The 444407-nt window shown below is 71.4% G+C and carries 408 protein-coding genes, 2 tRNA genes, 9 pseudogenes and 2 riboswitches (2 of these 421 only partly in view); of the genes and pseudogenes, 237 read left to right on the top strand and 182 right to left on the bottom strand.

The features are described 5' to 3' along the window. Positions 1-498: the 5' portion of an MFS transporter gene (locus ACYQ8Q_RS28435; protein WP_460068694.1), read on the bottom strand. The gene continues 939 nt to the left of window position 1, outside the view; the window shows 498 of its 1437 coding nt (coding positions 1-498); its start codon is at positions 496-498; its stop codon lies beyond the left edge, outside the window. Between the two features lie 92 nt (positions 499-590). Here ACYQ8Q_RS28435 and ACYQ8Q_RS28440 point away from each other — a divergent pair, with 92 nt between their 5' ends. Both ACYQ8Q_RS28440 and ACYQ8Q_RS28445 read left to right on the top strand, forming a co-directional pair. Next, positions 591-1523, top strand: a complete 933-nt coding sequence (locus ACYQ8Q_RS28440) for a LysR family transcriptional regulator (RefSeq protein ID WP_460068695.1) — start codon at positions 591-593, stop codon at positions 1521-1523. 22 nt (positions 1524-1545) lie between these two features. Beyond that, positions 1546-2031, top strand: coding sequence for a carboxymuconolactone decarboxylase family protein (locus tag ACYQ8Q_RS28445; protein WP_460068696.1), 486 nt, complete (start codon positions 1546-1548; stop codon positions 2029-2031). A 121-nt stretch (positions 2032-2152) separates the two neighbouring features. On the opposite strand, the gene ACYQ8Q_RS28450 is transcribed toward ACYQ8Q_RS28445, so the two are convergent. The 6 genes from ACYQ8Q_RS28450 to ACYQ8Q_RS28475 are packed head-to-tail and all read right to left on the bottom strand — an operon-like array spanning position 2153 to position 10251. Then, positions 2153-2935, bottom strand: a complete 783-nt coding sequence (locus tag ACYQ8Q_RS28450) for an aminotransferase class IV (RefSeq protein WP_460068697.1) — start codon at positions 2933-2935, stop codon at positions 2153-2155. A 10-nt stretch (positions 2936-2945) separates the two neighbouring features. Further along, positions 2946-4124 carry an FAD-dependent monooxygenase gene (locus ACYQ8Q_RS28455; protein ID WP_460068698.1) on the bottom strand — a complete coding sequence of 393 codons (1179 nt, stop codon included), beginning with the start codon at positions 4122-4124 and terminating at the stop codon, positions 2946-2948. Beyond that, positions 4121-5695 carry a class I adenylate-forming enzyme family protein gene (locus tag ACYQ8Q_RS28460; RefSeq protein WP_460068699.1) on the bottom strand — a complete coding sequence of 525 codons (1575 nt, stop codon included), beginning with the start codon at positions 5693-5695 and terminating at the stop codon, positions 4121-4123. Before ACYQ8Q_RS28460 ends, ACYQ8Q_RS28455 begins: the two co-directional genes overlap by 4 nt. Positions 5696-5727: 32 nt before the next feature. Further along, entirely contained in the window at positions 5728-7482 is a 1755-nt protein-coding gene (locus tag ACYQ8Q_RS28465) for a benzoate-CoA ligase family protein (protein ID WP_460068700.1), read from the bottom strand. Next, a complete protein-coding gene (gene pabB, locus ACYQ8Q_RS28470; protein WP_460068701.1) occupies positions 7479-9626 on the bottom strand; it encodes an aminodeoxychorismate synthase component I in 2148 nt (715 codons plus the stop codon). The genes ACYQ8Q_RS28465 and pabB overlap by 4 nt, the downstream gene beginning before the upstream one ends. Positions 9627-9654: 28 nt before the next feature. Continuing rightward, entirely contained in the window at positions 9655-10251 is a 597-nt protein-coding gene (locus ACYQ8Q_RS28475; protein ID WP_460068702.1) for a hypothetical protein, read from the bottom strand. Between the two features lie 222 nt (positions 10252-10473). Between ACYQ8Q_RS28475 and ACYQ8Q_RS28480 the strand changes: the two genes are divergently transcribed. Further along, positions 10474-11262 carry a DUF3050 domain-containing protein gene (locus tag ACYQ8Q_RS28480; RefSeq protein ID WP_460068703.1) on the top strand — a complete coding sequence of 263 codons (789 nt, stop codon included), beginning with the start codon at positions 10474-10476 and terminating at the stop codon, positions 11260-11262. A gap of 249 nt (positions 11263-11511) precedes the next feature. After that, positions 11512-14232, top strand: coding sequence for an AAA family ATPase (locus tag ACYQ8Q_RS28485; protein WP_460068704.1), 2721 nt, complete (start codon positions 11512-11514; stop codon positions 14230-14232). Here the strand turns inward: ACYQ8Q_RS28485 and ACYQ8Q_RS28490 are convergent. Together ACYQ8Q_RS28490 and ACYQ8Q_RS28495 are read right to left on the bottom strand one after the other, a co-directional pair. After that, positions 14201-14605 (bottom strand): hypothetical protein, encoded by a 405-nt coding sequence (locus tag ACYQ8Q_RS28490; RefSeq protein WP_460068705.1) that lies wholly within the window; start codon positions 14603-14605, stop codon positions 14201-14203. The genes ACYQ8Q_RS28485 and ACYQ8Q_RS28490 overlap by 32 nt on opposite strands. 97 nt (positions 14606-14702) lie before the next feature. After that, positions 14703-15527, bottom strand: a complete 825-nt coding sequence (locus ACYQ8Q_RS28495; protein WP_460073515.1) for a DMT family transporter — start codon at positions 15525-15527, stop codon at positions 14703-14705. 137 nt (positions 15528-15664) lie between these two features. On the opposite strand from ACYQ8Q_RS28495, the gene ACYQ8Q_RS28500 reads away from it, so the two are divergent. Next, positions 15665-16024, top strand: coding sequence for a hypothetical protein (locus ACYQ8Q_RS28500; RefSeq protein WP_460068706.1), 360 nt, complete (start codon positions 15665-15667; stop codon positions 16022-16024). 13 nt (positions 16025-16037) lie between these two features. Beyond that, positions 16038-17225, top strand: a complete 1188-nt coding sequence (locus ACYQ8Q_RS28505) for a glutathionylspermidine synthase family protein (protein ID WP_460068708.1) — start codon at positions 16038-16040, stop codon at positions 17223-17225. 4 nt (positions 17226-17229) lie between these two features. Here ACYQ8Q_RS28505 and rocD read toward each other — a convergent pair whose 3' ends face one another. Beyond that, complete coding sequence (gene rocD, locus ACYQ8Q_RS28510; RefSeq protein WP_460068709.1) at positions 17230-18489, bottom strand: ornithine--oxo-acid transaminase; 1260 nt, start codon at positions 18487-18489, stop codon at positions 17230-17232. A 43-nt stretch (positions 18490-18532) separates the two neighbouring features. Next, positions 18533-18622, top strand: a riboswitch (ZMP/ZTP riboswitch). A 31-nt stretch (positions 18623-18653) separates the two neighbouring features. On the opposite strand from rocD, the gene ACYQ8Q_RS28515 reads away from it, so the two are divergent. From ACYQ8Q_RS28515 to ACYQ8Q_RS28525, 3 genes are all read left to right on the top strand, one after another. Next, positions 18654-20108 carry a glycine hydroxymethyltransferase gene (locus tag ACYQ8Q_RS28515; protein WP_460068710.1) on the top strand — a complete coding sequence of 485 codons (1455 nt, stop codon included), beginning with the start codon at positions 18654-18656 and terminating at the stop codon, positions 20106-20108. A 125-nt stretch (positions 20109-20233) separates the two neighbouring features. Further along, complete coding sequence (gene trpS / locus ACYQ8Q_RS28520; protein WP_460068711.1) at positions 20234-21247, top strand: tryptophan--tRNA ligase; 1014 nt, start codon at positions 20234-20236, stop codon at positions 21245-21247. Between the two features lie 155 nt (positions 21248-21402). Next, positions 21403-21981 carry a 2'-5' RNA ligase family protein gene (locus tag ACYQ8Q_RS28525; protein WP_460068712.1) on the top strand — a complete coding sequence of 193 codons (579 nt, stop codon included), beginning with the start codon at positions 21403-21405 and terminating at the stop codon, positions 21979-21981. A 22-nt stretch (positions 21982-22003) separates the two neighbouring features. On the opposite strand, the gene ACYQ8Q_RS28530 is transcribed toward ACYQ8Q_RS28525, so the two are convergent. Further along, positions 22004-22759 (bottom strand): decaprenylphospho-beta-D-erythro-pentofuranosid-2-ulose 2-reductase, encoded by a 756-nt coding sequence (locus ACYQ8Q_RS28530; RefSeq protein ID WP_460068713.1) that lies wholly within the window; start codon positions 22757-22759, stop codon positions 22004-22006. A gap of 37 nt (positions 22760-22796) precedes the next feature. Next, positions 22797-24146, bottom strand: a complete 1350-nt coding sequence (locus ACYQ8Q_RS28535; RefSeq protein ID WP_460068714.1) for an FAD-binding protein — start codon at positions 24144-24146, stop codon at positions 22797-22799. Positions 24147-24310: 164 nt separating this feature from the next. Here ACYQ8Q_RS28535 and ACYQ8Q_RS28540 point away from each other — a divergent pair, with 164 nt between their 5' ends. After that, entirely contained in the window at positions 24311-25228 is a 918-nt protein-coding gene (locus ACYQ8Q_RS28540; protein WP_460068716.1) for a YihY/virulence factor BrkB family protein, read from the top strand. Here ACYQ8Q_RS28540 and ACYQ8Q_RS28545 read toward each other — a convergent pair. After that, positions 25182-26636 (bottom strand): D-alanyl-D-alanine carboxypeptidase, encoded by a 1455-nt coding sequence (locus ACYQ8Q_RS28545; protein ID WP_460068717.1) that lies wholly within the window; start codon positions 26634-26636, stop codon positions 25182-25184. The genes ACYQ8Q_RS28540 and ACYQ8Q_RS28545 overlap by 47 nt on opposite strands. Here ACYQ8Q_RS28545 and ACYQ8Q_RS28550 point away from each other — a divergent pair. The 4 genes from ACYQ8Q_RS28550 to ACYQ8Q_RS28565 all read left to right on the top strand — a co-directional run bounded on the left by ACYQ8Q_RS28550 (position 26575) and on the right by ACYQ8Q_RS28565 (position 31006). Next, complete coding sequence (locus tag ACYQ8Q_RS28550) at positions 26575-26814, top strand: SCO4848 family membrane protein (protein WP_460068718.1); 240 nt, start codon at positions 26575-26577, stop codon at positions 26812-26814. The two genes, ACYQ8Q_RS28545 and ACYQ8Q_RS28550, sit on opposite strands and share 62 nt — an antisense overlap. 423 nt (positions 26815-27237) lie before the next feature. Next, the gene (locus ACYQ8Q_RS28555) at positions 27238-28719 is read left to right on the top strand and encodes a metallophosphoesterase (protein ID WP_460073516.1); all 1482 of its coding nucleotides are present in this window, start codon (positions 27238-27240) and stop codon (positions 28717-28719) included. 186 nt (positions 28720-28905) lie between these two features. Continuing rightward, positions 28906-30459 (top strand): ABC transporter substrate-binding protein, encoded by a 1554-nt coding sequence (locus ACYQ8Q_RS28560; protein ID WP_460068719.1) that lies wholly within the window; start codon positions 28906-28908, stop codon positions 30457-30459. A 145-nt stretch (positions 30460-30604) separates the two neighbouring features. Then, a complete protein-coding gene (locus ACYQ8Q_RS28565) occupies positions 30605-31006 on the top strand; it encodes an ATP-binding protein (RefSeq protein WP_460068720.1) in 402 nt (133 codons plus the stop codon). 21 nt (positions 31007-31027) lie between these two features. Here the strand turns inward: ACYQ8Q_RS28565 and ACYQ8Q_RS28570 are convergent, their stop codons facing one another. Both ACYQ8Q_RS28570 and ACYQ8Q_RS28575 read right to left on the bottom strand, forming a co-directional pair. Beyond that, positions 31028-32485: a sensor histidine kinase gene (locus ACYQ8Q_RS28570; RefSeq protein WP_460068721.1), complete on the bottom strand. Its 1458-nt coding sequence runs from the start codon at positions 32483-32485 to the stop codon at positions 31028-31030. Next, complete coding sequence (locus ACYQ8Q_RS28575) at positions 32482-33171, bottom strand: response regulator transcription factor (RefSeq protein ID WP_460068722.1); 690 nt, start codon at positions 33169-33171, stop codon at positions 32482-32484. Before ACYQ8Q_RS28575 ends, ACYQ8Q_RS28570 begins: the two co-directional genes overlap by 4 nt. Before the next feature lie 167 nt (positions 33172-33338). On the opposite strand from ACYQ8Q_RS28575, the gene ACYQ8Q_RS28580 reads away from it, so the two are divergent. Then, the gene (locus tag ACYQ8Q_RS28580) at positions 33339-35744 is read left to right on the top strand and encodes an MMPL family transporter (RefSeq protein ID WP_460073518.1); all 2406 of its coding nucleotides are present in this window, start codon (positions 33339-33341) and stop codon (positions 35742-35744) included. A 3-nt stretch (positions 35745-35747) separates the two neighbouring features. On the opposite strand, the gene ACYQ8Q_RS28585 is transcribed toward ACYQ8Q_RS28580, so the two are convergent. From ACYQ8Q_RS28585 to ACYQ8Q_RS28600, 4 genes are all read right to left on the bottom strand, one after another. After that, complete coding sequence (locus tag ACYQ8Q_RS28585; RefSeq protein WP_460073520.1) at positions 35748-36521, bottom strand: TetR family transcriptional regulator; 774 nt, start codon at positions 36519-36521, stop codon at positions 35748-35750. Positions 36522-36541: 20 nt separating this feature from the next. Continuing rightward, positions 36542-37051 carry a thiol-disulfide oxidoreductase DCC family protein gene (locus ACYQ8Q_RS28590; protein ID WP_460068724.1) on the bottom strand — a complete coding sequence of 170 codons (510 nt, stop codon included), beginning with the start codon at positions 37049-37051 and terminating at the stop codon, positions 36542-36544. A 5-nt stretch (positions 37052-37056) separates the two neighbouring features. Further along, a complete protein-coding gene (locus ACYQ8Q_RS28595) occupies positions 37057-37464 on the bottom strand; it encodes a hypothetical protein (protein ID WP_460068725.1) in 408 nt (135 codons plus the stop codon). A gap of 125 nt (positions 37465-37589) precedes the next feature. After that, the gene (locus tag ACYQ8Q_RS28600) at positions 37590-38000 is read right to left on the bottom strand and encodes a VOC family protein (RefSeq protein WP_460068726.1); all 411 of its coding nucleotides are present in this window, start codon (positions 37998-38000) and stop codon (positions 37590-37592) included. Between the two features lie 166 nt (positions 38001-38166). Between ACYQ8Q_RS28600 and ACYQ8Q_RS28605 the strand changes: the two genes are divergently transcribed. From ACYQ8Q_RS28605 to ACYQ8Q_RS28615, 3 genes are all read left to right on the top strand, one after another. Further along, on the top strand, positions 38167-38628 hold the full coding sequence (locus tag ACYQ8Q_RS28605; RefSeq protein WP_460068728.1) for a TM2 domain-containing protein: 462 nt from the start codon (positions 38167-38169) through the stop codon (positions 38626-38628). Next, entirely contained in the window at positions 38621-39022 is a 402-nt protein-coding gene (locus ACYQ8Q_RS28610; protein WP_460068729.1) for a DUF2752 domain-containing protein, read from the top strand. Before ACYQ8Q_RS28605 ends, ACYQ8Q_RS28610 begins: the two co-directional genes overlap by 8 nt. Positions 39023-39347: 325 nt before the next feature. Further along, a complete protein-coding gene (locus ACYQ8Q_RS28615) occupies positions 39348-39611 on the top strand; it encodes a TM2 domain-containing protein (RefSeq protein ID WP_055632039.1) in 264 nt (87 codons plus the stop codon). Positions 39612-39682: 71 nt separating this feature from the next. Here the strand turns inward: ACYQ8Q_RS28615 and ACYQ8Q_RS28620 are convergent, their stop codons facing one another. Next, entirely contained in the window at positions 39683-40672 is a 990-nt protein-coding gene (locus ACYQ8Q_RS28620) for a helix-turn-helix transcriptional regulator (RefSeq protein WP_460068730.1), read from the bottom strand. A gap of 93 nt (positions 40673-40765) precedes the next feature. On the opposite strand from ACYQ8Q_RS28620, the gene ACYQ8Q_RS28625 reads away from it, so the two are divergent. After that, complete coding sequence (locus ACYQ8Q_RS28625) at positions 40766-41164, top strand: VOC family protein (protein ID WP_460068731.1); 399 nt, start codon at positions 40766-40768, stop codon at positions 41162-41164. A gap of 43 nt (positions 41165-41207) precedes the next feature. Here the strand turns inward: ACYQ8Q_RS28625 and ACYQ8Q_RS28630 are convergent, their stop codons facing one another. Beyond that, complete coding sequence (locus ACYQ8Q_RS28630) at positions 41208-42134, bottom strand: aminoglycoside phosphotransferase family protein (protein ID WP_460068732.1); 927 nt, start codon at positions 42132-42134, stop codon at positions 41208-41210. Positions 42135-42292: 158 nt separating this feature from the next. Here ACYQ8Q_RS28630 and ACYQ8Q_RS28635 point away from each other — a divergent pair, with 158 nt between their 5' ends. Then, positions 42293-43792 carry an FAD-binding protein gene (locus ACYQ8Q_RS28635; protein ID WP_460068733.1) on the top strand — a complete coding sequence of 500 codons (1500 nt, stop codon included), beginning with the start codon at positions 42293-42295 and terminating at the stop codon, positions 43790-43792. An 18-nt stretch (positions 43793-43810) separates the two neighbouring features. After that, entirely contained in the window at positions 43811-44254 is a 444-nt protein-coding gene (locus tag ACYQ8Q_RS28640; RefSeq protein WP_460068734.1) for an SMI1/KNR4 family protein, read from the top strand. A gap of 6 nt (positions 44255-44260) precedes the next feature. Here the strand turns inward: ACYQ8Q_RS28640 and ACYQ8Q_RS28645 are convergent, their stop codons facing one another. From ACYQ8Q_RS28645 to ACYQ8Q_RS28670, 6 genes are all read right to left on the bottom strand, one after another. Further along, positions 44261-44875: a Uma2 family endonuclease gene (locus ACYQ8Q_RS28645; RefSeq protein WP_460068735.1), complete on the bottom strand. Its 615-nt coding sequence runs from the start codon at positions 44873-44875 to the stop codon at positions 44261-44263. 163 nt (positions 44876-45038) lie between these two features. Further along, positions 45039-45800 carry a succinate dehydrogenase iron-sulfur subunit gene (locus ACYQ8Q_RS28650; protein WP_055632035.1) on the bottom strand — a complete coding sequence of 254 codons (762 nt, stop codon included), beginning with the start codon at positions 45798-45800 and terminating at the stop codon, positions 45039-45041. Then, positions 45800-47557, bottom strand: a complete 1758-nt coding sequence (sdhA, locus tag ACYQ8Q_RS28655; RefSeq protein ID WP_460068736.1) for a succinate dehydrogenase flavoprotein subunit — start codon at positions 47555-47557, stop codon at positions 45800-45802. The genes ACYQ8Q_RS28650 and sdhA overlap by 1 nt, the downstream gene beginning before the upstream one ends. A gap of 19 nt (positions 47558-47576) precedes the next feature. Further along, a complete protein-coding gene (locus ACYQ8Q_RS28660) occupies positions 47577-48059 on the bottom strand; it encodes a succinate dehydrogenase hydrophobic membrane anchor subunit (protein WP_460068737.1) in 483 nt (160 codons plus the stop codon). Between the two features lie 5 nt (positions 48060-48064). Further along, positions 48065-48445, bottom strand: coding sequence for a succinate dehydrogenase, cytochrome b556 subunit (sdhC, locus tag ACYQ8Q_RS28665; protein WP_460068738.1), 381 nt, complete (start codon positions 48443-48445; stop codon positions 48065-48067). A gap of 190 nt (positions 48446-48635) precedes the next feature. Further along, positions 48636-49226 carry a 2-oxo-4-hydroxy-4-carboxy-5-ureidoimidazoline decarboxylase gene (locus tag ACYQ8Q_RS28670; protein WP_460068739.1) on the bottom strand — a complete coding sequence of 197 codons (591 nt, stop codon included), beginning with the start codon at positions 49224-49226 and terminating at the stop codon, positions 48636-48638. Positions 49227-49427: 201 nt separating this feature from the next. Here ACYQ8Q_RS28670 and ACYQ8Q_RS28675 point away from each other — a divergent pair, with 201 nt between their 5' ends. Beyond that, positions 49428-51092 carry a beta-N-acetylhexosaminidase gene (locus ACYQ8Q_RS28675; RefSeq protein ID WP_460068740.1) on the top strand — a complete coding sequence of 555 codons (1665 nt, stop codon included), beginning with the start codon at positions 49428-49430 and terminating at the stop codon, positions 51090-51092. Positions 51093-51220: 128 nt separating this feature from the next. Further along, on the top strand, positions 51221-51772 hold the full coding sequence (locus tag ACYQ8Q_RS28680) for a hypothetical protein (RefSeq protein WP_460068741.1): 552 nt from the start codon (positions 51221-51223) through the stop codon (positions 51770-51772). Between the two features lie 513 nt (positions 51773-52285). On the opposite strand, the gene ACYQ8Q_RS28685 is transcribed toward ACYQ8Q_RS28680, so the two are convergent. Beyond that, positions 52286-52762, bottom strand: coding sequence for a DUF1877 family protein (locus ACYQ8Q_RS28685; protein ID WP_460068742.1), 477 nt, complete (start codon positions 52760-52762; stop codon positions 52286-52288). Between the two features lie 116 nt (positions 52763-52878). Here ACYQ8Q_RS28685 and ACYQ8Q_RS28690 point away from each other — a divergent pair, with 116 nt between their 5' ends. The 6 genes from ACYQ8Q_RS28690 to ACYQ8Q_RS28715 all read left to right on the top strand — a co-directional run bounded on the left by ACYQ8Q_RS28690 (position 52879) and on the right by ACYQ8Q_RS28715 (position 57430). After that, positions 52879-53271, top strand: coding sequence for a hypothetical protein (locus ACYQ8Q_RS28690; RefSeq protein ID WP_460068743.1), 393 nt, complete (start codon positions 52879-52881; stop codon positions 53269-53271). Positions 53272-53392: 121 nt separating this feature from the next. Then, entirely contained in the window at positions 53393-53830 is a 438-nt protein-coding gene (locus ACYQ8Q_RS28695; protein ID WP_460068744.1) for a hypothetical protein, read from the top strand. Between the two features lie 122 nt (positions 53831-53952). After that, entirely contained in the window at positions 53953-54588 is a 636-nt protein-coding gene (locus ACYQ8Q_RS28700) for an RNA polymerase sigma factor (protein WP_460068745.1), read from the top strand. Between the two features lie 58 nt (positions 54589-54646). Next, positions 54647-55363 (top strand): hypothetical protein, encoded by a 717-nt coding sequence (locus tag ACYQ8Q_RS28705; protein ID WP_460068746.1) that lies wholly within the window; start codon positions 54647-54649, stop codon positions 55361-55363. Positions 55364-55688: 325 nt separating this feature from the next. Beyond that, the gene (locus ACYQ8Q_RS28710) at positions 55689-56348 is read left to right on the top strand and encodes an RNA polymerase sigma factor (protein ID WP_460068747.1); all 660 of its coding nucleotides are present in this window, start codon (positions 55689-55691) and stop codon (positions 56346-56348) included. Beyond that, on the top strand, positions 56348-57430 hold the full coding sequence (locus ACYQ8Q_RS28715) for a hypothetical protein (RefSeq protein ID WP_460068748.1): 1083 nt from the start codon (positions 56348-56350) through the stop codon (positions 57428-57430). The genes ACYQ8Q_RS28710 and ACYQ8Q_RS28715 overlap by 1 nt, the downstream gene beginning before the upstream one ends. 223 nt (positions 57431-57653) lie before the next feature. Here ACYQ8Q_RS28715 and ACYQ8Q_RS28720 read toward each other — a convergent pair whose 3' ends face one another. Beyond that, on the bottom strand, positions 57654-58496 hold the full coding sequence (locus ACYQ8Q_RS28720; RefSeq protein ID WP_460073522.1) for a L,D-transpeptidase family protein: 843 nt from the start codon (positions 58494-58496) through the stop codon (positions 57654-57656). 62 nt (positions 58497-58558) lie between these two features. Here ACYQ8Q_RS28720 and ACYQ8Q_RS28725 point away from each other — a divergent pair, with 62 nt between their 5' ends. Further along, positions 58559-60139, top strand: coding sequence for an acyl-CoA mutase large subunit family protein (locus ACYQ8Q_RS28725; RefSeq protein ID WP_460068749.1), 1581 nt, complete (start codon positions 58559-58561; stop codon positions 60137-60139). A 44-nt stretch (positions 60140-60183) separates the two neighbouring features. Beyond that, positions 60184-60831, top strand: a complete 648-nt coding sequence (leuE, locus tag ACYQ8Q_RS28730) for a leucine efflux protein LeuE (protein ID WP_460068750.1) — start codon at positions 60184-60186, stop codon at positions 60829-60831. 16 nt (positions 60832-60847) lie between these two features. Here leuE and ACYQ8Q_RS28735 read toward each other — a convergent pair whose 3' ends face one another. Together ACYQ8Q_RS28735 and ACYQ8Q_RS28740 are read right to left on the bottom strand one after the other, a co-directional pair. Next, positions 60848-61258: a DUF3592 domain-containing protein gene (locus tag ACYQ8Q_RS28735; RefSeq protein ID WP_460068751.1), complete on the bottom strand. Its 411-nt coding sequence runs from the start codon at positions 61256-61258 to the stop codon at positions 60848-60850. Positions 61259-61355: 97 nt separating this feature from the next. After that, on the bottom strand, positions 61356-62711 hold the full coding sequence (locus ACYQ8Q_RS28740; RefSeq protein ID WP_460068752.1) for an FAD-dependent monooxygenase: 1356 nt from the start codon (positions 62709-62711) through the stop codon (positions 61356-61358). A 73-nt stretch (positions 62712-62784) separates the two neighbouring features. On the opposite strand from ACYQ8Q_RS28740, the gene ACYQ8Q_RS28745 reads away from it, so the two are divergent. Continuing rightward, a complete protein-coding gene (locus tag ACYQ8Q_RS28745; RefSeq protein WP_460068754.1) occupies positions 62785-63435 on the top strand; it encodes a TetR/AcrR family transcriptional regulator C-terminal domain-containing protein in 651 nt (216 codons plus the stop codon). A gap of 26 nt (positions 63436-63461) precedes the next feature. Here the strand turns inward: ACYQ8Q_RS28745 and ACYQ8Q_RS28750 are convergent, their stop codons facing one another. After that, on the bottom strand, positions 63462-64547 hold the full coding sequence (locus ACYQ8Q_RS28750) for an acyltransferase family protein (protein WP_460073524.1): 1086 nt from the start codon (positions 64545-64547) through the stop codon (positions 63462-63464). Between the two features lie 350 nt (positions 64548-64897). On the opposite strand from ACYQ8Q_RS28750, the gene ACYQ8Q_RS28755 reads away from it, so the two are divergent. The 3 genes from ACYQ8Q_RS28755 to ACYQ8Q_RS28765 are packed head-to-tail and all read left to right on the top strand — an operon-like array spanning position 64898 to position 70291. Then, positions 64898-66280 carry a glycosyltransferase family 29 protein gene (locus ACYQ8Q_RS28755; protein WP_460068755.1) on the top strand — a complete coding sequence of 461 codons (1383 nt, stop codon included), beginning with the start codon at positions 64898-64900 and terminating at the stop codon, positions 66278-66280. Then, positions 66277-68610, top strand: coding sequence for a glycosyltransferase (locus ACYQ8Q_RS28760; protein WP_460068757.1), 2334 nt, complete (start codon positions 66277-66279; stop codon positions 68608-68610). The genes ACYQ8Q_RS28755 and ACYQ8Q_RS28760 overlap by 4 nt, the downstream gene beginning before the upstream one ends. A 4-nt stretch (positions 68611-68614) precedes the next feature. After that, entirely contained in the window at positions 68615-70291 is a 1677-nt protein-coding gene (locus ACYQ8Q_RS28765) for a hypothetical protein (protein ID WP_460068758.1), read from the top strand. A 63-nt stretch (positions 70292-70354) separates the two neighbouring features. On the opposite strand, the gene ACYQ8Q_RS28770 is transcribed toward ACYQ8Q_RS28765, so the two are convergent. The 5 genes from ACYQ8Q_RS28770 to ACYQ8Q_RS28790 form a co-directional block, all read right to left on the bottom strand. Next, positions 70355-71617 (bottom strand): NAD(P)/FAD-dependent oxidoreductase, encoded by a 1263-nt coding sequence (locus ACYQ8Q_RS28770; RefSeq protein ID WP_460068759.1) that lies wholly within the window; start codon positions 71615-71617, stop codon positions 70355-70357. After that, complete coding sequence (locus tag ACYQ8Q_RS28775; protein ID WP_460068760.1) at positions 71614-72039, bottom strand: GtrA family protein; 426 nt, start codon at positions 72037-72039, stop codon at positions 71614-71616. The genes ACYQ8Q_RS28770 and ACYQ8Q_RS28775 overlap by 4 nt, the downstream gene beginning before the upstream one ends. After that, positions 72032-73030, bottom strand: coding sequence for a glycosyltransferase family 2 protein (locus tag ACYQ8Q_RS28780; RefSeq protein ID WP_460068761.1), 999 nt, complete (start codon positions 73028-73030; stop codon positions 72032-72034). The genes ACYQ8Q_RS28775 and ACYQ8Q_RS28780 overlap by 8 nt, the downstream gene beginning before the upstream one ends. A gap of 111 nt (positions 73031-73141) precedes the next feature. Beyond that, positions 73142-74479, bottom strand: a complete 1338-nt coding sequence (locus ACYQ8Q_RS28785; RefSeq protein WP_460068762.1) for a polysialyltransferase family glycosyltransferase — start codon at positions 74477-74479, stop codon at positions 73142-73144. Beyond that, entirely contained in the window at positions 74479-75465 is a 987-nt protein-coding gene (locus ACYQ8Q_RS28790; protein ID WP_460068763.1) for a glycosyltransferase family 2 protein, read from the bottom strand. Before ACYQ8Q_RS28790 ends, ACYQ8Q_RS28785 begins: the two co-directional genes overlap by 1 nt. Before the next feature lie 197 nt (positions 75466-75662). Here ACYQ8Q_RS28790 and ACYQ8Q_RS28795 point away from each other — a divergent pair, with 197 nt between their 5' ends. The 4 genes from ACYQ8Q_RS28795 to ACYQ8Q_RS28810 all read left to right on the top strand — a co-directional run bounded on the left by ACYQ8Q_RS28795 (position 75663) and on the right by ACYQ8Q_RS28810 (position 80910). After that, positions 75663-77000 (top strand): DUF6716 putative glycosyltransferase, encoded by a 1338-nt coding sequence (locus tag ACYQ8Q_RS28795; RefSeq protein ID WP_460068764.1) that lies wholly within the window; start codon positions 75663-75665, stop codon positions 76998-77000. Positions 77001-77617: 617 nt separating this feature from the next. Next, positions 77618-78826: a cytidylyltransferase domain-containing protein gene (locus ACYQ8Q_RS28800; protein ID WP_460073526.1), complete on the top strand. Its 1209-nt coding sequence runs from the start codon at positions 77618-77620 to the stop codon at positions 78824-78826. A 13-nt stretch (positions 78827-78839) separates the two neighbouring features. Next, complete coding sequence (locus ACYQ8Q_RS28805) at positions 78840-79778, top strand: N-acetylneuraminate synthase family protein (protein WP_460068766.1); 939 nt, start codon at positions 78840-78842, stop codon at positions 79776-79778. A 40-nt stretch (positions 79779-79818) separates the two neighbouring features. Then, the gene (locus tag ACYQ8Q_RS28810; RefSeq protein ID WP_460068768.1) at positions 79819-80910 is read left to right on the top strand and encodes a hypothetical protein; all 1092 of its coding nucleotides are present in this window, start codon (positions 79819-79821) and stop codon (positions 80908-80910) included. Positions 80911-81040: 130 nt separating this feature from the next. Here the strand turns inward: ACYQ8Q_RS28810 and ACYQ8Q_RS28815 are convergent, their stop codons facing one another. After that, positions 81041-81703 carry a class I SAM-dependent DNA methyltransferase gene (locus tag ACYQ8Q_RS28815; RefSeq protein WP_460068769.1) on the bottom strand — a complete coding sequence of 221 codons (663 nt, stop codon included), beginning with the start codon at positions 81701-81703 and terminating at the stop codon, positions 81041-81043. Positions 81704-81976: 273 nt separating this feature from the next. Between ACYQ8Q_RS28815 and ACYQ8Q_RS28820 the strand changes: the two genes are divergently transcribed. The 9 genes from ACYQ8Q_RS28820 to ACYQ8Q_RS28860 all read left to right on the top strand — a co-directional run bounded on the left by ACYQ8Q_RS28820 (position 81977) and on the right by ACYQ8Q_RS28860 (position 92912). Further along, complete coding sequence (locus tag ACYQ8Q_RS28820) at positions 81977-83218, top strand: amidohydrolase (protein WP_460068770.1); 1242 nt, start codon at positions 81977-81979, stop codon at positions 83216-83218. A gap of 343 nt (positions 83219-83561) precedes the next feature. Continuing rightward, positions 83562-84599, top strand: a complete 1038-nt coding sequence (locus ACYQ8Q_RS28825) for a BMP family lipoprotein (protein ID WP_460068771.1) — start codon at positions 83562-83564, stop codon at positions 84597-84599. Between the two features lie 242 nt (positions 84600-84841). Next, positions 84842-85894 (top strand): BMP family lipoprotein, encoded by a 1053-nt coding sequence (locus ACYQ8Q_RS28830; RefSeq protein ID WP_460068772.1) that lies wholly within the window; start codon positions 84842-84844, stop codon positions 85892-85894. Positions 85895-86117: 223 nt separating this feature from the next. Beyond that, positions 86118-87770 (top strand): ABC transporter ATP-binding protein, encoded by a 1653-nt coding sequence (locus ACYQ8Q_RS28835; protein ID WP_460073529.1) that lies wholly within the window; start codon positions 86118-86120, stop codon positions 87768-87770. Next, complete coding sequence (locus ACYQ8Q_RS28840; protein WP_460068773.1) at positions 87767-88882, top strand: ABC transporter permease; 1116 nt, start codon at positions 87767-87769, stop codon at positions 88880-88882. Before ACYQ8Q_RS28835 ends, ACYQ8Q_RS28840 begins: the two co-directional genes overlap by 4 nt. Then, on the top strand, positions 88882-90144 hold the full coding sequence (locus tag ACYQ8Q_RS28845; protein WP_460068774.1) for an ABC transporter permease: 1263 nt from the start codon (positions 88882-88884) through the stop codon (positions 90142-90144). Before ACYQ8Q_RS28840 ends, ACYQ8Q_RS28845 begins: the two co-directional genes overlap by 1 nt. Continuing rightward, complete coding sequence (locus ACYQ8Q_RS28850) at positions 90141-90533, top strand: cytidine deaminase (protein ID WP_460068776.1); 393 nt, start codon at positions 90141-90143, stop codon at positions 90531-90533. The genes ACYQ8Q_RS28845 and ACYQ8Q_RS28850 overlap by 4 nt, the downstream gene beginning before the upstream one ends. A 98-nt stretch (positions 90534-90631) precedes the next feature. After that, positions 90632-91915 (top strand): thymidine phosphorylase, encoded by a 1284-nt coding sequence (locus tag ACYQ8Q_RS28855; RefSeq protein WP_460068777.1) that lies wholly within the window; start codon positions 90632-90634, stop codon positions 91913-91915. A 643-nt stretch (positions 91916-92558) separates the two neighbouring features. Continuing rightward, positions 92559-92912: an STAS domain-containing protein gene (locus ACYQ8Q_RS28860; RefSeq protein ID WP_460068778.1), complete on the top strand. Its 354-nt coding sequence runs from the start codon at positions 92559-92561 to the stop codon at positions 92910-92912. On the opposite strand, the gene ACYQ8Q_RS28865 is transcribed toward ACYQ8Q_RS28860, so the two are convergent. The 4 genes from ACYQ8Q_RS28865 to ACYQ8Q_RS28880 form a co-directional block, all read right to left on the bottom strand. Continuing rightward, a complete protein-coding gene (locus ACYQ8Q_RS28865; RefSeq protein ID WP_460068779.1) occupies positions 92796-93821 on the bottom strand; it encodes a sigma-70 family RNA polymerase sigma factor in 1026 nt (341 codons plus the stop codon). The two genes, ACYQ8Q_RS28860 and ACYQ8Q_RS28865, sit on opposite strands and share 117 nt — an antisense overlap. A 317-nt stretch (positions 93822-94138) precedes the next feature. Continuing rightward, entirely contained in the window at positions 94139-94315 is a 177-nt protein-coding gene (locus ACYQ8Q_RS28870) for a hypothetical protein (protein ID WP_460068780.1), read from the bottom strand. A gap of 32 nt (positions 94316-94347) precedes the next feature. Continuing rightward, complete coding sequence (locus ACYQ8Q_RS28875; RefSeq protein ID WP_460068781.1) at positions 94348-94524, bottom strand: hypothetical protein; 177 nt, start codon at positions 94522-94524, stop codon at positions 94348-94350. 79 nt (positions 94525-94603) lie between these two features. Then, positions 94604-95884, bottom strand: coding sequence for an MFS transporter (locus ACYQ8Q_RS28880; protein WP_460068782.1), 1281 nt, complete (start codon positions 95882-95884; stop codon positions 94604-94606). A gap of 63 nt (positions 95885-95947) precedes the next feature. On the opposite strand from ACYQ8Q_RS28880, the gene ACYQ8Q_RS28885 reads away from it, so the two are divergent. Continuing rightward, complete coding sequence (locus tag ACYQ8Q_RS28885; protein ID WP_460068783.1) at positions 95948-96910, top strand: LysR family transcriptional regulator; 963 nt, start codon at positions 95948-95950, stop codon at positions 96908-96910. Positions 96911-96993: 83 nt separating this feature from the next. Here ACYQ8Q_RS28885 and ACYQ8Q_RS28890 read toward each other — a convergent pair whose 3' ends face one another. Continuing rightward, a complete protein-coding gene (locus tag ACYQ8Q_RS28890; protein WP_460068784.1) occupies positions 96994-97755 on the bottom strand; it encodes an alpha/beta hydrolase in 762 nt (253 codons plus the stop codon). Positions 97756-97868: 113 nt separating this feature from the next. On the opposite strand from ACYQ8Q_RS28890, the gene ACYQ8Q_RS28895 reads away from it, so the two are divergent. Both ACYQ8Q_RS28895 and ACYQ8Q_RS28900 read left to right on the top strand, forming a co-directional pair. Further along, positions 97869-99032, top strand: coding sequence for an adenosine deaminase (locus ACYQ8Q_RS28895; protein ID WP_460068785.1), 1164 nt, complete (start codon positions 97869-97871; stop codon positions 99030-99032). Between the two features lie 138 nt (positions 99033-99170). Beyond that, entirely contained in the window at positions 99171-99548 is a 378-nt protein-coding gene (locus ACYQ8Q_RS28900) for an ATP-binding protein (RefSeq protein WP_460068786.1), read from the top strand. Positions 99549-99664: 116 nt separating this feature from the next. On the opposite strand, the gene ACYQ8Q_RS28905 is transcribed toward ACYQ8Q_RS28900, so the two are convergent. From ACYQ8Q_RS28905 to ACYQ8Q_RS28935, 7 genes and pseudogenes are all read right to left on the bottom strand, one after another. Further along, on the bottom strand, positions 99665-99865 hold the full coding sequence (locus tag ACYQ8Q_RS28905) for a PspC domain-containing protein (RefSeq protein WP_460068787.1): 201 nt from the start codon (positions 99863-99865) through the stop codon (positions 99665-99667). A gap of 128 nt (positions 99866-99993) precedes the next feature. After that, complete coding sequence (locus tag ACYQ8Q_RS28910; RefSeq protein ID WP_460068788.1) at positions 99994-100545, bottom strand: VanZ family protein; 552 nt, start codon at positions 100543-100545, stop codon at positions 99994-99996. Between the two features lie 181 nt (positions 100546-100726). Further along, entirely contained in the window at positions 100727-101332 is a 606-nt protein-coding gene (locus ACYQ8Q_RS28915) for a hypothetical protein (protein WP_460068789.1), read from the bottom strand. Continuing rightward, positions 101332-102924: a sensor histidine kinase gene (locus tag ACYQ8Q_RS28920; protein WP_460068790.1), complete on the bottom strand. Its 1593-nt coding sequence runs from the start codon at positions 102922-102924 to the stop codon at positions 101332-101334. Before ACYQ8Q_RS28920 ends, ACYQ8Q_RS28915 begins: the two co-directional genes overlap by 1 nt. Then, positions 102921-103598, bottom strand: coding sequence for a two-component system response regulator AfsQ1 (gene afsQ1 / locus ACYQ8Q_RS28925; protein ID WP_199844574.1), 678 nt, complete (start codon positions 103596-103598; stop codon positions 102921-102923). The genes ACYQ8Q_RS28920 and afsQ1 overlap by 4 nt, the downstream gene beginning before the upstream one ends. Positions 103599-103602: 4 nt before the next feature. Then, a pseudogene (locus ACYQ8Q_RS28930) lies at positions 103603-103991 on the bottom strand (methyltransferase); the annotation flags it as partial. Between the two features lie 19 nt (positions 103992-104010). Further along, entirely contained in the window at positions 104011-104139 is a 129-nt protein-coding gene (locus ACYQ8Q_RS28935) for a hypothetical protein (protein WP_460073776.1), read from the bottom strand. Between the two features lie 479 nt (positions 104140-104618). On the opposite strand from ACYQ8Q_RS28935, the gene ACYQ8Q_RS28940 reads away from it, so the two are divergent. After that, positions 104619-105356 carry a SigE family RNA polymerase sigma factor gene (locus ACYQ8Q_RS28940; protein ID WP_460068792.1) on the top strand — a complete coding sequence of 246 codons (738 nt, stop codon included), beginning with the start codon at positions 104619-104621 and terminating at the stop codon, positions 105354-105356. Between the two features lie 253 nt (positions 105357-105609). Here the strand turns inward: ACYQ8Q_RS28940 and ACYQ8Q_RS28945 are convergent, their stop codons facing one another. Then, entirely contained in the window at positions 105610-106317 is a 708-nt protein-coding gene (locus ACYQ8Q_RS28945; RefSeq protein WP_460068794.1) for a uridine kinase, read from the bottom strand. Positions 106318-106376: 59 nt separating this feature from the next. On the opposite strand from ACYQ8Q_RS28945, the gene ACYQ8Q_RS28950 reads away from it, so the two are divergent. Beyond that, a complete protein-coding gene (locus ACYQ8Q_RS28950) occupies positions 106377-106784 on the top strand; it encodes a hypothetical protein (RefSeq protein WP_460068795.1) in 408 nt (135 codons plus the stop codon). Positions 106785-106883: 99 nt separating this feature from the next. Here ACYQ8Q_RS28950 and ACYQ8Q_RS28955 read toward each other — a convergent pair whose 3' ends face one another. Genes ACYQ8Q_RS28955 through deoC form a run of 3 tightly spaced genes read right to left on the bottom strand, consistent with a single transcriptional unit; the run spans position 106884 to position 110171 of the window. After that, positions 106884-107783 (bottom strand): aldehyde dehydrogenase family protein, encoded by a 900-nt coding sequence (locus ACYQ8Q_RS28955; RefSeq protein WP_460068796.1) that lies wholly within the window; start codon positions 107781-107783, stop codon positions 106884-106886. Continuing rightward, on the bottom strand, positions 107776-109212 hold the full coding sequence (locus tag ACYQ8Q_RS28960; protein WP_460068798.1) for an aldehyde dehydrogenase family protein: 1437 nt from the start codon (positions 109210-109212) through the stop codon (positions 107776-107778). The genes ACYQ8Q_RS28955 and ACYQ8Q_RS28960 overlap by 8 nt, the downstream gene beginning before the upstream one ends. Positions 109213-109217: 5 nt before the next feature. After that, the gene (gene deoC, locus ACYQ8Q_RS28965) at positions 109218-110171 is read right to left on the bottom strand and encodes a deoxyribose-phosphate aldolase (protein WP_460068799.1); all 954 of its coding nucleotides are present in this window, start codon (positions 110169-110171) and stop codon (positions 109218-109220) included. Positions 110172-110332: 161 nt separating this feature from the next. On the opposite strand from deoC, the gene ACYQ8Q_RS28970 reads away from it, so the two are divergent. Both ACYQ8Q_RS28970 and ACYQ8Q_RS28975 read left to right on the top strand, forming a co-directional pair. Then, positions 110333-111028: a PH domain-containing protein gene (locus tag ACYQ8Q_RS28970; RefSeq protein ID WP_460068800.1), complete on the top strand. Its 696-nt coding sequence runs from the start codon at positions 110333-110335 to the stop codon at positions 111026-111028. Between the two features lie 137 nt (positions 111029-111165). Continuing rightward, positions 111166-112842 carry a hypothetical protein gene (locus ACYQ8Q_RS28975; RefSeq protein WP_460068801.1) on the top strand — a complete coding sequence of 559 codons (1677 nt, stop codon included), beginning with the start codon at positions 111166-111168 and terminating at the stop codon, positions 112840-112842. 119 nt (positions 112843-112961) lie between these two features. On the opposite strand, the gene ACYQ8Q_RS28980 is transcribed toward ACYQ8Q_RS28975, so the two are convergent. The 4 genes from ACYQ8Q_RS28980 to ACYQ8Q_RS28995 form a co-directional block, all read right to left on the bottom strand. Beyond that, positions 112962-114593, bottom strand: coding sequence for a phospho-sugar mutase (locus ACYQ8Q_RS28980; RefSeq protein ID WP_460068802.1), 1632 nt, complete (start codon positions 114591-114593; stop codon positions 112962-112964). A 55-nt stretch (positions 114594-114648) separates the two neighbouring features. Continuing rightward, positions 114649-115473 carry a purine-nucleoside phosphorylase gene (locus ACYQ8Q_RS28985; RefSeq protein ID WP_460068803.1) on the bottom strand — a complete coding sequence of 275 codons (825 nt, stop codon included), beginning with the start codon at positions 115471-115473 and terminating at the stop codon, positions 114649-114651. Positions 115474-115592: 119 nt separating this feature from the next. Beyond that, positions 115593-115877 carry a hypothetical protein gene (locus tag ACYQ8Q_RS28990; RefSeq protein WP_460068804.1) on the bottom strand — a complete coding sequence of 95 codons (285 nt, stop codon included), beginning with the start codon at positions 115875-115877 and terminating at the stop codon, positions 115593-115595. A gap of 15 nt (positions 115878-115892) precedes the next feature. Then, positions 115893-116330 (bottom strand): gamma-glutamylcyclotransferase, encoded by a 438-nt coding sequence (locus ACYQ8Q_RS28995; protein ID WP_460068805.1) that lies wholly within the window; start codon positions 116328-116330, stop codon positions 115893-115895. Positions 116331-116426: 96 nt separating this feature from the next. On the opposite strand from ACYQ8Q_RS28995, the gene ACYQ8Q_RS29000 reads away from it, so the two are divergent. Further along, the gene (locus tag ACYQ8Q_RS29000; RefSeq protein WP_460068807.1) at positions 116427-117884 is read left to right on the top strand and encodes an NAD(P)H-quinone dehydrogenase; all 1458 of its coding nucleotides are present in this window, start codon (positions 116427-116429) and stop codon (positions 117882-117884) included. Between the two features lie 132 nt (positions 117885-118016). Next, on the top strand, positions 118017-118970 hold the full coding sequence (locus tag ACYQ8Q_RS29005) for a DeoR/GlpR family DNA-binding transcription regulator (protein WP_460068808.1): 954 nt from the start codon (positions 118017-118019) through the stop codon (positions 118968-118970). A 138-nt stretch (positions 118971-119108) separates the two neighbouring features. Here ACYQ8Q_RS29005 and ACYQ8Q_RS29010 read toward each other — a convergent pair whose 3' ends face one another. Beyond that, on the bottom strand, positions 119109-120884 hold the full coding sequence (locus tag ACYQ8Q_RS29010) for an acetyl/propionyl/methylcrotonyl-CoA carboxylase subunit alpha (protein WP_460068809.1): 1776 nt from the start codon (positions 120882-120884) through the stop codon (positions 119109-119111). A 384-nt stretch (positions 120885-121268) separates the two neighbouring features. On the opposite strand from ACYQ8Q_RS29010, the gene ACYQ8Q_RS29015 reads away from it, so the two are divergent. Then, positions 121269-121844, top strand: coding sequence for a hypothetical protein (locus ACYQ8Q_RS29015; RefSeq protein WP_460068810.1), 576 nt, complete (start codon positions 121269-121271; stop codon positions 121842-121844). Here ACYQ8Q_RS29015 and ACYQ8Q_RS29020 read toward each other — a convergent pair. The 4 genes from ACYQ8Q_RS29020 to ACYQ8Q_RS29035 form a co-directional block, all read right to left on the bottom strand. Next, complete coding sequence (locus ACYQ8Q_RS29020; protein WP_055634355.1) at positions 121813-122418, bottom strand: Maf family protein; 606 nt, start codon at positions 122416-122418, stop codon at positions 121813-121815. The genes ACYQ8Q_RS29015 and ACYQ8Q_RS29020 overlap by 32 nt on opposite strands. Positions 122419-122422: 4 nt before the next feature. Continuing rightward, a complete protein-coding gene (mmpB, locus tag ACYQ8Q_RS29025) occupies positions 122423-122551 on the bottom strand; it encodes a morphogenic membrane protein MmpB (protein ID WP_133912730.1) in 129 nt (42 codons plus the stop codon). A gap of 135 nt (positions 122552-122686) precedes the next feature. Next, on the bottom strand, positions 122687-122899 hold the full coding sequence (locus tag ACYQ8Q_RS29030) for an acyl-CoA carboxylase epsilon subunit (RefSeq protein ID WP_460068811.1): 213 nt from the start codon (positions 122897-122899) through the stop codon (positions 122687-122689). Positions 122900-122908: 9 nt separating this feature from the next. Continuing rightward, positions 122909-124504: an acyl-CoA carboxylase subunit beta gene (locus ACYQ8Q_RS29035; protein ID WP_460068812.1), complete on the bottom strand. Its 1596-nt coding sequence runs from the start codon at positions 124502-124504 to the stop codon at positions 122909-122911. A 110-nt stretch (positions 124505-124614) separates the two neighbouring features. On the opposite strand from ACYQ8Q_RS29035, the gene ACYQ8Q_RS29040 reads away from it, so the two are divergent. Together ACYQ8Q_RS29040 and ACYQ8Q_RS29045 are read left to right on the top strand one after the other, a co-directional pair. After that, complete coding sequence (locus tag ACYQ8Q_RS29040; protein WP_460068813.1) at positions 124615-125481, top strand: biotin--[acetyl-CoA-carboxylase] ligase; 867 nt, start codon at positions 124615-124617, stop codon at positions 125479-125481. Between the two features lie 137 nt (positions 125482-125618). Further along, the gene (locus tag ACYQ8Q_RS29045) at positions 125619-126716 is read left to right on the top strand and encodes an adenylate/guanylate cyclase domain-containing protein (protein WP_460068815.1); all 1098 of its coding nucleotides are present in this window, start codon (positions 125619-125621) and stop codon (positions 126714-126716) included. Between the two features lie 26 nt (positions 126717-126742). Here ACYQ8Q_RS29045 and ACYQ8Q_RS29050 read toward each other — a convergent pair whose 3' ends face one another. Continuing rightward, the gene (locus ACYQ8Q_RS29050; RefSeq protein WP_460068816.1) at positions 126743-127357 is read right to left on the bottom strand and encodes a hypothetical protein; all 615 of its coding nucleotides are present in this window, start codon (positions 127355-127357) and stop codon (positions 126743-126745) included. Positions 127358-127579: 222 nt separating this feature from the next. On the opposite strand from ACYQ8Q_RS29050, the gene ACYQ8Q_RS29055 reads away from it, so the two are divergent. From ACYQ8Q_RS29055 to hutH, 3 genes are all read left to right on the top strand, one after another. After that, positions 127580-128383, top strand: coding sequence for an enoyl-CoA hydratase/isomerase family protein (locus ACYQ8Q_RS29055; protein WP_460068817.1), 804 nt, complete (start codon positions 127580-127582; stop codon positions 128381-128383). 83 nt (positions 128384-128466) lie between these two features. Further along, a complete protein-coding gene (locus tag ACYQ8Q_RS29060) occupies positions 128467-129618 on the top strand; it encodes a GGDEF domain-containing protein (RefSeq protein WP_460068818.1) in 1152 nt (383 codons plus the stop codon). Between the two features lie 121 nt (positions 129619-129739). Beyond that, complete coding sequence (hutH, locus tag ACYQ8Q_RS29065) at positions 129740-131278, top strand: histidine ammonia-lyase (protein WP_460073531.1); 1539 nt, start codon at positions 129740-129742, stop codon at positions 131276-131278. Between the two features lie 71 nt (positions 131279-131349). Here hutH and ACYQ8Q_RS29070 read toward each other — a convergent pair whose 3' ends face one another. Together ACYQ8Q_RS29070 and ACYQ8Q_RS29075 are read right to left on the bottom strand one after the other, a co-directional pair. After that, positions 131350-132150, bottom strand: coding sequence for a hypothetical protein (locus ACYQ8Q_RS29070; RefSeq protein ID WP_460068819.1), 801 nt, complete (start codon positions 132148-132150; stop codon positions 131350-131352). 42 nt (positions 132151-132192) lie between these two features. Then, entirely contained in the window at positions 132193-132519 is a 327-nt protein-coding gene (locus tag ACYQ8Q_RS29075; protein WP_460068820.1) for an LPXTG cell wall anchor domain-containing protein, read from the bottom strand. Positions 132520-132628: 109 nt separating this feature from the next. On the opposite strand from ACYQ8Q_RS29075, the gene ACYQ8Q_RS29080 reads away from it, so the two are divergent. The 4 genes from ACYQ8Q_RS29080 (at position 132629) to ACYQ8Q_RS29095 (ending at position 136857) form a co-directional block, all read left to right on the top strand. Continuing rightward, positions 132629-133018 (top strand): hypothetical protein, encoded by a 390-nt coding sequence (locus tag ACYQ8Q_RS29080; RefSeq protein ID WP_460068821.1) that lies wholly within the window; start codon positions 132629-132631, stop codon positions 133016-133018. Positions 133019-133159: 141 nt separating this feature from the next. After that, entirely contained in the window at positions 133160-134422 is a 1263-nt protein-coding gene (locus ACYQ8Q_RS29085; protein ID WP_460068822.1) for a L,D-transpeptidase, read from the top strand. Between the two features lie 136 nt (positions 134423-134558). Next, positions 134559-136031 carry an ABC transporter permease gene (locus ACYQ8Q_RS29090; protein ID WP_460068823.1) on the top strand — a complete coding sequence of 491 codons (1473 nt, stop codon included), beginning with the start codon at positions 134559-134561 and terminating at the stop codon, positions 136029-136031. Between the two features lie 139 nt (positions 136032-136170). Further along, positions 136171-136857, top strand: coding sequence for an ABC transporter ATP-binding protein (locus tag ACYQ8Q_RS29095; RefSeq protein WP_460068824.1), 687 nt, complete (start codon positions 136171-136173; stop codon positions 136855-136857). On the opposite strand, the gene ACYQ8Q_RS29100 is transcribed toward ACYQ8Q_RS29095, so the two are convergent. Further along, complete coding sequence (locus ACYQ8Q_RS29100; RefSeq protein WP_460068825.1) at positions 136826-137275, bottom strand: ATP-binding protein; 450 nt, start codon at positions 137273-137275, stop codon at positions 136826-136828. The two genes, ACYQ8Q_RS29095 and ACYQ8Q_RS29100, sit on opposite strands and share 32 nt — an antisense overlap. Next, positions 137272-137475 (bottom strand): hypothetical protein, encoded by a 204-nt coding sequence (locus tag ACYQ8Q_RS29105; protein WP_460068826.1) that lies wholly within the window; start codon positions 137473-137475, stop codon positions 137272-137274. The genes ACYQ8Q_RS29100 and ACYQ8Q_RS29105 overlap by 4 nt, the downstream gene beginning before the upstream one ends. A gap of 107 nt (positions 137476-137582) precedes the next feature. Here ACYQ8Q_RS29105 and ACYQ8Q_RS29110 point away from each other — a divergent pair, with 107 nt between their 5' ends. The 3 genes and pseudogenes from ACYQ8Q_RS29110 to ACYQ8Q_RS29120 form a co-directional block, all read left to right on the top strand. Then, positions 137583-138434 carry a helix-turn-helix domain-containing protein gene (locus tag ACYQ8Q_RS29110; RefSeq protein WP_460068827.1) on the top strand — a complete coding sequence of 284 codons (852 nt, stop codon included), beginning with the start codon at positions 137583-137585 and terminating at the stop codon, positions 138432-138434. Then, positions 138415-138612: a DUF397 domain-containing protein gene (locus ACYQ8Q_RS29115; protein ID WP_460068828.1), complete on the top strand. Its 198-nt coding sequence runs from the start codon at positions 138415-138417 to the stop codon at positions 138610-138612. Before ACYQ8Q_RS29110 ends, ACYQ8Q_RS29115 begins: the two co-directional genes overlap by 20 nt. A 43-nt stretch (positions 138613-138655) precedes the next feature. Further along, positions 138656-138979 (top strand): annotated as a pseudogene (locus ACYQ8Q_RS29120) (putative quinol monooxygenase); the annotation flags it as partial. Positions 138980-138981: 2 nt separating this feature from the next. On the opposite strand, the gene ACYQ8Q_RS29125 reads toward ACYQ8Q_RS29120, so the two are convergent. Then, complete coding sequence (locus ACYQ8Q_RS29125) at positions 138982-139884, bottom strand: helix-turn-helix domain-containing protein (protein WP_460068829.1); 903 nt, start codon at positions 139882-139884, stop codon at positions 138982-138984. A gap of 172 nt (positions 139885-140056) precedes the next feature. Here ACYQ8Q_RS29125 and ACYQ8Q_RS29130 point away from each other — a divergent pair, with 172 nt between their 5' ends. Beyond that, the gene (locus ACYQ8Q_RS29130) at positions 140057-141097 is read left to right on the top strand and encodes an NAD(P)-dependent alcohol dehydrogenase (protein ID WP_460068830.1); all 1041 of its coding nucleotides are present in this window, start codon (positions 140057-140059) and stop codon (positions 141095-141097) included. A 54-nt stretch (positions 141098-141151) separates the two neighbouring features. Here ACYQ8Q_RS29130 and ACYQ8Q_RS29135 read toward each other — a convergent pair whose 3' ends face one another. Continuing rightward, entirely contained in the window at positions 141152-141571 is a 420-nt protein-coding gene (locus ACYQ8Q_RS29135) for a hypothetical protein (RefSeq protein ID WP_460068831.1), read from the bottom strand. 57 nt (positions 141572-141628) lie between these two features. Continuing rightward, positions 141629-142732 carry a serine hydrolase domain-containing protein gene (locus tag ACYQ8Q_RS29140; RefSeq protein ID WP_460068832.1) on the bottom strand — a complete coding sequence of 368 codons (1104 nt, stop codon included), beginning with the start codon at positions 142730-142732 and terminating at the stop codon, positions 141629-141631. 167 nt (positions 142733-142899) lie between these two features. Between ACYQ8Q_RS29140 and ACYQ8Q_RS29145 the strand changes: the two genes are divergently transcribed. From ACYQ8Q_RS29145 to msrA (ACYQ8Q_RS29155), 3 genes are all read left to right on the top strand, one after another. Next, positions 142900-143670, top strand: a complete 771-nt coding sequence (locus tag ACYQ8Q_RS29145; RefSeq protein WP_460068833.1) for a hypothetical protein — start codon at positions 142900-142902, stop codon at positions 143668-143670. A 5-nt stretch (positions 143671-143675) separates the two neighbouring features. Then, positions 143676-144473 (top strand): carbon-nitrogen family hydrolase, encoded by a 798-nt coding sequence (locus ACYQ8Q_RS29150; protein WP_460073533.1) that lies wholly within the window; start codon positions 143676-143678, stop codon positions 144471-144473. Between the two features lie 139 nt (positions 144474-144612). Beyond that, positions 144613-145125: a peptide-methionine (S)-S-oxide reductase MsrA gene (msrA, locus tag ACYQ8Q_RS29155; protein ID WP_460068834.1), complete on the top strand. Its 513-nt coding sequence runs from the start codon at positions 144613-144615 to the stop codon at positions 145123-145125. Between the two features lie 118 nt (positions 145126-145243). On the opposite strand, the gene ACYQ8Q_RS29160 is transcribed toward msrA (ACYQ8Q_RS29155), so the two are convergent. Then, on the bottom strand, positions 145244-146371 hold the full coding sequence (locus ACYQ8Q_RS29160) for an HAD family hydrolase (RefSeq protein ID WP_460068835.1): 1128 nt from the start codon (positions 146369-146371) through the stop codon (positions 145244-145246). 253 nt (positions 146372-146624) lie between these two features. On the opposite strand from ACYQ8Q_RS29160, the gene ACYQ8Q_RS29165 reads away from it, so the two are divergent. Continuing rightward, positions 146625-147743, top strand: coding sequence for a WD40 repeat domain-containing protein (locus ACYQ8Q_RS29165; protein WP_460068836.1), 1119 nt, complete (start codon positions 146625-146627; stop codon positions 147741-147743). A gap of 32 nt (positions 147744-147775) precedes the next feature. Here ACYQ8Q_RS29165 and ACYQ8Q_RS29170 read toward each other — a convergent pair whose 3' ends face one another. Further along, a complete protein-coding gene (locus ACYQ8Q_RS29170; RefSeq protein WP_460068837.1) occupies positions 147776-148189 on the bottom strand; it encodes a hypothetical protein in 414 nt (137 codons plus the stop codon). 119 nt (positions 148190-148308) lie between these two features. Here ACYQ8Q_RS29170 and ACYQ8Q_RS29175 point away from each other — a divergent pair, with 119 nt between their 5' ends. From ACYQ8Q_RS29175 to ACYQ8Q_RS29190, 4 genes are all read left to right on the top strand, one after another. Next, positions 148309-148833 carry a hypothetical protein gene (locus ACYQ8Q_RS29175; RefSeq protein WP_460068839.1) on the top strand — a complete coding sequence of 175 codons (525 nt, stop codon included), beginning with the start codon at positions 148309-148311 and terminating at the stop codon, positions 148831-148833. A 97-nt stretch (positions 148834-148930) separates the two neighbouring features. Beyond that, complete coding sequence (locus ACYQ8Q_RS29180; RefSeq protein WP_460068841.1) at positions 148931-149815, top strand: YwqG family protein; 885 nt, start codon at positions 148931-148933, stop codon at positions 149813-149815. Positions 149816-150079: 264 nt separating this feature from the next. Next, positions 150080-152140 (top strand): restriction endonuclease, encoded by a 2061-nt coding sequence (locus ACYQ8Q_RS29185; protein ID WP_460068842.1) that lies wholly within the window; start codon positions 150080-150082, stop codon positions 152138-152140. A 175-nt stretch (positions 152141-152315) separates the two neighbouring features. Then, a complete protein-coding gene (locus ACYQ8Q_RS29190; RefSeq protein ID WP_460068844.1) occupies positions 152316-152702 on the top strand; it encodes an Imm32 family immunity protein in 387 nt (128 codons plus the stop codon). A gap of 5 nt (positions 152703-152707) precedes the next feature. On the opposite strand, the gene ACYQ8Q_RS29195 is transcribed toward ACYQ8Q_RS29190, so the two are convergent. From ACYQ8Q_RS29195 to ACYQ8Q_RS29210, 4 genes are all read right to left on the bottom strand, one after another. Continuing rightward, the gene (locus ACYQ8Q_RS29195) at positions 152708-153286 is read right to left on the bottom strand and encodes a S1 RNA-binding domain-containing protein (RefSeq protein ID WP_460068847.1); all 579 of its coding nucleotides are present in this window, start codon (positions 153284-153286) and stop codon (positions 152708-152710) included. Between the two features lie 41 nt (positions 153287-153327). Continuing rightward, on the bottom strand, positions 153328-153945 hold the full coding sequence (locus ACYQ8Q_RS29200; RefSeq protein WP_460068849.1) for a DUF4291 domain-containing protein: 618 nt from the start codon (positions 153943-153945) through the stop codon (positions 153328-153330). Positions 153946-154095: 150 nt separating this feature from the next. Beyond that, positions 154096-154722 carry a hypothetical protein gene (locus ACYQ8Q_RS29205; RefSeq protein ID WP_460068850.1) on the bottom strand — a complete coding sequence of 209 codons (627 nt, stop codon included), beginning with the start codon at positions 154720-154722 and terminating at the stop codon, positions 154096-154098. A gap of 83 nt (positions 154723-154805) precedes the next feature. Next, positions 154806-155231 (bottom strand): hypothetical protein, encoded by a 426-nt coding sequence (locus ACYQ8Q_RS29210; protein WP_460068853.1) that lies wholly within the window; start codon positions 155229-155231, stop codon positions 154806-154808. Positions 155232-155401: 170 nt separating this feature from the next. Here ACYQ8Q_RS29210 and ACYQ8Q_RS29215 point away from each other — a divergent pair. Further along, positions 155402-155718, top strand: a pseudogene (locus ACYQ8Q_RS29215) (restriction endonuclease); the annotation flags it as partial. A gap of 4 nt (positions 155719-155722) precedes the next feature. After that, a complete protein-coding gene (locus tag ACYQ8Q_RS29220) occupies positions 155723-155986 on the top strand; it encodes a DoxX family protein (RefSeq protein ID WP_460068855.1) in 264 nt (87 codons plus the stop codon). Positions 155987-156046: 60 nt separating this feature from the next. Here ACYQ8Q_RS29220 and ACYQ8Q_RS29225 read toward each other — a convergent pair whose 3' ends face one another. From ACYQ8Q_RS29225 to ACYQ8Q_RS29235, 3 genes are all read right to left on the bottom strand, one after another. Continuing rightward, the gene (locus ACYQ8Q_RS29225; protein WP_460068856.1) at positions 156047-156691 is read right to left on the bottom strand and encodes a hypothetical protein; all 645 of its coding nucleotides are present in this window, start codon (positions 156689-156691) and stop codon (positions 156047-156049) included. Positions 156692-156727: 36 nt separating this feature from the next. After that, positions 156728-157393 carry a peptide-methionine (S)-S-oxide reductase MsrA gene (gene msrA, locus ACYQ8Q_RS29230; RefSeq protein WP_460068858.1) on the bottom strand — a complete coding sequence of 222 codons (666 nt, stop codon included), beginning with the start codon at positions 157391-157393 and terminating at the stop codon, positions 156728-156730. A gap of 115 nt (positions 157394-157508) precedes the next feature. Next, positions 157509-158627, bottom strand: coding sequence for a hypothetical protein (locus ACYQ8Q_RS29235; RefSeq protein ID WP_460068860.1), 1119 nt, complete (start codon positions 158625-158627; stop codon positions 157509-157511). Between the two features lie 145 nt (positions 158628-158772). Between ACYQ8Q_RS29235 and ACYQ8Q_RS29240 the strand changes: the two genes are divergently transcribed. Then, positions 158773-159927, top strand: a complete 1155-nt coding sequence (locus tag ACYQ8Q_RS29240; protein WP_460068861.1) for a cystathionine gamma-synthase — start codon at positions 158773-158775, stop codon at positions 159925-159927. 25 nt (positions 159928-159952) lie between these two features. Here ACYQ8Q_RS29240 and ACYQ8Q_RS29245 read toward each other — a convergent pair whose 3' ends face one another. From ACYQ8Q_RS29245 to ACYQ8Q_RS29255, 3 genes are all read right to left on the bottom strand, one after another. Further along, positions 159953-160201 (bottom strand): hypothetical protein, encoded by a 249-nt coding sequence (locus ACYQ8Q_RS29245; RefSeq protein ID WP_460068863.1) that lies wholly within the window; start codon positions 160199-160201, stop codon positions 159953-159955. After that, positions 160198-160707 (bottom strand): SigE family RNA polymerase sigma factor, encoded by a 510-nt coding sequence (locus tag ACYQ8Q_RS29250; RefSeq protein WP_460068866.1) that lies wholly within the window; start codon positions 160705-160707, stop codon positions 160198-160200. Before ACYQ8Q_RS29250 ends, ACYQ8Q_RS29245 begins: the two co-directional genes overlap by 4 nt. 212 nt (positions 160708-160919) lie before the next feature. Continuing rightward, entirely contained in the window at positions 160920-161429 is a 510-nt protein-coding gene (locus ACYQ8Q_RS29255; protein WP_079061644.1) for a MarR family winged helix-turn-helix transcriptional regulator, read from the bottom strand. Positions 161430-161596: 167 nt separating this feature from the next. Here ACYQ8Q_RS29255 and ilvA point away from each other — a divergent pair, with 167 nt between their 5' ends. The 3 genes from ilvA to ACYQ8Q_RS29270 all read left to right on the top strand — a co-directional run bounded on the left by ilvA (position 161597) and on the right by ACYQ8Q_RS29270 (position 164986). Then, a complete protein-coding gene (gene ilvA / locus ACYQ8Q_RS29260) occupies positions 161597-162826 on the top strand; it encodes a threonine ammonia-lyase (protein WP_460068868.1) in 1230 nt (409 codons plus the stop codon). Positions 162827-163024: 198 nt separating this feature from the next. Beyond that, on the top strand, positions 163025-163990 hold the full coding sequence (locus ACYQ8Q_RS29265; RefSeq protein WP_460068871.1) for an ATP-binding cassette domain-containing protein: 966 nt from the start codon (positions 163025-163027) through the stop codon (positions 163988-163990). Between the two features lie 198 nt (positions 163991-164188). Then, the gene (locus ACYQ8Q_RS29270) at positions 164189-164986 is read left to right on the top strand and encodes an ABC transporter permease (RefSeq protein WP_460073535.1); all 798 of its coding nucleotides are present in this window, start codon (positions 164189-164191) and stop codon (positions 164984-164986) included. A gap of 429 nt (positions 164987-165415) precedes the next feature. Here the strand turns inward: ACYQ8Q_RS29270 and ACYQ8Q_RS29275 are convergent, their stop codons facing one another. Continuing rightward, positions 165416-166300 carry an aminoglycoside phosphotransferase family protein gene (locus tag ACYQ8Q_RS29275; protein WP_460068874.1) on the bottom strand — a complete coding sequence of 295 codons (885 nt, stop codon included), beginning with the start codon at positions 166298-166300 and terminating at the stop codon, positions 165416-165418. Positions 166301-166378: 78 nt separating this feature from the next. Then, a pseudogene (locus ACYQ8Q_RS29280) lies at positions 166379-167437 on the bottom strand (IS630 family transposase). Positions 167438-167665: 228 nt separating this feature from the next. Here ACYQ8Q_RS29280 and ACYQ8Q_RS29285 point away from each other — a divergent pair. Further along, positions 167666-169672: a recombinase family protein gene (locus tag ACYQ8Q_RS29285; protein ID WP_460068877.1), complete on the top strand. Its 2007-nt coding sequence runs from the start codon at positions 167666-167668 to the stop codon at positions 169670-169672. After that, a complete protein-coding gene (locus ACYQ8Q_RS29290) occupies positions 169654-170373 on the top strand; it encodes an ABC transporter permease (RefSeq protein ID WP_460068880.1) in 720 nt (239 codons plus the stop codon). Before ACYQ8Q_RS29285 ends, ACYQ8Q_RS29290 begins: the two co-directional genes overlap by 19 nt. Before the next feature lie 67 nt (positions 170374-170440). Here the strand turns inward: ACYQ8Q_RS29290 and greA are convergent, their stop codons facing one another. Beyond that, entirely contained in the window at positions 170441-170941 is a 501-nt protein-coding gene (gene greA / locus ACYQ8Q_RS29295; protein ID WP_067248623.1) for a transcription elongation factor GreA, read from the bottom strand. A 178-nt stretch (positions 170942-171119) separates the two neighbouring features. Further along, positions 171120-171521 (bottom strand): DUF4307 domain-containing protein, encoded by a 402-nt coding sequence (locus ACYQ8Q_RS29300; protein ID WP_460068884.1) that lies wholly within the window; start codon positions 171519-171521, stop codon positions 171120-171122. 135 nt (positions 171522-171656) lie between these two features. Here ACYQ8Q_RS29300 and mca point away from each other — a divergent pair, with 135 nt between their 5' ends. Both mca and ACYQ8Q_RS29310 read left to right on the top strand, forming a co-directional pair. Further along, on the top strand, positions 171657-172517 hold the full coding sequence (gene mca, locus ACYQ8Q_RS29305; protein WP_460073537.1) for a mycothiol conjugate amidase Mca: 861 nt from the start codon (positions 171657-171659) through the stop codon (positions 172515-172517). Further along, positions 172510-172761, top strand: a complete 252-nt coding sequence (locus ACYQ8Q_RS29310) for a hypothetical protein (protein WP_460068886.1) — start codon at positions 172510-172512, stop codon at positions 172759-172761. The genes mca and ACYQ8Q_RS29310 overlap by 8 nt, the downstream gene beginning before the upstream one ends. A gap of 1169 nt (positions 172762-173930) precedes the next feature. On the opposite strand, the gene ACYQ8Q_RS29315 is transcribed toward ACYQ8Q_RS29310, so the two are convergent. Further along, on the bottom strand, positions 173931-177146 hold the full coding sequence (locus tag ACYQ8Q_RS29315; protein WP_460068889.1) for a tetratricopeptide repeat protein: 3216 nt from the start codon (positions 177144-177146) through the stop codon (positions 173931-173933). 155 nt (positions 177147-177301) lie between these two features. On the opposite strand from ACYQ8Q_RS29315, the gene ACYQ8Q_RS29320 reads away from it, so the two are divergent. Beyond that, entirely contained in the window at positions 177302-179335 is a 2034-nt protein-coding gene (locus tag ACYQ8Q_RS29320) for a thioredoxin domain-containing protein (protein WP_460068892.1), read from the top strand. 206 nt (positions 179336-179541) lie between these two features. On the opposite strand, the gene ACYQ8Q_RS29325 is transcribed toward ACYQ8Q_RS29320, so the two are convergent. The 4 genes from ACYQ8Q_RS29325 to trhA all read right to left on the bottom strand — a co-directional run bounded on the left by ACYQ8Q_RS29325 (position 179542) and on the right by trhA (position 183363). Then, the gene (locus tag ACYQ8Q_RS29325) at positions 179542-180273 is read right to left on the bottom strand and encodes a Mut7-C RNAse domain-containing protein (protein ID WP_460068893.1); all 732 of its coding nucleotides are present in this window, start codon (positions 180271-180273) and stop codon (positions 179542-179544) included. Positions 180274-180306: 33 nt separating this feature from the next. After that, the gene (locus ACYQ8Q_RS29330) at positions 180307-180936 is read right to left on the bottom strand and encodes a TetR/AcrR family transcriptional regulator (RefSeq protein ID WP_460068895.1); all 630 of its coding nucleotides are present in this window, start codon (positions 180934-180936) and stop codon (positions 180307-180309) included. Between the two features lie 11 nt (positions 180937-180947). Further along, positions 180948-182516 carry an MFS transporter gene (locus ACYQ8Q_RS29335; RefSeq protein WP_460068897.1) on the bottom strand — a complete coding sequence of 523 codons (1569 nt, stop codon included), beginning with the start codon at positions 182514-182516 and terminating at the stop codon, positions 180948-180950. 133 nt (positions 182517-182649) lie between these two features. Next, positions 182650-183363 carry a PAQR family membrane homeostasis protein TrhA gene (gene trhA, locus ACYQ8Q_RS29340; protein WP_460068899.1) on the bottom strand — a complete coding sequence of 238 codons (714 nt, stop codon included), beginning with the start codon at positions 183361-183363 and terminating at the stop codon, positions 182650-182652. Between the two features lie 337 nt (positions 183364-183700). On the opposite strand from trhA, the gene ACYQ8Q_RS29345 reads away from it, so the two are divergent. After that, positions 183701-185524: a phosphoenolpyruvate carboxykinase (GTP) gene (locus ACYQ8Q_RS29345; RefSeq protein WP_460068901.1), complete on the top strand. Its 1824-nt coding sequence runs from the start codon at positions 183701-183703 to the stop codon at positions 185522-185524. Between the two features lie 216 nt (positions 185525-185740). Here ACYQ8Q_RS29345 and ACYQ8Q_RS29350 read toward each other — a convergent pair whose 3' ends face one another. Then, entirely contained in the window at positions 185741-186169 is a 429-nt protein-coding gene (locus ACYQ8Q_RS29350; RefSeq protein WP_460068904.1) for a GtrA family protein, read from the bottom strand. A 61-nt stretch (positions 186170-186230) separates the two neighbouring features. On the opposite strand from ACYQ8Q_RS29350, the gene ACYQ8Q_RS29355 reads away from it, so the two are divergent. Further along, positions 186231-187253, top strand: a complete 1023-nt coding sequence (locus ACYQ8Q_RS29355; RefSeq protein WP_460068907.1) for a glycosyltransferase family 2 protein — start codon at positions 186231-186233, stop codon at positions 187251-187253. Here the strand turns inward: ACYQ8Q_RS29355 and ACYQ8Q_RS29360 are convergent. The 4 genes from ACYQ8Q_RS29360 to ACYQ8Q_RS29375 all read right to left on the bottom strand — a co-directional run bounded on the left by ACYQ8Q_RS29360 (position 187172) and on the right by ACYQ8Q_RS29375 (position 190928). Then, positions 187172-188443 (bottom strand): glycosyltransferase 87 family protein, encoded by a 1272-nt coding sequence (locus tag ACYQ8Q_RS29360; RefSeq protein ID WP_460068909.1) that lies wholly within the window; start codon positions 188441-188443, stop codon positions 187172-187174. The genes ACYQ8Q_RS29355 and ACYQ8Q_RS29360 overlap by 82 nt on opposite strands. Next, positions 188440-189060 (bottom strand): tetratricopeptide repeat protein, encoded by a 621-nt coding sequence (locus tag ACYQ8Q_RS29365; protein WP_460068910.1) that lies wholly within the window; start codon positions 189058-189060, stop codon positions 188440-188442. Before ACYQ8Q_RS29365 ends, ACYQ8Q_RS29360 begins: the two co-directional genes overlap by 4 nt. 157 nt (positions 189061-189217) lie before the next feature. After that, positions 189218-189658, bottom strand: a complete 441-nt coding sequence (locus tag ACYQ8Q_RS29370; RefSeq protein ID WP_460068913.1) for an SCO4983 family protein — start codon at positions 189656-189658, stop codon at positions 189218-189220. 58 nt (positions 189659-189716) lie between these two features. Continuing rightward, entirely contained in the window at positions 189717-190928 is a 1212-nt protein-coding gene (locus ACYQ8Q_RS29375; RefSeq protein WP_460068914.1) for a pyridoxal phosphate-dependent aminotransferase, read from the bottom strand. Positions 190929-191053: 125 nt separating this feature from the next. Between ACYQ8Q_RS29375 and ACYQ8Q_RS29380 the strand changes: the two genes are divergently transcribed. Continuing rightward, positions 191054-191710, top strand: coding sequence for a hypothetical protein (locus tag ACYQ8Q_RS29380; protein ID WP_460068917.1), 657 nt, complete (start codon positions 191054-191056; stop codon positions 191708-191710). 118 nt (positions 191711-191828) lie between these two features. Here ACYQ8Q_RS29380 and ACYQ8Q_RS29385 read toward each other — a convergent pair whose 3' ends face one another. Further along, positions 191829-192773, bottom strand: coding sequence for an alpha/beta hydrolase family protein (locus ACYQ8Q_RS29385; RefSeq protein WP_460068920.1), 945 nt, complete (start codon positions 192771-192773; stop codon positions 191829-191831). A 200-nt stretch (positions 192774-192973) separates the two neighbouring features. Here ACYQ8Q_RS29385 and ACYQ8Q_RS29390 point away from each other — a divergent pair, with 200 nt between their 5' ends. Beyond that, positions 192974-193837: a S1 family peptidase gene (locus ACYQ8Q_RS29390; RefSeq protein ID WP_460068923.1), complete on the top strand. Its 864-nt coding sequence runs from the start codon at positions 192974-192976 to the stop codon at positions 193835-193837. A 94-nt stretch (positions 193838-193931) separates the two neighbouring features. Here the strand turns inward: ACYQ8Q_RS29390 and ACYQ8Q_RS29395 are convergent, their stop codons facing one another. Next, positions 193932-195542, bottom strand: a complete 1611-nt coding sequence (locus ACYQ8Q_RS29395) for an N-acyl-D-amino-acid deacylase family protein (RefSeq protein WP_460068925.1) — start codon at positions 195540-195542, stop codon at positions 193932-193934. A 14-nt stretch (positions 195543-195556) separates the two neighbouring features. Continuing rightward, positions 195557-196825, bottom strand: a complete 1269-nt coding sequence (locus ACYQ8Q_RS29400; RefSeq protein WP_460068927.1) for an amino acid deaminase — start codon at positions 196823-196825, stop codon at positions 195557-195559. A 139-nt stretch (positions 196826-196964) separates the two neighbouring features. Between ACYQ8Q_RS29400 and ACYQ8Q_RS29405 the strand changes: the two genes are divergently transcribed. From ACYQ8Q_RS29405 to ACYQ8Q_RS29430, 6 genes are all read left to right on the top strand, one after another. Continuing rightward, complete coding sequence (locus ACYQ8Q_RS29405) at positions 196965-197990, top strand: sugar kinase (RefSeq protein ID WP_460068929.1); 1026 nt, start codon at positions 196965-196967, stop codon at positions 197988-197990. 32 nt (positions 197991-198022) lie between these two features. Next, positions 198023-198634, top strand: coding sequence for an IS607 family transposase (locus ACYQ8Q_RS29410; RefSeq protein WP_460073538.1), 612 nt, complete (start codon positions 198023-198025; stop codon positions 198632-198634). Beyond that, the gene (locus ACYQ8Q_RS29415; RefSeq protein ID WP_460068932.1) at positions 198631-199896 is read left to right on the top strand and encodes a zinc ribbon domain-containing protein; all 1266 of its coding nucleotides are present in this window, start codon (positions 198631-198633) and stop codon (positions 199894-199896) included. Before ACYQ8Q_RS29410 ends, ACYQ8Q_RS29415 begins: the two co-directional genes overlap by 4 nt. An 18-nt stretch (positions 199897-199914) precedes the next feature. After that, positions 199915-200676 (top strand): IclR family transcriptional regulator, encoded by a 762-nt coding sequence (locus ACYQ8Q_RS29420; protein ID WP_460068933.1) that lies wholly within the window; start codon positions 199915-199917, stop codon positions 200674-200676. Beyond that, a complete protein-coding gene (locus ACYQ8Q_RS29425) occupies positions 200676-201080 on the top strand; it encodes a RidA family protein (protein ID WP_460068935.1) in 405 nt (134 codons plus the stop codon). Before ACYQ8Q_RS29420 ends, ACYQ8Q_RS29425 begins: the two co-directional genes overlap by 1 nt. Positions 201081-201187: 107 nt before the next feature. Next, positions 201188-201718, top strand: a complete 531-nt coding sequence (locus ACYQ8Q_RS29430; RefSeq protein WP_460068937.1) for a hypothetical protein — start codon at positions 201188-201190, stop codon at positions 201716-201718. Positions 201719-201726: 8 nt separating this feature from the next. Here the strand turns inward: ACYQ8Q_RS29430 and ACYQ8Q_RS29435 are convergent, their stop codons facing one another. Continuing rightward, positions 201727-203097 (bottom strand): M14 family metallopeptidase, encoded by a 1371-nt coding sequence (locus tag ACYQ8Q_RS29435; RefSeq protein ID WP_460068938.1) that lies wholly within the window; start codon positions 203095-203097, stop codon positions 201727-201729. 299 nt (positions 203098-203396) lie between these two features. Between ACYQ8Q_RS29435 and ACYQ8Q_RS29440 the strand changes: the two genes are divergently transcribed. The 4 genes from ACYQ8Q_RS29440 (at position 203397) to ACYQ8Q_RS29455 (ending at position 207772) form a co-directional block, all read left to right on the top strand. Continuing rightward, complete coding sequence (locus ACYQ8Q_RS29440; protein WP_460068941.1) at positions 203397-205850, top strand: ATP-binding protein; 2454 nt, start codon at positions 203397-203399, stop codon at positions 205848-205850. Positions 205851-205970: 120 nt separating this feature from the next. Then, positions 205971-206834, top strand: a complete 864-nt coding sequence (locus tag ACYQ8Q_RS29445; RefSeq protein ID WP_460068943.1) for an anti-sigma factor RsbA family regulatory protein — start codon at positions 205971-205973, stop codon at positions 206832-206834. An 82-nt stretch (positions 206835-206916) separates the two neighbouring features. Continuing rightward, the gene (locus tag ACYQ8Q_RS29450; RefSeq protein WP_460068946.1) at positions 206917-207390 is read left to right on the top strand and encodes an ATP-binding protein; all 474 of its coding nucleotides are present in this window, start codon (positions 206917-206919) and stop codon (positions 207388-207390) included. A gap of 103 nt (positions 207391-207493) precedes the next feature. Continuing rightward, positions 207494-207772, top strand: a complete 279-nt coding sequence (locus ACYQ8Q_RS29455; protein ID WP_460068949.1) for an isochorismatase family protein — start codon at positions 207494-207496, stop codon at positions 207770-207772. Positions 207773-207827: 55 nt separating this feature from the next. Here ACYQ8Q_RS29455 and ACYQ8Q_RS29460 read toward each other — a convergent pair whose 3' ends face one another. After that, the gene (locus ACYQ8Q_RS29460; protein WP_460068951.1) at positions 207828-209093 is read right to left on the bottom strand and encodes a hypothetical protein; all 1266 of its coding nucleotides are present in this window, start codon (positions 209091-209093) and stop codon (positions 207828-207830) included. Positions 209094-209149: 56 nt separating this feature from the next. Further along, positions 209150-209659, bottom strand: a complete 510-nt coding sequence (locus ACYQ8Q_RS29465; RefSeq protein WP_460068953.1) for a SigE family RNA polymerase sigma factor — start codon at positions 209657-209659, stop codon at positions 209150-209152. Between the two features lie 127 nt (positions 209660-209786). Between ACYQ8Q_RS29465 and ACYQ8Q_RS29470 the strand changes: the two genes are divergently transcribed. The 4 genes from ACYQ8Q_RS29470 (at position 209787) to ACYQ8Q_RS29485 (ending at position 213533) form a co-directional block, all read left to right on the top strand. Continuing rightward, a complete protein-coding gene (locus ACYQ8Q_RS29470) occupies positions 209787-210137 on the top strand; it encodes a hypothetical protein (RefSeq protein WP_460068957.1) in 351 nt (116 codons plus the stop codon). Positions 210138-210227: 90 nt separating this feature from the next. Further along, complete coding sequence (locus tag ACYQ8Q_RS29475; RefSeq protein ID WP_460068960.1) at positions 210228-212549, top strand: sensor histidine kinase; 2322 nt, start codon at positions 210228-210230, stop codon at positions 212547-212549. Continuing rightward, positions 212546-213229: a response regulator gene (locus ACYQ8Q_RS29480; protein ID WP_460068963.1), complete on the top strand. Its 684-nt coding sequence runs from the start codon at positions 212546-212548 to the stop codon at positions 213227-213229. Before ACYQ8Q_RS29475 ends, ACYQ8Q_RS29480 begins: the two co-directional genes overlap by 4 nt. A gap of 19 nt (positions 213230-213248) precedes the next feature. Continuing rightward, positions 213249-213533 (top strand): SCO4225 family membrane protein, encoded by a 285-nt coding sequence (locus ACYQ8Q_RS29485; RefSeq protein WP_460068964.1) that lies wholly within the window; start codon positions 213249-213251, stop codon positions 213531-213533. Positions 213534-213693: 160 nt separating this feature from the next. On the opposite strand, the gene ACYQ8Q_RS29490 is transcribed toward ACYQ8Q_RS29485, so the two are convergent. Further along, the gene (locus ACYQ8Q_RS29490; RefSeq protein ID WP_460068966.1) at positions 213694-214362 is read right to left on the bottom strand and encodes a TetR/AcrR family transcriptional regulator; all 669 of its coding nucleotides are present in this window, start codon (positions 214360-214362) and stop codon (positions 213694-213696) included. A gap of 187 nt (positions 214363-214549) precedes the next feature. Between ACYQ8Q_RS29490 and ACYQ8Q_RS29495 the strand changes: the two genes are divergently transcribed. The 3 genes from ACYQ8Q_RS29495 (at position 214550) to ACYQ8Q_RS29505 (ending at position 216762) form a co-directional block, all read left to right on the top strand. Beyond that, the gene (locus ACYQ8Q_RS29495; protein WP_460068969.1) at positions 214550-215761 is read left to right on the top strand and encodes an FAD-dependent monooxygenase; all 1212 of its coding nucleotides are present in this window, start codon (positions 214550-214552) and stop codon (positions 215759-215761) included. Between the two features lie 334 nt (positions 215762-216095). Further along, positions 216096-216377, top strand: coding sequence for a hypothetical protein (locus ACYQ8Q_RS29500; protein ID WP_460068972.1), 282 nt, complete (start codon positions 216096-216098; stop codon positions 216375-216377). Then, complete coding sequence (locus ACYQ8Q_RS29505) at positions 216355-216762, top strand: hypothetical protein (protein WP_460068975.1); 408 nt, start codon at positions 216355-216357, stop codon at positions 216760-216762. Before ACYQ8Q_RS29500 ends, ACYQ8Q_RS29505 begins: the two co-directional genes overlap by 23 nt. Positions 216763-216853: 91 nt before the next feature. Here ACYQ8Q_RS29505 and ACYQ8Q_RS29510 read toward each other — a convergent pair whose 3' ends face one another. Beyond that, positions 216854-218554 carry a chitinase gene (locus tag ACYQ8Q_RS29510; protein WP_460068977.1) on the bottom strand — a complete coding sequence of 567 codons (1701 nt, stop codon included), beginning with the start codon at positions 218552-218554 and terminating at the stop codon, positions 216854-216856. Positions 218555-218795: 241 nt separating this feature from the next. Here ACYQ8Q_RS29510 and ACYQ8Q_RS29515 point away from each other — a divergent pair, with 241 nt between their 5' ends. From ACYQ8Q_RS29515 to ACYQ8Q_RS29580, 14 genes and pseudogenes are all read left to right on the top strand, one after another. Next, positions 218796-219662: a hypothetical protein gene (locus ACYQ8Q_RS29515; protein ID WP_460068979.1), complete on the top strand. Its 867-nt coding sequence runs from the start codon at positions 218796-218798 to the stop codon at positions 219660-219662. Between the two features lie 138 nt (positions 219663-219800). After that, positions 219801-220508, top strand: a complete 708-nt coding sequence (cpaB, locus tag ACYQ8Q_RS29520) for a Flp pilus assembly protein CpaB (protein ID WP_460068981.1) — start codon at positions 219801-219803, stop codon at positions 220506-220508. A gap of 13 nt (positions 220509-220521) precedes the next feature. After that, positions 220522-221775 (top strand): AAA family ATPase, encoded by a 1254-nt coding sequence (locus ACYQ8Q_RS29525; protein ID WP_460068983.1) that lies wholly within the window; start codon positions 220522-220524, stop codon positions 221773-221775. 5 nt (positions 221776-221780) lie between these two features. After that, the gene (locus ACYQ8Q_RS29530; RefSeq protein ID WP_358999634.1) at positions 221781-222167 is read left to right on the top strand and encodes a TadE family protein; all 387 of its coding nucleotides are present in this window, start codon (positions 221781-221783) and stop codon (positions 222165-222167) included. A gap of 1 nt (position 222168) precedes the next feature. Then, positions 222169-222525 carry a TadE/TadG family type IV pilus assembly protein gene (locus ACYQ8Q_RS29535; protein ID WP_460068986.1) on the top strand — a complete coding sequence of 119 codons (357 nt, stop codon included), beginning with the start codon at positions 222169-222171 and terminating at the stop codon, positions 222523-222525. A 17-nt stretch (positions 222526-222542) separates the two neighbouring features. Then, positions 222543-223880: a CpaF family protein gene (locus tag ACYQ8Q_RS29540; RefSeq protein WP_460068989.1), complete on the top strand. Its 1338-nt coding sequence runs from the start codon at positions 222543-222545 to the stop codon at positions 223878-223880. A 5-nt stretch (positions 223881-223885) separates the two neighbouring features. After that, a complete protein-coding gene (locus tag ACYQ8Q_RS29545) occupies positions 223886-224830 on the top strand; it encodes a type II secretion system F family protein (RefSeq protein WP_460068992.1) in 945 nt (314 codons plus the stop codon). A 15-nt stretch (positions 224831-224845) separates the two neighbouring features. Next, positions 224846-225733 (top strand): DUF5936 domain-containing protein, encoded by an 888-nt coding sequence (locus ACYQ8Q_RS29550; RefSeq protein ID WP_460068994.1) that lies wholly within the window; start codon positions 224846-224848, stop codon positions 225731-225733. A 10-nt stretch (positions 225734-225743) separates the two neighbouring features. Next, a complete protein-coding gene (locus ACYQ8Q_RS29555; protein WP_460068996.1) occupies positions 225744-227051 on the top strand; it encodes a sensor histidine kinase in 1308 nt (435 codons plus the stop codon). After that, positions 227024-227689 (top strand): annotated as a pseudogene (locus tag ACYQ8Q_RS29560) (response regulator); the annotation flags it as partial. The gene ACYQ8Q_RS29555 and the pseudogene ACYQ8Q_RS29560, both read left to right, overlap by 28 nt. An 82-nt stretch (positions 227690-227771) precedes the next feature. Further along, a complete protein-coding gene (locus ACYQ8Q_RS29565) occupies positions 227772-227987 on the top strand; it encodes a Flp family type IVb pilin (protein WP_055634795.1) in 216 nt (71 codons plus the stop codon). Continuing rightward, positions 227984-228583 (top strand): pilus assembly protein TadG-related protein, encoded by a 600-nt coding sequence (locus tag ACYQ8Q_RS29570; protein WP_460073541.1) that lies wholly within the window; start codon positions 227984-227986, stop codon positions 228581-228583. Before ACYQ8Q_RS29565 ends, ACYQ8Q_RS29570 begins: the two co-directional genes overlap by 4 nt. 16 nt (positions 228584-228599) lie before the next feature. Beyond that, the gene (locus tag ACYQ8Q_RS29575; protein ID WP_460068999.1) at positions 228600-229184 is read left to right on the top strand and encodes a hypothetical protein; all 585 of its coding nucleotides are present in this window, start codon (positions 228600-228602) and stop codon (positions 229182-229184) included. 8 nt (positions 229185-229192) lie between these two features. Further along, positions 229193-229810, top strand: coding sequence for an OmpA family protein (locus ACYQ8Q_RS29580; protein WP_460069002.1), 618 nt, complete (start codon positions 229193-229195; stop codon positions 229808-229810). Here the strand turns inward: ACYQ8Q_RS29580 and ACYQ8Q_RS29585 are convergent. Then, entirely contained in the window at positions 229785-230171 is a 387-nt protein-coding gene (locus tag ACYQ8Q_RS29585; protein ID WP_460069005.1) for a DUF192 domain-containing protein, read from the bottom strand. The two genes, ACYQ8Q_RS29580 and ACYQ8Q_RS29585, sit on opposite strands and share 26 nt — an antisense overlap. 73 nt (positions 230172-230244) lie before the next feature. Between ACYQ8Q_RS29585 and ACYQ8Q_RS29590 the strand changes: the two genes are divergently transcribed. Then, entirely contained in the window at positions 230245-230826 is a 582-nt protein-coding gene (locus ACYQ8Q_RS29590) for a dihydrofolate reductase family protein (RefSeq protein ID WP_460069007.1), read from the top strand. A 53-nt stretch (positions 230827-230879) separates the two neighbouring features. Continuing rightward, positions 230880-231680 (top strand): class I SAM-dependent methyltransferase, encoded by an 801-nt coding sequence (locus tag ACYQ8Q_RS29595; RefSeq protein ID WP_460069009.1) that lies wholly within the window; start codon positions 230880-230882, stop codon positions 231678-231680. Positions 231681-231684: 4 nt separating this feature from the next. Here ACYQ8Q_RS29595 and ACYQ8Q_RS29600 read toward each other — a convergent pair. Next, a pseudogene (locus ACYQ8Q_RS29600) lies at positions 231685-232579 on the bottom strand (DNA glycosylase AlkZ-like family protein). A gap of 689 nt (positions 232580-233268) precedes the next feature. Here ACYQ8Q_RS29600 and ACYQ8Q_RS29605 point away from each other — a divergent pair. From ACYQ8Q_RS29605 to ACYQ8Q_RS29625, 5 genes are all read left to right on the top strand, one after another. Beyond that, positions 233269-234042, top strand: a complete 774-nt coding sequence (locus ACYQ8Q_RS29605; protein WP_460069010.1) for an isoprenyl transferase — start codon at positions 233269-233271, stop codon at positions 234040-234042. A 317-nt stretch (positions 234043-234359) separates the two neighbouring features. Then, complete coding sequence (locus ACYQ8Q_RS29610; protein ID WP_460069012.1) at positions 234360-235685, top strand: PhoH family protein; 1326 nt, start codon at positions 234360-234362, stop codon at positions 235683-235685. A 419-nt stretch (positions 235686-236104) separates the two neighbouring features. Further along, positions 236105-236782 (top strand): aggregation-promoting factor C-terminal-like domain-containing protein, encoded by a 678-nt coding sequence (locus ACYQ8Q_RS29615; protein WP_358999593.1) that lies wholly within the window; start codon positions 236105-236107, stop codon positions 236780-236782. Positions 236783-236845: 63 nt separating this feature from the next. Continuing rightward, positions 236846-237559: an aggregation-promoting factor C-terminal-like domain-containing protein gene (locus ACYQ8Q_RS29620; RefSeq protein ID WP_460069015.1), complete on the top strand. Its 714-nt coding sequence runs from the start codon at positions 236846-236848 to the stop codon at positions 237557-237559. 122 nt (positions 237560-237681) lie between these two features. Then, entirely contained in the window at positions 237682-239034 is a 1353-nt protein-coding gene (locus ACYQ8Q_RS29625) for an AI-2E family transporter (RefSeq protein WP_460069017.1), read from the top strand. Between the two features lie 595 nt (positions 239035-239629). Here ACYQ8Q_RS29625 and ACYQ8Q_RS29630 read toward each other — a convergent pair. Beyond that, on the bottom strand, positions 239630-240163 hold the full coding sequence (locus ACYQ8Q_RS29630; RefSeq protein WP_460069019.1) for a carboxymuconolactone decarboxylase family protein: 534 nt from the start codon (positions 240161-240163) through the stop codon (positions 239630-239632). A 194-nt stretch (positions 240164-240357) separates the two neighbouring features. Here ACYQ8Q_RS29630 and ACYQ8Q_RS29635 point away from each other — a divergent pair, with 194 nt between their 5' ends. The 3 genes from ACYQ8Q_RS29635 (at position 240358) to ACYQ8Q_RS29645 (ending at position 242244) form a co-directional block, all read left to right on the top strand. Next, positions 240358-241278 (top strand): MarR family transcriptional regulator, encoded by a 921-nt coding sequence (locus tag ACYQ8Q_RS29635; protein WP_460069021.1) that lies wholly within the window; start codon positions 240358-240360, stop codon positions 241276-241278. Positions 241279-241424: 146 nt separating this feature from the next. Next, positions 241425-241811 carry a roadblock/LC7 domain-containing protein gene (locus tag ACYQ8Q_RS29640; protein ID WP_358999579.1) on the top strand — a complete coding sequence of 129 codons (387 nt, stop codon included), beginning with the start codon at positions 241425-241427 and terminating at the stop codon, positions 241809-241811. A gap of 4 nt (positions 241812-241815) precedes the next feature. Beyond that, positions 241816-242244 carry a hypothetical protein gene (locus ACYQ8Q_RS29645; RefSeq protein ID WP_067248480.1) on the top strand — a complete coding sequence of 143 codons (429 nt, stop codon included), beginning with the start codon at positions 241816-241818 and terminating at the stop codon, positions 242242-242244. A 60-nt stretch (positions 242245-242304) separates the two neighbouring features. Here the strand turns inward: ACYQ8Q_RS29645 and ACYQ8Q_RS29650 are convergent, their stop codons facing one another. The 5 genes from ACYQ8Q_RS29650 to ACYQ8Q_RS29670 form a co-directional block, all read right to left on the bottom strand. Further along, a complete protein-coding gene (locus ACYQ8Q_RS29650; RefSeq protein WP_460069023.1) occupies positions 242305-244629 on the bottom strand; it encodes an ABC transporter permease in 2325 nt (774 codons plus the stop codon). Beyond that, positions 244626-245315, bottom strand: a complete 690-nt coding sequence (locus tag ACYQ8Q_RS29655) for an ABC transporter ATP-binding protein (RefSeq protein ID WP_460069025.1) — start codon at positions 245313-245315, stop codon at positions 244626-244628. Before ACYQ8Q_RS29655 ends, ACYQ8Q_RS29650 begins: the two co-directional genes overlap by 4 nt. Continuing rightward, entirely contained in the window at positions 245312-245836 is a 525-nt protein-coding gene (locus ACYQ8Q_RS29660) for a PadR family transcriptional regulator (protein WP_358999571.1), read from the bottom strand. Before ACYQ8Q_RS29660 ends, ACYQ8Q_RS29655 begins: the two co-directional genes overlap by 4 nt. 177 nt (positions 245837-246013) lie before the next feature. Further along, a complete protein-coding gene (locus ACYQ8Q_RS29665) occupies positions 246014-246268 on the bottom strand; it encodes a type II toxin-antitoxin system antitoxin (RefSeq protein WP_460069027.1) in 255 nt (84 codons plus the stop codon). Further along, positions 246265-247164 carry an SPFH domain-containing protein gene (locus ACYQ8Q_RS29670; RefSeq protein WP_460069030.1) on the bottom strand — a complete coding sequence of 300 codons (900 nt, stop codon included), beginning with the start codon at positions 247162-247164 and terminating at the stop codon, positions 246265-246267. The genes ACYQ8Q_RS29665 and ACYQ8Q_RS29670 overlap by 4 nt, the downstream gene beginning before the upstream one ends. A gap of 290 nt (positions 247165-247454) precedes the next feature. Here ACYQ8Q_RS29670 and ACYQ8Q_RS29675 point away from each other — a divergent pair, with 290 nt between their 5' ends. Beyond that, the gene (locus ACYQ8Q_RS29675; RefSeq protein WP_460069031.1) at positions 247455-249932 is read left to right on the top strand and encodes a transglycosylase domain-containing protein; all 2478 of its coding nucleotides are present in this window, start codon (positions 247455-247457) and stop codon (positions 249930-249932) included. A 67-nt stretch (positions 249933-249999) separates the two neighbouring features. Here the strand turns inward: ACYQ8Q_RS29675 and ACYQ8Q_RS29680 are convergent. From ACYQ8Q_RS29680 to ACYQ8Q_RS29695, 4 genes and pseudogenes are all read right to left on the bottom strand, one after another. Further along, a pseudogene (locus ACYQ8Q_RS29680) lies at positions 250000-252103 on the bottom strand (SpoIIE family protein phosphatase). Positions 252104-252428: 325 nt separating this feature from the next. Continuing rightward, positions 252429-253121: a cytidylyl-2-hydroxypropylphosphonate hydrolase gene (gene fomD, locus ACYQ8Q_RS29685; protein ID WP_460069034.1), complete on the bottom strand. Its 693-nt coding sequence runs from the start codon at positions 253119-253121 to the stop codon at positions 252429-252431. Positions 253122-253193: 72 nt separating this feature from the next. Beyond that, complete coding sequence (locus ACYQ8Q_RS29690; protein WP_460069036.1) at positions 253194-254597, bottom strand: class II fumarate hydratase; 1404 nt, start codon at positions 254595-254597, stop codon at positions 253194-253196. 248 nt (positions 254598-254845) lie between these two features. Beyond that, positions 254846-256516, bottom strand: a complete 1671-nt coding sequence (locus ACYQ8Q_RS29695) for a fumarate hydratase (protein ID WP_460069038.1) — start codon at positions 256514-256516, stop codon at positions 254846-254848. A 159-nt stretch (positions 256517-256675) separates the two neighbouring features. On the opposite strand from ACYQ8Q_RS29695, the gene ACYQ8Q_RS29700 reads away from it, so the two are divergent. Both ACYQ8Q_RS29700 and ACYQ8Q_RS29705 read left to right on the top strand, forming a co-directional pair. Continuing rightward, positions 256676-257365, top strand: a complete 690-nt coding sequence (locus ACYQ8Q_RS29700) for a DUF1707 SHOCT-like domain-containing protein (protein ID WP_460069040.1) — start codon at positions 256676-256678, stop codon at positions 257363-257365. Between the two features lie 105 nt (positions 257366-257470). Further along, a complete protein-coding gene (locus tag ACYQ8Q_RS29705) occupies positions 257471-257842 on the top strand; it encodes a WhiB family transcriptional regulator (protein ID WP_460069043.1) in 372 nt (123 codons plus the stop codon). 164 nt (positions 257843-258006) lie between these two features. On the opposite strand, the gene glpX is transcribed toward ACYQ8Q_RS29705, so the two are convergent. Next, positions 258007-259041 (bottom strand): class II fructose-bisphosphatase, encoded by a 1035-nt coding sequence (glpX, locus tag ACYQ8Q_RS29710; protein WP_460069045.1) that lies wholly within the window; start codon positions 259039-259041, stop codon positions 258007-258009. Positions 259042-259167: 126 nt separating this feature from the next. Between glpX and ACYQ8Q_RS29715 the strand changes: the two genes are divergently transcribed. Further along, positions 259168-259692 carry a DUF4245 domain-containing protein gene (locus ACYQ8Q_RS29715; RefSeq protein ID WP_460069047.1) on the top strand — a complete coding sequence of 175 codons (525 nt, stop codon included), beginning with the start codon at positions 259168-259170 and terminating at the stop codon, positions 259690-259692. Between the two features lie 64 nt (positions 259693-259756). Here the strand turns inward: ACYQ8Q_RS29715 and ACYQ8Q_RS29720 are convergent, their stop codons facing one another. From ACYQ8Q_RS29720 to xseA, 3 genes are all read right to left on the bottom strand, one after another. Beyond that, positions 259757-260347, bottom strand: a complete 591-nt coding sequence (locus tag ACYQ8Q_RS29720) for a malonic semialdehyde reductase (protein ID WP_460069049.1) — start codon at positions 260345-260347, stop codon at positions 259757-259759. 153 nt (positions 260348-260500) lie between these two features. After that, positions 260501-260722 carry an exodeoxyribonuclease VII small subunit gene (locus tag ACYQ8Q_RS29725; protein ID WP_055639039.1) on the bottom strand — a complete coding sequence of 74 codons (222 nt, stop codon included), beginning with the start codon at positions 260720-260722 and terminating at the stop codon, positions 260501-260503. After that, complete coding sequence (gene xseA, locus ACYQ8Q_RS29730; RefSeq protein WP_460069052.1) at positions 260706-261941, bottom strand: exodeoxyribonuclease VII large subunit; 1236 nt, start codon at positions 261939-261941, stop codon at positions 260706-260708. Before xseA ends, ACYQ8Q_RS29725 begins: the two co-directional genes overlap by 17 nt. A gap of 115 nt (positions 261942-262056) precedes the next feature. Between xseA and ACYQ8Q_RS29735 the strand changes: the two genes are divergently transcribed. Further along, positions 262057-263076, top strand: coding sequence for a 4-hydroxy-3-methylbut-2-enyl diphosphate reductase (locus tag ACYQ8Q_RS29735; protein ID WP_460069054.1), 1020 nt, complete (start codon positions 262057-262059; stop codon positions 263074-263076). Between the two features lie 29 nt (positions 263077-263105). Continuing rightward, complete coding sequence (ppgK, locus tag ACYQ8Q_RS29740) at positions 263106-263861, top strand: polyphosphate--glucose phosphotransferase (RefSeq protein ID WP_460069057.1); 756 nt, start codon at positions 263106-263108, stop codon at positions 263859-263861. Between the two features lie 166 nt (positions 263862-264027). On the opposite strand, the gene ACYQ8Q_RS29745 is transcribed toward ppgK, so the two are convergent. Next, positions 264028-264393, bottom strand: a complete 366-nt coding sequence (locus ACYQ8Q_RS29745) for a DUF6542 domain-containing protein (protein ID WP_460069060.1) — start codon at positions 264391-264393, stop codon at positions 264028-264030. A 1422-nt stretch (positions 264394-265815) separates the two neighbouring features. Between ACYQ8Q_RS29745 and ychF the strand changes: the two genes are divergently transcribed. The 3 genes and pseudogenes from ychF to ACYQ8Q_RS29760 all read left to right on the top strand — a co-directional run bounded on the left by ychF (position 265816) and on the right by ACYQ8Q_RS29760 (position 269718). Next, positions 265816-266904: a redox-regulated ATPase YchF gene (gene ychF, locus ACYQ8Q_RS29750; RefSeq protein ID WP_460069063.1), complete on the top strand. Its 1089-nt coding sequence runs from the start codon at positions 265816-265818 to the stop codon at positions 266902-266904. Between the two features lie 610 nt (positions 266905-267514). After that, a pseudogene (locus ACYQ8Q_RS29755) lies at positions 267515-267793 on the top strand (helix-turn-helix domain-containing protein). Next, complete coding sequence (locus ACYQ8Q_RS29760) at positions 267790-269718, top strand: hypothetical protein (protein ID WP_460069065.1); 1929 nt, start codon at positions 267790-267792, stop codon at positions 269716-269718. Before ACYQ8Q_RS29755 ends, ACYQ8Q_RS29760 begins: the two are co-directional and overlap by 4 nt. A gap of 186 nt (positions 269719-269904) precedes the next feature. Here the strand turns inward: ACYQ8Q_RS29760 and ACYQ8Q_RS29765 are convergent, their stop codons facing one another. The 7 genes from ACYQ8Q_RS29765 to ACYQ8Q_RS29795 all read right to left on the bottom strand — a co-directional run bounded on the left by ACYQ8Q_RS29765 (position 269905) and on the right by ACYQ8Q_RS29795 (position 280919). Next, complete coding sequence (locus ACYQ8Q_RS29765; protein ID WP_460069068.1) at positions 269905-271545, bottom strand: glycoside hydrolase family 13 protein; 1641 nt, start codon at positions 271543-271545, stop codon at positions 269905-269907. 119 nt (positions 271546-271664) lie between these two features. Next, positions 271665-272549 (bottom strand): carbohydrate ABC transporter permease, encoded by an 885-nt coding sequence (locus ACYQ8Q_RS29770; protein WP_460069071.1) that lies wholly within the window; start codon positions 272547-272549, stop codon positions 271665-271667. Positions 272550-272555: 6 nt separating this feature from the next. Next, positions 272556-273530 carry a carbohydrate ABC transporter permease gene (locus ACYQ8Q_RS29775; protein ID WP_460069073.1) on the bottom strand — a complete coding sequence of 325 codons (975 nt, stop codon included), beginning with the start codon at positions 273528-273530 and terminating at the stop codon, positions 272556-272558. A 37-nt stretch (positions 273531-273567) separates the two neighbouring features. Beyond that, positions 273568-274866 carry an extracellular solute-binding protein gene (locus ACYQ8Q_RS29780; protein WP_460069074.1) on the bottom strand — a complete coding sequence of 433 codons (1299 nt, stop codon included), beginning with the start codon at positions 274864-274866 and terminating at the stop codon, positions 273568-273570. A 101-nt stretch (positions 274867-274967) separates the two neighbouring features. After that, positions 274968-277550 (bottom strand): beta-glucosidase family protein, encoded by a 2583-nt coding sequence (locus ACYQ8Q_RS29785; RefSeq protein ID WP_460069077.1) that lies wholly within the window; start codon positions 277548-277550, stop codon positions 274968-274970. 191 nt (positions 277551-277741) lie between these two features. Next, positions 277742-278752, bottom strand: coding sequence for a LacI family DNA-binding transcriptional regulator (locus ACYQ8Q_RS29790; RefSeq protein ID WP_460069080.1), 1011 nt, complete (start codon positions 278750-278752; stop codon positions 277742-277744). 937 nt (positions 278753-279689) lie between these two features. Further along, the gene (locus tag ACYQ8Q_RS29795) at positions 279690-280919 is read right to left on the bottom strand and encodes a serpin family protein (RefSeq protein ID WP_460069082.1); all 1230 of its coding nucleotides are present in this window, start codon (positions 280917-280919) and stop codon (positions 279690-279692) included. A 265-nt stretch (positions 280920-281184) separates the two neighbouring features. Here ACYQ8Q_RS29795 and ACYQ8Q_RS29800 point away from each other — a divergent pair, with 265 nt between their 5' ends. The 6 genes from ACYQ8Q_RS29800 to ACYQ8Q_RS29825 all read left to right on the top strand — a co-directional run bounded on the left by ACYQ8Q_RS29800 (position 281185) and on the right by ACYQ8Q_RS29825 (position 287709). Next, positions 281185-282285 (top strand): DUF4190 domain-containing protein, encoded by a 1101-nt coding sequence (locus ACYQ8Q_RS29800; RefSeq protein ID WP_460069085.1) that lies wholly within the window; start codon positions 281185-281187, stop codon positions 282283-282285. A gap of 147 nt (positions 282286-282432) precedes the next feature. After that, positions 282433-283185, top strand: a complete 753-nt coding sequence (locus ACYQ8Q_RS29805) for a GntR family transcriptional regulator (RefSeq protein WP_358999503.1) — start codon at positions 282433-282435, stop codon at positions 283183-283185. Positions 283186-283584: 399 nt separating this feature from the next. After that, positions 283585-283788, top strand: a complete 204-nt coding sequence (locus ACYQ8Q_RS29810; protein WP_059202651.1) for an SPOR domain-containing protein — start codon at positions 283585-283587, stop codon at positions 283786-283788. Between the two features lie 30 nt (positions 283789-283818). Then, a complete protein-coding gene (locus ACYQ8Q_RS29815; RefSeq protein WP_460069087.1) occupies positions 283819-284229 on the top strand; it encodes a (deoxy)nucleoside triphosphate pyrophosphohydrolase in 411 nt (136 codons plus the stop codon). A 141-nt stretch (positions 284230-284370) separates the two neighbouring features. Next, positions 284371-284778 carry an ATP-binding protein gene (locus ACYQ8Q_RS29820; RefSeq protein ID WP_460073543.1) on the top strand — a complete coding sequence of 136 codons (408 nt, stop codon included), beginning with the start codon at positions 284371-284373 and terminating at the stop codon, positions 284776-284778. 267 nt (positions 284779-285045) lie between these two features. After that, positions 285046-287709: a SpoIIE family protein phosphatase gene (locus tag ACYQ8Q_RS29825; RefSeq protein WP_460069090.1), complete on the top strand. Its 2664-nt coding sequence runs from the start codon at positions 285046-285048 to the stop codon at positions 287707-287709. A 116-nt stretch (positions 287710-287825) separates the two neighbouring features. Here ACYQ8Q_RS29825 and ACYQ8Q_RS29830 read toward each other — a convergent pair whose 3' ends face one another. The 3 genes from ACYQ8Q_RS29830 to ACYQ8Q_RS29840 all read right to left on the bottom strand — a co-directional run bounded on the left by ACYQ8Q_RS29830 (position 287826) and on the right by ACYQ8Q_RS29840 (position 293196). Beyond that, positions 287826-288689, bottom strand: a complete 864-nt coding sequence (locus tag ACYQ8Q_RS29830) for an immunity 49 family protein (protein WP_460069093.1) — start codon at positions 288687-288689, stop codon at positions 287826-287828. Next, positions 288686-291523, bottom strand: coding sequence for a hypothetical protein (locus ACYQ8Q_RS29835; protein WP_460069094.1), 2838 nt, complete (start codon positions 291521-291523; stop codon positions 288686-288688). The genes ACYQ8Q_RS29830 and ACYQ8Q_RS29835 overlap by 4 nt, the downstream gene beginning before the upstream one ends. Positions 291524-291651: 128 nt before the next feature. Then, positions 291652-293196: a MoxR family ATPase gene (locus tag ACYQ8Q_RS29840; protein ID WP_460069096.1), complete on the bottom strand. Its 1545-nt coding sequence runs from the start codon at positions 293194-293196 to the stop codon at positions 291652-291654. 449 nt (positions 293197-293645) lie between these two features. Here ACYQ8Q_RS29840 and ACYQ8Q_RS29845 point away from each other — a divergent pair, with 449 nt between their 5' ends. Then, entirely contained in the window at positions 293646-293975 is a 330-nt protein-coding gene (locus ACYQ8Q_RS29845; RefSeq protein ID WP_460069098.1) for a hypothetical protein, read from the top strand. Here the strand turns inward: ACYQ8Q_RS29845 and ACYQ8Q_RS29850 are convergent, their stop codons facing one another. From ACYQ8Q_RS29850 to ACYQ8Q_RS29865, 4 genes are read right to left on the bottom strand one after another with little or no spacing between them, the layout of a single operon-like run. Then, complete coding sequence (locus ACYQ8Q_RS29850; RefSeq protein ID WP_460069100.1) at positions 293976-294740, bottom strand: succinate dehydrogenase/fumarate reductase iron-sulfur subunit; 765 nt, start codon at positions 294738-294740, stop codon at positions 293976-293978. Then, positions 294737-296617: a fumarate reductase/succinate dehydrogenase flavoprotein subunit gene (locus tag ACYQ8Q_RS29855; protein WP_460069101.1), complete on the bottom strand. Its 1881-nt coding sequence runs from the start codon at positions 296615-296617 to the stop codon at positions 294737-294739. Before ACYQ8Q_RS29855 ends, ACYQ8Q_RS29850 begins: the two co-directional genes overlap by 4 nt. A gap of 17 nt (positions 296618-296634) precedes the next feature. Continuing rightward, entirely contained in the window at positions 296635-297468 is an 834-nt protein-coding gene (locus ACYQ8Q_RS29860; RefSeq protein ID WP_460069103.1) for a hypothetical protein, read from the bottom strand. Between the two features lie 49 nt (positions 297469-297517). Beyond that, positions 297518-297817, bottom strand: coding sequence for a hypothetical protein (locus ACYQ8Q_RS29865; RefSeq protein ID WP_460069105.1), 300 nt, complete (start codon positions 297815-297817; stop codon positions 297518-297520). Between the two features lie 296 nt (positions 297818-298113). On the opposite strand from ACYQ8Q_RS29865, the gene ACYQ8Q_RS29870 reads away from it, so the two are divergent. The 9 genes from ACYQ8Q_RS29870 (at position 298114) to ACYQ8Q_RS29910 (ending at position 310250) form a co-directional block, all read left to right on the top strand. Further along, positions 298114-300399, top strand: a complete 2286-nt coding sequence (locus ACYQ8Q_RS29870; RefSeq protein ID WP_460069107.1) for an ABC transporter family substrate-binding protein — start codon at positions 298114-298116, stop codon at positions 300397-300399. A 147-nt stretch (positions 300400-300546) separates the two neighbouring features. Further along, entirely contained in the window at positions 300547-301233 is a 687-nt protein-coding gene (locus ACYQ8Q_RS29875; protein WP_460069109.1) for a hypothetical protein, read from the top strand. A gap of 156 nt (positions 301234-301389) precedes the next feature. Next, positions 301390-303297, top strand: a complete 1908-nt coding sequence (typA, locus tag ACYQ8Q_RS29880) for a translational GTPase TypA (RefSeq protein ID WP_460069111.1) — start codon at positions 301390-301392, stop codon at positions 303295-303297. A gap of 608 nt (positions 303298-303905) precedes the next feature. After that, positions 303906-305534 (top strand): peptide ABC transporter substrate-binding protein, encoded by a 1629-nt coding sequence (locus tag ACYQ8Q_RS29885; RefSeq protein ID WP_460069113.1) that lies wholly within the window; start codon positions 303906-303908, stop codon positions 305532-305534. A 145-nt stretch (positions 305535-305679) separates the two neighbouring features. Continuing rightward, the gene (locus tag ACYQ8Q_RS29890; protein ID WP_460069116.1) at positions 305680-306612 is read left to right on the top strand and encodes an ABC transporter permease; all 933 of its coding nucleotides are present in this window, start codon (positions 305680-305682) and stop codon (positions 306610-306612) included. Next, entirely contained in the window at positions 306605-307552 is a 948-nt protein-coding gene (locus ACYQ8Q_RS29895) for an ABC transporter permease (protein WP_460069119.1), read from the top strand. Before ACYQ8Q_RS29890 ends, ACYQ8Q_RS29895 begins: the two co-directional genes overlap by 8 nt. Before the next feature lie 11 nt (positions 307553-307563). Then, positions 307564-308616: an ABC transporter ATP-binding protein gene (locus tag ACYQ8Q_RS29900; protein ID WP_460069121.1), complete on the top strand. Its 1053-nt coding sequence runs from the start codon at positions 307564-307566 to the stop codon at positions 308614-308616. Further along, the gene (locus ACYQ8Q_RS29905) at positions 308609-309754 is read left to right on the top strand and encodes an ABC transporter ATP-binding protein (protein ID WP_460069124.1); all 1146 of its coding nucleotides are present in this window, start codon (positions 308609-308611) and stop codon (positions 309752-309754) included. Before ACYQ8Q_RS29900 ends, ACYQ8Q_RS29905 begins: the two co-directional genes overlap by 8 nt. A 109-nt stretch (positions 309755-309863) precedes the next feature. Next, a complete protein-coding gene (locus tag ACYQ8Q_RS29910; protein WP_460069126.1) occupies positions 309864-310250 on the top strand; it encodes a VOC family protein in 387 nt (128 codons plus the stop codon). A gap of 7 nt (positions 310251-310257) precedes the next feature. Here ACYQ8Q_RS29910 and ACYQ8Q_RS29915 read toward each other — a convergent pair whose 3' ends face one another. Continuing rightward, complete coding sequence (locus ACYQ8Q_RS29915) at positions 310258-310773, bottom strand: hypothetical protein (RefSeq protein ID WP_460069128.1); 516 nt, start codon at positions 310771-310773, stop codon at positions 310258-310260. A gap of 428 nt (positions 310774-311201) precedes the next feature. Between ACYQ8Q_RS29915 and ACYQ8Q_RS29920 the strand changes: the two genes are divergently transcribed. From ACYQ8Q_RS29920 to ACYQ8Q_RS29945, 6 genes are all read left to right on the top strand, one after another. Further along, a complete protein-coding gene (locus ACYQ8Q_RS29920; protein ID WP_460069130.1) occupies positions 311202-311441 on the top strand; it encodes a helix-turn-helix domain-containing protein in 240 nt (79 codons plus the stop codon). Positions 311442-311607: 166 nt separating this feature from the next. Next, positions 311608-313230, top strand: a complete 1623-nt coding sequence (locus tag ACYQ8Q_RS29925; protein WP_460069133.1) for a peptide ABC transporter substrate-binding protein — start codon at positions 311608-311610, stop codon at positions 313228-313230. 6 nt (positions 313231-313236) lie between these two features. After that, a complete protein-coding gene (locus tag ACYQ8Q_RS29930) occupies positions 313237-314160 on the top strand; it encodes an ABC transporter permease (protein ID WP_460069135.1) in 924 nt (307 codons plus the stop codon). Continuing rightward, entirely contained in the window at positions 314153-315097 is a 945-nt protein-coding gene (locus ACYQ8Q_RS29935) for an ABC transporter permease (RefSeq protein ID WP_460069136.1), read from the top strand. Before ACYQ8Q_RS29930 ends, ACYQ8Q_RS29935 begins: the two co-directional genes overlap by 8 nt. Before the next feature lie 893 nt (positions 315098-315990). Beyond that, positions 315991-316965: an ABC transporter ATP-binding protein gene (locus ACYQ8Q_RS29940; RefSeq protein ID WP_460073544.1), complete on the top strand. Its 975-nt coding sequence runs from the start codon at positions 315991-315993 to the stop codon at positions 316963-316965. Next, complete coding sequence (locus tag ACYQ8Q_RS29945) at positions 316958-317986, top strand: ABC transporter ATP-binding protein (RefSeq protein WP_460069138.1); 1029 nt, start codon at positions 316958-316960, stop codon at positions 317984-317986. The genes ACYQ8Q_RS29940 and ACYQ8Q_RS29945 overlap by 8 nt, the downstream gene beginning before the upstream one ends. Positions 317987-318155: 169 nt before the next feature. Here the strand turns inward: ACYQ8Q_RS29945 and ACYQ8Q_RS29950 are convergent, their stop codons facing one another. Further along, positions 318156-320339 (bottom strand): S9 family peptidase, encoded by a 2184-nt coding sequence (locus tag ACYQ8Q_RS29950; protein ID WP_460069140.1) that lies wholly within the window; start codon positions 320337-320339, stop codon positions 318156-318158. A 180-nt stretch (positions 320340-320519) separates the two neighbouring features. On the opposite strand from ACYQ8Q_RS29950, the gene ACYQ8Q_RS29955 reads away from it, so the two are divergent. From ACYQ8Q_RS29955 to ACYQ8Q_RS29990, 8 genes are all read left to right on the top strand, one after another. Then, positions 320520-320714: a hypothetical protein gene (locus ACYQ8Q_RS29955; protein ID WP_055635483.1), complete on the top strand. Its 195-nt coding sequence runs from the start codon at positions 320520-320522 to the stop codon at positions 320712-320714. A gap of 564 nt (positions 320715-321278) precedes the next feature. Then, a complete protein-coding gene (gene mshB / locus ACYQ8Q_RS29960) occupies positions 321279-322169 on the top strand; it encodes an N-acetyl-1-D-myo-inositol-2-amino-2-deoxy-alpha-D-glucopyranoside deacetylase (RefSeq protein WP_460069142.1) in 891 nt (296 codons plus the stop codon). Next, positions 322169-322579 carry a DUF6113 family protein gene (locus ACYQ8Q_RS29965; protein WP_460069144.1) on the top strand — a complete coding sequence of 137 codons (411 nt, stop codon included), beginning with the start codon at positions 322169-322171 and terminating at the stop codon, positions 322577-322579. The genes mshB and ACYQ8Q_RS29965 overlap by 1 nt, the downstream gene beginning before the upstream one ends. Positions 322580-322733: 154 nt before the next feature. Beyond that, positions 322734-325268 (top strand): hypothetical protein, encoded by a 2535-nt coding sequence (locus tag ACYQ8Q_RS29970; RefSeq protein WP_460069147.1) that lies wholly within the window; start codon positions 322734-322736, stop codon positions 325266-325268. A gap of 90 nt (positions 325269-325358) precedes the next feature. Continuing rightward, on the top strand, positions 325359-326294 hold the full coding sequence (locus tag ACYQ8Q_RS29975; RefSeq protein ID WP_460069149.1) for an ABC transporter ATP-binding protein: 936 nt from the start codon (positions 325359-325361) through the stop codon (positions 326292-326294). Continuing rightward, entirely contained in the window at positions 326291-327031 is a 741-nt protein-coding gene (locus tag ACYQ8Q_RS29980; RefSeq protein WP_460069150.1) for an ABC transporter permease, read from the top strand. Before ACYQ8Q_RS29975 ends, ACYQ8Q_RS29980 begins: the two co-directional genes overlap by 4 nt. 5 nt (positions 327032-327036) lie before the next feature. Further along, positions 327037-328233: a sensor histidine kinase gene (locus tag ACYQ8Q_RS29985; protein ID WP_460073546.1), complete on the top strand. Its 1197-nt coding sequence runs from the start codon at positions 327037-327039 to the stop codon at positions 328231-328233. Then, positions 328230-328847, top strand: coding sequence for a response regulator (locus ACYQ8Q_RS29990; RefSeq protein ID WP_460069153.1), 618 nt, complete (start codon positions 328230-328232; stop codon positions 328845-328847). The genes ACYQ8Q_RS29985 and ACYQ8Q_RS29990 overlap by 4 nt, the downstream gene beginning before the upstream one ends. 61 nt (positions 328848-328908) lie before the next feature. Here ACYQ8Q_RS29990 and ACYQ8Q_RS29995 read toward each other — a convergent pair whose 3' ends face one another. Both ACYQ8Q_RS29995 and ACYQ8Q_RS30000 read right to left on the bottom strand, forming a co-directional pair. Continuing rightward, positions 328909-329751: a transglutaminase-like domain-containing protein gene (locus ACYQ8Q_RS29995; protein WP_460069154.1), complete on the bottom strand. Its 843-nt coding sequence runs from the start codon at positions 329749-329751 to the stop codon at positions 328909-328911. Next, the gene (locus tag ACYQ8Q_RS30000) at positions 329748-330743 is read right to left on the bottom strand and encodes a GNAT family N-acetyltransferase (protein WP_460073548.1); all 996 of its coding nucleotides are present in this window, start codon (positions 330741-330743) and stop codon (positions 329748-329750) included. The genes ACYQ8Q_RS29995 and ACYQ8Q_RS30000 overlap by 4 nt, the downstream gene beginning before the upstream one ends. A 140-nt stretch (positions 330744-330883) precedes the next feature. Between ACYQ8Q_RS30000 and fdxA the strand changes: the two genes are divergently transcribed. Next, entirely contained in the window at positions 330884-331204 is a 321-nt protein-coding gene (fdxA, locus tag ACYQ8Q_RS30005) for a ferredoxin (RefSeq protein ID WP_030961637.1), read from the top strand. Positions 331205-331334: 130 nt separating this feature from the next. After that, positions 331335-332435, top strand: coding sequence for a bifunctional succinyldiaminopimelate transaminase/glutamate-prephenate aminotransferase (locus ACYQ8Q_RS30010; RefSeq protein WP_460069157.1), 1101 nt, complete (start codon positions 331335-331337; stop codon positions 332433-332435). Between the two features lie 566 nt (positions 332436-333001). Here ACYQ8Q_RS30010 and ACYQ8Q_RS30015 read toward each other — a convergent pair. Further along, positions 333002-333448 (bottom strand): ATP-binding protein, encoded by a 447-nt coding sequence (locus tag ACYQ8Q_RS30015; protein WP_460069160.1) that lies wholly within the window; start codon positions 333446-333448, stop codon positions 333002-333004. 283 nt (positions 333449-333731) lie between these two features. Continuing rightward, positions 333732-334775 (bottom strand): heavy metal transporter, encoded by a 1044-nt coding sequence (locus tag ACYQ8Q_RS30020; RefSeq protein ID WP_460069163.1) that lies wholly within the window; start codon positions 334773-334775, stop codon positions 333732-333734. 93 nt (positions 334776-334868) lie between these two features. Here ACYQ8Q_RS30020 and dapE point away from each other — a divergent pair, with 93 nt between their 5' ends. Together dapE and ACYQ8Q_RS30030 are read left to right on the top strand one after the other, a co-directional pair. Beyond that, positions 334869-335948 (top strand): succinyl-diaminopimelate desuccinylase, encoded by a 1080-nt coding sequence (gene dapE, locus ACYQ8Q_RS30025; protein ID WP_460069165.1) that lies wholly within the window; start codon positions 334869-334871, stop codon positions 335946-335948. Between the two features lie 97 nt (positions 335949-336045). Further along, positions 336046-336807, top strand: coding sequence for an LOG family protein (locus tag ACYQ8Q_RS30030; RefSeq protein WP_460069167.1), 762 nt, complete (start codon positions 336046-336048; stop codon positions 336805-336807). A gap of 17 nt (positions 336808-336824) precedes the next feature. Here ACYQ8Q_RS30030 and folP read toward each other — a convergent pair whose 3' ends face one another. Further along, positions 336825-337685 carry a dihydropteroate synthase gene (gene folP, locus ACYQ8Q_RS30035; RefSeq protein WP_460069169.1) on the bottom strand — a complete coding sequence of 287 codons (861 nt, stop codon included), beginning with the start codon at positions 337683-337685 and terminating at the stop codon, positions 336825-336827. Between the two features lie 131 nt (positions 337686-337816). Here folP and ACYQ8Q_RS30040 point away from each other — a divergent pair, with 131 nt between their 5' ends. Both ACYQ8Q_RS30040 and ACYQ8Q_RS30045 read left to right on the top strand, forming a co-directional pair. Further along, on the top strand, positions 337817-338170 hold the full coding sequence (locus ACYQ8Q_RS30040; protein WP_460073550.1) for a DivIVA domain-containing protein: 354 nt from the start codon (positions 337817-337819) through the stop codon (positions 338168-338170). Continuing rightward, the gene (locus ACYQ8Q_RS30045; RefSeq protein WP_460069172.1) at positions 338167-338748 is read left to right on the top strand and encodes a DNA-3-methyladenine glycosylase I; all 582 of its coding nucleotides are present in this window, start codon (positions 338167-338169) and stop codon (positions 338746-338748) included. The genes ACYQ8Q_RS30040 and ACYQ8Q_RS30045 overlap by 4 nt, the downstream gene beginning before the upstream one ends. Positions 338749-338773: 25 nt before the next feature. On the opposite strand, the gene chcB is transcribed toward ACYQ8Q_RS30045, so the two are convergent. Further along, entirely contained in the window at positions 338774-339565 is a 792-nt protein-coding gene (gene chcB / locus ACYQ8Q_RS30050) for a 2-cyclohexenylcarbonyl CoA isomerase (RefSeq protein ID WP_460069173.1), read from the bottom strand. Positions 339566-339934: 369 nt separating this feature from the next. Between chcB and ACYQ8Q_RS30055 the strand changes: the two genes are divergently transcribed. Next, positions 339935-340102 carry a DUF3117 domain-containing protein gene (locus tag ACYQ8Q_RS30055; RefSeq protein WP_003966491.1) on the top strand — a complete coding sequence of 56 codons (168 nt, stop codon included), beginning with the start codon at positions 339935-339937 and terminating at the stop codon, positions 340100-340102. 96 nt (positions 340103-340198) lie between these two features. Here ACYQ8Q_RS30055 and ACYQ8Q_RS30060 read toward each other — a convergent pair whose 3' ends face one another. After that, positions 340199-340873, bottom strand: a complete 675-nt coding sequence (locus ACYQ8Q_RS30060; protein ID WP_460073552.1) for an O-methyltransferase — start codon at positions 340871-340873, stop codon at positions 340199-340201. Positions 340874-341133: 260 nt separating this feature from the next. Between ACYQ8Q_RS30060 and sigE the strand changes: the two genes are divergently transcribed. From sigE to ACYQ8Q_RS30085, 5 genes are all read left to right on the top strand, one after another. After that, complete coding sequence (sigE, locus tag ACYQ8Q_RS30065) at positions 341134-341832, top strand: RNA polymerase sigma factor SigE (protein ID WP_055635246.1); 699 nt, start codon at positions 341134-341136, stop codon at positions 341830-341832. After that, entirely contained in the window at positions 341829-342779 is a 951-nt protein-coding gene (locus ACYQ8Q_RS30070) for an anti-sigma factor family protein (protein WP_460069175.1), read from the top strand. The genes sigE and ACYQ8Q_RS30070 overlap by 4 nt, the downstream gene beginning before the upstream one ends. 90 nt (positions 342780-342869) lie before the next feature. Next, positions 342870-344774 (top strand): S1C family serine protease, encoded by a 1905-nt coding sequence (locus ACYQ8Q_RS30075; RefSeq protein WP_460069178.1) that lies wholly within the window; start codon positions 342870-342872, stop codon positions 344772-344774. A gap of 226 nt (positions 344775-345000) precedes the next feature. Beyond that, complete coding sequence (locus ACYQ8Q_RS30080) at positions 345001-345447, top strand: sec-independent translocase (protein ID WP_460069181.1); 447 nt, start codon at positions 345001-345003, stop codon at positions 345445-345447. Positions 345448-345585: 138 nt separating this feature from the next. After that, on the top strand, positions 345586-346245 hold the full coding sequence (locus ACYQ8Q_RS30085; RefSeq protein ID WP_460069183.1) for a hypothetical protein: 660 nt from the start codon (positions 345586-345588) through the stop codon (positions 346243-346245). A 45-nt stretch (positions 346246-346290) separates the two neighbouring features. Here ACYQ8Q_RS30085 and ACYQ8Q_RS30090 read toward each other — a convergent pair whose 3' ends face one another. The 3 genes from ACYQ8Q_RS30090 to ACYQ8Q_RS30100 are packed head-to-tail and all read right to left on the bottom strand — an operon-like array spanning position 346291 to position 349403. Beyond that, entirely contained in the window at positions 346291-347424 is a 1134-nt protein-coding gene (locus tag ACYQ8Q_RS30090; RefSeq protein WP_460069184.1) for an Mrp/NBP35 family ATP-binding protein, read from the bottom strand. Positions 347425-347467: 43 nt separating this feature from the next. Continuing rightward, on the bottom strand, positions 347468-348082 hold the full coding sequence (locus ACYQ8Q_RS30095; protein WP_460069186.1) for a DUF1003 domain-containing protein: 615 nt from the start codon (positions 348080-348082) through the stop codon (positions 347468-347470). Continuing rightward, the gene (locus ACYQ8Q_RS30100) at positions 348072-349403 is read right to left on the bottom strand and encodes a magnesium transporter MgtE N-terminal domain-containing protein (RefSeq protein ID WP_460069188.1); all 1332 of its coding nucleotides are present in this window, start codon (positions 349401-349403) and stop codon (positions 348072-348074) included. Before ACYQ8Q_RS30100 ends, ACYQ8Q_RS30095 begins: the two co-directional genes overlap by 11 nt. 220 nt (positions 349404-349623) lie before the next feature. On the opposite strand from ACYQ8Q_RS30100, the gene ACYQ8Q_RS30105 reads away from it, so the two are divergent. Next, entirely contained in the window at positions 349624-350373 is a 750-nt protein-coding gene (locus tag ACYQ8Q_RS30105) for a hypothetical protein (RefSeq protein ID WP_460069190.1), read from the top strand. A gap of 264 nt (positions 350374-350637) precedes the next feature. Here ACYQ8Q_RS30105 and ACYQ8Q_RS30110 read toward each other — a convergent pair whose 3' ends face one another. Then, positions 350638-351153 (bottom strand): hypothetical protein, encoded by a 516-nt coding sequence (locus tag ACYQ8Q_RS30110; protein ID WP_460069191.1) that lies wholly within the window; start codon positions 351151-351153, stop codon positions 350638-350640. Between the two features lie 23 nt (positions 351154-351176). Next, positions 351177-352322, bottom strand: coding sequence for a magnesium and cobalt transport protein CorA (locus ACYQ8Q_RS30115; protein WP_460069193.1), 1146 nt, complete (start codon positions 352320-352322; stop codon positions 351177-351179). 469 nt (positions 352323-352791) lie between these two features. Between ACYQ8Q_RS30115 and ACYQ8Q_RS30120 the strand changes: the two genes are divergently transcribed. Continuing rightward, on the top strand, positions 352792-353376 hold the full coding sequence (locus tag ACYQ8Q_RS30120; protein ID WP_460069196.1) for a suppressor of fused domain protein: 585 nt from the start codon (positions 352792-352794) through the stop codon (positions 353374-353376). A gap of 83 nt (positions 353377-353459) precedes the next feature. On the opposite strand, the gene ACYQ8Q_RS30125 is transcribed toward ACYQ8Q_RS30120, so the two are convergent. Then, on the bottom strand, positions 353460-354671 hold the full coding sequence (locus tag ACYQ8Q_RS30125) for an MFS transporter (RefSeq protein WP_460069198.1): 1212 nt from the start codon (positions 354669-354671) through the stop codon (positions 353460-353462). 126 nt (positions 354672-354797) lie between these two features. Between ACYQ8Q_RS30125 and ACYQ8Q_RS30130 the strand changes: the two genes are divergently transcribed. The 3 genes from ACYQ8Q_RS30130 (at position 354798) to ACYQ8Q_RS30140 (ending at position 357154) form a co-directional block, all read left to right on the top strand. Further along, the gene (locus tag ACYQ8Q_RS30130) at positions 354798-355439 is read left to right on the top strand and encodes a DUF6758 family protein (protein WP_460069201.1); all 642 of its coding nucleotides are present in this window, start codon (positions 354798-354800) and stop codon (positions 355437-355439) included. Between the two features lie 199 nt (positions 355440-355638). Beyond that, a complete protein-coding gene (locus tag ACYQ8Q_RS30135) occupies positions 355639-356496 on the top strand; it encodes a PHP domain-containing protein (RefSeq protein ID WP_460069203.1) in 858 nt (285 codons plus the stop codon). Positions 356497-356548: 52 nt separating this feature from the next. Then, on the top strand, positions 356549-357154 hold the full coding sequence (locus tag ACYQ8Q_RS30140) for a MarC family protein (protein WP_460069206.1): 606 nt from the start codon (positions 356549-356551) through the stop codon (positions 357152-357154). Positions 357155-357228: 74 nt separating this feature from the next. On the opposite strand, the gene ACYQ8Q_RS30145 is transcribed toward ACYQ8Q_RS30140, so the two are convergent. Continuing rightward, positions 357229-357381 carry a hypothetical protein gene (locus ACYQ8Q_RS30145; protein ID WP_099054039.1) on the bottom strand — a complete coding sequence of 51 codons (153 nt, stop codon included), beginning with the start codon at positions 357379-357381 and terminating at the stop codon, positions 357229-357231. A gap of 193 nt (positions 357382-357574) precedes the next feature. Here ACYQ8Q_RS30145 and ACYQ8Q_RS30150 point away from each other — a divergent pair, with 193 nt between their 5' ends. Further along, positions 357575-358471 carry an NYN domain-containing protein gene (locus ACYQ8Q_RS30150; protein WP_460069208.1) on the top strand — a complete coding sequence of 299 codons (897 nt, stop codon included), beginning with the start codon at positions 357575-357577 and terminating at the stop codon, positions 358469-358471. Here the strand turns inward: ACYQ8Q_RS30150 and ACYQ8Q_RS30155 are convergent. After that, on the bottom strand, positions 358468-359355 hold the full coding sequence (locus ACYQ8Q_RS30155; protein ID WP_460069211.1) for an alpha/beta fold hydrolase: 888 nt from the start codon (positions 359353-359355) through the stop codon (positions 358468-358470). The two genes, ACYQ8Q_RS30150 and ACYQ8Q_RS30155, sit on opposite strands and share 4 nt — an antisense overlap. Before the next feature lie 95 nt (positions 359356-359450). Continuing rightward, positions 359451-362354 carry a DEAD/DEAH box helicase gene (locus ACYQ8Q_RS30160; protein WP_460069214.1) on the bottom strand — a complete coding sequence of 968 codons (2904 nt, stop codon included), beginning with the start codon at positions 362352-362354 and terminating at the stop codon, positions 359451-359453. A gap of 512 nt (positions 362355-362866) precedes the next feature. Between ACYQ8Q_RS30160 and ACYQ8Q_RS30165 the strand changes: the two genes are divergently transcribed. Then, positions 362867-363634: a ferritin-like fold-containing protein gene (locus ACYQ8Q_RS30165; RefSeq protein ID WP_460073554.1), complete on the top strand. Its 768-nt coding sequence runs from the start codon at positions 362867-362869 to the stop codon at positions 363632-363634. Positions 363635-363653: 19 nt separating this feature from the next. On the opposite strand, the gene ACYQ8Q_RS30170 is transcribed toward ACYQ8Q_RS30165, so the two are convergent. The 4 genes from ACYQ8Q_RS30170 to ACYQ8Q_RS30185 form a co-directional block, all read right to left on the bottom strand. Then, positions 363654-363923 carry a hypothetical protein gene (locus ACYQ8Q_RS30170; protein ID WP_460069216.1) on the bottom strand — a complete coding sequence of 90 codons (270 nt, stop codon included), beginning with the start codon at positions 363921-363923 and terminating at the stop codon, positions 363654-363656. Positions 363924-364151: 228 nt separating this feature from the next. Continuing rightward, complete coding sequence (locus tag ACYQ8Q_RS30175) at positions 364152-364379, bottom strand: DUF3107 domain-containing protein (protein WP_030784015.1); 228 nt, start codon at positions 364377-364379, stop codon at positions 364152-364154. A 147-nt stretch (positions 364380-364526) separates the two neighbouring features. After that, the gene (locus ACYQ8Q_RS30180; RefSeq protein WP_460069218.1) at positions 364527-365168 is read right to left on the bottom strand and encodes a TetR/AcrR family transcriptional regulator; all 642 of its coding nucleotides are present in this window, start codon (positions 365166-365168) and stop codon (positions 364527-364529) included. 189 nt (positions 365169-365357) lie between these two features. Then, positions 365358-365579, bottom strand: coding sequence for a hypothetical protein (locus ACYQ8Q_RS30185; protein WP_460069219.1), 222 nt, complete (start codon positions 365577-365579; stop codon positions 365358-365360). 199 nt (positions 365580-365778) lie between these two features. On the opposite strand from ACYQ8Q_RS30185, the gene ACYQ8Q_RS30190 reads away from it, so the two are divergent. The 7 genes from ACYQ8Q_RS30190 (at position 365779) to moeZ (ending at position 374662) form a co-directional block, all read left to right on the top strand. Further along, the gene (locus ACYQ8Q_RS30190) at positions 365779-366750 is read left to right on the top strand and encodes an alpha/beta fold hydrolase (RefSeq protein WP_460069221.1); all 972 of its coding nucleotides are present in this window, start codon (positions 365779-365781) and stop codon (positions 366748-366750) included. Positions 366751-366874: 124 nt separating this feature from the next. Continuing rightward, positions 366875-368146, top strand: a complete 1272-nt coding sequence (locus ACYQ8Q_RS30195) for a DUF3152 domain-containing protein (RefSeq protein WP_460069224.1) — start codon at positions 366875-366877, stop codon at positions 368144-368146. Between the two features lie 212 nt (positions 368147-368358). Continuing rightward, positions 368359-370236: a DUF3492 domain-containing protein gene (locus ACYQ8Q_RS30200; RefSeq protein ID WP_460069225.1), complete on the top strand. Its 1878-nt coding sequence runs from the start codon at positions 368359-368361 to the stop codon at positions 370234-370236. Then, entirely contained in the window at positions 370233-371384 is a 1152-nt protein-coding gene (locus ACYQ8Q_RS30205) for a hypothetical protein (protein ID WP_460069226.1), read from the top strand. The genes ACYQ8Q_RS30200 and ACYQ8Q_RS30205 overlap by 4 nt, the downstream gene beginning before the upstream one ends. Positions 371385-371711: 327 nt before the next feature. Then, positions 371712-372674: an NAD-dependent epimerase/dehydratase family protein gene (locus tag ACYQ8Q_RS30210; protein ID WP_460069228.1), complete on the top strand. Its 963-nt coding sequence runs from the start codon at positions 371712-371714 to the stop codon at positions 372672-372674. Then, the gene (locus ACYQ8Q_RS30215) at positions 372662-373420 is read left to right on the top strand and encodes a spherulation-specific family 4 protein (RefSeq protein WP_460069231.1); all 759 of its coding nucleotides are present in this window, start codon (positions 372662-372664) and stop codon (positions 373418-373420) included. The genes ACYQ8Q_RS30210 and ACYQ8Q_RS30215 overlap by 13 nt, the downstream gene beginning before the upstream one ends. Before the next feature lie 63 nt (positions 373421-373483). Then, positions 373484-374662: an adenylyltransferase/sulfurtransferase MoeZ gene (moeZ, locus tag ACYQ8Q_RS30220; protein WP_460069233.1), complete on the top strand. Its 1179-nt coding sequence runs from the start codon at positions 373484-373486 to the stop codon at positions 374660-374662. 74 nt (positions 374663-374736) lie between these two features. On the opposite strand, the gene ACYQ8Q_RS30225 is transcribed toward moeZ, so the two are convergent. The 3 genes from ACYQ8Q_RS30225 to ACYQ8Q_RS30235 all read right to left on the bottom strand — a co-directional run bounded on the left by ACYQ8Q_RS30225 (position 374737) and on the right by ACYQ8Q_RS30235 (position 380863). Next, on the bottom strand, positions 374737-376293 hold the full coding sequence (locus tag ACYQ8Q_RS30225; protein ID WP_460069235.1) for an alpha/beta hydrolase: 1557 nt from the start codon (positions 376291-376293) through the stop codon (positions 374737-374739). 164 nt (positions 376294-376457) lie between these two features. Continuing rightward, positions 376458-378002 (bottom strand): alpha/beta hydrolase, encoded by a 1545-nt coding sequence (locus ACYQ8Q_RS30230; protein ID WP_460069237.1) that lies wholly within the window; start codon positions 378000-378002, stop codon positions 376458-376460. A gap of 107 nt (positions 378003-378109) precedes the next feature. Next, positions 378110-380863 carry a lysylphosphatidylglycerol synthase transmembrane domain-containing protein gene (locus tag ACYQ8Q_RS30235; RefSeq protein WP_460069238.1) on the bottom strand — a complete coding sequence of 918 codons (2754 nt, stop codon included), beginning with the start codon at positions 380861-380863 and terminating at the stop codon, positions 378110-378112. Between the two features lie 186 nt (positions 380864-381049). Here ACYQ8Q_RS30235 and ACYQ8Q_RS30240 point away from each other — a divergent pair, with 186 nt between their 5' ends. From ACYQ8Q_RS30240 to nudC, 5 genes are all read left to right on the top strand, one after another. Then, the gene (locus ACYQ8Q_RS30240; RefSeq protein WP_460069239.1) at positions 381050-381457 is read left to right on the top strand and encodes an MGMT family protein; all 408 of its coding nucleotides are present in this window, start codon (positions 381050-381052) and stop codon (positions 381455-381457) included. A gap of 159 nt (positions 381458-381616) precedes the next feature. Further along, positions 381617-385018 carry an ATP-dependent helicase gene (locus ACYQ8Q_RS30245; protein WP_460069241.1) on the top strand — a complete coding sequence of 1134 codons (3402 nt, stop codon included), beginning with the start codon at positions 381617-381619 and terminating at the stop codon, positions 385016-385018. A 44-nt stretch (positions 385019-385062) separates the two neighbouring features. After that, positions 385063-388581, top strand: a complete 3519-nt coding sequence (locus ACYQ8Q_RS30250; protein WP_460069244.1) for an ATP-dependent helicase — start codon at positions 385063-385065, stop codon at positions 388579-388581. 10 nt (positions 388582-388591) lie between these two features. Further along, entirely contained in the window at positions 388592-390004 is a 1413-nt protein-coding gene (locus ACYQ8Q_RS30255) for a dipeptidase (protein ID WP_460069246.1), read from the top strand. A gap of 150 nt (positions 390005-390154) precedes the next feature. Further along, positions 390155-391099 carry an NAD(+) diphosphatase gene (gene nudC / locus ACYQ8Q_RS30260; RefSeq protein WP_460069247.1) on the top strand — a complete coding sequence of 315 codons (945 nt, stop codon included), beginning with the start codon at positions 390155-390157 and terminating at the stop codon, positions 391097-391099. A 221-nt stretch (positions 391100-391320) separates the two neighbouring features. On the opposite strand, the gene ACYQ8Q_RS30265 is transcribed toward nudC, so the two are convergent. Beyond that, a complete protein-coding gene (locus tag ACYQ8Q_RS30265) occupies positions 391321-391494 on the bottom strand; it encodes a hypothetical protein (RefSeq protein ID WP_460069249.1) in 174 nt (57 codons plus the stop codon). Between the two features lie 196 nt (positions 391495-391690). Here ACYQ8Q_RS30265 and ACYQ8Q_RS30270 point away from each other — a divergent pair, with 196 nt between their 5' ends. Beyond that, positions 391691-391879, top strand: coding sequence for a hypothetical protein (locus ACYQ8Q_RS30270; protein ID WP_460069251.1), 189 nt, complete (start codon positions 391691-391693; stop codon positions 391877-391879). 302 nt (positions 391880-392181) lie between these two features. Here the strand turns inward: ACYQ8Q_RS30270 and ACYQ8Q_RS30275 are convergent, their stop codons facing one another. Then, positions 392182-392700: an NUDIX domain-containing protein gene (locus ACYQ8Q_RS30275; protein ID WP_460069254.1), complete on the bottom strand. Its 519-nt coding sequence runs from the start codon at positions 392698-392700 to the stop codon at positions 392182-392184. A 21-nt stretch (positions 392701-392721) separates the two neighbouring features. Beyond that, positions 392722-393789 (bottom strand): annotated as a pseudogene (locus ACYQ8Q_RS30280) (IS256 family transposase); the annotation flags it as partial. Between the two features lie 144 nt (positions 393790-393933). On the opposite strand from ACYQ8Q_RS30280, the gene ACYQ8Q_RS30285 reads away from it, so the two are divergent. Then, positions 393934-394164 (top strand): recombinase family protein, encoded by a 231-nt coding sequence (locus ACYQ8Q_RS30285; protein WP_460069257.1) that lies wholly within the window; start codon positions 393934-393936, stop codon positions 394162-394164. 155 nt (positions 394165-394319) lie between these two features. Continuing rightward, positions 394320-395117: a hypothetical protein gene (locus tag ACYQ8Q_RS30290; protein WP_460069259.1), complete on the top strand. Its 798-nt coding sequence runs from the start codon at positions 394320-394322 to the stop codon at positions 395115-395117. A 95-nt stretch (positions 395118-395212) separates the two neighbouring features. Here the strand turns inward: ACYQ8Q_RS30290 and ACYQ8Q_RS30295 are convergent, their stop codons facing one another. Continuing rightward, positions 395213-395470: a mycoredoxin gene (locus tag ACYQ8Q_RS30295; RefSeq protein WP_460069262.1), complete on the bottom strand. Its 258-nt coding sequence runs from the start codon at positions 395468-395470 to the stop codon at positions 395213-395215. A 203-nt stretch (positions 395471-395673) separates the two neighbouring features. Between ACYQ8Q_RS30295 and ACYQ8Q_RS30300 the strand changes: the two genes are divergently transcribed. The 4 genes from ACYQ8Q_RS30300 (at position 395674) to ACYQ8Q_RS30315 (ending at position 399230) form a co-directional block, all read left to right on the top strand. Then, the gene (locus tag ACYQ8Q_RS30300; RefSeq protein WP_460069263.1) at positions 395674-397908 is read left to right on the top strand and encodes an ATP-dependent DNA helicase UvrD2; all 2235 of its coding nucleotides are present in this window, start codon (positions 395674-395676) and stop codon (positions 397906-397908) included. Positions 397909-398053: 145 nt separating this feature from the next. After that, on the top strand, positions 398054-398377 hold the full coding sequence (locus ACYQ8Q_RS30305) for a hypothetical protein (RefSeq protein ID WP_460069265.1): 324 nt from the start codon (positions 398054-398056) through the stop codon (positions 398375-398377). A gap of 164 nt (positions 398378-398541) precedes the next feature. Next, entirely contained in the window at positions 398542-398910 is a 369-nt protein-coding gene (locus ACYQ8Q_RS30310; protein ID WP_055638270.1) for a WhiB family transcriptional regulator, read from the top strand. After that, positions 398907-399230: a hypothetical protein gene (locus tag ACYQ8Q_RS30315; RefSeq protein ID WP_460069266.1), complete on the top strand. Its 324-nt coding sequence runs from the start codon at positions 398907-398909 to the stop codon at positions 399228-399230. Before ACYQ8Q_RS30310 ends, ACYQ8Q_RS30315 begins: the two co-directional genes overlap by 4 nt. 116 nt (positions 399231-399346) lie before the next feature. Here ACYQ8Q_RS30315 and ACYQ8Q_RS30320 read toward each other — a convergent pair whose 3' ends face one another. Continuing rightward, positions 399347-400726, bottom strand: a complete 1380-nt coding sequence (locus ACYQ8Q_RS30320) for an ABC1 kinase family protein (RefSeq protein ID WP_460069268.1) — start codon at positions 400724-400726, stop codon at positions 399347-399349. Further along, positions 400719-401960 carry a TOMM precursor leader peptide-binding protein gene (locus ACYQ8Q_RS30325; protein WP_460069271.1) on the bottom strand — a complete coding sequence of 414 codons (1242 nt, stop codon included), beginning with the start codon at positions 401958-401960 and terminating at the stop codon, positions 400719-400721. The genes ACYQ8Q_RS30320 and ACYQ8Q_RS30325 overlap by 8 nt, the downstream gene beginning before the upstream one ends. 270 nt (positions 401961-402230) lie before the next feature. Between ACYQ8Q_RS30325 and ACYQ8Q_RS30330 the strand changes: the two genes are divergently transcribed. From ACYQ8Q_RS30330 to ACYQ8Q_RS30345, 4 genes are all read left to right on the top strand, one after another. Next, a complete protein-coding gene (locus ACYQ8Q_RS30330) occupies positions 402231-402827 on the top strand; it encodes a M48 metallopeptidase family protein (RefSeq protein WP_460069273.1) in 597 nt (198 codons plus the stop codon). A 144-nt stretch (positions 402828-402971) separates the two neighbouring features. Continuing rightward, the gene (locus ACYQ8Q_RS30335; RefSeq protein ID WP_460069275.1) at positions 402972-404618 is read left to right on the top strand and encodes a TerD family protein; all 1647 of its coding nucleotides are present in this window, start codon (positions 402972-402974) and stop codon (positions 404616-404618) included. An 11-nt stretch (positions 404619-404629) separates the two neighbouring features. After that, positions 404630-405310, top strand: coding sequence for an AIM24 family protein (locus ACYQ8Q_RS30340; RefSeq protein WP_340376314.1), 681 nt, complete (start codon positions 404630-404632; stop codon positions 405308-405310). Positions 405311-405327: 17 nt separating this feature from the next. Further along, complete coding sequence (locus tag ACYQ8Q_RS30345; protein ID WP_460069277.1) at positions 405328-406083, top strand: AIM24 family protein; 756 nt, start codon at positions 405328-405330, stop codon at positions 406081-406083. A gap of 65 nt (positions 406084-406148) precedes the next feature. Here the strand turns inward: ACYQ8Q_RS30345 and ACYQ8Q_RS30350 are convergent, their stop codons facing one another. Together ACYQ8Q_RS30350 and ACYQ8Q_RS30355 are read right to left on the bottom strand one after the other, a co-directional pair. Then, positions 406149-406664 carry an NUDIX hydrolase gene (locus ACYQ8Q_RS30350; protein ID WP_460069279.1) on the bottom strand — a complete coding sequence of 172 codons (516 nt, stop codon included), beginning with the start codon at positions 406662-406664 and terminating at the stop codon, positions 406149-406151. Then, positions 406661-408103, bottom strand: coding sequence for a zinc-dependent metalloprotease (locus tag ACYQ8Q_RS30355; protein ID WP_460069281.1), 1443 nt, complete (start codon positions 408101-408103; stop codon positions 406661-406663). Before ACYQ8Q_RS30355 ends, ACYQ8Q_RS30350 begins: the two co-directional genes overlap by 4 nt. A 197-nt stretch (positions 408104-408300) precedes the next feature. On the opposite strand from ACYQ8Q_RS30355, the gene ACYQ8Q_RS30360 reads away from it, so the two are divergent. The 4 genes from ACYQ8Q_RS30360 (at position 408301) to ACYQ8Q_RS30375 (ending at position 411458) form a co-directional block, all read left to right on the top strand. Beyond that, complete coding sequence (locus ACYQ8Q_RS30360) at positions 408301-409410, top strand: SDR family oxidoreductase (RefSeq protein ID WP_460069283.1); 1110 nt, start codon at positions 408301-408303, stop codon at positions 409408-409410. A 123-nt stretch (positions 409411-409533) separates the two neighbouring features. After that, complete coding sequence (locus ACYQ8Q_RS30365) at positions 409534-409995, top strand: molybdenum cofactor biosynthesis protein MoaE (protein WP_460069285.1); 462 nt, start codon at positions 409534-409536, stop codon at positions 409993-409995. Positions 409996-410106: 111 nt separating this feature from the next. Further along, a complete protein-coding gene (locus ACYQ8Q_RS30370) occupies positions 410107-410289 on the top strand; it encodes a hypothetical protein (protein ID WP_055631568.1) in 183 nt (60 codons plus the stop codon). 77 nt (positions 410290-410366) lie between these two features. Next, complete coding sequence (locus tag ACYQ8Q_RS30375; protein WP_460069287.1) at positions 410367-411458, top strand: YlbL family protein; 1092 nt, start codon at positions 410367-410369, stop codon at positions 411456-411458. A gap of 12 nt (positions 411459-411470) precedes the next feature. Here ACYQ8Q_RS30375 and ACYQ8Q_RS30380 read toward each other — a convergent pair whose 3' ends face one another. Further along, positions 411471-412013: a PPA1309 family protein gene (locus ACYQ8Q_RS30380; RefSeq protein WP_460069289.1), complete on the bottom strand. Its 543-nt coding sequence runs from the start codon at positions 412011-412013 to the stop codon at positions 411471-411473. A gap of 164 nt (positions 412014-412177) precedes the next feature. Here ACYQ8Q_RS30380 and ACYQ8Q_RS30385 point away from each other — a divergent pair, with 164 nt between their 5' ends. The 4 genes from ACYQ8Q_RS30385 (at position 412178) to ACYQ8Q_RS30400 (ending at position 417536) form a co-directional block, all read left to right on the top strand. Then, a complete protein-coding gene (locus ACYQ8Q_RS30385; protein WP_460073556.1) occupies positions 412178-415150 on the top strand; it encodes a UPF0182 family membrane protein in 2973 nt (990 codons plus the stop codon). Between the two features lie 40 nt (positions 415151-415190). After that, positions 415191-415264: transfer RNA gene (locus ACYQ8Q_RS30390), tRNA-Met, on the top strand. A 208-nt stretch (positions 415265-415472) separates the two neighbouring features. Then, positions 415473-417386, top strand: a complete 1914-nt coding sequence (locus tag ACYQ8Q_RS30395; protein WP_460069290.1) for a sel1 repeat family protein — start codon at positions 415473-415475, stop codon at positions 417384-417386. A gap of 76 nt (positions 417387-417462) precedes the next feature. Then, positions 417463-417536 (top strand) — tRNA-Met (locus ACYQ8Q_RS30400). A 143-nt stretch (positions 417537-417679) separates the two neighbouring features. On the opposite strand, the gene ACYQ8Q_RS30405 is transcribed toward ACYQ8Q_RS30400, so the two are convergent. The 3 genes from ACYQ8Q_RS30405 to hisN form a co-directional block, all read right to left on the bottom strand. Beyond that, positions 417680-418096 carry a Fur family transcriptional regulator gene (locus ACYQ8Q_RS30405; RefSeq protein WP_055631563.1) on the bottom strand — a complete coding sequence of 139 codons (417 nt, stop codon included), beginning with the start codon at positions 418094-418096 and terminating at the stop codon, positions 417680-417682. Positions 418097-418200: 104 nt separating this feature from the next. Continuing rightward, positions 418201-418590 (bottom strand): CBS domain-containing protein, encoded by a 390-nt coding sequence (locus ACYQ8Q_RS30410; RefSeq protein WP_460069292.1) that lies wholly within the window; start codon positions 418588-418590, stop codon positions 418201-418203. A gap of 163 nt (positions 418591-418753) precedes the next feature. Further along, on the bottom strand, positions 418754-419554 hold the full coding sequence (hisN, locus tag ACYQ8Q_RS30415; protein WP_460069295.1) for a histidinol-phosphatase: 801 nt from the start codon (positions 419552-419554) through the stop codon (positions 418754-418756). 170 nt (positions 419555-419724) lie between these two features. Between hisN and ACYQ8Q_RS30420 the strand changes: the two genes are divergently transcribed. Beyond that, positions 419725-420327 (top strand): TetR/AcrR family transcriptional regulator, encoded by a 603-nt coding sequence (locus ACYQ8Q_RS30420; protein WP_460069297.1) that lies wholly within the window; start codon positions 419725-419727, stop codon positions 420325-420327. 32 nt (positions 420328-420359) lie between these two features. Here the strand turns inward: ACYQ8Q_RS30420 and ACYQ8Q_RS30425 are convergent, their stop codons facing one another. From ACYQ8Q_RS30425 to ACYQ8Q_RS30440, 4 genes are all read right to left on the bottom strand, one after another. Next, a complete protein-coding gene (locus ACYQ8Q_RS30425) occupies positions 420360-420683 on the bottom strand; it encodes a DMT family transporter (protein ID WP_055631559.1) in 324 nt (107 codons plus the stop codon). Between the two features lie 105 nt (positions 420684-420788). Continuing rightward, complete coding sequence (gene rsgA / locus ACYQ8Q_RS30430; RefSeq protein ID WP_460069302.1) at positions 420789-421799, bottom strand: ribosome small subunit-dependent GTPase A; 1011 nt, start codon at positions 421797-421799, stop codon at positions 420789-420791. Between the two features lie 18 nt (positions 421800-421817). Beyond that, positions 421818-423143 (bottom strand): 3-phosphoshikimate 1-carboxyvinyltransferase, encoded by a 1326-nt coding sequence (gene aroA, locus ACYQ8Q_RS30435; protein ID WP_460069305.1) that lies wholly within the window; start codon positions 423141-423143, stop codon positions 421818-421820. A 124-nt stretch (positions 423144-423267) separates the two neighbouring features. After that, complete coding sequence (locus tag ACYQ8Q_RS30440) at positions 423268-423990, bottom strand: M50 family metallopeptidase (protein WP_055631556.1); 723 nt, start codon at positions 423988-423990, stop codon at positions 423268-423270. Positions 423991-424040: 50 nt separating this feature from the next. Between ACYQ8Q_RS30440 and ACYQ8Q_RS30445 the strand changes: the two genes are divergently transcribed. The 10 genes from ACYQ8Q_RS30445 (at position 424041) to ACYQ8Q_RS30490 (ending at position 434033) form a co-directional block, all read left to right on the top strand. Then, the gene (locus tag ACYQ8Q_RS30445) at positions 424041-424856 is read left to right on the top strand and encodes an SOS response-associated peptidase (protein WP_460069308.1); all 816 of its coding nucleotides are present in this window, start codon (positions 424041-424043) and stop codon (positions 424854-424856) included. Positions 424857-424893: 37 nt separating this feature from the next. Next, positions 424894-425532, top strand: a complete 639-nt coding sequence (locus tag ACYQ8Q_RS30450) for an alpha/beta hydrolase family protein (RefSeq protein WP_460069311.1) — start codon at positions 424894-424896, stop codon at positions 425530-425532. Positions 425533-425624: 92 nt separating this feature from the next. Next, the gene (locus tag ACYQ8Q_RS30455; protein WP_460069314.1) at positions 425625-426473 is read left to right on the top strand and encodes a sigma-70 family RNA polymerase sigma factor; all 849 of its coding nucleotides are present in this window, start codon (positions 425625-425627) and stop codon (positions 426471-426473) included. Continuing rightward, positions 426470-426790 (top strand): mycothiol system anti-sigma-R factor, encoded by a 321-nt coding sequence (gene rsrA, locus ACYQ8Q_RS30460; RefSeq protein ID WP_460069316.1) that lies wholly within the window; start codon positions 426470-426472, stop codon positions 426788-426790. The genes ACYQ8Q_RS30455 and rsrA overlap by 4 nt, the downstream gene beginning before the upstream one ends. A gap of 146 nt (positions 426791-426936) precedes the next feature. After that, the gene (locus ACYQ8Q_RS30465) at positions 426937-428247 is read left to right on the top strand and encodes an HD-GYP domain-containing protein (RefSeq protein ID WP_460069319.1); all 1311 of its coding nucleotides are present in this window, start codon (positions 426937-426939) and stop codon (positions 428245-428247) included. After that, positions 428244-429467, top strand: a complete 1224-nt coding sequence (locus ACYQ8Q_RS30470) for an HD-GYP domain-containing protein (protein ID WP_460069321.1) — start codon at positions 428244-428246, stop codon at positions 429465-429467. Before ACYQ8Q_RS30465 ends, ACYQ8Q_RS30470 begins: the two co-directional genes overlap by 4 nt. Before the next feature lie 105 nt (positions 429468-429572). Beyond that, positions 429573-430553, top strand: coding sequence for a tetratricopeptide repeat protein (locus ACYQ8Q_RS30475; RefSeq protein ID WP_460069324.1), 981 nt, complete (start codon positions 429573-429575; stop codon positions 430551-430553). A gap of 89 nt (positions 430554-430642) precedes the next feature. Further along, positions 430643-431293 carry a peptide deformylase gene (gene def / locus ACYQ8Q_RS30480; protein WP_460069326.1) on the top strand — a complete coding sequence of 217 codons (651 nt, stop codon included), beginning with the start codon at positions 430643-430645 and terminating at the stop codon, positions 431291-431293. A 311-nt stretch (positions 431294-431604) separates the two neighbouring features. Beyond that, positions 431605-432666 (top strand): epi-isozizaene synthase, encoded by a 1062-nt coding sequence (gene cyc1, locus ACYQ8Q_RS30485; RefSeq protein ID WP_460073558.1) that lies wholly within the window; start codon positions 431605-431607, stop codon positions 432664-432666. Beyond that, a complete protein-coding gene (locus ACYQ8Q_RS30490; RefSeq protein WP_460069329.1) occupies positions 432663-434033 on the top strand; it encodes a bifunctional albaflavenone monooxygenase/terpene synthase in 1371 nt (456 codons plus the stop codon). Before cyc1 ends, ACYQ8Q_RS30490 begins: the two co-directional genes overlap by 4 nt. A gap of 33 nt (positions 434034-434066) precedes the next feature. Here the strand turns inward: ACYQ8Q_RS30490 and ACYQ8Q_RS30495 are convergent, their stop codons facing one another. After that, entirely contained in the window at positions 434067-435035 is a 969-nt protein-coding gene (locus ACYQ8Q_RS30495; RefSeq protein WP_460069331.1) for a helix-turn-helix domain-containing protein, read from the bottom strand. Between the two features lie 93 nt (positions 435036-435128). On the opposite strand from ACYQ8Q_RS30495, the gene ACYQ8Q_RS30500 reads away from it, so the two are divergent. Beyond that, a complete protein-coding gene (locus ACYQ8Q_RS30500) occupies positions 435129-435371 on the top strand; it encodes a hypothetical protein (RefSeq protein ID WP_460069334.1) in 243 nt (80 codons plus the stop codon). Here ACYQ8Q_RS30500 and ACYQ8Q_RS30505 read toward each other — a convergent pair. The 3 genes from ACYQ8Q_RS30505 to ACYQ8Q_RS30515 form a co-directional block, all read right to left on the bottom strand. After that, positions 435284-436294: a ribonucleotide-diphosphate reductase subunit beta gene (locus ACYQ8Q_RS30505; RefSeq protein ID WP_460069337.1), complete on the bottom strand. Its 1011-nt coding sequence runs from the start codon at positions 436292-436294 to the stop codon at positions 435284-435286. The two genes, ACYQ8Q_RS30500 and ACYQ8Q_RS30505, sit on opposite strands and share 88 nt — an antisense overlap. Next, a complete protein-coding gene (locus ACYQ8Q_RS30510; RefSeq protein ID WP_460069339.1) occupies positions 436294-438681 on the bottom strand; it encodes a ribonucleoside-diphosphate reductase subunit alpha in 2388 nt (795 codons plus the stop codon). The genes ACYQ8Q_RS30505 and ACYQ8Q_RS30510 overlap by 1 nt, the downstream gene beginning before the upstream one ends. Before the next feature lie 124 nt (positions 438682-438805). Next, positions 438806-438930: riboswitch (cobalamin riboswitch) on the bottom strand. A 52-nt stretch (positions 438931-438982) separates the two neighbouring features. Next, positions 438983-439489, bottom strand: a complete 507-nt coding sequence (locus ACYQ8Q_RS30515; protein WP_460069341.1) for a GNAT family N-acetyltransferase — start codon at positions 439487-439489, stop codon at positions 438983-438985. Positions 439490-439643: 154 nt separating this feature from the next. Between ACYQ8Q_RS30515 and ACYQ8Q_RS30520 the strand changes: the two genes are divergently transcribed. Continuing rightward, positions 439644-443258 (top strand): NACHT domain-containing protein, encoded by a 3615-nt coding sequence (locus ACYQ8Q_RS30520; protein WP_460069344.1) that lies wholly within the window; start codon positions 439644-439646, stop codon positions 443256-443258. Positions 443259-443268: 10 nt separating this feature from the next. Here the strand turns inward: ACYQ8Q_RS30520 and mctP are convergent, their stop codons facing one another. Then, a protein-coding gene (gene mctP, locus ACYQ8Q_RS30525; protein ID WP_460069346.1) for a monocarboxylate uptake permease MctP crosses the window boundary here: on the bottom strand, positions 443269-444407 show its 3' portion. It continues 490 nt past the right edge of the window; only the last 1139 of its 1629 coding nucleotides appear in the window; the start codon falls outside the window, past its right edge; the stop codon is at positions 443269-443271.

Here is a 444407-nt window from a genome sequence, read left to right on the forward strand (position 1 = left end):
CAGGGCCCGCCAGCTGAGGTACTGGCCGACCAGCCCGCCGCCCAGGTTGCCGGCCATCCCGCCGAGGCCGATGGCCAGCGTCCAGGACGCCATCGCCCGCGCCTGCCGCTCCGGGCCCGCGAGGTGCACGAGGATCGACATCGTCGCCGGGGTGATCAGCGCCGCGCCCGCGCCCGAGACGCCCCGGCCCGCGACGAGTACCGCAGGGTCGGTCGCGCACGCGCTGGTCGCGGCGCCCGCGGCGAACAGGGCCAGCCCCGTGAGCAGGGCGCCCTTGCGGCCGTAGCGGTCGCCGAGCGCGCCGGCCGGGACGAGCAGACCGGCGAAGACGATGACATAGGCGTCGACGGTCCACAGGATCTCGGCGCCGGAGGGGTGCAGGGACGACGACCCCAGTTGCGGGATCAGGAGGTTGATCGCGGCGACCATGCTCTGGGCGACCAGCACACAGGCGCACAGCGCGAGGAGGGTGGACCGTTTCAGGGCGTGCGGGGGCATGGCTCCTCCCGGAGCTGGGTGTGGGGTGGGGTGCCCTGTCACCGTAAGGTCGGGAGTGACCTGCACTCCAGTGCAACCTTTGCAAGGGGACGATGCGTGTGACGCAATCAAGCGGACTGGATCTCAATCTGCTGGCCGCCCTCGATGTGCTGCTGGAGGAGCAGAGCGTCCAGGGCGCGGCCCGGCGGCTGCATCTCTCCGAGCCGGCCATGAGCCGCACCCTCGGCCGGATCCGCCGGGCGCTCGGCGATCCGGTGCTGGTGCGGGCCGGGCGGCGGATGGTGCCGACACCGCGCGCCCTCGCCGTACGGGCCGAGGTGAGCGCGGTGGTGGAGCGGGCGCGGGCGCTGTTCGCCCCGGCCGAGGACGCCGACCTCCGGACGGCGGTCCGCACCTTCTCGATCCTCGGGCACGACGCCGTCGCGGCCGTCCACGGTCCGGCCCTGCTGGCCCGGGCCGCCGCCCAGGCACCCGGCATCCGGCTGCGCTTCCTGACCGAGAGCCATGTCGACGCGCCGTTCCTGCGCGAGGGCACCGCCGACCTGGAGGTGGGCGTCCTCGACACGACCGCGCCCGAGGTGCATCGCGAGCACCTCCTGGAGGAACGGATGATGGGCGTCGTACGGGCCGGACACCCGCTGCTGGAAGGGGAGCTGACGCCCGAGCGGTTCGCGCGCGAGGCCGGTCACCTGATCGTGTCGCGGCGCGGCAGGCTGCACGGTCCGGTCGACGCGGCGCTCGCCGGACTCGGCCTGGAGCGGCGGGTGGTGATGAGCGTCGGCTCCCTGCTCTCCTCTCTGTTCGTCCTCCGGGACACCGACCTGGTGGGGCTGAACACCTCCTGGGGGCTGCCGCTCGCCGAGAGCCTCGGGCTGGTCGCCTTCGAGGTGCCGCTGCCCCTGCCGCCGCTGCGTCTCGGCATGGCCTGGCACCCGCGCCATGACGCGGACCCGGCCCACGCGTGGCTGCGGCAGGCGGTGCGGGAAGCGGCGGCCCGGTGGCCGCAAGGCGGTTCCCGCATATGAATTCGCGGATATAGTCGACCCCATGAGCAACCGTGACCAGATATCCCGTGTGGCCCTGAAGAAAATCACCCCCGACGTCTCCTCGGCGATGGGTTCCCTGCATGCCGCCGCGGTCGCCGCGGCGCAGGACGCGAAAGTCGAACCGGAAATCCTGGAGCTGCTCAGGATCCGCGCCTCGCAGCTCAACGGCTGCGCCTTCTGCCTCGACATGCACACCAAGGACGCCCGCGCCGCCGACGAGACCGAGCAGCGGATCTACGCCCTGAGTGCCTGGCGGGAGACCCCCTTCTTCACCGAACGGGAGCGCGCCGCACTGGCGTTGACCGAGGCCGTGACGTTCGTCGCCGACGGGCACGTGCCGGAGGACGTCTACGCCGAGGCCGCCGAGGTGTTCGACGAGGCGCAGGTCGCGGCGCTGATCTGGGCGGCCACCGTCATCAACGCGTACAACCGCATCGCGATCGCCACGCGTATGGTTCCGGGCGCTTATCAGCCCGCCAAGAAGTAGACGAAGCAGAAGTAGACGAAGTAGAAGTAGACGAAGCAGAAGTAGACGAAGTAATTGCCGAAAACGGCACACGGAATTCGGGCATCGGCTTCTCGCGTCGATGCCCGATGTTTTTTCGCATTCATTCGCCCGGCAGTGGCTCCCCCAGTCCCTCCAGCCATTCCCGCCATTCCGCCGCCCGCCCTGCGAGGCCGGCCTCGATGTCCGCCCCCGCCCAGCCCGTCACCGGGCGCAGTCCGTGCAGGGCGTTCACCGTCCACACCTCGAGGCCGTCGAGCTCGGCCACGGTCCGCTCCCGGCGGTCGACGCGGAAGCCCTCGCGCACGGCCCGCTCCAGGACCAGCGCCGTCGTCACCGAGGGCAGCAGCGGCAACCGGGACGGCGGCAGGCACAGGGTGTCGCCCTCCCACCACAGCACCCCGGCCGTCGGCGACTCCAGTACCACCCCGGACGGTCCGACCAGCACCGCCTCCTGGGCGCCGGCCGCGGTCGCCCGCGCCCGCACCTCGGCCAGCACGTCGAGATCGGGGCCCTTGAGCCGGGGCGCGGTGCGCGGGTCCTGCTGGCCCACGGCCCACAGCCGGATCTCCGCGCCCAGCGGCGGGGCGTGCCGCATCCGCAGCCTCAGGTCCGCCGTCCCCACGGTGAGTTCGACCCGGGGGAACCACTCGCCCGTGCGCGGCAGCGCGGCGGTCACGTCCTGCCAGAACTCCACCAGCCGGCGCGGCCCCGGCCCGCCGCACTCCCCGCAGGCCGCGAGGAAACGCTCCCGGTGACGGTCGTACGCCCGGACCCGGCCGTCCCGCACCAGCCACGAGTCCGCGGCGAGCAGCGGGCCCCCGGCCGCCGGGACCGGTGTCAGCCCGCCGTCGGGCGACCAGCTCAGCAGTCCTGGCGTACTCATCCCGTCCTCCTCAGTACTTGCCGCCCGCCACCGCGGGCGCCCCGTGCCGGGGTCCGTACGGGGCGTGCTCCAGCCATGATCCGCACGAGGGCAGCACGGGGGCGAGAGCCGCCGCCGCGCGTTGCCGCAGCCGTACGATCCGCCGGTGCGGACGCAGATGGCCGAGCGCGATCCCGGCCGCCTCGCTGTTGAACAGCCCGGCGGCCCGCCGTACCTCCGCGAAACCGGCCACGGCGGCGTCGGTCCCGGCGGCGATCGCCTCCGCCGCGGCCGCCGCGTCGGCGATCCCGCTGTTCATCCCGCGTGCCCCGAACGGCGGGAACAGATGCGCCGCCTCTCCCACCAGCAGCACCCGCCGGTGCGGGTCGGTGAAGGAGGCCGCGACCTTGCGCAGGAAGCGGTACGTCGACACCCACAGGATGCGCCCGTCGTACCCGTCGCCCACGACCGAGGGGAGCCAGCGGCGTACGGCGTCCTCCGTGCCGTACTCCTCCTCCCGGTCGCCGTCGAAGCACTGGAGGTCCACCTGGAAGCCACCGGTGAACGGCACCCGCATCACACTGCGGCCGCCCACCCCCGGATGCTCGTAGTGGAAGACCCGCTCCAGCGGCAGCTCGGCGCCCGGTACGTCCGCGACATCGACCACCACGTGGAAGCCCTCGCCCCGGGTGCCCTCCATCGCGATGTCCAGCGCGCGGCGGACCGCCGAGCGCGCCCCGTCGGCGGCGACGGCGTACCCGGCGCTCCACTCCCGCCCGTCCTCACCGGTCAGCGTCACGCCCGTGCCGGAGGCGCGGACCTCCGTGATCCGCGCGCCCCAGACGAACTCCACGCCCGCCCGCGCGCACGCCCCGCGCAGGAAGCGCTCGGTGTCCACCTGGCGCAGGCTGGTGAACGGGGGCAGCCCGGACGGGGGCGGGAAGGTGCGCGAGTACACCTCGCGCCCCCGGTACAGGGTGCGCCGGGTGTGCCAGGTACGGCCGTACCCCGTGATCTCGGCGGCCAGGCCCGGGGACATGCCGTCCAGCAGCCGCAGGGTCTCGCGGTGCACGAACAGGGCCCGGCTGCCCGGCCGTGCGCGGTCCTCGGGGTCCGCCTCCAGCAGGGTGACGGGCAGCCCGTGCGCGCGCAGGCCCAGCGCGGCCGAGAGACCGACCGGGCCCGCGCCCACCACGATCACAGGGTTCACGCGTGGACGCTTTCTCGCGCCTCGGTCAGCATCCGGGTGATCTCCAGCCGCTTCACCTTCCAGGTGGCCGTCATCGGCAGCTCCTCGAACCGCCACTGCCTCGGCTCGGCCATCTTCGGCAGATCGGCCGTCGCCTCCCGCCAGCGCTCCGGGTCCAGCGGCCGTTCCCCGCGTACGCACACCACCGGCACCGGCTCACGGTCCGCGCCCGGCACGATGACCACCTCACGCAGCTCCTCCAGGCGGTCCATCAGGGTGTCCTCGACCTCCAGATTGCTGTGCACCGCGTCGATCTGGTCGACCTCGCGGTCCATCAGGTACAGCGCGCCCAGCCGGCTGCGGTAGCCCATGTCGCCCATCTGCCACCAGCCGTCGGTGAGCTGACGGTCGTACTGCTCCTGCATGCCCAGATAGGTGAGGATGCGGCCCCGGGTGCGGGCCTCGATCCGGCCGGGCGTGCCGGGCCGCAGCCGCTCGCCGTCCGGGCCGGTCACCCGGACCCGGGTGAAGCCGGGGATGCCGGTGCCGACCCGGCGGCCGTCCGCGCGGGCCACCGAACGCCGGGTGAACCACTGGAACGCCACCGGGCCGCTCTCGCTCTGCCCGTACAGCTGGATCAGCCAGGGCGAACGGCGCTTCGAGGCGTCGAGCAGCCGCCGTACGGTGCGCGGATGGATCGCGTCGAACGTCGAGCCGTACGACTTCACCCGCGACAGCGGGGCGCCCGGCGCGTCGGCCAGCTCCTCCCACAGCACGAACGTGTTGGGGTGCGTCTCGACGATCCCGGGGCGGTGGCGGACGAGCAGCGGGCCCACGGACGCCGGGTCCGGGTCGGTGATCAGCAGCAGCGGGCTGCCGAAGTGCAGCAGGACGCCGAGCAGATGGTAGAAGCGCGAGTGCACGAACGACATGTGCAGCGCCGCCACCTCACCGCGGGTGGGCCAGCCCATCGCCTTCTGCGGCACCAGCCGGTTCCACATGGTGTTCGCGCAGTGCACGGCCAGCTTGGGCACACCGGTGGTGCCCGAGCTGTGGGTGATCAGGGCGGGCTCCCGGGGGTGCAGCCGCACCGGACGGGGCGTCGGCGCGCCGGCGTACTTCTGGAGCGACTCCGCGCCGGGCGTGTCGGCCACGGTGAGCGTGCGCCGGACCAGGGCGTCGAGGTCCAGGCCCGACAACGGGCCGTCCAGCTTGGCCCCGTCGGTGACCAGCCACGGCCGCTGGAGCCGGGCGAGCAGCTTGCCCACCACCTCGCCCGCCAGCGCCGGCGACAGCAGCACCGGCACCGCGCCGATCCGGGAGACCGCGCAGGTCAGCAGCACGATGTCGACGTTGTCCGTCTTGTGGACGACGACCTGTTCGGAGGGCCGTACGCCCGCCTCCCACAGCCGCCCCGACAGCTCCTCGACCACCTCGGCCAGGATCGTGTAGCTGAGGGCCGTGCCGAGGTCGGGGTGGGTGTCCAGCGGGCGGTCCAGGGTGACGAACACGGCGCCGTGCCGCTCGGCCGCCCGGCGCAGCATCGGGCCCAGGTAGAAGCCGCGGTCGGCGAGAACGGGCTGCTGGGACATGTAACGGTTCCTCTCTGCGGTGGTCGGCACGGTCACCAGGCCCCTTGGCGGACCAGATGGCGGCGGAGCTTGCCGGTGGGGGTACGGGGGAGGGAGGGGACGAGGCTGACGCTGCGGGGGACCTTGAAGGCGGCGAGCCGTTCCCGGGCGAGCCCCAGCAGGTCCTCCTGGAAGCCCGGCGGCGCCGGGGTGCGCGCCGGGACGACGAAGGCGCGCAGCCGGCCCGCCCCGCTCGCGTCGGTGACGGCCGCGACCGCGACCTCCTTCACCGCCGGGTGGGTCCGCAGCACGGCCTCCACCTCCAGCGGGGAGACGGTGATGCCGCCGACCATCTCCATGTCGTCGGCGCGGCCCAGGTGGGTGTACGTCCCGTCCGGTTCGCGGCGCGCCCGGTCGTGGGTGTTCAGCCAGCCGTCGACGAGCGTGCGGGCGCTCTCCTCGGGCCGGTTGAGATAGCCGGGGGTGACCGTCGGCCCGTGGACCCACAGTTCGCCCTCCGCGCCGTCCGGCACCGGGCGTCCGGCCTTGTCGCGCAGCTCCACCTCGAAGCCGGGCACGGGACGGCCGACGGTGCCCGGATGGTTGTGGCCGAGGCTGTTGGCGCAGAAGGCGTGTCCGGCCTCGGTGGAGCCGATCTGCTCCAGGACCGGAGCGCCGAGCAGGTCGGCGACGCGCCCGCCGAGCCCGTCCGGCATGCCCTCGCCGGCCGACACGGCGGCCCGTACGGAGGCGAAGCAGGCCTCGTGGCCGCTGCCCCGGTCGGCGACCAGCGCCGCGTACGCGGACGGCACGGAGTAGAGCAGGGTCACCCGGTGCCGGGCGACCAGCTCGTCCACGGCGGCCGGGGTGGGGCGGCGGTCCACCAGGACGGTCGAGGAGCCGGAGAACAGCGGGAAGACGAACGCGTTGCCGAAGCCGTAGGCGAAGAAAAGCTTCGAGACCGACAGGGTGACGTCGTCCGGGGTGATGCCGAGGAGCGGCCGGCCGATGAGTTCGTGGTACGCCTCCGGGTCGGCGTGGGTGTGCACGACGCCCTTGGGCCGGCCGGTCGTGCCGGACGTGTACTGGAGGTAGAGCGGGCTGCCGGGACCGACGGGCCGGGCGTCGGCGGCCGGCGCCGTGGCGGCGAGCGCGAGCAGCTGGTCGGCGCCGAGGCAGGCCCGCCCGGCGAACCGGTCGTCCTCCAGCCCCGGCCCCGTCACACACAGCACCGCACCGGTGTCCGTGGCCATGAACGCGTGGTCGGCGGCGGGGAGTTCGGGGTTGACCAGGACCGCCACCGCGCCGAGCCGGGCGATGCCGAGGAAGGCCGCCACCCAGGCGATCGAGTCGGGCAGCGCGAGCAGCACCCGGTCCCCGGGCCCTACGCCCTGCGCGGCCAGGACCCCTGCTGTCCGTGCCGCGAGGCCGTGCACCTCGTCGTGGGTCCAGGTCCGGTGCCCCTGATGAAACGCGGCCCGCCCGCCCCACCCCTCCCGCTCGGTCAGCCGGACGAGCCGGACGGCGAGGTTGGTGTCGAGGCCGGTGGTGAGGGGCAGCGCGGTGGCGGCGGTTTCGGAGCGTCGGGGCGCGGGGGGCGCGGGGGGCACGGGCGGTGCGGGCGGTGCGGCGGTGACGGCTTCCGGCGGCGCGGTGCCGGCCTGGCCGGGCCGCGCGGCGTCGGCGCCCACGGGCGGTGGAGTGTCGGCGGCCGTGGCCGGGGCGGTGCCGGTGGGTGTCCGGCGCGGGGTGGCGGTGTCCGCGGACACCGCCGCGCGGGGTGCCGGGGTGAGCCGGGGAGTGGTCATCGGGCGCCCTCTTCCAGGGCGTCCGGGGCGGTCAGCGGGGCGGCGCCCGTGTACGCCCGCATCTGCGCGGCCGTCTTCAGCAGCATCTCGTCGTACTCGGCGACCGGGTCGGAGTCGAGGACGATCGCGCCGCCCGCTCCGAGGTGCATCCGGCCGTCGGCGAGCACGGCGGTGCGGATGACGATGTTGAGGTCGGCGCCGCCGCTGCACCCCAGGTAGCCGAGGGCGCCGGAGTACACGCCCCGCGCCTCGGTCTCCAGGCCGTCGATGATCTCCATCGTGCGCAGCTTCGGCGCGCCGGTCATCGAGCCGCCGGGGAAGCAGGCGCGCACGCAGTCCACGGCGTCCGTGCCCTCGCGCAGCCGGCCCTCGACGGTGGAGACGAGCTGGTGCACGGTCGCGTACGTCTCGACGGCCATCAGCCGGGACACCCGTACCGTCCCGGTCCGGCAGACCCTGCCCAGGTCGTTGCGGAGCAGGTCGACGATCATCAGGTTCTCGGCGCGGGTCTTGGCGTCCGCCGCCAGCGCGTCCCGGAGCCGGGTGTCCTCGAGCGGGTCGGTTCCGCGTGGCGCGGTGCCCTTGATCGGCTTGGTCTCGGCGACGCCGTCCCGGGTGATCCGCAGGAACCGCTCCGGCGAGGCGCCGGCCACGTCGAGGTCGCCGAACCGCAGGAAGGCCGCGTAGGGCGCCGGGTTGACGCGCCGCAGCTCCCGGTAGAAGGCGTACGCCTCGGGCGGGGCGGGCAGCCGGGCCGCGTCGGTGAGACAGATCTCGTAGCTGGTGCCGGCCCGCAGTTCCCGCCTGCAGGCCTCGATGTCGGCGAGGTACGTGGTCCGGTCGCGCGTCAGCCAGGGTTCGGCGGCGCCGAGGTCGGGCTCGGCCGGGGCGGGCGGCGGCCGGTGGCCGTCGGGGGCGACGAAGGTGAGCTGGGCGACGGTGTGCTCCAGCCAGTCGGCGGCCTCGCGGGCTGCCTGCGGGCTGTCCTCGGCGAGGCAGACCGCGTAGGTGAAGTCCTCCTCGTGGTCCACCGCGATCAGCCGGTCGGCGAACAGCCAGGCCGCGTCCGGGGTCTCGGCCCGGTGGCGGTTGGGTGAGCCGCAGTCGGCCTTGGTCTCGTAGCCGAAGTAGCCGACGTATCCGCCGGTGAAGTCGAAGGGGAGACCGGTGGCGTCGACCCGGCGGTTGGCCAGCTGCCGCTTGAGGTAGTCGAAGACGCTCGCGGTGACCTTGCGCGGGGGCCGTCCGGCCCGCTCGATCTCGCACCGGCCGGCCTCGACGTCGTAGCGGACGAACTCGGCGAGCGGGCCGCTGTCGTCGCCGAGGAAGGAGAAGCGGGCCAGGCCCTGCTCGACGCGGGAGCTGTCCAGCCAGAACGACCGCGCCGATCCGGCGAACAGGCGGGTGAAGGCGGCCTCGGTGTCGACGGCTCCGGCGATCCGGCGGGTGTGCAGCCGGTAGGCGGGGAGGTTGCCCTGCCGGGGGCGGGGAATGGCCGGCCCGGCGATCGTGGCCGAGGGGACGGCGGTGTTCTTGCTGCGGGGGCGGCGGGCCCGCTCGGCGGTGAGGTTGCGGAAGTTCACCAGCATGCGGTGGCCGTACTCGGTGAGCACCGACTCCGGGTGGAACTGCACGCCCCACAGCGGCCGTTCGCGGTGCCGGATGCCCATGAGGACGCCGTCCTCGGCCCAGGCGGTGGCCTCCAGGGTGTCGGGCAGCGGCTCGTGCACGGCGAGGGAGTGGTAGCGGACCGCGGTGAAGTGCTGGGGCAGCCCCTGGAACAGGTCCCGGCCGTCGTGCCGCACCTGGGTCAGATGCCCGTGCCGGGGCTGCGGGGCGGGCGCCACCCGGCCCTGCTCCCCGAGCGCCATGCCCTGGTGACCGAGGCAGACGCCGAGCACGGGCACGGTCGCCTCGGCGAGCACCCGGGCGCTGATGCCGAAGTCACGGGCCGTTCCCGGATGCCCCGGACCGGGCGAGACCACGACATTGTCGAAACCGCCGAGAACGTCTAATACGTCGATCCCGTCGGCACCGCCGGCGTCATTGTGGATCACCACCGGCTCCTCGCCGTTGACCTCGGCGACCAGCTGGAACAGGTTGTACGTGTACGAGTCGTAATTGTCGATGAGCAGGGTCTTCACCCGCCCACCTCCTTCGTCGTTCACGAACCTATACGGTCCGTCGTTTGTGCCGCCCACGCAGCGCCTGGAGCGGTGGGTACAGCCATTTCTTGAAGAAACGCTGAAGGCGCGGCATGAGAATCCAGGTGACGAGAGCCGTCACACACAGGCAGAGCAACAGCGTGCGAATGAACGGATTGAGGCCGCCGAGATAGGGCAGCACGATCAGATTGAACAGGAGCACCGGCGGGAACACCGCGCTCATATTCACGAACCACAGTTTCCATTTCGCCGGAGGGGTCGGCGGAGCAGGTGGGGCCGGGGGCGGGGGCGGGGGGCCCTGGGTGTCGAACCACTGCTTCGATCCCTGCACGCTACGGCGGCCCGCCCGTTCGGCGATGCCTTGGGTGCGGACGTCCCACTGGACCCGGTCGGGCGAGACCTCCCAGGCCAGGGCCGTGTCCTCGGTGGCGAAGCGATAGACGACATGCCACTCCGCCTCCTGATCGACAAGGACGCCACCCCCGAGGAAACCCGGCTGCCGGGCACTCGCGCCCAGCATGGCCCACCCCCAGGTGTGGAAGTCGGCCTCACGGCCCGGCACCACGTGATAGGCCACGGTCACGGTGACGGGATTACTGCTCACGGGGTGGAGTACGCACCCCGGAACCCTCGCGTTCAAAGATTCAACGAGTTTTTTGTGGCCAGCCTGTGACTGTCCGGATCGCGGCTCTTTGGCAGTATTTCAGACTCATTACCGCCATCTGTCGGGTGATACTGCGAGTAACTTCCGCCGAATTCAAGAAAGTGCTTGCCGTCGTCGCTCGGATGGTTGGACGATCGCGGTCCGAGATCGAAGGAGATCTTCATGTCCAGGTACGACTGGAAACTGACCGCCGGGGGACAAGAGGGAATCGAACGGGCTCGTTCCGTGCTGGAATCCGCCAGAAAAGAAGTAACGGCCCACCCCATTTACCAGCGGATATCCGGGCCGGAACACCTCAGGACGTTCATGGCCCACCACGTCTTCGCGGTGTGGGACTTCATGTCCCTGCTCAAGTCGCTCCAGCGCGAGCTGACCTGCGTCGACGTGCCCTGGGTGCCCCGCGGCTCGGCGGTGGCCCGCCGGCTCATCAACGACATCGTGCTGGTCGAGGAGAGCGACGAGCTGAACGGCGGTTTCACCAGCCACTTCGAGCTCTACCGGGCCGCCATGACCGAGGCCGGGGCCGACGCGACCCGCGTCGACGCCTTCCTCGGTCTCATCGGCGAGGGGCACGATCTGTCGGCGGCCCTGCGCGTCGCCCAGGTGCCCGCCGCGGCGGCGGAGTTCGTCACGACGACCTTCGACATCATCGCCCACCGCCCGCTGCACTGCCGGGCCGCCGTCTTCGCCTTCTCCCGCGAGGACCTGATCCCCGACATGTTCGACCAGGTCGTCAAGGAGGAGGGAACGGACCGCTTCCCCCTCTTCCGCGACTACCTCGCCCGCCATATCGAGGTCGACGGCGAGGAACACACCCCCATGGCCCTCCAGATGGTCAGCGACCTCTGCGGCACCGACGACACCCGCTGGCGGGAGGCCGTGGAGACCGTCACCGTAGCCCTGGAGGCCAGGTCCCGCCTGTGGGACGGCATCACCGGGGCGATGACCTGACCCACCGCGAGCCGACGGCTGCGCGGTGACCACCGCCCGCCATGGGGCGACCAGCGCGGCGGCCGGTCGCTTCCGGGCCGGTGGCGCCCCCGCCCGCGCCCTCATGGACGGCGCGCGCCCCTTCGCCCCGCGCACCCCCCGCTACGTCCATTGCCGCATTGCCCCGGCCCGGGCCCGGTGCTGGACTGAGGGGCCGAGGCCTCGGGGGAGGGCAGGGCGATGGGTGGTCGCGGGCGGGGTGGGCGAGCGATGTTCCTGGGGCGGGCGTTCGTGGGTCGGGCGGACGAACTCGCCGGGTTACAGGCGCTGTACGCGCAGGCGGCGGCCGGGCGGCCCGTCCTCGCCGTCGTCGAGGGGCCGCCGGGCATCGGCAAGACCGCGCTGCTGCGGCGCTTCCTCGCCGGCCTCCCGGGCGGCGTCCTCATGGCCTCCGGCGCGGAACACGAGGCGTCCCTGCCGTACGGCGTCCTCGCCCGCCTCCTCGGCCACCCCGTGCACACCGACCCGCCCACCGCCGGCGCCCAGCTCCTCGAACCCCTCGGCGAACTCCAGCGCCGCGGCCGCCCGGTCGTCCTCGTCGTCGACGACGCGCACTGGGCCGACGCGCCCTCCCTGCACGCCCTCGCCTTCGCCCTGCGCCGACTGCGCGCCGACCAGGTCCTGTGCCTGGTCGCCGTGCGCGACCTCGGCGACGGCCGGCTCCCCGACGGCCTCCACCGCCTCCTCACCGACGACACCGCCGTACACCTGCGCCTCGACGGCCTCGCCCCGGCCGACCTCGTCGCCCTGAGCGCCGGTCTGCTGCCCGAACCGCTGCCCGAGACCGCCGCCGCCCGACTGCGCGCCCACACCGGCGGCAACCCCCTGCACTGCCGCGCCCTGCTGGAGGAGGTCCCCGCCCACGTCCTCAGGTCCACCGGCACCCCGCTGCCCGCCCCGCAGACCTACACCCGGCTGGTCCTGGACCGGCTCGCCCGCTGCGGCCCGCCCGCCCGCGCCCTGGTGGAGGCCGCCGCCGTCCTCGGCAGCCCCTGCGCCCTCACCCGCGCCGCCGCCCTCGCCGCCCTCGACGACCCGCTGCCCGCGCTCGCCGAACCCCTCGACCACGGCCTGCTCCAGGAGACCCCCGGCCCCGGCACCTGCCACATCGCCTTCACCCACCCCCTGGTGCGCGCCGCCGTCTACCACCGGCTCGGCCCGGTCCGCCGCACCGCCCTGCACACCCGCGCCGCCGACGCCGAGGACGACCCCCACACCCGGCTGCATCACCGCGTCCTCGCCGCCCACGGCCCCGACGACCGGCTCGCCGCCCAGCTCGCGGACCGCGCCCGACGGCGCGGCGCCCTCGGCCGCTGGGTGGAGACCGCACCCCTGCTGCGGCACGCCGCCGACCTCACCTCCCGCCCCGCCGACCGGGGCCGCCTGGCCTGCGAGGCCGTCGAGGCCCTGCTCCTCGACGGCCGCCGCGAGGAGGCCGCCACCGTCGTCGCCGCCCTCCCCGAGGACACCGACACGGCCGTGCGGTACTGCGCCCGCGGCCATCTCGCCCTGGTCTCCGGGCACATCGAGCAGGCCCGCACCCTCCTCGACGAGGCCTGGCGGCTGCGCACCCCCGGCGCCGACCCCGGCCTGGAGACCCGGATCGCCGAGCAGTACGTGATGGTCCACATGATGAGCGGACGCGCCGGACAGTCCCGCACCTGGGCCCGCACCGCCCTCGACGGCGCCGCCCGCGCCGGCGGCACCCTGCGCTTCGTCCACCTCGCCGCCCTCGGCCAGCTCGGCGCCTACGACGAGGCGTCCGCCCTCACCAAGCCCCTCCCGGACGCCTCCCTCGTCGGCCTCCCCGACATCGACCTCCTCCTCGGCCGCGGCACCCTGCACCTCTACACCGACCGGCTACGGCCCGCCCGCGCCGACTTCGAGCGGGCCGTGGACCTCGCCCGCACCGGCCCCGTGCCGCTACGGGTGATCGCGCTGACGCTCCTCGCCAAGACCGAGTTCCTGTACGGCGACTGGGACCTCGCCGAGGCCCACTGGGAGACCGCCTCCTCCGTCGCCGCCGATCTCGGCCAGGGCTGGATCGCCCCCGTCGTGCACGCCGAGGCCGCCCTCCCGCCCGCCGCCCGCGGCGCCCACGACCGGGCCGCCGCCCATCTGCGCCTCGCCCACGCCAACCCCGTCGTCCGCGAGTCCCGCATGCTGGAGATCTTCGTGACGTACGGCCTCGCCCACCTCGACCATCTGCGCGGCGACCACACCGCCGCCCTCGCCCTGCTGCGGCCCCTCCTCGCCCACGACGACCTGGACTTCACCGGTGAGACCGCCAACGTCCCCTGGCGCGACCTGCTCTGCGACTGTCTGGTCGCGGCCGGCGAGCTCGACGAGGCCGACCGGCTGCTGACCGCACTGGAGGAACGCGCCGCCCGGCGTGCCCGCGCCTCCACCCTCGCCGCCGTCCAGCACACCCGGGGCGCCCTGTACACGGCCCGCCGCGAACCCAAGCGCGCCCGGGACGCCTACGCCGAGGCGCTCGACCGGTACACCCGCCTCGACCTGCCCTTCCCCCGGGCCCGCACCGAGCTGGACTTCGGCGCGTTCCTGCGCCGCACGGGCCGTACCGCCCCCGCGCTCGACCTGCTGCGGGCGGCCCGCGACCGCTTCGCCGCGCTCGGCGCGGTGCCGTTCCTGCGCGACTGCGACCGCGAACTCGCCGCGTGCGGAGCCGCTCCCGCATCCACATCCCCGTCGTGGATCCGGGAGCGGCTCACCCCGCAGGAACACGCCGTCACCCGCCTCGCGGCGACCGGCCTGACCAACCGGGCGATCGCCCGCGAGCTGGTCCTCAGCGCGAAGACGGTGGAGTACCACCTGAGCCATGCCTACGCGAAGCTGGGGGTGCGCTCGCGGGTGGAGCTGGCCGCGCGGCTGGGCGGTGTCAGTCCGGGAGGATCTGGAAGTAGGGACTGACGGCGAAGGTGCCGCCGCCCAGGCCGCTGCCGTAGACCACCGAGCCGTACGCCCGTGCCAGGTGCCCCTTGTGCGCGTCGAGCACGCCCTTGTCCAGGACGAACGTGAAGACGGCGTCCAGCTTGGACCAGTCCGTCTCCTGGAAGTGGCCCTTGAGCACCGACGGGCCCACCGTCGGGATCACGGTGCCGTCGCTGATGTCTCGCACGACCAGCGTCACGGTGTACGCGCCCTGGGTCCCGAACAGTGCCGAGCCGGCCTCGGCCTCCAGCTGGATCTCCGCGTCACTCCCGGGGCTCAGCGTGACGTCCGCGATGCTTCCGTCGACCCGACGGCTGAACACCCGCACGATCTGCGCGTCGTTGGGTCCCATGACTACCCCCTGTTCCCTGACGGCCGTCCCTCGGCCGCACCCCGAACCTATGGATCCCCCCACCCCCCGCACCTCCGGGAAGCCCTAGGGGAACCTCCTAGGCCTGGGGCTCCTCCGGGGCCTCGCCGAAGCGGGCCAGGGCCAGGGCGCCCGCGACCGCGATCAGGAACCCCAGCACGGCGAGCCACGCCAGCCCCTCCCGGGTGCGGTCGCCCAGCCACACCACCCCGACCAGCGCGGGTCCGATCGTCTCCCCGACCACCATCCCGGCCGTCGCCGTCGTCGGTGAGCCCCGCTGGAGCGCGGAGGTGAGCGACAGGAACGCGGCCCCGCCGCCCAGCAGCAGCGCGTACACCGCCGGATCGCTGACGAGGTCTGCCGGGGACAGCGAGTCGATCAGCCGTACCGACACCTCGACGACCCCGAACCCGACCCCGGCCGCCATGCCCAGCAGCAGCGCCCGCCCCCGCTCCGGCAGCCGCCCCCCGGACACGCCCAGCAGCAGCACCCCCACCGCCGTCCCGAGCATCACCCACTGCAGTGCCGCCGGCCCGCTCTCCTCGCCCTCCGCGCCCGAGGCGAGCCCCAGCATGGCGAGCCCCGCGCAGACCACGGCCACCGCACCCCACTCGCCGCGGCTCGGCCGCACCCGCAGCAGCCGGGCCGCCACCACCGCCGTCACCGCGAGGCTCGACGCCAGCGCCGCCGCCACCGCGTAGATCGGGATCGAGCGGAGCGCGGCGATCTGGAGGACGAACCCCAGCCCGTCCAGGCCCAGTCCCGCCATGTACCGCCACTGCCGCAGCGCCCGCAGCAGCAGCGCCGCCTCCCCGCCGCCCCCACCGGACGCGGCGCGCGCGGCCATCGCCTGCAGCACCGTCGCCGTACCGAAGCAGACCGCCGCGCCGAGCGCGCACACCATTCCGAACAGCACGAACGGACTGTAGGCGAGCGGCGCCCACCGGGGGGCCGGTGTGCGCGCTCTCTCACCGATCTTTAGGCTGGCGGCCGGAAATCGCCGTAGGGGCGAGGTAAAGACGGCAACGGGGAGACGGGGACATGGCGGAATCACGCAGGCGCCTGCGGTCCAGCACGGTCGTACTCGGCGGTATGGGCGTGGTCGCCGCCGCCCTCACCTCCTGCGGCTCCGACCCGGACCGCCGCTGCGTCGACCGCGACAGCTACGACTCGCTCTACGGCTACAAGGTCGTCGCCGACAAGAACTGCAAGTCCTCCACCTCCGGCTCCACCTCCGGCAAGGGCAGGAAGACCTCGGGCACGGCCGCGAAGACCGACGCCGACTGGTACTACGACGCCGACGTCGACGGCGGCTGGGCCGACTACGGAACCTTCAGCAAGAGCGAGGCCGTCGACCGGGGCGGCTTCGGCTGCTCCGGCTCCGGCAGCAGCGGCGGCTGAGCGGCCGTACGCCATGCAGCGCCACACCATCGAGCCCCGCCCCGGCTGGCAGGAGACGGTCGAGGAGCAGGGCCTCGTCTACCCGCTCACCCGCCACCCCGACGGCAGCCTGCGCCCCTACTGGGACGAGAGCGCGTACTACGCCTTCACCCTCGACGAGGTCGAGGCCTTGGAGGAGACCGTCGAGGAGCTGCACCGGATGTGTCTGGCGGCGGCGGACCACCTGGTCACCGCCGGCCGCCTGGCCGACCTCGGCATCACCGACCCGCGCGTGGCCGCCGCCGTCACCGAGGCCTGGCACCGGCGCGCCGAACTGCCGTCCGTCTACGGCCGTTTCGACCTGCGCTACGACGGCACGGGCCCGGCGAAGCTCCTGGAGTACAACGCCGACACCCCGACCTCCCTCGTGGAGGCGGCCTCCGCGCAGTGGTTCTGGATGGAGGAGCGCTTCCCGGGCGCCGACCAGTGGAACTCCCTGCACGAACGCCTGGTCGAGGCCTGGCGCAAGCAGGCCCCGCTGCTGCCGCCCGGCGGCCCGCTCTACTTCGCGCACTCCACCGCCGACGAACTCGGCGAGGACCTGATGACGGTCGCCTATCTGAAGGAGACCGCCGAACAGGCGGGCCTCGACACGGCGTTCATCCCCGTCGAGGACATCGGCTTCGACCGGCTCTCCGGCCGCTTCGTCGACCACCGGCTCCGGTTCATCCGCAGCTGCTTCAAGCTCTACCCCTGGGAATGGCTCACCACCGACCGGTTCGCCGGCCATGTCCTCGACACCCTCGACAACGGCGGCGGCACGGGGACGACGATGTGGATCGAGCCCGCCTGGAAGATGCTGCTCAGCAACAAGGCCCTGCTCGCCGTCCTGTGGGAGCTGTACCCGGACCACCCGAACCTCCTGCCCGCCCATCTCGACGGCCCCCGTGAGCTGGCCGCCACCACCGGGTACGTGGCCAAGCCCCTGCTCGGCCGGGAGGGGGCCGGCGTCACGATCCACGGAAAGGGCGCCGACCCCGTCGTACGCACCGACGAACCCTGCTGCTACCAGCAGCTCGCCCCGCTGCCCGCCTTCGACGGCAACCACGTCGTCCTCGGCGCGTGGGTCGTGGCGGGGGAGTCGGCGGGCCTCGGCATCCGCGAGTCCTCGGGCCTGATCACCGACGAGTACGCCCGCTTCGTCCCGCACGTGATCCTCTGACGGCCTACGGCCCGAGCCCCAGCACGGCCCGGAGCTGCTCCAGCCCCCAGTTTAGGTCCCGCTCGGTGATGACCAGGGGCGGTGCGACGCGGATCGTCGGGCCGCGGGTGTCCTTCACCAGGACGCCCCGGCCCATCAGCCGCTCCGCCACCTCCCGCCCCGACCCGTACTCCGGCGCCACGTCCACGCCCGCCCAGAGCCCGCGCCCGCGCACCGCCGTCACCCGCCCGGTGCCGGCCAGCACCCCCAGCTCCCGGTGCAGCCGCTCCCCGAGGAGCGCGGCCCGCTCCTGGTACTCGCCCGTCCGCAGCATCGCGATCACCTCCAGCGCGACCGCGCACGCCAGCGGATTCCCGCCGAACGTCGACCCGTGCTCCCCGGGTCGGAACACCCCGAGCACCGCCGCGTCCGCCACCACCGCCGACACCGGCACGATCCCGCCCCCGAGCGCCTTCCCCAGCACATACACATCCGGTACGACCCCCTCGTGCTCGCACGCGAAGGTCCGCCCCGTCCGGCCGAGCCCCGACTGGATCTCGTCGGCGACGAACAGCACCCCGCGCTCCCGGGTCAGCTCCCGCACCGCCGGCAGATAGCCCTCCGGCGGGACGATCACCCCCGCCTCGCCCTGGACGGGCTCCAGCAGCACCGCCACCGTGTTGTCCGTCACCGCCGCCCGCATTGCCGTGACGTCCCCGTACGGGACGATCGCGAATCCGGGTGTGTACGGCCCGTAGTCCGCCCGGGCCTCGGGGTCGGTGGAGAAGCTGACGACCGTCGTCGTACGGCCGTGGAAGTTGTGGCCGGCGACGACGATCTTCGCCGTCTCCGCCGGGACCCCCTTCACCCGGTAGCCCCACTTCCGGGCGGTCTTCACGGCCGTCTCCACCGCCTCCGTGCCCGTGTTCATCGGCAGCACCATCTCCTTGCCGCACAGCGCGGCCAGCTCGGTGCAGAACGCGGCGTACCGGTCGTGGTGGAACGCCCTCGACGTCAGCGTCACCCGCTCCAGCTGCGCCTTCGCCGCCTCGACCAGCCGCCGGTTGCCGTGCCCGAAGTTCAGCGCCGAGTAGCCCGCCAGCAGATCCAGATACCGCCGCCCGCGCACGTCCGTCATCCACGCCCCCTCGGCCGTGGCGATCACCACCGGCAGCGGGTGATAGGTGTGCGCGCTGTGCGCGTCGGCGGCGGCGATCAGCGCCTCGGTCGTGGTCACGGGACCTCCCGGGACCTCCAGCGTGCGCCCTTCCCGGGTCGCTCGCATGGTGGACGCGACGCCTTCCCCCGCGTGCGTGGCCGGTAGGCTGGCCGCGGGCCGTGACTGGCGCGCTGGGATGGGACGGACCATCGGGGAGCGGCCCGTGAGCAGCAGAGTGCCGTGCGCCTGGGCCGAACCGTGAACGCCGAACGCATGTCCGGAGGTCCCGAATGTCTGCCGAGTCCGCCCCCCTGTCCACCGAGTCCACCGCCTTCCGCGCCGCCCTCGACGTGATCCGCGCCGTCGAGCCGCGCGTCGCCGACGCCATCGGCCAGGAGGTCCACGACCAGCGCGAGATGCTCAAGCTGATCGCCTCCGAGAACTACGCCTCCCCGGCCACCCTCCTCGCGATGGGCAACTGGTTCAGCGACAAGTACGCCGAGGGCACCGTCGGCCGCCGCTTCTACGCCGGCTGCCGCAACGTCGACACGGTCGAGGCGCTCGCCGCCGAGCACGCCCGCGAGCTCTTCGGCGCCCGGCACGCCTACGTCCAGCCGCACTCCGGCATCGACGCCAACCTGGTCGCCTTCTGGGCCGTCCTCGCCGACCGCGTCGAGGTCCCCTTCCTGGAGAAGGCCGGCGCCCGCCAGGTCAACGACCTCACCGAGGCCGACTGGGCGGAGCTGCGCCAGGCCTTCGGCAACCAGCGCATGCTCGGCATGTCCCTGGACGCGGGCGGCCACCTCACCCACGGCTTCCGCCCGAACATCAGCGGCAAGATGTTCGACCAGCGCTCCTACGGCACCGACCCCGCGACCGGCCTCATCGACTACGACGCCCTGCGCGCCCAGGCCCGGGAGTTCAAGCCGCTGATCATCGTCGCCGGCTACTCCGCGTACCCCCGTCTGGTGAACTTCCGGATCATGCGCGAGATCGCCGACGAGGTCGGCGCGACCCTGATGGTCGACATGGCGCACTTCGCGGGCCTGGTCGCCGGCAAGGTCCTGACCGGCGACTTCGACCCGGTCCCGCACGCCCGGATCGTCACCACGACCACCCACAAGTCCCTGCGCGGCCCGCGCGGCGGCATGGTCCTGTGCGACGACTCCCTCAAGGACCAGGTCGACCGCGGCTGCCCGATGGTCCTCGGCGGCCCGCTCCCGCACGTGATGGCCGCCAAGGCCGTCGCCCTGGCGGAGGCCCGGCAGCCCGCCTTCCAGGACTACGCCCAGCGGATCGTCGACAACTCCCGCGCGCTGGCCGAGGGCCTGATGCGCCGGGGCGCCACCCTGGTCACCGGCGGCACCGACAACCACCTCAACCTGATCGACGTCGCCTCCTCCTACGGCCTCACCGGCCGCCAGGCCGAGGCGGCCCTCCTCGACTCGGGCATCGTCACCAACCGCAACGCGATCCCCGCCGACCCGAACGGCGCCTGGTACACCTCGGGCATCCGCATCGGCACCCCCGCCCTGACCACCCGCGGCCTCGGCACGGCGGAGATGGACGAGGTCGCGGGCCTGATCGACCGTGTCCTCACCACCACCGAGCAGGGCACGACGAAGTCCGGCGCGCCGAGCAAGGCGAGTCACGTCCTGGACGCGAAGGTGGCGGAGGAGATCTCCCGGCGCGCGACGGACCTGGTGGCGGGCTTCCCGCTGTACCCGGAGATCGACCTGGGCTGAAGGCGTTCTCAAGGGGCGCGGGGCCGCATCATTTGCGGCTCCGCCGCGGGGCGCGACGAGCCACGACGGCGCCGCAGCTCCCCGCGCACCGAAACCACTCACCGCTCTCTGAGACAATGATGAACATGGCCTCAGACCGACCCCGCGTGCTCTCCGGCATCCAGCCCACCGCCGGCTCGTTCCACCTGGGCAACTACCTCGGCGCCGTCCGCCAGTGGGTGGCCCTCCAGGAGTCCCACGACGCCTTCTACATGGTCGTCGACCTGCACGCGATCACGGTCCCGCAGGACCCGAAGGACCTCACGGCCAACACCCGGCTGGCCGCCGCCCAGCTCCTCGCGGCCGGTCTGGACCCCGAGCGCTGCACCCTCTTCGTGCAGAGCCACGTCCCCGAGCACGCCCAGCTCGCCTGGGTCATGAACTGCCTCACCGGCTTCGGCGAGGCGTCCCGGATGACCCAGTTCAAGGACAAGTCCGCCCGACAGGGTGCCGAGAGCGCCAGCGTCGGCCTGTTCACGTACCCGATCCTCCAGGTCGCGGACATCCTCCTCTACCAGGCCCACGAGGTCCCGGTCGGCGAGGACCAGCGCCAGCACATCGAGCTGACCCGTGACCTCGCCGAGCGCTTCAACGGCCGCTTCGGCGAGACCTTCACCATCCCCAAGCCGTACATCCTCAAGGAGACGGCGAAGATCTACGACCTCCAGGACCCGTCGATCAAGATGAGCAAGTCGGCGTCCACGCCGAAGGGCCTCATCAACCTGCTCGACGACCCGAAGGCCACCGCGAAGAAGGTCAAGAGCGCGGTCACGGACACCGACACGGTCGTCCGCTACGACCTGGAGAACAAGCCGGGCGTCAGCAACCTGCTCACCGTCTACTCCACCCTCACCGGCAAGAGCGTCGCGCAGCTGGAGCAGGAGTACGAGGGCAAGATGTACGGCGCCCTGAAGACCGACCTCGCGGATGTCGTCGTCGACTTCGTCACCCCGTTCCGGGACCGCACCCAGCAGTATCTGGACGACCCGGAGACGCTGGACTCGATCCTCGCCAAGGGCGCCGAGAAGGCCCGCGCCGTCGCCGCGGAGACGCTCTCCCAGGCGTACGAGAGGGTCGGCTTCCTGCCCGCGAAGCACTGACGGCGCTCAGCAGCATCACAGGCGCACCACACAGATGTTCCACCGGGCAGAGCGCTGCACATCACTTCTCTTGCGCCTGCCCAGAGCACAGCCGTGGCCGTACAGTCGATAGCCGTACGACTGCGTACGAACCCGGCACGACGACAGGAGACGACGTGGGGACCGTAACGATCGGCGTGTCGATCGCGGTCCCGGAGCCTCACGGCAGCCTGCTCCAGGAGCGGCGCACGGGCTTCGGCGACGCCGCTGCTCACGGCATCCCCACGCATGTCACGCTGCTGCCGCCGACGGAGATCGAGGCGAGCGACCTGCCGGCCGTCGACGCCCACCTCATCGAGGTCGCCGCGACCGGCCGCCCCTTCCCGATGCGGCTGTGCGGCACCGGCACCTTCCGCCCGCTGTCACCGGTGGTGTACCTGAAGGTCGTCGAGGGCGCCGAGGTCTGCGCCTGGCTCCAGCAGCTCGTCCGGGACCCCGCCGGTCCGCTGGTGCGCGAGCTGCTGTTCCCGTACCACCCGCATGTCACCGTGGCGCACGGCATCGACGAGGAGGCCATGGACCGGGCCTTCGAGGATCTCTCCGGCTACGAGGCCGACTGGTCCTGCACCGGCTTCGCCCTGCACGAACAGGGCCCCGACGGGGTCTGGCGCCAGCTCCGCGAGTATCCCTTCGGCGGCCCGGTGATCCCCCCGCAGACGGCTCACGCGGACCGGGACACCTTGCCGACACGCTGAGGGCGACACGCTTTTCAGGGGGCTAGACAGGCAGCCGCCGGAACACCCCCCGAGGGACATGCCGCAACCCCGCCATGACCACCCTCAGCGTTCCCGGCACCCACACCACCTCCGACCGCCGCCGCAACCCCAGTTCCACCGCCGCCGCCACCTCCTCGGGCGTGGTCGCGAGCGGCGCCTCGGGCAGTCCCGCCGTCATCCGCGTCCGCACGAACCCGGGCCGTACGACCATGACGTGCACGCCGGTCCCCTGCAACGCGTCCCCCAGCCCCTGCGCGAACGCGTCCAGGCCGGCCTTGCTGGAGCCGTAGATGAAGTTCGAGCGGCGGGCGCGCTCCCCGGCGACGGAGGAGAGCACGACGAGCGCCCCGTGGCCCTGCGTCTGCAGTGCGCGGGCGCTCACCAGACCCGCCGACACCGCGCCGGTGTAGTTGGTCTGCGCGACCCGCACCGCCGCCGAGGGGGCGCGCTCGTCGTGCGCCTGGTCGCCGAGGACGCCGAAGGCGAGCAGCACGAGATCGATGTCGCCCTCGGCGAACACCTGGCCGAGGACGGCCTCGTGGCGGTCGGGGTCGAGGGCGTCGAAGGCGACGGTACGGACGTCGGCGCCGAGGGCGCGCAGGCCGGCGGCCGCCGACTCCAGGGCGGGGGAGGGGCGTCCGGCCAGCCACACCGTGCGGGTGCGGCGGGCGATCAGCCGGCGCGCGGTCGCCAGCGCGATCTCCGACGTACCGCCGAGGACGAGGAGGGACTGGGGGAGACCGAAGGCGTCCTGCACGGCAACTCCTGGGGTTTCAGGGGGCTTCAGAGGTGCTTCAGAGGGCGAGACGGCGGGCGAGGTCCGAGACGAGCACCCCGCGCGGGTCCAGCTCCGCGCGCAGTGCGCGGAAGTCGGCCAGGCGCGGGTACATCGCGGTGAGCAGTTCGGGGCGCAGCCGGGAGTCCTTGGCGAGGCAGACGCGTCCGCCGGCGGCGGCCACCTCCTCGTCCAGCTCGTCGAGGAGGGCGGCGAGGCCCGGCAGGGCGGCCGGGACGTCCAGGGCGAGGGTCCAGCCGGGGCGGGGGAAGGAGAGCCAGCCGGGGTCGGCGTCCCCGAACCTCTTGAGGACGGCGAGGAAGGACGGGCAGCGGTGCGCGCCGATCCGGGCCACGATCCGGCGCAGGGCGTCCTCGTGGCCGTGTCCGACGACGAACTGGTACTGCACGAAGCCGTTCCTGCCGTAGACGCGGTTCCCGTGCGGGACGCCGTCGAGGGGGTGGAAGAACGCGGACAGCGGCTGGAGTTCGCCGGTCCGCGCGCGGGGCGCCGCGCGGTACCAGAGCGCGTTGAACAGCCCGACGGTCGCCCGGTTCAGCAGTCCGCCCGGCAGGGCGGCCGGCGCGGGCGGGAGCCGGGAGGGACGGAAGGCGAGCGGTGCGCTGCGGGCGCGGGCGGGCAGCGCGTCCAGGGGCGCGTGGTCGCCCCGGGTGAGCACCGCGCGCCCCGTGGCCGCCCCGCGGGCGAGGAGGTCGATCCGGGCGGCGGAGTAGCGGTACCGGTGGTCGGTGGCGGTCAGCCGGGCCATCAGGTCGTCGAGGTCGGCGGCGCGTTCGGTGTCGACCGTCATCAGGGACGTCTCGACGGGCTGGAGCCGGACGGTGGCCGTGAGGATCACCCCGGTCAGGCCCATGCCGCCGGCGGTCGCGTCGAACAGCGGGGTGCCGCGGGCCACCGTGCGGATGGCGCCGTCGGCGGTGAGCAGCTCGAAGGACAGCACATGCCGGGCGAAGGAGCCGCGGACGTGATGGTTCTTGCCGTGGATGTCGGCGCCGATCGCCCCGCCGACGGTGACGTACCGGGTGCCCGGGGTCACCGGCACGAACCAGCCGAGCGGCAGCAGCACCTCCATCAGCCGGTGCAGCGAGACGCCCGCGTCGCACAGCACGGTCCCGCCGGCCACGTCGACGACATGGATCCGGTCCAGGCCGGTCATGTCCCACACCGCTCCGCCCGCGTTCTGCGCCGCGTCCCCGTACGCCCGTCCGAGCCCCCTCGGGATACCCCCGCGGACGCCGCAGTCCCGGACCGCGGCCACCGCCTCCTCGTAGGTCCGGGGGCGGATCAGCCGGGCGGCGGAGGGAGCGGTGCGGCCCCATCCGGTGACGGAGACGGTCTCGGCAGGCATGCAGGCGACCGTATCGCCCTGTTATGGGTGATGAGTCCTGAAACCTATCCCTGCTCCCCGAAATGGGTGATTAATGGGATGTCACCCAATATTGCCGCAGTTCTTCCGGGGTACTCGGCCCCCGTCTCTCGCGTCATTCCCGCCGAGCAGGGCAGAGTCGGATCATGGACTGGCTGAAGAAGCTTCCCGGCGTCGGGCCGTGGGTCACCCGCCTCATGGCCACGCACGCGTGGCGGTCGTACGAACGCCTGGACCGGGTGAAATGGACCCGGCTCGCCGCCGCGATGACGTTCATCAGCTTCATCGCGCTGTTCCCGCTGCTCACCCTGGCCGCCGCGATCGCCGCCGCCACCCTCAGTGAGTCCCAGCAGCAGGAACTCCAGGACAAGATCGCCGACCAGGTCCCCGGCATCTCCGACCAGCTCAATGTCCACGACCTGGTGCAGAACGCCGGCACCGTCGGCCTGATCGCCGGCGCCCTGCTGCTGTTCACCGGCATCGGCTGGGTCGGTCAGATGCGGGACTGTCTGCGCGCGGTGTGGGAGCTGCCCGACAAGGAGGAGAACCCGGTCCTGAGCAAGGGCAAGGACGCGGGCATCCTGGTCGGTCTCGGCGGCGCGGTCCTGGCCACCCTCGCCCTCTCCACCGTCGCCTCCGCCCTGGTCGGCCGGATCACCGACGCCCTCGGCATCGACAAGGCGGGCTGGGGCGGCATCCTGCTGCGGGTCGCCGCCTTCACCATCGCCGTCCTCGCCGACTTCCTGCTCCTCCTCTATGTCCTGACCCTGCTGCCCGGAGTCGAGCCCACCCGCCGCCGTCTGATCGTCGCCGCACTGATCGGCGCGGTCGGCTTCGAACTGCTCAAGCTGCTGCTCAGCGGCTATATGCAGAACGTGGCGGGCAAGAGCATGTACGGCGCCTTCGGCGTCCCCATCGCCCTGCTCCTGTGGATCAACCTCACCTCGAAACTGGTCCTGTACAGCGCCGCCTGGACCGCCACGGGCAGCGCACCCGAGAGCGCCTTCGACGAGGACGTCAGCGGCGACGGCGTACCAGCTCCGGGAGCGGCCAGCGGCGGTTGACGACGTACGCGCCGGCGGCCAGCAGCACCAGCACCCCGCCGGTGATGCCCAGCGCGGTCCACATGCCGCGAGCGCCGTCGTCGGCGACCGCACTCGCCACCGGCTGCTGCGAGGTGCCGCCCCGGCCGGCCGCCGGGGACGCGCCCGAGGACGGGTTCGCGCCCGGCTGCGCACTGGCCTGCGCGCTGGGCGCCGCCGACTGCGGCGGGACCAGCTCGCCCACCGGCGTCACCTTCCCCGCCGCCGCGAACCCCCAGTCGAACAGCTTCGCCGTCTCCTTGTAGACCTCGTTGTGGTCGCTCTTCTCCGGGTTCATCACCGTGACGAGCAGCACCCGCCCGGCTCGCTCCGCCACCCCGGTGAAGGTCGCGCCCGCGTTGGTGGTGTTGCCGTTCTTGACGCCCGCGATGCCCGGGTACTGCGAGATGTCGTAGTCGCCGGCCAGCAGCCGGTTGGTGTTCTGGATCTCGAAGGACGAACGGACCTTCTTGCCCTTCTTGTTCTTCTTCGTCTCGCCCGGGAACTTGGCCGAGACCGTCGAGCAGTACTCCCGGAAGTCCTTCTTCTGCAGCCCCGAACGCGCGATCAGCGTCAGGTCGTAAGCGGAGGAGACCTGGCCCGGCGCGTCGTAGCCGTCGGGCGAGACCACATGCGTGTCGAGGGCCTGGAGCTCCTCGGCGTGCTGGTTCATCTCCTTGACGGTGCCCGCGACCCCGCCGTTCATCGAGGACAGCACATGCACGGCGTCGTTGCCCGAGCGCAGGAACACGCCCAGCCACAGATCGTGCACCGAGTAGGTCTCGTTCTCCTTTATCCCCACCAGGCTGGAGCCCGACCCGATGCCCTCCAGGTCCTTCGGCACCACCTTGTGCTCGGTGGTCCGCGGGAACTTCGGCAGCACGGTGTCCGCGAACAGCATCTTCATCGTGCTCGCCGGGGGCAGCCGCCAGTGCGCGTTGTGCGCCGCCAGCACCTCGCCCGACTCCGCGTCCGCGACGATCCACGACCGCGCGGTGAGGTCCTTCGGCACCACCGGCGCGTCCCCGGCGAGCGCCACCTGCGTCCCGGCCTGCCCGAGCCGGGCGCCGCCGACCGAGGACATGGTCGCCGGGGGAGTGGCCGAGGGGGACGGGCTCTTGGAGGGGGTCGGACTCGGCGCGGCGAGGGAGACGGGCGCGGCCAGCGCGAGAGAGGTGAGGGACGCTGCGGTGACCAGCAGGGATCGCCTGACGGTCTGCTTCATGGGTGCGGGCACGACGCAGAACGTACCTGGCGGCCGACGGGAAGTCCCGCCGCCCTCCCCACCCCGGTCATCGAACCGGACACCCGACGGCGATACTGAACCCATGAAGCTCAGCCGCCCCCTCTCCTGGTTCCTGCTCGCCTTCGGGGTGTGGAGCTGGGTCATCTGGGTCACTTTCGTCAAGAATCTGGTCAAGGACGGCAGCGGTCTCGCCTTCGACGACGGGCACCCCACCGCGTACTTCTGGGTGCACCTGACGCTCGCCGTCGTCTCCTTCCTTCTGGGGACGGCCATCGGGGTCATCGGGTTGCGCGGTCTGCGCGCACTGCGCCGGACGTCCTAGCCGATGGTGATCCTCTTCGCGCTGCTCGCGCTGACGGTCCTGGCCGGCGCCAACTGGTACCTGTGGCGCCGTCTGTTCAGGGACACCACCAGCGGTCCCGGCCCGGCGCGCCGCGGCGGCGCCGTGCTGATCGCGGGCGGCTGGGCCCTGGCGATCGGCGCCCTCGTCGCGGAGCGCACCGGCGCCCCCTTCTGGCTCCAGCGCACCCTGGCCTGGCCGGGCTTCCTCTGGCTCGCCCTGTCGATCTACCTGCTGCTGGGGGTCGTGGCGGGCGAGCTCGTACGACCCCTGCTGCGCCGCTTCCTGGACCGACGGGCCGAGCGGCTGGAACCGGCAGCGGCCCGCACCGAGCCGACGAACCGACCGGTTCCGACCGCCCCGGGCTCACGGACCGGGCAGCCGGAGTCACCGGCCCCCGCGCCCGTGACGGCCGGGCGGCCGGGTGCGTCGGCTGGGAAGCCGGCCCCCGCGCCGGTGGCGCCGGAGCGGTCCGGCCTTGTTCCCGAGGCGGCCGGGCGGCCCGGTGCGTCGGCCGAGGAGTCGGCCCCCGCCTCCGCGGCGGCCGGGCGGTCCGGCCTTGTTCCCGAGGCGGCCGGGCGGCCGGGTGCGTCGGCCGAGGAGTCGGCCCCCGCCTCCGCGGCGGCCGGGCGGTCCGGCCTTGTTCCCGAGGCGGCCGGGCGGCCGGGTGCGTCGGCCGAGGAGTCGGCCCCCGCCTCCGCGGCGGCCGGGCGGTCCGCCCTCGCTCCCGAGGGGTCCGGACAGGCCGCCCCCGCGCCGGTGGCGGCGGAGCGGTCCGGCCTTGCCCCCGTGACGGCCGGGCGGCCGGGTTCGTCGGCTGGGAAGCCGGCCCCCGCGCCGGTGGCGGCGGAGCGGTCCGGCCTTGTTCCCGAGGCGGCCGGGCGGCCGGGTGCGTCGGCCGAGGAGTCGGCCCCCGCCTCCGCGGCGGCCGGGCGGTCCGCCCTCGCTCCGGAGGGGTCCGGACAGGCCGCCCCCGCGCCGGTGGCGGCGGAGCGGTCCGGCCTTGTTCCCGAGGGGCCGGGGCGGCCCACCCCCGCTTCCGAAGCGGCCGAAAACCGTGCCCCCTCGCGGCGTCTCTTCGTCTCCCGGGTGGTCGGGGGCGCGGCCGCCGCGGTGGCCGTGGGGACCGTCGGCGCCGGTACCTACGGGGTGCTGCGCGGTCCGAAGGTGAAGCGGGTCACCGTCCCGCTGGCCAAGCTTCCGCGCACCGCCCACGGCTACCGGATCGCGGTCGTCAGCGACATCCACCTCAGCCCGGTGCTCGGCCGCGACTTCGCGCGGAAGGTCGTCGACACGATCAACGGCACCCAGCCCGACCTGATCGCCGTCGTCGGCGACCTCGTCGACGGCAGTGTGAAGGACCTGGGCCCGGCGGCCGCCCCGCTCGCGCGGCTGAAGGCCCGGCACGGCAGCTTCTTCGTCACCGGCAACCACGAGTACTTCTCCGGCGCCGCGCAGTGGGTCGAGGAGGTGCGCCGCCTCGGAATGGACCCCCTGGAGAACGAGCGCACCGAACTCCCCTGGTTCGACTTGGCCGGCGTCAACGACATCGCGGGGGAGAGCGAGGGCCAGGGCCCCGACTTCGGCAAGGCCCTCGGCGACCGGGACACCACGCGCGCGTGCGTGCTCCTCGCCCACCAGCCCGTCCAGATCCACGACGCGGTACGCCACGGCGTCGACCTCCAGCTCTCCGGCCACACCCACGGCGGCCAGCTCTTCCCCGGCAACCTGATCGCCGAGGCGGCGAACCCGACCCTGGCCGGCCTGGACCGCTACGGCGACACCCAGCTCTACGTCTCCCGGGGCGCTGGCGCCTGGGGGCCGCCCACCCGCGTGGGCGCGCCCTCGGACATCACGGTCATCGAACTGGCGTCCCGTCAGGCGTGAGCCGGAGTATGGGAGTTCGCTGTGAAATCCCGTGGAAACAGGGCGTCGGTAAGTTCTTTCTCATCTACCCAGAAGTCTCTTCCGCCCGCTGAAACACGTGTGGTTAGGTGAGCCCCGCCACCAAGGGGGGTGGCTTTCTGTGTAGTACTGGGCCTTCTTGTGGCCCGGGGGAGGCAGGACATCACCATGCGCTCGGTTCGCATGCGGATCCTCGTGGCACTGCTGGTTCTCGCCGTCGTCGGAGTGGGCGGCTGGCAGTTGCTGCCGTCGCAGCAGGACAGCGAAGCCACCATCACCGTGGGCACGACGGACACCATCACGTCACTCGATCCGGCGGGCGCCTACGACGCCGGTTCCTGGGCGTTGTTCAACAACGTCTTCCAGTCGCTGCTGACGTACGAGCCGGGCGGCGTCTCGCCGGTCCCGGACGCCGCCAAGAGCTGTTCCTTCCCGAAGGGCGGCCTGACGACGTACACCTGCGAGCTGCGGGACGACCTCACCTTCCCCAGCGGCCGCAAGATGACCGCCGAGGACGTGAAGTTCTCCTTCGACCGGGTCAAGAAGATCAAGGCCGATGTCGGTCCGTCCTCGCTGCTGTCCACCCTGAAGTCCGTGGACGCCGACGGGCTGAAGGTCACGTTCCATCTGACGACCCCGGACGCCACCTTCCCGTTCAAGGTGGCCACCGGCGCCGGCTCGATCGTGGACCACACCCGCTACCCGGCCGACGGCCTGCGCGCCGGCACCGCCGTGGACGGCACCGGCCCGTACACGCTGACGTCGTACACGAAGGGCAAGCGGGCCGACCTCGAACCCAACACGCGCTACCGCGGCGCGGTGAAGACCGGCTCGCCCGTCGAACTGCGCTACTACGCCGACCCGGACGCCCTGGAGAAGGGGTGGAAGGCCAAGGAGATCGACGTGGCGAGCCGGCAGCTGCCGCCCGCCGTCCTGGCCTCCCTCAACGCCAGCGACCCCGAGATGCGGGTCACCGAGGCCGACAGCTCCGACACCCGCAACCTGTACTTCAACACCCGCGCGTCCTCGCCGCTGCACTCGGTGGACGTGCGCAAGGCGATGGCCTGGCTGGTCAACCGGGAGCAGCTCGCCGCGACCGTGTACGACGGCACGGTCGACCCGCTGTACTCGCTCATCCCGGCCGGCCTCACCGGCCACACGACGTCCTTCTTCGACACCTACCCCACGCAGAGCGCGGCGAAGGCCCGCACGCTGCTTCAGCAGGCCGGTGTCGGCATCCCGGTCAGCTTCACCTACGGCTACGGCCTGGGCAGCGGTGCCGCCGCGGCCGAGGCGAAGGAGCTCAAGCGGCAGCTGGAGGCCTCCGGTCTGTTCAAGGTGAACGTCAAGGGTTACGAGTGGACCGACTTCCAGAAGCGCTGGGCGAGCGGCAAGCTCGACGCGTACGCCGTCGGCTGGGTCGCCGACTATCCCGACCCGGACACCTACGCGGGTCCGCTCGTCGGCACCGGCTCCACCATGAACACCGGCTACAGCAACAGGGCCGTCGACCGCTACATCACCGACAGCCAGCAGTACGCCGACCGCACCCAGGTCGCCGACGACTTCAAGAACCTCCAGCAGACCGTCGCCGACGAGGTGCCGGTGATCCCGCTGTGGCAGCGCAAGGAGTACGTCGTCGCCGACGCGAGCATCGGCGGCGGCCAGTACCTGGCCGACGGCAACGGCGTGTTCCGGCTGTGGTCCCTGGACTGGATCTGACACCCCGGAACCACCCACCGCAGCAGTGACCCGAGGGCCGGCCCCCAGGCGGATCCGGCCCGTTCGGGCATGCGTCCCCACCAGCGCGGGCAGTCACCCGTCGGGGTGTGATGTGACGGAGCTGTGCGCGGGGTGAGGAGCAGACGTGCTGAGACGCAACTCCTTCCGGCTGCCCCGGCATCCGGCGTCCGTCGGGCTGGCCCGGCGCCGGGTGCGGGACCATCTGGCCGACTGGGGGCACGGCCCCGACGACCGGGCGCTGACCGACGCGGTCCTCGTGGTGTCCGAACTCGCCACCAACGTCATCCGCCACGGGCCCCTGCAGGAGCGGGAGTTCGAGGTGGCGGTCACCGCCCTCGCGGACGGCTCCTGTCTCATCGAGGTCTCCGACGAGGACCGCCAGGAACCCCGGCCGCGGGTGGTCGGCGAGTGGGAGGAACACGGCCGCGGCCTGCATCTCGTCGAACACCTCGCCACCGCGTGGGGCGTCTGGAGCAGAGGCCGGCACGGCAAGACGGTATGGGCCCTGCTCCTGGCGAACGCCTAGGACCCCTCGAGGACCGGTCGCTCAGACGCAGGTCCTCGGGCGGGTCGGCAGTTCCACCGTCACCCCCAGGCCCTCGCCCGGGGCCGTGCGTACGTTCACCTCTCCTCCGTGGGCCCGCACCACCCCCTGCACGATCGCCAGGCCCAGACCGCTGCCCGCGCCGCCGCCCGCGCGGAAGAAGCGGTCGAAGACCCGTGCCGCGTCCTCCGCCGTGAGACCCGGTCCCTCGTCCCGGACCGACAGACGGACGATTCCGTCCGCGCGCTCCACTCCGAGCCGGACCGGGACCTCCACGGGCGTGTGCGTGCGGACGTTGGCCACCAGGTTGCCCAGCACCTGGCGCAGCCCCGACTCGTCGGCCCGCACCAGCATGGTCCCGTCCGCGTGGACCGTGACGGGCCGGTCCGGCTGCTGCGCCCGCAGGTCCTCGGCCGCGTCCCGCACCAGCCGGCTCACGTCCACGTTCCGCAGCCGCAGCTCGGGCCGCTGGTCCAGCCGGGCCAGTGTGAGGAGTTCGTCGACGAGCCGGCCCATCCGGTCCACCTCGCCGTTCATCCGGTCCCAGGCCCGCTTGCGCTCCTCCGGCTCGCGCAGCATCCCCTGGTCGTACAGCTGGAGATAGCCGCGGATCGCGGACAGCGGGGTGCGCAGCTCGTGCGAGGCGTCGGCGACGAACCGGCGCAGCTGGCCCGCGCTGCGCTCGCGCGTGCGGTACGCCGCCTCCACCTGGTGGAGCATGGAGTTCAGGGCGAGCCGCAGCTGCTCCACCTCCAGGCTGGTCTCCCGGCTGGAGGGCACCCGGCGGGTCAGATCGCCCTCCGCGATCGCCGACGACGTCTCCACCATGTCCTCCAGCGGCCGCATCCGCCGCCGCACGCTGAACAGCGTCAGACACGCGAGGAGCGCCAGCAGCAGGGTCCCGACGGCGAGATCGAGCCTGAGCGCCTTGGTGATGCCCTGGTGCAGGGCCTCGGTGGAGGTCGCCATCAGGACGTAGGTGCCGTCCCCCAGCCGGGTGGCCGTGACCCGGTACGACGCGCCGCGCATGCTGACGTCGCCCGGCTCGGGGCCGAGGGCGAGCGCGTGCGGGTCGCGCACCGCCGCGGCGAGGTCGCTCTGGGCGGCGGTGGGCGGCACACCGAGCAGGGACACGGGCCGGCCGGTGGCGTCCACGGCGGTGAACACCGTGTCCGCCGCGGACTCCTCGTCGCTCTCCCCGGGCGCCATCCGGTCACGCAGGAAGCTCAGCGCCGACAGCGAGTCCAGCTTCCGCAGGGTGAGCCCCGTACCGGCGATCGAGTCACGGGTCTTGACCAGCTCCGTGTCGATCTGGTCCAGCAGGTAGTGCCGCATCCCCACCAGGCTCACCGCGGTCGCCGCGACGATCCCGATCGCCAGCAGCGCCACGTTCGCCAGGGTCAGCTTCACCCGCAGCGAGTGCAGTCCGTGCCCGCACCGCAGGGCCCGCAGCCTTCTCATGCCAGTCCGTACCCCACGCCCCGCCGGGTGGTGATCACCGGCGGGCCCAGGGTGTCCAGCTTGCGCCGCAGATAGCTGATGTAGGTCTCGACCACCGTCGACTCCGGCGGGGTGTGCTCGTACTGCCAGACATGGCGCAGGAGTTGCTCCTTGGGCACGATCCGGCCGCCGTTGCGCACCAGGAAGCGCAGCAGCGCGTACTCCGTCGGGGTCAGCTCCACCGAGCGGCCCGCGCGGTGCACGCTGTACGTCGTCTCGTCCAGCTCCAGTTCGCCGTAGCGCAGCGGAGGGCGCTGCGGCAGGACGTCCGCCGGACGGGTGCGGCGCAGCACCGCGGTGATCCGGGCGATCACCACGTCGATGTCGAACGGCTTGGTGATGTAGTCGTCCCCGAAGCCGAGCGCGCCGACGATCTCGGCCGGAGCGTCGCGCGCGGTGAGGAACACCAGCGCCAGGTCGGGCCGCCGCCCGCGCAGTTCCCGCCCGAGGGCCCGGCCGTCGCCGTCCGGCAGCATGACGTCGAGCAGCGCGACGTCGGGCCGGGTGCGGTCGGCGAGGGCGAGGGCCTCACGGACCGTGCCCGCGATCATGACCTCGAAGCGGTGGTAGCGCAGCGCGATGGCGAGGACGTCCGCGATGCTCGGCTCGTCCTCCACGACCAGCACGGTGCCGGGGGCCGTCGACATGCCCCCAGTATCGGCGGACCCGCCGACAGCCGGGCCGGTTCCCCCCTTTGGAGTTCCTTGAGAGTCATGCCGACTCGATGTGCACGCGTGCGCGTGACGCCAATCCTGGTCTCCAGGACCCGGGGGACCCGTCGACTGTGAGTGGGGAGTTGCGCATCGTGGCGGCATTGGCACGCTGGTGCTACCGGCATCGGCTGGTGGTCCTGTTGCTGTGGGTGGGGGCGTTGTTCGGGCTGGGGTTCTCGGCCTCGACGGCGGGCACGGACTACGCGAACGTGTTCTCCCTCCCCGACACGGACTCCAAGAAGGCGTACGACCTGATGGAGAAGGCGTTCCCCGCGCGCGCGGGCGACACCGACACCGTCGTCTGGAAGGTCGACGAGGGCAGCGTCCGCGACCAGGACGTACGGTCCCGGATCCAGCCCGCGCTGGAGAGGATCGCGGACATGAAGGGCGTCGGCGGGGTCACCAGCCCCTACGCCGGCGAGCAGGGCGCGGGGCAGGTCAGCCGGGACGGGCGCATCGCGTACGCCCAGATCACCTTCGCCGACCAGGCGAACGCCGTGCCCAAGGAACTCGTCCAGGACGTCGTCGACACCGCGCGGGACGCCGAGCGCGCCGGCCTGGAGGTCGAGCTCGGCGGCCAGGCCATCCAGCGCGTCCAGGAACCGCCCACCGGCCTCGCCGAGATGGTCGGTCTGGTCGCCGCCGCGATCGTGCTGTTCCTCGCCTTCGGCTCGCTCTTCGCGATGCTGCTGCCGCTCGCCGTGGCGGTCTTCGGCGTGGGCACCGGACTGTTCTCGACCCAGCTGCTCAGCCATGTCACCGACATCCCCGACCTGGCGCCGCTGCTGTCCTCCCTGATCGGCCTGGGCGTCGGCATCGACTACGCCCTGTTCATCGTCACCCGCCACCGCAAGGGCATCCTGCGCGGAGTCGCACCGGAGGACGCGGCGGTCACCGCCCTCAACACCTCCGGCCGCGCGGTGCTGTTCGCGGGCGGCACGGTCTGCATCGCCCTGGCCGGCATGCTGGTGACGAACCTGCGCTTCCTGGACGGCGTGGTCGTCGGCACCTCGCTGACGGTCGTCCTCAGCGTCCTGGCCGCCACCACCCTGCTGCCGGCCCTGCTGGGCTTCCTCGGCCCGCGGGTGCTCAGCCGCAAGCAGCGCCGGCGGCTGGCCGCCGAGGGCCCGGAGGAGGAGCGGACGAGCGGTCCCGCGGCCCGCTGGTCGGCGGAGGTGCAGCGCCGCCCCCGGACGGTCGCCGCGCTCGCGCTGGTCGTCATGGCCGTGCTCGCGCTGCCCGTGCTGTCGCTGCGCCTGGGCGCCACCGACCAGGGCAACAACGACGCCTCCACCACCACCCGCAAGGCCTACGACCTGCTCGCCGAGGGCTTCGGACCGGGCTTCAACGGCCCGCTCCAGGTCGTCGTGGAGGGTACCGACACGACCGCGCTCGTCCGGGGCATCGAGGACGCGCCGGGTGTGGCCCAGGCGGCCGCGCTGCCGCCCGCGCAGGGCGTCACCGTCATCCAGGTCGTCCCCACCACCTCGCCCCAGTCGCAGGAGACGGACACCCTCATCGACCGGCTGCGGGACGACGTCATCCCCAAGGCGGGGGTGCAGGCGCACGTCGGCGGGGTCACGGCGGTGTCCAAGGACTTCGCGACGGTCACCGGCGACCGGCTGCCGCTCTTCGTCGCGACGATCATCGGACTGGGCTTCCTGCTCCTGCTGATCGCCTTCCGCTCCCTGGTGGTGCCGCTGACCGCCGCCGTGATGAACCTGATCGCGGCCGCCGCCTCGTTCGGCGTCCTGGTCGCCGTCTTCCAGTGGGGCTGGGGCCTGGAGCTGCTCGGCCTCGGCAAGGAGGGCCCGATCAACGCCTTCCTGCCGGTCATCATGCTGTCCCTGCTCTTCGGCCTCTCCATGGACTACCAGGTGTTCCTGGTCAGCCGGATGCACGAGGAGTGGGTGCACACCAAGGACAACGCCCGCGCGGTGCGCGTCGGCCTCGCCGAGACCAGCCGGGTCATCAACTCCGCCGCCCTGATCATGGTCTGTGTGTTCCTCGCGTTCGTCCTCAGTGGGGACTCGGGAGCGGCCATGGCCGGCGTGGGCCTCGCGGCGGCCGTCGCCCTCGACGCGTTCATCCTCCGTACGGCGCTGGTCCCGGCCGCGATGCACCTGCTGGGCGCCTCCAACTGGTGGCTGCCCGTCTGGCTGGAGAAGCGGCTGCCGCATCTCGCGGTCGAGCCGAAGGAGGAGGACGCCACCGCCTCCGCCGGCCCGGCGGACGGTCCCGCGACGGCCGTCCACGGCTTCGTCCGCGACGTGGCCGGCGATCCGGTGGAGAACGCCGCGGTGGCCCTGCTCTCCAAGGGCGGCCGCCCGCTGGACCAGGTGACCTCCCTGGCCGACGGCTCCTACATCCTCTCCGTCCCGGCGCCGGGCACCTATCTGCTGTCGGCGACGGCGGCGTCGTACACCACCCAGGCCCGTCAGGTGAGCGTCGGCACCGAGCCGCTGGTCCACGACGTGGAACTCGCGGAGATGTCGGAGGTCAACTAGCGGCTAGCCGCGCTTCTTCTTCTGCGGGTCCGGCAGGGCGTTCGTCATACCGGGCAGGAAGTCCGTGAACAGTTCGTGGATCTCCAGGACGAGGGGCCGCAGGACGCGGAACCGGGCCAGCGCCACACCGCGCGCGGTGAGGCGCGCGCCCCGTTCCGCGAGCCGGTAGCTGCGCTCGCGGCCCTCGGTCCGGTCGTAGATCCAGTACATGACGAGGCCCATCTGCGCGAGCCACATCAGCTCGGGCAGCACCTCGCGCAGCTCCTCGGGCACCTTCGCCTTCGAGCCCGCGAGGACCTCCTTGTGGACGGCGATCGCCTCCACGCGCGCGTGCTCCGACTCCGCCGAGAAGGGGCTGAGCGGGCTGTCCGGGTCGGCGGCGTTCTTGAAGAACTGCACCGCGAACTCGTGGTACGGCGTCGCCACGTCCAGCCAGACCCGCAGCACGCCCGCCATCCGGGCCTCCAGGGAGGTCTCCGTCGCCAGCAGCTCGCGGACCGCCTCGCGGTGCTCGGCCGCGAGACGGTCGTAGAAGCCCTGGATCAGCCACTCCTTGCCGGCGAAGTAGTAGTAGGCGTTCCCTACCGAGACCCCGGCCTCCTGGGCGATGGCCCGCATGGTGGTCTTGTCGTAGCCGCGCTCCTGGAACAGCCGCATCGCGGTCTCCAGGATCAGCGCGCGGGTCTGCTCGGACTTCGAGCCGGTCGCGGGGGACGGCTCACGGGGCTCGGCCGGGGGAGCGGGCTCGGCGCGGCCCCCGTCGGCGGACTCGTTCATGGCGGACACGGACAGAGAGCCTAGTCAGTGGAGCAGGAGCCGTCGGCACAGGAGGGCGGGGTGTGGGTCCAGCCGCGCCGGGGGTCGAAGGACCAGCCGTCGGCCCCGTGGTACGCGCCGCCGCCCCAGCCCGCCTCCTTGCGGTGCGCCCCGCGCCACTTGGCGGCGGCCAGGACCGCGCCCTTGGCGACTCTCGCGCCCGCGGGGGTGCTCAGCCGGTGGGCGAGCGGCCGGTGCTCGCGCAGCGCCCACAGGGTGACGACCCAGGCGGCGGCGCCCCGGTAGACCTGGCCGCCGTCGCCGACGACGGTGATCTCCTCCAGGGTGGCGCGGTGGTCGAGCTCCGGGAAGCGGGCGGCCGCCTCGGCGGATCCGGCGGCGACCGGCTCCAGCGGGACGAGCTGCGGCTGCCGGACCAGCCAGTCGCGGACGAAGGCGCACAGCGCGCAGTCGGCGTCGTACAGGACGGTGAGCCGGCGGACCGGGACCCCCGTGGTGTCCCGGTCGCCGTCCGCTGCCGTGGTGGTCACGGCCGTCACGCCCCCGCCTGCGGGGCGGTCCAGCCCTGTGGGGCGACCGGCGGGAGCTGCTCCCGCTCCATGACCCCCCGGCGCCGGATCCGGTTGAGCACGTACACGTTGCCCAGGTGCATCACGCCGAGCACCAGCAGCACCACGCCCAGCTTGGTCGACAGGGCCTCGAAGACGCCGCGGGTGTCCTCGATGGTGTCGTCGCCGCTCAGGTAGAGGGCGACGAAGCCGAGGTTGACGAGGTAGAAGCCGACCACGAGGAGGTGGTTGACGGCGTCGGCGAGCTTCTCGTTGCCCTTCAGGACGTCGGAGAGGAAGACCCTTCCGTTCTGGCTGAGGGTGCGGGCGACCCAGACGGTCAGACCGATGCTGACGGCCAGGTAGATGACGTAGGCGATGACGGTGCGATCCATGGCGTCCCCCTTGTTGAACGCGTTCAAAACGCTGACAGGGATGACTGTAGCTCAGTTTTGAACGTGTTCAAGACGTGGGGGATGGGACCTGTGTCACGGCCCCGGGAGCTCGCGGCCGCGCGGCCTCACGGTCTTCTGCCCAGCTCCGGCCGCTTGGTGTAGTCGGCGAACCCGAGGACGTTCCCCCAGGGGTCGGCGACCTCGACGGTCCAGCCCGTCGCCACGGAGAACGGCGGATCGAGCGGCGCGATCCCGGCGTCGGCCAGCCGTCGTGCCGCCACGCGCGCGTCCGGCACCTCCAGCCACAGGCGCGGCGTCGCCCAGGGCGGCGGCCGGTGCCCCAGGGCCTCCTCCTGCCGCAGCAGGATGCCGGGCGTCTCGGCCCCGACCTTCAGCAGCGCGATGCCGCCCTCGTCGAACCGGAACGCCACCGCGAACCCGGCCCGCTCGTAGAACCGCACGGCCTCGCCGAGGTCGCCGACGGGCAGCAGGACGTTGTCGAACCCGAGCAGTTCGTAGGACTCGTCATCTGACATACCGTCAGAATAGGTGGCCAGGTTCCGTGAAGGGGCGATTGCCGCTCGAAGGGTGCCCTGTCTTGACCACCCCCGGCTTCTCCGGGGCCTGTTTTCTGCTGCAAGATGACGTGCACCCGCATTGCACGCAGATTTTCCGCTCATCCGACCACGGGGAGAACTCGCCTTGTCCGAACAGCCGCAGCAGCCCTATCAGCCGCCCCAGCCCGGGTACGGCTACCCCAACGCCGGCACCCCCGGCCCGTACGGCGCGGCCCAGCCCGGCGGCCAGCCCGGCCCCTACGGCTACCCGCAGCCGGGCCAGCCCCAGCCGGGCTACCCGCCGCAGGCCGGCTACCCGGCCCCCGGCTATGTGCCGCCGGGCACCTACACCGGCGACCCCCAGGCGCCCTACGGCTACGACCTCTACGGGCGCCCCTACTCCGACAAGTCCAAGATCGTCGCGGGTGTCCTCCAGCTGACCCTGGGCACCCTCGGTGTCGGCCGCTTCTACATAGGCCACGTCGGCATCGGCCTCGCCCAGCTGTTCACCTGCGGCGGCCTCGGCATCTGGGCCCTGGTCGACGGGATCATGCTCCTGACGGGCAACAACACCACGGACGGCGACGGGCGGGTCCTGCGTGGCTGAGGCGGAGCGCCCGTCCGCGCTGCGGCACCCGGCGGCGGCACCCCTCGCGGTGCTGGCCGCCGGCGCGGCGGGCTCCGCCCATCTCTACGGCACCAATCCCCACCAGAGCGGCCATCTGCTCCCGCAGTGCCCGTTCCGGCTCGTCACCGGTCTGCTCTGCCCCGCCTGCGGCGGCACCCGCATGGTCTACGACCTGATGCACGGTCACCTCACCCAGGCCTGGCTGGACAACCGGGTCCTGCTGCTCGCCTCGCCCTTCGCCCTCGCCCTGCTCGCCCGCTGGGCCTGGGAGGGCCTGCACGGCCGTAGCTGGCGACCCGCGCTCAGCAGCCGTGGCGTGGCCGCGGTGCTCGGTGTCGCGGTGACCTGGATGATCGTCCGGAACATCTTCTAGGCGCCGCTAGGCACTTCTGGGCACTTCTGGGCACGGTTCCGCCCCTCCGAGTTCACACATCGCCCGCCGGACGTCTGAAAAGATTGCGGAGTTGGCGGATTTTGATCACGGAACAGGAACGATCGGTCCCCGCTACTCCCTTTCGCCCCACTGGTCTCTTTACTCTCACCAAACCAGGGGGACGTTCGTGCGCGGTCGACACCGTGCGCGGACGTGGTCGTCGACGGCTGTCGACGCGCAGGAGCAGTACGTCGCATCCCTCCTGGAGTCCCCGTCCGGAGCCCGCAGGCCCCGGTCACCCGAAGTCATCCCAGGAGCAGTTCTCATGACCGTCCCCACTCCCGAGGCCCCCTACGGCGTCGACCCGCTCGGCCGCCCGTACTCCGACAAGTCCAAGATCGTCGCCGGTATCCTCCAGCTCTTCCTGGGTACCCTCGGCATCGGACGCTTCTACGTCGGTTCGGTCGGCGTCGGCATCGCCCAGCTCCTGACCTGCGGCGGCCTCGGCTTCTGGGCCCTGATCGACGGCATCCTGTTCCTCACGAGCAACGACCGCACCGACAGCCAGGGCCGCGTCCTGCGCGGCTGAGCCCAGGCGCCCCCTGCGGCGAGGGCCCCCTCCTGCGAGTCCTTCGCGGAGCGGGGCCCTCGCCGTACCCGTCAGGCCCGGCGGGCGTGGGACGTGAGGCGCTCCGCGAGCGCGACGACGAGGTCGCGCAGTTCCCCCGGGCGCTCGATGACGAACGGCCGGTCGAGTGCGGCGAGTACCGGAGGCAGCCAGTCGAGCCGCTCCGCCCGCAGCTCGACACGCAGCCAGCGCTCGCCGGCCCGGTCCTCGCCCGCCACGGGCGCGTACTCCTCCAGGCTCGCGACGCCGACCGGAAGACGGGCGCGGATCTGCTCGACCGTCCCGTGGATCCGCAAGGTCACCTCGTGCCGGTACCCGGCCGTGGCGAATCCCGACAGCACGCGCTGTGCCGGAGCGGGACCCACGGGCGCCTCGAACGAGCCGGGCAGGGTCCGCGCGTCCGCGACGCGATCGAGCCGGAAGGTCCGGTCCTCGCCGATCCGGGCGTCCTGGCCCGTGACGTACCACCGGCCCGCATGGGCGACGATCCCGTACGCGTGCAGGGTGCGTTCACTGCGCCGTCCGTCGCGGTCGGTGTAGCGGATCGAGACCGGTCGGCGGTGGCGCACCGCATCGGCGAGGGTGAGCAGGAGCCCGGCGTCCGGGTGGTCCGTCTCGCCGGGCCGATCCGTGAAGGCGAGAGCTTCCAGGAGCGCGTCGAGCCGGCGGGCGATGTGCCGCGGCAGCACCCGCCGGATCTTCGCCGACGCCGTCTCGTTCGCCGTGCGCTCCGTCGCCGTCAGCCCTGTCCGGCGGCCGACGGCCAGGCCGAGCAGCACGGCCAGCGCCTCGTCGTCGCTGAGCATGAGCGGAGGCAGCCGGTACCCGGGAGCCAGCCGGTACCCGCCGTAGCGGCCGCGCACCGACTCCACGGGCACGTCCAGGTCGATCAGCTGGTTCACATACCGCCGCACCGTGCGCCCTTCGACGCCGAGACGGTCGGCGAGCTCGGACACCGTCCGGGTGCCGCCCGACTGCAGCAGCTCCAGGAGGGTCAGCACGCGGCCGGTGGGTCGTGGCATGGCCGCAGCCTAACGCGAATACGGGACCGATTCTGTCCGCTATTTCTCCTAGCCTGCGATGTGCACGCCTCCAGCACGGCCAAGGAGACTCCCATGGACTTCGTCTCGATCCGCATCATCACCAGCGACGTCGCACGCCTCGTCGCGTTCTACGAGCGAGCCACGGGGATACAGGCGATACGGGCGACCGAGGACTTCGCCGAACTCAGGACCGCGGGCGCCACCCTCGCGATCGCCGGCACCCGCACCGTCCCGCTGTTCGCCCCGGGCTCCGCCCGCCCGGCGGACAACCACAGCGTGATCACCGAGTTCCTCGTGGACGACGTGGACCGCGTTCACCGGAACCTGACCGGTTTCGTCACCGACTTCGTCAACGAGCCCACCACGATGCCCTGGGGAAACCGGTCGCTGCTGTTCCGCGACCCCGACGGCAACCTCGTCAACTTCTTCACCCCCGTCACCCCGGAGGCCGTCGAAAAGTTCGCCCGCTGACGAGGCCAGGGTGTGCTGGGCAGCGGCCCGGCGGGCGCGGCGCCTATGCGGGCGAGGGACAGCCCGAACCGGATGTCAGAACCCGATCGAGCGCCGCCCGGCCCGCCGGTCCCCAGGCCGGCTTGCCGCCCGGCAGGCCCTGCTCCCCGTTCTGGCCCATCAGGATGAGGAAGAGGCTCTTCATGGCGGCCAGCCCCCGGGCGCGCCGGACCGTCGCCTCGTCCGCCTGCCCGTACACCTCGAAGAACCGTGGGCCCGCGCCCGCGGGAAGCAGCACCCACGCGGCCGCCAGGTCCCACGCCGGATCACCGGCGAACAGGGCATCGAAATCGATCACGCCCGCGAGCGTCCCGTCCGAGACGACGACATTCGCGGGATGGAGGTCGCCGTGCAGCCACACCGGCGGGCCCTCCCACTCGGCGGCCGCGACGGCGTCGTCCCAGACGGCCCGGACGGCCCGGGCGTCGGCGGCCAGGCCGCCGGGGACGATGGCGTGCAGGAACCGCTCGAAGCCGCCCGTGCACTCCTTGGGGTGAGCGCCGCGGTCCGAACCGGCCGGAGCCTCGGCGGGCGCCTCCACATGGAGCGCCCGCAGGAAGCCCGCCAGCGTGTCGGCGGCGTGGTCGCCGCGACTGATCGAGGAGTGGTCCAGCGGCTCGCCCCGAACCCATGTCATCACGCTCCACGGCCTCGGAAAGCGCGCGGACGGTTCGCCGGTCCGCACAGGTGTCGGAACCGGGAGCGGAAGACGCGGGGCCAGGACCGGCAGCCACCGGCACTCCTTGCGCAGGAGATCCGGAGCACCCTCCCCGCGCGGCATGCGCACGGCCAACTCGTCCCCGAGGCGCCACATCTGGTTGCCCCAGCCGCCGGCCACCTCGCGGAGGGGCAGCCCTGCCAGGTCCGGATGCTGGTCCCTGAGAAGGCCGTGCACCAGCTCTGCGGTGATCTCGATCTCGGAGTCGGTCATGCGAAGCAACAGTACGGGGACGGGCGGAGCGGACCTTCGGGACGGCGAGGCCGGGGCCGTCGGCGCACCAGGGCGCGAAATCCCGCCACGACGGGGACGAACTGTCCTAGGCTGGCGCGGATTTGAGGAGTTCGCGCAGCTCGAGAGGTGGCATCCGCATGTCCCGCACACCATCCAGGCGCACCGTCTTACACGGAGTCACGCTCGCCGGAGCCACCGTCATCGGCTTCGACCCCACCGCCAGGAGCTGGGCCGCGACCTCGCCGGAGACGGCCTCCCCGGAGACCGGCGCCGCGCCGGCCGGACTGGCCAGGATCCCCCGCCTGGACGGCACCCTCGTCACGGACGACGCCTCGCTCACCGCCGCGGCCGACGACTTCGGCCACCTCGTGCACCACCGCCCCTCGGCCGTCCTGCGCCCCGGCTCGGTCCGTGACGTCGTCACCATGATCCGGTTCTGCAACGAGCACCGGCTGCCCGTCGCGCCCCGCGGCCAGGGACACGCCGCCTTCGGGCAGGCGCAGACCCGGGGCGGTCTGGTCATCGAGACCGCGACCCTGGCGGACATCGGCGACCTGGACTCCGGCAGCACCACGGTCACCGTCGGCGCAGGCGCCCGCTGGAGCGCGGTCGCCCGGGCCACGCTCGCCCACGGCCTCACCCCGCCGGTCTTCACCGACTACCTCGAACTCTCCGTCGGCGGCACCCTGTCGGTGGGCGGCCTCGGCGGCCAGGGCCACCGCCACGGCGCCCAGGTCGACAACGTCACCCAGCTACGCGTCGTCACCGGCGCGGGCGAACTCGTCCGCTGCTCGCCCACCCGCCGCCCCGACCTCTTCCACGCCGTGCTGGCGGGGCTCGGACAGTGCGCGGTCATCGTCGAGGCGACCCTGCGGCTCGTCCCCGCGCCCGCGACCGTACGCCACTACCTGCTGACCTACGACGACCTGGACACGTTCCTGGAGGACCAGCGCCTGCTGGTGCGGGAGGGCCGCTTCGCGTACGTGGAGGGCCAGGTCTCCGCGGACGCCGAGGGCGCGTTCCGGGTCCACCTCCTCGAAGCCGTGGCCTACGGTCCACCGGTCGGCCCCGAGCCCGACGACACGGTCCTGCTGCGGGGACTGCGCCACGACCCCGCGACCGTCACCCGCACCGACCGCACCTACTACGACTTCCTGGACCGCATCGCGCCCTTCGTCGCCGTGCTGAAGGAGTCGGGCCTGTGGGCCCACGCCCACCCCTGGCTCGACCTGATGTTCCCCGGCCGCTCCGCCGCGGCCCTCGCCGCCCCGCTCCTGGACGCGCTCACCCCCGACACCCTGGGACCCGGCGGAGTGGTGCTCTTCTACCCCCTCCTCCGCGAGCACTTCAGGACGCCGCTGCTGCGCACCCCCGACGACGACGTCTTCCACCTCTTCGACTTCCTGCGCACGGTCCCGCCGGACGACACCGCCGCCGTCGACCGCGCCCTGGCGGCCAACCGCGCCGCCTACGACACCGTCGTCGCGGCCGGCGGCACCCGTTACCCGGTGGGCGGCATGCGGCTCACCCGCGACGACTGGCGGTCCCATTTCGGCGCCGCCTGGCCCGCCTTCGAGCGGGCGAAGCAGATGTACGACCCGAACGGAATCCTGACCCCGGGTCAGGGCGTCTTCTGAACCATGAAGGATCACCGTATGTGGACCGAGCTCATCTCCTCGCTGTCGTCGGACGTGGACCTCGCCGACGGTCCCGGATGCGAGGAGCAGATGCGGGTGGCGGAAGTGGTGCTGGGGCATCCGCTGCCCGCGGCGCTGAAGGAGTTCTGGAGCGTGGCGGACGGGGCCCGGGACAAGTACGGCACCGGGATCGTCTGTTCCGTCGGCGAGGTCGTGGACCGGAACCTGGAGTTCAGGAGTTCGGCCGACTTCCGGGAGCTCTACATGCCGTTCGATCCGCTGCTGCTCTTCGGGGAGAGCGCGGGGGGCGACCTCTTCGGCTTCGTCGTCAGGCCCGAGCGGCCGGACGTCTTCGTCTGGGAACACGAGAGCGACAGCCGCCGCTGGGTGGCCAACGACCTGGAGGACTATCTGCGGCGCCGCCTGGGCAGCGGCGATCCGGAGTGGTACGCGTCCTGGTGACGGAGGTCAGTCGCTTTTCTTGGGCTGACCCGCCTCAAGGATCTCCGCGACGTCGAGCTTGACCTGTGCCCCAATGGAGTCGGGCAGGGTGACCACCTCGCCCGGGGAGTGCACGCGGTGGTTGGCGTACTCATCCTCGGTAGGGTCGGTGAGAACGTGGAGGCGCTGGTGCTTGCGGTCGACGATCACGTAAACCGGGACATCGGCGTCGGCGTAGGCGGCGACCTTGGCGTGCAGGTCGGTCTTCCAGTTGCTGGAGGTGACCTCCAGGACCAGTCGGAAGGCCATGGGGTCGTAGCAGTTGCGCTCGATGTGGTGGTCGTCGATGTCCGCGTCGACGACGCAGAGGTCAGGAGTGGCGAAGTCCTCGGGAGCGTCGGGGAGCCAGATGCTGACGTTCTGGAGGACCTCGGTCTCGCCACCGTCCAGTCCAGCCACGGTGAAGGGGCGTGACAGCCGGGACAGTGCCCGAGCGTGAGGAGCGTCCGGGGACGGGGTCACGAGGATCTGGCCTCCGATGATCTCGACGCGATACCCCGGATGGCGTTCCATGATCTCTTCGGCCAGGGCCGTAAGCGAGATGTCGTCGTGCGGCTGCGGTTCGACGGCTGCTGCGGACATCGGTGCCTCCTGTGGGTGGTGCCGAGAGCATCATCGTAGGCCGGGTGGCCACCCGGAGGCGTGTTTACATCGGTTCACTCGATCGTGGTCCCTACGCCCGAGGGCCCCGCCCCCGGTGACGAAACCGGGAGACGGGGCCCTCGTGGACGTACGGAACCGCAGCTCAGAAGCGGCGGGTGATCAGGGCCTTCTTGACCTCGGCGATCGCCTTGGTGACCTCGATGCCGCGCGGGCAGGCGTCCGTGCAGTTGAACGTGGTGCGGCAGCGCCAGACGCCGTCGCGGTCGTTCAGGATCTCCAGGCGCTGCTCGCCGGCCTCGTCACGCGAGTCGAAGATGAAGCGGTGCGCGTTGACGATGGCCGCCGGGCCGAAGTACTGGCCGTCGTTCCAGAAGACCGGGCACGAGGACGTGCACGCGGCGCACAGGATGCACTTCGTGGTGTCGTCGAAGCGCTCGCGGTCCTCCGCCGTCTGGAGGCGTTCGCGGGTCGGCTCGTTCGTGTCCTTCGTGATGAGGAAGGGCATCACGTCGCGGTACGCCTGGAAGAACGGGTCCATGTCGACCACGAGGTCCTTGAGCACCGTCAGGCCCTTGATGGCCTCGACCGTGATCGGCTTCTCGGGGTTGATGTCCTTGATCAGCGTCTTGCACGCGAGGCGGTTCTTGCCGTTGATCCGCATCGCGTCCGAGCCGCAGATGCCGTGGGCGCAGGAGCGTCGGAACGTCAGGGTGCCGTCCAGGTCCCACTTGATCTTGTGGAGACCGTCGAGGACGCGCTCCTTCGGGTCGATCTCCAGCTGGAAGTCTTCCCAGACCGCCTCGGCCGAGACCTCCGGGTTGAAGCGGCGGATCCGGAAGGTGACCGTGATGTAGGGGGACGCCGCGGCCTCCGCCTCGACCTTGTCCAGAACAGGGGTTGCCATCAGTACTTACGCTCCATCGGCTGGTAGCGGGTCTGGACGACCGGCTTGTAGTCGAGACGAATGGAATCCGTGCCGTCGTCGCCGACCTCGCGGTACGCCATGGTGTGCCGCATGAAGTTGACGTCGTCGCGGTTGGGGTAGTCCTCGCGGTAGTGACCGCCGCGGGACTCCTTGCGGGCGAGGGCCGACACCGCCATGACCTCGGCGAGGTCCAGCAGGTTGCCGAGCTCGATGGCCTCAAGCAGGTCCGTGTTGAACCGCTTGCCCTTGTCCTGGATCGAGACGTTCTTGTAGCGCTCGCGCAGCTCCGCGATCTTCTCGACCGCCGTCTTGATCGTCTGCTCCGTGCGGAACACCATGACGTTCGCGTCCATGGTCTCCTGGAGCTCCTTGCGCAGGGTCGCCACCCGCTCGGTCCCCGTCGAGCTGCGCAGGCTCTCGATCTGGTCCACGACGAGCTGCGCCGGGTTCTCCGGCAGCTCGACGAACGTCGCCGTCCGCTGGCTGTACTCCGCCGCCGCGATACCGGCCCGGCGGCCGAAGACGTTGATGTCCAGCAGCGAGTTGGTGCCGAGGCGGTTGGCGCCGTGGACGGACACACAGGCGACCTCGCCGGCCGCGTACAGGCCCGGCACGACGGTGGTGTTGTCCGACAGGACCTCACCCTCGACGTTGGTCGGGATGCCGCCCATGGCGTAGTGCGCGGTGGGCTGGATCGGGATCGGGTCCGTGTACGGCTCGATACCGAGGTACGTCCGCGCGAACTCGGTGATGTCCGGGAGCTTGGCGTCCAGCTGCTCCGGCGGGAGGTGCGTGAGGTCGAGGTAGACGTGGTCGCCCTCGGGACCGCAGCCGCGGCCCTCACGGATCTCCGTGTAGATGGAGCGGGACACGACGTCACGGGACGCGAGGTCCTTCATGACCGGCGCGTACTTCTCCATGAAGCGCTCGCCGTCCTTGTTGCGGAGGATGCCGCCCTCACCGCGGGCGCCCTCCGTCAGCAGGATGCCCATGCGCCAGATGCCGGTCGGGTGGAACTGGAAGAACTCCATGTCCTCCAGCGGCAGCCCGCGCCGGTAGACCGCGGCCTGGCCGTCACCGGTCAGCGTGTGCGCGTTCGACGTCACCTTGAAGAACTTGCCGCAGCCGCCGGAGGCGTAGATGACGGCCTTCGCCTGGAAGACGTGGATCTCGCCGGTGGCCAGCTCGTAGGCGACCACACCGGCGGACTTCCTGACGCCGTCCTCTTCGGTGATCAGCTGGTCGAGGACGTAGAACTCGTTGAAGAACTCCACGCCCTCCTTCACGCAGTTCTGGTACAGCGTCTGGAGGATCATGTGACCGGTGCGGTCGGCCGCGTAGCAGGAGCGGCGGACCGGGGCCTCGCCGTGGTTGCGGCTGTGCCCGCCGAAGCGGCGCTGGTCGATCGTGCCGTTCGGGGTCCGGTTGAACGGCAGGCCCATCTTCTCCAGGTCGAGGACGGAGTCGATGGCCTCCTTCGCCAGGATCTCGGCGGCGTCCTGGTCGACCAGGTAGTCACCGCCCTTGACCGTGTCGAAGGTGTGCCACTCCCAGTTGTCCTCCTCCACGTTGGCCAGCGCGGCGGCCATGCCGCCCTGCGCGGCGCCCGTGTGGGAGCGGGTGGGGTAGAGCTTGGTGAGCACGGCGGTGCGGCTGCGCTTCGTCGACTCGATGGCGGCGCGCATGCCGGCGCCGCCCGCGCCGACGATGACGGTGTCGTACTTGTGGATCTTCATGAGTCTCGTAACCCCGTGCCTAGCGGATGTTCGGGTCGAAGGTGAAGATCACCAGCGTGCCCAGCAGGATGGTGAACACCGTGGCGGTGTAGAGCAGGCCCTTCAGCCACAGCCGGGTGTTCGCGCGCTCCGCGTAGTCGTTGATGACCGTGCGCAGGCCGTTCGCGCCGTGCAGCATCGCGAGCCACAGCATCAGCAGGTCCCAGACCTGCCAGAACGGGGACGCCCAGCGGCCGGCCACGAAGGCGAAGCCGATCTTCGACACGCCGCCGTCCAGCACGAGCTGGATCAGCAGGTGGCCGATGACCAGGACGACCAGCACGACGCCGGACAGCCGCATGAACAGCCACGCGGCCATCTCGAAGTTGCCGCGGGTCGAGCGCGGGGTCTTCTTGGTGCGCTGGCGCGGGGCCTCGATGAGGGGCGCCGGGTTGTCGACGTTGTAGATCGAGGGGCCCTCGACGGGGCCGATCCCGGACGCGGGGGTTTCAGTGGTGGCCATCGGTCTCAGCTCCCGAACAGTTCACGAGCGGCGTGGCCGAGGACGGGGTAGATCGCCCCGAGCATCAGCACGACCCAGATGCCCAGGACACTCCACAGCATCTGCTTCTGGTAGCGCGGGCCCTTCGACCAGAAGTCGACGGCGATGACACGCAGGCCGTTGAGCGCGTGGAAGAGGATGGCGGCGACCAGACCGTACTCGAGGACGGCGACGATCGGGGTCTTGTACGTGGCTACGACCTTGTCGTAGTCCTCGGGGGAGACACGCACGAGAGCGGTGTCCAGCACGTGTACGAACAGGAAGAAGAAGATGAGGACGCCGGTGACTCGGTGAGCCACCCAGGACCACATTCCTTCCCGGCCGCGGTACAGCGTTCCAGCCGGCACGGAAGAACCCTCCGGGAGCGGGGATTGGGGCCTGCCGGCTTGTGCTGTCGGACGGGCCCGGCCGGGTACGGTCCACCGGCCCCCAGCATCGTAGCCACGCCGCGGCGCTGGGCTTACAGCGGGCCTACCGGTGTGATCAAAGTGGCACGCGGATGGGTGAGCCGTGCGGCATCTGTGGGGGGTTGTGCCGTTAATTGCCGGGTGCGGCGCCGTCCGGGCTGGTCGCGCAGTTCCCCGCGCCCCTGAGGTGGGACATCAATCGCCCTCTTGCAAGGCGGCGGAGTTCTTCTGCCGCCACTACCCGTTCGTCCTCCGGATCGTTTGCCAATCGTGACCGGATGCCTTCCAGGACGCGGTCCAGGGTCTCGTTCCGCGGGGTGCCGTCCAGGCAGATGACGAAGACGTGTCCGAATCTGGCCTCGTAGGCGGCGTGTGCCGCGCTCAATGCCGTGTGGGCCGCTTCATAGGCGTCCTCGGGCAGAACCGGCGAGGTCTCGGCGGCCAGCGCTTCGGCGAGGTCGGCGGCCGTGAGGTCGTAGGCCGCCTCGTCGGAGGCCGCGAGGAGGGCGTCGACCGTGGGATAGGGGCGGTGGTCCGCGACCCTGCGGGCCCAGCAGAGGCTGTTCAGGCAGGTGAGGAGGGAGGCGAGGGCCTCTTCGGCCGGGACGGCGTTGAAGGTGTCCACCAGGGTGGCCGGGGGTGTCCGGGTCTGCGCCGGTATCGGAAGGCGGCCGGTGAGGTGGGGAAGACGGTGCGCAGGCAGCGTGGATCCTCGCGTCACGAGTGATGTGGCAGGGGATGCGGTGAAAGGTGTGCCGCAACGCTATCGGGAGTGGTCATCCGGTGTCCGTCGCTTGCCCGAATTTCACTCGAACGAGAGAGTTTCGGAACCGTTGGTGGACCCTCTCGGTGACTGTTCGGTGACGCGTTCGGTGACCCGGCCGGCGGGCTCCCGTCACCCGGGAGACGTACGGTGGGCGGAATGAGCAGGCACAGGCATCGGCGTCGCGCGCCGCGGAAGAAGGCCAGGGAGCAGGTCGCCCTGCGGGCCCTGATAGCCGGCGGGCTGGTCGCCGCCCTCGGGACCGGCGTGGGGCTGTGGGCCTCCGGCGGCGACGACGGCACGCCCACCGCGTCGGCGGCGGGGCGGAGCTCCGCGAGCGCGTCCGGCGGTGAGCGGTCCGTCGCCGCCGCGCCGTCCGCCAGCCCCCGCCCGAGCCGCACGTATCCGCTGTCCACCGCCCCGCGCACGATCCCGGCCGTCCAGCGCTTCACGGCGGCGCGCGGGTCCGGCTGGCGGCCCGCCGCCGGGCACCGGGTGGTCGTGACCGACCCGCGCCTGGCCGACGAGGGCCGGCTGATCGCCGGTGAGCTGGGGATGTCGTACGCCGGACAGAAGAGCGACAGCCGGTCCGGGGATCTGCGGCTGACGCTCGGCGGGAGCGGCGGCGCGGAGTCGTACACCCTGACCGTGCGGGACGGGCGGGCCACCGTCGGCGGGCCCTCCGACGCCGGGGTGTTCTACGGGACGCGCACGCTCAAGCAGGAGGTCCGCAAGGGCGGTACGGCCCCGGAGGGCGTCGTCAAGGACGCGCCCGCCAAGCCGCAGCGGATCTTCCAGCTGGACATCGCCCGCAAGTACTTCTCGCCGGGCTGGATCGAGGACCGGGTCCGGGAGCTGGGGGACCTGAAGTTCAACCAGTTCGAGCTGCACTTCTCCGACGACCAGGCCTTCCGGATCGAGTCCGACACCCATCCCGAGATCGTCGCCGCGCAGCACCTGACCAAGGCGCAGGTGAAGCGGATCGTCGACCTCGCCGCGTCCCGGCACATCACCGTCGTGCCCGAGATCGACTCGCCGGGGCATCTGGGCGCCGTCCTCGCCGCCCATCCCGAACTCCAGCTGCGCAACGTCAACGGGATCGCGCGGCGCGGGGCGATCGACATCTCCCAGGCCGCCTCCGCGAAGCTGCTGGACGAGCTGCTGAACGAGTACACCGGCCTCTTCCCGGGCGGGCAGTGGCACCTCGGCGGCGACGAGTACCAGGCGCTGACCGTGCCCGACCCGGCCGCCTCCTTCCCGCAGCTCGCCGCCGCCGCCCGGCAGCGCTACGGCTCGGGCGCGACCGTCGCCGACCTCACGACCGGCTGGCTCAACGACCGCGCCGACACGATCCGGGCCCACCGGCGGACCATGTGGGTCTGGAACGACGGCCTCTTCCGCGACACGACCGTGAAGCCGGCCTCCGACCTGGTGGTCGCGTACTGGACCGGCAAGGAGATCGGGGCACGGGTGCCGGCTGCGTACCTGAGCGCGGGGCGCAAGGTGCTCAACTACAACGACGAGTACCTGTACTACGTCCTCGGCGAGCCGCAGACCTTCGTCTATCCGACGGGGCAGCGGATCTACGAGGCATGGACGCCCCGGGTGCTGCGCGGGACGACCCCGGTGTCCTCGGCGTACGACGCCCAGATCCTCGGCGGGGCCTTCGCCGTCTGGTGCGACCTCGCGAACTCCCAGACCCAGGACCAGGTCGCGGCGGGGATCCGGATGCCGTTGCGGGCCACCTCGCAGAAGCTGTGGGACGTGCGTACGCCGGCCCTCACCTGGGCGCAGTTCCGGACCCTCGCGGGGCGGCTGGGCTGAGAAGGGGCTTTTCGGCCCGCCGATCACCCCTTGGCTGAAAATCCACTCTGTGACAGTCTTCCTCCGTCGCACGCAGTAAGGGAAAGTGCGGGCTCCGTGAGGGCGGCGCGCCGGTGAGGGAGACGTGGATGAGCCTGGTGGAACTGATCGCTCAGGCCGACGAACGCGGACTGGCCGCCAGCGGGCTGGCTTGTCTGGACCGGTGTGTGCCGTTGCTCGGCGGTGACGACGGGATCCTGCGGCCGCTGTGGGCGAGCCTCGCCGAGGCCGGTTCGGACGAGGACTGGGACAGCGGGCTCGAACAGGTGCGCGGCAAGCTGGAGTCGGGCGAGAACGGCGGCGAGGCGGGGCTGCTCGCCCGCCGGATGCTCGACGCGGCCCCCGCCGGCCGGGCACCCGCGGAGGTACGGGTGTGGGCCGACGCCTGCTCCGTCGCCTCGCTCCAGATACACCGCCTCCTCGACCCGGCCGAGGACGCCGACTCGGTCGACTCCCGCCGCGCGGGCCGTACGGAGGGCATGCCGCCCCTCGTCGCCGCCGAGCTGCGCCGCCAGGTCACCGTCCTGGAACTCCTCGCGACCCACGGCCCGGCCGGACTGCGCCGCGCCCTGGACGTCTCCACGGAGGGCCGCCGCATCCTCCGGGCCGTGGTCTCCCGCCGGGCCCGCGGCCGCACCTGACCCCACCTCCCGGCCCGGCCGCTCCCCAGGCGTGAGGGCAGCACCGGGGGTCGGCCCGACGCGGTCGCGCGGGTGGGCGATCAGCGGGCCGGCCTGATGCCACCCCTCGCGACGCACCTGGACCCGGCCTCACCGGGCCGCGCGGACGCGGCCTCCCACCGAGCCTGCGACTGCACCCGCCCCCGGGCCCCTGCGGCCGCGACGCACCTGGACCCGGCCTCACCGGGCCGTGCGGCCAGTGGTCTCCTGCCGGGCCTGTGGCTGCGCCTGACCTTGGGCCCCTGCGGTCGTGGCGCACCTGGACTCGGCCTCACCGGGCTGTGCGGACGCGGTCTCCTGCCAAGCCTGCGACTGCGCCCGACCCCGGGCCCCTGTGCCACGGGGACGCCCAGGCTCCTGCGCCATGGGAACCGCCCGGGACCACGTGCCATGGGGACGGCCCGGGTCCGCCTCGGGGTGCGGGCGGATGTGCCCCGGGTGCCTCGTGGTGAGGTCTGAGCGTGTCGGGGTGCGTCAGGGGGTCGGCCACTTGACCACCGCGTCGCGGTGGAGGGCTGTCGTCGTGTAGAAGGACGTCAGGTCGCGGTGGGCCGCCGCGAAGGCGGCCCGGGTGCGGGATTCCCGGGCGGGGCCGCCGTGGCGGGGGAGGAGTTCGGCACGGGCCGGGCGCCACAGCTCGTCGAAGTCCGCCGCCGCGAGGTACTCCGCCACCTGGGCCGTCTGCGCCGCCGTGAGCAGCAGGAACGGCGGTTCGCGCTCGTCGGCCGAGTACACCCGGCCGCCGCCGAGGACCGCGTAGGCCCCGGGGCCCGCGTCCACGTGCTCCGGCGGGGTGTCGCCGTAGAGGAACCGCTGGTCGCGGTCCACCCGGTCCACCCCGTCCCGGAGGGCGACGGCACGGCGGCGGTCGTCGAACAGTCTGCGCAGCCATATCGCGCTGTTGCGCAGCGCCGAAGGGGGTACGGCGCGGAAGCCGAGGTACGCGCTCATCACTGAAGGAGCGCACGGGGACGCGGAACCATCACTCCTGTGCGGGTTCCGGGCCGGTTCCGGGAAGGCGCCCGGAACCGTGTGACGGATCATGCCCGCGCCACGCTCTCCCCTGCATGACCAGGACGACTCACCCGTTCCCCGCCCGGCCCCAGGCCGCCGCGAAGCCGGTGCGCTGGGCGGCCGACACGCTGTCCGCGCTGCGCGAGGGCGCCCGCCTGTACCTCGACCACTCCGCGCAGAGCCTGTGGCGCGTCGACCGGTTCATCGAGGACCTGCGCGCCGAGGACACCCCGTACCCGGCCGTCGAGAACGTGCTGCGCGGCCTCGGCGCGTACACCGGTGAGGTGGTCGTCCGCCACACCGGCGCCGAGTGGTGGACGGCCGGCGGCGACCACTGGATCCGCACCCCCGACGGCCGCCTCTGGGACCCCGTCGACGAGGCCCGCCGGTGCTTCGGCGGCCACGGATCCCTCCGGCTGCTCTGCCGGGACGCCATGCGGACATGACGGACGTGGCGGACGTGACGGACGACACGTCCGTGACCTGTGATGCTCCGGCGCCGCCGTCCGCTGGGACAGCGGGGAGCCGAGCCGGTTCCCCGCGGACCGAGTGAAGGGGTGGGGACCCATGGGCGGCAGGACGGACGATCAGCACGGGACGGGCGCGGCGGACATGCGGGCGTGTGCCGGCGCGTTCGTCGAGCGCGCCACCGCACGGCACCGGCTGCCGCTCGACTACTCCCCGGCCAGCCTGCGTCTGGTCGACTTCCTGGCCGACGGGCTGCGCAAGGGCGGTGCCGACCGGGCGCGCGCCCACGACACGCTCGTGGGACTGGGCGCGTACGTCGGTGAGGTGCTGGTCCGCCGCGCGGGCGCGGTCTGGGTGGACCTGGACGAGCCGCAGCGCGGCTGGTTCGGGCAGCCGGTCGGGGTGCGGATGCCCGACGGCCGGGTCTGGAACCCGCTCGGCAAGGTCGTCAACCGCTTCGAGACGGGTGCCCCCGAGGAGTCCCTGCGGACCTTCTACCTCACCCTGCACGGCCGCGCGCGCCGGGTGGCGGCCTGAACGCGGTGAAGGGCCCGCCCCTGACCGGGGCGAACGGCCCACCCTGTGACACTTCTGTGCGGTCCGGCGCTGAAGACCGTGGGGGTGCACCCCCAGCGAATTCCGTACGAACGAGGACAGTCTTGGGCCAGGGAGGGGAACCCCGGCGCGCACAGGCGTACGACGGGGAGCTGGGCGCGGCCGTGGCACGGGCCCAGGACGGCGACGAGACCGCGTTCGCCGTCGCGTACCGGATCGTCCAGCCGGGGCTGCTCGGCTATCTGCGCGGGATCGTCGGGGACGACGCCGAGGACGTGGCCTCCGACGCCTGGCTGGAGATCGCCCGCGATCTCGGGCGGTTCAAGGGCGACGGCGCCGGGTTCCGCGGCTGGACGGCGACCATCGCCCGGCACCGGGCCCTGGACCATCTGCGCCGGCTGCGGGTGCGGCCGAGGGCGGCGGCGCTGGAGCACGACGTGGCCATGGACCTGCCCGGTCCGCACACCACGCACGACCAGGCGCTGGAGTCGCTCTCCACCGCGCGGGCGCTGGAACTGGTCCGGGGGCTGCCGCGGGACCAGGCGGAGGCGGTGCTGCTGCGGGTCGTCGTGGGGCTGGACGGCCCCGCCGCGGCGCGGGTCCTCGGCAAGCGCCCCGGCGCGGTCCGCACGGCCGCGCACCGCGGTCTGAAACGCCTGGCCCGCCAGCTCGGCGTCGCGGACGCGAACGGCGAAGGTGTGACGGATGACGGACCCCGCACGCTGGGGGAGTCGACATGAACGGCCACGGCCGAACAGAACGCGGAGACGCACGCACGGGACAGAGGCGGAAACGGACATGGGTGAACGGCTGAACGACGGCGGGGAGCCGGCCCGTCGGCGTCCGCACCCGGCCGGTACGGGCCCGGCGGACGCGGTCGACCAGGAGCTGGAGGCGCTGCTCGCCGAGGTCCTGCGTGTCGCGGGCGGCCCCGTCGCACCGCCCGCGGGCAGCGCGGGCGAGCTGCGGGCCGTGGCCGCCTTCCGGGCCGCCCGGGACGCGGGCGCGCACACGGCCCGCAGCCGCCGCCGGGACGACTGGCGGCCCCGCACCCGCCGGTTCACCGCCCGCTCGCTGCGGGCCACGCTCTCCGTCGCCGTCGCGAGCCTCGCCCTCGGCGGGGTGGCGTTCGCCGCGATCGGGTCCGCCGGCGAGGACGCGGCCGAGGCCAAGCGCCCCGAGCGGTCCACGAGCGCGTCCGAGGGCGGCGCGCGAAAGCCGTCGCTCACCCCGTCCCCGGCCGCCCCGGCCGACCGGGACCGCCCGGTGACCGCCAAGGACACCGCGGCCCACTGCCGCGCCTACGAGCAGGTCCAGGACCGGGGCAAGGCGCTGGACTCCACGGCCTGGCAGCGGCTGGTGACGGCGGCGGGCGGCGCGGAGAACGTCGAGGCGTACTGTGCGGCGCAGACGGCGGCGGCGAAGGGCAACGCCGACGGCAAGAACAACGGCGCCACGGGCAAGGGCCAGGAGAAGGCCGCGAAAACCCCCAAGGGCAACGCCAAGAAGCAGTAGCCTCACGCTGCCGAGGCAACGACCGGGGTCGCCACCCCCCACAGGAGAGACCCCGGCCGTCGCGCGGCACGGACCGCGCGGCGGCCCGTACTTCCTTCAGCGCCGGGGGTGCGTTTTCTGTCACACCCGGGGGCCCGTGCGGGGCCGTCCCCGAGGGGATCACGAGTTAGTTGCATGTTGTAAGGACATGGACGGGCGACGCTTTCAGGTCGTAACGTGCCTTTCGCGCCGGACGGCCAAGCGGCAGACCACCGCAACGACCCGCGGTCCACCGCAACGACCAGCGGTCTCGACCGCGACCATCGACCGACCGAGGAACCACGACGTGGGGGACGACGCGGAGCTGACAGCCGCGGTGCTTGCGGCACAGAACGGGGACGAGAGCGCTTTCCGGACGGTGTACCGCGCGGTGCACCCGCGGCTCCTCGGGTACGTGCGCACACTCGTCGGCGACCTCGACGCCGAGGACGTGGCCTCCGAGGCCTGGCTGCAGATCGCCCGGGACCTGGAGCGGTTCGGCGGTGACGCGGACCGTTTCCGCGGCTGGGCCGCCCGGATCGCCCGCAACCGCGCGCTCGACCACATACGGATGCGCGGCCGGCGCCCCGCGATCGGCGGCGACGAGACCGAACTGACCGGCCGGGCCGCCGAGAGCGACACTGCGGGCGAGGCCATCGAGGCGCTGGCCACCGGCCGCACCCTCGACCTCATCGCCCGGCTCCCGCAGGACCAGGCCGAGGCGGTCGTGCTGCGGGTCGTGATGGGCCTGGACGCCAAGACCGCCGCCGAGACCCTCGGCAAACGCCCCGGCGCCGTCCGCACCGCCGCGCACCGCGGCCTGAAGAAGCTCGCCGAGATGCTCGGCGACGATCCGGAGGCCGCCGGGGTGCTCGACGCCCTGCCTCCGCAGCGAGGGCCGCGTTCGCGCGCGGTAACGTCCGCGAGTGTGACGCAAGCGAGCGCGCGGACGCAGAAGGACATGTGATGGCCGACAAGCAGGACAGGTGGCTCGACCGCGAGACGGCGGAGCGTCTGCTGCGCGGTGAGTCATCCGAGAACGCTGTCGCCCCGGAAGCCCATGACCAGGCCGAACGCCTCGCCAGAACGCTGGCCGCGCTCTCCGCGCTGGGCGCCGAACCGCTGCGGGCCGACGAGGAGCTCCCCGGTGAGGCGGCCGCCCTGAAGGCCTTCAGCGAGGCCCGGGCGGCCCGTGAGTTCCCCGCCGGGTCCGCCACGTCACCGCAGTCGCGTACGTCACACCCGTCGGCGTACCCGGGCGACGCCGGACTGGTCCGCATCGGCGGCCGCACCGCCGCCGATCGCAACGGCGAACGGGCACACCGCCGTTGGAGCCGCCCGCTCCGGCTCGGGCTGGCCGCCGCGGTGGCCGCCGGGATGCTCGGCGGGGTCGCGGTGGCCGCCGGTTCCGGAGTGCTGCCGAGCCCCTTCGACGGGGCCGGCCCCGAACCCGGGGCCTCCGTCTCCAGCGCCGCGAGCCCCGACGGCCCGTCGGCCTCGCCCTCCCCGGCCGCCTCCGGCGGCGGCCCGGACGCGGTGGCGCCGGACGGCGGCACCGACCCCGACACCACCGGGAGCGCGCAGGGCACCGACGGCTCCTCCGGCGCACCCGGCGCCCGCGGCGGCTGGCCGAAGGGCGTGACCTCGTCCTGCCGGGACATCGAGGCCGGCCGGACGCTGGGCACCGAGCGCCGCCGCACCCTGGAGGACCTGGCCGGCGGCTGGTCCCGGGTGACGACGTACTGCGCGGACGTCCTGGACGGCGGCTCCGACGGCGGCACGGACGACGGCCAGGGCGACGCGGACGACCGGAACTCCTGGGGCGACGACGACAGCGGCACGGGCCGCGACCAGCACGACGAAGGGACCGCCGGGCTGTCCGTCGGTGCGGGCGCCGGTGCGGCCGGCACCGGGTACGACCAGGACGACGACCACTCCGGCGGCACCGGCTCGGACGACGACGGCGGCGCCCAGAACGGCGGCAGCAGCGGCAGCGGCGGCGGGGACAGCGGCGGCACGGGCCGCACCGGCGGCACCGGCCGCCACTGACTCCCCGGCTCCCACACGCTCCCACACGCCATCTGACCTGCGACTTCATAATCCGTGGAAATTTTTTCGCGCCGGGTGTGACGTTTTCGGGAGCCGTGACGCAGTAACAAGTGAGCCGACTGGTCATCGGCCTTCGCACAGAGCCGGGGTTCCCCCCGTACCTACGGCTCGTGCACCTGGCGCGGGCGGGACACGTTCCCCCGGTCCCGCCCGCGCCCCGAACTCACCAGGACACCACGACCTTGTCGCCGCTGCGCACCTGCGCGAAGAGCGCCGAGACCGCCGCCTCGTCCCGTACGTTCACACAGCCGTGCGAGGCACCCGCGTAGCCCCGGGCCGCGAAGTCGGCCGAGTAGTGCACCGCCTGGCCGCCGCTGAAGAACATCGCGTACGGCATCGGCGTGTGGTAGAGCGTCGACACATGGTCGCGGGACTTCCAGTAGACCTGGAACACCCCCTCGCGGGTGGGCGTGTACTGCGAGCCGAACCGCACGGACATCGTCGACACGGTCCGGCCGTCGATCATCCAGCGCAGGGTGCGGCTCGTCTTGTCGATGCACAGCACCCGCCCGGTCAGACACCGGGAGTCGGGCGCGGCCGCGGGCTGACCGCCCATCAGATACAGCTCCCACTGCCCCGGTTCGCGCGTCATCCCGACCAGCCGGTCCCAGGTGACGGTGTCCGTCGTCCCGGTCCGCGGCAGCCCGCGCTTGCCCTGGAACCCCTTCACCGCCTCCTCGGTGGACGCCTCGTACCGTCCCGTGGGCCCCTCGAAGAGCCAGGCGAGCTGCCGCAGCCGCGCCTGGAGCTCCCGCACGTCCCGCCCGGAGTCGCCGCGCCTCCACCGCACCGCCGGGGCGGGCGACGGTGTGCCGGGGGTCCGGTCCGCGTTCGGCTTGTCGTCCGGGGCGGTGCCGCTCGGGTCCGGGGCGGGCGTCGTCCGGGTGACATCGACGTGGACCGGCGGGCGCGCCCTGCCGTCCTGGGTGTCCGGGGTCCGCACGGTACAGCCGCACAGGGACGCCAGGGCCGCCGTGCCGGCCAGGGCGATGATCGATCTCCGCATCCGCATGCCTGAGATGTTCCCCCCGGATGACGCCGGGCGAACGGAGCGGCATGGTGGTGGGCATGGTGCGTGAGTCGGAGTCGGGACTGCCCATCGAGCCGGTGTACGGGCCCGCGGCCCTGGACGGCTGGGACCCGGCCGAGCAGCTGGGCGAACCGGGGAGCTACCCCTTCACCCGGGGCGTCCACCCGTCCATGTACACCGGCCGCCCCTGGACCATGCGCCAGTACGCGGGCTTCGGCACGGCGGCCGAGTCCAACGCCCGCTACCGGCGGCTCATCGCGCACGGCACGACCGGCCTGTCCGTCGCCTTCGACCTGCCCACCCAGATGGGCCACGACTCCGACGCCCCGCTCGCCCACGGCGAGGTCGGCAAGGTGGGCGTGGCCATCGACTCCCTCGACGACATGCGGGTGCTGTTCGGCGGGATCCCGCTGGACCAGGTGTCCACGTCGATGACGATCAACGCCCCGGCGGCGCCGCTCCTGCTGCTGTACCAGCTGGTGGCGGAGGAACAGGGCGTCGCGGCGGACCGGCTGACGGGGACCGTCCAGAACGACGTGCTCAAGGAGTACATCGCGCGCGGGACGTACATCTTCCCGCCCCGGCCCTCCCTGCGGCTGACCGCCGACGTCTTCCGGTACTGCCGGGCCGAGCTCCCGAGGTGGAACACCATCTCGATCTCCGGCTACCACATGGCGGAGGCGGGCGCGTCTCCGGCGCAGGAGATCGCTTTCACCCTGGCGGACGGTATCGCGTACGTCCGAACGGCGGTGGCGGCGGGCATGGACGTCGACGATTTCGGCCCCCGGCTGTCCTTCTTCTTCGTGGCCCGTACGACCCTCCTGGAGGAGGTCGCGAAGTTCCGCGCCGCCCGCCGGATCTGGGCGCGGGTGATGCGGGAGGAGTTCGGGGCGCGCAACCCGAAGTCGCTGATGCTGCGCTTCCACACCCAGACCGCGGGGGTCCAGCTGACGGCCCAGCAGCCCGAGGTGAACCTGGTGCGGGTCGCCGTGCAGGGCCTGGCCGCCGTCCTGGGCGGCACCCAGTCCCTGCACACCAACTCCTTCGACGAGGCGCTCGCGCTGCCCTCGGACAAGAGCGCGCGGCTGGCGCTGCGCACCCAGCAGGTGCTGGCCCACGAGACGGACGTGACCGCGACGGTCGACCCCTTCGCGGGCTCGTACGTCGTCGAGAGCATGACCGACGACATGGAGGCGGCGGCGCGCGGGCTGATGCACAGGGTCGAGGAGCTCGGCGGCGCGGTCGCGGCGATCGAGCAGGGCTTCCAGAAGGACGAGATCGAGCGCAACGCCTACCGGATCGCCCAGGAGACCGACTCCGGTGAGCGGGTGGTCGTGGGCGTCAACCGCTTCCGGCTCGACGAGGAGGAGCCGTACGAGCCGCTCCGGGTGGATCCGGCCATCGAGGCCCGGCAGGCGGAGCGGCTCGCGCGACTGCGCGCCGGGCGCGACCGGCCGGCGGTCGAGAACGCCCTGGCCGCCCTGCGGAAGGCGGCCAGGGGCGAGGACAACGTCCTGTACCCGATGAAGGAGGCGCTGCGGGCCCGGGCCACGGTGGGAGAGGTGTGCGGCGCGCTGCGGGAGGTGTGGGGGACGTACGTCCCGACCGACGCGTTCTGACCAGCGCGTTCTGATGGGTGAACCCCTATGCGACACTCGTCCCCATGTTCGGAGTCGTCGACCTTCCCACCTATCTCGCGGGCCTCGTCCTGATCGTCCTCCTTCCGGGACCCAACTCCCTGTACGTCCTTTCCGTCGCCGCCCGGCGCGGGGTGCGCGCGGGCTACACCGCCGCGGCCGGGGTGTGGTGCGGGGACACCGTGCTGATGACGCTGTCGGCGGCCGGGGTCGCCTCGCTGCTCCAGGCCAACGCCGTGCTGTTCGGGATCGTGAAGTACGCCGGCGCCGGCTATCTGAGCTGGCTCGCCCTCGGGATGCTGCGGGCCGCGTGGGGGATGTGGCGGACGCGCCGGGAGCGGGTTCTCCCCGAGGGGGAGGCCGTGGTGTCCGACGAGCGTCCCTTCCGGCGGGCGCTGGTCGTCAGTCTGTTCAACCCCAAGGCGATCCTGTTCTTCGTCGCCTTCTTCGTGCAGTTCGTCTCCAGCTCGTACGCCTACCCGGCGCTGTCCTTCGTGGTGCTGGGTGCCTTCGCGCAGGCGGCGAGCGTGCTCTACCTGTCGGCGTTGATCTTCGGAGGCACGAAGCTCGCTTCTGCCTTCCAGCGTCGTCGGCGCTTGTCGGCAGGTGCCACCTCGGCGGCCGGGGTGCTCTTTCTGGGCTTCGCGGTCAAGCTCTCGCTGGCGAGCACGTAGGCAGGGGCCGCTTCTGTCACCAGCCGCGCGTCAGGAAGAGGATCACGATCCCGGCGACGAACAGCGCCCCTCCGCCGCCGCCGAAGAGGTACACGGCAGCGCGTTCGGCCTTGTAATCGATACTCCCGCGCGTTCCGGTCTTCGCACGCCGGGGATCGCCCGGATCGTAGAGGGCGGGGACCACGTCACCCGGCGAACCGACCGGCTCCAGGAGCACCTCGGAGAACTCCCCACCGGACTCACCTCCGGGCAGCCTGACCGCGAAGAAGAACCGGAGCGTCAGACCCCGAGCGGGTTGCGTGCGGACGATGGTCGCCTCACCCTCGACCCCATGCCGCTCCAGCCGCCGCAGGCGTCGGTAGTCCCAGAGGCTCTGCAACTGGATGATCAAGCCGCAGGTCCCCAGAAAGACGAAGAACGCGCCCATGAGATCCATCGGGCCACCCGGCTCCCCCACCCTGCATCCCCCTTCGTGAAGTCCCGTGCCACGGTGCCGACGATTCAACAGGCAGGAAGGACGTCGATCAACCGGTCGGGCCGTGGTCGACGCGTACCCGGTACTGATCCATACCCCTCTCCGTCTCGCCCGCCCAGCCCACATAGCCGTCCGGGCGGACCAGGAAGACGCCTTCCGGCAGGGTGAGCACGGTCCAGTCAGGGCCCCGCAGGCGGTCGAAGAGTCGTGTCCCGTCGACCGTCAGGTCGGGCATACGGTCGCCCGCCCGGATCTCGCCCGGGGCGGGGCGGGTCTCCACGCTCAGCGACGACTCCCGGTAGGTCAGGCCCAGTTGGCGGGTCTTCGCGCCCCGGCGGGCCTCGCCCCGGTGGATGGCGGTCGACAGGCCCAGCATGGCCGCGGCGTTCGCGCGGCGCTCCTCCTCGTAGGTGTCCAGGAGGGACTCCGGGGCCCGCCCGTCCAGGACCGCGCCCAGCTTCCAGCCCAGGTTGTAGGCGTCCTGGACGCTGGTGTTCAGGCCCTGGCCGCCGGCGGGGGAGTGGACGTGCGCCGCGTCCCCGGCGAGGAGGATCCGGCCCTCGCGGAAGCGGTCCGCCAGGGCGGCGCGCGGGCGGAAGTTGGAGGACCAGCCGACCGCGGTCACATCCCCGGGGCCGAGGTGGGTGCGCTCGGCGATCACCGCGCGGACCCCGGCCAGGGACAGCAGGGGCTCCAGGTCGGTGCCGTCCGGGAACTGCGCCGCCAGCTGGAAGTCCTCCGTCCCGGCCAGCGGGCACAGCGCCAGGAATCCCGCGCCCTCCCCGGCCGGCGGGAAGACGTGCCACCACCTCCGCTCCAGGCCCGTGATCCGTACGTCCGCCACCAGCAGCGGGTCCGGGTCGACCGTCTCGCCCGTCATACCGATGCCCAGTGCCCGGCGCACCGCCGAGCGGCCCCCGTCGGCGGCCACCGCGTACCGGGCGCGCACCGGTTCGCCGGAGGCGAAGTGCGCCGTGACCCCTTCGCCGTCCTGCTCGATCCCCGTCAGCTCGTGCCCGAAGGCGATCCCGCCGCCGAGTTCCGCCAGCCGGGCCCGCAGGATCTCCTGGTTGCGCCACTGCGGGATCATCCACGGGACGGTGAATCGGGAGCCCTCCTCGCCGTCCTCGGCCGGGTCGAACATCTCGTGCTCGCCGGCCTGCTTCCCGTCCTGCCAGATCATGCCGACGGGGTAGGGGCCGCCGGCGGCGAGGACCGCGTCGAGGACGCCGAGGTCCTCGTAGATCTCCAGGGTGCGCGGTTGCAGGCCCTTGCCGCGGGAGCCGGGGGCGAGGGTCTCGCCGCGCTCCACCACCAGCGCGTCCACCCCGCGCCGGGCCAGGTCGATGCCGAGGGCGAGCCCGGTCGGGCCCGCGCCCACGATCAGTACGTCCGTCTGTCGCACAGCGCCACTCTCCTTAACGTTGTTAAGTGCTGTCCTTCACGAGAGTGGCCTTAACGGCGTTAAGCTGTCAAGCGTGAACACGGAACGACGAGCCCCCCTCGACCGCAAGCGCGTCGCGGACACCGCCCTGGCGCTTCTGAACGAGACCGGTCTGGACGGGCTCACCCTGCGCGCCATCGCCAAGGAGCTCGACGTCAAGGCGCCGGCCCTGTACTGGCACTTCAAGGACAAGCAGGCGCTGCTGGACGAGATGGCCACCGAGATGTACCGGCGCATGGTCGCCGGAGCCGCCCTCGATCCCGGCGATTCCTGGCAGGAGCGGCTGCGCAAGGCCAACCGGGGGCTGCGCGAGGCCCTGCTCGCCTACCGCGACGGCGCGCGGGTGTTCAGCGGCTCACACTTCACCGGAACCGATCACGCCCGGGAGATGGAGGAGAACCTGCGGCTGTTCACGGCCGCCGGGTTCACCCTGGGGCAGGCGGTCCGGGCTTCGTCGACGGCGTACTCGTACACCATCGGGTTCGTCATCGAGGAGCAGGGCGTGCAGCCGCTGCCGGACGAACGGCGCGAGGGCTACGACATCGAGGAGCGCGCCCGGCTGCTCGCCGAATTCCCGCTGTCCGCGCGGGCGGGCGCGGAGATCTTCGCCGATTACGGCACGCATTTCGACGAAGGGCTGGAGATCGTCATCGCGGGAATCGGGGCGCGGTACGAGGTTTCCTGAAAAGGGTCCCGCAATTCACCGGGAATTCACCGACGGGGGGCCGTGAGTGCCTTCCGGAGCCTCGGCGTCAGCCGCTCCTCCACGAGTTTGTTCAGTACGTACGCCAGCACCAGCATCCCCGCGATCGTCAGCAGGAACGTGGCGGAGGACGGGACGCCCAGCCGGCGGTGCAGGGCCGCGACCACGACCCAGCCCAGATGCTCGTGCACCAGGTAGAACGGGTACGTCAGCGCACCCGCCACCGTCAGCCAGCCCCAGTTCACCCGGTCCAGCCAGCCCAGGGCGATCGCCCCGACGGCCAGGAACCCGAAGGCGACGACCGCGATGATGCCGTACGAGGTGCGGTGGGCGAAGGCGTTCGGGTCGGAGACGTTCCACAGACTGCGCACCGCGTAGTGCTGGCCGATGAGGAAGCTCACCGCGGTGATGCCCCACGCGTAGGGGTCCCGGCGGTCGCGGTGGACCAGGTGGAGGCCGACCCCGCCGACGAAGAACGGCGCGTACTCCGGCATCAGGACGATGTCGAGCAGCGGCTGGTGCGCGCCCTGCGCGATCGCCGCCGCCAGGATCCAGCCCGTACAGAACAGGATCACCCGGCGCCGGCTCGCCCCCGGCAGCACCACGCACAGGGCGAACAGCGCGTAGAAGCGGACCTCCGCCCACAGCGTCCAGTCCACGCCCAGCACCCGGTCCACGCCCAGCGGCTGCTGAAGCAGGGTCAGGTTCACCAGGACGTCACTGGGCGAGACCGCGTCGTAGACGACCACCGGCAGCGCGAAGACGGCCGTCACCAGCAGCACCGCCACCCAGTACGCGGGCATCAGCCTTGCCACCCGGGAGGCGAAGAACGAGCGCAGCGGGCGGCCCCAGCCGCTCATGCAGATGACGAAACCGCTGATCACGAAGAAGACCTGGACGCCCAGGCAGCCGTACGCGAACGGCGTGTGCAGGGTCGGGAAGACCTTCGACGCGGAGGTGCCCCAGGCGCGGGTGATGTCGCCGCCCCGGCCGCCGTAGTGGTAACACGCCACCATCAGGGCCGCGATCAGCCGCAGCCCGTCCAGCGCGCGCAGCCGGCCGCCGCCGCGCGGTGCCGCCTTGCGGGTGGCCACCGTGCGGCTGCCCCCCTGTGCCGTGTTCACGACCGTCTGTGTCACGCGGGTGTCCCTGGGAATGCGGATGAGTGCCGTCTATGTGGACCCTATGGCGTCACCCGCGAAACTTCTGTTCGACAGCCTCAGCATTCGCTCCTCTGTTCCGAGGGGTTCACCTGGGCGTCGTTTTCCTTTCTTACGTTCTCCCAACCTCACCAGGTTTCAGTACGTCAATACGCTTTTCATAAGCCCAGGAGAACCGGAGAACCATGACGAGGGTCCGCAGCAGAGGGTCAGACGCCAGGCCGCAGAGGCCCTCGTCAGCGCCATCCCCGGTCTCGCTCGACGACTGCCTGCGCGCCTGCTCCGTGCACAGCGGCAAGCTCGTCGGCAGCCTCGACCCGCGCCGCCAGGCGGTCGCCGAGGCGCTGCGCCAGCTCCTCGCCACCTGGGCGGTCCAGGAGCAGTCCGCGCCCACGCCCACCGCCACGAGCCTGCTCCGGCGCACCAAGGCCGCCGCCACCGGCAGCGGCGGCACCCTCGCCAACGAGGTCCTCGACGCCCTGCTCAACGTCGGCAACAAGGCCGTCGTCTGCCCCTACGACGACGAGCTGAACCTCACGCTCACCCTCACCGACACCATCCTCCACCTGCGCCGGGGCTCCCGCGCCGGCTGGCGGCTGCGCGGCCGGATCCTGGAGGCCCTCGGCCTGCCCGAGGAGGCCGCCGAGGCCTACGAGCGCTACCTCGAACTCACCAAGGAGGACGGCTTCGGCGTCCGCGCCCGCGTCGACGGCATCCACGCCGCCACCCGGGCCCGCACCGAACTGCTGACCCTGCTGGAGCGCACCGTCCCCGAGGCCGGCCGCTTCGCCGCCGGACCCGCCACCGACGCCTGGGCCGACGGCCTCGCCGCGCACGCCGCCGGCGACCAGCCCGGCGCCGAGGCCCGGCTGGCCGGCGCGCTGCTCGCCATGGACCGCGAGGGCGCCCGCGAGGACGAGGTCCAGGAGGCCCTCGCGCACTACCTCGACCTGGCCACCGGCCGGCAGAGCCGGCCCACCCCCGAACTGACCCGGGCCCTCGCCCTGTACGCCGACACCCGCCGCAACCGGATGCGCGGCCCGGTCCCCGACCCCCTGTTCGGGGGCGTGCAGTGGCTCAGCCTCGGCGAGTTCCGCAACCGCATCGCCGGCAAGTCGATCTGCCTCGTCGCCAACTCGGGCAAGGTCGGCGAGAGCGGCCTCGGCCACGACATCGATGCCTACGACCTCGTCGTGCGCTTCAACTCGTACCGCATCGACCCGGCGCACACCGGCAGGAAGACCGACGTCCACGTCACCATCCACAAGCACCACTACAACTGGGACAAGCCCGTCGACACCCGGCTCGTCCTCAGCGGCAGCTCACCGGACTGGAAGTACTCCGTCCGCAACAAGCTGATCCCCGGCGCCCAGACGTACGTCAACGACGAGTCGCTGCGCTGGCCCGTGCGCACCATCGGCGGCTGGACCACCGAGCAGTTCGCGGCCATCCCCACCTCCGGCTTCAACATGCTCTGGCTGCTCGACTTCCTCGACGTCAGCCCCACGCTCGACCTGATCGGCTTCGACTTCTACGAGAGCGGCGCCTACCGCCTCCCCGAGGCGATGAAGCTGGCCATCACCAACGTGCACGAATACGGCAGCGAGAAGACATGGGTCATGGAACGGGCCCAGAGCGTCTCCGGCATGAGGATTTCCCTGCGATGACGACCACGACCCCCATATCCGCCCCGGCCGCGCCCGCCACCGACGCCTCCGCCCTGACCGGCAGGCGCCGCATCGCCTTCGCGAGCTTCGTCGACGAGAACTACCTCCCCGGCTTCCTCGTCCTGCTGCGCTCCCTGGCCCTGTCCAACCCCGAGGTCTGCGAGGACTTCCTCGTCCTCCACGACGGCCTGCGCCCCGCCTCCGTCGCCGCGATCCGTGACCTGCACCCGCGCGTGCAGTTCCGCCGGGTGGACGCCGACCACTACGACTCCTACGTCAAGGGCGACCAGGACAACTACCTCGTCCGCAAGGCGTACTTCATCCTCGACGTCTTCCGCATCCGCGACTACGACACCGTGATCACCCTGGACACCGACATGGTGGTCCTCGGCCCGGTCGACGACCTCCTGACGCTGCGCCACGGCCTCGCCGCCGTCCCGCAGTTCTTCTACGGCGACAAGACCCGCATGCTCAACAGCGGACTGCTCGTCATCCAGAAGGAGTACCTCACCGACGCGTTCTGCGCGAAGATCGACGCGATCGGCCGCAGCGGCACCTACGAGCTCGACAAGCACGACCAGGGCATCCTCAACGCCCTCCTCGACGGCGACTTCGTCGACCTCGACCCCACGTACAACTACGTCAAGCGCCGCCTCTCCGGCGACCTCCCGGTCCCCGACGACGTCGCCGTGCTGCACTTCACCGGCCGCCACAAGCCCTGGCAGGGCGGCGAGGCCGGCTACGGGCTCGCCCAGGAGCGCTGGGCCGAGTTCGAGCTGACCGACGCCGAGTTCCACGCCGCCTACCTTCAGGCCGGCGACACCCTCCACCACGACCTGCTCGTCCACTACGGCACCCCGCACGTCGAGCGCACCGGCGACGTCGACACCGCCCGCAAGGTCGCCCTCGCCCACATCGGCGCCGGCGACTTCCAGGCCGCCGTCGACATCCTGGAGCGGGTCCATCTGCCGGTCGACGAGGCCTGGCCGCACGAGGTGTACGGCAACGCCCTGATGAGCGTCTCCCGCTACGAGGAGGCCAAGGCCCAGCTCCACCTCGCCGCCGCCGCCCCCAACCGGGCCGCCACCGCCTTCTCCCGGCTCGCCCAGATCGCCTGGGTGCACGGCGACGACACCCAGGCCCGCGCGTACGCCACCGCCGGCCTCACCGTCGACCCCACCCACCGCGCCAGCCGCATCTGGCACCAGCGCACCACCGGCATCCCGGCCCAGCCCGCCGGCCGCCCCGAGGACCAGCTCGCCCACGTCGCGTTCTACATGGACCGCCAGGGCAACGCCGGCGACAAACTGCTCCCGGAGAGCGTCCGGCTCGGCTTCGACCGCGACACCACCTCCCGCCGCTGGCACTCCGTGCACGCCCACCGCCTCTTCGACGAGGCCGCCCTGGAGCGCGTCAACGCCCGCCGCGGTCTGGTCATCGGCGGCGGCGGCCTCTTCATCCCGGACACCATGCCCAACGGCAACAGCGCCTGGCAGTGGAACGTCCCGGACGAGATGCTGAAGGGCATCGAGGTCCCGATCGCGGTCTACGCCGTCGGCTTCAACGCCTTCGACGGCCAGTCCTACCGCGCCCACCGCTTCCGCGAGTCACTGCGCCTGCTCGTCGAGAAGTCCTCGTTCTTCGGCCTGCGCAACCACGGCTCCATCGAGAAGGTCCGGGCGATGCTCCCCGCCCACCTCCACGACAAGGTCCGCTTCCAGCCCTGCCCGACCACGGTCACCCGCCAGCTCGTCGCCGGCTGGCAGGACCCGGCGAGCCGCGACGACACCATCCTGGTCAACGCCGCCTACGACCGCGCCGGCCTGCGCTTCGGCCACGACTACGGCTACTTCCTCGCCCAGATGGCCAAGGCCGTCGAGGGCCTGCGCGAGCTGGCCGACGTGCAGTGCGTGGCGCACTCCCTCGACGACGAGAAGATCGCCTTCGACCTGCGCCGCGAACACGGCGTCTCGCTGCCCGTCATCCCGATGTACGACTTCGACAACGACGCCATCCGCGAGCTGTACGCCCGGACCAAGCTGGTCATCGGCATGCGCGGCCACGCCGGCATGATCCCGTTCGGCTGCGGCACCCCGATCATCAGCCTCATCTCGCACCCCAAGATGGCGTACTTCCTGCGCGACATCGACCGCCCCGAGTGGGGTGTCTCGGTGCACGACCGCAACCTCGCCGCGCTCCTCGTCGAACGCTCCCGCGACCTGCTCGCCGACCACGACCGCACGGTCGCCGACGTGCACGGCCGCCAGCAGGAACTGTGGAAGGTCACCGAGGCCAACTCCGCCGACCTGCGCACGATCCTGGGCGGCTGACCGCATGGCGACGACGACCGCCCCGGTCGACGCGCCGCCCGCCCCCCGCGCCCGCCGGTCACCCCTGTGGTGGCCGGTGGTCGCGGCCTCGGCCGGGGCGGCCGTCGTGTACACGGTCCTCACCCGGCGGCTGACGGGCGACCTCCAGTACGTGCTCGCCGCCCTGCGCCTCGGCGGCGAGGCCGGCTACTCCCCGTCCGAGGTCTTCACCCACCGCCCGTTCTTCTACCGCTGGTTCATCGCCCTGCTGGACCTGCCCACCTCCGGCGGCGTGGTCGTACGGGAGACGATCATCGAAGCCGAGGGTGCGCTCGTCGTCGCGGCGGCGGCCCTCGCCCTGTACACCGCACTGCTGCGCCGGACCACCCCGCGCGAGGCCGCCCTCACCGCGGGCGCCACCGGACTCGTCCTCGTCCTCGCCCCGCGCACCGACTTCCTCCAGCCGGAGTGGACGGCGGTGGTGCTGACCGTGTTCGGCCTCGCCGCCGCCCTCGGGATCCGCCGGGCCTGGCCCGCCGCCCTGCTCGCCGCGCTGCCGCTGGGCCTCGCGGTGATGATGAAGTACTCCACCGCCTCCACCGCCGCCTTCGGCGTCCTCATCCTGTGGGCGGCCGACCGCGGCCGGGCGATCCGCGTCGCCGCCGTCGCCGTACCCGCCGCCGTCGCACTCTTCGGACTGAGCGTCCTCGCCGGCTCGCACGAGCTCCAGTGGACGCACGACATGCCGCAGATCAACCAGTCGGCCCTCAGCCGCACCGGCATCCGCCCGGGATTCGTCCTCCACCGGTCCTTCGAGTTCCTCGCCGACCGGTCGGTCCTCACCCCCGTGCTGCTGCTCCTGCCCGGCGCGCTGCTGCTCCTGCTCACCCGGGTCCAGGGCCGTGCCCGCCGCCTCGAACTGCTCACGATCGCCGTGCTGACCGGCTTCGGCTCGCTGGCCGTGGTGATCGTCCAGGGCAACTGGTTCCCGTACCACGCCGTCCAGCTCACCGTCTTCGCCGCCGCCGCCTGGGGCCTGGCGGTGGGTGGATCCCTGAAGCCCCCGTGGTGCTTCGGAGCGGTGTCCCTGCTGTACGGCACCCTGCCCGCGCTCTACACCCGGCTGCCGCACGGCCTCCAGCGCCCGGCGACGATGTGGGGGCTCGGCCTGGTCGCCCTGTTCGCCGCGCTGGCCGACACCCGGCTGACGGACCTGCCCCGGCGCTCACTGGCCCCGGTCGCGCTCGCCGGAGTCGTCCTGCTGGCCGGTCCGATCTGGCCGACGTCCCCGCATCTCGCCCAGTACGGCAAGGTGTCCGTGACGAACGCCGGGTTCCACGCGAACACGGAGACCAAGCAGAGGGACGCCGACAAGCTGCGCGCCCGGCTCCCGGCCGGGGCGAAGGTGCTGTACCTGGCCTTCGGCGACACGGTGTACTACGTCGACCACCCGGCCCAGTGCCGGTACCCGATCGCCACCTTCCTCCAGCGCACCCGCTTCATCCCGGACGTGGCCGACCTGAAGTCCTTCAAGGAGAACGCCGACTGCGTCGACCACGACCCGGCGCCCTACGCCATCCTCGACCGTGCCTGGTTCCGCCTGGCCTATGTCGACCCCGGCCTGCGCGAGCGCGTACAGGCGACGTACGCCTGCCCGCCGTTGAAGCCGAAGACCCCGCTGGTGGTCTGCAAGCGGAAGTGAGCGGTACGAGCAAGGGCCCCGGTCGAGCGACCGGGGCCCCTTTTCTTACCCGTGTCCCGCGGCTCACCGCAGTCCGAGCTGCCCCGTCACCTTCCGCGCCATCTCCACCGAGTAGCTCTGGCCGCGGTCCTGCGGGTAGATCTGGGCCATCGTGGCCAGGGTGACCCGGCTCAGCGGGGTCTCGTGGGGCGGGATCAGGGCCTTGTACGCGGGCGTCACGACCGGCTGGGCGAACCCGGCCTTCGAGAAGTGCCAGTTCCTCACCCAGGACAGGTCGAAGTCCGGGTTGACCCGCTTCAGGTACGGCGTGAACCTCTCCAGCAGCTCGGCCGGGTCGGTCGTGAAACGCCAGTCCTCGCGCTCCACGTAGTTGCCGACGTACAGCACGTGCCGGCCGCCGTACACCGACGGGTCGATCATCCGGGTGTGCTCGACCACCGCGAGGAACGGGAAGTCCGGCTCGTTGATGTTCAGCCAGTAGTACGGGATCACACTGCGGTCCAGCTCCAGGACGAAGCAGGTGGCGCCCAGGTACCGGTTCTTCCAGACCGCGTCCTCGGAGGGCAGCCCGGCGGCCTTGGCGAAGGCGGGCTGCGGGGTGGTGACGATCAGGTGGTCGAAGCGGTACGTCGAACCGTCCGCGCACGTCACGACCGGCGTGTCGCCCTCCTGCCGGACGGTCTCGACGGCCTTGCCGAACTCGACCTTCCCGCCCCGCTCCTCGATCCCGTCCCGCAGCGCGGCGTAGACCCGCTCGAACCCGCCGTCCACATAGCCGAGTTCGAAGGTCCGGCAGTGGATGCGGGCCCACAGCCACGCCATCGACACCTGTTCGGCGCGGTCCCCGAACTTGCCCTTCAGCAGCGGCTCCCAGACGGCCGCCGTGGCCTTCTTCCCGGCCCGTCTGCGCAGCCAGGCGAGGGCGGTGAGGTCGTTGTACCGTTCGCCGTTCCGTACGGCCTTCAGCACCGCGGACGACCCCGCGAAGCGGACCGCGTCCACCGGCGAGAACTCCGGGAAGCGGAGCATGTCGAACGGGGTGGTGAAGTCGATGAGCTTCCCGCCCCGGTAGATCCCGGTGGTCGGCCTGTGGAACCGCAGCGCGTCCGCGAGCCCCAGCTCCCCGATCAGCGCGATCATCGCCTTGTCGCTGCGGAAGATGTGGTGGTAGTACCGCTCCAGCGGCACCCCGCCCACCTCCAGCGAGGCGGCCAGCCCGCCGAGTTCCCCGGCGGCCTCCAGGATGGTCACCTGATGCCCGGCCCGTACGGCGTCCCAGGCGGCGGTCAGCCCGGTGGCTCCGGCGCCGATGATGCCGAGGTTCATGCAAAACTCCATTTTTTGTTGAGCACGAACTGGAGCGCCAGGACCAGGGGCATCGAGCCCACCTTGACGAGGTTGGCGTTGATCCCCAGGCCGTCGGTGAAGGCGAGGAAGAGCAGGTTGGTGAGGGCGATGCCGGTCAGGCCGACGGCGTAGAAGCGCAGGAAGCGGACGAACAGCCGGTCCCGGGCCTCGAAGGTGAAGCGGGCGTTCAGGGCGAAGTTGTTGGTGATGGCGAGCGTGGTGCTGATCGCGTTGGCGAACTGCTCGTCCATCCCGGCCCCGTTGTGCAGCAGCAGGAAGACGACGAGGTCGAGGGTGACCCCGCTGCCGCCGATGAGGGTGTAGCGGACCAGTTGGCGCACGGTCCCGGAGGAGGACGAGGACGCGGAGGGCGCCTGGATCCCGGCCGTGGTCTCAGTCATCGGCCCGGGAACCGCCGATCACCTCGCGCACCAGGTACAGCGGACGGCCCTGCGCCTCGCTGTAGATGCGGCCTATGTAGGTGCCTATGACCCCGAGGGACAGCATCTGCACGCCGCCGAGGAACAGCACGACGACCATCAGCATCGTCCAGCCGGAGACGGTGATGTCGGGCCGGAAGAACTTCATGGCGAGGGCGTAGAGGATGCCGACCGTCGAGAGGGCCAGGACGACGAAGCCGAGCCGGGTGATCATCTTCAGCGGCACGGTGGAGAAGCTGGTCACCCCGTCGATGGCGAGCTTGGCCATCTTGCGCAGCGGGTACTTGGTCTCGCCGGCGAAGCGTTCGTCGCGGTCGAAGGCGACCTCGGTCTGCCGGTAGCCCATCGAGGCGACGATCCCGCGCACGAACCGGCTCTTCTCCCGGTACTTGCGCAGCTCGTCGGCGACCCGCCGGTCGAGGAGGCGGAAGTCGCCGGTGTCGAGCGGGATGTCGACCTCGGTGGAGGAGCGCAGCACGCGGTAGTAGAGGTGCGCGGTGGTCCGCTTGAACGCGGTGTCCTGGCGGCTGCGGCGCCGCGCGTGCACGATCTCCGCGCCCTCGCGCCAGGCGTCCACCAGTTCCAGGCTGACCCGGGGCGGGTCCTGGAGGTCGGTGTCCATGACGATCACCGCGTCGCCCCGGGCGACGTCCAGGCCGGCGGTGATGGCGATCTGGTGGCCGAAGTTGCGGGCGAAGTCGACGATGCGCACCCGGCGGTCCTGCTCGGCCAGCGCCCTGAGGATCGCCAGCGAGCCGTCGGCGGAGCCGTCGTTGACGTACACCATCTCGAAGTCGAGCTCGGGGCGGCCGTCGAGGGCTGCGGTCAGCTCGGTGTGGAAGGCGCCGATGCCGTCCTGCTCGTTGTAGACCGGCAGGACGTAGGAGATCAGCGGCCGCTGTTCCGGTACCGGGGCGGCGACCGGTTGTTGGGAGAGCGCTGTTTGCAGCATTCGGGGAAGCTATGGAGCGTTGGTTAACCGCGGCCCAACTCCGCCCGTCCGAAAGCGGGCTTCCCCGTTGCTCTTCATCTTTTCGGGTTTATTTGACCGGGTGGTGGCGTATCACCGCTTGATCGCCTTCCGCAGTGCCTTCGCCCGCCGCACCACCCGACGGGCCGTGGAGTTGTGCGGAAGGAACGCGAGGCGTTCCGGGATACCGCCCGGAAGCCCCAGAGAAGTCAGCCGCTTGCGCTTGAAGTACCGCTGGGTGCGCGGGCCGAGTCGAGTGCGCAGATAGTCCTCCGCCTCGGGGCGCAGACCGGAAAGGATCTGCGGCTGCATGACGAATCCGACGGCGGACAACAGCCCGCCCAGCGTGTCGGCCGCGACAGACTTCTCCTTGTCCTCCAGGTCCGGCAGCAGCGCGTCCGCGAGTACCACCGGCACCCGGTTGCTGTTCTGGTACGGCGTCAGCCGGTCCAGCAGCGGCCCGGTGCCGGTCCGCGCCACCGGCAGCTCGTAGAACGCCGACGCGGTGAACAGCGCGGTGGAGAAGCAGCCGACGACCAGCGCGGGCCGCACCTTCTGGAACAGCACCTCGGCGAGCACGGGCGTGTCCAGGACCGTGAGGTCGACCCCCAGCTTGGCCGCCTCCGTCTCCAGGATCCGGCTGTAGCGGGCCGGCGCGGACGGATGCGGCTTGAAGACGACCGAGCGGTGCCCCTTGGCCACCGCCCCCCGCATCATCCGTACGTGCAGGTCCTCCTCCTCCTGTGCGGACATGATGTCCAGCGCGGAGAGGTACTGCCCGAGCAGCAGCGCCGGCTCGTCGGGCAGCGCGGGCAGCTCCGGTACGGCGTCCGCGACCTGCCCCAGCACCTTCAGGAACGCGGCCGCCGCAACCGTGCGCGCCGGCACCTCGAACTCGGTGAGCAGCAGCGGTACGAGCCCGGGGACCAGGTCCAGATGGAGCAGCCGGCGCACCCGCGTGCCGATCAGCGGGTCGAGCTTGTTGCGGGTCGGGCCGTAGCTCATCAGGCCGTCGGCGTAGACCTCGATCGGCGCGCCCGGGAACACCTGGGCGATCGCCTGCGCCGGGTTGACCTGGAGGGACTCCAGGACGATCTCCACCCGGTCCGCGCCGAGCCCCCACAGCAGCCGCAGATAGCGCTCGAACAGCGGGACGTCGTCGGGACGCGGGGTCCAGGCGCCCGGGTGGAAGGGGCTGATCGCCTCGTTCCAGGACAGGACCTCGTCGAAGCGGTCCCGCAGGGGCGCGAAGCCCGGCATCTCGTCGAGGGCCGGGGCGGTCTCCGGGTTCGTCGCGTTGTTGCACACCAGCAGCAGCCGTCGCCCGGCCGCCGGGAAGCAGCCGGCGTCCAGGGCGGCGGCGAGGGTGGCCGCGCCGTACAGGGTGGAGGCGCAGAAGATCTGGGTGGTGTTTCCGGTGGTGCGTGCCATCAGGCGGCCGCCTTCGCGCTGGTGATCTGGCGCCTGAGCCGCCGCAGCTTCGCGGATCGGCGCAGGTCCATGGTGTCGAGAACGTCGGTGAGCAGCTCCTGCGGCATCCGCCTTATGGCCGCCGAGCTCATCGTGCGCAGCTGCTTGGCCACGGCGGGCTCGAACTTGTCGATCTCCGCGAGATGGTGGGCGATGATCGCGCAGTAGGTGCGCACCGCCTTCGGCAGCAGCCGGTCCGCCTCCCGGTCCCGCGCGGTCTCCTCGATCACCTGGTCGAAGGCGCGGATGAAGTCGAGCTGACGGGCGTCGCCGATCTGGGTGAGGGAGGAGGCGACCCCGCGGCGGTAGAAGACACCGTGCAGGTTCAGCACCGCGAACGACTCCGCCTCCCGGTGCAGCTTCCAGATCCAGGGCCGGTCCTCGGCGGTGCGCAGCCCGTGCGTGAAGTGCAGCAGCCCGCGGTCGAGGAGCCGGCGGTGGTAGGCGCCGGCCCAGGCGTAGGCGTAGTCGACGGACGTGGAGCGGTCGACCGGCAGGATCGCGTCCCGCGGGCTCAGCACCTCCGCCCGCCGGCCGAGCGGATGCCGGACGATCGTGCGGGCCCGGCCGGTGGCCTGCACATGGTCGGTCCGGACGAAGTCGCAGCCCAGCGTCTCGATCGCGGTGACCAGTTCGGTCAGATACCCGCGCGCCAGCCAGTCGTCGCCGTCGAGGAACGTCAGGTACTCGCCGCTCGCCGCGTCGAGTCCGGTGTTGCGCGCGGTGGCCAGCCCTCCGTTCTCCTCATGGCGGACGTAACGCACCCGGGCGACCTCGGAAAGCTCATCGACCGCCCGTTCGAGAATGGCCGGAGTTTCGTCCTTCGATTTGTCGTCCACCAGCACGAACTCGAAGTCCGGGCGGGCGTTGAGACGAAGGCTTCTGAGGGTGTCCGGCGCGTATTGCTGGACGTTGTAGAACGGCACGATCACGGAAAGCTTTGGCACGGAGAAATCCTAGGAGGGCCCCCGACAACGGAACTTTCCGTTGAGGAGACAGGGGGTGAACTCAATGTGTCGGAATGGTGCACCGGGCGTGCGGCACGGCTTCCGGAGAGCCAGTTCGGCCGCCGGTGGGCTGCTGTTAACTTTTCGTTGAATCGAGGTTGGGCCAACCCTGGGTTTTGCTTTCTAGCGTCTTCGTCGTGCCAGCAAGTACTGCGAACCCCCCACGGATTGCCGTCCTCGCGGACTCGGACACCCGCTGGAAATGGGGTGCGCTGACCGCCTCCAGGATCGTGCCCGGATCCGGAAGCGGGGTGCAAGCCGACCCGGTCGTCCCCGTCCTCGACGGATACCTCCTGCGCGGCCGCGCCACCCCCACCCCGCGTCAGCTCGCCGAGGTGGGCGTGCGCGCCGACTCCCTGCGCGAGGTCACCGCCGTCGAGTTCCTGCGCGCCATGACGCAGGAGTCGTACGACGTCCTCGTCCTCGCGCTCGTCGGCGGCGGCGTCCAGGCCGTCCTGCACGGCCTCAAGCGGGTCTGGGAGGGCCGGGCCGACCGCCCCGTCGTCGTCACCGGCTATGTCGGCGTCGTCTACGAGAAGCTCGCCGACGGCCTGCTGCTGCGGCACGGAGCCGACCTCGTCCTCGCCAACTCCCGCCAGGACGCCGAGCGGTTCCGCGCGGTCTACGACGGGGTCGGCGCCGACTCCTCCTCGGTGACCGAGGTCGCCCTGCCGTTCCTCGGCGGCGACCCCTACACCGGCGAGCACGACCCGTACACCGTCGTCTTCGCCGCGCAGCCCTCCGTACCGGAGAGCCGCAAGGACCGTACGTACCTGCTGAACCGGCTGGTCCGGCACGCCCGGCTGCACCCCGAGCGCGAGGTGCTGCTGAAGCTGCGCTCCAAGCCCGGCGAACACACCACCCACATCGAGGAACTGCCCTACCAGAAGCTGGTCCAGCGGCTCGACCCGCCGGCCAACTTCCGCCTGGTCTACGGCAACATGGGCGAGGTCCTCGACCGCACCGACCTGCTCGTCACGATCAGCTCCACCGCGGCCCTGGAGTCCCTCCACCGCCGGGTCCCCACCGTCGTCCTCAGCGACCTCGGGGTGCGCGAGGCCCTCGGCAACCACCACTTCGTCGGCTCCGGCTGTCTCGCCTCCTGGGACCAGCTCGACGCCGGCCACCGGCCCGCCCCCGACCCGGAGTGGGTCGCCCGGCAGGGCGTCGCGGCCGCCGGCTCCTACGCCACCGCCTTCGACGCCGCCCGCGAGCGCATCGCCAAGCTGCTCGACCGGCCCGGCGGACTGCCGCCCCTGACCCCCTGGTACACGCCCGCCACCGCACCCGGCTATCTGCCCGGCATCCTCGCCCGCCACCACCTCGGCCCCGACGGCAGCCCGCTGCCCGGCGCCCCCGCCTCCGACAAGGATCCCGGCCCGGTCCGCCAGATCGTGCGCCGCGCCGCCCGCGGCGCCTACCGGCACGGGGTGCAGCGGGTGGCCCCCGTGATCCGACGGATGGGGGACCTGTGAGCGGGAGCCGTCCGACGGCGGGCCGTCCGACGAGCGGGGGTCGTCTGGTGGTGGGCCGTCCGACGGCGGGCCGTCCGGCAGCAGACCGCCCGGCACTGGACTGTCCGGCGGTAGGCCGCCAGGCAGCGGACCCTCGTCCGGCAGCGGACCGCCCGGCACTGGGCCGTCCGGCGGTGGGCCGTCAGGCCATGGACCGTCCGGCGGTGGGCCGTCCGGCAGCGGACCCTCGTCCAGCAGCGGACCGCCCGGCAGCGGACTGTCCGGCGGTGGGCCGTCCGGCAGCGGACCGCCCGGCACTGGGCCGTCCGGCGGTGGGCCGTCAGGCCATGGACCGTCCGGCGGTGGGCCGTCCGGCAGCAGACCGCCCTGCGGTGGGCCGTCCGGCGGTGGGCCGTCCGGTGGTGGGCCGGGCAGGCGGTGTCGGATCCGCGCCGTCCGGCGCGGGCGTGCCGCGTGCGGACGCCGATCGGCGCGTCGGCTGCGGCGGTCCGCCGTCCGGCGCGGGCGTGCCGCGTGCGGCTGGTGATCGGCGGGCCGGTCGCGGCGGTTCGCCGCCCCACGCGGGGAGCGCCGTGATCGAACGTCTTCCACAGCAAGGAGAAGCACCCATGGCCCCCATGTCCGACTCCCCGGCGGAGCGGCGCCGCGTCCTCGCGGTGATCCCCGCCCGTGGCGGCTCCAAGGGCGTGCCCGCGAAGAACCTCGCCCCCGTCGGTGGCGTCCCGCTGGTCGCCCGCGCGGTCCGCGAGTGCCGGGCCACCCGGCTCGTCACCGATGTCGTCGTCTCCACCGACGACCAGGCCATCGCCGCCGCGGCGCGCGAGGCGGGCGCCGAGGTCGTGCTGCGCCCGGCCGCCATCGCCGGCGACACCGCCACCTCCGAGGCGGCCGTCCTGCACGCCATGGACGCCCACGAGGCCCAGCACGGCAGCCCGGTCGACGTCGTCCTGCTCGTGCAGTGCACCAGCCCCTTCCTGGTCCGCGAGGACGTCGACGGAGTCGCCTCGGCCGTCGCGGAGAAGGGCGCGGACACCGCGGTGACCGTGGCCCCCTTCCACGGCTTCGTCTGGCGCGACGCCGACGCCGGCGGCAACGGCGTCAACCACGACAAGTCCTACCGCCCCCGCCGCCAGGACCGCCCCCAGGACTTCCTGGAGACCGGCGCCGCCTACGCCATGGACGCGGCCGGCTTCCGCGAGCACGGCCACCGCTTCTTCGGCCGCACCGACCTCGTCCGCACCGACCCCGCGCGGGTCCTGGAGGTCGACGACCCGCACGACCTCGCCCGGGCCCGCGCCCTGGCCCCCCTCTTCGACGCGGACCGCCCCGACGGTCTGCCCACCGCGGACGACATCGACGCGATCGTCCTCGACTTCGACGGCACCCAGACCGACGACCGGGTGCTGATCGACTCCGACGGACGGGAGTTCGTCTCCGTCCACCGCGGCGACGGCCTCGGCATCGCCGCCCTGCGCAGGAGCGGCTTCCCGCTCCTGATCCTGTCCACGGAACAGAACCCGGTCGTCGCCGCCCGGGCCCGGAAGCTGAAGCTCCCGGTCCTGCACGGCATCGACCGCAAGGACCTCGCACTCAAGCAGTGGTGCGAGGAACAGGGCATCGCGCCGGAGCGCGTGCTCTACGTCGGCAACGACGTCAACGACCTCCCCTGCTTCGCCCTCGTGGGCTGGCCGGTGGCGGTCGCGAGCGCCCACGACGTCGTACGCGGCGCCGCACGCGCGGTCACCACCGTCCCCGGTGGCGACGGCGCGATCCGGGAGATCGCCGGCTGGATCCTCGGACCCTCTCTCTCCGCCCTCACCAGGTAAGGAACGTTCCGCCATGAGCACCAACTCCCGTCTGCGCGCCTTCGGTTCCCGCGAGGTCGGCCCCGGCCGCCCGGTCTACATCTGCGGCGAGATCGGCATCAACCACAACGGCGACCTCGAGAACGCCTTCAAGCTGATCGACGTGGCCGCCGAGGCCGGCTGCGACGCCGTCAAGTTCCAGAAGCGCACCCCCGAGATCTGCACCCCGCGCGACCAGTGGGACATCGAGCGCGACACCCCCTGGGGCCGGATGACGTACATCGACTACCGCCACCGCGTGGAGTTCGGCGAGGACGAGTACCGCCAGATCGACGAGCACTGCAAGGAGAAGGGGATCGACTGGTTCGCCTCCCCGTGGGACACCGAGGCCGTCGCCTTCCTGGAGAAGTTCGACGTCCCCGCCCACAAGGTGGCCTCCGCCTCCCTCACCGACGACGAGCTGCTGCGCGCCCTGCGCGCCACCAACCGCGCGGTCATCCTCTCCACCGGCATGTCGACCCCGAGGCAGATCCGCCACGCCGTCGAGATCCTCGGCAGCGACAACATCGTCATGTGCCACGCCACCTCGACCTACCCGGCCAAGGCCGAGGAGCTCAACCTCCGCGTGATCAACACGCTGGAGAAGGAGTACCCGAACGTCCCGATCGGCTACTCCGGCCACGAGACCGGCCTGCAGACCACGCTGGCCGCGGTCGCCCTCGGCGCCGTCTTCGTCGAGCGCCACATCACCCTCGACCGCGCGATGTGGGGCTCCGACCAGGCCGCCTCCGTCGAGCCCCAGGGCCTCACGCGTCTCGTCCGTGACATCCGCACCATCGAGGCCTCCCTCGGCGACGGCGTCAAGAAGGTCTACGACTCCGAGCTCGGCCCCATGAAGAAGCTCCGCCGCGTCAGCGGTGTCGTCGCGGAGGCGGAGATCGCCGCGGCGGCGGGCGAGCCGGTCGCGGTCTGATCCACCCACCACTACGGGACGGTCCTACGAGGATGAGCCGTTGAGCCCCCGCGCCGGCATCGGCACCGGCATCACCCCCCACACCCTCGCCTTCGTCGAGAGCCCGGTGCAGCTCCTGAACGTGCTGGAGTGGGCGCACACCCAGCCCCCGCCGCACGCCCGGGAGGAGTCCGGCGCGGAGCTCACCCTCGTCGTCCTGTCCCCGACCGACCCGATGACCCGCGGCCAGCTGCGGCGCATGGCCGAGCTGGCCCGCGACGAGGGCCACGCGGTCCGCTGGGAGGAGGCCCGCGGCGGGACCACGGCCCCCTTCCGCACGATCGGCGGGCTCGCCCCGCTGCTGCGCCGTGCCCGGCGGGTCGTCATGGGCGACCCGTTCTCCCGGTACGTCCAGCTCCTTCTCTCCATCACCAGGGCCACCGAGCTGGTCGTGGTCGACGACGGCACCGCGACCATGGAGTTCGTCGGCCAGCTGGCCCGCGGCGAACGCCTCGTACGCTGGCACCGCAAGGGCGGCCGGCCCGGCCCCCGCGACCTGCTCTTCGCCCCGGTGTCCTCCTCGGCCCGCCGCCGGCTCACCCCGTCGGCCGGCACCCGGGTCGAGGTCTTCTCCGCGATGCCGGTCCAGGAGACCCCCGAGGGCGTCACCGTCACCGCCAACACCTTCACCTGGACCCGGGCCCGCTTCGGGCCGCCGCGCGTCACGAAAGGCGCGGACATGGTCGGTACCTCCCTGGTCGAGACCGGTGTGGTGGACGCCGACCGCTATCTGGAGGCCGTCCAGGGCCTCGCCAGGGCCCATGGCGCGGCCCGCTACTTCGCCCACCGCCGCGAGAGCGCCGACAAACTCCACCGGCTGGCCGTGGAGACGGGCCTGGAGGTGGTCCGCCCCGACCTCCCCCTCGAACTGATCGCCCGCCGTGGCCCGATCGGCCGTACGGTCCTCAGCTTCCCGTCCACCGTCGTCCACACCCTGCCGCTGGCGCTCTCCGGCACGGATGTCCGCGTGGCGGTCTGCGACATCGACCCCACATGGCTCACGGAACACGCGTCACCCCGGGCGCAGGGCTTCCTGTCGGGGGTGACGGGGACGGCGCGGGATGTGCACCGGTTGGCGGCGGTGATGCCGTAGGCCGTCGCTCGGCTGCGGGCCGGTGGGGGCTGGTCGCGCAGTTCCCCGCGCCCCTAGGCAGGACCGGTCGGCGCCAGTCGGATCCTGCCGTGGCTGCGGGCGGTCGTGCCGCTGGGGCACCCCCGGCCCGCTACACGCCGGGTACCTGAGCCAGGAGCCACGCCCGCGGATGCACGCGTCCTTCCTCCGGGGCCAGTACCGCCCGGGCCAGCACCGCGAACCCGGCCTCCTCCAGCAACCCCGCCACCACCTCCGGATCCCGCAGCCAGTACCGCAGGGAGATCTCGTGGCCGAAGCGTTCCGTGATGTGCATCCTCTCGCCCCGGCCGGTCTGGAAGGCGAGCAGAAGGTGTCCGCCGGGAACCAGGACGCGGCGGAACTCCCGCAGCACCGAGGGGAGTTCACCGTCCGGTACGTGGATCACGGAGTACAGCGCCACCAGCCCGGCGAGCGAGCGGTCCGGCAGGTCCAGCCCGGTCATCGAGCCCACGTGGAACCGCAGATGCGGATGCGCCCGCGAGGCCAGCGCCACCATGCGCGGCGAGATGTCCACCCCGAACACCGACAGCCCGAGCGCGTCCAGCCGCCGGGTCACGTACCCGGGCCCGCTGCCGACGTCCGCCACCGGCTCACCGCCCCCGCGCTCCTTCACCAGGTCCGCGAAGCCGGTGAGCAGCGCTCTGTCCAGGTGCCGGTGCCCCAGCCCGTCCGCGAACTCCTCGGTGTAGGGCTCGGCTATCGCGTCGTAGGAGGCGCGGGCGGCGTGCAGGAAGTCGACGTCCAGGTCGGTCATGGCCGCGCACACTACCGGCGCGCGCGACGGCCCGTACGAACGTCCGATGAACGGTTCCGGAACGTGGACACAGCAGGCGCCTCACCCGCACCTCATGGTATGGGTGAGGTCAGGAAGAGGGACGGCGCCAGACGAAAATCTGGCGAGTTTACCCACCCTCTAAGGCAACCATGCGTCGCGCGGCCAACTTTTCTTCCTCCAACAGGTTGAAATTTTGTTGATCGGGTCAGTTGACCGCTTCGGCGTCCTACCCTTCAGAGGGTGAAGCAACTGATGTCCCGAGAGTCCGAGGCCGATCCTGCGCAGCGCGCCGCCCTGCCCGGCACGCTGCCCGAAGCCCTCCGTGCGGAGCTGGTCGCCTTCCGGCGCGACATGCACATGCACCCGGAGCTGGGCAACCAGGAGTTCCGTACGACCGCCGCGATCAAGGCCCGCCTGGAGAAGGCAGGCCTCAAGCCGCGCGTCCTCACCATCGGAACGGGCCTCATCTGTGACATCGGGGTCGAGGAGGGGGAGCCGGTGTCCGGCGTGCCCATCTTCGCCATGCGCGCCGACATCGACGCGCTGCCCATCCCGGACACCAAGACCGAGTGCGCGTACCGCTCCACGGTCCCCGACCGCGCCCACGCCTGCGGCCATGACGTGCACACCACCGTCGTCCTCGGCGCCGGTCTCGTGCTCGCCGAGCTGCACAAGCAGGGCCGCCTCCCGCGCCCCGTGCGGCTGATCTTCCAGCCCGCCGAGGAGGTGCTGCCCGGCGGCGCCGCCGACGCCATCGAGTGCGGCGCGCTGGACGGCGTCGGCCGGATCATCGCCGTGCACTGCGACCCGCGCGTCGACGCGGGCGTGATCGGGCTGCGCGAGGGCGCCATCACCTCCGCCTGCGACCGGCTGGAGATCACCCTGGACGGCCCCGGCGGCCACACCGCCCGTCCCCACCTCACCACCGACCTGGTCACCGCCGCCGCCCGGGTCGTCACCGACGTGCCCGCGCTGGTCGCGCGCCGGGTCGACACCCGGGCGGGCCTCGCGGTCACCTGGGGCCGGATCGAGAGCGGCCACGCCCCGAACGTGATCCCGCAGCACGCCGAGCTGTCCGGCACCGTGCGCTGCCTGGACATCGAGGCCTGGCGGCAGGCCCCGGACATCGTCGTCGCGGCGATCGACGAGGTCGCCAACCTGCACCGCGCCAAGTCCGAGATCAACTACGTCCGGGGCGTCCCGCCCGTCGTCAACGACGGCGAGGTCGCCGGCCTGCTGCGCGAGGCGATGGTCGCCCGGCGCGGCGAGGACTCCGTGGAGAGCACCGAGCAGAGCCTCGGCGGCGAGGACTTCTCCTGGTACCTGGAGCGGGTGCCGGGCGCGATGGCCCGGCTCGGCGTGCGGCCGCCCGGCGAGCGCACGGTCCGCGATCTGCACCAGGGCGACTTCGACGCCGACGAGTACGCGATCACGGTGGGCGTGGAGCTGTTCACGGCCGCCGCCCTGCTGGACGCGGCGACACGGGACGCCTGACAGCGGCACGGAAGAGCCAACGGAAGAGCCACCGGAGCGCGGGGGGACGAGGGGGTGACCGAAAGGATCCTCTTCGTCCCCTTGTGTCACCCGCTTGTAACCCCGAGGACGCGCTTGCAACCCAAGGTCGGCACGAATCGATAACGGGAGCGAGCAACCCCGTTCCCCTCCCCTTCTACGCGCGTTACTGTCGCCGAAATCGCCACCCGGTACGGCTTGTTGGGGAGCCCCCCGGAACGGCGCCACCAAGGGGAAAGCGGGCCGGTCACGGCGCCGTGGGGATTGCGAAAGGGTGCTTGCTGTGCGTCTGACATCTCGGAGGAGCAGATTTTCCCAGGCAGCGGTGGCCGTCGCGGTCATCGCGCTCGCGGCCACCGGCTGCGGTGAGTCCAGCACCGGTTCCAAGACGAGCGACTCGGCCTCGTCGTCGTCCGGGAAGTACTCGGGCAAGGGCATCGGTCTCGCGTACGACATCGGCGGCAAGGGCGACCAGTCCTTCAACGACGCCGCCTACGCCGGTCTGCAGAAGGCCGAGAAGGAGTTCGGCCTCAGCGGCCGCGACGTCGAGCCGCAGGACAACGAGACCGACGCGGACAAGATCCAGCGGCTCACCCAGCTGGCGCAGGCCGGCTACAACCCGGTGATCGGCGTCGGCTTCGTCTACGGGCCGGCCGTCAAGGAGGTCGCCGCCAAGTTCCCGAACACCACCTTCGGGATCATCGACGACGAGAGCGTCACCTCGAAGAACGTCGCCGACATGGTCTTCCACGAGGAGCAGGCGTCCTACCTGGCCGGCGTCGCCGCCGCCAAGGCCTCCAAGAAGGCGCACATCGGCTTCATCGGCGGCGTGGACATCCCGCTGATCCACAAGTTCGAGGCCGGTTACGTCCAGGGCGCCAAGTCGGTCAACCCGAGCATCAAGATCGAGTCGCAGTACCTCACGGAGACCCCCCAGGAGGGCGGCTTCTCCAGCCCCGACAAGGGCAAGGACGCGGCGAGCGGCCAGATCGAGGCGGGCGCCGACGTCCTGTACGCCGCGGCCGGTCTGTCCGGTCAGGGCGTGATCAGCGAGGGCGCCGCCAAGAAGATCTGGGTCATCGGCGTCGACTCCGACCAGTACAGCCAGAGCGCGCTCGCCAAGTACAAGGACTACATCCTCGGCTCGGCGCTGAAGAACGTCGGCGGCGCTGTCTACGACCTCGTGAAGTCCGTCTACGAGGGCAAGCCGCTCTCCGGCGTGGTCCGCGGCAGCCTCTCCAACGACGGGGTCGGATTCGCCGACTCCAACCCCAAGTACAAGGCGATGACGGACGTCGTCACCGCCGTGGACAAGGCCAAGCAGGACATCATCGACGGCAAGGTCACGGTCAACACCAAGTAACGCCCCGGCGGGGCCGTTGTCACACCGGCCCCGCCCGTCTCTACGCCCTTCCGGGCGTCCTTGCAGCCCAAGCGCCCCTTGCCTCCCGCAGGGGGCGTTCTGCTGTACGTAACCTGGACTACAACTGTGGCCACAGCTCGATAACGGAGCGGACAGAAGGGTTTTTCCTCCCGGTCTACGCGCGTTACGCTGCGGCGGAACCAGCGCCTGGTTTGGGCGCTTGCACAAAGGAGTCTCGTTCCATGCGCCGGGTGTCCCGAATCGCCGTTGCGGGTGTTGCCACCGCAGCTCTCGCCGTGACCGTTTCCGCCTGTGGAAGCTCGTCCTCGTCGTCCTCCTCGTCCGAGAGCAGCAAGAACAACCTGGGTCTCGCGCTCGCGTACGACGTCGGCGGCAAGGGCGACCAGTCCTTCAACGACGCCGCCACCGCCGGCCTGGACCAGGCCGACAAGGAGTTCGGCTACAAGTCCACCGCGGTCGAGCCGCAGGACGGCGAGTCCGACGCGGACAAGGTGCAGCGCCTGGAGAACCTCGCCAAGCAGGGCTACAACCCGGTCATCGGCGTCGGCTTCGCCTACGCGCCCGCCGTCAAGGAGGCCGCGGCCAAGTTCCCGAAGACCACCTTCGGCATCGTCGACGACGAGCAGATCAAGGCCGACAACGTCGCCGACCTCGTCTTCCACGAGGAGCAGGCCTCCTACCTCGCCGGTGTCGCGGCCGCCAAGGCCACCAAGTCGAACGTCGTGGGCTTCATCGGCGGTGTGGACGTGCCGCTGATCCACAAGTTCGAGGCCGGCTTCAAGCAGGGCGTCGAGGACACCAAGAAGGGCGTCACGGTCAAGTCGCAGTACCTGACCGAGACCGCCGCCGAGGGCGGCTTCTCCAGCCCCGACAAGGGTGAGAGCGCCGCCGAGGGCCAGATCGACGCGGGCGCGGACGTCATCTACGCCGCCGCGGGTCTGTCCGGCCAGGGCGTCATCAAGGCCGCCAACGCCAACAAGATCTGGGCGATCGGCGTCGACTCCGACCAGTACAAGCAGGACGCGCTCAAGGCGTACAAGGACTCGATCCTGACCTCCGCCATGAAGAACGTCCAGGGCGCGGTCTACACGCTGGCCAAGTCGGTCGAGGACGGCAAGCCGGAGACGGGCGTCGTCCGCGGCAGCCTGGAGAACGGCGGCGTGAGCGTGTCGAACTCCAACCCCACCTTCGCCGACAACGCCGACATCCAGGCCGCGATCAAGAAGGCCGAAGAGGGCATCAAGGACGGCAGCATCACCGTCAAGACCTCCTGATCCGCGGAACTGAACCGGCCAGAGGCATTGGCCAACAGAACGCTGTGATGACAGCGTTACAGCCACGGAACGGGGCACAGAGAGGATCGCCTACCTGTGCCCCGTTCGCGCGGCAGAATGCTCGGAACGGATCGTGACCGAAAAAGAGCGATCGGATCCGGGCACTATTTAAAGCAGGGGCGCTACGCGCGTAGAGCGGCCCCTTTCCCAAGGAGAGTGCGCCATCGACGCGTCCAGCAGCCCTCCGCTCACCGCACAGTCGACGATCGCGGTAGAGCTGGCGGGGATCACCAAGCGCTTCCCCGGTGTCGTCGCCAACCACGACATCCACCTGACCGTCCGCAAGGGCACCGTGCACGCCCTGGTCGGGGAGAACGGCGCCGGCAAGTCGACCCTGATGAAGATCCTCTACGGCATGCAGAAGCCGGACGAGGGCACCATCGCCGTCGACGGACAGCAGGTGAGCTTCTCCAGCCCCGCCGACGCCATCGCCCGCGGCATCGGCATGGTCCACCAGCACTTCATGCTGGCCGACAACCTGACCGTCCTGGAGAACGTGGTGCTCGGCAGCGAGAAGCTGCACGGCATCGGTGGCGCCGCCCGCAAGAAGATCAAGGAGATCTCCGACCGCTACGGCCTCGGGGTGCGCCCCGACGCCCTCGTCGAGGACCTCGGTGTCGCCGACCGCCAGCGCGTGGAGATCCTCAAGGTCCTCTTCCGCGGCGCCCGCACCCTCATCCTCGACGAGCCGACCGCCGTCCTGGTCCCGCAGGAGGTCGACGCGCTCTTCGCCAACCTTCGCGAGCTCAAGGCCGAGGGCCTCTCCGTCATCTTCATCTCCCACAAGCTGGGCGAGGTCCTCTCGGTCGCCGACGAGATCACCGTCATCCGGCGCGGCACGACCGTCGGCACCGCCGTCCCCTCGAAGACCACCCCGCGCCAGCTCGCCGAGATGATGGTCGGCTCCGAGCTGCCCACCCCGGAGACCGCCGAGTCCACGGTCACCGACCAGCCCGTCCTCACGGTCGCGAACCTCACCGTCTTCGCCAGCGGCGGCGCCTCCATGGGCACCGAGGCCGAGCCCACCGGCGGCATCACGCTGGCCCCCGAGGGCGGCGAGATCAAGCGCGTCCTGGACGACGTCAGCTTCACCATCCACGCCGGCGAGGTCATGGGCATCGCCGGGGTCGAGGGCAACGGCCAGACCGAGCTGATCGACGCCCTGATCGGCACCAAGAACGCCGACTCCGGCACGATCGCCTTCCTCGGCGAGGACATCACCCCCTGGCCCACCCGCAAGCGCCGCGAGTCCGGCGTCGGCTACATCCCCGAGGACCGCCACCGCCAGGGCCTGCTCCTGGAGGCCCCCCTCTGGGAGAACCGCATCCTCGGCCATGTCACCGAGACCCCCAACGCCAAGGGCTTCTGGCTGAACCCCAAGGGCGCACAGGCCGACACCCGCCGGATCGTCGAGGAGTTCGACGTCCGCACCCCCGGCATCGACGTCACCGCGGCCTCCCTCTCCGGCGGCAACCAGCAGAAGCTGATCGTCGGCCGTGAGATGAGCCACAACCCGAAGTTCCTGATCGCCGCCCACCCCACCCGCGGTGTGGACGTCGGCGCGCAGGCCCAGATCTGGGACCGCATCCGCGAGGCCCGCCGCGAGGGCCTGGCCGTGCTGCTGATCTCCGCCGACCTGGACGAGCTCATCGGCCTGTCGGACACCCTGCGCGTGATCTACAACGGCAGGCTGGTCGCCGACGCCGACCCCGCCGCCATCACACCGGAAGAACTGGGCTCGGCCATGACGGGTGCCGCCACCGGACACCTTGAGCACGTCGAGGAAGCGAGCGCCCCGGAGGACGAGGCCCGATGAAGAAGTTCGACAAGGAGCGCGTGCTCCTCGCCGTGGCCGGCCCGGTCATGGCGCTCGTCGCGGCGATCCTGCTGACCTCGGTCGTGCTGATCGCCTCGGGCAAGAGCCCGATCGAGCCGTACACGCTCATGCTGGAGCAGGCCGGCTACTCCGACGTCCAGGTCCTGATCATCAACCAGGCGTCGCTGTACTACATCGCCGCGCTCGCGGTCGCCCTCGGCTTCCGGATGAACCTGTTCAACATCGGCGTCGACGGCCAGTACCGCCTCGCCGCGATGATGACCGCCGTGGTCGGCGCCCACATGGACCTGCCGGCCTTCCTCCAGGTCCCGCTGCTGCTGCTGGTCGCCGCCTTCACCGGTGGCATCTGGGCCGGTGTCGCGGGCGTCCTGAAGGTCACCCGGGGCGTCAGCGAGGTCGTCGCGACGATCATGCTCAACGCGATCGCCACCAGCCTCATCGCCTACCTCACGCTGCCCGACGTCTTCGGCCAGCTCGTCGGCGACAACAAGACCACCGGCATCATGAAGGAGTCCGGCTGGGTCCCCGGCATCAACCTGGGCGCCGACGTCGGCGAGATCTACGGCCTGGTCTTCCTCGCCGTCGCCCTCGGCATCGTCTACTGGCTGGTCCTCAACCGCACCCGCTTCGGCTTCGACCTGCGCGCCACCGGCGAGTCCGAGTCGGCCGCCGCCGCCTCCGGCGTCGACGCCAAGCGCATGATCCTCACCGTGATGATCGTCTCCGGCGCGGTCTCCGGCCTCGCCGGTCTGCCGCTGCTGCTCGGCGACGCCCACACCTACAGCCTGAGCTTCCCGACCGGCGTCGGCTTCACCGCCATCGGTATCGCCCTGCTCGGCCGCAACAACCCCGGCGGCATCGCCCTCGCCGCCCTCCTGTGGGCCTTCCTCGACAAGGCGTCCCCCGCCCTCGACTACGCGACTCCCGAGCCGTACGAGAAGGAGATCGCGATGATCATGCAGGGCCTGATCGTCTTCGCGGTCGTCATCTCCTACGAGGTCGTCCGCACCTGGGGTCTGCGCCGCCAGCAGAAGCGCGTCGGTGAGGAACTCGCCGCCGCCGCGAACACCAAGAAGGAGGTGGCGGTCTGATGAGCACCGCGACCATCGCGAAGCCGAAGTCCGGGCAGCCCGGCAAGGGCGGCCGCCGGATGTCGCTGCCCGTCCTCCTGCTGGTCATCGCGGGCGTCCTGATCCTGACCTCCGCCGTCCGGCTGATCACCGGCGCGGACGGCATCACGTCCACCGGCCAGATGTCCACCGCCCTGCGCGCCGCCGTCCCGATCGGCCTCGCCGGCCTCGGCGGTCTGTGGGCCGAGCGGGCGGGCGTCGTCAACATCGGCCTCGAGGGCATGATGATCCTCGGCACCTGGTTCGGCGCCTGGGCCGGCTACCAGTGGGGCCCGTGGACCGGTGTCGTCTTCGGCATCCTCGGCGGCGCCCTCGGCGCCGTCCTGCACGCCATCGCCACCGTCACCTTCAAGGTCAACCACATCGTCTCCGGTGTGGCCCTGAACATCCTGGCCCTCGGCGTCACCCGCTACCTGTCGAAGTTCACCTTCGAGAACGCCCCCCAGGGCTCCTCCAAGCAGTCCCCGCCGATCGACTCGCTCGGCACCTTCGACGTCCCCGGCCTCTCCAGCTGGCTGGAGACCCTCAACGACAAGCACTGGTTCCTGATCTCCGACCTCGCCGGCCTGGTCGGCGGTCTGATCACCAACCTCTCGCCGCTCACCGTCGTGGCCGTCGCCCTCGTTCCGGCCACCTGGTACGTGCTGTGGCGCACCTCCTTCGGCCTCAGGCTCCGCTCCTGCGGCGAGAACCCGGTCGCCGCCGAGTCCCTCGGCGTCAACGTCTACAAGTACAAGTACATCGCCGTGATCATCTCCGGCGGCTTCGCCGGCCTCGGCGGCGCCTTCCTGTCGATCGTCGCGTCGAACGTCTACCTCGACGGCCAGACCGCCGGCCGCGGTTACATCGGTCTCGCCGCGATGATCTTCGGCAACTGGATGCCGGGCGGCCTCGCCCTGGGCGCCGGGCTCTTCGGCTACACCGACAGCCTCAACCTGCGCGGCGGCGCGACCAACGTCCACGCGCTGATCCTGCTGATCGCGATCCTGCTGGTCGTCGGCGTCGCCTACCTGGCCTGGAAGAAGAAGTACGTCCCGGCCGCCATCACCGCCGCCATCTCGGCCCTGATGTTCGTCTGGTACGTCAGCACCGACGACGTCCCCAACCAGGTCGTCACCGCCACCCCGTACGTCGTCACCCTGCTGGTCCTCTCGCTGTCCGCCCAGCGCCTGCGCATGCCGAAGGCGGACGGACTGCCGTACCGGAAGGGACAGGGCAAGTGACCCCGGTCGACTGGGAGAAGCTGCGTTCGGTGGCCCGGGACGCCATGTCCCGGGCGTACGCCCCGTACTCCGGCTACCCGGTCGGCGTGGCGGCCCTCGTCGACGACGGCCGGACCGTCTCCGGCTGCAACGTCGAGAACGCCTCCTACGGGATCGGCCTGTGCGCCGAGTGCGGACTGGTCTCCGAGCTGCAGAACACCGGCGGCGGCCGGCTCACGCACTTCACCTGCGTGGACGGCAAGGGCGAGATCCTGGTCCCGTGCGGCCGCTGCCGCCAGCTGCTGTACGAGTTCGGCGGCGCGGACCTCCTGCTGGAGACACCGGACGGGATCCTGACCCTCGCCGAGATGCTCCCCCAGGCCTTCGGCCCGGACCATCTCACCAAGTAAGCAAGCACCTCCGTACGGCCCCTCTGAATCGCTGTCACCGTGACACAGGCCCTCAGGGGGGCCGCACACTTTCTGGACCCTCGGAAGGAACGCACGCCATGGCCATGGACGCCATCTCCGTCATCCGCACCAAGCGGGACCGCGGCGAACTCAGCGACGAGCAGATCGACTGGGTCATCGACGCGTACACCCGCGGCGAGGTCGCCGACGAGCAGATGTCGTCGCTCGCGATGGCCATCCTGCTCAACGGCATGAACCGCCGCGAGATCGCCCGCTGGACCGCCGCGATGATCGCCTCCGGCGAGCGGATGGACTTCTCCTCCCTGTCCCGCCCCACCGCCGACAAGCACTCCACCGGCGGCGTCGGCGACAAGATCACCCTCCCGCTGGCCCCGCTGGTCGCGGCCTGCGGCGCCGCCGTCCCGCAGCTCTCCGGCCGCGGTCTCGGCCACACCGGCGGCACCCTGGACAAGCTGGAGTCCATCCCCGGCTGGCGCGCGCTGCTGTCCAACGAGGAGATGCTCTCCGTCCTCGACGGCACCGGCGCCGTGATCTGCGCGGCCGGCGACGGCCTCGCCCCCGCCGACAAGAAGCTGTACGCCCTGCGCGATGTCACCGGCACCGTCGAGGCGATCCCGCTGATCGCCTCCTCGATCATGTCCAAGAAGATCGCCGAGGGCACCGGCTCCCTGGTCCTCGACGTGAAGGTCGGCACGGGCGCCTTCATGAAGACGATCGAGGACGCCCGTGAGCTGGCCTCCACGATGGTCGGCCTCGGCACCGACCATGGTGTGAAGACGGTCGCCCTCCTGACGGACATGTCCACCCCGCTCGGCCTGACCGCCGGCAACGCCCTGGAGGTCCGCGAGTCGATCGAGGTCCTCGCGGGCGGCGGCCCGGCGGACGTCGTCGAGCTGACCATCGCCCTGGCCCGCGAGATGCTGGACGCGGCCGGCGTGCGCGACGCCGACCCGGCGAAGGCGCTGGCCGACGGCTCGGCGATGGACGTCTGGCGCCGCATGATCGCGGCCCAGGGCGGCGACCCGGACGCCGCCCTGCCGGTGGCCCGCGAACAGCACGTCGTCACGGCCCCCTCCTCCGGCGTCCTCACCCGCCTCGACGCCTACGACATCGGCATCGCCGCCTGGCGCCTCGGCGCGGGCCGCGCCCGCAAGGAGGACCCGGTGCAGGCCGGCGCCGGCGTCGAACTCCACGCCCGCCCCGGCGACACGGTCACCGCGGGCCAGCCCCTCCTGACCCTGCACACCGACACCCCGGAGCGCTTCGACTACGCCCTCCAGGCGGTGACGGGCTCCTACGACATCGCCCCCGCCGGTACGGCGTTCACGGCGTCACCGGTGGTGCTGGAACGAATCGCCTGACCTGGGGATCTCTCCTTCGGGTGAACGGGATCGGTGAATCCTCACCGGTCCCGTTCGGCTTGCTTCCATGGGCCCATGGATGAGCTGACCGGCGACCACGTCATGGCTGACAGCGAGTGGGACGAACTGCTCTGGGTCTGGTAGCAGACAGATGCACCCAAGGGCTGCAGAGTCGAGATCGTCGAGGGCATGATCATGGTGACCCCCTTGTCCCAGCGCGTCCACCACGGCGTGGTCGAACGGGTACAGCGTCGCCTCTACGAGGTGATCCCGGCGAACTGGCTGATCTTCCAGACACAGGCCATCGCGGTTCCGTCCAGGCTGGGCATGTTCATCCCGGACCTGCTGGTCGCTCCGGCTCAGGAGTGCACCGAAGCGGAAAGCTACCTTCCGGCCGGCCTGGCGGAACTTGTCGTCGGGGTGGTTCCCGAGAGGCACGCCCGCCTCGACCGAGTCCGGAAGGCCCCACCGCGACCCTCTACGGCGAGCCGCACGGCGATGTCTACCGCCCGCTGGCCGTCGCCAAGTTCGGCGAGCCCCTGGTGCTCCCCGCCCCCTTCGGCGTCACCATCGACACCGGCGAGTTTCCCTCCGAGTAGGGCCGGGCCCGATGAGTTGAACCCCGCCCCGGGGTCTACCGCACGTGGACCCCAGGACACCGCCCGTACTCGCCCTGACCGGCCCTGTCACCCCCGACCGGGTGGCCGGGCTCGCCGACGCCGTACGGGCCCTGCTGGCGGCCGGTGGTGGCGGGGTCGTCGTCTGTGAGGTGAGCGGCCTCGGGGCGGCCGGGCTGGCCGCCGTGGACCTGCTGGCGCGGCTGCAGCTCGCCGCCCGCCGGGCCGGAGGGCGGATACGGCTGCGCGGCCCCGATCCCGCCCTACGCGCCCTGCTCGACCTCGTCGGACTCGCCCTCCAGATGGAGGGGGAGGCCGAAGAGGGGGAACCAGCGCTGGGTGTCGAGGTAGAAGTGGAACCCGGTGAGGCGGCCGTCTGAGATCTCCAGGACCTGGATCGCCCAGGGACTGAAGCCCCCCTTCTCCGGGTCCGGCTTGTACTGGGCGAAGCCCGGCAGCCCGTTCACCTGGACCGGCAGCAGCCGCGAGCCCTCGCAGCCCGAGCCGAGCGTCGTCATGAAACCCGTGATGTCGTCGTGGCCCGTCAGCCACAGGTCGAACGGCGGCATCGTCATGATGGCGTCCTCGTGCAGCAACGCCGTCAGCGCGGTCATGTCGTAGCCCTCGAAGGCCGCCACATAGCGCTCCAGCAGCTTCTGCTGCTCCTCGTCCAGCGGGTCCGACACCGCCGCCTCCGCGCCCGCCTCGGCCCGCTCGGCCAGCGTGGCCCGCGCCCGCTGCAACGCGCTGTTGACCGAGGCGACCGTGGTGTCCAACAGCTCGGCGACCTCACTCGCCCGCCATGCCAGCACCTCGCGCAGGATCAGCACCACCCGCTGCTTGGGCGGCAGCTGCTGGAGCGCGGCCATGAAGGCCAGCCGCACCGACTCCTTGGCCACCGCCGCCTCCGCCGGGTCCTCCACCGTGGGCAGCACCCGCGCGTCCGGCATCGGCTCCAGCCAGGTGTGGTCGGGACGGGGCGAGAGGGCCGCCCGGGCGAGCGGCGTCGACTCCGAGAGGTCCATCGGCCGGGCCCGCCTGTTGCCCGCCGTCAGCATGTCCAGACAGACGTTCGTCGCGATCCGGTACAGCCACGAGCGCAGGCTGGAGCGGCCCTCGAACCGGTCGTAGCTCCGCCAGGCCCGCACCAGCGTGTCCTGCACCGCGTCCTCGGCCTCGAAGGAGGAACCGAGCATGCGATAGCAGTAGCCGGTCAGCTCCACCCGGTGCCGCTCCAGCCGGACATCGAGATCCTCGACCGTCGCGGCGCCTGCCGTCCCGTCACTCATCCTCGCCCACCCACCCCTGTGGCTTTCCTGTCACGCGCCTTTGCGCCCTTGTCGTTCGGACGATACTGCGGCGCACTGACAAGAGCCTCCGGAGTGAGGAAAAGGCAGGTCGGAGAGGATGTAGTGGTACACCGACGGCGTTCACCGCGCGGCTTGACGGCGCCCCGCACCTACGCGGTCAGGCATCGCCGTACAACCGGGTCCACCGGCGCAGCCGGATCTGTGCCTTCGGGCGACTCCCGCGTGGGACGGCAACCGTAGCGTCACCGAACGGAGCCATGCACCCACTCCCCGCCGTTCCCGGTCCGCGGTGCCCGTCACGCCGGACAGCGCGCCGGTAGCCTTCGCAGGACGGTCCGTATCCGCCCGCCCTCGCACCCGATCGACCCGCCCCCGTCGAGCCCGATCCGTGCCTCCCCGCACCGCGCCGGCGACCGCGCCACCTCCAGCAGCCGTACGGCGTACCGGTAGCGGTCGGAGGCCGACAGGGTCATCTCGTCCCCGTCCAGGCGCAGGTGCGGACCGGTCAGCGAGGGGAGCGTGTCGTCTCGCGCGGCAGGGTCGACAGCCCGAAGCTCGTCCCGCCCGCCTCGACCGTGAACCGCGCCCCCTCCAGCGCACAGCGCACCGGCCCGTCGGGCAGCACCTTGCAGACGTCCAGCAGCCGCCGCCCCAGGACCGGCACCGGACTGCCCCGCACCACCTCGGCGTCCGTCTCGATCCGCGCCGCCGTCTTCAGGTCGCCCCCGGTCGACCCGGAACTCCATCATGAACGGGCGGCCTCAGTGGGTGGGCACGGGACCCCGCCGGGCGGCGACCCGCGCCGCCCGCGTCCCGAGCACCGTGATCGTCACGACCCCGAGGACCGCCAGGACACCCACGCCGACCGTGCCGGCCCAGCCGCCGGAGTGGAAGGCGATCGCGCCGACCGTGGAGCCGGTGCTGGAGCCGACGTAGTACGCCGACTGGTAGAGGGCGGAGGCCTGGGCGCGGCCCGTGGTCGCCGTCCTGCTGACCGCCGAGGACGCCACCGCGTGCCCCGCGAAGAAGCCCGCGGTGATCAGGACCAGGCCCAGCAGGACCATCGGCAGCGAGTCCGCCAGCGACAGCAGCAGGCCCGTCGCCGTCGTCCCGGCCGCCAGGTACAGGGCCCCGCGCCGCCCGAGCCGGCCCACCAGCCGGCCCGCCGTCGACGCCGACACCGTACCGACCAGGTACACCAGGAAGATCGAGCCGACGATGCCCTGCGGGAGCGAGAAGGGCGCCTCGGTCAGCCGGTAGCCGACGACCGTGTACACCCCGCCGAAGACCGTCATGAACAGCGCGCCGATCGCGTACAGCCGGCACAGCAGCGGGTTCGCCAGGTGCTCGCGGACCGTGCGGGCCAGGACGCGGGGCCGCAGCGAGCCCGCCGTGAAGTGCTTCGGCGCCGGCAGCAGCAGCCGGAACGCGATCGCGCAGCCCACGGCCAGCACACCGATCACCCCGACGGCGACCCGCCAGCCCCATTCCTGCGCGACCCAGCCGGTGATGACCCGGCCGCTCATCCCGCCGACGCTGTTGCCCGCGACGAACAGCCCGATCGCCGTGACCAGGGCCCTCGGCCGCACCTCCTCGGCCAGATAGGCGGTCGCCGACGCCGGAAGTCCGGCCAGTGCCGCGCCCTGGACCGCCCGCAGCACCACCAGCGCGCCCAGCGACGGAGCGAAGGGGACCAGTAGCCCCACGGTCACCGCGACCGCCAGCGAGGCCGTCATCACCGTACGGCGGCCGTAGCGCTCGGAGAGGGCGCTCATCGGCAGCACGAACAGCGCCAGTCCGCCGGTCGCCGCCGCCACGGTCCAGCTCGCCTCGCTCGCCGCCACCCCGAAGTCGCCGGAGATCAGCGGGAGCAGCGCCTGCGTGGAGTACAGCAGGGCGAAGGTGGCCACACCGGCGAGGAAGAGCGCGAAGCTCATCCGGCGGTAGCCGGGGCCACCGGGGGTCATGCGGGAGTCGTCGACGACGGGGACGGAGGAGGCGGCGCCCACGACGGTGGACGCCCCGGTACTGGCGGGAGACATGCCTCGAAACTACGTACGCCCCCGTTCATCCGTCCAATGCATGGACTCGCCATAATCGTTCCCATGGTGCATCAGCAGAGGTCACAGGCTCAACTGTCACCGTTCAGTGACACAGAAGACATGAGGGACATGTCGAGGCTGCTGGCGCCCCGGCTCGCCCACTTCGCCGGGGTCGCCCGTACCGAGCACGTCACCCGGGCCGCGCAGGAGATGCGGGTCCCGCAGTCGACCCTGTCCCGGGCGATGGTCCGCCTCGAACAGGACCTGGGCGTCGACCTCTTCGCCCGCCGTGGCCGCACGGTCTCCCTCACCCCGGCCGGCCGCACCTTCCTCGCCTCGGTCGAACGCGCCCTCGCGGAGATCGAGAAGGCCGCCGAGGAGGTCCGTGCCGACGCCGACGCCGCCACCGGCAAGGTCGCCTTCGGCTTCCTGCACACCATGGGCGCCGAGACCGTCCCCGGCCTGATCCACGCCTTCCGCGCCGACCACCCCCGGGTCCGCTTCAGCCTCGTCCAGAACTACGGCGAGGCGATGCTCGAACGCCTCCGGGCCGGCGAACTCGACCTCTGTCTGACCTCCCCGGTCCCGGACGCCCCCGACCTGGTCGCCCGCCGCCTGGACGAACAGAAGCTCCGCCTGGTCGTCCCCGCCGACCACCGCCTGGCCGCCCGCCGGCGCGTCCGCCTCGCCGAGGCCGCCGACGAAACCTTCGTCACCCTCGAACCCAACTACGGCATGCGCCGCATCACCGACGACCTCTGCAAGGAGGCCGGCTTCACCCCCCGTATCGCCTTCGAGGGCGAGGAGGCGGAAACCCTGCGGGGCCTGGTGGCGGCGGGCCTGGGCGTGGCCCTCCTGCCCCCACCGGCGGTGGCCCGCCCGGGTGTGGTCGAACTGACGGTCACGGCCCCGAGGGCGGTCCGCGAGATCGGCGTCGCCTGGCTGGACGGCCACCCGGACACCCCACCGGTGGCAGCCTTCAAGAAGTTCCTGCTCTCAAGAAGGGGCAACTTGCTCCCGACCTAGGGGCAGCCCACCCAGGGGCGCGGGGAACTGCGCGACCAGCCCCCGCGCACCCGCACCCCGCAACGATCCGCAGCCCCCTCACCTCACCGGCGCCACGAAGAACCGAACCCCGCAGCCAACGGCATCCGCAACCCCAACGGCGGCGGAGCCGCCAACGCGTCCTCCACCGGCCGCGAAAACGACCTCCCGAACAACACCCCCATCACGAAGTCCTCGGCCAGCGCCAGCACTTCGTCCCGGTACTGGTGCAACCCGTGCCCGTCCGCGTGCACCTCGAACCGGCACACGTCCCGGTTCGCCTTCTTCGCCCGCGCCGCCAGCCGGAACGACAACTCCGGGTCGCTGCGGTCGTCATGCGTCCCGTGCACCACCATCACCCGCCGCCCCACCAACTGCTTCACCGGTTCGGGTGGCGCCGCCACATCCTCCTGCGGCAGCCAAGGGGCGAGGGCCAGCACGGAGTTGACGGCCTCATGCCCCCCGGCGCGGAGCGCGGCCCGGCCGCCCATCCCGATCCCGGCGAGGCACACCGAGACGTCCCCGTACCGCCGTACGACCTCGTCGACCGCCCAGGCGGCGTCCGCGGCGAGATGCGCCGCGCTGCCGTTCCAGCCGCGGTAGCGGTAGTGCACGACATGGGTGACCAGCCCTTCCTCCCGGCCGGCCCGGGTGAGTCTTCGCCCGAGGCCGCGCACGGAGGCGGCCGCCCACATCGGGGACGGTCTGCGCTCGGACACCTCCTCGCCGCCCGGGAGCAGCAGCACCACCCCGCTCACCGCCATCGGCTCCGGTCCGAGCGCCTTCCCCAGCCTGGCCGTCCGAGCCGGCGTCAGTTGCTGTGCCATGACAGAACAGTGTCAGAAGCAGTGGTGTACTCCACCCGTCCGTGCGGTCACCATTGCGTATCGGCGGCGGGGTGCTGCAGGCGATCTACGCGCGTAGGAGTTAGAGTGCGAAAATGACGAGCCAGAGCATCCAGGCGGGCATCACCCCCAACCCGGACCAGATCCGGCGGGCGCCCAAAGTTCTGCTGCACGACCACCTCGACGGCGGGCTGCGCCCCGGCACGATCGTCGACCTCGCCCGGGAGACCGGGTACGCCGGGCTCCCCGAGAACGACCCCGACAAGCTCGGCCTCTGGTTCCGGGAGGCCGCCGACTCCGGTTCCCTGGAACGGTACCTGGAGACCTTCTCGCACACCGTCGGCGTGATGCAGACCCGCGACGCACTGTTCCGGGTCGCCCGGGAGTGCGCCGAGGACCTCGCCGAGGACGGTGTCGTCTACGCCGAGGTGCGCTACGCCCCCGAGCAGCACCTCGAGGCCGGACTGAGCCTCGAAGAGGTCGTCGAGGCCGTCACCGAGGGCTTCCGGGAAGGCGAGCGGACGGCCCGGCGGAACGGCCGCCGCATCCGCGTCGGCGCCCTGCTCACGGCGATGCGGCACGCCGCCCGCGCCCTGGAGATCGCCGAACTCGCCAACCGCCACCGGGATCTCGGCGTCGTCGGCTTCGACATCGCGGGCGCCGAGGCCGGCTTCCCGCCCACCCGCCACCTCGACGCCTTCGAGTATCTGAAGCGCGAGAACAACCACTTCACGATCCACGCCGGCGAGGCCTTCGGGCTGCCCTCCATCTGGCAGGCCCTCCAGTGGTGCGGCGCCGACCGGCTCGGACACGGCGTCCGCATCATCGACGACATCGAGGTCGCCGCCGACGGAAGCGTGAAACTCGGCCGGCTCGCCTCCTACGTCCGCGACAAGCGCATCCCGCTGGAGATGTGCCCCAGCTCCAACCTCCAGACCGGCGCGGCCGCCTCCTACGCCGAGCACCCCATCGGTCTGCTGCGGCGGCTGCACTTCCGGACCACGGTCAACACCGACAACCGGCTGATGTCCGGCACCAGCATGAGCCGGGAATTCGAGCATCTTGTCGACGCATTCGGTTACACGCTCGACGATCTGCAATGGTTCTCGGTCAATGCTATGAAGTCAGCATTCATTCCTTTCGATGAACGTCTCGCCATGATCAATGACGTGATCAAGCCCGGCTATGCCGAGCTGAAGTCCGAATGGCTGTTCCAGCAGACGGCCTCCACCAGCGGTTCCCTGGCCACGGAGGACTGACCGCACGGTTTACCCGGGTGCGCAATGCGGGCGCATGTTCACAACCCGTCCGCATTTCGATGTTTGCGGCCTCCCCCTTTCCGTGTTTACGGTCGTGGACCGATCGGTTCCCCGTATCCCATTCGAGGACGCATTTTCATGAAGCAGTCTGCTGCCAAGACCCTCGGCGTCGCCGCCCTCGGTGCCGCCATCGCCGCCGTCGGCGCGGGCGCCGCCCAAGCCGCCCCGGCCGTCCCCGACGCCTCGCAGGCGCTGGAGACGGTCACCGGTGCGCTGCCCTTGGAGAACGTCACGAACGTCACCAAGGCGCTGCCGGGCGCCGGCAAGGCCCTGGAGCAGGCCCAGCTCTCGCAGGCCCAGCCGGCGCTCGCCGCGGGCCTCGCCACCGTGCAGCCGGCCGCCGAGCAGGCGCTCGCCCACGGCCCGACCAAGCCGGTCGCCGGGCTGCTCGGCGGTCTTCCGGTCCAGGGCCTGCCCACCCACGGGCTGCCGGTGAACGGGCTGCCGATCGGCTGAACCCCGCCACGCCATGACGCCGTCGGGGCGCACCCGTGCATGACGGGCGCGCCCCGACGGCGTTCTCCCGGTGATCCGGGGGTGGACCCGCATGTGGACCCGCGTGTGGATCCGGGTCACCAGGCCGTGCGCGCCTTGTCCTCCGACGGGAACATGATCCACAGCGCTATGTAGAGCAGGAACTGCGGACCCGGCAGCAGACAGGAGAGCAGGAAGATCACGCGCATGGTGGTCGCGGAGGTGCCGAAGCGGCGGGCCAGCGCGGCGCACACTCCGCCGATCATGCGGCCGTGGGTGGGGCGGGCGAGGCTGGACATCTGGGGCTCCTTCGTGAGCGTCGGAGAGAGGCGGCCCCTGCGGCCGTCCCATCTGCCTTCCACGCTACGGAGCCGCAGAGCGCGAAGCGTCACTCTCCGGAGCCATCCCGACCCCGAGATTCCTTCTCCTACGGGGCGATGCCGACCCTGGGAATCCTCGGGGTCCGACCCTGAGCCGCGTCCTCCTGCAAGGCCGCCGCCGGCATCCGGCGCTCCCCCCTGCGGCGCAGCCACACCCGGGCCGCCGGCACCACCGCCGCATGCGCGAGCGCCACCCCCACGGTGTTCAGCAGCAGCGAGTCCACGTCCACGACCTGCCCGGGCACCCCGGTCTGCAGCAGCTCGATCGCCAGCGACAACAGGGCGCCCGCCGCGACCGTACGGATCAGCGAGGCGAGCGGCGAGACCCGGAGCCGGCCGTGCACCAGCGGCAGCAGGACACCCAGCGGGGCCAGCAGCCCCAGCCCGCCGCCGATCCGCCGGGCCGCCTCGGGCCAGCCCAGTCTCAGGTCGGCACGGATCCCGGCGAACGGATGCAGATTGGTCGGCAGCACCCAGGGCACGTCCCGCGGGCGCAGCGTGACCCAGGCCACGAACACGAGGTGTGCGGCCAGGAGGACAACCCCGGTCGCACGGAGACGGAACGCGGCGCTGCCGCCGATGGAGCCTTGACGCTGCACGACCCCCTAGACGCACCCCCCGGCACGATCGGTTCCGGCTCCCCGCCCGACACTCCCGCAAGCCCTTGCTGCTCCCCGCCGGCCACCTCCCCGCCGCCCGACGGTGACCTGCGGCGACGCCGCCCGCGGAGCCGCCCATGAGGCGTCCGCCACACCGGCGGCGAAGAGGCGCAGAAGGGGCTCAGCTCCCGGTGACCGCCGTCGACGGCGGTTCGGTGCTGCCGGGCCGGGAACGGACCTCGTCCGTGCACTCGTAGCGGCGCAGCGGGTCGGAACCGGGGCCGCCCAGGACGACCGAGCCGTCGCCCTCGGCCGCGGCCGAGTCGGAGAAGGTGCACACCAGCTGGGCCAGCGCGTACGAGGTGAGGGTGTCCGGGGGCACGCTCAGCCGGAGCGCGTCGTCGGGATCCTTCGCGCCCGGACCGCCGACCGTCATCCCCCCGCGCACGTCGGTGGTGTACCCGGCCTCCTTCTCGGCGGCCGACGGCGACTCGGCGAGCTGGTCGAGCAGCCCCTGTGCCACCAGCGCCCGCCGCTGCGAGTCCGCCGCCCCGTCCGTGACCCGTACCGAGCGGTCGACGGCCACCAGCGACGAGCCGCACAGCAGGAACACCTGCACCGGCACCCCCGCGCGCGCGGACTGCGCCGTCACGTCCGGCTCGCTGAGCGAGCAGCGCACCCGGGACGGCGCGGCCCCGAAGTCGGTCGGCACCTCGGTGGCCCGGATCCCGCAGCCGGTGAGCAGACCGGCGAGCAGGGGAAGCGCGAGCAGACGGCGTACGTTCATCAGGCGTCCCCCTTGTTGTCCTTCCCGGCCTTCGCGCCCTGCGCGCCCTGCGCCCCCTGCTCGCCCGGGTCCACCAGCTCCGACGCGTCCCTCGGCAGCCGCAGCGTGAACACCGCGCCGCCCTCGGGGGAGTTGGCGGCGGTGATCTCGCCGCCGTGGATGTGGGCGTTCTCCAGGGCGATCGACAGACCGAGCCCGCTGCCGTCGGAGCGCGGCCGTGAGGCGCTCGCCTTGTAGAACCGGTCGAAGACGTGCGGCAGCACCTCCTCGGGGATACCCGGCCCGTGGTCGCGTACGGCGATGACGACGTCCTCGGCCGACTCGCGCACCGACACCCGCACCGGGGAACCGCCGTGCTTGAGCGCGTTGCCGATGAGGTTGGCGAGGATCACGTCCAGCCGGCGCGGATCCAGTCGCGCGTGGATGCCGCGCTCGGCGTCCAGGTCGACCGCGTCCAGCCAGGCGCGCGCGTCGATGCAGAAGGTGATCTGGTCGGCGACGTCGACGGTGTCCACGACCAGCCGCGCCGTACCGGCGTCGAAGCGGGTGACCTCCATCAGGTTCTCGACGAGGTCGTTGAGCCGCCGGGTCTCGCTGACCACCAGCCGTACGGCGGGCTCGATCATCGGGTCGATGCTGCCCGACTCGGCGTCCAGCTCCTCCTCCAGCACCTCTGTGACGGCGGTGATGGCGGTCAGCGGGGTGCGCAGCTCGTGCGACATGTCGGCGACGAACCGCCGGGACGCCTCGTCCCGCGCGGCCATGTCGTCGACCCGCTTCTCCAGCGCCTCCGCCGTCCGGTTGAACGTCCGGGACAGATCGGCGAGTTCGTCCGTCCCCGACACCCGCAGCCGGGTGTCCAGCCGGCCCTCGCCGAGCCGCCGCGCCGCGACCCCCAGCCGGTGCACCGGCTTCAGCACCGTCGTGGCGGCGGCCTGCGCGAGCAGCGCGGCGCCGATCAGCGCCAGGGCGGTGGCGATCCCCAGCGACCAGGCCAGCGAGTTGAGGTCCTTCGCCTCCGGCTCCAGCGACTTGCGCATGTACCCGGTCGGCCCGCCGCCGATCACCTTCGTACCGGCCACCAGATAGGGCTTGCCGTGCTCCACGACCCGCTGCCAGTACAGGTGGTACGGCGACTTGTTGCCGTCGGTGACGTCCTGCTTCTTGTTCACCGCCGTCCGCAGGGACTTGGGCACGTCGTCCAGCGAGAAGCCGCTCAGCCCGCCGGAGTTGCCGTACACCGTCCGGCCGTTCGCGTTCTCGCCGACCAGCAGCACGCTGAACCGCTGGCTGCTGTTGGCCATCTGCCCGGCGGTGTGCTGCAACTCGTCCTGCGTCGGGTGCTCGGGCAGCGAGCCCGCCCGGTTCTGCATCTCCTGCTCGAAGTCGCGCAGCACCGCGCCCTGGGTACGGGTGAGGACGGCCTCGCGGTTGAGCCAGTACGCGATGCCGGACGCGGACACGGCGGCGGTCAGCGCGACCGCCCCGAAGACGACGACGAGCCTGAGACGCAGACTGGTGAACCGCAGCCGTGACAGATGACCCTTGCGCACCGCGGACCAGCCGCGGTGCGCCTCCTGCTCTTCCGTCACTGAGGGACGTCCAGGCGGTAGCCGACCCCGCGGACGGTACGGATCAGCGTCGGGGACGAGGGCACGTCCTCGACCTTGGCGCGCAACCGCTGGACACAGGCGTCGACGAGCCGCGAGTCGCCGAGGTAGTCGTGCTCCCACACCAGCCGCAGCAGCTGCTGCCGGGACAGCGCCTGCCCCGGCCGCCGGCTCAGCTCCAGGAGCAGCCGCAGCTCGGTCGGCGTGAGCTGGAGATCCTCGCCGTTCTTCGTCACGGTCATCGCCGCGCGGTCGATGACCAGGCTGCCGAAGGCCGCCGCGTCGTTCGACTCGCGCTCGCCGCGGCGCAGCACGGCCCGGATCCGGGCGTCCAGCACCCGGCCCTGGACGGGTTTGACGACATAGTCGTCGGCGCCGGACTCCAGCCCGACCACCACGTCGATGTCGTCGCTGCGCGCGGTGAGCAGGATGATCGGCAGCTGGTCGGTGCGCCGGATGCGCCGGCACACCTCGAACCCGTCGATGCCGGGCAGCATGACATCCAGCACGATCAGATCCGGCCGCTGCTCGCGCAACAGCTTCAGACCGTCCTCACCGCTCGCAGCGGTCGCCACACGGTGCCCCTGGCGCGTCAGTGAGAGCTCCAGGGCCGTACGGATGGCGTCGTCGTCCTCGATCAGCAACAGGGAAGGCACGGGCTCATTCTGGCCCATGAGGGGGCTGTCGTTCGACCTGTGGGTCGGGGCTGAGACGCCACAGGGAGATGCATTCCGCGGCGCGGGCGGCGTGGAGGGGGTCGGAGGTGTCCCGCGCACGCCGGTGGCGGGGGTGCGTGTCCAGCCGGTCGCGCACCCGCAGACCTGCGGTTTCGAGGTGGGCGAGCGGTTCGGCGCGGGTGCGCAGACCGAGTGTTCGGCGAGGTCGGAGAGGATCGGCCAGCCCTCCCCGCGGGGCCGCAGATGCCGTACGAGACCGGTCAGGAAACCCCGCGGCATCGCCCCGCCCTCGTCGTACACACCGAGCTCCAGCGGCACGGCGGGCCGCACGGGCAGCCAGAGCGGACTACAGACGACCAGATCCGCCCGCCCGACCTGGCCACCGAGCAGCTCACGCAGCGGGGCGACCGAGGGCCCGGGTCGGCGGGCCGTACGCGGCGGGGCAGGCGGCACGGACGTCCGGGGCGCGGCGCAGGGCGAGGGCGTGGTCGTCCGACAGCTCGGCCGGCAGTCTGTTCACAACACGGGAAGGCCTGGGCGGGGACGGGCGCGGTGCGGACACGGTGGTCCGTCGCCGCCAGCGGCCGGCGGGCGCCGGGGAAGTCGCCGCGCCACAGCAGGGCGGTTCCCGCGCAGGCCAGAGGGTGCGCGGTGGCGGCGCGCAACCGGTCGTCGGCGAGGACGACGGGGCAGGGGACGTGCCGGATTAGTGGCTCGGTGGGGAACACCGCAGGCTCCTCGTGATCGTGAGTGCCGGGTCACGGAGGGCACTTCGACGAGGGAGCGGGCAGGCACCGGCGGCGCCCGGCCACGGTGGGCGGGGCGCGGGCGGTCGTACCCCCGACGACTGTGTACGCGCTGTGGTGTCGGCATGACGGACCCCTGTGACAGGTCTGTGACAGTCGGCGGACACGGCGATGAAGTGGCCCCGGCAGTCTTTTGGTCACAGGCAAGACCGCAAAGAACGAAACACCGGAAGTCCACGACGGGGGGCGCGAGATGAACACGCTGCACGGTAAGAGCACCACCGCAGTCGCAGTCGTCACGCGTCTCCACGACGTGAACGTCGGCCGGGGTTCCGAGAAGTCCGGTGTCGTGAGCGGGCGGGGGTGCGCACGCGGCGCCGGGCGTCAGCACACCGGGTTCATGACGGTGGTTGACGAGGCTCACGGGGGAGCCGCGTACAGGGAGGACACGGGGGAGCGTCGCTCGCTGACCGAGGCGGAGTTCACCGCCTACGTCCAGGAGCGCCGCGCCTCCCTGTACGCCACCGCCTACCACCTCACCGGCGACCGCTTCGAGGCCGAGGACCTGCTGCAGAGCGCGCTGTTCTCGACGTACCGGGCGTGGGACCGGATCAGCGACAAGGCCGCCGTCGGCGGATACCTGCGGCGCACCATGACGAACCTGCACATCAGCGCGTGGCGCCGCCGCAAGCTGAACGAGTACCCGACCGAGGAGCTGCCGGAGACGCCCGGCGACACGGACGCGATGCGCGGCACCGAGCTGCGCGCGGTCCTGTGGCAGGCGCTGGCCCGGCTGCCCGAACTCCAGCGGACGATGCTGGTCCTGCGCTACTACGAGGGCCGCACCGACCCGGAGATCGCGGAGATCCTCGACATCAGTGTCGGCACGGTGAAGTCCAGCATCTGGCGGTCGCTCCGCCGGCTGCGCGAGGACCAGGTCCTCAGCTTCGGCCGTGACGAGGAGGACGCCTTCGGGGAGCTTGTCGCCTGAGGGTCACGGGGGAAGCACGGGGAAACGGGGGGAACGGGGGAGCGGTACCGGGGCCCGACGGGGGAAGCCGGGAGCGGTGCCGCGCAGCACGGGGGAACGCCACTGGGGGGTGGCGTGGGGGGAACGGGGGAAGCGGGACTGGAGGGCCGGGGGGTCCATCCAGTCCCGCTTTTCGTGTGTTCCTGGTGCGAGGTGTTCCTGGTGCGAGGTGTCCCTGGTTCGGGGTGTCCCTCGTTCGGGTGGATCCGCAGTGTCAGGCCGTCGTGCGCGCCGTGGGCGCGCAGCGGCCCGCCGCCGCGGACGCCAGCCGGCCCATCGCCTCGTCGCGGTCGCAGGCGTACGCGCCGAGCGCGGTCTGCCGCGCCACGATGGAACGCTCCGCGCGCATCAGCCGCCAGCCCCGCCGCAGCAGGAACGGCACCGACTTGCGGCCCTCCCGCAGATCGCGCAGGAAACGGCGGCGGAACGTCTTCACCGGGCCGCGGCTCAGACACAGCGCGTCGGCCAGCACCCCCAGCTCACGGCAGCGCCCGACGATCTCGGCGGCGAAGATGCCCTCCGCGATGAACAGCGGGGTCCGCCCCACCTCGACCGCCTCCGTGCCGGTGCGGGCGCTGAGGGAGATGTCGTAGACCGGTACGTGCGTACGGCCCGACGCGCACAGTTCCACGATGGCGGCGACGGCCGCGTCCGCGTCCCACGACCCCGGGTGGTCCCAGTCGATGTCGGAACTCCCGGCGACCAGCGGCAGGGTCGGGTCGTCGCCCTCCTTGTAGAAGTCGTCGAGCCGCAGCACGGGCAGGCCGGAGCGGGCGGCGAGAAGGGACTTGCCGGAGCCGGAAGGGCCGCAGAGCAGCACGACTCGGGTGGGTATGGGCGGTTGGGAGCTCACGGGACACCAGTGTGCGGCATCCCTCGGGCCCGGTACGACCCCGCGGGTCGGCTTTGAAGCGCGCGTCACACCTCGCCTACCCTTTGTGGCGATCCGATTACCTTGCGCAGCAGAAGGTGGCAGCAGCGATGGCCCGACACGCCTCTCCCCAGAACCCCACCGGCCGGCGCGTGCTCGCCGCCCTCGCGACCGCCTCAGCCGCGCTGGGCGCGGGCGCCGGTGCCGCATCGGCGGCGCCGGGCGAACCCGTCGTCGACGTGATGCGGACCAGTCCGACCTCGCTCGGCAGCATCGATCCGCAGACCGGGGTGCGGGGCACGCTCGCCGCCCTGCCCTACGTCACCGGCGCGTTCACGGGCCTCAAGCCCAACCCGCTGGCGGGCACGGGGGTGGACCCCCTCGACAACGGCGTCGGCACACAGGTCGCCGACTTCCGGCCGCTCACCTCGCAGATGCTGACCGCGCCGGTGGCGCAGGCGAAGTCGCTGGGGTCGCTTCCCCTGCTGGGGGACGTGGTGAAGGCGCTGGGGAGCTGAGGCCGGTGGGGAACTGCGGGCCGGTTGTGGCCGGTCGCGCAGTTCCCCGCGCCCCTAAAAGATGCGCAGTTCCCCGCGCCCCAAAAAAACGAGCCCCTCTCAGTACGCCGAGCCCGACGCGCCCAGTGATCCCGTCGGGTGCCAGACCGTCTTCGTCTCCAGGAACGCCGTCATGCGGTCGGTGCCCGGGGTCGCCGTCCAGTCGTCCACAGGCTGTGGACGCAGGACGCGCTTGAGGTTGTCCGCCGCCGCGATCTCCAGTTCCTTCGCCAGGACCTCGTCCGCGCCCGCGAGGTCGATCGCGTTGACGTCCTGGTGCGCGGCCAGCGGGGCCGCGATCTCCGCCGTACGCCCGGAGAGGACGTTCACGACACCGCCGGGGACGTCGGAGGTGGCCAGGACCTCGCCGAGGGAGAGGGCCGGGAGCGGGGACTTCTCGGAGGCGATCACCACGGCCGTGTTGCCGGTCGCGATCACCGGGGCGAGGACGGACACCAGGCCCAGGAAGGACGACTCCTGCGGGGCCAGGACCGCGACCACGCCCGTCGGTTCGGGGGAGGAGAGGTTGAAGTACGGGCCCGCGACCGGGTTTCCGCCGCCCACGACCTGGGCGATCTTGTCGGTCCAGCCCGCGTACCAGACCCAGCGGTCGATCGTGGCGTCCACGACCGCGCCGGCCTTGGACTTGCCGAGCCCCTCGGCCTCGCCCACCTCGCGCACGAACTGCTCGCGGCGGCCCTCCAGCATCTCCGCGACGCGGTAGAGGATCTGGCCGCGGTTGTAGGCGGTGGCGCCGGACCAGCCGCCGAAGGCCTTGCGGGCGGCGACCACCGCGTCACGGGCGTCCTTGCGGGACGACTGCGGTGCGTTCGCCAGCCAGTTGTCCTTGGAGTCCGTCACCTCGTACACCCGGCCGCTCTCCGAACGCGGGAACTTCCCGCCGACGTACAGCTTGTAGGTCTTGAAGACCGTCAGACGCTCGTTGGTGCGCTCAGACATCGAGGTACGCCTCCAGGCCGTGGCGACCGCCCTCGCGGCCGAAGCCCGACTCCTTGTAGCCGCCGAACGGCGAGGTCGGATCGAACTTGTTGAACGTGTTGGACCAGACGACACCGGCCCGGAGCTTGTTCGCCACCGCGAGGATGCGGGAGCCCTTCTCCGTCCAGATGCCCGCCGACAGGCCGTACGGCGTGTTGTTCGCCTTGGCGACGGCCTCGTCCGGGGTGCGGAAGGTGAGGACCGACAGCACGGGGCCGAAGATCTCGTCGCGGGCGACGGTGTGGGCCTGGGTGACATTGGTGAACAGCGTCGGGGCGAACCAGTAGCCCGACTCCGGGAGTTCACAGGCCGGGGACCAGCGCTCGGCGCCCTCCGCCTCGCCCCGCTCGACCAGCGAGGTGATCCGGGCGAGCTGCTCCTCGGAGTTGATCGCGCCGATGTCGGTGTTCTTGTCCAGGGGGTCGCCCAGCCGGAGCGTGGACAGCCGGCGCTTGAGCGAGTCCAGCAGCTCCTCCTGGATCGACTCCTGGACGAGCAGCCGGGATCCGGCGCAGCAGACCTGGCCCTGGTTGAAGAAGATGCCGTTGACGATGCCCTCGACGGCCTGGTCGATCGGGGCGTCGTCGAAGACGATGTTGGCGCCCTTGCCGCCCAGCTCCAGGGTGAGCTTCTTGCGGGTGCCCGCGACCGTCTTCGCGATCTCCTTGCCGACGGCCGTGGAGCCGGTGAAGGCCACCTTGTTCACGTCCGGGTGCGCGACGAGCGCGGCGCCCGTGCCGCCGTAGCCCGGCAGGATGTTGACGACACCCTTGGGCAGGCCCGCCTGGCGGCAGATGTCCGCGAAGAACAGGGCGGAGAGCGGGGTGGTCTCGGCGGGCTTCAGGACGACCGTGTTGCCGGTCGCCAGCGCCGGGGCGATCTTCCACGCCAGCATCAGCAGGGGGAAGTTCCAGGGGATGACCTGGCCGGCCACGCCCAGGGGACGCGGATGCGCGCCGAACCCGGCGTGGTCGAGCTTGTCGGCCCAGCCCGCGTAGTAGAAGAAGTGCGCGGCGACCAGCGGGAGGTCGGCGTCGCGCGTCTCCTTGATCGGCTTGCCGTTGTCCAGGGTCTCCAGGACGGCCAGCTCACGGCTGCGCTCCTGGATGATCCGGGCGATGCGGAACAGGTACTTCGCCCGCTCCGCGCCGGGCAGCGCCGACCACTTCTCGAACGCCTTGCGGGCGGCCTTCACCGCGCGGTCGACGTCCTCGGCGCCGGCCTGCGCGATCTCGGAGAGGACCTCCTCCGACGACGGAGACACCGTCTTGAAGACCTTGCCGTCGGCCGCCTCCACGAACTCGCCGTCGATGAACAGGCCGTAGGAGGGGGCGATGTCGACGACCGAGCGGGACTCGGGCGCCGGTGCGTAGTCAAATACGGAAGCCATGGTGATCAGTCCACCGTCACGTAGTCGGGGCCGGAGTAGCGGCCGGTGGCCAGCTTCTGGCGCTGCATCAGCAGATCGTTCAGGAGGGAGGAGGCGCCGAAGCGGAACCAGTGGTTGTCCAGCCAGTCCGGGCCCGCCGTCTCGTTCACCAGGACCAGGAACTTGATGGCGTCCTTGCTGGTCCGGATGCCGCCGGCGGGCTTCACACCGACCTGGACCCCGGTCTGCGCCCGGAAGTCGCGCACCGCCTCCAGCATGAGGAGGGTGTTCGCGGGGGTGGCGTTGACGGCGACCTTGCCGGTGGAGGTCTTGATGAAGTCGGCGCCCGCCAGCATGCCGAGCCAGCTCGCCCGGCGGATGTTGTCGTACGTCGACAGCTCGCCCGTCTCGAAGATGACCTTGAGCCGGGCCGCCCCGCAGGACTCCCGGACGGCGACGATCTCCTCGTACACCTTCAGGTAGTTCCCCGCGAGGAACGCGCCGCGGTCGATGACCATGTCGATCTCGTCGGCGCCCGCGGCGACCGCGTCCCGCACGTCCGCCAGCTTGACCGGGAGGGCGGCGCGGCCGGCCGGGAACGCGGTGGCGACCGAGGCGACCTTCACACCGGAGCCGGCGACGGCCTCCTTGGCGACGGCCACCATGTCGGGGTAGACGCAGACCGCGGCGGTGGTGGGTGTGGTGCGGTCGGTCGGGTCGGGGCGGACCGCCTTGGCGCCGAGCGCCCGGACCTTGCCCGGGGTGTCCGCGCCTTCCAGCGTCGTCAGGTCGACCATCGAGATGGCGAGGTCGATGGCGTACGCCTTCGCGGTCGTCTTGATGGAACGGGTGCCGAGCGAGGCGGCGCGCGCCTCCAGGCCGACCGCGTCGACGCCGGGCAGCCCGTGGAGGAAGCGGCGCAGCGTGCTGCCGGACGAGGTCACGTCCGTGAGGGCTGCGGTGGGTGCATTGGTGGGCATGGTCACCAGACGAGCATATCTACGCGCGTAGCGGATGTATAGCCCAGGGGATTGAGTCTCCGTACGACGGGTGCGGGTGGTCTGTGGTTGGTCGCGCCGTTCCCCGCGCCCCTTTCGGGGCGCTTCGGCCCGGCTCCCTGCGCTGCGGCAGAATCGGCCCCATGACCACCCCGGAAGACCAGCCCTCCGCACAGCCCCCGGCCCCCGAGTTCGACGACCGTGTCCACCGGTCGTCCGCCGGTGTCGCCAGTGGCGTCCTGCTGCTGGCCCTCGTCGGCTGGCTCGGCATCGACGCGATCGTCGCGGGCGAGGGGCGTACGCCGTGGCTGGCGCTCGCCCTGCTGATCCTGGTCGTGCCGCTGGTCGTCGCCTTCACCCTGCGGCCCGCCGTGTACGCGGGCCAGGACCGGCTGCGGGTGCGCAATCCGTTCCGGGTGGTCGTGCTGCCCTGGGGGCAGGTCGCGGCGCTGCGCTCCGGATACTCCAACGAGGTCGTCGCCAAGTCGGGGACCAAGTTCCAGCTGTGGGCGGTCCCGGTGTCGCTGCGGGCCCGCAAGTCGGCGGCGCGGCGCGAGGCACGGGCGGCGGCGCAGGGCACGCCGGGGAGCGGGAGCGGCGGTGGGCGGGGGAGCGGCCGGAGCGGGTTCGGTGGCTTCGGCGGGTCCTCCCCGGCGGCCGGGCAGGGGCCTGCGAGGGCCGCGACCGACCAGGTCATGGACGATCTGCGGACCCTGTGGGAGGGGCGCGAGAACGCGGAGAGCGCGCAGGGCGAGGTGACCGTGCGCTGGGCGTGGGAGATCCTCGGCCCCGCTGCCGCCGGCGCCGTGGTGCTGGCGATCCTGCTGGCGATGGGGTGAGCCGCCGGGGCCGGTGAGGTCTTTTGCGGCTGGGTTGTGACCCGGCCCTTCTTCCAGGTCACTGGGTTCTTCGTCATGATCGGGCGCGCGGCCCCGGCCAGGTCGGCGGAACGCGGGGCCCGTGAGTCTGGGGAACCATGATGACGAATCCCGGCGAGGTGCTGCGGCTGCCCGCCTCCTCGATGCCCGAGGGCTGCCCGGTCTGGGACGGCGGGTCGGCGGACCGCTGGACACGGACGCTGCCCGCGCGCGGTGTGCCGCTGCGCGCCCCGCTGGGGGCGGCCCTGTGGCTGCCCCTGGTCGCGGTGGTCGGCGCGGGCGCCCTCGCCTACAACGGTGTGCTGCCCGGATGGGCCGCCGTCCTGCTCTCCCTGCACCTCGTCTGGACCGCCCAGCGGCCCGAGGCGGTGCTGGTGGGCGCGCCGGTCGCCGCCGTGGCGGTCGTCGCCCTCGGCGACTGGCCGGGGCCGCCGTGGCTGCTGCCGCCCCTGCTCGTGGCCGCGCTGACCGCCGTATGGCTGGCGGCGGTGCTACGGCTCTCCGCGCGCCGTCGGCAGCGGGCGGTGGCCCTGGTGGCGGCCGGGGGAGCGGCCGCCGTGCTGCCGCCGGAGGCGGGCAAGCGGTCGCGGCGGGGCCGTTTCCTCATCGGCTTCGGGCTGGTCACGGTGGTGGCCGGGGCGGCGGTGTCCGGTGCCGCGTACGTGTGGGCGGAGGGCCCCGACCGGCAGGGCGTACCGGCGGGCGGCTGGTGTCTGGCCGGGCTCGGGCTCACGGTGCTGTTCTCCGGGGTGCTGGCCCGTCGGCGGGCCGCCGCCCTGCGCACGGAGCCCGTTCCCGTGCTGCGGGTGCTGCTGCGGGAGGGCCGGGACGGCGACATGGAGGTGTACGCCGCCGACGACACGGTGGGCGGTCGGGCCCTGTTCACGGTGGCGACTGAGGACGACTCCGGAGTCGACGGAGGTGCGGACGAAGAGAACGAAGAGGACGAAGAGGACGACGAGGGCGACGAGGAGCTGCTGGACCGACTGGTCGAGGACCGGGTCGGGCCGTTGCGGGAGGCCGTGCTGTACGGGGTGCCCTGGGACGGGGCCGAGGTCGTGGTCCTCGCCGCCGCGGAGAAGGCCGGGGAGCCGCCGGTGGTCGAGCGGGGCAGCGGGCCGGTGCGGCCGGTGACCAGGTGGAACCTCCGGCGCCGGGCCTGGGAGGCGCGGCGCAGGGTGGCCCGGGAGCGCTGGTACCGGGCCCAGGGGCGGAGCGCCGAGGAGGCCGCCGAGCGGGGCCTGGACAGGGCTCCCGTCGCCCCGCGGCGGTGGCGGGCCGGGTGGGGGGACTGGATCAGCATGGCGGTGCTGGTGCTGTACGCCACCTGGTTCACGGGCGGTCACGGCATACGGCACTACGTCGTCGGCGTCGCGGTGAGTCTGCTGGCGGCGCGGGTGCTGCCGCGCCGGCTGTGCTGGCGTATCACCGCCGACCGCGACGGGCTGTGGCTCGCCGGCTTCCGCGGCCCGCGGCTGCTGGCCTGGGACGACATCCGGACCGTGCGGTGCCGCCGGAGCGAGCTGAGGATCGCGGGTACCCGGGCGTCCTTCGACGACTGGGCGGTGGACGCGTTCCGCTGGCCCTGGCTGGAGGGGCGGCTCGGGGTGCTGCACCGCTACGAGCGGACGGCCGCCGAGATCACCGCGATGTGGCGGGACCCCGCGCTGCGGCCGACGGGGGCGGCGGACGTACGGCGGCGCGGGCGGGCGCTGTGGCCGCTCGGGGTGGTCATCGGGGTGATGGGGGTGGCGGCGGTGCTGTTCATGCCCTGAGGGGGCGATCGTGGAACACGGCCCGCCCCACGCCATGTTCCACACCCCGCAGGACCCGCGCACCGCGGACTACGTCGGCGGCCGCTTCGGCTGAGCTGTCAGGGGCCGCCGGACGCGGCTCAGAGCCCCGCCGCCGCCGACAGGTCCCGCTTGATCGTGGCGAGGACCTCGGCCGCCTCCGCGCGGGCGGCCGGCAGCGCGGCGAGACCGGCCACCGGGACGACCACCTCCAGGTAGCACTTCAGCTTGGGCTCGGTGCCGCTCGGCCGGACGATCACCCGGGCGCCCTCGAGGGTGTAGCGCAGACCGTCGGTCGGCGGCAGCCGGTCCGTGCCCCGGGTGAGGTCCTCGGCCCGGGTGACGGCCAGCCCGGCGAGGGAGGCCGGGGGCCGCTCGCGCAGCCGGCGCATGGCGTCGGCGATGACGGACAGGTCCTCGACCCGGAACGAGAGCTGGTCGGTGGCGTGCAGCCCGTGCTCCACGGCCAGCTCGTCCAGCAGGTCCAGCAGGGTACGGCCCTGCTCCTTCAGCTCGGAGGCCAGCTCCGTGATGAGCAGCGCCGCGGTGATGCCGTCCTTGTCGCGCACGCCCTCCGGGTCCACGCAGTAGCCGAGGGCCTCCTCGTAGCCGTAGCGCAGACCCTCGACCCGGGCGATCCACTTGAAGCCGGTGAGGGTCTCCTCGTACGGCAGCCCCGCCTTCTCGGCGATCCGGCCGAGGAGGGAGGAGGAGACGATCGACTCGGCGAACGTGCCGCGCGCGCCGCGCCGGACCAGATGGGCGGCGAGCAGGGCGCCGACCTCGTCGCCGCGCAGCATCCGCCAGTCGCCGCCGTCGGGGACGGCCACGGCGCAGCGGTCGGCGTCCGGGTCGTTGGCGACGACCAAGTCCGGGCTCGTCGCACGGGCCCGCGCGAAGGCGAGGTCCATCGCGCCGGGCTCCTCCGGGTTGGGGAAGGCCACCGTCGGGAAGTCCGGGTCGGGCTCGGCCTGCTCGGCGACCAGCACCGGCTCGGGGAAGCCGGCGCGGGCGAAGGCGGCGAGGAGGACGTCCTTGCCGACGCCGTGCATCGCCGTGTACACCGTGCGGGCGGTGCGCGCCGAGCCCTCGGCGAGCACGGCGTCGGTGCGGGCCAGATAGGCGTCCAGGACCGAGTCGTCCAGGGTCTCCCAGCCGCTCTCGGGGCGGGGCACGTCGTCCAGCGAGGCGATCGCGTCGATCTCGGCGGCGATCCCGGCGTCGGCGGGCGGCACGATCTGGGAGCCGTCGCCGAGGTAGACCTTGTAGCCGTTGTCCCGGGGCGGGTTGTGGCTGGCGGTGACCTCGACCCCGGCGACCGCGCCGAGGTGCCTTATGGCGTAGGCGAGGACGGGGGTCGGCAGGGGGCGGGGCAGCACGGCGGCGCGCAGGCCGGCGCCCGTCATCACGGCCGCCGTGTCCCGGGCGAAGTCGGCGGACTTGTGGCGGGCGTCGTAGCCGATGACGACGACCCCGTCGGTGTGGCCCTGCTTCTTCAGGTAGGCGGCGAGACCCGCGGCCGCGCGGATGACGACGGACCTGTTCATCCGCATCGGACCGGCGCCCAGCTCACCGCGCAGACCGGCCGTGCCGAACTGGAGCGTTCCGGCGAAACGGGCGGCCAGTTCGGTGACATCCCCCGACTCCAGGAGCTTCGCGAGTTCGGCGCGGGTCTCCGGGTCGGGATCCTCGGCCAGCCAGGCCCGGGCGCGGGTGGTCAGGTCGTCGTGCACGTCGGTCAGCCTCTCGTGTGGGGTGTCTCGCCGTCCAGGAATGCCCGTTTTCCGGTTACAGGCGGTCCAGCACCTGGGTCAGGAGGGCGCCCATGCGCGTCGCGCTGTCGCGGCCGGCCTGGAGGACCTCCTCGTGGTTGAGGGGCTCGCCCGTCATGCCCGCGGCGAGGTTCGTCACCAGGGAGATCCCGAGCACCTCCGCCCCGGCCTCACGCGCCGCGATGGCCTCCAGCACGGTCGACATGCCGACCAGGTCCGCGCCGATGACCCGCGCCATGCGGATCTCCGCCGGCGTCTCGTAGTGCGGCCCGGGGAACTGGGCGTAGACACCCTCCTCCAGCGTGGCGTCGATCTCCTTGCACAGCGCGCGCAGCCGCGGCGAGTACAGATCGGTGAGGTCGACGAAGTTCGCGCCGACGATCGGCGAGGTCGCCGTGAGGTTGATGTGGTCGCTGATCAGGACCGGCTGCCCGGGACGCATGCCCTCGCGCAGACCGCCGCAGCCGTTGGTCAGCACGACGGTCTTGCAGCCCGCCGAGACGGCCGTACGGACGCCGTGCGCGACGGCGGCCACCCCGCGGCCCTCGTAGAAGTGGGTGCGGCCCAGGAAGACCAGGGCGCGCTTCTCGCCGATGCGGTACGAGCGGACCTTGCCGCCGTGGCCCTCGACCGCGGGCGGCGGGAATCCGGGCAGCTCGGTGACCGGGAACTCGGCGTCGGGGGCACCCAGGGCGTCCACGGCGGGTGCCCAGCCGGAGCCCATCACGAGGGCGACGTCGTGGGTCTCGGCGCCGGTCAGTTCGCGCAGGCGCGAGGCGGCGGCGTCGGCGGCGGCGTGGGGGTCGCCCTGGATGTCGTCCGGGAGAAGAGATGCGTTCACGCGGATGAGGGTAGCCGGTTCTTGCCTACGCGCGTAGATGACAGAGCCCACGGGAAAGGGATCGTTGTCTTGTCGTTTCCATCCAGCGTCTCCAACCAGGGGCGTCGCCGCGGGCCCGGTCAGTCCTCCCGGACCAGCACGTCCTCGTCGCTGAACACCTCGACCACGAAGATCAGCAGCCGCCCCCGGCTGACGATGTACTCCGCGAACATGTGCTCGGTGAGCCGTACCGTGCGGTCGTCGCCCGTCCCGCTCACGGCGCGCGACGCGGGCAGATAGGGGTCCCGGGTGAGGACGTCGACCCCCTTGTCGAACCTGGCGCGCTGCCGTGCGTCCAGACGGTCGCGCGCGGCCGCCGCCTGCTCGGTGTACTGGACCTGGTAACCGTGCCGTGCCCCGCTCATGCCTTCCAGCATCGATCAGCAAGGACGCTTCCGCAGCTCCATCACATAGTCGTGGGGCGCCCCGGCCGACTCGGCGGCGTCCGCGACCTCCCCGAGGTAGCGGGCCGACGGCAGTCCGCCCTCGTACCCGTTCAGCACGTACAGCCACGCCGAGGCCTGGCCGTCCAGGGTGTGCACCCGCACCCGCATCCTGCGGTAGATGCCGAGCCCGACGCCCTCCCAGCGGTCCAGGGACTCCTCGTCCATGGGCGCGAGGTCGTACAGCGCGACGAACACCTGCGCCTGCGGATCCTCGACCAGGGTCGCCAGCGCGCCCTCCCAGCCGAGCTGCTCCCCGCCGAAGGTCAGCCGCCAGCCGTCGAGCCAGCCCGTCGCGCGCAGGGGCGAGTGCGGGGCGCGGCGGGTCATCAGCCGCGCGTCGAGGTTGCCGGCGTACGCGGCGTAGAGCGACATGGGAGGAGGGTACGGCAGCCGGTGCGCGGGTCACTTCCGTCACAGGCGCATCACCGTTCGCCCCCGGGCGGCGGGCACCGCGGACCGTGCGGGACAATGGGGCATGTGACTCGGATCGTGATCATCGGTGGCGGACCCGGCGGCTATGAGGCGGCGCTGGTGGCCGCGCAGCTCGGCGCGGAGGTGACCGTCGTCGACAGCGACGGTCTGGGCGGGGCGTCGGTGCTCACCGACTGCGTGCCGTCGAAGACCCTTATCGCTACGGCCGAGGTCATGACGACCTTCGACTCGTCGTACGAGGAACTCGGCATCATCGTCGCCGACGACACCCCGCCCCTGGAGCAGGCGGCCCGGGTGGTCGGCGTGGATCTCGGCAAGGTCAACCGCCGGGTGAAGCGGCTCGCGCTCGCCCAGTCGCACGACATCACCGCCTCCGTCACCCGGGCCGGCGCCCGGGTCATGCGCGGCAAGGGCCGGCTGCGGGGCATGCAGGCCCTCGACGGCTCCCGCCAGGTCGTCGTCACCGCCGCTGGGGGTCCCCCCTCTGGGGGAGGCACCGAGGAGACCCTCACCGCCGACGCCGTGCTGATCGCCACCGGCGGTCACCCGCGCGAGCTGCCGGACGCCCAGCCCGACGGCGAGCGCATCCTGAACTGGACCCAGGTCTACGACCTCGGCGAGCTGCCCGAGGAGCTCATCGTGGTCGGCTCCGGCGTCACCGGCGCCGAGTTCGCCGGCGCCTACCAGGCCCTGGGCTCCAAGGTCACCCTCGTCTCCTCCCGCGACCGGGTGCTGCCCGGCGAGGACCCCGACGCCGCCGCCGTCCTGGAGGACGTCTTCCGGCGCCGCGGGATGAACGTGATGGCCCGCTCCCGCGCCGAGTCCGCGAAGCGGGTCGGCGACCGTGTCGAGGTCACCCTCTCCGACGGCCGGGTCATCACCGGCTCGCACTGTCTGATGGCCGTCGGCGCCATCCCCAACAGCGAGGGTCTCGGCCTGGAGGAGGCGGGCGTCAAGGTCCGCGAGTCCGGGCACATCTGGACCGACAAGGTCAGCCGCACCACCGCACCGGGCGTGTACGCCGCCGGTGACGTGACCGGCGTCTTCGCGCTGGCGTCCGTCGCCGCCATGCAGGGCCGTATCGCCATGTACCACTTCCTCGGCGACGCGGTGGCCCCGCTCAACCTCAAGACGGTCTCGTCGAACGTCTTCACCGACCCCGAGATCGCCACCGTCGGCTTCACCCAGGCCGACATCGACGGCGGCAAGATCGAGGCCCGGGCCGTCAAGCTGCCGCTGCTGCGCAACCCGCGCGCCAAGATGCAGGGCATCCGCGACGGCTTCGTCAAGATCTTCTGCCGCCCGGGCACCGGGATCGTCGTCGGCGGTGTGGTCGTCGCACCCCGTGCCTCGGAACTGATCCACCCCATCTCGATCGCCGTCGACAACAATCTGACGGTCGAACAGATCGCGAACGCCTTCACCGTGTACCCGTCCCTTTCGGGGTCGATCGCCGAGGTGGCCCGGCAGCTGCACACCCGACGCGAGCTCTGAGAAGCCCGGAAAGGGGGCGGGTCGGGGTCTGGTCAGGGTCCTATACCACTCCCCGTCCCCTTGTGCGAACAACTTCTACTATTCGGCGCAAAGAGCTGAAAGCAGACGGTCGCCCGCGTTACTGTCAGTTTCGTGTTCGCTGCAGAACGTCGCCAATTGATCCTCGAAATGGTGCGAGCGAACGGGGCCGTGTCGCTCCGTGAGCTCGCCCGCGTCGTCCAGACCTCCGAAGTGACCGTACGGCGGGACGTGCGCGCACTGGAGGCAGAAGGACTCCTCGACCGCCGGCACGGCGGTGCGGTATTGCCGGGCGGATTCACGCGGGAATCCGGCTTTCCGCAGAAATCCCATCTCGCGACCGCCGAAAAGACCGCCATCGCGGACCTCGCCGCGGGCTTCGTCGAAGAGGGCGAGGCCATCGTCGTCGGAGCCGGTACGACCACCCAGGAACTCGCCCGCCGGCTGGCGCGCGTCCCCGGACTCACGGTCGTCACCAACTCCCTCCTGGTGGCCCAGGCGCTGGCCCACGCCAACCGGGTGGAGGTCGTCATGACCGGGGGCACCCTGCGCGGTTCCAACTACGCCCTCGTCGGCAGCGGGGCCGAACAGTCCCTCCAGGGGCTGCGTGTCTCCAGGGCCTTCCTCTCCGGGAGCGGGCTGACCGCCGAGCGCGGACTGTCCACGTCCAACATGCTGTCGGCCTCCGTCGACCGTGCGCTCGTCCAGGCCGCCGCCGAGGTCGTCGTCCTCGCCGACCACACCAAGCTCGGCACCGACACCATGTTCCAGACCGTGCCGACGGACCTCATCACCCGGCTGGTGACCGACGAGCCGCCCGCGCACGACGACCGTGCCGCCACCGAGCTCCAGGCCCTCGCGGACCAGGGGGTGCAGATCGCCGTGGCCGGGGCGTCCGGGAACCCGGGGGGTGAGGCGGTCCCGGCGCGGCCGCAGCCGCAGCGCCGGGACGTGCCGCTTCCCGCGCCGCGGCGGGGTCAGGTGCCGGGGCTGCGGGCGACCGCGGTCCTCGGGGACGCGCCTTCCGGTGGGGAGCGGGCCCGGGTCGCGGACCTTCGCCGCCGCTGATTCGGTAACCGGCGGGGTTTCGTCGCCTAGGCGCCGTAGGGGTGTGCCTTGTGGGGCGAGTGCCGGTTCGTTGTGGCTTGTCGCGCAGTTCCCCGCGCCCCTTACGTGGGCGCGGGGAACCGGTGTGTGAAAGTGCCGTCAGTCCTTGATCTCGCAGATCGGGGCGCCCGAGGTGATGGAGGCGCCGACCTCTGCCGCGAGGCCCTTGACGGTGCCGGAGCGGTGGGCGTTGAGGGGCTGTTCCATCTTCATGGCCTCCAGGACGACGACCAGGTCGCCCTCCTTGACCTCCTGACCCTCCTCGACGGCCACCTTGACGATGGTGCCCTGCATCGGGGAGGCGAGGGTGTCGCCGGAGGCCACCGGGCCCGACTTCTTCGCGGCGCGGCGCTTGGGCTTGGCACCGGCGGCGAGACCGGTGCGGGCCAGGGTCATGCCCAGGCTGGCCGGGAGGGAGACCTCCAGGCGCTTGCCGCCGACCTCGACGACGATCGTCTCGCGGTCCTTGTCGTCCTCCTCCGCGTCGGCGTCGGCCGTGGCGGAGAAGGGCTTGATGTCATTGACGAACTCGGTCTCGATCCACCGCGTGTGAACCGTGAACGGCTCGGCGGAGCCGGTGAGTTCGGGCGCGAACGCCGGGTCCGTGACCACCGCGCGGTGGAACGGGATGGCGGTCGCCATGCCCTCGACCTGGAACTCCTCCAGGGCGCGGGAGGCCCGCTGCAGGGCCTGCTCACGGGTGGCGCCGGTGACGGTCAGCTTCGCCAGCAGCGAGTCCCACGCCGGGCCGATGACCGAGCCCGACTCGACGCCCGCGTCCAGGCGCACGCCCGGACCGGTGGGCGCGGTGAACGTGGTGACCGTGCCGGGGGCCGGCAGGAAGCCGCGGCCCGGGTCCTCGCCGTTGATGCGGAACTCGAAGGAATGCCCGCGCAGCGGCGGGTCGGTGTAGCCGAGGGCCTCGCCGTCGGCGATCCGGAACATCTCGCGCACCAGGTCGATGCCCGCGACCTCCTCGGTCACCGGGTGCTCCACCTGGAGCCGGGTGTTGACCTCCAGGAAGGAGATCGTGCCGTCCAGGCCGACGAGGAACTCCACCGTGCCGGCGCCGACGTAACCGGCCTCCTTCAGGATCGCCTTGGAGGAGGAGTACAGCTCCGCGACCTGCTCGTCGGAGAGGAACGGCGCGGGGGCCTCCTCCACCAGCTTCTGGTGGCGGCGCTGGAGCGAGCAGTCACGGGTGGAGACGACGACCACGTTGCCGTGGCTGTCCGCCAGGCACTGGGTCTCCACGTGCCGGGGCTTGTCGAGGTAGCGCTCCACGAAGCACTCGCCGCGCCCGAACGCGGCGACCGCCTCACGGACGGCCGACTCGTACAGCTCGGGGACCTCTTCCAGCGTCCGGGCCACCTTCAGACCGCGGCCGCCACCGCCGAACGCGGCCTTGATCGCGATCGGCAGACCGTGCTCCCGCGCGAACGCCACGACCTCGTCGGCGCCGCTCACCGGGTCGGGGGTGCCCGCGACCAGCGGGGCGCCGGCGCGCTGGGCGATGTGCCGGGCGGCGACCTTGTCGCCCAGGTCGCGGATGGCCTGCGGCGGCGGGCCGATCCAGATCAGACCCGCGTCCAGGACGGCCTGCGCGAAGTCGGCGTTCTCCGAGAGGAAGCCGTAGCCCGGATGGACGGCGTCCGCCCCCGACTCACGGGCCGCGTTCAACACCTTGTCGATGTCCAGGTAACTGGTCGCCGGGGTGTCACCGCCCAGGGCGAACGCCTCGTCCGCGGCACGCACGTGCAGAGCGTCCCGGTCCGGGTCGGCGTACACGGCCACACTGGCGATACCGGCATCCCGGCACGCCCGGGCCACGCGGACTGCGATTTCGCCACGGTTGGCGATGAGCACCTTGCGCACGATTGAGGCTCCCTCCTTGAAACAAGCCGAGTTTAGGGACTGCCGACACGACACATCGACCCGTCCCCAAAGGTGAGCTTGCCCACACGGAGCGTGATGCCAGGCTCACTCGACCGCGAAATCCCTTGTAGTACCGCCGTACGCAGCACTCCTCCTGGCAACCCTAGCCCTCCCGTGTGGTCAAGGTCTCTGTGAGAGCGTGCTGCGGCCCACTCCGTTTCTTTGTGGAGTCCCTACGAATGGCCCAACGATTCTTTGCCCCGCACGGAACCCTTGTCCCCGGGTTTACCCGTTAGTAGCGTTCACGATGTTTCGAACGTACTTGGGGTAACTGAAACCCTGCTCGACTCCGGATCGAGCGCAGGCGAAAGTGGGTGGGGAACGGTGGTGCGAAGACCGCTGGCGTTGGTCGTGGCTCTGGTGCTGTTCGTGGAGGGGTTCGGCATCGCTCTGCTGAACTGGGCCCTGGGGATCATGGCCGACTCCCAGAACATGTCCCTGGCCGGCATCGACCCGGACGTCATGTCGACGTCCTCGAAGGCCGGCGGGGTCGTCTTCGGCCTCTACTTCGCCGCCTGCGGCCTGGTCGCCCTGCTGGTGGCCGTACGCAACCGGGCGCCCTCCCTCCTCGGCCGCATCCTCCTGATCAGCGCCGCCGTGACGCACGGTCTGCTCGGCGCCCTCGCCTGGGGGCTCCTCGGCCGGGCGCAGTTCACCTTCATGGTCGTGATGCTCGGGCTGATCGTCCTGCTCCTGATGACGTACGACGCCCGGCCGGAGCCCGCGGCCGAGGTGGCCGGCCACGGGGAGCCGCGGAACGGGGGGCCCGGGGAGGGCGGTCCCACGAGCCTTGAGAAGAGCGGCGAGAAGAGCGGGGAGAGCGGCGAGGAGGGCGAGTCGGGCGGTGAGGAGAGTGACGGCTCCGCGGTCACGCCTCCGGCGGCGCCCACAGCTCAGTGATGCCGACGCCCAGCCGGCCCAGCAGCCTGCGGACCAGCGGCAGGCTGATGCCGATGACATTGCCGTGGTCGCCGTCGATGCCGTCGATGAACGGGGCCGAGCGGCCGTCCAGGGTGAACGCCCCCGCCACATGGAGGGGCTCGCCCGAGGCAACGTACGCGGCGATCTCCTCGTCGCTCGGCTCGCCGAAGCGGACCACCGTGGAGGCGGTCGCGGAGGCGTACTGCCCGCTGAGGGTGTCGTAGACGCAGTGGCCCGTCTGGAGCGTGCCGGCCCGGCCGCGCATCGCCTTCCAGCGGGCCGTGGCCTCCGCGGCGTCGGCGGGCTTGCCCAGCGCCTCCCCGTCCAGGTCGAGCACGGAGTCGCAGCCGATCACCAGCGCGCCCTTGGTGTCCGGGCGCGCCGCCACCACGCTCGCCTTCGCCTCCGCCAGCGCGAGGGCCAGTTCGGCGGGGGTGGGGGCGGTCACCGCGTCCTCGTCGACCCCGCTGACGATGACCTCGGGGGAGAGGCCGGCCTGCCGCAGGAGGTTCAGACGGGCGGGGGACTGGGAGGCGAGGACGAGTCTGCGCATGCGGTCAGCGTAGGCCCAGCACGATCATCGCGACCACCATGGCCAGGGCGAGGAAGAAGCCGAGCCGCCTCAGGGTCTCCTGCATGTCGCGGAGTTCCTTGGGCGGCTCGTTCTTCGGGTCTGACCACAGCATGCGACCAGCCTGCGGCTTGACCGGGGGGGTTGGCCTGAGTAGGGGTACTTATTTGGTGCTGTGAGTTGTCCTTCTGTGCGCCCACGCGGCGGAGCCGCATATCGATACAGCCCCGCGCCCCTGACGTACCCCGACTCACCCGGGCCAGTAGGTGCGGGTCCAGGATGCCTGGCCCGGCTGGGGGACGCGGCGGCCCGCGATCCGCGACGGGTCGGACCACGCGTCCCTGGGGCCCTCCGCGCCGCCGGGCGGCGTGGCCGCCGCCGCCGCGGCGCGGGCCCTGACCACCGCCAGGGCGGCGGCGAGCTCCTCGGGGGTCGGGTTGCCCCGTACGACCTTGATCGTCACAGCGGCTCCTTACAGGGGGATGTTGCCGTGCTTCTTCGGGGGCAGGGATTCCCGCTTCGTGCGCAGTTGACGCAGGCCGCGGACGATGTGGCGACGGGTGTCGGACGGCAGGATCACGGAGTCGACGTAGCCGCGCTCGGCCGCGATGTAGGGGTTGAGGAGGGTGTCCTCGTACTCCTGGATCAGCCGGGCGCGCACCGCGTCCAGATCCTCACCGGCCGCCTCCGCCTCGGCGATGGTGCGGCGGTGCAGGATGTTGACCGCGCCCTGGGCGCCCATGACGGCGATCTGGGCGGTCGGCCAGGCGAGGTTGAGGTCGGCGCCCAGGTGCTTGGAGCCCATGACGTCGTACGCGCCGCCGAAGGCCTTGCGGGTGATGACCGTGATGAGGGGGACGGTGGCCTCGGCGTAGGCGTAGATCAGCTTGGCGCCGCGGCGGATGATGCCGTCGTGCTCCTGGTCGACGCCGGGCAGGAAGCCGGGGACGTCGACGAAGGTGAGCACCGGGATGTTGAAGGCGTCGCAGGTGCGCACGAAGCGGGCGGCCTTCTCGGACGCCTTGATGTCGAGACAGCCGGCGAACTGCATCGGCTGGTTGGCGACGATCCCGACCGGATGCCCCTCGACCCGGCCGTAGCCGGTGAGGATGTTCGGCGCGAACAGCGGCTGCGTCTCGAAGAACTCGGCGTCGTCCAGGATGTGTTCGATCACCGTGTGCATGTCGTACGGCTGGTTGGCGCTGTCCGGGACGAGGGTGTCCAGCTCCAGGTCCTCGTCGGTGACGGCGAGATCCGCCTCCTCGGGGAAGACCGGGGCCTCCGAGAGGTTGTTGGACGGCAGGTACGACAGCAGCTGCTTGATGTACTCGATCGCGTCCTTCTCGTCGCCCGCCATGTGGTGGGCCACGCCGGACACGGAGTTGTGGGTCCTGGCCCCGCCCAGCTCCTCGAAGCCGACGTCCTCGCCGGTGACCGTCTTGATGACGTCCGGGCCGGTGATGAACATGTGGGACGTCTGGTCGACCATCACCGTGAAGTCGGTGATCGCCGGGGAGTACACGGCCCCGCCGGCGCAGGGGCCGACGACCAGGCTGATCTGCGGGATGACACCGGAGGCGTGGGTGTTGCGGCGGAAGATCTCGCCGTACGCGCCGAGGGAGGCCACCCCCTCCTGGATGCGGGCGCCGCCGGAGTCGTTGATGCCGATGACCGGGCAGCCCGTCTTCAGCGCGAAGTCCATCACCTTGACGATCTTCTGGCCGTAGACCTCGCCCAGCGCACCGCCGAAGACGGTGAAGTCCTGGGAGAACACGGCCACCGGGCGGCCGTCGACCGTGCCGTAACCGGTCACGACACCGTCGCCGTACGGGCGGTTCTTCTCCAGGCCGAAGTTGGTGGAGCGGTGCCGGGTGAACTCGTCGAGCTCGACGAACGATCCCTCGTCGAGGAGGAGTTCGATGCGCTCACGGGCCGTCAGCTTGCCCTTGGCGTGCTGCTTCTCCACGGCGCGTGCGGAGCCGGCGTGCGTCGCCTCCTCGATCCGGCGCTGAAGATCCGCGAGCTTGCCCGCGGTGGTGTGGATGTCGATCTCTTCCGGCTCGGACATCGGGATGCGGCTCCCTGCCTGCTCAAAAGGGGGGACGGTTACTCATCCGTAGAGTAGTGGTGCGCCTACCAATCAGCAGTGCGGCGTTTCACACACCTAGGGTGGCTTGCATGACGCCCCGAGATGACTCAGACGCCAACGGCAGCCGCTGGTCCGACCTCGACCGGCCGCCCCTCAACGCAGCCTCCCTGCGCCGGGCGCTGGCCCGGGACGGCGGCTTCTACGGAGACCTGGAGGTCGTCCAGCGCACCGGGTCCACCAACTCCGACCTCGTGGCCCGCGCCGTGGCCGGGAAGGCCGCCGAGGGGGCCGTGCTCGTGGCCGAGGAGCAGACCTCCGGGCGCGGCCGCCTGGACCGGCAGTGGACGGCGCCCGCGCGCTCCGGCCTGTTCTTCTCCGTGCTGCTGCGGCCGGCCGGGGTCCCCGTGGCCCGCTGGGGCTGGCTGCCGCTGCTCACCGGCGTGGCCGTCGCCACCGGTCTGGCGCGTGCGGGGGGTGTGGACACGGCACTCAAGTGGCCCAACGATCTGCTGGTGACCGTGGGGGGCGAGGAGCGTAAGGCGGGCGGGATCCTCGCCGAGCGGGCCGGTGAGGACGGTGTGGTCGTCGGCGTGGGCATCAACGTCAGCCTGCGCGCGGAGGAACTGCCGGTCCCGCAGGCGGGCTCGCTGGCGCTGGCCGGCGCGGTGAACACGGACCGCGACCCGCTGCTGCGGGCCGTGCTGCGGTCGCTCCAGGAGTGGTACGGCCGCTGGCGCGAGGCGGGCGGGGACCCGGCGGCGAGCGGTCTGCAGGAGGCGTACGCGGCGGGCTGCGCGACCCTGGGACGCGAGGTGCGGGCGGAGCTGCCGGGGGACCGCTCGGTGGTCGGAGAGGCGGTGGCCGTGGACGGCGACGGCCGCCTGGTGATCGCCACGGGGCAAGGGGTGCAGGAGCCGGTGGGGGCGGGGGACATCGTGCATCTGAGGCCCGCGTGAGGGAAAAGCGCTCGACGCCGGGTGCCGCTTCCGTCAAGGGGACTTACCGTCGGCTCCACGGGCGTGAGCTACCGCACACTGCCGTAGAGTTGAGGCCGGTCGATACCTGACCGCGGAAGATCGGAAGGGCAGCAGGCGTGACCGTCGACGACACGGGCTCCGACGATCCCGACGAGGGCAACCCGCTCGCCCTGCGCCTCGAAGGGCTCATCCTGGGCGCGGAGCGGCGCTACACCCCGTTCCAGGCGGCCCGCAGCGCCGGTGTCTCCATGGAGCTGGCGTCCCGTTTCTGGCGGGCGATGGGCTTCGCCGACATCGGGCAGGCCAAGGCGCTCACCGAGGCCGACGTGCTGGCGCTGCGCCGGCTGGCCGGTCTGGTCGAGGCGGGCCTGCTGAGCGAGGCGATGGCGGTGCAGGTCGCGCGGTCGACGGGACAGACCACCGCCCGGTTGGCGGAGTGGCAGATCGACTCCTTCCTGGAGGGCCTGACCGAGCCGCCCGAGCCCGGGATGACCCGCACCGAGGTCACGTACCCCATCGTCGAACTGCTGCTGCCCGAGCTGGAGGAGTTCCTGGTCTACGTCTGGCGCCGCCAGCTCGCCGCCTCGGCCGGCCGGGTCGTGCAGGCCGCGGACGACGAGGAGATGGTGGACCGGCGGCTCGCCGTCTGCTTCGCCGACCTGGTCGGCTTCACCCGGCTGACCCGGCGGATGGAGGAGGAGGAGCTCGGCGAGCTGGTCGAGGCGTTCGAGACGACCTCCGCCGACCTGGTGGCGGCCCGTGGCGGACGGCTGATCAAGACCCTCGGCGACGAGGTGCTGTACGCGGCGGACGACGCGGGTACCGCCGCCGACATCGCGCTGCTGCTGGTCGAGACGATGAGCAACGACGAGACGATGCCCGAGTTGCGGGTCGGCATGGCGTTCGGCACGGTCACGACCCGGATGGGCGATGTCTTCGGTACGACGGTGAACCTGGCCTCCCGGCTGACGTCGATAGCGCCGCGCGACGCCGTGCTGGTGGACAGCGCGTTCGCCGAGGAGCTGATCCGTACCGGGGACGCGCCGGCCTCGGAGGCGGAGGCCGCCGAGGCGGCCGCGGCGGCGGAGAAGGAGGGCGAGGAGCCGCCGAAGTACCGCTTCGCGCTCCAGCCGATGTGGCAGCGCCCGGTCCGCGGCCTCGGCGTGGTCGAGCCCTGGCTGCTCAGCCGCCGCCCGGACCCGGTGGACGACTGACCCAGGGCCCTTCCGACGGAGGGGTGTCACAGCCCGGACGGCACGTTCAGGGCGTCCACGCACAGGCCTACGACGGGGACGCACACGCCCGGCTGCCGGGTCGGCGTGGGCTGCGGCGGGGCGGGGGCCGGGGAGACGGTGGCCGTCGGCGCGGGTGCCCGGGGCGGTGGCGGAGTGGACCGGGGTGCGGCGCCGCGGGTCGGCGCGGGGACCGGGGGGTGCGCGGGGGCGTAGGAGGCGCCCGGGGCGAGGGCTGCCGGGGTGGGCGTGCCCGGGGTGCCGGGGGCGACCGGGCCGACCTCGGGCGCCGGCCGGGTGCTGGCCCCGCCCATGGCGGAGGGCGCGGTCGGGCCGGCCGCGACGGTGGCCCCCGGGTCGGCGGTACGGGCCGTGGCCGTGGCGGTGGCCGTGGCGGTGCCGGTGACGGGCTCCGGACGGGGTTCCGCCTCCGCGGTGCCGATGCCGGTGACCCCGCTCGGGCCGGACGACATCCTCACCAGGCTCAGCACCCCGGCGGCCAGGGCGAGGCCGCCCGCGGCGAACAGCACCTTGCGGGGCCGGGGCCGGCGGTGCCGGCCGCGCGGCGCCGCCCAGAGCCGACTGGTCTCCACCTGCGCGTCGTCCACCGGTGTGCCGGCCATCGCGTCCCCTCCCGCTGCGGTCGCGCCCCACTGCGCCGGGGCGGACGCACGTTATGCGCTCCCCTGGGCGGTCGGAGACGACTTGGGCGAGATGTCACTCGAACGGGTGGACGCCCCCGCTTCCCGCGCCCGGGTCGGCCCTTTCCTCCGGCGGGCGGGCCTGGGATGATCGGGCGGTGCGCGGTGTTAACCGCCGTTAACCCAGTGGCCTTGGAGGACGTCATGGGCGAGGAACGGTTCGGGGAGTTCGTGGCGGTGCGGCGGCACGGGGACGGGGGCCATGTCGCGGAGCTGGTGCTCGACCGGCCCAAGGCCATGAACGCCGTGTCCACCGAGATGGCCCGGTCCCTCGGCGGGGCGTGCGCGGCGCTGGGCGAGGACCGGGACGTCCGGGTCGTCGTGCTCACCTCGACGCACGAGCGGGCGTTCTGCGTCGGCGCCGACCTCAAGGAGCGCAACTCCTTCACCGACGACGACCTGCGGCGCCAGCGTCCGGTCACGCGCGGGGCGTACACCGGGGTGCTGGAGCTGCCGGTGCCGACGGTCGCCGCGGTGCACGGCTTCGCCCTGGGCGGCGGGTACGAGCTGGCCCTCGCCTGCGATGTGATCGTCGCCGACCCCACGGCCGTGGTGGGGCTGCCGGAGGTGTCGGTGGGGGTGATCCCGGGCGGCGGCGGTACGCAGTTGCTGCCGCGCCGGGTGGGGGCGGCGCGCGCCGCCGAGCTGATCTTCACGGCACGCCGGGTGGAGGCCGGGGAGGCGCGGGAGCTGGGCCTGGTGGATGTGCTGGTGGAGGAGGGGCGGGACCGGGAGGAGGCGCTGGTCATGGCCGCGAGGATCGCGGCGAACTCCCCGGTGGGGCTGCGGGCCGCCAAGCGGGCGTTGCGCCTCGGGCACGGCCTGGATCTGCGGGCGGGGCTGGAGGTCGAGGACGCCGCCTGGCGGACCACGGCGTTCTCGGGGGACCGGGCGGAGGGCGTCGCCGCGTTCAACGAGAAGCGGGCGGCCCGCTGGCCGGGGGAGTGACTGCCGCGCCCCGGGCTGCGCACCCGTCACTCCTGGTGCCCTCTCGCATCCCGTTTTGCAGTAAATATCCCTAACCTGGGGCAATGGGTGAGGACAGACGCCTTGCGGCGGTCGTGGCGCTCGCGCAGGGCATGGCCGCCGCGCACACGCCCCGGGAGTCGTGGCGGGCGGCGGCGCTCGGGGCGTGCCGCGCGCTGGCCGGCGGGTTCGCCGCGCTGTCGGTGTGGGAGCGGGACCTGGGGCGGCTGCGGGTCCTGGTGAACGTGGGCGACCGGGCCGCCGGCGAGGAGGAGTTCCCCGAGGCCGAGGCCTATCCGGTGCACCAGTTCCCCGAGATCACCGAGTTCCTGCACGAGCGCTGGGTGTCCGGCGGCGGAGAGCCCAACGCCTGGGTGGAGACCGCGGAGGGGCCGGCCGAGGGCCGGCGGCCCGGGTACTGCCATCAGAGGGTCGCCGCCCTGCGCCGCCGGGGGCGCGGCTCGTGCGTCGTCGCGCCGATCGTGCTGCACGGCCGCGCCTGGGGTGAGCTGTATGTCGCCCGCTCCTGCGGCACCCCCGTCTTCGACCGCGCCGACGCCGACTTCGCGACGGTCCTCGCGGCCGTCGTCGCCGCCGGGCTCGCCCAGACCGAGCGGCTGGAGGAGGCCCGCCGGCTGGCCTTCACCGACGCCCTCACCGGCCTCGCCAACCGCCGCGCCGTCGACGTACGCCTGGAGGAGGCGGTCGAGCAGCACCGGGTGCGAGGGGTCGTGGTGAGTCTGGTGGTCTGCGACCTCAACGGGCTCAAGCGGGTCAACGACACCCTGGGGCACGCGGTGGGGGACCGGCTGCTGGAGCGGTTCGGGTCGGTGCTGTCCCTCTGCGGGGCCATGCTGCCCGGGACGCTGGCCGCCCGGCTCGGCGGGGACGAGTTCTGTCTGCTCGCCGCCGGACCGAGCGCCGACGACGTGGTGCGGGTGGCGGGCGAACTGTGCCGCCGGGCCGCGGAGCTGGAGCTGGGCGAGGGTGTGGCCTGCGGGGTCGCCTCCACCGAGGATCCCATCGGGCCGGTGCGCACCGCCCGCCGCCTCTTCCGGCTCGCGGACGCCGCCCAGTACCGTGCCAAGGCCGTACGGGCCGCCCGGCCGGTGGTCGCGGGCCGCGAGGGCCCCGAGGATCCCGTCGTACGACTGGCCGACGAGCCGCCGCGGGAGCGGCCCGTGGCCGAGCGGCGCAGCTTCCGCGGCCGGCCCTGAGCGCCCCGGACGGCGCCCGGGGCAGCGCCCTGGGCCCGAGTGTGACGCATTCGGTAAGGGGTGAACCGCGCACCCACTGGTGACATCTTCGTCTTCACTGCGTACGCTCCTGAATATGGATATGCACACTGTGGTGGTGGGGACGTCCGGGGTCACCGCGTCCGACGTACTCGCCGTGGCGCGCGGCGGCGCCCGCGTCGAGCTCTCCGGGGAGGCGGTCGCCGCCCTCGCGGCCGCCCGCGGGATCGTGGACGCGCTCGCGGCCAAGCCCGACCCGGTCTACGGCGTCTCCACCGGGTTCGGCGCCCTCGCCACCCGGCACATCAGCCAGGAACTGCGCGCGCAGCTCCAGCGCAACATCGTCCGCTCGCACGCCGCCGGCATGGGCCCGCGCGTCGAGCGCGAGGTCGTCCGCGCCCTGATGTTCCTGCGCCTGAAGACCGTCTGCTCCGGCCACACGGGTGTCCGGCCCGAGGTCGCGCAGACCATGGCCGACATCCTCAACGCCGGCATCACCCCCGTCGTCCACGAGTACGGCTCCCTCGGCTGCTCCGGCGACCTCGCCCCGCTGTCCCACTGCGCCCTCACGCTGATGGGCGAGGGCGACGCGGAAGGCCCCGACGGCACCGTGCGCCCCGCCGGCGAACTGCTCGCCGAGGCCGGTATCGACCCGGTCGAGCTGCGCGAGAAGGAGGGCCTCGCCCTCCTCAACGGCACCGACGGCATGCTCGGCATGCTGATCATGGCCCTCGCCGATCTGGACCGGCTCTACAAGTCCGCCGACATCACCGCCGCCCTCAGCCTCGAGGCGCTGCTCGGCACCGACAAGGTCCTCGCGCCCGAGCTGCACGCCATCCGCCCGCACCCCGGCCAGGGCGACTCCGCCGCCAACATGCTCGCCGTCCTCACCGGCTCCGAGCTGACCGGCCACCACCAGGACGACGCCCCCCGCGTCCAGGACGCCTACTCGGTGCGCTGCGCCCCGCAGGTCGCCGGCGCCGGACGCGACACGATGGCCCACGCCCGCTTGGTCGCCGAGCGTGAACTGGCGTCGGCGGTCGACAACCCCGTCGTGCTGCCCGACGGCAGGGTCGAGTCCAACGGCAACTTCCACGGCGCCCCCGTGGCCTACGTCCTCGACTTCCTCGCGATCGCCGTCGCCGACCTCGCCTCCATCGCCGAGCGGCGCACCGACCGGCTGCTGGACAAGAACCGCAGCCACGGTCTGCCGCCGTTCCTCGCCGACGACGCCGGTGTCGACTCCGGGCTGATGATCGCCCAGTACACGCAGGCCGCGCTGGTCGCCGAGCTGAAGCGGCTCGCCGTACCGGCCTCGGCGGACTCGATCCCGTCCTCCGCGATGCAGGAGGACCATGTGTCGATGGGCTGGTCGGCGGCGCGCAAGCTGCGCACGGCCGTCGACAACCTCACCCGTGTCATCGCCGTGGAGCTGTACGCGGCCACCCGCGGCATCGAACTGCGCGAGGGGCTCACCCCGGCGCCCGCGACCCGCGCGGTCCTGGACGCCGTACGCAAGGCCGGGGTCGAGGGGCCCGGTCCCGACCGGTTCCTGGCGCCCGACCTCGCGGCGGCGGACGCGTTCGTGCGCGAGGGACGGCTGCTCGCGGCGGCGGAGACCGTCACCGGACCGCTGAGGTAGCGCGGCAGGGCCCTGCCGTACGGAAGTGACGGCAGGGCCCTGTGTGACAGGCGGGTTGTGCGATACGCGGGTTACTTGAGCTTGCCGAGCTGGGCCGTGACCACGGCCGCCGGGACCGGGCCCATGTCGCCGCCGTCGGCGAACGCGGCGAAGTTGACCGTGTAGAACGTGGCCACGGTGTTGCCCTTGCGGATCACCTCGGCGTGGAACGTGGCCGTGCCCTCGCCGTCCATGTCGACGTCCTCGGAGAACGCCACCGACTCGTCGCCGCCCCCGGTGCCCTTCTCCGTGGCGACCTTGGTGACCTTGGAGGTCTCGCCGTCGGCCTTCAGCCCGTACCCGCCGGAGCAGGCCGTGATGCCGTCGGACACGGCCTGCACGGCCTTCTGGGCGCCGTCGCCGTCGTACGAGGACAGACCCACGAACGTCAGGGTGATGTCGAACGCATCCTCGATGTCGGCACCGCTGACGTCGTCCAGCGAGGTCGGGGTGTCCGAGACCTTGTCCGCCGAGACGGTGTTACTGGCGTTCGCGTCCGTCTCACCCGGGGCGAGCGCGGCCGTGGCCCAGGCCAGCGGGTCGCACGCCGCCTTGTCGGTCTTCACGGCCGACTTGGACTTGGGGAGCGTGTCGTCCCCGTCGGCCACCTTGTAGCCCTTGACGTCGCCCTGCGCGAGCAGCAGCTTCTCCAGCTCGGCCGAGGTCAGAGCCTTCGCGTCCGAACCGGACGACGAGGACGACGACGAGGACCCCTTGGAGTCCCCGGAGCCCTTCTTCGACCCGTCGTCCGACGAGCAGCCCGTGAGCAGGGCGAGTGACAGTGTGCCGATCGCGGCTGTGGCGCACAGCCGCGCCCCCGTTGATCTCTTCATGTCCGGACTATGAAACGCCTGTCAAAGAACAGTCAAGTTAATTCAAAAATCCAGGCGTTCCCGGCGTACCGAATAAACGACGAAACCGGCGCCCAGCGCGAGCAGCGTGGTTCCGCCGACCACGTACGGGGTGGTGTCGAAGCTTCCGGTGTCGGCGAGCCGGGTGCCGTCGTCGGACGTGGTCGACGCGGTGGTCGCGTTCGTCACCGTGGCCGTGGACGCGGCCCGCGCCTGGGCTGTGACCTGCGTCGTCGTCTCTGTTCTGGCCGCAGTGTCCTGGGTCGCGTTGGCGGACGGGACGAACCACAGGGCGCCCAGCAGGGTGCCCGCGGCGGTGGCGGTCAGCAACGGACGGCGAGCGGATGACACCGGATATCGATCCCCTTGTGGCGCTGGCGAATTGGCCCTGGGACCCGATGCTAGTGAAAGGCGCGGGTCGCGGGAAAGTTGCGGGAGCTGTGAGCCGTACGCTCCGGGCATGAACGCTGAGGAGACATCACGTTTTGTACGGGTTCGAGTGGACCTGGTGGTCGAGGTGCACGACCCGGACGGGCTGACCGGGGCGGCGGTCGGGCGGATCGAGGGCGATCCCGATCTTCCGGACACCGAGCGCGTCCACGCCCGGAGCGCTGTGACGGAAGACACCGCCGAGGCGATCGCGTATCTCGTGGATCCGTTCGACCTGGTCAGCGAGGTGCCCGGGGTGGAGCTCCAACAGGCCTCCTGGTCCACGGAACCGATCGATTACGACCCGGACTCGCCTGAGTGGGGTCCGTATGAGGATGATGGCGAGGACGAGTACGGCGATGACGGCGATGGCGGCGATGACGCCCTGCAACCGCCGCCCGGGGTTTCGCCGTCTCAGTAGACGCACGGACCGACCACCGCACCACCCGTCCCCATGGACGTGGCGTGGCCCACACATTCGGAGAATGTGGAACGGGGCCGACCGGTCGCAGCGTTTAAGTTCGTTAACGGGGACTCTCGGGGTTTCAGGGAATCGGCAACGATGGAGAAGCGTGTGATGACGGACAGTAGGCGGCGCCGAGGTCTGATGACGGCGTCCGCACTGCTCGGCGGTGTGCTGATGCTGACCGCGTGTTCCAGCGGCGACAGCAGCGCCTCGGACGGCAAGGACAGCTCCTCACAGGCCAAGGCCGACGAGGCGGCGGCGAAGAAGTCCTCCGCGGCGCAGATCAAGATCACACCCGCGGACGGCTCGAACAACGCCTCCATCAACAACTCGGCGGCCGTCACGGTGAGCAAGGGCACGCTCACCGAGGTGACGATGACCACCGCCGAGGGCACCGCCGTCGAGGGCACGCTCTCCGCCGACAAGACCAGCTGGAAGCCGAACGTCCAGCTGGAGCGCTCGACCACCTACAAGGTCGCCGCCAGCGCGAAGGACTCCAAGGGCCTGGAGGCCCACGAGAACGCGTCCTTCACCACGGTCTCCCCGGACAACAGCTTCATAGCCAACTTCACGCCCGAGGACGGCTCGACCGTCGGCGTCGGCATGCCCGTCTCGATCAACTTCAACAAGGAGATCACCAACAAGGCGGACGTGCAGAAGGGCATCACCGTCACCTCCAGCAGCGGCCAGGAGGTCGTCTGCCACTGGTTCTCCACCGTCCGCATGGACTGCCGTCCCGAGGACTACTGGAAGGAGGACTCCACCGTCACGCTGAAGCTGGCGCTCGACGGTGTCGAGGGTGCCAACGGTGTCGTCGGCGTCCAGCAGAAGACGGTCACCTTCAAGATCGGCCGCAACCAGGTCACCACCGTCGACGCGCAGACCAAGCAGATGAAGGTCACGCAGGACGGCAAGGTCGTCAAGACCATCCCGATCTCCGCCGGTTCGCCCGACAACAAGACGTACGAAGGCCAGATGGTGATCTCCGAGAAGTTCAAGGAGACCCGGATGAACGGCGCGACGGTCGGCTTCACCGACTCCGACGGCAAGGGCGAGTACGACATCAAGGACGTCCCGCACGCCATGCGCCTGACGACCTCCGGCACCTTCGTGCACGGCAACTACTGGGGCGCCAAGTCGATCTTCGGCGCGGTGAACACCAGCCACGGCTGCGTCGGCCTCTCCGACACCAAGGGCGCCAACGACGCGAGCACGCCGGCCGCGTGGTTCTACAACAACTCGATCATCGGTGACGTCGTGGTCGTCAAGAACACCGGCGACAAGACCGTGGCCCCGGACAACGGCCTCAACGGCTGGAACATGGACTGGGCCCAGTGGAAGGCCGGTTCGGCCGTCTGAACCCTGGTCATTTCATAGCTTTCCGATGCCGCCCCCAGGGGCGGCATCGGTGTTTCCGGGGTCAACCACAGCCTTCTCATCGTTCTCTTATTTCTGCCTTATGGAGTCATCACACGCCGTACCTACCTTGCGGCGCATGTTCTTCACCTACCTGAGGCGCGAGCTGCGCCGCCGCAGAAAGGCGGCCCTCGTCGTCGCCTCCGGACTCGCGCTGGGCATCGCGCTGGTCATCGTGGTCTCCTCCGTGTCCTCCGGCATGGGGAAGGCCCAGGACAAGGTCCTGCAGAGCCTCTACGGCCTGGGTACGGACATGACGGTCACCAAGGCCGCCTCGCCCACCGCGAGCGCCTCGGACCGCCCGCGCTTCCAGTTCGACGCGCAGGACAACGACTCCGACGAGGAGCAGAGCACCGACCGGGTCATGGTCCAGGGCTTCCAGACCCTCGCGACCACCACCGTCTCCAAGGTCGGCAAGCAGAGCGGGGTCTCCGACGCCGTCGGCGGACTGAGCCTCCAGGTCATCAAGGTGAGCGGCCAGTTCACCCGCGGCCAGTTCCAGCAGAACGGCAACGGCGGCACCCAGGGCGGCCCCGGCGGCGGTCAGGGAGGTGGCCAGCCGCAGGGTGAAGTACAGGGCGGCGGCGCCAACTTCGACGTCAACAACTACTCCGTCTTCGGCACCGACGTCGCCCAGCCCGACCTCGGCCCGCTGACCTCCTCCAAGATCACCAGCGGCCGTACCTTCAAGACCTCGGAGACGAACGCCAAGGTCGCCGTCGTCGACTCGGCGTACGCCAAGGAGAAGAAGCTCAAGGTCGGTTCGACCGTCACCATCAAGAGCGTCAAGTTCAAGGTGGTCGGCGTCGCCACGGCCGACAGCGGTGACTCCGCCGCCAACGTCTACATCCCGCTGACCCAGGCCCAGACGATCAGCGACTCGAAGAACAAGGTCACCACGATCTACGTCAAGGCGACCGACTCGCAGAAGATCGACAGCGTCAAGTCGGCGATCCAGAAGAACGTCTCCGGTACGACCGTGACGACCTCCGCCGACCTCGCGGACACCGTCTCCGGCTCCCTCTCCACGGCCTCCTCCCTCGCCACCAACGTCGGCAAGTGGCTGTCCATCGCCGTCCTCGTCGCGGCCTTCCTGGTCGCCGGCCTGCTGACCTCCTCCGCGGTCTCCCGCCGCGTCCGTGAGTTCGGCACCCTCAAGGCCCTGGGCTGGAAGTCCCGCCGGGTCACCGGCCAGGTCGTCGGCGAGGCCATGGTCAACGGTCTGCTCGGCGGCGCCCTCGGCATCGCCCTGGGCCTCGCCGGTGCCTACGCCGTGACGGCGGTCAGCCCCACCCTGGAAGCGTCCCTGGGCGGCGGTGGCGGTGGCGGCGGCATGGGCCAGGGCGGCCCCGGCGGCGGTGGAGGCGGCTTCGGCGGCCCCGGCCGCGCGGCGTCCCAGACCCTCGACGTGGCCCTCACGGCGCCCGTCAGCGTCACCACGGTGGCCATCGCGGTGGGCCTGGCGGTGGCGGGCGGCCTGATCGCCGGCGCCTTCGGCGGCTGGCGCGCGTCGAGGCTCCGGCCGGCGGACGCGCTGCGGCGGGTCGAGTAACGGCACACGGCACCCAGGCCGACCTCAGGGGCGCGGGGCTGCATTTGATATGCGGCTCCGCCGCGTGGGCGCGACCAGCCCCACCTGCACCAACAGCCGAATGACATCGCGCACCACCCCAGATTTCCGAGGAGCCACCATGTACGAACTCAAGGGCGTCACCAAGCGCTACACCCGCGGCAAGGACATCGTCCACGCCCTCGACGGCGTCGACCTGACCATCGCCGACGGCGACCGCCTGGTCATCCAGGGCCCCACGGGCGGCGGCAAGTCCACCCTGCTCCAGATGCTCGGCGGCCTGGACCGCCCCTCCGAGGGCGAGGTCGTCCTCGACGGCACCGACCTCGCGAAGCTCTCCGAGGCCAAGCTGACGAAGGTCCGCAGCGAGAACATCGGCTTCGTGTTCCAGTCCTTCAACCTGATCCCGACGCTCACCGCCCAGGAGAACGTCGAGACGGCCCTCGTCCCGCTGGGCGTCAAGGTCAAGGAGCGCCGCGAGCGGGCGGCGGAGGCGCTGAAGTCGGTGGGCCTGGGCGAGCGCCTGGGCCACCTCCCGTCGGAGATGTCCGGCGGCCAGCAGCAGCGCGTCGCGATCGCGCGGGCGCTGGTGAAGAACCCGAAGGTGCTCCTCGCCGACGAGCCCACCGGCAACCTCGACGAGGGCATGCGCGACGAGATCATGGAGGTCCTGGAGCGCATGTGGAAGGAGCTGGGGCTGACCTTCATCATGGTCACCCACGACTCCGCGATCGCGAAGAAGGCCCCGCGCCTGGCGACGATCCGCAAGGGCAAGATCACGGTGAAGGAGAACGCGGCGTCTTCGTGACGCGGTGACTCGACGAATCGGCTCGAACTGCCCCTCGGCACCCGTGCGGTGTGTGCCGGGGGGTTCGTGCTTCCTCCACTTCGCACCAGACGGTCTTGCGGTCCGCCCCCTGCTCGACGCCCCACCTCTCCGCGAGCGCGTCGAGGAGCGCGAGTCCCCGGCCGGACTCCTCAGTGCTGGCCGCCTGGAGGAGAACGGGCAGGGCGCGGGGGTCGGGGTCCGTCACCTCGATGCGGGTACGGCCGTACGACGTGCCCGTGACGCGGACCGTCACCGGGGTGCCCTCGCCGAGGTGGTCGATGACGTTGGTGAGCAGCTCGCTGACGCAGAGGCGGACGTCGTGACTGTGCTCGTGGAGTTGGTCGCGGAGGTCGGGGACCGACTTCGGGGTGGCGAGGAGGGTGAGTTCGAAGGTCACTGCCCGGCGGCCTTCCTGAGGAGGGCGGCGAGGTCGCGGGCCGTGGCGGTGTTGCAGTTCCCGAGTGCCACGAGGGTCTGGCGGTAGGGGGAGGTGAACGTCGGCAGGTCGATCCGGAGCGAGGGCAAGGTGATGCCGTGCAGGGCGAGGGCGGCGCGGAGTTCCTCCACGCAGGCGATCGGGTCGGCGGGGGTGGCCACGGGCTCTCCTGTGCGTACTGTGACGAAACGCTCACAGCGTGCTGTTTCGCTGGCTACCGTGAAAGAGGTTTCGCGTTCGCGATCCGTACGGCGGAGGAGGGTGAGCGATGGCCCGGGGCAAGGACATTGACGGCTCGATGAGCGTTCCGACCTTCTACGGCAAGGAGTTGCGGTGGAAGAGGGAGGCGGCGGGGCTGTCGTTGGAGGGGTTACTGAAGGGCGTCTATTACGGCAAGACGTACCTCAGCGACATTGAGAGGGGGCAGCGCAGGATGCCGCTCGATCTGGCGCAGCATGCCGATCGGGTCCTGAAGACGGACGGGTTCTTCGAGCGGCGTTGCGAGGACGTGCGAAAGGCGCGGCAGGGGGCTCACGCCGACTACTTCGCAAACGTCGTGGAATTGGAGGAACGAGCGCTGGAGATCGATGAGTGGGACCCCGCTTTGATCCCGGGACCGCTTCAACTGCCCACTTACATCAGGGCACTTGTCTTGGCCGTGCATCCCACTTCGTCGGAAGATGAGGTGGAGGCCAAGGTTGCGGCGCGGCGTGACCGGGCCTGGCTCTTCGAGGACCAGAAGGCACCCGAGAGCTGGCTCGTCCTGCATGAGTCGATCCTGCGGGACCCGATCATTCCGCCAAGCGATATGGCCGAGCAGCTCGCCCATATCGCAGAGGTAGCTCGCAAGCGTCGGGCCATTCCGCAGATCCTTCCGCGGAACTCAGGGGCGCACCCCTTCATGATGGGCACGGCCAGGTTCATGACCTTTGCCGATGCCCCGCCGCTCATGTACACGGAGGGGATGTACCACGGCCAGCTGATCGACGATCCGGCGATCGTGAGGGAGTACTCGAAGGCGTACGGTCGGCTCAGGGCCGCCGCGCTTCCACCCGAGGCTTCCCTGAAGCTCATCGAGCAAGCAGCAGAGGACTACCGAAATGGCAATCAGCCCAGCTGATCCGAGTGACCTGCACTGGCGCAAGAGCAGCCACAGCAATGGCGACGGCGGCCACTGCGTCGAAGTGGCCACTAACCTCCCCCACCTCATCCCCATCCGAGACTCCAAGCTCCCGCACGGCCCCCACCTCCTCCTCACCCCCACCGCTTGGTCCTCCTTCCTCACCGCACTGCGCTGAGCGAACACACCCCCGCAACTCCATGACGGCACCCGAGGCAACCATGACGGCCACCACGGTCGAGTACATCCGCTACCGCATCCCCGAGGAACGCTCGCCCGAGTTCCTCGCCGCCTACACCCGCGCCGCGATCCACCTCGCGGCCTCCCCGCACTGCGTCGACTACGAACTGGCCCGCTGCGAGGAGGACTTCGAGCACTTCATCCTGCGCATCACCTGGACGTCCACGGAGGACCACCTCCAGGGGTTCCGGAAGTCGGACCTGTTCCCCGCCTTCCTCGCCGAGATCCGGCCGTACGTCGCCGCCATAGAAGAAATGCGGCACTACAAGGTCACGGCCGTACGCGGAGAGGGTGCGGCTCCCCCGTATCAGGAGGACGACGGCGCCTGAGCGCCGGCCCGTGTCGCGTCCGCGCCCCACGCCGCCAGCAGCCGCAGCGCCTCCGCCGAGGCGGAGCCCGGTTCCGCGTGGTAGGTCACCAGCGCCTGATCGCCGTCGTCCGCGAGCTTGAGGCTCTCGAAGTGGAGGAAGAGCTCGCCGACGAGCGGGTGCCGCAGGTGCTTCACGCCGTGGCTCTTCTCCTTCACGTCGTGGGTCGCCCACAACCGGCGGAACTCCTCGCTCTTGACGGAGAGTTCACCGACGAGGGCGGACAGGCGCGGGTCGTCCGGGTAGCAGCCGGCGTTCATGCGCAGGAGGCAGACGATGTCGATCGCCTTCTGCTCCCAGTCCACGAACAGCTCCCGGTACTCCGGCTTCAGGAACACCAGCCGCGCCCAGTTCCGCTCCGCCGGCGGCAGCTCCCCCCAGTCGCCGAAGACCGCGGCCGCCATCCGGTTCCAGGCGAGGATCTCCGCCCGCCGTCCGGCGACGTACGCGGGTACGGCGTCCATCGCGTCGATCAGCTGCTGGAGCGCGACCCGCACCTGCTGCGGGCGCGCGGCCTGCTTCTTCTTGTGCTTCGGCTTCGCGAGATGGGTGAGGTGGGCGTGCTCGGCGTCCGTCAGCCGCAGCGCGCGGGCGATCGAGTCCAGCACGGACGCCGACACGTTGCGCCCGTTGCCCTGTTCCAGGCGGGTGTAGTACGCCACCGACACCCCGGCCAGCTGCGCCAGCTCCTCGCGTCGCAGCCCCGGTACGCGGCGGTGCCGGCCGAAGTCCGGGAGCCCCACGTCCTCCGGCTTGAGCCGGGCCCGCCGGGTGCGCAGGAACTCGCTCAGCTCGGCCCGCCGGTCCAGGGCGGGTCCGGTGGAATCGGGCTGTTCGTCCATGCGTCCAGTATTCACGGTCGTACGACCAGCATCCTGACCCCGCCAGTGGTAGGCACGGCAGACGTACGAAGAAGCGTGACCTGGGTGGATCCCCGGGGGTGCGGCACGCTGGACGCCGTACCGGCCGGAAGGCAGGCCGGGACGACAAACCCCCCGCTAGGAGATCCCCGGCATGACCACCGTTGCCGCGTACGCCGTACCCGCCGCCAAGGCTCCGCTGGAGCGCACGACGATCGAGCGCCGTCCGGTCGGCGAGTTCGACGTCCTGATCGACATCAAGTTCGCCGGCATCTGCCACTCCGACATCCACCAGGCCCGCGAGGGCTGGGGCGAGGCGATCTTCCCGATGGTCCCGGGCCACGAGATCGCGGGCATCGTCGCCGAGGTCGGCCCCGGCGTCACCAAGTACGCCGTCGGCGACCGGGTCGGCGTCGGCTGTCTCGTCGACTCCTGCCGCGAGTGCGACAACTGCAAGGCCGGCCTGGAGCAGTACTGCACCGGCGGCGCCGTCGGCACGTACAACGCGATCGGCAAGGACGGCGAGCCCACCTACGGCGGCTACGCCCGCACGATAGTCGTCGACGAGAACTTCGCCGTCCGCATCCCCGACGGCCTCGCCCTCGATGTCGCCGCGCCCCTGCTGTGCGCCGGCATCACCACGTACTCCCCGCTGAAGCGCTGGAACGCCGGCCCCGGCAAGAAGGTCGCGATCCTCGGCATGGGCGGCCTCGGCCACATGGGCGTCAAGATCGCGCACGCGCTCGGCGCCGAGGTGACCGTGCTGTCGCAGTCGCTGCGCAAGAAGGACGACGGCCTGAAGCTGGGCGCCGACCACTACTACGCCACCAGTGACGAGCGGACCTTCCAGGACCTGCGCGGCACCTTCGACCTGATCCTCTCCACGGTCTCGGCCCCGCTGGACTTCAACGCCTACCTGTCGCTGCTGAAGTCCGAGGGCGCGCTGGTGAACGTGGGCGCCCCCGAGGAGCCGATCTCCCTCAACCTGTTCTCGGTGATCGGCGGCGGCAAGACCCTCGCCGGTTCCATGATCGGCGGCATCGCGGAGACCCAGGAGATGCTGGACTTCTGCGCGGAGCACGGCTTCGGCGCCGAGATCGAGGTCATCCCGGCGGAGGAGATCAACGACGCCTACGAGCGGGTGCTGACGAGCGATGTGCGGTACCGGTTCGTGATCGACACGGCGACGATCTGACGGTCGTATCCGCAAAGCCCCGGACTGTCCGTCCGGGGCTTTGCGTCGCCCGGGTCAACGCAGGCAGTCGAGCGCTCCGCCCGACGCCGGCTGGAACACCGACCACACGATCATGGCCTGGAGGACGAGCAGCAGGACTCCGGCCGGCAGTACCATTCCCGCCATCTGCACCGGCCCGCGCGGGCGGCGCGGCAGCAGCAGTCGCCGTCCGGCGAGTGCCACGGACACCAGGGTGGCGAGCAGCCCGGCGCAGGCCGCCGTGTACATCGGCCAGGTGTTCGGCAGCGTGCGGCAGGCGTCCAGCTCGGCGGTGGCGTGCCGGTCCTCGAACACGTTGAAGCCGTACGCCATCAGCACCCCGACGGCGAGCAGTACGACGGAGGCGGAGGCGATCCGCCACCCGTCGTGGTCGGCGCCGGTGCCGGGCCGGGTGGCGGAGCCGGTGTCCAGGTCCGTGAGCGTGTCGGTACTCATGCCCATCAGGATGCGCACCGCCCCCGATCAGGTTCCCTGCCCCTCGGACGAGCGCTGTCAGGCGCGCAGACCCTTGAGCCCGTCGTAGACGGACATCACGATCTCCATTCCCCGGGTGTCCTCGGCCGGTTCGCGCATCTGGTTCGTCACGTACGCCACCGTCATCCGCGACTCGGGTTCGATCATCACCAGCGAGCCGCCCCAGCCGCCCCAGCCGAACGTGTCGCCGAAGAGTCCGTAGCCCAGCCCCCAGCGCATCGACCGGCCCAGCACCCGGTCCTCACCGTCGAACTGCTCCTCCCGCGCACGGGCGCAGCCCGCCGACGACAGCAGCCGTACCCCGCCGACCGTTCCCTCGCAGGCCATCACCGACTGGACGAGGGCGACCGAACGGGCGTTGCCGAAGCCGCTCGCGGCCGGGATCTGCGCCCGGCGCCAGGCCACGCTGTTCCCGTCCCGGACCCGGAGGGGGGTCCCGCCGGTGCCCTCGGGGGCGTCCGGCGCGCTCGCGGCGTAGTCCTCGTCCCGCCCCGGCGGCGGCACCGTGAGCGCCACCCGCCCGTCGTGCTCCGCGCCCAGTCCCAGGTGGAAGTCGGCACCGAGCGGCCCGGCGATCTCGTCGGCGAAGAAGGCCCCCGGGGTGCGGCCGCTGATCCGCCGCACGACCTCTCCGACCAGGAACCCCTGGGTGAGCGAGTGGTACCCGGCCGCGCTGCCCGGCTCCCAGTCGGGCGCCTGCGCGGCGAGGCGGGCCGTGGCGGCCGGCCAGTCGTAGATCTCCGCCACCGGGCCGTTCCACTCCGGCAGCCCTGCCGTGTGCGAGAGCAGGTGCCGGACCAGCACGCCCTCCTTGCCGGCCGCGGCGAACTCGGGCCAGTACCGGGCGACCGGCGCGTCCAGGTCCAGCTCACCCCGGTCGGCGAGCAGCAGCGCGCACAGCGCGGTCATCGTCTTCGTCACGGAGTAGACGTTGACGACCGTGTCCCGCTGCCAGGGCACCGTCCGCTCCGCGTTGGCGAACCCGCCCCAGACGTCGACCACCGCCTCGCCGTCCACGAACACGGCCACCGAGCCGCCCACGTCACCGCCGTCCAGCAGAGCGGCCAGCGTGGTGGGCACCGCCGAGAACAGATCGTCGTACGAGCCGTGGATGTCAGCCATGGGGGTATTAGCCCGCGCCGACGTGGCACCCGGCAACCGAATTCCCGGGGTACGTAGATCTACTGACGTCAGGGGCCACCGGGGGCCGATACCGTCCGGGAAGGACGGCGTGCGGAGGGCGGCGTATCGAGTACGCACGACCGGCACGCACGACAAGGGGGGAACGTGTGTTCGGCTGCCTGGGTATGGTGCTCTTCCTGGTCGTCATCGGTGAGTTCCTCGTCCTGCCGGTCTGGATGTACGACCTGATGGCGGCCCAGACGCCTCCGCAGCAACCGGACTTCGGCGAGACGACCCTCCTGATCCTGGTCTCCCTCCTCACCGCCACGGCCATCGCCTGGTCCTCGGGCCGCCGCAGACCGGGCCGGCTCCCGGAGGCCGTCGGCTGGGGGCTGCTGCTCCTCGGGCTGTGCCTGGCGGAGGCCCTGTGGCTGCGGCAGAGGATGGACAACGGTAACTGGAGTCTGGAGGCCGGCGTCGAGAGCCTCGCGGCGGGTGCGACGGCCTTCGCCTTCCGGCGGCTGCTGCGCCGCTGGGAGCGCGGCAGGCCCCTGCCGGGCGAGGTCTGGCTGGCGATGGTGCCGTTCCGCGAGCGGGAGGAGACGGCCCGCCACTACTGCGTGGTCGTCGGCCGCGGACCGACCCACGCGAAGGTCCTGCAGATCACCTCGCAGAACAAGGACGACCGCGACGACCACGTCCGCATCCCGGGCGAGGGCTGGGCCTTCAACTCCTCCAAGGACGCCCACTGGGTGGAGATCGGCGTGCCCCCGCGCCGGGTGCCGTACCGCGACTTTTTGAAAACGACCCCGCAGGGCCCGTGCCCCCGGACGACCTGGCGCCGGATCCGCAGCTCGGGGCGCGGGAGGGGCGGGCGGCTCCTTACCCTCGTAGGGGACACATTTCCTCGGACCGTGCCGAAACGGTCCCGGAGGTGACAGCCATGCGTGCCTCGCTGATCCAGCTGTCCGTGGACGCGTCGGACTCCGCCGACGAGCGCCGCCGCCGGGCGGCCTCGCTGGTCCGCGACCGGGCGGGCGACGACCTGGTGGTGCTGCCCGAGCTGTGGGCGGCCGGCGCCTGGTCGTACGACCGCTGGGACCAGGATGCCGAAGGCGTCGACGGCCCCACCGCCGAGGCCATGTCCACCGCGGCACGGCAGGCCGGGGTGTGGCTCCACGCAGGGTCGATCGTCGAGCGGGACGGGGACGGGACCCTCTACAACACCGCGCTCCTCTTCGACCGCTCCGGCGACCTGCGCGGCCGCTACCGCAAGATCCACCGGTACGGCTTCGACACCGGCGAGGCGACGCTGATGGGCGGCGGCGACGACATCGTGACGGTCCCCACCGAGCTGGGGGTGATCGGCCTGGCCACCTGCTACGACCTCCGCTTCCCCGAACTCTTCCGCGGCCTGCTCGACGCGGGCGCGGAACTGATCGCGGTACCCGCCGCCTGGCCCGCGGCCCGGCTCACCCACTGGCAGCTCCTGACCCGCACCCGGGCCCTGGAGGAGCAGGTCTTCCTCCTGGCGTGCTGCGCCACGGGCACCCACGGCGACATGCGGCAGGCCGGACACAGCATGATCATCGACCCCTGGGGGACGGTCCTGGGCGAGGCCCGCACCACGGAGGAGACGGTCGCGGCGGACCTCGCCCTCTCCGAGGTCACCCGCATCCGCTCCGAGCTGCCCGTCCTGCGCGACCGCGTCCTGGCGATCGAGGCTCCGGTACGGCGGTGAAGCGCGCGGGGTCGGCCGGGGGGGCCGGTATGGAATCGCCGGGACCCTCCGCGCGTTGAGGACAGTGGCCAGGGGATACCGGCGGTGGGCGAGCCGAGTAGCCCGAGGGACCGAGCTGAACGACATTGGAGGGGCCGTAATGGCTGCGCAGACGCAGAGGGCCGTGCTGGCGGGCGGATGCTTCTGGGGGATGGAGGAGCTGATCCGCCGGCTCCCGGGTGTGACGGCGACCAGGGTCGGTTACACCGGGGGTGACGTGCCGAACGCGACGTACCGTAACCACGGCACGCACGCGGAGGCCATCGAGATCCTCTACGACCCCGAGAAGACCGACTACCGCGCGCTCCTGGAGTTCTTCTTCCAGATCCACGACCCGAGCACCAGGAACCGCCAGGGCAACGACATCGGCCTCAGCTACCGCTCGGCGATCTACTACGTGGACGACGAGCAGAAGCGGGTCGCCGAGGACACGATCGCGGACGTGGACGCCTCCGGCCTGTGGCCCGGCAAGGTCGTCACCGAGGTGGAGCCGGTCGGCCCCTTCTGGGAGGCCGAGCCCGAGCACCAGGACTACCTCCAGCGTTATCCGGACGGCTACACCTGCCACTTCCCGCGCCCGGGCTGGCGCCTGCCGACCCGCACGGAGAGCTGACGACGGGACCGACGGGACACGGCGGCCGGGAGGACACGGTCAATGGCCTCCCGGCCCGGTCGCCGCAAGCCCTCGGTCGGTCACCGCAGGCTTCCTGTCGGTCACCGCCGCATCGCGGTCAGCGGATCTCGTCCGGCTTGACCACGAGCCAGTTCTTGTCGGCCGTCACCGGCTGGCCGAGTTCCTCCTGCCGGGCCGCGTTCGCCTTCTGCATGTCCTGGATCTGCGTGAGGTACTTGTCCTTGCGGTTGACCCAGATCCGGGTCCCGCCGTGTTCCACGTCGGTGGACTGGAAGAGCATGGGGCCGTCGCTGACCGGGGTGTCGCCCGCGACCAGGATCGGCTTGCGCCACTGGTCGATGTACGTGGAGATGGCGGCGGGCTTGCCCTGGAACCAGGTCAGCGGCGCCCACAGGGTCGGGGTCAGCTTGTCGTTCGCGAGCTCGCGCGGGTCGTAGCGGCCCTCGGCGATCTCCTTGCGGGCGGTGGTGAGGTTCCCGGTGACCGGGTCCTTGAGCAGCATGGAGACGCCGATGACGTTCTGCGGCTCGGCGCCGTAGCCGTGCTCGGGGTCGGACAGCACGTCCCGGACCAACTCCTCGCTGGCGGCGCTGACGACGTAGACCTCGATGCCGTTGTCCCGCAGGACGTGGTACAGCTCCTGCATGCCCCGGTAGAACTGAGGCGGCTGCACCTGGGTCTTCGTCAGCTGGTCACCGGCGTAGTACTCGGCCGGGATGGGTTTGCCGTAGGCGAGCAGGTCGTCGACGTACCCCTTGAGCTGCTTCAGCGTGAAGCCGGAGAAGATCTGGGCGACCCAGGGGTAGCAGACCTGGTCGTCGATCTCGCAGAGGCGGTTGTAGTAGCTGTAGAGACTCTCCTGATGGTTCTTCGTGTCCTTGAAGGGGATGAGCCTCAGAGACCGGTCCATCGTCGAGCGCTTGAGCTTCCCCTTCATCTCCAGGTAGGGGAGCAGCGACTCCTCGAGGTCGTAGCGGTAGGTGGTGTTGTCGGCGTCGAAGACCGCGTACGCGCCCTGGTGGGCGTGCTCTTCGATGACCTGGCCGAGCTTCTCGGCGACCGGAGCGGGCCAGTGCTGCAGCTGGGCCGCCACGGCCTTCCCGTCCGTGCCGGCCGCCGTCGCTTCCTGCGGCGGCCACAGCCCGACGGTGCTCGCGGTCAGCAGCGCCGCGAGCGCGCTCATCACCGCCGACAGGCCGAGCCGTCTTCTCCTGCGTGCTGCCATCTGGCCTCCCTTGAGGAGAGTGGAGCGCCCCGCGACTGCTCCACCCCCTCGGAGCAAGGCGGGGCGGCAACGAGGTTCGAATACCGCGTCAAGCGCCGCAATCATGGCCCCGTCATTGCTTGATGCGCAACAGGATGCGCAATGCGAAATTGATCGAGGGGTGCGCGCGGATCCGTCGGCACCGTTGCACGGCCGGAAAGCGGAAGTCGGCACACCGCCTTCCGCGGGATGCCGTATCGCGGGAGACTGCACCATGGCCTTACCGGGACAGCCGTCGCCGCCTCCGTCGCGGGGACCGGCCGCTGTGCTCAGCGGCCACGGCAAAGCGGTGAACGCGGTCTCGTTCAGCCCGGACGGGCGGCTGCTGGCGTCCGGAAGCAGCGACAGGACCGTGGTCCTCTGGGACGTCACGGACGTGTCCCACCCGGTCGGGGTCGCAGGCCTCACCAGCCATCGCAGAGCGGTGAACGCGGTCTCGTTCAGCCCGGACGGGCGGCTGCTGGCATCCGGAAGCACCGACTGGAGCGTGATCCTCTGGGACGTCACCGACCCGGCGAACCCGACCCGGTCGGCGGTCCTCGTCCATGAACGCCCCGGCTGGTTGTTTCGCGACGGCTGGCGGCAAGGCGGTGTCCACGCGGTGGGTTTCAGCCCGGACGGACGGTTCATCGCCTGCGCCAGCGACCGCGCCGTGATCGTCTGGAATGTCTCCGCCCCGGCACGGCCGAGCCGGTGCGCCCGTCTCACCCACCATCGCCGGCTCTGGCGGTCAGGCCCCGTCCTCTCCGTGATGTTCAGTCCGGACGGACGGCTACTGGCCTCGGGTGCGGACGGTGCCAAGGACACCGGGGTCCTGTGGGACGTCGGCGAGCCGGCGCTTCCGGTGCGAACCGCCGTCGTCCGACCGCAGGCCCGCGATCGGGTGAAGTCGTTGACCTCGGGCGGGGCGCCTGCCGTCCATGCGGTGGGGTTCAGTCATGACGGGCGGCTCCTGGCCACCGCCAGCGGGGATCTGGGCGTCGTCTCCGGCACCTACGGGTCGTGGCGGCAAGGAGCCGTCATGGTGTGGGACATCACCGACCCGGCACATCCGGTGAGGAGGGGCACAGGCACCCTCCCTCTGGCCGGTCCCGGGGAGAACACGGGGCAGATGTATGCGGTGACGTTCAGTCCGGACGACCGGTTGCTGGCCTCCGGATGCGAGAACGCGGCCGTGACCCTGTGGGATGTCACCGACCCCGCGCACCTGACCCCGGCCGCCCGTCTCACCGGCCACCGCAAGGCCGTGCTGGGTCTGGCGTTCAGCCCGGACGGACGGATACTCGCCGGCTGCGGCGCCGACACCACGGTGAGGCTGTGGGAGACGAGCTGAGGGTACGCGCCGCTTCCGGCCGCCCCTGAGTGTCACGGCAGGTAGTAGTCGGCGTACCGGGCGGACAGACCCTCGACGGAGAAGTCCTCGAAGTCGCCGGCCGCTTCGCAGCGGAGCAGTCGTCGCAGCGCCGCTCCGGCTTCGGGCAGATGCCGGCTCGACAGGTACGCCTTGGTCGTGGCCAGTCCGCTGCCGCACAGCAACTGGATGTCGATCGAGCAGTCGGCGTCCATGCCGGCGGTCTTGGCCCGCCAGATGAGCAGCACGTCCTCGAGGACCGCGGCGTTGAACAGCTGTACGCAGCAGAGCTTCATCAACTCCGTGTCACCGTCTCCCTGCGCACGCTTCTCCAGCCGGGTGCGCGCGGTGAGCAGACCGCGTACCTCGTCGAGGTCCGCCCCGGCAGGGTGCAGGCCGTACCGATGCAGGCTCTCGTCTTCGTCCATTGTTCATAGTCCTTCGTCCATCGGCCTTCATCCATCGGCCTTCGTCCTGCTTTCGGCGGGGCGCGGAACCAGATCGATCCTTGATCCTTGCCGACCTGGTGAGCCGTAAGGTGCGGCCCATGAAAGCGTTGATCGCTGCCGTCCGCGAACAGGACGACGTCGCCCGTTTCCTCGCTTGGCCGGGTGACTTCGACCTGGACCGAGGCGACCATGTCGAAGAAGTCCACCTCGCCTCGGGCGCCGCGCTCGAGGGTTTCGCCGGCGACGGCGCCGGGGGCACGTACTTCTTCTGCGGTGAGGGCGGCGAGGACCGCCCCATCCTCTATGCCGACTCCGAAGGAGGCGCGGCTCTGGTGGCGATCGGTCTGCCCGAGCTCCTGCGGCTGCTGCTGGTCACTCCTTGGTGGCGCGACTGCCGAGCGTTCACGGACGAGGAGAGCGGGGAGCTGGAGGCCGAGTACCTGGAGGACATGCCGGATCTCACGGCCCGTCGGGACCGTGCCGCGGCAGCCCTGGGCCTCGACCTGCCGGCCCCGGCAGACGTCCTGGCCCGCTTGCGGGAGGTGGCCGTCCGGAGAGGAGAGGACTTCGTCCTTGTCTTCACACGGGAGGGCAACCCCTACCAGCCGCTCATCAGGAACTGAGACGCACCGCGGTTGCGAGCACGCGCCGAGGATCGCCTGCTTGTGGCTCTTGGAGGATTCGACTGTGTCCCGTGAGATTCCCCTGCCGCCCTTCGACATGGCAGAACTCATACCGGAGTTCGCGGCCCTCGCCAGGGAGACGACCCTGCTGTATCCGCGGAGCGGGGAGCCCGGGGTCCGGGACAGCTCCCTGGGCGGTCCGTTGCTCTGGCCGGTCGGCGAACCGTGGCCGCATTGCGCACAGCCCGGCCACTGGGCCTTCGGCCATGAAGGCGGCTCGGGGGAGGGGGCGAAGCCCGGAGCGGTCCCCCTGGTGCCGGTGCTCCAGTTGTTCGCCCGTGACGTCCCCTTGCTGGAGTTCCCGCAGGGCGAGGATGTGGTGCAGTTGCTCTGGTGTGCGCTCATCCATGACGAGGATCCAGCCGGGGTCGTGCTGCCGAGGCTGTACTGGCGCAACGAGGCCGAGACGGTTGCGGCAGGACTGCTCCACGACGTTCCCGCGCCCCGCGCGGGTGAGTGCGAAGACGACTTCGTACCCCGCCCCTGCACGGTCTGTCCGACTCCTGCGGTCGAATACCCGGGCCATGACCTCCCCGATGAGCTGCTGGCGGCTCTACGGCCTCGCCTCGAAGAGCTCGAGGACCGCTTCGGGTACTGGTACACGGAGGCGGCGAGCGCCCTTCAGAACAAGGTGGGTGGCTATCCGGCGTGGACCCAACCCCCGAACTGGCCGCACTGCGGCCAAGGCCACCGCATGGAGCACCTGTTCAGCATCACGGGGGAGCCGGCCTACGGACGGTGGCTGCCGCTGGACGAACACGCGCCAGGAACGACACAACCCGAATGGGACGCCCCAGCGGTCCAGGACGTCCTGGACACCATCGGCCCGGAACTGGAGATCGGGGACGCGGGCGGCCTCTACGTCTTCCTGTGCCGCCGGTGCCCCGAGCTTCCGTACGCACACCGCTACGACTGCCACTGAGCGGGGTGTGCGCCCGCGTGCGCAAATGATCCTGGGGCAGCAGCCGGGCGGCGGAGTCCAGGGCGCCACCGCTGGCACTGCGGCCCGGTACGGTCCTGGTTACCCTCCAGTCACGTTGACCTGCGGGGATGGACCGATCGTGCTTCTTCGACGAGTGGATGTGCGAGACGGCGATTGCTGGCTAGAGTCGTCTGGTTACAACTGGTTGTGGGGACAACCAAAGTGCCTATCGGCTGCCAACGTCCTGGGGAGGGCCTGCAGCACATGAGTCGTCGCTCTACAGGTTTTGTTGGCGTCTGGGCTGAAATGCAACGGCAGCAGCAGCGCCAGCTGGAAGCCGAAGCCAGACGGCGTAGACAGCAGGAACAGCAAGCGCGGGCCTACCAGCGGCGAGCTGCTCAGAGTCACCGTGAGTACCGGCAGGCAGAGGCTCTACGGCGCACGGAAGAGCTGGACGCTCAGGTTGCGTCGTTGCAGGGCCTTCTTGCCGCGGGTTGCCGGGCTCCGGCCTTCACGGCTGCCTCTCTCATGCGACCGGAGGAGGTCCAGCCCTTCGCTCCAGGGCCTTTGGCGCTGCCCGTGCCCCTGCCGGACTTCCAGCACTACCAAACGCAGAGCGGCTGGACCGCGAATCGCCGGGCCCAGGCGCAGGCCGAAGCACGAGCGCGCTTCGAGCGGGACCGGCAGGCTGCCCAGGCCGCCGAGGCTCACCGACAGCAACAGCTGGAGGCGTACCGGCGGGAGTACCAACAGGGGGTCGATGCTCAGCTGGCTGATGTACGGCGCCACAACGCCGGCGTCGTCGCGGTGACCGATGGCGTGAGGCGCCAGGATCCCGATTCCGTGATCGAGTACTTCTCCGCCGCTCTCTACGCCTCGACGGTGTGGCCGGAAGGCTTCCCGCGCCAGGTGGCAGCAGCCTACGACCCCGCAGCCCGCGAGTTGGTGCTGGACTGGGAGCTGCCCGCCTACGGCATCGTGCCGGAGGCCAAGGCCGTTCGGTACCTGTCCGGGGCCGACCAGGACAAGGAGACTCCCCGCCCGGTAGGCCAGCGCCGTGCTCTGTACAGGGAGGTTCTGGCCCAGTGCATGCTGCTTGTTCTGCACGAGCTGTTCGCCGCGGATGAGCTGGGTGCGCTCGAGGCGGTGACCTTGAACGGGTTCGTCGATGGGCACGACCCTACGACGGGCCGACCGGGCCGTATCTTCCTCGCGACCGTCATGGCCTCGCGCTCCTCGTTCCGTGACCTGCACCTGGCGCAGGTGGACCCGGGTAGTTGCCTGGCTGACGCCCTGCGCGGGCAGCTCTCGGCCCGACCGGACCAGCTCGCACCGGTACGGCCGAGCAGGCGGCCACAGGATGTCGGGAACCGCGTCGTCGCCCACGGCGGCGACGAGGAACCGGACCTCTTCGCCATGGACCCGATCGCCTTCGAGGATCTCGTTGCCGATCTCTTCCGGGCCATGGGGATGCAGGCGGTGACCACCCAGCGCTCCAACGACGGCGGTGTGGACGTCGACGCACTGGATCCGACGCCGATCCGAGGCGGCAAGATCGTCGTCCAGGTGAAGCGCTACCGCAACACGGTGCCGCCGACCGCTGTGCGCGACCTGTACGGAACCGTGCAGGACGCCGGCGCCAACAAGGGCGTCCTGGTGACGACGTCAGGGTTCGGCCCCGGCTCACACACCTTCGCCAACGGCAAGCCGCTGGAACTCGTCTCGGGCCCCGAACTCGTAGACCTGCTGCATCGTCATGGGTTGAGTGGGCGGCTCGGTGACGGTGGTCGACAAGTCCCGGCACAGCCGACGCCCACCGTGCCGGACACTCGGCTGCCGGACGATTACAACGTCTTGGGCATGTCGTGGACCGGAAGCGTCGCCTTGGACGTGTGTGCTCTCGTCTGCCGCGGCAACCGGGTTCTCAGTGACGATCACTTCGTCTTCTTCAACAACCCGCAGACGCCGGACGGCTCAGTGCGTGCTCTCCCCGCCACCGCACCTGACAAGGCCGCGATCTGTGTCTCCTTCGACGGATTGCCCGATGAGGCAGACCGGTTCGTACTCGTGGCGGCCATCGACCCGGAGGTCAACCCGGACGCCGACCTCTCTGGCTTCACGGACGCCGGCATCCGCCTGCTCGATCCCGGGCTGGCCGAGCTGGGACAACTTGAGGTCTCCGACGGCCGGCCGCGCGAAACCGCCTTGGTGCTGGGTTCCTTCCGCCGAAGGGCGAACGGGGACTGGGACTTCGTCCTGGGCGGCAAGGGCTACACGGGCGGCCTGGAGGAACTCGTCAAGGATTTCGGCATCGAGGTGGAGTAGGTTCACCGCGCGGGCGTGGGGCGCGTGGGGCCCGCAGGTCGGCCGGCTCATGCCCGGAGCCGCGCAATGTGGTCACGGCCCGCTGCGTGTCCCAGGTACCGCGCAGGGCCTCGACCGCCTTGGCAACGACGTCTTCCTCGGCCACGGTGAGGACTGCCTTGAAGGAGCGAAGCCCGTGAGACTGGTGTCCGACCCTGCGTTCGGCGAAGTGGTTCTCTCCGCAACGGCGGAAGAACTGACCCGCTTGGCAAGTGCGGTGGCCCGAGGCGAGGGGCTGCTCGGCTCCACCTGTAGGGCGGAGACCAACGGCTTGGTAGGGGTCGAGGTCGACAGGACTTCCGGTCCCGGTGTCCTGATCCACCGGGACGCCGAGCGACGGCTCCTCGTCATCAGCGGTGATTCCGCGGGCCGGGCGGTACTGGCGGAGAACCTGCGAGCCATGGCCGCCGACGAGGAGGGCGGTCACCTCCACATCGACTACTTTCCCGGGCACTTCTACCTTGTCGAGGGATCAGTGTCGCTGGTGGTCAACAGTCCGCACGGAGGCATGCCGATCAGTTGAACACCTCAGTCGGTCAAGGCGTCGGGCAGGTCCTGGCCGACGCCTTCGGCTGACAGCCGCACACGGGCCCCTTCGAGGTCGACGTCGACGATCCGCACCGATACGTCCTGGCCCTCGCCGACGCTCTTCGCGAAGTCCGCGACCGGCCCGGTGAGCGGAACGAGCCCTTCCACGCAGTCGGCGATGCGTACGAAGAACCCGATCGGCGCGATCTTCGTGACGTGTCCGGTGACCACCTGGCCGACACGCTCCACGAACCCGGGGAGCAGGTCCTCGTGCTCGGCCCACTCGCGCAGCATGATGCCCACCTGGTGCTGGTGCTCGGCGTGCCAGACCACCTCGCCGGAGACGAGATTGCCCACGGCCGGCAGGTCCATACACCTGGGCATCCTGTCGATTCTGGCCAGGCCAAGGGCTTCAGGGTGACCGTCGATCGAGAGGAAGACGCCGAAGGGCTGTCTGCCGACGACCTCACCGGCGATCGGGGTGCCGACGGGCAGGGAACGAACCGTCTCAGGCCAGGTCAGGTCGGCGGCGGTGGCCTGGCACCAGCCGTTCTCGGAGGGCCAGGAGTACTCGCGCATCCGCTGATGATGGCACGGGACACCTGCTGCCTACAGGCCCGTCAGGACGGAGAGCGCCTGCGGACCTGTCGGCGCAGATGCGTCAGCACCTCCTCCGCCACCGGATAGGGCCGCTCCTCCGGCAACAACGCGGCCGCCTGTTCCAGTTCACCCGCACGCACATGCCCGTGAACCTGCGTCGCCAGCGGCGTCACATCCTCGATGCCGACGATCCACTCGTCCGCGTACCGCGCGGTCGCCTCCCCCGCGAGGCCCAGCTGCAACGACCGGTACGGCAAGGGCCGCAACCGCAGATCCCGCTCCGGATCCCACTGCACCCGCGCGGGCGCCCGCCTCAACTGCCGCCTCCACTCGGCCTGGTCGGCATGCAGCTCGGGCACGAAGTGCGACAGACACGCGCGCCGCAGGGCCCACTCGAAGCCCTCCCTGCTGATCTCGACGGCGAGGACGGTCTCCTGCCCCTCCTTCGTGCCCCAGCCGCAGCGGTACATCATCCATAGGAACGACGGCTTGATCCACGTCATCCGGTCCCGCTTCCACGCGGCAGGGAATCGGCCCTTGCGGACGGCCGGCAGACCGATTTCCGGGCGGTAGGCCTGGTAGACGGTGATCGTGGATTCCGAGTGGGCCGCTCGGATCCTGCGTTGCGGTTCTTCCATGGCGTACAGCGTGGATTCGGCCGGTTCGGGAGGCCACTGATTTTCCCGTTCGCGGCTGTGCACCCGCGTCGGTGCACACCATGACGCCGGCCGAGCGTGGGATGTCGTACGAGCACTCCCCCTGCCCTACCCGCAACTGCGGTGGAGAGCTCAGTCGTTGCCCTTCTGCGACGTTCTGGCAGCGGGTCGATGCGGGACAGACACCCGAACCGAAACAGGGGAGGCCAACTCATCCGAGACTGCGTACAGGTAGGGGAAGGATGGGCTGAACTCGTTACAGGGAACCGAGATCTGAATCGACCCGTCATCGCGCGGATCGACCAGTTGCGTCTTTTCCGAGGAAGCCGCCCAAATCCGCACGGGAGTGCCGGGTCGGAAGCCGCGGCTGTTCACGATGGACACCTGCTCATCGCCCTTGGAGCAATCTCCTTCGATTTCGAAGGCTGCCGGCATGTAGTAGGCGTTCAACGAGTCCCGTGCCTGCCTGACCAGGTCCACGACATACGGTGGGTGGAGTGTGATGGCCAGGACAATGCAAACGATCAGGCACCCAACGCTCTCCGCTATCTCCTTGATGACCTTGGCCAGTTCTGCCGCGGTACTCATGACATTGTTGATCGTGCTGTTGCCGCCGGTCATGGTGACCTGACTGGCATCAGAAGCAGAAATCTGCTGAGACACGAGTTCACACGGGGCAGCGCCGTGCCCCTGCCGCTGGTCCACCCGCTCGGAGAGGTCGGTGTGGAATGCGGTGGGCATCTCCGTCACAGCAGACATGACGTCGTACGGGGGAGCACTGTTCCCGTGGAGCTGGTCCACCTGCCGGGAGCAGGGGGAGTAGGGCGCGGTCGGCATTCCTGTCATCCCCGCCTTCGCCGCGAGTCATCGCCCGCTACCTGGCGCACCTGTGCCGAGCCGCGCAGGGTGACCGCCTGCCGGACGCTGCGCGGTGCGGGACGGCTTGCTTTCGCCGCGTGCCCTCCGATCTGTGTGACGCTTCCTGAGGAATTGGCATCCACCTGCACATCCTGCTGAACCCGTGGCCCCGGCGGCGTGAATGCGGACGCGGGCCCTGTTTGCGGCGGATCGGCGTTCGGGGGGAACGCGTACCCGACGATCGTCGTCACCGCCCCTGACACCACTGTTGCCAGAGCTATCAGCAGAGCCCAGCGCGCATCCGTTTCTGCCGGAACCCAGTCCGGATCGCCCGACGACATGATCCAGGTCGTGGCGAGGAAGGACGCTGGGGCGGCAATCCCGGCAGGGAGCAAGGCGAAGCGGTTCACTTGGTACCCCCGTACATGACGATCTGCGGAATACCAGAGTGTGCCTCTTCAGGCAGATCCCGTCCAGATCATCCCTGTTGTCCGGTATGACGCATGTGGCGTGAGGGTGCGCCCAAGGCCATGGAGACCAAAGAAACATCATCCCGCTCTGGTCCCCCTGCATGCGGGTGGGTGCGCTTGAGTGCGTGGCCTTGAACGGGTTCGTCGATGGGCATGACCCCACCACGGGCCGACCGGCCATATCTTCCTCGCGGTCATGGCCTCGCGCTCCTCGTTCCGTGACCTGCACCTGGCGCAGGTGGACGCGGGCAGTTGCCTGGCTGACGCCCTGCGCGGGCAGCTCTCGGCCCGACCGGACCACCTCACACCGGTACGGCCGAGCAGGCGGCCTCAGGACGTTGGGAACCGCGTCGTCGCCCACGGCGGCGACGAGGAACCGGACCTCTTCGCCATGGATCCGATCGCCTTCGAGGATCTCGTTGAGGATTTCGGTGGGGTGGGTCGATACCGTCCCGATGCCGCTCGTCCGGCTTGTCGGCGCCGTGGAGATCCTCGGTGTGGCCGGGCTGGTCCTGCCGCCGTTGACGGGGATCGCGCCGGATCTGGCGACCTTGGCCGCGGTCGGATTCGTCGTTCTGCAGGTCCTTGCCGCCGGTCTTCATCTGTCGCGCGGAGAGGCCAAGGCCACCGGCCTGAACGTGGTCCTGATCCTCCTTGCCGCAGTCGCGGCGTGGCTGACACGGACGCACGGATGAACATCCCGCAGTACCCGCAGTACCCGCCAGGGTTTTGCTGCTTGAAAGATGCTGCTGGTGTCAGTGCTCAATCGCCGAGGATGCCGTCGCGGCATAGGAGAGCAGGTTCGCGAAGCGCAGCCAAGGGAGCAGGTACATGTTCAGGGGCGCGTAGCCAGGCCGAATATGGGTGCGCATGCCCTGGACGGTGTCGGCCAGTTCCTCGGCTGCCGGGCGGTCCAGGCGGCCGAGGGCTTTGAGGTAGGCGGACGCGGAGGCGTCGAGCCGGGTGTGGAGATCGGCGAGTTGTCGCACTTGGAGGTCAGGGGAGAGCGTGTCGTCGGGGTACGGGAACTGCCGGAAGGCCATGTGGCGGTTTGCGACGGCGGCGATCAGACCGAGCACGGAGGGCGCCGTCGAACTCGGCCAGCGGGGTCCTCGTAGGCCGAGCGTCTCGGAGGCCCGTGGGGTTCGTCGTCCTGCCGCCTTCTCCGTATGCCGGCGGACGGCGAAGTCGTTCACTTCGGCGAGGCGGACTGCTCGGCTCTCCTCCAGCGTGTCCAACGCGCGGAGCAAGGCCGCAGGATCTCGGCGCAGATCGGGAGCGGGGCACGCCGTCGCGGCCAGATACGCCCAGGTCGCGTTGAAGCCGAGCGGGCCGTAGTGCCCGACGGCACACCTCAGTGCCGTGTGCCGTCGGGCGAGCGTCAACCGCTCGTCACGCACTCTGCGCGCGTACGTTCCGAAGCCCACTCGACGCCGTCAGCCTTCGGCTTTCGCCACGCCGATCGGGCAGGAGACACCGGTCCCGCCGATCCCGCAGTACCCCGCCGGATTGCTGGCCAGGTACTGCTGGTGGTACCCCTCCGCCGGATAGAAGGGGCGGTCCGCCGCCGGGAGGATCTCCGTGGTGATCGGGCCGTGGCCGGAGGCCGTCAGGAGGTGGTGGTACGCGGTGCGGGAGGCGGCTGCCGTGATGGCGTGGGCCGGGGTGTGGGTGTAGATCGCGGAGCGGTACTGGGTGCCGACGTCGTTGCCCTGGCGGAAGCCCTGGGTGGGGTCGTGGGACTCCCAGAAGGTCTTCAGGAGGCGCTCGTAGGAGATGACGGCGGGGTCGAAGACCACGCGGACGACCTCCGTGTGGCCGGTCAGGCCGGAGCAGACCTCCTCGTAGGTGGGGTTCTCGGTATGGCCGCCCTGGTAGCCGACCAGGGTCGTCCGCACGCCGGCAGGGAGCTGCCAGAACTTGCGCTCGGCACCCCAGAAGCAGCCCAGGCCGAAGTCGGCGGTCTCATGGCCCTCGGGGTGGGGGCCGAGCAGCGGGGTGCCGAGGACGGTGTGGCGGTCGGGCACCGTGAAGATCGGTTGCGGGCGGCCCTCCAGCGCCTGTTCGGCGGTGGGCAGGACGGGCTTACGGCCGAACAGCATGACGTGCGCTCCTCTGTGTCCGAATGACCCCTGCGGGCCGCAGCCTCCAGAACCGTGCCGTGCCGTCCCGCATTCCGGTCACGTCCCGTCGCGGCGCCGGCCCGCCGCCCGGGGGTCAGTGCGGGAGCGTCGCCGGGCTGCCGCCGTTCGCCTCGTAGCCCGCCACCGCCAGCGCCCGGTAGACCGCGAACTCGCCCGCCGGGTCCGGGGAGAGGGTCCAGGGGAGGGCGCCGACATGGCCGTCGACGTGTATCAGCTGGTTCATGGCCTCGGCCCAGCGCTCGCTGCGGACCAGGAAGAAGACCAGCAGATGGCGGACCTGCGCCAGCATCGGATCGTCGTGGCGGGCCGCGTGGACCGAGAACAGGGCGCCGTGGATCGCCTTCGTCACGACCTCGCTCTGGTAGAAGCTGCTGACCAGGTTGACCTCGGGAAGGTGCTCGAAGACCCCGAAGAGCGGCATCGCGGCGAGCAGCGAACCCTGCGGCGCGCGGGCCGCGGCCGCCTCCGTGAACGAGGTCGCCAGCTCGCGCGAGCCGTGCCACTTCTCGCACCAGTAGTGCAGGGCGGCCAGATGCGCGCCCATGTGCGGGAGGGCGCGGTCCAGGATCTTCAGCCAGAGCTGCTCGAACTCGGCCTGCGAGTAGTGCAGACCGCGCGCCACCGAGAGTTCGACGATGTACGGGACCGGGTCGCCGGGGGAGAGCAGCGCCGCCTGGCCGCAGGCGTCCTTCGCCTCCTCCATGATGATCCGGAAGTCGTCCGTGCCCGGCGTCGAGGTCCGCCAGGCCTGCTGGACCAGGAACTCGGCGTGCACCGCGGCGCCGCCCGCGTCCTTGGGCGCCTCCGTCCGCCACACCCGCAGCCACTGCCCGCCCGGCGCCTCGCTCACCCCGCCCGGCCGCTGCTGGAGCTCCAGCGCGGCCGCGCCCGCGAAGGCCTGCACCCGCTGCCAGCGCAGCTCGCCCGCGATCTCCGTGCCGGCCAGCAGCTGCTGCGCCGCCCGGTAGTCCTGGGTGTGCTGCACCACGTCCAGGACGTCCAGCAGGTCCTGGTCGGGGCCGGGCATGCGGATGTCCAGCTCCTCCGTGCGCACGAAGCCGTAGTCGGCCGGGTCCGCGGCGTCCGGGTGGCCCGCCGGGACCTGCTCGATCATGCCGCGCCGACGCCGCAGGAACGGCAGCAGCACGAAGCTGATCATGATCAGAGCCATCAGGACCCAGAGAATTTCCATGTCTCAAGCGAACCAGACGCCGCCGACAATTGGCCAACCCCGGCCCGGGAGCCTGTGGAAAAACGTCCATCCCGGTCGGGAGAGCGGCCCGGTCGCCGGGTGGCCGTCCGGCAGCAGCCCCGCGAGCGCACTACGCTCGGTGCCCATGAGCGACAGGCACATCAGTCAGCACTTCGAGACCCTCGCGATCCACGCGGGCAACACCGCCGATCCCCTCACCGGCGCGGTCGTCCCGCCGATCTACCAGGTCTCGACCTACAAGCAGGACGGCGTCGGCGGCCTGCGCGGCGGCTACGAGTACAGCCGCAGCGCCAACCCGACCCGCACCGCCCTGGAGGAGAACCTCGCGGCCCTCGAGGGCGGCCGCCGAGGACTTGCGTTCGCTTCCGGACTGGCGGCCGAGGACTGCCTGTTGCGTACGCTGCTCAGCCCCGGTGACCACGTGGTCATCCCCAACGACGCGTACGGCGGCACCTTCCGCCTCTTCGCCAAGGTCGTCGCCCGCTGGGGCGTGGAGTGGTCGGTCGCCGACACCAGCGACCCCGCCTCCGTACGGGCCGCGATCACCCCGAAGACCAAGGCCGTGTGGGTGGAGACCCCCTCCAACCCGCTGCTCGGCATCACCGACATCGCCGCCGTCGCCCAGATCGCCCGGGACGCGGGCGCGAGGCTCGTCGTCGACAACACCTTCGCCACGCCCTACCTCCAGCAGCCGCTGGCGCTCGGCGCGGACGTCGTCGTGCACTCCCTGACCAAGTACATGGGCGGCCACTCCGACGTCGTCGGCGGCGCGCTGGTCACCGCCGACGAGACGCTCGGCGAGGAGCTGGCGTTCCACCAGAACGCGATGGGCGCGGTCGCCGGACCCTTCGACTCCTGGCTGGTGCTGCGCGGCACCAAGACGCTGTCGGTGCGCATGGACCGGCACAGCGAGAACGCCACCAAGGTCGCCGACATGCTGACCCGCCACGCGCGGGTGACGCAGGTGCTCTACCCGGGTCTGCCCGAGCACCCCGGTCACGAGGTCGCGGCCAAGCAGATGCGGTCCTTCGGCGGCATGATCTCCTTCCGCGTCACCGGCGGCGAGGAGGCGGCGGTCGAGGTCTGCAACCGCGCCAAGGTGTTCACGCTCGGCGAGTCCCTGGGCGGCGTCGAGTCCCTCATCGAGCACCCCGGCCGGATGACGCACGCCTCGGTGGCGGGCTCGGCGCTGGAGGTGCCCGCCGACCTCGTCCGGCTCTCCGTGGGCATCGAGAACGTCGACGACCTGCTCGAGGACCTTCAGCAGGCCCTGGGATAACCGTCCGCGAGACCTGCCGCGGTCGTCACCAGCCGGTGACCGGTGGAGTCGTCTCCGAGGGCGGCTCCACCCAGGGGCGGGCCGTGGCCGCCCAGACCACGAAGGCCACGGTCGCCGCGAACAGCAGCAGCCACAGCAGCCGCAGGGCCATCGTCCGGCGCCGCAGCATCCGGCCGCCCAGCCGGAGCACGTCCGCGGGGAGACCGGCCGGCACCCGGGGTGCGGTCCGCTCCATCATCTGCCGTACGGCGGCCTCCCGTTCGGGCCGGTTCACGAGGTGGCCGCCTTCGCGCTCACGCGCGCGGGGGCCGGTCCGCGCGGCGGATGCAGCAAGAGCGTGGTCGCCCGGTCGACGATCAGGTGGATCCGGTCCGGGGGCAGCCCCAGCAGCGCCGCCACCTGCTCCTCGGCGACCCCTTCGTGCAGCCGCAGGACCAGGACGAGTCGCTGCTGGGCGGAGAGCACGGCCAGCGGACCGGCGGGCCGGGCGCGGGTGAGACCGAACGGCAGGGCGCCGTACCGGTGCCAGGTCCCGCGCGCGAAGCGGGCGGCCAGGCACTCCCGCGCGTGGTTGTACGGGTCCTCGCCGCGCAGCCGGTCCCAGCACGCGTACGTATGCGCGAGGGCGTGGGTCAGCAGGCGCCGCGCGCGCGGGTTGTCCTCCACCGCCTCCGCGGTGAGCAGGGTGGCGGTCCGCAGCAGCCGTCCGCCCGCCCCGGCCAGGAACGCCTCGAACTCCCGGACCCGGCGGGCTTCCTGGACCGTACGCCTCTCTCGCATCCCGAGCCTCCCGCCTGCCGGCGACCCCCTGGAAACGGATCCCGGCGGAGCACGGGTGCGGCACCGCGTACGGCCCGGAGGGACCCGGTCTCATATGAGGCCAGGGGTGGGCTTTCGGTCAAGAGCCGCGCACGCGCCGTATGCAAGTCGCGTACGAGAACCACGCACCCCCGGCGCGAGACCGCCCCGCACACACGTGCGTGCCCGGGTGCTCAGGAAGCGGCCGGTGCCGGCTCCGCGCCCGGTAGGCCCTGGGCGGCCATGCGGGAGGACAGGGCGACGTTGAAGCGGGTGAGGAGGGAGCAGAACGCCTCCCGCTCCTCCGGGGCCCAGTCCTCGGTCAGCTCGGCCATCAACTGCCGTCGGGAGGACCGTACTTCCTCCAGCCGCGACTGCCCGCGCGGGGAGAGCTGGAGCACCACGGCCCGCCCGTCCTCGGGGTGCGAGGTCCGCTTGACCAGGCCGGTGTCGACGAGGGGGGCCACCTGCCGGGTGACGGTCGACGAGTCGATCCCCATGCTCGCCGCGAGCGCCTTGACGCCCATGGGGCCTTCCTTGTCGAGACGGTTGAGCAGCAGGTACGCGGCGCGGTCCATGGAGTTGCGCACCTGCCCGACGCCGCCCAGGCGGGTCTGTTCGGCCCGGCGTGCGAAGACCGCGACCTCGTGCTGCAGCGTGTCGAGAAGACCGGTGTCACCGACGGTCGTCATGTCCATCGACATTTCAGGTGTTGTGGGCATGGCCGGGGGCTCACTTCATGAAGGGGGTGCTGTCAGGAATGGGGGACAGAGTACGCGGCCGGAAGCCGGGCCGTACCGGCGCTGCGGAAACCAGTCTCGGTGGTTGGTCACAGCGGCCGTTCCCGCCTGTGAACTGCGATGCTGATGTCATGAGCTATGGCACGGCTGACTCCTTGCGGCCCGTCACCCTCGACGATGTGCGCGGCGCACAGAAGATGCTCTCGGGCGTGGCGCGCATGACGGCGATGGAGGGCAGCAGGCATCTGTCCCAGCTCGTCGGGGCGCCGGTCCTCCTCAAGTGCGAGAACCTCCAGCGGACGGGTTCGTTCAAGCTGCGCGGCGCGTATGTGCGGATCGCGGGGCTGCTGCCGGAGGAGCGGGCCGCCGGGGTCGTCGCGGCGAGCGCCGGCAACCACGCGCAGGGCGTGGCGCTGGCGTCGTCGCTGCTGGGGGTGCGCTCCACGGTGTTCATGCCCAAGGGCGCCCCTCTGCCGAAGATCAGCGCGACCCGGGAGTACGGCGCGGAGGTGCGCCTGCACGGTCAGGTGGTCGACGAGACGCTGGCCGCCGCGCAGGAGTACGCGGAGCGGACGGGCGCGGTGTTCATCCATCCCTTCGACCACGCCGATGTGATCGCCGGGCAGGGGACGGTCGGCCTGGAGATCCTGGAGCAGTGTCCGGACGTCGGCACGGTCGTCGTCGGGATCGGCGGCGGGGGTCTCGCGGCGGGCATCGCGGTCGCGGTGAAGTCGCAGCGGCCGGACGTGCGGATCGTGGGCGTGCAGGCGGAGGGGGCGGCGGCGTATCCGCCCTCGCTGGCGGCCGGGCGGCCGGTGTCGATCGAGGCGCCGGCGACGATGGCCGACGGGATCAAGGTGGGCCGGCCCGGAGACGTGCCGTTCGGGATCGTCGGCGAATTGGTGGACGAGGTGCGCACGGTGTCGGAGGGCGAGCTGTCCGCCGCGCTGCTGCTGTGCCTGGAGCGGGCCAAGCTGGTCGTCGAGCCGGCGGGGGCGAGTCCGGTCGCGGCGCTGCTGAGCGAGCCCGGCGCCTTCGAGGGCCCGGTGGTCGCGGTGCTGTCCGGCGGCAATGTCGACCCGGTGCTGATGCAGCGGGTGCTGCGGCACGGCATGGCCGCGCAGGGCCGCTACCTCGCGGTCAGCGTGCGGCTGACGGACCGGCCGGGTGCGCTCGCGACGCTGCTGGGGGTGTTGTCAGTGGTCGACGCTAACGTTCTCGACGTGAGCCATGTGCGGACCGATCCGAGGCTCGGGCTGACCGAGGCGGAGGTCGAGCTGCACCTGGAGACGAAGGGGCCGGCGCACTGCGCCGAGGTCGGCCAGGCCCTGCGCGACGCGGGGTACACGGTCGTCGTCTGACCCGTCAGGAGCGCCGGGAGCCGGTGTGGTAGCCGGTGTACGTGCAGGTCGGAGCCTCTTCAGTCACTCGTACGAGCGAACTCCGTTGTGAGTCGCGATACATCGCGTTATGGTGAATTGCGTGGTCGCCCGTCGGGCGTCCGAAACAGCGCAAACCTAGGCTTTTCGAAGGAATCCCCGAAGACGTGGAGAACTTTTATGCCAGGCGCCATCTATGCCGAAGGCCTGGTCAAGACCTTCGGTGACGTAAGGGCTCTGGACGGCGTCGACCTGGACGTCCCGGAGGGCACCGTCCTCGGCCTCCTCGGGCCGAACGGCGCGGGCAAGACCACCGCGGTCCGCTGCCTGACCACCCTCCTGCGCCCCGACAGCGGGCGGCTGGAGGTCGCCGGCCTCGATGTGCTCAAGCACCCCAACGAAGTGCGCCGCTCGATCGGCCTGTCCGGCCAGTTCGCGGCGGTCGACGAATACCTCACCGGCCGCGAGAACCTCCAGATGGTCGGCCAGCTCTACCAGATGAAGGCGAGGCCCGCCAAGGCCCGCGCCGAGGAACTGCTGCGGCAGTTCGACCTCACCGAGGCCGCCGACCGCACGGCCAAGACCTACTCCGGAGGCATGCGCCGCCGGCTCGACCTGGCCGCCGCGCTGGTGGTCTCCCCGCCGGTCATGTTCATGGACGAGCCGACGACCGGCCTCGACCCCCGCAACCGCCAACTCCTGTGGGACGTGATCAAGCGCCTCGTCTCCGGCGGTACGACCCTGCTGCTCACCACCCAGTACCTGGAGGAGGCCGACCACCTCGCGCACGACATCGCGGTCGTCGACCACGGCAAGGTCATCGCCCGCGGCACCTCCGACGAGCTCAAGGCCCACACCGGCGGCGAGCGCATCGAGGTCGTGGTCCATGACCGCGAGCAGATCCCCGTCGCCCTTGAGGTGCTCGCCGGCTTCGGCAAGGGCGAGACCACCGTCGAGGAGCACACCCGCTGCCTCACCGTGCCCGTCACCGGCGGTGCCAAGCTCCTCGCCGAGGTCATCCGGGAGCTGGACACCCGCGGCATAGAGATGGACGACATAGGCCTGCGCCGCCCGACCCTCGACGACGTCTTCCTGTCCCTGACCGGACACATCGCCGAGGAGAAGGCCGAGGAGGTCACGGTATGACCGCGCCGGTCGGCGTTGCGAAACGCAACTTGATCCGGACGGGATTCACCGCATGGAAGGAGCCGGTGAAGTGAGCGCCATGAACGACTCCCTGGTCATCGCCCGCAGGAATCTGATCCGCATGAGCCGGATTCCGAATCCTGTTCGCCCGTGTTGGTCAGGATTCACCTCAGGGAAGGGGTCGGTGAAGTGAGCGCCATGAACGACTCCCTGGTCATCGCCCGCAGGAACTTGATCCGAATGAGTCGGATTCCTGAAATGGTGATTTTTGGGCTGATACAGCCAATTATGTTCGTGGTCCTCTTCACGTACGTCTTCGGCGGCTCGATGAACATCGGCGGCTCGACGGACCCGGACGTCTACAAGAACTTCCTGATGGCGGGCATCTTCGCGCAGACCGTCACCTTCGCGACTGCCGGTGCCGGCGCGGGCATAGCCGACGACATGAACAAGGGGCTGATAGACCGCTTCCGCTCCCTGCCGATGGCGCGCGGGGCGGTGCTCACCGGCCGGACCGTGGCCGACCTCGTGCAGACCGCGCTGACCCTGCTCGTCCTGGCCGTTGTCGCGCTCCTGGTCGGCTGGCGCCCGGGTTTCGCGGAGCCGACCAACTTCGGCAGGGTCATGGCTGGCTTCGGCCTGTTGCTGCTCCTCGGCTACGCGTTCACCTGGATCGGCGCCCTGATCGGTCTGACGGTCCGTACTCCCGAGGCGGCGACCTCCGGCGGGCTGATCTGGCTCTTCCCGGTGACCTTCATATCCAACGCGTTCGTGGACTCCTCGCAGATGGCGTCCTGGCTGCAGCCGATCGCGGAGTGGAATCCGTTCAGCGCGACTGTCCAGGCCTGCCGCACGCTCTTCGGCGACCCGGGCGTCTCCCCGTCCGACGCCTGGCCGATGGCCCATCCCGTCTGGGCCTCGATCATCTACTCGATCGTGATCGTCGCGATCTTCCGCACCCTCGCGGTCCGCAAGTACCGCCGGGCGGCCGGCTGACCACGGTTGCGTCAATTGGGCGGCCGGGTGGGCTGGGTCAGCTGTGAACCTTCGAGCCCCCTTCCTCATCGGGGAAGGGGGCTCGGTCGTGCCTGACCAGGCTCTGGCTGCCAGAGCCCGATGCTGCCCTGGGTGCCCTGATGGATCGGGTGGTGTTCGCTCAGACGGGCGATGAGGAATCGAAGGGCAGAGGTGGGCACGTCGACGCTGGACAGGTAAACAAGCACGCGAAGCCTCTGGTGAGGCCAACTGCCCAGCTAGTGTCCTGAGTCGTTAGTTCGCTTGCGGTTGCAGAGCGGCGCGGTGCCTGCTCCGAAGCTGGCCGCTGGAGTTGTCCGATCGCTAACACCGGGTGCTGCGGGGCCGGCTGCGCAGGCAGATCGACTCTCAGGTGGTGGCCCCGGTGGGTCCACGCGCCCCTATGACCCCTCAGCCTCGATCAGCGAGGATCTCTGAGAGCACGCGTCGCGCGTTACGGGCGTCAGTGCCGTCCTCGCCCAGGCTGTTGGCGCACGAGACGAGCGTCTTCCACAGCGCCCAGCCGCGTCCGCGCGCCCATGTCGCATCGTCGACGCCGAGCTGCCTCCGAAACAAGTCGCGACCGTCGGCCGGGAGTAAGGTCCAGGCGATCGCGAGGTCGCAAGCGGGGTCCCCCACGCCACACGTACCGAAGTCGATGACGGCAGCGAGCTGTCCGTCCTCAAGGAGCAGGTTTCCCTGGGCAAGGTCGCCGTGGAACCAGACGTCCACCCCGTCCCACTGTGCCTCGAGCGCCTGAGTCCACAACTCATGTGCCGACGCGACATCGGTGTGGCCGCGCAGTTCGTCCAGCGCACCTAGCGCCTGCGCCTCGTAGGTCCGCAGTGTTGCTCCACGGAACCAGTTGTGCTTGCCAGGCTGTGGCCCTTCCGAGGCATCGATGCTCTGCAACGCGGCGACGAAGTTGGCCAGGTCCTCGGTGAAGCGGATCGGATCGACAACAGACTCGAACGTCGCGGGCGTGCCGTCGATCCACCCGTAGACCGACCACGCGAACGGGTAGGTCGCACCAGGGCTCCCCTTCGCCAGCGGTATCGGGATCGGCAGCGGGAGAGCGGGGGCCAGTTCGGGTAGCCAACGGTGCTCCTTCTCCACGGCCAAGGCGTACTCCTCCGCGCTGGGCAGGCGGAGCAACATGTTGTTGCCCAAGTGGAAGGTCCGGTTGTCCCAGCCGCCGTTCTCCACAGCCGTCACAGGTAGTGCGGCCCATTGTGGGAACTGTTCGGCCACGAGCCGCCCTGCCTGTTCGGCACTGATGGTGACCCGCTGGGGCATGGGCCCAAGATCTGGAACATCGTTCAACAGGTACATCCTTGCCTGGATTTATTGTCCTGATTTGTTAATTCATGCGCATTATGCGGCGAGGGTGTCGAGGATGTCGTCGGCGGTCTTCGTCCAGACGAACGGCTTGGGGTTCTTGTTCTATTCGTTGATCCAGCCGCGGATGTCCCGTTCGAGTTCGACGACGCTGCGGTGGGCCGAGCGGCGTAGTTTGCGGCAGGTCAGCTCGGCGAACCAGCGCTCGACGATGTTGAGCCAGGACGCCGAGGTGGGAGTGAAGTGCAGATGGAAGCGGGGGTGACGCAGCAGCCACTTCTTGACCGGCTCGGTCTTGTGGGTGGCGTAGTTGTCCAGGACCAGGTGGAGTTCGAGGTGCTGGGGGACGGCGGCGTCGATGACCTTCAGGAAGCGGAGGAACTCCCGGTGGCGGTGGCGGCGGTAGTGCTGGGCGATGACCGATCCGGAGGCGATGTCAAGGGCGGCGAACAGGCTGGTCGTTCCGTGCCGGACGTAGTCGTGCGTCATCTTCGCCGGCGTGGCCGGCGCCATCGGCAGCACCGGCTGGGTCCGGTCCAGGGCCTGTATCTGAGACTTCTCGTCCACCGCCAGGACCAGGGCGTTCTCCGGCGGGGACAGGTAAATGCCCACCACGTCACGGACCTTGGTCACGAACTGCGGGTCGGTCGACAGCTTCCAGGTTTCCACGATGTGCGGTTTGAGGCCGAACGCCCGCCAGATGCGCGAGACAGCCGACTGTGACATCCCCGCCGCCCCGGCCATCGAACGCGTCGACCAGTGCGAATCACCCGTCGGCGGCGCCTGGCCGAGCGTCCTTGCGACCAGGGCTTCGACCTGCTCGTCCGTGATCTTCCGCGGCGCCCCCGAACGCGGCCGGTCCACCAGGCCCTCCAGCCGGTCCGCGACGAACCGGGACCGCCACTTGCGCACCGTCTCCCGCGAGACACCCAGGTCATCCGCGACCCGCGCGTTCGACAGGCCCTCCGTGCACGCCAGCACGATCCTCGACCGCAGCACCAGCGCCTGAGAGGCGGTCTGCTTGCGCAACCAGCCTCGCAGCACCCGGCGTTCGTGATCGGACAACTCCAGCGGCAACGGCTTCGGACCAGGCACCGCCCCACTCTACAACCGCAAGCGAACTAACGACTCAGGACACTAGCGGACCTTCTGTTCGGTCGCCTTCCCAACGCACATAAGAAGAGCGGAGGTTATCGGCAATCGCCTGTCGAGTAGCAGATGGGAAGGCTAGCCTGATGGCAAATGCATGGAGACCCCAGGGGGCGGCAACCCCCTGGGGCCAGACCGGTCGCGGACCGGCCTGCCAGTCACGGAGGGACTGACATGGGTAAGGGTACCGTCATGCGCGGGCGTCGAATCGCTCGCGGCGTGGTTCGGGTAGCCGTCTACCTTCGCGTATCGACCGCGAAGCAAGTCGAGGGATACGGCCTCGACACGCAGGAAAAGCAGTGCATGGCTTGGCTGGACTTCAAGATCGGCCCTGGAAAGTACAGCGTTCACAAGGTGTACGTCGATGGTGGGGAATCTGGGAAGAAGGACTCCCGGCCCGATCTTGACGAGATGACAGCGGCCATCGAGAAGGGCCTTATCGACCTCGTCGTGTTCGGCAAGCTGGACCGCATCGGCCGAACCATGGAAGACATCCACCTCTGGGTGTTCAACGCCACCAAGCACCACAAGATCAGGGTTGCCACGGCAGACGGCCGTCTCGACAGTGACGACGAACTGTTCGGCATCATGCTCAGCCTGCTCTCCTACATGGCAGAGCTGGAGCACACCCTGATCCTCGAGCGGACCTCGGGCGGCCGGGATCAGAAGCTGGCTGCCGGTGGTTGGCCCCTTGGGCAACCGCCGTACGGCGTGATCCTCAGTGGCAAGGGAAGCAAGGCGGTCCCGGTCCTCTGCGAGGACGAGGTGCACGTGATCAACGTCGCCGTAAGCCTGATCGTAGATCTCGGGTACTCGCGGGATGAGGCCGCCGAGCATCTGAACAACCTTGGCTCCCGCACTCGTAAGGGCCTGTCCTGGACCGGCACGAACCTCGCCCGGCGGCTCAACTCCACTGCCCTTGACGGGTATGTGGAGTTTCGCATTGAGCGCACCGCCGAAGAGGACGAAGAGGAGACGTTCGAAGTCTTCCGGATCGAGGTTCCTCGACCAATCAGCGATCCGGATCGTGTGGATGCCCTGCGGAAGGCGCTCAACAGGCGATCGTTCACGAAGAAGAACCTCAATCACTACCTCTTCACCGGGCGTCTGTACGCACTGTGTGGCGGCTACTACACAGGTGGCAAGTCCGCTGCATCCGCTATCGGTTACTACCGGTGCATGGGAAGGCGGCTGGGGTTGAAGTGCGACTGTGCGCATCTCCCCGCCCCTGACGTCGAAAAGGCCATTTGGGCCGAGATCGAGGCCCTGCTCGCGGACAAGGACAAGTTCCGTGCGCTCGCCGGCAAGTGGTTGGGGGCGATTCCGGCTCGCGCTGAGACGTACCGGGAACGTCTTGCTGAGCTGGACGCTCAGATCGCGAAGAGGCGTGCCGGTCGCAAGGGGCAGCTTCTCGAAAAGCTCGCCCAACTCTTCGAGGACGAGCTGGGGGAGGGCCCTGGAGACGGCATTGACGACGACACGATTCGGGAGCTGAAGCAAGCCCTCCAGTCGAAGGAGGATGAGCTGATGGCCGAGCGGGAGCGGGTGGCGCGCTGGCTCGGTGAAGCAGAAGCGCAACAGCAGCGGGCGGACGAGATCATTGCCTTGGTGGAAGAGCAGGCAACCGCCCTCGAATCCTTCACCACTGCGCAGTGTCGAGATCTGCTTGATCTGCTGGATGTCCGTGTACACGTCACGGGCAAGGGGCAGCGGCACCGGAAGGGCATCGCCGACCCGCTGGCCGAGTGGCACAGGGAGACGGGCACGCTGGTGCCGCTCAAGATCAGTGACGAGGAGTGGGAGGCGGTCGACGCCGTCCTTCCTGACTCCCGCCAGACGTGGACGCCGAAGCGCGAGATCTTCGAAGCGATCCTGTGGAAGCTTCGGACCGCTGCTCGATGGAACCAGGTGGAGGTCTCCGGAAACGCCTGGAACGCTGTCCGGCGGCGGGCGGAGTTCTGGCGCACTTCAGGGGCCTGGCCAGCTGCCATGGAAGCTCTGAGGGGCGTTGGCGGGGTCCCCGTACCCCCGATCATGATCCTCCCGCCCATGGAGGTCACGGGCAGCATTGATCCGAAGTTCGCGGCGCTGGAGCTGGAGACTCTCGGCGGTGGTGGGGAGGAGCGCAACCAGAATCACACCCGCGCACAGTCTTCCCTGAAATGGTCATTTTCGGGCTGATTCAGCCGATCATGTTCGTGGTCCTCTTCACGTACGTCTTCGGCGGCTCGACGGATCCGGACGTCTACAAGAACTTCCTGATGGCCGGCATCTTCGCGCAGACGGTCACCTTCGCCACGGCCGGTGCCGGTGCGGGCATAGCCGACGACATGCACAAGGGCCTGATAGACCGGTTCCGTTCCCTGCCCATGGCGCGGGGCGCGGTACTCACCGGTCGGACCATGGCCGACCTCGTGCAGACGGCACTGACCCTGCTCGTCCTGGCCGTCGTCGCGCTCCTGGTCGGCTGGCGTCCCGGCTCCGCGGAGCCCACCAACATCGGCAAGGTCATGGCCGGCTTCGCCCTGCTCCTCCTCCTCGGCTACGCGTTCACCTGGATCGGCGCCCTGATCGGTCTGACGGTCCGTACTCCCGAGGCGGCGACCTCCGGCGGGCTGATCTGGCTCTTCCCGGTGACCTTCATATCCAACGCGTTCGTGGACTCCTCGCAGATGGCGTCCTGGCTGCAGCCGATCGCGGAGTGGAACCCGTTCAGCGCCACCGTCCAGGCCTGCCGCACGCTCTTCGGCGACCCGGGCGTCTCCCCGTCCGACGCCTGGCCGATGGCCCATCCCGTCTGGGCCTCGATCATCTACTCGATCGTGATCGTCGCGATCTTCCGCACGCTCGCGGTCCGCAAGTACCGCCGGGCGGCCGGCTGATCACGGTACATGGCGAAGCCCCCGGCGGCTCGGGCGCCAGGGGCTCGTCAGGAGAGGGGACGGCAGCTCAGCCGCTGTAGGGCTCGGCCTTGAGGATGCGCACGGAGGCCTTCTTGCCGTTCGGCAGCTCGTACTCCGCGTCCTCGCCGACCTTGTGACCGATCACGCCGGTGCCCAGCGGGGACTGCGGCGAGTAGGTCTCGATGTCGGAGCTCGCGTACTCGCGCGAGGCGAGCAGGAACGTCATGGTGTCGTCCTCGTCACCGTCGAAGGCGATCGTCACGACCATGCCGGGCGCCACGGCGCCGTCCGCGGAGGCCGGAGCCTCGCCGACCTTGGCGTTCTCGAGGAGCTGGGTCAGCTGGCGCACACGGAGCTCCTGCTTGCCCTGCTCCTCCTTGGCCGCGTGGTACCCGCCGTTCTCGCGCAGGTCGCCCTCCTCGCGCGCGGCCGCGATCTTGGCGGCGATCTCCGTGCGCGCAGGACCAGTAAGGTGCTCAAGCTCTTCCTTGAGCTTGTTGTACGCCTCCTGGGTAAGCCAGGTGACGGACTCGCTGGTCTGGGTCACAGGGTGCTCCTCGTCGGTACTGGGAATACAAAGCATCGCCCTACCCTCAAGCATGTTCCTCAGGGGATGGGCGAAACCACGAGCCTAACAATTCCGCGGGCAAAGGGGGAGGACATAAGCCACCAGAATTACGTCAACGCAGGTCAGCGAGTACGTAATGCGGAGGACAGGGGGGTCCTCAGTCGGCGTGACAGCCGAGCAGCTCGGCGGTGGTGCCCTTGGCCGTCGTGCGGAGGGTGACCACCTTGTCGATCCGGGTGTCCGACCCGGAGAAGCGGAAGTCCGCCCGGCCCACCTCGGCGCCGTCGGCGGACTGGGAGCGGACCGTGCAGTAGCCGCTCGCACCGGCGTCCTTGCGGACCTCCAGGTGCACCTCGACGGCGTCGTCCGAGGTCGCCTTGAAGGTGATCACCTCGGCGCTGATCTTGTTCTGGCCGACGTAGTGGTAGGCGAAGTACCCGACGATCACCAGCAGGACCGCGCCGAGTGCGGCGCCCACGATCTTCAGGGTGCGGTCGGCCCGTTCGTCCGAGGCGCGGCCGTAGCGGCCCTCGGGCACGCGGGTGCTCGCCGTACTCATGATCGTCCTCTCGGCAGGCCAGGGCCCTGGAATTAATCGCCCCCCGATTCGGTCACTATAGAAGCCTGCTATCGCGCCGGCTCACACGGGCGCCGACTTACCGAGGATTGAGTCTTGACTGACCAGCTGCGACTGATGGCCGTGCACGCGCACCCCGACGACGAGTCGAGCAAGGGCGCGGCCACCATGGCGAAGTACGTGTCCGAGGGGGTGGACGTGCTGGTGGTGACCTGCACGGGCGGGGAGCGCGGCTCCATCCTCAACCCCAAGCTCCAGGGCGACAAGTACATCGAGGAGCACATCCACGAGGTACGCAAGAAGGAGATGGACGAGGCCCGAGAGATCCTCGGCATCAAGCAGGAGTGGCTCGGCTTCGTCGACTCCGGCCTGCCCGAGGGCGACCCGCTGCCCCCGCTGCCCGAGGGCTGCTTCGCCCTGGAGGACGTCGACAAGGCGGCCGGCGAGCTGGTGAAGCAGATCCGCTCCTTCCGTCCGCAGGTGATCACCACCTACGACGAGAACGGCGGCTACCCGCACCCCGACCACATCATGACCCACAAGATCTCGATGGTGGCGTTCGAGGGCGCGGACGACATCGCGAAGTACCCGGAGGACGAGTTCGGGCCCGCGTACCGGCCGCTGAAGCTGTACTACAACCAGGGCTTCAATCGTCCCCGTACCGAGGCGCTGCACCACGCGATGCTCGACCGGGGCCTGGAGTCGCCCTACGGGGAGTGGCTCAAGCGCTGGGAGGAGTTCGGGGTGAAGGAGCGCACGCTCACCACGCACATCCCGTGCGCCGACTTCTTTGAGATCCGCGACAAGGCGCTGATCGCCCACGCCACGCAGATCGACCCCGACGGCGGCTGGTTCCGGGTGCCGATGGACATCCAGAAGGAGGTCTGGCCGACCGAGGAGTACGAGCTCGCGAAGGCTCTCGTCGATACGTCCATCCCCGAGGACGACCTCTTTGCGGGCGTCCGGGACAATGCCTGACATGAGCGCAAGCGTGAGCCTGGCAATGACGCACCTCGTCCCCCTCGCCAAGGAGGTCGACGAGAACAAGGTCACCCCCGGCGTCCTCGGCTTCATCGTGTTCGCGGCGATGGCGGTGGCGGTCTGGGGTCTGATGAAGTCGATGAACAAGCACATGGGCAAGGTCGACTTCAAGGAGACCTCGGACGGCGGTGAGGCCTCCGCCCCGGGCTCGACGGGCAAGGCCTCCCCGGCCAAGGGCTGACCCCAACCGGAACCAGGCGTCACCCGGGCCGACCGAAACCACGCCCCCTGCCGGGCCGGCTGCCCTTGCCGCATCCGGCCGTGTGCGGGGCGGGCGGGGATTTGGGACCGCCCGGGTCGGCTGGTCCTGCCGTGTGTGGCTGTGTGCCCGGCAGGCGGGGATTTGGCTCCGCCCGGGTCGGCGCGCTCTGCTGTGCGGGGCGGGGTGGCTGGTCGTGCTGTGTGTGGCTGTGGGCCGGGGCGGGCGGGGACTTGGTACCGCCCGGGTCGGCGGTCCTGCCGTGTTTGGCCGTGTGCCCGGCAGGCCGGGATTTGGCTCCGCCCAGGCGGCTGGCCCTGTTGCACCCGCCCGGGCGGCTGGCCGTGCTGTACCCGGCCAGGCGGCTGGCCCCGCCGCGGTCGGCCGGGCGCTCGGGCCGGTCGGCCGGAACGGGGCCGCCAGTGGTTGGCCGGTGCCGGGCCCCTGGCGGTTGGCCGGTGCCGGCCCCCGGCGGTCGGCCGGAACGGGGCCGCCAGTGATTGGCCGGATCCGGGCCCCTGGCGGTTGGCCGGTGCCGGCCCCCGGCGGTCGGCCGGAACGGGGCCTCCAGTGGTTGGCCGGTGCCGGGCCCCCGGCGGTCCGCCGATGCTGGCCCCCGGCGGTTGGCCGGTGCCGGGCCCCTGGCGGTTGGCGGATGCCGGCCCCCGGCGGTCAGCCGGAACGGGGCCTCCAGTGGTTGGCCGGTGCCGGGCCCCCGGCGGTCCGCCGATGCTGGCCCCCGGCGGTTGGCCGGTGCCGGGCCCCTGGCGGTTGGCGGATGCCGGCCCCCGGCGGTTGGCCGGAACGGGGCCTCCAGTGGTTGGCCGGTGCCGGGCCCCCGGCGGTCCGCCGATGCTGGCCCCCGGCGGTTGGCCGGTGCCGGGCCCCTGGCGGTTGGCGGATGCCGGCCCCCGGCGGTCGGCCGGAACGGGGCCGCCAGCGGTTGGCCGGATCCGGGCCCCGGCGGTCCGCCCATGCCGGCCCCCGGCGGTCCGCCGGTGCCGGGCCCCGGTGGTTGGCCGGTGCCGGGACCGTGGGTGGGGGAGGTCGCCGTGGTTGGCTGGGTGGCTTCTTGCGGGGGGGCTCGGGCGGGGCTCTGGGCTCAGGAAGGGGAACCGTTCAGTGGCGCTGAGGCTGCGGGGACGCCCCGACTACGCTTCGTTCACCGCCACGCCCATCACTTCCCGTTCGTGTCGGCCCGGTACCAGGCCGAGGCGCCAGGCCTGCCAGCCGGTTTCCGGGCGGATGCCGCGTTCCAGGAGGACGGCGTAGGCGGCGAGGGACTCGGACAGTTTCGTGTCCCGCAGGGGGTGGGGGGTGCGGCCGAGCTGGGCCAGCTCCTCCTGGGCCACGGCCGTGCCGACCTCCGCGCCGCCCGGTGCGCCGTACGGCAGCAGGGTGCAGCGCAGGAAGCGGGCCCAGTCCTCGCCGCGGCGGTCGCCGTAGGAGGAGAACAGGCCCGCCGCCTCGTCGCACAGGGCCAGGGCCTGCTGGGCGCGGGCGTTGCCCGCCTCGATGATCGCGAGCTCCAGACAGGTCCACGCCTCGCCGTGGGAGACCCCGATGCGCTGGAAGTCGGCGCGGGCGTCGACGAGGAGTTGCCGGGCGAAGCCGGAGTTGCGCAGGGAGCCGGTCTGGGCGGCCCGCTGGTCCCTGGTGACCCGGGCCGAGTGGTGGCGGGCGCAGGCCAGGCCGTAGACGTCGCGCATCCGGGAGAAGAGGGAGCGGGAGCGTTCGAGCTCCCGGACGGAGCTGTCCAGGTCGCCGGTCTCCTCCAGGGCGAGGCCCAGGTAGTACACGGTCCAGGCCTCCCCGCGGGCGTCCTCGTTGCCCCGGTGCCGGGCCGCCGCCGTACGCAGTCCCTCCACCGCCGACGCCGGATCACCGGCGATCATGCGGGCCCGGGCCAGCTGGGTCAGGGCCCAGGCCGCACCGCGTTCGTCGCGGGTACGGCCGTACAGGTCGAGGGCGCGGTTCAGGTCGGCCTCCGCGGCCGGGACGTCGCCGCGGCGCAGGTTGAGCTGGCCGAGCTGGAAGTGGGCCCAGGCCTCCCCGTGCACGGAACCGCCCTCGCGGTGCAGCACCAGGGAGCGGGTCAGCAGGTCCAGGGCCTCGCCGAGCCGGGCCCGGTCGCGTTCCACCGCGGCCAGGGCGTGCATGGTCCAGGCGCGGTCCGTGGCCAGCTCGGGCGCGGCCTGCAGGTCCATCGCCTCGCGCAGCCTGGCCGCCGCCTCGGTGAGGTTGCCCTGGTGGTGCAGGGTGATGCCCAGGGAGCACAGGGCCCGGGCCGCGCCCGCGTCGTGATGGGCCTGGAGGTAGAGGTCGACGACCGAGGCCAGGGTGGCCCGGGCCTTGTCCAGCTCGCCGAGCTGGCGGGCCGCGATGCCCGTACGCCACTGCACGGACCGCACCAGCAGGTCCTGGCCGACCGACTGGGCCAGCTCGCTGATCTCCCCGAGACGGTAGAGGTCGCCGCGCAGCAGGCAGTAGTCGCACAGCGCGCCCAGCAGGCTCAGTAGGGCCGTCTCGTGCACGCCCTCCGCCTGGCGCAGGGTCGCGGTGATGAAGCTCGACTCGTCGTCCAGCCAGCGCAGGGCCTCGTCGAGGGAGGTGAAGCCGTGTGGGGTGAACCGGTCCGAGCGGGTCGACATGTTGCCGTCGACCAGCCGCAGCACGGAGTCGGCGAGCTCGGCGTAGCTGACGATGAGGCGTTCCTGGGCGGCCGTGAGCTCGGTCTGCTCCTCCTCGTCGTGCAGCCGGGCCTGGGCGAAGGCGCGGACCAGGTCGTGCAGCCGGTAGCGGTCGCCACGCACCCGGTCGACCAGGCCGGCGTCCGCGAGGGCGGTGAGCTGCCGGGTCGCCTCCGTGCGGTCGGTGGCCAGGAGGGCGGCGGCCGCGGCGGCGCCCAGTGAGGCCCGTCCGGCGAGCGCCAGCCGCCGCAGCAGCCGGCGGGTGCCTTCGGGCTGGTCGGTGTAGCGCAGCCACAGGGCGCGCTCGACGGGGCCGACCGGGCCGTACGCCCCGAGGTCCGTGGCGAGTCCGCGCGGTGAGCGCGGGCCCAGCGAGGAGCCCGCGATCCGCAGCGCCAGCGGCAGTCCGCCGCACAACTCCCGTATCCGTTCCGCGGATTCGGCGTCGTACGGGGCGGAGGTGTCCTGGGCGGCGGCGCTCAGCAGCTCCTCGGCGCCCGCCGACTCCAGGGGGCGTACGGGGAGCCGGTGGGTCCAGGCGGACAGCTCGGCGGGGAGGTCCAGCGGGTCGCGGGCGGTGACCAGGACCAGGCTGTCGGAGCGTTCGGGGACGAGGGTGCGCACCTGCTCGGGGTCGCCGGCGTCGTCGAGGAGGACGACGACCGGCAGGCCGGTGAGGTGCTGGTAGTAGAGGTCGGCGAGACGTTTGACCTGCTGGTCGGGGGACGAGCGCTCACGGAAGAGGAGCTGTTCGCGGGGTGCGCCGAGCCGGTTCAGCAGATGCAGCAGGGCGTCCCGGGTGGCCAGCGGGGTGCCCTGCGCGCTGTCGCCGCGCAGATCGACGACACAGGCGCCGCGGAACTGGTCGCGCAGATCGTGTGCGGCGCGTACGGCGAGCGTGCTGCGGCCGCTGCCGGGCGGGCCGTGCAGTACGACGACCGTGGGTCTGGTCTCGGTGCTCGCCCGGGCCGACTGCACCCACTGCCGGATCTGGGCCAGTTCCGCCCGCCGCCCCGCGAACGGGCCTGCGGGTTCAGGGAGTTGGCCGAAGGACTGCTCCAGCACGGTCCGCCCGCGCGCCGCCGCGCTCTTGTCCGCGCCCTTCAACTGCGGGCCGGGCGTCTTCTTGTGGACCTGCCGGGGTCCGGTCGTCGCGTCCAGCACCCGCTGCTGGTCCAGGAACGGGCGGATCCCGCGTACCTCCAGCGCCGTCAGCCACTGCAACCGCAACTGCTCGGCGCCGCCGGGCTGTCCGGCCTTGCCGGCCTGGTGGTGCGCGGCCGGCAGATGCGCGCCGGCCACCTTCACCACGGTGGCCGCGGCCCCGACCACGCCGACCGCCACCCCGGCCCCGAGGGCCGTGCCCGGACCGGTCCCGAGCGCGAGGTCGGCCACCGCGGTCGTCACGGCGGCGACTCCGGCCACCAGTAAGGGAGTTCGTCCGCCGCCCTCCTTGGCGTACCGCTGCGCGAAGCTGACCCGTCCGGCGTCCCGTTCGTCCAGGGCGCGGGCGTAGGCCTCGTACTCCGCGGCGGCGGTCTGCGCCATCGCGTCCAGTGCCCCGCGTGCCCTGGTCAACAGCGCCTGCCGGTCGGTCCGTCCGCCCGACCGTCGTACCTCTTCCTCCACAGCCCGCGCCAACAACCGCTCGGCCTCTGCCTTGTGACTGTCCCGCATGTCCCGTCCCCCTCCGGCGGCACGGCGTCCGTCCGGTCAAGTGTGCGGTGGACGACTCCCGTGGCGCGAGAGGGCGAAGGGTTACGGAGGGTTTCCGATCGGACACCGTCCTCGCCCCGCTGCCCGCCGCCGGGTACTGGGGCAGGATGGACCCCATGCCGAACCGACTGGCCCATGAGACGTCCCCGTATCTGCTCCAGCACGCCGACAACCCGGTCGACTGGTGGCCCTGGTCCGAGGAGGCCTTCGAGGAGGCGCGGCGGCGCGGGGTCCCGGTGCTGCTCAGCGTCGGGTACAGCAGCTGCCACTGGTGCCATGTCATGGCCCACGAGTCCTTCGAGGACCCCGAGACCGCGGAGCGGCTCAACGAGGGGTTCGTGAGTGTCAAGGTCGACCGGGAGGAGCGGCCCGACGTGGACGCCGTCTACATGGAGGCCGTGCAGGCCGCCACCGGGCACGGCGGGTGGCCGATGACGGTGTTCCTGACGCCGGACGCGGAGCCGTTCTACTTCGGTACGTACTTCCCGCCGGCGCCCCGGTCCGGCATGCCGTCGTTCCGGCAGGTGCTGGAGGGGGTGCGGCAGGCGTGGACGGAGCGGCGGGACGAGGTCGCGGAGGTCGCCGGGAAGATCGTGCGGGACCTGTCGGAGCGGGAGATCTCCTTCGGGGACGCGAAGGCGCCGGGGGAGCAGGAGCTGTCGCAGGCGCTGCTGGGGCTGACGCGGGAGTACGACCCGCAGCGCGGCGGGTTCGGCGGGGCGCCGAAGTTCCCGCCGTCCATGGTGGTGGAGTTCCTGCTGCGGCACCATGCCCGCACCGGTGCCGAGGGCGCGCTCCAGATGGCCCAGGACACCTGTGAGCGGATGGCGCGGGGCGGGATCTACGACCAGCTCGGCGGCGGGTTCGCCCGGTACTCGGTCGACCGTGACTGGACCGTGCCGCATTTCGAGAAGATGTTGTACGACAATGCGCTGCTCTGCCGGGTCTATGCGCATCTGTGGCGGGCCACCGGTTCCGAGCTGGCCCGGCGGGTAGCCCTGGAGACGGCCGACTTCATGGTGCGGGAGCTGCGCACCGCGGAGGGCGGGTTCGCCTCGGCGCTGGACGCCGACAGCGACGACGGGACCGGGAGGCACGTCGAGGGCGCGTACTACGTGTGGACGCCCGGGCAGCTGACCGAGGTGCTCGGCGCCGAGGACGCGCGGCTCGCCATGCACTGCTTCGGGGTCACGGAGGAAGGCACCTTCGAGGAGGGCGCCTCCGTGCTCCGGCTGCCCCAGCAGGACGGCGTCTTCGACGCGGAGAAGATCGCCGGCATCAGGGAACGGCTGCTGGCGAAGCGCGCCGATCGGCCCGCGCCCGGCCGGGACGACAAGGTCGTCGCCGCCTGGAACGGGCTCGCCATCGCCGCGCTCGCCGAGACCGGGGCCTACTTCGACCGTCCCGACCTGGTGGCCGCCGCCGTTGCCGCCGCCGATCTCCTCGTACGGCTGCATCTCGACGAGCAGGCGCGGCTCTCCCGTACCAGCAAGGACGGGCAGGCCGGGGCGAACGCCGGGGTGCTGGAGGACTACGCCGATGTCGCCGAGGGGTTCCTCGCGCTGGCGTCGGTCACCGGGGAGGGGGTCTGGCTGGAGTTCGCCGGGTTCCTGCTCGACCATGTCCTCGTGCGGTTCGCCGACCCGGAGACGGGGGCGCTGTACGACACGGCCGCCGACGCCGAGCGGCTGATCCGCAGGCCGCAGGACCCGACCGACAACGCCGTCCCCTCCGGCTGGACCGCCGCCGCGGGCGCGCTGCTGGGGTATGCGGCGCACACCGGTTCCGAGCCGCACCGCACGGCCGCCGAGAAGGCCCTCGGGGTCGTCAAGGCGCTGGGGCCGCGGGTGCCGCGGTTCATCGGGTGGGGGCTCGCCGCGGCCGAGGCGCTGCTGGACGGGCCGCGCGAGGTGGCCGTCGTGGCGGCCGGGTTCGACGACCCGGCCGCGAAGACCCTGCTGCGCGCCGCGCTGCTCGGCGCCGCGCCGGGGGCGGTGGTGGCGTACGGCACGGTCGGCAGCGAGGAGTTCCCGCTGCTCGCGGACCGGACGCTGCGCGACGGCGAACCGACGGCGTACGTCTGCCGCAACTTCACCTGCGACGCCCCGACGACCGACCCGGAACGGCTGCGCGTGGCGCTGAGCGACTGAGGACGGCCGCCGGGCAGCGGCCCCGTAAGGCCCCGGTGACCTGGACGGGCGGCTCGGGCGCCGGTGAGGACCGGCGCCCCGGGCGTCGGCTGAGCACCCCACCCCACCGCACCGGCCCGGACGGCCGGAACAGCGCCTGCAGGGCGGCGCCGGCGGTCGCGGGAGCGGGACGGGTCCGGCCGTGGCCCCCCGAGGGGCCGCCGTGCTCAGTTCTCCCGCGCCCGCATGCTCAGGGCGTCCTCGACGATCGCCTCCAGCTGCTGGTGGTGGGCGCCCTTCCAGTAGGCGCGGCCGCAGGAGGCGCACTGGGCGAAGACGTCGTAGGAGCGGTGGGTGCCGTGTTCGAGCTGGTCGGCGACCTCGTCCTTGGTGGCTCGGCGCAGCAGGCCGTTGCAGGCGGTGCAGCGGGTCCAGGGGGCGAGGTCGGGGCGGAAGCGGTCGAGTACGTCGCGGAGCTGGTCCTCCGGGCGGGTGCTGTAGACGTAGGCGCCGGCCCAGAGCTCGCGGCGGCGCAGCAGGCCCCGGTCGCGGCTGAGCATGACCCGCTGCTCGGCGGCGGAGCGGGCGGCGAGGGCCGGGTCGCCGATGTCGGTGGACTCGTAGGCCGTGTCCACGCCGAGCAGGCGCAGCCGGCGGGCGAGGGTGCCGAGGTGGACGTCGAGGAGGAACCGCAGCGGGGCGCCGGGGACCTGCTGGGGGCGGTCGACCGGGCGGACCGTGACCCGCTCGCCGTCCGCCGGGATGTGCGCGACCGGCACCTCGCGGCCGTCGACCACGAGGGTGCCGACCTCGGTCAGCGGGACGCCGAGGGACTCGACGACATGGCCGAGGGTGGAGACGCCGTCGACGGCGAGCGGGTGGGTGCCGGTCCGGCGGGCGTGCGGGACGAACAGGGCCAGCTCGGGGGCCACTTCGACGTGGATCTCGGGTGGGTTCACCTGGTCAGGATGGCACGCTGGGCCGGGCCCGGCTCAGGGGTTTTCGACGTGCAGGCCCTGTTGCAGGACGTCCAGGGCGCGGTCGAGGAGAGCGGGGAAGTCCCCCTGGTGGCCGTGCTCGGCCCAGTACATCGAGGTCTCCATCAGTCCGCCGATGAGCGACATCGTGTACACCCGCACTTCCAGGCTGTCGGGGTCGAGGCCGGTGCGCTCGGCGACGGCGGTGGCGAACATGCGGCCGGTGACCGACATGCTCTCCATCATGCGCGAGCGCACCGCGGGAACCTCGACCAGCAGATGGGTGCGGATGCGCGCCACCTCGGGGTCCTCCTCGATGCCGGTGCGCACGGCTTCCTGCATCACGTACCGGACGGACTGCGGCCAGGGCTCGTCCGCCGGGCGGGCCCGCAGTTCCTCCAGGAGGACCGGGTCGTACTCGTCCGTGAGGACGATGTCCTCCTTGGTCGGGAAGTAGCGGAAGACGGTCGACGGCGACACCTCGGCGCGCTCGGCGATCTGGTCGATCGTCGTGGCGTCGTACCCCTGCTCCTTGATCAGCGCGTACGTGGCGGTGCGGATCGCCTCGCGTGTCTTGATCTTCTTGCGCTCACGCAGACCCAGCTGGGGGCGGTCGGCGGGGGAGGAGGTGCGGGCGGCCGTCATGGGGTTCATTCTCAGGCATCCGCCTTGTGCGCGGCCACGTCGGGCCGCGGGCTGCCGGTGCGGCGGGCCGCCGTGGTCCCCGGCAGGAAGGCCGCCGCCATGAGGGCCGAGACCAGGGCGGCGATCCCGCACACCAGCAGGGCCAGGGTCATGCCGTGCACATACGCGTCGTTCGCGGAGGCGGCGAGGTGGGCCGCGTTCCCGGGGCTCGCCTTCTCGGCGACGATGTGCGCGGCGACGACCGAGTCCCGTGCGGTGTCGGCGGCCCCGGCGGGCAGGCCGGTGACGTCGAGGCGGTCGCGGAAGGCGCCCGAGAGCAGGGAGCCGAGCAGGGCGATGCCGATCGCGGCGCCGACCTGGCGCAGGGTCATCAGCAGCCCGGAGCCGCTGCCGGCCCGGTCGGCGGGCAGGGCGCCGAGGGCGCCGTCCATCGCGGGCACGATCGCGAATCCGAAGCCGAAGCCGGTGATCGACAGCCACAGCGCGGTGAAGCCGTAGCCGGAGTCGACCGTCGTGCGGGTGCCGAGGAGCGCGGCGAAGGCCAGCACCATCAGGCCGGCGCTGACGACGGCACGCGGGCCGAACCGGGCGACGACCGGCTGGGCGGCCCGGGAGGCGACCAGCAGTCCGCCCATCAGCGGCAGCAGCCGTACGCCGGTGCCGAGGGCGTCGTTGCCGAGGACGGCCTGGAGGTACGGGGGCAGGACGAACATCAGGCCGGACAGGACGAACATGACCAGGGTCGCGGCGAGCGCGTTGAACAGGAAGCCGCGGTCGGCGAGCAGCGCCATGTCGAGCATCGGCCGCTCGACGCGCCGCTCGCGCAGCACCAGGGCGGCGATCAGGGCGACGGCGGCGCCGAACACGGCGAGCACCAGCGGGTCGCCCCAGCCGCGGGTGGGCGCCTCGATGATCGCGTAGATGAGCGCGCCGAGGCCGCCGGCGGTGAGCGCGGTGGACAGGGTGTCGACCCGCGGGGAGGCGGGGTCACGGGTCTCGGGGAGCAGCAGGACGCAGGCGGTGATGCCGATCGCGGCCATCGGCACGTTGACCAGGAAGACCGAGCCCCACCAGAAGTGGTCGAGGAGCCAGCCGCCGATGATCGGGCCGAGCGGCAGGCCGAGCGCGGAGGCGGCGGAGATGACGCCGATGGCCTTGGTGCGCTCGTCGGGGCCGAAGAGCGAGGGCAGCACGGACAGGGCGAGCGGGGTGACGAGCGCGCCGCCGATGCCCATGAAGGCACGGGCCGCGACGACCCAGTTCACGTCGTCGGCCAGCGCGCCCAGCAGGGAGCCGGCCAGGAAGATCCCGAGTCCGGTGATCAGCATCCGGCGGCGGCCGAAGCGGTCGCCGAGGAGGCCGGCGGGGAGCATCAGCGCCGCGAAGACGACGACGTACGCGTCCGCCATCCACTGCTGCTCACCGGTGGTGGCGCCGAGGTCGCGCGCCATCGTCGGGAGCGCCACGTTGAGGATGGTCATGTCGAAGCCGAGCGTGAGCATGCTGGCGACCAGGGCCGCGAGGGCCCACCAGCGGCGGGGGTCGCGCCCCGCCTCGGAAGCGTTCGTGACAGTAGCCATGAAATGAGAGTAACTCTCAAAACATAGTGAGTGTCAATTCTTCTGGGGGTGCGGACCGAAACCGTGAGGGTGCGGGCATGAAAAAAGGGCCGCGGCTCGGAAGCCGTGGCCCTGAGAAGGCTGAAAACCGACGCTACGCGTGTTGGTACGCCACCAGCGAGATGCCGACATAGTGGACGACGAACGCGGCGAGCGTGAACGAGTGGAAGACCTCGTGGAAGCCGAACCACCGAGGTGAGGGGTTGGGCCGCTTGATGCCGTAGATCACGCCGCCCGCGCTGTAGAGGACCCCGCCGACGACGACCAGGACCAGCACCGCGATACCGCCGGTGCGCATGAAGTCCGGCAGGAAGAAGACGGCCGCCCAGCCCATCGCGATGTAGCAGGGGGTGTAGAGCCAGCGCGGGGCGCCGACCCAGAAGACCCGGAAGGCGATGCCCGCGAGCGCCGCGCCCCAGATGCCCCACAGCAGCCACTGGCCCTTGGCCTCCGGCAGGAGCAGCAGGGTCAGCGGGGTGTAGGTGCCCGCGATGATCAGGAAGATGTTGGCGTGGTCGAGACGGCGCAGGATGCCGTCCATGCGCGCGTTCCAGTTGCCCCGGTGGTACAGCGCGCTCACGCCGAACAGCAGGCAGGCGGTGAGCGCGTAGATGCCGCAGGCGATCCGGCCCCGGGTGGAGTCCGCGAGGGCCGTGAGGACCAGGCCCGCGATCAGCGCGGCCGGGAACATGCCGAGATGCAGCCAGCCGCGGAGCTTGGGCTTGATCTCGTGCGGCAGGGGGAGCCCGAGAGGACCGCGGCCGTCGGCCGGCGTGTCGGTGGGCGCGTCGGGGGCGGGCGCAGTCATGGGCCGAATCGTACCTACGGAACCGTAAGTTACGGGCCGGTCCCGGGGGTTCGGGGGCGAAGAGTGGCCATCATCTCACGGTGCCGCACCGAAAGCCGTAAAAGGTTCACTCAAAAGAATCTTCTGCTGAACGTCAAGTGGACGCAAAAAGGCGCGGTTATGCGTGGCGATCCTCACTCCGCTCACCTGTGACGCCTTCTGGACAGATGGGCGCGGGCGTCGGATGATCAGATGAGTGCGGTCGGCACCGGATGAGCGCTGAAGATCCAGTCGCCGGGCATCCGGGCCGCAGCCCCCACGGGGCCTCCAACAAAAAACCCCTCATCTAGGAGCGATCGTGGCGCGCGACATCGCGGCTCCCACCGTCATCCCGACCAACCACCAGGAACTGATCTCGTGGGTGAACGAGATCGCCGAACTGACACAGCCGGACAGCGTGGTCTGGTGTGACGGATCCGAGGCCGAGTACGAGCGCCTGTGCGGGGAGCTCGTCGAGAAGGGCACCTTCCGCAGGCTCGACCCGATCAAGCGACCCAACTCCTACTACGCCGCTTCCGACCCGACCGACGTCGCGCGGGTCGAGGACCGGACGTTCATCTGCTCCGAGAAGGAGGAGGACGCGGGCCCCACGAACCACTGGAAGGCCCCCGCCGAGATGCGCGAGATCTTCGCCGGTGAGCAGGGCGTCTTCCGCGGCTCGATGCGCGGCCGGACGATGTACGTCGTCCCGTTCTGCATGGGTCCCCTCGGCTCGGACCTCTCCGCGATCGGCGTCGAGATCACCGACTCCGCCTACGTCGCGGTCTCCATGCGCACCATGACCCGCATGGGACAGCCCGTCCTGGACGAGCTCGGCTCCGACGGCTTCTTCGTCAGGGCCGTGCACACCCTCGGCGCGCCCCTGGCTCAGGGCCAGGCGGACGTTCCGTGGCCGTGCAACTCCACCAAGTACATCTCGCACTTCCCCGAGAGCCGGGAGATCTGGTCCTTCGGCTCCGGCTACGGCGGCAACGCCCTGCTCGGCAAGAAGTGCTACGCCCTGCGCATCGCCTCCGTCATGGCCCGTGACGAGGGCTGGCTGGCCGAGCACATGCTGATCCTCAAGCTCACCCCGCCGCAGGGCGAGTCCAAGTACGTCGCCGCCGCGTTCCCGTCCGCCTGCGGCAAGACCAACCTCGCCATGCTGGAGCCCACCGTCTCCGGCTGGACCGTCGAGACGATCGGTGACGACATCGCCTGGATGCGCTTCGGCGCGGACGGCCGGCTGTACGCCATCAACCCCGAGGCCGGCTTCTTCGGCGTCGCGCCCGGCACCGGCGAGCACACCAACGCCAACGCGATGAAGACGCTGTGGGGCAACTCCGTCTTCACCAACGTCGCCCTCACCGACGACAACGACATCTGGTGGGAGGGCATGACGGAGGAGACCCCGGCCCACCTCACCGACTGGAAGGGCAACGACTGGACCGCGTCCTCGGACGTCCCGGCCGCCCACCCCAACGCCCGCTTCACCGTCCCGGCCTCGCAGTGCCCGATCATCGCGCCCGAGTGGGAGGACCCCAAGGGCGTGCCGATCTCGGCGATCCTCTTCGGCGGCCGGCGGGCGAGCGCGGTTCCGCTGGTGACGGAGTCCTTCGACTGGAACCACGGGGTCTTCCTCGGCGCGAACGTCGCCTCCGAGAAGACCGCCGCCGCCGAGGGCAAGGTCGGCGAGCTGCGCCGCGACCCGTTCGCCATGCTGCCGTTCTGCGGCTACAACATGGGCGACTACATGGGCCACTGGGTCGACGTCGCCAAGGGCAAGGACCAGGCGAAGCTCCCGAAGATCTACTACGTCAACTGGTTCCGCAAGAACGACGAGGGCAAGTTCGTCTGGCCCGGCTTCGGCGAGAACAGCCGCGTCCTGAAGTGGATCGTCGAGCGCCTCGACGGCCGCGCCGAGGGCGTCGAGACCCCGATCGGCATCCTGCCGGCCAAGGGCGCCCTGGACACCAAGGGCCTCGAACTGGCCGACGCCGACCTGGAGTTCCTCCTCACGGTCGACAAGGAGGTCTGGCGCGAGGAGGCCGCCCTGGTCCCCGAGCACCTCAACACCTTCGGCGAGCACACCCCGAAGGAGCTGTGGGACGAGTACCGCGCCCTGGTGCAGCGCCTGGGCTGACGCCCGCCCCGGGTCCGAAGGGCCCTCCACGAACGCCGCGGCCGGCTGCCGATCGAGCCCTGACCAGCAATATCGTCACGGCCGGCCGCGGTGACAGCACCACAGACCGGCGAGGTTCCGCACAACGGCGTGCGGAACCCTGGGCCTGTCGTCACCACCCCGTCCGCCCCGACGGGGAGGCGACGACAGGCCTTCGCCCGTTTCGGGAGACCCCGCTCAGACGGCCTTCGCGAACACCCACCACCGCAGCAGCGTGAAGCGCAGTACCGTCGCGGTCCCGTTGGCCACGATCAGCGCGGCGATCTCCACGCGCGGCGCGTCCGACACCATCCGGTGCACCAGGGCGAGGGCGCCGCTGCTGAGCGCGAGCCCGGCGAGGAAGGCCACCAGCCCCTGGAGCTGGTGCCGGGCGACCCCCTCCTTGCCGCGGACCCGGAAGGTGAACCGGCGGTTGGCGGCGGTGTTCGCCACGGCCGTGGCGAAGAGCGCGAGCAGATTGGCGAGCTGCGCGTCGAGCACCGGCCGCAGCACCGCGAACAGTCCGAGATGCGCCAGCGTGGACAGCACGCCGATGACCGCGAACACGGGAAGCTGCCGGGCGACCCCTGCGGTCCGGGGTGCGTGTGTCTCTACGCGCTGAGCCATTCCAGCATCGTACGGTAAGTAAGCAAATACTACCGTAAGTGAGCATGAGGCTGTGATCCGCATGTCATCAGTCGCGTCATCGGTCGCGTCATCGGTCGCGTCATCGGTCGAACTGTCGGTCGTGATTCCGATGTTCAACGAGGAAGAGGCACTTCCGGCCCTGGCGGAGCGGCTGCGGCCGGTGCTCGACGGGACGGGCGAGACGTACGAGGTGGTCGCCGTAGACGACGGTTCCACGGACGGGACGGTCGGTCAACTCACCCGGCTGCGCGCGCACTGGCCCCAGCTGAGGGTGGTGCGGCTGCGCCGCAACAGCGGACACCAGGCCGCGCTGACCGCGGGACTGCACCATGCCCGCGGCCGCTACACCGCGAGCCTCGACGCCGACCTCCAGGATCCCCCGGAGAAGATCCCGGAGATGCTCGCCCTGGCCCGCTCCCGGCACCTCGACATCGTCTACGGCGTGCGCGGCAACCGCTCCAGCGACACCGGCTTCAAACGCCGCAGCGCCGGCCTCTACTACTGGCTCGTGCGCCGGGTGGTCGGCGGTCATGTCTCGGCCCAGGCGGGCGACTTCCGGCTGCTGTCGCGCGAGGCCCTCGACGCCCTGAAGGCCCTGCCCGACCAGCCGCAGGTCTACCGGCTGCTCATGCCCTGGTTCGGCTTCCCCAGCGGGGAGATCACCTACCGCCGGGACCCCCGGGTCGCCGGCCGCACCAAGTACCCCCTGCGCAAGATGGTCCTGCTCGCGGTCGACAGCGTCATCGGCTTCTCCGTCGCCCCGCTGCGGCTCGCCGTCTGGCTCGGTGTGCTCGCCTTCGCCGTCTGCCTCGGCATGCTCGCGTACACCCTGGCCGTGTACGCCGCGGGCGACACCACCCGCGGCTGGACCTCCCTGATCATCGCGGTCCTCTTCGTCGGCTCCGTCCAGCTCATCTGCCTGGGGGTCGTCGGCGAGTACATCGGCCGCATCTACACCGCCGTGCAGCGGCGGCCGACCTATTACGTCGCCGACGACACCGCCACGGCCACCGCCCCCGGCGCGGCCGTCACGTCCGGGCCGGCTCGGCCGCGGTCGGGCTGAGGAGCGGGGCGCAGCTCGCGGGCGGTCGTCCGCAGCAGCGTGATCGAGGCCAGCAGCGTCAGCGCCGCGAACGCGGGCAGCGACATGTACGCGGCCAGCGCGGCGGAGTTGCACTTCACATAGCTGCCGCAGGAGGCGAGCTGCACCAGCACCGGCACGTACCAGAGCCGCCGGGGCAGGGCGAACGCGGCGACCACCGTGAGCACCTCGGCGGCGTAGAAGTACCGCTCGTGCATCGAGGGCAGCACATACGGCACCAGGAGTGCCGAGCAGGCGGCCAGCAGCACCACCCGGGTGTCCGTGAGCCCGGCCCTGGGGGAAGCCGGGTCCCCCGCGTCCGGCCGGGCGCGCCACAGGGACCGGATCACGAGCCCGGTCAGCAGCACCACCAGCACCCCCGCGACGAGCACGCCCGCCGTGCGGACGCCGTCGGTGTCCGTGCCGTCGGGCACCGACGCGAACGCGTACACGGACGGCGCGTTGACGGACAGCTGGTGGTACGTCCCCGTCTGCCGTGCGTACACCGTCAGCAGCCGCCAGGGATCGGCGCCGAGCAGCAGCGCCGGGACGTCGAGGGCGAGGTACACCCCGGGAACCGCCAGCAGGCTCCGCCACGGCACCCGCCCCAGCACCACCATGACCAGCAGGAACGGGAAGAGGAACACGGCCTGGAACTTGACCGCCAGCGCGATCCCGAAGAAGGCGCACGCCCACCACGGCCGCCGGCCCAGCAGCTGGTGGATCCCGCCGAGCAGGAAGACCGCGTAGACACCGTCGCACTGCCCCCACCAGCCGCTGTTGGTGACGACGGTGGGCAGCAGGAGCACCGCCGCCGCCGCGCCGTAGGCCGCCCAGGTGGAGGCGGGCCGCAGCCGGGCCACGATCCGGAAGGCGTAGTACGCCAGCGCCAGATCGGCCAGGATCGAGATCCACTTGATGCCGGCCAGCGCCGACACGGGCAGATGGGTCAGCCCGGCGAGCAGATAGAGGTAGGGCACGTTGTAGTCGGAGAAGCCGGGGTCGGCGAGGGCGGCGAAACCGCCGTGGCTCTCCAGGTGCCGGTACCAGGGGTCGAGGAAGGTGACGTAGTCACCCGACTTGTAGGGCAGCAGGAAGACCCGGGCCGCGAGGGCGGTCGCCACCAGGGTGTACACGGCCAGTACCCGTACGGTGCGGTCGTTCGTCGTCATCGGGGGCTCCCTGCCGGGCTCGGTGCGGGTGCGGGGCGCACGGAGGCCCGGAAGGACTCCGGGACCTGGGAGAGGAGTGCGGGGTCGGCCGTCACCGCACTGCGGAATTCCTCGGCGGCCTCCCGGTTCCGGTTCTTGCGGACCCAGAGATCCCCGAGCTGCAGATGGGCCGTGGCCGCCCCGGGATCGGCGCCGACGGCCCTTTCCAGGAGTCCCATCGCGAGATCGGGGTCGCTCGCTTTCAGCAGGAGCGCCTCGTTGTAGAGGGCCGAGGGGAATGCCGGATCGATTTTCAGGGCCTTTTCGTAGGCCCTGCGGGCATCGGCGGTCCGGCCGTCCTGGTGCGCGACCACGCCCAGGTTGTACCAGGCGGTCTTGTTCCGTGGCTCCAGGGCGAGGACCACGCCGTAGAGCCGGGAAGCGCCTTGGGGATCGTTGTTCTGCTGCGCCGCGATGCCCGCTTGCAGCAGGGCATCGGCGCTCGGGGGAGTCCGCTCCGACGACGGCGTCCCGGAATCCGGGAGCGCCGCCGCGCACGCCAGGACCGACCACGACAGCAATCCGGTGGCAACTGCAGCCGCACCGGAGAGCACTACCAACAATTGCCTGCTTTTCACCGCGTCGACGTTACGAGGCGCTGACGGTGGCACAGGTGTGCGCGGGCACTCGGGGCGCGCAGTCCACCCGAATGCAGGCGGGCAAAAAATATGGCGCCCGGTCCGCGCGTCGCTGCGGGTGCACGCGGACCGGGGCCGTAGGGGGGACCCCGCAGGGTCAGCCGGCGGTGCTCAGCTCCTGCTCCTCCGCCAGCGCGGCGGCATGGGCGTCCATGCGCTCCGCCGCGAGGATCGCCGCCTTGGTGTCCGCGCGGGACGCGGCGACGACCAGGGCGCGGCCCGCCAGGGAGTGCGCCCGCTGGTGCAGTGCCGCGAGCCGGGACTCGCGGGCGGCCGAGGTCGCCGCGCGGGCCGGCGTCCGTCCGCCCCGCAGCCGGGTCACCTGCTGCGCGAGCCGCGTGGCCGCGCTGTCGAGGTCCGCGGACGGCGCCGGCCCACGCAGCTCGTCGGTGACGGCGAGCAGGGCCGAGAGGTGTCCGGCGAGCTGGATGTCCAGCTCCTCCTCGCGGGAACGGTGGGGGAAGTCGGACGTGGTGCCGGCCATCGTGCTGTGGACGGACCCCTTGTGGGAGGGAGGGGTGCGGTTCGGCTCGTACATGAGGATGGCCTCCTGTGCTCTGACAGGAAGCCATCCTAGCTTAGATTTCGTCTAAAGTTCAGGGCTGGCCGTAGCCGTCCAGGAAGCGCGAGATCCGGCCCATCGCGTCCCGCAGATCCGTCGCCGTCGGCAGGGTCACCACCCGGAAGTGGTCCGGCTCCGGCCAGTTGAAGCCGGTGCCCTGGACGACCATGATCTTCTCCTGGCGCAGCAGGTCCAGGACCATCTGCCGGTCGTCCTTGATCTTGAAGACGGTCGGGTCCAGACGCGGGAAGAGATACAGCGCGCCCCTCGGCCGTACACAGGTCACGCCCGGGATCTGCGTCAGCAGCTCGTACGCCGTGTCCATCTGCTCCTTGAGCCGCCCGCCCGGCAGCACCAGGTCGTTGATGGACTGCCGTCCGCTGAGCGCGGCCACCACGCCGTGCTGGCCCGGCATGTTGGCGCACAGCCGCATGTTCGCCAGGATCGTCAGGCCCTCGATGTAGGAGTCGGCGTGGGCGCGCGGACCCGAGATCGACATCCAGCCGACCCGGTAGCCGGCCACCCGGTAGGCCTTCGACATCCCGTTGAAGGTGAGCGTCAGCAGATCCGGGGCCACCGACGCGGTCGGCGTGTGCGTGGCGCCGTCGTACAGGATCTTGTCGTAGATCTCGTCGGAGCAGACGAGCAGATTGTGGCGCCGGGCGATGTCGGTCAGCCCCCGGACCATCGCCTCGTCGTACACCGCGCCCGTCGGGTTGTTGGGGTTGATGATGACGATCGCCTTGGTGCGGTCGGTGACCTTGCGCTCGACATCCGCGAGGTCGGGCATCCAGTCCGACTGCTCGTCGCAGCGGTAGTGCACGGCCGTACCGCCGGACAGGGACACGGCGGCGGTCCACAGCGGATAGTCGGGCGACGGCACGAGCACCTCGTCGCCGTCGTCCAGCAGGCCCTGCATCGCCATCACGATCAGCTCGGAGACGCCGTTGCCGATGAAGACGTGCTCGACGTCCGTCTCGATGCCGAGGGTCTGGTTGTGCATGACGACCGCGCGGCGCGCGGCGAGCAGGCCCTTGGCGTCGCCGTAGCCGTGCGCCGTCGAGACGTTGCGGAGGACGTCCTCCAGGATCTCCGGCGGGGCCTCGAAGCCGAAGGCGGCCGGGTTGCCGGTGTTGAGCTTGAGGATGCGGTGCCCCGCCGCCTCCAGGCGCATCGCCTCCTCGAGAACCGGGCCCCGGATCTCGTAACAGACGTTGGCGAGCTTCGTCGACTGGATCACCTGCATGTCAGGGAGCTTACGGCCCGGTAACGCCCCGTGGGGCGTGTTTTCCACCACGCGAGACGGGTGATTTGGTCTGTTATCGCCGGTCACTGTCCGACGGGCCGTACTTCTCCCTACAATGCGCGGCCATGTCCAGGCCAGGCGAGAGCGGCGCACCCCAGGTGCGGCCGATCGTGTTCCACCCGGACGCCGGGGCCGACCCGGCGTCGTACGAGCAGTACGCCGACCCGGCGACCGCGCACGGGTGGCAGAACGCGTACGACGAGACCCAGCAACTGCCCCGCGTCCCGATGCCGCCCGCCGACGGGCCGGCCGTCTTCACGGGGGAGCCGGTGGCGGGCGGCCGGGCGGACCGCCGCCGCGCCGCGCGCCGCACGGGCGGCGGGCGCTCGCGCCGGGTGGTGTTCGCGGCGGGGGCCGTGGGCGCGGTGTCACTGGCGGCGCTGGTGGCGGGGATGTCGTTCACCTCGGGCTCCACACCGAGCGGGGGGCAGGACAAGCGTGGCGACACGCGTTCGGCACCCGACGACACGGTGAGCCCCTCGGGCGCCCCGAGTGTCACGTCCACGTCGGCGGGCGAGTCGGTGTCCCCCGGTGCGGGCGTGTCCCCGTCCGCCGGTTCCACGACGTCCAGCGCGCCCTCCGTCACCTCCTCGGCCCCGGCTTCCGGTGGAGCGGCGGCGACGGGTACCCCCTCCGTGACCGCCACCCGGTCCTGGAGCGTCCCGGGCACCACGGGCAACCAGGGGCGAGGTCACGGGAAGGGCGGGGGCAAGTCCCGCTGAGCGCGGGGTGCGCCGCCGGTCGTCTGCGCTCGCGTCGTGGCTGGTCGCGCCCCGCGGCGGAGCCGCATGTCGATACGGCCCCGCGCCCCTTCAGGGCGCTCCGCGCCCTTCCCGGGGCCTACTTCGATTCCACGCGGCCGAGCGGTTCCGGGGTGGCCGCGAGCGACTCACACGCCGACCGCCAGGCCGGGTCCCCCCGGTACAGCTCGCTGCGCAGGTAGGCCCAGGTGAGGTGCTGGACCGCCGACACCCGCTCGGGGCTCTCGTCCGTGGTCTCGGCGACGTCGTAGCCGGAGACGCCGCCGAGGCCGTGCTCCCCGCCGAACAGGGTGAGCAGGGACTTGCGGCCGGGGGAGAGGACGTAGGGGTCGGCGTGCCAGTCCGGGCCCGTGACCGTCAGATGCGCGGAGTCGTCCCGGTCGCCGACGACCACCAGTGCCGGCGTGGCCATCTTCGAGAAGTCCGTGGTGGAGAAGAAGGGCCAGTTCTCGGTCACGAACGGGGTGAGGGCGTCGCCGCCCCGGCCGACCGAGGCCAGCAGGACGCCCGCCTTGATCCGGGGCTCGGTCAGGTCCACCTCCGTCCCGTCGTCGGGGTCGGTGAGCCGGGCGCCCAGCAGCAGGCTCGCCGTGTGCCCGCCCATCGAGTGCCCGGCCACGGCGACCCTCTCCCGGTCCAGGCGCCCCGCGAACTGCGGAGCGGCGGCCTCGATCTCGTCGAGCCGGTCGAGGATCAGGGTCATGTCCTCGGCGCGGGAACGCCAGAACAGGGGTGCCCCGGGGGTGTCGGGGTCCAGGGTCAGGCTCCGGGAGCTGAGGTGCGTGGGCTGGACGACCGCGAAGCCGTGCGCCGCCCAGTGGTGGGCGAGCGGCGCGTAGCCGTTCAGCGAGGAGAGGTGGTTCGAGTGGCCCTGGCCGTGCGACAGGAGGACGACCGGCAGATCGTCCCCGGTCAGCGGTGCCGTGACGCGCACCTGGAGATCCACGGGCCGGTCCGGGGTGGACAGGGTCACGGGGCCGACCGAGACGACGGGGGCGGGTGAGGGGTGGGTCGATGTGCGCATGGTGGGGGCCTCCAAAAGCGGAACGCTGTCCCGTTTAATATACGGAACCGTGTCCCGTTTTTGCAAAGCGCGGGTTCGCGCCAACTCCCGTCCGGAAACAACCGCTTGCCCCTCCGTGCATCCGTACTAAGAATGCACATGACAAAACAGCGGGCGGCCGGAAGATCTCCGGTCGCCTCGTCGTAAGAGGGGACCCCCACATGAGAAAGCCTCTCGTCGCCGCGCTCACCGCCCTGGCCATCGCCGGGATCGGAGCGGCACCGGCCGTCGCGGCACCCGCGGCCAAGGCGGACAGCAAGGCGGACACCCGGGCGGCCGCACCCACGTTGCAGGCCGTCACCCTCGCCGGGACCGTCGCGCTCAGCAACTGTTCCGGTTCGGTCATCCGCTTCCCGAACTCCCTGGACACCGACCCGGCGCTGGTGCTCAGCAACGGCCACTGCCTGACGTCCGGCTTCCTGGACCCGGGCGAGGTCCTCACCAACCAGACCTCCACCCGCACCTTCGGGCTGCTCAACTCCTCCGGCACCCGTGTCGCGACCCTGCGCGCCAGCAAGCTCGCCTACGCGACGATGACGGACACGGACGTGTCGATCTACCAGCTGACCAGCACCTACGCGACGATCCAGAGCTCGTACGGGATCTCCGCGCTGACCGTGCAGGACACCCACCCGACCGCGGGCACCGCCATCACCGTGGCCTCCGGCTACTGGAAGACGCTCTACAACTGCAACATCGACGGGTTCGCCTACCGCCTCAAGGAGGGCGACTGGACCTGGAAGGACTCCGTCCGCTACACCTCGGCCTGCCAGACCATCGGCGGCACCTCCGGCTCGCCGGTGATCGACCAGTCCACCGGCAAGGTTGTCGCGGTCAACAACACCGGCAACGAGGACGGCGAGAGCTGCACGGTGAACAACCCCTGCGAGGTCAGTGAGAGCGGCACCGTCACCGTGCGCGAGGGCATCAATTACGCCCAGGAGATCTACCAGATCCCCGCCTGCTTCACGACGGGCAACCAGCTCAACCTGAGTGCCAGCGCGTGCGTGCTTCCTAAGCCGTAGCGCTCCGCCGGGTCGGACGGTTTCGGCTGCGGGTGCGTGGGGGCTGGTCGCGCAGTTCCCCGCGCCCCCAAGGCGCCTCCGGCGCCCCGGGGCGCTACAGAGGCGTGCGTCGAACGGCTCGGCCCGCCATCGCGTCCGTTCGGCGGCCGTCCTCGATCACGAAGCGGCCGTCGACCAGGAGGTGCGGGATGCCCGTGGGGAGGGTGCGCGGGGTGGCGTAGGTCGCGCCCGCCGCCACCGTCGCCGGGTCGAACAGGACCAGGTCGGCGCGGTACCCCTCGCGGACCAGGCCCCGGTCGGGCAGGCGGAGGCGGGCCGCCGGGCGGCCGGTCAGGTGGGCCACGCACTCCTCCAGGGAGAGGAGGCCCAACTCCCTTACGTAGTGGCCGAGGTAGTGCGGGAAGGTGCCGTAGGCGCGCGGGTGCGGTTTGGCGCCGTGCAGCACACCGTCCGAGCCGCCCGTGTGGACGCGGTGGCGCATGATGGCGCGGACGTTCTCCTCATGGCCCACGTGCTGGAGGATCGTCGGGCCGAGGCCGTCGTCGAGCAGCAGCCGGCGGGCCGTCTCCCAGGGGGCCTCGCCGCGCAGGGACGACGACTGAAGGACCGTACGGCCGACGAAGCCGCCCAGCGCCGGGTCGGTCACCCCGGAGATCTCGACGGTGTCCCAGTCCACCGGCACCCCGTGGCAGCCGTCCGCGCCGGTCACCTCCAGGTCGTGGCGGATCCGCTCGGCGGTCCCGTCGTCGGCGAGGCGGCGCAGGATCTCACCGGGGCCGCCCTCGCTCGCCCAGCTCGGCAGCAGGGCCACGAGCGTGGTGCAGCCGGGCGTGTAGGGATAGGTGTCGAGCGTGAGGTCCGCGCCGGCGTCGAGCGCCTCGTCGAGGAGGGCCAGCAGGTCCGGCGCCCGCCCCTGGTTCACCCCGAAGTTCAGGGTGGCGTGGGCGAGGTGCAGGGCGCAGCCCGCCTCCCCGGCCAGCTTCACCATCTCCGCGTACGCCTCCAGCGCGCCCGCCCCGTAACTGCGGTGGTGGGGACAGTAGTAGCCGCCGTAGCGGGCCACCACCCGGCACAGCTCGGTCAGTTCGGCGTTCTCGGCGTACATCCCGGGGGTGTAGGTCAGCCCCGACGACAGACCGACCGCGCCCTGCTCCAGACCCTCCGCCACCAGCTGCCGCATCCGGTCCAGCTCACGGGGCGTGGCCGGGCGGTCCTCCCAGCCGACGACGAGGGCGCGGACCGTGCCCTGCGGGACCAGGTAGGCCGCGTTCACCGCGACGCCCCGGTCGAGCCGGTCCAGGTACTCGCCCACCGAGCGCCAGTCGAAGTCGATGTCGTCGCCGGTGCCGTTCCAGCCGGCGATGGCCCGGCGGACCTCGCCCAGGGTGCGGTCGTCGACCGGGGCGTACGACAGCCCGTCCTGGCCCAGGACCTCGAGCGTCACCCCCTGTGCGGCCTTGGCGCTGTGGTCGGGGTCGCGCAGCAGGGCCAGGTCGCTGTGCGCGTGCATGTCGATGAAGCCGGGGGAGAGGACCAGCCCCTCCGCGTCCAGCTCCCGTACCGCCTTGGGCCGTTGACAGCCCGCCGCCGCGGCCTCCTGGACGATCGCGACGATCCTGCCGCCGTCGACCACCACGTCCGCGCGGTAGGAGTCCGCGCCGCTGCCGTCGACGACCTCCGCGTCCCGGATGACGAGGTCTTCCATGCCCGGCCCTCCGCTCAGAAGAAGGTGCGGATGTACTCGACGACCGTGCCGTCCGCCCGCGCGACCGGGATCAGCGGCCACTTGTCGAACGAGGTGCACGGATGGGAGAGCCCGAGCCCGACCCAGTCGCCGACCTCGACGTCCGCCTCCCCGGTGGTGCGCAGCCAGGCGTGCTGGTCGGACAGGGCGGTGACCGACACCCCGGTGGCCGGGCGTTCCGCACCGTCGCGCCGGACCACCTGGGCGAACGGCAGGTCCAGGTCGTGGGCGGCGTCGCGCTTGCCCGCGTTGACGAACGCCTGGTCGGGGCAGGGCCGGGAGACGACCTGTGTCCACAGCCGGAACGCGGGCTCCAGGGCGCCTTCCTCCGGCACCCGGTTGAACGGGGTGAGCCGGCGGTAGTGACCGTCGTCGTGCGAGACGTACGCGCCGGAGCGCAGCAGCCTCAGCACGGGGGAGGACAGCTCGGGGATCTCCGCGAACACCTCGGCGACCGCGTCGAACCAGGCGCTCCCGCCCGCGCTGACGACGATCTCCGCCACCCCCGCGAACCGGCCCGCCTTGTCGAAGTCGGCGGCGAGCGCCACCAGTCGGCGCAGCCAGGCCCGCACCCGCTCCCCGTCGGCCCGCGGCACCTCGCCCTCGTACCCCGCGACCCCCACCAGCCTGAGGGTCCCCGTGGCGGCCACCGCGTCCGCGACGGCCGCGCACTCCTCATCCGTACGGACCCCGGTGCGGGCGCCCTCCCCGGCGGCGAGCTCGACGACGACGTCCAGCGGGCGGGCGGCCCCGGCGAGCGCCGCGTCCATCAGCTCGACCCCGCGCACGGAGTCGACATAACAGACGAGACGGAAGTCCGGGTCGGCGTCCAGCTGTCCGGAGATCCAGCGCAGGGCCGCCGGGTCCACCAGCTCGTTCGCGAGGAACACCCGCCCGACGCCGTACGCCCGCGCCACCCGGACCTGGTGCGGGACGGCGAGCGTGATGCCCCAGGCGCCGTAGTCGAGCTGCCGCCAGAAGAGCTGGGGCGCCATGGTCGTCTTGCCGTGCGGGGCGAAGGCGAGACCGTGCCGGGTCGCGTACGTCTCCATCAGGCGCAGATTGTGTTCCAGGCGCTCGGCGGAGAGGGCGAGCACCGGGGTCGTGAAGCCGTCGGTGAAGAGATTGCGCCGCTGGGCGGTCAGCTCGGCGACGGTGAGGCCGTCGGCGTCCGGCGGGAGGCCCTTGAAGCGGTGGTCGACTGCTTCCTCCGCGAGGCGGGCGAGCGCTTCCGTACCGGACACGAGGCCTCCCAGATCGAGTGTGTTGCATTCTCTGCAACAAGCGTTGCGTATGCCGCTTACCGCTGTCTAACATCCACGCCAATGCCGGGTCAATGGCGGCGCCGTGACCCTCCGCCCTCGACGAGGAGCTACGACCATCGTGACTGCCCCCGACGTCGTGGACGTCGTCGCGCTCGGCGAATCCATGGTCACGTTCCTGCCCAGCCGCCCCGGCCGACTCGCCGACGTGCCCTCCTTCGAGCGGGCGATCGGCGGCGCGGAGTCCAACGTGGCGTGCGGGCTGGCTGCCGCCGGCCATGCGGTGAGGTGGGTCAGCCGGGTCGGGGTGGACGGGTTCGGCGATCACCTCGTCGAGACCATCGGTTCGTACGGGGTGGACGTGACGTCCGTGCGGCGCGACCCCGACCGCCCGACCGGCGTCTACTTCCGCACCGCCGGGGACCGGGCCACCGACGCCCACGAGGTGGCGTACTACCGCGCCGGGTCCGCGGCCTCCGCGATGTCCGTCGACTCCGTCGACCTCGATGCCGTACGGGCCGGCCGGATCCTGCACCTGTCCGGCATCACGGCCGCGCTGTCCGCGGACTGCCTGGGACTGCTGCGTGAGCTCACCGCCCCCCGGCCCGGCCGGCCGCTCGTCTCCTTCGACGTCAACCACCGGCCCCGGCTGTGGCTGGACGGCAACAGCCCCCAGGTGCTGCTGGAGCTCGCGCGCGGCGCCGACCTCGTGTTCGTCGGCGAGGACGAGGCGGAGGAGGTGTGGGGACTGAGCGGCGTCGACGCCGTGCGCACCGCGTTCCCCGACCCCGAGGTGCTCGTCGTCAAACAGGGGGAGCACGGGGCGACCGTCTTCGACCGGGGCACCGTCCTGCACGTCCCCGCCCCGCACGTCGACGTCGTCGCCGCCGTCGGAGCCGGGGACGCCTTCGCCGCCGGATTCCTCTCCGCGACCCTGCGCGGACTGCCCGTCCGGGACCGGCTGCGGCACGGCCACCTCATGGCCGCCGCCACCCTGACCGTCCCGGGCGACCTGGCCGTCCCCCCGACCCGTGACCACGCCGACCGCCTCGTCGCCCTCGACGACCGGGCGTGGGGGACACTTCGACTCGGCCCCGGCTGGACACGAGCCGCGGCGGCCCCGGAGGAGGCGGTGCCTAGTGGCTGATTCTTGCCCACTCTTGCTCAGAGTTGTGCATGATGGTCATCATGTACCGGATTGGCGAGTTCGCGCAGCGTGTCGGGCGGTCTCCTTCCACCGTGCGCCGGTGGGAGCGAGAGGGCCGTATCGTGGCGCGTCGGACCACGTCCGGGCAGCGGTACTTCACCGACGCCGATGTGCGGCGGGTGCTCCAGCCAGGGTTCGACGAGTCGGCCCGCAGGACGGTTGTGTATTGCCGGGTGTCGTCACCGGGGCAGAAGGACGATCTCGCCTTGCAGGTGGACGCGATGGAGGAGTTCTGCCGGGGCCGTGGCCTGGCCGTGGACGAGTGGGTCCGCGAGGTCGGCGGCGGCATGAACCTCGGGCGGGAGAAGCTGCTCGCGCTGATGGATGCCATCGAGCGGGGGGAAGTCGCCACGCTGGTCGTCGCGCACAAGGACCGGCTGGCACGGTTCGGCTTCGAGTACCTGGAGCACGTCGCGGGGAAGAACGGCTGCCAGATCATCGTCGCGAACCAGGAATCCCTGTCCCCGCAGGAAGAGATGGTTCAGGACCTCCTCGCGATCGTGCACGCCTTCTCATGCCGTCTGTACGGCCTGCGCCGCTACGAGAAGACCCTCAAGGACGAGCTCACCGGCGGCAGCCGGTGAAGGTCACCCGCATCGCCTACAGCCACCGCCTCAACACCGGGAAGTACGCCCAGCTCGCCGAGCAGGCCCGCCGCCTCGGCCGTGTCCGCGCCATGGTGTGGGCCCGGTACGGCTCACCCGTCCGGGACGGCATCAAGGACCGCACGATCCGCGATCAGTGGATGGCCGACGGCACCGCCGACACCTTCGGCGTACTCGCCAACGCCTGGAAGGAGACCGTCCGCGACGCGGTCGCCGACATCACCGCGCACCGCGAGGCGGGAAAGGTCAAGGTACGCAAGACCGTCCACCGCCGCTACAAGGACGAGACGCAGCGCAAGAAGGCGTACACCGACCTCAAGTACGGGCGCTGGCAGGACACGGTGTTCCTGGCACGGAAGATGCGCCAGTACGTCCAGCACGGCGTGAGCCGGACCCCGAACCAGATCGTGGTCCGCTCCGACCAGTACAACACCTGGACCATGGCCGACGGCAATGTATGGATCGACATCCCCGGACTCAAACGCAGGCAGAAGATCGCGATCCCGCTGAACACCAAGGTGGCCCCCACCGGGACGCTGCGGCTGATTCTCCGCAGCGGGCGCGTCGAGGTCCACTACGCCATCGACTGCCTCAAGACCAAGAACGCCCGCCGGGCCAAGATCCGGTCCATTGCGGAGAAATCCCGCGAGCAAGGCGACCAGGCAAAAGCCGACCGGATCGAACGGAACAATCTCGGCACGGTCAAGCGCAGCAGGCGCCGCTCCAGGTTCGAGACTCGCGTGCGCACCGTCACCTTCACCGCCGTCCACGCCGTCATCGACAAGGCGAACCACGTCGTCGCCGAAGACCTCACCCGGCCCTTCTCCTCCCCGCGCAAACTGGGAAAGAACACCAACCGCCGCCTCGCCGCCTGGACCAAGGGCGTCACGGCTGAGGCACTGGCAAGCGTGTCGGAGCGCAGAGGTTCTGCGCTGACGCTGGTCAACGCGGCCTACACGTCACAAGTCGTCCCCTGCTGCCGGATCCTCGGCAAGCGCTCCGGGGACCGGCTTCACTGCACCCGGTGCGGGGACGTGTGGCAAGCAGACCACGCGGGAGCGATCAACATTCTGGAACGAGACGGAGACCCCGACATCTCCCTGTACACCCCGCACACGCGGGTCAAGCAGCTCATTCAGGAACGGGCCGATCGCCGCCGGACCAGACTGCCGGTCCAGGACTCCAGCCCCACAGGGCGGAGAGCGAATCATCCGATCCGAGCAGCAATGCTCAAGGATTAGGAAGCAGGTACGCACCCCATGAGCCAGACCGTCGACCGAGCGCTCAGCATCCTGCCGCTGCTCGCCGAGGGCCCCGCCGATCTCGGACAGGTCGCCGACCGCCTCGGCGTGCACAAGTCGACGGCGCTGCGGCTGCTGCGCACCCTCCATGAACACGGCCTCGTCTACCGCCAGTCCGACCAGCGCTACCGCCTCGGCGCCCGTCTCTTCGCCCTCGCCCAGGAGGCGATGGAGAACCTCGACATCCGCGAGATCGCCCACCCCCACCTCGTCCGCCTCAACGAACAGTGCGGACACACCGTGCATCTCGCCGTGTACGAGGAGGGCGAGGTCCTCTACATCGACAAGGTCGACAGCCGCTACCCGGTGCGGATGTACTCGCGGATCGGCAAACCCGTGGCCATCACGGTCGCAGCCGTCGCCAAGCTGCTGCTCGCCGACCTCCCCGAGGCCGAGCGGCGCGCGGTCGCCGAGAAGCTCGACTACCCGATGTACACGGCCCGTTCCACCCCCAGCGCCCCCGCCTTCCTGCGGGAGCTGGAGAAGGTGCGGGAACAGGGCTGGGCCACCGACCTCGGCGGCCACGAGGAGTCCATCAACTGCGTCGCCGCCCCGATCCGCGGCGCGGACGGCCGGGTGGTCGCCGCGATGTCGGTCTCCGCGCCGAACGTCGTCGTCACCGCCGACGAACTCCTCACCCTCCGCCCGCTGGTGCGCCGTACGGCGGACGCGATCAGCGGGGAGTACTCCGGCCGGACACCGATCAAGGAAGCCACCTGATGACCGAGAAGACCGCGCTCACCCCGAAGACCCACACCACCCCGCCCGCGAAGTTCTCCCACGGCGTGCGCAAGGGCAACATCCTCCAGGTCGCCGGCCAGGTCGGCTTCCTGCCCGCCGAGGAGGGCAGGCCCCCGACGCCCGCCGGCCCCACCCTGCGCGAGCAGACCCTCCAGACCCTCGCCAACGTCGAGGCGATCCTCCAGGAGGGCGGGGCCCGCTGGGAGGACGTGATGATGATCCGCGTCTATCTGACCGACGTCGACCACTTCGCGGAGATGAACGAGATCTACAACGCCTACTTCGCGGACCTCACCGAGGCCCCCGCCGCCCGCACCACCGTCTACGTCGGTCTCCCCGCCGGGCTCCTCGTCGAGATCGACGCGCTCGCCGTACTCGGCTGACGCGGCCGGGTTGAGCGTGTTCGGGTGCGCCTCTCCCTTGTAGGTCTCCGGTAACGAAGTAGGGGCTGGCTGTGTCCGGCACAGGATCTTCGACCATACTTCGCGCTGTGGAGCAGCAGCGGATAGGTTCGAGCAGCAAGCCCCTGGAGGGCGCCGGGTTCGACCCGGCGTTCATCCCCGGAATCTCGTCGCCCCTCAAGGCGGAGCCGGAGGACGCGAAGCCGGCCGAGGAGGTCGAGGCGTCCGAGGCGTCCGAGGCGTCCGAGGAGACGCCGGAGGCCGCGGAGACGGCCGAGGCCACCGAGACCCCGGCCGCCGAGGAGGAGGCCCCCGCCGAGGAGGAGGCCTCCGACGGCCCCGTCTTCGAGGCCGCCGACCGCCGGGCGCGGATCACCGCCGACGCCAAGGGCGTCCGGCTCCGCCTCGACGAGGAGGCGTGCGAGTTCCGCTGGGACGAGATCGGCGCCATCGAGACCGAGGCCCCGCGCTTCGGCAAGCGGTTCACCATCACGGTCCACACCCCTGACCGCCGCTGGTACCCGATCGAGATCGAGGCGACGGCCAGGTCCCGCTTCAAGGAGTGGGAGACGTCATTGGACGAGGTCCTCGACGCGTACTTCGAAGAGGACGACGACTAGTCCCGCCCCTAACTGCAGTACTGGGCGGCCTTGCCGATGGACCGGTACATACAGTCGGCGTTCTCAAGAAGCTGCAACACCGCGTCCCGGTTCCGGGAGGTCTCCCGCTCGATCACCTCGTCGGGCGGGTAGAACCCACCCCCGGAGCTGGACGTCGGATACATCTCGAACGTGTACGAGAAGATCTTGTGCACGCCCCAGAGGTAGTCGTCGATCGTCCCGTCGGTGATGTACAGGTCGCTCGACTGCTCCGCGGTGTACCCGTTGCTGGCCGCCATCTTCTGCCCCACCGCCTTGAACGCGGCGTTGTCGTCGGCCGTCATCCCGGTCGCCGTGTCCGAGTACGTGTACCCGAACGGCCACAGCACCAGCTCGCTGTAGGTGTGGAAGTCGATCCCGGCGGTGATCTGCTGCTTGCCGCCCACGACCCGGCTGCGGACGAAGTCGGAGACGACCTTCACCTCGGGCGCGGACTCGGCCGAGGTGCCCCGGTAGGTCTCGGAGGACGTGGAGCCGGAGGAGCCGCCGCAGCAGCCGAAGTTGTAGTTCCAGTTCCGGTTGAGGTCCGTACCGACGTACGAGGAACCGGAGTTGGGCTGCCGGTTCTTGCGCCAGGAGCGGTAGGAGCCGGTGGCGATGTCGTACTCGCCGCCGTCCGGGTTGAGGTCGGGGATGATCCAGATCTCGCGCCCGTTGACCATGTTCGTCACCCGGGAGTCGCTGCCGTAGCCGGCGCCCAGTTCGCGGAGCAGATACAGGGCCATCTCGACGGTGAGGTGCTCACGGGCGTGCTGGTGGTGGGTGAACAGCACCTCCGGCTCGGCCTCGTCGGTGCCGACGTTGTCGCTGATCTTGATGGCGACGATGTCCCGGCCGCCGTACGACTTGCCGATGACCTGCTTGCTCATGATGCTCGGGTAGGCCGCGACGCGCTGGTCGATCTCCGCGGTCATCTCGGCGTAGTTGTGGTACTTGGCGTCCGCCGTCGGGAAGTCGAACAGACGCACCTCGTCCGCGGCGAGGCGGTCGGGTGCGGAGCCCACCGGGGTGACCTCGTACCCCTGGGAGCGCAGCTTGGCGATCTGGTCGGCGCGGCCGGAGACGACCACGGTCTCCTCGTCGGCCTCGTCGACGCTCACCCCGGCGCGGGCGATCGCGGTGCGGGTGACGGGGGTGTTGTGGTCGACGTGGATCTCGTACTGGCGGATGTCGTCGGCGGAGGAGGTGGCCTTCGGGGCGCTGTCGGCGGAGGCGTGGCCGGCCGTCGCCGAGAGCGGGGCCGCGAGGGCGAGGGCGAGCAGGGTGGCGAGGGCGGCGGTGCGCCTGCCGCTGCGGGCGCGGGTGGCGCCGGCGCCTGAGCCGCGGATGCGAAGTCGCATGAACTCTCCTTGTGGGGAGTGGTCGTGGGGGGCGTGCTGTGCGCTTGCTGTGTGCGGCGGTGCGGTGTCGCACATGGTCCGGCGTTGGCATGGTCAGGTCAAGACAGCGCAAACCGCCGCTGGCCTGAATCATGCGGAAAGGGGCGAGCCGATCGGCGGCGCAGTGTACGCGTGGGCGTGTCGCGGCGAACGGACCTCGCGGAAGTACACCCGTGGGGGTGAGGGTGAGGTGCATATATGTACCGCCCGGGGAAGCCTGAGGGTCCGCACGAACGCACCCCCCAGAGGACTGGCTGATCATGGGCGGATCAGCGCCGCGCCGGGACTGCCACCTGCCGGTGGAGACGACCAGCTTCGTCGACCGGCGGAGCGAACTGGCCGAAGGGCGCGAACTCTTGGCCAGGGCGAGGCTGGTCACCCTGACGGGCCCGGGCGGTGTGGGCAAGACCCGCCTCGCCGGCCGGATCGCGGCCCGTGTCGCCCGCGCCTTCCCCGACGGCGTCCGCTTCGTCCACCTCTCCGGCCTGCACGACCCGGCCCTGGTCCCGCTGGCCGTGGCCGACGCGCTCGGCCTGCACGACCACTCCGAACGCCCCGCGCTGGACTCCCTCGTCGAGCGCGTCCGGGACCGCAGACTGCTCCTCGTCGTCGACAACTGCGAGCATCTGCCGACCGCCTGCGCCGCCCTCGCCGGCGCCCTGCTGCGCGGCACCACCGGCATCCGCGTCCTCGCCACCAGCCGCCACCGCCTCGGACTCACCGAGGAACACCTCATGGAGGTACGGCCGCTGCCCGTACCCGACCCCGACGGCGACCTCACCGCCGCCGACGGCTACCCCGCCCTCGCGCTGTTCGCCGACCGCGCCGCCGCGGTGGTGCCCGGCTTCCGCCTCACCGCCGCCAACCGCTCCGCCGTCGCCCGCCTCTGCCGCCGCCTCGACGGACTGCCGCTCGCCATCGAACTCGCCGCCGTCCGGATGCGCGTCCTCGACGTCCACCAGCTCCTCGCCCGCCTCGACGACCGCTACCGCCTCCTCACCGGCGGCAGCCCCGCCGTACTGCCCCGCCACCAGACCCTGCGGGCGGCCGTCGACTGGAGCCATGAGCTGTGCGACGCGCGGGAGCAGGCGGTGTGGGCGCGGTTGTCGGTGCTGGCGGGAAGCTTTGACCTCGTGGCCGCCGAAGCGGTGTGCGGTGGGGCTGGTGCGGGGGGCTCCGCCCCCCGGGCCCCCCTTTCCGGCCCTGAACGGGCCTTGTCCTCAAGCTCCCCCAGAGGGGGGACCCCCAGAGGGGGGACCCCCAGACGGGCTGAATTCACCGACGTTCTCGAAGCCGTCGCCGGGCTCGTCGACAAGTCCGTCCTGAGCCGCGAGGTCGCTCCCGACGGAGGGCTTCGGTATCGGCTGCTCGACACCCTTCGGCACTACGGGCTGGAGCGGCTGCGCGAGGTGCCGGGGGAGGAGCGGGCCGCCCGGGTCCGGCACCGGGACTGGGCGCAGGAGCTGGCCACCGCCTGCGAGCGGGAGTGGTTCGGGTCCGGGCAGCCCGGGATCGTCGCCCGGCTGCGCGCCGACCGGGACAACATCCGCTCCGCCCTGGACTTCAGCCTCACCACCCCCGGCGAGGCCCATGCCGGACTGCGGCTGGCCGGCACCCTGTGGTTCCACTGGCATGCCTGCGGGGCCCCGCGCGAAGGCCGGTACTGGCTCGACCGCGCCCTCGACGCCAACCCCGACCCCAGCCCCGAACGGGCCCGTGCCCTGTGGACGGCGGGCCTGCTCGCCGGCTGCCCCGAGGACCTCACCCGGGGCCGCAGGCGCGCCGAGGAGGCCCGTGCCCTCGCCCAGCGCCTCGGCGACCCGGCCGAGGCCGCCCACGCCGACTACGTCATCGGTGTCATCCGGTTGTTCAGCGACGACATCCCCGGCGCCCTCGCCCACTTCCGCGCCGCCGTGGCCCGCGGCCGCGCCCCCGGCCAGCACCTCAGCCTCCTCGGCCTGGACCACGTCGAACTCGCCTGTGCCCTCGCCTTCCTGGGCCGGGCCGACGAGGCCATCGAGGTGTGCGAGGAGATCCGCCGGCTGTGCGCGGAACACGGCGAGCAGTGGGTGCTGTCGTACGGGGAACGCATCCTCGCCCTCGCCCACGCCGTGAAGGGGGACGGCGGGCGGGCGGAGGCGCACGCCCGTGAGGCGCTGCGGCTCAAGCTCGCGGTCCACGATGTCGTGGGCATCGGTCTCACCCTCGATCTGCTGGCCCGGATCGCCGCCGACCGGGGCGCCCACCGCCGTGCGGCCGTCGTGCTCGGCGGCGCCGACCGGGCCTGGACCGACGTGGACCGCGACCGCTGGGGCGCGGCCTGCCTCAACGCCACCCGCCGCGCCGCCGAGGACCGGGTCCGCGAGGCGATCGGGGCGGCCGCCTACCGCCGCGCCTACGACCGGGGCGCCGCCCTCGCCCTGCCCGAACTCGCCGCCCGCGTCCTGGACGACACGGGGGACGACTGCGGGCTCGCCCGCCCCGACGGGCACGCCGACGGACACGCCGAGGAGCCGCCCGCCGCCACCGTCCGCCTGACCCGACGCGAGGCCCAGGTCGCCGAACTCGTCGCCGAGGGACTCGCCAACCAGCAGATCGCCGACCGACTGGTGATCGCCCGCCGCACCGCCGAAGGACATGTCGAACGCATCCTCAGCAAGCTCGGGTTCAGCAACCGCAGCCAGATCGCCGCCTGGGTGTCCGCCCAGCGCTGACCGGCCCACCGCGCCACCACCGCACCCACCCGACCCACCCCATCGATCCACGAGGGACCCATGACCGCTTCCCCTTCCCCCTCTTCTTCTCCGTCCCCGTGCGGCTCGTTCGACCACCGCATGACCGTCTTCGGTACCGACGAGGGCTTCCTCGGCGATGCCCTGCCCTTCCTGGCCGAGGGGCTCGCCGCCCCCGACGAGCCACCGCCGATGGCGATCCTCGCCCCCGACCGGCTGGACCTGCTGCGCGACGCCCTCGGCGCCGACGCCCGCCGCATCGGCTTCCTTCCGCACACCGACTGGTACACCGGCTCCGCCGCCAACGCCGTCGCCCGGGCCGCCGCCCACCTCGCCGGACACGGCGGTCCCGGCGGCCGGATGCATCTGCTCATGGAACCGGTGTGGAACGGGCGCGCCGGCCGCTCCCCGCGCGAGAGCGCCGAGTGGATCCGCTACGAGGCCCTCGCCAACCTCCTCTTCGCCTCGACCGCGACCACCGCGATGTGCGTCTACGACACCCGTACCGCCGGCGCGGTCCTCATCGAGGCGGCCCGCCGCGCCCACCCCGGTACGGGCGTGTACGAGGACCCGGTCCGTATCGCCGCCGAGCTGGACGCCGTACCCCTGCCGCCCACCCCGTCCGACGCGCGGCGGCTCTCCGAACCGGCGCCGGAGGCCGTGCACGCCTGGGCCGCCGGGCGCGGGCTGGGCGGCGCCGACGCGGAGACGTTCACCACGGCCGTCACCGAGGCCGCCACCCTCGGCCGGGTCACCGGCGCGGCGCTGTGGGGCGAGGCGCCCGGCTGTGTCTGCGAACTCCTGCTGGCCGAACGGATCGACGACCCGCTCGTCGGCTTCGTCCCGCCCCCGGCCGCCGGACCGGCACCCGGGCAGGGGCTCTGGTACGCCCGTCAGGTCTGCGCGTACGTCGACGTCCGCGAGGCCGGCGACGGGGGTACGGCCGTACGGTTGCAGTACGCGTGAGCCCACCCGTGTGAGCGGTGCGGGTACGGAATCGGGTAGTCCTCCCCGTACGCGAAAGGCCCGGGGAGGACATCCTGGGGCCATGGCCATGCTGCGACTCTCCGGCGGAGGACCCCGCCCGGAACCCGCTCCTCGCTACGGCGCCCATCCCCAGCCGCCGATGGGCGCCGGCCACTGGAGCGCCGAGTACGAACCCCGGCCCGCCGTCGTGCGGGAGGCACGCGCGCAGGTGCGCGGACAGCTGGAGAAGTGGGGGCTCGCGGAGCGCGGCGAGCTGGCCGACACGGCCGAGCTGCTCGTCAGCGAGCTGGCCACCCATGCGCTGCTCCGGTCGGGGAGCCGTTTCCGCCTCACACTGACGGCCGCGCACGGGGTGTTGCGGTGCGAGGTGACGGACCGGGGGTGGTGCGGGCCCGAGGAGGGGGAGTGCTGCGGGGCGGACAGCGGGCGGGGGCTCTTCCTGGTGGACGCGATGGCCCGGCGGTGGGGATGCCGGCCGGAGGGCGCGGGGAGGACCTCGTGGTTCGAGCTGGAGACATGCGCGTTCGGGCACTGATGGGGTGCGCGGGGCAAGCTTGAGTAACTCAAGCTTGAGTGTGGCAAGTACCTTTCCTGGCAAGCCGTACCCGGCCGTCGGCGCCCCCGTGATCCTGGTCCGCATGGCCACCTCGCCCGACGGCGCCGACGCCGTGCCCGGCCGCAGCGAGGCGGCCCGGCTGGCCGGCGGCCGCTCCCGCCCCTACGACCTCGGCCCGATCGCCGAACCGCTCACCGGCCACGACGGGGACATCCTCGTCACCAAGCGGAACCGGGGCGCCTTCCCCGGCACCGACCTGGACCTCCAGCCGCGCCGCCGGGGCGTCACCCAGATCGTCCTCGGCGGCATCGCCACCAGCCTCGGCGTCGAGTCGACCGCCCACGCCGCCTCTTCCCGCTGATCGGCGAGCCGGGGACCACCGAGGAGATCCTGGCGCTGCTCAAGCGGTAGCCGGCTCAGGGCGTGACCGTGTCGGTCAGCCACTGCGGGCTGAGCGCGATCCTCCGCAGATCGCCCAGGGTGAGGGCGGGCGCCTTGCGGGTCGCGGCCTTGTTCTGGTCGCCCGTGTTGAAGGCGCTGATCACGACCCGCAGCCCGTCCTTGCGCAGGGTGTCCGCCGTCCACATCACGACCCCCGCCCCGCCCTTCTCGCCGGGCGCCTCACGGACCGCGACCAGGGTGCCGTCGGCGAGGGTCTCGGCGTCGGAGCCGAAGAGCTGGCCGGCGACGTCGGACATACCGGGCTGCACATTGACCTGGACGAGACTGCGGCCCTTGCCGTCGTCGACGACGAAGAAGCCGTACCCGGTCTCCTCGCTGCCGCTGGAGACGATGTCGGCCTTCCTGGGCAGCAGCAGCTTGAGCTTGCGCAGGATCGTCAGCCCGGTCAGTTCCCCGGGACGGGTGGGGGCGCCGGTAGCGGCGCCCGGCGCCTTCTCCTCCGGCAGGGCGTCGATGATCTCCCGCCACTCGGCGGCCGAGGCCAGCGCCTTCAGCTGCTTCGGACCGAGCGGCGGATCCGTCCGGGTGACCGGCTTGCCCTTCTCCGCCGGGGAGTTCCACTCGATGACGCTGACGCGATGGCCGTCCGGAGTGACGAGATCGGCGCCCCACGCCTTGGTGTCGACCCGGCGGTCCGGATACTCGTAGCCCTGGTAGACCGTGATCGCGGAGCCGTCGGGCAGGCCCTCGGTCGTGCAGCTGTCGAAGTCCGACTGCGTGCCCTCGGGGCAGGGCATCACCTCGGCGGAGGGATCGAGGCTCCGCCCGCCCGGCGTGATCCGCTCCAGTCCCACGGAGAGGGACCCCTCGCCCTGCCCGTCGTCGAAGACCCCCACCGCCAGCGGCGGCAGCTCCTCGTCGGTGCCGCGCGCCACCGTGCTGGTGAACCTGCCCTGGGGGAGCAGCTTTTGCAGGGTGCGGACGACGTCGTCGGCGGAATAGGCGCGCGCGGGTTCGGGGGTGCCGCTCCCGGCGACCGACGAGGGCCGCGGGGCGGGCGTGCCGTGCCAGGGCACGAGCAGCGCGCCGCCCACCCCGACGAGCGCGAGGCTCGCGGCGCTCCCCGCGACCGCGGCCCGGCGCTGCAGCTGGAGCCGCCGGCCGCGCCGGGCGCCCGCGGCGGCGAGCTCGGTGCGCGGGGCGTCGAAGGTGCCGCCGACCTCGTGCAGGGCGGCGGTGAGACGGTCCTCGAAGGGGTCGGTGTGCTGGTCTGCGGGCATGGTGAACCACCGTTTCCACGGGCGCTGGATGAAGTCGAGGGGAGAGGGCGGGCGGGTCAGGGGCGTGCGTACTCGCCGATGTCCTCGCCCAGCAGCTCCCGCAGCCGTCCCAGCGCCCGCGAGCACCGGGTCCGCACGGCCGCCGAGCTGGCGTTGAGGGCACCGGCGGTCTCCTCGACCGACCGGTCCTCCCAGTACCGCAGGACCACCACGGCCCGGTCCTTCGCGGGCAGCCGGCCGAGGGCCTGGAGCAGGGTGAGCCGCAGCGGGGTGTCGGTGCCGCCGCCGTCCGGCAGGTCGGGGAACGCCTCCACGGCCCGCTCCCGGCTGCTGCGTCTGCGCTGATGGGCGAGGAAGGTGCGGGTCAGGACGGTCTGCGCGTACGCCGCCGGGTTGTCCGCCCGGGACACCCGGCCCCAGCGGACGTACAGCCTGCCGAGGGTCTCCTGCACCAGATCCTCGGCGAGATGGGTGTCCCCGGCGGTGAGCAGACACGCGGACCGGTACAGATGCCCGGTGCGCGCCGCCGCGAACTCGGCGTACTCGTCCGCACGGACCTTCCTCATACGAGTCCCCCTGTGTAGGTCGCTGTGCTGTCCTGCCGTCCTCACCTCATTGATGCGGTGGGACGGGGGAAATGTTTCAGGGGGGACCGAAAGTGGGTTCACAGGGGGCTCCGGGTAGGTTGCCGGGGTGACAGACCAGCCGCCGCCACCCCCGGCCGTCCCGCCGGGCTTCGGACCGCCTCCGCCCTCCTACGCGCCGGGGCCGGAGTTCCTCGCCGTCGACAAGCACAACTCGATCGTCGTCGACGTCTCCGGCGTGGCCTTCGAGATGTACGACATCACGGTCGACTTCCCCTGGCCGGAGATCCGGAGCGTCCACTACAAGGCGAGCCCCAACGGCAAGGCGCTGATGGTCGCCGTGGTCCACCTGGACGGCCGGGTGTACGAGTGCGTCGTGAACGCCAGGCCGCGCGAGCTGCTCCCCACCTGGTTCGCGCAACTGGCGTGGGTGCTCGGCCACTACCGGCCGATGGGCTAGACGACAGCGATCTGCAACCCAGGTAAGAGGCGGGAATACGACCCGAGCGGGAGTCGGGTCCCTCACCTGCGGACATAGCCTGGGCGCACCATGAAGCGAACCGACGACCGGCTGATCCCGGTCCTGCTGATCTGCGTCCAGGCGCTGGTGTGGCCCGGGGCGGCGCTCGTACGCGGCACCGTCCCCTCCGCCTCCGACCTGCTCGTGGCCGCCCTGGTCGCCGGACCGCTGACCGCCGCGCTCGCCCTGCGCCGGGCCCGCCCGGTGACCACCCTGGTCCTGGTCGCCGTCGCCTGCGGGCTGGGGGCCGGGCCGCTGCCCACGGGAGCGGTGGCCGTGTTCGGGACCGCGGGCGTCGCGCTGGCCCTGTTCGCCGTGGCGAGCGAGCGCGACACCTTCACCGCCGTGCTGTGCGTGGTGACGCTCCCCTTCTGGCAGTTCACGCAGGACATCACGCTGCACGGGCTCAGGGACGGCGACGGCCTCGGCGTCGCCCTCACCGCCCTGCTGTACGTGGCCGCGTGCGGCAGCGGCCTGGTGGCCCGGCGGGTCCGCCGGGCCCGGCAGGCGGCCGAGCGGGCGCTGCGCCGCGCCGAGGCCGAGCGCCACCGGCTCCCCGCCGCCGAACGGCGGCGGATGGAAAGGGAGTTGCATGACGTCAGCGCCCACCATCTGACCGCCGTGGTGGTCACCGCGGGCGCGGCGCTGGGGCTGCGCGAGCGGCGCCCCGAACTGGCCCAGGAGGCACTGCGGTTCGCGGCCGAGACCGGCCGGGAGGTCACCCGGGCCCTCGGCGCGGTGCGGGCGCCTACGCCCTCGCGTGAGGAACTGCCCACGCCCGAGGAGCGGTTGCACGCGCTCGTCGAGGGGTTCCGCAGGCTCGAACAGCCGGTGGAGTGCGAGATCGACCCCCTCCCGGACGGGATCGTCGCGGACGCGGCGTACGGCATCGTGCGCGAGGCGCTGACCAACGTGGCACGCCACGCACCCGGCGCCCGTACGACGGTGCTGTGCCGGTACGGCGACAGCCGCACCGACGTCGTGGTCACCAGCGCGGCCCCGCCGGCCGGGGCGGCGGCGCACGCGGCGGGCCTCGGCGGCGGCCGCGGCCAGGGCTTCCTGCGCTCCCGCGCCCGGGAGGCGGGCGGCACCCTGAGCACCGGTCCGACGGCCGACGGCGGCTGGGAGGTCCGCGCGGCCCTGCCCGGCCGGAGCTCCGCGCCGGTGGAGTCGAGCGTGCCGCGGGGCCACCGCCTCGCCCAGGTCGTCGCCGCGCTCGGGCTGTCCCTCCAACCGCTGCTCCCCGCGCTGGTGATCCGCGCGGACAGCGCGTCGTACACCTCGCACATCACCGCGGGCGCGCTGTTCGCCCTGCTCGCCGCGGCCCAGGCGGTCGCCCTGCTGTGGCTGCGCCGCACCCCCCGGCTCGCCCTCGCCGCCCTGCTCGCCCTGGCCCCGCTGTGGCCGGCGGCGATGGCACTGGGCCACTACACCGGCCCGGCACTCCTGCCACCGGCCCTGAGCATGCTCGCGACCTGCGCGGCACTCGCCGCCCGCGCGGAACGCCGTACGGCAGACTCCGTGGGTTTCCTCGGGGATCGCCCGCTGCTCGCGGTCGTCCTCGCGGTGGTGGTGGTCCACGCGGGGGCCGCGACCGTCGCCGTTGTGGGGCGGGGGGCGGCGGCGCCCGGGTGGGTGGTGGGCGCGGGCGTCACGGCAGGGGTCCTGGCGGTGGCCGGGGCGGCTGTGTGGGCCGGGAGCCGGCGGGGCTGGCGGGAGCGGGCCGAGCGGGGTGCGCGGGAGGAGCGTCTTGCCGCCTGGACCGGGGAGGCCGTCCGGGACGCGTGGGCCGAGCGGCGCCGGATCGCCGCCGGGCTGGAGACCACCGTGCTGGCCCGCACCGCCGACATGGTCGCCGAGGCGGAGTTCGGGCGGCTCGACTCCACCGTCGGCCGCGCCCGGGAGGCGCTGGCCGCGATGCGCGCCCTGCTCGACGCGGTCCGGGAGGACGAGACGGCCCCCGAACTGCGCCCCCAGCCCACCCTCCAGGCCCTCGACCTGCTCGCCGCCCAGTGCCGGGCCACCGGCCGCGACATCGAGATACGGCTCACCGACCGTGTACCGGACCGGCTGCCCACGGCGGTGGACCTGACCGCCTACCATGCGGCCGAGACACTGCTCGCGGCCGGCGGCGAGGATCCCGCCCTGCTCGAACTCGACGCGGACGGAACTACGTTGACGCTGACCGCCACCGGTGTGCCGCTTGGCGCCCGCCCCGCCCTGCGGGAGAGGCTCACGGCGCGGATCGCGGCGCTCGGCGGCACCCTGTCCACCGAGGAGCCCGGCCCGGTCGGCCTCCGGCTGCCGCTCGCGCCGGCGGCGGAGCAGGCTGAGGAGAAGAGGGAACGATGAGTCTCAAGGTGCTGGTCGTCGACGACCAGGGCATCGTACGGGCGGGGTTCGCCGCGGTGATCGACGCCGAGGAGGACCTGACGGTCGTCGGCGAGGCCGGTGACGGCGCGAGCGCGGTGCGGCTGGCGGAGGAACTCCGTCCCGACGTGGTCGTCATGGACGTCCGTATGCCCGAACTGGACGGCATCGCCGCCACCCGCATCATCACCGGCCGGGAGGACGCGCCCCGGGTGCTCGTCCTGACCACCTTCGACCTCGACGCGTACGTCTTCGACGCCCTGCGTGCCGGAGCCTCGGGCTTCCTCCTCAAGGACGTCCAGCCCGCCGAACTCCTCCAGGGCATCCGGGTGGTGGCGGCGGGCGAGAGCGTGCTCGCCCCCTCCGCGACCCGGCGGCTGATCGGCCACTACGCCCTGGGCGGCGGCGGGCAGACCTCGTCCGGCACGCCCGCCCCCGAACTGGACACCCTGACCGCCAGCCAGCGCGGCGTCCTCACCCTGGTGGCGGCCGGTCTCAACAACGCGGAGATCGCCGATCAGCTGGGCATCACCGTCGGCACGGTCAAGTCCCACGTCAACGCGCTGCTGCGCAAACTCGGGCTGCGGGACCGCGTCCAGGCGACGATCCTCGCCTACGACCTGGGGCTGGCCCGCCCGAACCCACCCGGCCTGCACCTCTGAGCACCCCGAGGAGCCACTCGTGACTCACCGCCTGCGCCACGCCCTCACCGATGTCTTCGCCCTCGGCTACCTCGCGCTCTGCGCGGGGCTGTTGGTGTGGGCGCTGGTGGTGAGCGCTCTCGACGACTCGGGCGAATCCATGGCGGGAGTCATCCCCCTGCTGGCCACGGCCCCGGCGAGTCTGGTCCTGCTTGCCCTCCCGGACGGCATCGTGATGGTCGTTCTGGCGGTCGCCTTCGGGGCCCTGTGCAACGCGGCGGTCATCGGCTGGTGCGCCCGCGCTCTGCGGCGTCAGAGCAGGTGATCGGCCTTCGTTGCCGGCGGGGTCGGTGCCGAGGCGGAAGCAGGCCGATCCCTAGGCGCAGAAAGCTTCTTGAAGGCCGGGCGGCGGTGCGTCGGCCGGCTGTGCCGCCGCGGCGGTTCTCCTCCTGGGCCGTGTCCGGACGATCAGCGTGCAGGGGGCGTCACGTCGTGGCCTGGTTGAGTTCGTCCAGGTCGAGTGCGCGGTGGGGCAACGGGGACGGGCTGACCCGGTCGCGGCGTAGGCCGTCCAGGAGGAGGGTGAGGTAGCGCCTCCACAGGTCCGGTGTGACGGCCCGGCTGCGCTGGGTGGCGGCTCCGAGCATGACCTGGACGAGCAGGAAGTCGGTCGGATCGATGTCGTCGCGGAGTCGGCCGTCCTGCTGGGCGCGTGCGAAGACGGCGCCGACCAGGGGATGAAGGCGGTCCCGCAGGCCGGCCAGTCGAGGTCTGCTGTCTGTGCTTCCCAGCAGGACTTCTCTCAGCCCGCGGTTCTCGGCGAAGCGCTGGGCGGTGGTCAGAAAGAACTCCACGAGGCTGTCCCAGGGGTCTTCCTGGATGAGGGCCTGTTCCGCGCACGTCACCAAACGCTCCACCTCGTCTTCGAAGACGGCATCGATGAGTTCCTCGCGGCCCGCGAAGCGACGGTAGGCGGTGCCGACGCCGACGCCCGCGTGGCGGGCGATGTCGTCGAGGGTGACGTCCAGCCCTCGCTCGGCGAAGACCTCCTGAGCAGCGGCGATGATGCGCTGCCGGTTGCGCTCCGCGTCCGCCCGCAGGGGGCGCGCCAGGGTGTTCTCGGGGGGCGGGGTGGAGGCGGTTGGGCTGCTCATACGTCCACCATAGCCGGAAACCGGAGATGACATCTCCAGTTCCAGTGCTACAGTGGGCCGCATAAGTGGAGATCCGATCTCCACTTGCCTTTCCTGTGCTGGAGAGATCCGTGAGCACCGGCGTGCCGTCGTGACCTCACACCCCTCCAAGAGCTCGCCCTCCCAAAGGAATGAAGGAAGGACCGCCATGAACAAGCCGCGCGCCCTCGTCGTGGGCATGGGTATCGGGGGCCTGGCCACGGCCCTGCGCCTGCACGACATCGGCTGGGAGACCCTGCTCGTCGAACGCGCTCCCCAGCGTCGTCCCGCCGGATACTTCGTCGGACTGTTCGGCACCGGCCAGGCCGCCGCACAGCGGCTGGGCGTGCTCGACGCCATCGGAAACAGGACCACTCCGGAGAACAGCGCGACGTACGACATCGACCGGGCGGGCCGCCGCCGGCCGACTCTGGGATACGGCGACCTGCCCGGCAATCCCCGCCTGCTGCTCAGGGGTGACATCGAGTCCGCCCTCTACGATTCCACCGAGCCCGTCACCGAGATCCGCTACGGCACGACACCGGTGACCGTCGAAGAGCACCCCGACGGCGTGGACGTCACACTGCGCACCACCTCGGGAGAGAACACCACCGAGACCACGGAGCGGTTCGACCTCGTCGTGGGCACCGACGGCCTGCGCTCCACGGTGCGCCAGCTGGTCTTCGGCCCCCACACCGACTACTTCAAGCCGTTCAACCACATCATCGCCGCCACGGTCCTCAAGGAACCCGTGCCCGGCTTCGGGCTGACCGACGGCATCGTCCTGCCGGAACCCGGCCGCGCCGCCTGGGTCTTCCCCTTCTCCGACCACCGGCCGGGACTGCTGTTCTCCTACCGCACCGACGACGAGGACGCGGAGTTCACCCGCCCGCCCATCGAGTCACTGCGCCGCGCCTTCGGCCCCGAACCGACCGGGCCGATACTGGAGCACCTCCTCCAGCAGTGGGAGCAGGCCGACGACTACCTCTTCGACTCCGCCCACCAGGTGGTGATGCCCAGCTGGCACACCGACCGCGTCGTCCTCCTCGGCGACGCCGCCTGGTGCCTGACGCTGTACAGCGGCATGGGCGCCTCCAGCGCCATCTCCGGCGCGGACCTGCTCGGCACCCTGCTGCAGCGCAGCCCGGGCAACGTCGCCCGCGCACTGCGTGAATGGGATCAGAAGATGCGGCCCTTCATCACCAGCACGCAGGAGCACGCCCGCAGGGAACTGGTGCAGTTCGTCCCTCAGAACCGCCGGGACATGCTCGCCCGAGCCATCACCTCGCCGCTGGTGGGCAGGCCGATGGGCAAGCGCCTGATGAGGAGCCTGCTCGCCACCCCGTTCAAGAACAAGTCCCTCGACCCCGCCGCGGCCTGATCCGCCGACCGCGAAGCACCCGGATACCCTCCCGGCCGGAGCATCCGGGTGCGGGGCGTCCACCCGCTGGGCACGGCCATCGGCCCTACGGGCTGATTCCTGCGAACTCGCTCGACTCCTGTTTTCCCTCGGTGCCCGTAGCGTTGGGTGAAGCGGGCGATGGTCACTGAACTCGGTGCACGGACCAAGGGACCGCGCAGGGCAGACACCCCGGCGTCGGGCTCAGCGGATGGCTGCTGTCCGGCGCCCCCTACCTCGGTGCCGTCACCGGCCCCGCCGCCGGGCTGGTCTTCCTCGCCCTCGCTATCGGCGGTCCCCGCTCGCCGAGTCCCAGGTGTCCGCTCAGGCGCTGTTCACGGCCGACTGGACGCAGATGCTGACCTGGGTCGTGCTCCTTTTGGAGATCGGCCACCTCGACCTGACGATGCTTCCCGCGGCGGTCGCCGCCCCGTCGTACGCGGACATCTCCCCGCAGGACACCGGCATCAGTGACTCCGACTGGTCGCTGGTCGGGCAGATCGGCAGCTACAACAACGCGTACATGGAGTACGTGGACAACCAGGGTGAGGTCACGCTGGTGTTCACCGGCGGCAATGTCCCCAACCCGCTACAGTGATTCGATCGCGGATGGCACCGTCGCGCAGATCGACAATGCCGGCTACAGCGCCTCTTCGGCCTGCAACCCTTACACCGACGTGGTGGATGTGACCACCGAGGCTCCGTCGTCGGTCACGAGTCCGCTCGTGTCCACCTACGGCAACAAGATCAACATCGTGGCAGGGGACCCTCAGGCGTCGTCGCTCGCCACCGGTGGAACGAGTGTCTCCGAGAAGAAGCACGCCCCTGAGAAGCACGCCCTGAAGAAGCACGTCAAGGGCAAGAAGCCGACCGTGAAGAAGCGGGCGCAGAAGAAGCACGCGCCCGCAAAGCGCTTCAAGAACGCGACCCCCGCGCCCGGAAAGGTGCACGAGGTTCGCTTCCATCTGCCCAGGAAGAAGTGACGCGTTCGCTCCAGCGCCCCGGCCGGGACCGCGGCCGGGGCGTCCAGCTTCTGCAGATGTCCGCCTTACCGTTTCAACTCATCGCCTGGCCTCACGGCAGCGCGTGCACATGCGCCCCCACCGCCGACGACCACGCGTTGCCCGCGGACGCGTCCCAGTTGGTGGACCAGGTCATCGCGCCGCGGAGGTCCGGGTAGGTCCTGGAGGGTTTGAAGGAGCCGCAGCCGGTGCCCTTCGCGAGGCAGTCCAGGGCGTTGTTCACCACGGACGGTGAGACATAGCCGCTGCCCGCGCCGCTGGGGGAGGCGGGGAGGCCCAGGCCGACCTGGGACGGGGCGAGGCCGCCCTCCAGCTGGATGCAGGCCAGGGCCGTCAGGAAGTCCACCGAGCCCTGGCTGTACACCTTGCCGTCGCAGCCCAGCATGGAACCGCTGTTGTAGTACTGCATGTTGACGACCGTGAGGATGTCCTTCACGTTCAGCGCGGTCTGGAAGTACGCGTTGGACGTGGACTGCATGTCGATCGTCTGGGGCGCCATCGTCAGGACGAGGGAGGAGCCCGCCTTCGAGGAGAGCGACCGCAGCGCCTGGCTCATGTACGTGGCGTTCAGACCGTTCTCCAGGTCGATGTCGACGCCGTCGAAGCCGTACGTCTGCATCAGCGAGTAGACCGAGTTCGCGAAGTTCGCCGCGGACGTCGCGTCGCTCACCGACACCGTGCCGTTCTGCCCGCCGACCGAGACGATCACCTTCTTGCCGGCCGCCTGCTTCGCCTTGATGTCGGCCTTGAACTGGTCGACCGTGTAGCCGCCGAGACCGGCGGAGTCGAGGCTGAAGGTCACCGCGCCCGGTGTCGTCGTCGCGTCGGCGAAGGCCACCGCGATGATGTCGTACGCGGCCGGTACGTCCGAGATGCGCTGGACCGTCGCGCCGTTGTTGAAGTTTTGCCAGTAGCCGGTCACCGCGTGCTTGGGGAGCGAGCCGCCGGGCGTCCCGGTCGCCGTCGTCGTGCCCGTCACCGCCGCCGACTTCGGTGACTCGCCCGCCGTGTTCGTCGCCGTCACCTGGAAGCTGTACGACGTCGAGGCCGCGAGCCCGGTCACGGTCGCCGAGGCGCCGGTCACGGAGGCGACCTTCGTGCCCGCCCGGTAGACGTTGTAGCCGGTCGCGTTCGAGACGCCGGACCAGGAGAGGGAGACCGTGGAGGAGGTCGTGCCGGAGACCGTCACGGCCGTCGGGGCGGCGGGGATCGTGGGGGCCGGGTCGCCGCCTCCGCCGCCGTCGGGGCCGTAGACCGAGAGGTCGTCCGCGTAGTAGGGCTGCTGGCCGTACCAGCCGTGGGTGTAGACCGTCACGGACGTGGTCGCCGCGCCGGTGGTGAAGGTGGTCTGGAGCTGTTTCCAGGCAGTCGTGTCCGGGGTCCAGGTGGACACGTCCGTCGTGCCCGTGCCCGTCACGCCCAGGTAGGTGTAGCCGCCCTGCACCCACGCGCCGAGCGTGTAGGTGGAGTTGGGCTTCACCGCCACCGTCTGGCTGCACCGGGCGTTGTCCTGGCCGGCCGGGGTCGCCTTCAGGGCGGCCGCGCCGCCGTGCACCGGCGAGGACACCGTCGTACCGCTGCCGGCCGAACAGGACCAGTTGGCCAGGCCGGACTCGAAGCCGGCGTTCTTCGCGTTGTTGAGGTCCGCGGCGGACGCCTGAGCCGCGCCCGCCAGGGACAGCGCGAGGGCGGCGGTGACCGCCCCCGACCAGATCCTCGTCCAGATCCTCGTCACTCGTTTATGTGGGGACATGACAACACGTTGGTCCAGACCAATTCGCTTGTCAAGAGATCCGCTTGTGGAGGGTCCGTGTGCGCAACCTGCCCCGGTTTGCCGTGACTTGCGCGAAGAACAGTTCCTTACCAGCTACGGAAAGCTGTTCTCCGGCCACAAGCGCGTGGTTACAGTGCTGACGTAGTCACGCAATGAAGTCACCTCGGTGCGCCGGAGTAACTCCCGGTGGACCGGGGCCGCGGGAATCGGGGAGCTGCGCGTGCCAACTGCCGTTGCCGTGACCGGCGCCGACCTGGCGCTGCCGCCGCAGGACGAGCGGACCCTGCCCGCCGTCGTGCTCGCCGACCTGGACCGGCAGCCGCTGGAACAGGCCCTGGACGCCGTACAACTCCTCGTCGAGCAGCACGGACACCTCGTCGTCGTGTACTCACGGGCCGTCCCGCCCGCCGTGGAACAGCGGCTGCACACCATCCGCTCGCTCCTGGAGAGCGACCGCATCGCGCTGTACCGGCCCGACCTGCCGCCCCTCGGCGTCGCCGTCCTCGCCCGTCAGCTGCGCCAGCTCGCCTCCTGCGACCTCGGGCCGGGCGTGCTCGCCTCGGCGGGCCGGCTGCTCACCCACTACATCCACGCGGGCGCGCTCCTCGGCTCCGTCGCCCGGCTCGACCGGGTCCCGGTCGTCGGGCTGAAGTCGCACGCCCGGTCCTGGGTCCCGGGCAGCCAGTTCGGCGTGCTCGCCCATCCGCAGCCGGAGCTGGTCAAGGCCGCCCCCGACGTCACCCTCCCTGGACCCGAGTTCGGGACCTGGATGCTCGTCGGCCGCGGTCAGCTCCAGTCCGACTGGGTCACCGGCACCCTCGCCCCCGCCTGGAAGGCCCAGGGCCTCAGGGAGACCGAGGCCCCCGCCGAGTCCGCCGACTGGTGGGGCACCCCCAAGCTGATCGAGTTCTGCGCCTATCTGCCCGACCTGTCGGTCCTCTACCAGCTCGTCGCCTCGGTCCGGCAGGGCGTCTGCCACTGGTGCGGGATCGACGTCATCGGCGACCGCTGCGTCTTCTGCTCCGCCACCCCGCCGCCCGCCGCCGAACTCACCGCCCGCCCCGTCCGCGCCCTCACCACCGGCTGAGACACCGGCTGAGACACCGGTTGAGACACCGGTTGAGACCCCGGACAGCACCGAACAGCACCGAACAGCACCGAACAGCACCAACGCACCGACCACCGTTCCCGCTCGACCCGACCCCCAACGAGGTTGCACGGTTCCATGAACTCCCGTCAGCGCCGCGGCGTGATTCTCCTGCTCCTGTCGGTGTTGTGCGCCCTCGGTGCCTTCGCCGGCGTCCTCTCCGTCATCGACGACGTGAACTCCAAGGTCGGCCCCGAGGTCACCGCCTACGAGCTGCGGTCCGACATCGCGCCGTACACGGCTCTGGAGGAGAGCCAGTTCAAGAAGATCGAGATGCCGAAGCGCTGGCTGTCGGAGAACGCCGTCACCGACCTCGCCGCGATCCACGAGAAGATCGCCGTGACGACCCTGAAGAAGGGCTCGCTGCTCCAGAGCGACATGATCGTCGACCAGCCCGCCCTCCAGCCGGGGCAGCAGGAGGTCGCCATCATGGTCGACGCGGCGACCGGCGTCGCGGGCAAGATCAGGCCCGGCTCCTCGGTCAACGTGTACGCCACCTTCGAGGGCGCCCGCGACTCCGACCCCGACCAGTCGAAGATCATCGTCACCAACGCGCGCGTCCTCGACGTCGGCAAGATCACCGCCCTCGACCCCGACCGCAACGACCGCGACAGCTCCGCCACCGACGCGGTCCCCATCACCTTCGCGCTGTCGACCCTGGACGCCCAGCGCATCACGTACGCCGAGTCCTTCGCCAAGCGCGTCCGCCTCGCCCTCGTGGCCCCCGGCGGCGCCACCACGATCCCCGACCAGGACCGTACGTACGAACTCGTCACGGACAAGTGAGAGGCCGCCGCCCATGCCCACGAGGATCCTCCCGGCCGTCGGCGACGCGGACGCGGTCCGCTCCCTCACCACCCTGCTCAGCCAGCTCCCGGACGCCGAACCCGTCACCCCGGTCGCCGACTCCACCCAGCTCGTCGACACCCTCGCCCGTCTCGCCGCCGAATCCGTCGACGAACTCCCCGAGGTGGTGATCGTCCACGAACGCATCGGCCCCGTCCCGGCGCTGGAGCTGGTCCGCGAGGTCGCCCTGCGCTTCCCGGCGGTCGGCGTCATCCTCGTCACCACCGACGCCGGCCCCGGCCTCTTCCAGGCCGCCATGGACTCCGGCGCCCGAGGAGTCGTCACGCTCCCCCTCGGCTACGAGGAGCTGGCCCACCGCGTCCAGTCCGTCGCCCAGTGGTCCGTGGGCGTACGACGCCATCTCGGCCACGGCGGCGAGGTGTTCCCCGGCGTCGGCGGCACCGTCGTCACCGTCAGCGGCGCCAAGGGCGGAGTGGGAGCCACCCTCACCGCCGTCCAGCTCGCCCTCGCCGCCCAGGCCTCCGGCCGGCCCACCGCGCTCGTCGACCTCGACCTCCAGACCGGCGACGTCGCCTCCTACCTGGACGTCCAGTTCCGCCGCTCGGTCGTCGACCTCGCCGCCATCACCGACCTCTCGCCCCGCATCCTCGCCGAGGCCGTCTTCCGCCACGACTCCGGGCTGGCCCTCCTGCTCGCCCCCGCCGAGGGCGAACGCGGCGAGGAGGTCACCGACCGCGCCGTCCGCCAGATCGTCGGCGCCCTGCGCTCCCGCTACGAGGTGGTGATCGTCGACTGCGGCGCCCAGCTCAGCGGCGCCGGAGCCGCCGCCGTCGAGATGGCCGACCGCGCCCTGCTCGTCACCACCCCGGACGTGGTCGCCGTCCGCGGTGCCAAACGCACCGTCCGCATGTGGGACCGGCTCCAGGTCCGCAAGGCCGAGGAGACGACCGTCGTCGTCAACCGGCACACCCGCGGTACGGAGATCCAGCCCCCGCTCATCCAGAAGATCACCGGCACGGCCGTCGCCGCCACCGCGGTCCCCGCCAACTTCCGCGAACTCCAGGCGGCCGTCGACGCCGGACGCGTCCACGCCCTCGACGGCAAGGGCACCGTCCGCCAGGCCCTGTGGGCGCTCGCCGCCGAACTGGGCCTGGTCAAGGCGCCGGAGACGGCCCTCGTACGGCGGGGCGGACGCGCCCGGGGCGCGGACCGGGGCGGCGGCGGCTTCCGGCGGCGGAAGGAGTGAGCGCCATGACCGGGCGAGGCGTACGCGACCGCGGCCAGGTCACCGTCGAGTTCCTCGGCATGACCCCGCTGATCATCGTGACCCTGGTGGTGATGTGGCAGTGCGTGCTGGTGGGGTACACGTTCACGCTCGCGGGGAATGCTGCCGACGAGGCGGTGCGGGCGGGCACGGCGGCGCACCCGGGGGAGCGCGAGGGGGCCTGCCAGGAGGCGGGCCTGGACAAGCTGGGGGACGCGTGGAGGGGGAACGCCGACGTGGACTGCGGCACCGGCGGCGGCTATGTGACCGCCGACGTCTCCCTGCGCGTCCCCGTCCTGTTCCCGGGCACCATCGACTTCCCGTTCACGGTGCACGGCCACGCGGGCGCCGTCGAGGAAGAGGACGGCGACTGAGATGCCGTACACGGCGCGCCGGCGCGGCGACCGGGGCCAGGTCGCCCTGGAGTACCTCGGTTTCCTGCCGCTCCTGCTGCTGGTCGCGCTGGGCGGCGTCCAGCTCGGGCTCTTCGCGTACGCCGCCCAGCAGGCCGGCACGGCGGCCCGCACCGGGGCCCGCAGCGCCTCCCTCGACCAGGACTTCGCGGGGGACTGCGCACGGGCGGTCAGCAGCTGGCTGAAGGTGGGGTGCACGAAGGCCGATCTGGGTGACGAGGTGCAGGTCACCGCCACCGTCACCATCCCCTCCGTCATCCCCGGCATCAACAGCTTCGGCACCGCCCGCAAGACGGCCACGATGCCGGTCGACCACTGAAGGAAGGCGGCACCGCCATGAGCCTGCGGGCACGCATCAGCTCCCCGGAGGAGGGCTCCGGGCGCGGCGAGGACGGCCACCTGGTCTCCTCGTACCGGGCCAAGCTCCTGGAGGAGATCGACCTCGCCGAGATGAGCTCGCTCGCGGCGGCCGAACGCCGGGCCCGGCTGGAGCGCGTCCTCGGGCACATCATCAGCCGCGAGGGCCCCGTGCTGTCCACGGGCGAGCGCTCCCAGCTGATCCGGCGGGTGGTCGACGAGGCCCTCGGCCTCGGCATCCTGGAGCCGCTCCTCGAGGACGCCTCGATCACCGAGATCATGGTGAACGGCCCCGACGCGATCTTCGTCGAGCGGGCCGGGCGGGTGGAACAACTCCCGTTGCGGTTCGCCTCGAACGACCAGCTCATGCAGACCATCGAACGCATCGTCTCCACGGTCAACCGCCGCGTCGACGAGACGAACCCGATGGTCGACGCCCGCCTCCCGTCCGGCGAACGCGTCAACGTGATCATCCCGCCGCTCTCCCTGACCGGGCCGATCCTCACCATCCGCCGCTTCCCGCGCTCCTTCACCCTCAACGAGCTGATCGGCTTCGGCTCCCTCGACGAACCGATGCTCTATCTGCTCGCCGGGCTGGTGCAGGCCAAGTTCAACGTGATCGTCTCCGGCGCCACCGGCACCGGCAAGACCACCCTGCTCAACGCCCTCTCCGGACTGATCCCGGAGGGCGAGCGGATCATCACCATCGAGGACTCGGCCGAACTCCAGCTCCAGCAGTCCCATGTCATCCGGCTGGAGTCCCGGCCGCCGAACGTCGAGGGCAACGGCCGGATCACCATCCGCGACCTGGTGCGCAACTCGCTGCGGATGCGCCCCGACCGGATCGTGGTCGGTGAGGTCCGCGGCGGCGAGTCCCTCGACATGCTCCAGGCGATGTCCACCGGCCACGACGGCTCGCTCGCCACCGTCCACGCCAACAGCGCCGAGGACGCGCTGATGCGGCTCCAGACCCTGGCCTCCATGTCCGACGTGGAGATCCCCTTCGTCGCGCTGCACGACCAGATCAACAGCGCGGTGGACGTGATCGTGCAGCTCACCCGGTTCGCGGACGGCGCCCGCCGGATCACCGAGATAGCGGTCCTCGACAGCCATGGCTCGGAGGCCTTCCGGCTGGCCACCGTCGCCCGCTTCGACGCCCGACCCATGACCGCCGACGGCCGCGTCCACGGCGCCTTCGTGTACTTCCCCCTCCCGCGCCGCACCGCCGACCGCCTCTACATGGCGAGCCAGCCGATCCCCCAGGCGTTCGGGGTCGCCCGCGACGCACTCGAACTCACGACCAGGGAAGCCCGGTAGCAGCGATGACCCTCGACACCCTCATCACCCTCACCACCGGTGTGACCCTCCTGACCTGCGCCCTGGCGGTCGTGGGCGTGCACGTCTACGCCAAGGGCCACGCCCAGCGCGCCGCCCTCGTGGAGCGCCTGTCCTACACCGGCCAGGCCCCCCTGGGCGGCCGCCGGCGCCGCTTCCGCGACCTGGACCGGCGGCTGCGCCGCACCAGGACCGGCCGCAGGCTGGAACTGAAACTCGTGGCCACCGGTCTGGACGTCACCCCCGGCGAGTTCCTCGTCTACCTGCTCGCCACCGTGGCCGGCCTCTGGCTGGTCGGCCAGGCCGTCCTGGCCCCCTTCTTCGGCCCGCTCGCCGGACTCCTCGGCCTCTGGGCGGCCCTGCAGTTCCTCAACTGGCAGCGCCAGAAACGCATCGAGAAGTTCATCAACCAACTCCCCGAACTGGCCCGCATCCTGGCCAACGCCACCCACGCCGGCCTCGCCCTGCGCACCGCCATCGGCATGGCCGCGGAGGAGCTGGAGGCCCCGGCCGGCGAGGAACTCGGCAAGGTGGCCGACCAGTTGGCCATCGGCCACTCCATCGACGACGCCCTCGGTGAACTCGCCGACCGCCTCCCCTCCCGCGAACTCGTCGTCCTCGTCACCACCCTGGTCCTCTCCAACCGGGCCGGCGGCCAGGTCGTCGGCGCCCTGCGCAACCTCACCGAGACCCTGGAGGAACGCAAGGAGACCCGGCGCGAGGTCCGCACCCAGCTCTCCCAGGTCAACATGACCTCGTACGCCGTCCCGGTGCTCGGCGTCGGCGCCCTGTTCCTCATGGACGGCGTCAACGACGGCACCCTCGACCGGATGACGTCCTCCGCCGTCGGCCAGGCCTGTGTGATCGTCGCCTTCGGCCTGTACGCCGTCGGCTTCGTCCTCATCCGCCGTATGTCCCGCATCGACGTCTGAGGAGGGACGCAGACCGTGGAACTCCTGCTCGCCCTCGCCATGGGCCTCGCCGTCTGGGGGATCTTCGCCGGGATCCGGATGTACCGGGCCGAGGTGAAACTCCCCAGCGACCTCGTCCTCGCCCTGGAGGTCGGCGCCACCCGCACCAGCGCCGTCGGCTCCCTCGTCGACCGCATGGGCATGCGGTACGCGCCCGCCGTCCTGCGGCTGATGGGCCCCAAGCAGGTCGCCCGCTACCGCCGCCGCATCGACCTCGCGGGCAACCCCGGGGGCCTGACGATCGACCGGTACGCGGCCCGCCGCGCCGTCTACGGCGCGATCGGCGGCGTCGGCGCCCTGGCCGCCCTCCTCCAGGGCAGCTTCTTCATCGCCCTGCTCATGCTGGCCTTCGCCGCCTTCTGGTCCGAGGTCGGCATCTGGTCGGCGATCCGGGTCCGCAAGGACGCCATCGAACGCACCCTGCCCGACTTCCTCGACGTCCTCGCCGTCGTCGTCAGCGCCGGCCTCGGCTTCCGCCAGGCCCTCGACCGGGTCGCCTCCAAGTACGAGGGCCCCTGGGCGGACGAGATCCGCATCACGCTCCGCCAGATGGACCTCGGCATGAGCCGCCGCGAGGCCTTCGAGGAACTCCGCCGCCGCAACGACTCCGAGCAGGTCGCCATGTTCGTCACCGCCCTCCAGCAGGGCGAGGAGCTCGGCGCGCCGATCGTCGACACGCTCGTCGCCATCGCCAAGGACATGCGCCGCACGGACGCCCAGAACGCCCGCCGCAAGGCGGCCCGCGCGGTCCCCAAGGCCACGCTGATGATCACCACGTTCATGGTCCCGGCGACGATGCTCCTCCTCGGCGCGGGCATGCTGCTGGGCTCCGGTACCGACTTCAGCTCGATCACGGGGGAGTAGGCGGCCGGTCATGAAGGAAACCGCGGGCAAGGCAGGCCTGGACGGCGTCAGCCTCCAGGCGAACGCCGTCCAGGCCATGTGCCGTCAGGTCTTCGGCTTCCGCCTGGCGATGATCGCCCTGGCCGCCCCGTCCGCCCTCCTGCACGCCTCCCCGGGCCTGGGCGTCCGTCTCGTCGGCGCGGCCGTGGTCGTCACCTTCATGGGCTCCTACGTCCTCTTCCGCGACTGGGAACGCTTCGGCCCTCTCCTGCTGCGCCACCCCGCCCTCCTGGCCGCCGACACCCTCGTCGGGACGTTGCTGCTGATCTCCGCGGGCCCGGACACCACCCTCGCGTACGTCAGCGTCTGCACCCCTCTCCTCGCCGGCATCGTCTACGGCTGGCGCGGCGCCGCCTGCTTCGCCTCGCTCCAGTCGCTGATCCTGCTCCTGGTCCAGGCGACCGTCGGCCACGGCACAGGCCCGGACGCGGGCCCGGACGCGGGCGCGGGCCTGGCCGAACATCTCCTCCTCCCCGGCTTCTGCGTCATCACCGGAGCGGTCGGCTCCACCCTGCGCGGGCTGCTCCTGCGCTTCGGCGAGGCCACCCGGGCCCTCACCGCCGTCCGCGCCCGCCTCGCCGCCGCCGAGGCGGTGGCCGCCGAACGCGCCCGTCTCGCGCGCGAGATGCACGACTCCGTGACCAAGACCCTGTACGGCGTCGCCCTCGCGGCGGACGCCCTGGCGGCTTCGGCGGACCGGGACCCCGCGCGCGTCCGGCAGCAGGCGGAACTCGTCGCCCGGTCGGCCCGCCGTGCCGCGGCCGAATCCCGTGACCTCCTCACCGACCTGCGCCGCGAGCCGGAACCGGCCGCGGGTGTGGACGTCCTGCCGGAACTGGCCGCCCGCGCCGACGACTTCGCCGAACGCACCGGCCTACGGGTCACCTGCCGCCCCACCGGCGACCGTACGACCCTCCCCGTGCCCCCGGCGGTGGCCCGCCAGCTCCTCACCATCACCGCCGAGGCCATGGAGAACGCCCACCGCCACGCCGCCCCCACGGCGGTCGAGGTCCGCGCGGGCGTCCAGGACGACCTCCTCACCCTCACCGTCCACGACGACGGCCGCGGTCTGCCGCCCGGCACCACCCTCGAACACCTCCGCGACACCGGTCACTTCGGGCTCCTCGGCATGGCCGAACGGGCCGCCTGCGTGGGCGCCCGGCTGCGCATCGCCAGCCACGACCGCCCCCCTGGCACCGAGGTGCGCCTGGAACTCCCCCTGGCCGCCCCGACCTTCCGAGAGGAGGCACCATGCCGGACCAGCCCGCCGTACGCGTAGTGGTGGCCGACGACAACCCGGTGGTCCGCGCGGGCCTCACCGCGCTCCTGTCGAACTGCGCGGACTTCACCGTCGTGGCGGAGGCGGCGGACGGCCGTGAGGCCTGCGAGGCCGCCGTGCTTCTCCGCCCCGACGTCGTCCTCCTGGACGTCCGCATGCCCGGCGTCGACGGCCTCACGGCCCTGCCCCACCTGGCCCGGATCACCACGGTCCTGATGCTGACGTACAGCCACGACCCGCAGACCGTCCGAGCGGCGCTGCGGGGCGGGGCGAGCGGTTACCTGGTGCACGGACGGTTCACGGTGGAGGAACTGAGGGAAGCGGTGAGGGAAGCCCACGGGAGTGCGAATGCACACGCCGAAGTGCCCTCAAGTACCTTGCTCCTTCCGACTTCCCCCAAAATGCTTTCGCGACTGCAACCACCTGTGGGACCCTCTGACGAGTCGGGTCACCAGACGGGGTTCCACCTCAGCGCGAGGGAGGCGGAGATCATGGACCTCATCGCGTCGGGCATGAACAACCAGCAGATCGCCGCCGCATGCTTCATCAGCGAGAAGACGGTCAAGAATCACATCAACCGCATCTTCGCCAAGCTGCACAGCAGCAGCCGCGCCGAGGCGGCGGCCAAGTGGCTGGGAAATTGGGCCCTGGGACCCTCGCCGGAGGCACCCCGGGCGCCCTACGTTCCTCCTGCCAATGCCTCAAACCGAGAGGAACGCCATGAGCGACCTGCTGCTGAAGACCGTCGTCGCGGCCATGGTCCGGGTGACGGAGGCGGTACGGCGCCGCACCGCCGACGACAGGGGGCAGACCGCGGTCGAGTATCTGGGGATCATCGCGGTGGTGGTGGCGATCGTGGTACTGATCGCGAACACGAACCTGGGCCAGACGATCGTGGACAAGCTCAGGGCTCAGATCGCCAAGGTGGCGCCCTGACAGTTCGTCGAACACGCCTTCTCGGCGATGGCGGGCAGGCTTTCCCCATCTACATCACGGTGGTGGCCGGCCTGCTCTTTCTCGCGCTCGCGTACTTCGCTGTCGGTCAGGCGGCAGTCAACCGCAACGGCGCCCAGACAGCGGCCGACGCGGCGGCCCTGGCGGCGGCGCAGGAGACCAGGGACGAGCTTGCCGACGAGTGGGTGCTCGACGTGCTCGACCCCACGAAGTGGCAGAGCATCTTCGACGGCAACGGCGGGACGAACACCTGCTGGAGAGCGGACCAGTTGGCCGCGATGAACGATGCGACGGTCCAGTGTTCCCCGGACGGACTCCTGAGCTACCGGGTCAGGGCTCAGACGAACAGGACCGTTGGGGAGTCGGTCGTGCCCGGCACGGCGGACCGGCAGGCACACGCCAACGCCGTCGCGGTGATCGAGCCACTCTGCACGTTCGAGCTCCCGGGCGAGGACGCGGAGGACGACGTACTGCCGACGCTCGTCTGCGACGACGGCGACTGGGCCCTGGACCCGGAAGACCTGACTGATTTGCCCGGGCCCGAGGACCTGTTCGACGTCCACCTGGTCAGCGGCTGACGAAGGAAGCAGAGTGATGAACATGCGATGCACGGCGGAAGCCCGCAGGGGGATGGTCGCGGTGGCGATCGTGGCCGGGCTTGCCCTCGGCTCGACCGCGTGCGGGAGCGGCGGCGACGGCGATGACAAGAAGCCGCAGAGTTCGTCGTCCGCCTCCTCGCCCGGCGGATCGCAGCCGGACACGCAGGAGGGCCAGTCGGCCGAGCCCCTGGCCGAGCTGAAGGGGCCGAGCGGGCTGCTCCTCCAGATCACCTCGGCCGTGCGGGACTCGGGCGGCTTCATCACAGTCAACGGGGACCTGAAGAACGACAGCGGCACGGAAGCAGTGATCCCCTCGGCGTTGAGCGGCAACGAGACGGAGATCATCAACAACGGACTGTCCCTCGGCGGAGCCACCCTCGTCGACTCCAAGAGCAAGAAGCGCTACTACGTCCTCCGCGACACCGAGGGCCGCCCCCTGACCACCACCGGCTTCTCGACGCTGAAGGCGGGGGAGACGATCGACGTGTTCCTCCAGTTCCCCGCCCCGCCCGCGAGCAGCACGGAGGTCACCTTCCAGCTCCCGCTGTTCCCCAGCGCGGTCGTCAAGATCTCCGGGTGAGGCCGGTCATGACCCCACGTCTCTCCCTGGCGGTGGCCACCGCCACCCTCCTCGTCCTCGGCACGGCCCCCGCCTCCCTGGCCGACGACACCACCCCCAGCGTCCCCCCGGGCACCGAGGCCACCGCCTCCGCACCGGTCGAGGTGGACCCCAACGACCCCGACCTCAAACTCCCCGAAGGCGGCACGCTCGCCGAGCCCAAGGTCCTCGACATCAAGCAGGTCGTGGAGGACGAGTCCGGCGACGAACGGCGCGAGGACACCAACGCGGACGTCACGTTCGCCCTCCAGGCCGAGGTCCTGTTCGGCAAGGACAGCGCGAAGCTCGGCACCGAGGCGAAGGCCCGCATCGCGGTGATCGCCGACGAGATCAAGAAGCAGAACACCAAGCTGGTCCGCGTCTTCGGCTTCACCGACAACCTCGGCTCCTCCGCCCACGGCGACGTCCTCTCCAAACAACGCGCCGACGCCGTCCAGGCGGAACTCGCCGGCGACCTCAACGACCCCGGCATCACCTTCGAGGTCCGCGGCTACGGCGAGCAGTACCCCATCTCCGACAACTCCACGGAGGAGGGCCGCAAGAAGAACCGCCGGGTCGAGATCACCTTCCCGAGGACGGCGAGCTGAGCTCGATCACCTCGACGCGTGCCCCCTTCCGCAGCCCCCACCCCTCCATCACCCCCGCCGTCGCCTCCAGGACATGGCGGGAGCGGAGGCGGGGGAGGCCCAGGCGGCCCCGCGGCATGGTGCGTACGGCGATGACCTTCAGGTGGCGGTCGAGGTAGGCGACGTCGATGGGGATGCGCATACCGAAGGTGTGGATGCTGCCGGCGGGGGTCAGGAGCAGGGCGCCGTCCACCGCGTCGCGGCCCAGGAGGCCCCGGGTGCGGGCGCGGTAGGAGGCGGCGATCTCCAGGGGGATGCGAAGAGGGGGACCCTCGTCCGTCCTCACGAGCAGTTCGGCAAACCCGTCGTGCCAGCGCGCCACAGTCCTGATCCCCTCGCTCGCCTCGCTACCCTCGGCACGGTAGCGAGCCGGGACACGAAGAGGTGGCCGTCGTATGCGGAAGATCGTCCTGATGATGTCGGTGTCCCTGGACGGATACATGGAGGGTCCGGACCGCGACATCTCGTGGCACCGCGTCGACGACGAGGTCCACCAGGACGCCAACGACTTCGTCGCCGGGATGGCCGGTCTCCTCAGCGGCCGGGTCACCCACGACCTCATGGCCGATTTCTGGCCCACCGCCGACGCCGATCCCGAGACCCCCGCGGTGATGGCCGAATTCGCCGCCCTCTGGCGGGAGATCCCCAAGTACGTCTACTCCCGCACGCTGGAGCACGCCGACTGGAACACGACGATCGTGCGGGAGGTCGTCCCCGAGGAGGTGCAGGCCCTCAAGGAGCGGCACGACGCGGAGCTGGGCCCCGGCGATCTGGGGCTCGGTGGTGCCGATCTCGCCGCCGAGTTCCTCCGCCTCGGGCTCGTCGACCAGATCCGGCTCTACGTCCACCCCGTACTGATCGGCCGGGGCAAACCCCTCTTCCCGGACACCGGCACGACCACCGGCCTCCACCTCGCCGAATCCCGCACCTTCGGCAACGGAGTCGTCCTGCTCCGCTATGACGTGGAGCGGGACTGAAGGCAGGAATTAATCGGGGGCGGGGGTGGGCGGCCGGCTGTCAGGATCGGTCCATGAGCGACGACGACGATCACCACCGGGGCACGACCTTCCAGGAGCTTCTCGCCGAGGGCGCCGCCGTCCCCACCGAAGGGTGGGACTTCTCCTGGTTCGAGGGGCGGGCGACCGAGGAACGGCCCTCCTGGGGGTACGCGGTCTCGCTGGCCGGGCGACTGGGCGGGGCGACGGCCGCGCTCGACATCCAGACCGGGGGCGGGGAGGTCCTGGACTTCGCCCTCGGGCGGGCCGCCGCCGCGCCCGTCCTCACCGTCGCGACCGAGGGCTGGCCGGCGAACGTCGCCAAGGCCACCGCCCTGCTGCGGCCGCGCGGCATCACCGTCGTCGCGTCCCCGGAGGACGCCCCGCTGCCGTTCGCGGACGACACCTTCGACCTGGTCGGCAGCAGACATCCGGTACGGCCCCTGTGGGGTGAGATCGCGCGGGTGCTCCGGCCCGGCGGGACCTACTTCGCCCAGCATGTCGGGCCGCGCAGTGTCTTCGAGCTGGTCGAGTACTTCCTCGGACCCCAGTCGGAGGAGGTCAGCAACGGTCGTCATCCGGACCGGGAGCGGGCCGGGGCCGAGGCGGCGGGGCTGGAGATCGTCGATCTGCGCGCCGAACGCCTCCGGATCGAGTTCCACGACATCGCCGCCGTCGTCCACTTCCTGCGCAAGGTGGTCTGGATGGTGCCGGGCTTCACCGTCTCGGCGTACGAGCCTCGGCTGCGCGAGCTGCACGAGCGGATCAGGGCCGAGGGGCCGTTCGTCGCCCACAGCAGCCGCCACCTGTTCGAGGCCCGCAAGCCGGCCGTCTGAGCCGTCATGCGTGCGGGCCGTCGTCACCTCCCCGATCACCAGCTCCGCCGTCGCCTCCAGCACCTCGCCGACCCGTTCGGCGCGCTCGCCGAGCTCCCGGGTCCGCCGGGCCGTGAGCCGGCCCAGCGGCTCCACCGTGACGGTCGTACGGCGGCCCCGGCGCCGCTGGTGCCAGACGCCCGCCGCCACCCCGTCCACCAGCAGCACCGGGAAGTTCCCGGCCTGCCCGCCCGCCGGCGCCCGCCGGTAGGCGGCACCCGGGAACAGCAGAGGGCAGCAACCGCACCCCGCGCGCGGGACCGTCGGGGAACGCGGTGTCCCCGGCCGCCACCCACTTGGCGAAGTCCTGCGGTGTGGCCGGACCGTAGGCGGCGAGGCAGCGGCGGACGAGCAGGCCGAGGCCGCCCGGGCCATCCGGCGGGCATCACCAGGTCCCCGGCCCAGGGACCGGTACGGGCGACGACCTCCTCGTCCAGCTCCTCCACCGTCAGGCACACCCCCTCGAGCGCCTCCCCGATCGCCGCCACCACCTGCTCGGCCTGTGCGGAGGTGAGCCGTACGTCCGGCGGGAAGGGGCTGCGGCCGGACGGAACCGCGGTCAGGGCGGCGGTCCACAGGGGGAGTTCCCGGGCGGGCAGCAGATGGACCGTCCCGCGCGGGCCGTGCGTCCGGACCAGCGACCGGTCCCCGGCCGGCGCGGCCCGTACGCCGGTCCGTGTCGTCCCCTCGGCGCGGATGCCGACCGCCGGCTCCGCCGCCGAGGGAACCTGTGCGTGCGCGCCGAGCATGGCCGCGACGATCTCCACGGGGCCTCCGGTGTCGTCCGCGAGCGGATTGGCCAGGAACTGCCGTTCCAGCCGCCGTGCGGACGCCTCTTGCCAACTGATCCTCGGGGTCATGGCGCCGACGCCAGAAGGCAAAGAGGTCGGGAACCGCCCGCCATGGGCCCCTCGGGCAAACAGAAAAGGGCATTCCGGTTCACTCCAGCGCAGACCGCCGCACATTCTCCACGAGGTTTCCACATCGTTATCGCGAGCGGTTCGCATTCACTGTGGGCCTCACGTAAGTTCAAGCGCAGGTAATTCGCGTGAGCAAAGCTGCGCGGGCGGCACCGCGCGGTGGAGGGGGCTGCGCGGCGCCGCCCGCGTCAAGCGGGCGTGAGTGGCCGGGGTAGCCCATCAGGGGGACCCGCCAAAACCTCAACTTCCCTCGGTGAACGCGGTCATTCCCCTGGGATTCCGCCGTGTTCCGGCCATATGAGCCCTATGAATCATGCTCCGGAAGGCCATCTCGGTGTCGCCGAGTGACTCCGGAGAGTAATTGTGCCGCGCCGATGCACGCAGCATCACTTACGAAGGGTTATGGTGGAAACCCCCCCTCGGGCCGGTCCGTCTCCCCCCCACGGACCGGCCCGTTTTTTGCACCAGGGAGCGGCCCCTTCTCCACGTGGGTCGACCGCTCCACCCCAGGGGCACGGGGACTGCGCGAGTACCCCCCACCCACCCGCACCCGACCAACAACCGCACCCCCCCGCACCGGTACCCTTTGGCCCGCGGGGACCGCACCGGCACGGAGGGGCTGACATCACGTGAACCTGCGCGACAAGCTGCGCGGCCTTCTGGTCAGGCTGTACGCACGCCGGGTGGAAGGCCACCTGGACCACGCTCAGGTGCCCAAGCACATCGGCGTCATCATGGACGGCAACCGCCGCTGGGCGAAGGCCTCGGGGTCCACCACCGAGCACGGTCACCGCGCCGGCGCCGAGAAGATCGAGGAGTTCCTCGGCTGGTGTACCGAGACGGACGTCGAGGTCGTCACCCTCTGGCTGCTGTCGACGGACAACCTCGACCGCCCCCAGGAGGAGCTCGTCCCCCTCCTCGGCATCATCGAGGACGTGGTCCGCACCCTCGCCGCCGACGGCCGCTGGCGCGTCCACCACGTCGGCACGCCCGACATCCTCCCCTCCCATGTGCAGACCGCGCTGAAGGAGGCCGAGCAGGCCACCGCCCACGTCGACGGCATACTGGTCAACGTCGCCATCGGCTACGGCGGACGCCAGGAGATCGCCGACGCAGTGCGCTCGATGATCACCGACGCGGCCGACCGGGGCGTCTCGATGGAGGACCTCGCGGACTCCGTCAGCGTCGACCTGATCGGCCGCCACCTCTACACCGGCGCCCAGCCCGACCCCGACCTGGTGATCCGCACCAGCGGCGAACAGCGGCTGTCCGGATTCATGCTGTGGCAGACGGCCCATGCGGAGTACTACTTCTGCGAGGTCTTCTGGCCGGCCTTCCGCAAGGTCGACTTCCTGCGTGCCCTGCGCGACTACGCGGCACGTCACCGCCGTTACGGCGGCTGACCGCGGGACGGAAGTTACAAGGAGTTCACCGGTGCGCCGTCATATGCCGTGGCATGGCGGCGCATTTTCGAGGGCATAAGCCAAGCAGGTCGACGCCCGAACCACGGGTGTCGGATCCTCAGCGGGCGGCACGGGGCCGTCCGCCCGGGAGGCCCTTTGCACCAGCCCGACCGTGCGGTCACGGCACGGAAGAAGCAGCGGGGGGCCGGTCCCCGGCCTGTGCATCGGGGCCGTCGACCGGTCGGGTTCTTCCCGCCCTCCCGGCCCTGCTTCCACTCCGTCGCTCCCCGACCTCATCCGAGGGGGTACGTCCTTCCGTGGTGACCAGCACAAAGCGCCGTATGCCTGACCGGCGCACCTATGTTCTCGACACCAGCGTCCTGCTGGCCGACCCGAACGCCATGACCCGCTTCGAGGAGCACGAGGTCGTGCTCCCCATCGTCGTGGTCACGGAACTGGAGGCCAAGCGGCACCATCCCGAACTCGGTTACTTCGCCCGGCAGGCGCTGCGCCTGCTCGACGACTACCGGGTGAAGTACGGTCGCCTCGACGCCCCCATCCCGATCGGGGAGCTGGGCGGCACCATCCGTGTCGAGCTCAACCACTCGGACCCCAGCGTGCTGCCCAGCGGCTACCGGCTGGGGGACAACGACTCACGCATCCTCGCGGTCGCCCGCAATCTGCAGGCCGAGGGGTTCGACGTCACCGTCGTGTCGAAGGACCTGCCGCTCAGGATCAAGGCCTCGTCGGTCGGTCTCCTGGCGGAGGAGTACCGCGCCGAGCTCGCCATCACGGACGCCTCCGGCTGGACCGGAATGTCCGAACTGGGCCTGTCCGGCGAACAGGTGGACATCCTCTTCGAGGAAGGACACGTGTACGTCCCGGAGGTCGCCGACCTGCCCGTGCACACCGGTCTGACCATCCAGTCGGAGCGCGGCAAGGCGCTGGGCCGGGTCACCCCGGAGGGCAACATCCGGCTGGTGCGCGGCGACCGGGAGGCGTTCGGCATCAAGGGCCGCAGCGCCGAGCAGCGCATCGCGCTCGATCTGCTGCTCGACCCGGACGTCGGGATCGTGTCGATGGGCGGCCGGGCCGGCACCGGCAAGTCGGCGCTGGCGCTGTGCGCGGGCCTGGAGGCGGTCCTGGAGCGCCGTCAGCACCAGAAGGTGATGGTCTTCCGTCCGCTGTACGCGGTGGGCGGGCAGGAGCTCGGCTATCTGCCGGGTTCCGAGGCCGAGAAGATGAGCCCCTGGGCGCAGGCGGTGTTCGACACCCTGTCGGCCGTCACGTCCCGCGAGGTCATCGAGGAGGTCACCGCGCGCGGGATGCTGGAGGTCCTGCCCCTGACGCACATCCGGGGCCGCTCCCTGCACGACGCCTTCGTCATCGTCGACGAGGCCCAGTCCCTCGAACGGAACGTGCTGCTGACCGTTCTGTCCCGGATCGGCGCCAACTCGCGGGTGGTTCTCACCCATGACGTGGCCCAGCGGGACAATCTGCGGGTCGGGCGCTACGACGGAGTCGTCGCCGTCGTGGAGAAGCTGAAGGGCCACCCGCTCTTCGCGCACGTGACGCTGAACCGGTCCGAGAGGTCCCAGATCGCGGCGCTTGTGACCGAAATGCTGGAGGACGGGCATATCTGACCCTGACCGCACAAGTTCATAAGCTTTGAGCGTCAGTTGGTGCCGTCCGACAAAGGCTGTGAGCCTAGCCGGGCGGCACCGGCGTGTGTGGGGGTTCGGCGAAATATCCGGGGATCGCGAGGGTGTGAGCTTTCACACGTAACCCGGAATTGCCTTGCGGTATCCGGTTACGGCAGAGTCTCGATCCTGTCAGGCCCCGCATACGGCACACGTGTACCCCCAGGGGTACGGGAACACCCGAGCACCACCTCCAACTCCATAGCGTCGCCGTATGCCGCCCGAGCACCACACGGCGCTCCCTTCCGGGGAGTTGCCCACCGGGCCCGTGTCTCCCGTGACCCATCGAGGGGAGGCCAGCGTCAGGGGCACGATCGCGTCCGCCAGGGTCACCGAAGCGGGCGCTGCTGGAAGGAAACCGTGTGAGCCGGATCTCGGTCCGGGGATTCGCAGTGGCCTCGGCCACGGCGGTCACCGCCGTCGGAAGCGTTGTCGGCGTTGCCTCGGGCAGCATCGCAGCACCGAACAACGACGCTGAGGCGACCGCGAGCGACGCGACGCTCCTCGCTGACATCCCTGCCGGCCAGCAGGCCCAGGTGCAGACCGCCACCGTGGCGCAGCAGGCCAACTACCAGGCCATCGCCGCCGACGAGGGCGCGAAGAAGGAAGCGGAGGCAGCGGCCCGCAAGGCTGCCGCCGAGACCGCCGTCGCGAAGAAGGAGGCCGCCGAGAAGGCGGCCAAGGAGCGCGCCGAGGCCAAGGCCAAGGCCAGCCGCAGCGCGTCCGACTTCCCGGTGCAGAGCTCCTACACGGTCGCGCAGATCCAGGCCATGGCCGCGCAGATGGTGCCGAGCGGCCAGTTCCAGTGCTTCAGCAACATCGTGGACCACGAGTCCAGCTGGAACTACCACGCCGTCAACGCCTCCTCCGGCGCCTACGGCCTCTTCCAGGCGCTGCCCGCCGGCAAGTACGCCTCCGCGGGCGCCGACTGGCAGACCAACCCGGCCACGCAGATCAAGTGGGGCCTGAACTACATGAACAGCCGGTACGGCAGCCCCTGTGAGGCGTGGTCGTTCTGGCAGGCCAACCACTGGTACTGAGTCCGGGCGGCTCCGGCCGCACCTCCTTTCAGCTCGACTTTCACCTCGAACGAAGGAATTCGTGTGAGCCGGAACTCGGCCCGGGGATTCGCGGTGGCCTCGGCCACCGCGGTCACCACTGTCGGTGCCGTCATGGGCGTGGCCCAGGCGAACACCGCGCAGTCCAGTGACGACGCGCAGGCCACGGCGAGCGGTTCGACGCTGCTCGCCGACTTACCGATAGGCCAACAGGCCGAGGTGCAGACGGCCTCGCTGCACCAGCAGGCCACCACGCAGGCCATCGCCGCGGACACCACCGCCAAGAAGGAGGCGGAGGAATCCGCCCGTAAGCAGGCGGCCAAGGACGCCGTGGCCAAGCAGAAGGCCGCCGTCGCCAAGGCCGAGGCGGAGAAGGAAGCCGAGGAAGCCAAGGAACGCGCCGAGGCGGAGACCAAGTCCACCGCGTCCTCCGGCAGCACCGCGAGCTTCCCGCAGCAGGCGTCGTACACCGTCGCCGAGGTCCAGGCCATCGCACGTCAGATCGTGCCCGCCGGACAGTTCCAGTGCTTCAGCAACATCGTGAACCACGAGTCCACCTGGAACTACCAGGCCGTCAACCCCACGTCCGGCGCCTACGGTCTCGTCCAGGCCTATCCGGGATCGAAGATGTCGTCCGCGGGCGCCGACTGGCGCACCAACCCGGCGACCCAGATCAAATGGGGCCTGAACTACATGAACGAACGGTACGGCAGCCCCTGCGACGCCTGGGACTACTGGCAGGCCAACGGCTCGTACTGAGCCGACGCTCAACCCCGCGCAGCCCCTCCCCGTCCTTAGGTGAGGGGCCATCGCCCTGTACGGTCGACGAGCCGACGACTCCAGGGGGAGTGGTGGGGAGAGCCGGGGGAAGAGGGCGGATCATGTCGCGAGTGCCAGGGTGGCTCGGCCGGCTCGGCGCCGGACTGACCGAGATGGGTGAGCGGCTCGACGAGCGGCGTGCCGAGGTGGAGCGCGAGAGCGTCACCGAGGAGTTCGAGCCGGAGCCGACGCCGGACCCGGAGCCGCCGGCGCTGTCGACCGCCGTGACGCCCCACGAGGAGCCCTTCCCGCCCCTGCCGCGGCCCGATCCCGCACAGGCCGTGCCGTGGGGCGTCCGGGTCGCCGCCGAGGCGGGCTGGCGGCTGCTGGTGCTCGCCGGGACCGTCTGGGTGCTGATCAAGGTCATCAGCGCCGTCCAACTGGTCGTCCTGGCCTTCGTGGTCGCGCTGCTGCTGACCGCTCTCCTCGAACCCACCGTGGCCCGGCTCAAGCGCATGGGCGTGCCCGGGGGACCCGCGACCGCCCTCACCGCGATCCTGGGATTCGTCGTCATCGGCCTGATGGGCTGGTTCGTGACCTGGCAGGTCATGGAGAACATCGACAACCTCTCCGACCAGGTCCAGGACGGCATCGAGGATCTGCGCCGCTGGCTGCTCAACAGCCCGTTCCACGTCACCGACAAGCAGATCAACGGCATCGCCAAGAACCTGCGCGAGGCGATCGGCGCCAACACCGACTCCATCACCTCGGCGGGGCTGGAGGGCGTCACGGTCGTCGTCGAGGCGCTCACCGGCATCCTGCTGGCGTTCTTCTCGACGCTCTTCCTGCTCTACGACGGCAAGCGGATCTGGGAGTGGACCCTCAAGCTGGTCCCGGCCGCCGCCCGCCCGGGCGTGGCGGGCGCGGGCCCGCGGGCCTGGGCCACGCTGACGGCGTACGTCCGGGGCACGGTCGTGGTGGCCCTCATCGACGCCATCTTCATCGGCCTCGGCATCTACTTCCTCGATGTGCCGATGGCCGTGCCGCTGGCCGTGTTCATCTTCCTGTTCTCGTTCATCCCGCTGGTCGGCGCGGTGGCCTCCGGCGCGCTGGCGGTGGTCGTGGCGCTGGTGACCCAGGGCGTGTTCACGGCCGTGATGACCCTCGCCGTGGTGCTCGCCGTGCAGCAGATCGAGGGCCACATCCTCCAGCCGTTCATCCTCGGCCGGGCGGTCCGCGTCCACCCGCTCGCGGTGGTGCTGGCGGTGGCCTCCGGCGGCCTGGTCGCCGGCATCGGCGGCGCGGTGGTCGCCGTACCGCTGGTGGCGGTCACGAACACGGTGGTGGGCTATCTGAAGGCATACGCCCAGGAGCCGGCCCTACGGACGTCCCCGAGACCGCGAGGGGCAACGGCGATGGACACGGCCCCGGTCGCCCCACCCACAAAAACCCCACCCGAGGACAAGACCCCCTAGGCCCCAAGCGGAGGCCGGAACCCGCCGCTGGGAACCGGAAGCCGGGACTGGAGAAAGCTGGGGCCTGAGGCGGCGCTGAGCGGCGTGAGGCGCGAGGCGGGGGCTGGGGGCTGGGGGCTGGAGACCAGGGCCCGGGGCCGATGGCCGGAGAGCTGGGAGCTGGGGGGGGCCGGGAGGCGAGGGCTGGAGAGCTTGGGGCCGGGGCTGGAGAGGCGGGAGGCGGAGCCGGGAGCCGACGGGCGGGAAGCGAGGGCCGGGGCCGGAGAGCCGAGAGCCGAGAGCCGGAGACCGGGTCCGATGGCCGGAGAGCTGGGGGCCGGGGGCGAGGGGGGAAGAGCTGGGGGCCGGGGGCCGGGAGGCGAAGGCCGGGGCAGGAGACCGGGAGTCGGAGACCGGGGCCGAGTGCCGGAAAGCCGAGAGGCGAAAGCCGGAGAGCCGGGGCCGGAGGCCGGGGGCGATGGCCGGAGACCTGGAGGCTGAGGGCGAGGGCCGGAGACCGGGGGCGAGACCGGGAGTCGGAGGCCGGGGGCGAGGGCCGGAGAGCTGATGCCCGAGAGGCGGGAGCCGGGGCCGGGGCCCGAGGGCGAGGGGTGGGCTACTCGTTCAGGGTGGATTCTGCCTCCAGTGTTACTGCCACCGCGTGGACGACCGCCGCGATTTTGAATGCCTCCTGGACCACCTCACGTCCGACCCCCGCCGCCCGCAGCGCCCGCTCGTGCGCGTCGAGACACAGCCCGCACGCGTTGATCGCGGACACGGCGACCTTCCACAGCTCGTGGTCCACCCGGGCCACCCCGGGGTCGCCGAGGACGTTCGTCCGCAGCCCCGCCCGCAGCCGGCCGTACCCGGGGTCGGACAGCAGATGCCGGGTGCGGTGGAAGACGTTCGTCATCGCCATCTCGGCGGCCGCCGACCTCGCGGCGGTGTACGCCTGGGGCGAGAGGTTCGCCCGGGCGAGCGGCCCCAGCGCGCGCAGCACGATCGGGGAGCGGACGGCGATCGCCGTCGCCAGGACCGTGCCCCAGAGCTGCTGCGGCGGCAGGACCGTATCGCCGATGACCGAGTCCAGGTTGCGCCGCAGGTCCTCGGCGTAGTCCGGCAGGGCGGACTTCAGCGCGTCCAGCGACATGTCTCCCCTTCTCCCACTTCCTCTGCGTTCGGTCAAATGAACGCCGAACAAGAATATTTAAATCATCCGAGAAGACAACTTCCGTCAGGTCGGGGCAGGTAGCAAATCCCCGGCTGGGACATACCTCCGGGCTGATAGACATTCCCCCCTCAGCGGTACGCGTCAGGCGTATGTGCGACAGGGCAAGGGGAGTGATGTCGGGCTACGAGCTGCTGGCACGCGACCTTGCCGCGTGCGTACGCGACGGGTTCACGGGCGAGCTGTGGGTGGCGGGTTCACCCGGCGGCATTTTCCATCTCCACGGCGGACTGATCGCCGCGATCGAGTCACCGGGCGCACCCGGCGCGGAGGCGCTGCTGCTGCGCTCCGGGCGGATCGCCGGCGAGGATTGGGCCGCGCTGGTGCGCGAGTCCGGGGGCGCCCGCTGGCCCGCCGCCGGTCTGATCGCCCACGGCTACGCGGGCGCCGCCCAGCTCAGGGTGGTCTGCGCGATGGCCCTCCAGGACGCCGCGTTCGCGGTCGTCGCGGGCAGCGTCGACGGCTGCGAACGCGGTCCGGCGACCGGCCCGCCGCCCGCCCCGGTCACCATCGGCGAGGCACCCACGAGGCTGCTCCAGGAGGCGGCCCGCAAGTTCTCGGCGCTGCTCTCGATGCCGTGTCCGGTACGACCCGAGCGGGAGCGTCCGGTGCCCGGCTCCCTCTCCTACGCCGCCGACCGCCTCGGCCCGATCCAGCGTGAGCTGCTCACCCACGCCGACGGCCGGCGCACCGCCCGCGACCTCGCCTTCCGCACCGGGCGCGGGGTCTACACCGTCACCGTGGCGGTGGCCCGGATGCTGGGGGAGGGGCTGCTGGAGTGCGAGGAGACACCCCTGCCGATCCCGGTGCGGCTGCCGCCCGGCGGCCAGGGCGTACGGCCCCGGGAACCCGCCCCGCCCCCGCCGCCCGCCCCCGTCCCGCCGTACGCACCGCCTCCCGAGCCGGCCGCCCTGCCCCGCCGCCGCCCGGGCGCCAGCGGCATCAACGAGGCCCTCGCCCCGGAACCCGACGAGAACCACGGTGGCGGAACCGGCTGGAAGGAATTCTTCCGGCTCCGCAATCCGACGGCGAAATAGAGGAACTCGCCGAGGGAACCACCGAAGGAACCACCGAGGGAATCACCGAAGGAACCACCGAGGGACTCACCTTTTGACAGCCCCACGCCGAAACCCCCACAGAAATCCGACGGTCATATGCGATCAGAATCAGGGGAGTTGCACTCATGGACCATAAAGCCCTCGCACAGGAGATGCGCGGTCTGCGCGAGCAGGTGACCGGAATCACCGACACCGCCCTCGCCGCGGCCGACGGGCTGCTCATCGCCGCCGACACGGCCGACTCGATCGACCCGGAGGGCCTCGCCGCCCTCGCCGCGGCCGGCCTCGGCCTCGCCCGCCGTACCTCCGAGGCGACCGCCCGCGGTGCCCTGCACCGCACGGTGACCTACGGCAGCCATGGCTGCGCCGCGTTCTACGCCGTCGGCGACACCGCGCTGATGGTCGTACTCGGGGACGAGGGGATGGATGTGGAGCGCCTGCACCGGGCGACCCAGCCGGCCCTGCGCCGCATCGATCTGATCCTCACCGAGAAAACCGCCGAAGGAGTCTGAAGGGATGGCGACGAAGCGTATGACCCCCGGTTTCTCCGATCAGGTGATGGGCCTGGTCAAGTCACTCCGCACGGATGCCCCCGACTGCGTCGCCTCCGGCGTCGTCGACATGTCCACCGGCATGCTGCTCTCCTACGAGACGGTCGACAACCATCCGCCCGAGGTCCTCGACCTGCTGGCGGGTGCGACGCTCGACCTGTTCCAGGGCCGCACGGTCGTCATGATCGAGGACGTCTTCAAGGAGCGGCGCGGCATCCAGAGCGACAACCACTTCTTCCAGGAGATCCTCGTCAACAGCGACAATCTCACCCACCTGTTCGTGAGGATGACCGAGCAGCAGGACGTCGTCGCGGTGGTCGTCTGCCGCAAGTCCGTCAACGTGGGCATGCTGTTCGCGCAGGTGCGAAGGGTGGTGCGGGAGTACCAGCTCTGAACGGCCGAAGGGCCCCTCGACTGCGGATCCGAGGGGCCCTCCAGGTCACTCCGTGCGCGGTCACTCCGTGCGCAGTCCGTCCGGCCGCATCAGCCGGATCAGCGGCGGCAGGCTCAGCAGGGTCACCAGCAGTACGACACCCGCGCCGACGCCCGTCATGGACAGGACACCCGTCCAGTCGACGCTCACCGGGACGGCCGTCATCTTCAGCAGCACCGCGCCCAGCGTGATCCCCACCATCGAGGCCAGCAGCAGACCGAGCCCGATCGGGACCGCCGTCTGCCACAGCACCGACAGGCCCAGCGTGCGCCTGCGGGTACCGAAGGCGACCAGCGACGACAGCAGCTTGCGGCGCTCGCGCAACTGCTCCAGCTGCGAGACCAGCAGGCTGGCCCCGATCAGCGCCAGCACACAGATCGCGCCGAGGTACAGCCCGGTGAGGATCGACTCGTACTTCCTGTTCGTCCGGGTCTCCGACCACATCGTCGTGTTCGCCAGCGGGTCCACGGCGGCGGCGGTGTTGAGGGCGTACTCGACGGAGTCGGGCACCGAGCGGTCGATCGAGATGTAGAGGTCCCCGGAGACCACTCCGGCGAAGTTCCGGGGCATCGCGCCCAGGGTCATCAGGAAGCCGCCGCGCGGAGAGCCGGACGGGTCCTTCATCGACGTCGCGTGCAGGACGCCGGCCGGCACCGTCCAGGTGACCTCGGTGTCGCCGTCGCTCACGTACAGTTTCTTGCCGGGCTTGTTCACCAGCGGCCCGTCGGAGGAGTAGTAGTCGGCGCCGTCGGCCATGAAGATGTCGCCGTCCTTGCAGGAGGGCAGCTTCGCCACCTCCCGCAGGTCGGCGCAGCTGCCGACGGCCAGCTCGCTGCCACGGGCCGAATCGGTGTCGGACCGCGTGGACGTGTCGCTGGCATAGCCCTCCCACAGCGCGATGACCCGTCGTACGCCCTTGGTGTCCTCGAACCGGCGGGCGGTGTCCGTCACGGAGACGCCCTGGGACACGGTCACCTGCATCTGCGCCCGGGCGAGATCCTCCTTGTTGGCCGTGGTGTAGTGGTTGTCGACCCCGGCGAACAGCATCTGCAGCGCGATCGCCCCGGCCACCGCCACCGCGATGCCGTTGACCATACGGGCCGCCGTACCGCTGCTCAACTGCAACCGCCGTACCGCCAGTTGCCAGGAGACCCCGCCCGAGCCGAGCCGGGCCACGACCCGCTCCACCAGCCAGGGCAGCATCGCGGTCACCCCGATCAGCAGCAGCAGGACGCCACCGACCACCAGGTACTGGTTGAAGTCCCCTGAGTCGTTGCCCTGGCCGATCATCGGGTAGAGCATCGCGAGCCCGGCCAGCGGCAGCAGCAGCCGCCACCACAGCCGGCGCCGCGTGGGCTTCGCCGAACGCACCACGCCGAGCGGCTCGATCACCACGCCACGCAGGGCGAGCAGGGTGACCAGCACGGCGGCCGCCGGCACCGCGACCGCGACCAGCGTGGCGAGGGCGGGGGAGGGGTTGAGGTAGCTGGGCCAGACACTGATCCCCAGCACCTCGGCGGAGCCCGCCACCTGCCTTCCGATCAGGAAGAACCCCGTGCCGAGGACCAGCCCGAGCAGTGCGCCGGCCATCGCCTCGCCCGCCGCGACCCGCCGGGTCATCCACCCGTCGGCGCCCACCAGCCGGAGCGCCGCGAGCCGCCGGTCGCGCCGCTCGCCGCCGAACCGCACCGCCGCCGCGATGAACACCGCGACCGGCATCAGCAGGATCGTGATCATCACGACGCTCAGCAGCACCAGCACCGGGTCGGCCTTCTCGGGATTCGGGTCGCGCATCCCGAACTGCGTCAGCCGGTTCACGCCCGGGTCGTCGGTGTTCAGCCCGCTGGCGCCGGCGTAGTAGGCGAGTTCCTGCGAGCCGATGAGACCGCCGTCCGTGATGGTCCCGACGATCCGGTACGGCACGCGCTCCCGCAGCAGCTTCGCGCCGTCCGAGGCGAGCAGCCGCTTCAGCGCGGGAGAGACGACCATCTCGCCCTTCGCCGGGAACGCGTCGACGCCGGGCGGCAGCGGGGCGCGCGGCCCCTCCGGCTCCAGCAGCCGGCCGCGCACGTCCTTCGAGCGGAACGTCGTGTCGGTCTGCCCGATCAGCACGGTGTTGTCGGCGCGGGAAGGCTCCTCGGCCGTGTATGTGTAGTCGGAACGGGCCTGTTCGCGCGTGTGCCGCTCGACGATCACCCCAGGCAGCGCGGCGGCCAGGATCAGCAGTGCCACACCGAGCCCGACACCGACCGCCGTCAGCATGGCCCGGACCCACCCCTCCCGTCCGCCCGCGAAGGCGAACCGGACTCCCAGGCCCAGATCCCGGGCCCACTGGCGCAGGTTCATACGGCCCGCTCCATGTCCCGCGACTTCCCGTCCCGTACGACGATCTCGCGGTCGGAGTAGGCGGCCACCCGTGCCTCGTGCGTCACCAGCACCACGGCCGCGTTGGCCGACCGGGCCGCCTCGGTGAGCAGCTCCATCACCCGCTCGCCGTTGAGCGAGTCCAGGGCGCCGGTCGGCTCGTCGGCGAAGATCAGCCGCGGGCTGGTGACCAGCGAGCGCGCCACGGCCACCCGCTGCCCCTGCCCGCCGGAGACCTCCCCGGGCCGCTTCCTCGCGAGGCCGTCGACCTCGAGGCGCTCCATCCAGGACAGCGCGGTCTTCTCGGCCTGCTTGCGCTGGGTGCCGTTCAGCCGCAGCGGCAGCGCCACGTTCTCCACACAGGTCAGTTCCGGCACCAGCTGCCCGAACTGGAACACGAACCCGAACTCCGAACGCCGCAGGGCGCTGCGCTGTGCGTCGCTCATCGTCGCCAGGTCCCGGCCGTCGTACCGGATCGAACCGGAGTCGGGCGTGACGATGCCGGCGAGGCAGTGCAGCAGCGTCGACTTGCCGGACCCGGACGGGCCCATCACCGCGACGACCTCGCCGGGGTGGATGGAGAACTCGGCGCCGTCCAGCGCCATGGTCGGCCCGTACGCCTTCTTCAGGTCCTCGGCGACGAGCAGGGATCCCCCGGGAGCGTTCATGCGGTCACCGTGGCCTTCAGCTTGTCGAGGCGCGCGGCGGCGAGCTCCAGCCAGCGCAGGTCGGCCTCGAGATGGAACAGGGCGTGGTCGCAGATCAGCTGGTCCGCCAGATCGCCCTTGCGCTTGCGGTCGGTCAGGATGCGCATGCTGCGCAGATGCTCCGCCCGCTGGGTGTCGAGGATGTCGGCCGCGTCGCGCGCGGTCAGCAGGGCGAGGACGACCTTCGTGTAGAGGGTCGACTGGAGGTACGGCTCGGGTTTCTCCGGCGTGGCGAGCCAGCGCTCGACGTCGGTGATGCCGGCGTCGGTGATCGCGTACCGCTTGCGCTCGGGGCCGCCGCCGGCCTCGATGCCGTCGACCTCGACGAGACCGTTCTTCAGCAGGCGCGACATCGTCGAGTAGACCTGGCCGTAGTGCAGCGGCCGGTCGTGACCGAACTTCTCGTCGAAGGCCCGCTTCAGGTCGTAACCGTGACGGGGCCCGGACTCCAGGAGTCCCAGGAGGGTGTGACCGATGGACATGCGGAGGACTGTACACGCGGTGTATACGCGGTGTGTATACACGGAGTGCGGAGGTGGTGGCGGGGGGTGGGAGACCGCAGGTGGGGGGCGATTGTCACTGTTCTGCTACAGCGCCGGCGCCCGTTCGGGGCCGGTCGGGCGACCCCCGGTCCGTCCGGCGATTGAGGACGAGGCCTTTCAGGCCGACGGGGGTCTGGGGGCGGAGCCCCCGGGGGGCCGCCCCCTCCGGGGGATGGGCCCAGCCTCCCCCGGCAGTCGACCCGCCTCCTTCAGGGCCCTCCGCAGCAGGAACTCGATCTGCGCGTTGGCGGACCGCAGCTCGTCCCCGGCCCACCGCGCCAGCGCGTCGTACACCGTGGGGTCCAGCCGCAGCAGCACCTGCTTGCGCTGCGGCCGGCCCGGTGGGGTCGAACCCCCGGAGGGAACCGTCACTGGTAGAGGGTCCCCGTGTTGAGCACGGGCTGCGGCGCCCGGTCCCCGCACAGCACCACCATCAGGTTGGACACCATCGCCGCCTTACGTTCCTCGTCCAGTTCCACGATGTCCTGCTCGGCTATCCGGGTGAGCGCCGCCTCGACCATGCCGACGGCCCCGTCCACGATCTCCCGCCGCGCCGCGACCACCGCGCCCGCCTGCTGCCGCTGGAGCATCGCCGAGGCGATCTCGGGAGCGTACGCGAGATGCGTGAACCGGGACTCGATGATCCGCACACCGGCCGCCTCCACGCGCGCGTGCAGCTCGGCCGCGAGCTTCTCGGTGATCTCCTCGGCGTTGCCGCGCAGCGAGAGCCCGCCCTCGTCGTGGGAGTCATAGGGGTACTCGATCGCGATGTGCCGGACCGCCGCCTCGGTCTGGGTGGAGACGAACTCCAGGAAGTCGTCCACCTCGAAGACGGCCTGCGCGGTGTCCTGCACCCGCCACACCACGACCGCGGCCAGCTCGATCGGGTTGCCGTAGGCGTCGTTGACCTTCAGGACGGCCGTCTCGTGGTTGCGCACCCGGGTGGAGATCTTCTCCCGCGAGGTGAAGGGGTTCACCCAGCGCAGCCCGTCCTCGCGGATGGTGCCCCGGTAGCGCCCGAAGAGCTGCACCACGCGTGCCTCGCCCGGCGCCACCGTGTTCAGCCCGCACATCGACAGGAACGCGGCGATGCCTATGAGGATGCCGCCGACGATCAGCCCGGCCTTGGCGCCGGTCGCGGTCATCGTGGCCCCGGTGGCGATCAGCCCGCCCCCGAGCAGCAGGCCGACCAGCCCGCCGAGCAGCGCGAGCGCGCCGCCCACGCTGTGGGCCGGGAACTCCTTCACCGAGGAACTCTCTGTGGGCATGGGTGATTCCCCCCGTTTCGTGCAGGCGTGAGCCGGTTCGCACCGCCCTCCACGCTAGCCTTGTCTTATCTAAGTGATATCACTTAATGAGCAGATGGCAACCCCCGGCGCGTTCCAGTCGTCGAACGAGGTGACGTGGTGTGCCGGTTTCCCGGCGGGGTGCTGATTCTCACCCCCTCCGAACGCCGGACCGGGGCCTCTTCGACACAGCCGACGGTGTTAGCTTTCTGAGCTGACCTGCCTCCAGGCACTGGTGTGACTGCCGAGTACGAAGCGGAGCGAGCGGACTCATGGGACGAGCGGACGAGAGACGAGCGCGGCAGAGCGGTGGCCGTCGCGCGGCGCCCAAGAACCGCTCCCCGCGGAGGGAGGCCCCGCCGTCGCGCAGCGAGTCGCGATCGGCCGTGGAGGCCCCCGAAGCCCCCGAGACTTCCGAGGCGCCCGACACCGGCGGTCCCGCACCCGGCGGCCGCGCGGCCGCGCGCAGGGCCGCCGCGGGGAAGAAGAGCGGCCGGGGGGTCAAGGGCGGCAAGGGCGGCAAGAAGGACAAGAGCCTCATACGCAGGATCTTCACCTGGAAGAAGATCCTCGGCGCGTTCCTCCTCATGACCACGGCCGTGATCGGTGCTCTTGTCTGGCTGTACGTCAGCACGCCGATCCCCGCGGGCAACCCCGACGCCAAGCTCCAGAGCAACGTCTACAAGTACAAGGACGGCTCGATCGCCACCCGCGACGGAGACGTCAACCGTGAGAACGTCGACCTCTCCAAGGTCCCCAAGGCCGTCCAGCACACCTTCGTCGCCGCCGAGAACAAGACCTTCTACAACGACTCCGGCGTCGACCTGAAGGGCACCACCCGAGGCATCCTCAACACCCTCATGGGCAAGGGCGCGCAGGGCGGTTCGACGATCACCCAGCAGTACGTCAAGAACTACTACCTGAGCCAGGAACAGACCGTCACGCGCAAGCTGAAGGAACTGATCATCTCGCTCAAGCTGGACCGGGAGAAGGACAAGAACTACATCCTGGCCGGTTACATCAACACCAGCTACTACGGCCGCGGCGCCTACGGCATCCAGGCCGCCGCCCAGGCCTACTACCGCGTCGACGCCAACAAGCTCACCGTCGAGCAGGGCGCCTACCTCGCGGCCCTGCTCCAGGCCCCGAGCCAGTACGACTGGGCCGTCGCCACCGACACCGGCAAGCGCCTGGTCAAGGCCCGCTGGAACTACGTCCTCGACAACATGGTCGAGCAGGACTGGCTCGACAAGAGCGAGCGCGAGGAGATGACGTTCCCGGAGCCCCTGGCGCCCAAGGCCGCGCCCGGTCAGGAGGGCCAGACCGGCTACCTGGTGGCCGCGGCCAACATCGAACTGGCCAACCAGCTCGTCGCCACGGGGATCGCCGACGACTTCGAGTCCGCCACCGCCCTGATCAAGAAGGGCGGCTGGAACATCGAACTCAACATCGACAAGAAGAAGCAGAAGGCGCTGGAGACGGCGGTCAAGGAACAGCTCACCAGCAAGCTCGACGCGAAGAAGCGCTCGGTCGACGGCGACGTCCAGGCCGGCGCGGTCTCGGTGGACCCGAAGACGGGCGCCGTGGTGGCGATGTACGGCGGCAAGGGCTACACCGAGCACTACGTCAACAACGCCACCCGCACCGACTACCAGCCCGCCTCCACCTTCAAGCCGGTGATCCTCGCCGCGGCCTTCGACGAGAACGCCAAGACGCAGGACGGCGACGAGATCACCGCCAACACGCTCTACGACGGCACCAGCAAGCGCCCGGTCGTCGGCAGCGACATCGGCTTCGCCCCGGAGAACGAGGACGACCAGGACTACGGCGACGTCACCGTCCAGACGGCGCTGAACAAGTCCATCAACTCCGTCTTCGCTCAGATGGGTGTCGACGTCGGCATGGACAAGGTGCTGAAGGTAGCCGACGACCTCGGCATGGACACCAAGGACCTGAAGGCGGTGCCGGCCCAGACCCTCGGCACCATGGGCGCGAGCCCCCTCCAGATGGCCGGCGTCTACGCCACGCTCGACAACCACGGCAAGAAGGTCACCCCGGCGCTGATCAAGTCGGCTACGAACAGCACCTACCCGTCCTTCAAGCACACCGACCCCATCGGCGACCAGGTCATCGACCGTGAGGCCGCCGACTCCGTCACCTCGGTGCTCACCGGTGTGGTCGACGACGGTACGGCCAAGAGGTCCGTACGGGACAACCCGCTGCGCAAGGGCCAGAAGGTGGCCGGCAAGACGGGTACCTCCGACAACAACAAGTCGGCCTGGTTCACCGGCTACACGCCCGACCTGGTGACCTCGGTCGGCCTGTTCGGTGAGAAGGCCAAGACGGGCGCCCAGGTCAGCCTGACCGGTGCGACGACGGGCCTGACCACGGTCGCGGGCCGGATCAACGGTGGTGGCTTCCCGGCGCAGATCTGGGCGGCGTACACCTTCGGCGTCTCCACCAAGGTCACCAAGTTCGACCTGGAGACCGAGCAGGGCGCGGCGGTCCAGACGGCGTCCCCGTCCCCGACCGCGTCCGCCTCGTCGAGCCCGACGGCCTCCCCCACGCCCACGGCCCAGAACACTCCGACGAGCACGCCCACGAACACGCCGACGACACCGAACAACACCCCCACGAACACACCGACGACCAACGAACCCACGGGCAACACCACGACAGAACCGTCCACGGAAGAGCCGACAGTGGACCCGACCAATCCAACGGACCCGTTGAGCGGCGACGGCCAGTAGGCACATGAAAGAGAGGGCGCCCGGTGATCACCGGGCGCCCTCTCGCTTGTGTCTTTCAGGGGCGGGACTACGAACGATTCAACTCGAACCACACCACCTTGCCGGTGCTGAGCCGAGTCGCCCCCCACCGCCGAGCCAGCCGGTTGACCAGATACAGCCCCCGCCCACCCTCATCGGTGGCCCGAGCCTGCCGCAGCCGTGGCAACTGCGGCACATCGTCGCCGACCTCGCACCGCAGCACATCGGTCCGCAGCAGCCTCAAGGTGACCGGCCGGGAGGCGTACCGCACCGCGTTGGTGACCACCTCGCTCACCAGCAGCTCCACGGAGTCGGTCAGATCCTCCATGCCCCACCGCGACAGCGCCCGCCGGGCCAGCCGCCGGGCACGGCCCGGCGCCGCGTCCTCGGGCTCCAGGAACCAGTACGCCACATCGCTCGGCGCGATCCCGTCGAAGCGGGCGGCGAGCAGCGCGATGTCGTCGTCCCGGTCGCCCGGCCCGAGCATGTCGAGCACCTCGTCGCACAGCGCCTCCAGCGGCGGCGGATGATCGGGCCCCGTGAGCTGAGCGGTCGCGGCCAGCTTCTCCCGCAGCTGCTCTATCCCGGTCGCCACGTCCCGCAGCCGGGACTCCACCAGGCCGTCGGTGTACAGCAGCAGCGTCGCCCCGGCCGGTGCGTCCAGCTCCACCGCCTCGAAGTCGACCCCGCCCACGCCGATCGGCGCCCCCCGGCGGCACCCGCAGCACCTCGGCCCGGCCGCCCAGATGCAGCAGGACCGGCGGCGGATGGCCGGCGTTGGCGATGGTGATGCGGTGCGATACGGGGTCGTAGACGGCGTACAGGCAGGTCGCCATGCGGTCGGAGCCGAGCCGCTGGGCCTGCTCGTCGAGATGGTGCAGGACCTCCTGCGGAGGCAGGTCCAGGCCCGCGAGGGTCTGTGCGGTGGTCCGCAGCTGACCCATGATCGCGGCCGAGGTCATCGAATGCCCCATGACATCGCCCACGACCAGCGCCACCCGGCTGCCGGGCAGCGGGATCGCGTCGTACCAGTCACCGCCGACCCGTGCGGTCTCGGCCGCCGGCAGATAGCGCGAGGCGAGCCGTACGCCCGTGGGCCGGGGCAGATGCTCCGGGAGCATGGTGCGCTGGAGCTCGTCGGCGATGTACGCCTCACGGTCGTACAGCACCGCCTTGTCGATGCCGAGCGCGCTGTGCGTGGCGAGCTGGGCCGCGACCAGCAGGTCGTCGTTCTCGAACGGGAAGCGCTCCGGGCGGCGCAGGAAGACCGCCGCGCCGATCACCCGGCGCCGGCCCCTGAGCGGGGCCAGGATGGCCCGCTGGCCGCCCGGGACGACCAGGGTGCTGTCCTCGCCCAGGAGTTCGGGCAGCGCGGCACGGGCGGCCGGGCTGTCCGCGAACACCGGGCGCACCCCGCGCAGCACCTCCGCGAGCGCCCCGCCGGGCCGTACCTCGCACAGTTCGGCGATCGCGGAGGACAACTCGGCGCTCAGCTCCGAGGGTTCCGGCGGCGGCAGGGCGAGCGCGGCGAAGCCGGTCTCGGTGTCGCGCTCCTCCGGGATGCGGTCGGTGCGCCGCAGCCGCAGCATGACGCGGTCGGCCACCGGCCGCTCGTCGCCGACCGGCAGCGGGTCGCGCAGATAGACGAGGATCGCGTCGGAGAAGGTCGGCACGGTGGCCCGGCACAGCCCCATCACGATCTCGTCGAGGTCCAGACCGCGGGCGATCCGCCGGGTCGCGGCGCCGACGAAACGCAACCGGTCCCCGTCCCGGCGCATCGGCGTGGGCCGCCCGGGCGTCACCCCTTGCCCCGTACGGCGTTCGGCGCGCATGTCACCGCCCGGCTGGGCCGGGATCGACTCGGGCGCCGGACGTGGCCGGTGGCTGTCGGGTTCGGCTCCGGCCGCCGGCTGTGAGTGCTCGGCCTGTGAACCGGCCGGCTCCGTTCCCTGGGCACTCTTGTTTCCCTTGCTGCCCTTCCCGCTGGTGGCACATGACGCGGTGGTGCCAGGGCCGTCCTCCGCGCGGCCCTGGGAGGCGGCGGGAGGTAAGGCGTCCGAGGCGTCCGGGGCCTGGGTATGCAGGAGCGCCCCGCGGGCTTCCGTGGGGTCGACGCCCTGGGGGCGTTCGTAGCTGGTGGGCTGCTCCGTCACGCGTGTCGAATCCGTCCGTCCGGGGCTGCGCGGCGCGCACACAGTTGGTCCCGCAGAAAACCCGATACCCGGAATACCTGTCCCCGGAACGGAATTCCCGCGTGGTCAGAGGCTGTTCCTGTGCCACCGGAGGACCGGGCGCGGCTCCGGCAGCGGGCGCCGTCCGTCCTCACGGCCCCGCCGGTGTTGCCCTCGTACCCCTCGCTCACGTCCTGCCGCCCCTCGGTGACGTTCGGTCAGACCCGGTGTCGGCCCCGGGAGTTGCTGTTCGATGGTGTTGCGGAGGACGATCCTACGTTTCCTGCCCGGGGGCGCAGCAAGGGTCTCATGTGGACACGTGCGCCGGGACTCGGTCCCAGTCCTCCGGAAGCAACGGTACGGCCCAGGAGGGATCCGGGCGCCAGTGCTGCCAGCCCTTGTTGAACGGAGCCTCCCAGGCCTGGATCACCTCCATCGCCGCTCGGCCCGCCTCCCGCGCCCGCTCGGCGACGGCGGCGTCCATCAGTCCGTCCTGCTGGGCCTGCGCGAACTCGTCCTCGTCACGCCAGCCCCAACTGCGATCGGGGTACACGCAGATGTCCAGAAAGTGATCCTCGGAGTCCACTCCGCCGCCCCAACGGGCCAGCGGCTCCTCCAGGTTGACGTACCAGTTCTTGAACTGCCAGCCCGGTTCCCAGAACAGCCACACGGACCAGGGCTCGCCGGGCCGGGCCAGTTTCAGCACGCCGGTGCCGAACCAGCGGTCGAGCTGGACGGTGCGGGGCTTGGTGTAGCGCGTCGGCAGCGGCTCCTGGTGCAGCGGGGTGCCGTCGGCGAGCACGGGCTTGACGACCTGTGTGCCGGGCGCCAGCCAGACCGCGAGCAGCTCCTCGTCGTCACGGACCACGGTGACCGGGCGGGCGATGTGGAAGCCCGGGCCGCCGTTCTCCCGGTAGCGCCACAGGATCCGGTCCCCGGGCGCCCAGAACGCCGCCGTACCACCTGTTTCCACGCGTCTCACCGCTCCACCGTCTGCCATGCACAGATATTAGGTGCCATGGGCATACGACGCTGCGGCGCGCGTCACGGTTCTGCGCGCCGCCGGGAAAGGTTACGGGCGCGTCATCCGCAGGACATCCAGGGCCTCGTCGAGCTGTTCGACCGTCAGCATGCCGCGCTCCACATACCCGCTTTCGAGGACGACCTCGCGGATCGTCCTGCGCTGCGCGAGGGCCTGCTTGGCGACCTTGGCGGCCTCCTCGTAGCCGATGTACTGGTTGAGCGGGGTGACGACGGACGGTGAGGACTCGGCGTACTCGCGGGCGCGTTCCCGGTGCGCGACGATCCCGTCCACGGTCCGGTCGGCGAGCAGCCGCGAGACGTTCGCCAGCAGCCGGATCGACTCCAGCACGTTCTTGGCGATGACCGGGAGCATGACGTTGAGCTCGAAGTTGCCGGCCGCTCCGGCGGCGGCGACGGTGGTGTCGTTGCCCATGACCTGCGCGGCGACCATCAGCACGGCCTCCGGGACGACCGGGTTCACCTTGCCGGGCATGATCGAGGAGCCGGGCTGGAGGTCGGGCAGCGAGATCTCCGCGAGCCCCGTCCTCGGCCCCGAGGCCATCCACCGCAGATCATTGGCGATCTTCGTCAGGGACACGGCGACGGTGCGCAGCTGCCCGCTCGTCTCGACGATCCCGTCCCGGGCGCCCTGCGCCTCGAAGTGGTCGCGGGCCTCGGTCAGCGGCAGTCCGGTGGCCCGTGCGACCTCCTCGATGACGGCGGCGGAGAAGCCGGGCGGGGTGTTGATCCCGGTCCCGACGGCGGTCCCGCCGAGGGGCAGCTCGGCGAGCCGGGGGAGGGAGGCGCGCAGCCGCTCCACGCCGTACCGCACCTGGGCGGCGTATCCCCCGAACTCCTGCCCCAGCGTCACGGGCGTGGCGTCCATCAGATGGGTCCGCCCGGACTTCACGACGTCCGCGAACTCCCCGGCCTTGCGGCCGAGCGCCTCGGCGAGATGTTCCAGGGCCGGGATCAGGTCCCGGGTGACGGCGGCGGTGGCGGCGATGTGGATCGAGGAGGGGAACACGTCGTTCGAGGACTGCGAGGCGTTGACGTGGTCGTTGGGGTGGACGTCCCGGCCGAGCCGCTCGCTCGCCAGCGTGGCGATGACCTCGTTGGCGTTCATGTTCGACGACGTCCCGGACCCCGTCTGGAAGACGTCGACGGGGAAGTGTTCGTCCCACCGCCCCTCGGCCACCTCACCGGCCGCGTCCCGGATCGCCTCGGCGATCTCCTTGTCGAGCACCCCGAGTTCGGCGTTCACCTGCGCGGCGGCCCCCTTGATCCGCGCCAGCGCCTCGATGTGCGCCCGCTCGATCCGCTGCCCGGACACGGGGAAGTTCTCCACGGCCCGCTGCGTCTGCGCCCGCCACTTGGCGGCCGCGGGCACCCGCACCTCACCCATGGAGTCGTGCTCGATGCGGTATCCGCCCTTGTCCTGCTCGTCGGCCATCGACGATCACCTCCACAGGGGACAGCATCGCGGACGGGCTCGCTGTTCCCGTGGAGGCGAGGCGCGCTTCAGCCCGTCCGGCGTTTGAGGACGAGGCCCTTTCAGGGCCGAAGGGGGGCCTGGGGGCACAGCCCCCAGCGGGGTCCGGGGGCGGAGCCCCTGGCGGGGGTCGAAGGGGCGGCAGCCCCTGGGGATGGGACGGGTAGGGGCGGCGGGGGCGAGTTCCGTCCCCCGCCGCACCAGAGGCACTACGCCAGCCCGGGCCCCCGCACCGGAATGGTCGTGAACGTGGGCGCCGGCGCCGGGTCCTTGAAGAAGTCGTTGCCCTTGTCGTCGACGACGATGAAGGCGGGGAAGTCCTCGACCTCGATCTTCCAGACCGCCTCCATGCCGAGCTCCTCGTACTCGACGACCTCGACCTTCTTGATGCAGTCCTGGGCGAGACGGGCGGCGGGCCCGCCGATGGAGCCGAGGTAGAAGCCGCCGTGGCTGCCGCAGGCGTCGGTGACCTGCTGGGAGCGGTTGCCCTTGGCCAGCATCACCTTGGAGCCGCCGGCGGCCTGGAACTGCTCGACGTAGGAGTCCATGCGGCCCGCCGTCGTCGGGCCGAAGGAACCGGACGCGTAGCCCTCGGGGGTCTTGGCCGGGCCCGCGTAGTACACCGGGTGGTCCTTGAGGTACTGCGGCATCTCCTCGCCCGCGTCCAGCCGCTCCTTGATCTTGGCGTGCGCGATGTCCCGGGCCACGACCAGCGGGCCGGACAGGGAGAGCCGGGTCTTCACCGGGTACCTCGTCAGCTCGGCGAGGATGTCGTCCATCGGCTGGTTGAGGTCGATGCGGACCACGTCCTCGTCGGCGGAGTCGAGGTGCTCGTCCGTCGTCTCCGGCAGGAACCGCGCCGGGTCGGTCTCCAGCTGCTCCAGGAAGACGCCCTCGGCGGTGATCTTCGCGACGGCCTGGCGGTCGGCGGAGCAGGACACCGCGATGGCCACCGGGCAGGACGCGCCGTGCCGGGGCAGCCGCACCACGCGCACGTCGTGGCAGAAGTACTTGCCGCCGAACTGCGCGCCGATGCCGATCCGCTGCGTCAGTTCGAAGACCTTCTCCTCCAGCTCCTTGTCGCGGAAGCCGTGACCGAGCTCCGAGCCCTCCGCCGGGATCTCGTCCAGGTAGTGCGCGGAGGCGTACTTCGCGGTCTTCAGCGCGTACTCCGCGGACGTGCCGCCGACGACGATCGCCAGGTGGTACGGCGGGCAGGCGGCCGTACCCAGCGAGCGGATCTTCTCCTCCAGGAACTTCATCATGGAGGCCTCGTTGAGGACGGCCTTCGTCTCCTGGTAGAGGAAGCTCTTGTTGGCGCTGCCGCCGCCCTTGGCCATGAACAGGAACTTGTACGCGCCGCCGTCGGTGGCGTACAGCTCGATCTGGGCCGGGAGGTTGGAGCCGGTGTTCTTCTCGTCCCACATGGTCAGCGGGGCCATCTGCGAGTACCGCAGGTTGAGCTTGGTGTACGCGTCGTAGATGCCCCGGCTGAGGGCCTCTTCGTCGCGGCCCGAGGTCAGCACGTTCTGGCCGCGCTTGCCCATGACGATCGCCGTGCCGGTGTCCTGGCACATCGGCAGGACGCCCGCCGCCGCGATGTTCGCGTTCTTCAGCAGGTCCAGCGCGACGAACTTGTCGTTGCCCGAGGCCTCGGGGTCGTCGATGATCCGCCGCAGCTGGGCGAGGTGCGCCGGCCGCAGGTAGTGCTGGATGTCGTGAATGGCCTCCGCGGCGAGCTTGCGCAGCGCCTCCGGCTCCACCTTGAGGAACGTCCGCCCGTCGGCCTCGAAGGTGGAGACACCCTCGGAGGTCACCAGCCGGTACGGGGTGGTGTCCTCTCCCATGGGGAGCAGATCGGTGTACGCGAACTCAGGCATCGCAGCCCATTCCTCACTCTGCAGACGGCGGCCCGCCGACACTGGCGGGCCTCACCAGCGTAGAACCTGCCTCCGACACGGAGCTTGTGAGGTAAGGCTCAGTTCGACCCGGCCGAACGGGGGCTATCGCGATCTATCGTGTTTGGGTAGGCTGGTCCCGTGGACCTTCAGAAGCAGACCGCTGCCGCCCCCACACCGCCCACCCGGCTGCGCGCCTCGGACGCCGACCGCGACCGCGTCGCCGACATCCTGCGCGAGGCCCTGGCTGAGGGCCGGCTGACCGCCGACGAGCACGCCGAGCGCGTGGAGGGCGTGCTGGCCGCCAAGACGGTCGGTGAACTGGAGGTCTTCATCCAGGACCTGCCCGCCGCCCACGCCCGCCGTACGGCCCCCGGCGGCGCCCCGAGCCACCCCGACCGCGGCGCGATCCCGGCCGACCCCGACGACAACGTGATCGCGGTGTTCAGCAGCGCCAGCCGCCGGGGCCGATGGCGCGCGGGCCGCCGTATCCATGCGTACGCGATCTTCGGCACCGTCGAGATCGATCTCAGCGAGGCCCTCTTCGAGTACCAGCAGGTCATGATCAAGGCCTGGTCCGTCTTCGGCAACGTCGAGGTGTACGTCCCGGAGAACGTGTCGCTGCGCGGCACCGGCGGCGGAGTCCTCGGCAACTTCGAGGTGGACGCCCTCGACTCGCCCGAGCCCGACGCCCCCGTGGTCTACGTCGACGGCTGGGCGGTGCTCGGCAACATCGAGGGCCGGCCGAAGCGCGGCAGACTCGTCGCGGACATCCTCGATCGCGTGCAGCGCAAGGTCGACAAGGGTTTGCGCAAACACCTGGGTCATTGACGGTGGTGAATCAGCGGTTCGGGACGCAGTGCATAGGCGCGCGCACAGCGGGTAGGCCTTGCTGCATCGTCTCTCGCTCGCGAAGCCGTCGTCAGGAGTAGACCCGTGCTGCAACCGCCGCATTCGTCCCTGCAGGTCGCCGCCGTTCCGGCCCCGCGGGTGCCAGCGCGCGACCAAGATGCTCCCTGGCACACCGAGGCGGTGTGCCGGCGTGACGAGGCCGGCCTGTTCTTCGCTCCCTCCAAGGAACCCACCGCCGCCCGCCTCTCCCGCGAAGAGGCCGCGAAGCGGGTCTGCGCCCGCTGTCCCGTCATGGTGGAGTGCCGGGAGCACGCTCTGCTCCAGCCCGAGCCCTACGGCGTCTGGGGCGGCCTCACCGCCGCCGAACGCCGGGTCGTCCTGGCCCGGCGCCGCCGCCGCGACATGGAACTGAAGAAGGCGGCCAGATCGGCGGGCCGCATAGCGCAGGCGGGCTAGCCTCTCGCTTACGCCGACGTGGGCGCCCCCTCCGCACCGGGGGCGCCCACTGACGTTGTGCTTTTGGCTTTTAGGGGCGCGGGGCTGTGTCGATATGCGGCTCCGCCGCGTGGGCGCGATCAGCCACGATCGGCCCGCACTCGCCAACGCACCGCACGCCCCCGCTACTTGGCGCGATCGAAGTCCACCGCGCTGTAGGCCCGCAGCTTGCTGAGCCGGTGCTCGGAGTCGATCCGCCGGACGGTCCCCGACCGCGACCGCATCACGATCGAGTCGGTCGTCGCCGTCTCCGACCGGTACCGCACTCCGCGCAGCAGCTCCCCGTCCGTGATCCCGGTGGCGACGAAGAACACGTTCTCGCCCTGGACCAGGTCCTCGGTCGTCAGCACCCGGTCGAGATCGTGCCCCGCGTCGACCGCCCGCTGCCGCTCCTCGTCGTCCTTGGGCCACAGCTTGCCCTGGATGGTGCCGCCCAGGCACTTCACCGCGCAGGCCGAGATGATGCCCTCCGGCGTACCGCCGATGCCGAGCAGCAGGTCGATGCCGGTGCCCTCGCGCAGCGCCAGGATCGAGCCGGCCACGTCGCCGTCGGAGATCAGCTTGATGCGCGCGCCGGTGTCCCGGATCTCCTTGATGATGCCCTCGTGCCGCGGCCGGTCCAGGATGACGACGGTGACGTCCTCCGGAGTGGCCCGCTTGGCCTTGGCGACCCGCCGGATGTTGACCTCGACGGGTGCGTTGATGTCGACGAACTCGGCCGCCTCCGGGCCGGTGACCAGCTTGTCCATGTAGAACACGGCGGACGGGTCGAACATCGCGCCCCGCTCGGTCGCCGCGAGTACCGCGATCGCGTTCGGCATGCCCTTGGCCGTCAGCGTGGTCCCGTCGATCGGGTCGACGGCGATGTCCACCTCCGGCCCGGTGCCGTCGCCGACGCGCTCACCGTTGAACAGCATCGGCGCCTCGTCCTTCTCGCCCTCACCGATGACGACGACGCCGTTCATCGAGACGGTCGAGACGAGGGTCCGCATCGCGCGCACCGCGGCACCGTCGGCGCCGTTCTTGTCGCCGCGTCCCACCCAGCGGCCCGCGGCCATCGCGGCGGCTTCGGTCACGCGGACCAGTTCCAGGGCGAGGTTGCGGTCGGGGGCTTCGGAGGGGACATCGAGCTCGGACGGCAGGTGATGATTCTCGGTCATCGGAGCGCACCTTTCTGATACGACGACGGCCGGATGAGGGTTCGATCCTCGACTCTATCGTCAGTCCGACAAAATGAGCAGGGGACCCCACGGATGAGCGGACCGGGCACCTGCGACGATAGGGACGTGGCAGGTTCGAACGGCAAGCAGAAGACGGCCCGGGACATGATTCTCTCCCTGGGCCTCATCGTCATCGCGGCGTATGTGATCTACCTCTTCGTCCCGCACGACGAGACCGCTCCCGACGTCAAGCGGGTCGACTACCGCGTGGAGCTGCTCACGGCCCGCCGCGCGGCGTCGTACCCGGTGGCCGCGCCCGAGGGCCTGCCCGAGAGCTGGAAGGCGACCTCGGTGCGCTTCCGGGGCGCCGACTCCGACTCCTGGCACCTCGGCTTCCACGCTCCCGACGGGGAGTACGTCGCGATCGAGCAGTCCACTCAGAAGCGCGCGGAGTTCATCGAGCAGGCGAGCCAGGGCGCCACGGCGACCAAGGTCACCGAGGACATCGCCGGGCGCACCTGGACCCGCTACACCGGCGGCCGCTACGACGCCCTGGTCCTCCAGGGCACCGACGGCTCGACGACGGTCGTCGCGGGGACGGCGTCCTTCGACCGTCTGACGGAGATGGCGAAGGCGCTGAAGACGGCGTGAGCGAGCCCCCGACGCACGAAGAGGCCCCCGGTCAGCCGGGGGCCTCTTCGATGTGCGGGTCCGCTCAGACGGTGGTGACGACCTCGTCGTACGCGCGGCGCGGGGAACGCGGGTAGGAGGCGTCCGGGCCGGGCTTGCCGATGTTGATCACCATCAGCGGGGTGTGGTCGTCGTCGAGGAACTCCTTGCGGACGCCCTCGAAGTCGAGCCCGGTCATCGGGCCGGCGGCCAGACCGGCGGCGCGGATGCCGATGATGAAGTAGGCGGCCTGGAGGGCGGCGTTCATCCCGGCGGCGCCCTCGCGGGCCGCGCGCTCGGCGAAGAACAGGTCCTTGGCCTGCGGGAAGGCCGGGAACAGGGTCGGCAGCTCCTCGTGGAACTCGTTGTCCGCAGAGAGGATCGCGACCAGCGGGGCCGTGGAGGTCTTGGCCTTGTTGCCGTCGGCCATGTGCTGGACCAGCCGCTCGCGGGCCTCGGCCGAGCGGACCAGGGTGATGCGCAGCGGGGTCTGGTTGAAGGCGGTCGGGCCGAACTTGACCAGGTCGTAGATCGCCTGGATCTGCTCGTCGGTCACCGGCTCGTCGGTGAAGGTGTTCGCGGTGTGGGCCTCGCGGAACAGCAGGTCCTGGGCGGTGGGGTCAAGAACGAGAGACATGCGTGGACTTCCTAGCGTGGGGCGCCTGACTCCGTTCCGGACCGTGGTCCGGATCGGCTGATGTCGACGACCGTACGCGAGGAGAGGTTCAAGTTTCAACAAAAGCCGGGTCGCGGTGACCCGGCTCACAGGGGCACGCCCCCGCCACCGCGTTCACTCGCCGTCCGCCTCCCCCTCCTCGGCCAGCGCCGCGTCCAGCCGCGCCCGCGCGCCCTCCAGCCAGCGCCGGCACACCTTGGCCAGCTCCTCCCCGCGCTCCCACAGGGCGAGCGACTCCTCCAGCGTCGTACCCCCCGCCTCCAGACGTCGTACGACATCGATCAACTCGTCCCGGGCCTGCTCGTACCCGAGGGCTTCCTCAGCCTTGCTCGTCATGCGGTCTTTCCCTCTCCTCGACTCGAACCGTGAACTCGCCCTCGGCGACCCGCGCGCGCAGCACCTCCGCCGCGCCCACCTCGCCCGGATCCCGGACCGCATGCCCGTCGGCCCGCTGCAGCACCGCGTACCCCCGCTTCAGCGTCGCGGCCGGCGAGAGGGCCACCACGCGCGCGTGGGTGTGCGTCAGCTCGGAGTCGGCGCGGTCCAGCAGATGCCCCAGCGTGCGCCGGGACCGCTCGACGAGCGAGGTGACCTGATCGGCGCGCTCCTCGACCATCCGCTGCGGATCCCGGATCACCGGCCGCCCCAGAGCGTGCGCGAGCCCACGCTCCTCCCGCTCCACGAACCCCTCCACACACCGCCGCGCCCGCCCGCGCAGCATCCGCACCCGCTCCAGCTCCTCACCGACGTCCGGTACGACCTTCTTCGCGGCGTCCGTGGGAGTGGAGGCCCGCAGATCGGCCACATGGTCGAGGAGCGGATGGTCCGGCTCGTGCCCGATGGCCGAGACCACGGGCGTACGGCAGGCGGCGACCGCCCGCACCAGCTGCTCGTCGGAGAACGGCAGCAGATCCTCCACACTGCCACCGCCCCGCGCCACGACGATCACATCGACCTCGGGGATCTCGTCCAGCTCCTTCACGGCCTGGACGACCTGCGACACCGCGTGCACCCCCTGCACCGCGACATTGCGCACCTCGAAGCGGACCGCGGGCCACCGGTGCCGGGCGTTCTCCAGCACATCCCGCTCCGCGGCGGACGCCCGCCCGCACACCAGCCCGATCAGCTGCGGCAGAAACGGCAGCGGCTTCTTCCGGTCGGCCGCGAACAGCCCCTCCGCCGCCAGCGACTTCTTCAGCTGCTCGAGCCGGGCCAGCAGCTCCCCGACCCCCACCGGCCGTATCTCCACGGCCCGCAGCGACAGCTGCCCCCGCGGCGCGTACCACTCCGGCTTCGCGTGGACGACGACCCGGGCGCCCTCCCCGACGACGTCCGCGACGGTGTCGAAGACCTGCCGGTAACAGGTCACGCCCACCGAGATGTCGTGCGAGGGATCCCGCAGCGTCAGGAACACGACGCCCGCCCCCGGACGCCGCGACAACTGGGTGATCTGCCCCTCGACCCACACGGCGCCGAGCCGCTCGATCCACCCCCCGATGAGCCGGGACACCTCGCCGACGGGCAGCGGGGCGTCCGCGGACGTGTTCACAGCCATGCGACCGAGAGTATCGGCAGGCACCGACAACGCCGCCGAGCGCGTGCGGCGGGCGCGGGAGGGTACGGCGGGCGGCCTTACGAACGGTACGGCGGGCGGCCTTACGATGGGACACATGACTGCTTCGCCAGCCCGCCGCCGTGTCCTGCTCGCCGCTCCCCGGGGCTACTGCGCGGGTGTGGACCGCGCCGTGATCGCCGTCGAGAAGGCCCTGGAGCAGTACGGGGCCCCGGTCTACGTCCGGCACGAGATCGTCCACAACAAGTACGTCGTGCAGACCCTGGAGAAGAAGGGCGCGATCTTCGTCGAGCGGACCGAGGAGGTCCCGCCGGGCAACATCGTGATGTTCTCCGCGCACGGGGTCGCCCCCGTCGTCCACGAGGAGGCCGCGCGCGGGCGGCTCGCCACGATCGACGCGACCTGCCCCCTGGTCACCAAGGTCCACAAGGAAGCCGTCCGCTTCGCCCAGGACGACTACGACATCCTCCTGATCGGCCACGAGGGCCACGAGGAGGTCATCGGCACCTCCGGCGAGGCCCCCGACCACATCCAGCTCGTCGACGGCCCGGGCGATGTCGCCAAGGTGGAGGTCCGCGACCCCTCCAAGGTCGTCTGGCTGTCCCAGACCACCCTCTCGGTCGACGAGACCATGGAGACGGTCGACGCACTCAAGGAGAAGTTCCCCCAGCTCATCTCCCCGCCGAGCGACGACATCTGCTACGCCACGCAGAACCGTCAGCTCGCCGTGAAGCAGATGGGCGCCGAGGCCGAGCTGGTCATCGTGGTCGGCTCGCGCAACTCCTCCAACTCCAAGCGGCTCGTCGAGGTCGCCAAGCTCGCCGGCGCCCGCGCCTCGTACCTGGTGGACTTCGCGAGCGAGATCGACGCGGCCTGGCTGGAGGGCGTGAGCACGGTCGGTGTCACCTCCGGCGCCTCCGTCCCCGAGGTCCTCGTCGAGGAGGTCCTCGCCTTCCTCGCCGAGCACGACTACGACGACGTCGAGCTGGTCAAGGCCGCCGACGAGCACATCACCTTCTCGCTGCCCAAGGAGCTGCGCCGTGACCTCCGCGAGGAGGCGGCCGCCCTGGTGGCGGCACGCGGCGGCAGCGGTGCCGAGGACTCCTCGGGCGAGTGACGGTCAGTCGTCCGTCGTAACGTAGGGCCATGCAGATCTTCGGCGTGGACATCGGCGGATCAGGGATCAAGGGCGCCCCTGTGGACCTGGACAAGGGCGACCTGGCTCAGGAGCGCCTGAAAGTGCTCACCCCGCATCCGGCGACGCCCGATGCGGTGGCCGACGGCGTCAAGGAAGTCGTCGAGCACTTCGGCTGGACGGGACCGGTCGGCCTCACCTTCCCCGGCGTGGTCACCGGCGGCTCCCACATCCGTACGGCGGCCAACGTCGACAAGGCCTGGATCGACACCGACGCGCGCGCGTTGTTCAGTGAGCGGCTGGGCGGCCTCCCGGTGACCGTCGTCAACGACGCGGACGCGGCGGGCGTCGCCGAGATGGCCTTCGGCGCCGGCCGCGACCGCGCGGGCACGGTCATCCTGCTGACCTTCGGCACGGGCATCGGCAGCGCCGTCTTCACGGACGGCGTCCTCGTCCCCAACACCGAACTCGGCCACCTCGAACTGAACGGCCACGACGCGGAGACGCGGGCCTCCAGCAAGGCGAAGGAGGACCACGAGCTGACCTGGGAACACTGGGCCCGCCGGGTCACGAAGTACCTCGCCCACGTCGAGATGCTGTTCTCTCCGGAGCTCTTCATCATCGGCGGCGGAGTCAGCCGCAAGTCGGAGAAGTTCCTGCACTACATCGAGGGCATCAAGGCAGAGATCGTCCCGGCCCAGCTGCAGAACAACGCGGGGATCGTGGGGGCGGCGATGAGGACGACGACGAGCGGCCGGACCGACTGAGGCGGGGCCCGGCGGGGCGGTCGCGTCCCGTTGCGGCGCGGCGCGGCGCGGTCGGCCCGAGCCCGGATCGGTTGAGGAAGTACGCCCCTGCGCCGCGCGGGTCCCGGCTCGCGGTCGGGCGGCCCTGCCTCGAACGGCGCCGCCTCGTCCGGCGTGGTGGAGCGGATCAGGAAGCCCGGCCCGAGGGGCGTCGGCCCCGGCTTGCGCTCGTGGTCCGGCGGCGGGCCGCTGCCCTGCGTACGCCCCGTACCAGGACGGTCGCGGCCGCGAGCAGCGTTCCGGCGTAGAGCCAGCCGGCCTGCGTGGCCAGCGCCGTGACCAGCCCCATCAGCCGTGTCCCGAGCCCGTCCGCACCCCCGGCGACGGGCAGCAGCCCCACCGCGAAGGCGATCGGCACGACGACGGGCGCCGACAGCAGATCCCCCGGGCGCACCCACAGCGCGACCAGCAGGGACACCGGCAGGAACAGAACGCCGTACGCGGTCAGCGAGCTGCCGAACAGCAGCTCGTCCACACCCCCGACCACGAACATCACCAACCCTCCGAACAGCCCGCTCCCCAGCCCGGTGAGCCGCGGATTCGGCCACCGCGCCCCGGCCGCTCCGGCGGACCTGGACGGGAACGGGGGCGTGCCGGAGGCGGTGGAAGCACGACCGGTGGGGGAGGGACGACGAGCGGGGGAGGGACGACGGGTGGGAGAGGAGCGCCCACGGGAGGAGCGCCCACTGGAGGGGCGCCCGCTGGTGGAGGGACCGCCACGGCGAACGGGCCCGCCACCGGGGCTGAGCCCGCCATGGGGGGAGGGGCGACGGTCGGCTGAGGATCCGCTGCCCGGGGAAGGGCGGTCACCAGGAAAGTGCCTGTCACCCGGGAAGGGGCGGTCGCCAGGAACGGGCCCGCCACCCGGGGAGGGACGACCGCCAGAGGAAGACCGTCGGCCGAAGGCAGCACGCTGACCGGCGGAGGGCGGGGCGCCCCCGGACGGCACGGCGTCCGAGGACGGCCGCAGGCCTGCCGAGGGTCGGGGACTTGTGGACGCCCGCAGGCCTGTCGACGGCCTTGGGCCTCCGGACGGCCCGGGACCCTCGCCCGGCCCAAGACTTACAGCCTGCCTGGGACCTGCAGCCTGCCCGGGACCTGCAGACGGCTCAGGATCTCCAGACGGACCGGGACCTGCGGACGGACCGGGACCTGCGGACGGTCGTCGACCGGCGAAGGGTCGCGCGTCCGGTGTCGGATCCCGGCCCTCCTCCGCCCGCTGGGCCACGACCGGCGCCGGGCGGGAAGCCCCTGACAGGTGCCGTGCCCTCGACCGGGCGGGCAACTTCGTAGGCCGGGGCGGCTCCGACGGGCGAGGCGGCACCGAGTGTCGGCCGTTCCCCGCGTCGGCACACGCCGGCCCATACCCCCTCCCGCCTGCGGAATCCCGTACGGAACCCCGTACCGAACCCGCTGCGAAATCCCGTACCGAACCCGCCGCGGAACCTCGTGCCGAACCCCCTACGGAACCCGCTGCGAAATCCCCGGTCGAACCCCGGGCGGAATCCCCTTCAGAACCTTCCGTCGGCTCCCCGCCCCCCTCCAGCCGTGGCCGCAGCTCAAAGTGGGCCTCCGCCTCCGACTCCGCCGCCACCCGCGTCCCGGGCCTCACCCCCGACGAGGTTTCCCGGGCCGTCTGAGGTGGCAGCGGCGGTGGCGAAGCCGGCTCGCGGCGCGGCGCGCTCTGCGGGGATCGCGTCCTGTGTTGCTCCACTGCACCAACTTAGGTCGGTTTATGTGCCGAATCCGGTGTCGGACACGCCGGGGAACGGACGTCGGCCACGCGTTCGGGAGGGCCGCAGGCCCGGTGCCCGGCACGCCGTAAACTGGTGGATCGGTCGGCCTCTCGGCCCGCCCCCGGCCCTCTCACCACGGGAACCGGCCCCCTGGCCCTCTGACTACGGGAAGTCGCAACGTGTCGCTCACGATCGGAATCGTCGGTCTGCCGAATGTCGGCAAGTCGACCCTGTTCAACGCCCTGACCAAGAACGACGTGCTGGCGGCCAACTACCCGTTCGCCACGATCGAGCCGAACGTCGGCGTGGTCGGCGTCCCCGACGCCCGCCTCACCAAGCTGGCCGGGATCTTCTCCTCCCAGCGGATCCTCCCGGCGACGGTCGACTTCGTCGACATCGCCGGCATCGTGCGCGGCGCCTCCGAGGGCGAGGGCCTCGGCAACAAGTTCCTGGCGAACATCCGCGAGTCCGACGCGATCTGCCAGGTCATCCGCGCCTTCAAGGACGAGAACGTCGTGCACGTCGACGGCAAGGTCTCGCCCAAGGACGACATCGAGACGATCAACACCGAGCTGATCCTGGCCGACCTCCAGACGATCGAGAAGGTCCTTCCGCGCCTCCAGAAGGAGTCGCGCATCAAGAAGGACGTGGCCCCGAAGGTCAAGGCCGTCGAGGAGGCCAAGGAGATCCTGGAGAAGGGCGACACCCTGTTCTCCCAGGGCATCGTCCAGGGCGGCGAGCGCGCCGAGCTCCTGCACGACCTGCACCTGCTCACCACCAAGCCGTTCCTCTACGTCTTCAACGTCGACGAGGACGAGCTGACCGACGACGGCTTCAAGGACGAGCAGCGCGCCCTGGTCGCCCCGGCCGAGGCGATCTTCCTCAACGCCAAGCTGGAGGCGGACCTCGCCGAGCTGGACGAGGCGGACGCCATGGAGCTGCTGGAGTCGGTCGGCGCCGAGGAGCCCGGCCTCGCGACCCTCGCCCGCGTCGGCTTCGACACCCTCGGCCTCCAGACGTACCTCACGGCCGGCCCCAAGGAATCCCGCGCCTGGACCATCAAGAAGGGCGCGACGGCCCCCGAGGCGGCCGGTGTCATCCACACCGACTTCCAGAAGGGCTTCATCAAGGCCGAGGTCATCTCCTTCGCCGACCTGGTGGAGACCGGCTCGGTCGCCGAGGCCCGCGCCAAGGGCAAGGCCCGCATGGAGGGCAAGGACTACATCATGCAGGACGGCGACGTCGTAGAGTTCCGGTTCAACGTTTAGTTTTCGCCGCCGCTCTCTGTCCTCTTCGGGGACCGGCTCGGCAGGTCTCCTGCGTGTGATGTGCTGCTGTGATCAGAACTGTCTCGCGGATACGAGTGGAGACTGGGCGTGGAGACTGGGCGCCCTCGGCCGGCCCGAGCCTGCCGCCAAGGGCTCGGAAGCCGCCTGTTGCATTCGTCACTCTGGCCTCCCCGTTGGCGTCTATGCCGGGTGGCTACAACACGGGATCGCCGGTTGGCCAAACCGGCGCTTCTCCTGATCATTGTCTGCGTCGTTGACGGACATTGCGATCTCCCTGTCTGCGCCAGGCGACGTCTGCGTGCGTGCGCGATGGAGGGGGAAAGCGCCTGGTCAGTCCGGGGACCAGAGTTGGGGACCAGAGCATGGTGCGAACTCACGCCGTGGCTGGCCTTGGCGAACCGGCCTCTTGATCCAGTGGCGGCTCTTGGACGTGCGCCACGGCTGCCCCGCCGACGTTGAGACGGGCCCTCTGGTCTCCAAAGCACGAGGGCGCGCGACGTTGCCTTGGGGACCAGTTCTGGGGGACCAGTGACCGGTGCACGGACTTGCCTCGCAGTGTCGGCCCTGGTGAAAGGCAGGGGGCCGGGGCATGTTCTCCACCACTGGCCTGCGGCCCCTGCTGGCCGAGCGGGGCATCGACCTGTCGCCGAGCCAGGTCTAACGCCTGGTGGTCGAGAAGCCTGAGCGGCTCAGCCTGAAGACGCTGGTGGCGCTGATGGACATCCTCGACTGCCGGATGGAGGAGCTCATCGAGCCGGTGGCCGCCGCTTCCCCGGCGCGTCGGCGCGCTGCTGGTGACGGCGGAGAGGAGGGGGTGGGCTCGTTCAGGCCCCGGCGGGCCCGCATCGTGAAGGATTCGGACGGGTGAGCACGGCCGACGAGCTGTCGGGGTACGCCGCTGACCCGGACGGAGTGATCCTCCGGGCGGTGCTGTGCGCCGAGCCGGCGCTGGGGACGGATGTCGTGGCGAGGGTGGTGGCGCAGGTGGCGCCGGACCGGACGCGGCGCCGCCGTCTTGCCCGGGGTCTTCAGGAGGACCCCGGTCTGCTGACGTCCGGCCGGCCGCAGGGCCCGCGCATCGTCGGGGACCTGATCGCCGCGCTGCGGCGGGCGGGGGCCGTGCGCGTGGTGCCGGCTGGCTGCGGGAGCTGCGGCCGACAGAGGCCGCTGCCTTACATCAAGGGGACGGTTCGGATCTGCGGGACCTGTGGGCACCGGCGATTTTCGCGCCGGGAGGTGTGCAGCGTCTGCGGGGTGGCACGGTCGGTGGCCCGCCGGGACCGGCAGGGGCGCAGCCAGTGTGCGCAGTGTGCCCGGAGGGATGATCCCGACCAGTACCCGGCTACGGTGCTCGCTCATCTGGTCCGGCTGGACACGGGCCTGGACGAGGCGACGCTGAAGGAGGTACTGCGGCAGGCAGCGCCCAAGCCGTTCGCCGTCCGCAGACTCACCTGCGAGCTGGAGACCGTTCCCTCGCTCCTCACCGGCGACGGTGCCCGCGGCTCGGCCCACCTCCTCACTCCCGCGATCCCCGCCCGCCACGGCCTGTGCGAAACCTGCGCCGCACCCGACCGCCTTCGCGAACTCCTCGGTGACGACCGCGGCATCGTGGCCCCGGGTTTGGAACCCGTCTTCCGTGCTCTTGCTGGCGGCAAACCGTCCTCGGTACTGGAGTGGCTGAACAGACCCGGGCGGGCCGCGCTGCTCAGCCAGATCCGCAACACTGGCATGCCGGTCACCCACGGCATGCTCGACCAGCTCGCCCCGGCCGACCGCACCCGTATGCTCCGCATGATCCTCGTCGCCACCCACGTGCTGCCCGAACGCGACGAGCAACTCGCCGCGCTGGAACGCTGGGTCTCCCAGTTCCTCAAGAACACCACCGATCCTGTCGAGCGCCGGCTCCTGCACGCCTTCGTCACCTGGCACTACCTGCGTCGCCTGCGCCGCAAGCACCACCCCGGCCGCCCTCTGTCACCTCACACCGCGGCCAACGTCCGCTACTGCCTCGCCCAGTCCGCCCAGTTCCTCAAGTGGCTGCGCGAGCACGGAGCCCCGCTCGCTGCCTGCAGCCAGCACGACATCGACACCTGGCTCGCCGAGGGCACCGTGATGCGGTTCAAGGCCTGCGGCTTCGTCCGCTGGGCCGCGTGCCACAACCACATCCGCCGCCCAGTCGCCTTCCCACCGATGCCCAGCGCCAAGCCGTACCGGACGCTGCCCGACGATGCCGACCGCTGGCGCCTGGTCCACCGCTTCCTGCACGACGACTCCATCGCCGCTGTCGACCGCGTCGCCGGCCTCCTCGTACTTCTGTACGGCCAGCCCCTCACCAAGATCGCCGCTCTCACCACCGACCAGGTCCTCATCACCGGCGTAGGCATCCGTCTTGCCCTCGGCCCCCACCCTGTCACCGTCCCTCCACCACTGGACCAGCTCCTGATCCACCTCGCCGAAGACCGCGACGGAGCCCTTGCGCTCGGCCGGAGCACGGACCACTCCTGGCTCCTGCCCGGTACCCACCCGGGCCGCCCTCGCAGCCCCCGCCAACTGCGCACGCGCCTCGCGTCCTACGGCCTGCCCTCCCGGCGCGGACGCAACAGCGCGCTGATGGACCTCGCGGCGCAGATGCCCCCCCGCCGTCCTCAGCGAGGTCCTCGGCGTCTCCATCGGAGCGGCCACTGGCTGGGCCGCCGCCGCGGGTGGCCCCCGCGCCCAGTACGCCGCCGAACTCAGCCAACGCTCCAAGAGCTGATCCCGTCAGTGGCGGGAACCGAGTGCCGGCCACCATGACAGTGGCTGACCACCTTGATGCCGCCTCAGAGCGGCCCTGGCAACCGCTGCCCTATGTTTCCGTATCGGCGGGGTCTGCGGCTGTCCGTTGTGCAAGGGGCCAGGGCCTCTCCGGTCAGCGGGGAGTGATACCGGAGAGGCCCTGGCGATTTGAGAGGGGACGCTCGCCCCCGAGGGGGGGGACCGTTAGGCCTTGAGCCAGACCGCGCGGTCCGGTTCCAGAAGTCCGTCCGTTATCGGGCCGCTGGCGAGCAGGATCGCGGTGTGGTCCGGGAGGCGGTAGGCCAAGTCCGACAGGTTGACCACGCAGATGAAGCCGGGCTCGCGGCGGAAGGCAAGGACTCCTGCGGGGGCGTCGAGCCAGGTCATGGTGCCGTCGCCGAGAGCGGGGTGGTCGCGGCGCAGGCGGAGGGCGGTGCGGTACAGCTCCAGCATCGACGTCTCGTCGCCGGTCTGTGCCTCCACGGTGAGCTGGTTCCAGTTCGCGGGCTGGGGCAGCCAGGGGGCGGCGTAGGCGTCCTCGGGGCTGAAGCCGAACGGCTCCGCCTGACCGGACCAGGGGATGGGGACGCGGCAGCCGTCGCGGCCCTTGTCGGTGTGGCCGGAGCGTTCCCAGATGGGGTCCTCGAGAACGGACTCGGGCAGGTCCTCGACCTCGGGGAGGCCGAGTTCGTCGCCCTGGTAGATGTAGGCGCCGCCGGGCAGCGCGAGCATGAGGAGGGCTGCAGCGCGGGCGCGGAGGGTGCCGAGTTCGAGGTCGACGGTGCCCTGGGGCTGGTAGCGCTCGTTGGGGACCCAGCGTGCGACGGTCTTGCGGGCGTAGCGGCTGGTGTGGCGCATGACGTCGTGGTTGGAAAGCACCCAGGTGGCCGGTGCGCCGACGCCGCTGAGCATGGCGAGGGAGTCGTCGATGACCGTGCGGAGGTCTTTGGGGTCCCAGCTGGCCATGAGGAAGTCGAAGTTGAACGCGGTGTGCAGGCCACCGGGGCGGACGTAGGCGGCGAGGCGCTCGGGGGTGTCGGCCCAGGCTTCGGCGACGAAGGCCCGGTCGCCGTCGAACCCGTCGGCGACCTTGCGCCAGGCGCGGTAGATGGCATGGACCTCGTCGCGGTCCCAGTGCGGGTGCTCGACGTGGTGGAGTCGCTGCCCGTCTGCCGTGTCGGAGCGCGGGGGCAGGTCGGGCAGTTCGGGGTCCTTGACGAGTCCATGGGCGACATCGATGCGGAACCCGTCGACACCCCGGTCGAACCAGAACCGCAGGATGGACTCGAACTCGGCGTGGACGTCGGGATGCTGCCAGTTGAGGTCGGGCTGTTCGGGGGCGTACAGGTGCAGGTACCACTCGCCGTCGGGCAGACGGGTCCAGGCCGGGCCGCCGAAGCAGGAGACCCAGTTGTTGGGCGGCTGGGTGCCGTCGGGGCCGCGCCCGGGCCGGAAGACGTAACGGTCGCGCTCCGGGCTGCCGGGGCCTGCGTCCAGTGCCGCCTGGAACCAGGCGTGCTCATCGGAGGTGTGGTTCGGGACGATGTCGGGGATGATGCGGATCCCGTGCTCGTGGGCTTCGGCGATGAGCTGCTCGGCGTCGGCGACTGTGCCGAACAGCGGGTCGATGGCGCGGAAGTCGGCGACGTCGTAGCCGCCGTCGGCCATCGGGGACTTGTACCAGGGGTTGATCCACAGGGCGTCCACGCCGAGCGACTTCAGGTACGGCAGGCGGGAGCGCAGGCCGGTGATGTCGCCGACGCCGTCGCCGTCGCCGTCGGCGAAGCTGCGGATGTAGACCTGGTAGATGACGGCGGAGCGCCACCAGGGCGTGGAGGAAGGCATGGTGCTGAAGCGTCCTTTCAAGGGGGCATGGTGAGGGCCGGGCCGGAAGGAGCAGCTGCCTGGCCGCGCCCGTGCTCAGGCCGACGGGGCCGGAGCGCACGGGCGTGACGTGCGTGGGGTCACTTCAGGCCGGTGGTGGCGATGCCGGCGACGAAGTGGCGCTGGAAGAGCAGGAAGACGATCATCACGGGGAGCAGGACGACGACGCTGCCGGCGAGGAGGATGCCGAAGCGGGTGAAGTCCTGTCCGCCGCTGGCGAGGGCGAGTCCGACGGGGAGGGTGTACTGGCTTTCGTTCTGGGCGACGACCAGTGGCCACAGGAAGTTGTTCCAGGAGCCGAGGAAGGTGATGATCCCCAGGGTGGCCAGGGCCGGTCGGGTCAGCGGCAGGATGATCTTCCAGTAGATGGCCAGTTCGCGGCAGCCGTCGACGCGGGCGGCGTCGATGAGTTCGTCGGGCAGGCCGGAGATGAACTGCCGCATCAGGAACACCCCGAAGGGGGTGGCCAGGAACGGCAGGATCAGCCCGAGCAGGGAGCCGGTCAGTTTCAGGTTGGCCACCAGCACGTACAGCGGGACGAAGGTGGCCAGGCCCGGCACCATCAGGGTGGCGATGACGAGGGTGAACACGGCGCGCCGCCCGCGGAACTCCAGTTTGGCCAGGGCGTAGCCGAGCATCGAGCAGAACAGCAGGTTCCCGGCGGTGACGGCCGCGGCCACGATCGCCGAGTTGGCGAACATGCTCGTGAAGTCGAGGTTGCTGAACAGCTCCCGGTAGTTCGCCAGCGTGGGGTGGGTGGGGATCAGGACGGGCGGGACCTTGCGGATGTCCGCCTCGGGTTTGAACGCCCCGGACAGCATCCACAGGAACGGGGCGATCATGAGCAGCAGGAGGCCGGCGAGAGGCAGGTAGAGCCAGGGATGGCCCCATTCCTGGCGGATGCGCCGGCGGCGCTGTGCCTGGTCGGTGTGCGGCGGCGCGGGGGCGGTGGTGAGGGTGGTCATGGGGCATCAGTCCTTGTCGCGCAGCACGCGGAACTGCAGCACGGTGAGAGCGATGATCAGGACGAAGACGACGTAGCCGGCGGCCGAGGCGACGTCGTAGTTGCCGTTGCCGAACTGTTTGTAGGCGTACATCGTGGCGGACAGGGTGGAGTCCAGCGGGCCGCCGTCGGTCATGACGAACGGCTCGTCGAAGAACTGCAGGTAGCCGATGCCGGTGGTCACCGCGGTCAGCAGCAGGGCGGGGCGCAGCAGCGGAAAGGTGACGCGCCAGAACCGCTGCCAGGCCCCGGCGCCGTCGAGTTCGGCCGCCTCCATCAGGGACTGTGGCACCGACTGCAGCCCGGCCAACATGATGATCATGACAGTGCCGAGGTTGCGCCATACCGCCATGAGGATCATGACCGGCAGGGCGAAGCGGGTGTCGGCCAGCCAGGCGGGGCCGTCGATCCCGAACCAAGCGAGGACGGTGTTGACCAGACCGGCCCGTGGTTCGAGGAGGGTCTTCCACACGACGGCGACGGCGACGACGCTGGTGATCACCGGGAGGTAGAAGCCGACCCGGAAGACGGCGCGGAAGCGGCGGATTCCGTGGTTGAGGACGACCGCGGCCGCCAGGCCGGCCGCCAGGGTGAGGGGTAGGCCGACCAGGACGAAGACGGCGGTGTTGCGCAGGGCGTGACGGAACTGCTCGTCCTCGAAGAGCCGGACGTAGTTGTCGAAGCCGATGAACGACACGTTCAGCGGAGTGCGCAGGTCGGCGCTTTGGGTGTCGGTCAGGCTCATCACCAGGGACCAGACGACCGGCAGCAGCATGAAGGCGAGGAACAGGGCGAGGAACGGGGCGGCGAGGATCCACGCCGCGCGGGCCTGGCGGCCGTGCGGGGTCCGTCCGAGCCTCAGGATGCGGCGGCGGTCCGTCGACGCGGGGCCGGTGGCGGGCTGTTCGTGGGTTTCCCGTCCGGGAAGGGTGTTCGTGGGCATGAGGGTCATCCGTCCGTGCGGGGGATGCCGCGGCCGGTCAGCGGCCGGTGCCGATGCTGCTGGCCTTGGACTGCAGCGTCTGCTGCACCTTGGCGACGGTGGTCTTGCCGTAGGCGAGCTGCTCCAGCTGGGAGTCGATGACGTCGGCGATCTGCTGCCAGGTGGTGATCGCCGGGGGCGCCTTGGTGACCTTCAGCTGGGCCTGGAAGGCGGCCATCTTGGGGTCCTGGTTCAGCTTCCCCTGCGACCAGGACTGTACGGCCGCGGGCAGGTTGCCGGTGGCGTCCGCGTACGTGGCGAGGTTCTTCGGCTCGGCGAGGAACTTGACGAACTTCCAGGCCGCGTCGGAGTTCTTGGCGTCCTTGAAGACGGCCAAGTCGCTGCCGCCGGCCAGACCGGCCGACTGCGTGCCCTTGGGCAGCGGCATGGTCTGCCACTTGCTGTCGAGGGCCGGGGCGTTGAGGTGGAGGTTGCCGCCCGTGCTGGCGCCCTGCTGCAGGGTGCCGAGCAGTCCGTCCTGGAAGCCCTGGTTCTGGTCGGTCTTGTCGGTCGGCGCCAGTCCGTCCTTGAAGATGGTGCCGTAGTACTGCAGGGCCTTGGTCACCGCGGGGGAGTCGAAGGTGAACTTCTTGGTCTGGGGGTCGTAGATGTCGCCGCCCTGCTGCCACACCATCGGCAGCCAGAACAGCCAGGAGTTGAAGCCCATCAGCAGGCCGGTGGCATTGCGCAGCTTGGGGTTCTGCTTGCCCGCGGTGGCCTGAACGGCCTTCAGGTCCTTCAGGTAGCCGTCCCAGTCGTCGGCCGGGGCTCCCTTGATACCGGCCTTGGTGGTGATATCGGTCCGGTAGTAGATCACCGAGGTGTCGGCGATGAACGGCACCCCGTAGGCGGTGTTCTTGTACTTCGTTGTGTCCCACTGGCCGGGGAAGAACGCGGACGACTCGAACGAGGCGGGGGTCGCCTGGAAGCCGTTCATGGAAGCCATCTCGGCCATCCAGGTGGAGCCGATCAGCGACAGGTCGGGGGTGTTGCCGCCTGCGATCGCGGTGGTCAGCTTCTCGTGGGCGGCGTCCCACGGCACGGCGGTGATCTGGATCTTCACGTCCGGGTTCTGCTGCTGGAACGTCGCGGCCAGGCTCTTGAGGGCCTTGTCGGGGTCGCCCATCGACCACATGACCAGCTTGCCCTTGGCCTTCCCGGTGCCGAGCGTCGCCGGGGCGTCGGTGCCGGGCTCAGAGTCGGCGGACCGGCCGCAGGCGGTGGCCAGCAAGGCGGCGGTGATGGTGACGCACACGGCTTGCACGGTTCTGGTGGTGGATCGGGAGGTGGTACGCATCGTGCGGCTCCTTTGCGGTTGAACAGTCCTGCGGAAGGCGGCCAGTAGGCCAGCCCGGGTGGAACGGCATGCGAGAGGGGGGAAGGACGGGGTAGGAGGGGTCAGCCGGCCGGAATGAGGCGGTCGCCGTCCGCGATCACCTCGACGCCCAGGCGCAGATCGCGGCTGGAGCGGCCGACACGCAGCCGGTAGAGGCCGGGCGGCGTGTGCCAGGCGCGCTTCCGGGTGTCCCAGACCTGGAAGACGCGGCTGGGCACGTGCACCTGGGCGGTGGTCCGGGCGCCTGCCTCCGCCCGCACGGTGGTGAAACCGGCGAGCAGGCGGACAGGCCGGTCAAGGCCGTCCTGGGGCGGCTCCAGGTAGACCTGGACGACCTCCCGGCCCTCCCGTGGGCCGGTGTTGGTCACCTCCACGGTCAGCTGGAGTCCGTCTCCGCCTGCGGGGCAGGTCAGGGCTGCGGCGGAGACGGACGGTTCGGGGAGGGACACGGACTCGTAGTCCCATGAGGTCCAGCCCACGCCGTGCCCGAACGGGAAGGCGGGATCAAGGCCCTGGCGGTCCCAGGAGCGATGGCCGACGTGGACGCCCTCGTCGTAGGCCACGATCCCCTCCCGGGGAAGGGCATGGGGCACCGGAACGTCCTCCGCACGGGCGGGCAGCGTCCACGGCAGACGGCCGGACGGCTCGGTGCGCCCGAACAGGACGTCGGCCAGCGCATGCCCGGCCTCCTGGCCCGGCAGCCACCCCCACAGCAGGACCGGAGCCTCCGACGCCCAGGGCAGCAGCACCGGGGCACCCGCGTTGACCACCACGATCGTGCGCGGGTTGGCGGCCAGCACCTTGCGCACCAGCTCGTCCTGCGGGGCCGGCAGATCCAGCCCGGTGCGGTCCCAGCCCTCGGACTCGATCTCCTCGTTGGTGCCCACCACGACCACGGCCACATCGGCCGCCTCAGCCGCGGCGGCCGCCTCGGCGATCTCCTCGTACGGCGTCGGCCCGGGCGGGGCATGACGCAGCTGGGCGGTGACGAAGCGGCCGTAGCCGCCGGCCTCGATCACGCGCAGGTCGATCCGGACGGACAGCCGACGCGGCTCGGGCCCCACCTCCACGTCGATGCCCCGCAACGCGGGGTGGTGGTGGGTGGAGTCGAGGATGTGCTCGACCCCCCGGTCGTCGTTGCCGGACAGGACCTCCTCGCCGTCGACCGCGACGGTGAAACGCCCGGTGCATCCGAACTCCAGCCGGTGCACTCCCGGTTCGGACAGCGTCAGCACGGTGTACAGGACGACGCGGCGCGTGGCCGCGCAGAAATCGTCGTACGACGTCCAGTCCCCGCTCGTCCGGACCGTGCTGCGCAGGATCGTTCCGTCGGCGCCGACATGATCCGCCCGCATTCCGGGAGTGCCGAAGCGGTCGCCCTCGCCGGGCACGGTGAGCATCGCGTCCGGGACGAAGGGCGGGCGGCGCCGGGAGTCCCCGCCCCGGTGCACCGTCAGCCGCACCTGTGACGGCAGCGCGGCACGCAGCCCCTGCTCGAAGGACACCGTGCGCACAGCGGGCACGAACGCGCTGCCGCCGCCCTGGAGGTAGGGCGCCACCGCGTTCGGGCCGATCAGCGCGACGCTGCCAAGGCCGTCCGCCGCCAGGGGCAGCAGCTTCGGCTCATCCCGCAGCACCACGGTGGCCCGGGCGGCGACCTCCCGCAGCAGCGCGAACTCCTCCGGCGCGGGCGAGGCGGCCTCCAACGAACCGGACGGCCTCGCGGGCATGTCCTCAGCGCGCGCCCCCTGCTCGCCGAGCCGGCCGGTACGGCGGGCCAGACGCAGCAGCCGGAGCACCTTGTCGTCGATGAGCTGCTGCGACACCTGGCCCGCGCGGACCGCGGCAACCAGGGCCTCGCCCCACGGGCCCTCCGGCCCCGGCATCACCAGATCCAGGCCGCCGGCCGCCGACGCCACAGTGGAATTGGTGGCGGCCCAGTCGCTGATCACGGGCCCGTCGAAACCCCACTCGCCCTTCAGCACCTCGCGCAGCAGCCGGCTGTGCTCGGTCATCGGCGCCGCCTGCACCCCGTCGTCGACCCCCGAGTACGCGGCCATCACACTCCACGGCGCGGCTTCGGCGAGAGCCTGCTCGAACGGGGCCAGATACACCTCGCGCAGCGTGCGCTCGTCCAGCCGGGAGCGGTACCGGGTGCGGTCGGTCTCCGAATCATTGGCCACGAAATGCTTCAGACAGGCGCCCACACCCCGCTCCTGCAGACCACGGACCACGGCGCCGGCCAACGTGCCCGTGAGCAGCGGATCCTCCGAGAAGTACTCGAAATGCCGTCCCGCGACCGGGGTGCGCTGCAGGTTCACCTCCGGCGCCAGCAACACGTCCACACCCTTGCGGTGCGCCTCGTTCGCGAACAGACCACCCAGCCGCTGTGCGAGCGCCTTGTCCCAGGTCGCGCCCAGCGCGCTGGGCGCCGGGGCCAGTAGCCCGGTGGCTTCGGGGTCGTCTCCGGTGCCCCGCACACCCTGTGGACCGTCCGACGTCGTCACCGGCAGCAGCCCCAGCCGGGGCTCGGCAGGCAGCCGCCACACGGTCTCACCCGTCAGCAACCGCACCTTCGACGGAAGATCCAGAGCGGCGACGCGACGGCGAAGCTCGGCGTCGACGGGCCAGGGAACACAGGACATGAAGATCCTTCCAAGCCTCTCCCCACCGCAAGCGGGCATGCCAAATCAGCCCATGCGCGACGAAGAGGAAGGCCGAGAAAAGTCGGCGGAACATTCAAGAAGGCAGGCGCGGTGCGGCACTCAGCGGCAGCACACCGCGCACCCTCTCCACCGCGAGGCAACCGTGCCTCGCGCGTCTGCAGGAGTTCGGATCAGCTCGGAGTCGGCTGGACGGTCGACCCCCGGACCACAAGAGAAGTGGCAAGGGAACACGAGGCGGCGGCCTGAGGCGAGCCGCGCACATGCTCCAGCAGCATGCGCACCGCCGACTCGCCCATCTCCCGCATCGGCTGACGGATCGTGGTCAACGCCGGGTAGGTGTAGGACGCCAGCTCGACGTCGTCGAAGCCGACCACGGCGACATCCCGAGGAATCTCCAGCCCGGCCTCCCGCAGCCCGGTCACGACCCCGGCCGCGGAGGCGTCGTTGTGCGCGAAGACCGCGTCGAAGGCCACGCCGTCCGCCAGCGCCCGCCGCACCGCGGCCCGCCCGCCCTCGAACAGGAACCCACCACTGAAGATGCCACGCCCGTCGACTGCGATGCCGGCCTCGGCGAAGGCATCGACGAAGCCCGCCAGCCGCTCCTGCGTACAGCCGTAGCCCTCCGGACCGGTCACGATCAGCGGACGACGACGACCGATCTCCAGAAGGTGGCGCGCCGCCTGCTCACCCCCCTCCCGGTTCGTGGTCTCCACATAAGGGAAACCCGGCCGGTGACCGCGATCGTCGATCAGTACCACCGGCAGCCCTGACGCGTGCAACTCCGCGATGTACCCGAGGGTTCCCTCAGGCTCGATCACCAGCAGCCCGTCGAAGGACTTGGCCGCGACCTGCACACCCACCCGACGCAGTGACTCCTCGCCGCGGTTGCCGGTCAGCAGCCGCATACCGAAGCCCTCACGCTCCAGCGTGTCGAGCACCGCCTGCACGACCGTCCCGGTCCACGCCCAGCTCATCTCCGGAACCAGCATGCCGATCACCTGAGTACTGCCACGCGCGAGCCCGACCGCCCCGGCACTCGGCACGTAGCCGAGCTCCGAGATCGCCTTGCGGACCCTCAGGACCGTGGCCTCCTGGATCTCGCCCTTGCCGTTCAGCACCCGCGAGACCGTCGTCTTACTGACGCCGGCCCGCGAGGCCACGTCAGCGATGGTGATGGCCACGCCACCTCCCCTCCCCATGCCACTGCGGGCAATGTTCGTCCCGCACCGAAGGAACCGATCCTACAGAGATCCGTGAAACCGGTACCGGGAGGGATTCCGGAACCGGTTTCGGAATCGGTTCCGGCAGTGAAGCACCGTGAGGCCCAACCGGTCAACACACCGGAACGAACTCATTCGGGGGATTTTCGCGCCCTCTGTGCCGAGCAGGGCGAATGGCCTGTCTGTACCCTGTCCACCCTGCGTACCGTGCAGATCGAGGTGCCCAGCGCATCTCCATCCTCGGATTCCATGATCAGCTGACATCCGCATGGCTCAACCTGGCCACCGTCACCCAGCCCCCTCCGGCATGGGCCGCTCAGCCGCTGAACCGGTCTTGGAACTCATCAACGACTCCGAAGCGGACCCGCGGCCGGGACATCGCCCTGCCCCCACCTCATCCCACGAGGAACCATGGCCCCGCCGCAGAGCTCTCACGGAGAGCGGGGAGGTCAGCGGGCAGCCGAACGGGACCGATGAACCAACCAACTCGAGATCGACCGCCTGGCGGCCCATTCCGCAGTTACGGATAACCGGGATTGCCAGTACACCTTGTCCCTGAGGCGTGGGATCGTTGCCGAGACATCATGCAGAACGCCATGCGCCCTGCGGTCGAGGGTCCGGAGGAGTCTGTCTCCGCGGCTTGACGTGCTGGATGTGCTGGATGAGTCCCGACGGTGCTGGATGGGTGCTGGATACGATCATCCGAAGGGGTGTTTTCGCAGGTGGGAGCGCTGAACTGAATGTTCCGCTTCAATGTCTGACGGGACGCTGAGCGCGGCGACCTTGATCTAGCAAACATGCAGGTCAGATGGGGTCCGGTCCTTCGGGATCGGGCCCCATCTTCTTGTGTCCACCAGGGCGGAGGGCCTTCCTTGTCTGCAGACCCCCCACCCCCTCGTCAGAAGTCCTCGGCGTCCTCGGAGTAATCGGGGTCCTCGGGGTCCTCAGGAAGTCGTTCGGGGTCCGTGACCCATCCCGTCGCGAGCACCAGCCGTGAGTGGCGGTGCAGGGCGAGGAAGCCGAACGGGCGGTCGAAGCAGGCCCGGACGGTCGTGACCAGCCACCGCACATGAGGCACACCGCAGCCGACCATGCCGAACGCGGTCACCACGCCCGCCTCGAACCCCGTCGCGCCGAACCTCGCCACCGCCGACTGCCCGCCCGCCCCGATCGCCAGGGGCAGGGTGCCGCTGATGCCGGGGAAGTGACCGTGCCCGGTGTCACGGGCCGTGGTGAGCCCGAACAGCTCGTGCCGCTCGAGCAGATCGTGGTCGGCGGTGATGTGGAACGCCGGTGTCGTCACCCGCAGCGTCGGCGGACGGGGCGTCTCGGAACGCTCCCTCGCCACCCGCACGCCGGGCCCCGCCGCGCCGTACGGCAGCCGTGAACCGGGCACCACCGGGTACCGTCGGGAGAGCAGCCCCACGCCGGCGCCCAGCACCTGGCCCGGCGTCATGTGCTCCTCGCCGAGCAGCAGATGGACGTCGAGGGCGTTGTCGCCGAGGACCTTCAGCTCGGTGACCTGGCCGTCGGGCGTGTCCGCCACGCCGATCCGGTCCAGCAGCTCGCTCACCCGCGTCAGGGCCAGCACGTCCCCCTCGGGCCAGTGCGGGGTGTGCAGCAGACCGTCCTCCTGGAAGGGCCGCAGCCAGCAGGTCCGCAAGGCCAGCGCGCTCGCCGGCACGAGCTCGGTACGGTCCGTCACCGTGACCGGCATCGCCTCCACCAGCCCACCGGTCCGTTTCGCCGCCCAGGCGTCCAGTGCCGTCGCGTCGGCCTCCGCGTCCCCGGTGAGCACCCCGTGCGCCCCGGCGGGCAGCCCCGCCGCCCAGGGCTCCCGCAGCTCCAGGGTCCGCTTCGTCCACAGGCCCAGGGCCGCGTCCAGCCCCCGCATCGCGTCCATCCCGGCGAGCAACTCCCGCGCCGCCCCCGCCGCCTGATCCGCCGGCACCCCGAGGGCGTCCGCCAGTTCCGCCCGCGCGGCCCCCTCGGCGCCGTCCGCGAGGAAGGCCAGCAGGGGCCAGACGCCCGCCGCCGAGAAGACCGAGTTCCCGTCCGCGCGGATCTCCCCCGCCCAGCGCGCGGCAAGCGCGTTCACCGCCCGAATCGTCGCGTTCGCGACCAGCATTCCGCCCCCATGAGTCACACGCTTACGATGCCGCCCAGTCGCGTCCGTCGCATCCGAGTTTCGCACCACTGTCGGACCCCGCTGCCAGACTGCCCGCACCCCGCCTCGATCCGCCCGAACCAGGAGCACGGTACTCGTGTCCATACCCCCGCCCCCAGGGCCCCAGCAGCCCGAGGACCCGTACCGGCCTCCGCAGCCGCACGGACCGTATCCGCAGGGGCCGTATCCCCAAGGCCCCCAAGCCCCCCAGGCCCCTTACGGTGCCGTGCCCGGGCCGTACCAGGTCTGGGGGCAGGGGTACACGCCCTTCGCCCGCCCCGCGCCGGTCAACGGGGTCGCCATCGCCGCGCTCGTGCTGGGTCTGCTCTGCTTCCTGCCGGCCGTCGGGCTGATCCTCGGGATCATCGCGCTGGTGCAGATCCGGAAGCGGGGAGAGCGCGGCAAGGGGATGGCGATCGCGGGCGCGGTCGTGTCCTCCTTCGGCCTCGCGCTGTGGGCGCTGTCGCTGTCCACGAACGTCGCCTCCGAGTTCTGGGAGGGCGTCAAGGAGGGCGCGAGGGGCAGCAGCTACTCGCTCGCCGAGGGCGACTGCTTCGACGTCCCGGGCCGCTTCGACCAGGATGTCTACGACGTCGACGAGGTGCCCTGCTCCGACCCGCACGAGGGCGAGGTGTTCGGCACGATCCCGCTGTCCGGCGACGACTACCCGGGCGACGGATACGTCACGGACCAGGCCGAGGACAGGTGCTGGACCCTCCAGGACGCGTACGCCATGGACCCCTGGGCGCTGGGCGACGAGGTCGACGTCTACTACCTGACGCCGACCGCGGACAGCTGGCGGTGGGGCGACCGCGAGATCACCTGCGTCTTCGCCCACACCGACGAGACCGGCACCCTGACCGGCTCGCTGCGCGCCGACGAGACGAACCTGGACGCCGACCAGCTGGCCTTCCTGAAGGCGATGGCCGCGGTCGACGAGGTCCTCTACGAGGAGCCCGAGGACTACGCGGAGGAGGACCTGGCCGCCAACGAGGACTGGGCGGCGGACGTCCGGGACGTGCTCGCCGAGCAGGCCGAGGCGCTGGACGGCCACACCTGGTCCGGTGACGCGGGGAAGCCGGTGGACGCCCTGGTCGAGGACATGCGGGACGCGCGGGCGGACTGGGCGAAGGCGGCCACCGCGGGGGACGCCGACAGCTTCTACCTGCACTACGAGAGCGGCTACGCGTACGTCGACGGCGACACCACCGTGGCCGCCCGCAAGGCCCTGGGCCTGGCCACCACCCCGCCCTCGTACGACGAGGACGAGTACGACGACGGTGGCGCCGGCTCCGGCACCGGCGGGAGCGGCAGCGAAGACGTGTGAGCGCGGCCATAGCGGGGAGAAACTGCCTGCGTAAAGCCTTTCCGAGGCACATGTCATCACATCGAGTGATTCTCTGGCCTTTGCTTGCATGGTCGAACCCACGGTTGCCACGCTGTAGCTGTCTGTACAACCTGATGGGAGCGGCCAGTGACATTCGGTGAGCAGCCGGCGTACCTGCGTGTCGCGGGCGATCTCCGCAAGAAGATCGTGGACGGCTCGCTGCCACCGCACACCCGGCTGCCGTCCCAGGCCAGAATCCGCGAGGAGTACGGCGTCTCGGACACCGTCGCTCTGGAGGCCCGCAAGGTCCTGATGGCCGAGGGCCTGGTCGAGGGCCGCTCCGGATCCGGTACGTATGTCCGGGAGCGGCCGGTGCCCCGCCGTATCGCCCGCTCCGGCTACCGGCCCGCGAGCGGGGCCACACCGTTCCGCCAGGAGCAGGCCGAGGCGCACGCCCGCGGGACCTGGGAGTCCAGCAGCCGGCAGTCCGAGGCGAGCGGCGCGGTCGCCGAGCGGCTGGGCATCAAGGCCGGGGACCGCGTGATGTGCACCAAGTACGTCTTCCGGGAGGCCGGCGAGACGATGATGCTCTCCACCTCCTGGGAACCCCTCGCCGTCACCGGCCGTACGCCCGTCATGCTGCCCGAGGAGGGCCCGCTCGGCGGGATGGGCGTGGTCGAGCGGATGCGCGCCATCGACGTCATCGTGGACAACGTGACGGAGGAGGTGGGCGCCCGCCCGGGCCTCGCCGAGGAACTCCTCGCCCTCGGCGGTGTCCCCGGCCATGTCGTCCTGGTCGTCCAGCGCACGTACTACGCCTCGGGCCGCCCCGTGGAGACGGCCGACGTGGTCATCCCGGCCGACCGCTACCGCGTCGCCTACCACCTGCCCGTCAGATAGCCCGCACGGCCGGGCCCGCACGGCCGGGCGCGGTGGGGGACGGTCCTCGGCCGTCCTTGCGGTAGCGCATCGCGGCGGGCGGCGCACACCCTTCCGGCAGTTGCCCCCGGAAAACGCCCGCACGGAGCGCGCCCGCACGCCGTCGGGATCCGGTCGTTTCCGGCCGTTCTCGCAGGTCGTCCCATATATGCCCGACCCGCCGCCGACCGGACGCGTCAGCGCGCCCGCACGGCGCGTTCGGCCTCGTGCGCCCCCTGCGTCTTGGCTGGTTGCGTACCTCTTTGTGTAAAGCCGTGTTCGCTGTGTAAAGGTAAGGCGTACGCTCGGGCATATGCGGATTGCGGTTTCCTTAGAGGGCGGGGCGCGGGCCGTGCCGCGCCGGGGAAGCGGAGGGGCGCGATGAACGAGGGCACCATCTCTCTGCCCTGGCTCGTCATACGGCAGGACGACAACGGCAATCGCTACCGCGTGGGCCGGTACGCCACCCGGGCGGAGGCCCAGAAGATCGCGGACAGCCTCGACGACCGGGGTCACAAGCAGCTCTACTGGGTCGAGCGCATCGGCCAGAGCCAGGCCCAGAGCGGAGACAGCACCCGGAACTGACCCACGCCCACGTCCCGTAGGCTCCGGCGCATGACCGAACGGACCGTGGTGGTCGGAGCCGCCCTCCTCGACGCGGGCCGGCTGCTCGCCGCGCGCCGCAGCGCACCTCCCGAGCTGGCCGGCCGCTGGGAGCTCCCCGGCGGCAAGGTCGAGCCCGGCGAGCGCCCCGAGGCGGCCCTCGTGCGCGAACTGCGCGAGGAACTGGGCGTCGACACCGAGGCCGTGGCGCGCGTCCCCGGCGAATGGCCCCTCAGGGCGCCCTATGTGCTCCAGGTGTGGACCGCCCGGCTGCGCCCCGGCTCCGCCGCCCCCGCGCCCCTCCAGGACCACGACGAGCTGCGCTGGCTCGCCCCCGACGAGATCTGGGACGTGCCCTGGCTGGACCAGGACGTCCCCGCCGTACGGGAGACCCTCACCCGGCTTGCCGCCCGGCCCCGCTGACCCGGACCGGTCCGCGCCCCGCCTTCCCCGGGTGCCGGGGCCGTCTTCCCCGGGTGTCCGGGCGGTACCGCCCTCTGGATACCGGGTATGTCCTCATTAACCCCATGAAACCGGACATGGGTGTACTCGCTGGCCCGGGAAGTGATCGGTGTGGTCGACACCGAAGACGGCTGCGCCGAGTGGACGTTCCCGGCGGACCCCGGCGCGGTGGCCACCGCCCGCCGCGTCGTGCGGGGCCGGCTGCACGGCTGGGGCCTCGACAGCCTGGGAGACATCACCGCCCTGCTGGTCAGCGAACTGGTGACCAACGCCCTGCGGCACGCCACCGGTCCCATCGGCGTCCGTCTGGTCCGCCCGGCCGGCCTCGAGGGCGTCCTGCTGGTCGAGGTCTCCGACCCGCTGCCCGACCCGCCCCGCGAGCGCGCCGCCCGGCCCGACGACGAGAGCGGCCGCGGACTGCAACTGGTGGCCTCCTCCTCCCGGCGCTGGGGAACCCGGCCGGGAGAGAGCGGCAAGACGGTCTGGTTCGAACTCGCGGTGCCGGGTTGACCGGGTTGACCGGGTTGACCGGGTGTACAGCGGGCGCTCCGCCGTCACCCGTCCGGTGCCCGTCCGCGAACGGTCCCGGAAGGTGTGGTTCGACCGCGTGCCCGCTGGTTAGAAGACTGGATGTGTTGTCGCGGAACGGTCCAAAAAAAGCCTGGACCGTGCTGTGATCGTGAACACCGTGTCGTGCGGCGCCGTAGTGCTGGATACTGCGGGCAGCCGCCGCCGGTGACCGGTGCCGGGCGCGGTGAGCTGGAGGGGACGGTTCGCGTGAGCGAGATACCAGCGAAGGCCACGGGGTCCGAGGACCCGTCGGGCGGCGCGAGGGCCAGGGCCGCAGGGGCGTTCGCTTCGGACGCGTCCCCGGCGGCATCTGAACGCGCGTTCGGCGGACTCGTGGACGGCGGGGCGGCACTGGGGGACGCCGTGTGGCAGAGCAGCCCGCCCGGCTCCATCTACGACTACATCAAGGTCGCGTCCTTCTCGATCGGCCCCGACGGGCTCGTCGACCAGTGGAGCCTGCGCGCCGAACAGATCTTCGGCATCTCCGCGGACCGTGCGGTCGGCATGGACCCCATCGAGGCGTTCATCGACCCGGACCTGCGCGAGCGCGGCGAGCGCAAGATGGCCGAGATCCTCGACGGACGGGAGTGGACCGGAGTGGTCCCCTTCCGGATGCCCGACCCCGTGCCGGGCGGCGGACGCGGCGAGCGCGGGCTCGCCGAGGTGTACGTCATGCCGACCCGCAGCCTCGACGGCGACAACGCCGCCGTGTGCATCGTCGTCGACGTCCTCACCCTGCGCAGCATCGAGACCGACCTCGCCGCCTCGCAGGCCATTTTCGGCCAATCCCCGTTCGGCTTCCTGCTGATCGACCCCGACCTGCGGGTCCGCCGCGCCAACCACCGCTTCGCCTCCATCTTCGGCGGCACCCCCGACGACCACCGCGGCAAGGGCGTCCACGACTATCTGCCCCGGCCCGAGGCCGAGCGGGTCAGCGCCACCCTGCGCCGGGTCCTGGAGACCGGCGACTCCATCACCGACATGCACGTCACCGGATTCGTCCCGGGCTCCGACGAACGCCGGCACTGGTCCATCAACCTGTACCGCGTGCACAGCGGCACCGGCCGCCCCATCGGCATCGCCTGGCTCGGCACCGACATCACCGCCCGCCGCGCCGCCGCCCGTGAGGCCGCCGCCGCACGGCGCAATCTCGCCCTTCTGAACGAGGCGGGCGCCCGCATCGGGAACTCCCTCGACCTGGAGACCACCGCGCGCGAACTCCTCGACGTCGTCGTGCCCGGCTTCTGCGACCTCGCCACCGTCGACCTCTACCAGGGTCTCCTGGCCGGCGACGAGACCCCGCCCGGCCTCGCCGACGGCAGCGCCGAACTGCGCCGGGTCGCCTTCTCCTCCGCCGTCTCCGACGCCCCGTACTCGGCCACCGGCGCGCCCGTCGCGGTCGGCGCGGTCCACCACTTCCCCTTCAACTCGCCCTGCGCGGACGCCCTGCGCACCGCGCGCCCCCAGGCCATCCCCGGCGAGGACGGCGGTCTCGTCCAGTCCACCCTCGCCATCCCGATGGTCGCCCACGACACCGTCGTAGGACTCGCGCAGTTCTCCCGTACGAAGGGCAGCGAGCCGTTCGGGGACCGGGACCGGGATCTGGCCTGGGAACTCGCGGCACGGGCCGCCGTCTGTATCGACAACGCCCGCCTCTACCGGCGTGAGCACGAGCGGGCGTTGATACTGCAACGGTCCCTGCTGCCCCCCGGCGACCCGGTCGCCTCCGGCCTCGACATCGCCTGCCGCTACCTCCCCGGCAACGCCTCCACGGACCGCCCCAGCGAGGTCGGCGGCGACTGGTTCGACGTCATCGAACTCCCGGGCCACCGGACGGCGTTGGTGGTCGGGGACGTGATGGGCCGTGGCCTGCGGGCGGCCGTCGCCATGGGCGAACTCCGCACCGCCGTACGGACCCTCGCGCTCCTCGACCTCGAACCCGCCGAGGTCCTCTCCGCGCTGGACGAGATCGCGCGCGGACTCGGCACCCCGGGCGGCGTCCAGCAGGCCACCCGAGCCGCCCGCCGCCCCCGCGAGGCCGACCTCTCCGAGGTGTACCTCGCCACCTGCGTGTACGCCGTCTACGACTCCGTCACCCGCCGCTGCACCTTCGCCAACGCGGGCCATCTCCCGCCCGTCCTGGTCGAACCCGGCGAACCGGCGCTGATGCTCGACGTCCCGCCGGGCATGCCGCTCGGCGTCGGCGGCGAACCCTTCGAGGAGGTGGAGGTCGACCTCCCCGAGGGCGCGCTGCTCGCCCTCTACACGGACGGCCTCGTCGAGTCCCGCGACCACCCCCTGGACGAGGGCCTCCAGGCCTTCGTCGGCGCCCTCACGGACCCCACCCGCCCCCTGGAGGACGTCTGCGACCACGTCCTCAACACCCTCGACACCCATCACGGCGAGGACGACATCGCCTTGCTGATGGCACGTGTACAGGGCCTCCCCGAGGACTCCGTCGGCGACTGGACCCTCCCGCGCGAGCCGCGCAGCGTCGGCCGGGCGCGCGAGTACGCCCGCACCCGGCTCCTCTCCTGGGACCTCGAACCCCTGGTCGACACCACGGAGTTGCTGGTCAGCGAACTCGTCACCAACGCCCTGCGCTACGGCGAGGGCGAGATCCGGCTCCGCCTCCTCCTCGACCGCACCCTGGTCTGCGAGGTCTGGGACGCGGGCCTGGTCCAGCCGCGCCGCCGCCGCGCCCGCGACACGGACGAGGGCGGCCGAGGCCTCCAACTCGTCGGCCTCCTCAGCGCGGCCTGGGGCTCCCGCCGCACCCCCCGAGGCAAGACGGTCTGGTTCGAACTCCCCCTCCCGGACGGCGAAACGGGCCTGACGGATCCGGCGGAGGCGTTGTTGAGTCTGTTCTAGGCGAGCGGGGTGAGCCGGGGCCTCGACGCAGGGTGCTCAGTAGGGGATCTCGCCGGTCCGGGAGTACTCGCGGCGAGAGGCGGAAAGGGCCACTGCTGCTCCGGCCTCGGTGGGTGTCAGACCTCGAACTCGCCCAGCCAGCCCCGCTCGAGGAGATGCTTGGGCAGGTAGTCGGACTCCACATCAAGGGGAAGCCCGCCATCGTGGGCGAGGCACGCCATGGCCAGCGGACCGAGGGCGACCATGCCCGAGGGGCTGTTGGTCCGATCCTCATCCGCGGTCCAATAGGCCTTGTGCAGTTCCACAGCCTCCGCCAGGGCCTGGTTGAACCCAGGGGCGTCCTGGCGCAGGAAGCGGTAGAAGAGGTTGAGCGGCGGATACAGGATGTGCTGCAGGAGGTCACGCGGTGCGAGAGCCGCGATGTCGGGTTGCGAGTTCTCAAGCGCCGCGGTCAGCTCGTCGACCAGGTCCGGTCGCTGGAGCCAGTAGGCCTGCAGTGCGGCTACCCAGTGATAGACGTACGCGTCGAACGCGCCGTCGGACGCAGCGCGAAGCCGCTCCACGGGAACGTCGCACAACGCCGTCAGCCGCTTCTGATCACGGCAGATGACTGCCAGCCAGAAGGCGGTCAGCCAGTTTCCCGGGTCCGCGTACGAGCGCGGACCGATGGCAGGGAGGGTGCGCACCTCGTGTGCGATACGGCACTGCACCGTTCCTTCCGCCGAACCGGTCACCGCGAAGAGCGCAGAGTGGATCTGCATCGCGGTGACGGCTGCCTCCCACGTCTCCAGCTTTGCCGCTCGCGGATCAACGGCGGCGCGGGCCTGGAGGTGCAGAAGCGCGGTACCGAGGGCCATGTCGAGCGAGCCGGGTGATCGTTCGAGTCGCTGCACGTCGTCCATCACGCTCTCGCCGAGGAACGTGGCGTAGGCCTCGTCGTCGGGACCGGGCGAACTGTGGCGCGGGATGGTGACGCTCACGGAGTACTCCTGTCGGAGATATCGAACTGCCTCATGCGGTATCCAGCGTACTCGCCCGCGTTCTTCTCCCCCTTGACGACGATATAGTCCAGTTTGCCGTCGTCGAGAGCGTTCTTGAGATTACGCGCGAGTCGGGCTTCGGTCAGATTGGTCTTTCCTCGTTCCTGCATTTCGCGGATGATGTCGAGGAAATACTCTCTCGTTCCTTGCGAAACCCTCTTTCCGCTCGGGAGGTTCCGGGCGCCCAGATCCGTGTCGACGCTGCTCTTGGCCTCCACCACGACATAGCCGCCGTCCTTGCGGAGCCAGACCTGGTCGAACTGGTCATTGCCGTTCAGCGGGCCGTCCAGCGGCTGGCGGACTGCGCCGGCGTAACGCTCAGGCACGACGTGGTGCTCGGCTATGGCCTCGCCGAACTCCTCGGCCCGGTCGCGCATGACGACATGCGACTCCCGGTACGTGGCGTGACTCTCGGCCTTTTCCGCCTCTGTTTCCCACGTCGGATGCTGGTCGTGGGCTGTTCGCGCGTCTTGCCGCCATGCCTTCATGGCTTCGTCGTGATGGATGGCGTAATGACGTGCTTCCGCGGCCTCATTCAGTTTCCCGAGCTTTTCCGCAGGCAGTCCGGCGGGCCCCTTCTTGACCCAGTCACCCAGATAGTGCGGCTTGAGGGGCTCCGGGGCGTCCTTGGCCGAAGTCCACGGGTGCTGAGGCGACTCCCGGGTGAGCTGAGGCGGGGTGGTGCCGCTCTCATCGATGAGTTCGAGGTTCTTCCGGTTGCCGTTGGATTTGTAGAAGTCCTCGAGGTATCCGGGCTCGTGGTTGGCGCGGTAGACCTGGATCTCGTTGACCTGCTCCGGGGTGAGTGATCCCTCGGGGCCGTAGGGATTGTCACCGTCTCGCATGAAACCGGGGCGCTCGGGGGCCGACGGGTGGCCCGGCGCGGTTGCGTCGTCCCCCAGACCGTCCGCGTGGTCGAGGGCGTCGTCGCCCAAGCCGCCCAGGCCGCCGCCGGGCGGCGTTTCGTGGGTGTGGCCGGGGAGGTCGTGGCCGCCGGTGCCCGGGAGGTCGTGGCCTGCGCCTGGGCCGGCTTCGGTGGTGTGGCCGCCGGGGACGTGGTCGCCGGTCGACGGTCCCGGGATCGCGTTGTCCCCGGCGCCTGCCGGGGCGGGCGTGTCGATGCTGTTCCTCGGCATGTTGTCGCCGACGCCTCCGCCCGGGAGGTGGTCGCCCGCGTGGGGCGTGGGTGTGTTGTCGGCGGTGCGGCCGACGTCGCCGAGGTTGGTGTCGAGGCTGTTGCCCAGGTTGATGTGCTGGGCCCCCGTCTCGGCGGTGTGGGTGCCGGCGCCGACCAGGGCGGGTTCCTTGGCCGGGGTGTCGACTCGGGGGGTGTCCGCGCCGGAGGCGGGGTTGTCGGGTTGGTCGACGATGTCGCCGGGGCCGTCCTGGGCTTCCTTGAGGACGGTGCCGTTCTCGTCGAGGAGGTTGCCCTGGGGGTCGTAGTAGCGGGCCGGGGCGCCCGCGTCCGTGGGCAGCTTGACCGAACCCTCCGGCAGGGCGGGGGTGTTGTCGGGCAGTTTGAAGTTGCCGTCCGGGAGCCTGGTCACGCCGTCCGGGACCGCCGCGCCCTCGGGGAGGTGGATCGTGCCGTCGGGGAGGTGGACCGTGCCCTCGGGGAGCGTGATCGCGTTGTCGGGCAGCTTCGGGATCTCGATGTCGCCGATTCCCTTGAGCCCCTTGGAGATGTCGCCGATCTTCGACAGGCCCGCACCCGCGCCCTTGGCGATGTACGTCATCGGGTCGATCACGCGACCCGCCTTGCCGGCGACCGACAGGACCTTGGCGACCGCGCCCGCCTTGCCGGCACCGGCCGCGGCGCCGCCCGCGCCGCCGGTGAAGACCGTGGTCAGAACGTTGAAGGTGACCGCACCGGCCGCCCGGCCGGGGTTCTTGCCCCACTCGTCCCAGGCGACCAGCGCCTTGCCCGTCTCCTTCATCGCCGTGCGGGAGTCGCGGATCCAGGAGGGGAGTTTGTCGTCGGGGATGAGCCAGAAGGCCGTGCCCACCCCGGGGATGGACGCCAGCGCGAGACCCGTCGCCAGCTGCGCGAGGCCCTTCCACGCCTGGCCCATCGCATCCCAGCCGCCGAAACCGACCAGCGTCCCCAGGCCCTTGATGGTCCCCCAGATGCCGTCCACGATCAGGCCGTCCCAGACGAACGACTTCACCCAGTGGCCGACCTCGTACCAGTGGTGCTTCTCGTCCACCGGGTCACCCCAGGGGAGCTTCGCGTTCTTGAGGTCCTCCGCGTTGAAGCCGTACTGGTCCTTGCGCTCCGAACCGTCGCCCGCGACCATCTGGGTCCCGCCCCAGATCCCGGTGATCTTGTTGTGGCAGGTCCGCTCCGCCGCCCAGAACGCCGCCACCGTCGCCGTGATGTCGTCCCGGATGCCGTTGTGCTCGTCGACCTTGTCCTCGTCGTACTCCCACTCGTCGTCGTCCTTGACCGACGCGACGAACGTCGACGCCTTCGTCTTCAGCTCCAGCAGCTTCGAGACGAGGGGGCGGATCTCGGTGGCGTAGGAGGACAGGGCGGAGGAGACCGTCTCCAGGTCCGTCGCGAAGTCGTCGGCTCTGGTCTTCACCGGCTTCGTCGTCGCGAAGAGCTGTTCCGCCTCGGGTGCGTGGTAGAACGCCGACAGGCCCTGGAACTGGGCGTCCACATCACTGCCCGTGGTCCGGACGTTCCCCGCGTCCTTCTTCAACGCGGCATGATCCAGCTCCAGTTGGAACAGATTGCCGGTGAACTGCGGAATTTCCTCCGGCTTGATCACGCCTCTCACACCCCCGTGTGTCCGACTCGTCCCGCCGATGAACTCGCGACAAGAATCAGATCATCATACAAAGGAGGGCTGACACAGCCTCGGGACCGTCACCAGTTCGCCACAACTGCCGCCGATTTTCACGTTCTTGGGCCCTCGGGCCCCGTTCCGAAACCCCGCGCGGAAATATCCCCGTTCTCCTCGGCCGCCGCCTCCCCCGGGAGGATCCCGCCCAGGACCGCCCCGGCGGAGCCGTCCGTCTCCGGCTGTCCGGCCGGTGCCGCGGACGCCGGATTGCCGTGCAGGCGTACATCCCGCTCGGCCAGGTCCCTTGCCTCCAGGGCCAGTTCGTCGGCGCGCTCGATGTCCTCCGGTGTGCCCTCGGCCAGCAGGCGCCTCGCCTCCGCCAGCCGGGTGCGGGCGGTGGCGCCCACCGCACCCCGGTGCGTGGTGACGAAGTCGTCCGCGGCGGCGGTCGAGGCGCGGGCGACGGAGAGCGCGGCGGCCGGAAGCACCCCGGCCCGCCCCGCGGCGAGCGGCGCGGTCGCCCGTACGATCCGGCGCAGGGCGCCCAGCGGGTCGTACGGCCGGTTCGACGTCACCTCCTGGCGTACGGAGGCCAGGACGGCGTCGGCGTTGAGGAGGCGGGGGTGCGGCTCGTCCTCGCGGAGGGTGTGCCGCCGTACCGTCGACAGCTCGGCCTCCGCGCCGGTGAGCGCCGCCGGTACGGTCTCCTCGGCGTCCCGCAGCTCGGCGGCCGTGCGGTCGACGCCCTCGACGAAGACGGCCGCCTGGGCCACCGCGGCCTCGGCGGAGTGCAGTTGGCGGGTCGCCGCCTCCGTGCGGCCCGAGAAGAGTTCCTGGCGGGCCAGGTTGAGCCGGGAGGTCGCGAACAGCAGCCGGTCCTTGGCCTGTTCGACGGCTCCGGTGACGGCGGAGGTCGCGGTGGGGGCGTACCGCTCCGTGAGGGCGGCGAGGAGGGTCTGGGCCGCGGCGGTGTGTCCGGTCAGGTCACGGAAGCGGGCCTCCGCGTAGGGGAGGGCCTGGTCCGGGTCTCTCAGGCGGGTGAAGTCCCCCGCCACGGCGTCCAGTCGGCGGCCGGCCTCCTCGCAGCGGCCGATCATCCCGGCGAGCGCGTGCCGTCGGGGCGCCTCCTCGTCCGGTACGCCTTCGTCGTAGCGCTGCCGCATCCGGAAGGCGGCGGCCAGTTCGCCCGCGGCCTCGCTCAGCGCCCGTGCGAACGGGGCGACGGCCGCCGTACCGAGGAGTCCCCGCGCGAAGCCGAGCTCGGCGCGGGCCACGCGGAGCCGGTCGTCGGCGTGGACCAGTGCCGTGCACGCCTGCGCGTCCGGCTCGGCGAGGGACGGCGGTGCGGCGCCCGTGGTGGGGGGCCCGCTCACCCCGCCGGGGGTCGTCCGCTCACGCGTGCGCCGCACCCGGCGTATGTAGCCGTACGCCGCGACCGCGCCCACCGCGCCCACCGCCACCAGGGGGAGGACGAGGTCGGTGGTGGACGTCCCGTCGTCCTCGGCCGTCTGCGATCGCGGGGAGTCGCGTGCCACGGCCACGGCGCTCACGACCGCTCGCGGCTCCTTGATCGCAGCCGGCGGGTCGTCTCCCGGCGTCATCCCCGGCAACACCAGCCAGACGACCCCGGCCGCGCCGCCCAGCACGGTGTGCGCCACCCGCACGGGTATGTGCGATCTGGCCCGCCGCCTGCCTCGATGCATGGATGACGTCACATTTCGGAGCGTATGGCCGTGAATGCGGCGACGCGAGCGGGATACACCCGAGGCGGGGCCGGTGGGGCGGGGGGCCACGGAAGGGGGAACGGGGATGGGGATCGAGGCACCCCAGGGAGAGGATGAGCGCGAGCGACCACCGGGGGCGACACCACCCGGTGCCGCGCGCCCCGGCCCCGGCCCCGAGCCGAAGCCGGAGCCACAGCGGAAGCCGCAGCCGGAGCGGCAGGCGGAGCCCAGGCCGGACCCGGAGTCACAGCCAGATCCCGGGTGACCTGCTGATCGGGCTGCTCTTCCACGGGCCGGTGAGCGCCCGCGGGCCGGGCCGGGCCCGGTGAGCCGGGGGCGACCGCACCGGCGTATCTCTTGCGCGTGCCTCCGATCCTGGGATCATGACCGTCATGTTCGCGACATTGGTGGGTATCGGCGTGGTCTGCGTGGCGGGCATGGCGGTGATGGGGCTGGTGGCCGTCGTCACGGGCCGGACGCCGAGGTTCACCGGCGTCGAGGAGCGGTCGAGGCTGTGGGGGGCCGGCGTGCTGCTCAGCGCCTTCGGCCTGACGGCCTTCCTGTTCCTCGGCCCGTTGAACAGCACGCCCCACCTGCACCGCGACCTTCCGCTCATCGGCATGGGGCTGAACCTGGCGGGCCTGGCGCTCCAGTCCTACGCCCGGCGCGCCAGGCCCCTGCCCCGGCTGCCCGGGAAGACGACCCTCTCCTGATCACCGCCGCCGGATCTTCGACCCCAGCCACACCAGCGGGTCGTACTTGCGGTCGACCGCCCGTTCCTTCAGCGGGATCAGCGCGTTGTCAGTGATCTTGATGCCCTCGGGGCAGACCTCCGTGCAGCACTTGGTGATGTTGCAGTAGCCGAGGCCGTGTTCGTCCTGGGCCGTCTTCTTGCGGTCCAGGCCGCTCTCCTCCGCCGCGTCCAGCGGATGCATGTCCAGCTCGGCCACCCGCATCAGGAAGCGCGGGCCGGCGAACGCCGTCTTGTTCTCCTCGTGGTCGCGCACCACATGGCAGGTGTCCTGGCACAGGAAGCACTCGATGCACTTGCGGAACTCCTGCGAGCGGTCCACGTCCTCCTGGAACATCCGGTACTCGCCCGGCCCGACGCCCTCGGGCGGCACGAACGCCGGGACCTCGCGCGCCTTCCGGTAGTTGAAGCCGACGTCGGTCACCAGGTCGCGGACCACCGGGAAGGCGCGCAGCGGGGTCACGGTGATCGTCTCGGCGCGGTCGAACACCGACATCCGGGTCATGCACATCAGCCGGGGCCGCCCGTTGATCTCCGCGGAGCACGAACCGCACTTGCCCGCCTTGCAGTTCCAGCGGACGGCCAGATCGGGGGCCTGGGTGGCCTGGAGGCGGTGGATGATGTCCAGCACCACCTCGCCGTCGTTGACCTCGACCGCGAAGTCCTCCAGACCTCCGCCGCCCTCGTCACCCCGCCACACCTTGAAGCGGGCCTCGTAGCTGCTCACTCGTACAGCTCCTCTTCGGCGAGGTACTTGACCAGCTCCTCCTTCTCGAACAGGGCGAGCAGGTCCGGGCGGATGGGATCGGTGGTCTCCCGGGCGAGATCGACGCCGTCGGCGTCGTCGGTGAGCCGGCACAGCAGGTTGACGTTGCGCCAGGTCCGTTCCATCGTCGGGTGGTCCTCGCGGGTGTGGCCGCCCCGCGACTCGGTGCGCTCCAGGGCGGCGCGGGCCACGCACTCGCTGACCAGCAGCATGTTCCGCAGGTCCAGGGCGAGATGCCAGCCCGGGTTGAACTGGCGGTGACCCTCGACCCCGGCGCGCGCCGCCCGTACCCGCAGCTCCGCGAGCCGTTCCAGGGCCTGTTCCATCTCGCCCTGTCGGCGGATGATGCCCACCAGGTCGTTCATGGCCTGCTGGAGTTCGTGGTGCAGGGTGTACGGGTTCACCGCGGGATCGCCCGAGAACGGCCGCAGGGCCTCCTCCTCGGCCGCCGCCAGATCCGCGTCGTGCACGGGAGGCCGTACGTCCGCCCCCGCCGCGTACTGTGCCGCGTGCAGCCCGGCCCGGCGGCCGAAGACCAGCAGGTCGGACAGGGAGTTCCCGCCGAGCCGGTTGGAGCCGTGCATCCCGCCGGCCACCTCACCGGCCGCGAACAGCCCCGGTACGCCGCGGGCGGCGGCCGTGTCGGACTCGACCGCGATGCCGCCCATGACGTAGTGGCAGGTCGGCCCGACCTCCATGGCCTCCGCCGTGATGTCGACGTCGGCCAGCTCCTTGAACTGGTGGTACATCGACGGCAGCCGGCGCTTGATCGTCTCGGCGGGCATCCGGGTGGACACGTCGAGGAAGACACCGCCGTGCGGGGAGCCCCGGCCCGCCTTCACCTCGGCGTTGATGGCGCGGGCCACCTCGTCGCGGGGGAGGAGTTCCGGCGGGCGCCGGTTGTGGTCCGGGTCCTCGTACCAGCGGTCGCCCTCCTCCTCCGACTCGGCGTACTTCTCCTTGAAGACGTCCGGGACGTAGTCGAACATGAACCGCTTGCCCTCGGAGTTGCGCAGCACCCCGCCGTCGCCGCGGACGGACTCCGTGACCAGGATGCCCTTCACCGACGGCGGCCAGACCATCCCGGTCGGATGGAACTGCACGAACTCCATGTTCAGCAGGGGCGCGCCCGCGAGCAGCGCCAGCGCGTGGCCGTCGCCGGTGTACTCCCACGAGTTCGACGTCACCTTGAACGACTTGCCGATGCCGCCGGTGGCGATCACCACGGCCGGGGCCTGAAGGACGAAGAAACGGCCGGTCTCCCGTTCGTAGGCGAAGACCCCGCTGACCCGCGAGCCGTCTTTGAGGACCCGGGTCACCGTGCACTCCTGGAAGACCTTCAGCCGGGACTCGTAGTCGCCGGTCTCGCGGAAGTCCTCCTGCTGGAGCGCGACGATCTTCTGCTGGAGGGTGCGGATCAGCTCCAGGCCGGTGCGGTCGCCGACGTGCGCGAGGCGCGGGTACTCATGGCCGCCGAAGTTGCGCTGGGAGATCCGCCCGTCCTTCGTCCGGTCGAAGAGGGCGCCCCAGGTCTCCAGCTCCCACACCCGGTCCGGGGCCTCCTGCGCGTGCAGCTCCGCCATCCGCCACTGGTTGAGGAACTTGCCGCCGCGCATGGTGTCGCGGAAGTGGACCTGCCAGTTGTCGTGCTCGTTGGCGTTGGCCATCGCCGCCGCGATACCGCCCTCGGCCATCACGGTGTGCGCCTTGCCGAACAGGGACTTGCAGATCACGGCCGTACGGGCGCCGCGCTCACGGGCCTCGACGGCGGCGCGCAGTCCCGCGCCGCCCGCGCCCACGACCACGACGTCCCACTCCTGCCGCTCGACCACGGACATCAGAACGCCCCACTCATCTAGAAGAACCTCGGATCGTCGAAGACACCGGACGCGACCAGGTACACGTAGAAGTCGGCGAGCGCCACGCTCACCAGCGACGCCCAGGCGAGCTGCATGTGCCGGGCGTTGAGCCTGCCGACGAACTGCCACGCCTTGTAGCGCACGGGATGCCGGGAGAAGTGCTTGAGCTTGCCGCCCACGATGTGCCGGCAGGAGTGGCAGGAGATCGTGTACGCCCAGATCAGCGTGATGTTGACCAGGAAGACCAGGGTGCCGAGGCCCATGTGGCCCCAGCGGTGGTGCTCGTCGCGGAAGGAGAGCACGGTGTCGTAGGTCAGGATCCCGGCGACGACGATCGCGGCGTAGAAGAAGTACCGGTGGATGTTCTGCAGGATCAGCGGGAAGCGGGTCTCACCGGTGTACCTCGTGTGCGGCTCGGCCACCGCGCAGGCCGGGGGCGAGGCCCAGAAGCCCCGGTAGTAGGCCTTGCGGTAGTAGTAGCAGGTCAGGCGGAAGCCCAGCGGGAAGATCAGGATGATGATCGCGGGCGAGATGCCCCACCAGCCGCCGAAGATCTCCGCGTTGGGGCCGGCGTGCATGGGCCGGCAGTTCTCCGCCAGACAGGGGGAGTAGAACGGCGAGACGTACGGCGCCGCGTAGTAGTCGGCGTTCGCGAAGGCACGCCAGGTCGAGTAGGCGATGAACGCCAGCAGACCGGCGGCGGTGGCGGCGGGCGCCAGCCACCAGCGGTCGGTCCGCAGATGGGGGGCGGCGATCGCGGCGCGTCCGGCGCCGCGTACGCCGCCCGGGGGATGGGGTTCCGTGGAGGGAGGTTCCGTACCAGTGGCCAACGCAGGACTCCGGTCGGTATCGGGTCAGAGGGTCAGGGCCGGAAGGGCCCTAGGGGGCGTGCCGGTCCCGGGCGCCGAGTCCCTCGTCGTCCGTGTCGATCCACAGGGAGTCGTCGTAGGGGGTGTCCGGGATGGTGAGGAGCTGCTGCTTCTGCGGGACCGGCGGGGCCGTCGGGCCCGTGGCGGTCTCGCGCAGCAGCGCGACGCTCTCCCGGAGGTGGTCGGCGTCGGTGCGGACGCGGCGCATCTCCAGGCCGCCGCTGCCGAGCTGCTGCTCCAGGCGGCCGACGGACCGTGAGAGGTCGTCGAGGCAGCGCTGGACCGTAGTCAGGTCGTCGTGCACGGACATGACGTGACCTCGCTTCCGTGGGCGGCTGTGCCCTGGACGGCAACGTTCATGTGCGCCTGCGAGTGTTGCGCGTCACACCTGTCGATGTGAAGGCGTGTGCAGCGATTGGCGGATGCGGAGGGCGTGCATTGCTCCGCACGGGTGGGGCTGCGAGCCCCCGCCGCCGTGTCGCCCCCGGCAGGCGAACCCTTTCCTCTTCAGTGAGCCGTAGACCAGACCGTAGATCTGATCAACTCCAAAATACCGCCAAATGTGATCAGAACGCACTGGAAGTGGCTCCCCGGAGGTAACCAGAGATGTCGAAGCCCTACGACGGCGTCGGACTGCGCGCGGTCATGCGCTCGGTCGCCTTCCTCGCGGCGGGCGTGCTCGCGGTGCCGCTGCTGGCCGGCTGCGGCGACAGCGACGAGGCCGGCAAGCCGCTGGCCCACCAGGACGTCGCCCCGGCCGCCCGGGCCCTGGTCGCCGACGGCGGCACGCTGCACTGGGCGGTGGACGCGGTCCCGGAGACCTTCAACACCTTCCAGTCGGACGCCGACGCCACGACGACCCGGGTGGCCCAGGCCGTCCTGCCGTCGATGTACCGGATCGACACGAACGGGCGGGCCCGGCGCAACCCCGACTACCTGGAGTCCGCGAAGGTCGTCGACACCGAGCCCAAGCAGGTCGTGCTGTACAAGCTGAACCAGCAGGCGGTGTGGAGCGACGGCCGGGAGATCGGCGCCGCCGACTTCGCCGCCCAGTGGCGCGCCCTGTCCGGCAAGGACGGCGCGTACTGGACCGCGCGCAACGCCGGATACGACCGCATCGAGAAGATCGAGCGCGGCGACGACGACCTGGAGGTCCGGGTCACCTTCGCCCGCCCCTACTCCGACTGGCAGTCGCTGTTCTCGCCGCTGTACCCGAAGGACGTCATGGGCACGCCCACCTCGTTCAACGACGGGGCGCGGCGCACGCTGAAGGTGACGGCCGGTCCGTTCCTGGTGAAGAAGGTCGACCGCAAGAAGGCCCAGATCCGGCTCACCCGCAACCCTCGCTGGTGGGGGGAGCCGGCCAAGCTCTCCGAGATCCAGCTCATGGCCGTGCCCCGTACGGAGCGGGCCGCCGCCCTGGCCGCCGGGAAGATCGAGCTGGCCGAGATCGACGCCGCCGACGCGCAGCGCATCGAGGGCGCGGCGAAGGGATCGGCGGCCGGACCGCTCGCCGGACCCGGCGCCGGGCGCACCGCCGCGAAGACCCTGCGCTCCTGGGCGCTCGCGCACGGCTCAGACGAAGAGACGGCGGAGCACGAGACACAGGCCCGCACGAAGCTGCGCAAGGCGATCGCGAAGTGGGAGCGCCAGCAGAAGGCGCTGAAGGACTTCGAGGTACGGCGCTCCCTGGAGCCGGCCTACACCCAGCTGGCGCTCAACGGCGCGGGCGGGCCGCTCGCCGACGAACGGGTACGGCGGGCCGTGGCCCGGGCGCTGGACCGCAAGGTCCTGGCCGAGCTGGTGCTCAAGCCGCTGGGGCTGCCCGCGGTGCCCGTCGGCAGCCATCTCGCCCTCTCCGGACAGGAGGCGTACGCCGACAACAGCGGGGCGCTCGGCGGCCAGGACACGGCGGAGGCGCAGGCGCTGCTCACGGACGCCGGATGGGTGGCCGGGGGGCCGGTCAAGGAGGAGAAGAAGGGCGAGAAGGCGGCGGGGGCGAAGGGCGAGAAGGGCGAGAAGGGCGACAAGAACGAGAAGAACGAGAAGGGCGAGAAGAAGGAGAAGGGCGAGAAGGGCGAGAAGGGCGACAAAGGCGCGAAGTCCGAGGAGGGCTCCGAGGACGAGGGGGCCGACGACGAGAAGTCGCAGGGCGGCTCCGAGGGGGCGTACATCGTCGGCGAGGACGACAAGGGCCACGACGCGGACGACCGGCAGCTCGCACAGGAGGGCACCCAGTACAAGCAGCAGCGGCAGGGCGGGGCCCCCGGCGCCTACGCGCCCAAGGGCACCCGGGCCCCGGCCGGGGCCGCCGCCGGGGCGCTGGCCAAGGACGGCAAGGCACTGTCGCTGCGGTTCGTGGTGCCGTCCGGGCCGGGCTCGGAGCCGCTGCGCACGGTCGCCGCGAGGATCACGAAGATGCTGGGCAAGGTCGGCATCCGCACGGAGACCCTCAAGGTCTCGGACGAGAGCTACTTCAAGGACCACATCGCCTCCGGCGAGTACGACCTCGCGCTCTACTCCTGGCCGGCGACCGCGTTCCCGGCCACCGACGCCCGCCCGATCTACGCCAAGCCCGTCCCGGCCGCCGACGGCTCGCTGAGCGTCGAGCAGAACTACACCCGCGTCGGCACCGACCAGGTCGACCAGCTCTTCGACCGGGCGAGCACCACCCTGGACGCGGACGAGGAGCGTTCCCTGATCCGCAAGGCCGACTCCCGCATCTGGGCGGCGGCCGCCTCGATCCCCCTCTACCAGCGCCCCCAGCTCACCGCCGCCCGCAAGAACGTCGTCAACGCGGGCGCCTTCGGTTTCCAGACGCCGGTCTACGAGGACATGGGCTTCCTGAAGAAGGGCGCCCAGGCGCCGCCGAGCCCGTCGGCGAGCGACTGAACCAGGGCGCCGGAACAAGACCGACTGAAACAAGCTGGTCACAGCATGATCAGATGATCTCCACGGAGCTTGCCCAGGTGGCCGCCGCCTCCGCACCATGAGGTGGCGGACACGCGACGGGGGGAGCCGTAGATGTGGGGAATCGCAGTGAGGCACTGGGCCGCGGGGACGGCCGCGCTGGCCCTGGCGGCCGGCCTGACGGCCTGCACCGAAGGTGCCGTTGCAGGCAAGGAGACCGGCGCCCCGGCGGCCACGGTGAGCCCGGCCGCCGTCGAGAAGGCGTGCGCGAAGGGGACGTACACCTGGACGAACGTCGGGCAGACGAAACGGCTGACCGGGATCACCCGGCCGGAGAAGCTCGGCAAGGGCGGCGGCAGGCTGACGTACCGGCTGACCCGGGTGTACACCCCGCACCAGTCGGTCGAGGCCGCGGGCCCGGCCCTGTCCTCGGCCGAGGTGCTGTACTCGCTCGGCAAGAAGACCGGCGTCATCGACTCCGACGTGGCGACCCTGGCGGAGGACGACGGCATGACGTACTCCTTCACGGACGTGACCGCGAAGGCTCCCGCGCTCAATCCGGGGATGCTGGAGTCGACCGACGGCGCCGGACGGATCGTCCAGTACGCCTATGTGGTCGAGGTGGCGGGTGACTTCCACTACTCCTGTGCGGACGGCGAGGACGTCCTCGGGCACGCGGTGGGCTGGAAGGTCGACGGGAACGGGATCATCGACTGCGACCACTCCATCGACGGACCCGCAGGTGACACGGCCCTCGCCCGGTCCGCCGCCGTGCTCGTCTGCACCCCCGGTTCGGCCGCGCTGAAGCGCGCCTGAACCGCACCGGTCACCCGGTCCCACGGTCCTGCGGAGGCCGACCCCCTCCGGGCCCCGTACCATGGGGTGAGGCCGTGGCATGTCAAGCCCGGCAGGGCCCGCGTCACACAGACGTACACGACGGGCCTTCCTCACACTCCGGGAGAACGCCGCTTTATGGCCACGCGCCACGACATCCGCAACGTCGCCATCGTCGCCCACGTCGACCACGGCAAGACGACCCTCGTCGACGCCATGCTGAAGCAGGCCGGTGCCTTCGCGGCGCATGCGGCCGAGTCGCTCGACGACCGAATGATGGACTCGAACGACCTGGAGCGTGAGAAGGGCATCACGATCCTGGCCAAGAACACGGCCGTGAAGTACCACCCGAAGGATGGCGGCGACGTCATCACCATCAACATCATCGACACCCCGGGCCACGCCGACTTCGGTGGCGAGGTCGAGCGCGGTCTGTCGATGGTGGACGCGGTGGTGCTGCTCGTGGACGCCTCCGAGGGCCCGCTGCCGCAGACCCGGTTCGTGCTCCGCAAGGCGCTCCAGCAGCGCCTGCCCGTCATCCTGTGCATCAACAAGACGGACCGCCCGGACTCGCGCATCGACGAGGTCGTCAACGAGACCTACGACCTCTTCCTCGACCTGGACGCCGACGAGGACCAGATCGAGTTCCCGATCGTCTACGCGTGCGCGCGGGACGGCGTGGCCTCGCTGACCAAGCCGGAGGACGGCACCGTCCCGGCCGACAGCGACAGCCTGGAGCCGTTCTTCTCCACGATCCTCTCCCACGTCCCGGCCCCGGAGTACGACGAGGCGGCCCCGCTCCAGGCGCACGTCACCAACCTGGACGCCGACAACTTCCTCGGCCGTATCGCGCTGCTCCGCGTCGAGCAGGGCGAGCTGCGCAAGGGCCAGACCGTCACCTGGATCAAGCGCGACGGCACGATGGCGAACGTGCGCATCACCGAGCTGATGATGACCGAGGCGCTCACCCGCAAGCCCGCCGAGATGGCCGGCCCGGGCGACATCTGCGCCGTCGCCGGTATCTCGGACATCATGATCGGTGAGACCCTCGCCGACACCGAGAACCCGATCCCGCTGCCGCTGATCACGGTCGACGAGCCGGCGATCTCGATGGTCATCGGTACGAACACCTCGCCGCTGGTCGGCCGGGGCGGTACCGGCAAGGGCGCCGACAACAAGGCCGCGGTCAAGGACCGCAAGGTCACCGCCCGCCAGGTCAAGGACCGCCTGGATCGCGAGCTGATCGGCAACGTCTCCCTGCGGGTGCTCGACACCGAGCGTCCGGACGCCTGGGAGGTCCAGGGCCGTGGTGAGCTGGCGCTCGCCATCCTGGTCGAGCAGATGCGCCGTGAGGGCTTCGAGCTGACCATCGGCAAGCCGCAGGTCGTCACGAAGGAGGTCGACGGCAAGACGTACGAGCCGGTCGAGCGCATGACGATCGACGTGCCCGAGGAGCACATGGGCGCCGTGACGCAGCTCATGGGCGTCCGCAAGGGCCGGATGGACAACATGTCCAACCACGGCTCGGGCTGGGTCCGCATGGAGTTCGTGGTGCCGTCCCGCGGTCTCATCGGCTTCCGTACCGAGTTCCTCACGCAGACCCGCGGTACGGGTATCGGGCACTCCATCCACGAGGGCCACGAGCCCTGGTTCGGCGCCCTGCAGACCCGTAACAACGGCTCGCTGGTCGCCGACCGCTCCGGTTCCGTCACCGCCTTCGCGATGACGAACCTCCAGGAGCGCGGTGTGCTGTTCACGGACCCCGGCACCGAGGTGTACGAGGGCATGATCGTCGGCGAGAACTCCCGCTCCGACGACATGGACGTCAACATCACCAAGGAGAAGAAGCTCACGAACATGCGGTCGTCCTCGGCCGACTCGTTCGAGGCCATCGTGCCGCCGCGCAAGCTCTCCCTGGAGCAGTCGCTGGAGTTCTGCCGTGACGACGAGTGCGTCGAGGTGACCCCGGAGGCCGTCCGTATCCGCAAGGTGGTCCTGGACGCCCGCGAGCGCGCCCGCACCGCGAGCCGCGCCAAGCACGGCTGACCCACTCCGTAACGAGCGAGCCAGGCCCCGCACCGCGGGGCCTGGCTCACTTGTTGAACACAGTTTTTACTCCGAGGGGACATAGGGATAACCCTTTGATCGGGTGCGGAACCGCCCGCAAGGGGCCGTTCGGTACTAGCCTCGGATGTGTGTGCAGTGTGCGCACTGCGGGTGCGGTGTCGGTGAACGCCCTTGCGGGCATGACTCGTTGATCACGACAGATCGCGGCGGACATGCCAAGCCGACCCCCCGCACAGCGGCCACGGTAGCCGCAACTGATTTTTCGCTCCCTCGCGTCCGGAATGCGGACACTCATCGTCGATAGATGTGTAACAAGTCCGTTTCGCAGGGATCTTCCCTCTATCCCTTTGTCCGGATTTTGGAAGATGTAGCCGTGAGGTGTGATCGAACCGAGACCTTGACGGTGTGGTTCGGTCTTCGCTGATGGCAGATAGTTAGGCGCGTAGAGCTCGGAGGACGGGTCAGGCGCCGACAGGCGGCGCAGGCTCGCGAGCGCTGGGGGCACCGACCATTTTCAGGCGCCGGCAACGGTGTTGTGTCGTGTGCTGCCCTGTGCAGTGAACCAATGGATTCTTGAGGAGGAACCCATGCGCGGTGCGAGGAGTGCCAAGTGGGTCGCGATAGCCGCGGTTGTGGCACTGGGAGCGACCGCCTGTGGTGGTGGTGACAGCGACAGCAAGGGCGACAGCAAGGCCGCCATCGACCCGAACGGCACGTTCACGGTCGAGTCCGGTGAGCCGCAGAACCCGCTGCAGCCGGCCAACACGATGGAGTCCTACGGCAGCATCGTGATCAACTCGCTGTTCACCGGTCTCGTCGACTACGACGAGAGCGGCAAGATCGTCTACATGAACGCGGAGTCGATCAAGACCACGGACAGCAAGACCTGGACGGTCAAGCTGAAGGCGGGCTGGAAGTTCCACGACGGCACCCCGGTGACCGCCGAGTCCTATGTCAAGGCCTGGAACTGGGCCGCCAACCCGGACAACAAGCAGACCAACAGCTTCTGGTTCTCCGACATCGCGGGCTACGACAAGGTCGCTCCGGAGAAGGGCAAGGCCACGGCCACCGAGCTCTCCGGTCTGAAGGTCGTCGACGACAACACCTTCACCATCGCGCTGACCACGGCGATCCCGTACTACGAGTACAAGCTCGGCTACCAGGCCTTCTCGCCGCTGCCCGACTCCTTCTTCAAGGACCCGAAGGCCGCCGGTGAGAAGCCGGTCGGCAACGGCCCCTACGAGTTCGTCAGCTGGGACCACAAGAAGGCCATCACGGTCAAGAAGTACGCCGGCTACAAGGGCTCGAACGCGGCCAAGAACGGCGGCGTGGTCTTCAAGAACTACTCCACCCCGGAGACCGCGTACGAGGACCTGAAGTCCGGAAACCTCGACGTCACCACCCAGATCGCCCCCAAGGACCTGCCGGTCTACAAGCAGGACCTCGGCGACCGCGCGATCGACCAGGCGTACTCCGCCATCCAGATGATCACCCCCGCCTTCTACACCGATCAGTGGAAGGACATCGACCCGAAGGTCCTTCAGGGCCTGTCGATGGCGATCGACCGCGACACCATCACCAAGACCGTGCTCCAGGGCACCCGTGAGCCGGCCACCGGCTGGGTCGCCAAGGGCGTCCTCGGCTACCAGCCCGACGTCGCGGGTGACGTCACCAAGTACGACCCGACCAAGGCCAAGGCCCTCATCAAGGAGGGTGGTGGCGTTCCCGGCAACGCGATCACCATCCAGTACAACACCGACGGCGGTCACAAGGAGTGGGTGGAGGCGGTCTGCAACTCCATCACCAACGCCACCGGTGTGAAGTGCGCCACCGACCCGAAGGCCGACTTCCAGGCCGACCTCGACGCGCGTGACGCGAAGGAGGTCAAGTCCCTGTACCGCTCGGGCTGGGTGCTGGACTACCCGGTGAACGCCAACTTCCTCCGTGACCTGTACGGAACCAAGTCGTCCGGCAACCAGAGCGGCTTCTCCAACAAGACGATCGACGCGGACATCGCCGCCGCCGACAGCGCCACCACGCTGGACGACTCGGTGAAGAAGTACCAGGAGGTCGAGAAGCAGCTCGTCAACTACATGCCGAGCATTCCGCTCTGGTACTACAAGGTCAACGCGGGCTACTCGGAGAAGGTCTCGGGTGTCAAGTTCGGCCAGGACGGCGACCCGATCCTGACCGGCGTCCAGGTCAAGAAGAAGTAACCGCAGACAGCCCGTCGGCCGGGGCGCGCACAGCGCGCCCCGGCCGCCACGGCAGCGGCCGGGGGGCCCTTTCCACACGTATCGCCGGGCGGTACGCGGGGAAAGGGCCCGCATGCTGCCGCTGTGACTTTTTTATGGAGGCACGATGGGGCGCTACGTCGCACGACGACTGCTCCAGATGATCCCGGTCTTCATCGGGACCACATTGCTCATCTTCCTCATGGTCTACGCCCTGCCCGGCGACCCCGTCCGCGGGCTGTTCGGCGACAAGGGCGGAAGCCCTCAGGTCATCGCCGCGCTGAGACACCAGTACGGCCTCGACCAGCCGATCCTGGTCCAGTACTGGGACTACATGAAGGGCATCATCCTGCACGCCGACTTCGGCACGCAGATCGGCAGCGGGCGGCCCGTCACCGATGTCCTCGGGGACGCCTTCCCGGTGACCCTGCGGCTCGGCGGCTTCGCCTTCGTCATCGAGCTCGTCCTCGGCATCGGCCTCGGCGTCTTCGCCGGCCTGCGTGCCGGACGGGCCGCCGACACCTCGGTCCTGATGGTCACGCTGCTGCTGATCTCGGTCCCGGTGTTCGTCCTCGGCTTCATCCTCAAGTGGATCTTCGCCGACGAGCTCCATTGGCTGGAACCGAACGTCAACGACCCGACGAACTACGGTGAGTTGCTGATGCCCGCGATTGTGCTGGCCACGGCGTCCCTCGCCTATGTGTCCCGGCTGACCCGTACGTCGATCGCGGAGAACATGCGCGCCGACTACGTCCGCACGGCCATCGCCAAGGGCCTGCCCCGCCGCCGGGTGGTCGGCGTCCACCTCATGCGCAACTCGCTGATCCCGGTCGTCACCTACCTCGGCACCGACATCGGCGCCCTGCTCGGCGGCGCCGTCGTCACCGAGGGCATCTTCAACATCCAGGGCATCGGTGGCACGATCTACCAGTCGATCGTCCGCCGGGAAGGCACCACCCTCGTGGGCCTGGTGACCATCCTGGTCCTCGTCTATCTCGTCGCCAGCCTCCTTGTCGACCTGCTCTACGCGGTCCTTGACCCGAGGATTCGCTATGCCTGACATGACCAAATCCGACACCGCCACCGCCGCGCCGGACGCGGTCGACGCCGCCGCGCCCGCCCCGCAGCCGGTCAAGGCCGAGAAGACCCGCAGCCTGTGGGGCGATGCCTGGGAGGACCTGCGCCGCAACAAGATCTTCCTGATCTCCGCGGTGCTGATCCTGCTGCTGCTGACGATCACCTTCTTCCCCGGCTGGTTCACCAGCGCCAACCCGACCTACGGCGACCTGGCCAAGCACTACCTGCAGAAGCCGCAGCTCGGGAAGGTCTTCTCGCCCGAGTGGCTGGGCTACGACCAGCAGGGCCGCAGCGTCTACGCCCGGCTCATCTACGGCGCCCGGGCCTCCATAGCCGTCGGTTTCGGCACCACGATCGTCGTGACGGTCGCGGGCGGTCTCATCGGCATGATCGCCGGTTACTTCGGCGGGATCATCGACTCGATCCTGTCCCGGCTCGTGGACGTGTTCTTCGGCATCCCGTTCCTGCTCGGCACCATGGTCGTCCTCAACTCCTTCCCGGAGCGCACGGCCTGGGTCGTCATCGGCGCCCTGGGCTTCTTCGGCTGGACCCAGCTGGCCCGCGTGATGCGCGGTGCGGTGATCACCACCAAGCAGTCCGACTACGTCCAGGCGGCCAAGGCGCTGGGCGCGAGCACCCCGCGCATCCTGTTCCGGCACATCCTGCCGAACACCCTGGCCCCGGTGATCGTCGTCGCCACCATCTCGCTCGGTGTCTACATCGGCTCCGAGGCCACGCTGTCCTTCCTGGGCCTCGGCCTGAACGGCGTCTCCTGGGGCAACGACATCTCCGACGGCGGAAACCAGATCCGAGTGGCGCAGTGGATCATGCTGTACCCCTCGATCATGCTCACCATCACGGTGCTGGCGTTCATCATGCTCGGTGAAGCGGTACGCAACGCCCTTGACCCGAAGACGCGCTGAGGGAGGCGTACGTGACCATCATCGAAGAAACCGCTCCGGTACCGGCGCCCCGCGAGGGCGACGACGGGCCGCTGCTCGAAGTGCGTGACCTGCACGTCGAGTTCGCCACCCGGGAGGGTGTCGTCCAGGCCGTCAACGGCGTCAACTACAGCGTCAGCGCCGGCGAGACCCTCGCCGTCCTCGGCGAGTCCGGCTCCGGCAAGTCCGTGACCGCGCAGGCGATCATGGGCATCCTCGACATGCCGCCGGCCCGGATCCCGCAGGGCGAGATCCTCTTCCGCGGCCAGGACATGCTGAAGATGTCCGCCGAGGAGCGCCGGCGCATCCGCGGCCGGCGGATCGCCATGATCTTCCAGGACGCGCTCAGCTCGCTCAACCCGGTGCTCTCCGTCGGCTACCAGCTCGGCGAGATGTTCCGGGTGCACCAGGGCCTCTCCAAGAAGGAGGCCAGGACCAAGTCGATCGAACTGATGGACAAGGTCAAGATCCCGGCCGCCACGGCCCGGGTGGACGACTACCCGCACCAGTTCTCCGGCGGTATGCGCCAGCGCATCATGATCGCCATGGCGCTGGCCCTGGAGCCGGACCTGATCATCGCCGACGAGCCCACCACGGCCCTCGACGTGACGGTCCAGGCCCAGGTCATGGATCTGCTCGCGGAGCTCCAGCGCGAGTACAACATGGGTCTGATCCTGATCACCCACGACCTCGGCGTGGTCGCCGACGTCGCGGACAAGATCGCGGTGATGTACGCGGGCCGGATCGTGGAGCGTGCCCCCGTGCACGAGCTCTACAAGCGTCCCGCGCACCCCTACACGCGCGGTCTGCTGGACTCGATCCCGCGCCTGGACCAGAAGGGCCAGGAGCTGTACGCGATCAAGGGTCTGCCGCCCAACCTGCTGCGGATCCCCACCGGCTGCGCCTTCAACCCGCGCTGCCCCAAGGCGCAGGACATCTGCCGCACGGAGATCCCGGCCCTGGTGCCGGTGACCGAGCAGGACGGCGCCGAACTGGTCGGCCGGGGTTCGGCGTGCCACTTCTGGAAGGAGACGATCCATGGCTGAGCTCAGCAAGAACGACGGGCAGGAGACCACGCCGAACGTCTCCGAGGTGGAGACCGCCGACGTCCACTCCGAGTCGGAGGCGGTCGCCGCGATCGAGGCGCCGGTGGACCGCGGTGAGCCGATCCTCCAGGTGCGCAACCTGGTGAAGCACTTCCCGCTCACCCAGGGCATCCTGTTCAAGAAGCAGATCGGCGCGGTCAAGGCCGTCGACGGGGTCTCCTTCGACCTGTACCAGGGCGAGACCCTGGGCATCGTGGGCGAGTCCGGCTGCGGCAAGTCCACGGTCGCCAAGCTGCTGATGAACCTGGAGCGGGCCACCGCCGGCGAGATCTTCTACAAGGGCCAGGACATCACCAAGCTGTCCGGGCGCGCCCTGAAGGCGGTCCGCCGCAACATCCAGATGGTGTTCCAGGACCCGTACACCTCGCTCAACCCGAGGATGACGGTCGGTGACATCATCGGCGAGCCCTTCGACATCCACCCGGAGGTGGCCCCCAAGGGCGACCGGCGCCGGAAGGTCCAGGAACTCCTGGACGTCGTGGGTCTGAACCCGGAGTACATCAACCGCTACCCGCACCAGTTCTCGGGCGGTCAGCGCCAGCGCATCGGCATCGCCCGCGGTCTGGCCCTCAACCCCGAGATCATCATCTGCGACGAGCCGGTCTCCGCACTGGACGTGTCCGTCCAGGCCCAGGTCATCAACCTGATGGAGCGACTGCAGGACGAGTTCAACCTCTCCTACATCTTCATCGCGCACGACCTGTCGATCGTCCGGCACATCTCGGACCGCGTCGGTGTGATGTACCTCGGAAAGATCGCCGAGATCGGCTCCGACGAGCAGATCTACGACCACCCGACGCACCCCTACACCCAGGCGCTGCTGTCGGCGGTCCCGGTCCCGGACCCGGAGGCCCGTGAGGGCCGCGAGCGGATCATCCTCACCGGGGACGTGCCCTCGCCCGCGAACCCGCCGTCCGGCTGCCGCTTCCGCACCCGGTGCTGGAAGGCGCAGGACAAGTGCGCGACCGAGGTCCCGCTGCTCGCCGTACCGGAGCGCTTCCGGGGCGAGGACACCCCGGCGGCCCATGAGTCGGCCTGCCACTTCGCCGAGGAGAAGGACGTCGTGCACGCGGCGTGAGCGACACACCAAGGCCCGGCACCTCGCGCAGAGGTGCCGGGCCTTCGGGCTTTCCGGAGAAAGGACGCCGTTGCTTCAGAAGGACGCCGATGCTTCAGAAAGGACGCCGATGCTGCACCACGTCGAGCTGTGGGTCCCCGACCTGCGCCGGGCCGTGACCGAGTGGGGCTGGCTGCTGGGCCGGCTCGGCTGCACGCCGTACCAGGAGTGGGACCGCGGCCGCAGCTGGCGCCAGGGCACGCTCTACATCGTGGTCGAGGAGTCCCCGGCGCTGCGCGCGGGCACCGGCCACGACCGGCTGCGGCCGGGCCTCAACCACCTGGCGTTCCACGCCGGAAGCCGGGCACAGGTCGACGCGCTGGCGCAGGAGGGCCCGGCCCACGGCTGGACCCCGCTCTTCCCGGACCGCTACCCGCACGCGGGCGGCCCGGACCACTACGCCGCCTACCTGGAGAACACGGACGGATTCGAGACCGAGCTGGTGGCCGGCCCCTGAGCCGCCGCTACTTCCACTCCAGGCCCCAGACGTTGGCGTCCGCCTTCACCGGGGCGACGAACCACTTCGACCACTTCTTGTTCTCGTGGTACTTGCAGTGGCCGTCGTAGTAGTACGAGTACTTCGTGGCCTTGAACTTCTTCGACTCGTGGAACATCGTCATGCGGACCTTGGTCTTGCCCGCCTTGTTCTTCGCCGGGATCGAGTAGCTCCAGCTGTTCGACTTCGCCCAGGTCTTGCCGACGGTCACGCTGAACGACGTGCTCGCCTTGGCGAAGATGACCCCGGCCTCGGCCTCCACCCCGGCGGTGCCGCTGGCGCTCACCGTGGCCGTCTTGGTGTGGTTGTAGGTGAGGGTGCCGCCGAGGTTGTCGTACATCCACTCGCTGTGCAGGTTGGTCGGCTTGCTCACGGTGGACTTGTTGGTGATGTGGTAGCCCGTCCCGGGGCTCGGGGCGCACGCGGCGGAGGCCGGGGCGGCCACGCCGGTCACGATGCCGCCAGCCACGACGGCCGTGCTCACCAGGGCACTTGAGATTCTCAGCACGAAAGATTCCCCCTTCAGGAACGCTGCGCTCACCGGGAGCGCGCAGTCAGACTGGCCGCGCACGGACAGGGCTGCAAACGGGTTGCGGTGCGCCGGGACACGCCCATGCACCGCAGCGCATTGACAGCCCGGGACGCCACCGGGCAAAGCGTGCACACGGGAAGTCACCGCAGGTCGGAGCGGGCCGAATTGGCCGTCTCCGTACGGAAGGTCGCTATCGCATCGCGTGTATGAAGTGAGCAGCGTCTCACCCCGCGTCCTCATGTGCTTTGCGGTATGAAAGGCGCCCTCAAGACTTCCCCAAGCCAGGAACCGCGCCCCGCACGCCCTGAGTCCTGATCGTTGGTCAGACACAAACGGGGAGTGACGAATTGTTGGTTGCAGCGGAACGCAGAGCCGGTGGCGTGGGGCGGCCCTTCGGGGCGGCCGTGCGGGCCCGGCGGCTGGAGCTGGGGCTCACCCAGGAACGCCTCGCGACCGAGGCGGGCATGACACAGGGCGCGCTCTCGCGCATGGAGTGCGGCCGCGGGGTGCCGACCCTGCCGCTGCTGGAGCGGCTGGCGGCGGCCCTGTCGTCGAACCTGCTGATCTCCATGTCACCGCACGGCGGCGTGCACGTGGTCTTCAAGGCCGTACCGAGCTAGACACCCCCCCGAACGGCTCAGCCGAGCCGTTCGGGGTCCTCCTTCTGACGCCCCTTCGCACCCGTACGGGTGGGGTGAACATGCACGGAAACCACCTTGTGCCGATATTGGCTGGTAAAGGATCAAGGCACTCCTGGGTCCGGCGCCAGTCAAGAGGAGGCACTCCATGCGAGGAGCCACGCAAGCCAAGTGGGCCGTGTGCGCGGCGGCCGCCCTGCTCGCGACGGCGGCCTGCGGGGGCGGGGGGAGCGGCGGCGACACCAGCGAGGTCCTCACCTCCTCCTGGGGCGACCCGCAGAACCCGCTGGAGCCCGCCAACACCAACGAGGTGCAGGGCGGCAAGGTCCTCGACATGATCTTCCGCGGTCTGAAGCGGTACGACCCCGAGACCGCCCAGGCGCAGAACATGCTGGCGCGGAGCATCGAGACACCGGACTCGCAGAACTTCACGGTCACCCTGAAGGACGGCTGGACGTTCAGCAACGGCGAGAAGGTGACCGCGCGCTCGTTCGTCGACGCCTGGAACTACGGGGCGAGCCTGAAGAACGCGCAGAAGGCCGCCGAGTTCTTCAAGTACATCGAGGGCTACGACCGGATCCACCCGGAGACGGGGACGCAGAGCGCCGACACCCTGTCCGGGCTGAAGGTCGTCGACGACCGCACGTTCACCGTGCGGCTCAGCCAGAAGTTCTCGTCCTTCCCCGACACCCTCGGCTACGCCGTCTTCTCGCCGCTGCCCCGGGCGTTCTTCGACGACCACGAGGCCTGGCTGAAGAAGCCGGTCGGCAACGGGCCCTACACGATCGCCTCGTACACCCGGGGCGCGCAGATGAACCTCGTCCGCCGGGCCGACTACCCCGGCGCGGACAAGGCGCGCAACGGCGGGGTCACCCTCAAGGTCTACACCGACCCGAACACCGCCTACACCGACCTGCTGGCCGGCAACCTCGACCTCACCGACGACGTGCCCGCCGCCCAGCTCAAGAACGCCCCGGGCGACCTCGGCGGCCGGTACCTCAACCAGCCCGCCGGGATCATCCAGACGATCGCCTTCCCCTACTACGACAAGGAGTGGGCCAAGCCCGGCATGGACAAGGTCCGCAAGGGACTGTCCATGGCCATCGACCGGGACCGGATCACCAGGACGATCTACCAGAGCACCCGGGTCCCGGCGACGGACTGGACGTCACCGGTCCTCGGGATCAAGGGCGGCGACAGCAAGGGGCTGTGCGGCGAGTGGTGCACCTACGACCCGGCCCGGGCCAAGGAGCTGATCCAGGAGGGCGGGGGACTGCCCGGCGGACAGGTGCGGATCACGTACAACGCGGACGCCGGCTCCCACAAACAGTGGGTCGACGCCGTCTGCAACTCCATCAACAACGTCCTCGGCGACGACCGGGCCTGCGCGGGCAGCCCGATCGGCACCTTCGCCGACTACCGGAACAAGACCACCCGGCAGAAGCTGAGCGGCCCCTTCCGGGCCGGCTGGCAGATGGACTACCCGCTCATCCAGAACTTCCTCCAGCCGCTCTACTACACCAACGCCCCCTCCAACGACGGCAAGTGGTCCAACAAGGAGTTCGACCGGCTCGTCGACCGGGCCAACGCCGAGACCGACCCGGCCAAGGCCGTGGCGCTGTTCCAGCAGGCCGAGGGGGTCGTCCGGGACGACATGGCCGCCATCCCGCTCTGGTACCAGAACGGTACGGGCGGCTACGGCGAACGCCTCACCGACGTCCGGCTCAACCCGTTCTCGGTTCCCGTCTACACCGACATCAAGGTCGGCTGACCCGCCATGGGGCGGTACGTCGTCCGGCGACTGCTGCAGATGGTGCCCGTGTTCCTCGGGGCGACGCTGCTGATCTTCCTCATGGTGAACGTGATGGGCGACCCCGTCGCGGGCCTGTGCGGCGAACGGCAGTGCGACGCGGCGACCACCGCCCAGCTCAAGCAGGAGTTCGGCCTCGACCGGCCGGTCTGGCAGCAGTACCTGACCTACATGGGGAACGTCTTCACCGGGGACTTCGGTACGGCGTTCAACGGCCAGCCGGTCACCGAGCTGATGGCGACGGCCTTCCCCGTCACCGCACGCCTCACGCTGGTCGCGATCCTCTTCGAGATCGTCATCGGGATCACCCTCGGCGTGATCACCGGGATGCGCCGGGGCCGCCCCGTCGACACCGGGGTGCTGCTGGCCACCCTCGTGGTGATCTCCGTGCCCACCTTCGTCACCGGGCTGCTGCTCCAGCTGCTGCTCGGCGTCGAGTGGGGCTGGATCAGACCCTCCGTCTCCCCGGACGCCGCCTTCGGTGAACTCCTCGTCCCCGGCCTGGTCCTGGCCTCGGTCTCGCTGGCGTACGTCACCCGGCTGACCCGGACCTCGATCGCCGAGAACCGGCGCTCCGACTACGTCCGCACGGCCGTCGCCAAAGGGCTGCCGCGCCGACGGGTCGTCACCCGCCACCTCCTGCGCAACTCCCTCATCCCCGTGATCACCTTCATCGGCGCGGACATCGGCTTCCTGATGGGCGGCGCGATCGTCACCGAGCGCATCTTCAACATCCACGGCGTCGGCTACCAGCTCTACCAGGGCATCCTCCGCCAGAACACCCAGACGGTGGTCGGCTTCGTCACCGTCCTGGTCCTCGTCTTCCTGGTCACCAATCTGCTCGTCGACCTCCTGTACGCCGTACTCGACCCGAGGATCCGCTATGCCTGAACTGGAGCCGGAGAGCGAGATCGCGGCACCCGGGCTGACGGTGGGGGAGCCGCTGCCGCTTCAGAAGGCCCCGGCCGCCGGCCCGACGGGCAGACCCCGCTCCCTGTGGTCCGACGCCTGGCGCGACCTGCGCCGCAACCCGGTCTTCCTGGCCTCCTCCCTGATCATCCTCTTCCTGCTGTTCATCTCCCTGTGGCCCTCGGCCATCACCTGGGAGAGCCCCCTGAAGTGCGACCTCGCCCACGCCCAGGAGGGCTCCGGACCCGGCCACCCCTTCGGCTACGACGGCCAGGGCTGCGACGTCTACACCCGCACGGTCTACGGCGCCCGTGCGTCCGTCACGGTCGGCGTCCTCGCCACCCTCGGGGTCGCCGCCCTCGGCAGCGTCCTCGGCGGCCTCGCCGGCTTCTTCGGCGGCGCCGGGGACGCGATCCTCTCCCGCGTCACGGACGTCTTCTTCGCGATCCCCGTGGTCCTCGGCGGGCTGGTGCTGCTCTCCGTGGTCAGCAGCGACACCGTCTGGCCGGTCATCGGCTTCATGGTGCTGCTCGGCTGGCCCCAGATCTCCCGGATCGCCCGCGGCTCGGTGATCACGGCGAAACAGCACGACTACGTCCAGGCGGCCCGCGCGCTCGGCGCCTCCTCCTCCCGCATCCTCCTGCGCCACATCGCCCCGAACGCGGTGGCCCCCGTGATCGTCGTCGCGACCATCGCGCTCGGCACGTACATCGCGCTGGAGGCGACCCTCTCCTACCTCGGCGTGGGCCTGAAGCCCCCCACGGTCTCCTGGGGCATCGACATCTCCGCCGCCTCCCCCTACGTCCGCAACGCCCCCCACGCCCTCCTGTGGCCCTCCGGCGCCCTCGCCCTGACGGTCCTGGCCTTCATCATGCTCGGCGACGCGATCCGCGACGCCCTCGACCCGAAGCTGAGGTGACGGAGCGATGCGACAACGCCCCCCGGACCCCGGACCCCACTCCCGCCCCCACTCCCGCCCCCACTCCCGCCCCGGCACCCGCCCCGGCACCCGCCCCGGCACCCGGCCCGGCGTCCGGCTCGGCGTCCGGCTCGGCTCTCGGCCCGGTTCTCGGTCCGGCGTCCGGCCCCACCCCCGGTCCGGCTTTCGGCCCGGTTCTCGGTCCGGCTTTCGGCCCGGTTCTCGGTCCGGCGTCCGGCCCCACCCCCGGTCCGGCTTTCGGCCCGGTTCTCGGTCCGGCGTCCGGCCCCACCCCCGGTCCGGCTTTCGGCTCGGCGTCCGGTCCGGCGTGCGGTCCGGCTTTCGGCTCGGCTTTCGGCTCGGCTTCCGGCCCCACTCCCGGCCCGGCTCTCGTTCCGGCGTGCGGTCCGGCTTTCGGCTCGGCGTCCGGTCCGGCTTTCGGTCTGGTGTCCGGCTCGACTCCCAGCCCGGCGCCTGGTTCGGTGGCCCGGTGGTGGGCCGTCTCCGGGGCTCGTTCGGTGGCTTCCTCCGTGTCACGGCTGCCATCGCGTGGCCCGGCAGGCGGGGCGACACGGCGAGGCGCGGGGCGCGGGGCGGGGTGCCGGTGTCCTGTGGGGTTCGGCGTGCGGGCTGCCGTTCGGTGGGGTTCGACCGTCTCCTACGCGGCGCGGCCGGTGTGCAGGTGTTCTGCCGGACTTCGGTCCGGTCCCGTCGTCCCGGCCCTAGGGCGTGTTGCGAAAGTCCCGTCGTCCGCCCGGAGGGCGGGCCTGCCGGGCGTCGGGCGGCAGGCGGGACTTTCGCAACACGCCCTAGGTGGAGGTGACCCGGCCATGCCGCTGGACGCAGGGGAAGCAGGGGAGGCGCAGTTCGTGGAGCCGTACTCCCGTGGGGACGTGTTGCTCGATGTGCGGGATCTGCGGGTGGAGTTCCGGACGCGGGACGGGGTCGCGCGGGCCGTCAACGGGGTCAGCTGGACCGTGGACGCCGGTGAGACGCTCGCGGTGCTCGGGGAGTCCGGATCCGGGAAGTCGGTGACCGCGCAGGCGGTGATGGGGATCCTCGACGCGCCGCCCGGCCGGATCACCGGCGGCGAGGTGCTGTTCAAGGGCCGGGACCTGCTCAGGATGAAGGAGGACGAGCGCCGCAGGATCCGCGGCGCCGAGATGGCGATGATCTTCCAGGACGCGCTGTCCTCCCTGAACCCGGTGGTCCCCGTCGGCGACCAGCTCGGCGAGATGTTCGTCGTCCACCGGGGCATGTCCAGGAAGGACGCGCGGGCCAGGGCCGTGGAGCTGATGGACCGCGTCCGCATCCCGGCCGCGCGGCAGCGGGCCGGCGACTACCCGCACCAGTTCTCCGGCGGCATGCGCCAACGCATCATGATCGCGATGGCCCTCGCCCTCGAACCGGCCCTGATCATCGCCGACGAGCCCACCACCGCCCTCGACGTCACCGTCCAGGCCCAGGTCATGGACCTCCTCGCCGAACTCCGCCGCGAGTCCCGGATGGGCCTCGTCCTCATCACCCACGACCTCGGCGTGGTCGCCGACGTCGCCGACCGCATCGCCGTGATGTACGCGGGCCGGATCGTCGAGTCGGCCCCCGTCCACGACCTCTACCGGGCCCCGGCCCACCCGTACACCCGGGGACTCCTCGACTCCATCCCCCGCCTCGACCGCAAGGGCCACGCACTCCACGCCATCAAGGGCCTCCCGCCCAGCCTCATGGACATCCCGCCCGGCTGCGCCTTCCACCCCCGCTGCCCGGCGGCCCGGGACGCCTGCCGGACCGACGTACCGCCGCTGCACCCGGTGGACGAGGACCGCGGCAGCGCCTGCCACTTCTGGAGGGAGTGCCTGCATGACTGAGCCGATTCTCCAAGTGAGCGGGCTGTACAAGCACTACCCGCTCACCCGGGGCGTCCTGTTCAAGAAGCGGGTCGGCTCGGTGAAGGCCGTCGACGGCGTCGACTTCGCGCTCGGGAAGGGCGAGACCCTCGGCATCGTCGGCGAGTCCGGCTGTGGCAAGTCCACGGTCGCCAAGCTGCTCGTCAGTCTGGAACGCCCGACGCGCGGCCGGATCCGCTACAAGGGCGAGGACATCACCCGGCTCTCCGGGCGCGCCCTGAAGGCGGTCCGCCGCAACATCCAGATGGTGTTCCAGGACCCGTACACCTCCCTCAACCCGAGGATGACGGTCGGTGACATCGTCGGGGAGCCCTACGAGATCCACCCCGAGGCCGCCCCCAAGGGCGACCGGCGCCGCCGGGTGCGGGAACTGCTCGACGTGGTCGGCCTCAACCCGGAGCACATCAACCGCTACCCCCACCAGTTCTCCGGCGGCCAGCGCCAGCGCATCGGCATCGCCCGCGGCCTCGCCCTGCGCCCCGAGGTGATCGTCGCCGACGAACCGGTGTCCGCGCTGGACGTCTCGGTGCAGGCCCAGGTCGTCAACCTCCTCGACCGGCTCCAGGCCGAGTTCGAGCTGTCGTACCTCTTCATCGCCCACGACCTGTCGGTCGTCCGGCACATCTCCGACCGGGTCGGGGTGATGTACCTCGGCCGGATCGTGGAGATCGGCTCCGACGAGCAGATCTACGACCGTCCGACGCACCCCTACACCCAGGCGCTGCTGTCGGCGGTCCCGGTCCCCGACCCGGAGGCCCGGGTGCGCCGCGAGCGGATCATCCTCACCGGAGACGTCCCGTCCCCGACGGACGTGCCCTCCGGCTGCCGCTTCCGCACCCGCTGCTGGAAGGCGCGCGAGCGATGCGCCCAGGAGGTGCCCGTGCTCGCCGTCCCGGAGCCCCTGAGGGACCTCGGCGGGCCCGCCGCGCACGCCTCCGCCTGCCACTTCGCCGGGGCCGATCATGGCAGCCACGGCCCATAACCGCACATTTGTACCGTAATTGCGTTAACACGCAGGCAACTTGGCTGACCCGGTTCCGATATACGGACGCGTCAGTCTGAACAGCGTACGGCCGTGCGGGTGCCGTAAACGGGCCGGGATGCGCCATGTCATCCCGGCCCGTTGCCTTTGCCTCCTTGCCCTGCCGTGCCTATGCGCGCGGGGCGAGCCCCAACGAGCGCTTCAGGAAGTCCACCTGGAGCAGCAGCAGATTCTCGGCGACCTGCTCCTGCGGGGTCATGTGCGTGACGCCGGACAGTGGCAGCACCTCGTGCGGCCGGCCCGCCGCGAGCAGCGCCGAGGAGAGCCGCAGGGCGTGCGCGACGACCACGTTGTCGTCGGCGAGGCCGTGCACGATCATCAGCGGCCGGTGCGGCTCGGCGGGCGCGGACAGTCCCTCGTCGGTGACGAGCGAACTCTTCGCGTACGCCTCGGGGTTCGCCGCCGGGTCGCCGAGGTAGCGCTCGGTGTAGTGGGTGTCGTAGAGCCGCCAGTCGGTGACCGGGGCGCCGGCGATGCCCGCGTGGAAGACGTCCGGGCGGCGCAGTACCGCGAGCCCTGCCAGCCAGCCGCCGTAGGACCAGCCGCGGATCGCCACCCGGGTCAGATCCAGGGGGTGCGACTTGGCCAGGTCCTGGAGCGCCTCGATCTGGTCGTCGAGGCTGACGGTGAAGTCGTGGTGGACGGCCTTCTCCCAGGCGGGGGAGCGGCCCGGGGTGCCCCGCCCGTCGGCGACGACCACCGCGAAGCCCTGGTCGGCGAACCACTGCGAGGTCAGATGCGCGTTGTGGGCGGCGAGGACCCGGGGGCCGTGGGGGCCGCCGTAGGGGTCGAGGAGGACGGGCAGCAGGGGTGCGGAGGGGTGCGAGGTGTCACCGGGGTAGTCCGTAGGCATAAGCACGGCGCACGGGATCCGCCGTGCGCCCCCCTCGGTGAGGATCACGCGCGGGGACAGACCGGGATCTTCCGCATACGACCGGACAGTCGCCGCCCTCCCCCAGCCTCCGGCCGGGGGGACCCCCATCTCCCTTCGGTCGCCGTCGCGCAGGATCCGCACGCTGCTCCCCGGCCGGTCGAGCCCCGCGGACACCAGCACGGTCACGCCCCCGGCGCGCACGGCGGAGTGCACGCCGGGCTCCTGCGACAGGCGCTCGACCCCGAGTTCGTTGACCCGGTAGACGTGCACCTCGCCGATTTCCGGGCTCTCCGCCTCCGCACCCGCCGAAGCCGAGACCAGTACATCCTCGTCCGAGACGTCCAGCACCGCCCGTACGTGCAACTGTGCTCCGGTCAACGGACGTTCGCCGACCGCGAGGACCCGGGCGCCGCCCTCGTCGGCGATCCGGACCAGCCGCCCCGAGGGGGTCCAGCACGGCACCCCAGGGAAAAGATCCAGCCAAATCGGATCTTCGTCGGCATGCACCATCCGGGTGGCCCCGGACTCCGTGTCCACCGCCAGATACAGCTGGCTGCGCTGGTCACGCGCTTGGACGAGCAGCAGCGGCGCACCCGCCCCTGACCAGTGCACTCGCGCCAGATACGGGTACCGCGCCCGGTCCCAGACGACCTCGGTGCGCACCCCGTCCAGCCCGAACACGAACAGCCGGACCTCCGCGTTGGCCGTCCCAGCAGCTGGATACGGCACGTGTTGTGGGTCACGTTTCGGCTGTGCGGGGTCTGAGATCCACCACCGCTCCACCGGCGTGTCGTCCACCCGCGCCACCAGCAGCCGGTCCGACTCCGGGGCCCACCAGAAGCCCCGCGAACGCGCCATTTCCTCCGCCGCGACGAACTCGGCCAATCCATAGGAAACCGTGCCGGACTCCGGCTCCACGACCGCCCGGTCGTCCTCGCCCTCGGCGCCCACCACCCGCAGCGCACCCCCCGCGACATACGCGACGAGTCGCCCGTCGGGGGACGGACGGGGATCGACCACCGGCCCCGGCACCCGGATCTCACGTGCCGTACCGGCCCTCAGCTCGGCCGTGAAAAGCCGCCCCGACAACGAGAAAGAGGCCAGTTCCACGGCCTCGTCGGTGGCGTAGCCGACGATCCCGGCCCCGCCCTCACGGCTGCGCTCCCGGCGCGCCCGCTCCTCGGGCGGGAGGTTCTCCTCGGCACCCCCGAGCAGGCCACGCGGGTCGGCGGCGACCCGCTCCGCACCGTCCGCGGGATCGAGCACCCACAGGGCGCCCGCGCGATCCGTACCGGAGCCGGAGCGCAGGAACGCGACCCGGGAGCCGTCGGGGGCCACCGTGAACGAACGCGGCGCGCCGAGCGTGAAACGCTGGGTGCGCGCGTGCCGGCGGGGGAAGGAGTCGGACTCGGTCGTCATCCCACGACCATATTGGCCATGCGCCCCCTTGTGCGGCTGTGCGCCGAGAGATGCGCACGTACTCGTAGTTATGATCACTAGCGCACTGTGGGTATGAACCTGCTGGCAGTTGTATGGATTTACAAGTTCCCTCGTTCTGTTCCTGCCCCCACGTTCCCGGGTTCTTGGAGGTGAGCCGCCGTGGCACTCTCGATTTCGGCGGTGGTGCTGCTGGCGATCATCGTCTTCTTGTTGATCAAGAAGTCAGGACTGAAGGGCGGTCATGCGGTCGTCTGCATGCTGCTCGGCTTCTACCTCGCCTCCTCGACGATGGCGGGGACGATCAACGATCTGACGACGAGCGTGGCGAGCATGATCGGCAGTATCAAGTTCTGACGCACGACACGAAGTCGGCCCATGCCTTCGGCGAGAGCTGGAGGCGGGGGCCGTCGGTGTAGCTGCTCTTGAACCACGCCAGGTCCTGCATCACGCTAGTGCGGCCTCTTCCCGCACAAAGCTGAGTGCCGGCACGGGAGTTCTTCCGAAGGGCCGGGGGATCCGCTTCCCGCTCTCCAGCTACTTCCCGGCCCGCATCCCGACAGACCCCCGTCCAAGCTTCAACTGCCGCCCCACGGTGGCGATGACGGCGGCCCCGAGCAGTGGACCTGCGCTGTCCGCCATCACTCACGCAAAGGAAGCGGTCGTCGAGGGCATACTGAAGGCCCTGTCCACCGCTCTGCTCGACGTGCCCGAGGCTGTCGCCGGCACCCCGCTGGGCGCGCCACGGGATCCGCGAGCGCATCACCGCCTGTGACGGCCCGGACCTCACGCGTATCTGGCTCACCCGGGCGGCGACCGCAGCCGCCGCCGAGGATCTCTACACCGAGCCGGAAGACGACGCCTGAGTCTCCCGGGGAGGGAGATGGCCGCCGGGCGGGTGTCGCCTCGTAGGGTGGCCCCATGACGGAACTGCCCGCTCGGCGTCTGCTCCTGGTGCACGCGCACCCGGACGACGAGTCGATCAACAACGGCGCGACCATGGCCCGCTACGCGGCCGAGGGTGCTCGGGTGACCCTGGTGACCTGCACGCTCGGCGAGCGGGGGGAGGTCATCCCGCCCGAGCTGCGGCATCTGACCGGTGCCGCCCTCGGTGAGCACCGGCTGCGGGAGCTGACCGACGCCATGGCCGCGCTCGGTGTCGGGGACTTCCGGCTGCTCGGCGGTGTGGGGCGGTACGGGGACTCCGGGATGATGGGGATCGCCGACAACGACGACCCCGCCTGCTTCTGGCAGGCCAGTGTCGACGAGGCCGCCGCCGCGCTCGCCGAGGTGATCCTCGAGGTCCGTCCCCATGTCGTCGTCGCCTATGACGACAACGGCGGCTACGGCCACCCCGACCACATCCAGGCCCACCGTGTCGCGCTCAGGGCTGTCGACTTCGCCGCCGGGACCGGGGGCGGCTGGAGCGTTCCGAAGGTCTACTACAACCGCGTGCCGCGTTCCGTCGCCGAGGCCGCCTTCGAGCGGCTCCGGGAGGAGCTGCCGACGCTGCCCTTCGGCAAGAGCGCCGCCGTCGCCGACGTACCCGGTGTCGTCGACGACGACCGGATCACCACCGCGATCGACGGCACGGCGTATGCGAGTGCGAAAGCCGCCGCGATGCGCGCGCACGCCACCCAGATCGAGGTCGCCCCCGGCGAGCGCTTCTTCGCCCTCTCCAACGAGCTGGCCCAGCCCCTCTTCACCACCGAGTACTACGAGTTGGTGCGCGGGGAGCCCGGGGAGCGGGTGGGGAACAGGGAGAGCGACCTGTTCGCCGGGGTCGAGGTCGGGAACGAGAGGGGCGCCTGATGTCCGGTCCCGGTTCGATGCTCGCCCAGCCCCTCCAGCGGCCCTCCGCCGGGCGGATCGCCGCCTACCTCGGGCTCTTCGTCCTCGGCGCGGTCACCGGCCTGGCCGGCGCGCTCGTGCAGGCCGGCTGGTTCCCCGGCGGACTGCTGCTCGCGCTCGCCGGTGCGGCCGGGCTCTTCCTCGGCGGCGCCCGGGCCGCGAACAGCCGTGCCGGGGCGGTCGCGCCGGCCGCCGGCTGGATGATCGCCGTGATCGTGTGCACCGCGGGCCGTCCCGAAGGGGACTTCCTGTTCGGCGCGGGAGGCGGCTCCTACCTCTTCCTGCTCGGCGGTATGGCTCTGGCTGTGATCTGCGCCACCCTTGGGCCGGGGAGGCAACCGGACCGCCGCGACGTCCGACTTGGCAAGTGACGTACCACTTCGCAGGGCGCGGCCGTGCGGGTCCCGTGTGGGTTTTCAACGGCGGCCGTGGGATACGCGCCAGAAGCGGCCAGTATGGTGGTGCGCGCCGCCGAGCTGCCCGAGAGGTCGTGGCGGGCGGCGGAGCCAAACTGGAGAACCTGCCTTGAGTCGTGAAACTGACAGTCCGTCCTCCGGGCCCAACGGGCGCGGCGGGGCGGCGTACCCCTCGGGTACGCCGCCGTACGGCATCCCCGTGGTGTCCGACCCCGGTGCGGACGCGGGCCGTTCGGCCGACCGGCCGGAGGAACGCAAGACCGAGACCACGCTGACGACCCGGATCCGGATCAACATCCCCGGTTCCCGGCCCATTCCGCCGGTCGTCGTGCGCAAGCCCGTCGCCGAGTCCGAGGGCGACGACACCAACGCCAACACCGGTGCGCAGCCGGGGCTCGCGGCCGGTGCCGGTACCGATACCGGCAACTCCTCCGGTTCCGCAGGTTCTCCCGGTTCTTCCGGTTTCTCCGGGTCCGACACGGGCAGCTTCCCGGCGCCCGGCGAACCCGCCGCCGCCGGTGAGGAGAAGGCGAGCGACTGGTTCGCCCCGCGCAAGTCCGGGCCCGCCAAGGGCGGTCAGGGCGGCGGAGCGACCAACGGGGCGGGCATTCCGGGCGGTTCCGCCGCAGGTGCGGGCGCTTCCGGCAGTTCGGGTGCGTCGGGTGCCGGCGCGCAGGGTGCTCCGGCCGCCGGGGCGCGCCCCGGTGCCGGGCGACCGGCCGGCGGGCGGCCCGGTGGCGTGGTCGGTTCCATGAGCGTGCCGGCCGGCTCCCGGCCGGGCGGTACCAACGGCGCCGGGCTCCCCGGTGCCACCGGCGGTCCGGTGGCTCCCGGGCACGGCGGCGGCACCGGTTCCTTCGACGTGACCGAGGCGCTGTCCGCGGGCCCGCTCGGCAACTCCCGCCCCGGGCAGGGACAGGGGCAGGGACAGGGGCAGGGACAGGGACAGGCGTCGGCGGGTCGGAGCGGCGGCGGTGCCGAGGCGCGCCGCGACGGGCTGCCGTACTTCTCCGACAACGGCCGTGGCGACCAGCAGGGCTTCCCCGGGGCGAACGGCCAGGGCGCCGCCCCCGGTCCCGGCAGCCGGCACGACTTCAACGGCCCCGACGGCCCCTCCGGCCCGCACGGCCGTGGCGGCCCGCAGGGTCCCACCGGCCCGACCGGCGGCCCGGTCACCGGCGACGGCCCGATGGTGCCCCCGGTGGCCCAGAGCGCGGCCGGCACGGCCGTCGGCGCCCCCGGCGCCCCCGGCAGCCCCAACGGCTACGGCGGTCCCGGCCGACCCGCTGGTCCGGGTGGCCCCGGTGGCCCCGGTGGCCCCGGTGGTCCTGCTGGTCCTGGTGCCCCCGCCGGTCCCGGCGGTCCCCGTACGACCGCTCCCGGAACCGGCCCCGGTACCGGCCCCGGTACGGCCCGGCTCCCCGGCGGTGGTCTGAGCGACGACACCGCGGTCCTCACCCCGCAGATCCAGGCCCCCGGTCCGGGTGGGGGCGGCTACGGCCGTCCCGCCGACAACGTCTCCGGGCACACCGTCACCAGCGGCATCCCGGTCGTGCCCTCCGCCGGCCAGGGCAACCCCGGCGCGCCGACGCCCTTCGCGCCCGGCGCCGCGCAGAGCGGCGGGCCGGGGGCGAAGAACGCGCCCAAGCCGGCCGCCGGGGCCGCGCAGAACGCGTCCGGCTCCAAGAAGGCGAAGAAGAAGGGCCGCAGCAAGCTGGTCCTGCTCGGCGGCCTCCTGGTCCTCGGCGGTGTTGGCGTCTACGGCGCCGGACTGCTGATGAACCACTCCGACGTGCCCAAGGGCACCACCGTGCTCGGCGTCGACATCGGCGGCAGCACCCGCGACGAGGCCGTCAAGAAGCTCGACGACGCCTTCGACAAGCGGGCCGCGCAGGCGCTGAAGCTGTCCGTCGACGGCGACACGGTCTCCCTCAAGCCGGACCAGGCGGGCCTCCAGTTCGACATCCAGGCCACCCTCGACGACGCCGCGAAGAGCGACTACAACCCGCTCTCCGTGATCGGCTCGCTGTTCGGGCAGCACCGTGAGATCGAGCCCGAGATGCCGGTCGACGAGGAGAAGCTCCAGGCGGCGCTGCAGAGCGCGGCGGGCGGGGCGGGCTCGGCCACCGACGGCACCATCAAGTTCGAGTCGGGCAAGGCCGTCGCCGTCTACGGCAAGGCGGGCAAGGGCATCGACGCGGCGAAGGCCGAGGAGGCCGTCGTCGCCGGGTACCGCACCCAGGTGGAGACGGGCTCCACCGCCGCGGTGACCGTCCCGACGACGACCAAGCAGCCGACGATCACGGACGCCGAGGTCGACCGCATGATGAAGGAGTTCGCCGAACCGGCGATGTCCGGAAACGTGAAGCTGCAGGTCAAGGGAGGTTTTCCGGGCATCGAGTTCAGCCCGAGGAACTCCCTGTGGAAGTTCCTCGGCGTCAAGGCCGTCGACGGCAAGCTGGTGGAGGCGTACGACCAGGAGGCCCTGAAGGAGCTGTACGGCGGCACCTTCGACGACGTCCTGATCACCCGCGGCACCGGCCAGAAGACGGCCGTCACCGTCCAGGACGTCATCGGCGCCCTGCGCCCGGCCCTGAAGAGCACCACGGACCGGACCGCGGTCATCGACACGAACCCGAGCTGATCCGCCGCCAGTGCCGCATGACATCTGTCATGCGGCACTGAGGACGCTCGACACTGCCCCCGCCCGGGTCCCCCGGGCGACGATCGGGGTATGACGACGAAGACAGGAGCCCCCGGGGCGAAGACAGCACCCGTGGTCGGCTTCGACCGCGTGAGCAAGGCCTACGGCGACGTACGCGCCGTGGACGGGCTGACCCTGGAGCTGCACCCCGGGGAGACCGTGGCGCTCCTCGGGCCGAACGGGGCCGGCAAGTCCACCACCCTCGATCTGCTGCTCGGGCTGAAGCAGGCCGACGGCGGCAAGGTCAGCGTCTTCGGCACCAGCCCGCGCGAGGCGATCGTCGCCGGGCGGGTCGGGGCCATGCTCCAGAGCGGCGGCCTGATGGACGAGGTCACCGTCGGCGAACTGGTCGGCCTCGCCTGCGCCCTGCACCCCAGGCCCTACAAGGTCTCCGACGTGCTGGCCCGCGCCGGCATCGCCCAGATCGCCTCCCGTAAGGTCAACAAGCTCTCCGGGGGCCAGGCCCAGCGCGTCCGCTTCGCGCTCGCCACGGCCGGCGACAGCGACCTGATCGTCCTGGACGAGCCCACCACCGGCATGGACGTCACCACCCGCCAGGGCTTCTGGGCCACCATGCGCGAGCAGGCCGACCAGGGGCGGACCGTCCTGTTCGCCACGCACTACCTCGAAGAGGCGGACGCCATCGCCGACCGCGTCCTGGTCCTGCACCGGGGCCGGCTGCTGGCCGACGGCACCGCCGCCGAGATCAAGGCGAAGGCCGGCGCCCGCCGGGTCTCCTTCGACCTGGAGGGCGACATCGACGAGACCGCGCTGCGCGGCCTGCCCTTCCTCACCACGCTCGACGTCTCCGGCCAGACCGTCCGCATCCAGTCCTCCGACGCCGACGCCACCGTCCACGCGCTCTACGGCCTCGGCGTCCACCCCCGCAACCTCGAAGTCGCCGGGCTCGGTCTGGAGCAGGCCTTCGTCGCGATCACCGCCGCCGAGGAGGCGAGGACCAAGTGAACAGCCTGATCAAGCTGGAGCTCGCGCGCGCCCTGCGCAACCGCAAGTTCCTGTTCTTCTCGGTGATCTACCCGTCGGTGCTGTTCCTGCTGATCTCGGGCACCTCCGACGCCAAGGAGAAGATCGACGGCACCGGCCTCACCCTGCCGACGTACATGATGGTCTCGATGGCCTCCTTCGGCGCCCTCACCGCCGTCCTGATGGGCAACAGCGAGCGCATCGCCAAGGAGCGCGAGAGCGGCTGGGTGCGCCAGCTGCGGCTGACCACGCTGCCGGGCCGCGGATACGTCCTGGCGAAGACCGCGAGCGCGGCCGTCGTCAGCCTCCCCTCGATCGTCGTGGTCTTCGCCGTCGCCGCCGCCGTGAAGGGCGTACGGCTGGACGCCTGGCAGTGGCTGGCGCTCACCGGCGCGATCTGGGCGGGCAGCCTCGTGTTCGCCGCCCTGGGCGTCGCGATCGGCTACCTCGCGAGCGGGGACGCGGTCCGCCCCATCACGATGATCACCTACTTCGGACTGTCGATCCTCGGCGGCCTGTGGATGCCGACGACGACGTTCCCGCAGTGGCTGCAGGACATAGCCAGGTGGGTGCCCACCCACGCGTACGCTGCCCTGGGGCAGGCGATCGAACAGAGCCAGGCCCCGCACGCCAAGGACATCGCCCTCCTGGCCGTCTTCTTCGCCCTGTTCACGGGCGGCGCGGCCTGGCTGTACCGGAAGGACACGCTGAAGGCGTGAGTGCCATGACGGACGACCCGCTGTCGGAGGCCCGCCAGGGACCCTCGATCCTGCTGGGCCAGGCGGCCCGCACCCGACGCGAGCTGTGGCGGCGCAAGGCGCTGTGGATCGGCGTCTGGCTGGTGTTCCTCAGCTCACCGGTCCACGACCTGGTCTCGGGCGCCCACACCACCGCCGGCACCGTCGCCGGCTGGGCCGGCCTGGCGGTGTTCGTCGCCGTCTACCTCTCGCTCCTCTTCCGCGACATGGGAGCGACGCCCTACCCGTCGAAGGTCGTCCACGGCCTCATCGGCGCGATGGCGGTGCTCGCCGTCGTCCTGTCCCTCACCCTCGGCTCCGCCTGGCTCGGCCTGTTCTGCTACGTCTCCGTGGCCAGCGGGATCGCCCTGCCGCTGCGGATGGCGTTCTGGGCGATCCCGGGCACCGGCGCGGTCCTGATGCTGGTCGGCCTGCGCACCGACACCGGGGACGCCGCCAACCTCCTCGTCCTGGTCCTCCTCATCGGCTTCGCGATGACGGGCGTCAGCCAACTGGTCCGTACGACGGTGGAGTTGCGCAAGGCCCGCGCCACCGTCGCCCAACTCGCCGCCAACGAGGAACGGTTGCGTCTGGCCCGCGATCTGCACGACCTCCTCGGCCACTCCCTCTCCCTGATCACCCTCAAGAGCGAGCTGGCCGGCCGGATGCTCCCCGACCACCCCGAGAAGGCCGCCCAGCAGGTCGCCGACATCGAACAGGTCAGCCGCCAGGCGCTGGTCGACGTCCGGGAGGCCGTCACCGGCTACCGGCGCCCCCGCCTCGCCGCCGAACTCGCCGGCACCCAGGTCGCGCTGACGGCGGCGGGCATCACGGCCGTGACCCCCGCCGAACCCGCCCTCGACGGCGTCCCCGAGGAGAGCGAGTCCGCCCTCGCCTGGGCCCTGCGCGAGGCCGTCACCAACGTCGTACGGCACAGCGGTGCCACCCGTTGCACGGTGGAGGTCCACCGGCGCCAGACCCTCGACGGCCCCCGCCTCGAACTCTGCGTCGAGGACAACGGCTCCGGCGGCTCCGGCAAGGGCCCGGGCAACGGCCTCACCGGCCTCATTGAGCGCCTCGAGAAGGCGGGCGGCACCCTGGAGGCGGGCCGGGTCGAACAGGGCTTCCGGCTGACCGCCCGCGTCCCGGCGGGCACCGCCGCGGACGTAGGATCCCGCCCATGAGTGACGGCACGATCAAGGTCCTGCTGGCGGAGGACCAGTCGATGGTCCGCGAGGCGCTGGCGGCCCTCCTCGGCCTGGAGGACGACATCGAGGTGGTCGCCCAGGCGGCCCGCGGCGACGAGGTCCTCGCGGCCGCCCGCGCCCACGACATCGACGTGGCCCTGCTCGACATCGAGATGCCCGGCTGCACCGGCATCGAGGCGGCGGCCCTGCTCCACAAGGAGTTCCCGCGCCTGAAACTGGTCGTCCTCACCACCTTCGGCCGCCCCGGCTACCTCCGCAGCGCCATGGAGGCGGGTGCCGACGCCTTCCTGGTGAAGGACGCCCCGGCCGCCCAACTCGCCCAGGCGGTACGCAAGGTACTGGCGGGGGAGCGCGTCATCGACCCCACCCTCGCGGCAGCGGCCCTCGCGGAGGGCGCCAACCCCCTGACCGACCGGGAGAGGGAGATCCTCCGCGCGGCGGCCGACGGTTCGACGAACGCCGAACTGGCGGCGGAACTCCACCTGTCCCAAGGGACGGTCCGCAACTACCTCTCGACGGCGATCCAGAAACTGGCGGCGAGAAACAGGGCAGAGGCGGTACGGATAGCGAGGGAGAAGGGCTGGCTGTAACTCCCCAGGGGCGCGGGGAACTGCGCGACCAGCCCCCACACACCCGCACCCACAAGACGGCTCAATTCAGCATGGCGCGAGCCGCATGCGCTTCCCTGCGCACCTTCGCCGCCGCAGGCTCATCCACCACCTCCACCAACGACGCGTACTCCTCCAACTCCGCCGCCCCGCCCAGGAAATCCCCCCGCCGCACCAGCAACGCCCCCTTCTCGTACCGCAACCGAGCCGGATGAGAAGGCACCAGCAACGACAACTCCACCGCCCACAGCCCCACATCCGACCGCTCCGGCCGGGCCGCCGCCCACGACCGGATGTTGTTCAGGATCCGCATCACCACCGACAACGGCTCCGCAGGCACCAGCATCGACGGCTCCAGCCGCGTCGCGCCCGCCCCGGCCACCAGCAGCTCCGCGTCGCCGCCCGACAACACCCGGCCCCCGTCGAACGGATCGACCAGCACCTGGCGTTCGAGATCCTCCGGCGGCCCGAACCCCACCACGAAGTGCCCGGGCAGCGCGACGCCGTACACCGGCGCCCCCGCCCGCCGTGCGACCTCCACCCACACCACCGACAGCAGGATCGGCAGCCCGCGCCGCCGCAGCAGCACCTGGTGCAGCAGCGAGGACTCCAGGCGCTGATAGTCCGCGCCGGAGCCCCGGAACCCGTACCGCCCGCCCAGCAGCTCCTCCAGCGCCAGCGCCCACGCCCGCGCCCCGCCGGGCCGGAAGGGCACCTCCCCGGCCAGCCGGTCGAGCTCCATCTGCGCGGCGTCCACCCCGGCCTCGTCCAGCTCAGGGTCCGCCGCCGCGCCGACCAGCAGACACAGCGCCGCCAGATCGGGCCGCTCGGCCCGCGCCTCCTCGGCGAACAGCCGCCGCACCTCAGCGGGGTCGTACGCGCTCACGACGGCTCCCGGTAGTGGTGGTAGGCGTGATGCGCCGAGAAGCCCGTCCCGGCGTACAGCGCCCGCGCCCCCGCGTTCTCCTCCTCCACCTGGAGCCAGGCGGCCGAGGCGCCCTCGTCCAGCGCCCGCCGGGCCAGCGCGGCCATCACGAGCGTGGCGAGGCCCTTGCGGCGCTGTGCCGGATCGACCTCGACGGCGCCGAACCCGGCCCACCGCCCGTCCACGACACACCGCCCGATCGCGGCGGGCGCACCGCCGGCCGGACCGGGTACCGACGCGAACCACACCGACGGTCCGCTCCCCAGCACGCTCAGAGCCACCTCGCTCACCCCCTTGCGCTGGTACCGGGCCAGCCACGCCTCGTCGGCCTCCCTGCCCAGCACCACACCCTCAGCGTCCGCCCGGTCGGCGACCGGCGCCAGCGCCCCGGTCCACAGCTCGGCGGTCACCTCGCGCACCCACCCGCGCCGCTCCAGCTCCGCGCAGAGCAGCTCCTGGGTCCCCTCGGCGCCCGTCGCCGTCTGCACATAGGCGGGCAGACCGCGCTCGCCGTACCAGCGGCGCACGGCCTCCAGGGCCCCGTCGAGCGGCAGGCCGGGGTCGCCGAGCGGCAGTACGGAGTTGGCGCGGCGGGTGAACCCGCCGGCGGCCCGCAGCTCCCACGCGCCGAGCAGCTCGCTCTCCACCGGCCGCCAGGCCCGTGCGGCGGCGCGGGCGAGTTCCTCGTACGTCGCGGCGGGACCCCGGCGGCGGGCCGGGGCGGCGGGGACGACCTTCCCTGCGACCAGCGAGGACTCGTCAACCCGGACGACCTCCCCGCTCTTCCGTGTGATCACGAGCACACCCTTGTCCCATGATGTGAGAACACCCACCGTGTCGGTGAATTTCCCCTCCGTGACTCCAGCGTCGCTCAACCGCCGTACGGAGACGCGTTTGCTCACGTCAGCAGCGGTGATACGGACCTCGAGGCGTCCGTAGGCCGAGATTTCCACTGGTCGGTTCACCCCTCCTGTTCGGATCATGCCCAAGAACGGAGATACTAGGGGCGGGCATCGACGACGCCGCGCTCCCGCGCGCCAGGCGGCAGGGCCTGAGGAGGCCCGCCAGCGCCCTATCGAGGAGGAACGACAGCGTGACCTACGTCATCGCGCAGCCTTGTGTCGACGTGAAGGACAAGGCGTGCATCGAGGAGTGCCCGGTCGACTGCATCTACGAGGGCTCCCGGTCCTTGTACATCCACCCGGACGAATGCGTCGACTGTGGTGCCTGTGAGCCGGTCTGCCCGGTCGAGGCGATCTTCTACGAGGACGACACTCCGGAGGAGTGGAAGGACTACTACAAGGCGAACGTCGAGTTCTTCGACGAGCTCGGCTCGCCCGGCGGCGCCAGCAAGCTGGGTCTGATCGAGCGCGACCATCCCTTCATCGCCGCGCTGCCGCCGCAGGCCGAGTAACCGCGACAGCGGCCCGCACCACACGTGCCGCCTCGGTCCCGTACGGCCTGATGAGCTCTGCCGGCCGTACGGGACCGGGGCGTTTGCCGTCCGTACGACAGTGTCCGTACGAGAAAGTGAGCCAGAAACCGTGTCCGCAGTCTCCGACCGCCTGCCCACGTTCCCCTGGGACAAGCTGGAGCCGTACAAGAAGACGGCCGCCTCGCATCCGGACGGCATCGTCGACCTCTCCGTCGGCACCCCGGTAGACCCGGTCCCCGACCTGATCCAGAAGGCCCTGATCGACGCGGCGGACTCGCCGGGCTACCCGACCGTCTGGGGCACCCCGGCGCTGCGGGACGCGATCACCGGCTGGGTGGAGCGGCGGCTGGGCGCCCGTGAGGTCACCCACCGGCACGTCCTGCCGATCGTCGGCTCCAAGGAACTCGTCGCCTGGCTCCCGACCCAGCTCGGCCTCGGCCCCGGCGACCGGGTCGCGTACCCGCGCCTCGCCTACCCGACGTACGAGGTCGGCGCACGCCTGGCGCGTGCGGACTTCGAGGTCTACGACGACCCGACCGAGCTCGACCCCGAGGGCCTGAAGCTCCTGTGGCTGAACTCCCCGTCGAACCCGACCGGCAAGGTCCTCTCCCGGCAGGAGCTGACCCGGATCGTCGCCTGGGCCCGTGAGCACGGCGTCCTGCTCTTCTCCGACGAGTGCTACCTCGAACTGGGCTGGGAGGCCGACCCCGTCTCGGTGCTGCACCCGGACGTCAACGGCGGCTCGTACGACGGCATCGTCGCGGTCCACTCGCTCTCCAAGCGCTCGAACCTCGCGGGCTACCGCGCCGCCTTCCTGGCCGGCGACCCCGCGGTCCTCGCTCCGCTGCTGGAGATCCGCAAGCACGGCGGCATGATGACCTCGGCGCCGACCCAGGCCGCGGTCGTGGCGGCCCTCGGCGACGACACCCACGTCCACGAGCAGCGCGCCCGTTACGCGGCCCGTCGCACCCTGCTGCGCGAGGCCCTGGTGGCCCACGGCTTCCGCATCGAGCACAGCGAGGCCAGCCTCTACCTCTGGGCCACCCGCGACGAGTCCTGCTGGGCCACGGTCGCGCACCTCGCCGACCGGGGCATCCTGGTCGCCCCCGGCGACTTCTACGGCGAGGCGGGCGCCACCTTCGTCCGCGTGGCCCTGACGGCGACGGACGAACGAATCGCGGCAGCGGTGTCCCGCCTGGCGGCGAGCTAGCCGCGGCGGGTGCCACCGCCGCGGCCGTCCCGCCCGTCGGCGAGCAGGCCGCAACGCGTGCCACTGCTGTGCCTGCCCCGCCCGGCGGTGAGCCGACCGCAAGGGGTGGTCACCGCTGTGGCTGCCCCGCCCGTTGGCGAGCAGGCTGCAACGGTTGTCTCTGCTGTGGCTGTCTTGCCTGGTGGTGAGCCGGCCGCAAGGGGTGGTCTCCGCTGTGGCTGTCCCGCCGGTCGGTGAGCAGGCTGCACCGGGTGCCGCTGCTGTGGCCGTCCCGCCCGGCGGTGAGCCGGCCGCGACGGGTGCCGCTGCTGTGGCCGCCCCGCCCGGCGGTGAGTCGGCTGCGACGGGTGCCGCTGCTGTGGCTGTCCCGCCCGTCGGCGAGCAGGCCGCAACGGTTGTCTCTGCTGTGGCTGTCCCGCCCGGCGGTGAGCCAGCCGCGATGGGTGCCACTGCTGTGGGCAATCGTTCCGCAGGGCGGAACGGGTGGGCACAGCCGGCAGTGCCGGGTGCAGAGCGACGGGGTCCAGGGGCAACACCCTGGACCCCGTCACCGGCTCACCCCGGCGTCAGCCGAGCGGCAGGCCCTTCACCGTGCCGCCGCCCGGCAGCCCGCCCTTGGTGAGCGCGTCCGTCGGCAGCCCGCCCTTGGTCGCGGACTTGGCGGTGTCCCCGAGGACACCCCCGGCGGACCCTGCGGCCTCACCGGCCACCTTCTGCACCGCCGGCGTCGCCTTCTTCACGGCCTTGCCGCCGGCCTTGCCCGCGCCCGGCACGGCCTTCTCCACGGTCTTGCCGCCGGCTTCGCCCGCGACCCCGGTCGCACTGCGGGTCGCCCCGTCGAGCGTCTTGCCGACGGCCGCCCCGTCCAGGGCGGTCAGCCCACCGAGGTCCGGGGTGGCGGGCAGGGTGGCGGGGGCAGCGCTCGCGGAGCCGGCCGCACCGACCCCGGCGGCCGCTCCCGCAGCGACGAGCAGCGCGGCACGGGCGATCCTGCGGGTCAGGGGGAGGGACATGGTGCTCCTTCGAGGGGAGAGGACTACGGAACGCTGTGACTACCGCTCGAAGCCGCCGAAGGTTGCGCACGCCCGACGTAAAGAGTTGGCAATGCGTCGCATTATCGGGCTGTGGACAAAAGCGGGCGAAAAGTACCTGATAAGCACCCGATGTGAAAGTCCGTCGAACGGTCGGAGCCCAGCGCCCCCAAGGATTCCGCCACCCCGTGGCAGACGGCGCGAAAAACCGGGCGCAGGGCCGACCCGCGGCCCCGCACCCCACCCGCCCGGGTGAGGACCCGTACTACTGCCCGGTCACGATCCGCACACTGCCCGTGCCGCCGCCCGACCCCGCCGCCCCGGCCGCCTCCGTGCTGCCCGAACCGGTGGGCCGCCACTGGCTGTCGGTGTTCCCGGCGGTCCACTCCCGGCCCGCGTACGACACCTGCCGGATGTGCAGCGCCGAGGCGTTGGCGACGGCCCAGTGCGCCAGCTGCCAGCCCCGCTCACGGACGGCGCGCCCGGCGGACGTCTCCCGGGACACGGGCAGGGTCACGGTCCGCCCGTCGGTCTCGGCGGTGGGCACGCCGTCCTCTGCCGAGGCGGACGCCTTGCCGTCCCCGTCCCCGTCCCCGTCCTCCTCCGCCTCCTCCAGCGCGTCCCGCCCGAAGTCCCGCGAGAGCGCCGCGCGCACCGCGTCCGGGCCGGTGACCGCCGCCGCGGTCGCCTCTGCCGTCGCCGCGGTCGCCGTACCGGAGTCCAACCGTCCGTCGCAGGTCAGCGTGGCCGCCGAGGTCCCGGTGAGCGCGGCGGCCAGCATCACGGCGTCCGCCTCGTGCTTGGCGTACGCCTCCGGGTAGCCGCTGCGCTGCACCTTCTGCGCGGCGACGGTGAGCGGGAGTTCGGTGTAGTCGGGCACCTTGGCGAGGTGCTCGTAGAAGATGCTCGCCGCGTACGCCGGGTCCGTGACCTGCTTCTCGGTGCCCCAGCCCTGCGAGGGCCGCTGCTGGAACAGACCGAGCGAGTCCCGGTCGCCGTGGGCGAGGTTGCGCAGCCCCGACTCCTGGATCGCGGTCGCCAGCGCGATGGCCACGGCCCGCTCGGGCATCTCCCGGTTGGTGCCGACGGCGGCGATCGTCGCCGCGTTCACCGCCTGCTCGGGCGTGAACTCGTACCGCGCCTTGTCGTCCCCCGTGCCGGAAACGACTCTGCACCCGGGATCGTCGGCCCCACCGGTGACGTACTGGACCACGACGTAGCCCGCGACGGCTGACAGAACCACGAAGGACGCGCCGATCCTGAGGAGGCGGCGGCCGCGACGCTTGGGGGAGGGGGACAGCTCTGGCACGCGTACAAGGTACTGGAGAGTACGGAAACGGAGGAGACTGGTGTTCAGCCTGTGAAGAGCGGTAGGCGGATCTGGCGCGTTAGGGTCGACGCCATGGCCGACACCCCTCTTGATCTCACGCTGGACGCCGCCGCCCTCACCGCGCAGCTCGTCGACTTCCCCTCCGAGAGCGGCACCGAGAAGCCCCTCGCGGACGCGATCGAGACCGCCCTGCGCGCGCTGCCGCACCTCACGGTGGACCGGTTCGGCAACAACGTGATCGCCCGGACCGAGCTGGGCCGTCCGGAGCGGGTGATCCTCGCCGGCCACATCGACACCGTGCCGATCGCCGGCAACGTCCCCTCGCGTCTCGACGAGGACGGGGTCCTGTGGGGCTGCGGCACCTGCGACATGAAGGCGGGCGTCGCCGTCCAGCTGCGGATCGCGGCCACGGTCCCGGCCCCCAACCGCGACCTGACCTTCGTCTTCTACGACAACGAGGAGGTCGCCGCCGACCTCAACGGCCTCAAGCATGTCGCCGAGGCCCACCCGGAGTGGCTCGTCGGCGACTTCGCGGTCCTGCTGGAGCCCTCGGACGGCCAGGTCGAAGGCGGCTGTCAGGGCACCCTGCGGGTGCTGCTGAAGACCTCCGGCGAGCGGGCCCACTCGGCGCGCGGCTGGATGGGCGCCAACGCGATCCACGCCGCCGCCCCCATCCTGGCCCGCCTCGCCGCGTACCAGCCGCGGTGGCCGGTCATCGACGGCCTGGAGTACCGCGAGGGCCTGAACGCGGTCGGCATCCAGGGCGGGGTCGCGGGCAACGTCATCCCCGACGAGTGCGTGGTCACCGTCAACTTCCGGTACGCGCCGGACCGCACCGGGGACGAGGCGATCGCGCACGTCAAGGAGGTGTTCGCCGACTGCGGCGTCACGGAGTTCGTCGTCGACGACCACAGCCCCGGCGCCCTGCCCGGCCTCTCCCACCCGGCGGCGGCCGCCTTCATCGAGGCGGTGGGCGGCACCCCGATGCCCAAGTACGGCTGGACCGACGTCAGCCGCTTCTCGTCGCTCGGCGTCCCCGCGGTCAACTACGGCCCCGGCAACCCGCACCTGGCCCACAAGCGCGACGAACGCGTCGAGGTCGCGAAGGTCCTGGCGGGCGAGGAGCGCCTGCGGGCCTGGCTCGTCGAGTGACCCCGGGCGCTTTGTGCCGGACACGCCGACGTCCCCCGCCCGTAACCCGGGTGGATCTACGCTGGCACGGAAAGACCTGCAAGCGGAGGGAGCGCACATGGCTACCGGAAACCCCGAGGGGAAGAAGCAGCCGCCGGACGAGCAGCGGCTGGGACCGGTCCTCCGACGGCGGGGTCAGGTCACGGCGAGCACCACCGACCAGCGACTGCTCGACGCGGGAGGCCCCTCGGACTGGGTCCACACGGACCCCTGGCGTGTCCTGCGCATCCAGTCGGAGTTCATCGAGGGCTTCGGCACCCTGGCCGAACTGCCCCCGGCGATCAGCGTGTTCGGCTCCGCCCGGACACCCGTCGACTCCCCGGAGTACGAGGCGGGCGTCCGCCTCGGCCGCGCCCTCGTCGACGCCGGCTGGGCGGTGATCACGGGCGGCGGCCCGGGCGCGATGGAGGCGGCCAACAAGGGCGCCTGCGAGGCGGGCGGCACCTCGGTCGGCCTCGGCATCGAGCTCCCCTTCGAGCAGGGCCTCAACCCCTACGTCGACATCGGCCTCAACTTCCGCTACTTCTTCGTCCGCAAGATGATGTTCGTGAAGTACGCGCAGGGCTTCGTGGTCCTGCCCGGCGGCCTCGGCACCCTCGACGAGCTCTTCGAGGCCCTCACGCTCGTCCAGACCCAGAAGGTGACCCGCTTCCCGATCGTCCTCTTCGGCACGGAGTACTGGGGCGGACTCGTCGACTGGCTCAAGAACACCCTGGTCGCCCAGGGCAAGGCGGCCGAGAAGGATCTGCTCCTCTTCCACGTCACGGACGACGTCGACGAGGCGGTCGCCCTGGTGTCGAAGGAAGCGGCCCGCGACTGACCGGGCCGCTCAGCGGTTCAGGCGAGTCCTCGTCGGGCCACCGCCGGTGGGCGGTGGCCCGCGATGGACGCCACCATGTCCAGCACCTGCCGCGTCTCCGTCACCTCGTGCACCCGGTACACCTGCGCGCCGAGCCACGCCGACACGGCGGTCGTCGCCAGCGTCCCCAGCACCCGCTCCTTCACCGGCCGGTCCAGCGTCTCCCCGACGAAGTCCTTGTTGGACAGCGACACCAGCACCGGCCAGCCGGTCTCCACCATCTCCGGCAGCCGCCGCGTCGCCTCCAGGCTGTGCCGGGTGTTCTTGCCGAAGTCGTGCCCGGGATCGATCAGGATCGACTCCCTCGGCACCCCCAGCGCAGCGGCCCGCTCGGCCAGCCCCACGGTCACCCGCAGGATGTCGGCCATGACATCGTCGTACGACACCCGGTGCGGCCGTGTCCGGGGCTCCGAGCCGCCCGCGTGCGTGCACACCAGCCCCGCCCCGTACCGCGCGGCGACCTCCGCCAGCCCGGGATCCACCCCGCCCCACGCGTCGTTCAGCAGATCCGCGCCCGCCTCGCAGACCGCCTCGCCGACCTCGGCCCGCCAGGTGTCCACGCTGATGATCACGTCCGGGAAGCGCCGCCGGACCTCCGCCACGAACCCGACCGTGCGCCGCGCCTCCTCCTCGGCGGTCACCTCTTCCCCGGGCCCGGCCTTCACCCCGCCGATGTCGACGACGGCGGCCCCCTCGGCCACGGCCTGCTCCACCCGGGCGAGCGCGGGCTCGTCACGGAAGGTGGCCCCCTGGTCGTAGAAGGAGTCAGGGGTCCGGTTCACGATCGCCATGATCACCGGCTCATGGGCCCCGAATTCACGCCTGCCCAGCCTGAGCATCGCCTGTGACCTCTCCTAGTACCTGCCGCGCATCCGCCGCCTGTGACCCTAACCGCCGGGCTCGCATGGCACGATCGGACCCACACACATCCGAGATCGAGCACACCGAGCCTGGGGACCCACCGATGGTTATGTTCTTGTTCCTGGTCATCGCGCTCGCCGTCGTGGTCGCCGCGGTGACACTCGCCGTGGTGGGCGGCGGCGAGGGCACCGGCCCGCTGCCCGAGGTGGCCCCCGAGCGGCTGCACGACCCGCTGCCCCCGGACCGGCCGCTCGACCGGTCCGACGTCGACCGGCTCCGCTTCCCGCTCACCCTCCGCGGCTACCGCATGGAGGACGTCGACGACGCCCTGAACCGGGTCGCCGCCGAGCTCGCCGAGCGCGACGCCCGGATCGCCGTCCTGGAGACCGCCCTCGCGGGCGCCCAGCCCCCGGCGCGGCCCCATGTCTCCTTCGAGAAGCCCGCACCGGAGGACGAGCGGTGAGCGACGGCGCCGCCCTCGCCGGCTCCGACGGCGCCCTGCGCTGCCCCTGGGCCCTGTCCACGCCGGACTACCTCACGTACCACGACGAGGAGTGGGGCCGCCCGGTCCACGGCGACGACGCCCTCTTCGAGCGCCTCAGCCTGGAGGCGTTCCAGTCCGGCCTGTCCTGGATCACGATCCTGCGCCGCCGCGAGGGCTTCCGCAGCGCCTTCGCCGACTTCAAGATCGCCTCGGTCGCCGCCTTCACCGACGAGGACCGCGCACGCCTCCTCGCCGACGAGGGCATCATCCGCAACCGGGCCAAGATCGACGCGACCCTGGCCAACGCGCGGGTCCTGCTCGACTGGTCCCCGGGCGACCTGGACACCCTGATCTGGTCCCACGCCCCGACGCCGGGCAAGGCTCCGAAGACCCTGTCGGACGTCCCGGCGGTGACGGACGAGTCGACGGCCCTGTCGAAGGCCCTGAAGAAGAAGGGCCTCCGCTTCGTGGGCCCCACGACGGCGTACGCGCTGATGCAGGCGTGCGGCCTGGTCAACGACCACCTGCAAACCTGCGTGAGCAGAAGCGCTTTCTAGGGGCACCCGCACCCGCTGTACGACCTCAGCGCCCCAGATACTTCGGCGTCTCCTTCTGGACGAAGGCCCGAACGGCAATGGTGTGGTCTTCGGAAGCCCCCGCCCGAGACTGCAACTCGTCCTCCTTCCCCAGCGTCTCGGAGAGCGAGTGCGAGAACCCGTACGCGACGGCCTCCTTGAGCGCCGCGTAAGCCACGGTCGGCCCCGAGGCCAGCCGCCGTGCCACCTTCTCGCCCTCGGCCCGCAGATCGGCGGCGGGGACGACCCGGTTCGCGATCCCCAGCTCGTACGCCTCCTGCGCCGGGATGTTGCGCGGGAAGAGCAGCAGATCAGCCGCCCGCCCGGGCCCGACCACCCGCGGCAGCGTCCAGGAGACCCCGGAGTCGGCGGTCAGCGCGACCCCCGCGAACGAGGTGTTGAAGGACGCGGTGTCGGCGACGACACGGTAGTCCGCGGCCAGCGCGAACCCGAAGCCGGCGCCCGCCGCGACCCCGTTCACCGCCGCGACGACCGGCTTCGCCGCCTCCGTCAGCGCCCGCACGATCGGGTTGTAGTGCTCCTTGACCGTGCTCATGACGTGCGCCGACCCCTCGGCCAGCAGCCCGATGTGCTCCTTGAGGTCCTGGCCGACGCAGAAGGCCCGGTCCCCGGCGGCGGTCAGCAGCACCGCCCGCACCCCGGTGTCGTCCGCCGCCGCGCGCGCCGCCTCCCGCAGGGCGACCTTGGCCGCCACGTTCAGCGCGTTCATCGCCTCGGGGCGGTTCAGCGTGATCGTCGCGAGCCCGTCGCTCACCTCGTAGAGCACGGTGTCGGCCATGACGTATCCCCTTATGTGTGTCGGCTTGTGTGTCGGCTTGTGTGTCCGCTCGGTCACCAGAGAACAGCATGGCGTCCGAGGACCGGACGTGACGTGTGACCTGCGTCAAAGAATTCGACGCGGTTCACGGACCCGGGGTGACCGTGCGGCGGCGCAGTATCGCAGTCACATCGCCGAATTGAGTGGTTTTGCTCGCGCGCGTTGCCCAAGCGATGCCTACTGATGTTGGTCATCGGGTCCTGAGATGCGGGATAATGGCCGGGAAGCAATGTGTTCGATGCCGGTGTCGCGTGTCCCACGCTGGATCGCGCGTGCCCTGCCAGGGCCGTCGGCTTTTGACGTGAGCTGGTTTCAGGAAGGGGAACGAGCATGGCGGCCATGAAGCCGCGGACGGGCGATGGCCCGCTCGAGGTGACCAAGGAGGGGCGGGGCATCGTCATGCGCGTTCCGCTCGAAGGCGGCGGTCGGCTCGTCGTCGAGCTGACCCCTGACGAGGCCGACGCGCTCGGCGACGCCCTCAAGAAGGTCGTCGGCTGACGCGCAAGCGACCATATCCTTTCAGCCGCCCCGGCATCCCCTTGGGTGCCGGGGCCGCTGTCTTTCCGGGGCCGCCTCGCCCGTACGGCCCAGTGCTCAGCGCTTGACCGCGCAGAGCAGCCCGTCGCCCACGGGCAGCAGGGACGGCACCATCTCCTGGCTCTCGCGCACCGCCCGCAGCAGCTCCCGGATCCGTATGACCTCCGTGGGCTGCGGGCCCGAGTCGACCGTGCGGCCGTTGGCGAAGACCCCCTCGAAGACCACGAGCCCGCCCGGGCGCAGCAGACGCAACGATTCAGCGAGATAGTCGAGGAACTCCAGCCGGTCGCCGTCGCAGAAGACCAGGTCGTAGCCGGCGTCCGCGAGCCGGGGCAGCACGTCGAGGGCGCGGCCGGGGATGAACCGGGCCCGGTTGCTGGCGAAGCCGCAGGCGCGGAAGGCCTGCCGGGCGAACTGCTGGTGCTCCGGCTCGGGGTCGACCGTGGTCAGGACCCCGTCGGGGCGCATGCCGTGCAGCAGGTGGATCCCGGAGACACCGGTGCCGGTACCGATCTCCGCGACCGCCTTCGCGTCCACGGTGGCGGCGAGCAGCCGCAGCGCGGCGCCGGTGCTGGGCGACACCGAGCGCAGCCCTGCCTCGCGGGCCCGGTCACGGGCCCAGCGCAGCGCGTCGTCCTCGGCGGCGTAGGCGTCGGCGAACGCCCAGCTTGCCTGCCGGTTGCCGGTAATGACCCTCTCCTGTCCCCGCTGGTTGCCTCGGCGTGACTGTATCCGTTGGTGCCGGGAACCCGCAGATGGGACCAGGCGTTTGAAGGGGTGGGAACGACGAGCGGGGGACACAGTTGGATCACGACGAGGGACGAGACGTCGAGCAAGTGCTGACGCAGCCGTATGAGCCGTATCAGCACAGATCAAATTCTCGTAAAACCGCTTATCCGGAGCTAACGGGCGAGGTGGCTATGGTAGGGGCTCCACTGGACACCACCAGAGCCGACAGGGGAGGTGCGGCTGCGCCTGTGGATCGGGGAGGAGTGCTGCGGCGCTTTCTCGGATCGGCGGGCAGGCCGAAATCCGTGAACGACACCGCTGACCACCGTCACGCCGGCGACTACGCCCAGACCGCGACCTTCTCCACCGACGCGGACGGGCAGGCGTGGACTCCGCCCACCTGGGAGGAGATCGTCAGCATGCACAGCGGCCGGGTCTACCGGCTCGCCTACCGTCTGACCGGCAACCAGCACGACGCCGAGGACCTCACGCAGGAGGTCTTCGTCCGCGTCTTCCGCTCCCTGTCGACCTACACGCCCGGCACCTTCGAGGGCTGGCTGCACCGCATCACCACCAACCTGTTCCTGGACATGGTCCGCCGCAAGCAGCGCATCCGCTTCGACGCGCTCGGCGAGGACGCGGCCGAGCGGCTGGCCAGCAAGGAGCCCACCCCGCAGCAGGTCTTCAACGACGCCCACTTCGACGCGGACGTCCAGCAGGCCCTCGACACCCTCGCGCCCGAGTTCCGCGCCGCGGTGGTCCTGTGCGACATCGAAGGACTGTCGTACGAGGAGATCGCCGCGACCCTCGGCGTCAAGCTGGGCACGGTCCGCTCGCGGATCCACCGCGGCCGCTCGCAGCTGCGCAAGGCCCTCGCCCACCGCTCCCCGAAGGCGCGCGCCGAGCGCCGCTCCTTCGTGTCCCGGGTGCCCGCTCTGGGAGGAGGGGGCGCGACCGCGTGACTGGAACCCGGCGTACCCCCGCAGAGGGGCTCCTCGCAGAACAGCATCTGGGAGACCGGCTCTCCGCCCTCGTGGACGGCGAACTCGGTCATGACACCCGTGAGCGCGTCCTCGCGCACGTGGCGACCTGCGCGAAGTGCAAGGCCGAGGTCGACGCCCAGCGCCGGCTGAAGAACGTCTTCGCGGAAGTGGCCCCGCCCGCCCCCTCCGAGAGCTTCCTGGCCCGTCTCCAGGGGCTCCCCGCAGGAGGTGACCCGGACGGCGGCGGTACGCCGCTGGGCAGGTCGGGCTTCGGTGACGGTGTCTTCGGGGTGAGCCGGGAGGAGCCGTTCTCCTTCGGCTATCTGCCCACGAGCGACCACGGCTCCGCGCTGGCACCCGCCGACCGAGGCTTCCGGATCCACCCCGTCGGCCGGGACGGCGAGCGGTCCCGCGGGCTGCGCTTCGCCTTCGTCGCCGCCGGTGCGGTGTCGCTGGCCGCGATCGCCCTCGGCGGGATGAACACCGGCGCGCCGGTCGACACCGCGGCGGACGCGCGCGGCGGGAGCGGCGGGAGCAATGTGACCCCGGCCCGCACCCCGGGTTCGGGCTCCGCGACGACCGAGAACCAGCGGCGCCGGGCCACCGGACCGCTGCTCGCCCAGGGCGGCCAGCTCCTCGGCACCCCCGCGGCGCCGACCGAGGTCTCCGCCCCGCTGCTGCCCGGCGTGCCCTCCCCGGCCTCCGGCCGTGCGGAGCAGACGGTCCTGCACCGGCTCACCACCCCGATGATGGCCGGGGCGGCGGCCATGTCCCCGCTGATACGTCCGCTCGGTACGACCCCGCCGATCGCCGTGAGCTCCTGGGCCACCGCCCCCGAGATCACCGGCCCCGGCCTGCTCGCCGGGCCCGTCCCCGACGCCACCTCCGCCCCCGTCGCCTCCCCGCCCTCGCACTACCTCCGCTGAACCGGACCCTGCGCCGGTCCGACATGAACCTGGTTGAATCCAGGAGGCGGGGTTCACCCTGCCATGACCGGGTCCGACTGTGGGGAGAGCATGGACGAGGGGACGCCCCGTGAGGGGGCCTCGGGCGGCAAGGCCGAGGAGGCGGGCGCGGGCACCGGGGACTACGAGCTGGACCTGCCCCTGAACACCGGGGGCGGGGCGGCCGCGGATGACGCAGCCGCCGTGACACCGCCCGACGAGCCGCCCAGGCCACGGCACGACCCCGACCCCTACAGCACCCCGCCCTACGGCCACCCGGGCCCCTGGGCCCCGGCCCCACCCGTCCAGCACCCGGCGACCACACACGCACACCAACAGACACAGGCGCCCACCCCGCCCCCGGCGCAGCCCGCGCCGGAGCCTGCCGAGCCGCCGGCCGCCGCACCGGAAGGCATCACACCCGACCCTGCCACGGCCCCGCCGACACCGCCCCCACCCTCCGCGCCCGCCGCACCCGACCATGCGCCGCTCCCACCCTCCGCGCCCTCCGCGCCCGGCCAGGTGCCGTTCCCGTCTTCCGGGGCTGCCGCGCCCGGCCAGGTGCCGCTCCCACCCTCCGCGCCCGCCGCGCCCGGCCAGGTGCCGTTCCCGTCCTCCCTGGCCGCCCCGCCCGACCTGACACCGCTCCCACCCTCCGCGCCCGACCAGGCGCCGCTCCCACCCTCCGCGCCCGCCGTGTCCGACCACGTGCCCCTCTCGGCTCCCGAGGCCTTTGTGGCCGTCCCGGATCCCACACCCCCCACCCCCTCCGACAACCCCTGGCATCGCTACGACCCCTGGGCCCCCGTGCCCGTCGGGGTGTTGCAGCAGAGCGGGGGCGGTGTGCTCAGTGCGGGGGAGCGGCGGCGGCAGGGGCGGCAGCGGATCGTCGGGGGTGCGTTGGCGCTGGCGCTGGCCTCCGGGGTGCTCGGTGGCGTCGTGGGGGCTCAGTTGGAGCGCACCGGAGGATTCGGCGGCGTGACGCTGCCGCAGGCGTCCGCGGAGCCCACCGGGCGTGCCGCGGACAGCGTCGCGGGCATCGCGGCCCGTGCCCTGCCCAGTGTCGTCACCCTGCACGTCAGCGGCAGCGAGGAGTCCGGCACGGGCACCGGCTTCGTGCTCGACACCAGCGGCCACATCCTCACCAACAACCACGTCGTCGAGCCCGCGGGCGGCGACGGCGAGATAACCGTCGTCTTCAACGGCGGCCAGACCGCGAAGGCGGACGTCGTCGGCCGGGACAGCGGCTACGACCTCGCCGTGGTCAAGGTCAAGGGCGTCAGCGGCCTGCGTCCGCTCCCGCTCGGCAACTCCGACGGCGTCCAGGTCGGCGACCCGGTCGTCGCCATCGGCGCCCCCTTCGATCTGGAGGGCACCGTCACCTCCGGCATCATCAGCGCCAAGGAACGCCCCATCACGGCCGGCGGCGACAGCGGCGACGCGAGCGACGTGTCGTACGTCGACGCCTTGCAGACCGACGCCCCCATCAATCCCGGCAACTCCGGCGGCCCCCTGCTCGACTCCCGGGGCCGGGTCATCGGCATCAACTCCGCCATCCGCTCCGCCGCCGACGGCTCCGACTCCGGCACCGGCGAGGCCGGCTCGATCGGCCTCGGCTTCGCCATCCCCGTCAACCAGGGCAGACGCGTCGCCGAGGAGCTGATCAACACCGGTCACGCGACCCACCCGGTCATCGGTGTCACCCTCGACCTGGACTACGCCGGCGACGGCGCCCGGGTGAGCGCCAAGGGCGGCGACGCCGGTGCCCCGGTCACTCCGGGCGGCCCCGGCGCGCTGGCCGGCATCAAGGCCGGGGACGTGATCACCGAGGTCGACGGCGCCCGGGTCCACTCCGGCACCGAGCTGATCGTCAAGACCCGCGCCCACCGCCCCGGCGACCGCCTGGAACTGACCGTCGAGCGCGACGGCAGGGAACGGACGCTCTCCCTGGTCTTGGGATCGGCTGAGGGTGACTGAGCAGCAGGCTGTGCACAGGGATTGACAGAAACCTCACAGGCCGGACCCCGAAACCCCCTCCGACAAGGCAAACAACGCGGAAAACCGGCCGTGTGCACCCGGTCGGGCAGCGCGGGACAGTACCGGTCGGACAGGTGTGACAGGTACCGTGGACCCGGCCCGGACCACGGAAGACCTGACCTGACCGCCGAGGGCCGAGGACCGCGGACATCCCAAGGAGCTTCAGGTGTTCAATGACATAGGACCGCTCGAGCTGGTGACGATCGTCGTCCTGGCCGTGCTCGTCTTCGGTCCGGACAAGCTCCCGAAGGTCATCCAGGACGTGATGCGCACCGTCCGGAAGATCCGTGAGTTCTCGGAGAGCGCCAAGCACGACATCCGCGCCGAACTGGGGCCGGAGTTCAAGGACTTCGAGTTCGAGGACCTCAACCCCAAGACCTTCATCCGCAAGCAGCTCGACAATGACGAGCTGGGGCTGAAGGAGATCCGCAACGGCTTCGACATCAAGAAGGAGATGGCCGAGGTCACCGAGGCCGTCCACGGCCGCGACACGGACTCCTCTTCTTCGTCCTCCTCTTCGTCTTCCTCGTCCGGCGGGCGCATCGACATGACGAAGAAGCCCGAGGAGCCGGGCAAGGACGACCGCCCGCCCTTCGACTTCGACGCCACGTGATCTTCGCCGCCTGACGGCCGCCTTCCCCGCAGTTCGCGACCGGGTGGCTATGCTGCCTGGTTGTTGTGCGGAGCGGACGAGTACGCCCGAAGGGGGGCGGGCCGGACCGTTCCGTCGAGAGCGAGGAGGCGTCCGGGCATGGAGACGACGAGTCGGGCAGTCGAACAGGCGCCGGCCGCGGAGGGTGGACAGCAGCTCCCCTCCGCTCGGCGCACCGTCGACGGCTACCTGGAGGCGCCCTTCCCGTGGTACGGCCTCGACGAGGCCTTCACGGGGCCGCGCTGGCTGATGCAGGTGGGGACGGCGGCCGACGGGGCCGTCGAACACGGTTCCATCGGACACGGTGACGAACCCTCCGTACGGCACGAGACGGCCGGGGAGGACCGGGGAAGGTTCGCGGTCGTCGTGACCGTCGCCGCCAATCCGTCCCGCAGGAGCGCCGACGGCACGGGGCTCCTGGAGGCCACCTCGGTGTCCTCGGCGGCCTGGCTGGCGGGGGTGGGGCTGCTGTCCTTCACCTGGCCCGGTCAGATGGACCACAGTCTGCGGGACGACTGGCTGGACCAGCAGACGGAGACGGCGTGGGCGCTGGCGGACGACCTCGCCGGGGCCGAGTGGTCGAGCCTCTCCCTGCCGGTGGACGGTGTGCCCACGCCGTTCCACTACCGCGAGTCGGAGTTCGGGTGGGTGCTGGCCGGGTCCACCGAGCAGGGGGTGCACCTGGGGGCGTACGGGAGGGGGATGAGCGCGTATGGGCTCGGGTTCTCCGTGGTGAAGGACATCGCCGAGTACGTGTAGCCATGAAAAAGGTGCCCTCATCGCGGAGGGCACCCCTTCGTCGTACTAGAACTTGTTCTTCGGGGTGATCCCCAAGGAGAGTCCCGAAAGGCCCCTCTGCCGTCCCCCCAGCTTCCCCGCGATCGCCCGCAGCGCCGCGCCCGCCGGAGAGGACGGGTCGGTCAGGACCACCGGCTTGCCCTCGTCGCCGCCCTCGCGGAGGCGGACGTCGATCGGGATGGAGCCGAGGACGGGGACCGTGGCGCCCGTCGTGCGGGTCAGGCCGTCCGCGACGAGCTGACCGCCGCCCGTGCCGAAGACGTCGACCATCTCGCCGCAGTGCGGGCAGGGCAGGCCGGACATGTTCTCGACCACGCCGACGATCTTCTGGTGCGTCTGGACGGCGATCGCGCCCGCGCGCTCGGCCACCTCGGCCGCCGCCTGCTGCGGCGTCGTGACGACCAGGATCTCCGCGTTCGGGACGAGCTGCGCCACCGAGATCGCGATGTCGCCGGTGCCGGGCGGGAGGTCCAGGAGGAGGACGTCCAGGTCGCCCCAGTAGACGTCCGCGAGGAACTGCTGGAGTGCGCGGTGGAGCATCGGGCCACGCCAGACGACCGGGGCGTTGCCGGGCGTGAACATGCCGATGGAGATGACCTTCACACCGTGCGCCGACGGCGGCATGATCATGTTCTCGACCTGGGTCGGACGGCCGTCCGCACCGAGCATGCGCGGCACGCTGTGGCCGTAGATGTCGGCGTCGACCACGCCCACCTTGAGACCGTCGGCCGCCATCGCCGCCGCCAGGTTCACCGTCACCGAGGACTTGCCGACGCCGCCCTTGCCGGACGCCACCGCGTAGACCCGGGTGAGGTTGCCGGGCTTGGCGAAGGGGACCTCGCGCTCGGTCTGACCGCCGCGCAGGGCGTTCGCCAGCTCCTTGCGCTGCTCGTCGCTCATGACGTCGAGCGTGACGTCGACGCGGGTGACACCCTCGACGCCGGAGACGGCCTCGGTCACCCGCTGGGTGATGGTCTCGCGCATCGGGCAGCCCGAGACCGTCAGGTACACGGTGACCGCGACCGCTCCGTCCGCGCCGATCTCCACCGACTTGACCATCCCCAGCTCGGTGATGGGTCGGTTGATCTCGGGGTCGTTCACCGTCGCCAGTGCCTCGCGCACCGCGTCTTCGCTAGCCATAAGGACGATGGTACGGCGCTCCCGGGGGCCCGCGGCCAGCCCCTCAGCGGTCGTCTGCGTCACGTCCCGGCAACCGATCTGCCGGGAATACCACCTTGCCCTCGTGACCTCCGTGGCCGTCGCGCCGGTCGTCCAGCTCCTTGAGCATGTCCTGCAGCTCGTTGCGGATCCAGTCGCGGGTGGCGACCTCGCCCAGACCCATCCGCAGCGCCGCCACCTCCCGGGTGAGGTACTCGGTGTCGGCGATCGACCGCTCGTTCTGCTTGCGGTCCTGTTCGAGGTTGACGCGGTCGCGGTCGTCCTGCCGGTTCTGCGCGAGCAGGATCAGCGGGGCCGCGTAGGACGCCTGGAGGGACAGCATCAGGGTGAGGAAGATGAAGGGGTAGTTGTCGAAGCGCAGGTCGTGCGGGGCGAAGACGTTCCACAGCACCCACACGATGATGACGACCGTCATCCAGACGATGAACCGCCCGGTGCCCAGGAAGCGCGCGATGCGCTCGGACAGCCGGCCGAAGGCCTCCGGGTCCCACTCGGGCACCAGCCGGCGCCGGGGCGGGCGCGGCTGGTCGAGCCGGGCGCGCGGGCGGGTGGTCGCGGTGGCGCCGGAGGGGGTGCGCTCCCGCGCGTTCTCCCGTGTGCCGTCGCGCTCAGGAGCCATGGGGGACCACCCCCTTGCCCGACGCGCCGCCCGCCTGGCCGCCGCCCTCGTCGTCCGCCTCGTCGTTCAGGTGGAACTCCGTCTCCCGCCAGTCCTCGGGCAGCATGTGGTCCAGTACGTCGTCCACGGTGACCGCGCCGAGCAGCGCTCCCGCCTCGTCCACCACGGGCGCCGCGACCATGTCGTACGTCGCGAAGAACCCGGCGACGATCGGGAGCTGCGCCTCCGGGTCGAGCGCCTGCAGGTCGTCGTCGAGGACCGCGCTGACCAGCGTGTACGGCGGTTCGCGCAGCAGCCGCTGGAAGTGCACCGTGCCCAGGTACTTGCCGGTGGGCGTCTCGTCGGGCGGACGGCAGACGTACACCTGGGCGGCGAGCGCCGGGGACAGGTCGGGGTTGCGGACGCGCGCGAGGGCGTCGGCGACGGTGGCGTCCGGGCGCAGGATGATCGGCTCGGTGGTCATCAGACCGCCGGCCGTGTGCTCCTCGTACGACATCAGCCGTCGCATGTCGGCCGCGTCGTCGGGCTGCATCAGGCTCAGCAGCCGCTCCTTGTCCGCCTCGGGCAGCTCGGCCAGCAGGTCGGCCGCGTCGTCGGGGTCCATGGCCTCCAGGACGTCCGCCGCGCGCTCCTCCTTCAGCTTGCCGAGGATCTCGATCTGGTCGTCCTCGGGCAGCTCCTCCAGGACGTCGGCGAGCCGGTCGTCGTCGAGGGCGGCGGCGACCTCCGCGCGCCGTTTGGCGGAGAGGTGGTGCAGGACGTTGGCGAGGTCGGCGGGGCGCAGCTGCTCGAAGGTGGCGAGCAGGCTCTCGGCGCCCTGTCCGTGCTCCTCCAGGGAGAACCCGGTCACCGCCGACCAGCCGACCGTGAGCGTCTCGCCCTTGGCCCGCCGGAAGGCGCCGCCCTTCCTGCCCTTGCGGACGAAGACACGGGTGATCTCCCAGTCCCGGCGGGCCGGCAGCTGCTGCACGGACACATCGAGGACGGTGACCTCCTCGTCGGTCTCGACGAGGGTGACGCGCCGGTCGAGCAGCTCCCCGAAGACGAGCCGCTCGGTGGGCCGCTGCTCGAAGCGGCGGACGTTGAGCACGCCGGTGGTGATGACCTGGCCCGACTCGATGCCGGTCACCCGGGTCATGGGCAGGAAGATACGGCGCCGGGTGGACAGTTCGACGACCAGGCCGAGCAGCCGCGGGGGACGGCGTCCGACGCGCAGCATGACGACCAGGTCGCGCACCCGGCCCACCTGGTCGCCGTTGGGGTCGAAGACCGGGACACCGGCGAGGTGCGAGACGAAGATCCGGGGGGCACCGGCTGCCATGACTGTGGTTCCCTGCTTCCTTTTGCGTACTGCGGTGCGGCTGGCCTCGTTTTCCGGACCGCCTTCCCAATTGCCCGCTCCTGCGGGCTTCAGGCTAGCCCGTCCCGATCGGATATGCCCTGGTGAGCGGTCCGGACGGACCCGTTCCAAGGACGGTCCGGGACCCCGGTACGCTGCCGTACGCCGCTCGGTACACCCCCGCAGAAAGGCGGCCTTCTCTGTGACTGCGAATCCCCGGAGCCGTACCCGCCGGGCCGCGCTGGTGAGCGCGCTGTGCGCACTGGTCGTGGGCCTGGGAGCGGGGTGCAGCGAGGATCCGGACGCGGGCACGAACGGGGTGGGCAAGCTGCCCGCCGCGCAGATCCAGGCGAAGACCAAGACGGCCGCCGGGGCGGTGGACGCGGTGCAGCTGTCGGGGACCGTGGTCACCAGCGGCCGTACGTACAAGCTCGACATGCGGCTGAAGGAGGACGGCGGCACCGGGTCGGTGACCTCGGAGGGGGCCACCTTCCATCTGCTGCGGGTCGGCGAGCAGCTCTTCCTGAAGGCCGACTCGGCGTTCTGGACCCATGAGGACGGCACGTCCGACGACGACGCCAAGGACACGGCCGCCGCGGACAAGCTCGACGGCAAGTATGTGAAGGTCCCGTCGGGGGACCCCTCGTACAAGAAGTTCAGCGTCTTCACGGACAAGGACCTCCTTCTCGACGGTCTGCTGACCCTGCACGGTTCGGTGAAGACGGACGGCCACCACGAGCAGTCCGGCACGCGCACCATCCGCATCACCGGGGACGGTGGCGACGGCGGCACCCTGGACGTCTCCCTGGAGGGCGAGCCGTACCCCCTGCGCCTGGTCCGGGCAGGCGGCGCGGGCACCCTGACCTTCTCGTCCTGGGGCAAGGACTTCGCCCTGGAGGAGCCCCGGAAGGGCGAGACGGTGGATTACGGCAAACAGCTCCCGACGTCGTAGACGGTCCTGAGGGAGGCGCGCGCAGCGCGCTCCCTCAGGGGCGCGGGGAACTGCGCGACCAGCCCCCACCGTCCCGCACCCGAGGAACTAGGGCGTGTTGCGAAAGTCCCGCCTGCCGCCCGACGCCCGGCACGCACTCTCGCCGCACCGGGCGAAAACCCAAGTACATCCAGTACGAGGGCTTCCGCCCGGCACGCCGAGAGCACGCACCGGACGCCGGTCGGCCCGCCCTCCGGGCGGACGACGGGACTTTCGCAACACGCCCTAGCCCTTCCGCCGACGCCGCACCAACAACTTCGGCAACCCCGCGGGGATCGCCTCCCGCGTAGTGGCCGGCGAAGGCACCGGCCGGGCTGCCAGATCCCCGTCGGGCAACGGCAGCACACCCCCCGTCGGCTCCAGCCGCAGCACCCGGCACTCCCGCGCCCAGCGCTCCGGCATGGCCTCACCGTCGGACGCGTTCAGCCGCTTGCCCTTCAGCTCGGCGACAGCCGCCTCCCACGGCTCGGACCCCGGCGCGAGCTGGACGACCGCGGCCGTCCAGGAGACCAGCCGGCCCCCCTTGTCCTTGCTGCGCACGGTCACCTCGGCGGTGCCGCCCCCGGAGAGCCCCGGCAGCGGCTGCTCGCCGGGCCCGTCGCCGACGACGCAGGCCGCGCCTTCGTGCCACACGTGCCACAGCGCCCGCGCGGCCGGTTCGCCCGTGCCCCGGACCCAGATGAGGCCGGACTTCTTGGTGGCCTCCTCGACGAGGGCCTGGTCGAGCTGCTCGCTAGTCATGGGCTCAGCGTATCCAGCCGTGCTCAGAGCCAGCCGTTGCGCTTCAGGGTGCGGTGGATGCCGACACACATCCCGACCATGACCGTCATGACGACGGGGTAGCCGAACTTCCAGTGCAGTTCCGGCATGTAGTCGAAGTTCATGCCGTACACCCCGCAGACCATCGTCGGTACGGCGATGATGGCCGCCCAGGACGTGATCTTGCGCATGTCCTCGTTCTGGGCGACGGAGGCCTGCGCGAGGTTGGCCTGGAGGATCGAGTTGAGCAGCTCGTCGAAGCCGACGACCTGCTCCTGGACGCGGGCGAGGTGGTCGGCGACGTCCCGGAAGTACTTCTGGATGTCGGGGTCGACCAGCCGCATCGGCCGCTCGCTGAGCAGCTGCATCGGCCGCAGCAGCGGGGAGACGGCCCGCTTGAACTCCAGCACCTCACGCTTGAGCTGGTAGATCCGGCCGGCGTCGGTGCCGCGCGGGGTGCCCTTGCGGCCCGGCGAGAACACCTCGGTCTCGACCTCGTCGATGTCGTCCTGCACGGCGTCGGCGACCGCGATGTACCCGTCGACGACGTGGTCGGCGATGGCGTGCAGCACGGCCGAGGGGCCCTTGGCGAGCAGCTCGGGGTCGTCCTGGAGACGGTGGCGCAGCGCGCGCAGGGAGCCCTGGCCGCCGTGCCGGACGGTGATGAAGAAGTCCTTGCCGGTGAAGCACATGACCTCACCGGTCTCCACGACCTCGCTGTTGGCGGTCAGCCGGTCGTGCTCGACGTAGTGGATGGTCTTGAAGACGGTGAACAGGGAGTCGTCGTAGCGCTCCAGCTTGGGGCGCTGGTGGGCCTGCACCGCGTCCTCCACGGCCAGCGGGTGCAGTCCGAACTCGCCCGCGATACCGGAGAATTCGGCCTCGGTCGGCTCGTGCAGCCCGATCCACACGAAGCCGCCGTCGCGCCGCACCTGGCGCATGGCCTCCTGCGGGGTCAGCGCGTGCCCGAACTCCACGCGGGAGCCGTCGCGGTAGACCGCGCAGTCGACGACGGCCGACGGCATCGCGGGGTCACGGGTGGTGTCGTAGGCGCCGGTGTCCACCCGGACCCCGCCCTTGCGGACGCTGCCCTTGAGCAGGGAGGGACGGGCGGGACGGACCACGGCACGCAGGTCGCGGATCATCGACATGGCAGGGCTCCTTCGCGTCGGGCAACGAAAGGCCGTTGTGACGGGTGGAACTACCCGGAATGGGGACGTCCTGCTTCGGATGTTTGGCACGTCCACAAAGCGGGGAGCACCGCACCGTCGCGGTGGCGAGTTTCGCTGCTGATTCAGCTACTGCTTCAGATCAGACAGATCAGGCACAACGAAACGAAGTGCTCTTCCGCGTGAAGACGCGAACAGGAAAGGCGGCGGTCAGCCGGAACCCAAGGGAAGCTGCATCAGCGGCCGGAAGAGCGAGTGGTACTGCACGGGTGACTTCGATCCATGACAGCCCCACCTCCTCCAGCCGGTCCCTCGTAAGGGAGTCCCATCGGCGTCGAGGCAAGATCGCGACGCTTCTGCGTGCTGCCCCGAACCACCGGCCCAGAGTATCAGCCACCTGAAGTGTCAAGGCGCTGCTTTGCCCGGTACTGACGAGTTCTATGCTCGCGACATGGCTGATGTTCTTCCTCTCGTCGAGGCCCGGTTGCGTATGGCGCTGGGCGAGCCGGACGCCCGCGCGGCGGTCACCTTCCTCGGTACGGACCGTATCGAGGTGCTCCGTTTCCACGAGGGCGACATCGTCCGCTACGCCACGCTCGGCATGTCCGCGCAGCCGATGACGGACCCCACCGCGGTGCTCGCCGACCCCGTCAAGGGCCCCCGCGTCGAGCTGGTCCTCTCCGTGCGGGGCGGACTGGCCGAGACCGACAAGGTGCTCCGCCCCTTGGCCGTGCTCGCCGCGTCTCCGCAGGTCGAGGGGGTGGTCGTGGCGCCCGGCGCATCCCTGGACGTGGGGGAACCCCTGTGGCCGGGCGCCCCGTTCACCTCGGTCCTGGTCGCCGAGCCGGGCGGCCTGGTCGGGGACCTGGACCTGGACGAGCCGCTGGACCCGGTCCGCTTCCTCCCGCTGCTGCCCATGACCCCGAACGAGGCCGCCTGGAAGCGGGTGCACGGCGCCCAGGCCCTCCAGGAGCGCTGGCTGACGAACGGGACGGATCTCCGGGATCCCGCCCGCAGGTCCGTCCCGCTCGACTGACGCTTCGTGAGGAAGGTCACCAACCGGTGGCCGAAAAGCTTCGGTTGGCAAAGCCCCGGGCGCCCCGGTGATCCGTGGGCCCGTCAGTTCGCGAACGCGCCGACGGAGTCCTCGGTGGCGTGTCGCACCGTCAGTTCCTCGACCTCGTGCGTGAGGGCCTTCCGCCGTACGACGACCACGACCGCGCCGAGGACAGCGGTGACCGCCGCGACCACGAACGGGACATGGATGTCGGTCCACTCCTCGATCTTCGGCGCGAAGTAGGGCGCGGCCGCCGCGGCGAACCACCGCACGAAGTTGTAGCCCGCGCTCGCCACCGGCCGCGGCGCGTCGGACACGCCCAGCGCCAGCTCGGTGTACACGGTGTTGTTCACGCCGATGAACGCGCCGGACAGGACCGTGCAGACGATCGCCGTGGTGTGCGAGCCGTAGCCGAGCACCAGCACATCGGCCGCGAGCAGCACCAGCGAGCCGCCGAGCACCTTCAGCGAGCCGAACCGCTCCTGCAGCCGGGGCGCCACGACCACCGAGAACACGGCGAGCAGCACGCCCCACGCGAAGAACACGGCCCCCGACTTGTAGGGGGTCATGTCCAGCACGAACGGGGTGAAGGCCAGCACGGTGAAGAACGTGTAGTTGTAGAAGAACGCCGAGGCCGCCGCGGAGGCGAGGCCGCCGTGGCCGAGCGCCTTCACCGGGTCGAGCAGCGAGGTCCTCCGGGCGGGCTTGGGCTGTTCCTTCAGGAACGCGGTGACGCACAGGAAGCCGACCGCCATCAGGACCGCGGTGCCGAAGAAGGGGTAGCGCCAGCTGGCGTCGCCGAGCACCGCGCCGAGCAGGGGGCCGCAGGCCATGCCGAGGCCGAGGGCGGACTCGTACAGCAGGATCGCGGCGGCGCTGCCGCCGGCCGCCGCGCCGACGATGACGGCGAGGGCCGTCGAGACGAAGAGGGCGTTGCCGAGGCCCCAGCCGGCGCGGAAGCCGACGAGTTCGGCGACCGAGTCCGAGGTGCCGGCCAGGCCCGCGAAGACCACGACGAACGCGAGCCCGAGCAGCAGGGTGCTGCGGCCGCCGATCCGGCTGGAGACGAAGCCCGTCACCAGCATGGCGAACGCGGTGATCAGGAAGTACGAGGTGAAGAGCAGGGAGACCTGGCTGGGTGTGGCGTCGAGACCCTGCGCGATGGACGGCAGGATCGGGTCGACCAGTCCGATGCCCATGAAGGCGACGACGGAGGCGCCGGCCGTCGCCCACACCGCCCTGGGCTGACGCAGAAGACCGGAAATAGTTGGCATATACACACGATAAGTTAGGTCGGCTAATTAATGCAAGCTGCATGTATCTTCTCCCGGTGAACCCGTTCCGGCCGGACGGGGGATCGTCCTTGACGTGGGCCAGCTCGGGTAGGACCGTGGGGCCCTATGAGGGGCGAACCCAGTTGCCCGAAGTGTGGTGGCCGGGTCAGGGCTCCCGGACTCTTCTCCGACTCCTGGCAGTGCGATGTGCACGGGACGGTGCATCCACTCCAGCCCGTGATCCCGCCCAGCGTCGAGGCCCTCAGTGTCGTGGTGCACCGCACCCAGGTGCCCGTGTGGATGCCGTGGCCCCTGCCGGTCGGGTGGCTGTTCACGGGGGTGACGTACGCCGGTGACGACCGCAGCGGCGGTCGCGCGACCGCCGTCGCCTGCTCCGGGCCCGGCCCGCTGGGCGGGGTGGCCGAGCTGATTCTCGTCGCGGAGGAGCTGGGGGTGGGGCTCGGTGCGCGGTACGCCGGGGTCGACGGGCCGGACCCCGGGCCGTACATGAGCGTCGAGAAACCCGCGCAGGCGAAGGTGCTGGCCGTCGGCCGGCCCACGCCGTTGTGGCATGTCTCCGGGGTGCCGGACGACCGGGCCGTGTTCGCGGGGGAGGCTCGCGGGCTGTGGTTGTGGGCGGTGATGTGGCCCGAGCAGGCCGGGCTGCTGATGTACGACGAGCTGGTGCTGACGGATCTGCGGGATGCGGGGGCGGAGGTGGAGCTGGTGCCGTGTGGGGCTTTGTCGCCCCGGTTGCTCAAGCCGTAGGGGGTGCGTTGTCGGGTGCGGGTGCGGGTGCGGGTGCGGGTGTGCTGTGGCTGGTCGCGCAGTTCCCCGCGCCCCTGAGGGTGTTGCCCGCGCCCTGGGTGTAGGGGGTGAACCCTCCTTTCGGGTGTGACATCGGGTGTTCGAATCTGGGCTATGCTGAGGCGTCCCTTCCGTATGTCGTCCCGCTGGGAGTTCGTTCGTGCGTATCGATCTGCACTGCCACTCCACGGCGTCCGACGGCACGGACACGCCCGCCGAGCTGGTGCGGAACGCTGCCGCCGCCGGGCTGGACGTCGTCGCGCTGACCGATCACGACACCACCCGCGGGTACGCGGAGGCGATCGGCGCGCTGCCCGAAGGGCTCACCCTGGTCACCGGTGCCGAACTGTCGTGCCGGATCGACGGGGTCTCCATGCACATGCTGGCCTACCTCTTCGACCCCGAGGAGCCCGCCCTGCTCGCCGAGCGCGAGCTGGTGCGGGACGACCGGGTGCCGCGGGCGCGCGGCATGATCGCCAAGCTCCAGGGGCTGGGCGTGCCCGTCACCTGGGAGCAGGTCGAGCGGATCGCCGGTGACGGTTCCGTGGGGCGCCCGCATGTCGCGACCGCGCTGGTCGAGCTCGGGGTCGTGCCCAGCGTGAGCGACGCCTTCACCCAGGACTGGCTCGCCGACGGCGGCCGGGCCTGTGTCGAGAAGCACGAGACGGACCCCTTCGACGCGATCCGGCTGGTCAAGGGTGCGGGCGGGGTCGCCGTCTTCGCGCACCCGGGCGCCAGCAAGCGCGGCCGTACGGTCCCCGAGTCCGCGATCGCCGAGCTGGCCGCCGCCGGCCTCGACGGCATCGAGGTCGACCACATGGATCACGACGAGGACACCCGCGCCCGGCTGCGCGGACTGGCGAAGGACCTCGGGCTCCTCGTCACCGGCTCCTCCGACTACCACGGCAGCCGCAAGACCTGTGTGCTCGGCGAGTACACCACCGACCCCGAGGTGTACGGGGAGATCACCCGGCGTGCCACCGGGGCGTTCCCCGTGCCGGGGACCGGCGGGGCCTGAGGATCGCCTCCGCCCGTCCGCCCTCCCTCTTTCCCGCAAGGCCTCTGTACTGATGTTCGATGTCGCCGTCTTCGGCTCCCTGTTCCTGACCCTGTTTGTCATCATGGATCCCCCGGGGATCACCCCGATCTTCCTCGCCCTGACCGCCGGACGTCCCGGCAAGGTGCAGAAGCGGATGGCGTTCCAGGCCGTCTGCGTCGCGGGCGGTGTCATCGCCGTCTTCGGGCTCCTCGGGCACCAGATCCTGAGCTATCTGCACGTCTCCGTGCCCGCGCTGATGATCGCGGGCGGGCTGCTGCTCCTGCTGATCGCACTGGACCTGCTCACCGGCAAGACCGACGAGCCGAAGCAGACCAAGGACGTCAACGTGGCGCTCGTGCCGCTGGGCATGCCGCTGCTGGCCGGGCCGGGCGCGATCGTCTCGGTCATCCTGGCCGTGCAGAAGGCCGACAGCGTCGCCATGCAGGCGTCGGTGTGGGCGGCGATCCTCGCCGTCCATGTCGTGCTGTGGCTGGTGATGCGCTACTCGCTGCTGATCATCCGCGTCATCAAGGATGGTGGAGTGGTCCTGGTGACCCGGCTCGCGGGCATGATGCTCTCCGCGATCGCCGTGCAGCAGATCATCAACGGCGTCACCCAGGTCGTCCGCGCGAGCTGACCGGCGTGCACACGCAGAGCCCCGTACGGCGATCGGCGCCGTACGGGGCTCTGAAGTGTGTAAGGTCCCGCGGACTACGAGGCCGCGGAGTCGGCCGGTCGGATCCACAGCCGCTGCCCGATGGCGGCGGCGTCCTGCACGATCCGGTTGACGGAGGCGGCGTCCACAACGGTGCTGTCCACGGGCGTGCCGTCGACGTCGTCGAGTCGCATGATTTCGAAGCGCACGGGCTTCTCCCTTCGTCTGGTCATCCTCCTGGAGGATTGCTCGTTACATGAGTAGTCAACGGGCTGCGTGTTACAAACATTCCCTACGCTAAAGAAATTTTTCGAACGACTAATTACCCGTTGGTAAGAGTGTGTACGGAGACTGAACGGGATCGGTTGTGTTCACAGCGTGACCGCCGGGACAATGGAGGCGATGAACGACGACCTCCCGGCCCTCGCCGCCCGCATCGACCGCACGAACGAGCTGCTGACCCGCATGCTCGCCGAGGTGGCCAAGACGCCCTCGACCCATGCGATCTTCGTCGACGCGGGGTACCTCTACGCCGCCGCGGGCCGGCTGATCGCCGGGACGGAGGACCGCAGGGCCTTCGACCTAGACGCCGAGGGGCTGATCGAGGCGCTCATCGACCGCGCCCGCTCGATCTTCGCGGACAGCAGACTGCTGCGCGTCTACTGGTACGACGGCGCCCGGCGCCGCATCCACACCGCCGAGCAGCAGTCCATCGCCGAACTCCCCGACGTCAAGGTCCGGTTGGGCAACCTCAATGCCAACAACCAGCAGAAGGGCGTCGACTCGCTGATCCGGACCGACCTGGAGTCACTGGCCCGGCACCGCGCCATCAGCGACGCGGCCCTGCTCGGCGGCGACGAGGACCTGGTCTCGGCGGTGGAGGCCGCGCAAGGGTACGGCGCCCGCGTCCACCTGTGGGGCATCGAGGCACCGGAGGGCCGCAACCAGGCCGAGCCGCTGCTCTGGGAGGTCGACAGCCAGCGCACCCTCGACCTCGACTTCTTCAAGCCGTACGTCGTCCGGCGCACCTCCCCCGCCTACGAGGCGGGCGGCGTGAGCAGGCCCACCCGCGAGGACGTCCGGTTCGTCGGCGCCCAGATCGCGGCGAAGTGGCTCGCGGCGCGCGGCCGGGAAGCCCTGGTCGAGCTGCTGCCCGGCCACCCCTACCTGCCCGGCTCCGTCGACCAGGACCTCCTCGTGGAGGCCGAGGGCATCCTGCAGTACTCCCTGCGCGGCCAGTCCGACCTGCGGCGCGCCCTGCGCGACGGGTTCTGGGAGCACGTACAGACGCAGTACTAGCCGTTCCGGGGGTGCCGGTCCCAGAAGTCGGCGAGGCCCTGGGCCGTCTCCAGCGGCCGGTCCAGGTTCGGGGAGTGCTCGGCATCCGGGACGACGGTCCGGTCGGCCCGCAGCCGTACGGCCATCTCGTCCAGCAGCGGCAGCGGCCAGGTGTCGTCCCGCGCGCCCGACAGGACGTGGAACGGCAGCGGAACGGCGGCGAGTTCGGCGACACGGTCCGGCTCCGCGCACAACTGACGGCCCGTGGCGAGAAGCTGGGCGGGCTTGTGGTTCAGCCAGCGCAGCCGCAGCTGCTCCGGATCCCCGAAGCCGCGCGCCGGACCGCCGACCTCCTCCGGCGGGCCCATCGCCACGATCGCCTCCCACACCTCGGGCATCGTCATCACGGCGAGCGCGTCGTGCAGCAGTTTCACCCGCAGTTTCTGCGACTGGGAGATCTCGGCCGGGCCGGAGGACATCAGGGTGAAGGACACGAAGGGGGAGTGGTCCAGCACGACCGCCGCACGCGCGATCTGGCCGCCCAGGGAGTGCCCGACCAGATGCACGGGGGTGCCGAGCGCCGCCGCCTGCGCGAGGACGTCCCGGGCCAACTCCTCGCGGGCGTAAGGAGTTTCGTCGTCGACCGGCCCGTCGGACTCGTTCTGTCCGCGTCCGTCCACCGCGACCGTCCGGTAGCCGCGCGCCGTCAGCGGCCCGTGCAAGTGGTGGAAGTCCTCCTTGCTGCCGGTGAAGCCGGGCATCAGCAGCACCACGCCCCGCTCCTCGACACCGGTCGCGGCCGGCGAGTCGACGACGGCGAAGTCACCGCGCGCGGTCCGCAGCGCGTACGCGCGGGCACCGGGAGGCGGGGGGAAGGGGGTCGAGGAGGAGGTCGGCCTGGTCACGTGCTGAGGCTACCCGCAGGGGTGGACGGGGACGCCGACGGCCCGGCTCCTCCGAGGGGAGGAGCCGGGCCGTCGGTCCGTGCGGCCGGTGCCGGTCAGCCGTCCGTGGGCTCCGCGGCGGCCGTCGCCTTACGGGTGCGACGCACCCTCGGCTTCTCCTCGGCGGCCTCGGCCGGGGCGGCGACCGCGGTCTTGCGGGTGCGCCGCGGCTTGGCCTCCGCCTCCTCGGCCGTGGCCTGCGCCGGGATCTCGGCCGTCACCGTGGTGGCGGCGGTCTTGCGGGTGCGCCGCGGCTTGACCTCGGCTGCCTCGACGGCTTCCGCCGGTGCGGCGGCGGTCGTCTTGCGGGTGCGGCGGGGCTTGACCTCGACCGCCTCGGTGGCCTCGGCCGTGTCGACGGCGGCTTCCGCGGGTGCGGTGGCGGCGGTCTTGCGGGTGCGCCGCGGCTTGACCTCGGCTGCCTCGACGGCTTCCGCCGGGGCGGCAGCGGTCGTCTTGCGCGTGCGGCGCGGCTTGACCTCGACCGCCTCGGCCGTGTCGACGGCGGCTTCCGCGGGTGCGGTGGCGGCGGTCTTGCGGGTGCGCCGCGGCTTGACCTCGGCTGCCTCGACGGCTTCCGCCGGGGCGGCAGCGGTCGTCTTGCGGGTGCGGCGCGGCTTGACCTCGGCCTCCACGGCGGTGGCCTGGGCCGGGATCTCGGCCGTGGCGGCCGTCTCCGGGGCCTCGGCGGCCTTGCGCGTGGTCCGGCGGCGGGGCTTGGCCTCGACGGCCTCGGCGGTGTCGACGGCGGCCTCGGCCGGGGCGGCGACCGCGGTCTTGCGGGTGCGCCGCGGCTTGACCTCGGTCGCTTCGACGGCCTCGGCGGCCTCGGCCGTGTCGACGGCGGCTTCCGCGGGTGCGGCGGCAGCGGTCTTCCGCGTGCGGCGCGGCTTGGTCGGCGTGCCCTCGGCGGTGTCGACGGCGGCTTCCGCCGGGGCGGTGGCCGTGGTCTTGCGGGTGCGGCGCGGCTTGACCTCGACCGCCTCGACCGCCTCGGCCGTGTCGACCGCGGCTTCCGCGGGTGCGGTGGCCGTGGTCTTGCGCGTGCGGCGCGGCTTGGCCGCGGCGGCCTCGGCGGTGTCGACCGCGGTCTCGGCCGGGGCGGCAGCGGCGGTCTTCCGCGTGCGGCGGGGCTTGACCTCGGTGACCTCGACGACCTCCGTGACCGGGGCCGACTCGACCGTCTCGACGACGGCCTCGGCGGCCGGAGCCGCGGCTGTGGTCCTGCGGGTGCGGCGGCGCGGCGCGGCGGGGGCCTCGGGTGCCGCCTCCGTGCCCTCGGCCGTGGCCACGGCCGCTTCGGCGGCCGGGGTCTGAGCCGACGTCAGCCCGGTCGCGACGGCCGTCTCCATGGCCGGGGCGGTCTCCGTGGAGCGGCGGGTGCGGCGACGGCGCGGCTTGGCCGGGGCCTCCGCGGCCTGCGGTGCCTCGGGGGCGTCCAGGGACGGCCCCTCCGCGGTCGTCAGGGCCGCCTCCGCGGCCTCCGGCGCGGCAGACGTCACAGCGGTCACGGCAGCCGCCTCGGCGGCCGCTCCGGCGCGTGTACGGCGTCGGCGGCGCGGGGTGCGGGACGTCGCGGCCTCCTCGGCCACCGGCGTCTGCTCCGTCGTCGAGACCTCCGGCGCTCCGTCGAGCACGGTCCCGCCGCGCGTACGGCGTCGGCGGCGCGGCGTACGGGCCGGACGCTCGCGCTCGCCGGAGCGGTCGGCGGAACGGGACTCGCCCCGGCCGCCGCGCTCGCCCCGGCCACCGCGTGCACCGCGGCCGCCCGGCTCGCCCAGGTCCTCGAGCTCCTCCGCGTCCAGCCCCGCGCGCGTGCGCTCGGAGCGCGGCAGGACACCCTTGGTGCCCGCGGGGATGCTCATCTCCTCGTAGAAGTGCGGGGAGGTGGAGTACGTCTCCGGCGGATCGTTGAACGACAGCTCCAGCGCCTTGTTGATCAGCTGCCAGCGCGGGATGTCGTCCCAGTCGACGAGCGTCACCGCGATGCCCTTGGCGCCCGCGCGGCCCGTACGGCCGACGCGGTGCAGGTACGTCTTCTCGTCCTCGGGGGTCTGGTAGTTGATGACGTGGGTGACACCCTCGACGTCGATGCCGCGCGCGGCGACGTCGGTGCAGACGAGGACGTCCACCTTGCCGTTGCGGAAGGCGCGCAGCGCCTGCTCGCGCGCCCCCTGGCCGAGGTCGCCGTGGACCGCGCCGGAGGCGAAGCCGCGCTGCTTGAGCTGGTCGGCGAGGTCGGCGGCGGTGCGCTTGGTGCGGCAGAAGATCATGGCGAGGCCACGGCCGTCGGCCTGGAGGATGCGCGCGACCATCTCCGGCTTGTCCATGTTGTGCGCGCGGTACACGTGCTGCGAGATGTTCGCGACGGTCACGCCCTCGTCGTCCGGCGCGGTGGCGCGGATGTGCGTGGGCTGCGACATGTACCGGCGGGCGAGCCCGATGACCGCGCCCGGCATGGTCGCCGAGAACAGCATGGTCTGGCGGCGCGCCGGCAGCAGGTTGATGATCTTCTCGACGTCGGGCAGGAAGCCCAGGTCGAGCATCTCGTCGGCCTCGTCGAGGACGAGGGACCTGATGTGCTGGAGGTTGAGCTTCTTCTGGCCCGCGAGGTCGAGGAGCCGGCCCGGGGTGCCGACGACGACGTCGACGCCCTTCTTGAGGGCCTCGACCTGGGGCTCGTAGGCCCGGCCGCCGTAGATGGCGAGTACGCGCACGTTGCGCACCTTGCCGGCGGTCAGCAGGTCGTTGGTGACCTGGGTGCACAGCTCGCGCGTGGGGACGACGACGAGCGCCTGCGGGGCCTCGGTGAGGTCCTCGGGCTTCGCCCGGCCGGCCTCGACGTCGGCGGGGACGGTCACGCGCTCGAGGAGCGGGAGTCCGAAGCCGAGCGTCTTGCCGGTGCCGGTCTTGGCCTGGCCGATGACGTCCGTGCCCGACAGGGCCACGGGGAGCGTCATCTCCTGGATGGGGAAGGGAGTGGTGATGCCGACGGCCTCCAGGGCCTCGGCGGTCTCGGGAAGGATTCCGAGCTCTCGGAACGTCGTAGTCAGGGTGCTGCCTCTTCTGTGTACGCGGTGCGAGGCGAGCGCGGGGGTCTTTGACGGACCGTGCCGGGGACGTCGGCTGCCTTACGGGCAAACCGCATGCGGCAAGCCGTATGGCACGGGACCTCTGCCGACGCTCTAGCGCTCGTACCGCTGGAGGGTGTCCCTCCGGTCGTCGTACGCGATGTGCCGTACGGCCGGGGAGGGCTGTCGGGTCGGAGCCGATCGGGCCACCGACCGGGCATCCTCATACGTGCGGCCCGTCGAATATTCGGCAGGCGCATTACCACCATACCCCGGAATCGCGCACATGCGATGGCCGATTCGGTCACGTTGTGGTTGTCACACCGTCGGACGCGGTCGTCCGCGTCGTCGTGGTCACACTGATTGACCAGGGACTTCCGTCGCGTGGTGAGCGGGCTATTGTGCGCTGCATGACCACCTCTGACAAGCCTGAGAACGCCTCCGAAGAGCCTGCCGAGTCCACTGAAACCGTCACGGGGATCGCCGCCCAGGACTGGGCGCAGGCCTCCGCCGATCCGCAGTACCGGGCCGCGGTCGTGGACCTGCTCGGCGCCCTCGCGTACGGCGAGCTGGCCGCGTTCGAGCGGCTCGCGGAGGACGCCAAGCTGGCGCCCACGCTGGAGGACAAGGCGGAGCTGGCGAAGATGGCCTCGGCCGAGTTCCACCACTTCGAGCGGCTGCGCGACCGGCTCACGGAGGTCGGTGAGGAGCCGACCGCGGCCATGGAGCCGTTCGTCGCCGCGCTCGACGGCTTCCACCGTCAGACGGCGCCCTCGGACTGGCTGGAGGGCCTGGTCAAGGCGTACGTCGGCGACTCGATCGCCAGTGACTTCTACCGGGAGGTCGCCGTCCGTCTGGACAGCGACTCGCGCGCCCTGGTGCTCGCCGTGCTCGACGACACCGGTCACGCCGGCTTCGCCGTGGACCGGGTCCGCGCGGCGATCGACGCCGACCCGCGCGTGGGCGGACGGCTCGCGCTGTGGGCGCGCCGGCTGATGGGTGAGGCGCTGTCGCAGTCCCAGCGGGTGGTCGCCGACCGGGACGCGCTGTCGACGATGCTCGTGGGCGGTGTCGCGGACGGCTTCGACCTCGCCGAGGTCGGCCGGATGTTCTCCCGGATCACCGAGGCCCACACCAAGCGGATGGCCGCGCTGGGGCTCGCGGCCTGAGAGCCCCGGGCCCGGGAGGTTACGCCGGGGCCGAGCGGCGGCGCAGCCGGCCGGCCGGGCGCAGCAGCAGGGAGACCGAGGCGACGGAGACGACCGCCGCGCCGGCCAGGCTCGGCAGCAGGGTGCCGGAGCCCAGCGCGCTGTGGGTGACGAAGTCACCGAACAGGGCTCCGGCGACACCCGTCGCGAGGACGAGGGCGCGGACCGGCAGGCGGTGGGACAGGCGCTGGAGCGCCACCCACGCGAGCGCGAGACCGAGCACAGCGGAGCCGAGCGCTTCCAAGATCATGTGGGTCCCTCCCGGGCGGCGGGCCGTGCACCAAGGTCACAGCCCGTCCTACCCGTGACCTGCGGAAGGCAATCCTCCTGTGTGGACCACTCGTGCGTCGCCGGTGAACGTGCGAAGGGGCCCGGCGGTCGTGCTGACCGCCGGGCCCCTTCTCGCGATGCGTGCGCTCTGCTCGTGCCTTGCAGCGCTTGTGCCCTGCTCGTGGCTTGCTCGTGCCCCGCTCGTGCCTTACAGCGCGCCGAAGCCCACCTTGCGCGGGGCCGGCTCGCCCAGCTCGACGTAGGCCAGCCGGTCGGCCGGTACGAGGACCTTGCGGCCGTGCTGGTCCACGAGGCTGAGCAGCTGCGACTTGCCGGCCAGTGCCTCGGCCACCACGCGCTCGACTTCCTCGGGAGTCTGACCGCTCTCCAGAACGATCTCGCGGGGCGCGTGCTGCACGCCGATCTTGACCTCCACGGCTATGTCCCTCCGACGGTCATGGGGTGCGCGGGCGTCCGCGCCGTACGCTGCACACATTAGCCCGGTGAGGGGACGTACACGGCGTGGCCGTCCACGCCAGGAGCGAACAGCGGGCGGGAACAAACGGACGAGCCGTGCCGTGGCTCAGTGCTGATCGGTGCCGTGCAGCGGGTACCCGGCGATGCCCCGCCACGCCAGCGAGGCCAGGAGCTGCACCGCCTGGTCGCGCGGGACGCTGCGGTCGCTGTGCAGCCAGGAGCGGGCGACGACCTGGGCCAGACCGCCCAGACCGGAGGCCAGCAGCATCGACTCCGGGCGGGAGAGGCCCGTGTCCTCGGCGATGACGTCGCAGATCGCCTCGGCGCACTCGGTGGTGACCTTGTCGACGCGCTCGCGCACCGCGGGCTCGTTCGTCAGGTCCGACTCGAAGACCAGGCGGAAGGCCCCGCCGTCGTCCTCGACGTACGCGAAATAGGCGTCCATCGTGGCGCGGACGCGCTGCTTGTTGTCGGTGGTCGACGCGAGCGCGCCCCGCACCGCCTGGATCAGCGACTCGCAGTGCTGGTCCAGCAGCGCGAGGTAGAGGTCGAGCTTGCCCGGGAAGTGCTGGTACAGCACCGGCTTGCTGACGCCCGCCCGCTCGGCGATGTCGTCCATGGCGGCGGCGTGGTAGCCCTGCGCCACGAAGACCTCCTGGGCGGCGCCCAGCAGCTGATTCCGTCGGGCACGGCGCGGCAGGCGCGTGCCTCGCGGGCGTGCCGCCTCTGTCTGCTCGATGGCTGTCACGCCGCCTCCCAAAGTCGTCCTCATGCGGTGAGCGCCGCGCCGCCATCGTACTTTTCGGTAACCGTGTGGCGCGCGGTGCGAGCGCAGAATTTCACGGACCGGACGCTCACAAAAGCGGTACAGAAGGTTTTGAAGTGGTGCAGTCCGGGCAGAATGCTGCCTCGCTCCTGTTCGGGAGGGGCCGTGCGGTCAGCGGTAGTCGTCCTCGTCCAGTGAGACGACGCGCGCCTGTTCGACGAGATCCGCCTCGTTCGCCCGCGCGGGGTCCACGCCCTCCAGAGGATCGTCGCGCCCCGGGGGGACGTCCGCGTACTCCTCGGCGGCCGCGTTCTCCGGTGCCTCGACGTCGATCTCCCCGAAGTCGTCGTCCTCTTCCGCGAACGTCTCGGGGTCGGTGGGGTCAATCGCCATGGTGGGCTCCCTTCCAACGGACGCCCCCGGAACACGCGGGGGCCACAAGCGGGTGCCCTCAGTACGAGCCTAGGAGACACCCGTTTCGGACGCTATGCGATGTGCCCACGAATCGCGCCGGTATCGATACCCGCCCCGCGCCCCTCTTGTGACGCCGAACACACATGGTCGCACGTGATCGTCTCGTAACATTGCCCGCATGTCTTCGACCGAGCTGCCTTCCGTGCCGCCCACCAGTGTGCTGCCGAAGGTGGCCTCCGTCAGGGTCGCGGAGGGCGAGCGGCTGCGGTCCGTCGGTCTGCCGGGCGTCACCCTGACCGTCCGGTCCCGGCCCCCCGCGCGTGAGGGGCTCGAACCCGCTCTGTTCGTCCATGGCCTCGGCGGTTCCTCGCAGAACTGGTCCGCTCTGATGGCCGGGCTCGACGGGGCCGTGGCGGGCGAGGCCGTCGACCTGCCCGGTTTCGGCGACTCCCCGCCGCCGGACGACGGCGACTACTCCATCACGGCACACGCGCGTGCCGTGATCCGCTACCTCGACGCCTCCGCCCGCGGCCCGGTGCACCTCCTCGGCAACTCCCTCGGCGGCGCGGTGTCCACGCGCGTCGCCGCGGTGCGCCCCGACCTGGTCCGCACCCTGACCCTGGTCTCACCGGCCCTGCCCGAACTGCGTGTGCAGCGCACCGCCATCCCGACCGGGCTCGCCGGCCTGCCCGGGGTGACCGCGCTCTTCAGCCGGCTCACCCGGGAGTGGACGGCCGAGCAGCGCGTCAGAGGCGTCCTCGCGCTCTGTTACGGCGATCCCGGCCGTGTCTCCCCGGAGGCGTTCCGGCACGCGGTGGAGGAACTGGACCGGCGGCTGCAACTGCCGTACTTCTGGGACGCGCTGACCCGCTCCACGCGCGGGCTGCTCAGCGCCTACACCCTGGGCGGACAGCACGGGCTGTGGCGCCAGGCCGAGCGCGTCCTCGCACCCACCCTGCTGATCTACGGCGGCCGCGACCAGCTCGTCGGCTTCCGTATGGCCCAGCGCGCCGCCCGCGCCTTCCGCGACTCCCGTCTGCTCACCCTGCCGGACGCCGGGCATGTGGCGATGATGGAGTACCCGGAGACGGTGGCCGCCGCCTTCCGCGAGCTGCTCGCCGAGACCGCCGACGCGAAACCGGGGGGCTGAGACTCACGTGGGACGCCACAGCCGGCGTGGACCCGCGCCCAAGAGCGCACCCAAGAACCCTTCCCGTGCCTCCTCGGCGGTTCCCGGCCCGGGGACGTCCGGGCGGCATCCCGACGGCACCCCCGTGCTGCTTCCCGACGGCACGCCGTCCCACGGGGTGCCCCGCCATCCCGACGGCACCCCCGCACGCGGTGTCCCGCAGGTCCGCGGCGGACATCCCGAGCAGCGGGAGGCCGGGGGCGGCTGGGGTGACCTGAGAGGCCGTCAGGCGGGCCCCGCGGGGCAGCCGGTGATACCGCGTCAGCGTCCGGTCCCGCCGCAGGGCCCGCGACCGGGTCCCCGCCAGGAGTACCTCGACGCCTTCGACCGGGGCGAGGACGACGACGTCTTCACGCGCGCGGGGCGGCCGTTCACGCCCACCCGCGCGTCCGGCCCTTATGCGCCCGGCCCTTATGCGCCCGACTCCTACGCGCCCGACCCCTATGCGGGCGATCCGTACGGGGGCGGCCTGCCCGAGGGCGACCCGTACGGCGGTGGTCCCGGCTCCGACGCGGACGACGACGCGCCGCCCACGGGTGCGCCCGTGGACGGCAAGGGCACCAAGGGGCGGACCTTCACCGGGATCGCCGCCGCCGCGGTCACGACCGTGCTGGCCGTCGTGGTGGCCGGGCAGGTGACCGACGGGCGCGGCGACGACCGCGTCCGGTCGCAGTCGGCCGCCGGGAAGGCCGCCGGCGGGGCCCTGGAGTCCGCAGTGCCGAGCCCGTCCGCGTCCGCGTCCGCGTCTCCCGTGACGCTGACGTACGAGCAGAAGATGGACGTCAAGTACCCGCTGGGCGCGAAGCTCAAGGGCTCCGGGAAGTTCGACGCGATCCCCGGCGTCGACAAGGCGCCGGGCAAGGGGCAGAAGTTCACCTACCGGGTGGACGTGGAGCGGGGGCTCGGTCTGGACGGCGAGCTGTTCGCCCAGGCCGTGCAGAAGACCCTCAACGACGACCGCAGCTGGGCGCACGACGGCGCGCGCACCTTCGAGCGGATCTCCTCGGGGAAGCCGGACTTCGTCATCACGCTCGCCAGCCCCGGCACCACCGCCGTCTGGTGCGCCAAGTCCAGCCTGGACACCACCGTGGACAACGTCTCGTGCGACTCGGCCTCCACCGAGCGCGTCATGATCAATGCGTACAGGTGGGCCCAGGGATCACGTACGTACGGTGACGCCATCTACGCGTACCGGCAGATGCTGATCAACCACGAAGTCGGCCACCGGCTCGGCTATCACCACGAGAACTGCCAGAAGGACGGCGAGCTCGCCCCCGTCATGCAGCAGCAGACGAAGTTCCTGGACCACCACGGGATCCACTGCCTGCCCAACCCCTGGGTGTACCCCAAGAGTTGAGAAACGGCTGAACGCGGTGTGACGTTTCGCATCCGAGTGAACTCTTAGCGCGACCGAACGCGACCCGCACGGGAAAGTTACGACCGTTCACCCCTTTTGGTGGCGCGATGGACAACCGTCCGTCGCGCCACCGCCTTGTCCGCTTACGTTCTTCCCGCTGCGAGCCGCCGGGTCAACGGCGGCTCCCCAGAGGGGAGATCGGGGGTGCGTGCGTGCGCATCGGACTGCTGACGGAGGGTGGCTATCCGTATGTGAGCGGTGACGCCGGACTCTGGTGCGACCGGCTCGTGCGCGGGCTCGGGCAGCACGAGTTCGACATCTACGCGCTCAGCGACGGACCACACCAGGAGGAATCGGGCTGCGTCACGCTCCCGCCGCAGGTCAGGCAGGTGCGGACGGCACCGCTGTGGACGGCCGAGGAGGACGGGGTCGCGTACGGGCGGCGCGCACGCCGGCGCTTCACCGAGGGCTACGGCGACCTCGTGACCGCCCTCTGCGACAGCTCACCGGCCCAGGCGGACCGTTTCGCCAGCGCGCTCTACGGCCTCGCCGAACTCGCCCGCGACCACGGCGGGCTGGTGGGAGCGCTCCGCTCGGAGGGCGCCGTCCGCACGCTGGAGCGCGCCTGCCGTGCCCCCGGCGCGCTGCGCACGGCGCGCGAGGCGCGTGTACCCGAGCTGCTGACCGTCACCGGGCACCTCGAACGCGTCCTGCGCCCCCTCTCGTTCGACTGGTACGGGCCCGACGGCCCGGACGGGGGCACGCTCGGCTCGGTGGACCTGTGCCACGCCGCCTCCGGCGGCCCGGCCGCCCTGCCCGGGCTCCTCGCGCGCCACTTCCACGACGTACCGCTGCTCGTGACGGAGTACGGCGTGCGGCTGCGGACGCACTACCTGAGCGCAGGGGCGCCCGGCGCGCCCGCCTCCGACGCGAGCCCCGTCGTCCGCGCCCTGCTCGCCGCCTTCCACGGCCTGCTCGCCGCCGAGACCTACCGGCAGGCGGCCCGCCTCGCCCCCGGCAACGCGCACGCCCGCCGCTGGCAGGAACACTGCGGCGCCGACCGCGCCAAGGTGCGCACGGTCCACCCGGGGATGGACGCCGCGCCCTTCGCGGACGTGGGCGACGCACCGGACACCGCCGATCCGCACACCCTGGTCTGGGTCGGCCGGGTGGAACCGGCGAAGGACCTGGTCTCCCTGCTGCACGCCTTCGCCCGGGTCCGCACGGAACAGCCGAGAGCCCGGCTGCGGATCGTCGGCACGCCGACCGGGCCCGAGGGGCAGGCCTACCTCGGGCACTGCCGGGTGCTGGCCGCCCAGCTCTTCCCCGACGAGGCCGAGGGCCCGCACGCCGTCGGCGACAACCCGGTGTCCTTCGAGGAACTCGGCGGCCCGGAGACGCCCACCCTCGCCGAGACCTACGCGGCCGGCGCCGTCGTCGTCCTGTCCAGCGTCGTCGAGGGGTTCCCGCTGGGGCTCGTGGAGGCGATGTTCTGCGGCCGGGCGACCGTGTCCACGGACGTCGGCGCGGTCGTCGAGGTCATCGGCGGCACGGGGCTCGTCGTCCCGCCGCGCAATCCGCGGGCGCTCGCGCAGGCGTGCGGGGCTCTGCTGAGCGACCCCGAGCGCCGTGCGCGCCTGGGCGCGGCCGCCCGCGCCCGTGCGCTGGAACTCTTCACCGTCGAGCAGAACGTCGAGGCGTATCACGGCATCTACCTGGAGATCGTCTCCCAGTGCCCGGCCCTCGGAGTCCTCCTCGACGAGGCCGGTGACCCCCGCCCGTTCGCCGTCCCCGCCGAGGCCCGGCTGCCCGGCCGCTGGACCGGCCTGGGCGCACGCGTCACCGCCCGCCGAGGCCCGGGCTGGACGGCGGGGCCACCGGTACGGGGGGCTTCGGCGCGCGGCGGACCGGCGGTGGGTACGGCCCTGCGGGGTACCTCGGCCCCGCACGCGGCCGTGCGGGGCGCCACCCCGGCCCCGGGCGGTCCGGCGCCGCGCGCGTCGGAGCATGGCGCGTCGGAGCATGGTGGCCCACCCGGGCCGGGGGCGTCGGCCGTCACCGGGGTTTCCCTCGCCGAGGGGGCGCGATGAGTGGGCTGGGTGAACTGGACCGGTCCGGCGCCCCGGAGAACCCCGTCACCCCCCGCCGGGGTTCCGGGGACCCGGTGAAGACGCTGATGCACCGTCACCGGGAGCTGTGCGAGCGCGCCGTCGACCCGCTGGAGATCGCGGCGGGTCTGGAGGCGCACGGCGTCACCGACCGCACCGCAGCCCGCTTCCGGCACCGGGACGTCTTCTCCCTCGCCGAGGAGATGTACGCCCGCGTCCCGCGCGGCGACGACACACCGCCGCGCCCCGCGCCCACCGTCCTGTCGCGCCCCCGCCCGGTTCGAGCCCTGCTCACCCTGCTGCCGGGCGCCCTGTGCGCCGCCACACTGACCGGACTGCGGTTCACCGACGGACGGCCGCGCCTCCTCGTGGCCATCGCGGGCGTCCTCGCGGTGACGCTCGCCCTGCGCCAGGTCCTCGCCAAGGGCCCGCTCGGCCCACGCCGCGGCACCCGCCCCGGCCGGCGCCGGACCGCCCTGTGGACCGGCTGGCTCCTCGCCCACGCCGCCCTCGGCGAGGGTCTGCTACGGGCCGCCGTGGCAGGAGGCCCCGACGGGCCGCCCACCGGCACACCGGACGGCTCCTGGCCCTTCGCCCCCGCGTCCCTGCTCACCCTCACCCTGGCCTGCGCCCCCGCCGCCGGGTGCGCCCACCTCCTCACCACCCGCGCCCGCCGCCGACTCGACGCCAGCCGCGCCCTGGAGGAGTTCAGCGCATCCGTACAGCCGCTGCTGCTGGGCGTGTTCACCCTGTTCCTGGCCGCCCTCGGAGGGCTGACCGCCCTGTGCGCCGCGGCCCTGGACGAGCCGCCCGCGTACGCCCCCGTGCTCACCCTGGGCGCCCTCCTCTTCCTCGCCCGACTCCTCACGGTGCACGGCTTCCCCCACGTCCCCGCGGTCGTCCTCGCCGCCACGGGCACCGCCGAGGCCCTCGCCCCGGCCACGGTCTTCGCGGGCCGTCTGCCCGGCTGCGACGCCCTCGCCGTCCCCGTCGACACCCTCGTCACCGCCTGGGGACCTGCGAGCGTCCCGGCCCTGCTCTGCGCGGCCGCGAGCCTGCCCCTGCTCGTCCACGCCGTCCGCACCCTGACCAGGGCTTCCGCCCACGCGCGAACGGCCCTCCCGTGCTGACCCGCCCCGCCTCCCGCACCCCGGCCCGGGCGGCGCCGGGCCGCAGGCGCGGGCAGCGGCCGTCCGCCGGCCCCCGACCACCGCGCGCAGCGCCACCCCCACCGTGCCCGGACCGCACGACGCACGCGCTCCTCCATCCAGCCGCAGGCAACCGCAACACCCTCGAAGGAGAGAACAGATGACCACCTCCCGATCCGGAGCGACCGGAGCCACCGGGACACCCGCGGTCGCAGGAGCCCCCGCGGTGACAGGAGCAGCCGCGGTACGCGGGGCGATCGCGGCCCACGCGGCCCCGACAGCCGCACCGCGCACCGAGGGAGCCGCACGATGAGGGTCCTGCTGACCGGAGCCAACGGCTACCTCGGCCGCTTCGTCGCCGACCGCCTGCTCGCCGACCCGGCCGTCCAGCTCACCGCGCTCGGCCGCGGCGACGACGCCGACGTCCGCTTCGACCTCGCGTCCGGCAGCCCCGGCGCGCTCACCCGCTTCCTCGACGCGGTCCACCCCCAGGTCGTCGTCAACTGTGCCGGCGCCACCCGCGGCGGTGCCCGCGAGCTCACCCGGCACAACACCGTCGCCGTCGCCACCGTCTGCGAGGCCCTGCGCCGCAGCGGCTGCGGCGCCCGGCTGGTGCAGATCGGCTGCGGCGCCGAGTACGGTCCGAGCCAGCCCGGCTCCTCCACCGCCGAGGACGCCGTCCCCCGCCCCGGCGGCCCGTACGGCGTCAGCAAACTCGCCGCCACCGAACTCGTCCTCGGCTCCGGCCTGGACGCCGTCGTGCTCCGGGTGTTCTCCCCGGCCGGCCCCGGCACTCCGGCGGGATCACCCCTCGGACGCCTCGCGGAGGCCATGCGCCGTGCCATGCAGTCCGGCGACGGCGAACTCAAGCTCGGCGGACTCGGCGCCCAGCGCGACTTCGTCGACGTCCGCGACGTCGCCCGCGCCGTGCACGCCGCGTCCCTCTCCGCCGCCCAGGGCGTCATCAACATCGGCTCCGGGCGTGCCGTCCGGCTGCGCGACGCCGCCTCGATCCTGGCGCGCGTGGCCGGATACAGCGGCGCCCTCCACGAACTCGACGGTCCGCCCGGTGCCCATCTGCGGCCGGCCATCGGACACCCCCGCACCGACTCCGACCACGCGGCCCCGGTCGCGTACCCGTACCCCGACGGCTGCGGCAGCTGGCAGCAGGCCGATGTGCGCACCGCCCGCGACCGGCTCGGCTGGCGGCCCCGGATCAATCTGGAGGAGTCCCTCGCCGACATCTGGATGGAGGCGGCATGTCGTATCTGACCGGCACGCCGACGGGTGCCGCGGGCACCGGGACCACCGACCTCCGCACCGGTTTCGGCGTGCCCGGCACGGCCCACCCCCTGCTCGCGCCGGCCGAGTGGGGCTCGCTCGCCCGCACGGGCACGGCTCTGCACTGGGTCGTCCTGGACGTCGCCGACGGCCCCGGCGTCCGCCCCGACCCGCACTGCCTCCAGGCTGTCGGCGGGCTGCGCAACGCGGGCGTCCGCGTCCTCGGCCACCTCGACCTCGTCCACGGCGTCCGCGCCTTCGCCGAGGTGCTGGCCGACGCGCGGCGGCACCTCGACTGGTACCAGGTCGACGGCTTTCTCCTGGACCGCTGCCCGGCCGGGCGCGCCGAACTCCCCGAGGTCCGCCGCACGGTCGCCGCCCTGCGCCCCCTGAGTGACACACCCCACATCGTCCTCGGCCACGGCACCCACCCGCACCCGGGCTACGCCGAGCACGCCGACCAACTGGTCACCTTCTCCGGCCCCTGGACCGACTACCGCTGGTCGCAGGTGGCCGAATGGACCGCCGACCATCCGCCCGAGCGGTTCTGCCACTTGGTGCACGGGGTGCCCCGCGGCCACCTCGACGAGGCGCTGCGCATCGCCCGCTGGCAGGGCGCGGCCACGATCTGGTTCACCGACCGCGGGGACCGCGGGGGACTGGACGACCCCTGGGAGACCATGCCCGGCTACTGGGACGAAATCGTCTCGCGGATCGGAACGGGTGTCTCGGAATGAAGAAGGCCATGGCAGTGTTACGGGGAGAACAACTGTAGTGATCGACCGACCAACGGAGTCCCCGTGTCGCTGCCACCCCTGGTCGAGCCAGCCGCTGAGCTCACCGTAGACGAGGTTCGCCGGTACTCCCGCCACCTGATCATCCCCGACGTGGGGATGGACGGGCAGAAGCGGCTGAAGAACGCCAAGGTGCTCTGCGTGGGCGCCGGCGGCCTGGGCTCGCCGGCGCTGATGTACCTGGCCGCGGCGGGTGTGGGCACGCTCGGCATCGTGGAGTTCGACGAGGTCGACGAGTCGAACCTGCAGCGCCAGATCATCCACAGCCAGGCCGACATCGGCCGTTCCAAGGCCGAGTCCGCGCGCGACTCGGTCCTCGGCATCAACCCGTACGTGAACGTGGTCCTTCACGAGGAACGGCTCGAGGCCGAGAACGTGATGGACATCTTCAGCCAGTACGACCTGATTGTTGACGGCACGGACAACTTCGCGACCCGCTACCTGGTCAACGACGCGTGTGTGCTGCTGAACAAGCCGTACGTCTGGGGCTCGATCTACCGCTTCGACGGCCAGGCCTCGGTGTTCTGGTCCGAGCACGGCCCCTGCTACCGCTGCCTCTACCCGGAGCCCCCGCCGCCGGGCATGGTCCCCTCCTGCGCCGAGGGCGGCGTCCTGGGCGTGCTGTGCGCGTCCATCGGCTCCATCCAGGTCAACGAGGCGATCAAGCTCCTCGCGGGCATCGGCGAGCCGCTGGTCGGCCGCCTGATGATCTACGACGCCCTGGAGATGCAGTACCGCCAGGTCAAGATCCGCAAGGACCCGAACTGCGCGGTCTGCGGCGAGAACCCGACCGTCACCGAGCTCATCGACTACGAGGCCTTCTGCGGCGTCGTCTCCGAGGAGGCCCAGCAGGCGGCCGCCGGCTCGACGATCACTCCCAAGCAGCTCAAGGAGTGGATCGACGACGGCGAGAACATCGAGATCATCGACGTCCGCGAGCCGAACGAGTACGAGATCGTCTCCATCCCGGGCGCCCGGCTGATCCCGAAGAACGAGTTCCTCCTGGGCACCGCCCTGGAGGGCCTGCCGCAGGACAAGAAGATCGTCCTGCACTGCAAGACGGGTGTCCGCAGTGCGGAAGTCCTCGCCGTCCTGAAGTCCGCGGGCTTCTCGGACGCCGTCCACGTCGGCGGCGGTGTCATCGGCTGGGTCAACCAGATCGAACCGAGCAAGCCGGTCTACTGACCCTGTCCGTGTGTGCGGCTTCCTCGATCGGAGGGGGCTCCGGGTGCCACGAGTGCCCGGGGCCCCCTCCGTCGTCATGAGCAGACCTTGCCGTCCTTCGGCACCGTGCCCTTGAGCAGATAGGCGTTCACCGTCGCGTCGACGCAGTCGCTCCCGCTGCCGTACGCACCGTGCCCCTCGCCCTTCCAGGTGAGCAGCACCCCGACACCCTTGCCGAGTTCGTCCGCCATCTTCCGGGCACCCTCGTACGGTGTCGCCGGGTCCCCGGTGTTGCCGACCAGCAGGACCGGCGCCGCGCCCGGCGCGCTCACCTCCGGGGTGTCGTACTGTCCGGCCACCGGCCAGTCGTGACACCAGCCGGCCGTGTCCCAGCCCAGGAAGTCCCCGAAGACGGGCGAGATCCGCTCGAACTCCGGCAGCCGCGCCTTCGTCTCCTCGACGGTCGGCCGCTGCTTGTCGTCCAAGCACGATATGACCCGTTGCGCATGGGTCGTCGTGCCGTAGCTCCCCGAGGAGTCCCGCTCGTTGTAGGCGTCGGCGAGCGCGAGCAGCTCGGTGCCGTCACCCTGCTCCGCCGACTCCAGGGCGCTGGTCAGGGACGGCCAGCTCTGCTCGCTGTACAGCGGCAGGACGATCCCGGTGACGGCGAGTGCCTGGCTCAGCCGCCGTCCGTCGGAGGTGGGCAGCGGATCGCTGTCGAGCCGCTTCAAGAAGTCGGCGATCTTCGCGCTGCCCTGCTCGGGGTCCTGGCCCGTCGACTTCAGATAGTCGTCCAGTGCCCGCTGGAAGCCCCTCGCCTGGTTCTCGGCATGGCCCACCGCGTCGGCGGTCGGGTCGACGACCGCGTCGAGGATCAGCCGCCCCACGTTCTTCGGGAACAGATGGGCGTAGACGCCGCCGAGTTCGGTGCCGTAGGAGATGCCGAAGTAGTGCATCTTCGGGTCGCCGAGGACCTGGCGCAGCAGATCCATGTCGCGGGCCGTGTCGGTGGTCGACACATGCGCCAGCAGATCGCCCGCGGCCTTCTCGCAGCCCTGGCCGAAGGCCGCGGCGTCCTGGAGGTACGCCTCTTCCTCCGCCGTGGTGTCCGGGGTGATGTCGATGGACTCGGCGGCCTGGATGTCCTTGTTGCTGCGACAGCGGATGCCCTCGCTGCCGCCCACTCCACGCGGGTCCCAGCTGACGAGGTCGTACCGCTCGCGCAGCGCGGAGAACGTGGAGCCGTACGGCGGGAGGGTGGTCACGCCCGAGCCGCCGGGGCCGCCGAAGTTGAACAGCAGCGAGCCGATCCGCTTGCCGCCGCTGCCCCGGGACCTGGCGCGGATCAGCGCGAGACCGATGGTCTTTCCGTCGGGCTTCGACCAGTCCAGCGGCACCTTCATCGTGGCGCACTGCCACTCACTGCCCGGGGCGGCCGAGTCCGCCCCGCCCCGGCAGCGTCCCCAGTCCAGCTTCTGGCCGGTGAGCGAGGCGGGCAGGGCCGTCGCCGTACCCGACGAGCCCGCGGACGGCTGGGCGTCGGCCGATCTCCCCTTCCCGTCCTCCCCGCCGCCCGAGGAGCCGCCGGAGCAGCCCGCCACGAGGAGTGCGGCGGCGGCCGCCAGAGCCGTCCACCGTAGGAATCGCGCCATGTACCCTTCCCCCCTTGCCGACCGTCCGCGCCGGGTGGCGGGACCGCTGTCAGGCCATGGTAGGCGGAGTGCGGCGCCCTCGTCGGAGCCTGTGGATAACGTTGTGACCTGCGGGTTTTTCGGGAGGGAGGGGGAAGCGGGAGAAAAGGGGAAGCAGGCGAGGGTCAGGAGCAGACGGTCCCGGCGGTCGGCATCCTGCCCTCCAGCAGGTAGCCGTCCACCGCCGCCCGGACGCACTTGTCCTTGCTGCCGTAGGCGCCGTGCCCCTGCCCCCGGTAGGTCAGCTCCACGCCGACGCCCTTGCCCAGCGCGGTCACCATCCTGCGCGCCCCCTCGTACGGGGTCGCCGGGTCGCCGGTGTTGCCCACGACGAGGATGGGCGCCGAGCCGGCCGCGTGGACGTCCGGATGGTCGGCGGCGCCCGGCACGGCCCAGTCGGTGCAGTTCACCATGGACCAGGCCAGGAGGTCCCCGAACAGGGGCGAGGCGGCGCGGAACTCCGGCAGCTTCGCCTCGACCTGCACGGCGGAGTAACGGGGCCTGTCGTCGGAGCAGTTGATGGCGGCGTTCGCGGCGGCGATGTTGCTGTACTCGCCGTTGGCGCTGCGGCCGTTCATCGAGTCGGACAGCAGCATGAGGATCCTGCCGTCGCCGTCGTAGGCCTGTTCCAGCCCCTCGGTGAGGTACTCCCACAACTCCTTCGAGTACAGCGCCTGCAGGATGCCGTTGGTGGCGGCGCTCTGGGTCAGGACGCGCGGGAAGACGCCCGGGATCGGCTTGGTCTCGAGGCGCTCGAGCAGTCCGGCGATCCGGTCCTGCACCTCCTGCGGGGTGTCGCCGACCGGGCAGCCCCCGGCCTGGGACGTGCAGTCCTCGGCGTAGTTGTCGAGCGCGAGCTGGAAGCCCCTGGCCTGGCCGAGGGTTCCCTGTTCCGGTGTCTGTGTCGGGTCGACGACCGCGTCGAACACGGCGCGCCCCACGTTCCCCGGGAACAGATGGGCGTAGACGCCGCCGAGTTCGGTGCCGTAGGAGATGCCGAAGTAGTGCATCTTCGGGTCGCCGAGGACCTGGCGCATCAGGTCCATGTCACGGGCCGCGTCGGTGGTGCGGACATGCGGCAGCATCGTCCCGGAGTGCTTCTCGCAGGCCGTGTTGAACTCCTCGGTGTTGCCCAGGAGCGCGGCGCGCTCGGTGGCGTCGTCGGGGGTCATGTCCTGCTGGAAGTACGCGTCGAGCTGCTGGTCGTTCTCGCACTTCACGCCCGCGCTGCGGCCGACCCCGCGCGGGTCGAAACTCACCAGGTCGTACCGGGTGCGCAGGGTCGTGTAGTCCTCGCCGAACGCCGGCAGCGCGCTCACACCCGAGGCGCCGGGCCCGCCGAAGTTGAACACCAGCGACCCGATCCGCCGGTCCGGGGCGCCGCTCGCCTCGGCCCGGATCAGCGCGATCTCGACGGTGTCGCCCTTGGGGTCGGCCCAGTCCCGGGGCGCCTTCATCGTGGCGCACTCCCAGCGGTCGCCGTCCGGCAGCGGGGACGGGGCGGTGCCACCGCCCTCCGAGGCGGACGGGGCCGGGCAGTCCTCCCAGTCGAGCTTCTGCGCCGTCAGGTCCTCGTCCCCGGCGTCCTCGCCGCAGCCGGCCGACGCGGAGGTCAGCAGCACAACGGTCGCGGTCAGAGCGGCGGCGCGCAGACGGGCGGGGTTCGGCATGATCCCATCGTGGGGTCGGGCCCGCCCCCGCGCGCGGGGCACGGGCCGTACGAGGTACGCCGTACCGCTCCGGCGAGGGTTTCCGGACGGGCGGCGTCCGGAGGGTCCTAGAGCGCGCCCTTGCGGCTCAGCTGGTTGAACGCCAGCCAGCCCGGCAGCACCGGGAGCCACAGCGTCAGCAGCCGGAACAGCAGCACCGCGGGAGCGGCCACCTCCTTGGGCAGACCCACCGCGATCAGACCGACCGTCAGCGTCGCCTCGACCGCTCCGACACCGCCCGGGGTCGGCGCGGCGGAGCCCAGCGCGTTGCCGGCGAGGAAGACGACCGCGACGCTGGCGATGCTGATGGAGGACGATTCCGTGCCGAACGCGCGGATCGAGGCGTCCAGGCACATCACGAAGCAGAACGTCAGCAGCAGCATGCCGCCGATGCCGGTGACCAGCTTCTGCGGCCGCTGCAGCACGTCCAGCATGCGCGGCACGACACCCGCGAACAGCGACCTCACGCGCGTGGCGACGAATTTCCGCAGGAACGGCACCGACGTCACCACCAGCACGAGCACCGCGACCGTCAGCAGACCCGCGATGACCGTGCGGGAGGGCGACAGCGACGGGGTCTTCTCGGTACCGGTCAGATAGCCGAACGACAGCAGCATCAGGATGTGGCAGCCGAGCCCGAACAACTGCGACGCGCCGACACTCGCCACCGCGAGCCCGGGGCGCACCCCCGAACGCTGGAGGAAGCGCGTGTTGAGCGCGACCCCGCCGACCGCGGCCGGGGCCACGATCTTCACGAACGACCCCGCGACCTGCGCGGCGACGGTCCGCGGGAACGGCACCCGCTCCGGCACGAACCCCAGCAGGCTCATCGCGGCGGCGACATAGCTCAGTGCCGAGAACAGCACGGCCGCCGCGACCCAGCCCCACTCGGCGTTGGCGACGAGCGGACCGAACTCGATGTGCGTGAGCTGCGTCAGCAGGAAGTACGCGCCGATCGCACCGGCGATCAAGCTCATCAGGGTGCGCGGCCGCACCCGCTCCAGCCGGGCCGGTTCGACCGGGGCCTGGGGCCGGATCAGCAGCACCTGATGCCGGATCTGGGTCAGCAGATCCTCCTCGCGGGCCTCCTCCAGGGCCACGTCGATGGCCCGCTTCTCGGCACGCGCCTGTGCGCGTACGGCCTTCTTCTCGTCCTTCTCGGAGACCGGCTCCGCCTCGTGCCCCGCATCCAGCCGGGCCTGCTTGGCCTGCCGGGACGCCTCCAGGACCGCCTCGCGTTCGCGCTGTGCCCGCTCCCGGGCCAGTCGGCGCAGCGTCGCGCGCGTGGAGCGGCTGAGCGCGATGGGCTGAAGCATCGGCAGGCAGTCCGCCACCGCGTCCGGGCCGAGCACGCCCACCGCCGAGGCGACCGCCCGCTCGGCGCCCACACGCAGCCCCAGCGTCACGAGCAGCTGGGAGATGTCCATGCGCAGCAGCAGATCACCGGCCGCGATCTCGCCGACGCGCAGATCGGTGAGGATCACCGTGCCGGAACGATCCACCAGGACCGCGTCCCCCACCAGCCGGCGGTGCGCGATCCGCCGGGACTGCAGGGCGCGCACCTGGTGCCAGGTGTCCCGCAGGAGGTCGTCGGTGATCTCCTCGTCCGCCAGCGAGTCCAGGGTGCGCCCGCCGGTGTGCTCGTACACGAGCATCACGGCGTCGGGGCCGAGCTCGGAGGTGGCGATCAGCTTGGGGGCGTTGGCGCCCGCCGCGATCGCCGCGTACGCGAGCAGTGCCTCCTGCTCCAGGGCCTGGCGCAGCGACTGCAGGCTGCTGCGGGTGGCGAAGCCGCGCAGGGTCAGATTGCGCCACGCGCGGTAGAAGAACCCCTGGGCCTGCTGCTCCCGGTCGACCACCGTGACGTCCAGTGGCGGACCGTCCTCCAGAGTGACGAAGTAGCGCCTGCCGCGGTCGCCGGTCTCGGAGGTGTCCGGGGCCTCCTCACGGGCCGCGCTCACCGGATGGAAGCCGACGTGCCGCAGGCCCGCCATCAGCGTCCGTCCCGTGGGCCGCACGTTCGGCGAGCCGACCGCGTACAGCGTGCCGTAGGCCACGGTCCAGCCGATCAGCACCGTCAGGATGATCGAGAACGGTGTGGTGTAGCCGGTGACCAGCATCGAGAACGCGTCGAGGAGCAGCACCATCCACAGCACCGCGCGCCAGCGTGGCCGGCGGGACATGCCGACGGCCGTCATATAGGCGATGACGGGGGCGAGATAGCCGTGCACCGGGTCGGTGAGGGCGTGGATGTCGCCGGGGGAGGGCTGGGTGAGCGCCTCCTGGATCGAGTCCGGTGCCGCCTTGGCCACCCAGAGGTCGGTGGCGAGTGTCACACCGTGCGCGAGGACGGCGGCGAGCACGCCGTCGGCGATGCGCAGCCCGTCCCGTTTGATCAGCCGTTCGATCGCGAAGGCCACCGGGACCAGCAGGATCGCGATGCTGGACGCCAGTCCCGCGATCTTGATGAGCAGGTCGGGCGCCTGACCGGTGCCCTTGTTGATGTCCTGTTCGAGACCCGAGGTCGTCCCGTGTGCGAAGGCGGCGATGCCCAGCAGGACGATGACGGCCAGGACGCCCACCAGCAGGCGCATGAGGTCGGAGGGGCGGTGCACGCGCGCGGGGAGCAGCGGTTCGTCGCCCTCGACCTCGTCGATGTGCACTTCGTCCCGCGACGCGTCGAGCGGCTCCTTCGGGGCGCTGCCGCCCTCTTCCGGCGTGTCGGCGCTCTCCGGGTGGTCGGGGTTCTCGGGACCGTCCGGGCGCGACGCAGCGTCAGAGGTGCCCTCCGCGTCCTCGGGATGCACACCCTGCTGCTTCATCGTCTCTTCTTGATCTCGTATCACCGGTCACCGCCCGCACGATGGTGGCATGCTCCACCGACACACGGGGGCATCAGGGTGCAAACGCGGGGGCGCACAGTCTGCCCCACGCACCGCCCGGGGGCGAGGGTCACGGACGGTCACACGACGGCCGTCCTGTCGGTGCGGTGCGGCAGGATGGGCCGGGTGAGCGAGCAGAGCATCCCGGACGACGCCCGCGCGGAGGACCCCGACGCCCTCCCTGAGTACCCCGACGCGCTGCCGGAGTACGCCGAGCGGGTCCTGGGGGTCGCGGAGCTGATCCCGCCCGGGCGGGTCATGACGTACGGGGATGTCGCCGAGTGGCTCGAGGAGGGCGGGCCCCGGCAGGTCGGCCGGGTGATGGCCCTCTACGGCGGCGCCGTGCCGTGGTGGCGTGTGGTGCGCGCGGACGGGGCGCTGCTGCCCGGTCACGAGCTGCGGGCGCTCGGTCACTACCGCGACGAGGGCACGCCGCTGAAGGAGGCGAGCAGGGCCGCCGAGGGCCATCTGCCGCGCCTCGACATGCGGCGGGCGCGCTGGGACGGCGGCGAACACGCGGACGGTCACACCTGACAGCTTCCGCCATCCGGCCCGCCCGAGGGGACCCTGTGGCCCGTACGGGGGAAAACAGGAAAACCGGGCACGTCGGTGGCATGGCGTACGTTCGAGGGGCGCGGGGCGGAGAATGCGGCCCTCGATCACCCAGCACACCCACCAGGACCGGCGAACCACGTGAGCTCCTCTTCCTCCACCAGGCGCCTGTCGCACCCCCAGGGGCGACAGGGGAACCGTGGCGCTTACCGACTGGTCCGAACCCCGCCCGCCCGGACCGCCCCCCCTCGTCTGGACGCCGCACAGCGCTCCGTGGTTGACCATGCCACCGGGCCGCTGCTCGTCCTCGCCGGCCCGGGCACCGGCAAGACCACCACCCTCGTGGAGTCCGTGGCGGCCCGCATCGCCCGCGGCGGCGACCCCGCGCGCGTGCTGGTGCTGACCTTCAGCCGCAAGGCGGCCGTGGAGCTGCGCGACCGGATGGCGCTGCGCATGGGCGCCGCCCGCGCACCCCGGGCGACCACCTTCCACTCGTACTGCTACGCCCTGGTCCGCGCCCACCAGGACGGCGAGCTGTTCTCCGAGCCGCTGCGGCTGCTGTCCGGCCCCGAGCAGGACGTGGCCGTCCGTGAGCTGCTCGCCGGCCAGCTCGACCTCCAGCGGCTCGGCCTCGCACACGTCCGCTGGCCGGACGAACTGCGCGCCTGCCTCACCACGCGCGGGTTCGCCGACGAGGTCCGCGCGGTGCTCGCCCGGAGCCGGGAACTCGGTCTCGGCCCCGACGCCCTGGACGCCTTCGCCACCCGCATCGGCCGCCCCGACTGGCGGGCCGCCGCAGCGTTCCTCGCCGAGTACCTCGACGTCCTCGACCTGCACGGCGTCATCGACTACGCCGAACTCGTCCACCGCGCGGTCCTCCTCGCCCACCGCCCCGAGAACGCCGGACGGCTGGCCGCGCAGTACGACGCCGTGTACGTCGACGAGTACCAGGACACCGACCCGGCCCAGGTACGGCTGCTGCACGCCCTCGCGGGCGGCGGCCGCACCCTTGTCGCCCTCGGCGACCCCGACCAGTCGATCTACACCTTCCGGGGTGCCGATGTGAACGGCATCCTGGACTTCCCGGACGTCTTCCCCCGCTCCGACGGCCGCCCGGCCCCCGTCGAGGTCCTGCGCACCTCCCGCCGCTCCGGCGCCGCCCTGCTCGCCGCCACCCGGCTGCTGACCGGGCGCATGCCCCTGACCCGACTTCCGGCGGAGAAGGTCCGCGCCCACCGCGAACTCGTCCCCGCGCGCGAGGGCGGCCGTGTCGAGGTCTACACGTATCCGACCCCCGGCACCGAGCTGGACAACGTCGCCGACATCCTGCGCCGCGCCCATCTGGAGGACGGCGTGCCCTGGGGCGAGATGGCCGTCCTGGTCCGCGCGGGCTCCCGCACGATCCCCACGGTCCGCCGGGCCCTCACGGCGGCCGGCGTCCCCCTCGACATCGACGGCGACGACCTCCCCCTGCGCCACGAACCCGCGGTGGCCCCCCTGCTGACGGCCCTGCGGGCGGTGGCGACCGCGGAGGTCTCCCTGGGCGAGGTGGATGGCGAGGAAGCCGGCGAGGAAGACACCGACGGCCATCACGGCCTCGACGGAACCGACGGAACCGACGGCCTCGACGGAACCGACGGCCCCGACGGCGTTCGGGAAGGCGCCCCCTGCTGGCTCGACACCGAGACCGCCCTCACCCTCCTCGCCTCCCCGCTCGCCGGCATGGACGCCGCCGATCTGCGTCGCCTGGGACGCGCCCTGCGCGAGGAGGAGCGCGCCGCGGGCAACCCGCTGCCGCCGCCCTCCGACGACCTGCTCACCCGCGCCCTCGCCGAACCGGAACGCCTGGTCACCCACGACCCGGTGTACGCGCGCGGCGCCCAGCGCCTCGGCGCGCTGCTCGCCACGGCCCGCGAGCGCCTCGCCCGCGGCGGTACGGCCGAGGAGGCGCTGTGGGACCTCTGGGAGGGAACCCCCTGGCCCACCCGGCTGGAACGGTCCGCCCGCCGCGGCGGCGCGGCCGGACGCAACGCCGACCGCGACCTGGACGCCGTGTGCGCGCTGTTCGCCACCGCCGCACGCGCGGAGGAACGCACCGGCGGCCGCGGCGCCCTGAACTTCCTCGCCGAGATCGAGGCCGAGGACATAGCCGCCGACACCCTCACCCGCCGAGCGGTACGCCCCGACGCCGTCCGGCTGATGACCGCCCACCGCGCCAAGGGCCTGGAGTGGCGCCTGGTCGTCGTCGCCGGCGTCCAGGAAGGCCTGTGGCCGGACCTGCGCCGCCGTGGCTCCCTCCTGGAGGCCGACCGCATCGGCCGCGACGGACTCGCCGAGCCGCTCACCCCGGGCGCACTGCTCGCCGAGGAACGCAGGCTGTTCTACGTCGCCGCCACACGCGCGCGTGACCGGCTCGTCGTCACCGCCGTCAAGGCACCCGCCGACGACGGCGACCAGCCCTCCCGCTTCCTCACCGAACTCGGCGTGGAACCCCGGGACGTCAGCGGCCGCCCGCGCCGGCCCCTGTCCGTCGCCGCGCTCGTCGCCGAACTGCGCGCCACGACGGTCGACCCCCGCGCCTCCGCCGCCCTCCGCGAGGCCGCCGCCCGCCGCCTCGCGCGCCTGGCCGCGCTCGCCGACGAGGACGGCCGCCCGCTGGTGCCCTCGGCGCACCCCTACCGCTGGTGGGGCATGTTCGAGCCGACCGAGAGCAGGGTGCCGCTGCGGGACCGGGACCAGCCCGTCGTGCTCTCCGGCAGCGCCCTCGACCAGCTCGCCAACACCTGCGCCCTCCAGTGGTTCCTGGGCCGCGAGGTGAAGGCCGACGCGCCCGCCACCGCCGCCCAGGGCTTCGGCAACGTCGTGCACGTCCTCGCCGACGAGGTCGCCTCCGGGCACACCCCGGCCGACCTCGACGTCCTCATGGAGCGCCTCGACTCCGTGTGGAACGCGCTCGCCTTCGACGCGCCCTGGAAGTCGGAGCAGGAGAAGAGCAACGCGCGCGTGGCGCTCGAACGCTTCCTCCAGTGGCATGTGGGCGACCGCGCGGGGCGCACGCCCGTCGCCAGCGAGCACGACTTCGACGTCACCCTCGAAGCGGGCGACTACGAGGTGCGCATCCGCGGTCAGATGGACCGCGTGGAGGCGGACGGCGAGGGCCGCGCCTATGTCGTCGACTTCAAGACGGGCAAGGGCAAGGTGTCGGGGGCGGAAGTGGCCCGCCACCCGCAGCTCGCCGTCTACCAGCTGGCCGTCCGTGAGGGCGCCGTGGACGACTCGTTCGACGGTGTGCGGCCGGAGCCCGGCGGCGCCGAGCTCGTCCAACTCCGCCAGGGCGCCGCCCAGCGGGACGGAGGCGAGGCCCTGCCCAAGGTGCAGGCGCAAGAGCCGCTGGAGGGGGAGTGGGTCGGCGACCTGCTCGCCACCGCGGCCGGCAAGGTGCTCGACGAGCGCTTCACGCCGACTGCCGGCGATCACTGCAAGCACTGCGCCTTCAAGGCGTCCTGCAGCTCTCAGCCCGAAGGGCGTCACGTGGTGGAGTGAGCGGTGTGTCATCGATTGTCGGTGCCCCCCGTTAGCCTCTTTCCATGCCCGCCCGCATCACCGATCCCGAGCAGCTCAAGGAGCTCCTCGGGATCCCCTTCACCCCGGAGCAGACGGCCTGCATCACCGCGCCGCCCGCCCCGCAGGTGATCGTGGCCGGAGCCGGGTCGGGCAAGACGACGGTGATGGCCGCCCGCGTGGTCTGGCTGGTCGGCACCGGCCAGGTCGCCCCCGAACAGGTCCTCGGCCTGACCTTCACCAACAAGGCAGCCGGCGAACTCGCCGAGCGGGTCCGCAAGGCGCTGGTCAAGGCGGGCGTCACCGACCCCGACGTCATCGACCCCGACAACCCGCCGGGCGAGCCGGTGATCTCCACCTACCACGCCTTCGCGGGCCGGCTGCTGACCGACCATGGCCTGCGCATCGGCCTGGAGCCGACCTCCCGCCTGCTCGCCGACGCCACCCGCTACCAGCTCGCCGCGCGTGTCCTGCGCGAGGCCCCCGGCCCCTATCCGTCGCTCACCCGCTCCTTCGCCGACCTGGTCAGTGACCTCCTCGCCCTCGACTCCGAGCTGGCCGAACACCTCGTGGGCCCCGACGAGCTCCGCACCTGGGACGCCGGACTGCTGGGCACCCTGGAGGGCGCGAGGCTCAGCAACGCCGATCTGCGCAAGGTGCCCGAGGCCGCCGCCGCCCGGCGCGAGCTGGCCGGCCTGGTGGTCCGCTACCGCGCGGCCAAACGCCACCGCGACCTGCTGGACTTCGGCGACCAGATCGCCCTCGCGGCACAGCTCGCCCAGGTCCCCGAGGTGGGCCGGATCCTGCGGGACGAGTTCCGCGTGGTCCTCCTCGACGAGTACCAGGACACCTCCGTCGCCCAGCGCATCCTCCTGGCCGGACTGTTCGGCGGCGGCACCGGACACCCGGTGACCGCCGTCGGCGACCCCTGCCAGGCCATCTACGGCTGGCGCGGCGCCTCCGTCGCCAACCTCGACGACTTCCCCGAGCACTTCGCCCACGCCGACGGCCGGCCCGCCACCCGCCAGGCCCTCAGCGAGAACCGCCGCAGCGGCGGCCGCCTCCTCGACCTCGCCAACGGCCTCGCCGCCCCCCTGCGCGCCCTGCACGCGGGCGTGGAGGCCCTGCGCCCGGCCCCCGGAGCCGAACGCGACGGCCTGGTCCGGTGCGCGCTCCTGGCCACCCACGCCGAGGAGATCGACTGGATCGCCGACTCCGTCGCCCACCTGGTCCGCACCGGCACCGCACCGGGCGAGATCGCCGTCCTGTGCCGTACGGCCACCGACTTCGCGGAGATCCAGGGCGCCCTCGTCGCGAGGGACGTGCCCGTGGAGGTCGTCGGCCTCTCCGGACTGCTGCACCTGCCCGAGGTCGCCGACCTCGTCGCCGTCTGCGAGGTGCTCCAGGACCCCGGCGCCAACGCCTCCCTGGTCCGGCTGCTCACCGGCCCGCGCTGGCGCATCGGCCCCCGCGACCTCGCCCTCCTCGGCCGGCGGGCACGGCTGCTCGTCGCCCACACGCGCGGGGACGACGGCGACGACCCGGACCGCCGCCTCGCCGAGGCCGTCGAAGGCGTCGACCCGTCCGAGGTGATCTCCCTCGCGGACGCCCTCGACACCTTCCTGGAGACACCCCTGGAGGGCGGCCAGGACGACAGGCTGCCGTTCTCGCCGGACGCGCGCGTGCGTTTCGCCCGCCTCGCCACCGAACTGCGCGACCTGCGCCGCTCCCTCGCCGACCCGCTGATGGACGTCCTGCACCGCGTCCTCGCCGTCACCGGCCTCGAGGTCGAGCTGTCGGCCTCCCCGCACGCGCTGGCCGCCCGCCGCCGCGAGACCCTGTCGAACTTCCTCGACGTCGCCGCCTCCTTCGCCGCCGGCGAGAGCGAGGCGAGCCTGCTCGCCTTCCTCGGCTTCCTGCGCACCTCCGCCCAGTACGAGAAGGGCCTCGACAACGCGCTCCCCGGCGGCGAGAACACCGTCAAGGTGCTCACCGCCCACAAGTCCAAGGGCCTGGAGTGGGACGTCGTGGCCGTCCCCGGCCTGGTCACCGGCACCTTCCCCAGCGGCCAGGGCCGCGAGAAGTGGACCGCCCAGGCCAAGGTGCTGCCGCACGCCCTGCGCGGAGACGCCGACACCCTCCCCGACATCGAGTCCTGGGACTCCCGGGGCATGAAGGCCTTCCACGAGGCCATGAAGGACCACCAGCACACCGAGGAGCTCCGCCTCGGCTACGTCACCTTCACCCGCCCCCGCTCCCTGCTCCTGGGCTCCGGTCACTGGTGGGGCCCCAGCCAGAAGAAGCCCCGCGGCCCCTCCGACTTCCTGCGGGCCCTGTACGACCACTGCGTCGCCGGGTACGGCGAGATCGAGGCCTGGGCCGACGAGCCGGAGGAGGACGCGGAGAACCCCGCCCTGCACCGCGCCACGGCCGACCAGGCCTGGCCGCTCCCCCTGGACGCGAACGCGCTCGCCCGCCGCCGCGCCGCCGCCGACACCGTCCGCGCCCACCTGGACGACCTCGCCGCCCAGGACGCCCAGGACGCCCAGGACGACGTACGGCCGACCGTCACGCACGACCCCGACACCTACGACGACCCGGACTGGCCGCCGCCCCCCGAAGAGGACGAGCCGCCCTACGACGAGGCCGATCCGTTCGACGACGATCCCTACGGCCCCGCCCCCGCCCCGGCCCGCCTCGCCGTCCCTCACCAGGCCCGCGCCCCGGAGCCCCCTGCCGTACGTCCCCCTCCGGCACGCGCGCGGCGGGGTTCCCTGACCCCCGAGGAGGCCCGCGCGGTCGCCTCCTGGGACCGTGATCTCGACGCGCTCGCCGGTGAGCTGCTGCGCACCCGCCGGAGCGTCACGGACGTACCCCTCCCGACGACGCTCACCGCCTCGCAGGTGCTGCGCCTGGCCGCCGACCCGGACGGTCTCGCGCAGGAACTCGCACGCCCCATGCCGCGCCCCCCGCAACCGGCCGCGCGCCGTGGCACCCGGTTCCACGCATGGGTGGAAGCCCGCTTCGAGACGTTGACGCTTCCCCTCCTGGAACCCGACGAGCTGCCCGGCGCCGACGCCGAGATCGCCGACGAACGCGACCTGGAGGACCTCAAGGAGGCCTTCGAGCGCACCGAGTACGCCCGGCGCACCCCCCACAGCGTCGAGGCCCCTTTCCAGCTCGCCCTCGCCGGCCGCGTCGTACGGGGCCGTATCGACGCCGTCTACCGGCAGGACGACGGCGGGACGACGACGTACGAGATCGTCGACTGGAAGACCCACCGCGCCCGCACCGCCGACCCCCTCCAGCTCGCGCTCTACCGGCTCGCCTGGGCCGAACAGCAGGGGGTGCCCGTGGAATCCGTCACAGCGGTGTTCCTCTATGTCCGCACCGGCGAGGTCGTACGACCCCGTAACCTGCCCGATCGTGCCGCCCTGGAGCGCCTGTTGACGGGCGAGGAAGCCCCCGCGGAGGATCACGAGCCACCCCAAGGGCGGGGAAAGCGTGCGCAACCGCCCGGCGAGGATGTCGGCGCGGGCCGATAGGCTCGTGACCATGAGCCATCCCGTTGACAGTGCCGTCAGCGCCGTCCGCACGTACATCGAGCAGCACCGCGCCGCCTTCCTCGACGACCTCGCCGAGTGGCTGCGCATCCCCTCGGTGTCCGCGCAGCCCGACCACGCCCCCGACGTACGACGCAGCGCGGACTGGCTCGCCGCGAAGTTGACGGAGACCGGCTTCCCGACCGTCGAGGTCTGGCCGACGCCCGGCGCCCCCGCCGTGTACGCCGAGTGGCCCTCGGACGACCCCGAGGCCCCCACCGTCCTGGTCTACGGCCACCACGACGTGCAGCCCGCCGCCCGTGAGGACGGCTGGGACAGCGACCCGTTCGAGCCCGTCGTCCGCGGAAACCGCCTCTACGCGCGCGGGGCCGCCGACGACAAGGGCCAGGTGTTCTTCCACACCCTCGGCGTGCGCGCCCATCTCGCTGCCACCGGCCGCACCGTGCCGGCCGTCCACCTCAAGCTGCTGATCGAGGGCGAGGAGGAGTCCAGCTCCCCGAACTTCCGCGCCCTCGTCGAGACGCACGCCGAGCGGCTCGCCGCGGACGCCGTGATCGTCTCCGACACCGGCATGTGGTCCGCCGACACCCCCACGGTCTGCACGGGCATGCGCGGCCTCGCCGAGTGCGAGATCCGCCTCTTCGGCCCCGACCAGGACATCCACTCGGGCTCCTTCGGCGGCGCCGTCCCCAACCCGGCCACCGAGGCCGCCCGCCTCGTCGCCGCCCTCCACGACGAGCACGCGCGGGTGGCCGTCCCCGGCTTCTACGACGGCATCGTCGAGCTCACCGACCGCGAACGCGACCTCTTCGCCGAGCTGCCCTTCGACGAGCAGCAGTGGCTGCGCACCGCCAAGTCGCACGCCGCCCACGGCGAGGCCGGGCACACCACGCTGGAGCGCGTCTGGGCCCGCCCGACCGCCGAGGTCAACGGCATCGGAGGCGGCTACCAGGGCCCCGGCAGCAAGACGATCGTCCCGTCCTCCGCCTTCGTGAAGCTGTCCTTCCGGCTGGTCGCGGGCCAGGACCCCGACCAGATCGAGAAGGCCGTCCGCGCCTGGGCCGACGAGCGGATCCCCGCCGGGATCCGCCACGAGATCGCGTTCAGCCCCGCCACGCGCCCGTGTCTGACCCCGCTCGACCACCCCGCCCTGCAGTCCGTGGTCCGCGCCATGGGCCGCGCCTTCGAAGGGCCCGTCCGCTTCACCCGCGAGGGCGGCTCCGGACCCGCCGCCGACCTCCAGGAGGTCCTCGGCGCCCCCGTGCTCTTCCTCGGCATCTCCGTCCCTTCGGACGGCTGGCACGCGCCGAACGAGAAGGTCGAGCTGGACCTTCTCCTCAAGGGCGTCGAGACCACCGCGTACCTCTGGGGCGACCTGGCCGGGAACTGGCGCCGTGCGCCCTGACGGCCCCGCTCGGCCCGGAGCGGGTTTGCGCGCGGCGCACACGGGAAAGGCCGCATCGCGGCGCCGCACCGGACCCGACAGCCCCCACCCGCACGTTCCGCTGAACCGCCCGCCGAATCAACCGTTCCACCGGGGGAGTTGGAAGCACCCGTGACCACCTGGACCGACCAGAACGCCGACAGGCCCATCTCGCTCACCGCGCCGAGCGGCATCGACCGGGCCGCCCATCACCGGCTCGACGAGGCCTGGCTCGCCGCCGCGTGGAGCCACCCCACGACGCGCTGTTTCGTGGTCTCAGGCGGTCAGGTCCTCATCGACGAGACGCCGGACGGCCGGACCGAGCTCGTCATGACGCCGTCCTTCGAGGCCCCTCTCACCGAGGCGCACCGCTACTTCCTGGGCACCGACGAGGAGGGCGTCAGCTACTTCGCCCTCCAGAAGGACGCCCTGCCCGGCCGGATCGACCAGTCCGCCCGCCCGGCCGGACTGCGTGAGGCCGGGCTGCTGCTGTCGCCCCGGGACGTGGGCCTGATGGTGCACGCCGTCGGTCTGGAGAACTGGCAGCGCACCCACCGCTTCTGCTCCCGCTGCGGTGAGCGCACGGTCATCGCCGCGGCCGGACACATCCGCCGCTGCCCCGCCTGCGGCGCCGAGCACTACCCGCGCACCGACCCCGCGGTGATCATGGCCGTCACCGACGAGGACGACCGCATCCTCCTCGGCCGACAGGTCCACTGGCCCGAGGGCCGCTTCTCGACGCTGGCCGGCTTCGTCGAGCCCGGTGAGTCCATCGAGCAGGCGGTGCGCCGCGAGGTGTTCGAGGAGGCCGGCATCAGCGTCGGCCAGGTCGACTACATCGCCAGCCAGCCCTGGCCGTTCCCGTCCAGTCTGATGCTGGGCTTCATGGCCCGCGCCACCTCCACCGCGATCGACGTCGACGGCGACGAGATCCACGAGGCCCGGTGGTTCTCCCGCGACGAGCTGAGCGCGGCCTTCGAGGCGGGCGAGGTCCTGCCCCCGTACGGCATCTCCATCGCGGCCCGTCTGATCGAGCTCTGGTACGGCAAGCCGCTGCCGACGCGCAGCTTCGTCTGATCGACAGCAGGAGGGGGCGTCCCGGCCGGGACGCCCCCTCCTGCTGTTCGCCTGCGCGCTTACGCGCTGATCTTCTGCTTCACCTGCGCCGAGGAAGCCCAGCGAGCAGGGGAAGCCACGGTGGTTCCGGCGTCCGCCTGATGAGAGAGCCAGCGCCTTTGTCCTCCTGCTGGGGGCCGCTCACACGGCCCACCGTCGCTGGCTGCTTGCGCGCTTCGTCTTCAGTCAGCCCTTCGCGGCCTGCCAACGATCCTGTTGACCGTCTGCTCTGGAGCCTTCCCGCCGTAGCCGAGTTCCCTGGCGATCGTCCCGTTCGACGGGGACATGCTCTCGCTCGTTTCGTAGTCTGCGTACAACGCCATCGCGACGCCGACCAACTTCTCTGCGGGCTTCATGACAGAGCGCACCAGCGCACGACGCCACACGTGTTCCCGTATCTCGATTTCCCTTCTCCGGCGACAGCTTCCGCCCCACCCACATCACGGGGACCCGCAACGTACCGGGCGTAGAAGGGAAAAACGCAGGTCACCGCGTGTGAGGCGCCTGTCAAAATGCGGCCGCACACGGACCCATCCCCGCTACGCTGGCGCGATGAGCAACCCCGACAGCGCACCTGACTACGACCTTGCGTTCGCCCTTCAGGTCACCGGCTTCGAGCTGGCCACCGAACCACCGGCCCCGGACACCCCTCTCGCGCGCATCCTCGCGTACGCGGCCGAGCACGGGTACGAGTCTTTGACCGATGAGCACTTCGACCTGGCCAAGCTGGGGCTGCTGTGACCCTCGCCGCGGCGTTGTGCCTGGTGAGACGGAGGGTGTTGCTGTCACCCGTGAGAACGGCCCCCGCTTCGGATGGGGGCCGTTCTGCTTTGCTGCCGAGGCTTCCGTGGCGCTGGCCCAGAGCAATCCTGAAACCGTGGCGCAGTCTTGGCCGGTAAGACTCGGCGGTCGGGCAAGACCCCTCCAGGGGGCATCCCCCCACCCCCTTCGCCGTTGCCATGGGGTCGGCCGTTCGACGAGGAATAGTCAACATCTGTGGATCAAGATCTCTCGGTGTGTTTGTCGCATGAGTGATCTGGTGGTCAGAGGTCGTCCGTGTTGGCGTGGGAGATGGCGGCTTCAGCGAACAGTCGGCGATAGAAGGGGCCGAGGCCGTCGGGGATGGCCAGGGACTGGAATGCCTCCTCCGCCGGCAGAAGACGGCGGTGGGCCATCTCGAATCGTGGGTCCCACGGAGCCAGACGCACCTGTGCTCGCCACATCGACCGGACCAGCACCAGCCCTTCCTCCGGGCCTCGCACGCAGACGCCCCGGCTGAACCCGAGAAGTCGGCAGTCCATCACCTCGGCGCAGGCTTCCTCACTGACCTCGCGGCGCATCGTGTCGATCCACTGCTCATGCCGCTCGGGGCGACCGCCGGGCAGGCCCCATCGCTGTCCGTCCGGGCTGACCACGACGATCCGATCCCCGGCGACGCACACCGCCTCCGCGCCGTGTGGCGTACCCGGCGGCGGGTCAGGGGGTGGATACCACGCAACGCGCCATTCCTGACCGTTGATGAATGCGGTGAAGTAGGCGCCATTCCGGGCAATGTCGTTCATGGTTCCCTTCCAGCGATCGGTTCAAGCGGCTGTGGGGACGAGGACCTCGTCGGGCCGTTCAACAAGGTGGCCACGTTCGAAGCGGGCTCCGGCACGGACCAGGGCGACGAGGTGGGGTGCATTCACGGCCCGCCAGCGGGCCTGGACGGACTCGACGAGCTTGAACACCATGGCGAGGGCTGCCGCGCGGGAGCCGGCACTTTGGTGACCTTGGTACGCAGGCGGACGGTCGCGAAGGTGGACTCGATGGGGTTCGTGGTGCGCAGGTGGATCCAGTGCTCGGCGGGGAAGTCGTAGAACGCCAGCAGTTCGTCCTCGTCGTCGGTGATCTTCTTTACGGCCTTGGGGAACGTCGCACCGTACTGCTTGGCGAACACCTTGATGGCCTGGGCCGCGTGGTCGCGGTCCTCGGCGTTGTAGATGTCCTGGAGGGCCTTCTTCGCCGCAGGCTGGGCCGATTTCGGAAGGCTGTCCAACACGTTCGCGGTCTTGTGAACCCAGCACCTCTGATGGCGAGTCGAGGGGAACGCCTCGCTGACCGCGTTCCAGAACCCGAGAGCGCCGCCGCCCACCGCGAGGACGGGCGCGTGCATTCCGCGTCGTGCAGCATCGCGCAGCAGGTTCGCCCAGGACTCGGACGATTCGCGGTAGCCGTCGGCCATGGCGATGAGCTCCTTGGTGCCGTCCGCGCGCACGCCCATCAGCACCAGGACCGCGGCCTTGGCCTGCTCCAGGCGGATCTTCAGATGGATGCCGTCGGCCCAGACGTAGACGTAATCGCTGGTCGAAAGGTCACGCTCGTTGAAGGCCGTGTGGTCGGCCTGCCACTGCGCGGTCAGGCGGGTGACCGTGCCCGGGGACAGGCCCGCCGAGGAGCCGAGGAACTGCTCGAGTGCGGGCACGAAGTCGCCGGACGACGGGCCGTGGAGGTAGAGCAGCGGCAGGACCTCGCTCACCTTGGGAGACTTCCGTGCCCAGGGCGGCAGGATCGCCGAGGAGAACCTCTTGCGCTCACCTGTGGCATCGTCGATTCGCTTGTCGTTGACGCGCGGTGCTTTTGACCTCGATCGGCCCGGCGGCGATGGTGACCTTACGTGGCTGAGCACGGGCGTGCCTTCCCGGCCGGCGCTGCGAACGCCGGTCTACTCGGAGACCATCAGTCGATCACTCGGGAAGGTACGCCTTTCGCATCCCAACCCGAGCCCGATCCACAGGTCTTGAGCATTGCTCACCATGGTCGACACGCTTCGAGAGCGGGGCATCGGGTTCAAGGTGCTCACGGGTGCGCTGGCCAACATCGACCCCGGTACGGCCGACGGTCGTCTTATGCTTCAGGTGGTCGGGGCCATGGCGGAGTTTGAGCGCAGCCTCATCAAGGAGCGCACCCGTGCAGGACTGGACGCGGCCAAGGCGCTGGGGATCTCCCGTGCCACTCTGTACCGCCACCTCGGCGAGAGCGCCTGAGGCAGGCGTACACAGGTGCATCCCGAATCAGGAAAGGCAGCGACGGCCCGCCGCCGGTGTCCGCTGCTCGCGCTCTCTGAGGCTTTCGCGACCGGCCCAGCTCCGGACTGCGGTGGTCGCGAGCCGTGTCAGACCTGCGTGCAACACTGCGGTCCATGCCTCTCGCTGATCTCACTCTCGACCAGTGGCGGTCCTTCGAACTGCCTACCGCACGCCGTGTCGCCGAGGAGGCCGCCGGCACGGTGGACGGCCGGGTGACCCTCATCGAGACCACGGAGCATCTCGGTGCCCCGCTGCATCGCGTCCGGATCGAGCGGAACGAGCAGGAATTCGCTCTGATACCCGGAGGGCTGGTGTCCCTCGGCTTCGACCTGGACAGCTGGCAACCGACCCCGCAGCAGACTGCCGACTACGCCGAGAGCCTGGAACAGGGCTTCGGCTACGGACCCGACCTGCGGGCCCATCTCGCGCAGGTGCTCAGCCCCCGCCGGAGCGTCGTCTTGGCCACTGTGCTCATGGCTGTGGAGGACGAGAACCTGACCGAGTTGCCTGCTGACATGCCGGCTGTTCTCGCGGCTCGTGGCCTGCGGATGCCGAGCCCCGACGAGTGGGAGCACGCTTGTGGAGCTGGGGCGGAAACTCTGTTTCGGTGGGGGAACGACTGCCCCCTCGACCGCATCCCCTACGGGGACCGCACAGGCCCGCAGAACCAGCTGAGCGCCTTCGGCCTGCGCATCGCCTACGACACCTACCGTACGGAGCTGACGAGCGAAGCCATTGCGGTCCACGGCGGAGACGGTGGCGAGTCGGTGTGCGGCGGCTACGGCCACATGCTTGCGTGGCTGCCCCTGGCCACCGCCCATCGCAACCCCTTCATGGTCGAGTTCGTGTATGGCCCGGACGGTGAAGACCTTTGTGAGGACTTCTCCACGCGGCCTGTGCTCACGCTCTGAACCTGCGGTTTTGGTAGTACGCGCTGAGAGCTTCTGTTGGGCACACAAAACCCCCGATCAGCGTCAGGCTGGTCGGGGGTTGCGCATCGCAAGGGTCAGGCGCCCAGCGCCTGCTTCACCTGGGCAAGGCTCGGGTTCGTCATGACGACCTCAGCGCCACCGTTGGAGGGAAGTACCTGAACAGTCGGCACCGTCTGGTTTCCGCCATTCGCCTTCTCCACGAACGCCGCGGACTCCGGGTCCTGCTCGATGTTGATCTCGGTGTACGCGATGCCCTCGCGCTCCAGCTGCTTCTTCAGCCGCTGGCAGTAACCGCACCACGTGGTGCTGTACATCGTCACAGTGCCCAGCATGTCTCTCGTGCTCCTTCGGCGGGTGGGGGACGGCGGTCGTAAGGGAGGAACGTACTTGAAAGCGCCACCATTCCCGCACCCCTCCCGCAGCCCTTCCCGCCGCGCACCACCTGGGCGTGACGTCCACCGCATTAGTACGACTGCGAGGCCCCGCCTGTGGACAACCGGCTCGCCCGTCTCCGCCGACCTGGCAGCATGGCGGTGTGACAGCAGCAACGCACTCCCCCCTCTTCCCGCGGGTCCCCGACTCGGCCGACGCGGTGCTCGAAGGGCTCGACCCCGAGCAGCGCGAGGTGGCCACCTCCCTGCACGGGCCGGTGTGCGTGCTGGCCGGAGCGGGCACCGGCAAGACCCGGGCGATCACCCACCGCATCGCCTACGGCGTCCGCGCCGGCATCCTCCAGCCCTCCAGCGTGCTCGCCGTCACCTTCACCAACCGTGCCGCCGGCGAGATGCGCGGCCGGCTCCGCCAGCTCGGCGCCCAGGGTGTCCAGGCCCGCACCTTCCACTCCGCCGCCCTGCGTCAGCTCCAGTACTTCTGGCCGAAAGCGATCGGTGGCTCGCTGCCCCGGCTCGTCGACCGCAAGATCCAGCTCGTCGCCGACGCGGCCGCCGCCTGCCGACTCCGCCTCGACCGCGGCGAGCTGCGGGACGCCACCGCGGAGATCGAGTGGTCCAAGGTCACCCAGACCGTCCCCGCCGACTACGCCCTCGCCGCCGCCAAGGCCGGCCGCGAGGCCCCCCGCGACCCCGCCGAGATCGCCCAGCTCTACGCCGCCTACGAGGACCTCAAGCGCGACCGCGGAGTCATCGACTTCGAGGACGTCCTGCTGCTCACCGTCGCCGTCCTCCAGGACCGGCACGACATCGCCGAGCAGGTCCGCGCCCAGTACCAGCACTTCGTCGTCGACGAGTACCAGGACGTCAGCCCCCTCCAGCAGCGTCTGCTCGAGCTGTGGCTCGGTGACCGGGACGACCTCTGCGTCGTCGGCGACGCCAGCCAGACGATCTACTCCTTCACCGGCGCCACCCCCGACCATCTCCTCGACTTCCGCACGCGACACCCCGGTGCCACCGTCGTCAAGCTGGTCCGCGACTACCGCTCCACCCCCCAGGTCGTCCACCTCGCCAACGGCCTGCTCTCCCAGGCCCGCGGCCGCGCCGCCGACCACCGGCTGGAACTGATCTCCCAGCGCGCCCCCGGACCCGAACCCGTCTACAGCGAGTACACCGACGAGCCCGCCGAGGCCGAGGGCGCCGCCCGCCGCATCCGGGACCTCCTCGCCGCCGGAGTCCCGGCCGCCGAGATCGCCGTCCTGTTCCGCACCAACGCCCAGTCCGAGACGTACGAACAGGCCCTCGCCGACCTCGGTGTCCCCTACCAACTGCGCGGCGCCGAGCGCTTCTTCGACCGGCCCGAGGTGCGCAAGGCAGGGGTCGCCCTGCGCGGAGCGGCCCGCTTCGGACGCAACGACACCCTCCTGGAGGACACCGTCGACCTGCCCTCGCAGGTGCGTGCCGTCCTCTCCGGCGAAGGCTGGACCCCACAGCCCCCCGCAGGCTCCGGGGCCGTCAGAGAGCGCTGGGAGTCGCTGGCCGCGCTGGTCAACCTCGCCCAGGACTTCGAGGCCGCCCGGCCCGGCGCCACCCTCGCCGACCTGGTCGCCGAACTCGACGAGCGGGCGGGCGCCCAGCACGCCCCGACCGTCCAGGGCGTCACCCTCGCCTCCCTGCACTCGGCCAAGGGCCTGGAGTGGGACGTCGTCTTCCTGGTCGGCGTCGCCGAGGGCATGATGCCGATCACCTACGCCCGGACCGACGAGCAGATCGAGGAGGAGCGCCGCCTCCTCTACGTCGGCGTCACCCGTGCCCGTCAGCGCCTGCACGTGTCCTGGGCGCTCTCCCGCTCACCGGGCGGTCGGCCCAGCCGCCGCCCGAGCCGCTTCCTCGACGGACTGCGCCCCGGCTCCGGCGCGGGAGCCGCCAGGGCCGGCGGCGCCTCGGGCGGCATCGAGCGCGGCTTCGGCACCGTCGGCGCGGGCCCGGCGGCGGCGCCCCGCCGGGCCCGGCGCACCCCCGCCCGCTGCCGGGTCTGCGGGCGGACCCTCACCGACGCCGGCGAGATGAAGCTGATGCGCTGCGAGGGCTGCCCCTCCGACATGGACGAGGGGGTCTACGAGCGGTTGCGGGAGTGGCGCGCGCGTCAGGCCAGCCGAGGCGGGCAGCCCGCGTTCTGCGTCTTCACCGACAAGACGCTGATGGCCATCGCCGAGGCCGTTCCCGGCGAGGCGGGCGAGCTCGCGCGGATCCCCGGGGTCGGCGTCCGCAAGCTCAACCGCTACGGGGCCGATGTGCTGGCCATCTGCGCAGGCCAACCCCTTGAGGACGACGAGGGAGCGGACTGGCGCGGAGACGATGCGAACTCGTCGAAAAAATAGTTTGCGCATGCCCCAGCAATCCCCATAGGTTCTTAGACACGGAAGCGGCGGCCTTCTCCGAGGCCCTGATTCCGTGCTCTACTTACATATCCGTTGGACTGGGCTCGCGCCTGGTCCCCCGAGACGCCGAGAGGAGGCGATTCCAGTGATCATCATCAACAGCAGCTCTGTCAGCACTGCCAAACTGACCGATCGCTCGGTCGTCTCCACGTGCATGCTCGGCGCCTCGACCCTGGGCACCGGTCTGTCCGGTATTCGTGCCGGCCGGCCGGTCTCCTCCTCCGTTGCTCCCGCGGGCCTTCCCGTCCGTGAGCGCAATGAGCGACCGACCGAGGCACTGGAAGCAGTAAAGGGACAGGCACATGCCTATGCCTTTGCGGCGACCGGTGCCGGATTCCGGAAGCAGACGACGCAGCACGACCTGATGTGGGCCTTCCGTGGGCCAGAACCCTGGAGTGATCCAGCCTGATCGTCGATCAGGCCGGCGCCTTCAGGGCCGCGGAACCCCAACCGGGATCCGCGGCCCTTCTGTTTGTCCCCGTACCGGGGACGGGCGGGCGAAGGGGCCTCGGGACCAGAAACGCCGACACCCGGCCCAACAGGGCCGGACCGACAGACGAGGAAGACGAAACCGTGCAACTCGAAGCGCACGCCACGTCCGTACCGCCTTCCGAAACGATCTCCCCGCCCGGCCTCACGGAGGACTCCACCTTGACCCCGCTCACCGCGCTCACCGCGCTCGACGACGCCATCGAGAACCTCGGCGTACCCGTCCCCTGCCGCTCCTACGACCCGGAGGTCTTCTTCGCCGAGTCGCCGGCCGATGTCGAGTACGCCAAGTCCCTCTGCCGCACCTGCCCGCTGATCGAGGCCTGCCTCGCCGGCGCCAAGGAGCGGCGTGAGCCCTGGGGCGTCTGGGGTGGCGAGCTGTTCGTGCAGGGTGTCGTCGTCGCCCGGAAGCGGCCGCGTGGTCGCCCGCGCAAGAACCCGGTCACGGCATGAACACCGCAGGAACGATCGACCGCCCCCTCACGCAAGACCCCCAGAAGCAGGCCCCGATGAAGCCGTTCACCAGCGAGCCCGAAGGCTCCGCGACCGAAGACGTCACCACCACCGGCGCGATCGACTCGCGTCAGAACAGGACCCGAGAGATGCAACTCATCCCAGAAGCCCTGGCCCGTGCGCATATGCACGAGCGACTGCACGAGGCCGAGCGTGACCGCCTGGCCGTGCGCCTGGCGGCCGCCCGCCGGATGCAGCGCAGGGCCGAGCGCGCCTCGCTGCGTGCCCGCCGGGCGCTCGCCATCGCCGTGATGCAGTAACCCCGGTAGTCCCACCACCGGAAGCGGTGGCCTCCCTGCACAGGAGGCGCACACTGTCCCCGCGGGGGCCGGTCCGTCCGAACGGACCGGCCCCCGCGGTGCGTTGCCGGGGACCGTCAGGCCTCCGCCACCGACTCCTGTATTCCGAGCTGCTCCAGGTCCTCCTCCGGGACGAACCCCGGCAGCCACTCCTCCAGTTCGTCCCGCAGCCGCACCGTCGCGCCGAGCTGGCACAGCACACCGATCGTGCTCAGGGTCACCCGATGGATCAGCAGATAGGCCGGCGGCAGGTTGAGCTGCTTGCCCAACTGGTGGGCGGGGGAGCGGGGGTCGGCGATCCGGGCCGCCTGGCTGCGCATCCAGCCGCGGGTGAAGGTGAACTCCTCCGCGTTGGCCGGCTCGATGATCGGCAGCAGATAGTCGAGGACCGCGTCGGGGTCCAGCTCGATGGACTCCTTGACGAAGCCCTCCGTGCACAGGAGTTCGTAGACCGCGTCCGCCTCGCCGTCCAGGGTCATCCGCAGGGACTCCCCGATCGGTTCCGGCAGACCGCCCGAGAGCCGGTCGACCGTGCCGAAGTCCAGGACACCGAGCCGCCAGTCCTCCTCGCCGTCCGGCCCGCCGGGCAGCAGACGGAAGTTGCCCGGGTGCGGATCGGCGTGCAGCAGACCGGTGCGGGCCGGGCCGGAGAACAGGAAGCGGGACAGCAGCTGTCCGGCGCGGTCGCGCTGCTCCTGGGTCCCCCCGGTGATCACCTCGGACAACGGGATGCCGTCGATCCACTCGGTGACGAGGACCTGCTCGCACTGGTGCACCACCGCCGGGACCACGACGTCCGGATCGCCGGCGAACTCCTCCGCGTGGGCCTGCTGGGCCTGCGCCTCCAAGGCGTAGTCCAGCTCCTCGGAGACCCGGTCACGGAGCTCGGAGATCAGCGGCTTGACGTCCATGCCGGGGATCAGCGGCCCCAGCAGCCGGGCGAAACGGCTGAGTTGGTTGAGATCGGAGAGCAGGGCCTCGCCCGCTCCCGGGTACTGCACCTTGACCGCGACCGCCCGCCCGTCGTGCCATACCGCGCGGTGGACCTGGCCGATCGAGGCCGCGGCGGCGGGCTTGTCGTCGAACTCCACGAACAGGTCCGGCCAGTCCGCGCCGAGCCGCTTCGCGAGCACGGAGTGCACCGTGCGGGTCGGCATCGGCGGCGCCGCGTCCTGGAGCTTCGTCAGCGCCGCGCGGTAGGGACCGGCGACCTCCTCGGGCAGGGCCGACTCGAACACGGACAGGGCCTGCCCGAACTTCATCGCCCCGCCCTTGAGCTCACCCAGCACCTTGAAGAGCTGCTCCGCCGTCCGCTGTTGCAGTTCACGGCCGACGATCTCCGCGGACTCGCCGACGATCCGCTTGCCCAGGCCCCAGGTCGCCCGTCCGGCGAAGCCGAGCGGCAGCGCGGCGAGCTTGGCGGTCCGGGTGACCGCCTTCCGGGGAAGATCAGACATGCGCCCTCCAAGTCCCAGCCTGCCGCGCGGCCACTGTCGTACGGCGTAACTCCGTCGATTGCCGTTGCCCTGCCATTGTCGCGTGTGATCCCCCGTCTTCGGGTGTGTGTTCCCCCTTACCTTTCTCCGCGCCCTCCCCGGACCCGCCCGCCCCGGACGCGCCGCACGGACACGCGGAGTGCGGCCACACCGGCCGGGCGTGCCACTGCAGGGTGGGGAGGGAGACCTCCCAGCGGGCTCCCGCGCTGGAGGGGAGGCGGCCGTCGAGGAAGGTGAGCGCGTGGGCGGCCGCCAGACCCGCGACCGCCGTGGCCAGGGTCAGATCGCAGGCCTGCGCGGGGCGCCGCCGCCCCGACTGCCACTGCGCGACCAGCCGCGGCCAGGTCTCGTCCCGGTCGGTGCGCGTCCGCTGGAGACAGCCGGCGCAGCCCGTCTCACCGGGCAGGACGAGCGGCCCCACCACGCCCGTCGCCTCCACCACCCCCGCGTACAGATGAGGGGTGCCCGAGGCGAGCAGGGGATCGGCCGCGGACGGGGGCGGCGCGTGCACGCGCACGTCGTCCCGGGCGGCGATGATCACCAGGGCGAGGCCGGGGCCTCCCGCCCCGGACGGCGACCGGGGCCTTCCGCGCGACGGGCGGTCCGGGGCGGCCGCGCGCACGGCACGGCGGGCGGCCTCGTCCCGGCGCTCGCCGACCGACTCGGCGGACAGTCCGCCCGGCGCCACGTCCCCCGGCTCCACCAGACCGCCGTCCCGCACCTCCACCTCGCCGACCCCCGCGCCCGACAGCAGCGCCGCCAGCACCGCGCCGACCCGGCCCGCGCCGCGCACCTGCACCCGCAGCCGGCGCCGGGCCGCGAGCCGGCCGAGCGCCTCGCCCGGGGCCGACGTGGTCAGCGACAGCGAGGCGAGGTCCGGCCGCAGCCGGTCCAGCACCTCCTGCCGCTCGCGCAGGGCCGCCGCGTCCGGCCCGCCCCCGCGCGTGTCGTCGAGGAGTCCCGCCCGGCCCAGCCGCTCCACCAGCCGGTCCACATGGCCGTCCGGCAGATCCATGCGGCGCCCCTCCTCGCGCAGCAGATCGAGGCCCCGGGTGCCGTCCAGCAGGTCGAGGAAACCGCCCGTCGCCGTGTCCACCGGCCCGAGGGTCAGCGCGTGCGCCGGTGTCATCCCGAACTGCACGGTGTTGAGGTCCCGCCAGCCGCGCCGCAGCGCGGGCTTCACCATCGGATGCATCAAAGGCCCCCGTATGCCTGTGTGTAGCCGCATATGTCCATGTGTTGGGAGAAGCTCCCCGTGCGTCGGCGGAGCGGGGGCATGGGGGTCTCCTCGCTCCGCCGACGAGTGCCAGCATGCCCGGCCCCGCCGAACCGTGCCGAAAGTTGTCCACAGGCACCGGAATTCGTCGTACAAATCCGTCGTATGACTTAAAACGGGGGTGCGGGATCGGAACCCGACCGTCCCGGAGTCGGGACTTCCCCCAGGTGCAGCGGGTAACGTCGGGGCGTGCCCGCCGACCCCCTGCACCGCGCCGGAACGCCACAGCGGAAGCCGACGAGCCAGCCCGCGAACGGATCGGGGGCGAGCGCGATCGAGGTCCGCAGAAGTGCCCGCCGACGCCGCACGGTCTCCGCCTATCGCGAGGGCGATCGCACCATCGTGCTCATCCCCGCCCGGATGTCCGAGGCCGAGGAACAGCGCTGGGTGGGCGTCATGCTGGACAAGCTCGCCGCGCAGGAGAGCAAGCGGGTGCCCGGCGACGCCGAACTGGCGGAGCGCGCCGAGCGGCTGTCGGCCCAGTGCTTCGGCGGCCGGGCCCGGCCCACCTCGGTGCGCTGGGTCACCAACCAGAACACCCGCTGGGGCTCGTGCACCCCGGCGGAGGGCAGCATCCGGCTGTCGCACCGCCTCCAGGGCATGCCCGACTACGTCGTCGACTACGTCCTCGCCCATGAACTCGCCCACCTGCTGGTGCCCGGCCACGGCCCCGACTTCTGGCGGCTGCTCGAGGCCTACCCGCGCACCGAGCGGGCCCGCGGCTACCTGGAGGGCGTGGTCGCCGCGGAACGGCTGCCGCATCTGCCCGGCGCGCGCGAGGAGTGACCCCGACGGCGCGGAGCGTGCCCGCGCCCGGTATCGGTCGGCGCGGGTTGTGTACCGGGTCTGTACCGACATCGTGCGTTGTCGGAGTTTGCCGTTAGCCTGACGCGACGCACTCGCAATCGGGATGGGGGACGGTCGTTACGCATGCCCAGGGAATTCCAACGCGGCCACAAGGCCAGGATCAGTGACCTCACCGCGGGCACCGATCTGTACGTAGGCGTGCAGATCACCGCCCCCGGCCTGACCTTCGACATCAGCTGCTTCGGTCTCGACGCCGACGAACGGCTCTCCGACGACAGGTACTTCGTCTTCTTCAACCAGCCGAAGTCCCCCGAGGAGTCGATCCAGCTCCTGGGCGCCCAGGCCGGCGACACGGAGTCCTTCCGCATCACGCTGGACCGGATCCCGCCGCAGATCCAGAAGCTGTCCTTCACGGCGACCGTCGACGGCGCCGGACAGATGTCGCAGATCAACCCCGGCTACCTCCGTATCGTCGCCGGCGGCGAGGAGGTGGCCCGGTACGCCTTCAACGGCTCGGAGTTCACCAGCGAGCGCGCCGTGATGCTGGGCGACTTCTACCTGAAGGACGTCTGGCGGTTCGCGGCCGTCGGACAGGGCTTCGACGGCGGTCTGGAGGCGCTGCTGAGGAACTTCGGCGGCGAGGTCGCGGAGGAGGAGGCGCCCGCGCCCGCCGCCCCCCAGCCGCAGCCCGGTGCCGCCCCCGGGTTCGCCCCGCCCACGTTCGCCGCGCCCAGCGCGCCTGCTCCCGCTCCCGCGCCGGCGCCCGCCCCGCAGGGCTTCACACCGCCGCCCGCCCCGGCGCCCGCGCCCCCGGTGCACGCCGCGCCGACCATCATCGCGCCCATGACCCCGCCCGGCGGCGTGCCGGTCCCGCCGCCCGGCCCGGTGCCCGCGCCCTACGGTCAGCCGCCCCAGCAGCAGCCGTACGGCCAGCCCGGCGCCCCGACCGCCCCGCCGCCGCCCGGCTACGGCCAGCCGCCCCACGCGCCGCAGGCCCCGATGCCTCCCCAGGCCCCGATGCCGCCCGGCTACGGCCAGCAGCAGCCCCCGTTCGGGCAGGTCCCCGGCCAGCAGGCGTACGGCGTGCCGCAGGGCGCGCCCCAGGGCGGCGCCGGAGTGGCCGCGGCGCTCCAGCAGTTCAAGGAGACCCCCACCGGGCAGCGCTGGACGCAGCAGAACAAGAAGCTGATCCGCGTCGACCTCGGCATGGGCGGCCAGCCCGTGCTCGCCCGCCAGGGCAGCATGGTGCTCTACCAGGGCAAGGTCGACTTCAGCTACAAGGGCGCCGGATTCGCCGGCCGGATCGTGGGCAACGCGACCGGCCAGGAGATGCAGCTGATGCGCTGCACCGGCCAGGGCCAGGTGTTCCTCGCCGACAACGCCACGATGCTGCACCCCATCGAGCTCCAGGGCGACGGCATCTGCGTCTCCGCCGAGAACGTCCTCGCCTTCGACGAGAGCCTCCAGTACGAGGTCCGCCGGATCGAGGGCCACGGCATCCCCGGCGGCGCGCTGTTCACCATGCAGTTCACGGGCACCGGCACGATCGTCGTCAAGACGCACGGCACGCCCGTCGTCCTGCCGGTCACCCCGACCACGTTCGCCGACTGCAACGCCGTCGTCGCCTGGTCGTCCGCCGCCCAGGTGGTCGTCTCCAGCCAGGTGCGGATGCGCCGCAACGCCTACCCCGGCGACACCGGGGAGAGCGTCAACCTCCAGTTCCGGGGCGCGCCCGGCAACTTCATCGTCGTCCAGCCGTACGAGGTCTGAGGGAGCCCGTCATGAACCAGCCGCTCGCGGGCTATGCCCCCGCACCCGTCACCGCCCGTATGGAGAACCACGGCAACCACATGCTGAAGGTCGCCATGCAGACCGGCAACGACCTCCTCGCGCGCGTGGGCTCGATGGTCGCCTACGAGGGCTTCGTCCAGTACGAGCCCAACCCGCCGGCCGTGCGCCAGATCGCCCGCGACTGGATGACCGGCGAGGGCGCACCCCTGATGAAGTGCTCCGGCGACGGACTGCTCTACCTCGCCGACTACGGCGCCAACGTGGTCGTGATCAACCTCAACGGCGACGGCATCTCGGTCAACGCCACCAACCTGCTCGCCTTCGACGCGCACCTCACCTGGGGCGTGGAGCGGGTGAAGGGTCTGGCGAAGTTCGCCGGACAGGGCCTGTGGAACACCAAGATCTCCGGTCAGGGCTGGGTCGCGCTCACCTCCCGGGGCAAGCCGATCGTCGTCGACTGCGGCGGCGGCGAGGACGAGACCTACGTCGACCCGGACGCGCTCGTCGCCTGGTCGCCGAACCTCAAGGTCAAGGGCAAGCGCAGCTTCAAGGCGCAGTCCCTCATCGGCCGCGGCAGCGGCGAGGCCTACCAGATGGCCTTCTCCGGCCAGGGCATCGTCGTCGTCCAGCCCAGCGAGGACAGCACCGACCGCCTCCGGTTCCGGGGCTGAGGGGGAGCCAGAAAGCCATGCAGAGCTCACTTTTCGCACACAACGACTCACAGACCCAGGAACGCTGGAGCCTGCAGAACAAGCAGATGCTCCGGATCGTCCTGGAGGGCCACGACGACATCCTGGCCCGCAAGGGCACGATGGTCGCCTACCAGGGGCTCGTCGAGTTCGACGCCGAGTACCAGAGCAACCAGCAGGGACGCGCGCGTGCGCGTACGGGCGAGGGGCTGGACCTCATGCGCTGCCATGGGCAGGGCACGGTCTACCTCGCCAACCTCGCCCAGTACATCCACCTCGTGGACGTCGAGCAGGACGGGCTGACCGTCGACAGCAGCTATGTCCTCGCCATGGACTCCTCGCTGCACCACGAGGTCATCGCCGTCGACAGCCTCTACGGCATCTCCGGCTCCGGGAAGTACCAGCTCAACATCACCGGCCGCGGCCGGGTCGCCCTGATGACCTCGGGCGCGCCGCTGATGATGCAGGTCACGCCCGACCGGTACGTCAACTGCGACGCCGACGCCATCGTGGCCTGGTCGACCGGGCTGCGCGTGCAGATGCAGGCCCAGACGCACTCCTCCGGGGTGTGGCGCCGGCGCGGCAACACCGGTGAGGGCTGGGAGCTCAGCTTCATGGGCACCGGGTTCGCGCTGGTGCAGCCCAGCGAGCTGCTGCCGCCGCAGAACGCCCAGATCGGCTCCGGCCTCGCCGCGCAGTACGGCATGGGCCAGCACGGGGCCCGGTCGCAGAACCAGGGCAACGCCTGGAGCTGACCGAGCGGTGACGAGCGGTGACGAGAGGTAAGGGGCGCCCGCCCTTGTGGGTGCCCCTTACCCCGTCACAGCCTGGCGAGGGTCGCCGACAGCAGTCGTACGACCGAGTCGTCGGCCACCTCGGCGACCTCGTCGTAGGCGAACCAGCGCAGGTCCAGGGACTCGTCGCTGATCGCCTCCACGGACCCGGCCGGAGCCAGTGCCGCGTACTGGACGTCCAGATGCCAGGCGCACGGTGTCTCATGCCGGTCCAGGCGCACGGGACCGCCCGGCAGCAGGCCCAGCCCCTCGATGCCGGACTCCTCCGTGCCCTCGCGCAGGGCCGCCGCCGCCAGCGTCGCGTCGCCCGGCTCGCAGTGGCCGCCCATCTGCAGCCACATCCGCAGCTTCTTGTGCAGGGTGAGCAGCACCCGCGCGCGTGAGGGGTCGATCACCAGCGCGCTCGCCGTGATGTGCCCCTCGCCGCACGCCTTCCACATGGCGTCCGGATGGGCCGCCAGATGGTCCAGGTAGGTCTGGCGCAGCTCCGGCTGGTCCTCGTAGCCCTTGAGTACGAGGACCGCGTCGTCGTACAGGCTCACTCGGTGTCGTCGCCCTCGGAGTCGTCCTTCTTCAGGTTCGGCTTCTCGTCGGGGCCGACGGCGCCGCCCACCTCGCCGAGCATCTTCTCCAGCTCGGAGAAGTCCAGCTGCTCGCGGTGCACGAAGCCGTCCGGGTCGTCCAGGTCGGAGGCCGTCGGCAGCATGTCGGGGTGCGCCCACAGGGCGTCACGGCCGTCCACCCCGCGTGCGTCCGTCAGGGAGGCCCACAGCCGGGAGGCGTCCCGCAGCCGGCGCGGGCGCAGCTCCAGGCCGATCAGCGTGGCGAACGTCTGCTCCGCCGGACCGCCCGTGGCGCGTCGGCGGCGCAGGGTCTCGCGCAGCGCGTCCGCCGACGACAGCCGGGGCTTCGCCGCCGCGTGCACCACCGCGTCGACCCAGCCCTCGACGAGCGCCAGGGCCGTCTCCAGACGGGCCAGGGCGGCCTTCTGCGCCGGGGTGTCCTCGGGCTGGAACATGCCCTGCTGGAGTGCGTCCTGAAGCTGCTCGGGGTTCTGCGGGTCGAACTGGCCGACCACGTCCTCCAGCTTCGCGGTGTCCACCTTGATCCCGCGCGCGTAGCCCTCGACCGCGCCGAACAGATGCGAGCGCAGCCACGGCACATGCGCGAAGAGGCGCTGGTGGGCGGCCTCGCGCAGCGCGAGGTAGAGCCGGACCTCCTCCTGGGGGATGCCCAGGTCCTTGCCGAACGACTCGATGTTCAGCGGCAGCAGCGCGGCCCGGCCCGCCGGGCCGAGCGGCAGCCCGATGTCGGTCGAGCCGACCACCTCGCCCGCCAGGACGCCGACGGCCTGCCCGATCTGCGAGCCGAACATCGCCCCGCCCATCGAGCGCATCATGCCGATCAGCGGGCCGGCCATGGCCTGCATCTCCTCCGGCAGGACATCGCCCATGGCCGCGCCGACGCGCTCGGCGACCGGGTCGACGAGTTCCTTCCACGCGGGAAGGGTCGCCTCGACCCACTCCGCGCGCGACCACGCCACGGCCGAGCCGGCGCCGGACGGCAGCGAGGTCACGTCGTCCAGCCACAGGTCGGCGAGACGGACGGCCTCCTCCACGGCGGTGCGCTCGGAGGGGCCGACGCTCGCGTCCTTCACGCCGTCCGACGTGCCCTGGGAGACCGTCTGGCGGGCGATCTGCTTGGCCATGTCCCAGTTCACCGGCCCGCCCTCGTACGAGAGCATCTGGCCGAGCTGCTGGAACGCCGCACCCAGGTCGTTGGGGTTCAGTGAACCGAACATGGCCGCGAGCGGGTTGTCCGCGCCGGGGCCGCCAAAGCCTCCGGCGCCGGGCAGCCCGCCGAAACCGAACGGGTTGGCCTGTCCCTGACCACCACCGCTCTGCTGGTCCTTCTTCTTGCCCTCGTCGCCGTCTTCCGGCTCCTCCGGCGGAAGGCCGAATCCGAATGGGGTGTCACTCACGGGGTTCCTCGGCTGGTTAGGCCACCGGGTTCTCACCCGGCGGCGCGGTTGCCCTGCAACACCACCCAGCGTAGACACCCCGGGGCTCGATCGGGCCTCGGTGCTTCGCCGACTCCTGGCCTGCGGCAGGATGGATGCCACCTGGTACGTACGCGTCAGTCGCGCCCGTATGCCAAGACAACCGCTGGAGACACCTGGTGAGTTCCCCAGATCCGCAGGTTCGCGCAGCGCGAAACCACTCCGCCCCGGGTGGTTCGCGCGGGCCCGTCGTCGCCGTGACCGGCGCAGCCACCGGGGTCGGCGCGCTGCTCACCGAGCGGCTCGCCGCGTCCGACGAGATCAGGCAGGTCGTCGCCATCGACGAGCGACGGGGCGAGTGCGACGCGGCGCAGTGGCACATCCTCGACGTCCGTGACCCGGCGATCGCCGACAAGCTGCGCGGCGTCGACGTCGTCGTCCACCTTGCGCTCGATCTCGACCTGGGGAGTGACGCCGCCGCCCGGACGGCCTACAACGTCCGCGGTACGCAGACCGTGCTGACGGCCTCCGCGGCGGCCGGTGTGCGCCGCGTGGTGCTGTGCACCTCCTCGATGGTCTACGGGGCGCTGGAGGACAACGAGCTGCCGCTCTCGGAGGACGCGGAGCTGCGGGCGACCGCGGAGGCGACGGGCGTCGGGGACCTGCTGGAAATCGAACGGCTGGCACGGCGGGCGCCGCGCGCGCATCCCGGGCTGAATGTCACCGTGGTCCGCCCCGCCGTGCTGGTGGGAGGCACGGACACGGCACTGACCAGGTACTTCGAGTCGCCCCGGCTGCTGGTCGTGGCCGGGTCCCGGCCGGCCTGGCAGTTCTGCCACGTCGAGGATCTGTGCGGCGCCCTGGAGTACGCCGTACTGGAGAAGGTCGACGGCGAGCTGGCCGTCGGCTGTGACGGGTGGCTGGAGCAGGAGGAGGTCGAGGAGCTCAGCGGGATCCGGCGGATGGAGCTGCCGTCGGCGGTCGCGCTGGGCGCGGCGGCCCGGCTGCACCGGATCGGGCTGACGCCGTCCCCGGCGGGCGACCTGGCGTACACGATGTACCCGTGGGTGGTGAGCGGGTCGCGGCTGCACGACGCGGGGTGGCGGGCGCAGTGGACCAACGAGGAGGTGCTCGCCGAGCTGCTGGAGGAGGTGGCTGGGCGGCACACCGTGGCCGGGCGGCGCCTCGGGCGCAAGGACGCGACGGCGGCGGGGGCCGCGGGGGCGACGGTCGCGCTGCTCGGCGCTGCCGCTGTGGTGCGGCGGGCCCGCAAGGCGCGGCGCCGTTAGGGGCGCGCCCTGAACCAGGGGGCTCCGCCCCCTGGACCCCCGTCGGCCCCGAACGGGCCCCGTCCTCGAGCGCCGGACGGGCTGGCTGGTCCCCACCGGTGCCTCGTGAGGCACGATGGAGGCATGGCATCCACCAACGACCATCCCGGTGAGCGGGCGGCCGAGGACCCCGTCAAGCTGATCGGCATCAGGGACACCGCTCTCTCCCTCGACGAGGTCTTCCGGGCCGTCGGGGACGACGCGGCCGGGGGGACCGCGCTCTTCGTGGGGACCGTCCGCAATCACGACGGGGGCGCCGACGTCGACACGCTCGGTTACTCCTGCCATCCGACCGCCGAGGCGGAGATCCGGCGGGTCGCGGAGAAGGTCGTCGCCGAGTTCCCGGTGCGGGCGCTCGCGGCCGTGCACCGGGTCGGGGACCTCGCCGTCGGTGATCTCGCGGTGGTCGTCGCCGTGTCGTGTCCGCATCGGGGCGAGGCCTTCGAGGCCTGCCGGAAGCTGATCGACGATCTCAAGCACGAGGTGCCGATCTGGAAGCACCAGAAGTTCTCCGACGGTACCGAGGAGTGGGTCGGGGCCTGCTGAGCGGCCCGCCCCGCCTCCGGTTGCGTAACCCCACCCCTGCCGTGAGCGTTGTCAGTGCGGATGGTTAATCTGCTGATCAGTCAGTTGCGGTAATGGGGTTGGGAGGTCGGCATGGCGGTGCTCGCCTGGTTGCTGATTCCGCTTGTGGCTGCGATCGGTGCCGGACTGTGGGGGAGCTGGGCCAACCGCACCCGCAAGGCGCGCGGCGACGGTCCGGAGCTCGACGGGTACGCGCGGTTCCGTGCCGCCATGGAGAAGTCGGCCGCCGTGCCGAGGTCGTCCTCCGGGGGCTGAGGGCGGCCGAGGGGGGCCGCTGACCCGGGTGGTGGCCCTGACGGTGCGCTGACAGACGCGTCCCGTACTGTCGAGGCATGCCACGCCGCACCGCGACGATGCTCGCCTCCACCCTGATGCTGATCGCGCTCCTGTGCGCGGGGGTGCTCATCCCCGTGCCGTACTCGGAGATGTCCCCGGGGCCGACGGTGAACACGCTCGGTGAGCACGACGGTGAGCCGGTGCTGCAGATCGCGGGGCACAAGACGTACGCGACGAGCGGCCATCTGAACATGACCACCGTGCGGGTCACCAGCGCCGACTACCGGATGAACCTCGTCGAGGCGGTCTACGGCTGGCTGGCGCACGACAACAAGGTCGTGCCGCACGACACGCTCTACCCGGACGGCAAGACCGAGGAGCAGTCCACCCAGGAGAACGCCGAGGAGTTCAGTCAGTCCCAGGAGAGCGCCAAGGTCGCCGCCCTGAAGGAACTGGACGTCCCGGTGACGTCCTGGGTGATCGTCTCGACGGTGGTCAAGGACTCCCCGGCCGAGGGCAGGCTGCACGCCGGGGACGTGATCAAGGCCGTGGACGGCACCGCGGTGAAGGAGCCGGCCGATGTCGCGAAGCTGGTGACCAAGCACAAGCCCGGCCAGGACGTCGTCTTCACGATCATCCCGGCGAAGGAGCAGGCCGCCGCCGAGAAGGCGAACAGGACGGCGACGAAGACGCAGGACGTGACCATCACGACCGCCACCTCCGACGATGTCGGCGAGAAGCGGGCGATCGTCGGGATCTCGGCCGGGACCGATCACACGTTCCCGTTCTCGATCGACATCAAGCTCGCCGACGTGGGCGGGCCCAGCGCCGGACTGATGTTCGCCCTCGGGATCTACGACAAGCTGACGCCCGGCAGCCTCACCGGCGGCAAGTTCGTCGCCGGCACCGGCACCATCGACGACGAGGGCAAGGTCGGGCCGATCGGCGGCATCGAGATGAAGACCGTGGGCGCGCGCAGCCAGGGGGCCCAGTACTTCCTGACGCCGGCCGACAACTGCGCGGCCGCCGCCAAGGACACCCCCTCGGGACTCAGGCTCGTCAAGGTCGACACCATCGACGACGCCCTCTCCGCCCTCAAGGACATCCGCAGCGGCGACACCGCCGATCTGCCGAAGTGCACCAAGTAGCGCCGCGGACGGCTACTCCTCGAAGGTCGCCGACAGCGCCTCCGCCAGGCCGGGGACCAGGCTCCCGCCGGTGAGCACCTCCGTCGGCGTGTCCTTCTCGCGCAGCCGCAGCGCCGACTCACGGGTGCCGTCGCGCAGCACCGCGACCGTCATCCGGACCTCCTGGCGGTCCGGGTGCTCGGCCACCCACTTCGCCAGCTTCCCCTCGCTCAGGCCCTGCGGGACCTGGGCCTCGGCGGACGGCGGCAGCATCAGCCGCTCCACGGTCAGGGCGCAGCCGGCCACCGCGTCGGGCCAGGCGATCGTGGCCAGGAACTCGTCGAGTGCCTTGTCCGTTGGCACTTCGTCCTGCTCGATCGGGGTGAGAGCCGTGGTCTCGGGCTCGTCCGTCAGGCCGAGCTGGGCGGCGAGCGAGGGTTCCTGAGCCCGCAGTCGTGCGGTGTCTACGAGGGCGAAGAGGCGGGCGGGCTGGTCCCAGCCGAGGCCGGAGGCGTACTCGTCGATCTCGAGTACGGCCCGGGTGAGCGGGTTCGCCGCCATGGGAGTGTTGGACATGGTCACAATCCTCTCTCGTTCTCGGGCGGAATCGGGAACCGAGTAAACGGTGAGTAAGTTGCATAGGTGTGGGCCCACGATCACGGGGGGCCACTGGGGGCCGGCGAACACGCGGGCCTGAGGGATCGACAGCGAACTTCGAGGTGCGCACCTTGGCTTTCCAGATGCCGGACCGCGGCGGAGGCCCGACAGGGCCGCGGATGAGAGTGGGCCGCCCGTCCCGGCGTGTCCGGACCCTGCTCATGACGCTGGGCGTCCTTGCCGTCCTCGGCATGGCGTTCACCATGTTCGCGGGATTCTGGACGGACTGGCTCTGGTACCGGTCGGTGAACTACTCGTCCGTGTTCACCACCACCCTCTGGACCAAGATCGGCCTGTTCTCCGTCTTCGGTCTGCTGATGGCGCTCGCGGTCGGTTTCAACATCTGGCTCGCCCACCGGCTGCGGCCCCCGCTGAGCGCGATGTCGGTGGAGCAGCAGAGCCTCGACCGGTACCGCATGGGCATCGCCCCCTACAAGCGGTGGCTGCTGCTCGGCATCACCGCCCTGGTCGGGCTCATCGCCGGCGCCTCGGCGGCCGGCCAGTGGCGGACCTGGCTGATGTGGGTCAACGGCGTCTCCTTCGGACAGAAGGACCCGCAGTTCCACCTCGACGTGTCGTTCTTCGCCTTCGACCTGCCCTGGTACCGGTTCCTGCTCGGCTTCGGCTTCGCCGCCACGATCCTCTCCCTGATCGCCGCCGCGCTCACCCACTATCTGTACGGCGGGCTGCGCGTCACCAGCCCCGGCGCGCGCGCCACGGCCGCCGCCACCGGACATCTGTCGGTGCTGCTCGGGATCTTCGTCGCCCTGAAGGCGGTCGCCTACTGGCTCGACCGGTACGGCCTGGCCGTGAAGTCCAGCGACTTCAAGGCGACGGACAACTGGACCGGCCTGCGGTACGTCGACGCCAACGCCTACCTCCCGGCCAAGACGATCCTGTTCTGCATCGCGGTCATCTGCGCCCTGCTGTTCTTCGCCACCCTGTGGCGGCGCACCTGGCAGCTGCCGGTGATCGGCTTCGGTCTGATGGTGCTCTCGGCGATCCTGATCGGCGGGCTGTACCCGGCGATCGTCCAGAAGTTCCAGGTCCAGCCGAACGAGCAGGCCAAGGAAGCCCCGTACGTCGAGAAGAACCTCAAGGCGACGCGTGAGGCGTACGGCATCGACGGCGCGCAGGTCACCGAGTACTCGGGGACCAGCACCACCAAGGACAAGACGCAGCTGCGCGACGACGTGGACGCCACCGCGAGCATCCGGGTCCTGGACCCGAACATCGTCTCGCCGACGTTCCAGCAGCTGCAGCAGATGCGGAAGTACTACGCCTTCCCGACCAACCTGGACGTGGACCGCTACAACGAGAGCGGCACCGACCAGGACACCGTCATCGGTCTGCGTGAGCTGAACCTCGCGGGCGTGGACAAGCAGAACTGGATCAACAACCACTTCCGCTACACCCACGGGTACGGCGTCGTCGCCGCCAAGGGCACCACCGCCGACTCCGAGGGCCGCCCGCTGTTCACCGAGTCCAACCTGCCGTCCGAAGGCGACCTCGGCACGTACCAGCAGCGGATCTACTACGGCGAGAAGACGACGACGTACTCGATCGTCGGCGGTCCGCAGAAGGAGATCGACTACTCCGACGACAACGGCGAGAAGACCACCAGCTACCAGGGCAAGAGCGGGGTCAACCTCTCCAACCCGGTCAACCGGGCCGCGTACGCGGTGGCGTTCGGCGAGCCGCAGATCCTGTACTCCGGCGCGATCGGCGAGGGTTCGCGGATCCTGTACAACCGCACGCCCAAGGAGCGCGTCGAGGCGGTCGCCCCGTGGCTGACCATCGACGGTGACGCCTACCCGGCCGTCGTCGACGGGAAGATCCAGTGGATCGTCGACGCGTACACCACGACGAACGGCTACCCGTACGCCTCCCGTACGACCCTCGGCGACACCACCGCCGACTCGCTGACCGCGACCAACGACAACCGCGCGGTGGTGGCCCAGCAGAACCAGGTCAACTACATCCGCAACTCGGTGAAGGCGACCGTCGACGCGTACACCGGCGAGGTCAAGCTCTACCAGTGGGACACCGAGGACCCCGTCCTGAAGACCTGGATGAAGGCGTTCCCCGGCACGGTCGAGCCCAAGTCGGACATCTCGACCTCGCTGATGGCCCACCTGCGGTACCCGCAGGACCTGTTCAAGGTCCAGCGTGAACTGCTCACCCGCTACCACGTGAAGGACGCCACGACCTTCCTCAGCGGCAGCGAGGTCTGGCAGGTGCCGGACGACCCGTCCAACAAGTCGGGCGACGCGGTGCCGCCGTACTACCTGAGCATGAAGATGCCGGACCAGTCGGCGCAGGCGTTCTCGCTGACGACGACGTTCACGCCCAACGGGCGGGACAACCTCAGCGCGTTCATGGCGGTGGACTCCGAGGCGGGTACGCCCGGTTACGGCAAGATCAGAATCCTGAAACTGCCGACGAGCACCACCGTCGACGGACCGAAGCAGGTCCAGAGCCAGTTCAACTCCGAGCAGGACATCGCCGAGTCGATCAGACTCCTCAAGGGCGGCGACTCCGACATCGAGTACGGCAACCTGCTGACGGTGCCGCTCGACGGAGGACTGCTCTACGTCGAGCCGGTCTATGTGCGCGGTGGCGGACTCAAGTACCCGCTGCTGAAGAAGGTGTTGGTGACCTACGGCGGCAACACCGCCTTCGAGGACACCCTCGACGGGGCCCTCAACAAGGTCTTCGGAGCGGAGAGCACGACCCCGCCCGCGGACGACGGCGGTGACACCACCACCCCGCCGTCCTCCTCCAACCCGACGGTCCAGGAGGCGCTGAACGACGCGCAGAAGGCGTTCACCGCCGGCCAGGACGCCCTGAAGAAGGGGGACTGGGAGGCGTACGGCAAGGCGCAGAAGGACCTTGAGGCCGCCCTGAAGCGGGCCGAGGACGCCCAGGCCGAGGCGGACAAGAGCGGCAACAAGGCGAGCAGCAGCCCGAGTCCGAGCGCGACGGCGAGCAGCGGCAGCGCCGGCGGGGCCAAGGCGAGCAGCAGTCCCAGCCCGAGCGCCAGTCCCAGCGGCTGATCAAGCCCGCCCCGCGTCGTGATACGGTGGTGGAACACGACGCGGGGTGGAGCAGCTCGGTAGCTCGCTGGGCTCATAACCCAGAGGTCGCAGGTTCAAATCCTGTCCCCGCTACTGAAGACGAAGGCCCGGATCCGGTACACGGATCCGGGCCTTCGTCATGTGCGAACGCATGTGCCGTGGTACGACATCGTCGCGCCGCTGTGGGGAGTTGGGCCGACTGTGTTTGACTTGTCTCTCTGTGGGCATGTCGACAAAACGCTGAAGTGACCTCACGGGCTGCGGTATACACAGGTGTACCCGGGTTGCAGGTGGTGCGACGATGGACGTTATGGGGGACAAGGCAACTCTGTTCGAGACAGGGCGGTTTGTGCAGCCTTCCGGTGAGGAAGCGACCCCGGACGAGAGCCGGGACGAGACGGCGCACGCCGTCGAGACGGTAGAGACGGACGAGACGGTAGAGACAGAAGAAACAGCCGAGACGGGGGTGACGGTCGAGACGGGGGAGGCCGTCGAGGAGATGCGGCTGCGGCTCGCCGCCGCGTCCGGTGACGCCGAGGCGACCAGCGTCCTCGGCGCCATGCTGCTGCGCCGCGGCGACCTGGACGGCGCCGAGCCCCATCTGCGCGCCGCCACCGCGGCCGGGGACCGGGCCGCCGCCAACAACCTGGGCGTCCTGCTGCACCAGCGCGGGTACGCCGACGAGGCCGCCGGATGGTGGCGGGTCGCCGCCGTCGCCGGCTCCGCCGCCGCCGCGCACGCGCTCGGGCGCCACTGCCGTGAGTGCGGCGACGAGCCCGCCGCCGAGTACTGGCTGCGCCAGTCCGCCGAGCAGGGCCACGCCCTCGGCGCGTACGCCCTCGCCGACCTGCTGGAACACCGTGCCGACAGCGGGGCCGAGCGGTGGATGCGGGCCGCCGCCGAGCGCGGTCACCGGGAGGCGGCGTACCGGCTGGCGCGGGCCCTGGACCGCAGGGACCCGCGGTCCATCGAGAGCGACGCAGATGACGCGGCCGACGCCGCCGGCGTCCAGCCGGAGGCCGAGCAGTGGTACCGGCAGGCCGCCGCGCGCGGCCACCGGCGGGCCGCCCTGCACCTCGGGGCGATCCTGGAGCGCAAGGGCGAGCTGAAGGAGGCCGGGCGCTGGTACCTGACCGCCGCCAAGGACGGCGAGGCACGGGCCGCCTGCGCGCTCGGATTCCTGCTGCGCGACGCAGGCGACACCGAGAACGCCGCGATCTGGTGGCTGCGGGCCGCCCAGGACGGCGACGGCAACGCCGCCAACGCGCTGGGCGCCCTGCACGCAGAACGGGGGCAGACCCAGACCGCCGAGCGCTGGTACCGGGCCGCCATGGACGCGGGCGACGACAACGGCGCCTACAACCTCGCCCTGCTCTGCGCCGAGCAGGGCCGCACCGCGCAGGCCGAGCAGTGGTACCGGCGCGCGGCCTACGCCGGGCACCGGGAGGCCGCCAACGCGCTGGCCGTCCTGCTGCTCCGGGTCGGTGACACGGCCGGCTCCGAGCCCTGGTTCTCCAAGGCGGCGGAGGCGGGCAGCGTCGACGCCGCGTTCAACCTCGGGATCCTCTTCGCGGGGCGCGGCGAGGACACGGTCGCGCTGCGCTGGTACGAGCGGGCGGCCGCCGCCGGGCACACCGAGGCGGCGCTCCAGGTCGGCATCGCCCGGCTGCGCGAGGGCGACGAGCAGGAGGCCGAACGGCATCTGCGGTGCGCCGCGGGCGGGGGCAGCGCGGAGGCGGCGTACCGGCTGGCCGCCGTGCTGGACGCGCGCCGGCCGCCGCAGCCCGCGCACGAGCTCGGGGAGATCGCGCACGAGAAGACCGAGTGCGAGGAGTGGTACGAGCGGGCGGCCCAGCAGGGGCACCGGCGTGCCCAGGTCCGGGTCGGGATGCTCGCCGCGGCGCGGGGGGACGTGTGCGAGGCGGCGCGGTGGTACCGGGAGGCCGCCGAGGCCGGGTCGCGCAACGGGGCCTTCAACCTCGGGCTGCTGCTCGCACGCGAGGGGAGCGAGCCGGAGGCGGTCGTGTGGTGGACGCGGGCCGCCGACGACGGGCACGGGCGGGCGGCGCTGCGGCTCGCCCTCGTCTACGCGCGTCGGGGCGAGCTCGCGGAAGGACAGCGGTGGGCCGACCGGGCGGTGTCGCTCGGGCCGGGGGAGGTCGCGCAGCGGGCGGCGCGGCTGCGCGACGCGCTGCGGCAGGAGCTGTCGGCCTGACGGGGCCCTGTGAAGGGGCCCACGCGGAACTGATTTGCCTCCGCCCTCCCCCTTCACGTAACGTTGCATTCAACGACGCGGGGTGGAGCAGCTCGGTAGCTCGCTGGGCTCATAACCCAGAGGTCGCAGGTTCAAATCCTGTCCCCGCTACTGAAGGCCGAGGGCCGGAATCCAAGAGGGTTCCGGTCCTCAGTCGTGTCCGACGGCCTCCTGACCGGCGGATCTTTTGGGAAGGCCGTACGCAGCGCGAAGCCCCGGCGTCCGCTGTGGACGCCGGGGCTTCGGGAGAGCGCTTACGCCGCCGCGCAGCTCGGGCAGATGCCGCGGTACGTCACCTCGACGTCCGAGACCGCGAAGCCGAAGCGCTCCGAGTCGGGGAGGTCGGACAGCGGATTGCCGGTCGGGTGGACGTCACGGATGGCGCCGCAGCGCGCGCAGACCAGGTGCTGGTGCGGACGGTGGGCGTTGGGGTCGTACCGCTTGGCGCGCCGGTCGGTCGCGACCTCGAGCACCTCGCCGAGGGAGACCAGCTCACCGAGCGTGTTGTAGACGGTCGCCCGGGAGATCTCGGGCAGCTTGGCGACCGCCCTGGCGTGCACCTCGTCGGCCGTCAGGTGGACGTGTTCGCCGTCGAGGACCTCGGCCACGACGCGTCGCTGCGCGGTCATCCGCCATCCGCGTCCACGCAGCCGTTCCAGAAGGTCACTCATGCGCACCAGCCTAACAGCAGGAGGAACAGTTCCCGATCGGGTGTGACTTTGGAGCCAGCCCTGACTTAGACAGTGTCCATGATCGGATCGGGACTGTCCATCGCTCAGGCGGGGACGCGCTGGCGGGCCGGGGCCCAGCAGCGGATGATGTCGCGGACCGAGACGATCCCGGCCGGTTCGCCCCCGTCGAGGACTATCAGATGGCGGAAGCCGCCGTGGGCCATCGCCCGGGCCGCCTCCTCCAGGGTCCAGGTCGGGGCGGCGAAGACCACGTTGTTGGTGGTGTGGGCGTGGGTGCGTTCCGTGTCCGGGTCCTGGCCCAGGCCCACGGAGTTGAGGATGTCCCGTTCGGTGAGGATGCCCATCCCGTCGTCGGGGTCCAGTACAAGGGCGGCGCCGACGCGGCGGGCGGACATCAGGGCGGCGGCCTGGCGGAGGGTGTGGGCGGGGCCGATGGTGAGGACCACCGTGCTCATGGCGTCTCGGACGAGCATGGGATGGAGCCACCTCCTAGGAGAATCCGTGCCCTGCGGGTACCCGCAAGTGCACTGATTCACAAGTTCACAAGTGGGGGATCCTCAGAGTCTCAGGTAAAGCGGGGGTCAACAAGGGGGCGCGCGTCGTCAATTGAGGGCGCACATGCTCATCTGTGATTTTTCAGTACCGCTCGCCGAGATACCCCAGCAGCTCGTCGTGGAGCAGACCGTTGGACGCGGCCCCGTTGCCGCTGTGCGGGCCCGGACGGCCGTCGAGGCCGGTGAAGGTGCCGCCCGCCTCCGTCACGACGATCGCGTTGGCCGCCATGTCCCACAGGGACAGCTCCGGCTCGGCGCACAGGTCGATCGAGCCCTCGGCGACCATCATGTAGGGCCAGAAGTCGCCGTACGCGCGCGTGCGCCACACGTCGCGGGTCAGGTCCAGGAAGCCGTTCAGGTTCCCGCGCTCCTCCCAGCCGGTGAGCGAGGAGTACGCGAAGGAGGCGTCGGACAGCTTCGAGACCTTGGAGACGCGCAGCCGGGTCGCGGAGGAGAGACTGCGGCCGCTGAAGGCGCCGTGTCCCTTCGCCGCCCACCAGCGGCGGCCCAGCGCCGGCGCGGAGACCACGCCGACCACCGGGTGGTAGCCGCCCTCGCCCGCCTCCATCAGCGAGATGAGGGTCGCCCACACCGGCACCCCGCGCACATAGTTCTTGGTGCCGTCGATCGGGTCGATCACCCAGCGGCGCGGGCCCGTGCCCTCCAGGCCGTACTCCTCGCCGAGGATCGCGTCCCGGGGACGGGCCCGCTGGAGCTGGCCGCGGATCAGTTCCTCGGCGGCCTTGTCGGCCTCGCTCACCGGCGTCATGTCCGGTTTGGTCTCCACCTTGAGGTCGAGGGCCTTGAAACGGTCCATGGTGGCGGCGTCGGCGGCGTCCGCGAGGACGTGCGCGAGACGGAGATCGTCGAGGTAGTCCGGCATGGGACGAACGGTATCCGGCCGGATCGGGCGAGGCCACAGGGGACCGCGCCCCGGATGTGCGGGGACCGGCCGGGGAGCCGTCGCCCGGCCCCCACCGCGCCCGCGAACCCTTGACAGTGCCCCCGTGCGCGTCAACCCTGGGCAGCATCCGCTCGCCCCGGGAGGCGATGATGCCTGCAGCGCGGGAATCCCTGCTGGACGCCGCCTACGCGGCACTCGACCTGCGGCCCTGGTCCGCGGTGCGGATGGTGGACGTCGCGGCGACCGCCGCGGTGTCCCGGCAGACCCTGTACAACGAGTTCGGCAGCAAGGAAGGGCTGGCCAGAGCCCTGGTGCGGCGGGAGGCCGACGCCTACCTCGCCGGGATCGACCGGGCGCTGTCCGTGCCGGGCGACGCCCGCGAACGGCTGGTCTCCGCCGCCGCGTGGACGTTCACGGCGGCCCGGGGCAACCCGCTCCTGCGGGCCCTGCTCACCGGCTGCTGGAGCGAGCGGCTGCCCTCGCCGACGCTCTCGGCGGTGCCGTCCTCCTCCGCCGTCCCCGCGCAGCGGCGGGCGGACGGGCCGCTGCCCTCGCCCGGCGACCTCGTCGGCGCCGTACGGGACCGGGCCGTCGCCGTGCTCGGCGGCCCCGGCGCGGCCCGCGCGGACGCCGCCGACCTGGCCCGCGCCTGCGAACTCGCCGTACGCCTCGCCCTGTCCTGCGTGGCGGCCCCGCCGGCCGGGGAGAACGGGGTGGCCGAGCTGGTCCGGACGGCGCTCCAGCGGGCGTAGGCAGGCCGGTCGCCGGTCACGTCAGGGGCAGCTCAGTGCGCCGAGCCCGAGAGCTGGAGCCCGATCACCCCGGCGATCACCAGGCTGATCGAGACGATCTTCAGAGTGGACACCAGGTCGCCGAGGAAGACCATGCCGTAGATCGCGGTGCCCGCCGCGCCGATGCCCGTCCACACCGCGTACGCCGGGCCGACGTCGAGCTTCTTCAGGGAGAGCGTCAGCAGACCGAAGCTGCCGAGGGCGAAGGCGCAGAAGGCGATGGTGGGCCAGAGCCGGGTGAAGCCGTGGGACAGCTTCAGACAGACGGCGAAACCGGTCTCGAGCAGTCCCGCGACGATGACCAGCAGCCACGCCATGTGCTGTCCTCCCGTTTGTCCGCTCGTGCCCGCGCGGTCCGGCTCGGTGCGATTATGCACTTACCGGACTCACGTCCTGACAAACAACGCGGAGGTCAGTCGCCCTCAGTCGCCCTCCTTGCGCTCCCGGGTGGCCAGCAGCCGGCGCAGCGAGTACAGCCGCGCGGGGTCCGCGTGTCCCTCGGCCACCCACGCGTCCAGCGCGCAGTCCGGCTCGTCGTGGCTGCACGCGCGCGGGCAGCCCTCGGTGCCCGGTTCCAGATCGGGGAAGGCGTGGATCACCCGGGACGGATCGACGTGGTGCAGGCCGAAGGACCGGACGCCCGGGGTGTCGATCACCCAGTCCCCGGTGCCCGCCAGGGGCAGCGCCAGCGCCGAGGTCGTGGTGTGGCGGCCACGGCCGGTCACCGCGTTGACATGCCCGGTCACCCGGCGGCGCTCCTCGGGGACCAGCGCGTTGACGAGGGTGGTCTTGCCGACGCCCGAGTGCCCGACGAACGCCGTGACCCGCCCCACCAGCAGCTCGCGCACCCGGTCCGCGGCGCCGCCGTTCTCCAGCTCCTCACGGCTGGTGACCACGTACGGGATGTCCAGGTCGCCGTACAGCTCCAGCAGCTTGTCCGGCGGGGCCAGGTCCGACTTCGTCATCACCAGCAGCGGGGTGAGGCCGCCGTCGTAGGCCGCGACCAGACAGCGGTCGATCAGCCGGGGGCGGGGTTCGGGGTCGGCGAGGGCGGTGACGACGGCGAGCTGGTCGGCGTTGGCGACCACCACCCGCTCGAACGGGTCGTCGTCGTCCGCGGTACGGCGCAGCACCGAGGCGCGCTCCTCGATGCGGACGATCCGGGCGAGGGTGTCCTTGTTGCCGGACAGATCGCCGACCAGGGCGACCCGGTCACCCACGACCGCCGCCTTGCGGCCCAGCTCACGGGCCTTCATCGCGACGACGATCCGGTCCTCGACCAGACAGGTCAGCCGGCCCCGGTCGACGGTGAGGACCATGCCCTCGGCGGCGTCCTCGTGCTTGGGACGGATGTGTGTACGAGGCCGGTTGCCCTTGCGGTTCGGGCGCGAGCGGATGTCGTCCTCGTCGGTGTGCTTGCCGTAGCGGCGCATGCCTGTTCCCCGCCGTCCCTATACCCCGAGCATCCCGGATACCCCGAGCATCCCGGTCCACAGCCCGGGGAAGTCCGGCAGGGTCTTCGCCGTCGTCGCCACGTTCTCGATCTGCACCCCCGCCACGGCCAGGCCGATGATCGCACCGGCGGTCGCCATGCGGTGGTCGTCGTACGTACGGAAGGTCCCGCCGTGCAGCGGGCGCGGGCGGATGTGCAGCCCGTCGGCCGTCTCGGCGACATCCCCGCCCAGCTCGTTGATCTCCTTGGTGAGCGCGGCCAGCCGGTCCGTCTCGTGCAGCCGCAGATGGGCCACGCCCCGCAGGGTGGACGGGGAGTCCGCGAGCGCGGCCACCGCCGCGATGCCCGGGGTCAGCTCGCCGACGTCCCCCAGGTCCACGTCCACCCCGTGGATCGCGCCCGAGCCGGTGAAGACCAGACCGTACTCCGTCAGCTCGCAGGAGCCGCCCATCTCGGTGAAGATCTCCCGCAGCCGGTCACCCGGCTGGGTGGTCCGCGCCGGCCAGTCCGGGATCAGCACCCGGCCGCCCGTCACCAGCGCCGCCGCCAGGAACGGCTGCGCGTTCGACAGGTCCGGCTCGATCGTCAGGTCCCGGCCCAGCAGCGCCCCCGGCGTGACCCGCCAGACGTTCGGCTCGCCGCCCGACTCCGGGGTGTCCACCTGGGCGCCGACCGCGCGCAGCATGTCCACCGTCATCCGGATGTGGGGGAGAGAGGGGAGCGTCGCACCGATGTGGCGGACCTCCACCCCCTGGTTGAAGCGGGGGGCCGACAGCAGCAGCGCCGACACGAACTGCGAGGACGAGGACGCGTCGATCTCCACCGGCCCGCCGTCCAGCGCGCCCGAGCCGTGCACCGTCAGCGGCAGCGCGCCCCGGCCGTCGTCGTCGATCCGGGCGCCGAGGACGCGCAGCGCGTCGATGACGCCGTGCAGGGGGCGCTCGTACGCGCGCGGGTCGCCGTCGAAGCGGACGGGGCCGTCGGCGAGGGCGGCGACCGGGGGCAGGAAGCGCATGACGGTGCCCGCGTTGCCGACGTCCACCGTGGCCGGGCCGCGCAGGCCCGCGGGGAGCACGCGCCAGGCCTCGCCCGTGCCGTCCGGTCCCACGCCCTCCTCGATCTCGATGCCCATCGCGCGCAGGGCCTCGGCCATCAGCAGCGTGTCGCGGGAGCGGAGGGGGCGGCGCAGCCAGCCGGGCTCCGAGGCGAGCGAGGCGAGGACGAGGGCGCGGTTGGTGACGGACTTGGACCCCGGCACGTGGACCGTCGCGTCGACGGCTTCGCTCGCGGTGGGGGCGGGCCAGAGGGCCGGGGTTTTGGGCATGCGTTCACTTTAGTGCCGGTAGGTTGTCGCGTGCGGCGCCGTGGGGGCTGGTCGCGCCCCGCGGCGGAGCCGCATATCGATTCAGCCCCGCGCCCCTGTGATGCGCGCCCCTGCGGGGCTTGCATCACATCTCCAGCAACCAGCGGCCCCCGCCCATCAACGCGCACAGGCTCACCACATGGAACAGGAACAGCCACAGGCCCGCCGGAACGTGCGTCAGGCGCGACAGTTGGTCCGCGTCCGAGTCGCCCGCGCCGCCGCGCCGGCGCTTGACCTGGAGCTCGAAGGCCGGGCGTACGCCGCCCAGGAGCAGGAACCACACCACCGCGTAGGCGAACGCCGCCTGCACCTGGGGGCCCGCCAGCCAGGAGACCAGGAGGAAGGTGCCGCCGGTCAGGACGACCGTGAGGGCGCCGTAGGCGTTGCGGATCATCACCAGCATCGCGACCAGGAGGGCCGTCGCCAGCCAGAGGAGGAGCGTGATGCGGCCGGCGCCGAGGAGGGCCGCGCCGCCGAGGCCGAGGAGCGGGGGAGCGGTGTAGCCGGCGGCGGCGGTGAGGATCATGCCGAGGCCGTGGGGCTTGCCGCGGCTCACCGTGAGGCCGCTGGTGTCGGAGTGCAGCCGGATCCCGGTGAGCTGGCGGCCCGTCAGCAGCGCGACCAGGCCGTGGCCGCCCTCGTGGGCGATCGTGATCGCGTTGCGGGATATCCGCCACAGACTGTGCGGGACGACGACCGCGAGGGCCGCGACGGCCGTCGCGATCACCACCCACAGGTCGGGGTCGGGCTGGGTGCCGACGAGACGGTCCCACAGGTCGGGCAGCGCTAGGGCGGCGGTGCTCTCCATGTTCGGCTGTGGCTCCCTCTCGTCGTGTCGAGTCTGGCAGTGTGGCACGTATGTGCGGACGGTATGCAGCGAGTCGCAGGCCCGAGGATCTCGCAGGAGTCTTTGAAATCGAGAAGTGGGAGCCCGAGGAAACCCTCGAGCCCGACTACAACGTGGCGCCGACCAAGGAGGTCTACGCCGTCCTCGACCGTCCCGTGAAAGACGCCGACGACCGACGCCCGGTTCGGCAGCTGCGCAAGCTGAAATGGGGGCTCGTGCCCTCCTGGGCCAAGTCGCCCGAGGGCGGCGCCCGGATGATCAACGCGCGCGCCGAGACGGTGCACGAGAAGCCGTCGTACCGCCGCGCCTTCACCTCGCGCCGCTGCATCCTGCCCGCCGACGGCTACTACGAGTGGGTCACCGCCAAGGAGGAGCGCGACCTGGAGGTCGAGGGGAAGAAGAAGCGGCCGCGCAAGCAGCCCTACTTCGTGCTCCCGGCCGACGGCTCGGTGTTCGCGATGGCCGGGCTGTACGAGTTCTGGCGGGACCGGACCCTGCCCGACGACCATCCGCGGGCCTGGTGGGTGACCTGCTCGGTGATCACCACCGAGGCCGAGACCACCCCGCTCGCCGTGGCCCCCGCCGACGGCCCCCACGCGCTCGCCGAGATCCACCCCCGGATGCCCCTGATGCTCACCCCGGACCGCTGGGACTCCTGGCTGGACCCGGCCCGCACCGACCCCGAGGACCTGCGGTCCCTGCTGGAGCCTCCGCCGCCCGGACTGATGCGGGCCTACCCGGTGTCCACGGCCGTCAGCAACGTCCGCAACAACAGCCCGGAGCTGCTGAAGGAGCTGGAGGGCCCCGAGGAGGGCACACTCTTCTGACGTGACCCCAGTGAGCCCAGTGAGCCCAGTGAGCAACGTGAGCAATGTGAGCACCGAACTCGTCCTCACCGACGCCGGCGACGCCCGCATCACCTGGCACCCGGCGAAGCGGCCCCGGCTCGTCCTCGCCGTCAGCCACGGCGCGGGCGGCGGCATCGACGCGCGCGACCTCAGCGCCCTCGCCGCCGTGCTCCCCGGGCACGGCGTCACCGTCGCCCTCGTCGAGCAGCCCTGGCGGGTGGCCGGCAGGAAGGTGGCGCCCGCGCCGAAGACCCTCGACACCGGCTGGCGCGGGATCTGGCCCGCCGTCGCGAAGCCCGGTCTGCCGGTGGTCTCCGGCGGCCGGAGCGCCGGTGCGCGGGTGGCCTGCCGCACGGCGGTCGAGCTCGGCGCCCACGCGGTCCTCGCGCTCAGCTTCCCGCTGCACCCGCCGGGCAAGCCGGAGAAGTCCCGCGCCGCGGAACTGCTGGGGTCCGGGGTCCCCACCCTCGTCGTCCAGGGCGGCAACGACACGTTCGGGCGGCCCGAGGAGTTCCCCGAGGGGGCGTACGAGATCGTCGAGGTGCCGTACGCCGACCACGGCCTCGCCGTGCCGAGGAGGGCGGAGATCAGCCAGGAAGAGGCCGTGGCGATCGTCACGGACGCGGTCGTGGAGTGGACCGGGTCACTGGGGTAAAGCTTCGGGAATGTTGTGCGCGGGCTCGCTGTTGAGGCGGACAGAAGTGCTGAACACGCAGCACCGATGTCGTGGGAGAGGAAGTCCGCCGCATGGGTTCGACCATCTGCCCGAGCCGTTTTGGCCGCACCGACCTGGACTGGACGGTGCTGCACGCGGCCACCACCACTCCTTTTGGAGCGGCGGCAGGCACGGGTAGTCGTCTATCCTCCGATTCGAGTGGGACCGTATTCGGTCCCGTCCGGAATCTTGAGGAGGTGGGTCCGGTCACCGGTACCGACGCAGGGACCGACAACGGCCAGGCGGAGCTGCCCGAGGGCCAGGGCGCGAGCGACGAGTCGTCCGCGGAGCGCAGCGCGCGCTTCGAGCGGGACGCGCTCGACTACCTCGACCAGATGTACTCGGCGGCGCTGCGCATGACGCGCAACCCGGCGGACGCCGAGGACCTGGTGCAGGAGACGTACGCCAAGGCGTACGCGTCCTTCCACCAGTTCCGCGAGGGCACCAACCTCAAGGCCTGGCTGTACCGGATCCTCACCAACACCTTCATCAACTCGTACCGCAAGAAGCAGCGCGAGCCCCAGCGCAGCGCGGCCGAGGAGATCGAGGACTGGCAGCTCGCCCGCGCCGAGTCGCACATGTCGACCGGTCTGCGTTCCGCCGAGTCACAGGCGCTCGACCACCTGCCCGACTCGGACGTGAAAGAGGCACTTCAGGCCATTCCCGAGGAGTTCCGCATCGCCGTGTACCTCGCGGACGTCGAGGGCTTTGCGTACAAGGAGATCGCGGACATCATGGGGACACCCATCGGTACGGTGATGTCCCGGCTGCACCGGGGCCGCCGTCAACTGCGCGGCATGCTCGAGGACTACGCCCGTGAGCGCGGGCTGGTCCCGGCCGGTGCCGGGGACTCGAACGAAGCGAAAGGCTCGGGCTCATGAGCTGCGGAGAGCCGCACGAGACGGACTGCAGTGAGGTACTCGATCATCTCTACGAGTTCCTCGACAGCGAGATGCCGGACGTCGATCGCGACAAGTTCAAGCAGCACTTCACCGAGTGCTCCCCGTGCCTGGAGAAGTACGGACTCGAAGAGGCCGTGAAGAAGCTGGTCAAGCGGTGCTGCGGGCATGACGACGTGCCGACCGATCTGCGCGCCAAGGTCCTGGGACGGCTCGATCTGATCCGTTCCGGGCAGGCCGTGCCCGAGCACGATGTGACGGCCGCGCCGGTCGCCCCGGTTTCTCCGCAGGAGTCCTGAGAGTCCTGCGGAGTCCCGACGGGGCCTGTCTTCACCCGAATGTGCTAATCCGCGGGTGATACGCCCGCAGAGCCACCCCACGCCACCCTAGGCTCCGAAGCCCGGACCGCTGACGGAGCCCGGACGGGCATGGCTGGGGAGGCGTCATGGAGGGAGTGCCGGCGCGGGCGCGCGGTTACATCGCCGGTGCCGCCCTCGCCGCCCTGCTCTGCCTGTCCCCGCTCGTCACCGCCCGGGACACGCCCTGGTGGGCCGTGGGACTGCTCGCCGCGCTGTACGCGGCGGGTGAGCAGATCGCCCGGCGCCGGTTCGCCGGCACCTTCTCCCCCGTCCTGCTCGCCGGGGCCTTCCTCCTGCCGGCGCCCGCCGCCGCGCTCGTACCGCTCCCCGGGGCCCTGTGCTCGTACGTCGACAAGGGCCCCTTTCTGCTGCGCCGCGTCTGGCGGGCGGCCCAGTCGGCCCTCGCCGTGTGGGCCGCGGCCCGGGTCCACGGGGCACTGGGCGGGCCGGCGACCGTGGCCGGCTCCGAGGTGCCGTACGCGCTGCTGCCCGCGGGCGCGGCCGTCCTCGTCCACTGCGCGGTGCTCGCCGTCCTCGACGGCGGGATGCTCACGCTCGCCGAGGGCCTCCCGGCGCTCAAGGTCTTCCGGGGTCTGTTCCTGCGCTCGCTCGCGCCCCTCGCCGTGCACGGACTCGCCGGCCTGATGATGGCCGTGCTCTGGCACAGCCCCTACGGGCCGGTGGCCGCCCTGCTGGTGCTGTTCCCGATGGCCGTGTCCTGGTGGGTGTTCGCCCAGTACCACCGGGAGCGCGCCGCGCACCGGGCGACGATCCGCGCGCTCGTCCAGGCCGTCGACATCAAGGACGGCTACACCCGCGGCCACAGCGAACGCGTCGGACAGGCCTCCGTGATGATCGCGCGCGAGCTGGGCATGGACGAGAGCCGGGTGGAGGTCATCCGGTTCGCCGGGATCCTGCACGACGTGGGCAAGCTCGGCGTGCCGACCCGGCTGCTGCGCAAGGACGGACCGCTGACCCCCGAGGAACGGCGCGTGATCGAACTGCATCCGGAGTACGGTCATGAGATCACCCGGGGGATCTCCTTCCTCGGCGAGGCCCGCTCGGCGATCCTCCACCACCACGAGCGGATGGACGGCAGCGGCTACCCCTACGGGCTGGCGGGCCGTCAGATCCCGGAACCCGCACGGGTGGTGGCCGTCGCCGACGCCTTCGACGCGATGACCTCCACCCGCAGCTACAGCCGGGCCCGGCCGGTGGAGGTCGCCCTGGCGGAGCTGGAGCGGTGCGCCGGGGCGCAGTTCGACCCCCGCATGGTGACCGCCCTGGTCCGGGTGATCGGCCGCGAGGGCTGGCACCCGAGGGTCACCGCGGACGAGCCCCACCGCACGGTCCCCGCCCCGGCCACGGCCCCGGAGCGTCCGGGGGTGACCCGGTGATCCCGCGCAGCCCGCTGTACATCGCGGCCGCCCTGCTCACCGTCGGCTCCCTCCTCGTCACCTTCCGCACCGGGGTCGAGGAGGGGGCCGTGGCGCTGGCCTTCGGTGCGCTGGTCGCCGTGGGGGAGGTGATGAGCGGGCCCGGACTGCGGGAGACCGCGCCGCTCGGCGCCGCCGGGGGACTGTCGTACGCCCTGCTCGGGGAGCACGCCGGCCACCCCGGCCACCACGGGGTCGCCCAGGTCGTGTCGGTGGTCGCCGCCGCCTCCCTGCTGGGCAGCGTGCCCCATCTCGCCCGTGGGCAGGGCCCCGTCCTCGACCATCTGGTCCGCCGGGTCCTGGCCGTCGGCTTCGCTGCCGTCTGTTTCCAACCGCTCTACAACAACGGGGCCTTCGACCGCTGGCGGGGCCCTCTCTACGCCCTCGTCCTGCTCGCCCTGCTCGTCCTGACGGTGCTCTGCGACGCCGTGATCGCCGCCGCGCTCGCGCACTCCCGCACCGGCTGGCCGTTCCCCCCGCTGCTCCGCGACGAACTGCGGGCGGTGCCCGGGATCGGCTCGGCGGTGTGCGCGACCGGCGCGGTGATGGCGCTCGCGGTCGCCGTCGTCGGCCTGTGGGCGCTGCCCGTGTTCTCGGTGCCGCTGCTGCTGACCCAGCTGTCCCTGCGCCGGTACGCCGCGGTCCGCGCCACCAACCGGCAGACCATCGTCTCCCTCGCCCGCGCCACCGAGATCGCCGGCTACACCCCGGCCGGGCACGCCCGCCGGGTCGCCGCCCTCAGCCAGGCGGTGGGCCGGGACCTCGGGCTGCCGGAGGCGGAGCTGACCGTCCTGGAGTACGCGGCCCTGATGCACGACATCGGCCAGCTCAGCCTGGTCGACCCCGTCCCGGCGGGCGCCACCTCCGGCCTCCCGGCGGCCGAGCAGCGCCGGATCGCCCTGCTCGGCGGGGCCGTCGTCCGCCAGACCGGGGCGAGCGCCCAGGTCGCGGCGGTCGTCGAGCGGCAGGCCGACCCCTATCCCGAGCAGCCGCCGGCCGCCCGCATCGTCCGGGTGGTGAACGCCTACGAGGAGAAGGTGCAGGGAACCGGCCCCGGCGGCCCCCTCACCGCCCTGGAGGAGCTGCGTCTCGGCACCGGCGGGGAGTACGCCCCGGAGGTCGTCGAGGCGCTGGCCAGGGTGCTCTGCCGCGGCTGTCTGACCCTGCCCGAGGGTGGGTAACCCATGGGTAATGAGCGCCCTCCCAGCCGCACGTGGTTGGATGCGAGGGAGAGAGTGTCCGGGGGCACTGGCCAGCCCACTGAACGGAACTGGCAGGCGGGAATCGTGAGGATCTTCGGCAAGGGACGGCACCGGCCCTCCGCCTCCTGGCGGCAGGCCACGGACCGCGCGTTCACGCTCATCGGCGACGGACGCTACGAGGACGCGGGCGCACTGCTGACACGTGCCGCCGACCTGGAGCCCTGGCTGTCGGAGTCCTGGTTCAACCTCGCCCTGCTGCACAAGTTCCGGCACGACTGGGAGCAGGCCCGCACCGCCGGGCTCCGCGCGGTCGCGCTGCTCGACCGGGAGACCGGCGCCCCGGACTGGTGGAACGTCGGAATCGCCGCCACCGCGCTCCAGGACTGGCCGCTGGCCCGCCGCGCCTGGCAGGCCTACGGGCTGCATGTGCCCGGCAGCGGCATCGGCTCCGGCGAGCCCGTCGGGATGGAGCTGGGCAGCGCCGCCGTACGGCTGTCCCCGGAGGGGGAGGCCGAGGTGGTGTGGGGGCGGCGGCTGGACCCCGCCCGGATGGAGGTGCTCTCGATCCCGCTGCCGTCCTCCGGGCGGCGCTGGGGTGAGGTCGTCCTGCACGACGGCGTGCCGCACGGCGAGCGGACCACGGCCGCCGGGCACTCCTACCCCGTCTTCGACGAGATCGAGCTGTGGGCGCCGTCCCCCGTGCCGACCTGGGTGGTCCTGCTGGAGGCGGCGACGGAGGCGGACCGGGACGCGCTGGAGCAGCTGGCCGCGGACGCCGGGTACGCCGCGGAGGACTGGTCGTCGTCGGTGCGGTTGCTGTGCCGGATGTGCTCGGAGTCACGGATGCCGTCGGACGAGGGCGACGGGGAGCATCTCGATCCGCACGACCACAGTGAGCCGGGGCATCCGGGGCCGCTGGGGCATCGTACGGACGGGCAGTTGTGGGTGCCGGAGCGGGAGTGCGGGGTGGCTGCGCCGGCTTCTCTGGTGCGGGGGTTGTTGGACGGGTGGGTTTCCGACAGCCCTGATTCCCGGGACTGGCGGGACTTGGAAGAGGTTTGCTGAGACCGTCTGCCGTCCGCGGGCCCGTCGTGGCTGCCCGTACCCTGTATCCGCAACCTCACCCCCAGTTTTTCAGGAAGGCATCGTCGGTCATGGCGCAGCAGGACACCGATCAGCAGCACGCGGGCGTGCTCCCCGTGGACGACGAGGGCTTCGTCATCGACGTCGAGGAGGCGGAGGAGCGGGAGCAGGCGTACCGGGAGCGCGGTACCTCGCGGCCCATCACCGTCGTCGGGAACCCGGTGCTGCACAAGGAGTGCAAGGACGTCACCGTGTTCGACGACGAGCTGCGCAAGCTGGTCGACGACATGTTCGCCTCGCAGCGCACCGCCGAGGGCGTGGGCCTGGCCGCGAACCAGATCGGTGTCGACCTGAAGGTCTTCGTCTACGACTGCCCCGACGACGAGGGCGCCCGGCACGTCGGGGTCGTCTGCAACCCCAAGCTGGTCGAACTGCCCGCCGACCGGCGCCGGCTGGACGACAGCAACGAGGGCTGTCTGTCCGTGCCCACCGCGTATGCGCCGCTCGCCCGGCCCGACTACGCTGAGGTGACCGGGCAGGACGAGCAGGGCAACCCGATCAAGGTGCGCGGCACCGGGTACTTCGCTCGTTGTTTGCAGCACGAGACCGATCACCTGTACGGCTACCTCTACATCGACCGGCTGTCCAAGCGCGAACGCAAGGACGCCCTGCGGCAGATGGCCGAGAACGAACCCCGCTACCCCGTGGTCGCCAACGACTGAACCACGCCACCTCGCGGACGACGCCTGGCCGGGAACCCTCCCGGCCAGGCGTCGTTCGTATGTCCGACACACGTTCGATCGCTTATGCACATCCGCTGATCCATTACCGGTCACGGCGAGGGGGAATCTCAGTGTGTAGAGGTAGTGAATGAAGCAAATCCGTTCCCATAGCGGTCAGTTGTAGTGCTGAATGGGAAGTGCGGGGATACGCAACGGCGCGCGCCCGGCACGGCGGGAGGGGCGTGTTGCCCACTGGCGGCTGAGAGGGGTTGTTCGTGCCAGCTTTCCCATACAGCACCACATACCGCACCATGGTGACGGTGGCCGCACCAACGGTTCCGCCCTCGCTCTCTCTTCCGGTCATCGAGGCTTCCTTTCCCCGGCATCTGCATCCGTATTGGCCCCGGTTGCAGGAGAAGACGCGCTCCTGGCTGCTGGAAAAAGGCCTCATGCCGGCGGACAAGGTCGCAGAATATGCCGACGGACTGTGCTACACGGATCTGATGGCGGGCTACTACCTCGGCGCCTCCGAGGAGGTTCTCCAGGCCATAGCCGACTACAGCGCATGGTTCTTCGTCTGGGACGACCGGCACGACCGCGACGTCGTCCACGGACGCACCGCGGAGTGGCGCCGGCTCAGGTTCCGGTTGCACGCGGCCCTGGACGCCCCGGCGGCCCACCTGCGCCATCCCGACCCGCTGGTGGCCGGCCTCGCGGACAGCGCGGGCCGGCTGTTCGCGTTTCTCCCCGGCACCTGGAACGCGCGGTTCAGACGCCACTTCCACTCCGTGATCGACGCGTACGACCGGGAATTCCGCAATCGCCTCCAGGGGCGGGTCCCCCCGGTCGGCGAATATCTCGCGCTGCGCCGGCTCACCTTCGCGCACTGGATCTGGACCGACCTCCTGGAACTGAGCGCGGGATACGAACTCCCGGACACGGTGCGCAAACACCCGTCCTATCGGAAGGCGGCCCTGCTGAGCCAGGAATTCGCCGCCTGGTACAACGACCTCTGCTCGCTCCCGAAGGAAATAGCGGGTGACGAGGTGCACAATCTCGGAATCAGTCTCATCGCCCATGAGGGACTGACTCTGGAAGAGGCGGTGGATGAAGTGCGGCGGCGCGTCGAGGAATGCATCTCCGGATTCATCGACGTGGAGAAGGACGTCTTACGGCTGGCTGACCGGCTGGCCGACGGGACGGTCCGCGGAAAAGAACTCGGCGCCGCTGTACGGTCCTGCCTCGCGAACATGCGGAACTGGTTCAGTTCCGTCTACTGGTTCCACCACGAGTCCGGCCGGTACACGGTCGACAGCTGGGACGACCGGTCCACGCCCCCGTACGTCAACAACGAAGCGGCAGGTGAGAAATGACCGTCGAATCGGTGAAACCCGGGTCCGCCGGGACCAGGGCACCGCAGGAACCGCCCCTGGCCGGCGGCAGGGTCCCGCTCCTCGGCCACGGCTGGAGGCTGGCCCGCGGCCCACTGGCCTTCCTCGAACAGCTGCGCGACCACGGTGATGTGGTCCGGCTCCGGCTCGGCCCCAAGACGGTGTACGCCGTCACCGCGCCCGAACTCACCGGGGAACTCGCCCTCAGCCCCGACTACATCATCTCCGGACCCCTGTGGGAGTCCCTGGAGAGCCTGCTCGGCAAGGAGGGTGTGGCCACCGCCAACGGCCCGCTCCACCGCCGCCAGCGACGCACCATCCAGCCCGCGTTCCGGCTCGACGCCATCCCCGCGTACGGGCCGATCATGGAGGAGGAGGCCTACGCGCTCGTCGAACGCTGGAGCCGCGGCGAGGTCCTCGACGCCACCGCCGAGGGCTTCCGGGTGTCCGTGCGCATCTCCGCCCGCTGTCTGATGCGCGGCACCTACATGGACGCCCGCTCCGAGCGCATCACCTCCGCGCTCGCCACCCTGTTCGCCGGTATGTACCAACGCATGGTGCTCCCCCTCGGACCTCTTTATCGGGTACCGATTCCGGCCAACCGCGAATTCAACCGGGCACTGGCCGATCTCCACCGGCTGGTCGACGAGATCATCGCCGAGCGCCGGGCATCCGGTCAAAAGCCGGACGATTTGCTGACGGCTTTGCTGGAGGCGACGGACGAGAATGGCGATCCCATCGGGGAACAGGAGATCCACGACCAGGTCGTCGCGATACTGACCCCGGGCAGCGAAACCGCCGGTTCCGTGGTCATGTCGCTGCTCCACGTCCTCACGGAGCATCCGGATCAAGTGGACAAGATCCGCGCAGAGGTGAAAAACGTTGTCGGTGACCGGCGGGTCGCATTCGACGACGTCCGAAAGCTCCGGCACACGGCCAATGTGGTGGTCGAGACCATGCGGCTGTATCCCGCCGTATGGATACTGACCCGGCGCGCGGTGACCGACACCGAGCTCGGCGGATACCGCATTCCGGCCGGTGCGGACATCGTCTACAGCCCGTACGCGGTCCAGCGTGATCCGCGTTCGTTCGAGCGGAACGAGGAGTTCGATCCCGACCGCTGGCTGCCCGGTCACTCCGCCCCGGTGCCGAAGTACGCCATGTCGCCGTTCGGCGTCGGCAACCGCAAGTGCCCGAGCGACCACTTCTCCATGGCCGAGCTCACCCTGATCGCCGCGGTGGTGGCGACCGCGTTCCGCTTCGAGCCCGCGCCCGGCTCCGACAACCGCACGCACATAGGAATCACGCTCCGGCCGCGCCGACTGCGGGTGCGGGCGCTGCCGGGGTGAGAGCGTGCGGGGCCCGCCCGGGGCCGTGGACGGTCAGGCGACCGCCTGCGGCCCCCGGAAGGTCCGCCGGTAGGCGTTCGGGGTCGTCCCCAGCGACCGTACGAACTGATGGCGCAGGGCGCCCGCCGTGCCGAAGCCGGTGCGCCAGGCGATCGCGTCCATCGTCTCGTCCGTGGCCTCCAGCAGCTGCTGTGCGAGCAGCACCCGCTGGCGCAGCAGCCAACGGTAGGGGGTGGTGCCCGTCTCCTGCTGGAAACGCCGGGCGAAGGTGCGCGGTGCCATGTGCGCGCGGACCGCGAGCTGCTCGACCGTGACCTCCTGGTCGAGGTGCGCCTCCATCCAGGCCAGCACCTCCCCGACCGTGTCGCAGGAGGAGCGGGGCAGCGGCCGCTGGATGTACTGTGCCTGGCCGCCGTCCCGGTGCGGCGGTACGACCATCCGCCGGGCGATCCCGTTCGCGACCTCGGGCCCCTGCTCCTTGCGGACGAGGTGCAGACAGGCGTCGATCCCGGCGGCGGTGCCGGCGGAGGTGATCACCGGGTCCTCGTCGACGTAGAGGACGTCCGCCTCGACGACCGTCCTCGGGAAGCGGCGGCCCAGGAGCTCCGCGTGCCGCCAGTGCGCGGCACAGCGCCGGCCGTCGAGCAGCCCGGCGGCGCCGAGCACGAAGACGCCGGAGCACACGCTCAGCACCCGTGCCCCGCGCGCCACGGCCCGGCGCAGGGCGTCGAGCAGCTCCGGCGGATAGTCGCGGTCGACGGCCGCGTCCGCGGCCGGTACGGCGATCAGATCGGCCTCCTCCAGCCGGTCGAGACCGTACGGCGTGGAGACGGTGAGCCCGCCGACGTGCGTGCCCAGCGACGGGCCCTCCGCGGAGACCACGGCGAAGTCGTACACCGGCAGCCCCTCGTCGCTGCGGTCGAGGCCGAACACCTCGCAGACGACACCCAGCTCGAAGGGATGCAATCCGTCGAGCAGCACCGCGGCCACGTTCTTCAGCATGCTGCCAGTGTGCACCCGAGGTGGCAGTAATTTGAAGGTGTACGGCAGTCCTGCCACTCCCGGTCAGGAGTGTCCGGCGCGACAGTGGTGTACATGAACACGAACCAGATCGAAGGCCTCGTCGGAATGCTCCTCGTCCTGGGGATCCTCGTCCTCCTGGTCCTCCCGTCCGTGCTCGGCATCGCGCGCGACCGGCGCGCCGACCGGCAGATCAGGAAGGCCCAGGAGGCCCGTGGGGAGAGGGAGGATCAGAAGTCCTCGTCCAGGTCGACGGTGCCCTCCACCGCCACCTGGTACGCCGACGGCCGGCGCTCGAAGAAGTTGGTCAGCTCCTGAACGCCCTGGAGCTCCATGAAGGAGAACGGGTTCTCCGAGCCGTACACCGGCGCGAAGCCCAGCCGTGTGAGGCGCTGGTCGGCGACGCACTCCAGGTACTGCCGCATCGAGTCGGTGTTCATGCCCGGCAGTCCGTCGCCGCACAGGTCCCGCGCGAACTGCAACTCCGCCTCGACGGCCTCCCGGAGCATGTCCGTGACCTGCTGCCCGAGCTGCTCGTCGAACAGCTCCGGCTCCTCCTTGCGGACCGTGTCGACCACCTCGAAGGCGAAGCTCATGTGCATGGTCTCGTCCCGGAACACCCAGTTGGTGCCGGTGGCGAGACCGTGCAGCAGACCCCGGCTGCGGAACCAGTAGACGTACGCGAAGGCGCCGTAGAAGAACAGGCCCTCGATGCACGCGGCGAAGCAGATCAGGTTGAGCAGGAAACGGCGGCGGTCGGCCTGCGACTCCAGCCGGTCCAGCTTCTCCACCTCGTTGATCCACTTGAAGCAGAACTCCGCCTTCTCGCGGATCGACGGGATGTTCTCCACCGCGTCGAACGCGGCCGCGCGGTCCTCCGGGTCCGGGAGGTAGGTGTCCAGCAGGGTCAGATAGAACTGGACGTGGACGGCCTCCTCGAAGAGCTGCCGGCTCAGGTACAGGCGCGCCTCGGGGGAGTTGATGTGCTTGTACAGCGTCAGCACCAGGTTGTTCGCCACGATCGAGTCGCCCGTCGCGAAGAAGGCGACCAGCCGGCCGATCAGATGCTGCTCCATCGGGGACAGCTTGGCGAGGTCGGCGACGTCCGAGTGGAGGTCGACCTCCTCCACGGTCCAGGTGTTCTTGATGGCGTCCCGGTAGCGCTCGTAGAAGTCCGGGTAGCGCATGGGGCGCAGAGTCAGCTCGAAGCCGGGGTCGAGCAGGTTCTTGTCGCTGGGCATTACTGGCAGGCCTCGCAGGACTCGGGGTTCTCAAGGGAGCAGGCGACGGCGTCGGGGTCGGCCGTCTGCTGCGCGGGGAGGGTGGTCGGGGTCTGCGCCTGGGCGGCGCGGGCGATCCGGGTCGCCGGACGCGAGCGCAGGTAGTACGTCGTCTTCAGGCCCGACTTCCAGGCGTACGCGTACATCGAGGAGAGCTTGCCGATGGTCGGCGTCTCCAGGAACAGGTTCAGCGACTGGGACTGGTCCAGGTACGGGGTGCGGGCCGCGGCCATGTCGATCAGGCCGCGCTGCGGGATCTCCCACGCCGTCCGGTACAGGGCCCGAACGTCCGCCGGGATCCACGCGAAGTCCTGCACCGAGCCGTTGGACTCGCGCAGCGCCTCCCGGGTGCGCGCGTCCCACACGCCCAGCTCCTTGAGGTCCTGCACCAGATACGAGTTGACCTGGAGGAACTCACCGGACAGCGTCTCGCGCTTGAACAGGTTGGACACCTGCGGCTCGATGCACTCGTAGACGCCCGCGATGGAGGCGATGGTGGCGGTGGGGGCGATGGCGAGCAGCAGGCTGTTGCGCAGGCCCGTCGTCGCGATCCGCGCGCGCAGCGCCGCCCAGCGCTCCGGCCAGGTGAACTCGACGCCGTAGTGGTCGGGGTGCAGCACACCCTGCGCCGTACGCGTCTTCTCCCAGGCCGGCAGCGGCCCGCCGCGCTCGGCGAGGTCGGTGGAGGCCTCGTACGCGGCGAGCATGATCCGCTCGGCGATCCGCGTCGACAGCGCACGCGCCTCGGCGGAGTCGAAGGGCAGCCGCAGCTTGAAGAAGACGTCCTGGAGCCCCATCGCGCCCAGGCCCACCGGACGCCACCTGGCGTTGGACCGGCCCGCCTGCTCGGTCGGGTAGAAGTTGATGTCGACGACCCGGTCGAGGAAGGTGACGGCGGTGCGGACCGTGGCGTCCAGCCGCTCCCAGTCGAGGTCGCCGGCCGTCGGGTCGACGAACGCGCCGAGGTTCACCGAACCCAGGTTGCAGACCGCCGTCTCGCCGTCGTCCGTGACCTCCAGGATCTCCGTGCAGAGGTTGGAGGAGTGGACGACATGGCCCGGCAGCGCCGTCTGGTTGGCGGTGCGGTTGGCCGCGTCCTTGAAGGTCATCCAGCCGTTGCCGGTCTGGGCGAGGGTCCGCATCATCCGGCCGTACAGATCACGCGCCGGGATGGTCTTCTTCGCGAGCCCGGTCTCCTCCGCCTTGCGGTACGCGGCGTCGAACTCCTCGCCCCACAGGTCGACCAGCTCGGGCACGTCGGCGGGGGAGAACAGCGACCACTGCCCGTCGGCGTTCACCCGACGCATGAACTCGTCCGGGATCCAGTGCGCCAGGTTCAGGTTGTGCGTACGGCGGGCGTCCTCACCGGTGTTGTCGCGCAGCTCCAGGAACTCCTCGATGTCGGAGTGCCAGGTCTCCAGGTAGACCGCGGCCGCGCCCTTGCGCCGGCCGCCCTGGTTCACGGCGGCGACCGAGGCGTCCAGGGTCTTCAGGAACGGCACGATGCCGTTGGAGTGCCCGTTGGTGCCGCGGATCAGCGAACCGCGCGAGCGGATGCGGGAGTACGACAGCCCGATGCCGCCGGCGTGCTTGGACAGCCGGGCGACCTGGTGGTAGCGGTCGTAGATCGAGTCCAGCTCGTCCAGCGGGGAGTCGAGGAGGTAGCAGGACGACATCTGGGGGTGCCGGGTGCCGGAGTTGAAGAGGGTGGGGGAGGACGGCAGATAGTCGAGCCGGCTCATGAGCCCGTAGAGCGCGGCGACCTCGTCCAGGGAGCGGGCCGTGTCTCCCCCAGAGGGGGGACCCCCATCGGCGAGACCGGACGCGACCCGGAGCAGGAAGTGCTGGGGCGTCTCGATCACCTTGCGGGTGATCGGGTGTCGCAGCAGATAGCGGCTGTGCAGGGTGCGCAGCCCGAAGTATCCGAAGCGGTCGTCGGCGCCGGTGTCGACCAGGGCGTCCAGCCGGGCCGCGTGCAGCCGTACGAACGCGGCGGTGCGGTCGGCGACGAGCCCCTCGCGGTGGCCGACGGCGACGGACTCCGTGAAGGACGTCACGCCCTGGGAGGCGGCCTCCGCGGCGATCGAGACCGTCAGCAGCCGGGCGGCCAGCTTCGAGTAGGCGGGGTCCTCGGAGATCAGGCCGGCGGCCGCCTCCGTGGCCAGCTCGCGCAGCTCCGTCTCGTCCGCCCGCGCCGACCGGCCGCGCAGCGCGGCGGCGGCGACCCGCCCGGGGTCGGCGTCGGGGAGGTCGGCGGTCAGCTCGGTCAGGGTCCGCAGCAGCGCGGTACCGGGACCGTCGGTGTCCGGCTGGATCGCTGAGGCCGGATCGGCTGGCGCGATGGTCACGTGGGGCTCTCCCTCGCTCGGCAGGGGGCCTGGCGGAGCGCAGGGGGCAGCACACGAGCGCGCACGGCGTCGCGTCCACCGGCCCACTCCACGAGACCCGGACGTCAAGGCACCCGGACCGGGACGGCCGGGCGCGCTGTCGGCAGGTCCTCGGACTGACGCTCGTGCACAGACATGCACAAGTACACCGTTGCGGGACAGTTCCGGATTCGCACCGGATTCCCCTGCGGCGACAACGAGCATGAGCATACATCTTGTGCTCGCCTGTCACGCCACCCCCAGATGTTGTGTCGGGGTGGTGTCAGAGTGTCAACTCGTAGGTGAGGAGAGTGACGTCGTCCAGATGCGGCACGGGATTCCAGTCCCGCCCGGGTGTACGGACGAAGCCGAGACGTTCGTAGATCCTATGGGCGGTGTGCATGCTGCGCTGGGTCGACAGGACGACCGCCGCGCAGCCCTCCGTGGCCCGCGCCCGGTCGAGACAGGCCCGTACGAGGGCTTCCCCGGCGCCCCGGCCCCGCGCGTCGTGCGCGACCGCGAGCGCCCGGATCTCGGCCTCACCGGGCCGCGCGATGTCGGCGACGGGACCGGGACCGGCGACGAACGTGACACCGCCGAGGAGCCGCTCGCCCTCCACCGCCACGAGCACCTCCGCGGCGGCGGCCCGCGCGGCCACATCCTTCAGCACCGGCAGATACTCGTCCCCCTCGCCGTAGTCGAGGAGGCCGTCCTGGAGATAGGCCCGCGCGGTGATCTCGCCGAGCGCCTCGTACTCACCGGGATCCGCCCGCCGTATCACGATGTCCATGGCCCCGAGTCTGCCCGAGCCGCGCGCGCGGGCCTCCCGATTTTCCCTGGAGGCGCCCGGGTTGCGGGGTACGGCGGGAGTGATTCCATGGAAGGAGGTGCCGGCGCCCACGGGTCCTCCGTCCCGAGGAACGCTCTCGGAGGGAGAGCACACGATGACCAGGGTCGTCCGTCACACCCCGGGCAAGCAGCGGCCGCGCAACGCGCCGATGGCGACGCTGCACTTCAGACGTGCGGGGCACGGCGTCAGACGTGTACTCCTCGCCCGCTGGCACCGCCTGACGATTCGTCTGGAGGCCCGCCGTGGCGTCACCCGCCCCAAGAAATGGCACCGGTGGTTCACCTACGGCAACCTCACCAGACTCATCTGGCTGATCGCCCTCCTGGCGATCCTCGCCTGGTGCGGGGACGCCGTGTACAGCGCCTTCAAGGGGTCGACCAGCTTCGATGACTGGCTCAAGGACAAAAAAGGTGTCGAAACCCTTCTGAACCTCCTCGGCCCGGTCCTGACCGCTTCGATCGCAGCCGCGCTCTTCCTGTTCTGCTGGTACAGCTGGACCAAACACCGCTACCTCGCCAAGGTCCGCAAGGACCCCCGCCGGCTGGTGCTCACCGCCGGCCAGGACATCGCCGGGATCGTGGGCCGTGAGGCGATCGCCGAGGTCATCGCCCAACGGCTGCGGGACCGCAACACACGCAGGCCCTATCTGCTCGTCGGCGGTGTCGGCGCGGGCAAGACCGCGGTCCTGGTGCGGCTCTGCGAACTGCTGGCCCGGGAGCACGCCGTGCCCGTGCCGATCCGGCTGCGGGACGTGGACGGCGGGGGCGACCTGGACTTCCAGAGCCTGGCCCGGCAGCGCTTCACCGAGGAGGCACCGCAGGGTGTCCTGGCCCGCGGCAAGAACGACCGGGTCTGGCAGCAACTGCTCGCCGACGACAAGCCGGTGGTGATAGCCGACGGTCTGGAGGAGGCTCTCCTCGACGACAGCCTCCAGCAGAACCGGGACAACATCATCCGCAAGGCCATCGAGCGCGCGCACAAGGAGAGACTGCCGCTGGTCATCGCCTCCCGGCCGCACAGCCCCCTGGAGAGCACCGCCGCCGCGATCGTGGAGCTGGAACCGCTGAGCGAGGAGGAGGCGCTGCGCTTCGTCCAGGCGCACGTGCCCGACTCGGACGAGCGGCGCGTGGACTGGATCGTGGAGACGGCGGAGGTGACCGAATCGCCCGTCTACCTCCAGATCGCCCGTGAACTGCACCGTCACGGCGCCCTGGACGACCCCAGGCGGCTGAACACCCGCAGCCGGGACCGCGGCACGCTGCGGCTGTGGCTGCTGGAGCGGTGGAAGGACACGCTGTGCGAGCGGCTGCTGCGCGAGGAGGTCGCGCTGAACGAGCGGGAGCGCCGTGACACGGTCGAGGTGGTGTCCGCCCTGGCGTGCATCGGGCTGCTCCAGGACAAGCTGGAGGTGGGCTTGACCGAGCTGCTCGCCTGCGACTCCCGCTCGGGCGGCCGGAGTACGACGTCCCGGACGGGCCCGCGGACGGGCGCACCGCGCCAGGACCGCAACGGCAGACAGGGCCAGGCCTTCTCGGAGTGGCACCGGCAGAAGATCTGGAACTCGCTCCGCAGGAACCTCGGGGAGGAGGCGCAGCGGCTGCTCACCGAGAGCAGCGCGGACCAGGCCCAGGCGATCCTCGCCCGTTTCGCCGGCAACGCGGACAAACTCGGGCTGGTGGAGGGGTTCGAGAAGAGGGTCCGCTTCCCGCACAGCATCATCCAGGCCTACTTCGGCTTCCGCGTGCTGCATCACCTGGGGGAGCGCGCTGCCGGAGAGCTGGTCGACCAGGCACTGCAACCGCCCGGCCCCAGCCGTGAACTGCTCATCGCCCTGGTGCTGCTGTCCCGTCGGCGTGCGGCGGAGTCGTCCCCGGCCCGGGAGCGCCGTTCCGGCGCCGAGCGCAAGAAGGCGAACGGTGGGCCGATGCGGCCGGCCGGCGTGCGAAGGAACATGCCGGGGCAGCGGCCGCGCACGCTGGGCCAACGGCTCTACGAGGCCGCGAGCCGCCGCACGGACGATCCGAAGGCACTCGATCTCTTCGCCGCGGTCCTGGAAACCCTGTGCGTGGAGCGGGACCGCGCGCTGCTGACCGACGTCATCGGCGACATACGCAACCGCTGGCCGCGCGCCAAGGGGGATCGGCGCACCCTGGAGGACGCGAAGCTGCGGCTGCTCCGACAGATCGGCGCGGTGCTGCGGACGCTGCCCGAGGAGACCGCCACCACGCAGATGTACTGGCAGCTGTACCAGATGGGCATCAAGGAGCCCAGCCACTCGATACGCCTGGCGGCGGCCCAGGAGTGCGGCGCCGGGGGCAACGCCGCGTTCGCCCTGATCCGGGAGCGGGTCGGTCTGCACACCGACCCCGTGAAGCAGTACAACAGCCTGGTCAGGAAGCTGAAGGGCGACAGGAGGCGGAAGTACGAGGCGTGGGCGGAGAAGATGGAGGAGCAGAGCGCCGCCGGTCCGACCGCCCCGGCGGGGCCGTTCGGCTCCGGCGCCTCGCGGTTCGAGGAGCGGGAGGCGATCGACGAGGAGTATCTCGAACAGCGCGTGGACCTGTTCCGGGAGTTCGTGATGCGGGCCTGGATCCTTCCCATGCTCCTGGGCTCGGTCAGCGCGTCCCACCGCGACGAGGCCCGGGAACGCCTCGCCAAGTGGCTGGGCCACCTCGACCCCCAGCTCACCCGGGGCACCCCCGATCTGCCGCTCGTCCTGGAGGCGGCGCTGGCCCAGGGGTTCAAGTACGCCGCCAACCGGCGCAGACTCCATCCGCACGCGGACCCGGGCAACCGTGCCGACCTGATCCGGCTGGCGGAGACCGTGCTGCAGCAGTCCCGGTGCTGGCACGCGCAGGTCAGCCTGCTCCAGGCCCTGTGCCTGTGGGAACTCCCCGACACCTCGGGCCGTCAGGAGGGGGAGAAGGGCAGCGCGCCGGAGCCCGGCCACGAGCACGACGGGCAGCGGGATCCGTCCCGGGCGATCGGTGAGTCGGACGCCGTACAGACCGTGCAGCGGTGGCTGTCGATGGCCGGCACCGTGAACACGCCCGGTGCGCCCGGTGCCGACGGCGACGCGCCCGTGCCGCTGATGCATCCGTTCGTCGCCGAGGCGGGCGACCTGGTGGCCCTCGCCCTGGAGACCGGCCAGCCCGAGCGCTTCCTCTGGATCGACGAGATGGGCGTCGCCGACACCATCGGCTCCCGTATCCGCCACCGGAGCGGCTACCGCAAGCACAACCTGTGGATCCCGCCCTCGTCCGGGTGGAGCACGCTCGACGGCCGCGCCCAGCGCCTGGTCGCCGACATCCTGCTCATGCTGAACCTCATCGAACGCGACGGGCACCCCGACGAGGTCGAGGAGCGGCTGGCCCGTGCGGAGCAGCCCGGTATGCCGCTCCCGCCCTGCATCCGTACCAACCGTGAGCCGCTGCGGCCCGGTACCGCCGCCGGCAGCTCGCCTCCCGTGCCGGGCTCGAACTGTCTGCCCGACTGCAAGTTCCAGCTCTGCCCCTACCCTCCCCGGGGCGGGGTGCCCCGGGGAGAGATCCGCGAGCCGTTCTGCCGTCAGCAGCAGGCCCTGCTGCCCGGCCGCGTCCGACGCTGCTTCCCGCGGCTGCTGCGCCGGAAGACACCGCACTGGGTCGGTATGCGCGTCCGCGAACTGGACCGGTTCTGGGACGCGATGGCCCGGCGCACCCGGGACTAGGGACCGGCGGCTAGTGAGAGCTTCCCGCTGTCGCCGGCGGCAGTTCCACCTGCACCCCGGGGTCGCCCGCGTCCGCCGTGTAGTCCTCGGGCCTGGTCTCGTCGACGCCCTCGGGAGCCTTCGCGGCCTTCAGGACGAAGGTCAGCAGGACGGTGACCGCGATGTTCAGGGTGAACGCCGTGAGGCCGATGTAGCCGATCTCGCCGATGCCGGGGATCTCCTTGGCGGAGCCGCCGAAGTGCTTCTGGGTGGGGGAGGCGACCCCGTACGCGGCGAACGTGCCGTAGACCATGCCGACCGCCCAGCCGGCGAGCAGGGCCCAGCGGTGGAACCAGCGGGTGAACAGACCGCCGACCAGGGCCGGGAAGGTCTGGAGGATCCAGATGCCGCCCAGCAGCTGGAAGTTGATGGCGACCGTCTTGTCCATGGTGAGGACGAAGACGAGGGCGCCGACCTTGACCAGGAGCGAGACCAGCTTGGAGACCTGGGTCTCCTGCCGGGGCGTGGCGTCCGGCCTGATGAAGTCCTTGTAGATGTTGCGGGTGAACAGATTCGCGGCCGCGATCGACATGATGGCCGCCGGGACGAGCGCCCCGATGCCGATCGCCGCGAACGCCACGCCCGCGAACCACGACGGGAACATGTCCTCGAAGAGCTGCGGGATGGCGAGCTGGCCGTTGGTGACCTTGACGCCGGCCGCGATCGCCATGAAGCCCAGCAGGGCCAGCAGACCGAGCATCAGGGAGTACAGCGGCAGGATCGTGGTGTTGCGGCGGATCACGTCACGGCTCTTGGAGGACAGGGTCGCGGTGATCGAGTGCGGGTACATGAAGAGCGCGAGCGCGGAGCCGAGGGCGAGGGTCGCGTACGTCCACTGGCCAGGTTCCGCCGGGGTCAGCGAGCCGCGCGGCTTGCCCGTCGCCGGGTTGGTCTGGCTGAACGCCTCGCCGGCCTTGGCGAAGATGTCGTCGAAGCCGCCCAGCTTGATCGGGATGTAGATGATCGCCACCGCGATGACGACATAGATCAGCGTGTCCTTCACGAACGCGATCAGCGCGGGGGCGCGCAGGCCCGAGGAGTAGGTGTACGCCGCGAGCACGCCGAAGGCGATCAGCAGGGGCAGGTCCTTCACGAACCAGTGGGTGCTCT

The sequence above is a fragment of the Streptomyces sp. YKOK-I1 genome (assembly GCF_054660435.1).

What these genes read in the sequence shown, in the direction of transcription:
- ppgK (WP_460069057.1), top strand. Translation starts at nt 263,106, where the DNA reads ATGCAGATCTTCGGCGTGGACATCGGCGGATCAGGGATCAAGGGCGCC.
- ACYQ8Q_RS29580 (WP_460069002.1), top strand. Translation starts at nt 229,193, where the DNA reads ATGACCCCACGTCTCTCCCTGGCGGTGGCCACCGCCACCCTCCTCGTC.
- ACYQ8Q_RS29655 (WP_460069025.1), bottom strand. Translation starts at nt 245,315, where the DNA reads ATGAACGCTCCCGGGGGATCCCTGCTCGTCGCCGAGGACCTGAAGAAG.
- ACYQ8Q_RS29095 (WP_460068824.1), top strand. Translation starts at nt 136,171, where the DNA reads ATGTACGAACTCAAGGGCGTCACCAAGCGCTACACCCGCGGCAAGGAC.
- ACYQ8Q_RS28650 (WP_055632035.1), bottom strand. Translation starts at nt 45,800, where the DNA reads ATGGCAACCCCTGTTCTGGACAAGGTCGAGGCGGAGGCCGCGGCGTCC.
- ACYQ8Q_RS28450 (WP_460068697.1), bottom strand. Translation starts at nt 2,935, where the DNA reads ATGAGTACGCCAGGACTGCTGAGCTGGTCGCCCGACGGCGGGCTGACA.
- ACYQ8Q_RS30290 (WP_460069259.1), top strand. Translation starts at nt 394,320, where the DNA reads ATGCCTCTCGCTGATCTCACTCTCGACCAGTGGCGGTCCTTCGAACTG.
- ACYQ8Q_RS29895 (WP_460069119.1), top strand. Translation starts at nt 306,605, where the DNA reads ATGCCTGACATGACCAAATCCGACACCGCCACCGCCGCGCCGGACGCG.
- ACYQ8Q_RS30515 (WP_460069341.1), bottom strand. Translation starts at nt 439,489, where the DNA reads ATGGACATCGTGATACGGCGGGCGGATCCCGGTGAGTACGAGGCGCTC.
- ACYQ8Q_RS28780 (WP_460068761.1), bottom strand. Translation starts at nt 73,030, where the DNA reads ATGCTGCAAACAGCGCTCTCCCAACAACCGGTCGCCGCCCCGGTACCG.
- ACYQ8Q_RS29455 (WP_460068949.1), top strand. Translation starts at nt 207,494, where the DNA reads ATGGCCACCTCGCCCGACGGCGCCGACGCCGTGCCCGGCCGCAGCGAG.
- ACYQ8Q_RS29375 (WP_460068914.1), bottom strand. Translation starts at nt 190,928, where the DNA reads ATGCAGGTGATCCAGTCGACGAAGCTCGCCAACGTCTGTTACGAGATC.
- ACYQ8Q_RS28895 (WP_460068785.1), top strand. Translation starts at nt 97,869, where the DNA reads ATGACGAGCCAGAGCATCCAGGCGGGCATCACCCCCAACCCGGACCAG.
- ACYQ8Q_RS29695 (WP_460069038.1), bottom strand. Translation starts at nt 256,516, where the DNA reads ATGCCTGAGTTCGCGTACACCGATCTGCTCCCCATGGGAGAGGACACC.
- ACYQ8Q_RS29910 (WP_460069126.1), top strand. Translation starts at nt 309,864, where the DNA reads ATGCTGCACCACGTCGAGCTGTGGGTCCCCGACCTGCGCCGGGCCGTG.
- ACYQ8Q_RS29925 (WP_460069133.1), top strand. Translation starts at nt 311,608, where the DNA reads ATGCGAGGAGCCACGCAAGCCAAGTGGGCCGTGTGCGCGGCGGCCGCC.
- mshB (WP_460069142.1), top strand. Translation starts at nt 321,279, where the DNA reads ATGACGGAACTGCCCGCTCGGCGTCTGCTCCTGGTGCACGCGCACCCG.
- ACYQ8Q_RS28890 (WP_460068784.1), bottom strand. Translation starts at nt 97,755, where the DNA reads ATGGCACAGCAACTGACGCCGGCTCGGACGGCCAGGCTGGGGAAGGCG.
- ACYQ8Q_RS30285 (WP_460069257.1), top strand. Translation starts at nt 393,934, where the DNA reads ATGGTCGACACGCTTCGAGAGCGGGGCATCGGGTTCAAGGTGCTCACG.
- ACYQ8Q_RS29250 (WP_460068866.1), bottom strand. Translation starts at nt 160,707, where the DNA reads ATGCGAGAGAGGCGTACGGTCCAGGAAGCCCGCCGGGTCCGGGAGTTC.
- sdhA (WP_460068736.1), bottom strand. Translation starts at nt 47,557, where the DNA reads ATGAAGATCCACAAGTACGACACCGTCATCGTCGGCGCGGGCGGCGCC.
- ACYQ8Q_RS28820 (WP_460068770.1), top strand. Translation starts at nt 81,977, where the DNA reads ATGTCCCGAGAGTCCGAGGCCGATCCTGCGCAGCGCGCCGCCCTGCCC.
- ACYQ8Q_RS29930 (WP_460069135.1), top strand. Translation starts at nt 313,237, where the DNA reads ATGGGGCGGTACGTCGTCCGGCGACTGCTGCAGATGGTGCCCGTGTTC.
- ACYQ8Q_RS30125 (WP_460069198.1), bottom strand. Translation starts at nt 354,671, where the DNA reads ATGCCAACTATTTCCGGTCTTCTGCGTCAGCCCAGGGCGGTGTGGGCG.
- ilvA (WP_460068868.1), top strand. Translation starts at nt 161,597, where the DNA reads ATGAGCTATGGCACGGCTGACTCCTTGCGGCCCGTCACCCTCGACGAT.
- ACYQ8Q_RS30325 (WP_460069271.1), bottom strand. Translation starts at nt 401,960, where the DNA reads ATGCATCCGATGGTGAAGCCCGCGCTGCGGCGCGGCTGGCGGGACCTC.
- ACYQ8Q_RS29870 (WP_460069107.1), top strand. Translation starts at nt 298,114, where the DNA reads ATGTCGAAGCCCTACGACGGCGTCGGACTGCGCGCGGTCATGCGCTCG.
- ACYQ8Q_RS29125 (WP_460068829.1), bottom strand. Translation starts at nt 139,884, where the DNA reads ATGGACGAACAGCCCGATTCCACCGGACCCGCCCTGGACCGGCGGGCC.
- ACYQ8Q_RS30405 (WP_055631563.1), bottom strand. Translation starts at nt 418,096, where the DNA reads ATGAGTGACCTTCTGGAACGGCTGCGTGGACGCGGATGGCGGATGACC.
- ACYQ8Q_RS28480 (WP_460068703.1), top strand. Translation starts at nt 10,474, where the DNA reads ATGTCCAGGTACGACTGGAAACTGACCGCCGGGGGACAAGAGGGAATC.
- ACYQ8Q_RS29300 (WP_460068884.1), bottom strand. Translation starts at nt 171,521, where the DNA reads ATGAGTACGGCGAGCACCCGCGTGCCCGAGGGCCGCTACGGCCGCGCC.
- trhA (WP_460068899.1), bottom strand. Translation starts at nt 183,363, where the DNA reads ATGACTGCGCCCGCCCCCGACGCGCCCACCGACACGCCGGCCGACGGC.
- ACYQ8Q_RS30255 (WP_460069246.1), top strand. Translation starts at nt 388,592, where the DNA reads ATGAGCCATCCCGTTGACAGTGCCGTCAGCGCCGTCCGCACGTACATC.
- ACYQ8Q_RS29530 (WP_358999634.1), top strand. Translation starts at nt 221,781, where the DNA reads ATGACCGGGCGAGGCGTACGCGACCGCGGCCAGGTCACCGTCGAGTTC.
- ACYQ8Q_RS30040 (WP_460073550.1), top strand. Translation starts at nt 337,817, where the DNA reads ATGTTCTTGTTCCTGGTCATCGCGCTCGCCGTCGTGGTCGCCGCGGTG.
- ACYQ8Q_RS29080 (WP_460068821.1), top strand. Translation starts at nt 132,629, where the DNA reads ATGAACGCTGAGGAGACATCACGTTTTGTACGGGTTCGAGTGGACCTG.
- ACYQ8Q_RS28815 (WP_460068769.1), bottom strand. Translation starts at nt 81,703, where the DNA reads ATGACCGACCTGGACGTCGACTTCCTGCACGCCGCCCGCGCCTCCTAC.
- ACYQ8Q_RS29795 (WP_460069082.1), bottom strand. Translation starts at nt 280,919, where the DNA reads ATGCTGGTCGCGAACGCGACGATTCGGGCGGTGAACGCGCTTGCCGCG.
- ACYQ8Q_RS30225 (WP_460069235.1), bottom strand. Translation starts at nt 376,293, where the DNA reads ATGGCGCGATTCCTACGGTGGACGGCTCTGGCGGCCGCCGCCGCACTC.
- ACYQ8Q_RS28445 (WP_460068696.1), top strand. Translation starts at nt 1,546, where the DNA reads ATGAGCAACCGTGACCAGATATCCCGTGTGGCCCTGAAGAAAATCACC.
- ACYQ8Q_RS29785 (WP_460069077.1), bottom strand. Translation starts at nt 277,550, where the DNA reads ATGTCCTGTGTTCCCTGGCCCGTCGACGCCGAGCTTCGCCGTCGCGTC.
- ACYQ8Q_RS30185 (WP_460069219.1), bottom strand. Translation starts at nt 365,579, where the DNA reads ATGGCGATTGACCCCACCGACCCCGAGACGTTCGCGGAAGAGGACGAC.
- ACYQ8Q_RS28900 (WP_460068786.1), top strand. Translation starts at nt 99,171, where the DNA reads ATGAAGCAGTCTGCTGCCAAGACCCTCGGCGTCGCCGCCCTCGGTGCC.
- ACYQ8Q_RS30170 (WP_460069216.1), bottom strand. Translation starts at nt 363,923, where the DNA reads ATGATCTTGGAAGCGCTCGGCTCCGCTGTGCTCGGTCTCGCGCTCGCG.
- ACYQ8Q_RS29475 (WP_460068960.1), top strand. Translation starts at nt 210,228, where the DNA reads ATGAAGCGAACCGACGACCGGCTGATCCCGGTCCTGCTGATCTGCGTC.
- ACYQ8Q_RS30215 (WP_460069231.1), top strand. Translation starts at nt 372,662, where the DNA reads ATGTCGTATCTGACCGGCACGCCGACGGGTGCCGCGGGCACCGGGACC.
- ACYQ8Q_RS29720 (WP_460069049.1), bottom strand. Translation starts at nt 260,347, where the DNA reads ATGTCTCTCGTTCTTGACCCCACCGCCCAGGACCTGCTGTTCCGCGAG.
- xseA (WP_460069052.1), bottom strand. Translation starts at nt 261,941, where the DNA reads ATGGCTGTGAACACGTCCGCGGACGCCCCGCTGCCCGTCGGCGAGGTG.
- dapE (WP_460069165.1), top strand. Translation starts at nt 334,869, where the DNA reads ATGGCCGACACCCCTCTTGATCTCACGCTGGACGCCGCCGCCCTCACC.
- ACYQ8Q_RS28785 (WP_460068762.1), bottom strand. Translation starts at nt 74,479, where the DNA reads ATGGCACGCACCACCGGAAACACCACCCAGATCTTCTGCGCCTCCACC.
- ACYQ8Q_RS29965 (WP_460069144.1), top strand. Translation starts at nt 322,169, where the DNA reads ATGTCCGGTCCCGGTTCGATGCTCGCCCAGCCCCTCCAGCGGCCCTCC.
- ACYQ8Q_RS29950 (WP_460069140.1), bottom strand. Translation starts at nt 320,339, where the DNA reads ATGACGACCGAGTCCGACTCCTTCCCCCGCCGGCACGCGCGCACCCAG.
- mca (WP_460073537.1), top strand. Translation starts at nt 171,657, where the DNA reads ATGGCCGTGCACGCGCACCCCGACGACGAGTCGAGCAAGGGCGCGGCC.
- ACYQ8Q_RS29670 (WP_460069030.1), bottom strand. Translation starts at nt 247,164, where the DNA reads ATGCCCACAGAGAGTTCCTCGGTGAAGGAGTTCCCGGCCCACAGCGTG.
- ACYQ8Q_RS30115 (WP_460069193.1), bottom strand. Translation starts at nt 352,322, where the DNA reads ATGTCGATGATCCGCGACCTGCGTGCCGTGGTCCGTCCCGCCCGTCCC.
- ACYQ8Q_RS30315 (WP_460069266.1), top strand. Translation starts at nt 398,907, where the DNA reads ATGAACACCGCAGGAACGATCGACCGCCCCCTCACGCAAGACCCCCAG.
- ACYQ8Q_RS28570 (WP_460068721.1), bottom strand. Translation starts at nt 32,485, where the DNA reads ATGAGAAGGCTGCGGGCCCTGCGGTGCGGGCACGGACTGCACTCGCTG.
- ACYQ8Q_RS28905 (WP_460068787.1), bottom strand. Translation starts at nt 99,865, where the DNA reads ATGTCCAGCCTCGCCCGCCCCACCCACGGCCGCATGATCGGCGGAGTG.
- ACYQ8Q_RS28725 (WP_460068749.1), top strand. Translation starts at nt 58,559, where the DNA reads ATGGTGCGTGAGTCGGAGTCGGGACTGCCCATCGAGCCGGTGTACGGG.
- ACYQ8Q_RS29845 (WP_460069098.1), top strand. Translation starts at nt 293,646, where the DNA reads ATGACCGTCATGTTCGCGACATTGGTGGGTATCGGCGTGGTCTGCGTG.
- ACYQ8Q_RS28975 (WP_460068801.1), top strand. Translation starts at nt 111,166, where the DNA reads ATGATGACGAATCCCGGCGAGGTGCTGCGGCTGCCCGCCTCCTCGATG.
- ACYQ8Q_RS30275 (WP_460069254.1), bottom strand. Translation starts at nt 392,700, where the DNA reads ATGAACGACATTGCCCGGAATGGCGCCTACTTCACCGCATTCATCAAC.
- ACYQ8Q_RS29140 (WP_460068832.1), bottom strand. Translation starts at nt 142,732, where the DNA reads ATGGCTGACATCCACGGCTCGTACGACGATCTGTTCTCGGCGGTGCCC.
- ACYQ8Q_RS28915 (WP_460068789.1), bottom strand. Translation starts at nt 101,332, where the DNA reads ATGAACGTACGCCGTCTGCTCGCGCTTCCCCTGCTCGCCGGTCTGCTC.
- ACYQ8Q_RS30380 (WP_460069289.1), bottom strand. Translation starts at nt 412,013, where the DNA reads ATGTCCAACACTCCCATGGCGGCGAACCCGCTCACCCGGGCCGTACTC.
- hisN (WP_460069295.1), bottom strand. Translation starts at nt 419,554, where the DNA reads ATGCCGGACTACCTCGACGATCTCCGTCTCGCGCACGTCCTCGCGGAC.
- hutH (WP_460073531.1), top strand. Translation starts at nt 129,740, where the DNA reads ATGCACACTGTGGTGGTGGGGACGTCCGGGGTCACCGCGTCCGACGTA.
- ACYQ8Q_RS28845 (WP_460068774.1), top strand. Translation starts at nt 88,882, where the DNA reads ATGAGCACCGCGACCATCGCGAAGCCGAAGTCCGGGCAGCCCGGCAAG.
- ACYQ8Q_RS29380 (WP_460068917.1), top strand. Translation starts at nt 191,054, where the DNA reads ATGTCCAGGCCAGGCGAGAGCGGCGCACCCCAGGTGCGGCCGATCGTG.
- ACYQ8Q_RS28705 (WP_460068746.1), top strand. Translation starts at nt 54,647, where the DNA reads ATGGGTGAACGGCTGAACGACGGCGGGGAGCCGGCCCGTCGGCGTCCG.
- ACYQ8Q_RS28675 (WP_460068740.1), top strand. Translation starts at nt 49,428, where the DNA reads ATGAGCAGGCACAGGCATCGGCGTCGCGCGCCGCGGAAGAAGGCCAGG.
- ACYQ8Q_RS28760 (WP_460068757.1), top strand. Translation starts at nt 66,277, where the DNA reads ATGACGACCACGACCCCCATATCCGCCCCGGCCGCGCCCGCCACCGAC.
- ACYQ8Q_RS30150 (WP_460069208.1), top strand. Translation starts at nt 357,575, where the DNA reads ATGAACGACGACCTCCCGGCCCTCGCCGCCCGCATCGACCGCACGAAC.
- ACYQ8Q_RS29640 (WP_358999579.1), top strand. Translation starts at nt 241,425, where the DNA reads ATGGACCATAAAGCCCTCGCACAGGAGATGCGCGGTCTGCGCGAGCAG.
- ACYQ8Q_RS30120 (WP_460069196.1), top strand. Translation starts at nt 352,792, where the DNA reads ATGGCTGATGTTCTTCCTCTCGTCGAGGCCCGGTTGCGTATGGCGCTG.
- ACYQ8Q_RS30130 (WP_460069201.1), top strand. Translation starts at nt 354,798, where the DNA reads ATGAGGGGCGAACCCAGTTGCCCGAAGTGTGGTGGCCGGGTCAGGGCT.
- ACYQ8Q_RS30250 (WP_460069244.1), top strand. Translation starts at nt 385,063, where the DNA reads ATGCCCGCCCGCATCACCGATCCCGAGCAGCTCAAGGAGCTCCTCGGG.
- ACYQ8Q_RS29350 (WP_460068904.1), bottom strand. Translation starts at nt 186,169, where the DNA reads ATGGCTCAGCGCGTAGAGACACACGCACCCCGGACCGCAGGGGTCGCC.
- ACYQ8Q_RS29285 (WP_460068877.1), top strand. Translation starts at nt 167,666, where the DNA reads ATGGGTAAGGGTACCGTCATGCGCGGGCGTCGAATCGCTCGCGGCGTG.
- trpS (WP_460068711.1), top strand. Translation starts at nt 20,234, where the DNA reads ATGGCCTCAGACCGACCCCGCGTGCTCTCCGGCATCCAGCCCACCGCC.
- ACYQ8Q_RS29650 (WP_460069023.1), bottom strand. Translation starts at nt 244,629, where the DNA reads ATGAACCTGCGCCAGTGGGCCCGGGATCTGGGCCTGGGAGTCCGGTTC.
- ACYQ8Q_RS30420 (WP_460069297.1), top strand. Translation starts at nt 419,725, where the DNA reads ATGCCTGCAGCGCGGGAATCCCTGCTGGACGCCGCCTACGCGGCACTC.
- ACYQ8Q_RS28635 (WP_460068733.1), top strand. Translation starts at nt 42,293, where the DNA reads ATGTCCCGCACACCATCCAGGCGCACCGTCTTACACGGAGTCACGCTC.
- ACYQ8Q_RS29110 (WP_460068827.1), top strand. Translation starts at nt 137,583, where the DNA reads ATGGCCCGGGGCAAGGACATTGACGGCTCGATGAGCGTTCCGACCTTC.
- ACYQ8Q_RS29625 (WP_460069017.1), top strand. Translation starts at nt 237,682, where the DNA reads ATGTCGCGAGTGCCAGGGTGGCTCGGCCGGCTCGGCGCCGGACTGACC.
- ACYQ8Q_RS29435 (WP_460068938.1), bottom strand. Translation starts at nt 203,097, where the DNA reads ATGCGACTTCGCATCCGCGGCTCAGGCGCCGGCGCCACCCGCGCCCGC.
- ACYQ8Q_RS30445 (WP_460069308.1), top strand. Translation starts at nt 424,041, where the DNA reads ATGTGCGGACGGTATGCAGCGAGTCGCAGGCCCGAGGATCTCGCAGGA.
- ACYQ8Q_RS28770 (WP_460068759.1), bottom strand. Translation starts at nt 71,617, where the DNA reads ATGAACCTCGGCATCATCGGCGCCGGAGCCACCGGGCTGACCGCCGCC.
- ACYQ8Q_RS28960 (WP_460068798.1), bottom strand. Translation starts at nt 109,212, where the DNA reads ATGGCTTCCGTATTTGACTACGCACCGGCGCCCGAGTCCCGCTCGGTC.
- ACYQ8Q_RS30265 (WP_460069249.1), bottom strand. Translation starts at nt 391,494, where the DNA reads ATGAAGCCCGCAGAGAAGTTGGTCGGCGTCGCGATGGCGTTGTACGCA.
- ACYQ8Q_RS29290 (WP_460068880.1), top strand. Translation starts at nt 169,654, where the DNA reads ATGGTCATTTTCGGGCTGATTCAGCCGATCATGTTCGTGGTCCTCTTC.
- ACYQ8Q_RS29385 (WP_460068920.1), bottom strand. Translation starts at nt 192,773, where the DNA reads ATGCGCACATCGACCCACCCCTCACCCGCCCCCGTCGTCTCGGTCGGC.
- ACYQ8Q_RS29200 (WP_460068849.1), bottom strand. Translation starts at nt 153,945, where the DNA reads ATGGAAGAACCGCAACGCAGGATCCGAGCGGCCCACTCGGAATCCACG.
- ACYQ8Q_RS29165 (WP_460068836.1), top strand. Translation starts at nt 146,625, where the DNA reads ATGGCCTTACCGGGACAGCCGTCGCCGCCTCCGTCGCGGGGACCGGCC.
- ACYQ8Q_RS29495 (WP_460068969.1), top strand. Translation starts at nt 214,550, where the DNA reads ATGAACAAGCCGCGCGCCCTCGTCGTGGGCATGGGTATCGGGGGCCTG.
- ACYQ8Q_RS30425 (WP_055631559.1), bottom strand. Translation starts at nt 420,683, where the DNA reads ATGGCGTGGCTGCTGGTCATCGTCGCGGGACTGCTCGAGACCGGTTTC.
- ACYQ8Q_RS29205 (WP_460068850.1), bottom strand. Translation starts at nt 154,722, where the DNA reads ATGTCTGCTGTGACGGAGATGCCCACCGCATTCCACACCGACCTCTCC.
- ACYQ8Q_RS30190 (WP_460069221.1), top strand. Translation starts at nt 365,779, where the DNA reads ATGTCTTCGACCGAGCTGCCTTCCGTGCCGCCCACCAGTGTGCTGCCG.
- ACYQ8Q_RS29645 (WP_067248480.1), top strand. Translation starts at nt 241,816, where the DNA reads ATGGCGACGAAGCGTATGACCCCCGGTTTCTCCGATCAGGTGATGGGC.
- def (WP_460069326.1), top strand. Translation starts at nt 430,643, where the DNA reads ATGGCGCAGCAGGACACCGATCAGCAGCACGCGGGCGTGCTCCCCGTG.
- ACYQ8Q_RS28870 (WP_460068780.1), bottom strand. Translation starts at nt 94,315, where the DNA reads ATGACCCTGTCGGCCTCCGACCGCTACCGGTACGCCGTACGGCTGCTG.
- ACYQ8Q_RS28990 (WP_460068804.1), bottom strand. Translation starts at nt 115,877, where the DNA reads ATGAGCGGGGCACGGCACGGTTACCAGGTCCAGTACACCGAGCAGGCG.
- ACYQ8Q_RS28800 (WP_460073526.1), top strand. Translation starts at nt 77,618, where the DNA reads ATGTCCGACTCCCCGGCGGAGCGGCGCCGCGTCCTCGCGGTGATCCCC.
- ACYQ8Q_RS29885 (WP_460069113.1), top strand. Translation starts at nt 303,906, where the DNA reads ATGCGCGGTGCGAGGAGTGCCAAGTGGGTCGCGATAGCCGCGGTTGTG.
- ACYQ8Q_RS29115 (WP_460068828.1), top strand. Translation starts at nt 138,415, where the DNA reads ATGGCAATCAGCCCAGCTGATCCGAGTGACCTGCACTGGCGCAAGAGC.
- ACYQ8Q_RS29575 (WP_460068999.1), top strand. Translation starts at nt 228,600, where the DNA reads ATGAACATGCGATGCACGGCGGAAGCCCGCAGGGGGATGGTCGCGGTG.
- ACYQ8Q_RS30345 (WP_460069277.1), top strand. Translation starts at nt 405,328, where the DNA reads ATGCAGAGCTCACTTTTCGCACACAACGACTCACAGACCCAGGAACGC.
- ACYQ8Q_RS28775 (WP_460068760.1), bottom strand. Translation starts at nt 72,039, where the DNA reads ATGACTGAGACCACGGCCGGGATCCAGGCGCCCTCCGCGTCCTCGTCC.
- ACYQ8Q_RS29945 (WP_460069138.1), top strand. Translation starts at nt 316,958, where the DNA reads ATGACTGAGCCGATTCTCCAAGTGAGCGGGCTGTACAAGCACTACCCG.
- ACYQ8Q_RS29975 (WP_460069149.1), top strand. Translation starts at nt 325,359, where the DNA reads ATGACGACGAAGACAGGAGCCCCCGGGGCGAAGACAGCACCCGTGGTC.
- ACYQ8Q_RS29265 (WP_460068871.1), top strand. Translation starts at nt 163,025, where the DNA reads ATGCCAGGCGCCATCTATGCCGAAGGCCTGGTCAAGACCTTCGGTGAC.
- ACYQ8Q_RS29270 (WP_460073535.1), top strand. Translation starts at nt 164,189, where the DNA reads ATGAACGACTCCCTGGTCATCGCCCGCAGGAACTTGATCCGAATGAGT.
- ACYQ8Q_RS28880 (WP_460068782.1), bottom strand. Translation starts at nt 95,884, where the DNA reads ATGTCTCCCGCCAGTACCGGGGCGTCCACCGTCGTGGGCGCCGCCTCC.
- ACYQ8Q_RS30055 (WP_003966491.1), top strand. Translation starts at nt 339,935, where the DNA reads ATGGCGGCCATGAAGCCGCGGACGGGCGATGGCCCGCTCGAGGTGACC.
- ACYQ8Q_RS29905 (WP_460069124.1), top strand. Translation starts at nt 308,609, where the DNA reads ATGGCTGAGCTCAGCAAGAACGACGGGCAGGAGACCACGCCGAACGTC.
- ACYQ8Q_RS30335 (WP_460069275.1), top strand. Translation starts at nt 402,972, where the DNA reads ATGCCCAGGGAATTCCAACGCGGCCACAAGGCCAGGATCAGTGACCTC.
- msrA (WP_460068858.1), bottom strand. Translation starts at nt 157,393, where the DNA reads ATGCTGTTCGGCCGTAAGCCCGTCCTGCCCACCGCCGAACAGGCGCTG.
- rsgA (WP_460069302.1), bottom strand. Translation starts at nt 421,799, where the DNA reads ATGCGCCGCTACGGCAAGCACACCGACGAGGACGACATCCGCTCGCGC.
- ACYQ8Q_RS29355 (WP_460068907.1), top strand. Translation starts at nt 186,231, where the DNA reads ATGTCATCAGTCGCGTCATCGGTCGCGTCATCGGTCGCGTCATCGGTC.
- ACYQ8Q_RS29420 (WP_460068933.1), top strand. Translation starts at nt 199,915, where the DNA reads ATGAGCCAGACCGTCGACCGAGCGCTCAGCATCCTGCCGCTGCTCGCC.
- ACYQ8Q_RS28630 (WP_460068732.1), bottom strand. Translation starts at nt 42,134, where the DNA reads ATGACCGACTCCGAGATCGAGATCACCGCAGAGCTGGTGCACGGCCTT.
- ACYQ8Q_RS28515 (WP_460068710.1), top strand. Translation starts at nt 18,654, where the DNA reads ATGTCTGCCGAGTCCGCCCCCCTGTCCACCGAGTCCACCGCCTTCCGC.
- ACYQ8Q_RS30100 (WP_460069188.1), bottom strand. Translation starts at nt 349,403, where the DNA reads ATGGCAGCCGGTGCCCCCCGGATCTTCGTCTCGCACCTCGCCGGTGTC.
- ACYQ8Q_RS30210 (WP_460069228.1), top strand. Translation starts at nt 371,712, where the DNA reads ATGAGGGTCCTGCTGACCGGAGCCAACGGCTACCTCGGCCGCTTCGTC.
- ACYQ8Q_RS29000 (WP_460068807.1), top strand. Translation starts at nt 116,427, where the DNA reads ATGGGGCATGTGACTCGGATCGTGATCATCGGTGGCGGACCCGGCGGC.
- typA (WP_460069111.1), top strand. Translation starts at nt 301,390, where the DNA reads ATGGCCACGCGCCACGACATCCGCAACGTCGCCATCGTCGCCCACGTC.
- ACYQ8Q_RS28995 (WP_460068805.1), bottom strand. Translation starts at nt 116,330, where the DNA reads ATGTCGCTCTACGCCGCGTACGCCGGCAACCTCGACGCGCGGCTGATG.
- ACYQ8Q_RS29425 (WP_460068935.1), top strand. Translation starts at nt 200,676, where the DNA reads ATGACCGAGAAGACCGCGCTCACCCCGAAGACCCACACCACCCCGCCC.
- fomD (WP_460069034.1), bottom strand. Translation starts at nt 253,121, where the DNA reads ATGGCAGACGGTGGAGCGGTGAGACGCGTGGAAACAGGTGGTACGGCG.
- ACYQ8Q_RS29360 (WP_460068909.1), bottom strand. Translation starts at nt 188,443, where the DNA reads ATGACGACGAACGACCGCACCGTACGGGTACTGGCCGTGTACACCCTG.
- ACYQ8Q_RS30440 (WP_055631556.1), bottom strand. Translation starts at nt 423,990, where the DNA reads ATGGAGAGCACCGCCGCCCTAGCGCTGCCCGACCTGTGGGACCGTCTC.
- ACYQ8Q_RS29440 (WP_460068941.1), top strand. Translation starts at nt 203,397, where the DNA reads ATGGGCGGATCAGCGCCGCGCCGGGACTGCCACCTGCCGGTGGAGACG.
- ACYQ8Q_RS29540 (WP_460068989.1), top strand. Translation starts at nt 222,543, where the DNA reads ATGAGCCTGCGGGCACGCATCAGCTCCCCGGAGGAGGGCTCCGGGCGC.
- ACYQ8Q_RS30230 (WP_460069237.1), bottom strand. Translation starts at nt 378,002, where the DNA reads ATGCCGAACCCCGCCCGTCTGCGCGCCGCCGCTCTGACCGCGACCGTT.
- ACYQ8Q_RS29660 (WP_358999571.1), bottom strand. Translation starts at nt 245,836, where the DNA reads ATGTCCATCGGTCACACCCTCCTGGGACTCCTGGAGTCCGGGCCCCGT.
- ACYQ8Q_RS28500 (WP_460068706.1), top strand. Translation starts at nt 15,665, where the DNA reads ATGGCGGAATCACGCAGGCGCCTGCGGTCCAGCACGGTCGTACTCGGC.
- glpX (WP_460069045.1), bottom strand. Translation starts at nt 259,041, where the DNA reads ATGACCGAGAATCATCACCTGCCGTCCGAGCTCGATGTCCCCTCCGAA.
- ACYQ8Q_RS29855 (WP_460069101.1), bottom strand. Translation starts at nt 296,617, where the DNA reads ATGTCCGTGGTCGAGCGGCAGGAGTGGGACGTCGTGGTCGTGGGCGCG.
- ACYQ8Q_RS30370 (WP_055631568.1), top strand. Translation starts at nt 410,107, where the DNA reads ATGGCGGTGCTCGCCTGGTTGCTGATTCCGCTTGTGGCTGCGATCGGT.
- ACYQ8Q_RS28440 (WP_460068695.1), top strand. Translation starts at nt 591, where the DNA reads ATGCGTGTGACGCAATCAAGCGGACTGGATCTCAATCTGCTGGCCGCC.
- ACYQ8Q_RS29690 (WP_460069036.1), bottom strand. Translation starts at nt 254,597, where the DNA reads ATGGCCGACGAGCAGGACAAGGGCGGATACCGCATCGAGCACGACTCC.
- ACYQ8Q_RS29555 (WP_460068996.1), top strand. Translation starts at nt 225,744, where the DNA reads ATGAAGGAAACCGCGGGCAAGGCAGGCCTGGACGGCGTCAGCCTCCAG.
- ACYQ8Q_RS29090 (WP_460068823.1), top strand. Translation starts at nt 134,559, where the DNA reads ATGTTCTTCACCTACCTGAGGCGCGAGCTGCGCCGCCGCAGAAAGGCG.
- ACYQ8Q_RS28620 (WP_460068730.1), bottom strand. Translation starts at nt 40,672, where the DNA reads ATGCCACGACCCACCGGCCGCGTGCTGACCCTCCTGGAGCTGCTGCAG.
- ACYQ8Q_RS28805 (WP_460068766.1), top strand. Translation starts at nt 78,840, where the DNA reads ATGAGCACCAACTCCCGTCTGCGCGCCTTCGGTTCCCGCGAGGTCGGC.
- ACYQ8Q_RS28720 (WP_460073522.1), bottom strand. Translation starts at nt 58,496, where the DNA reads ATGCGGAGATCGATCATCGCCCTGGCCGGCACGGCGGCCCTGGCGTCC.
- ACYQ8Q_RS28940 (WP_460068792.1), top strand. Translation starts at nt 104,619, where the DNA reads ATGAACACGCTGCACGGTAAGAGCACCACCGCAGTCGCAGTCGTCACG.
- ACYQ8Q_RS29590 (WP_460069007.1), top strand. Translation starts at nt 230,245, where the DNA reads ATGCGGAAGATCGTCCTGATGATGTCGGTGTCCCTGGACGGATACATG.
- ACYQ8Q_RS28855 (WP_460068777.1), top strand. Translation starts at nt 90,632, where the DNA reads ATGGCCATGGACGCCATCTCCGTCATCCGCACCAAGCGGGACCGCGGC.
- ACYQ8Q_RS30030 (WP_460069167.1), top strand. Translation starts at nt 336,046, where the DNA reads ATGGCTACCGGAAACCCCGAGGGGAAGAAGCAGCCGCCGGACGAGCAG.
- ACYQ8Q_RS29310 (WP_460068886.1), top strand. Translation starts at nt 172,510, where the DNA reads ATGCCTGACATGAGCGCAAGCGTGAGCCTGGCAATGACGCACCTCGTC.
- ACYQ8Q_RS29160 (WP_460068835.1), bottom strand. Translation starts at nt 146,371, where the DNA reads ATGGCAGCACGCAGGAGAAGACGGCTCGGCCTGTCGGCGGTGATGAGC.
- cpaB (WP_460068981.1), top strand. Translation starts at nt 219,801, where the DNA reads ATGAACTCCCGTCAGCGCCGCGGCGTGATTCTCCTGCTCCTGTCGGTG.
- ACYQ8Q_RS29170 (WP_460068837.1), bottom strand. Translation starts at nt 148,189, where the DNA reads ATGGACGAAGACGAGAGCCTGCATCGGTACGGCCTGCACCCTGCCGGG.
- ACYQ8Q_RS29545 (WP_460068992.1), top strand. Translation starts at nt 223,886, where the DNA reads ATGACCCTCGACACCCTCATCACCCTCACCACCGGTGTGACCCTCCTG.
- aroA (WP_460069305.1), bottom strand. Translation starts at nt 423,143, where the DNA reads ATGCCCAAAACCCCGGCCCTCTGGCCCGCCCCCACCGCGAGCGAAGCC.
- ACYQ8Q_RS29990 (WP_460069153.1), top strand. Translation starts at nt 328,230, where the DNA reads ATGAGTGACGGCACGATCAAGGTCCTGCTGGCGGAGGACCAGTCGATG.
- ACYQ8Q_RS30160 (WP_460069214.1), bottom strand. Translation starts at nt 362,354, where the DNA reads ATGACGCTCCCCGTGGCCCTGTCGGGCACGGACGTCATCGGCCAGGCC.
- ACYQ8Q_RS29510 (WP_460068977.1), bottom strand. Translation starts at nt 218,554, where the DNA reads ATGTCCCCACATAAACGAGTGACGAGGATCTGGACGAGGATCTGGTCG.
- ACYQ8Q_RS30505 (WP_460069337.1), bottom strand. Translation starts at nt 436,294, where the DNA reads ATGCCCAGCGACAAGAACCTGCTCGACCCCGGCTTCGAGCTGACTCTG.
- ACYQ8Q_RS30395 (WP_460069290.1), top strand. Translation starts at nt 415,473, where the DNA reads ATGGACGTTATGGGGGACAAGGCAACTCTGTTCGAGACAGGGCGGTTT.
- ACYQ8Q_RS29130 (WP_460068830.1), top strand. Translation starts at nt 140,057, where the DNA reads ATGACCACCGTTGCCGCGTACGCCGTACCCGCCGCCAAGGCTCCGCTG.
- msrA (WP_460068834.1), top strand. Translation starts at nt 144,613, where the DNA reads ATGGCTGCGCAGACGCAGAGGGCCGTGCTGGCGGGCGGATGCTTCTGG.
- ACYQ8Q_RS30465 (WP_460069319.1), top strand. Translation starts at nt 426,937, where the DNA reads ATGGAGGGAGTGCCGGCGCGGGCGCGCGGTTACATCGCCGGTGCCGCC.
- ACYQ8Q_RS30295 (WP_460069262.1), bottom strand. Translation starts at nt 395,470, where the DNA reads ATGCTGGGCACTGTGACGATGTACAGCACCACGTGGTGCGGTTACTGC.
- ACYQ8Q_RS30110 (WP_460069191.1), bottom strand. Translation starts at nt 351,153, where the DNA reads ATGACTAGCGAGCAGCTCGACCAGGCCCTCGTCGAGGAGGCCACCAAG.
- ACYQ8Q_RS28830 (WP_460068772.1), top strand. Translation starts at nt 84,842, where the DNA reads ATGCGCCGGGTGTCCCGAATCGCCGTTGCGGGTGTTGCCACCGCAGCT.
- ACYQ8Q_RS29315 (WP_460068889.1), bottom strand. Translation starts at nt 177,146, where the DNA reads ATGCGGGACAGTCACAAGGCAGAGGCCGAGCGGTTGTTGGCGCGGGCT.
- ACYQ8Q_RS30385 (WP_460073556.1), top strand. Translation starts at nt 412,178, where the DNA reads ATGCCGGACCGCGGCGGAGGCCCGACAGGGCCGCGGATGAGAGTGGGC.
- ACYQ8Q_RS28765 (WP_460068758.1), top strand. Translation starts at nt 68,615, where the DNA reads ATGGCGACGACGACCGCCCCGGTCGACGCGCCGCCCGCCCCCCGCGCC.
- ACYQ8Q_RS29490 (WP_460068966.1), bottom strand. Translation starts at nt 214,362, where the DNA reads ATGAGCAGCCCAACCGCCTCCACCCCGCCCCCCGAGAACACCCTGGCG.
- ACYQ8Q_RS29180 (WP_460068841.1), top strand. Translation starts at nt 148,931, where the DNA reads ATGGCAGAACTCATACCGGAGTTCGCGGCCCTCGCCAGGGAGACGACC.
- ACYQ8Q_RS28490 (WP_460068705.1), bottom strand. Translation starts at nt 14,605, where the DNA reads ATGGGACCCAACGACGCGCAGATCGTGCGGGTGTTCAGCCGTCGGGTC.
- ACYQ8Q_RS29745 (WP_460069060.1), bottom strand. Translation starts at nt 264,393, where the DNA reads ATGTTCGTGGTCGGGGGTGTGGACGAGCTGCTGTTCGGCAGCTCGCTG.
- ACYQ8Q_RS29135 (WP_460068831.1), bottom strand. Translation starts at nt 141,571, where the DNA reads ATGAGTACCGACACGCTCACGGACCTGGACACCGGCTCCGCCACCCGG.
- ACYQ8Q_RS28690 (WP_460068743.1), top strand. Translation starts at nt 52,879, where the DNA reads ATGACCAGGACGACTCACCCGTTCCCCGCCCGGCCCCAGGCCGCCGCG.
- ACYQ8Q_RS28585 (WP_460073520.1), bottom strand. Translation starts at nt 36,521, where the DNA reads ATGAACGAGTCCGCCGACGGGGGCCGCGCCGAGCCCGCTCCCCCGGCC.
- ACYQ8Q_RS29445 (WP_460068943.1), top strand. Translation starts at nt 205,971, where the DNA reads ATGACCGTCTTCGGTACCGACGAGGGCTTCCTCGGCGATGCCCTGCCC.
- ACYQ8Q_RS28735 (WP_460068751.1), bottom strand. Translation starts at nt 61,258, where the DNA reads ATGGGCGCGTTCTTCGTCTTTCTGGGGACCTGCGGCTTGATCATCCAG.
- ACYQ8Q_RS29675 (WP_460069031.1), top strand. Translation starts at nt 247,455, where the DNA reads ATGGGACGAGCGGACGAGAGACGAGCGCGGCAGAGCGGTGGCCGTCGC.
- leuE (WP_460068750.1), top strand. Translation starts at nt 60,184, where the DNA reads ATGTTCGGAGTCGTCGACCTTCCCACCTATCTCGCGGGCCTCGTCCTG.
- ACYQ8Q_RS29240 (WP_460068861.1), top strand. Translation starts at nt 158,773, where the DNA reads ATGAGCGACAGGCACATCAGTCAGCACTTCGAGACCCTCGCGATCCAC.
- ACYQ8Q_RS28465 (WP_460068700.1), bottom strand. Translation starts at nt 7,482, where the DNA reads ATGACCACTCCCCGGCTCACCCCGGCACCCCGCGCGGCGGTGTCCGCG.
- ACYQ8Q_RS28460 (WP_460068699.1), bottom strand. Translation starts at nt 5,695, where the DNA reads ATGTCCCAGCAGCCCGTTCTCGCCGACCGCGGCTTCTACCTGGGCCCG.
- ACYQ8Q_RS29775 (WP_460069073.1), bottom strand. Translation starts at nt 273,530, where the DNA reads ATGCCCACGAACACCCTTCCCGGACGGGAAACCCACGAACAGCCCGCC.
- ACYQ8Q_RS28950 (WP_460068795.1), top strand. Translation starts at nt 106,377, where the DNA reads ATGGCCCGACACGCCTCTCCCCAGAACCCCACCGGCCGGCGCGTGCTC.
- ACYQ8Q_RS29085 (WP_460068822.1), top strand. Translation starts at nt 133,160, where the DNA reads ATGGAGAAGCGTGTGATGACGGACAGTAGGCGGCGCCGAGGTCTGATG.
- ACYQ8Q_RS30490 (WP_460069329.1), top strand. Translation starts at nt 432,663, where the DNA reads ATGACCGTCGAATCGGTGAAACCCGGGTCCGCCGGGACCAGGGCACCG.
- ACYQ8Q_RS30520 (WP_460069344.1), top strand. Translation starts at nt 439,644, where the DNA reads ATGACCAGGGTCGTCCGTCACACCCCGGGCAAGCAGCGGCCGCGCAAC.
- ACYQ8Q_RS29320 (WP_460068892.1), top strand. Translation starts at nt 177,302, where the DNA reads ATGCCGAACCGACTGGCCCATGAGACGTCCCCGTATCTGCTCCAGCAC.
- ACYQ8Q_RS29935 (WP_460069136.1), top strand. Translation starts at nt 314,153, where the DNA reads ATGCCTGAACTGGAGCCGGAGAGCGAGATCGCGGCACCCGGGCTGACG.
- ACYQ8Q_RS28575 (WP_460068722.1), bottom strand. Translation starts at nt 33,171, where the DNA reads ATGTCGACGGCCCCCGGCACCGTGCTGGTCGTGGAGGACGAGCCGAGC.
- ACYQ8Q_RS29335 (WP_460068897.1), bottom strand. Translation starts at nt 182,516, where the DNA reads ATGGCTACTGTCACGAACGCTTCCGAGGCGGGGCGCGACCCCCGCCGC.
- ACYQ8Q_RS29255 (WP_079061644.1), bottom strand. Translation starts at nt 161,429, where the DNA reads ATGTCGATGGACATGACGACCGTCGGTGACACCGGTCTTCTCGACACG.
- ACYQ8Q_RS29535 (WP_460068986.1), top strand. Translation starts at nt 222,169, where the DNA reads ATGCCGTACACGGCGCGCCGGCGCGGCGACCGGGGCCAGGTCGCCCTG.
- ACYQ8Q_RS29390 (WP_460068923.1), top strand. Translation starts at nt 192,974, where the DNA reads ATGAGAAAGCCTCTCGTCGCCGCGCTCACCGCCCTGGCCATCGCCGGG.
- ACYQ8Q_RS28505 (WP_460068708.1), top strand. Translation starts at nt 16,038, where the DNA reads ATGCAGCGCCACACCATCGAGCCCCGCCCCGGCTGGCAGGAGACGGTC.
- ACYQ8Q_RS29395 (WP_460068925.1), bottom strand. Translation starts at nt 195,542, where the DNA reads ATGGAAGACCTCGTCATCCGGGACGCGGAGGTCGTCGACGGCAGCGGC.
- ACYQ8Q_RS28970 (WP_460068800.1), top strand. Translation starts at nt 110,333, where the DNA reads ATGACCACCCCGGAAGACCAGCCCTCCGCACAGCCCCCGGCCCCCGAG.
- ACYQ8Q_RS28615 (WP_055632039.1), top strand. Translation starts at nt 39,348, where the DNA reads ATGACCGTCCCCACTCCCGAGGCCCCCTACGGCGTCGACCCGCTCGGC.
- ACYQ8Q_RS28550 (WP_460068718.1), top strand. Translation starts at nt 26,575, where the DNA reads ATGAAGCTCAGCCGCCCCCTCTCCTGGTTCCTGCTCGCCTTCGGGGTG.
- ACYQ8Q_RS28645 (WP_460068735.1), bottom strand. Translation starts at nt 44,875, where the DNA reads ATGTCCGCAGCAGCCGTCGAACCGCAGCCGCACGACGACATCTCGCTT.
- ACYQ8Q_RS29150 (WP_460073533.1), top strand. Translation starts at nt 143,676, where the DNA reads ATGCGTGCCTCGCTGATCCAGCTGTCCGTGGACGCGTCGGACTCCGCC.
- mmpB (WP_133912730.1), bottom strand. Translation starts at nt 122,551, where the DNA reads ATGCTGTGGTCAGACCCGAAGAACGAGCCGCCCAAGGAACTCCGCGAC.
- ACYQ8Q_RS29525 (WP_460068983.1), top strand. Translation starts at nt 220,522, where the DNA reads ATGCCCACGAGGATCCTCCCGGCCGTCGGCGACGCGGACGCGGTCCGC.
- ACYQ8Q_RS29185 (WP_460068842.1), top strand. Translation starts at nt 150,080, where the DNA reads ATGAGTCGTCGCTCTACAGGTTTTGTTGGCGTCTGGGCTGAAATGCAA.
- ACYQ8Q_RS29330 (WP_460068895.1), bottom strand. Translation starts at nt 180,936, where the DNA reads ATGACGGCCGCCCGCACCTCCTCCCCCGCCGACCGCCCCCAGCTGGGT.
- ACYQ8Q_RS30365 (WP_460069285.1), top strand. Translation starts at nt 409,534, where the DNA reads ATGGCATCCACCAACGACCATCCCGGTGAGCGGGCGGCCGAGGACCCC.
- ACYQ8Q_RS30205 (WP_460069226.1), top strand. Translation starts at nt 370,233, where the DNA reads ATGAGTGGGCTGGGTGAACTGGACCGGTCCGGCGCCCCGGAGAACCCC.
- ACYQ8Q_RS28695 (WP_460068744.1), top strand. Translation starts at nt 53,393, where the DNA reads ATGGGCGGCAGGACGGACGATCAGCACGGGACGGGCGCGGCGGACATG.
- ACYQ8Q_RS29410 (WP_460073538.1), top strand. Translation starts at nt 198,023, where the DNA reads ATGGTCATCATGTACCGGATTGGCGAGTTCGCGCAGCGTGTCGGGCGG.
- ACYQ8Q_RS29195 (WP_460068847.1), bottom strand. Translation starts at nt 153,286, where the DNA reads ATGCGCGAGTACTCCTGGCCCTCCGAGAACGGCTGGTGCCAGGCCACC.
- ACYQ8Q_RS30090 (WP_460069184.1), bottom strand. Translation starts at nt 347,424, where the DNA reads ATGGCTAGCGAAGACGCGGTGCGCGAGGCACTGGCGACGGTGAACGAC.
- ACYQ8Q_RS29050 (WP_460068816.1), bottom strand. Translation starts at nt 127,357, where the DNA reads ATGGCCGGCACACCGGTGGACGACGCGCAGGTGGAGACCAGTCGGCTC.
- ACYQ8Q_RS29480 (WP_460068963.1), top strand. Translation starts at nt 212,546, where the DNA reads ATGAGTCTCAAGGTGCTGGTCGTCGACGACCAGGGCATCGTACGGGCG.
- ACYQ8Q_RS29810 (WP_059202651.1), top strand. Translation starts at nt 283,585, where the DNA reads ATGAACGAGGGCACCATCTCTCTGCCCTGGCTCGTCATACGGCAGGAC.
- ACYQ8Q_RS30270 (WP_460069251.1), top strand. Translation starts at nt 391,691, where the DNA reads ATGAGCAACCCCGACAGCGCACCTGACTACGACCTTGCGTTCGCCCTT.
- ACYQ8Q_RS29985 (WP_460073546.1), top strand. Translation starts at nt 327,037, where the DNA reads ATGACGGACGACCCGCTGTCGGAGGCCCGCCAGGGACCCTCGATCCTG.
- ACYQ8Q_RS28865 (WP_460068779.1), bottom strand. Translation starts at nt 93,821, where the DNA reads ATGAGTGACGGGACGGCAGGCGCCGCGACGGTCGAGGATCTCGATGTC.
- rsrA (WP_460069316.1), top strand. Translation starts at nt 426,470, where the DNA reads ATGAGCTGCGGAGAGCCGCACGAGACGGACTGCAGTGAGGTACTCGAT.
- ACYQ8Q_RS29465 (WP_460068953.1), bottom strand. Translation starts at nt 209,659, where the DNA reads ATGAGGAAGGTCCGTGCGGACGAGTACGCCGAGTTCGCGGCGGCGCGC.
- ACYQ8Q_RS29595 (WP_460069009.1), top strand. Translation starts at nt 230,880, where the DNA reads ATGAGCGACGACGACGATCACCACCGGGGCACGACCTTCCAGGAGCTT.
- ACYQ8Q_RS30085 (WP_460069183.1), top strand. Translation starts at nt 345,586, where the DNA reads ATGGAGACGACGAGTCGGGCAGTCGAACAGGCGCCGGCCGCGGAGGGT.
- ACYQ8Q_RS28600 (WP_460068726.1), bottom strand. Translation starts at nt 38,000, where the DNA reads ATGTCAGATGACGAGTCCTACGAACTGCTCGGGTTCGACAACGTCCTG.
- ACYQ8Q_RS28885 (WP_460068783.1), top strand. Translation starts at nt 95,948, where the DNA reads ATGGTGCATCAGCAGAGGTCACAGGCTCAACTGTCACCGTTCAGTGAC.
- ACYQ8Q_RS29630 (WP_460069019.1), bottom strand. Translation starts at nt 240,163, where the DNA reads ATGTCGCTGGACGCGCTGAAGTCCGCCCTGCCGGACTACGCCGAGGAC.
- ACYQ8Q_RS29770 (WP_460069071.1), bottom strand. Translation starts at nt 272,549, where the DNA reads ATGACCACCCTCACCACCGCCCCCGCGCCGCCGCACACCGACCAGGCA.
- ACYQ8Q_RS29040 (WP_460068813.1), top strand. Translation starts at nt 124,615, where the DNA reads ATGACGCCCCGAGATGACTCAGACGCCAACGGCAGCCGCTGGTCCGAC.
- ACYQ8Q_RS29765 (WP_460069068.1), bottom strand. Translation starts at nt 271,545, where the DNA reads ATGCCTTCCTCCACGCCCTGGTGGCGCTCCGCCGTCATCTACCAGGTC.
- ACYQ8Q_RS30075 (WP_460069178.1), top strand. Translation starts at nt 342,870, where the DNA reads ATGGACGAGGGGACGCCCCGTGAGGGGGCCTCGGGCGGCAAGGCCGAG.
- ACYQ8Q_RS28540 (WP_460068716.1), top strand. Translation starts at nt 24,311, where the DNA reads ATGGACTGGCTGAAGAAGCTTCCCGGCGTCGGGCCGTGGGTCACCCGC.
- ACYQ8Q_RS28715 (WP_460068748.1), top strand. Translation starts at nt 56,348, where the DNA reads ATGGCCGACAAGCAGGACAGGTGGCTCGACCGCGAGACGGCGGAGCGT.
- ACYQ8Q_RS29815 (WP_460069087.1), top strand. Translation starts at nt 283,819, where the DNA reads ATGACCGAACGGACCGTGGTGGTCGGAGCCGCCCTCCTCGACGCGGGC.
- rocD (WP_460068709.1), bottom strand. Translation starts at nt 18,489, where the DNA reads ATGCGAGCGACCCGGGAAGGGCGCACGCTGGAGGTCCCGGGAGGTCCC.
- ACYQ8Q_RS30320 (WP_460069268.1), bottom strand. Translation starts at nt 400,726, where the DNA reads ATGTCTGATCTTCCCCGGAAGGCGGTCACCCGGACCGCCAAGCTCGCC.
- ACYQ8Q_RS29735 (WP_460069054.1), top strand. Translation starts at nt 262,057, where the DNA reads ATGACTGCTTCGCCAGCCCGCCGCCGTGTCCTGCTCGCCGCTCCCCGG.
- ACYQ8Q_RS29635 (WP_460069021.1), top strand. Translation starts at nt 240,358, where the DNA reads ATGTCGGGCTACGAGCTGCTGGCACGCGACCTTGCCGCGTGCGTACGC.
- ACYQ8Q_RS30495 (WP_460069331.1), bottom strand. Translation starts at nt 435,035, where the DNA reads ATGCTGAAGAACGTGGCCGCGGTGCTGCTCGACGGATTGCATCCCTTC.
- ACYQ8Q_RS29780 (WP_460069074.1), bottom strand. Translation starts at nt 274,866, where the DNA reads ATGCGTACCACCTCCCGATCCACCACCAGAACCGTGCAAGCCGTGTGC.
- ACYQ8Q_RS30410 (WP_460069292.1), bottom strand. Translation starts at nt 418,590, where the DNA reads ATGCTCGTCCGAGACGCCATGAGCACGGTGGTCCTCACCATCGGCCCC.
- ACYQ8Q_RS30095 (WP_460069186.1), bottom strand. Translation starts at nt 348,082, where the DNA reads ATGGCTCCTGAGCGCGACGGCACACGGGAGAACGCGCGGGAGCGCACC.
- cyc1 (WP_460073558.1), top strand. Translation starts at nt 431,605, where the DNA reads ATGGTGACGGTGGCCGCACCAACGGTTCCGCCCTCGCTCTCTCTTCCG.
- ACYQ8Q_RS29865 (WP_460069105.1), bottom strand. Translation starts at nt 297,817, where the DNA reads ATGTCCGTGCACGACGACCTGACTACGGTCCAGCGCTGCCTCGACGAC.
- ACYQ8Q_RS29035 (WP_460068812.1), bottom strand. Translation starts at nt 124,504, where the DNA reads ATGTCCGAGCCGGAAGAGATCGACATCCACACCACCGCGGGCAAGCTC.
- ACYQ8Q_RS30500 (WP_460069334.1), top strand. Translation starts at nt 435,129, where the DNA reads ATGAACACGAACCAGATCGAAGGCCTCGTCGGAATGCTCCTCGTCCTG.
- ACYQ8Q_RS28660 (WP_460068737.1), bottom strand. Translation starts at nt 48,059, where the DNA reads ATGGCCACCACTGAAACCCCCGCGTCCGGGATCGGCCCCGTCGAGGGC.
- deoC (WP_460068799.1), bottom strand. Translation starts at nt 110,171, where the DNA reads ATGCCCACCAATGCACCCACCGCAGCCCTCACGGACGTGACCTCGTCC.
- ACYQ8Q_RS29890 (WP_460069116.1), top strand. Translation starts at nt 305,680, where the DNA reads ATGGGGCGCTACGTCGCACGACGACTGCTCCAGATGATCCCGGTCTTC.
- ACYQ8Q_RS29460 (WP_460068951.1), bottom strand. Translation starts at nt 209,093, where the DNA reads ATGCCCGCAGACCAGCACACCGACCCCTTCGAGGACCGTCTCACCGCC.
- ACYQ8Q_RS28680 (WP_460068741.1), top strand. Translation starts at nt 51,221, where the DNA reads ATGAGCCTGGTGGAACTGATCGCTCAGGCCGACGAACGCGGACTGGCC.
- ACYQ8Q_RS28625 (WP_460068731.1), top strand. Translation starts at nt 40,766, where the DNA reads ATGGACTTCGTCTCGATCCGCATCATCACCAGCGACGTCGCACGCCTC.
- ACYQ8Q_RS29175 (WP_460068839.1), top strand. Translation starts at nt 148,309, where the DNA reads ATGAAAGCGTTGATCGCTGCCGTCCGCGAACAGGACGACGTCGCCCGT.
- ACYQ8Q_RS28560 (WP_460068719.1), top strand. Translation starts at nt 28,906, where the DNA reads ATGCGCTCGGTTCGCATGCGGATCCTCGTGGCACTGCTGGTTCTCGCC.
- ACYQ8Q_RS29725 (WP_055639039.1), bottom strand. Translation starts at nt 260,722, where the DNA reads ATGACGAGCAAGGCTGAGGAAGCCCTCGGGTACGAGCAGGCCCGGGAC.
- ACYQ8Q_RS28640 (WP_460068734.1), top strand. Translation starts at nt 43,811, where the DNA reads ATGTGGACCGAGCTCATCTCCTCGCTGTCGTCGGACGTGGACCTCGCC.
- ACYQ8Q_RS29020 (WP_055634355.1), bottom strand. Translation starts at nt 122,418, where the DNA reads ATGCGCAGACTCGTCCTCGCCTCCCAGTCCCCCGCCCGTCTGAACCTC.
- ACYQ8Q_RS29235 (WP_460068860.1), bottom strand. Translation starts at nt 158,627, where the DNA reads ATGGAAATTCTCTGGGTCCTGATGGCTCTGATCATGATCAGCTTCGTG.
- ACYQ8Q_RS30455 (WP_460069314.1), top strand. Translation starts at nt 425,625, where the DNA reads ATGGGTTCGACCATCTGCCCGAGCCGTTTTGGCCGCACCGACCTGGAC.
- ACYQ8Q_RS29055 (WP_460068817.1), top strand. Translation starts at nt 127,580, where the DNA reads ATGGGCGAGGAACGGTTCGGGGAGTTCGTGGCGGTGCGGCGGCACGGG.
- ACYQ8Q_RS28545 (WP_460068717.1), bottom strand. Translation starts at nt 26,636, where the DNA reads ATGACCCAGCTCCACACCCCGAAGGCGAGCAGGAACCAGGAGAGGGGG.
- ACYQ8Q_RS28955 (WP_460068796.1), bottom strand. Translation starts at nt 107,783, where the DNA reads ATGTCTGAGCGCACCAACGAGCGTCTGACGGTCTTCAAGACCTACAAG.
- ACYQ8Q_RS29450 (WP_460068946.1), top strand. Translation starts at nt 206,917, where the DNA reads ATGGCCATGCTGCGACTCTCCGGCGGAGGACCCCGCCCGGAACCCGCT.
- ACYQ8Q_RS28535 (WP_460068714.1), bottom strand. Translation starts at nt 24,146, where the DNA reads ATGCCTGCCGAGACCGTCTCCGTCACCGGATGGGGCCGCACCGCTCCC.
- ACYQ8Q_RS30015 (WP_460069160.1), bottom strand. Translation starts at nt 333,448, where the DNA reads ATGTCCCTCCCCCTGACCCGCAGGATCGCCCGTGCCGCGCTGCTCGTC.
- ACYQ8Q_RS29565 (WP_055634795.1), top strand. Translation starts at nt 227,772, where the DNA reads ATGAGCGACCTGCTGCTGAAGACCGTCGTCGCGGCCATGGTCCGGGTG.
- folP (WP_460069169.1), bottom strand. Translation starts at nt 337,685, where the DNA reads ATGCTCAGGCTGGGCAGGCGTGAATTCGGGGCCCATGAGCCGGTGATC.
- ACYQ8Q_RS28840 (WP_460068773.1), top strand. Translation starts at nt 87,767, where the DNA reads ATGAAGAAGTTCGACAAGGAGCGCGTGCTCCTCGCCGTGGCCGGCCCG.
- chcB (WP_460069173.1), bottom strand. Translation starts at nt 339,565, where the DNA reads ATGGCCGACACCGTGCTCTACGAGGTGAGCGACGGGCTCGCGACGATC.
- ACYQ8Q_RS28685 (WP_460068742.1), bottom strand. Translation starts at nt 52,762, where the DNA reads ATGAGCGCGTACCTCGGCTTCCGCGCCGTACCCCCTTCGGCGCTGCGC.
- ACYQ8Q_RS30375 (WP_460069287.1), top strand. Translation starts at nt 410,367, where the DNA reads ATGCCACGCCGCACCGCGACGATGCTCGCCTCCACCCTGATGCTGATC.
- ACYQ8Q_RS30235 (WP_460069238.1), bottom strand. Translation starts at nt 380,863, where the DNA reads ATGAAGCAGCAGGGTGTGCATCCCGAGGACGCGGAGGGCACCTCTGAC.
- ACYQ8Q_RS29060 (WP_460068818.1), top strand. Translation starts at nt 128,467, where the DNA reads ATGGGTGAGGACAGACGCCTTGCGGCGGTCGTGGCGCTCGCGCAGGGC.
- ACYQ8Q_RS28595 (WP_460068725.1), bottom strand. Translation starts at nt 37,464, where the DNA reads ATGGATCGCACCGTCATCGCCTACGTCATCTACCTGGCCGTCAGCATC.
- ACYQ8Q_RS28485 (WP_460068704.1), top strand. Translation starts at nt 11,512, where the DNA reads ATGTTCCTGGGGCGGGCGTTCGTGGGTCGGGCGGACGAACTCGCCGGG.
- ACYQ8Q_RS30340 (WP_340376314.1), top strand. Translation starts at nt 404,630, where the DNA reads ATGAACCAGCCGCTCGCGGGCTATGCCCCCGCACCCGTCACCGCCCGT.
- ACYQ8Q_RS28495 (WP_460073515.1), bottom strand. Translation starts at nt 15,527, where the DNA reads ATGGTGTGCGCGCTCGGCGCGGCGGTCTGCTTCGGTACGGCGACGGTG.
- ACYQ8Q_RS29275 (WP_460068874.1), bottom strand. Translation starts at nt 166,300, where the DNA reads ATGCCCCAGCGGGTCACCATCAGTGCCGAACAGGCAGGGCGGCTCGTG.
- ACYQ8Q_RS29070 (WP_460068819.1), bottom strand. Translation starts at nt 132,150, where the DNA reads ATGAAGAGATCAACGGGGGCGCGGCTGTGCGCCACAGCCGCGATCGGC.
- ACYQ8Q_RS29370 (WP_460068913.1), bottom strand. Translation starts at nt 189,658, where the DNA reads ATGTACGAGCCGAACCGCACCCCTCCCTCCCACAAGGGGTCCGTCCAC.
- ACYQ8Q_RS30140 (WP_460069206.1), top strand. Translation starts at nt 356,549, where the DNA reads ATGTTCGATGTCGCCGTCTTCGGCTCCCTGTTCCTGACCCTGTTTGTC.
- ACYQ8Q_RS29505 (WP_460068975.1), top strand. Translation starts at nt 216,355, where the DNA reads ATGTCCCCAACCCGCTACAGTGATTCGATCGCGGATGGCACCGTCGCG.